The sequence below is a fragment of the Kosakonia sp. H7A genome (assembly GCF_003028445.1).
GTDB lineage: Bacteria > Pseudomonadota > Gammaproteobacteria > Enterobacterales > Enterobacteriaceae > Kosakonia > Kosakonia radicincitans.
The window spans coordinates 686,644-1,043,914 of the sequence record NZ_PYTZ01000002.1; the positions used below are offsets into that span (position 1 = coordinate 686,644).

Annotated in this window: 319 protein-coding genes, 3 tRNA genes, 2 other RNA genes, 5 pseudogenes and 1 other annotated feature (1 of these 330 cut by a window edge); of the genes and pseudogenes, 167 read left to right on the forward strand and 162 right to left on the reverse strand. The window is 54.2% G+C overall.

Annotated elements, in window-relative coordinates; genetic code table 11:
- From CWM66_RS11285 to CWM66_RS11355, 15 genes and pseudogenes are all read left to right on the forward strand, one after another.
- Positions 1-1,693, forward strand: the 3' portion of a protein-coding gene (locus tag CWM66_RS11285) for a type VI secretion system Vgr family protein (protein ID WP_107146658.1). 542 nt of this gene lie to the left of the window's left edge; only the last 1,693 of its 2,235 coding nucleotides appear in the window; its start codon lies beyond the left edge, outside the window; it ends in the stop codon at positions 1,691-1,693.
- 14 nt (positions 1,694-1,707) lie between these two features.
- On the forward strand, positions 1,708-2,094 hold the full coding sequence (locus CWM66_RS11290) for a DUF3592 domain-containing protein (RefSeq protein ID WP_071920948.1): 387 nt from the start codon (positions 1,708-1,710) through the stop codon (positions 2,092-2,094).
- 223 nt (positions 2,095-2,317) lie between these two features.
- Entirely contained in the window at positions 2,318-4,858 is a 2,541-nt protein-coding gene (locus CWM66_RS11295; protein ID WP_071920947.1) for a DUF2169 domain-containing protein, read from the forward strand.
- Positions 4,855-5,940, forward strand: coding sequence for a pentapeptide repeat-containing protein (locus CWM66_RS11300; protein WP_107146659.1), 1,086 nt, complete (start codon positions 4,855-4,857; stop codon positions 5,938-5,940). The genes CWM66_RS11295 and CWM66_RS11300 overlap by 4 nt, the downstream gene beginning before the upstream one ends.
- The gene (locus CWM66_RS11305) at positions 5,937-6,542 is read left to right on the forward strand and encodes a DUF3540 domain-containing protein (RefSeq protein WP_107146660.1); all 606 of its coding nucleotides are present in this window, start codon (positions 5,937-5,939) and stop codon (positions 6,540-6,542) included. Before CWM66_RS11300 ends, CWM66_RS11305 begins: the two co-directional genes overlap by 4 nt.
- 9 nt (positions 6,543-6,551) lie before the next feature.
- Complete coding sequence (locus CWM66_RS11310) at positions 6,552-6,944, forward strand: DUF4150 domain-containing protein (protein ID WP_007371701.1); 393 nt, start codon at positions 6,552-6,554, stop codon at positions 6,942-6,944.
- A gap of 94 nt (positions 6,945-7,038) precedes the next feature.
- Entirely contained in the window at positions 7,039-9,618 is a 2,580-nt protein-coding gene (locus tag CWM66_RS11315) for a type VI secretion system Vgr family protein (protein WP_107146661.1), read from the forward strand.
- Positions 9,608-10,129, forward strand: a complete 522-nt coding sequence (locus CWM66_RS11320; RefSeq protein ID WP_007371705.1) for a hypothetical protein — start codon at positions 9,608-9,610, stop codon at positions 10,127-10,129. Before CWM66_RS11315 ends, CWM66_RS11320 begins: the two co-directional genes overlap by 11 nt.
- Positions 10,130-10,239: 110 nt before the next feature.
- Positions 10,240-10,668: a DcrB-related protein gene (locus tag CWM66_RS11325; RefSeq protein ID WP_007371706.1), complete on the forward strand. Its 429-nt coding sequence runs from the start codon at positions 10,240-10,242 to the stop codon at positions 10,666-10,668.
- A gap of 13 nt (positions 10,669-10,681) precedes the next feature.
- Positions 10,682-15,109, forward strand: coding sequence for an RHS repeat-associated core domain-containing protein (locus CWM66_RS11330; protein WP_107146663.1), 4,428 nt, complete (start codon positions 10,682-10,684; stop codon positions 15,107-15,109).
- Between the two features lie 9 nt (positions 15,110-15,118).
- Entirely contained in the window at positions 15,119-15,457 is a 339-nt protein-coding gene (locus CWM66_RS28760) for a hypothetical protein (RefSeq protein ID WP_079517793.1), read from the forward strand.
- Positions 15,458-15,520: 63 nt separating this feature from the next.
- Positions 15,521-15,965 (forward strand): annotated as a pseudogene (locus tag CWM66_RS29520) (RHS repeat domain-containing protein); the annotation flags it as partial.
- A gap of 156 nt (positions 15,966-16,121) precedes the next feature.
- Positions 16,122-16,424: a hypothetical protein gene (locus CWM66_RS11345; RefSeq protein ID WP_071920942.1), complete on the forward strand. Its 303-nt coding sequence runs from the start codon at positions 16,122-16,124 to the stop codon at positions 16,422-16,424.
- Positions 16,425-16,503: 79 nt separating this feature from the next.
- Positions 16,504-16,683 carry a hypothetical protein gene (locus CWM66_RS11350; RefSeq protein ID WP_107146664.1) on the forward strand — a complete coding sequence of 60 codons (180 nt, stop codon included), beginning with the start codon at positions 16,504-16,506 and terminating at the stop codon, positions 16,681-16,683.
- 85 nt (positions 16,684-16,768) lie between these two features.
- Positions 16,769-17,026, forward strand: coding sequence for a hypothetical protein (locus CWM66_RS11355; protein WP_107146665.1), 258 nt, complete (start codon positions 16,769-16,771; stop codon positions 17,024-17,026).
- A 297-nt stretch (positions 17,027-17,323) separates the two neighbouring features.
- On the opposite strand, the gene fumA is transcribed toward CWM66_RS11355, so the two are convergent.
- Both fumA and CWM66_RS11365 read right to left on the reverse strand, forming a co-directional pair.
- Positions 17,324-18,973, reverse strand: a complete 1,650-nt coding sequence (gene fumA / locus CWM66_RS11360; RefSeq protein ID WP_007371712.1) for a class I fumarate hydratase FumA — start codon at positions 18,971-18,973, stop codon at positions 17,324-17,326.
- Positions 18,974-19,024: 51 nt separating this feature from the next.
- The gene (locus tag CWM66_RS11365) at positions 19,025-20,536 is read right to left on the reverse strand and encodes an anion permease (protein ID WP_007371713.1); all 1,512 of its coding nucleotides are present in this window, start codon (positions 20,534-20,536) and stop codon (positions 19,025-19,027) included.
- Positions 20,537-21,173: 637 nt separating this feature from the next.
- Between CWM66_RS11365 and CWM66_RS11375 the strand changes: the two genes are divergently transcribed.
- Together CWM66_RS11375 and CWM66_RS11380 are read left to right on the forward strand one after the other, a co-directional pair.
- Entirely contained in the window at positions 21,174-23,951 is a 2,778-nt protein-coding gene (locus tag CWM66_RS11375; protein ID WP_107146667.1) for a flavocytochrome c, read from the forward strand.
- 164 nt (positions 23,952-24,115) lie between these two features.
- Entirely contained in the window at positions 24,116-25,078 is a 963-nt protein-coding gene (locus CWM66_RS11380; protein ID WP_071920938.1) for an FAD:protein FMN transferase, read from the forward strand.
- Here CWM66_RS11380 and dcuR read toward each other — a convergent pair.
- Together dcuR and CWM66_RS11390 are read right to left on the reverse strand one after the other, a co-directional pair.
- Positions 25,059-25,778, reverse strand: coding sequence for a two-component system response regulator DcuR (gene dcuR / locus CWM66_RS11385; protein WP_007371716.1), 720 nt, complete (start codon positions 25,776-25,778; stop codon positions 25,059-25,061). The two genes, CWM66_RS11380 and dcuR, sit on opposite strands and share 20 nt — an antisense overlap.
- On the reverse strand, positions 25,775-27,391 hold the full coding sequence (locus tag CWM66_RS11390; RefSeq protein ID WP_107146668.1) for a sensor histidine kinase: 1,617 nt from the start codon (positions 27,389-27,391) through the stop codon (positions 25,775-25,777). Before CWM66_RS11390 ends, dcuR begins: the two co-directional genes overlap by 4 nt.
- A gap of 176 nt (positions 27,392-27,567) precedes the next feature.
- Here CWM66_RS11390 and CWM66_RS11395 point away from each other — a divergent pair, with 176 nt between their 5' ends.
- Complete coding sequence (locus CWM66_RS11395) at positions 27,568-28,482, forward strand: N-acetylmuramic acid 6-phosphate etherase (RefSeq protein ID WP_007371718.1); 915 nt, start codon at positions 27,568-27,570, stop codon at positions 28,480-28,482.
- Positions 28,483-28,763: 281 nt separating this feature from the next.
- Positions 28,764-30,416, forward strand: coding sequence for a malate dehydrogenase (quinone) (mqo, locus tag CWM66_RS11400; protein WP_071920937.1), 1,653 nt, complete (start codon positions 28,764-28,766; stop codon positions 30,414-30,416).
- Between the two features lie 40 nt (positions 30,417-30,456).
- On the opposite strand, the gene CWM66_RS11405 is transcribed toward mqo, so the two are convergent.
- A complete protein-coding gene (locus CWM66_RS11405) occupies positions 30,457-31,806 on the reverse strand; it encodes an MFS transporter (protein WP_035887374.1) in 1,350 nt (449 codons plus the stop codon).
- A 409-nt stretch (positions 31,807-32,215) separates the two neighbouring features.
- On the opposite strand from CWM66_RS11405, the gene CWM66_RS11410 reads away from it, so the two are divergent.
- From CWM66_RS11410 to CWM66_RS11455, 10 genes are all read left to right on the forward strand, one after another.
- Positions 32,216-32,914, forward strand: coding sequence for a glutamine amidotransferase (locus CWM66_RS11410; RefSeq protein ID WP_007371723.1), 699 nt, complete (start codon positions 32,216-32,218; stop codon positions 32,912-32,914).
- 227 nt (positions 32,915-33,141) lie between these two features.
- Positions 33,142-33,969, forward strand: coding sequence for a nitrogenase iron protein (gene nifH, locus CWM66_RS11415; RefSeq protein ID WP_035888626.1), 828 nt, complete (start codon positions 33,142-33,144; stop codon positions 33,967-33,969).
- A gap of 44 nt (positions 33,970-34,013) precedes the next feature.
- A complete protein-coding gene (gene anfD, locus CWM66_RS11420) occupies positions 34,014-35,585 on the forward strand; it encodes a nitrogenase iron-iron protein, alpha chain (protein WP_107146669.1) in 1,572 nt (523 codons plus the stop codon).
- Positions 35,582-35,926, forward strand: coding sequence for a Fe-only nitrogenase subunit delta (anfG, locus tag CWM66_RS11425; RefSeq protein WP_007371727.1), 345 nt, complete (start codon positions 35,582-35,584; stop codon positions 35,924-35,926). Before anfD ends, anfG begins: the two co-directional genes overlap by 4 nt.
- Positions 35,927-35,937: 11 nt before the next feature.
- Complete coding sequence (anfK, locus tag CWM66_RS11430; protein ID WP_107146670.1) at positions 35,938-37,326, forward strand: Fe-only nitrogenase subunit beta; 1,389 nt, start codon at positions 35,938-35,940, stop codon at positions 37,324-37,326.
- A 43-nt stretch (positions 37,327-37,369) separates the two neighbouring features.
- Positions 37,370-37,792, forward strand: coding sequence for a hypothetical protein (locus CWM66_RS11435; protein ID WP_035888623.1), 423 nt, complete (start codon positions 37,370-37,372; stop codon positions 37,790-37,792).
- On the forward strand, positions 37,789-38,283 hold the full coding sequence (locus CWM66_RS11440; protein ID WP_035888621.1) for a pyridoxamine 5'-phosphate oxidase family protein: 495 nt from the start codon (positions 37,789-37,791) through the stop codon (positions 38,281-38,283). The genes CWM66_RS11435 and CWM66_RS11440 overlap by 4 nt, the downstream gene beginning before the upstream one ends.
- 12 nt (positions 38,284-38,295) lie before the next feature.
- Positions 38,296-38,907, forward strand: coding sequence for a Fe-only nitrogenase accessory AnfO family protein (locus CWM66_RS11445; protein ID WP_071920935.1), 612 nt, complete (start codon positions 38,296-38,298; stop codon positions 38,905-38,907).
- Positions 38,908-39,087: 180 nt separating this feature from the next.
- Positions 39,088-40,692: a sigma-54-dependent Fis family transcriptional regulator gene (locus tag CWM66_RS11450; protein WP_081850759.1), complete on the forward strand. Its 1,605-nt coding sequence runs from the start codon at positions 39,088-39,090 to the stop codon at positions 40,690-40,692.
- Between the two features lie 490 nt (positions 40,693-41,182).
- Positions 41,183-41,986 (forward strand): trypsin-like serine protease, encoded by an 804-nt coding sequence (locus tag CWM66_RS11455; protein ID WP_158262945.1) that lies wholly within the window; start codon positions 41,183-41,185, stop codon positions 41,984-41,986.
- 31 nt (positions 41,987-42,017) lie between these two features.
- On the opposite strand, the gene CWM66_RS11460 is transcribed toward CWM66_RS11455, so the two are convergent.
- Positions 42,018-43,754, reverse strand: a complete 1,737-nt coding sequence (locus CWM66_RS11460; RefSeq protein WP_107146671.1) for a sigma-54-dependent Fis family transcriptional regulator — start codon at positions 43,752-43,754, stop codon at positions 42,018-42,020.
- A 273-nt stretch (positions 43,755-44,027) separates the two neighbouring features.
- Between CWM66_RS11460 and CWM66_RS11465 the strand changes: the two genes are divergently transcribed.
- Positions 44,028-45,548: an aldehyde dehydrogenase family protein gene (locus CWM66_RS11465; RefSeq protein ID WP_007371735.1), complete on the forward strand. Its 1,521-nt coding sequence runs from the start codon at positions 44,028-44,030 to the stop codon at positions 45,546-45,548.
- Between the two features lie 27 nt (positions 45,549-45,575).
- On the forward strand, positions 45,576-46,607 hold the full coding sequence (gene adhP / locus CWM66_RS11470) for an alcohol dehydrogenase AdhP (protein WP_035888619.1): 1,032 nt from the start codon (positions 45,576-45,578) through the stop codon (positions 46,605-46,607).
- Positions 46,608-46,648: 41 nt separating this feature from the next.
- Here adhP and CWM66_RS11475 read toward each other — a convergent pair whose 3' ends face one another.
- Complete coding sequence (locus tag CWM66_RS11475; protein WP_035888618.1) at positions 46,649-47,533, reverse strand: alpha/beta fold hydrolase; 885 nt, start codon at positions 47,531-47,533, stop codon at positions 46,649-46,651.
- Positions 47,534-47,616: 83 nt separating this feature from the next.
- Between CWM66_RS11475 and CWM66_RS11480 the strand changes: the two genes are divergently transcribed.
- Positions 47,617-47,970 (forward strand): MerR family transcriptional regulator, encoded by a 354-nt coding sequence (locus CWM66_RS11480; RefSeq protein WP_007371738.1) that lies wholly within the window; start codon positions 47,617-47,619, stop codon positions 47,968-47,970.
- A gap of 39 nt (positions 47,971-48,009) precedes the next feature.
- Here the strand turns inward: CWM66_RS11480 and gap (CWM66_RS11485) are convergent, their stop codons facing one another.
- Together gap (CWM66_RS11485) and CWM66_RS11490 are read right to left on the reverse strand one after the other, a co-directional pair.
- Positions 48,010-49,020 (reverse strand): type I glyceraldehyde-3-phosphate dehydrogenase, encoded by a 1,011-nt coding sequence (gap, locus tag CWM66_RS11485; protein ID WP_007371739.1) that lies wholly within the window; start codon positions 49,018-49,020, stop codon positions 48,010-48,012.
- 78 nt (positions 49,021-49,098) lie between these two features.
- Positions 49,099-50,079, reverse strand: a complete 981-nt coding sequence (locus CWM66_RS11490) for a GlxA family transcriptional regulator (protein ID WP_035888615.1) — start codon at positions 50,077-50,079, stop codon at positions 49,099-49,101.
- Positions 50,080-50,256: 177 nt separating this feature from the next.
- Here CWM66_RS11490 and CWM66_RS11495 point away from each other — a divergent pair, with 177 nt between their 5' ends.
- Positions 50,257-50,466, forward strand: a complete 210-nt coding sequence (locus tag CWM66_RS11495; protein WP_007371742.1) for a hypothetical protein — start codon at positions 50,257-50,259, stop codon at positions 50,464-50,466.
- A 345-nt stretch (positions 50,467-50,811) separates the two neighbouring features.
- Here CWM66_RS11495 and katG read toward each other — a convergent pair whose 3' ends face one another.
- The 18 genes from katG to tssB form a co-directional block, all read right to left on the reverse strand.
- A complete protein-coding gene (gene katG / locus CWM66_RS11500) occupies positions 50,812-52,995 on the reverse strand; it encodes a catalase/peroxidase HPI (protein ID WP_007371743.1) in 2,184 nt (727 codons plus the stop codon).
- Between the two features lie 321 nt (positions 52,996-53,316).
- Positions 53,317-54,105, reverse strand: a complete 789-nt coding sequence (locus tag CWM66_RS11505) for a hypothetical protein (RefSeq protein ID WP_007371744.1) — start codon at positions 54,103-54,105, stop codon at positions 53,317-53,319.
- Positions 54,106-54,647: 542 nt separating this feature from the next.
- Entirely contained in the window at positions 54,648-55,202 is a 555-nt protein-coding gene (locus CWM66_RS11510) for a winged helix-turn-helix domain-containing protein (RefSeq protein ID WP_007371745.1), read from the reverse strand.
- A 521-nt stretch (positions 55,203-55,723) separates the two neighbouring features.
- Positions 55,724-58,234, reverse strand: coding sequence for a type VI secretion system ATPase TssH (gene tssH, locus CWM66_RS11515; RefSeq protein WP_107146672.1), 2,511 nt, complete (start codon positions 58,232-58,234; stop codon positions 55,724-55,726).
- Between the two features lie 19 nt (positions 58,235-58,253).
- Entirely contained in the window at positions 58,254-61,682 is a 3,429-nt protein-coding gene (locus CWM66_RS11520) for a type VI secretion protein IcmF/TssM N-terminal domain-containing protein (protein ID WP_107146673.1), read from the reverse strand.
- A 6-nt stretch (positions 61,683-61,688) separates the two neighbouring features.
- Positions 61,689-62,309 (reverse strand): DotU family type IV/VI secretion system protein, encoded by a 621-nt coding sequence (locus CWM66_RS11525; protein ID WP_007371748.1) that lies wholly within the window; start codon positions 62,307-62,309, stop codon positions 61,689-61,691.
- Positions 62,306-63,667, reverse strand: a complete 1,362-nt coding sequence (tssK, locus tag CWM66_RS11530) for a type VI secretion system baseplate subunit TssK (protein WP_107146674.1) — start codon at positions 63,665-63,667, stop codon at positions 62,306-62,308. The genes CWM66_RS11525 and tssK overlap by 4 nt, the downstream gene beginning before the upstream one ends.
- A 1-nt stretch (position 63,668) precedes the next feature.
- Complete coding sequence (tssJ, locus tag CWM66_RS11535; protein WP_107146675.1) at positions 63,669-64,298, reverse strand: type VI secretion system lipoprotein TssJ; 630 nt, start codon at positions 64,296-64,298, stop codon at positions 63,669-63,671.
- On the reverse strand, positions 64,298-65,350 hold the full coding sequence (gene tssA / locus CWM66_RS11540; RefSeq protein WP_107146676.1) for a type VI secretion system protein TssA: 1,053 nt from the start codon (positions 65,348-65,350) through the stop codon (positions 64,298-64,300). Before tssA ends, tssJ begins: the two co-directional genes overlap by 1 nt.
- A 6-nt stretch (positions 65,351-65,356) precedes the next feature.
- The gene (locus CWM66_RS11545; protein WP_035888596.1) at positions 65,357-65,656 is read right to left on the reverse strand and encodes a PAAR domain-containing protein; all 300 of its coding nucleotides are present in this window, start codon (positions 65,654-65,656) and stop codon (positions 65,357-65,359) included.
- The gene (locus CWM66_RS11550; protein ID WP_107146677.1) at positions 65,656-66,102 is read right to left on the reverse strand and encodes a hypothetical protein; all 447 of its coding nucleotides are present in this window, start codon (positions 66,100-66,102) and stop codon (positions 65,656-65,658) included. The genes CWM66_RS11545 and CWM66_RS11550 overlap by 1 nt, the downstream gene beginning before the upstream one ends.
- A 10-nt stretch (positions 66,103-66,112) precedes the next feature.
- Entirely contained in the window at positions 66,113-68,251 is a 2,139-nt protein-coding gene (locus CWM66_RS11555) for a type VI secretion system Vgr family protein (RefSeq protein ID WP_107146678.1), read from the reverse strand.
- 14 nt (positions 68,252-68,265) lie between these two features.
- Positions 68,266-69,207 carry a type VI secretion system baseplate subunit TssG gene (tssG, locus tag CWM66_RS11560; RefSeq protein ID WP_035888589.1) on the reverse strand — a complete coding sequence of 314 codons (942 nt, stop codon included), beginning with the start codon at positions 69,205-69,207 and terminating at the stop codon, positions 68,266-68,268.
- Positions 69,198-70,997, reverse strand: coding sequence for a type VI secretion system baseplate subunit TssF (tssF, locus tag CWM66_RS11565; RefSeq protein ID WP_107146679.1), 1,800 nt, complete (start codon positions 70,995-70,997; stop codon positions 69,198-69,200). The genes tssG and tssF overlap by 10 nt, the downstream gene beginning before the upstream one ends.
- The gene (locus CWM66_RS11570; RefSeq protein ID WP_079517805.1) at positions 70,990-71,415 is read right to left on the reverse strand and encodes a GPW/gp25 family protein; all 426 of its coding nucleotides are present in this window, start codon (positions 71,413-71,415) and stop codon (positions 70,990-70,992) included. Before CWM66_RS11570 ends, tssF begins: the two co-directional genes overlap by 8 nt.
- A 48-nt stretch (positions 71,416-71,463) precedes the next feature.
- Positions 71,464-71,946, reverse strand: a complete 483-nt coding sequence (locus CWM66_RS11575; RefSeq protein ID WP_007371758.1) for a hypothetical protein — start codon at positions 71,944-71,946, stop codon at positions 71,464-71,466.
- A 41-nt stretch (positions 71,947-71,987) separates the two neighbouring features.
- Positions 71,988-73,469 carry a type VI secretion system contractile sheath large subunit gene (tssC, locus tag CWM66_RS11580; protein WP_007371759.1) on the reverse strand — a complete coding sequence of 494 codons (1,482 nt, stop codon included), beginning with the start codon at positions 73,467-73,469 and terminating at the stop codon, positions 71,988-71,990.
- 2 nt (positions 73,470-73,471) lie between these two features.
- A complete protein-coding gene (gene tssB, locus CWM66_RS11585) occupies positions 73,472-73,954 on the reverse strand; it encodes a type VI secretion system contractile sheath small subunit (RefSeq protein ID WP_007371760.1) in 483 nt (160 codons plus the stop codon).
- A 538-nt stretch (positions 73,955-74,492) separates the two neighbouring features.
- On the opposite strand from tssB, the gene CWM66_RS11590 reads away from it, so the two are divergent.
- From CWM66_RS11590 to CWM66_RS11610, 5 genes are all read left to right on the forward strand, one after another.
- Entirely contained in the window at positions 74,493-74,948 is a 456-nt protein-coding gene (locus CWM66_RS11590; protein ID WP_007371761.1) for a MarR family transcriptional regulator, read from the forward strand.
- A gap of 22 nt (positions 74,949-74,970) precedes the next feature.
- Positions 74,971-76,149 carry an efflux RND transporter periplasmic adaptor subunit gene (locus CWM66_RS11595; RefSeq protein WP_107146680.1) on the forward strand — a complete coding sequence of 393 codons (1,179 nt, stop codon included), beginning with the start codon at positions 74,971-74,973 and terminating at the stop codon, positions 76,147-76,149.
- Between the two features lie 10 nt (positions 76,150-76,159).
- Complete coding sequence (locus tag CWM66_RS11600; RefSeq protein WP_007371763.1) at positions 76,160-77,698, forward strand: DHA2 family efflux MFS transporter permease subunit; 1,539 nt, start codon at positions 76,160-76,162, stop codon at positions 77,696-77,698.
- Positions 77,699-77,856: 158 nt separating this feature from the next.
- Entirely contained in the window at positions 77,857-79,092 is a 1,236-nt protein-coding gene (locus tag CWM66_RS11605) for an MFS transporter (protein ID WP_007371764.1), read from the forward strand.
- 74 nt (positions 79,093-79,166) lie between these two features.
- Positions 79,167-80,180, forward strand: coding sequence for an alpha/beta fold hydrolase (locus CWM66_RS11610; RefSeq protein WP_233218383.1), 1,014 nt, complete (start codon positions 79,167-79,169; stop codon positions 80,178-80,180).
- Here CWM66_RS11610 and CWM66_RS11615 read toward each other — a convergent pair whose 3' ends face one another.
- Positions 80,181-82,889 carry a LuxR C-terminal-related transcriptional regulator gene (locus tag CWM66_RS11615; protein WP_107146681.1) on the reverse strand — a complete coding sequence of 903 codons (2,709 nt, stop codon included), beginning with the start codon at positions 82,887-82,889 and terminating at the stop codon, positions 80,181-80,183.
- Between the two features lie 175 nt (positions 82,890-83,064).
- Here CWM66_RS11615 and CWM66_RS11620 point away from each other — a divergent pair, with 175 nt between their 5' ends.
- Positions 83,065-83,844 carry an acetoin reductase gene (locus tag CWM66_RS11620; RefSeq protein ID WP_007371767.1) on the forward strand — a complete coding sequence of 260 codons (780 nt, stop codon included), beginning with the start codon at positions 83,065-83,067 and terminating at the stop codon, positions 83,842-83,844.
- Between the two features lie 25 nt (positions 83,845-83,869).
- Here the strand turns inward: CWM66_RS11620 and CWM66_RS11625 are convergent, their stop codons facing one another.
- The 4 genes from CWM66_RS11625 to CWM66_RS11640 form a co-directional block, all read right to left on the reverse strand.
- Positions 83,870-85,258, reverse strand: a complete 1,389-nt coding sequence (locus CWM66_RS11625; RefSeq protein WP_007371768.1) for a diguanylate cyclase — start codon at positions 85,256-85,258, stop codon at positions 83,870-83,872.
- Positions 85,259-85,449: 191 nt separating this feature from the next.
- A complete protein-coding gene (locus tag CWM66_RS11630) occupies positions 85,450-87,069 on the reverse strand; it encodes a methyl-accepting chemotaxis protein (protein WP_071920925.1) in 1,620 nt (539 codons plus the stop codon).
- Positions 87,070-87,175: 106 nt separating this feature from the next.
- On the reverse strand, positions 87,176-88,252 hold the full coding sequence (locus CWM66_RS11635; RefSeq protein WP_071920924.1) for an alpha/beta fold hydrolase: 1,077 nt from the start codon (positions 88,250-88,252) through the stop codon (positions 87,176-87,178).
- 176 nt (positions 88,253-88,428) lie between these two features.
- Entirely contained in the window at positions 88,429-89,754 is a 1,326-nt protein-coding gene (locus tag CWM66_RS11640; RefSeq protein WP_107146682.1) for a sodium:proton antiporter, read from the reverse strand.
- A 197-nt stretch (positions 89,755-89,951) separates the two neighbouring features.
- Here CWM66_RS11640 and CWM66_RS11645 point away from each other — a divergent pair, with 197 nt between their 5' ends.
- The 7 genes from CWM66_RS11645 to CWM66_RS11675 all read left to right on the forward strand — a co-directional run bounded on the left by CWM66_RS11645 (position 89,952) and on the right by CWM66_RS11675 (position 98,884).
- On the forward strand, positions 89,952-90,860 hold the full coding sequence (locus CWM66_RS11645) for an SDR family oxidoreductase (RefSeq protein ID WP_107146683.1): 909 nt from the start codon (positions 89,952-89,954) through the stop codon (positions 90,858-90,860).
- A gap of 38 nt (positions 90,861-90,898) precedes the next feature.
- Positions 90,899-92,092, forward strand: a complete 1,194-nt coding sequence (locus CWM66_RS11650; protein ID WP_007371774.1) for a zinc-dependent alcohol dehydrogenase — start codon at positions 90,899-90,901, stop codon at positions 92,090-92,092.
- Between the two features lie 51 nt (positions 92,093-92,143).
- Entirely contained in the window at positions 92,144-92,638 is a 495-nt protein-coding gene (locus CWM66_RS11655) for a 2-oxo-tetronate isomerase (protein ID WP_051644036.1), read from the forward strand.
- Positions 92,639-93,068: 430 nt separating this feature from the next.
- Positions 93,069-96,041 carry a formate dehydrogenase subunit alpha gene (gene fdhF / locus CWM66_RS11660; RefSeq protein WP_107146684.1) on the forward strand — a complete coding sequence of 991 codons (2,973 nt, stop codon included), beginning with the start codon at positions 93,069-93,071 and terminating at the stop codon, positions 96,039-96,041.
- Positions 96,041-96,520, forward strand: a complete 480-nt coding sequence (locus tag CWM66_RS11665; protein WP_079517812.1) for a DUF1641 domain-containing protein — start codon at positions 96,041-96,043, stop codon at positions 96,518-96,520. The genes fdhF and CWM66_RS11665 overlap by 1 nt, the downstream gene beginning before the upstream one ends.
- Positions 96,513-97,904, forward strand: a complete 1,392-nt coding sequence (locus CWM66_RS11670) for a cytochrome ubiquinol oxidase subunit I (protein WP_090396700.1) — start codon at positions 96,513-96,515, stop codon at positions 97,902-97,904. Before CWM66_RS11665 ends, CWM66_RS11670 begins: the two co-directional genes overlap by 8 nt.
- Positions 97,901-98,884, forward strand: coding sequence for a cytochrome d ubiquinol oxidase subunit II (locus CWM66_RS11675; protein ID WP_090396702.1), 984 nt, complete (start codon positions 97,901-97,903; stop codon positions 98,882-98,884). The genes CWM66_RS11670 and CWM66_RS11675 overlap by 4 nt, the downstream gene beginning before the upstream one ends.
- A gap of 16 nt (positions 98,885-98,900) precedes the next feature.
- Here the strand turns inward: CWM66_RS11675 and CWM66_RS11680 are convergent, their stop codons facing one another.
- From CWM66_RS11680 to CWM66_RS11710, 7 genes are all read right to left on the reverse strand, one after another.
- Entirely contained in the window at positions 98,901-99,029 is a 129-nt protein-coding gene (locus CWM66_RS11680; RefSeq protein ID WP_082934097.1) for a DUF2474 family protein, read from the reverse strand.
- Positions 99,029-100,039, reverse strand: a complete 1,011-nt coding sequence (cydB, locus tag CWM66_RS11685) for a cytochrome d ubiquinol oxidase subunit II (RefSeq protein ID WP_071920917.1) — start codon at positions 100,037-100,039, stop codon at positions 99,029-99,031. Before cydB ends, CWM66_RS11680 begins: the two co-directional genes overlap by 1 nt.
- On the reverse strand, positions 100,039-101,439 hold the full coding sequence (locus tag CWM66_RS11690; protein WP_107146685.1) for a cytochrome ubiquinol oxidase subunit I: 1,401 nt from the start codon (positions 101,437-101,439) through the stop codon (positions 100,039-100,041). The genes cydB and CWM66_RS11690 overlap by 1 nt, the downstream gene beginning before the upstream one ends.
- Before the next feature lie 68 nt (positions 101,440-101,507).
- Complete coding sequence (locus tag CWM66_RS11695) at positions 101,508-102,383, reverse strand: manganese catalase family protein (RefSeq protein ID WP_007371784.1); 876 nt, start codon at positions 102,381-102,383, stop codon at positions 101,508-101,510.
- Between the two features lie 21 nt (positions 102,384-102,404).
- Positions 102,405-102,911 carry a ferritin-like domain-containing protein gene (locus CWM66_RS11700; protein ID WP_035888556.1) on the reverse strand — a complete coding sequence of 169 codons (507 nt, stop codon included), beginning with the start codon at positions 102,909-102,911 and terminating at the stop codon, positions 102,405-102,407.
- Between the two features lie 78 nt (positions 102,912-102,989).
- Positions 102,990-103,484 carry a ferritin-like domain-containing protein gene (locus CWM66_RS11705; protein ID WP_007371786.1) on the reverse strand — a complete coding sequence of 165 codons (495 nt, stop codon included), beginning with the start codon at positions 103,482-103,484 and terminating at the stop codon, positions 102,990-102,992.
- Positions 103,485-103,582: 98 nt separating this feature from the next.
- Positions 103,583-103,765 carry a general stress protein gene (locus CWM66_RS11710; protein ID WP_035888553.1) on the reverse strand — a complete coding sequence of 61 codons (183 nt, stop codon included), beginning with the start codon at positions 103,763-103,765 and terminating at the stop codon, positions 103,583-103,585.
- A 784-nt stretch (positions 103,766-104,549) separates the two neighbouring features.
- On the opposite strand from CWM66_RS11710, the gene CWM66_RS11720 reads away from it, so the two are divergent.
- A complete protein-coding gene (locus tag CWM66_RS11720; protein WP_035888551.1) occupies positions 104,550-104,876 on the forward strand; it encodes a four-helix bundle copper-binding protein in 327 nt (108 codons plus the stop codon).
- A 36-nt stretch (positions 104,877-104,912) separates the two neighbouring features.
- On the opposite strand, the gene CWM66_RS11725 is transcribed toward CWM66_RS11720, so the two are convergent.
- Positions 104,913-107,303, reverse strand: coding sequence for a phosphoketolase (locus tag CWM66_RS11725; RefSeq protein WP_090396706.1), 2,391 nt, complete (start codon positions 107,301-107,303; stop codon positions 104,913-104,915).
- A 159-nt stretch (positions 107,304-107,462) separates the two neighbouring features.
- On the opposite strand from CWM66_RS11725, the gene CWM66_RS11730 reads away from it, so the two are divergent.
- The 4 genes from CWM66_RS11730 to CWM66_RS11745 all read left to right on the forward strand — a co-directional run bounded on the left by CWM66_RS11730 (position 107,463) and on the right by CWM66_RS11745 (position 109,769).
- A complete protein-coding gene (locus tag CWM66_RS11730; RefSeq protein WP_007371791.1) occupies positions 107,463-107,786 on the forward strand; it encodes a hypothetical protein in 324 nt (107 codons plus the stop codon).
- Positions 107,787-107,868: 82 nt separating this feature from the next.
- A complete protein-coding gene (locus CWM66_RS11735; protein WP_090396708.1) occupies positions 107,869-108,369 on the forward strand; it encodes a hypothetical protein in 501 nt (166 codons plus the stop codon).
- Positions 108,370-108,378: 9 nt separating this feature from the next.
- Entirely contained in the window at positions 108,379-108,825 is a 447-nt protein-coding gene (locus CWM66_RS11740; protein WP_007371793.1) for a DUF421 domain-containing protein, read from the forward strand.
- Positions 108,826-108,983: 158 nt separating this feature from the next.
- The gene (locus CWM66_RS11745) at positions 108,984-109,769 is read left to right on the forward strand and encodes a DUF3750 domain-containing protein (protein ID WP_007371794.1); all 786 of its coding nucleotides are present in this window, start codon (positions 108,984-108,986) and stop codon (positions 109,767-109,769) included.
- 64 nt (positions 109,770-109,833) lie between these two features.
- On the opposite strand, the gene CWM66_RS11750 is transcribed toward CWM66_RS11745, so the two are convergent.
- Positions 109,834-110,790 carry a zinc-binding alcohol dehydrogenase family protein gene (locus CWM66_RS11750; RefSeq protein ID WP_090396710.1) on the reverse strand — a complete coding sequence of 319 codons (957 nt, stop codon included), beginning with the start codon at positions 110,788-110,790 and terminating at the stop codon, positions 109,834-109,836.
- Positions 110,791-111,074: 284 nt separating this feature from the next.
- On the opposite strand from CWM66_RS11750, the gene atzF reads away from it, so the two are divergent.
- The 8 genes from atzF to urtE all read left to right on the forward strand — a co-directional run bounded on the left by atzF (position 111,075) and on the right by urtE (position 122,760).
- On the forward strand, positions 111,075-112,877 hold the full coding sequence (gene atzF / locus CWM66_RS11755; protein ID WP_107146686.1) for an allophanate hydrolase: 1,803 nt from the start codon (positions 111,075-111,077) through the stop codon (positions 112,875-112,877).
- Complete coding sequence (gene uca / locus CWM66_RS11760) at positions 112,870-116,484, forward strand: urea carboxylase (protein ID WP_107146687.1); 3,615 nt, start codon at positions 112,870-112,872, stop codon at positions 116,482-116,484. The genes atzF and uca overlap by 8 nt, the downstream gene beginning before the upstream one ends.
- A 9-nt stretch (positions 116,485-116,493) precedes the next feature.
- The gene (locus CWM66_RS11765) at positions 116,494-117,195 is read left to right on the forward strand and encodes a GntR family transcriptional regulator (protein WP_035888544.1); all 702 of its coding nucleotides are present in this window, start codon (positions 116,494-116,496) and stop codon (positions 117,193-117,195) included.
- Positions 117,196-117,260: 65 nt separating this feature from the next.
- Positions 117,261-118,532, forward strand: coding sequence for an urea ABC transporter substrate-binding protein (gene urtA, locus CWM66_RS11770; protein WP_007371800.1), 1,272 nt, complete (start codon positions 117,261-117,263; stop codon positions 118,530-118,532).
- Between the two features lie 93 nt (positions 118,533-118,625).
- Positions 118,626-120,200 (forward strand): urea ABC transporter permease subunit UrtB, encoded by a 1,575-nt coding sequence (urtB, locus tag CWM66_RS11775; RefSeq protein WP_079517821.1) that lies wholly within the window; start codon positions 118,626-118,628, stop codon positions 120,198-120,200.
- A complete protein-coding gene (urtC, locus tag CWM66_RS11780) occupies positions 120,200-121,276 on the forward strand; it encodes an urea ABC transporter permease subunit UrtC (RefSeq protein WP_107146688.1) in 1,077 nt (358 codons plus the stop codon). The genes urtB and urtC overlap by 1 nt, the downstream gene beginning before the upstream one ends.
- Positions 121,269-122,060, forward strand: a complete 792-nt coding sequence (gene urtD, locus CWM66_RS11785; protein WP_035888540.1) for an urea ABC transporter ATP-binding protein UrtD — start codon at positions 121,269-121,271, stop codon at positions 122,058-122,060. The genes urtC and urtD overlap by 8 nt, the downstream gene beginning before the upstream one ends.
- 1 nt (position 122,061) lies before the next feature.
- Positions 122,062-122,760, forward strand: a complete 699-nt coding sequence (urtE, locus tag CWM66_RS11790; protein ID WP_035888539.1) for an urea ABC transporter ATP-binding subunit UrtE — start codon at positions 122,062-122,064, stop codon at positions 122,758-122,760.
- Positions 122,761-122,806: 46 nt separating this feature from the next.
- On the opposite strand, the gene CWM66_RS11795 is transcribed toward urtE, so the two are convergent.
- From CWM66_RS11795 to CWM66_RS11815, 5 genes are all read right to left on the reverse strand, one after another.
- Positions 122,807-123,463 carry a hypothetical protein gene (locus tag CWM66_RS11795; RefSeq protein WP_107146689.1) on the reverse strand — a complete coding sequence of 219 codons (657 nt, stop codon included), beginning with the start codon at positions 123,461-123,463 and terminating at the stop codon, positions 122,807-122,809.
- Positions 123,464-123,552: 89 nt separating this feature from the next.
- Entirely contained in the window at positions 123,553-124,170 is a 618-nt protein-coding gene (locus CWM66_RS11800) for a hypothetical protein (protein ID WP_064565926.1), read from the reverse strand.
- Positions 124,171-124,220: 50 nt separating this feature from the next.
- The gene (locus tag CWM66_RS11805; protein WP_035888537.1) at positions 124,221-124,703 is read right to left on the reverse strand and encodes a hypothetical protein; all 483 of its coding nucleotides are present in this window, start codon (positions 124,701-124,703) and stop codon (positions 124,221-124,223) included.
- Between the two features lie 483 nt (positions 124,704-125,186).
- Entirely contained in the window at positions 125,187-125,582 is a 396-nt protein-coding gene (locus CWM66_RS11810) for a VOC family protein (RefSeq protein ID WP_107146690.1), read from the reverse strand.
- A 53-nt stretch (positions 125,583-125,635) separates the two neighbouring features.
- Positions 125,636-126,034 carry a VOC family protein gene (locus CWM66_RS11815; RefSeq protein ID WP_072439875.1) on the reverse strand — a complete coding sequence of 133 codons (399 nt, stop codon included), beginning with the start codon at positions 126,032-126,034 and terminating at the stop codon, positions 125,636-125,638.
- 248 nt (positions 126,035-126,282) lie between these two features.
- Here CWM66_RS11815 and CWM66_RS11820 point away from each other — a divergent pair, with 248 nt between their 5' ends.
- Positions 126,283-127,161 (forward strand): AraC family transcriptional regulator, encoded by an 879-nt coding sequence (locus CWM66_RS11820; protein WP_007371811.1) that lies wholly within the window; start codon positions 126,283-126,285, stop codon positions 127,159-127,161.
- Between the two features lie 38 nt (positions 127,162-127,199).
- Here CWM66_RS11820 and CWM66_RS11825 read toward each other — a convergent pair whose 3' ends face one another.
- Positions 127,200-128,762, reverse strand: coding sequence for a cyclic diguanylate phosphodiesterase (locus CWM66_RS11825; RefSeq protein ID WP_050998900.1), 1,563 nt, complete (start codon positions 128,760-128,762; stop codon positions 127,200-127,202).
- Positions 128,695-129,087: a hypothetical protein gene (locus tag CWM66_RS28905; RefSeq protein WP_007371813.1), complete on the reverse strand. Its 393-nt coding sequence runs from the start codon at positions 129,085-129,087 to the stop codon at positions 128,695-128,697. Before CWM66_RS28905 ends, CWM66_RS11825 begins: the two co-directional genes overlap by 68 nt.
- Before the next feature lie 188 nt (positions 129,088-129,275).
- On the opposite strand from CWM66_RS28905, the gene CWM66_RS11830 reads away from it, so the two are divergent.
- Both CWM66_RS11830 and cybB (CWM66_RS11835) read left to right on the forward strand, forming a co-directional pair.
- On the forward strand, positions 129,276-129,965 hold the full coding sequence (locus CWM66_RS11830) for a VIT family protein (RefSeq protein WP_035888532.1): 690 nt from the start codon (positions 129,276-129,278) through the stop codon (positions 129,963-129,965).
- 30 nt (positions 129,966-129,995) lie between these two features.
- Positions 129,996-130,532 carry a cytochrome b561 gene (gene cybB / locus CWM66_RS11835; protein ID WP_071920904.1) on the forward strand — a complete coding sequence of 179 codons (537 nt, stop codon included), beginning with the start codon at positions 129,996-129,998 and terminating at the stop codon, positions 130,530-130,532.
- Between the two features lie 126 nt (positions 130,533-130,658).
- Here cybB (CWM66_RS11835) and CWM66_RS11840 read toward each other — a convergent pair whose 3' ends face one another.
- Positions 130,659-131,135, reverse strand: coding sequence for a cold-shock protein (locus tag CWM66_RS11840; RefSeq protein ID WP_007371816.1), 477 nt, complete (start codon positions 131,133-131,135; stop codon positions 130,659-130,661).
- Positions 131,136-131,384: 249 nt separating this feature from the next.
- On the opposite strand from CWM66_RS11840, the gene CWM66_RS11845 reads away from it, so the two are divergent.
- On the forward strand, positions 131,385-132,080 hold the full coding sequence (locus tag CWM66_RS11845) for an RluA family pseudouridine synthase (RefSeq protein ID WP_071920903.1): 696 nt from the start codon (positions 131,385-131,387) through the stop codon (positions 132,078-132,080).
- 8 nt (positions 132,081-132,088) lie between these two features.
- Here the strand turns inward: CWM66_RS11845 and CWM66_RS11850 are convergent, their stop codons facing one another.
- From CWM66_RS11850 to CWM66_RS11875, 6 genes are all read right to left on the reverse strand, one after another.
- Positions 132,089-132,628, reverse strand: coding sequence for a DUF2058 domain-containing protein (locus CWM66_RS11850; protein WP_071920902.1), 540 nt, complete (start codon positions 132,626-132,628; stop codon positions 132,089-132,091).
- Positions 132,629-132,685: 57 nt separating this feature from the next.
- On the reverse strand, positions 132,686-133,834 hold the full coding sequence (locus CWM66_RS11855) for an alpha-hydroxy acid oxidase (RefSeq protein WP_035888524.1): 1,149 nt from the start codon (positions 133,832-133,834) through the stop codon (positions 132,686-132,688).
- A 71-nt stretch (positions 133,835-133,905) separates the two neighbouring features.
- Positions 133,906-135,156 (reverse strand): NAD(P)/FAD-dependent oxidoreductase, encoded by a 1,251-nt coding sequence (locus tag CWM66_RS11860; protein WP_107146691.1) that lies wholly within the window; start codon positions 135,154-135,156, stop codon positions 133,906-133,908.
- A gap of 130 nt (positions 135,157-135,286) precedes the next feature.
- Positions 135,287-136,105, reverse strand: coding sequence for an ABC transporter permease (locus tag CWM66_RS11865; RefSeq protein WP_071920901.1), 819 nt, complete (start codon positions 136,103-136,105; stop codon positions 135,287-135,289).
- A gap of 1 nt (position 136,106) precedes the next feature.
- Positions 136,107-136,961: an ABC transporter permease gene (locus tag CWM66_RS11870; protein ID WP_007371822.1), complete on the reverse strand. Its 855-nt coding sequence runs from the start codon at positions 136,959-136,961 to the stop codon at positions 136,107-136,109.
- 65 nt (positions 136,962-137,026) lie between these two features.
- Positions 137,027-138,058: a PotD/PotF family extracellular solute-binding protein gene (locus CWM66_RS11875; protein ID WP_035888522.1), complete on the reverse strand. Its 1,032-nt coding sequence runs from the start codon at positions 138,056-138,058 to the stop codon at positions 137,027-137,029.
- 341 nt (positions 138,059-138,399) lie between these two features.
- Between CWM66_RS11875 and CWM66_RS11880 the strand changes: the two genes are divergently transcribed.
- Entirely contained in the window at positions 138,400-139,362 is a 963-nt protein-coding gene (locus CWM66_RS11880; protein WP_007371825.1) for a LysR family transcriptional regulator, read from the forward strand.
- Between the two features lie 87 nt (positions 139,363-139,449).
- On the opposite strand, the gene CWM66_RS11885 is transcribed toward CWM66_RS11880, so the two are convergent.
- From CWM66_RS11885 to CWM66_RS11920, 8 genes are all read right to left on the reverse strand, one after another.
- The gene (locus tag CWM66_RS11885; protein ID WP_202626055.1) at positions 139,450-140,379 is read right to left on the reverse strand and encodes a glyoxylate/hydroxypyruvate reductase A; all 930 of its coding nucleotides are present in this window, start codon (positions 140,377-140,379) and stop codon (positions 139,450-139,452) included.
- Positions 140,376-140,825, reverse strand: coding sequence for a type II 3-dehydroquinate dehydratase (locus CWM66_RS11890; RefSeq protein ID WP_007371827.1), 450 nt, complete (start codon positions 140,823-140,825; stop codon positions 140,376-140,378). Before CWM66_RS11890 ends, CWM66_RS11885 begins: the two co-directional genes overlap by 4 nt.
- 12 nt (positions 140,826-140,837) lie before the next feature.
- A complete protein-coding gene (locus CWM66_RS11895; protein ID WP_107146692.1) occupies positions 140,838-141,449 on the reverse strand; it encodes a glutathione S-transferase N-terminal domain-containing protein in 612 nt (203 codons plus the stop codon).
- Complete coding sequence (locus CWM66_RS11900; protein WP_090396723.1) at positions 141,446-142,441, reverse strand: NAD(P)H-quinone oxidoreductase; 996 nt, start codon at positions 142,439-142,441, stop codon at positions 141,446-141,448. Before CWM66_RS11900 ends, CWM66_RS11895 begins: the two co-directional genes overlap by 4 nt.
- Positions 142,442-142,447: 6 nt before the next feature.
- Positions 142,448-143,596: an ABC transporter ATP-binding protein gene (locus CWM66_RS11905; protein WP_107146693.1), complete on the reverse strand. Its 1,149-nt coding sequence runs from the start codon at positions 143,594-143,596 to the stop codon at positions 142,448-142,450.
- 184 nt (positions 143,597-143,780) lie between these two features.
- On the reverse strand, positions 143,781-144,938 hold the full coding sequence (argE, locus tag CWM66_RS11910) for an acetylornithine deacetylase (RefSeq protein ID WP_107146694.1): 1,158 nt from the start codon (positions 144,936-144,938) through the stop codon (positions 143,781-143,783).
- 15 nt (positions 144,939-144,953) lie between these two features.
- Positions 144,954-145,628 carry a DUF1028 domain-containing protein gene (locus CWM66_RS11915; protein ID WP_007371832.1) on the reverse strand — a complete coding sequence of 225 codons (675 nt, stop codon included), beginning with the start codon at positions 145,626-145,628 and terminating at the stop codon, positions 144,954-144,956.
- Between the two features lie 4 nt (positions 145,629-145,632).
- Positions 145,633-146,067 (reverse strand): RidA family protein, encoded by a 435-nt coding sequence (locus tag CWM66_RS11920; RefSeq protein WP_007371833.1) that lies wholly within the window; start codon positions 146,065-146,067, stop codon positions 145,633-145,635.
- Positions 146,068-146,634: 567 nt separating this feature from the next.
- Between CWM66_RS11920 and aroQ the strand changes: the two genes are divergently transcribed.
- The 3 genes from aroQ (at position 146,635) to CWM66_RS11935 (ending at position 149,676) form a co-directional block, all read left to right on the forward strand.
- Entirely contained in the window at positions 146,635-147,168 is a 534-nt protein-coding gene (aroQ, locus tag CWM66_RS11925; RefSeq protein ID WP_035888512.1) for a gamma subclass chorismate mutase AroQ, read from the forward strand.
- A 559-nt stretch (positions 147,169-147,727) separates the two neighbouring features.
- Positions 147,728-148,105: a hypothetical protein gene (locus CWM66_RS11930; RefSeq protein WP_007371835.1), complete on the forward strand. Its 378-nt coding sequence runs from the start codon at positions 147,728-147,730 to the stop codon at positions 148,103-148,105.
- 230 nt (positions 148,106-148,335) lie between these two features.
- Positions 148,336-149,676, forward strand: a complete 1,341-nt coding sequence (locus CWM66_RS11935) for a glycoside hydrolase family 28 protein (RefSeq protein ID WP_107146695.1) — start codon at positions 148,336-148,338, stop codon at positions 149,674-149,676.
- Positions 149,677-149,807: 131 nt separating this feature from the next.
- Here CWM66_RS11935 and CWM66_RS11940 read toward each other — a convergent pair whose 3' ends face one another.
- Complete coding sequence (locus CWM66_RS11940) at positions 149,808-150,170, reverse strand: helix-turn-helix domain-containing protein (protein ID WP_007371838.1); 363 nt, start codon at positions 150,168-150,170, stop codon at positions 149,808-149,810.
- Positions 150,171-150,501: 331 nt separating this feature from the next.
- On the opposite strand from CWM66_RS11940, the gene CWM66_RS11945 reads away from it, so the two are divergent.
- The gene (locus CWM66_RS11945; RefSeq protein ID WP_107146696.1) at positions 150,502-151,677 is read left to right on the forward strand and encodes an efflux RND transporter periplasmic adaptor subunit; all 1,176 of its coding nucleotides are present in this window, start codon (positions 150,502-150,504) and stop codon (positions 151,675-151,677) included.
- A gap of 23 nt (positions 151,678-151,700) precedes the next feature.
- The gene (oqxB, locus tag CWM66_RS11950; protein WP_007371840.1) at positions 151,701-154,853 is read left to right on the forward strand and encodes a multidrug efflux RND transporter permease subunit OqxB; all 3,153 of its coding nucleotides are present in this window, start codon (positions 151,701-151,703) and stop codon (positions 154,851-154,853) included.
- A gap of 66 nt (positions 154,854-154,919) precedes the next feature.
- Here the strand turns inward: oqxB and CWM66_RS11955 are convergent, their stop codons facing one another.
- Complete coding sequence (locus CWM66_RS11955; protein ID WP_007371841.1) at positions 154,920-155,399, reverse strand: Rrf2 family transcriptional regulator; 480 nt, start codon at positions 155,397-155,399, stop codon at positions 154,920-154,922.
- A gap of 228 nt (positions 155,400-155,627) precedes the next feature.
- Here CWM66_RS11955 and CWM66_RS11960 point away from each other — a divergent pair.
- A pseudogene (locus CWM66_RS11960) lies at positions 155,628-155,750 on the forward strand (IS3 family transposase); the annotation flags it as partial.
- Here the strand turns inward: CWM66_RS11960 and CWM66_RS29525 are convergent.
- Positions 155,746-155,843 (reverse strand): annotated as a pseudogene (locus CWM66_RS29525) (transposase); the annotation flags it as partial. The pseudogenes CWM66_RS11960 and CWM66_RS29525 sit on opposite strands and share 5 nt — an antisense overlap.
- A gap of 213 nt (positions 155,844-156,056) precedes the next feature.
- Between CWM66_RS29525 and CWM66_RS11965 the strand changes: the two are divergent.
- From CWM66_RS11965 to CWM66_RS11980, 4 genes are read left to right on the forward strand one after another with little or no spacing between them, the layout of a single operon-like run.
- On the forward strand, positions 156,057-156,656 hold the full coding sequence (locus tag CWM66_RS11965) for a MarR family winged helix-turn-helix transcriptional regulator (protein ID WP_146159931.1): 600 nt from the start codon (positions 156,057-156,059) through the stop codon (positions 156,654-156,656).
- Positions 156,653-158,680: an FUSC family protein gene (locus tag CWM66_RS11970; RefSeq protein WP_107146697.1), complete on the forward strand. Its 2,028-nt coding sequence runs from the start codon at positions 156,653-156,655 to the stop codon at positions 158,678-158,680. Before CWM66_RS11965 ends, CWM66_RS11970 begins: the two co-directional genes overlap by 4 nt.
- Positions 158,677-158,883: a DUF1656 domain-containing protein gene (locus tag CWM66_RS29530; RefSeq protein WP_007371844.1), complete on the forward strand. Its 207-nt coding sequence runs from the start codon at positions 158,677-158,679 to the stop codon at positions 158,881-158,883. The genes CWM66_RS11970 and CWM66_RS29530 overlap by 4 nt, the downstream gene beginning before the upstream one ends.
- The gene (locus CWM66_RS11980; protein ID WP_233218384.1) at positions 158,880-159,749 is read left to right on the forward strand and encodes an efflux RND transporter periplasmic adaptor subunit; all 870 of its coding nucleotides are present in this window, start codon (positions 158,880-158,882) and stop codon (positions 159,747-159,749) included. The genes CWM66_RS29530 and CWM66_RS11980 overlap by 4 nt, the downstream gene beginning before the upstream one ends.
- 299 nt (positions 159,750-160,048) lie before the next feature.
- Here CWM66_RS11980 and CWM66_RS11985 read toward each other — a convergent pair whose 3' ends face one another.
- The 5 genes and pseudogenes from CWM66_RS11985 to pth form a co-directional block, all read right to left on the reverse strand.
- On the reverse strand, positions 160,049-160,591 hold the full coding sequence (locus tag CWM66_RS11985; RefSeq protein ID WP_035888506.1) for a GNAT family N-acetyltransferase: 543 nt from the start codon (positions 160,589-160,591) through the stop codon (positions 160,049-160,051).
- 273 nt (positions 160,592-160,864) lie between these two features.
- Complete coding sequence (locus CWM66_RS11990; protein ID WP_081850757.1) at positions 160,865-161,797, reverse strand: DMT family transporter; 933 nt, start codon at positions 161,795-161,797, stop codon at positions 160,865-160,867.
- A 300-nt stretch (positions 161,798-162,097) separates the two neighbouring features.
- Positions 162,098-162,277, reverse strand: a pseudogene (locus CWM66_RS29265) (hypothetical protein); the annotation flags it as partial.
- Between the two features lie 169 nt (positions 162,278-162,446).
- Complete coding sequence (gene ychF / locus CWM66_RS11995) at positions 162,447-163,538, reverse strand: redox-regulated ATPase YchF (protein ID WP_007371850.1); 1,092 nt, start codon at positions 163,536-163,538, stop codon at positions 162,447-162,449.
- A 126-nt stretch (positions 163,539-163,664) separates the two neighbouring features.
- Positions 163,665-164,249 (reverse strand): aminoacyl-tRNA hydrolase, encoded by a 585-nt coding sequence (pth, locus tag CWM66_RS12000; protein ID WP_107146698.1) that lies wholly within the window; start codon positions 164,247-164,249, stop codon positions 163,665-163,667.
- A 271-nt stretch (positions 164,250-164,520) separates the two neighbouring features.
- Between pth and ychH the strand changes: the two genes are divergently transcribed.
- The gene (gene ychH, locus CWM66_RS12005) at positions 164,521-164,796 is read left to right on the forward strand and encodes a stress-induced protein YchH (RefSeq protein WP_007371852.1); all 276 of its coding nucleotides are present in this window, start codon (positions 164,521-164,523) and stop codon (positions 164,794-164,796) included.
- A 113-nt stretch (positions 164,797-164,909) separates the two neighbouring features.
- The gene (locus CWM66_RS12010) at positions 164,910-165,965 is read left to right on the forward strand and encodes a MerR family transcriptional regulator (protein ID WP_107146699.1); all 1,056 of its coding nucleotides are present in this window, start codon (positions 164,910-164,912) and stop codon (positions 165,963-165,965) included.
- Here the strand turns inward: CWM66_RS12010 and dauA are convergent.
- The 4 genes from dauA to lolB form a co-directional block, all read right to left on the reverse strand.
- Complete coding sequence (dauA, locus tag CWM66_RS12015; RefSeq protein WP_007371854.1) at positions 165,951-167,630, reverse strand: C4-dicarboxylic acid transporter DauA; 1,680 nt, start codon at positions 167,628-167,630, stop codon at positions 165,951-165,953. The two genes, CWM66_RS12010 and dauA, sit on opposite strands and share 15 nt — an antisense overlap.
- 108 nt (positions 167,631-167,738) lie before the next feature.
- Positions 167,739-168,686, reverse strand: coding sequence for a ribose-phosphate diphosphokinase (gene prs, locus CWM66_RS12020; protein WP_007371855.1), 948 nt, complete (start codon positions 168,684-168,686; stop codon positions 167,739-167,741).
- A gap of 123 nt (positions 168,687-168,809) precedes the next feature.
- Positions 168,810-169,676: a 4-(cytidine 5'-diphospho)-2-C-methyl-D-erythritol kinase gene (ispE, locus tag CWM66_RS12025; RefSeq protein ID WP_007371856.1), complete on the reverse strand. Its 867-nt coding sequence runs from the start codon at positions 169,674-169,676 to the stop codon at positions 168,810-168,812.
- Positions 169,673-170,296 (reverse strand): lipoprotein insertase outer membrane protein LolB, encoded by a 624-nt coding sequence (gene lolB, locus CWM66_RS12030; RefSeq protein WP_007371857.1) that lies wholly within the window; start codon positions 170,294-170,296, stop codon positions 169,673-169,675. The genes ispE and lolB overlap by 4 nt, the downstream gene beginning before the upstream one ends.
- 201 nt (positions 170,297-170,497) lie before the next feature.
- On the opposite strand from lolB, the gene hemA reads away from it, so the two are divergent.
- The 6 genes from hemA to kdsA are packed head-to-tail and all read left to right on the forward strand — an operon-like array spanning position 170,498 to position 175,818.
- On the forward strand, positions 170,498-171,754 hold the full coding sequence (gene hemA, locus CWM66_RS12035; RefSeq protein WP_035889882.1) for a glutamyl-tRNA reductase: 1,257 nt from the start codon (positions 170,498-170,500) through the stop codon (positions 171,752-171,754).
- 42 nt (positions 171,755-171,796) lie between these two features.
- Positions 171,797-172,879: a peptide chain release factor 1 gene (gene prfA / locus CWM66_RS12040; RefSeq protein ID WP_007371859.1), complete on the forward strand. Its 1,083-nt coding sequence runs from the start codon at positions 171,797-171,799 to the stop codon at positions 172,877-172,879.
- Complete coding sequence (gene prmC / locus CWM66_RS12045) at positions 172,879-173,718, forward strand: peptide chain release factor N(5)-glutamine methyltransferase (protein ID WP_035889844.1); 840 nt, start codon at positions 172,879-172,881, stop codon at positions 173,716-173,718. The genes prfA and prmC overlap by 1 nt, the downstream gene beginning before the upstream one ends.
- A gap of 6 nt (positions 173,719-173,724) precedes the next feature.
- Positions 173,725-174,117: an invasion regulator SirB2 gene (sirB2, locus tag CWM66_RS12050; protein ID WP_079517838.1), complete on the forward strand. Its 393-nt coding sequence runs from the start codon at positions 173,725-173,727 to the stop codon at positions 174,115-174,117.
- 3 nt (positions 174,118-174,120) lie between these two features.
- Positions 174,121-174,930: an invasion regulator SirB1 gene (gene sirB1, locus CWM66_RS12055; RefSeq protein ID WP_007371862.1), complete on the forward strand. Its 810-nt coding sequence runs from the start codon at positions 174,121-174,123 to the stop codon at positions 174,928-174,930.
- 36 nt (positions 174,931-174,966) lie between these two features.
- Positions 174,967-175,818: a 3-deoxy-8-phosphooctulonate synthase gene (gene kdsA / locus CWM66_RS12060; RefSeq protein ID WP_007371863.1), complete on the forward strand. Its 852-nt coding sequence runs from the start codon at positions 174,967-174,969 to the stop codon at positions 175,816-175,818.
- Between the two features lie 52 nt (positions 175,819-175,870).
- Here the strand turns inward: kdsA and chaA are convergent, their stop codons facing one another.
- Entirely contained in the window at positions 175,871-176,971 is a 1,101-nt protein-coding gene (gene chaA, locus CWM66_RS12065) for a sodium-potassium/proton antiporter ChaA (RefSeq protein WP_090396733.1), read from the reverse strand.
- A gap of 275 nt (positions 176,972-177,246) precedes the next feature.
- Here chaA and chaB point away from each other — a divergent pair, with 275 nt between their 5' ends.
- Complete coding sequence (gene chaB / locus CWM66_RS12070; protein WP_007371865.1) at positions 177,247-177,477, forward strand: putative cation transport regulator ChaB; 231 nt, start codon at positions 177,247-177,249, stop codon at positions 177,475-177,477.
- A 172-nt stretch (positions 177,478-177,649) separates the two neighbouring features.
- Positions 177,650-178,348, forward strand: a complete 699-nt coding sequence (locus tag CWM66_RS12075) for a gamma-glutamylcyclotransferase (protein WP_007371866.1) — start codon at positions 177,650-177,652, stop codon at positions 178,346-178,348.
- A 4-nt stretch (positions 178,349-178,352) separates the two neighbouring features.
- Here CWM66_RS12075 and CWM66_RS12080 read toward each other — a convergent pair whose 3' ends face one another.
- From CWM66_RS12080 to CWM66_RS12095, 4 genes are all read right to left on the reverse strand, one after another.
- Positions 178,353-178,598 (reverse strand): DUF1883 domain-containing protein, encoded by a 246-nt coding sequence (locus tag CWM66_RS12080; protein WP_007371867.1) that lies wholly within the window; start codon positions 178,596-178,598, stop codon positions 178,353-178,355.
- A 215-nt stretch (positions 178,599-178,813) separates the two neighbouring features.
- Entirely contained in the window at positions 178,814-180,598 is a 1,785-nt protein-coding gene (locus tag CWM66_RS12085; RefSeq protein WP_007371868.1) for a methyl-accepting chemotaxis protein, read from the reverse strand.
- A 107-nt stretch (positions 180,599-180,705) separates the two neighbouring features.
- Positions 180,706-181,059, reverse strand: a complete 354-nt coding sequence (locus tag CWM66_RS12090) for a DsrE/DsrF/TusD sulfur relay family protein (protein ID WP_007371869.1) — start codon at positions 181,057-181,059, stop codon at positions 180,706-180,708.
- Between the two features lie 100 nt (positions 181,060-181,159).
- A complete protein-coding gene (locus CWM66_RS12095) occupies positions 181,160-181,711 on the reverse strand; it encodes a YbhB/YbcL family Raf kinase inhibitor-like protein (RefSeq protein WP_071920893.1) in 552 nt (183 codons plus the stop codon).
- A gap of 172 nt (positions 181,712-181,883) precedes the next feature.
- On the opposite strand from CWM66_RS12095, the gene CWM66_RS12100 reads away from it, so the two are divergent.
- Positions 181,884-183,287 carry a YchO/YchP family invasin gene (locus tag CWM66_RS12100; RefSeq protein ID WP_090396735.1) on the forward strand — a complete coding sequence of 468 codons (1,404 nt, stop codon included), beginning with the start codon at positions 181,884-181,886 and terminating at the stop codon, positions 183,285-183,287.
- Positions 183,288-183,290: 3 nt separating this feature from the next.
- Here the strand turns inward: CWM66_RS12100 and narL are convergent, their stop codons facing one another.
- Together narL and narX are read right to left on the reverse strand one after the other, a co-directional pair.
- The gene (gene narL / locus CWM66_RS12105) at positions 183,291-183,941 is read right to left on the reverse strand and encodes a two-component system response regulator NarL (RefSeq protein ID WP_035889835.1); all 651 of its coding nucleotides are present in this window, start codon (positions 183,939-183,941) and stop codon (positions 183,291-183,293) included.
- Positions 183,934-185,733, reverse strand: coding sequence for a nitrate/nitrite two-component system sensor histidine kinase NarX (gene narX, locus CWM66_RS12110; protein WP_107146700.1), 1,800 nt, complete (start codon positions 185,731-185,733; stop codon positions 183,934-183,936). Before narX ends, narL begins: the two co-directional genes overlap by 8 nt.
- Positions 185,734-186,041: 308 nt before the next feature.
- Between narX and CWM66_RS12115 the strand changes: the two genes are divergently transcribed.
- From CWM66_RS12115 to narI, 5 genes are all read left to right on the forward strand, one after another.
- The gene (locus CWM66_RS12115) at positions 186,042-187,433 is read left to right on the forward strand and encodes a NarK family nitrate/nitrite MFS transporter (protein ID WP_035889829.1); all 1,392 of its coding nucleotides are present in this window, start codon (positions 186,042-186,044) and stop codon (positions 187,431-187,433) included.
- Between the two features lie 390 nt (positions 187,434-187,823).
- The gene (locus tag CWM66_RS12120) at positions 187,824-191,567 is read left to right on the forward strand and encodes a nitrate reductase subunit alpha (protein WP_107146701.1); all 3,744 of its coding nucleotides are present in this window, start codon (positions 187,824-187,826) and stop codon (positions 191,565-191,567) included.
- Positions 191,564-193,099, forward strand: a complete 1,536-nt coding sequence (gene narH, locus CWM66_RS12125; protein WP_007371878.1) for a nitrate reductase subunit beta — start codon at positions 191,564-191,566, stop codon at positions 193,097-193,099. Before CWM66_RS12120 ends, narH begins: the two co-directional genes overlap by 4 nt.
- Positions 193,096-193,806, forward strand: coding sequence for a nitrate reductase molybdenum cofactor assembly chaperone (narJ, locus tag CWM66_RS12130; RefSeq protein WP_107146702.1), 711 nt, complete (start codon positions 193,096-193,098; stop codon positions 193,804-193,806). The genes narH and narJ overlap by 4 nt, the downstream gene beginning before the upstream one ends.
- Positions 193,806-194,483, forward strand: coding sequence for a respiratory nitrate reductase subunit gamma (narI, locus tag CWM66_RS12135; protein ID WP_007371880.1), 678 nt, complete (start codon positions 193,806-193,808; stop codon positions 194,481-194,483). Before narJ ends, narI begins: the two co-directional genes overlap by 1 nt.
- Before the next feature lie 29 nt (positions 194,484-194,512).
- Here narI and CWM66_RS12140 read toward each other — a convergent pair whose 3' ends face one another.
- The gene (locus tag CWM66_RS12140; RefSeq protein ID WP_107146703.1) at positions 194,513-195,397 is read right to left on the reverse strand and encodes a DMT family transporter; all 885 of its coding nucleotides are present in this window, start codon (positions 195,395-195,397) and stop codon (positions 194,513-194,515) included.
- 109 nt (positions 195,398-195,506) lie between these two features.
- Here CWM66_RS12140 and CWM66_RS12145 point away from each other — a divergent pair, with 109 nt between their 5' ends.
- Positions 195,507-195,950, forward strand: a complete 444-nt coding sequence (locus tag CWM66_RS12145) for an Lrp/AsnC family transcriptional regulator (protein WP_007371882.1) — start codon at positions 195,507-195,509, stop codon at positions 195,948-195,950.
- Between the two features lies 1 nt (position 195,951).
- On the opposite strand, the gene CWM66_RS12150 is transcribed toward CWM66_RS12145, so the two are convergent.
- The 6 genes from CWM66_RS12150 to CWM66_RS12175 form a co-directional block, all read right to left on the reverse strand.
- Positions 195,952-196,083, reverse strand: a non-coding RNA gene (locus CWM66_RS12150) — RtT sRNA.
- A 45-nt stretch (positions 196,084-196,128) separates the two neighbouring features.
- A non-coding RNA gene (locus tag CWM66_RS12155) (RtT sRNA) lies at positions 196,129-196,260 on the reverse strand.
- A 45-nt stretch (positions 196,261-196,305) separates the two neighbouring features.
- Positions 196,306-196,390 (reverse strand) — tRNA-Tyr (locus CWM66_RS12160).
- Positions 196,391-196,426: 36 nt separating this feature from the next.
- Positions 196,427-196,511 (reverse strand) — tRNA-Tyr (locus tag CWM66_RS12165).
- A 163-nt stretch (positions 196,512-196,674) separates the two neighbouring features.
- Positions 196,675-197,517 (reverse strand): formyltetrahydrofolate deformylase, encoded by an 843-nt coding sequence (purU, locus tag CWM66_RS12170; RefSeq protein WP_007371883.1) that lies wholly within the window; start codon positions 197,515-197,517, stop codon positions 196,675-196,677.
- 48 nt (positions 197,518-197,565) lie between these two features.
- Positions 197,566-198,024 carry a YchJ family protein gene (locus CWM66_RS12175; protein ID WP_072000353.1) on the reverse strand — a complete coding sequence of 153 codons (459 nt, stop codon included), beginning with the start codon at positions 198,022-198,024 and terminating at the stop codon, positions 197,566-197,568.
- A gap of 110 nt (positions 198,025-198,134) precedes the next feature.
- Between CWM66_RS12175 and rssA the strand changes: the two genes are divergently transcribed.
- The 3 genes from rssA (at position 198,135) to galU (ending at position 201,254) form a co-directional block, all read left to right on the forward strand.
- Complete coding sequence (rssA, locus tag CWM66_RS12180; RefSeq protein WP_107146704.1) at positions 198,135-199,043, forward strand: patatin-like phospholipase RssA; 909 nt, start codon at positions 198,135-198,137, stop codon at positions 199,041-199,043.
- An 88-nt stretch (positions 199,044-199,131) separates the two neighbouring features.
- Positions 199,132-200,145 (forward strand): two-component system response regulator RssB, encoded by a 1,014-nt coding sequence (gene rssB, locus CWM66_RS12185; RefSeq protein WP_072439828.1) that lies wholly within the window; start codon positions 199,132-199,134, stop codon positions 200,143-200,145.
- A gap of 197 nt (positions 200,146-200,342) precedes the next feature.
- Complete coding sequence (gene galU / locus CWM66_RS12190; protein WP_035885501.1) at positions 200,343-201,254, forward strand: UTP--glucose-1-phosphate uridylyltransferase GalU; 912 nt, start codon at positions 200,343-200,345, stop codon at positions 201,252-201,254.
- Positions 201,255-201,528: 274 nt separating this feature from the next.
- On the opposite strand, the gene hns is transcribed toward galU, so the two are convergent.
- Complete coding sequence (gene hns, locus CWM66_RS12195; protein ID WP_035885502.1) at positions 201,529-201,942, reverse strand: histone-like nucleoid-structuring protein H-NS; 414 nt, start codon at positions 201,940-201,942, stop codon at positions 201,529-201,531.
- 535 nt (positions 201,943-202,477) lie between these two features.
- Between hns and tdk the strand changes: the two genes are divergently transcribed.
- Positions 202,478-203,107, forward strand: coding sequence for a thymidine kinase (gene tdk, locus CWM66_RS12200; RefSeq protein WP_035885504.1), 630 nt, complete (start codon positions 202,478-202,480; stop codon positions 203,105-203,107).
- A gap of 60 nt (positions 203,108-203,167) precedes the next feature.
- Here the strand turns inward: tdk and adhE are convergent, their stop codons facing one another.
- Positions 203,168-205,852, reverse strand: coding sequence for a bifunctional acetaldehyde-CoA/alcohol dehydrogenase (adhE, locus tag CWM66_RS12205; RefSeq protein ID WP_035885505.1), 2,685 nt, complete (start codon positions 205,850-205,852; stop codon positions 203,168-203,170).
- A gap of 477 nt (positions 205,853-206,329) precedes the next feature.
- Here adhE and CWM66_RS12210 point away from each other — a divergent pair, with 477 nt between their 5' ends.
- Entirely contained in the window at positions 206,330-206,974 is a 645-nt protein-coding gene (locus CWM66_RS12210; protein WP_007371895.1) for a YchE family NAAT transporter, read from the forward strand.
- 365 nt (positions 206,975-207,339) lie between these two features.
- Here the strand turns inward: CWM66_RS12210 and CWM66_RS28770 are convergent, their stop codons facing one another.
- A complete protein-coding gene (locus tag CWM66_RS28770) occupies positions 207,340-207,576 on the reverse strand; it encodes a hypothetical protein (protein ID WP_007371896.1) in 237 nt (78 codons plus the stop codon).
- A gap of 225 nt (positions 207,577-207,801) precedes the next feature.
- Here CWM66_RS28770 and oppA point away from each other — a divergent pair, with 225 nt between their 5' ends.
- The 5 genes from oppA to oppF all read left to right on the forward strand — a co-directional run bounded on the left by oppA (position 207,802) and on the right by oppF (position 213,438).
- A complete protein-coding gene (gene oppA / locus CWM66_RS12215; RefSeq protein ID WP_007371897.1) occupies positions 207,802-209,433 on the forward strand; it encodes an oligopeptide ABC transporter substrate-binding protein OppA in 1,632 nt (543 codons plus the stop codon).
- Positions 209,434-209,568: 135 nt separating this feature from the next.
- Complete coding sequence (gene oppB / locus CWM66_RS12220; protein WP_007371898.1) at positions 209,569-210,489, forward strand: oligopeptide ABC transporter permease OppB; 921 nt, start codon at positions 209,569-209,571, stop codon at positions 210,487-210,489.
- Positions 210,490-210,503: 14 nt separating this feature from the next.
- Positions 210,504-211,412: an oligopeptide ABC transporter permease OppC gene (gene oppC / locus CWM66_RS12225; RefSeq protein ID WP_007371899.1), complete on the forward strand. Its 909-nt coding sequence runs from the start codon at positions 210,504-210,506 to the stop codon at positions 211,410-211,412.
- A gap of 11 nt (positions 211,413-211,423) precedes the next feature.
- Entirely contained in the window at positions 211,424-212,437 is a 1,014-nt protein-coding gene (locus CWM66_RS12230; RefSeq protein ID WP_007371900.1) for an ABC transporter ATP-binding protein, read from the forward strand.
- A complete protein-coding gene (gene oppF / locus CWM66_RS12235; RefSeq protein WP_007371901.1) occupies positions 212,434-213,438 on the forward strand; it encodes a murein tripeptide/oligopeptide ABC transporter ATP-binding protein OppF in 1,005 nt (334 codons plus the stop codon). Before CWM66_RS12230 ends, oppF begins: the two co-directional genes overlap by 4 nt.
- A 54-nt stretch (positions 213,439-213,492) precedes the next feature.
- Here oppF and CWM66_RS12240 read toward each other — a convergent pair whose 3' ends face one another.
- Together CWM66_RS12240 and cls are read right to left on the reverse strand one after the other, a co-directional pair.
- Positions 213,493-213,822, reverse strand: coding sequence for an HI1450 family dsDNA-mimic protein (locus CWM66_RS12240; protein WP_007371902.1), 330 nt, complete (start codon positions 213,820-213,822; stop codon positions 213,493-213,495).
- A gap of 31 nt (positions 213,823-213,853) precedes the next feature.
- The gene (cls, locus tag CWM66_RS12245; protein ID WP_079517843.1) at positions 213,854-215,314 is read right to left on the reverse strand and encodes a cardiolipin synthase; all 1,461 of its coding nucleotides are present in this window, start codon (positions 215,312-215,314) and stop codon (positions 213,854-213,856) included.
- Positions 215,315-215,453: 139 nt separating this feature from the next.
- Here cls and CWM66_RS28775 point away from each other — a divergent pair, with 139 nt between their 5' ends.
- From CWM66_RS28775 to CWM66_RS12255, 3 genes are all read left to right on the forward strand, one after another.
- On the forward strand, positions 215,454-215,627 hold the full coding sequence (locus CWM66_RS28775) for a YciY family protein (RefSeq protein WP_017457170.1): 174 nt from the start codon (positions 215,454-215,456) through the stop codon (positions 215,625-215,627).
- 66 nt (positions 215,628-215,693) lie between these two features.
- Positions 215,694-216,314 carry a LysE family translocator gene (locus CWM66_RS12250; protein ID WP_007371905.1) on the forward strand — a complete coding sequence of 207 codons (621 nt, stop codon included), beginning with the start codon at positions 215,694-215,696 and terminating at the stop codon, positions 216,312-216,314.
- A 19-nt stretch (positions 216,315-216,333) separates the two neighbouring features.
- Positions 216,334-216,672 carry an SMR family transporter gene (locus CWM66_RS12255; RefSeq protein ID WP_107146705.1) on the forward strand — a complete coding sequence of 113 codons (339 nt, stop codon included), beginning with the start codon at positions 216,334-216,336 and terminating at the stop codon, positions 216,670-216,672.
- Positions 216,673-216,717: 45 nt separating this feature from the next.
- Here the strand turns inward: CWM66_RS12255 and CWM66_RS12260 are convergent, their stop codons facing one another.
- A complete protein-coding gene (locus CWM66_RS12260; RefSeq protein WP_007371907.1) occupies positions 216,718-217,014 on the reverse strand; it encodes a YciI family protein in 297 nt (98 codons plus the stop codon).
- Positions 217,015-217,231: 217 nt separating this feature from the next.
- Here CWM66_RS12260 and tonB point away from each other — a divergent pair, with 217 nt between their 5' ends.
- Positions 217,232-217,957, forward strand: coding sequence for a TonB system transport protein TonB (tonB, locus tag CWM66_RS12265; protein ID WP_035885515.1), 726 nt, complete (start codon positions 217,232-217,234; stop codon positions 217,955-217,957).
- 27 nt (positions 217,958-217,984) lie between these two features.
- On the opposite strand, the gene yciA is transcribed toward tonB, so the two are convergent.
- From yciA to CWM66_RS12285, 4 genes are all read right to left on the reverse strand, one after another.
- The gene (gene yciA / locus CWM66_RS12270) at positions 217,985-218,386 is read right to left on the reverse strand and encodes an acyl-CoA thioester hydrolase YciA (RefSeq protein WP_007371909.1); all 402 of its coding nucleotides are present in this window, start codon (positions 218,384-218,386) and stop codon (positions 217,985-217,987) included.
- Between the two features lie 98 nt (positions 218,387-218,484).
- The gene (locus CWM66_RS12275) at positions 218,485-219,027 is read right to left on the reverse strand and encodes a septation protein A (protein WP_007371910.1); all 543 of its coding nucleotides are present in this window, start codon (positions 219,025-219,027) and stop codon (positions 218,485-218,487) included.
- A gap of 51 nt (positions 219,028-219,078) precedes the next feature.
- On the reverse strand, positions 219,079-219,819 hold the full coding sequence (locus tag CWM66_RS12280; RefSeq protein WP_035885517.1) for a YciC family protein: 741 nt from the start codon (positions 219,817-219,819) through the stop codon (positions 219,079-219,081).
- A 24-nt stretch (positions 219,820-219,843) separates the two neighbouring features.
- Positions 219,844-220,248, reverse strand: coding sequence for a YkgJ family cysteine cluster protein (locus CWM66_RS12285; protein ID WP_071532002.1), 405 nt, complete (start codon positions 220,246-220,248; stop codon positions 219,844-219,846).
- 279 nt (positions 220,249-220,527) lie between these two features.
- Between CWM66_RS12285 and ompW the strand changes: the two genes are divergently transcribed.
- Entirely contained in the window at positions 220,528-221,163 is a 636-nt protein-coding gene (ompW, locus tag CWM66_RS12290) for an outer membrane protein OmpW (RefSeq protein WP_072439824.1), read from the forward strand.
- Positions 221,164-221,275: 112 nt separating this feature from the next.
- Here the strand turns inward: ompW and CWM66_RS12295 are convergent, their stop codons facing one another.
- Both CWM66_RS12295 and CWM66_RS12300 read right to left on the reverse strand, forming a co-directional pair.
- Positions 221,276-222,580 carry a chloride channel protein gene (locus tag CWM66_RS12295; RefSeq protein ID WP_090397587.1) on the reverse strand — a complete coding sequence of 435 codons (1,305 nt, stop codon included), beginning with the start codon at positions 222,578-222,580 and terminating at the stop codon, positions 221,276-221,278.
- Positions 222,581-222,590: 10 nt separating this feature from the next.
- The gene (locus CWM66_RS12300; protein ID WP_107146706.1) at positions 222,591-223,529 is read right to left on the reverse strand and encodes a zinc-binding alcohol dehydrogenase family protein; all 939 of its coding nucleotides are present in this window, start codon (positions 223,527-223,529) and stop codon (positions 222,591-222,593) included.
- A gap of 74 nt (positions 223,530-223,603) precedes the next feature.
- On the opposite strand from CWM66_RS12300, the gene CWM66_RS12305 reads away from it, so the two are divergent.
- Complete coding sequence (locus CWM66_RS12305; protein ID WP_035885521.1) at positions 223,604-224,071, forward strand: MarR family winged helix-turn-helix transcriptional regulator; 468 nt, start codon at positions 223,604-223,606, stop codon at positions 224,069-224,071.
- Positions 224,072-224,091: 20 nt separating this feature from the next.
- Here the strand turns inward: CWM66_RS12305 and trpA are convergent, their stop codons facing one another.
- The 5 genes from trpA to CWM66_RS12330 are packed head-to-tail and all read right to left on the reverse strand — an operon-like array spanning position 224,092 to position 230,626.
- Positions 224,092-224,901 (reverse strand): tryptophan synthase subunit alpha, encoded by an 810-nt coding sequence (trpA, locus tag CWM66_RS12310; protein WP_007371919.1) that lies wholly within the window; start codon positions 224,899-224,901, stop codon positions 224,092-224,094.
- Positions 224,901-226,094, reverse strand: coding sequence for a tryptophan synthase subunit beta (gene trpB / locus CWM66_RS12315; protein WP_007371920.1), 1,194 nt, complete (start codon positions 226,092-226,094; stop codon positions 224,901-224,903). Before trpB ends, trpA begins: the two co-directional genes overlap by 1 nt.
- 12 nt (positions 226,095-226,106) lie before the next feature.
- Positions 226,107-227,465 carry a bifunctional indole-3-glycerol-phosphate synthase TrpC/phosphoribosylanthranilate isomerase TrpF gene (gene trpCF, locus CWM66_RS12320; protein ID WP_090396746.1) on the reverse strand — a complete coding sequence of 453 codons (1,359 nt, stop codon included), beginning with the start codon at positions 227,463-227,465 and terminating at the stop codon, positions 226,107-226,109.
- Between the two features lie 3 nt (positions 227,466-227,468).
- Positions 227,469-229,064: a bifunctional anthranilate synthase glutamate amidotransferase component TrpG/anthranilate phosphoribosyltransferase TrpD gene (gene trpD, locus CWM66_RS12325; RefSeq protein ID WP_035885524.1), complete on the reverse strand. Its 1,596-nt coding sequence runs from the start codon at positions 229,062-229,064 to the stop codon at positions 227,469-227,471.
- Positions 229,064-230,626 carry an anthranilate synthase component 1 gene (locus CWM66_RS12330; protein WP_071920885.1) on the reverse strand — a complete coding sequence of 521 codons (1,563 nt, stop codon included), beginning with the start codon at positions 230,624-230,626 and terminating at the stop codon, positions 229,064-229,066. The genes trpD and CWM66_RS12330 overlap by 1 nt, the downstream gene beginning before the upstream one ends.
- Before the next feature lie 22 nt (positions 230,627-230,648).
- Positions 230,649-230,743: a sequence feature (Trp leader region), on the reverse strand.
- A 161-nt stretch (positions 230,744-230,904) separates the two neighbouring features.
- On the opposite strand from CWM66_RS12330, the gene rnm reads away from it, so the two are divergent.
- From rnm to rluB, 3 genes are all read left to right on the forward strand, one after another.
- A complete protein-coding gene (gene rnm, locus CWM66_RS12335; RefSeq protein WP_107146707.1) occupies positions 230,905-231,765 on the forward strand; it encodes an RNase AM in 861 nt (286 codons plus the stop codon).
- Positions 231,766-231,783: 18 nt separating this feature from the next.
- Positions 231,784-232,404, forward strand: coding sequence for an L-threonylcarbamoyladenylate synthase (locus CWM66_RS12340; protein ID WP_072439812.1), 621 nt, complete (start codon positions 231,784-231,786; stop codon positions 232,402-232,404).
- A gap of 98 nt (positions 232,405-232,502) precedes the next feature.
- Positions 232,503-233,381, forward strand: coding sequence for a 23S rRNA pseudouridine(2605) synthase RluB (rluB, locus tag CWM66_RS12345; protein WP_043953489.1), 879 nt, complete (start codon positions 232,503-232,505; stop codon positions 233,379-233,381).
- Between the two features lie 87 nt (positions 233,382-233,468).
- Here the strand turns inward: rluB and cobO are convergent, their stop codons facing one another.
- On the reverse strand, positions 233,469-234,059 hold the full coding sequence (gene cobO / locus CWM66_RS12350; RefSeq protein ID WP_007371927.1) for a cob(I)yrinic acid a,c-diamide adenosyltransferase: 591 nt from the start codon (positions 234,057-234,059) through the stop codon (positions 233,469-233,471).
- Positions 234,056-234,811 (reverse strand): YciK family oxidoreductase, encoded by a 756-nt coding sequence (locus CWM66_RS12355; RefSeq protein ID WP_090396748.1) that lies wholly within the window; start codon positions 234,809-234,811, stop codon positions 234,056-234,058. The genes cobO and CWM66_RS12355 overlap by 4 nt, the downstream gene beginning before the upstream one ends.
- Positions 234,812-235,035: 224 nt before the next feature.
- Here CWM66_RS12355 and sohB point away from each other — a divergent pair, with 224 nt between their 5' ends.
- On the forward strand, positions 235,036-236,082 hold the full coding sequence (sohB, locus tag CWM66_RS12360) for a protease SohB (RefSeq protein WP_007371929.1): 1,047 nt from the start codon (positions 235,036-235,038) through the stop codon (positions 236,080-236,082).
- A 34-nt stretch (positions 236,083-236,116) separates the two neighbouring features.
- Here the strand turns inward: sohB and CWM66_RS12365 are convergent, their stop codons facing one another.
- Entirely contained in the window at positions 236,117-236,368 is a 252-nt protein-coding gene (locus CWM66_RS12365; RefSeq protein ID WP_007371930.1) for a YciN family protein, read from the reverse strand.
- A 395-nt stretch (positions 236,369-236,763) separates the two neighbouring features.
- On the opposite strand from CWM66_RS12365, the gene topA reads away from it, so the two are divergent.
- The 6 genes from topA (at position 236,764) to acnA (ending at position 244,255) form a co-directional block, all read left to right on the forward strand.
- Positions 236,764-239,361: a type I DNA topoisomerase gene (gene topA / locus CWM66_RS12370; protein WP_007371932.1), complete on the forward strand. Its 2,598-nt coding sequence runs from the start codon at positions 236,764-236,766 to the stop codon at positions 239,359-239,361.
- A 182-nt stretch (positions 239,362-239,543) separates the two neighbouring features.
- Positions 239,544-240,518 (forward strand): HTH-type transcriptional regulator CysB, encoded by a 975-nt coding sequence (gene cysB / locus CWM66_RS12375; RefSeq protein WP_007371933.1) that lies wholly within the window; start codon positions 239,544-239,546, stop codon positions 240,516-240,518.
- 318 nt (positions 240,519-240,836) lie between these two features.
- The gene (locus tag CWM66_RS12380) at positions 240,837-240,998 is read left to right on the forward strand and encodes a YmiA family putative membrane protein (protein ID WP_072439810.1); all 162 of its coding nucleotides are present in this window, start codon (positions 240,837-240,839) and stop codon (positions 240,996-240,998) included.
- Between the two features lies 1 nt (position 240,999).
- On the forward strand, positions 241,000-241,170 hold the full coding sequence (locus tag CWM66_RS29090; protein ID WP_007371935.1) for a hypothetical protein: 171 nt from the start codon (positions 241,000-241,002) through the stop codon (positions 241,168-241,170).
- Between the two features lie 138 nt (positions 241,171-241,308).
- Complete coding sequence (ymiC, locus tag CWM66_RS29270; protein WP_227136793.1) at positions 241,309-241,407, forward strand: small membrane protein YmiC; 99 nt, start codon at positions 241,309-241,311, stop codon at positions 241,405-241,407.
- Between the two features lie 172 nt (positions 241,408-241,579).
- A complete protein-coding gene (gene acnA / locus CWM66_RS12385; RefSeq protein ID WP_107146708.1) occupies positions 241,580-244,255 on the forward strand; it encodes an aconitate hydratase AcnA in 2,676 nt (891 codons plus the stop codon).
- A 46-nt stretch (positions 244,256-244,301) separates the two neighbouring features.
- Here acnA and ribA read toward each other — a convergent pair whose 3' ends face one another.
- Positions 244,302-244,889: a GTP cyclohydrolase II gene (gene ribA / locus CWM66_RS12390; RefSeq protein ID WP_007371938.1), complete on the reverse strand. Its 588-nt coding sequence runs from the start codon at positions 244,887-244,889 to the stop codon at positions 244,302-244,304.
- Positions 244,890-245,085: 196 nt separating this feature from the next.
- Here ribA and pgpB point away from each other — a divergent pair, with 196 nt between their 5' ends.
- The 5 genes from pgpB (at position 245,086) to yciH (ending at position 248,727) form a co-directional block, all read left to right on the forward strand.
- The gene (gene pgpB, locus CWM66_RS12395; RefSeq protein ID WP_007371939.1) at positions 245,086-245,850 is read left to right on the forward strand and encodes a phosphatidylglycerophosphatase B; all 765 of its coding nucleotides are present in this window, start codon (positions 245,086-245,088) and stop codon (positions 245,848-245,850) included.
- A gap of 140 nt (positions 245,851-245,990) precedes the next feature.
- Positions 245,991-246,299 (forward strand): LapA family protein, encoded by a 309-nt coding sequence (locus tag CWM66_RS12405; RefSeq protein ID WP_107146710.1) that lies wholly within the window; start codon positions 245,991-245,993, stop codon positions 246,297-246,299.
- A 6-nt stretch (positions 246,300-246,305) separates the two neighbouring features.
- A complete protein-coding gene (gene lapB, locus CWM66_RS12410; protein WP_035885534.1) occupies positions 246,306-247,475 on the forward strand; it encodes a lipopolysaccharide assembly protein LapB in 1,170 nt (389 codons plus the stop codon).
- 188 nt (positions 247,476-247,663) lie between these two features.
- Entirely contained in the window at positions 247,664-248,401 is a 738-nt protein-coding gene (gene pyrF / locus CWM66_RS12415) for an orotidine-5'-phosphate decarboxylase (RefSeq protein WP_107146711.1), read from the forward strand.
- Positions 248,401-248,727, forward strand: coding sequence for a stress response translation initiation inhibitor YciH (gene yciH, locus CWM66_RS12420; protein ID WP_072439808.1), 327 nt, complete (start codon positions 248,401-248,403; stop codon positions 248,725-248,727). The genes pyrF and yciH overlap by 1 nt, the downstream gene beginning before the upstream one ends.
- Positions 248,728-248,833: 106 nt before the next feature.
- On the opposite strand, the gene osmB is transcribed toward yciH, so the two are convergent.
- From osmB to CWM66_RS12435, 3 genes are all read right to left on the reverse strand, one after another.
- Entirely contained in the window at positions 248,834-249,052 is a 219-nt protein-coding gene (osmB, locus tag CWM66_RS12425) for an osmotically-inducible lipoprotein OsmB (protein WP_035885807.1), read from the reverse strand.
- A 255-nt stretch (positions 249,053-249,307) separates the two neighbouring features.
- A complete protein-coding gene (locus CWM66_RS12430) occupies positions 249,308-250,066 on the reverse strand; it encodes a DNA-binding transcriptional regulator YciT (protein ID WP_007371945.1) in 759 nt (252 codons plus the stop codon).
- Positions 250,067-250,154: 88 nt separating this feature from the next.
- Positions 250,155-250,337 carry a hypothetical protein gene (locus tag CWM66_RS12435; protein ID WP_007371946.1) on the reverse strand — a complete coding sequence of 61 codons (183 nt, stop codon included), beginning with the start codon at positions 250,335-250,337 and terminating at the stop codon, positions 250,155-250,157.
- Between the two features lie 192 nt (positions 250,338-250,529).
- Here CWM66_RS12435 and CWM66_RS12440 point away from each other — a divergent pair, with 192 nt between their 5' ends.
- Positions 250,530-251,399 carry a crotonase/enoyl-CoA hydratase family protein gene (locus tag CWM66_RS12440; protein ID WP_007371947.1) on the forward strand — a complete coding sequence of 290 codons (870 nt, stop codon included), beginning with the start codon at positions 250,530-250,532 and terminating at the stop codon, positions 251,397-251,399.
- Here CWM66_RS12440 and pdeR read toward each other — a convergent pair.
- From pdeR to pspF, 10 genes are all read right to left on the reverse strand, one after another.
- Positions 251,396-253,387 carry a cyclic di-GMP phosphodiesterase gene (gene pdeR / locus CWM66_RS12445; protein WP_035885541.1) on the reverse strand — a complete coding sequence of 664 codons (1,992 nt, stop codon included), beginning with the start codon at positions 253,385-253,387 and terminating at the stop codon, positions 251,396-251,398. The genes CWM66_RS12440 and pdeR overlap by 4 nt on opposite strands.
- Before the next feature lie 296 nt (positions 253,388-253,683).
- A complete protein-coding gene (locus CWM66_RS12450; protein WP_107146712.1) occupies positions 253,684-255,618 on the reverse strand; it encodes an exoribonuclease II in 1,935 nt (644 codons plus the stop codon).
- Positions 255,619-255,740: 122 nt separating this feature from the next.
- Complete coding sequence (locus CWM66_RS12455) at positions 255,741-256,913, reverse strand: hypothetical protein (RefSeq protein WP_007371950.1); 1,173 nt, start codon at positions 256,911-256,913, stop codon at positions 255,741-255,743.
- A gap of 178 nt (positions 256,914-257,091) precedes the next feature.
- A complete protein-coding gene (gene fabI, locus CWM66_RS12460; RefSeq protein ID WP_007371951.1) occupies positions 257,092-257,880 on the reverse strand; it encodes an enoyl-ACP reductase FabI in 789 nt (262 codons plus the stop codon).
- A gap of 122 nt (positions 257,881-258,002) precedes the next feature.
- Positions 258,003-258,809 (reverse strand): peptide ABC transporter ATP-binding protein SapF, encoded by an 807-nt coding sequence (sapF, locus tag CWM66_RS12465; RefSeq protein WP_107146747.1) that lies wholly within the window; start codon positions 258,807-258,809, stop codon positions 258,003-258,005.
- Positions 258,809-259,801: a putrescine export ABC transporter ATP-binding protein SapD gene (sapD, locus tag CWM66_RS12470; RefSeq protein ID WP_007371953.1), complete on the reverse strand. Its 993-nt coding sequence runs from the start codon at positions 259,799-259,801 to the stop codon at positions 258,809-258,811. The genes sapF and sapD overlap by 1 nt, the downstream gene beginning before the upstream one ends.
- The gene (gene sapC / locus CWM66_RS12475; protein WP_007371954.1) at positions 259,801-260,691 is read right to left on the reverse strand and encodes a putrescine export ABC transporter permease SapC; all 891 of its coding nucleotides are present in this window, start codon (positions 260,689-260,691) and stop codon (positions 259,801-259,803) included. The genes sapD and sapC overlap by 1 nt, the downstream gene beginning before the upstream one ends.
- Positions 260,678-261,643 carry a putrescine export ABC transporter permease SapB gene (sapB, locus tag CWM66_RS12480; RefSeq protein WP_007371955.1) on the reverse strand — a complete coding sequence of 322 codons (966 nt, stop codon included), beginning with the start codon at positions 261,641-261,643 and terminating at the stop codon, positions 260,678-260,680. The genes sapC and sapB overlap by 14 nt, the downstream gene beginning before the upstream one ends.
- Positions 261,640-263,280, reverse strand: a complete 1,641-nt coding sequence (sapA, locus tag CWM66_RS12485; protein WP_007371956.1) for an ABC transporter substrate-binding protein SapA — start codon at positions 263,278-263,280, stop codon at positions 261,640-261,642. The genes sapB and sapA overlap by 4 nt, the downstream gene beginning before the upstream one ends.
- A 98-nt stretch (positions 263,281-263,378) precedes the next feature.
- Positions 263,379-264,365, reverse strand: a complete 987-nt coding sequence (pspF, locus tag CWM66_RS12490; protein WP_161518499.1) for a phage shock protein operon transcriptional activator — start codon at positions 264,363-264,365, stop codon at positions 263,379-263,381.
- 167 nt (positions 264,366-264,532) lie between these two features.
- On the opposite strand from pspF, the gene pspA reads away from it, so the two are divergent.
- From pspA to tyrR, 7 genes are all read left to right on the forward strand, one after another.
- The gene (pspA, locus tag CWM66_RS12495; RefSeq protein WP_081120759.1) at positions 264,533-265,201 is read left to right on the forward strand and encodes a phage shock protein PspA; all 669 of its coding nucleotides are present in this window, start codon (positions 264,533-264,535) and stop codon (positions 265,199-265,201) included.
- Positions 265,202-265,251: 50 nt separating this feature from the next.
- Positions 265,252-265,473, forward strand: coding sequence for an envelope stress response membrane protein PspB (pspB, locus tag CWM66_RS12500; RefSeq protein ID WP_007371959.1), 222 nt, complete (start codon positions 265,252-265,254; stop codon positions 265,471-265,473).
- Positions 265,473-265,832, forward strand: a complete 360-nt coding sequence (pspC, locus tag CWM66_RS12505; protein WP_007371960.1) for an envelope stress response membrane protein PspC — start codon at positions 265,473-265,475, stop codon at positions 265,830-265,832. The genes pspB and pspC overlap by 1 nt, the downstream gene beginning before the upstream one ends.
- Before the next feature lie 10 nt (positions 265,833-265,842).
- On the forward strand, positions 265,843-266,079 hold the full coding sequence (gene pspD / locus CWM66_RS12510; protein ID WP_007371961.1) for a phage shock protein PspD: 237 nt from the start codon (positions 265,843-265,845) through the stop codon (positions 266,077-266,079).
- A gap of 40 nt (positions 266,080-266,119) precedes the next feature.
- Positions 266,120-267,517 (forward strand): YcjX family protein, encoded by a 1,398-nt coding sequence (locus CWM66_RS12515; RefSeq protein WP_107146748.1) that lies wholly within the window; start codon positions 266,120-266,122, stop codon positions 267,515-267,517.
- Positions 267,514-268,563: a YcjF family protein gene (locus tag CWM66_RS12520; protein WP_072439802.1), complete on the forward strand. Its 1,050-nt coding sequence runs from the start codon at positions 267,514-267,516 to the stop codon at positions 268,561-268,563. The genes CWM66_RS12515 and CWM66_RS12520 overlap by 4 nt, the downstream gene beginning before the upstream one ends.
- A 144-nt stretch (positions 268,564-268,707) precedes the next feature.
- Complete coding sequence (gene tyrR, locus CWM66_RS12525) at positions 268,708-270,249, forward strand: transcriptional regulator TyrR (RefSeq protein ID WP_035885556.1); 1,542 nt, start codon at positions 268,708-268,710, stop codon at positions 270,247-270,249.
- Positions 270,250-270,285: 36 nt separating this feature from the next.
- Here tyrR and tpx read toward each other — a convergent pair whose 3' ends face one another.
- Positions 270,286-270,792, reverse strand: coding sequence for a thiol peroxidase (gene tpx / locus CWM66_RS12530; RefSeq protein ID WP_007371965.1), 507 nt, complete (start codon positions 270,790-270,792; stop codon positions 270,286-270,288).
- Positions 270,793-270,908: 116 nt separating this feature from the next.
- On the opposite strand from tpx, the gene ycjG reads away from it, so the two are divergent.
- Positions 270,909-271,874, forward strand: a complete 966-nt coding sequence (gene ycjG, locus CWM66_RS12535; protein WP_107146713.1) for an L-Ala-D/L-Glu epimerase — start codon at positions 270,909-270,911, stop codon at positions 271,872-271,874.
- Here ycjG and mpaA read toward each other — a convergent pair.
- Positions 271,865-272,578, reverse strand: coding sequence for a murein tripeptide amidase MpaA (mpaA, locus tag CWM66_RS12540; protein WP_007371967.1), 714 nt, complete (start codon positions 272,576-272,578; stop codon positions 271,865-271,867). The two genes, ycjG and mpaA, sit on opposite strands and share 10 nt — an antisense overlap.
- Before the next feature lie 189 nt (positions 272,579-272,767).
- Here mpaA and CWM66_RS12545 point away from each other — a divergent pair, with 189 nt between their 5' ends.
- Both CWM66_RS12545 and CWM66_RS12550 read left to right on the forward strand, forming a co-directional pair.
- Positions 272,768-274,384 (forward strand): ABC transporter substrate-binding protein, encoded by a 1,617-nt coding sequence (locus CWM66_RS12545; protein ID WP_035885560.1) that lies wholly within the window; start codon positions 272,768-272,770, stop codon positions 274,382-274,384.
- A gap of 428 nt (positions 274,385-274,812) precedes the next feature.
- On the forward strand, positions 274,813-275,001 hold the full coding sequence (locus CWM66_RS12550) for a YdiH family protein (RefSeq protein ID WP_007371969.1): 189 nt from the start codon (positions 274,813-274,815) through the stop codon (positions 274,999-275,001).
- A 52-nt stretch (positions 275,002-275,053) separates the two neighbouring features.
- On the opposite strand, the gene CWM66_RS12555 is transcribed toward CWM66_RS12550, so the two are convergent.
- Complete coding sequence (locus tag CWM66_RS12555) at positions 275,054-276,277, reverse strand: sensor domain-containing diguanylate cyclase (protein WP_035885562.1); 1,224 nt, start codon at positions 276,275-276,277, stop codon at positions 275,054-275,056.
- A gap of 96 nt (positions 276,278-276,373) precedes the next feature.
- Positions 276,374-278,509 carry a bifunctional diguanylate cyclase/phosphodiesterase gene (locus CWM66_RS12560; protein ID WP_035885564.1) on the reverse strand — a complete coding sequence of 712 codons (2,136 nt, stop codon included), beginning with the start codon at positions 278,507-278,509 and terminating at the stop codon, positions 276,374-276,376.
- Between the two features lie 453 nt (positions 278,510-278,962).
- On the opposite strand from CWM66_RS12560, the gene CWM66_RS12565 reads away from it, so the two are divergent.
- The 3 genes from CWM66_RS12565 to dbpA all read left to right on the forward strand — a co-directional run bounded on the left by CWM66_RS12565 (position 278,963) and on the right by dbpA (position 283,125).
- Complete coding sequence (locus CWM66_RS12565; protein ID WP_107146714.1) at positions 278,963-280,153, forward strand: methyl-accepting chemotaxis protein; 1,191 nt, start codon at positions 278,963-278,965, stop codon at positions 280,151-280,153.
- A 147-nt stretch (positions 280,154-280,300) separates the two neighbouring features.
- Entirely contained in the window at positions 280,301-281,284 is a 984-nt protein-coding gene (gene zntB, locus CWM66_RS12570; RefSeq protein ID WP_007371974.1) for a zinc transporter ZntB, read from the forward strand.
- A gap of 470 nt (positions 281,285-281,754) precedes the next feature.
- Positions 281,755-283,125 carry an ATP-dependent RNA helicase DbpA gene (dbpA, locus tag CWM66_RS12575; RefSeq protein WP_107146715.1) on the forward strand — a complete coding sequence of 457 codons (1,371 nt, stop codon included), beginning with the start codon at positions 281,755-281,757 and terminating at the stop codon, positions 283,123-283,125.
- 36 nt (positions 283,126-283,161) lie between these two features.
- Here dbpA and ttcA read toward each other — a convergent pair whose 3' ends face one another.
- The 6 genes from ttcA to CWM66_RS28780 all read right to left on the reverse strand — a co-directional run bounded on the left by ttcA (position 283,162) and on the right by CWM66_RS28780 (position 290,689).
- Positions 283,162-284,097, reverse strand: a complete 936-nt coding sequence (gene ttcA / locus CWM66_RS12580; protein ID WP_107146716.1) for a tRNA 2-thiocytidine(32) synthetase TtcA — start codon at positions 284,095-284,097, stop codon at positions 283,162-283,164.
- 316 nt (positions 284,098-284,413) lie between these two features.
- A complete protein-coding gene (locus CWM66_RS12585) occupies positions 284,414-285,847 on the reverse strand; it encodes an alpha/beta hydrolase (RefSeq protein ID WP_107146717.1) in 1,434 nt (477 codons plus the stop codon).
- Between the two features lie 84 nt (positions 285,848-285,931).
- Positions 285,932-286,261, reverse strand: a complete 330-nt coding sequence (locus CWM66_RS12590) for an antibiotic biosynthesis monooxygenase (RefSeq protein ID WP_107146718.1) — start codon at positions 286,259-286,261, stop codon at positions 285,932-285,934.
- A 69-nt stretch (positions 286,262-286,330) separates the two neighbouring features.
- Positions 286,331-286,543, reverse strand: coding sequence for a KTSC domain-containing protein (locus CWM66_RS12595; RefSeq protein ID WP_007371979.1), 213 nt, complete (start codon positions 286,541-286,543; stop codon positions 286,331-286,333).
- Positions 286,544-286,664: 121 nt separating this feature from the next.
- Positions 286,665-290,189 carry a pyruvate:ferredoxin (flavodoxin) oxidoreductase gene (nifJ, locus tag CWM66_RS12600; protein WP_107146719.1) on the reverse strand — a complete coding sequence of 1,175 codons (3,525 nt, stop codon included), beginning with the start codon at positions 290,187-290,189 and terminating at the stop codon, positions 286,665-286,667.
- 251 nt (positions 290,190-290,440) lie between these two features.
- On the reverse strand, positions 290,441-290,689 hold the full coding sequence (locus tag CWM66_RS28780; protein WP_146159932.1) for a hypothetical protein: 249 nt from the start codon (positions 290,687-290,689) through the stop codon (positions 290,441-290,443).
- A 349-nt stretch (positions 290,690-291,038) separates the two neighbouring features.
- Here CWM66_RS28780 and cspA point away from each other — a divergent pair, with 349 nt between their 5' ends.
- The 3 genes from cspA (at position 291,039) to CWM66_RS12610 (ending at position 292,600) form a co-directional block, all read left to right on the forward strand.
- On the forward strand, positions 291,039-291,251 hold the full coding sequence (gene cspA / locus CWM66_RS12605) for an RNA chaperone/antiterminator CspA (RefSeq protein WP_007371983.1): 213 nt from the start codon (positions 291,039-291,041) through the stop codon (positions 291,249-291,251).
- Between the two features lie 14 nt (positions 291,252-291,265).
- Positions 291,266-291,343: transfer RNA gene (locus tag CWM66_RS28910), tRNA-OTHER, on the forward strand.
- A 990-nt stretch (positions 291,344-292,333) separates the two neighbouring features.
- Positions 292,334-292,600, forward strand: coding sequence for a DUF333 domain-containing protein (locus CWM66_RS12610; protein WP_007371984.1), 267 nt, complete (start codon positions 292,334-292,336; stop codon positions 292,598-292,600).
- On the opposite strand, the gene hslJ is transcribed toward CWM66_RS12610, so the two are convergent.
- The 3 genes from hslJ to CWM66_RS12625 form a co-directional block, all read right to left on the reverse strand.
- Positions 292,594-293,022: a heat shock protein HslJ gene (hslJ, locus tag CWM66_RS12615; RefSeq protein ID WP_007371985.1), complete on the reverse strand. Its 429-nt coding sequence runs from the start codon at positions 293,020-293,022 to the stop codon at positions 292,594-292,596. The genes CWM66_RS12610 and hslJ overlap by 7 nt on opposite strands.
- Before the next feature lie 113 nt (positions 293,023-293,135).
- Positions 293,136-294,125: a 2-hydroxyacid dehydrogenase gene (locus CWM66_RS12620; RefSeq protein WP_007371986.1), complete on the reverse strand. Its 990-nt coding sequence runs from the start codon at positions 294,123-294,125 to the stop codon at positions 293,136-293,138.
- A gap of 135 nt (positions 294,126-294,260) precedes the next feature.
- Positions 294,261-294,446 carry a hypothetical protein gene (locus CWM66_RS12625; RefSeq protein WP_007371987.1) on the reverse strand — a complete coding sequence of 62 codons (186 nt, stop codon included), beginning with the start codon at positions 294,444-294,446 and terminating at the stop codon, positions 294,261-294,263.
- Between the two features lie 171 nt (positions 294,447-294,617).
- Here CWM66_RS12625 and CWM66_RS12630 point away from each other — a divergent pair, with 171 nt between their 5' ends.
- From CWM66_RS12630 to CWM66_RS12640, 3 genes are read left to right on the forward strand one after another with little or no spacing between them, the layout of a single operon-like run.
- The gene (locus tag CWM66_RS12630) at positions 294,618-297,257 is read left to right on the forward strand and encodes a YdbH family protein (RefSeq protein WP_107146720.1); all 2,640 of its coding nucleotides are present in this window, start codon (positions 294,618-294,620) and stop codon (positions 297,255-297,257) included.
- Complete coding sequence (locus CWM66_RS12635; RefSeq protein ID WP_007371989.1) at positions 297,254-297,445, forward strand: YnbE family lipoprotein; 192 nt, start codon at positions 297,254-297,256, stop codon at positions 297,443-297,445. The genes CWM66_RS12630 and CWM66_RS12635 overlap by 4 nt, the downstream gene beginning before the upstream one ends.
- Before the next feature lie 10 nt (positions 297,446-297,455).
- Positions 297,456-297,794 carry a YdbL family protein gene (locus tag CWM66_RS12640; protein WP_090397595.1) on the forward strand — a complete coding sequence of 113 codons (339 nt, stop codon included), beginning with the start codon at positions 297,456-297,458 and terminating at the stop codon, positions 297,792-297,794.
- Here CWM66_RS12640 and CWM66_RS12645 read toward each other — a convergent pair.
- The gene (locus CWM66_RS12645; RefSeq protein ID WP_090396762.1) at positions 297,754-298,668 is read right to left on the reverse strand and encodes a LysR family transcriptional regulator; all 915 of its coding nucleotides are present in this window, start codon (positions 298,666-298,668) and stop codon (positions 297,754-297,756) included. The genes CWM66_RS12640 and CWM66_RS12645 overlap by 41 nt on opposite strands.
- A 228-nt stretch (positions 298,669-298,896) precedes the next feature.
- Here CWM66_RS12645 and CWM66_RS12650 point away from each other — a divergent pair, with 228 nt between their 5' ends.
- The gene (locus CWM66_RS12650) at positions 298,897-299,328 is read left to right on the forward strand and encodes a MarR family winged helix-turn-helix transcriptional regulator (protein WP_090396764.1); all 432 of its coding nucleotides are present in this window, start codon (positions 298,897-298,899) and stop codon (positions 299,326-299,328) included.
- 44 nt (positions 299,329-299,372) lie between these two features.
- On the opposite strand, the gene azoR is transcribed toward CWM66_RS12650, so the two are convergent.
- The gene (gene azoR / locus CWM66_RS12655; protein ID WP_007371993.1) at positions 299,373-299,978 is read right to left on the reverse strand and encodes an FMN-dependent NADH-azoreductase; all 606 of its coding nucleotides are present in this window, start codon (positions 299,976-299,978) and stop codon (positions 299,373-299,375) included.
- A 198-nt stretch (positions 299,979-300,176) separates the two neighbouring features.
- On the opposite strand from azoR, the gene hrpA reads away from it, so the two are divergent.
- Positions 300,177-304,079 (forward strand): ATP-dependent RNA helicase HrpA, encoded by a 3,903-nt coding sequence (gene hrpA / locus CWM66_RS12660; protein WP_107146721.1) that lies wholly within the window; start codon positions 300,177-300,179, stop codon positions 304,077-304,079.
- A 90-nt stretch (positions 304,080-304,169) separates the two neighbouring features.
- On the opposite strand, the gene CWM66_RS12665 is transcribed toward hrpA, so the two are convergent.
- From CWM66_RS12665 to CWM66_RS12680, 4 genes are read right to left on the reverse strand one after another with little or no spacing between them, the layout of a single operon-like run.
- Entirely contained in the window at positions 304,170-304,832 is a 663-nt protein-coding gene (locus CWM66_RS12665) for an O-methyltransferase (RefSeq protein ID WP_072438931.1), read from the reverse strand.
- Positions 304,833-304,856: 24 nt separating this feature from the next.
- Positions 304,857-306,233 carry an efflux transporter outer membrane subunit gene (locus CWM66_RS12670; RefSeq protein WP_107146722.1) on the reverse strand — a complete coding sequence of 459 codons (1,377 nt, stop codon included), beginning with the start codon at positions 306,231-306,233 and terminating at the stop codon, positions 304,857-304,859.
- Entirely contained in the window at positions 306,230-307,312 is a 1,083-nt protein-coding gene (locus CWM66_RS12675; RefSeq protein WP_090396770.1) for an HlyD family secretion protein, read from the reverse strand. The genes CWM66_RS12670 and CWM66_RS12675 overlap by 4 nt, the downstream gene beginning before the upstream one ends.
- Before the next feature lie 19 nt (positions 307,313-307,331).
- Positions 307,332-308,984, reverse strand: coding sequence for an MFS transporter (locus tag CWM66_RS12680; protein ID WP_007371998.1), 1,653 nt, complete (start codon positions 308,982-308,984; stop codon positions 307,332-307,334).
- Positions 308,985-309,227: 243 nt separating this feature from the next.
- Here CWM66_RS12680 and CWM66_RS12685 point away from each other — a divergent pair, with 243 nt between their 5' ends.
- The 3 genes from CWM66_RS12685 to aldA all read left to right on the forward strand — a co-directional run bounded on the left by CWM66_RS12685 (position 309,228) and on the right by aldA (position 312,307).
- Positions 309,228-309,686, forward strand: a complete 459-nt coding sequence (locus CWM66_RS12685) for a GNAT family N-acetyltransferase (RefSeq protein WP_035885579.1) — start codon at positions 309,228-309,230, stop codon at positions 309,684-309,686.
- Positions 309,687-309,868: 182 nt separating this feature from the next.
- Complete coding sequence (locus tag CWM66_RS12690; RefSeq protein WP_007372000.1) at positions 309,869-310,669, forward strand: YdcF family protein; 801 nt, start codon at positions 309,869-309,871, stop codon at positions 310,667-310,669.
- 198 nt (positions 310,670-310,867) lie between these two features.
- Positions 310,868-312,307, forward strand: a complete 1,440-nt coding sequence (gene aldA / locus CWM66_RS12695) for an aldehyde dehydrogenase (RefSeq protein WP_090396772.1) — start codon at positions 310,868-310,870, stop codon at positions 312,305-312,307.
- A 34-nt stretch (positions 312,308-312,341) separates the two neighbouring features.
- Here the strand turns inward: aldA and CWM66_RS12700 are convergent, their stop codons facing one another.
- Complete coding sequence (locus CWM66_RS12700; RefSeq protein WP_090396775.1) at positions 312,342-313,268, reverse strand: alpha/beta hydrolase; 927 nt, start codon at positions 313,266-313,268, stop codon at positions 312,342-312,344.
- Positions 313,269-313,357: 89 nt separating this feature from the next.
- On the reverse strand, positions 313,358-314,359 hold the full coding sequence (gene gap, locus CWM66_RS12705; RefSeq protein WP_007372003.1) for a type I glyceraldehyde-3-phosphate dehydrogenase: 1,002 nt from the start codon (positions 314,357-314,359) through the stop codon (positions 313,358-313,360).
- 187 nt (positions 314,360-314,546) lie between these two features.
- Between gap (CWM66_RS12705) and cybB (CWM66_RS12710) the strand changes: the two genes are divergently transcribed.
- Positions 314,547-315,077, forward strand: a complete 531-nt coding sequence (gene cybB, locus CWM66_RS12710) for a cytochrome b561 (protein ID WP_107146723.1) — start codon at positions 314,547-314,549, stop codon at positions 315,075-315,077.
- Positions 315,078-315,297: 220 nt separating this feature from the next.
- Complete coding sequence (locus CWM66_RS12715; RefSeq protein ID WP_007372005.1) at positions 315,298-316,623, forward strand: MFS transporter; 1,326 nt, start codon at positions 315,298-315,300, stop codon at positions 316,621-316,623.
- A gap of 124 nt (positions 316,624-316,747) precedes the next feature.
- On the opposite strand, the gene CWM66_RS12720 is transcribed toward CWM66_RS12715, so the two are convergent.
- Positions 316,748-317,089: a hypothetical protein gene (locus tag CWM66_RS12720; protein ID WP_007372006.1), complete on the reverse strand. Its 342-nt coding sequence runs from the start codon at positions 317,087-317,089 to the stop codon at positions 316,748-316,750.
- A 460-nt stretch (positions 317,090-317,549) separates the two neighbouring features.
- Here CWM66_RS12720 and CWM66_RS12725 point away from each other — a divergent pair, with 460 nt between their 5' ends.
- From CWM66_RS12725 to CWM66_RS12735, 3 genes are all read left to right on the forward strand, one after another.
- A complete protein-coding gene (locus tag CWM66_RS12725; RefSeq protein WP_007372007.1) occupies positions 317,550-317,825 on the forward strand; it encodes a metal/formaldehyde-sensitive transcriptional repressor in 276 nt (91 codons plus the stop codon).
- Between the two features lie 32 nt (positions 317,826-317,857).
- Positions 317,858-318,976, forward strand: a complete 1,119-nt coding sequence (locus tag CWM66_RS12730) for an S-(hydroxymethyl)glutathione dehydrogenase/class III alcohol dehydrogenase (protein WP_007372008.1) — start codon at positions 317,858-317,860, stop codon at positions 318,974-318,976.
- 153 nt (positions 318,977-319,129) lie between these two features.
- Positions 319,130-320,815: a methyl-accepting chemotaxis protein gene (locus tag CWM66_RS12735; protein ID WP_007372009.1), complete on the forward strand. Its 1,686-nt coding sequence runs from the start codon at positions 319,130-319,132 to the stop codon at positions 320,813-320,815.
- Positions 320,816-320,872: 57 nt separating this feature from the next.
- Here the strand turns inward: CWM66_RS12735 and CWM66_RS12740 are convergent, their stop codons facing one another.
- The 4 genes from CWM66_RS12740 to CWM66_RS12755 form a co-directional block, all read right to left on the reverse strand.
- Positions 320,873-321,565: a DUF2076 domain-containing protein gene (locus tag CWM66_RS12740; protein ID WP_035885588.1), complete on the reverse strand. Its 693-nt coding sequence runs from the start codon at positions 321,563-321,565 to the stop codon at positions 320,873-320,875.
- Positions 321,566-321,747: 182 nt separating this feature from the next.
- Complete coding sequence (locus CWM66_RS12745) at positions 321,748-324,126, reverse strand: membrane-bound PQQ-dependent dehydrogenase, glucose/quinate/shikimate family (RefSeq protein ID WP_107146724.1); 2,379 nt, start codon at positions 324,124-324,126, stop codon at positions 321,748-321,750.
- A gap of 255 nt (positions 324,127-324,381) precedes the next feature.
- Positions 324,382-326,679, reverse strand: coding sequence for an FdhF/YdeP family oxidoreductase (locus CWM66_RS12750; RefSeq protein ID WP_107146725.1), 2,298 nt, complete (start codon positions 326,677-326,679; stop codon positions 324,382-324,384).
- A 142-nt stretch (positions 326,680-326,821) separates the two neighbouring features.
- Positions 326,822-327,745, reverse strand: a complete 924-nt coding sequence (locus CWM66_RS12755; RefSeq protein ID WP_007372013.1) for a LysR substrate-binding domain-containing protein — start codon at positions 327,743-327,745, stop codon at positions 326,822-326,824.
- A 300-nt stretch (positions 327,746-328,045) separates the two neighbouring features.
- Between CWM66_RS12755 and CWM66_RS12760 the strand changes: the two genes are divergently transcribed.
- Together CWM66_RS12760 and CWM66_RS12765 are read left to right on the forward strand one after the other, a co-directional pair.
- On the forward strand, positions 328,046-329,389 hold the full coding sequence (locus CWM66_RS12760; protein ID WP_007372014.1) for a VOC family protein: 1,344 nt from the start codon (positions 328,046-328,048) through the stop codon (positions 329,387-329,389).
- A gap of 45 nt (positions 329,390-329,434) precedes the next feature.
- Positions 329,435-330,943: a carboxylesterase/lipase family protein gene (locus CWM66_RS12765; RefSeq protein WP_107146726.1), complete on the forward strand. Its 1,509-nt coding sequence runs from the start codon at positions 329,435-329,437 to the stop codon at positions 330,941-330,943.
- On the opposite strand, the gene CWM66_RS12770 is transcribed toward CWM66_RS12765, so the two are convergent.
- Positions 330,930-331,781: a LysR family transcriptional regulator gene (locus CWM66_RS12770; RefSeq protein WP_072438911.1), complete on the reverse strand. Its 852-nt coding sequence runs from the start codon at positions 331,779-331,781 to the stop codon at positions 330,930-330,932. The genes CWM66_RS12765 and CWM66_RS12770 overlap by 14 nt on opposite strands.
- A gap of 111 nt (positions 331,782-331,892) precedes the next feature.
- Between CWM66_RS12770 and CWM66_RS12775 the strand changes: the two genes are divergently transcribed.
- From CWM66_RS12775 to rimL, 4 genes are all read left to right on the forward strand, one after another.
- Positions 331,893-333,062 (forward strand): pyridoxal phosphate-dependent aminotransferase, encoded by a 1,170-nt coding sequence (locus CWM66_RS12775; RefSeq protein WP_107146727.1) that lies wholly within the window; start codon positions 331,893-331,895, stop codon positions 333,060-333,062.
- A gap of 12 nt (positions 333,063-333,074) precedes the next feature.
- Positions 333,075-333,854 carry a transporter substrate-binding domain-containing protein gene (locus CWM66_RS12780; RefSeq protein ID WP_007372018.1) on the forward strand — a complete coding sequence of 260 codons (780 nt, stop codon included), beginning with the start codon at positions 333,075-333,077 and terminating at the stop codon, positions 333,852-333,854.
- A gap of 269 nt (positions 333,855-334,123) precedes the next feature.
- Positions 334,124-335,779 carry a glucan biosynthesis protein D gene (locus CWM66_RS12785; protein ID WP_035885595.1) on the forward strand — a complete coding sequence of 552 codons (1,656 nt, stop codon included), beginning with the start codon at positions 334,124-334,126 and terminating at the stop codon, positions 335,777-335,779.
- A 45-nt stretch (positions 335,780-335,824) separates the two neighbouring features.
- Complete coding sequence (gene rimL / locus CWM66_RS12790; protein ID WP_007372020.1) at positions 335,825-336,382, forward strand: 50S ribosomal protein L7/L12-serine acetyltransferase; 558 nt, start codon at positions 335,825-335,827, stop codon at positions 336,380-336,382.
- 38 nt (positions 336,383-336,420) lie between these two features.
- Here the strand turns inward: rimL and CWM66_RS12795 are convergent, their stop codons facing one another.
- The 7 genes from CWM66_RS12795 to ydcK all read right to left on the reverse strand — a co-directional run bounded on the left by CWM66_RS12795 (position 336,421) and on the right by ydcK (position 342,503).
- Positions 336,421-337,167, reverse strand: coding sequence for an anti-sigma factor (locus CWM66_RS12795; protein ID WP_007372021.1), 747 nt, complete (start codon positions 337,165-337,167; stop codon positions 336,421-336,423).
- On the reverse strand, positions 337,164-337,670 hold the full coding sequence (locus CWM66_RS12800; RefSeq protein WP_035885596.1) for an RNA polymerase sigma factor: 507 nt from the start codon (positions 337,668-337,670) through the stop codon (positions 337,164-337,166). The genes CWM66_RS12795 and CWM66_RS12800 overlap by 4 nt, the downstream gene beginning before the upstream one ends.
- Before the next feature lie 9 nt (positions 337,671-337,679).
- On the reverse strand, positions 337,680-338,219 hold the full coding sequence (locus tag CWM66_RS12805) for a cytochrome b (RefSeq protein WP_007372023.1): 540 nt from the start codon (positions 338,217-338,219) through the stop codon (positions 337,680-337,682).
- The gene (locus CWM66_RS12810) at positions 338,219-339,271 is read right to left on the reverse strand and encodes a catalase family peroxidase (protein WP_090396781.1); all 1,053 of its coding nucleotides are present in this window, start codon (positions 339,269-339,271) and stop codon (positions 338,219-338,221) included. Before CWM66_RS12810 ends, CWM66_RS12805 begins: the two co-directional genes overlap by 1 nt.
- Positions 339,272-339,377: 106 nt before the next feature.
- The gene (locus CWM66_RS29275) at positions 339,378-339,536 is read right to left on the reverse strand and encodes a hypothetical protein (RefSeq protein WP_156897418.1); all 159 of its coding nucleotides are present in this window, start codon (positions 339,534-339,536) and stop codon (positions 339,378-339,380) included.
- A 133-nt stretch (positions 339,537-339,669) separates the two neighbouring features.
- Positions 339,670-341,292: a glycoside hydrolase family 19 protein gene (locus CWM66_RS12815; protein ID WP_035885597.1), complete on the reverse strand. Its 1,623-nt coding sequence runs from the start codon at positions 341,290-341,292 to the stop codon at positions 339,670-339,672.
- Between the two features lie 230 nt (positions 341,293-341,522).
- Complete coding sequence (ydcK, locus tag CWM66_RS12820) at positions 341,523-342,503, reverse strand: YdcK family protein (RefSeq protein ID WP_107146728.1); 981 nt, start codon at positions 342,501-342,503, stop codon at positions 341,523-341,525.
- Between the two features lie 115 nt (positions 342,504-342,618).
- On the opposite strand from ydcK, the gene tehB reads away from it, so the two are divergent.
- Complete coding sequence (tehB, locus tag CWM66_RS12825; RefSeq protein WP_071921857.1) at positions 342,619-343,215, forward strand: tellurite resistance methyltransferase TehB; 597 nt, start codon at positions 342,619-342,621, stop codon at positions 343,213-343,215.
- 94 nt (positions 343,216-343,309) lie between these two features.
- Here tehB and pepT read toward each other — a convergent pair whose 3' ends face one another.
- Positions 343,310-344,539, reverse strand: coding sequence for a peptidase T (gene pepT / locus CWM66_RS12830; protein WP_107146729.1), 1,230 nt, complete (start codon positions 344,537-344,539; stop codon positions 343,310-343,312).
- 106 nt (positions 344,540-344,645) lie between these two features.
- Here pepT and CWM66_RS12835 point away from each other — a divergent pair, with 106 nt between their 5' ends.
- The 3 genes and pseudogenes from CWM66_RS12835 to CWM66_RS12845 form a co-directional block, all read left to right on the forward strand.
- The gene (locus CWM66_RS12835) at positions 344,646-346,241 is read left to right on the forward strand and encodes an ABC transporter substrate-binding protein (protein WP_107146730.1); all 1,596 of its coding nucleotides are present in this window, start codon (positions 344,646-344,648) and stop codon (positions 346,239-346,241) included.
- Positions 346,242-346,363: 122 nt separating this feature from the next.
- Positions 346,364-347,035 (forward strand): DUF3313 domain-containing protein, encoded by a 672-nt coding sequence (locus CWM66_RS12840; protein ID WP_107146731.1) that lies wholly within the window; start codon positions 346,364-346,366, stop codon positions 347,033-347,035.
- A gap of 173 nt (positions 347,036-347,208) precedes the next feature.
- Positions 347,209-347,616 (forward strand): annotated as a pseudogene (locus CWM66_RS12845) (DUF2931 family protein); the annotation flags it as partial.
- 104 nt (positions 347,617-347,720) lie between these two features.
- Here CWM66_RS12845 and CWM66_RS12850 read toward each other — a convergent pair.
- Positions 347,721-348,635, reverse strand: coding sequence for a DMT family transporter (locus CWM66_RS12850; protein WP_007372032.1), 915 nt, complete (start codon positions 348,633-348,635; stop codon positions 347,721-347,723).
- A gap of 173 nt (positions 348,636-348,808) precedes the next feature.
- Between CWM66_RS12850 and CWM66_RS12855 the strand changes: the two genes are divergently transcribed.
- Positions 348,809-349,684 carry an AraC family transcriptional regulator gene (locus tag CWM66_RS12855; RefSeq protein WP_007372034.1) on the forward strand — a complete coding sequence of 292 codons (876 nt, stop codon included), beginning with the start codon at positions 348,809-348,811 and terminating at the stop codon, positions 349,682-349,684.
- Here the strand turns inward: CWM66_RS12855 and CWM66_RS12860 are convergent.
- Positions 349,661-350,845, reverse strand: a complete 1,185-nt coding sequence (locus CWM66_RS12860) for a benzoate/H(+) symporter BenE family transporter (RefSeq protein ID WP_007372035.1) — start codon at positions 350,843-350,845, stop codon at positions 349,661-349,663. The two genes, CWM66_RS12855 and CWM66_RS12860, sit on opposite strands and share 24 nt — an antisense overlap.
- Before the next feature lie 76 nt (positions 350,846-350,921).
- Here CWM66_RS12860 and CWM66_RS12865 point away from each other — a divergent pair, with 76 nt between their 5' ends.
- Both CWM66_RS12865 and CWM66_RS12870 read left to right on the forward strand, forming a co-directional pair.
- Positions 350,922-351,515, forward strand: a complete 594-nt coding sequence (locus CWM66_RS12865) for a helix-turn-helix domain-containing protein (protein ID WP_007372036.1) — start codon at positions 350,922-350,924, stop codon at positions 351,513-351,515.
- A gap of 218 nt (positions 351,516-351,733) precedes the next feature.
- Positions 351,734-353,692, forward strand: coding sequence for a U32 family peptidase (locus CWM66_RS12870; protein ID WP_007372038.1), 1,959 nt, complete (start codon positions 351,734-351,736; stop codon positions 353,690-353,692).
- Between the two features lie 29 nt (positions 353,693-353,721).
- Here CWM66_RS12870 and CWM66_RS12875 read toward each other — a convergent pair whose 3' ends face one another.
- Both CWM66_RS12875 and CWM66_RS12880 read right to left on the reverse strand, forming a co-directional pair.
- Positions 353,722-353,976 (reverse strand): hypothetical protein, encoded by a 255-nt coding sequence (locus tag CWM66_RS12875; protein WP_007372039.1) that lies wholly within the window; start codon positions 353,974-353,976, stop codon positions 353,722-353,724.
- Positions 353,977-354,046: 70 nt separating this feature from the next.
- On the reverse strand, positions 354,047-355,009 hold the full coding sequence (locus CWM66_RS12880) for a LysR family transcriptional regulator (protein ID WP_007372041.1): 963 nt from the start codon (positions 355,007-355,009) through the stop codon (positions 354,047-354,049).
- A 96-nt stretch (positions 355,010-355,105) separates the two neighbouring features.
- On the opposite strand from CWM66_RS12880, the gene CWM66_RS12885 reads away from it, so the two are divergent.
- Together CWM66_RS12885 and CWM66_RS12895 are read left to right on the forward strand one after the other, a co-directional pair.
- The gene (locus CWM66_RS12885; protein WP_007372042.1) at positions 355,106-355,786 is read left to right on the forward strand and encodes a nitroreductase; all 681 of its coding nucleotides are present in this window, start codon (positions 355,106-355,108) and stop codon (positions 355,784-355,786) included.
- Positions 355,787-356,294: 508 nt separating this feature from the next.
- Complete coding sequence (locus tag CWM66_RS12895) at positions 356,295-357,074, forward strand: DUF2971 domain-containing protein (RefSeq protein WP_081120761.1); 780 nt, start codon at positions 356,295-356,297, stop codon at positions 357,072-357,074.
- The last annotated feature ends 197 nt before the right edge of the window (positions 357,075-357,271 follow it).

The window sequence follows — 357,271 nt, forward strand, 5'->3', positions numbered from 1 at the left end:
CGGATTCAAACCCTTCCCCGGCTACGAAACCATTCCGTATCACCAGACGCCGTCCGGCGGCAGTACGGATGAAGAGGGCATCAGCCAGTGGGCGCTGGAAGACAGCGTCACGCCGGGCATCTACAGCCTCGACGACTATGATTTCCGCAAGCCGAATGCGTGGCTGTTCCAGGCGCGGCAGAACCCTTCATCGCCGCAGCCGGGGAGCATTGACGTGTATGACTGGCCGGGGCGTTTTGTCGAGCACGGCCACGGCGAGTTTTACGCGCGTATCCGCCAGGAGTGCTGGCAGGTGGAGCACCAGCAGATACGGGGCACGGCCACGGCAGTGGGCGTGGCACCGGGCAGCACCTTCACGCTGTATAACGCGCCGTTTTTCAGCGATAACGGCGACTACCTGACCACCGCCGCGACCTACTTTTTTGAAGAGAACCGCTACGCCAGCGGCAGCGACGGGGAAACGGAGCACCGCACCGACTTTACGGTCATTCCGTCGTCGGTGGTGTACCGGCCGGCGGCGGTGACGGCGTGGCCGCGCACCTACGGCCCGCAGACGGCGAAAGTGGTCGGCCCGCAGGGGGAGAGCATCTGGACGGACAAATATGGCCGGGTGAAGGTGAAGTTCCACTGGGACCGTCTGGCGAAGGGGGATGACACCAGCTCCTGCTGGGTGCGGGTCTCCAGCGCCTGGGCGGGCCAGGGCTTTGGCGGGGTACAAATCCCGCGCGTCGGCGACGAAGTGGTGATCGACTTCATCAACGGCGATCCGGACCGGCCAATCATCACCGGTCGCGTCTACAACGAGGCCAGCATGCCGCCGTGGGCGCTGCCGGATGACTCGACCCGCATGGGATTTATGACCCGCAGTAAAGATGGCAATAAAGATAACGCCAGCTACTTGTTCTTTGAGGATCGTCCAGGCAGCGAATCCGTTGAACTCCATTCTGAAAAAGACATGAAAGTGTCAGTCGAGAATGATAAGACGGTGAATGTCGATGGCAACCGCACCACTACGATCCTGAAAGAGCAGAAAGATGATGTCACCGGTGACGGCACGTTCTACTACCGCGCAAAACGCACCACCACGGTGGACGATGCAGAAACCACAACGTTCAATAATGGCCAGACAGAAACCATCAAGAATGGCCGCACGCTGGATATCACCAGCGGTGGTGATACCGTAACAATAAAAGGTGGACGCACGACCAATATTGAAGGAACTGAGTTGCACCATGTCACCGACAAGCTAACAGAAAAATATGATAGCGGTCAGGAGACAACCATTGCTGCGGGGGGAAGGAAAGAGACCATTGATGGTGGTGTGACGATTGACGTAAATAGCGGTAACTGGACACAAAATGTGAATGCCGGGACAATCACAGTTTTTAGCCCGGATGTAATAACCATCAAGAGCGACAGTAAAGTGAGTATTGATGTTCCTTTTATGGTATCCCGGGCTTCCTCTCACAAAGAAAGTTTTGTAGGTAATAACTTCAGCATGACTGGCGCGTCTGAGAGTATTACGGGGGTCTCCGCATCTCGAACGGGCGCGTCGCTCTCACATAGCAACGTCTCAATTTCACACAATACTTTCGGATATAGTAATAAAGCTATGGAGATCAGACAGATAAAAGCAGTCGTGAAATCGGGCGGTTTATCGATGTCTTCTAAACTGTTGACTCTGTTTTTATGAGATCAGGAAAAAAAATGAGTAATGCTTTTATCATATCAATGGTCGTTATTGCCCTTGTCTTTGGTGTCTTTCCCATTGCGAGATTTCTTTACACCACGCTTTATCCTTATCTCAAAGACGGTTTTTCGCAGGATGCCGTATTAAAAAATGGGATCGCCGTTAACGCTGATATTATTTATACCGAGCAAACAAGCAGTTGGGACGGTAATAAACCGGTGTATAAATTAACACTCAGATTTAAGACGGCAGAACACCAGGTGGTTGAAGCGACAACAATGAAGGCCTTGACCTTTAAAGAAATTGAGCAGTTTAAAGAAGGCAATGGCACAACAATAAAATATGACCCGAAGGATCCGAAGAAAATCGCTATTTACGACAAGCCGCTAGTACTTGGTCAATAAACGAAGATGCCAGTATGGATTGAGAGCCGGTTAATAGTGACTCAATTCACTCTGGCATTTTTACTGTATAGCACCGCCAGCAGTTTGCATGAGCCGCCGCCGACGCACATTAATTAAGAGACAGGCAACACTGCAAGCCCCCATTCAGACACAATCTTCCAGACGTACTAAATAAAAAAATTTACCACTCCAACACCATACTTAATCTTCCAAAGGATGTTTTATGAAGATTATTAAACCGCTACGACTGAGCGTATTAAATCGGCCATTTCGTTTGCAGGGACAAAATCACCTGGGTGTTTCTGTTATGGCGCTCGCCGATATGAGTGCCTCGCCGCAAGTGCGGCCCGAAGTTGAACTGTGGCAACTGGCCGCCAGCGAGTTACAAACCAGCGGCGGAGTAGTGGATATGGCCATTCCGAAAGCACGTGCGGAATTCCTCGCCACGGGATACGCCTACACGCAGCATCATCAGGACAAAACGACCTGCGCGGTACGCATCGAAGTCGATAAACTGGTTAAAACACTGGCTGTTACCGGCGATCGCTACTGGGCGGGTTCGCGGCCGACAGAGCCACAGCCGTTTGAACAGATGCGCCTCGACTGGAGCCGGGCTTTTGGCGGCGCAGGGTATGACGAAAATCCGCACGGCGTTGGGGCCGTGACGGAGACGCACAACGGCACGCAGTATCGCCGCCTGCCCAACATTGAAGCGTTGCATCAGCGCATGGTTTCACCCCGTGAAAAGCCTGAACCAGCAAGCTTTGGCCCGCTGGATTTGCTGTGGCCGCGCCGTTTTCGCCGGATGGGTAAAAACTATGATGCTCGCTGGCTGCAGCATGATTTCCCCGGTTTTGCTCCCGATATCGACTGGCGCGTATTTAACGCCGCCAGCCCCGATCAGTGGTGGGAAGATCGCGATTCGCTGCCGCCGCAGGCCACCTGGCGCATCTGGAATATGCATCCGCAAAAACCTGTGCAGGAAGGCACATTACCGCCCTGGCAGGCGCGCTGCTTTATCCAGCGTCAGCGGGGTGATGAGATCCTGTTTGAAGAGATTGCCCTGCGCGCTACCACCGTATGGTTTTTCCCGCATCTGGAGCAGATGGTGCTCATCTGGCAGGGCAATCAGCGAATAAATGAAGACGATGCCGCTGACGTGCTGCATCTGATGCCCGCGCTGGAGAAAAACGGCGCAACACGCTCTGTTAACCACTACCGCAAAGTGCTCAATCAGCGCCTCGACAAAGAAAAAGGTGCGCTGTTTGCCTTTCGCGAGAAAGATCTGCTGCCAGAAGAGGTCATCTGTGCCTGGATCGATAACGACGTGCAGGAAAATCACAGCCCGATGCGTGAAAACCAGAATGCTCGTGCGCTGCAGTTGCGCGAGCAGCACCGTGCGAGGATGGAAGCGCAGGGCAGTGATGTCAGTGACATCCTGAAAGAGAGTGACGAGCCTGCGCTGCCAAAGCTTGATGAACTGCCTGAGTTTATTGAAGAGATGGAGCGTAAAGCTGCCAACATGCAGCAGCAGGCCGAAGCGCGTAAAGCTGAGATGGAAGCACGCTACGCGGATGCCGCAGGCGGCAATAACGCCGTTCGCGGGCCGGAATCAATGCACCGAATGCAGGAGTTGCTGGCGCGTAACGCCTCCCAACTGAGTGAGAAGAAGCTGGCCGAAAGCCGGGAAGCGCTGCACCAGATGTATCTGATGTCCGCAGCCCAGCAACCGCCAGCCATCAAACTGACGGGCGACATTGCGATGATTATCCGCCAGCGTGCGGAACGCACCATGGCGCAGGGTGGCGATTTCAGCGGACTCGATCTGACCGGGGCGGATTTTTCCGGAATGGATCTCCGTGGCGCAAACTTTCATAAGGCGTTGCTCGAGTGCGCCAATCTCAGCGGTTGCCAGCTTGAGGGCGCGAACCTGACTCAGGCGATGCTGGCGCGTGCTGATTTGCAAAACGCATCGCTGCGCGGATGCCAACTGGATCATGCCTGCCTCGCGCTGGCGCAGTGCAAGCAGACGGATTTTCACGGGGCGCAATTTACGGAGACGGAAATGAGCGGCGCCCTGTTCGAGGCCTGTGATTTCAGCCATGCCCGCATCAGCAATGTGCTGCTGCGAGAGACGGGATTCAGCCAGTGCCTGTTTCAGCATGCAATGCTGGATAACTGTGTCTTTATGGAACTGGTGCTGCCGCAACCTGACTTTAGCCACGCGGCGATGACAAAAACCAGCTTTATCAAATGCGAACTTCTCAGCGCGACATTCGCTCATGCCCAGCTTGATAGCTGCTCCTGGGTGGAGAGCCAGCTTGAACACGCTCACTTTGCCCATGCCTCGCTGATTACCTGCGCCGTCGCATCGGGCGGCTCGCTGGCGGGGGCGGATTTCAGTGGCGCGCATCTGAAACAGAGTAACTTCCGTCAGGCGCTGCTGATGCGGGCGCATTTTCGGCGGGCAACGCTGGATAACAGCGATTTCAGCGAAGCACAGTGCGAAAATGCCGACTTCAGCGGTGCGACGCTCACTGGCAGCCTGTTTATGCGCACCGATTTTCGCCAGGCGCGCTTTAACGAGGCCAATCTGATGGGGGCCATGTTGCAAAAGAGCCGCCTTGAAGGTGCCGATCTCAGCTATGCGAATCTGTTTCGTGCTGATTTATCGCAATCCATTACCAGTAAAGCAACACACTTTCACGGCGCTTATACCAAACGGGTAAAAACGCTGCCGAAGCGTGATGGAGAGGTGATATGAGCACATTAACTGCGGCGCAATTACAGCAGAAAGTGAAGGGCGGCGAAGCCATTATCGAACTTAGCCTCAATGGTATAGACCTGCGGGGATGCGATCTCTCTGGCGGTATCTTTCAGGAGGTTTCGCTACAGGGTGCGAATCTGCAAGGCGCGAACCTGAAGGAGAGCATCTTTACCGAATGTGAATTTCGCGGTGCGAACATAGCCGGGGCAAAACTGGATGAAACCATCTTTAACCAGTGTGCAATGCCGGGTATTAACGCCAGCGGTACGACCTTAACGCACTGTGTGTTTAATGAGTGCAATCTTGTTAACAGCGATTTTTCCAGCTCGACCAGTGACGCCAGTCAATTTATGCGCTGTTCCCTGATCAACAGCCTGTTCACCGACTCGGCGCTGGAACGCTCCACTTTTTATGAAAGCCCGCTTGATGGCGCAGCTCTGGCCAATTGCCGCAATCTGATGACGACCTGGTTTTCTATCGATCTGCGTGAGACAGATATGCAGGGGAGCCAGTTTGAGCGGTCGGTCTTTTTTAACTGCGACCAGCGCGGGAAACGCTATGTGCAGCAGCAGTTTATCGGCTGCCAGTTTACCGATAACCAACTGGATGGCGTGGATTTTACCGGCGCGCAGCTTACGCAATGTAACTTTAAAGGCGCATCGCTAAAGCAGGCGCAACTGTGCAGTGTCAACGCGACTCAGGCGCTGTTTATGGAAGCTGACCTGAGCGGTGCGAACGCCCAAAGCAGCGTGTTTGATCAGGCTATTTTTGTCGGTGCGTCACTCAATCAGGCAAGTTTTAAACAGAGCCGCTTTTTCCAGAGCATCCTGCAACAGATTGCAGCACGGCGAACGGAATTTACCTTGTGCGATTTTACCTACGCTGATTTTTCTTTTGCCGATGTGCGTGAAGCCGATTTTCGCGGCGCCGCGTTCTCCCGCACGCGCTTCCATCGCTCCCGGCAGGACAATGCGCGCTTTGCCGATCGCAAAGGCATCCTCGAATACGACGAAGAGTTACTGGCGGCGGAAGCCTGGAGCGCCGAACGCCACAGCAAAATCTACGGAGATCTCCTATGAACAATATCAACCATCAACTGCTTACGGCGGCGATCCCGGCCGGGCAATTCGCAGCGCTTGTGACCCACTGCTTCGATGACGGCAGCCTGATGGTCGAAAGTGAAGGGCGCGGCTGGCACTGCCGTCGGGCAGTTAGCTGCGTCATTGCGCCGCAGGCGGGCGATACCGTACTGATTAGCGCGGTCGAAAACCAGATGTGGTTGCTTGCTGTACTGGAGCGGCTCAACCCGAATAGTGCTGAACTTAGCGTGCCGGGCGATTTGCATATCACAAGCCAGGGCGCGTTAAGTCTGAGCAGCGAAGCCTTGAATATCAATGCGCTACAAAGCGATTGCCATATCAGCGAGATGAACTACAGCGGCGAAAAAATCTCGGCCTGGGTATCGCTGTCGCGCATTGTGGGGAAACGCGCGGAGTCGATCTGGCAGACCGTCACGCAGCTCAGCCAGCAGCTTTTTCGCCACACGCGCCAGACCGAGCATGTCCGCGCCGGGCAACTCGATATGAAAGCGGAAGATTATCTGCGCCTGCATGCGCAAAATACCGTGATCACCTCGAAAGCGATCACCAAAGTCGATTCTGAACAGATCCATATGGGGTAAGGAGGGAATATGTTTGCCAATTGCCAGTTGATGGGGGTCGATCTTGCGTTCCCGGATGTTTGCCTGACCCCGATGCCTGCGCCCACACCGATTCCTTATCCGGATATTGCGCTGGGGCCGACCGCTATTCCGAACGCCCTTAACATTCTGTTTATGGGAATGCCCGCGCACAATATGGCGACGGTAACGCCGCTGACGAATGGCGATAATCCCGGTGTGGCAACCGGCGTTGCGTCCGGCACGGTAATGGGGCCATCGCGCCATCTGACCGGCGCATTCACCGTGCTGCTTAAAGGCACGCCAGCGACACGCTTAACCAGCGTGAGTCTGCAAAACTCGACCAATGCCATTGGTATGCGCATTGTTCCCAGCCAGTTCAAAGTGCTGATGTTGGCTCCGTAACGCACATCGCACGACACGCACTATTTCCAACTTAAAAAACGAACGCACAGCAAGTGCGATTTAAGGTATCAGCCTTTTTACGGACTCATTGTTTATGGTGAACAGAATATCGGTCAGGCTGCCCGTGGAGGGGCTGCTTTTCTGGAAACTCTCCGGGCGCGAGGCGCTGTCGGAGCCGTTTACGCTGGCGCTGACGGTCCTGGGGACGGATGCGCGTATCGACCGCAGCAAATTGCTGGGCCAGCCGGTGACGGTGACGGTCCCGACGCAGACAGGCACGCGTTACTTCAACGGGAAAGTGACCCGTGTGGCGGTGAGCGCGACGGAGCTGTCGGGCACGCGCTATGCGGTGTACCAGCTTACCGTCGAGCCGGATGTGTGGCCGATGAAACGCGACCGCAACCTGCGCATCTTCCAGGGGCAGACGGTGCCGCAGATTGTGAAAACGCTGCTCGGTGAATACCAGGTCAGTCTGGAAGACCGGCTGACCGGCAGTTACCGCGTCTGGGATTACTGCGTGCAGTACCAGGAGAGCAGCTTCGACTTCATCAGCCGGCTGATGGAGCTGGAGGGGATTGCCTACCACTTCAGGCATGAGGCCGACAGACACACGCTGGTGCTGACCGACGACGCCTCCGGATTCAAACCCTTCCCCGGCTACGAAACCATTCCGTATCACCAGACGCCGTCCGGCGGCAGTACGGATGAAGAGGGCATCAGCCAGTGGGCGCTGGAAGACAGCGTCACGCCGGGCATCTACAGCCTCGACGACTATGATTTCCGCAAGCCGAATGCGTGGCTGTTCCAGGCGCGGCAGAACCCTTCATCGCCGCAGCCGGGGAGCATTGACGTGTATGACTGGCCGGGGCGTTTTGTCGAGCACGGCCACGGCGAGTTTTACGCGCGTATCCGCCAGGAGTGCTGGCAGGTGGCGCACCAGCAGATACGGGGCACGGCCACGGCAGTGGGCGTGGCACCGGGCAGCACCTTCACGCTGTATAACGCGCCGTTTTTCAGCGATAACGGCGACTACCTGACCACCGCCGCGACCTACTTTTTTGAAGAGAACCGCTACGCCAGCGGCAGCGACGGGGAAACGGAGCACCGCACCGACTTTACGGTCATTCCGTCGTCGGTGGTGTACCGGCCGGCGGCGGTGACGGCGTGGCCGCGCACCTACGGCCCGCAGACGGCGAAAGTGGTCGGCCCGCAGGGGGAGAGCATCTGGACGGACAAATATGGCCGGGTGAAGGTGAAGTTCCACTGGGACCGTCTGGCAAAAGGGGATGACACCAGCTCCTGCTGGGTGCGCGTCTCCAGCGCCTGGGCGGGCCAGGGTTTTGGCGGGGTACAAATCCCGCGCGTCGGCGACGAAGTGGTGATCGACTTCATCAACGGCGACCCGGACCGGCCAATCATCACCGGTCGCGTCTACAACGAGGCCAGCATGCCGCCGTGGGCGTTGCCCGCCGCCGCCACGCAAATGGGCTTCCTCAGCCGCTCGAAAGATGGCTCAGTTGATAATGCCAACGCCCTGCGCTTTGAGGATAAAGCGGGGGAGGAGCAGGTGTGGATCCAGGCCGAACGTAATATGGATGTGCAGGTAAAAAATGATGCCTCGCGCTCGATTGGTAGCAATCACAGCCATTATGTGCGCAAAAATGAACTGTATCGCGTTGAAGCGAATCAGACGCAGGCGGTGAAAGGAGGAATGGAGATCCTGACCGGAAAAGGCAAGCTGGATGCGGTGGTTGAGCAGTATATCCTCGCTTCCGGCACGCAGTTGCGGCTGGTCTCGGGCGAAAGCGCTATTGAGCTTAATGCCAATGGCAAAATCAACCTGATCGGTAAGTCCTTCAATTTCTTCGTGGAAGAAGATGGGCATATCACCACTGGCGGTAAGCTGCATCTCAATGCGGCTGGCACGAAAGCGCCGACGACTGCGCCAGGTTCTGGTCATAAAGGCGATATTGATGCTGCGGTACAGGCGAAATTTTCTCCACAAGGCGGCGTTAAACGTGCCGCACCCGTGGCGGCAGCACCGGCATACACCCAAAAATCGACCGCAAAATATCAAGCCCCGCCGCCATTGAAAGGGGATTATGTTTATAAAAATGATCCAACGTCATCCCAAATAATGCCTTTCGATGAAAACACGCTTAACCAAATCAATAAATCCCCAACGCTTCAGGCGCAGCTGAAAGAGTTAAAACAGAAGGACTGGGCGATCCAACCGGGTTCTGCAGGAGGAGGCAGTTACGCCAGCGGGGAGAATAAACTTATCGTCATTGATCCTGAGCATATGGCTGATGCCAATGAAACGGTACAAACGTTGGCACACGAAGCTGGCCATGCGATGTATCCGGTTACGCCAGATCTTTCCAGCCGTAAGAATTATATTAATAGCCAGTTGATGGATGAAGGTGGTGCCACGCTGAATAATATTAAGATTCAGCGAGAAATCCTCGGCAATGGCGGTAATGATATTGGTATCGCCGCAGGGAGTGATGCAACGGAGGCCGTCTATAATCAAACGTATGACAAAATGATTAATGGCGAAATTTCCAGGAATAGTGCCGCGCAATCCATTGGTAAGGTCATCGGCAAATATGAAACCGCTTCTGGAACCAATCAAAACTATAACGATTATTACGGGAGCTATTATGACCAATAGGATAACGAAAAGTCTGTCGGTACTTTTACTCTCTTCTTTTTTTACATTCACTACGCATGCGGAACAAAAAAATATGAACCATGACTCTCTGTGGCAGATGACAAAAGCATTAAAGACGGTGTGGGGCAAAAAAGTCGATGCTGTCAGTACCTTTTTAGACCAGCCACTGGTTCCTTTTACATCTACCGCGAAAGATCGTTTCACGTCCGCGCCTTTTACGCTGAGTGACGGAGTTACGATCAGTGAACTTGATGTTCGTCTCAAATCGAATGGTGATGGAACTGTCGCATTAATCTCTTTTTCCGTTGGCGAAGAATGCATCACGTTTGATGAAGTTAAACAACATTTTCCTGATATCACGTTGCGTTTTGTGCCGCGGGCAAAATTGCCGGGAACAACGTTTGGTTACCTGACGACGCTCGATGAAAAAAAGCTTGCCTGGGGATTCGGTTTTCCTGCATTGAACAGGGAATGCCTTAGAACAATCACCATGACCCACTACGACGCTTAATCTTTTCACCGCGTACTTACCGCCAGTTTATTTTTCTGGCGGTAGGTACTCTTTAATTATTTCCTCTTTTATTTCTATTTATTCTTATATCTCGGCATCGGGGTTTTATTATGCAATACACCCTCCCGGAAGGTTCTTTTTCTCTTTTTCCTGCCAACTGGCAGGATACCAGCATGACCATGTTACGTGACGAAGAGAGCGGGCTTTCGCTGATTGTCAGTCGTGGCGCGATCCCGGACGGCAGCGACTTCGAACAAGAGTTTTATCGTCAGTGGGATGTGCTGCGCACGCAAATGGGCGACATCGCGCAGAGTGAGTTTTCCCGCATCCTTATCGGCACAGAACAGAAAACCCGGGCGGTAGAAGTGGAAACCGTTTTTACGCGCAATGGTCAGCAAATATGGCAAAAGCAGTTTGCCGTAGCGGCCCCGGGCGGGGCGGTGGTGATGATTTTTACCCTCTCTGCTTTACGCGCATTCAACGATGAAGACGCAGAACGCTGGAACGCCATCAAGCAAAGTCTGACGCTGCACGCATAACGGAACCGGTGGCATGAGCGATAAACACGCGGCCCGTGAGGGCGACAAAATTATCCATTCCAGCATTTTCGCGGATATTACCAGCATTGTGGCGGAAGGCGTTGCTTATGCCGCCATCGGTTCGGCGGTGGCTTTCGCTGCCACCGCCGCCGCGCCGCTACTGGGAGTGGGAGCTGCGGCGGCTGGCGTCGCGGCCGTTGGCTCCAGTTGCCTGTTGAGCGGTATTATCGGCGGTATCCTCGCTAATGTGGCCGGTATTACCGACGACATCAGCAATGCTGCCAACACTCTTGGCGATGCGATTTTCCCACCGTCACCGGCCGGGGTGATCGTTACCGGTTCGGTTAATGTGCTGACCAATGACAAGCTGGCAGCAAGGGCCGCGGGCACCATTGCCACAGGCGATACCCCGCCAGCAGAACCGCAATCACCAGGCAGTTTTGCCGACTATGCGGGCATGTTGCTCGCCGGAGCAAAACACATTGGCAGCGAGATGTGGCAACCAACCGTCGGCTCGGCTGACGCCGGAACTTCGCCACTGGAAGAGGACAAAGTACTCTGCGATAAACATTCAGGGCCACAGTATCTCGCTCAGGGTTCGAAAAGCGTTTTTATTAATAACCAGCCTGCGGTGCGGGCAAAAGACAAAACCACCTGCGAAGGTACTGTCTCGGACGATGTTTCGCCAAACGTGATTATTGGCGGCGAGACGCTGACCGTCCGCGATATTAAAAGCGGCAAGTTGCCGGGGCTGGCAGTGGCAATGATCGCCCTGTCGCTGATCCGTGGCCGACCTGGAAAGATCCTCAAAAATATGCCCTGTGCGCTGGCGGCAGCCGGTGGCGGGATGCTGGCGGATATGGCGGTGAACGCCGTATTCGGGTCATCGCACCCGGTGCATGCGGCTACCGGCGTGAAGGTGCTCAACGATGAAAACGAGCTGGATTTCGCTTTGCCGGGGCGTTTTCCCCTGCAATTGCAGCGTAGTTACAATAGCCTGACCACCCGGGCCGGGTTGTTCGGCCCCGGCTGGGCCACGATTTTTGACAGCTATCTGACGCTGGAAAGCGACGAGGTCACCTGGTTTGATGAAACCGGGCGCGAACTGCGCTTCACTTTGCCGTCGGTCGATCACGCGCTGTACTGCATCAGCGAAGGGGTGATTATCCGCCGCAACGAGGAAGGTGATGTTGCTATTGCGGACGATGATGGAGCGGTCTGGCGGCTGTTTAAGCCAACTCGCACTAACCCTTCCCTATTGCGGCTTGCGTCGCTCAGTGATGAGTATGGTAATGCGCTGGAAACCGGCTGGGATGAGCAGGGAAGACTGGTGCGTATTCATGATGCGCCGTGCGCCATCGATGTGACGCTGGCGTACGATGATGCCCGGTTCCCGCAGCGCGCCACGTCGGCCAGCCATTTCGATGGTGAACGTCACTGGCCGCTGGCTCGCTGGGCTTACGATGCGCATGGACAGCTTGCCAGCGTTGCCGATGCCACCGATCTTGTGCGGCGTGAATTTCGTTACAACGACGATGGGCTGATGGTCTGGCACCGTGCGGCCAGCGGGCTGGAAAGCGAATACCGCTGGGCGATGTTTGATCACTGGCGGGTTGTGGAAAACCGCACCAACACCGGCGATGGCAGCCTCTTCAGCTACGATCTTGCGGCCGGGCTGACCACCGTAACCACCTATGACGGGCAAACTCGCCAGCACTACTGGAATGTGCAGGGGCTGATTGTCCGCTTCGTCGATGAGCGCGGCGAAAACTGGCGCTATGAATGGAATGACGACGAACAGCTTATCCGCCGCATCGATCCGCTCGGCAACGCGGTGACCTTTGTCTATGACGACATGGGCAATCGCGTAGAGGAGATCGACGCCGAAGGCAATTCCCGCGCCACGCAATGGCTGGAAAACCGCGCATTGCCTGCGGTAATCACCGAGTCTGGCGGTAGTGCGACGCGCTTTTATTACGACGAACACTTTGGTCTGGCGCGTACCGTTGATGCGCTGGGCAATACGACACTGTGGCGACGCGATGAGTTCGGTCAGATCATCGAAGAGGTGGATGCTGCCGGGAACAGCCGTCGTCAGGAGTATAACGAGGCCGGGCAGGTGATCCGCGAGACGGACTGTTCCGGGCAGATAACGCGTTATCACTATCATCCGCTCGGTTGGCTGCTGGCCGTGCAGGCGGCGGATGGCGAAGAAACACGTTATCACTACGATGCGGCCGGGCGACCTCTCCAGCTTGAGCGGGCGGAAGGCTGGCAGGAAACGCTGGTCTGGAACGAACGGGGCTTGCCTGCACAACATGAAGCGTCAGACGGTAGCTGCAGCGAGTTCCATTACGACAACAGCGGGCGGCTGGTCACCACGCGCAACAGCATGGGCGAAACGCTACGCCGAAGCTGGGACAGCCGTGGGCGACTGATTGCTCTGCACAATGAAAACGGTGAAGCTTATCAGTTCCGCTGGGGCGCTGATTCACTGTTACTGGAGGAGCAGGGGCTGGACGGTGTGGTCAGCCGTTACACCTACGATGCGTGCGGGCGTACGCTATCGCGGACTTTTGCCGCCGGGCATCCCGAAGCGATCACCCACCGTTTTAGCTGGAGCACCACCGGGCAACTACTGGCGCGCATCACACCGGAAGGGCAGACGCGCTGGCACTGGTCAAGGGCAGGTTTCCCGGAACGCATTAGCGTGCATCCGCCGCTTGATGAAAATAGCTGGAGTACGGAGGCCGAGCAGGAGCTTTGCTTTACCTTCGACGCGCTGGGCAGAGTGACCGGAGAGCAGGGGGAAAACGGCACGCTTGGCTGGCGCTACGACGCGCTGGGTAACCGCACAGCCACGCAACTGCCCGATGGCCGAGAACTGAAACAGCTTTACTACGGTAGCGGACATCTGTTGAGCATCGCGCTCGACAATCTGCCGATCAGTGATTTCACCCGTGATACCTTGCACCGGGAAGTGAGCCGCACTCAGGGGCTGCTCACCAGCCGCAGTGAGTACGATCGGCTCGGGCGTTTACATCGCCGGGATGTCTTTACCGGCAATGCGCAACGTCCGGCGCCTCGCCGCTGGTCGCGCCGCTGGGATTATGACTACCGTAATAACCTGATCCGTGAAGAGCGCAACGACAATCCCTTCGACTGGTATCGCTGGAAATATGATGATGCAGGCCGCCTGATGACGCAGGACGGGACGTTGCCCGGCCAGGAGCAGTGGCGCTGGGATGCGGCAGGGAATCCGACGGATAATTCGTTGCAGCAGTCAGTGCGCCACAACCGTGTAACGCAACTGAACGGTATCCGCTGGCAGTACGACATCCACGGCCGCACCGTGGAAAAAGACAATGGGCAGACGCGCTGGCATTACCGTTACGATGGCGAACATCGTTTAACGGAGGTCATTAGCCAGCCGCGGGATCGCAATAAACCGCAGGTTCAGGTCAGTTTCCGCTACGATCCGCTGGGACGACGCATCAGTAAAACGCGCCGCCAGTTGCGCGCAGGCGAACCCAGTGGACGTACCGTTACCACGCGTTTTGTCTGGGATGGCTTGCGCTTATTGCAGGAAATCCACGACGATATACCGCTGACGTATGTCTACAGCGATCAGGATAGTTACGATCCGCTGGCGCGAATCGATGGCATCAGCGATCCGGAAATCTACTGGTTCCACAATCAGCCAAACGGTTTGCCGGAGCGACTGACGGATGCCGAAGGGGAGTTGCGCTGGGAAGCGCAAAATAGCGCCTGGGGCAAATTGTTGCGTGAGACGCCGCTCCAGGCACCGGAATATGCCCAGAACCTGCGCATGCAGGGGCAGTACCTGGATCGGGAAACCGGCTTGCACTACAATCTTTTCCGCTACTACGACCCGGACTGCGGGCGCTTTACCCAGCAGGACCCAATAGGTCTGGCGGGCGGGATAAACCTGTACCAGTATGCACCGAATGCGCTGGGGTGGGTGGATCCGTGGGGGTTGAGTCAGAGGAAATGCTCAAATACTAGTTCTAAGCAAGGACACGGCTCTCCGAAAATATCAAACCAACCAGGTACGGCTGTAATTCATTGGCACGATAATCGATCCCCTACCAATACTTTTGGACATTATTCTGTTGAAGTGAAAATTAATGGAATGAGTTTACATACCCATCAGACTGGCGCACCAGGCGAAATCACAATGGTCACTTCTCGTGGTTTTGAACATCTACCTCCTGCTGCAAAATTGAAAGAAGTGCAATTGCCTAAAGCTGATGAAGCAATTAGATATTTAGGAGGGAAACTTGAGAAAGAAGGGCCACTTTATGATCTTAAAACACAAAGCTGTGTTACACATGTATGCGATGTTTTAAGAAGTGGGGGCGTGGATATCCCTACTGAGCCTGGGGCGCAAATGAAGTATATTTTAAAATTACTTAAGTAAGAGGTGGTTATGTTTTCACTTTGCCCAATACATTCAGTCGCTCGTGATGTGACCGTTTCAAAGACTATAAGTGAGGCATTGGAAAAGAATTTGCCCGTAAAAGATGTCGTAGAATTGATTATTGTACATCCCGATGAAAATATGCGTAGGCAGCATATTATTATAGATAGTGCATTATTAACGGGAATGGGCATTAATCATACTGAGGATGGTTTTATTTTATATGATAGAGATAGAGTAAATAAAAAAATGAATGACAGAATGATTATTAGAAAAATATCAAATCATCTTGCTGTAGTTTGTCCGGTATGTCTTTTTGAAAAGTTAGGGCTGAAAATAACCGAATGAATCACTATGAAGTAACTTTTTAAACATGTCGGGCAGTGATGTCATTGCTGGAAGATGGCTATTGTCTGGGATGGCTTGCGTCTGCTGCAGGAAATTCACGACGATGTACCGCTGACGTATGTCTACAGCGATCAGGATAGTTACGATCCGCTGGCGCGAATCGATGGCATCAGCGACCCGGAAATCTACTAGTTCCGCAATCAGCCAAACGGTTTGCCGGAGCGACTGACGGATGCCGAAGGGGAGTTGCGCTGGGAAGCGCAAAACAGCGCGTGGGGCAAACTGTTGCGTGAGACGCCGCTCCAGACACCGGAATATGCCCAGAACCTGCGCATGCAGGGGCAGTACCTGGATCGCGAAACCGGCTTGCACTACAATCTTTTCCGCTACTACGACCCGGACTGTGGACGCTTTGCCCAGCAGGACCCGATAGGGCTGGCGGGCGGGATAAACCTGCATCAGTAAGGCGCCGGATGCGCTTACCGGGATCGATCCGTCAGGCCTCGCGAGCTAAATCCAGGAAGCCCATCAAGAGGTAATAAATACTTTAAAGGTCCTGAACAGCATCTACCAGGAGGGCTCCTGAAATGGTTATTGACTCACAGTCAACCACAGACAACTCTGCTATTAATACTATATTGACTGTAAACGTAGGGAAATTGTGTTGACTAAGGATAATGCAACGAAAATCATCGGAGATGCTAATGGAGATCCAAAACTTATTGCTTCTAAACTAGGTATACCAGAGGAACAATTAAGCAATGATAGTCTGGTAATGGTTGAGTTTAAACCAACGGAACTATATTCTCCTCGAGTGCCATCAGGAAAAGAGTGGGGAGCGAATAGCGAGTGGTTACCTGGTGGAAAACTACCTAAGGGAGATTTAGAGGCTGTTGTTAATACAGAAGGCATGATTAACGGTAGGGATTTTATAGTTAAAGATATAGTTACAGGAGAAATATTATGACTAACCTAAAAAAATATCAGTAAACCCGTGGGATTTTACACTTTATCAAAAAAAAGATGACGAATTTATTTTAAAGGTAATGTTTACCGAAGGTGACTATAAAGTTGATGGGGCGAGATTTTTTTTGTTTTCGTTTGATGAGATAGTTAAACCGTTAGATGTTGATTACGTTAAAAGTATTTCTGAAAATATTCGCGCAAATTATAATTCTTTTCAATCAAGAGAATTAAGTAAAAAAGAATCTGACGATCTTGTCTGATGGTTTTTCGCGTCTGGTTAAATGACCATGCGATATTTACAACTGATACCTGTCATTGTTTTCTGGCGTAATAAGGAAGTTTAAGATGAAAGTATATGTTGTCTGTTCACAACGAGGTGGTTTTGAGTTGCTCAGGTCGGCCGACAAATGGATACTTTCAGTATTAATACCTAATTATTATCCAGATTCGCATTTTGATGTTAGTAAAGATTTTTTATTAACAGATGATGAAGTTACTCATAAAGAGGATGTCGAATATTTAAAGAAACTTGCTGAGAACATCAGGAAAGACTGGAGTACATTTTTGAATCGGGAAGTTTCGGACGTTAAAATAGTGCGTTAACCATTTCAGACAAATAATCATCATCAAGGTTATATCCATCCATAAAAGCAGAATGGCCGGGATTGATGATGAATTACAACGTATTATCTTTAAGTTTCTGGCGTTGATATATCTCTTTTTATTTATACTATCTTATTTTTATAAAAAACTGGCTTATATGCTGGTTTTTCATGTCTGGATGTAAATCAGATCTCGCGAGCGGGAGATATTCACCGATTTTTGATATGCGGAGCAAAGCCCTGGGCCGATCTCCTAAAAAAACACCCGGCGGGTTTCCCGGCCGGGTGTTTTCACATCTTAACGCTGGCTACAGCCTGCGCACTGTTTGTTCTGGATCTGCTGGAAGAAGTCGTTACCTTTGTCATCCACCAGAATAAACGCCGGGAAGTTCTCCACTTCAATCTTCCAGATCGCTTCCATACCCAGTTCCGGGTAAGCCACGCATTCGAGGCTCTTAATGCTCTGCTGCGCCAGTACTGCAGCCGGGCCGCCAATACTTCCCAGATAGAAACCGCCGTGTTTGGCACAGGCATCGGTCACTTGCTGGCTGCGGTTGCCTTTCGCCAGCATGATCATGCTCGCGCCGTGGGATTGCAGCAGATCCACGTAGGAATCCATACGCCCTGCGGTGGTTGGGCCGAGGGAACCGGAAGCATAACCTTCAGGCGTTTTTGCCGGGCCTGCATAATAGATCGGGTGATCTTTCACGTACTGCGGCAGCTCTTCGCCGTTGTCGATCAGCTCTTTCAGTTTTGCATGGGCAATGTCACGCGCCACGATGATGGTGCCGTTCAGCGACAGACGAGTCGATACCGGGAACGCAGAAAGCTGTGCCAGGATATCTTTCATCGGCTGGTTCAGATTGATTTTCGCCACATCGCCTTCGCCCTGCTGGCGCAGCGCTTCCGGAATGTACTGCCCCGGATTGTGCTCCATTTTCTCAATCCAGATACCTTCGCGGTTGATCTTCGCTTTGATATTACGGTCCGCGGAGCAGGAGACACCCATGCCGATCGGGCAGGATGCGCCGTGACGCGGCAGACGGATCACGCGGATGTCGTGGGCGAAGTATTTACCGCCAAACTGTGCGCCGAGACCGAGATTCTGCGCTTCCTGCATCAGTTCCTGTTCCAGTTGCACATCGCGGAACGCCTGGCCGTGCTCGTTACCTTCGGTCGGCAGACCATCATAGTAACGGGTCGATGCCAGCTTCACGGTTTTCAGCGTGGATTCAGCGGACGTGCCGCCAATAACAAACGCAATGTGGTACGGCGGGCAGGCTGCCGTGCCGAGAGAGCGCATCTTCTCAACCAGGTAGTTTTTCAGTTTCGCCGGGGTGATCAGCGCCTTGGTTTCCTGGTAGAGATAGGTTTTGTTCGCTGAGCCGCCGCCTTTGGCGATGCAAAGGAACTTATACTCATTGCCATCCACGCTGTAGAGATCAATCTGTGCCGGCAGGTTGGTGCCGGTATTCACTTCTTTGTACATATCCAGCGGCGCGTTCTGTGAATAGCGCAGGTTATCTTCGGTGTAAGTGTTATACACACCGCGAGCCAGCGCCGCTTCATCGCCGCCTCCGGTCCATACGCGCTGGCCTTTTTTACCCATAATGATGGCCGTGCCGGTGTCCTGGCAGGTCGGCAGCACGCCCTTGGCGGCGATTTCGGAGTTACGCAGGAACTGCAACGCGACGTATTTGTCGTTTTCGCTCGCTTCCGGGTCAGTCAGAATGGCCGCGACCTGTTTCTGGTGGGAAGTGCGCAGCAGGAAAGAGGCATCGTGGAAAGCCTGTTGCGCCAGCAGCGTCAACGCTTCGGGTTCCACTTTTAAGACTTCCTGGCCGTCAAAGTCGGCGACAGAAACGTGCTCACGGCTCAGCAGATAATATTCCGTATTGTCTTTCGCCAGCGGGAACGGATCCTGATATACAAAAGGTTTGTTCGACATAGCTCATTACTCCATAAAAATAAACCGCCGGGAAAGCCCGGCGGTTGTGAATCAGAACATCATGGTAATCCACGGATAACCAATCAACAGCAGGGCGGCGAGGAAGATTGCACCGAAGATGGTGCCCAGACGCCAGTAGTCTTTGGTCGGCAGGTAGCCGCTACCGTAGTAAATCGGGCTCGGGCCAGTACCGTACGGAGTGATGATGCCCATCACACCCAGAGAGGTACACAGAACCAGCACAACCACTTCCATATTGATGCCCGGGATCGTGGCAGCAATGGTCAGCATCGCCGGCAGCAGGGCAGTGGTGTGCGCAGTGGTGCTGGCAAACAGATAGTGCAGTAAGTAGAACGCCAGCAACAGAGCAATGGTTGCCATCCCCGGAGAGATACCCGCCATCAGCAGGCCGCCTTCTTTACCCAGCCAGGCAATGAAACCGGTGGAGGAGAGGCCATCGGCCAGCGCAACCAGGGTGGCGAACCACACGAAGGTGTTCCAGGCCGGTTTGTTGCTGGTAATGTCGTTCCAGGTCAATACGCCGGTCCACAGCATCAGTACTACAACCAACAGCGCAGCCAGAGCCGGTTCAATAAAGTTGGCGGCGAAGATCCACATCAGCAGCGCGCAGCAAACAAACACCAGCAGCAGGATTTCGTTACGGGACATTTTGCCCAGTTTTTCCAGCTCGCGGCTCGCCCACAGCGGCACTTCATCATTCACTTTTACTTCTGGCGGGTAGAACAGGTAAGCCAGCAGCGGCATAGTCAGAATCAGCAGCACGCCGAGCGGCAGGAAGGCGATAAACCAGGTCCCCCAGGAGATGTTAATCCCGACGGTGCTTTTCACCAGCGCCAGCGCCAGCAGGTTCGGCGCAAGAGCGGAGAGGAACATAGAACTGGTGATACAGGCGGCGGTGATGGCAACCCACATCAGGTAGGAACCAATGCGGCGTGCGCTCGGATCGTTCGGTTTTGAACCGTACAGCGGCGGCAGGTTGGCAATAATCGGGTAGATAGTGCCCCCGCTGCGCGCGGTGTTAGACGGTGTGAACGGTGCCAGCAGCAGATCAGCGAAGGTGATAGCGTAACCGAGCGTCAGGCTGCGGCGGCCAAGGTATTTCACCAGAATCAGCGCCAGGCGGCGACCGAACTGCGTTTTATCGTAACCAGCGGCGAACATAAAGGCGCCGAAGATCAGCCAGACGGTTGAGTTACCGAAACCGCTCACCGCCCATTTAAAGGACTGGCCTGCGAGCTTGAATTTCGGATCGGCCAACTGCTCAGGGCTAAACAGCAGCCACTGACTGCACAGCGCGATGACCACCACGCCGGTCAAACCGATAACGGCGCCCGGCAGCGGTTCGAAGATCAAACCTACGATCACGCCGACAAAGATAGCGAAGTAGTGCCACGCGAAAGGCGGTAAGCCCTCCGGCACCGGAACAAATAGCAGGAGCACTGCGACGATAATCGGCAGCGCCATCATAATCAGGCGGTTTTTATTTCCGCCTTTCGCACTGGCTGCACTGGCAGACGGCGGTGTTGTCGTTTTCTCTTTCATAGTGAGCATCTACAAGTAGTTAAAAATTCGGGGTCGGTAGCAGATTTCAATGTCACTTTATTTACTTACATAAGTTACTTTAGTTCTTTATTGTGACTTTTCATATTCTGCCGGGTTTTTTCTAACGCATCTTTATCTGCATTAAATTAGGAAAGTTTCTGTTTTTATATATTGCGCTTCCACTCGCTAATGCTCTTGATTGAGATCAAAAAAACGCAAGCACTATAGGTTTTTTTTATATTTTTTAATACCCACATAGCAGTATGTGGTTATTCTGTGAGAAACATCTCAATTGTTAAATATTGGTGCTGATAATAAATCTCATTTGCCGCTTTTGATTCGCTAACTAATTGATAGTTTTGTTTTTATTTGGCTTTGGGAAAACCTTTTCTACGTTGATCAAGTAATCGCAATGTTACCGGTAATTAATATGATGTGAATATATTATTTAAAATTGATAATACAGTAGAGGTAGTGCTGTTATTAAGGTGGTTAAATAGTTTTTTAACTAACGTAATTAATTTTGTAAATAGAATTAGAGGTATATTAAATACACGACAAATGGATTTCCAAACGAAAATAAAAAATAAATCCGTCACCGAATTCAAAGTTTATAAATTTAGATTTGGAGTTAAATATGACCAGCAACGAGCGCATCCTCAGCCCCTTTACATTACCAAACGGCGTAGAACTGAAAAACCGTTTGTTAATGGCTCCGATGACCACCTGCACCGGTTATTACGATGGTACTGTCACCAGTGAACTGGTTGAATATTATCGTGTACGTGCCGGTAGCATTGGGACAATTATCGTAGAGTGTTGTTTTGTTGACGATCTGGGTCTCGCATTCCCCGGCGCAATTGGTATTGATAACGAGGAAAAAATTGCCGGTCTGGCAAAAATCGCCGAAGCCATCAAAGCTGAAGGCTCTAAAGCGATCCTGCAAATTTACCACGGCGGCCGCATGGTCGAGCCAAAACTGATTGGCGGTCGTACACCGATTGCGCCAAGCGCGATTGCCGCTCCGCGTGACGGTGCCGCCACGCCGGTGGCGATGACCACAGCGGAAGTTGAAGCGATGGTGGTGAAATTTGGTGAAGCGGTACGTCGCGCCATTCAGGCCGGTTTTGACGGCGTGGAAATCCACGGCGCCAATACCTACCTGATCCAGCAATTCTTCTCACCGAACTCGAACCAGCGTGATGACGAGTGGGGCGGCAGCCGCGATAACCGCGCAAAATTCCCGCTGGCGGTGCTGGATATCACCCACAAAATGGCGCGTCAGTACGCGGATGATGCCTTTATTATTGGTTACCGCTTCTCGCCGGAAGAGCTGGAAGTTCCTGGAATCCGCTTTGATGACACCATGTTCCTGCTGGAAAAACTGGCGGCGCGCGGTGTCGATTACCTGCACTTCTCTGTTGGCGCGGCGCTGCGTCCTTCCATTAACGACACCAGCGATCCGACGCCGTTGATTGATAAATATTGCGCAATGCGCTCTGACGTCCTGGCGCAGGTTCCGGTGATGGGGGTGGGCGGCGTGGTTAACGCGGCTGACGCAGAGCAGGGGCTGGATCACGGTTACGATCTGATCGCCGTGGGCCGTGCCTGCATCGCTTATCCGGACTGGGCGGCACGCATCGCTAAGGGTGAAAACCTCGATTTGTTTATCGACAGCACCCAGCGTGAAGCGCTGAATATTCCGGAACCGCTGTGGCGCTTCTCGCTGGTGGAAGCGATGATTCGCGACATGAGCATGGGCGAAGCGAAATTTAAACCGGGCCTGTTCGTTGAAACGGTACAGGACGACACCAGCGAAATGGTGATTAACGTTAGCCTGGAAACCGACCGTATTGCCGGTATCGAACTGGCCTCTGCGCCGCAAAGCGTAGAGTTCACCAGCAGCTTTGAAGAGATCCGCGATCGCATCCTCGATGCCAATTCACCGCATGTCGATGCTATCTCCGGCGCAACCAGCCAGAGTGAAGCAGTGAAAAAAGCGGTGTCGAAAGCGATGCTGAAATCCAGCAAAGCGCGCGTGGCCGAAGAGGGCGGCGATGTCCTGGCCGTGAAAAATTACGATGTCGTGGTTGTGGGTAGCGGCGGCGCTGGCCTGGCGGCAGCCATTCAGGCGCACGACGAAGGCGCGAGCGTACTGATCGTTGAGAAAATGCCGACCATCGGTGGTAACACCATTAAAGCCTCTGCCGGGATGAACGCGGCAGAAACCCGCTTCCAGCGCGTAAAAGGCATCCAGGACAGCAAAGAGCTGTTCTTCGCTGAAACGCTGAAAGGCGGCGGTAACAAAAACAACCCGGAACTGCTGCGCCGCTTTGTGGAAAATGCGCCGGAAGCGATCGAATGGCTGGCGCGTCGCGGCATCATGCTGAACGACATTACCACAACTGGCGGCATGAGCATCGACCGTACGCACCGTCCGCGTGACGGATCGGCCGTCGGCGGTTACCTGATTAGCGGCCTGGTGCGTAACGTCACTAAACGCGGCATCGATGTGATGCTGGATACGTCCGTCGAAGAGATCCTGTTCACTGAGGGTGAAGTGCGCGGCGTACGTCTGCTGAATGACGAGCAGGAAACCCTGAATGTTCAGGCGAAAAGCGTAATTGTGGCGACCGGCGGCTTCAGCGCCAACAGCGCGATGGTCGTGAAATACCGTCCGGATCTGGAAGGTTTCGTCACCACCAACCATAAAGGCGCAACCGGCGGCGGTATCGCACTGCTGGAACGTCTGGGTGCTGGAACCGTGGATATGGGCGAAATCCAGATCCACCCGACCGTTGAGCAGAAAACCTCCTATCTGGTTTCTGAGTCCATTCGTGGCGGCGGTGCAATTCTGGTCAGTCAGCAGGGCAAACGCTTCTACAATGAGATGTCGACCCGCGATAAAGTCTCAGCGGCAATCATCGCGCTGCCGGAACATTACGCTTACATCGTGTTTGATGAGCATGTCAGAGCGAAAAACAAAGCGGCTGACGAGTACATTGCGAAAGGCCTGGTGACCAGCGCCAGCTCTCCGCGCGAACTGGCGGACAAACTGGGCATTGACTATCATGCGTTCCTTGCCACGCTTGAACGTTACAATGGCTTTGTGGAAAAACAGCACGATGAAGATTTCGGTCGTACCACCGCGCTGCGTGCTCCGATTAACGAAGGCCCGTTCCACGCCATTCAGATTGCGCCAGGTGTACACCACACCATGGGCGGCGTGACCATCAACACTGAAACGGAAGTGCTGAATACCGCGCATCAGGTCATTCCGGGCGCGTATGCAGCGGGTGAAGTGGTTGGCGGTATCCACGGCGGTAACCGTATCGGCGGTAACGCGGTTGCCGATATCATCATCTTCGGTTCGCTGGCGGGACATCAGGCGGCGGTTCGCGCCAAACGTAGTTAAACGCTGTAGCTGGGCAATCGGCTATTCACAGCACTGATAATCAGAGCCGTCATCAGGTACTATTGCCGGGTGGCGGCTTTGTTGCAGATGGATTGCGTAAATCTTCCGGACTCAATCCGCTGGCAAGCCTGTTAAGCAGGTATCCGTCAATGAAGGAGAGTGCGATGTCTGATAACCGTGTCTGGAGCTACTCTGCGGTGCTGATGGGCTCGCCCATACTGCTGAAACTCTTCTCCCACGACGAAGCGCTCGCGTCGCGCGTTTTTTCGCTGATCAAACAGTACGAAGATCTCTTTACCGTTAACCGTGCCGATTCGCAGGTAATGGACATCAACCACGCCGCCGGACATCATCCGGTTGTCGTCAGCCGTCCGGTGTATGAACTGATCAAATGCGCCAAAGCCGCCAGCCAACTACCCGACAGCGCGTTTAATCTGGCGATCGGCCCGCTGGTGAAACTGTGGCGCATCGGTTTTAAGGGTGATTCCGTTCCGCCCGCGGATGAGATTGCCGCGCGGCTGCGCATCACGCGCCCGCAGGATGTTATTCTTGATGATGCCTCCGCCAGTGTGTTTCTGGCGCAGCCTGGTATGGAGATCGATCTGGGGGCAATCGCTAAAGGATTTATCGCCGACCGGGTGCGCGACTACCTGCATCAACAGGGCGTCAGCGACGGGTTGATCAACCTGGGCGGCAATGTACAAACGCTGGGATCGCCACAGGGCGGGTGGACCATCGGCGTGAAAAAACCCTTCGCCGCTGCCGATGCGCTGGTGGGCTCGATTGAAGTCGTGAACAAATCGGTGGTGACATCCGGCACTTATGAGCGCTATTTCGAGCAGGATGGCAAGCTATGGCACCATATCCTCGATCCGCGCAGCGGCTATCCGCTGAATAACGAGCTCGACAGCGTGACCGTGATTTCCACCGACTCCCTCGATGGTGATATCTGGACCACGCTGCTGTTTGGGCTGGGTGTTGAAAAGGGCTGCTCATTGCTGCGCCAGCGGCAGGATATTGAAGCGATTTTTGTCAGCAAAAACCGCGAAATTACCCTCTCATCCCGGCGTCAGTTCCGCTTCACGCCGCTCGATGCCAGCTACCGGCTTACTGACTGTACTGCTTAAGCAGGCTGTACTGTTCAGCAATTAACTGATAGCGGTAAACCGGTCGCCCGGTGGCGCCATAGTGAATGGTGGTGTAGAGAATGTTAATCTGCGCCAGCCAAATCAGATACTTACGGCAGGAGACGCGAGAAATGTTGACTGCGTTTGCCAGTTCATCGGTTGAAAATTCAATACCCGGATGGGCGTCAATCCACTGACAAATGGTACGCAGGGTTTGCGCGGTCAGCCCTTTTGGCAGACGACGAGTGTCAGTCACTTCCGGTGCGCCGCCGTGCAGCAGGCGATCCACATCCGATTGCTCATAATAAGGACGCGCATCCATCAACTTGCGCTTTTCGCGCCACGTAGTGAGCGCCTCTTCGAAACGCGGGAACTGGAACGGTTTAATTAAGTAATCGACCACACCGTAGTGCAGTGAGGTCTGAATGGTAGCGGCATCGGCAGACGACGTAATCATAATGACGTCGATAGCGCGCCCGCTGGCGCGAATAATCGGCAGCAGATCGAGCCCGCTGTCCTGTTGCATATACACATCCAGCAGCACCAGATCGATATCGCGCAGCGGATCTTTAATCATCTCCTCAGCCTGATGCAGCGACGACGCAGTCCCGCAGCACTGAAAGCCAGCAATCTGCGTCACATACATGCGGTTCAGTTCTGCTACCATGGCATCATCGTCAACAATTAATACATTTATCACGCTGTCTTCCTTTCACTATCCCAGGGGAGATGGACAAAAAATTGGGTAAATACGCCGGGCTCGGATTCAACGGTCAGGGTTCCGCCCAGCTCGGTAAGCTGCTGACTGGCAAGAAATAGCCCAACGCCACGGTTATCGCCTTTGGTCGAAAAACCTTTGCGGAAAATAACATCAATGTTGTCCGGCGCAATGCCAGGACCATCGTCGCTGACCTCGCCGACAAGCCAGCCATCCTGATAGTGCAGCAGCAAGCTGACTTCGCCCTCCGCTTGCTGGCTTAACGCATCGAGCGCGTTTTCTATCAGGTTACCGAGCACCGTTACCAGCACGGTCACCTGCTTTTCGTTCGGATTATCAGGAACCAGGCTTTCATCGGCCAGCGTCAGGGTCACGCCGCGCTCTTTCGCCCGGTTGAGTTTACCTAACAGGAAACCGGCGACCACAGGCGATTTAATTCGATGCTGAATGGCGCCAATATCAGTCTGATAATTCTGCGCTGTTTGCAGCACATAACCCTCCAGCTTGTCATAACGCTTCATATTCAGCAGGCCGAGGATCACATGCAATTTATTCATAAATTCATGGGAAGTGGTGCGCAGGGCGTCAACATAGTTCACCATCCCATCCAGCCTTTGCAACAACTGGCTGACTTCTGTTTTATCACGGAACGTGCTGATAGCACCGATAATCGTGTTCTGGCTGCGCACCGGCACGGTATTGCACAGCAACAGCAGGCCATTACAGCCCAGTTCGCGATCCTGAATTGGCACTCCGGTTTTCAACACCTCCAGCAGATCGGCCAGCAGAGGCCCGTGCCCGGCAGCGCCATCGGTGGCATTGGTCAACAGCATCTGCCGCGCGGCGTGATTAAGCAACGTGACGCGACCGTCTGCATCTATCGCAATCACCCCTTCTTTAAGCGACTGTAACATCGCCTGTCGCTGCTTAAATTGCGCGGAGATTTCGTACGGTTCCAGCCCCAGTAGAATGCGTTTCAGCACGCGCACCAGTTGCCAGATGCCGAGCGATCCAATCAGCGCGCTGAATAGCAGCGTCCACATCACCGCCCAGCGGCTGCGGTTTACCTGATCCTGCACTTTGCTGAGCGAAATGCCGACCACCACCACGCCAATTTGCTGATAGCGGCTGTCATAAACCGGCGTAAATACGCGCAGCGCCAGCCCCAACGTGCCGCGATTTATCGCCACATTCTCTTTGCCGCGCAGCGCGGGCTGCAGATCATCGCCGATAAACTTCTGCCCGATGATCGCGGCATTCGGATGCGAATAACGAATCCCTTGCATATTCGTGACGATGGCGTAAAGCAGATCATTGCGCGTGGTCACCGCCGCAGCTATCGGCTGAATCACGTTACTGTTCGGCGGCAACAGCAGACCGCGTTTGATCTCCGGCGCATCCGCCAGCGTGCGGGCCACTGCCAGCGCCGTCTCTTTCACCCCATCGCGCGTGGCGTTACTGATTTGCCAAAACCACAGGGCACACGCCAACAGCAGCACGGAGCCGGTGACGCTGCACACCATTAATGTCACCGTGGTGCCGAGCTTCATTGGACGTTTGCGCGGTTTTATCGCCGCAGACGCTAAGTCATTCATGCCAGACCTGATTCTCTCTTAATAAGAAACCTATTATCACCGATGGCGACGATTTCATAAAGCCGTGTGAAAAAAGGAAAAGTACCCAATCCGGGGCGGGAAGCGTGACCTCATTCGCAGGTATAACAAATAAATAACCTTATAGTGTGTGTGGAACCATTCAGAAGGAGCAGGGTATGAGCAATAAGCCAAACGGTTCAGTAATGGAACGCCGTCACACAGAGACAGCCGATATCGACAGGCTGGCAACGCAGGATATGCTGGCGCTCATCAACCGCGAAGACCTGGCGGTCGCCAACGCAACAGGGGCCTGTTTACCGGAGATCGCCCGGCTGGTGGATAACGCCAGCGCCACGCTAAATCGCGGCGGTCGGGTGGTGATTGTGGGGGCAGGAGCGTCCGGGCGCGCCGCGCTACAGATGGTTGCGGATTTCGCGCCAGACGTGCACCCGCAGCTCATTGGGCTGATGGCGGGCGGCGCGGAGGCAAAAAGGCAGGATCAGGAAAAAGCGGCGGCGAACTACGCGCTGGGCGTTGCCGATCTCCAGGCGATCCGCTTTGGTCATCAGGATATGCTGGTGGCGCTGTCGGTCAGCGGGAAAACGCCGTGGATGTGGGGCGCGCTGCGCCATGCCTGGTCGGTTGGCGCGTGCATTGCGCTGCTCAGCCACGTTCGCGAGAGTGAAGCCGCGCAGATGGCGGATATCGTGATAGCGCCGGAAACGGGCGCTGAGGTGATTGCCGGTTTCAACGAACCGAAAGCGCGCCTGGCGCAGCAGCAGATCCTCAATATGCTGGCGAGCGGGCTGGCGATCCGTACCGGGCGAGTCTACAGCAATTTGCGCGTTGACCTTAAACCCGACAATACCCACTGGATCGAGCGGCAAATCGCGCTGGTGATGGCGGCGACGCAGTGTAACCGCGAGCAGGCGAAGAGCGCGCTTGCTGCCTGCAATAATGACTGCCGTACGGCGATCCTGATGCAACTGACAGGCCTGAACAATGCGAAGGCGCGGGATTTGCTGGCGGAAAATCACCAGAGCCTGCGCATTGCCCTGCAGGAGGCGAAACCGCATCTGGCGGAAGCCTGATATTACTGCCCGCCAGACGCTGCGCTGGCGGGTTTTTCCGCATTTATTTTTCACAACACAATTTATTATCTGGCGAAAATCGGCTTGATATTTCTGTGCTTTAAAATAAATCTTCGAAATATTAATTCCACACACTTTATGCCACTGCTTTTTTTAATTTAAAAAACCAGTTAGCTATTAATGCGGGTATTTAACAAAGTTGTGAATGATATTTTAAAATAACGTAAAGATGCGTTAATATCCGTTTTCACAAATCACACTTGCTATGTAACCTAATCAATATGCCTGCAATTAAAAAGACAATTATATCGCTGAGCGCCGTTGCGCTGCTCGTCAGTTCCGCGACCAGTGCCTGGGCGGAAGAGAATCAGAAAACTGACTTCCTGCTGATTGGCGGCGGCATCATGAGCGCTTCTCTGGGAACCTGGCTGCAGGAATTACAGCCGGAGTGGAAACAGGTGATGGTCGAGAAACTCGACGCTGTCGCACTGGAGTCGTCGAACGGCTGGAATAACGCCGGTACGGGTCACTCCGCCAATATGGAACTGAACTATACGCCGCAACGTGCGGACGGTTCTATTGATGTCAGCAAAGCGCTGGAAATTAACGAGCAGTTTATGATTTCCCGCCAATTCTGGTCAGCGCAGATTAAACGCGGCGTATTAAATAACCCGCATAACTTTATTAATTCCACCCCGCACATGAGTTTTGTCTGGGGCGATAACGTCGATTATCTGGCAAAACGTTATGCAGCTTTACAGCAAACCACGTTATTCCAGGGCATGAAATTCTCCACCGACCATCAGCAAATTAAACAGTGGGCACCGCTGGTGATGGAAGGGCGCGATCCGAATCAGAAAGTGGCCGCCACCTGGACGCCAGTGGGTACGGATGTGAACTACGGCGAAATTACTCGCCAACTGGTAAGCAGCCTGAAAAAGAGCAGCAATTTCTCCCTGCAAACCTCCTCTGAGGTTACCGACTTTAAACGTAATGCCGACAACTCCTGGCATGTCACCATCAAAGATGTGAAAAGCGGCAACGAGCACACCATTGATGCGAAATATGTCTTTATCGGTGCTGGCGGCGGTGCGCTGAAATTGCTGCAAAAAACCGGTATTCCGGAAGCGGATAACTACGCAGGTTTCCCGGTCGGCGGTTCCTTCCTGATGACCGAAAACCCGGCGATCACCAGCCAGCATCTGCAAAAAGTGTACGGCCAGGCTTCTGTGGGCGCGCCGCCGATGTCAGTACCGCATATTGATGCCCGCTTTATCGATGGCAAACGCGTGGTGCTGTTCGGGCCATTTGCGACTTTCTCTACCAAGTTCCTGAAAAACGGTTCGTTCTTCGACCTGCTGAGCACCACCACTACCAGCAACTTTATGCCGATGACCCATGTAGGTCTCGACAACTTTGATCTGGTGAAATACCTGGTCGGTCAGGTAATGCTGAGCGATGACGATCGTTTTGCGGCGCTGAAAGAGTACTATCCGCAGGCGCGTAAAGAGGACTGGAAACTGATTCAGGCTGGCCAGCGCGTACAGATCATCAAGAAAGATGAAGAGAAGGGCGGCGTGCTGAAGCTGGGCACTGAAGTGGTGGTCGATCAGCAGAAAACCATTTCTGCACTGCTGGGCGCGTCACCGGGCGCTTCTACCGCTGCGCCGATTACGCTGAACGTCATCAAGAAGATGTTCCCGCAGCAGTTCAATTCAGCGGAATGGCAGAGCAAAATCCGTGAAATCGTTCCGAGCTACGGCCAGGAGATGAACGGCAACGTGGCGCTGACGCAGAAAGTATGGGATGACACTGCCGCAACGCTGCAACTGGTGAAACCGCCGGTGATTCAGATGCCAGAGAGCGCAACGCCGCAAGCCAAACCGGCCGCGCCAAAAACGGAAAACGCGCCGCAACACGACATGGCGCTGTAAATAAAAAAGCCCCTTGCGAGGGGCTTTTTTTTCGCGCAGCTTACTGCGCTTTCGCGTTGTTCAGTTCGATACGCTTAATAGGACCGACAATCACCACGAAGCTGAAAATAGCAATCAGCGCATGGACGGCCACGAACACCAGCGCCCACTCAAAATGGCCGGTCGCTTTTACGATGTAGCCAATCACCACCGGCGAGATAATCCCGGCGAAGTTACCGCACAGGTTAAAGAAACCGCCCGCCACGCCAGCCATCTCTTTTGGCGCGGTATCAGACATCACCGCCCAGCCCAACGCGCCAATGCCTTTCCCGAGGAAAGCCAGTGACATAAAGAAAACCACCAGGTAAATCGAGTCCACATAGTTACAGAACACCATCACCATGGAGAGCAGCATGCCGAGTACGATGGGCGTTTTACGGGCAATCGACAGTGATTTGGTGATACGCAGAATACGGTCAGAGATCACGCCGCCGGTCAGGCCGCCGAGGAAGCCGCAAATAGCCGGGATCGCGGCGATAAAGCCGACGGTTTTGATATCCAGCCCTTTTTCCATCGCCAGATAGAGCGGAAACCAGGTAATAAAGAAGAAGGTTAATACGTTAATGCAGTACTGGCCCAGATAGACGCCGAGTAACATGCGGTTGGTGATTAATTGTTTAAATGCACTAAAGTCAAATGTCGGGCCGGTTTTAACTTTGCTCTGATCCATATCCACCAGCGCGCCGCCCTGGCGAATGTACTCAATTTCTTCGCTATTAACACGCGGATGATTTAATGGATTATGTACCACTTTCGCCGCGGCAAAAGTAATAACGATCCCCAGTGTACCCATAAAGATAAAAATAGATTGCCAGCCATAATTGAGCGTCAGCCAGCCCATAATTGGTGCGAAAATAGCCGTGGCGAAATATTGCGCGGAGTTAAATATTGCTGCGGCGGTGGCGCGCTCCTTTGACGGGAACCAGGCCGCAACAAAACGGCTGTTGCCTGGCATCACCGGCGCTTCAAACAAACCGACAAGAAACAGCAAAATGGTAAAGCAAATAATTGCGCCGAAGCCGTGGAAAATCTCCACACAGCCTTGCAGTAGCGTGAAAATTGACCACATGCAAAGGCCGCAAAGATAAACTTTTTTCGACCCAAAACGGTCAAGCAGCCAGCCACCAGGAATCTGCGCCAGGCAGTAGGCCCAGGCGAATGCGGAGAATACCCAACCCATCTGGCCGGGGTTAATGCCAAGCGCGGCAGACATATCTTTACCGGCAATCGCCAGCGTCGAACGGTCACCGACGCTCACTGCAGTAATAATAAAGAGGATAATAACGATATGCCATCTGACATTCGTTTTTTTGGCGTGAAGGACGCCCTCAAGATTATTAACTTGACTCATGAGAAACCACCTTAAACTTAAATGAAATCTAAAAATGTCAATATGAATTCATTCCAGCAGGTGTTACTGAAGTGCATTCACTATTAACATTGCAGAAACGTCTTATGCTATTTATTTACTCCGTCAGTGTGACAATGTTTTTACCGATCATTATTCATCAGGCAAAGATTAGGAGTATCACCAGGGACAGACAATGTGCATTTGCATAACAAAGCCGATTCTTTTTGCGTTTCTGTACGTTATATGTTTTTTGTTTGAAGTTGATCACAAAAAATAGCGTATAAAAAATAAAAAACGCGACCGCTATTGCGTTTTTCCTTCATCAATAGCAACACCATCCGCATTGACAATCCTGGTGCTTCCGGCTGACGATGGTTTTCTTCCCGCCTTTAACCTGTAAGGAGTTGTAATGAAAACGGCCGTCGCTTTCCGTCATGTCCCCTTTGAAGATTTAGGCACGCTGGCCGATACGCTGCATTCTCTCGGTTATGAATGCCGCTATATCGACACCCCGGTTGAGTCATTTGCTCATCTTGATCCCCAGGCCGCCGATCTGCTGGTGGTGCTGGGCGGTCCGATCGGCGCGTATCAGCAAGCGATTTATCCGTTTCTCAGCGAAGAGCTGCGCCATATTCGTGAGCGGCTGGCGCACGGCAAACCGGTGCTCGGTATTTGTCTCGGCGCGCAACTCATGGCGCGTGCGCTGGAGGCGGAGGTTGCGCCAATGGGCGTAACGGAAATTGGCTATTCGCCGCTGACTCTCACCCCCGGGGAGCACAGCGATTTGCTGGCACCGCTGGCGGATCTGCCGGTACTGCACTGGCACGGCGACCGGTTTGCCATCCCGCAAGGGGCGAGCCACCTGGCACGCAGCGCGGTCTGCGATAACCAGGCTTTTCTCTATGCGCCGCATGCGCTGGCGTTGCAGTTTCATCCGGAGGTGAGCGCCATCGGGCTTGAAGGCTGGCTGGTGGGGCACGCCAGTGAACTGAGTCATGCCGGTATCGATCCGCGCCAGCTTCGCGAGCAAGCCGCGCAATACAGCCCGGCGCTGGCCCGCGCGCTTTCGCAGGTGATTAGCCGCTGGTTAACACCGCTCGCAGGCTAGCTGAATTTCACTTCCGCGAACGTTTTACTGGCGGGAAAGTTCACAGCGGAACACTCTCTCCCGCCGATATTTCGCCCGTCACCCGGGCGAAAAATAAATAAGCGTAATACTTTCAGTTAATAACCCGATTTTTTTGTCGCTGGCGATAATCTGGCCTCCGCTTTGCAATTTCCTCCTGCCTGTTTGCAAACACACTTTCGCAATGTTGTTCATCAAGAGGAAATATCATGACACGTAAGCTGGCTATTTATGGCAAGGGCGGGATCGGCAAGTCGACCACCACGCAAAATACGGCGGCGGCTCTGGCCTGGTTCCACGGTAAAAAAGTGTTTATTCATGGCTGCGATCCGAAAGCCGACTCCACGCGTCTTATTCTTGGCGGTAAACCGCAAGAGACATTAATGGATGTTCTGCGCGATCAGGGGGCCGAGAAAATAACCAATGATATGGTGGTAAAAACTGGCGTCTTTAATATCCGCTGCGTTGAATCCGGTGGCCCGGAGCCAGGCGTAGGATGCGCTGGCCGTGGGGTAATTACTGCCATCGATCTGATGGAGGATAATAAAGCCTACGCAGACGATCTTGATTTTATCTTTTTTGATGTACTCGGCGATGTGGTTTGTGGCGGTTTCGCTATGCCCATCCGCGACGGTAAGGCACAGGAAGTTTATATCGTTGCTTCCGGGGAAATGATGGCAATTTATGCGGCAAATAATATCTGTAAAGGCCTGGTGAAATATGCCAAACAGAGCGGCGTCCGTCTCGGCGGCATTATCTGTAACAGCCGTAATGTGGACGGTGAAAAAGAGTTTCTCGAAGAGTTTACCGCAGCGATCGGCACAAAAATGATCCACTTTGTGCCGCGGGACAACATCGTACAGAAAGCGGAATTCAACAAGAAAACCGTCACCGAATTTGACCCGGAAGCTAACCAGGCGCAGGAGTATCGCGAACTGGGACGCAAGATCATTGAAAATACCGACCTGGTGATCCCCCATCCGCTGACCATGGATCAGCTGGAAAAGATGGTCGTTAAATATGGTCTGAGCGATTAATTCGTCCGGTTATTTTACAGTCATTCCCGGAAGGGGGATTAACTATGCCGTATCATGAGTTTGATTGCAGTAAATGCATTCCCGAGCGTAAACAGCATGCCGTCGTTAAAGGGGCGGATGAAGATATCACCTCCGCACTGCCGCTGGGGTATTTAAATACCATTCCGGGAACGATTTCCGAACGCGGTTGCGCCTATTGTGGTGCCAAACATGTTATCGGCACGCCGATGAAAGACGTGATTCATATTAGCCACGGCCCGGTCGGTTGTACGTACGACACCTGGCAGACAAAACGTTATATCAGCGATAACGATAACTTCCAGCTTAAATATACCTTCGCGACCGATATGAAAGAGAAGCATATTGTTTTTGGTGCTGAGAAAGTCCTCAAGAACAATATCATTGAAGCATTTGACGCTCATCCAGATATTAAACGGATGACCATTTATCAAACCTGCGCTTCGGCATTAATCGGTGATGATATTGCCGCCATTGCGCAGGAAGTGATGGATGAGCGTCCGGAAGTGGATATTTTCGTCTGTAACTCGCCGGGATTTGCCGGCCCAAGCCAGTCGGGCGGGCACCATAAGATTAATATCGCATGGATAAACCAAAAAGTCGGTACGGTCGAACCGACGATCACCAGCGATTATGTCATCAACTATGTTGGCGAATATAACATTCAGGGTGACCAGGAAGTGATGGTCGATTATTTCAAACGTATGGGGATTCAGGTGCTGTCGACTTTTACCGGCAACGGCTCCTATGACGACCTGCGGGCGATGCATAAAGCCCATCTGAATGTGCTGGAGTGCGCACGTTCGGCGGAATACATCTGCAACGAATTGCGGGTGCGTTACGGCATTCCGCGTCTCGACATCGACGGTTTTGGCTTCGGGCCGCTCGCCGAATCACTGCGCAAAATCGGTTTGTTTTTCGGTATTGAAGATCGGGCGCAGGCGATTATTGATGAAGAGATTGCCCGCTGGAAACCGGAACTGGACTGGTACAAAGCGCGGCTGAAAGGCAAGAAAGTGTGCCTGTGGCCGGGTGGCTCGAAACTCTGGCACTGGGCGCATGTGATCCACGCTGAGATGGGCGTGGAAGTGGTGTCGGTCTACACCAAGTTTGGTCATCAGGGCGACATGGAAAAAGGCATCGCCCGCTGCGAACCCGGCGCGCTGGCTATTGACGATCCCAATGAACTGGAGTCGCTGGAGGCGATGTACAAACTGAAGCCGGATGTCATTTTCACCGGTAAACGTCCCGGCGAAGTGGCGAAAAAAATCCGCGTGCCATACCTCAACGCCCATGCGTATCACAACGGGCCGTACAAAGGTTTTGAAGGCTGGGTACGCTTCGCCCGCGATATTTACAACGCGATCTATTCACCGATCCATCAACTGGCGCAGCTCGATATCAGCCAGCAGGCGATTCCGGTTGGCCAGGGCTTCGCCACCGCCCGCATGCTGTCGGATGCCGGGCTTGATGATGCGATACGCAATAACAGCGAACTGCGCGAATACAGCGGTGGCTTCGACAGCGTCAGCAAGTTGCGCCAGCGCGAATACCCGGATTTTTCCGCCGATGCCGCCCGCCGTCAGGAGGCCGTATGACGCAGGATGAACAAGTAGAGCTGATGGTGGATTACATCATGAAGCACTGTCTGTGGCAGTTTCACTCCCGCACCTGGGATCGTGAGAAGCAGAACGCGGGCGTGCTGGGGAAAACCCGCCAGTTGTTATGTGGCGAGGAGGTCGAGCTGGCAAACCCTGCTGACCGTTGTTACTGGGCCGACGCCGTGGTGCTGGCCGATGCGTACCGAACCCGCTTTAGCTGGCTACAAAGCATGAAGACAGCGGAAATCGGCGCATTGCTTGAGGCGCTGCACCAGCGGCTGGATTATCTGACCATCACCGGTTCGCTGAATGCCGAACTGACCGACCAGCGTTACTGAAGGGGGTGAGCATGTCTTGTGAATTAAAAGCGAAAGATCGCACCGGGGTAATCAACCCGATTTTTACCTGCCAGCCCGCCGGGGCGCAGTATGTCAGCATCGGCATTAAAGATTGTATTGGTATTGTGCATGGCGGGCAGGGATGCGTGATGTTCGTGCGTCTGCTGATCTCCCAGCATCTGAAAGAGAGCTTTGAGATTGCCTCTTCCTCGGTGCATGAAGATGGCGCGGTATTTGGCGCGCTGGATCGCGTGGAACAGGCGGTAGATGTGCTGCTGATGCGTTACCCGCATGTCAAAGTGATCCCGATTATCACCACCTGTTCGACAGAGGTCATTGGTGATGATGTCGATGGTGTGGTGCGTAAGCTCAACAATGGCCTGCTGCAAGAGAAATACGCCGGGCGCGAAGTGCATCTGATCCCGATTCACACGCCGAGTTTTGTCGGCAGTATGATCAGCGGCTATGACGTGGCGGTGCGCGATATCGTTAAGTATTTCGCCCGTAAAAGCGAGCCGAACGGCAAGATCAACCTCATCACCGGCTGGGTGAACCCCGGCGACGTGACAGTGTTAAAACATCTGCTGGATGAGATGTCGATTGATGCCACGGTGCTGTTTGAAATCGAAGCCTTTGACTCGCCGCTGATGCCGTCCGGCAATACCGTTTCACACGGCAACACCACCATTGCCGATCTTACCGGTACGGCGAACGCCAGCGCCACGATTGCGCTTAACCGCTACGAAGGGGCGAAAGCGGCGCGTTATCTGGAAGAGAAGTTTGACGTCCCGGCGCTGATTGGCCCGACGCCAATTGGTATTCGCAACACCGATACTTTCCTGCACAACCTGAAAACGCTCACCGGTAAACCTATCCCTGAATCACTGGTGCGTGAACGCGGCATTGCCCTCGATGCGCTGACCGATCTGGTTCATATGTTCCTCGCCGATAAAAAGGTGGCGATCTACGGCAACCCGGATCTGGTGGTGGGGCTGGCGGAATTTTGCCTCGATCTGGAGATGAAACCGGTGCTGCTGTTGCTGGGTGATGATAACGCCACCTATGCCGATGACCCGCGCATTCAGGCGTTGCAGCAACAGGTGACGTACAAGATGGAGATTGTCACCAACGCCGACCTGTGGGAGATGGAAAAACGCATTACTGAAGGTGAGCTGGAGCTGGATCTGATTCTCGGTCACTCGAAAGGGCGTTTTACCGCCATTGATAACCAGATCCCGATGGTGCGCGTGGGCTTTCCCACCTACGACCGCGCCGGGCACTATCGCCATCCGGTGGTGGGTTACGCTGGTGCTATCTGGCTGGCGGAGCAGATGGCAAACACGCTGTTTACCGATATGGAATACAAGAAAAATAAAGAGTGGATCCTCAATGTCTGGTAATACCTGACCTGAACGCCGGGGTTTGCCCCGGCTGGAGAAAACCATGGCGCAACTCCTGTTTGAGACCGATGAACAGCGTTTTGTCCGCTGTTATGACTATGCGAAAGGTTACCATCGCCGCGCCAGTCTGCTGGCGGCGCAAAACCGTTCCGCCAGCCTGGTATTTAACGTCGCGGCCATTGCTGTTGAGTGCTATCTGATTGCGCTCTGCTCCTTGCACGGCGATATGCCCTTTAACCATAACTACCGCAGTCTGCTGGCGAGCGCCGCGCAAAAGAGCGTGTTTAGCGACTCCCTGCGCGACGGCATTTTGTCGCTGGACAGCATTTTCGGCATCTGCTCGGTGGATGACTATCACCACGGGACACCGGATGAGCACGACAAAGAACGCATTCTCAGCGTTTGCCAGTCGCTGGATGCGCTGATTGCCAGTGAACAACGACGCCTGCAGGAGGAAAAATCATGAGCCAGCAGACACTAATGCACCCGCACGGCGAGATGCGTCGCGATGAGCGTGAACTGACTGAACCTAAGGCGCTGGATGCAATTTTGCAGGCTGGAAGGGTGATGTATATCGCGCTGGCCAGCGCGGATATGCCATTTCTGCTGCCGGTGTTTTATGTCTGGGATGGCACGGCGCTGTGGTTTCACTCGGCACGCGCCGGGAGCAAAATCGACATCATGCGGCAAAACGCCAACATCTGCTTTGCGGTGTCTGAATACGGCGGCATCATCGAAGATGACCTGGCCTGCAACTTTGAGGCGCGTCACCGCACGGTGATAGGCGTCGGTAAAACCCATTTTGTTGACGACGAGACGGAAAAGGTCACCATGCTGCACCGCCTGATGGCGCGTTTCAGCGATAAAACGTTCCACTTTCCCGCCGCCAATCTGAAAGCCACCCAGGTTATCCGCATTGACATTACTTCGATGAAGGGGAAACAACACGGCTATTAGTCCGGAGGAAAGATGAATATTGCGGTTTTTCTCGACCCGCAAGGTCAGGTGGCGCCGCTCACCGTGCCTGGCACAGTGACACTGTTTTCTCGTGATTGCGGACGCTGGCAGATTGCGCAACAAATTGCGTTCGATTTGTCGTCCTGTACATCGCTTGAAGCTTTTCGTGAACGGACGCTGGCGATGCTGGCGCAGCTACCTGCCTGCCGCCATTTCGTTACGCGCGAGGTGCAGGGTGCGCCGCGCGCCTGGTTCGATGGGCTCGGGTTGACTTTGTGGCAGTGTACGGGCGCGCCGGAACCGGCGCTGGACACCATTGCGCGGCAGCCCATGGAGCCGGAAGCGGTGACGCTGCCGCCGCAGGCGTTTGTCCGTTCTGGCGCTGAACCCGGCGAATTTTATGTCGATCTGATCGCCGCGCGACAGGCCGGAGCTGATGACACGCATACTGCGAAGTTGCTGCTGGTACCGTTGCTCGCTCGCGCAGAGTTCACGCGGCTGGAACTGCGGTGTGACCATGTGCCGAAATGGTTTGTTCGCCTTGCGGACTACCACCTTCTGTATCACAGCACGCCGCTGGACGATGGCAACCTACGGGTGGTGGTGACAAAAACGGCGTCCTGATGTCGGTAACGCGACAAAAGTGTTCGCCGGGGAACACTTTTTGCAGGCATGGCGGTATGTGTGTTTTTTTTGGCCTGAATAATCAATAGATTGCATGTGAACTATACCATCTTGTGCTGGCGTTGATTTTGCACTGTTTGCCTGCGGGCCTGTTCAGGGGGAGTTACCGGGAGATGCATCATGCGCCATGAAAAAAACGCCGTTGCTACAAACACGTTGTCGCCGGTGCTGACAGGTGCGCTGTCATTCAGTTGCCGGTTGGGTGAGTGCCGCTCTGAACTGATGCCGCTGCTCTCTGAAGTGAGCAAAGTGGTCAGCGCAGGTGGCAGTTTAGCCAGCACGCTAAAGCTGGTGCTGGAGTTGATGCAAAAACATTTACAGGTGCAACGGGCGATGATCACCTTGTATGACGCCAGTTGCGATCAAATTTTTATTCATGAAAGTTATGGTTTGTCGCCGGAAGAGGCTGAAAAGGGCGTTTATGCGCCGGGCGAGGGGATCACCGGCAAAGTGATTGAAACACGTCAGCCGATTATCGTGCCGCACATTGCTGACGATCCGCTGTTTTTAAACCGCACCGGCAGTTGGGATCGCCAGCGTGACGGACAACACTCTTTTATCTGCGTGCCAATTATTCGCGGGCTGAAAGTGATGGGCACCATCGGCATTGAGCGGGTTTATCACAACGCGCAGCTCCGTTTTCTCGATCTTGAAGTGTTACGGGTGATTGCCGCCATTATTGCGCAGGCCGTGGAGCTGCATCTGCTTGAGCGCGCGCAGCAGAAAATAGTGCAGACGCACACGGCGCTGCACGGCGGAGAAAAATTCAAACCGGCCAATATTATTGGCAACTCCCGCACCATGCAGCAGGTTTACCGGCTGATTGAGAAAGTCAGCCATGCGCGCACTACCGTGTTGATCCTCGGTGAAAGCGGCGTCGGTAAAGAACGTGTTGCCACCGCCATTCACCAGAACAGCCACTGCGCGGGCGGGCCATTTATCCGTTTTAACTGCGCGTCGCTGCCGGAGAGTGTGATTGAAAGCGAACTATTCGGCCACGAAAAGGGCGCATTTACCGGTGCCATCTCCCGGCGCGCCGGGCGGTTTGAAGAAGCGGATGGCGGGACGTTGTTTCTTGATGAAGTGGGGGAGTTATCGTTATCTGCGCAATCCAAATTGTTGCGGGTGATTCAGGAGCGCAGTTTCGAGCGGGTAGGCAGCAATGAAACCCTGAGCGTCAATGTGCGCATTCTTGCGGCAACGCACCGGGATTTGAGTGAAATGGTGGAGCAGGGCACTTTTCGTGAGGATCTCTACTATCGCTTAAATGTCTTTCCCGTCACCATTCCGCCGTTGCGCGAAAGGGGCAGCGACATTTTGATCCTTGCCGATCATTTTAACGCCCGCTTTGCCAGCGAGCAGGGCGTAGACGTGCCGACCATCGCTACCCCGGCGTTGAATATGCTGCTCAACTATACGTGGCCGGGCAATGTGCGCGAGCTGGAAAATGTGATGGAACGGGCGGTATTGCTGGCGGATGAGGGGTTTATTCACAGTTATCATCTGCCCATTCATCTGCAACCGATTATCGACCATCTGACGGAGCAGGAAGGGCTGGAAGCGCGCCTGGCGCGGGTGGAATACGATCTGATCACTGAAGCGCTGGTGAAATTTCAGGGCAATGTCTCGCGCGCAGCCAGCTATCTGAATATGACACGGCGCGCGCTGGGATTACGTCTTGAAAAATATCAGCTCAATTATAAACATTATCGTGGACAGTCCTGAGAATAACTATGTGGAATATTCCAGGATAGAAGGAAAAATGTCTTTATTTACTTTGAACTGGTCACTGAGTATATTTCATCCCGTGCCTATCTTTGTCTTTCTCTTTGAGAATATGCACAGTTTAGTACCTGCATTTTTTAACTTGCCGTACTGACGTTATTCATCCAGTCAGTACGGCTTTTTTTTGCTTTTCATCCCACTGATTACATACCGGTTTATCCTGCCGACAACCACACGTCCGAAGTCTCTTTCTGTTAAGCTGTGCATCATGCACAATGCCTAAAAATATTCTGGCTAGAGAATATTCCCGCAAATAAGAAAACTGTCTGTATTTACAGAAGGATTGTTGATTTATATATTCCCCGGACTGTGTTTTTCTTTGTTTATTTTTATTCGGGAATAAGCAGGCATTTTACACTGAATGATTTCAATTGATCGCGCTGATGGAATTACGGAAGCTGGCGCGGCTTTTTATCCTGGAGATTTAATAGTGAAAGCAAAACTGATTGCCGCTGCATTAGCGGCGGCGTTTATCGTGCCGATGGCGACCATGCAAACGGCTGCCGCCAGCGAGGCTGCTGCGCGTATCGTCAACGGATCGACGGCAATAGCCGGTGAATTCCCTGATTTTATTACCATCAGCAAAGGTACGACGGTAGCGGGTCATGTCTGCGGCGGCGTGCTGGTTAACTCCCGCTGGGCGGTTACGGCGGCGCACTGTGTTTCGCATTTTGATACCAGCACGGCGAGTATCATGGTCGGGATGGAAAGCTACACCCCGCTGGTGAAGAAAGACCAGGTTTCCATCGAGAAAGTGATTGTTCATCCTGACTATGACACGACCACGCTTGGCGGTACGGCGAAAAACGATCTTGCGCTGATTAAGCTGTCCCGTGCGGCGAACAGCAGCAACTTCGCCAGGCTGGCCGGTTTAAACCCGGAGCAGGATCCGCCTGCTGCACTGACCAATATTCCGCTGACGGCAGTGGGTTTTGGCGATAATGCAAATGGCGTGCGCCCGAATGTGCTGAATAAAAAAACGCTGGTCGCTCTGCCGGATAAGATGTGCACCGACGTTCCGGCGGGCTACCCGGCGACCAACCAGGATCCGGCTTTCCATGTCTGCGCAGGTAGCGGCACGGCGGGCGGTGATTCCGGCGGCCCGCTGTATGCCGATTACAACGGCAACCGCTATGTCGTGGGCCTGGTTTCCCGTAGCTTAATTGCCCCGGCTGAGCAGTTCACCCGCGTGAGCAAATTTGCCGAGTGGATCAAGGCGACGGCGGTAGAATAACTAACTGAATAGTATGGCTATTTTGGCCATACTATTTTGCCAGCCGTCGATACAGCGTACTGCGCGAAATACCGAGTTTTTTCGCCGCAAGGCTCATATTTCCCTGCGCTTGCGCAATGGCGCTCTGTTCGTCGTTGGGCCGTTGCGGCGCTGGCACGGCGTGGATTTCGCCGGGCAGATCGGTAAGCCTAATCTGATCGCCATCTTCTGCCAGCGCCATTAATACCCGTAGCTGGCTCAACAACTGACGCACATTGCCCGGCCACGGCCGGTGCGCGAGCGTGTTCACCACCTCATCGCTTAACGTCAACCCACGGCTGGCGGCACCCAGTTCGTGCCACAATTTGTGGATAAATCCCTCTCTATGCTGCCATTCACGCAGCGGCGGAATGCGCAGGTGAAACTCCTGAATGCGATACAGCAGATCCTCGCGAAACGTGCCTGCCTGCACCCGCGCGGCCAGATCCTGATGTGTTGCGCAGATCAAAGCAAAATTCACATCCCAACTGCTATTGGCACCCAGCGGCGTCACTTTTTTCTCCTGCAACACGCGCAGCAGGCGGGTTTGCAGCGCCAGCGGCATATCGCCGATTTCATCAAGAAACAGCACGCCGCCATCCGCTTCGCGGCATTTGCCGATATAGCCTTTCGGGCTGGCACCGGTAAAGGCACCGGGAACATAGCCAAACAGCTCTGATTCAATCAGATGTTCGGGTAACGCGGCACAGTTGATGGCGACGAAATTGCCCGCATGCCACTGGCTGCGGCTGTACAACTCGCGTGCCAGATACTCTTTGCCAGAGCCGGTTTCACCGGTAATGCACAACGCAATCCCGGCATTCACAATGCGCAGCGCTTTCTCTTTTTCGATACCGTGCTGTTCTGTCTGCTGCGCGCTGCCGCGTCCGCTAAAACGGCGGGCTGGCAGCGTCTGGCGGGCATAGAAACGTTGATGATTACCGGTTTCCAGCACTGTTTCACCGGCGCGTAGCTCAAGACCGGGAAACAGCGCATCCAGCTCAAGTGCGCCAAAATGACCGCTGGTCAGGGCGAACGCATCCATCGCCAGTTTATTGGCGCCGAGCAGCGTGCGATCGTCAAAAATCAGCAGTAACTCCTGCGCGGTGCCGAGGATTTTTTCATCATGATGCAGGCTTAATAACCAGCGATTAGCGCCCAGAGCGCTGGTGGCCCAGGCGTGTTCTATCTGGCATACCGTGCGGCGGATCAATGCGGCCGCATCATGGCGCGGCGTCATTGCCGGAGTGGAGAGATCCAGCACTCCGGCAACCTGGCCGTCGGGGCGAAACACCGGCGCGGCCGAGCAGAACAACCCGGCGTTACGGCTCAGATAGTGTTCGCCGCCAGCCACTTCACAATGTTGCTGGAGCGCCAGCGCAGTGCCGATAGCGTTGGTGCCGCGCGCATGTTCACCCCACAGATTGCCGGGCGACAACGCATAGCGCTGCGCTTTGTGCAGAAAATCGCTGTTGCCGTGCGTTTCCAGCACCAGCCCGGTCGCGTCGGACATCACCATAATCGACGGGTGTTTGTTCAGCTCCGGCCGCAGCCGCGCCAGTAAAGGAGCAACCAGGTGTTTCACCCAGCCATTTTCCGCACGCGCATCTTTCAGCATCGCGTTAGCCACCCAGGGCTGGGCGTCATCATCCCGTGTCAGCCCATAGTTAAGGCTACGTTGCCAGGAATCCTGCAACTGGCAAGGCAGACCGGAACGGGTTGTTGGCAAAGTGTCTACGCGTGTCGGCATGTTACTCTCCGGCAATTACAATGTTACATTTGTGTAGCATAAGAGTGTCTCGTGTGTAGCGACGTGCGACACAATTCCTGTACTCGCTTGCACATCATTTTTTGCCGTTTTGTACGATTAATCTTTAAACCCGCCTGTTATTCATTGTTTCTCAAAGAGAAAATCCATTTACCCTTATGTCAGCAGTAATCTGGCATAAGAAGTGCTTATGTTCCTTTGTCCGCCCTGGCGCGAGACGCCTCACCTGTACCGATAATAAAAGAGGAACATCTGATGAAATACGCTCACCCTGGCCTTGATGGCGCAAAAGTCTCTTTTAAACAGCGTTATGGCAACTATATCGACGGAAAATTTGTAGACCCGGTAGAGGGCGGCTGGTTTACCAATACCTCGCCGGTAACCGGACAGGTGATTGCCGAATTCCCGCGTTCGGGCGCGGTGGATATAGAGAAGGCTCTGGATGCAGCGCATGCTGCCGCCGACGCCTGGGGAAAAACCAGCGTGCAGGAACGTTCGAATGTGCTGCTGGCGATTGCAGACCGCATTGAAGCCAATCTGGAAGTGCTGGCGTTAACAGAAACATGGGACAACGGGAAACCTATCCGCGAAACGATGGGGGCGGATATTCCGCTGGCGGTTGATCACTTCCGCTACTTTGCCGGTTGCATCCGGGCGCAGGAAGGCACAGCCGCGGAAATCGACAGCAATACGGTGGCTTATCATATCTATGAACCGCTCGGTGTGGTCGGGCAGATCATTCCGTGGAACTTCCCGATTTTAATGGCGGCCTGGAAACTGGCGCCTGCGCTGGCGGCGGGTAACTGCGTGGTGCTGAAACCCGCAGAGCAAACGCCGCTCGGTATCTGCGTGCTGATGGAGCTGATTGGCGATCTGCTGCCAAAAGGCGTGCTCAATGTGGTTCATGGCTTTGGTACGGAAGCGGGCGAACCGCTGGCGCGCAGCAAACGCATTGAGAAAATTGCTTTTACCGGCTCGACGCCGATAGGTCGCCACATCCTCTCCTGCGCGGCGGAAAACATTATTCCCAGCACCGTCGAGCTGGGCGGCAAATCCCCCAATATTTACTTTGAAGATGTGCTGAATGGCGATGCTGAATTTATCGATAAAGCCGTCGAAGGCGTTGTGCTTGGCTTCTTCAATCAGGGCGAAGTCTGTACCTGTCCGTCCCGCGTGTTGGTGCAGGAGTCCATCTATCCGCAGTTCGTGGAAAAAGTGCTGGCGCGTATGGAAAACATCCGCAAAGGCGACCCCTTTGACACCGAGACAATGATCGGCGCGCAGGCTTCGCAGGAGCAGTACGACAAAATCCTTTCCTATATCAATATCGCCCGTGAAGAAGGGGGCGAAATCATCACCGGCGGCGAGCTGATCAAGCACGGGGATAGCCTGCAAAACGGCTTCTACATTCAGCCGACATTGATTAAAGGCCATAACGGCATGCGCTGTTTCCAGGAAGAAATTTTTGGGCCGGTGCTCGGGATCACCACTTTCAAAGATGAGGCTGAAGCGCTGCGTATTGCCAACGATACCGAATTCGGTCTTGGCGCCGGGGTGTGGACGCTGGATATCAACCGCGCATGGCGCATGGGGCGTGGCATTAAAGCCGGGCGCGTGTGGACTAACTGTTACCACCTCTACCCGGCACATGCGGCTTTTGGCGGGTACAAAAATTCGGGCGTTGGGCGCGAAACGCACAAGCTGGCGCTGAGTCATTATCAGCAGATTAAAAACCTGCTGGTCAGCTACAGCGGAACGCCACTGGGTCTGTATTAATCAATCTCATCAGGATGAGGTAATGATATGCAATTGAAAACGATGAAAGCGGCAGTGGTTAAAGCATTCGGGCAACCGCTGGTGATTGAAGAGGTAATGGTGCCTGCGGTAGCGCCGGGCAAAATTCTGGTCAAGATCGAGGCGACCGGCGTTTGCCATACCGATTTGCATGCCGCAGAAGGCGACTGGCCGGTGAAACCGAATCCGCCGTTTATTCCCGGCCACGAAGGCGTTGGTCACGTGGTTGCGGTGGGGCCGGGCGTGACGCATGTGAAAGAGGGCGATCGGGTTGGCGTGCCGTGGCTTTATTCTGCCTGCGGGCACTGCGAACACTGCCTGAGCGGCTGGGAGACCTTGTGCCACGGGCAACAGAACTCCGGTTATTCGGTAAACGGCACTTTTGCCGAATATTGCCTGGCGGATGCCAACTATGTCGGCATCCTGCCGGATAACGTCGAATTCCACGCGATTGCGCCAATCCTCTGTGCCGGGGTAACGGTTTACAAAGGGCTGAAGATGACGGAAGCCCGCGCCGGTGAATGGGTGGTGATCTCCGGGATCGGCGGTCTGGGTCATCTGGCGATCCAGTATGCCGTGGCGATGGGGATGAATGTGGCGGCGGTGGACATTGACGATGACAAGCTCGAATTTGCTCGTCGGCTCGGCGCATCGGTGGTCGTCAATGGGCGCGAAGAGGATCCCGGCAAGCGCTTCCACGCCGAGTTTGGCGGCGCGCACGGCGTGCTGGTCACGGCGGTGTCACCAAAAGCGTTTGAACAGGCAACCACCATGATGCGCCGCGGCGGGACGATGGTGCTAAATGGGCTGCCGCCGGGCAAATTCGACCTCTCGATCTTCGACATGGTGCTGGATGGCATCACCGTGCGCGGCTCAATTGTGGGAACGCGCAAAGATCTGCAAGAGGCGCTGGATTTTGCCGGGCGCAATAAAGTGCATGCGGAAATTGCCGTTGAACCGCTGGAGAATATCAACAGCATCTTTGATCGGATGCGCGCCGGGAAAATCACCGGCCGCATCGTGGTGGATATGTCGTTGTGATAGTGTTGCGATAAAAAAACGGGGCGCTATGCCCCGTTTTGTTACTGGAGTGAGTCGGCAAATGCCGCCAGATCCCGGTTGAAACGCTGCGGTTCTTCTAAAAAGGGCGCGTGTCCCGAATCGGCGTACAGCAGCGTACGTATGTGCGGATTTACGCTTCTGGCCCGCGCCAGTGAAGCTTGTGGGTTCACCAGTTGATCTTTTTCCCCGTAAATAAACAGTACCGGTACTTTTGCTTTGCCCAGCCCCTGCGCGAGTGACACTTTCATTTGCGGCACCGCGCGTTGCATTGTCCACGAGGCCAGCGCAGCGTTAGCCAGCAGACGCTCAAACGTGGCGGTGTCGGGTTGCTGATGGAAGCACAGACGCAGGAAATCACGCTCACCTGCCAGATGGGTTTTCAGATCCGCTGACACCATATCCTGATAAACCTGCGGGTGAGCCGGTATTTGCTCTGGTGTGAGTTCGACCACGCCATCGACATACAACACGCCAGCAATCTGTTTATCGCCGTAGGCCGCCAGATAGTGGCTATTTACGGCGCCACCCAGCGACCAGCCCACCAGAAGCGGCTTGTTTGCGCCGCTGCCTTTGATAACGGCTGCAACATCATCCGCCCAGCGACGGCTTTCCGTATAAGCTGTTGCTTGCTCCGGTTTGCCCGATAAGCCATGGCCGCGCAGGTCGAAACTGATCAGGCGAAAGCGCTGCAGGGCGGGATCCTGCCACTGTTTCTCCCAGTTAAGATGGCTGCCTAAAAGCCCATGAATAAAGATGATGGGCTGACCGTCCGCAGCGCCGGTTTCCTGTACAGCCAGCGGTACCCCGTCTGACGAGACAACGGTATAGTGTTTATCCTGCGCGTACAGTGAGGCGCAAAACAGCAGCAGGATGAAGGCAAGATTACGACCACGCGATAACAGCATAAAATGTTCCTCCGGTTAACGATTCGTGGCTATCCTCAACCTTTACACTGGTGTCAGAGTCAAGCAGCAAACGAGGAGAAAAAATGCTATCGATTGGCGAACTCGCCCGGCAAACAGGCGTCAGCGTGCGCTCTATTCGTCACTATGATCGATATGGTCTGTTATGTTCTACGCGGGCCTGTAACGGCTATCGGTATTTTTCTGCACAGGTGGTCGGGCAGGTGCGTCAGATCCAACAATTGATTGCTACCGGGTTTAGTCTGGCGGAAATCGCCACCTTTCCGGAATGCATGCGCAGCACGGAAGGGGCCGCATTTTGCCCGCAAACCCGTGAACTGCAGCGTAAACGCCTCGGTCGTATTGAAGCGCAAATCGCCACCCTTGAGCAGCGCCGCGCACAGCTGCTCGCCGCGCTGAGCGGCAGCGACGAGCAATAAAAAACCACGCCGTAGCGTGGTTTGTTGGGGGGCGACGGATTATAAACCGCGCTGCGCCATCAGTTTCGTCAGATCCACCAGCCGGTTGGAGAAGCCCCACTCGTTATCGTACCAGGCGAGGATTTTCACCAGATTGCCGCCAATCACCAGCGTCGACAGGCCGTCGATAATGGAAGAGCGTGGATCGCCCTGATAATCACTGGACACCAGCGGCTCATCGCTGTAGCCGAGAATGCCTTTCAGCGGCCCGTTTGCGGCGGCTTTGCGGAAAGCGTCATTCACTTCTTCCACGGTCACATCGCGTTTCAGCGTTACCGTTAAGTCGACGATCGACACCACCGGTACCGGTACGCGTAGCGAATAACCGGTCAGCCGTCCGTCCAGTTCCGGGATCACTTTGCCGAGCGCTTTCGCCGCGCCGCTTGAGTAAGGCACGATGGAGAGCGCTGCGGCACGCGCGCCGCGCAGATCTTTTTCCGGCTGGTCGTGCAGCGCCTGGCTGTTGGTGTAGGCGTGGGTGGTATTCATCAACCCGTGTTCAATACCAAAGTTCTGGTGCAGTACCTGGGCAGCAGGCGCCAGCCCGTTAGTGGTGCAACTGCCGTTGCTGACCACGAAGTGGCGCGCCGGATCGTACTGCGTGTCGTTAACGCCGAGCACGATAGTCAGGTCATCATTTTTCCCCGGCGCGGAGATAATCACCCGTTTTGCGCCGCCGTGGCTGATATGCACCGCGGCTTTTTCGCGATCGGTAAAGAATCCGGTGGCTTCAATCACAATTTCCACGCCAACGTCGCGCCACGGAATGTTCGCCGGATCGCGTTCACTGAAAACGCGCACCGCGTTGCCATCGACAAACAACTGGCCTTCACCTGCTTCAACCGGAACCGGCAACGTGCCGAGCAGTGAATCGTGTTTCAGCAGATGGGCGAGGGTTTTGCTGTCCGTCAGATCGTTGATGGCGACGATCTGAATCTCTGGGTTACCGAGCGCGGCGCGCAGTACATTGCGCCCGATCCTGCCAAAACCGTTAATGCCGACCTTAACCATGATTGACTCCTTCTTTTTCGTGTCTGAAGTCACTTTAGGGCGGCAGCGTTTTGGCGTAAAGGACGGATAAGGATCACTTTACGCCATTTTGCGGCAGTGGAAGCGCTGGCGATACTCGCCGGGGGTAAGGTGCAGTTGACGCTCAAAGATGCGGCGTAAGTTGATGCTGTTGCCGAAACCTGTGGCGGCAGCCACGCTCTCCAGCGTTTCGCGGGTTTGCTCCAGGCGGTGTCTGGCAGCGGCAAGCCGCGCTTCAGCAACATAACGCGCCGGAGGGATGCCGGTTTCACGGGTAAAGACGCGGGTGAAATTGCGCGGACTCATCGCCACGCGTTCGGCAAGCTTTTCGACCGAGAGATCGCCGGTCAGGTTTTCCAGGATCCAGCTTTGCAACTCGCTGACCGGCCCGATACTCTCTGCCTGTTGCAGATGGTAGCGGCTAAACTGTAACTGGCCGCCGGGACGGCGCAAATACATCACCAGATCCTGCGCGACGTCGCGCGCGAGGGTGAAACCGTAATCCTCTTCGACCAGCGCCAGCGTCAGGTCAAAACCGGAGCTGACACCGCCGGAAGTCCATATTGGCCCATCCTGAATATAGAGCGGGCCGCTTTCGACTTTGACCAACGGATAGCGCGACTGCATGGTTTCGAGCAGCCGCCAGTGGGTGGTGGCACGCCGACCATCAAGCAACCCGGTTTCTGCCAGCAGCATCGCGCCGCCGCAGATGGAAGCCACTCTGTCGGCATGGGGGGCGGCAAGACGCAGCCAGTCAACGACGGCGGTGCCTTCTTCTTCATTGGTTCCGCGTCCGGTGATCATGATGGTATCCCATGGCTCGCGCGGGTCCAGTTCCGGCAAACGGAAATCGGCCAGCAGATTCAGGCCAGACTGGCCGTGGATCACCTGGTGCGGCTGCGTGGTGGCGATGCTCACCCGGTAACGGGGCTGTTGGGTTTCATCAGCATGCAGGCGATTGGCCTGCATCAGAATGTCGGCAATTCCGGCGGCTTCGAATAACATGCCGCCATCGGGAACGATAATCAGGAATCTCTTCATGTCCTGAAAAGTACACTTGCCACATTATAAGTCAAGATGCGAACAGAATTTTAAGCGTAAGGGCTGACCTGATCCAAATCTGAAAGGCCGTTAATAAGAAGCAAACGAATTTCCAAATCGCTACTATAACTAGAGTACAGGATTTTTATCGGTCGCATCTCACGCGAGGATTTATCCATGGCAATTGCAAAAGCGTATAACTTAAAGCAGGCATATCAAATGATTACCTCTGGTAAGCAGACGGAGGTGGAGCTGGCATTTGATGTCGATGCCGATGCCTTCTTCATGCTTTCTGCGAATTATGGCGACAGCGGCGCAAAAATCACCCGCCATAATAACCATTTTGTGCTCAGGCTCGATCAAGAAGAGGCCTCAGCATCTGACTGATTTTTAAACTATATTTTTTGAAGACCTGTTTTCAGGCGACAGGAATAATGATGTCGCCATGGTGCTTATTTTTCCTGAAATCCCGCCGTCATCTCTGCGTTACATTCCTGCCGTTTAATGGCGCAAGCCTGCCCCGAAGCGTACTTCTCGCGGTGTCTGGCTTCATCAGTTGTTACTCTTCGATCGCGGAGCGCGGTCAGCAAAACTCGTTATCAACGGTTTCCCGGCAGCCTCGTCGGGATTTTTTTGCTTGCAGACACATGTGACACTGTCACTAAACAGGCGACAGACATAAAAAAACCTGCGGGTTTGATCCCGCAGGTGTGTTGTTTGCCGCAGTGCAGTTTATTGCAGATCGAAGCGATCCAGATTCATCACTTTCGTCCACGCGGCAACGAAATCGATAACGAATTTCTGTTTCGCATCGCTGCTGGCGTAGACTTCTGCCAATGCGCGCAGTACCGAGTTGGAGCCGAAGACCAGATCGGCGCGTGTCGCCGTGTAGCGTACTTCTCCGCTCTGACGATCGCGGCCTTCAAACAGTTCCGCTTTTTCATCGGTTGCTTTCCACGCGGTGCGCATATCCAGCAGGTTGACGAAGAAGTCGGTGCTCAGCACCCCGACGCGATCGGTAAAGACGCCGTGTTTGCTGTCGTCGTAGTTAGCACCCAGAACACGCAGCCCGCCAACAAGCGCTGTCAGTTCTGGGGCGGTCAGCGTCAGTTGCTGTGCTTTATCAATCAGCAGGGTTTCGGTGCTCACACCATCCCACACGCGGCGGTAGTTACGGAAACCATCGGCCAGCGGCTCCATCAGATTGAAGGAGTCGACATCCGTTTGATCCTGACGTGCATCAACGCGTCCCGGTGTAAACGGCACATTCACCTGTACACCTGCCGATGCTGCCGCCTGCTCAACGCCAACCACACCGGCCAGCACAATGATATCGGCCAGCGAGGCTTTTGCCGACGCCTGCTGAATGCGTTGCAGTACCGGTAAGGCTTTCACTGCGCGGGCATTCACTTCCCAGCTGTTTTGCGGGGCAAGCGCAAGACGTGCGCCGTTAGCGCCGCCGCGTTTATCGCCGCCACGGAAGGTGGAAGCGGAAGCCCAGGCCACCGAAACCAGATCGCTGACCGACAGGCCTGATGCGGCGATATCCGCTTTCAGGTTGGCGATATCTGCGCCGTCAGGATGATAAGTGGCAGCCGGCAGCGGATCCTGCCAAATCAGATCTTCATGCGGAACTTCAGGTCCGATGTAACGGGATTTTGGCCCCATATCACGGTGCGTCAGTTTGAACCATGCGCGGGCAAAGGCTTCGTTAAATGCCTGCGGATCGTTAAGGAAACGGCGAGAAATTTTCTCGAATTCCGGATCAAAACGCAGCGTCAGGTCGGTAACCAGCATGGTGGGTTTACGTTTTTTCGCCGGATCAAACGGGTCCGGGATGATTTCCGGCGCATCGACGGCTTCAAACTGGATCGCGCCAGCCGGGCTGCGGGTCTGTACCCACTCATATTTGAACAGGTTCTCGAAGAAGTAGTTGCTCCACTGGGTTGGCGTTTGTGTCCACGCCACTTCCAGCCCGGAGGTAATTGCATCAGCGCCTGCGCCGCTGCCATAGCTGTTCATCCAGCCAAAGCCCTGCGCTTCCAGCGGCGCGGCTTCCGGTTCCGGGCCTACGTAGTCGTCCGGTTTTGCGGCACCGTGGGTTTTACCCAGCGTATGACCACCGGCGATCAGCGCGACGGTCTCTTCATCGTTCATCCCCATATTACCGAAGGTGGCGCGAATCGCCGAGGCTGCGGAAACGGGTTCACCGCTGGCATTCGGGCCTTCCGGGTTGACGTAAATCAGCCCCATTTCGGTGGCACCAATCGCTGCCTGCGCCAGGCTTTCCGGATGACGATGGCTCAGCCACTCTTTCTCGTTACCCCAGTCGACGTCGAAATCCGGTTCCCAGACATCTTCGCGGCCCGCGCCAAAACCGAAGGTGCGGAAACCGGCATTTTCCAGCGCCACGTTCCCCGCCAGAATGATCAAATCGGCCCAGGAGATTTTCTGGCCATATTTCTGTTTTACCGGCCACAGCAGGCGGCGCGCTTTATCAAGGCTGACGTTATCTGGCCAGGAGTTCAGCGGTGCAAAGCGCTGCTGGCCGCGTCCGGAACCGCCACGGCCATCAACGGTACGGTACGTTCCGGCGCTGTGCCAGGCCATACGAATGAAAAGCCCGATGTAACTGCCCCAGTCGGCAGGCCACCAGGATTGTGAATCGGTCAACACGTTACGGATATCAGCTTTCAGTGCGGAGTAGTCGAGTTTTTTAAACTCTTCGCGGTAGTTAAAGGACTCACCCAGCGGATTGGAGCGGTTAGAGTGCTGGTTCAGCAGATCGACACGCAACTGATTCGGCCACCAGTCGCGGTTGCTGGTGGCACCGGCAGTGCTCTGCTTGCTGGCTTTATCATGGAAAGGGCATTTCTCGACGGCTGAAGAGAGGGGTTGTTCGTCTGACGTGCTCATATCTGGCTCCATTTGCTTGTGTAATGCCGTTACGATATACACTGCTTCCAGTAAAAGGTACCTGAATAAATCTACAGATTTGATAGCTAATACCTTTCTTTTAATGCATAAAAAATCGACAAACGTCACATAAATTTATTGCTGTCTCATCAACCTTAGCAATCGCGCTACGCTTGTTCCGGTTTTTTTGTGCCTTGTTTGATCGTACCCATAAAAGCGGGGAGGATGAGCAGATCTTCGTCTGTTGGCGGGGGGAGAAAGAGAGGGAAAAGGGCGGAGAGACTCCGCCACTGGCCAGGAGAAAAGGTGGGATAAACGCCTTTACCACGAAAAAGCGGAAAGCTCACCCCCCCAGACGGAATGTTCGATGACAGGCAGGTCGGGGTTGTGCTGTTTTAATTTTTCAATTAATTCTCTGTTTTGTTGATACTGCGGAAGTTTATGGTTTTGGCCTCTTTCATAGTAAAAATAGATACCGCAAACTTTCACCCTGTCGGTGGGAGGAAAATCAGCATAGGTATTGATATCTTTTTTACCCACAATCAGCACTTCGTTATGATATACGCCGTCAGATTCGGAAATTAGCCTTTCCGGGCTCATCATGGAGGCATAGGTTTGGTCAGGCATAGCGCTTTTTATATATTTCCTCACCTTTGCATTATTGTAGCTCTTATTGATGCCCAAAAAATATCTGTCGCTGAGCGAGTAGGAGTTTTTATTTTCCCAACTTTGATTTCCTGCATGGTTGGGAAACCAGACATCTTTGTGAAATGTGCCAATGATATTTTGCGGTGGAGCAGCAAGGATAAATCCGACATCAGCCCATTGGCTACGATCGTAGCAGGACGATTGCATACGAATAAGCGAACTGCTCACTATATCCCATGTGGCAATAATATCTTCTGCTCTGCCGTTAAAAAATGGTGAATTATCATCCTTTATATCACGGATTGTATGGATTAAAGCTAAATTGTCGCGATGAGCATTTTTTCTTGAGGGTGATGTTTGCGGTATTAAAAGTGTTTTTCGATAAACCTTTTTCCAGCTTTCAAGCTCAAAATATGAATCATTAAATATATTGGATTTGATCTTTTTCCCTAATATTCGCATGTGCGCCTCGAAAATTATTTGAGTTAAAGGAAGAACGCTGTAAATCGCTGAAAGCGAAACACAGCATGAACAGTGTCTTACGGAGGTCACCGTTTTTCAGTTGATTCGTAATAATGTTTATTAATCGTAGTTGTAGTTTATGAATGTTTATGATTGAACGCCATAATATCTGTCTTAATTAAGTGCTAAGGTTTATTCATAAGGCAGGAATTGATAGCGGAAGATTTAATAATGTAATAACAGGCTAGCATAAGTCGAAGGATTCAATAATATACTCTGCTTTGCGGATAAATCGCTTTCCTCGTTGAGACGATTCAATGGCAGTAATGACCTGTAACTGGCCGGCAATGCGAGATCTGCTCCGCAACATTACCGACAAAGGAGTACACATCATGCGAAAAAACTCAAAAGTGAGACAGATGTAGTTAATTTAGAATAAGTGATGCGTTTGTTATTTTTTTAATGAGCGAATTATGTCCTGTTTTTCATAGATAACCTTTTTGCAGTAAGAAGTTAAACGATCTCCACAGATGGCCTTCGGTTCATTTTAAAAAGTAGCCAGTGGGCGCCTTGCTTTCATGTTCCGTGCGGGTGAGTTTTTCAATAAAGCTAACCTTGTCGCATACATCCAGCAGAATCTGATGCAGCGTGTTAAGCTGAGCATGAATTTCAGATTCGTGGTTTGCTGTATGTAACGCAAATTTCAAATTTCTGGAGATGTATTTATCTGTGTGGGTTACTTTATATTCAAGCGGTTCGATTTTCACCGCTGGATTAAAGTAAAATCCTTCGCGTGGAAGCGTCAGAATGAATTGCTCTTTAGTGTTAAATGTCGTGGCAATAATACGTCTGATTTGGAATATGGTTTGATATAAGGTGTTGGGTGATGTCTCCTTGGTGCGCTTTTCCCACGCATAATCATAAAGTTCATTATGCGTGACAATCTCCCCGGGCTTTTTTGTTATTAAAAGCTCAAGGCATTTAGATGCAGGTTTAGTCAATAATGCTGGTGGCAAGTACATATCGCATCGGCACAGAGTGCGTTCAGTTATATTAAAGTCCACTTCATTGTTAATGCGATATATATGCGAGTTCATTTAATTCCCCTTTTGGTTATTTATTGAATTCACTTTCGACAAGCATAAGCATACATTGTAAGGGCAATAAATTTAAAAATATTTCCTCTTAATAAGATTCTTATCTCACATATTTATATGTTGGTGTAAATAAATATTCTATAAATCAATTACTTGTATTATTATGTAAGGTGTTTTTCACAATGTCAGTATGAATAATATAAATTGTATGAATGTTAGCTCTGGATTATTTTGATTGAATGATTTGTTTATTATTCTGAGTTTTTAGTGATGATACCTTGTCTGGTTTTTTGTTTTTTCTTATCCAGGTTTGAAAGAATTAAATTATTTTTGATAAAATATTAAATGTATAATATTCCAATCCATTCATGATTTTTATGTTTTATTATATGAAGTTGTTACGCAAAGTTGCTGAATGGAATCAGTATAAACCATAAATCAAAAGCCAGCGACAAAACCTCAGCGAAACGATCCTGACGCTGGACTCTCATTACAGGGCGAAATAAATTTAACTTTAGTCGTTATACTTTCAACACCAGCTGATCTTTGAGGATATCAATTTTCACTTCATTTTTTGCCGCTGGGGTTAACGCATGGTTAGCCAGAACCGGTAATAAATGTGACGTCAATATCTGGTCAATATCGCGCGCGCCACTTTGCTGCACCTGACAGCGTTTTGCCACCCAGTTAACCACTTTATTTGTCCAGCCGGGGCGTGAGTCGCTTTCTGTCGCGGTTTGATAACGGCGGCACAGGTGCTGAAGCTTTAACTCGATGATCTGTGCCAGTTCCTGCGGCTGCAAGGGCAGGTAAGGGATCAGCGTCATGCGTCCCATTAACGCCGGGCTGAAAACGCGCTCAAACTCAGGGCGAATAATATTGCACAACGCCTCCGGCGACGTTTTGCCTTTTTCCCAGGCACTAATCAGCGCCGCGCTGGCCAGATTCGACGTCATAATAATCAGTGTGTTACGGAAGTTAATCATCTGTCCTTCTGCATCTTCGATGATGCCCTTATCGAAAATTTGATAGAACAGCTCCATGACGTCCGGATGCGCTTTTTCCACTTCATCCAGCAGTACTACACAGTAGGGATTACGGCGGACGGCTTCGGTAAGGACGCCACCCTGACCGTAACCCACATAGCCTGGCGGTGAACCTTTCAGCCCGGAAACGGAGTGCGCTTCCTGGTACTCGGACATATTAATGGTCACCATGCTCTTTTCCCCGCCATACAGCAGTTCTGCCAGCGCCAGCGACGTTTCGGTTTTGCCGATTCCGGAGGGACCGGCCAGCATGTAAACGCCGGTGGGTTTTTGCGGATCGGCAAGCCCGGCACGGCTGATACGAATTTGTTGCGTGATATGCTTGAGGGCATGTCTTTGCCCAATAATCCGCTGTTCAAGCCGTTCGCACAGGGTGTCCAGTTGCTGGTGCTCCTGTTCCAGCATGTGTCCGAGCGGGATACCGGTCCAGTCTGCAACCACGTCCGCCACGCAGGCGGCATCCACGCATTCAAACACCATTGCATGCTGCTGGTGACATGCAGCCAGCGCTTCACGCATCCGCGTAATTTCTTCGGCATCCTGGCTCTGCTGTAACTGTTGTACCAACAGCGTTTGCCGATCCCATTCCTGGCGCAATGAATCGAGAGCGCTCTGCAAGTTCGTGGCCTGCTGACGAAGTTTTTCCCGCCGCTCAGGCGCACTGTTTTCTCGTTTCAGTGCTGCTATCTCGCATTCAATGGCGCGCAGTTGCACGCAGATCGCCTCAATCTCTTTCGGTTCCTGAGTTTGTGATATCGCCACGCGGGCGCAGGCGGTATCCAGTAAACTCACCGATTTGTCGGGAAGCTGCCGTTCTGCAATGTAACGGCTGGAGAGGGAAATAGCGGCATGGATGGCGCTTTCGAGGATGGGGATCCCGTGATGTCGGGACATGGCCGGTGCCATCGCGCGTAACATCGTCGTTGCCTTATCTGTATCCGGCTCCGCCACTTTAATGAGCTGAAAGCGGCGCGCCAGCGCGGCATCTTTCTCGAAGTATTTTTTATATTCCGCCCAGGTTGTGGCGGCAATAATTCGCAACTCGCCGCGCGCCAGCGCGGGTTTAAGTAAGTTAGCCGCATCGCTTTGTCCGGCGGATCCCCCTGCGCCAATCAGCGTGTGCGCTTCATCAATAAATAAAATAATTGGCGTGGGTGCGCGGGCGACCTCCTTCAGTAACTGCTGAAGCCGGTTTTCAAACTCACCTTTCACGCTCGCTCCGGCCTGCAATAAGCCCAAATCCAGCGTCAAAATCTCTGTCGATTCCAGCATCTGTGGAAAGGTGCCTGCGACAATGCGCATCGCCAGCGCTTCGGCAAGCGCCGTTTTCCCGACACCTGGCTCGCCGGTAAGAATTGGGTTGTTCTGGCGGCGGCGTAACAGAATATCCACCATCTGGCGCAGCTCGGATTCGCGGCCCAGAACTGGATCCAGTTCGCCTTTACGTGCCAGTTCACTGAGATTGCGCGTGTATTTTTGCAGCGCAGACGTGCTGGCCGCTGGCTGTTCGTCGCGAGCAGGCGCGGGCGCATAGATGCTTTGCAGCAACGCCAGCGCTTTGGGGCGGTCGCATTGCAGTGCTTTTTCCACCGGGGTGGCGAACCGTAACGCATTGCCGTCATCAAATAACGCACCCAGCAGGGCGGCGGGCGTCAGTTGGGTTTGTCCCCAGTGGCTACTTGCTAATAACCAGCCCGCAATAAACCACTCGGTCAGCGCGAGGGAAAAGTGGGGCGCGGCGTTTTGTTGCGGCCGCTCGTGCTGAAGCTCCTGCTGTAATGCATCAAACAACCGGCTGACCGGCAGCCCGCTCTGTAATCCCAGTTGCTCAATCAATGGGCTTTGCTGGCGCAGTATTGCCATTAGTAAATGTTCTGGCGTCACTTCTGTATGTTGCAGAGAAACCGCATGGCTGACGGCGGTGTCAAGTACCGCTCGTCCCTCAGCGGAAAGCTTATTAATTATTGGTTTTAAATGATGGCTCATAAAAGTACCTTCAATGGTGTTACTGACACTGTGTGATTTCGTCGGGCAAACCAGAAAGCGCGTGCGCCGCTAACTCGTCAGGTTGCGGATACGCTGACTGCTCGTTGAGATCGCTGATTTGTTGGGTGAGGGAACTGATTTCATCGGCGTTCGTTTTCCAGCTTTGCCACGCCTCCTCAAGGGGGCGGGTGTTGGACATGGCAAAACGAACGAGGATCTGTTGGATGCCTAATCGCTTAAGCAACTCTGCGCTGTCACCGAAATCATGGCTGTCGATCAGCGTTTCTCCTGAAGAGAACAGGCTGACAAACCACGGCCAGGCGTCGTCGCCATTAATCTGATCAACGGCGACAAAATCAGGGAACATAACGCTTAGCGTGACGCCGTGGCACTGTCCCGGCTGCCAGGTGAAATCGGCCTTGTCGGCAAAATTCATACTGCTGAGCAGCTGGTCGCCTTTCTGGCAGTTCAGTAATAGCTGTGTTCCGGTTGGGATAACCTGCGCGCCTTCGGCGATGGTTGCTGGCAGGCTGGTGACCGTTGTTTTCACAACCTGTTTTTCGAGTTTGCTTTGTTGCAACTCAAGCGCCGCGACTTTGGCCTGCAACGTTGCTTTCTGATCCTGGATTTTGGTGGTGGTGCGTTGCGGCAGATCCTGAAGAATATCCGCGGGGAAGGCGTTACGGAGAAACTGGCTAAATTCCGCCGTGAATGGCAACGTCATGCCGGCAAAACCGGCGGCGCGAAGACCATTATTGTCCACCGACAGCATGGGCTTCGCCGGGCCGCGCAGAAAATTGCCCACCAGTTGCTGGCTAAGCTCTTGTTGCTCTTCGTAGCTGCGTTTTTCGGCATTTTTCCCCAGCGGCCAGATCACGCTGCTTTTCCATTGCGCATTCAACCAACACGCGCTGCTGGCCATCGCGTTCGCCAGTAGCGCGCGGGCATCATCCTGATACAGCCGCCACACCGCCGCCACATCCGCATCGATCTCATCGGGCGAGACGCGTTCCTGCAACGTGGCAAGTGCCGGCAGGAGAGTGCCCAGCGGGTTGGTGTCCGGTTTTTGTTGCCCGGGGGTAAAAAGCCCACGCGTTAACGTATCGCCGGGTTTTTCCTGTGCTACGGCCGCATTAACGGCGCTGTTACGGGACTTTTGCCAGTCGAGCCATGCCTGTTGGGCAGATTGCGCTGTCGCAGCCGCGGCCGTTTGAGTTTTGCCCTGAAACCAGGCAGCAAGGGACAGGCGCAGTTGTTTGTTGAGCCGCTCGGTGCGTTGCAGCAGCGCGGCGCCATCGCCCGCACGGGCGAGCGTCTGAACGTCACGCAGCGTGGTCAGCCAGGGCTGCGCGTGTTCCGGCGGAATGGCCTCAAGCTCGTCAACGATGCGGGCGGCAAAGCGCATCGCCGGGCTTTGATTCTGGCTGATAGCAATCAACTGGCGGCGCGACGCCGTGCCGGTTTCATCCGGTGAAAGGTGCGCCGTCACGTCGATCAGATACTGACGCCATGCCTGCTGCCTCGCCTCCTGCCAGCTTTCACGCAATGGCTGAAAAATCGGTTCAGTACGATCGGCAGCGGCTTCAATCTCTGCCATCCATTGATTAACGGTGGCTTCACCGGCCTGTGTCCATTTCCCGTCAAGAGCAAGTGAATCGGGTAATGCTGGCCAGAATGTTGCTGCGTGCAGCGGCGGAAATGCGGCGTCCGGAGCCTGCAACCAGCGTAACGACAGATCGTGATTGACCAGATTTTCCAGCACCCGTTGTGCGTTCTGCAACCAGCGTTCGCCATAGGGACGCTGAATGTAATAACGCTCCAGCGCCAGCCGGGTCAGCGGCGATAATGCCGACGGATAGACATTTTGCGTCAGCTCGTCGCTAATCGGCGCGGCTTCGGCGAGCGTATCCAGCGGCGTGCCATGCTGCATTTGTCGCCAGCGCGTGACCGCCGCCGCCAGTTGCAGAATGTCGTGTCGCTGTTGTGCGGGCGACGCGCTAAGGGCGCGTTGCTGATACGCTTCCAGCGTCTGCCGGGCAGGGCGCGCCGTCACTGGAATGCGGGCAAGCAACGTTTCAGCCTCGCGTTGTTGCTGGTTGAATAAAGGCATAAACGGCAGCCAGGGCAGTGCCAGCGTTGCATGTTGCTCGTCTGCGGCAACAAACGCCGCCAGCTTATCCGGCGCTAATTCTGCCAGCCCGGATCGCAAGCGCATGGCGCTCATGCTGGCGCTTATCGCCAGCCAGAGGGCGCAGATACCGATTGCGGCGTAGCAGCAGGTTTTGCCGAATGAACGCTGATACCAACGCAGTCCGCTTCTTTTTAAACTCAATGCCGGAAGGTGGCGGGTCAGCAGATCCTGGATGAAATAGCTGGTGCGGCGACCCTGATTTTCCACCTGCGGTTCGGCGGAACAAAACCAGATGCTCTTCAGCGTGGCCGGGCTGAAATAGGCGTTGGCTTCGCACAGGGCGGCCAGCGTGTAGCGCAGGGCGGGTTCCAGACGGGCGAAGGCTTCCGGGAAATCCAACAGGGTATTGTACTCAGGCGCGCTGAGCGTGGCCGGGCGCGCCATACTCAGACGCACGAGAGAAAACCCTTCGTGCAGACGCGCGAATAGCGGTTGCAGCGTGGTGTCGTCCTGGCCATCAATATGCGGCGGCACGCTCCAAGTGTAACCCAATGCCTGCTGGCGTTGGGCGTCAGAGAGCTGATGCTGCCACAAACTAAAACCGGGGAACTTATCGCACTGGGTGACTAAAACATAGAGGGGTAAACGTTCGCCATAGTGCCTGACCAGCGGTTCGACAAGGCTACGTTGCTGGCGGGCCAGCGCATGCAATTGGCTGAGATCGCCACGCATTAACTGGCTCATCGGCAACGCAATAATGATGCCGCCAGGCGCGGGAATGCGCGTGCACCAGCGGGCAAGTTTGCTCCAGGCCTGGCGGAAGGTGGCAGCACCGTTTAAAAAATTGCTCGACAGATCGAGCACGCACAGATCGCGAAAAAACCACCACTGCAGCGTGCGGGTCGGGGCGGTTGTGCCGTCGGCGTTATCACCATAAAAACGGGGCAGCCCTGCGCTGGCAAGCAGCGTACTTTTGCCACCACGTTCGCCGACCAGCAAATACCACGGAAGATGCGTACGCCGACGTTGAATGCGTTTGATGACCGAGGCACCCGCTTTCCAGTGATTAAACAGCACATATTCCCGGCGCGATAAGCGGTATTTGGTGAACCAGCGGCGGCCTTTTTTCCCTCTGACAAGCAGCAATATCTCGGGAAGCGAGTGCCACAACAGCGCGGTAAGCACCATCACCAGCAGCCATAGCAACAGGATCCCCGGGGTGCTCCATCCTTGCCACAGGCCGAGCATAAAACTGAATATCAGCGACAGGCACAGTACCGCCAGCCAGCCAGTAAAACAGGCTAATTTCTTAAACATAGGGGGTCAGTTTGTGTAGTGATAAAGAAGCAAAAGTAAAAAACCGTACAGCAGCAACAGGGTCACGGTTGCTCGCAGTAGCAGGTGTTTATACAGCGGTGTAGCGACGGTTTGTCCGCATGTCGCGGGCGTGATCGCGCTGTCGTTTGGCCAGCTTAACCATGATGCCGGCAGACACAGCGCACGCTGCTCTGTAATGATCTCCTGCAATGGCTCGTCATCCTCGGGCGTGCTGTACTGACCGTGAAAACCATTTTGCAGACAGAAAAGAAAGACCTTTCTCGCCTGATGCCAGGCAGGCTCAAGCTGCGCCAGACAGGTAAAAAAGCGCTCTCCGGCGACGGTGATATTCAGATACTTACGCTGCAATAATTCACTCTGCCAGCGCTCACGCCACGGCAAGGATGAACAGAGCACCGTTTCATCGATCCAGGCGATAACCGCAAACTGCGCGGCCGCTTTCTCCTCTTCGCTGGCATCCTGTTGGCAGGCTCGCTGCATCGCCTGCTCCAGCCGGACAAGACACTCTTGCCGCGCTTCGGCGTAATCGGTAAACGATGTTGGTTCTGCAATCATCTCCAGTACCAGCCTGAAGACTGGCAGATAGCCATCAAGAAGCTCGCTCATGACACCCCCATAAAGACGGCCTGGACTTGTAGATCGTCGGGCGCGTCATCCCAGTAAAAGGCCAGGCTCTGCTCCTGGCCGATCTTCTTCCACAGATCGTCCTGCTGGTTCAGTTGGTAATAGACCGCGTTTTTGCTCTGCGGCACGCCACGCGGCGCAGGGTTCAGCGCCGTAGCGGCAATCCCCGGTAGCGCATGTTGAATCAGCTTGCCGATCGCCGAGCCCGGCGCCACTTTGAAACTGCTGCTCTCGGTTGTGCCGGGAAGTTGCTGCTCTGAACGCAGCCGCAGCAACACGCTGTCGCCCTGTTGTCCGGTGAGTGACGATAAATCGCCGATAAAGATGCGCTGGCTGGTTGGTATGAAGGTGATCCAGACGTTATCTTCCAGCGCCAGGTTATTCAGCAGTGACAGCAGAAGGGTTTTCGCGCTGGCGAAACAGGCATAAAGGTCATCGTGGTCATACGGCAACAGGCGCATCGTCTCACCGGCCCATTCACCATTAAATGAACAGCGATCGCTGAAACAGGAGAGTTCACCAATCAGTTGCGCCAGCAGACCGTAGACGGGCCACGGATGCATGCCCGGCGTGCGACAGTAGTGGTGCAGCAACGGCAGCGTCCGGTTCAGCGAGCGCATCACTAATAGTTGCGTCATATCGCCGCGCTGGGCGGTATTGCTCTGTTCCGGGCGTTTGTACTCTTCGAGTTTATAGGCGCGGTTTGCCAGCTCGGCATACAGACCGTCCAGCAGATTTTTCAGTACCGGCGTGCTGCCAAGGCTGACCAGCGGAGGACAAAAACTGGCGTCAGGGATCACCCGATCGGTGTCATAGCGCAGCCGCAGAAGGGAAATAAATTCACAATCCACCACCGCCTCTTTCTCGCTGTCGGTGAGGATCTGTACGTTATAAAGAATGCGCGAGACGCTGCACTCCGGCCCGTCGAAGTAGACATCTTTCATCACGCCTTCTTCCGGCGCTTTAAACCAGCGGCTGTTTGGCGACTCGCCGACATTCACGTGGCCTGGGTCGAAACGGCGCAGCGCCAGCCACAGGGTTAACGGTTTCTCCAGCTGTTTCCATGCCTGGCGAAACTGGCGCGGTTGCAGGCTACAGTTGCCGGGAAACTCCAGATAATCCCCGGAAGGTAACAGCGCCTTCAGGCGCTCAATTTTTAGCGTGAAATCAACCAGCGTTTCCGGGTTAAACACCAACTCAATCAGCCCAACGTTCCACGGTTGCGCCAGTTGGCGATGGCGCGACAGCATGTAGTGATGATGCAGATCGACAGATTGCAAATGTTGCGGCTGTAGATAAACACCCGAATACCAGTAAATTTGCTGAAGTTCCGGATACATATCAGCTTCCTTGGCTGGCAGGGGACGGTGCCGGTGCGGGCGCCGCATTTTGCAGGCGCAGCGGCTCGCGTTCAGCGCCGGTAAACTGCGTCATGCTGTTGCTACCGAGATGCAGGGTAAGCGTTAGCGGAGCCAGTTGCGCCTGCCAGCGCGGCGTCCACCAGCCGGAGCTTTCAGTGGTGACGGGAATGCGGATGAGCGCCATATGCTGCTTTTGCGGGAACGGGTAATACCCGGCAACCACCGCGAGGTAACGGGTATTCTCGCTGCGATCGATATGCAGCGTCGTGTGCTGTCCCGGCATGGCGGCGTAACGGTCAACTTTTAAGATCTCATCCTGCGCGCCCGCGGCGCTGAACAGGTTCTTTAAAGCGAAAGGGTTAGAGAGCAGTTTGCTTAGCGTATTGGCTTGTTGCGCCTGGATAACCAGTAACGTGCAGCTATTGGCGATACCATGCACCGCATTCAAATCCGGGTCGGTTTGAATCGCCAGCGTGATGGCGCCCTGGGCAAAGGGCGCGGCAACCTGGTCAATGGCCTGCTGTTTCGTGGCGGGCGCGGGTTTTTCCTCTGCGCACCCGCTGAGCAGCGCAGCGCAAAAAGCAATGATAAAGGTATGTTTTCCCGGCATTATTGGGTCTGTCCTGTTAATACATTATGAATGGCATGCAGGCTGGTATCGTCGGTAAGCATCTCTTCCAGCCATTCGGTCAGCGTCATGTTTGCCCAGCGGGCGGCGCGATCCATCAGAAAGGGCACCGGGCTTGAGGGTTCGGTCTGGCGAAACCAGGCACCGATAGCCAGCATCTGGCTGATGGCCAGCTCGCGGTTCATCATCTGTGAGGTGGCGAAGGGCGACGTCGTGGCGAGCGGTGCGCCTTCTGCGCTGTCAACTGGAGCGTCGGTAGCCAACGGCATTGCCCGTTGCGCCAGGCGTTGCAGATAGTCGGTCACTTCCGCTAACGTCTGGCGGATCAGAACAAAGACATCGCCTTCCTGATCCTCACTCAACGAGGCATAACATGCCTCGTATTGCCGCAGCGCAGCGGTCAGTTGTTCCGTAAGCGCAAGCTGCTGGCTGATGTCATGGGCAGAAAATTGCGTCGCCAGCCGATCGAAACTGCTCATCGACAGATCGCCTTTCTGCGCTATCAACTCCTCGCGGCTTTCCGGGTGAGCGGTGATTTTTTGTTCGAATGCCTGAATCTCCCGCCATGTCGCCAGCGAGGTCATCTCTTGCGCCAGCAACGGCTGGCGAAAAAGCTGCATACTGATGTCGCGATCGAGGCGCGACAGTCGGCTACGGCGCGCTAAAACGCCATCTTCCTCAAGCGAAGGCCAGCACTGAAACCAGAACTGTTGCAGGAAGGCGCAAAGAAAATCGATGCCTGAGCACAGCCCGGCAAGCCCCTGCAAATGGCAGCGCGACTCCACGAGCCAGCACGCCAGTTGCAGATCTTTGCTCTGCTCCATGAGGGCTTTTTCACTCAGCATCCGCACTTTATTCCAGTCCGCTTTGCGGGGTTCGCTCACCGACCAGTCGCCTTCGGGCAAGTAGTCCGGATCGCTTTCACGCGCGCTGCGGATGGTGTCAAACAGCAGTTCATATTCCAGATTTTCCCCGGCAGGATTTTCCGGGCTGATTGGCGCTAACAGCGGCGCAATATCGGCAACAAGGGTCATGTTCGCTTATCCGATCAGAACTTTGGGGCATCCGGCGACAATCACGCCGCCATGTGCGCAGCTATCTCCCATGCGTGCGGCCGGTTTTTTGCCGATCAGCACTTTGAAACTGCCCATTACGATGCTGTCGACAGGCCCGACGCAGGTCGCCATTGAGCCGACGGTCGCGGCGGGAAGACCGCCAATCAGCACCGTAGGGACGCCAGGTGGCATGATGGGGCCGCCGACATGCGGGATTGGCGGAACGCCGGGCGTCACCATCGGGCAGGTATGCATATCAGAGACACGGGCCGCAGGTTGAGCCATCACAGACCCCCGTCAGCAATGTGGGAAAACAGCAGGCGTACGCCCTCCGTCGGAGAATCAGAGAGCTGACAGGCCGACATCACCAGCGCACAATTCAGGATTTGCTGGCTCAGTTGCGGATCGGGATAAACCGGTTCGAGATCCGGCGGGCTCATACTTCCCTGCGACCAGAACAGCGACAAAGCAAGGGCGCCAACTGGCGTGTTAAAACCCAGCTCCTTCGCCTGTTCAAAGATGCGCCAGCGCAGTGTTTCGTCGGGTTGACGGCCGTAGCGGGCGATATCATCCAGCAGCGGCAGCGCATCCGTGCTGGCAAAGCGCCGAAGCAGGGCGGTCAATTGGCTGACGACCGTTTTGAAGTCATACTGCTGGCGCCACTGTTGCAGGGCTTCTTCCCAGTTGCCGCAGGCAAGTTGTTGGTGGTGGGATAATTCAACGGATGCCATGGTGCTCTCCTTAGCCGATGTTAATAATGCCGCCTGAAACCTGCGTCATCCCGCTGCCGGACACCGTGGTCATTGCGCCTTTAAGCTCTGCCGTAGCTTTCGCTTCAAGGGTGAGCAGGGTGCCGTTAATCGTAATGCCGCTGGGCGAAAGGCTGATTTTGTTGCTGCCCACTTTCAGTTCGATGCCTTGCGTGGATTCGAACGTCAGCGCTTTATCCGTTTTGATACCGCCGCTGCCGCCGCTCACGCTGAGCATGTAATTGCCGCTCTTCAGCTCGGTGGTGCTATTGCCCGCCACGCTGAGCTTGTAGTTACCGTCTTTCACTTCGGTGGTGGTATTACCGGCAACGCTGAGTTTGTACTCGCCGTCTTTCACTTCGGTGGTGGTATTGCCGGTGACGTTGAGCTTGTACTCGCCGTCTTTCACTTCAGTGGTGGCATTGCCGGTAACGCTGAGCGTGTAATTGCCGTCCTTTACCTCTGCGCTGGCATTGCCCGTCACGCGCTGTTGCCAGTTGCCTTTTTCCAGCGTGACGCTCATATCACCTTCTTTCAGCACCAACAGATCGTTGCCCTTGGTCAGCTCGGTGCTGCGGTTGGCGGCGATGGTGCTGGTGGCATCATTTTTTACCGTCAGCGCGAGATCCTTTTGCGCAATGATAGTCAGCAACTCTTCGCCTTTTTTATCGTTGAAACTCAGGCGATGGCCCTCATCGACGCTGCCTTTGGGCGTGCTGCGTGACATAAAACCGCTCTCGTTTTTCCCGGCGGGAAGGGCGAATGGCGGCTTATTCTGACCGTTATGCACCGTGCCGATAACCACCGGGAAATCGGGATGTCCCTGCACAAAGCTGACCAACACTTCACAGCCGACGCGCGGAAGAAATTGCGCGCCGAACTTCGCACCGCTCCACGGCTGGACCACCTGCACCCAGCAGGAGCAGGTATCGTCATTGGGGTTTTCTTTGTCCCACGGAAACTGGATCTTGATGCGGCCATATTCATCGGCGTGGATCTCTTCTGAAGCAGGTCCAACGACGGTTGCCGTCAGAACGCCAGGGATCTCCGGCAGTGGATGACTATCGGCTGGTACCCAGGGTTGATCGTTACTTATCGCCTGCAACTGGCAAAAGCAGACGCTGCTGTTGTCGTCGAAGTTATTAACCGCTTCCAGATCCAGACGCTGAATGTTGTATGCCTTGTCACCGGAAGGATGGCCGCTCAGCGTGAAAATTTCGCCGCAACTCAACCAGTGCGCATTCGCCGTCGCGGCAAAGTGGCGAATATTGGCTTCTTTCGCCGCCATCACCGTTTGGGCCTGGCGGGTGATCAATTCGCGATCGCCCTGCGGCGTGATATCGGTGAACGTCACTGATGAGATGGATTTATCAGCACTGCGGGCGCTTTTCAGATCATCAATCGCGGCGGTTTGCGGCATATTGAAGCCCTGAATCGCCACGCTTGCAGGCAGCAACGCCACGCTGGCTTCCCAGCTATCGATAGTGCCGCCGGTGATGATTTCACCCTGATGGTGCCAGGCGAGTTTCTCTCCGCCAATGGTGGCGTGGCTGGCGGGATGATCGGCCAGCACTAAGGTATGAGCCGCTGCGCTGTGGCGGAAAAAGTAGTAGATCCCTTCTTCCTGCAAAATTCGCTCGATAAAACGCAATGCCGACTCACGATACTGCACACAGTACTCTCGCTTCGGGTACGTGCCATGCAACTGCACCTCGACATCGTTGATGCCGTAATTTTTGAGCAGAGTACTGACCAGATCCGGCACGCTGGTGTTTTGCCAGATGCGCATCATGCGCCCCATGTGCAGCAGCGAGAGTGTCGGTTCGAGCGTGAAAATACATTCCGCCTCATCCCCGGTGCGCTGCGCATAACGAATGCGGGTCACGACACCGTGCAGATGGCGCTGCGGCAGCGACTGACTGCCGTCACCGATGCGGCAGGAGACCGCTTCGCCATGCCAGCGAGCCAGATCTGCCTCCTTCATTTTTGTCAGCGAACGCAGTTCGTATTGATACGGCGAGGAGAGTGATTCCTGCCCGCGAAGTGAGACGAGCAGCAGCGAACCGGCGAGATCGCCGTTCCAGCCGATAAAATGGTGTTGTTGCTCTTTGCTTTTTTCAATAATCGACATACCAATAATCCTGTTTAAAAGGCCGGGGCAGGCTTCTGCACTTTATGCAGATACGTCCCCGCGCTGCTGCCAAGACAAAAATCCACCCCTAAAGCGCGCATTCCCAGCGGGCTGGAACCAGGAGAGGAACGGCTGATCAGTAAGGAAACGGAGAAGTCCATTACCGGGCCGACGTAATCGCGGATACGCGCCCAGAGATCCTGCCAGGCTGCGCCCTGCGGAATAAAACGGCGGGAAGACTCCGCAGACATCGGGCCGAGCAAGACATCAAAATGCGCATGCACCTCCCGACGTACGGCGCCCAGCATTGGCGCGGTTTCCAGCCTGTGTTGAGGATTGCCGAGCTGGCAGCGCTCCTCATCGCTCACGCTGCGCCAGCCGCCGGTAAACGGGATCACCTGCGCCGGGACAGCAAACAGCTGACTCAGCCAGCGCTCCAGGTTGACCATTGAACGCACGGGGGCGGCAAATAACGCGGCGTGGTTCACCATCGCCTGGAAGGGCGCTTCATTCGTCAGGCCGGTAAGCGCAAGGATGGCCATATTGAGCGGCGAGGAACCTGTAGATTCAGCGAGCGCGTATAAATGGTTTTTTTGCCAGGCGAGATAATCCAGGCAGTAGAGCCGGTGGCCAAAGAGATCGAAAAATGCTTTGGCGCTGCCGTCGCTGTAACGGTACTGGCGCTCAATCAGCCACTCGGTATACACCGAAGGCAGCGCGCCCATTGCACCGGTCAGACCGTGGTGAAACGCCGTCACCGTAAGCGGCTCACCGGGCGCTGCCTGGGATAGCGACTCCACGTCACCCTCTGGCGCATTAAGCGAAAGGGTTGATGTCAGATGCAGCGCTTCATCCAGTAACGTTTCATCGGTTTTTTCGCCATCCCGCAGCATGCGAAGCAACAGGCGAATTTGCTGATAAAAATTGAATTTGCTGATAAGCGGGATCAAAGCCATGACAGCCTCCCGGCGCGCACCGGCCACTGGTGCAGCGTTTCTGCTTCCTGCTCAATACAGGTGGCGAGCCGGATAAAACTGTTGACCGGGGCATACAGCGCCAGCAGGCGATCCAGCAGGGCGCAGAACAGGTAATAATCAGGTTCATTCAGCGCCTGATGGCGAAACGTCACCAGCACATTGATGCCGCGTGCCAGCGAGTGCGGATCGTTTTTTACCAGCCGACGAGTAACCGGCTGGCACTCCAGCGACTGTATCAACATGAATAACGGTGTTTTCCCCGGCTGCACGTCGCGGTTATACAGCGACAGCATCTCTGCCAGCTGTTGTGCGCCGCGTTCGCCGGTCAGCAACTGATGATTGAGAGAGAGTTGTGCCAGAAAGCGCCAGTGTTGCGCGCTCTTTTCCGGGGGATTAAGCGGGCGTGTCGGATGGGTCAGCGCAATCGTCTTCAGCGCGGCAACTGCGGCGTCGGCATCAAAATCACCGTCAGGATGACCATACGACAACTGATGCGGCAACGTATGGTTGCTACAGCGCATGGTAATGGTCACCACCTCGGCATCCGGCGAAGCCGCACCAGGCTGGCTTTTACTGAAAGTAATAAAACAGGTTGGCTCCACGCCGCGTGGGCCATGCACTTCCCGGTGAGTGCTCTGCCAGCGCAGCCCGGCGTTGTCCGTCTTGTCCATGTGCAGGTGGCTTTCAAGCAGTGAACGTACCGGCCAGTGATCAATGCGCCCTTCGGTTTTACGCTGCACGGTAACGGTATCGATTGACCAGACGCTAATCAGCCCCGGATAGCGGTTGTCCGGAATGACCGGATGCTCGACGGTGGCGTCGTTGAGCGTGAGTGGCTCTGCACGCTGCGTAAACAAATTAACGGCGGGAGAACAGAACAGGCGGAAAAAACTGGCATCGACAATATCCGCCATTTTTTCCAGTTTTTTCGTCAAGCGGTTGCGCCTGATAACGGCCTGAATTTCAAAACTTTCATTACCGCTGGCGGTAAAACCTTCCGGCAATTGCAGGTCAATAAAAGAGAATTTCTGCGGAAAATAGAAGTAATCCAGCAACAGGATATGGATCGGCGCAATGCTGGGATCGCGCGTAAGCAGGGCATCTTCCACCTCAAAACCCACGGGGGAGATCGCCGTGGCGGACAGCACTATGCTGTTATCCCCCTGCGACAGGCCAAGACTCTGAAGCTCAGAACAAAGCACCGTATAAAGCAGGTTGACCGCATTGTCCTGGCCGTGCAGATAGAGGCGGATCTTTTCGGCACCGATCGCGCCGCCCGGCCAGACGCGAAACTGCAAGCGTAACTTCCAGTTCAGGATATCGCTGTCAAAATGCAGACTTGCCGTCTCGATGCTGAGCGGCAGTAGCGTTACCGGGTAGATGGTTTGAAACTGGCAGGGCAGCGGGGCAGTGTTGCGAGTAAACAGCGCGGTTCCCGGCGCAAGAATATTTTTGCCGCTGATGCCGCTGCGCGCGGGATCGGGTTCCATCATCACAATGCAGGTTGAGGGCAGCGGACGCAGGAACTGGGGAGCCAGCGAAGCAATGAGCGCCTCGACCACTTCTGGCATATCTTCATCCAGCCGCTGATGAATGCGCGACGTTAATAAGGCAAAAGATTCAATCAACCGGCTGACATGCGGATCGGCGGATTCCCCCTCGATCATGCCAAGCCGACGAGCTATTTTAGGAAAGCGTTCAGCGAAAACTCGGCCATGTTTTTTTAAGAAGTTCAGTTCTTTCTGATAATAAGAAAGTAAACTATTCATCGAAATAAAATACTCCCGTATCGTCATTCCAGATAAGCCTGATGGTTAACGGCTTATTTAAATAATTTGCCTGTAATTCGAATTTAATATGTTCCGGGTTGACCTGGGTGCTGATGATGGAAACCTGCGTCAGGCGTGGCTCGTAACGGGCAATGGTGGTTTGCAGTCGCTGCTCCATAATATTACGCCGGGGAGTCAGTTCGTTAGTTTTCTGGAATGACTCATTGATACCAAAATTCAATACCGAAGTATTAATAAGAGGAATCTCCTCGATACCGGGATAGCGCGCGCGGGAGCTTAAACACATGTTTAACTCTGCCAGCAATTGGTGATGCGAAAGCGCTTCGCACTGATAATCATCTTCTTCACGAAGAGGGTGATTATCACTGAGCGTTAAGAGTAATGAATATATCATCATTGCGCTTCCTGGAAAAAACCGGCCACCTGCGGTAGCCGGTAGACGCTGTTATTTAAGCGCTTTTGTCGGGATGTCGTATTTGATCGGCCCAATTTTATCCAGGCCGGATTCTGCAGCATTCGGCACGTTAATGGTGAGATCAACTTCGCCTTCAAAGGTGAAAGTAATATCCATAAATAACTTGTCACGCATTTCGTAACGAAGACTCTGAATCTTACAGTCAGTGTAAGTGATACGCTGAATTTCATAGTTCGCTGAGTATTCGTCGGAGCCACGATGTACGACCGTGATAGTAATATTTTTATAGCCGCGTTTTAAATACTGCTCAAAAAAGTTACTGCTTTCCTTCGTCACTAATAAGGAAACGTGAGTTGAATCAAAATAGGTACCGTCAGGGCCGGAATACGTGATGATACCCATCGGAGCATACCCTTCGATCCAGTCTTTATAAGCCGCTTCCGTCGATGCGCCTTTAACGGGTTTGTTGTCAATTTTAATTTCGATGAATTGACAGTCCTGGAGTTTAGCCATATCTAATCCTTTATTAATAATGAAACGATGAAAAAATAAATTTACGCACCGGCAGCAGACGGTAAATCGGCTACAAGGCGTAAAGACATACTCAAACCCTCAAGTTGAAAATGAGGTTTTAACCATGCAATTGCGCGATAAGTCCCGGGAAAACCAGGAACTTCAACAACGTCTATTTGGGCTTCGCGGAGGGGATAGCGTGCTTTCGTTTCCGGGCCTGCGTTATCGGAGGCCACGACATATTGCATAATCCACTTCTGTAAATACTCTTCGCACTCGCTGCGCGACATAAAGCTGCCGACCTTATCGCGAACGATGGATTTCAAATAATGAGCAAACCGCGACGTGGCCAGAATATAGGGCAACTGGCTCGACAGGCGCGCATTCGCATTCGCCTGGTCGGAGTTATATAAACGCGGTTTGTTGGCTGACTGAACGGCGAAAAACGCCGCGTAGTCGGTTCCTTTGCAATGCACCAGCGGAATAAAACCGAGATCGGAAAGCTCTTTTTCCCGGCGATCTGAAATAGCGACCTGCGTAGGGCATTGCATGGTCCTTTCACCGCTGATTGAGGTGTAGTTATACGCCGGCAATGATTGCACCAGTCCACCCCCTTCGACGCCGCGAATGGAGGCGCACCAGCCATACTCTTCAAAAGATTCAACGATCTTGCCTGCCAGCTCCCAGGCGGAATTCATCCACAGATAATCGCTGCCGCTTTCGTTTTCATTGATCTGTTCTTCGAAGCAAAAGGTTTCCGCCGGGATGGTTTTACTGCCGTAGGGCATGCGACCCAGCACGCGGGGTAAGGTGAGGCCAATATAACGGCTATCATCGTTCTGGCGGAATGAACGCCAGCGCGCATAATCCGTGGTCTCAAACAATTTCGCCATATCCCGTGGGCGAGGCAGCTCGGAAAAATCCTGCATCGACAGCATGCCCGGCGCAATAGCGCTCAGGAAAGGGGCGTGGGCTGCTGCCGCGACGTGGGAAATCTGTTCCAGCAAATTAATATCTTGTGGCGTGTTATCAAATTCGAAATCGCCAATAAAGGACGAAAATGGCGTACCGCCAAAAGTACCGTATTCGCTTTCATAGACGCATTTAAACAACATTGACTGATCGAAATCGCTGGCTGATTTAAAATCTTTTATCAATTCTTGTTTAGTACATTGCAGAACCCGGACTTGCGTATTTTCCGTTACGCTGGTCTGCACCAGTTTATGCAGGCCGCGCCATGAAGACTCTTTTTTCTGAAATTCAGGGGCATGAATAATTAAACTTACCTGACTGGAAAGCAGTTCATCAATGGCTGAAATACGCTGTTCGATACTGCCAATCAGATCGCTTGAGACAATTACTGTTCCTGCCGTTACTTCGGCGAGAAAATTATTAAGCTGTGTTTTCATCCGGTCGCGATCTGATTCACGACGAATTGCTTTTGTATTATCGATTACCTGATTGAGAAAATCATCACTGAATGATGTTTCAGCAACAGTGCCTACAGCCAGTTCACTATCCATTTTTATTCCTCTGCCGGGTTATCTGTCTGCTCTGTTTGTTTGTTCTGCTGCATTGCTATTTCTGCCAGCTGTGTTTTTAAACGTTCATTACTGGCGGCGCGATTGCGTAAATCTGATAATTGTTCACGCAGTTCCATCAATTTGCGCAGCGGTTCTACTTGTTGAACAATATTATCTGGCGAAAAGTCATCCATATTCTGGAAGGTTAATGATACGGCCATTTTTCCTTCCTGATCGGGTAATGCGCTATCGACTAAAAATTCAGCGACCGGTTTCATCGATGACATGATTTCATTGAAATTATCTTTATCAACGTGCAGGAATTTACGATCGCGCAGTTCAGTTTCGGTATTGGTAAAATCGCCCATAACGCCAAGAACTAAAGGTAATTCTTTTGCCGTCTGGGCATCACCAATCTCGACATCATAGGTTATTTGTACCCGTGGTGGACGGGCTTTATCTAATTTGTGTTGAGTGTTGCTCATGTTGTCCTCCAAATAATGACGTATAACTTAATTGGCCATGCAATTAAGCTGTCACTGGTGCTGTGCTCAAACATACGTTTATAAGTTACTTCAGGTTGTAGTTTGCCGCTATATTTATGCTCTTAATTAAGAGTGAATGGGAATATTCAAGAAATACATTTCCTGAATAATATTTGAGATGTTTTTATGCAGCGAGACGGAAGCTTATTATTGTTTGTAGCATGCGGATTACATTATCACAAATTGAGCGATTGGCAGTGTTTTTAATTTCGCTTATGGAGAAACATAATATATGTAATTCAGCGAAAAACTTTAAATAAACGTTCCAATTACAGGTTGAAATAATCATCCTGGCAATTGAACCGTTATTACGCTTGATACTGCCTGGCCGATGTCAGAGGTATGAGTGTGAAAACCTCGGCACAGCAGGCTGTCCGTCGCCGACGGACTGACAAAATGTGCGCTTATCTTGACAATCCATTGACAGTTAGTTGCCTGGTCAGTAGTTTCATTTGTAATTACTGACCAGGCAAATATCATGACGAACACGACAGAGACCCCCATTCCCAAACTGCATCTTGCTTTACTGATTCATCTGGCGAACCAGTTTAAAGACCAGCTCATTAGTCAGTATTTTTCGTCGACAGATATCACTGCCGCTCAGTTCAAGGTGCTGATCAGTATCTACAAAGGTTTTAACAGCCCGGTTGAAGTGAGCAAAAACTTGCTGATGGATGCCGGGGCAATGAGCCGCATGCTGGAACGAATGGTGAAACGCGATCTGATCGTGCGCAACACTAATCCGGAGGATAAACGCCAGGTGATCCTGGCCCTGACCGAAAAAGGGCAGCAGATCTGCGAACGTTTCCAGAATGAGGCGCTGGCTTCGATTCTCCGTTCGCTGACCTGCCGCCTGACAGCCGAAGAGTCCCGGTTGCTGGTCGATTTACTGATAAAAATGTTGCCGGACGAGGCAACTCGCCCACATCGCTAAGCTGTCCAACAAGGTATTTACGATGCAAACTTCATCTGCACAAGCCGAACGCGCGCCGGGCAAACGTAAGCGCAACTTCGCTATTCTGTTTCTCATTCTGCTGGCGATCGCCGCAGGATGTCTGGCCTGGTACTTTTTGTATGCCCGCTATTACGAAACGACCGACGATGCCTACGTCAACGCCAACCTGGTGACGCTGACGCCACAAATCGCCGGTACCGTCACGCAAGTTGCCGTTGATGAAGGCGATTACGTAGAAAAAGGGCAACCATTGGTGCTGCTCGATCCGAGCGATACGGAAATCGCCCTGCAACAGGCGGAAGCCAACCTTGCCAGCACCGTGCGTCAGGTGCGCGGGCTTTACAGCACCGCCGATAACTATCGCGCACAGGTCGAAGCGAAACAGGTGGCGCTGCAAACCGCGCAAAATGACTATGCGCGTCGGCAAAAGATCTTCGCCAGCGGAGCGATTGCCGCTGAAGATCTGGCGCATTATCGCGATGCGGTGACCACCGCGAAAAGCGATTTGGCGGCAGCACAACAGGCGTTAACCACCAATCTGGCGATGGTCGATGACACGGTGGTCGACAGCCACCCGGAAATCAAAAGTGCGGTCGCCACGCTGCGCCAGCGCTACCTCGATAATGCCCGTAGCACCATTGTCGCGCCGGTGAGCGGTTTTGTTGCCAAACGTGCGGTGCAGCTTGGCATGCTGGTTGATTCCGGCACCACGTTGATGTCGATTGTGCCGCTGGATCAGGTCTGGGTGGATGCCAACTTTAAAGAGAGCCAGATGGAGACGATGCGGCTGGGGCAGAAAGTGACGCTGACCGCCGATCTCTATGGCGATAACGTTGAATACCACGGTGTGATTGAGAGCCTTGGCATTGGGACTGGCAGCGCCTTCTCGCTGTTGCCCGCGCAGAACGCCAGCGGTAACTGGATCAAAATTGTCCAGCGTCTGCCGGTGCGCATCACGCTCGATCCGCACGATATGCAGAAACACCCGCTGCGCGTGGGGTTGTCGATGTTTGCCCGCGTGGATATCCGTGATACGGATGGTCATCTGTTGCCACAGCAAACCGTTGCCGTGCCGCGCTTTACCACCGACGTGTACCAGAACGCGCTGCAAAATGCCGATCAACTGGTGGCGAAAATTCTTCATGACAACAGCCAGGCGGTAGCATCCAGCGCCCGCTAAGAGAGACGTTATGCAAGATAAGTCGGCGTTTACGCCTCCCAGCCTGCTGCTGGCGACGATTGCGCTGTCGCTGGCAACGTTTATGCAAGTGCTGGATACCACCATCGCCAACGTGGCGCTGCCGACCATCGCCGGTAACCTCGGCGTCAGTTCGGATCAGGGCACCTGGGTGATCACCTCGTTTGCGGTGTGCAACGCGATTGCGCTGCCGCTAACCGGGTGGTTCACCCGACGCTTCGGCCAGCTTAAGTTGTTTGTCGGTTCGGTGGCGCTCTTTACTTTGACCTCGTTCCTCTGCGGCTTTGCCCACAGCATGACCGAGCTGATTATTTTCCGCGCCCTGCAGGGCTTTTTCGCCGGGCCGATGTTCCCGATGTGTCAGACGCTATTGCTGGTCATTTTCCCGACCAGCAAACGCAGTATGGCGCTGGCGCTGCTGTCGATGGTGACCGTTGTGGCGCCGATTGTCGGGCCGATCACCGGTGGCTGGATAACCGATAACTACTCGTGGCCGTGGATCTTTTACATCAACGTGCCGATCGGCATTTTCGCCGCTATTACCGTCTGGAGCCAGCTCCGCACGAGGGAAGAGAACACCACCGCCGCGCCGATTGATTACATTGGCATTGCGTTGCTGGTTCTCGGCGTTGGGCTGTTGCAGGTGGTGCTCGACAAAGGCAACGATCTTGACTGGTTCAACGCGCCGGAAATCATCGTCATGTCGGTTATCTCCGCGATTGCGCTGGTCTCGTTTGTGATTTGGGAGCTGGGGGAAAGCCACCCGATTGTGAACCTGCGGCTGTTTAAGGATCGTAACTTCGCCATCGGTACGGCAACGCTGACGCTTGGCTATGCGGCGTTTTTTGCCATCAACATTATTCTGCCGCAGTGGCTGCAAACCCAGATGGGCTATACCGCCATCTGGGCCGGGCTGGCCGCAGCGCCAATGGGTTTTTTACCGCTGTTGCTGACGCCATTTATCGGCCGCTATGCGCACAAAGTGGATCTGCGATTCCTCGCCACGCTGTCATTCCTGACGATGGGCATATCGTGTTTGCTTCGCGCACAGTTCAATACCAGCGTCGATTTTCGCACCATTGCCGAAGTGCAGATGTTTATGGGCATCGGCGTGGCCTTTTTCTTTATGCCAATCACCACCATTGTGCTGTCGAATTTGAGCGGCGTTGAAGTGGCGGAAGGCTCCGGGCTGGCGACCTTTTTCCGCGTGCTCGGCGGTTCCTTCGCCTCGTCGCTCACCACCTGGATTTGGTCGCGGCGTGAGGTTTATCACCATGCTAACCTCACCGAGAGTGTCACCACCTATAACCCGGCGGCAATGGACTATCTGAATAAGATGGGCGGTGTGACGCAGCAGCACCTGGCGGCCGTGGATAACACCATTGAGCAGCAGGCCTATATGATGTCAACCATCGACTATTTCTGGCTACTGGGCTGGGGGTTCATGGTGCTGATGGTGTTAATTTGGTTTGCCCGCCCGCCGTTTGTGCGTTCCGGCGCGTCTGGCGCGCCACCCGCGGCAGGGCATTAATACAGTACCCAAAATAATTCGAGTTGCAGGACAAAACGCTTTTCCGTTTTGAACAGCGCTAGCGCTGGCCCCGAAAGGGGGAGGCTCAGGGATGCGCCGAACAGGAAAGCCAACGCACATGCAACTTGAAATATGGCGGGGATAAGATGAGATAAACTATGGCACCCGTATTACCCGGCAGTGATGGTCGTTTATTGCAGCACCGTTCGTTTGTGGCGTTCTGGCTGGCGCGAACCAGTTCCAGCTTTGGTTTCCAGATGTTGTCCATCATTGTCGGCTGGCAGATCTATTCCCAGACGCAAAGCGCCTTCTGGCTGGGGATGATTGGTCTGGTGCAGTTTGTTCCTTCTGTTACGCTGGCGCTGCCTGCCGGGCATATCGCCGATCAGTTTGACCGGCGCCGCGTGGTGCTGATCGGGCAGATTTGCGAATGGCTGGCGATTGCGGCACTGGCCTGGCTGACGTGGCAAGGCGACGCCAGCGTCTGGGTGATCCTGCTGCTGATTTTTATTATCTCCTGCGCCAAAACCGTCGAATCACCGTCGATGATTTCGATGCTACCGGCGCTGGTTCCGGCCTCGATTTTACCCCGCGCCACCGCCGCCAATGCGGTTTCCGGCCAGGCCGCGCAGATTGTCGGCCCGGCGCTGGGCGGCTTTCTCTATGCGGCAGGCGCGGATGTGGTGTATACCGCCACGGCGGGGCTATATCTGGTGTCGCTTCTTTTGGTGAGCACGCTGCGCTATGAACAGGCGCAGCCGAAACGTACCCCGGCTACGCTTTCATCGCTGTTCGCCGGGGTGAATTTTATCCGCAACCGCCCGGATGTGCTGGGCGTGATCTCCCTCGATCTGTTTGCCGTGTTATTGGGCGGGGCGACGGCGCTGCTGCCCATTTTCGCTCACGATGTCCTGCATACCGGGCCGCTGGGGCTGGGTTTGCTGCGCAGTGCGCCTGCGGTCGGGGCGCTGCTGGTGGGCTTCTGGCTCAGCCACCGAACGCTTACGCGCAACGTCGGCATGATCATGTTTATGAGCGTCGCCGGGTTTGGCGTGGCGACGCTGGTGTTTGCGTTTTCAAACCTGATGTGGCTGTCGCTGCTGGCGCTGTTCGCCCTCGGCGGCTGCGATATGGTGAGTATGGTGATCCGCGGTTCGCTGGTGCAACTGGATACCCCGGATGAGATGCGCGGGCGGGTCAATGCGGTTAACTCGATCTTTATCAACACCTCGAACCAGCTTGGCGAATTTGAATCCGGGATGCTCGCCGCGTGGCTCGGCGCGGTGCCCGCTGCGGCGTTGGGCGGTATCGGCACGCTGTTGGTGGTGGCGCTATGGATGAAGATGTTCCCCGGCCTGCGGCATCGTCAGCGGCTGGAGAGCAACGCAGCGTAGCCGGGCGCATTTGCCCACGCCGGGCGAAAGCAGGCTATGCTTTCTTTTTGCGCTCTATTCAAGGAGGAACCCTCATGCCATCTGGAATGAAAAAATGTCTGCCGCTGATGCTGCTCGCGGCGCTGTATACCGGGTATGCCAGCGCGGACGACACGCCGTCGTACGGCGCGCAACTGGAAGGTTTTGCCTATCCGTATCCTAAGCAAACGTTCGCTTTTACCTCACAGGGCGAGAACCTGCAAATGGGCTATATGGAAGTTGCGCCGGTCGGCAAAAGCAACGGCAGGGCGGTGGTGCTGCTGCATGGCAAAAATTTCTGCGGCGCTACCTGGGAGAGCACGATTGCGGCGCTGAGCCAGCAGGGTTACCGGGTTATCGCGCCGGATCAGGTCGGCTTTTGCACCTCCAGCAAACCCGCGCATTATCAGTACACTTTTCAGCAATTAGCCGACAATACCCACGCTTTACTGCAAAGACTGGGTATTTCCCGTGCGGTGATCGTTGGCCATTCTACCGGGGGAATGCTGGCGACGCGCTATGCGCTGATGTATCCGCAAGCCGTTGAACAACTGGTGCTGGTGAACCCGATCGGTCTGGAAGACTGGAAAGCGCTCGGCGTGCCGTATCGCACGGTGGACCAATGGTACCAGCGGGAGCTGAAACTCTCGGCGGCGAGTATCCGCGAATATGAACTGAAAACTTACTACGTCGGGCGCTGGAAAGCGGAATACGAGCGCTGGGTAACGATGCTGGCAGGGCTGAATAAAGGGCCGGGGCATGAGCGGGTGGCATGGAACTCGGCGCTGATCTACGACATGATCTTTACTCAGCCGGTGTTCTACGAGTTTAAGGATTTGCAAACGCCAACCACGTTAATGATCGGCACGGCGGATACCACGGCAATAGGCAGCGACATTGCGCCACCGGCGGTGAAAGCGAAGCTGGGCCACTATGCACAGCTGGGTAAAGCAGCGGCGAAAGCGATTCCTGGCGCGAAGCTGATTGAGTTTGCCGGGCTGGGCCACGCGCCGCAGATGGAAGAACCGACGCGTTTTAATCAGGCGTTGCTGGAAGCCCTTCGCCAGTAGTCAGCGTAACAGTTGTTGTTTACGCGCCTGATTGACCGCCTGAATGCGCCCCTTCACCTGCAACTTTTCATACAGTTGTTTCAGGTGCCATTTGACGGTTTCCACAGAAATCCCCAGCGAGCGGGCGATCTGTTTGTTGGAATGGCCGTCGGCAATTAAGCACAACGTTTGCTGTTCGCGCTCCGTTAACCGCAGGCTTGCGGTTGCGGAGGCGGGCAGCATCGCGCTCAACTGGCTAAGCAGCGTATGGATGACAACATCCCGCGCGGGCTGCTTATTCAAGTGAGCCAGCCACAGCGCAAGATCCGGGCCGAGGTCTTGCAGGCTGCGACGCAGATTTTTCCCCACCGCGCTTTGCAGTGCCGGTAAGCCCACCGTAGCCGCCTGCGCGATTTCTCCGCCGCGGAACAGGGCAATGGCTTCCAGCAAGCGCAAGCGCACAGCGCTAAGCCATTCGCCGCACTCCTCAAGCGCATCTACCTGCGTGTGCAGTAACCTTGCTGCTATCAGCGGTTCGCCGCGCGCCATCTGCATCCGGCACTGGCTGATGGCGCAGTACCTGTCGATAAGTGTTTGTTGATGAGGATCCGCCGCGCGAATCTGCAGCAACTGCGCCAGCGCACTTTCGGCGGCATCGTGATGACCCGCCAGCAGGTAAAGCGCCAGCCGCTCAGCGAGCAAAAAAGCGCGGATGCGCAACCAGCCGCGTCGCTCAGCCAGCTGTTCAGCATGCTGTAACAGCGCCTGCGCTTCGTGGGGCTGATTGTTTTGCTGCGCTTGATGTGCCAGTACACGGTAGCAACTGCTCAGACCGTCCGGCGGGCAGACGTCATCAATGGTTTGCAGCCGCAGGGTCAACAGCGCTTCGATACGCTCATCGCTTCCCTGTTCCCAGGCGATTTCTGCCAGCACCGGTGCCAGCGTTGCGCTGCTGCTGGAATTTGCGCCGGTATGCTGTTCCGCATGACTCAGCGCGCGGGAAGCCAGCTGTTCAGCCTGTGTTAAATCCCCCTGGCGCAGGCAGGCTTGCGCCATCACGAAAGCACGATAAACCTCCACAAACAGGTTGCGCAGCGGCGCTTGCGCAATGGCGATACGCTGATGAACAGCCAGCGCCTGCTGCGGGCGTGAGGCGACAAGGTAGCCGTAGCTGAGAATATTGCACACCAGGCCATCTACCCAGATATCGCCGCAGGGCACCGCCTGCAACAGCGGCTCCACAATGGCGAGACTGGCAGCAATATTTTCGGCGAAGGCTTCGCAAATCGCCCGCACCACGCGTAGTTTGATGCGGGCAGGGCGGGCCAGCTCCGGGTTTTTTGCCGCCAGATCGTCGAGCTCATCCAGCAGTTGACGCGCATCGTCAAACCGGAAATAGTGCGCCAGCGCCCATGCGAGGTTGATTTGCAGTTCGATACGCGCGGGCGTCACGTCCGCAGGCAGATAGCGCATCCAGCGCACCATGGTATCGATATCGCCCTCTTCAGCCAGCGATTGCGCCCCGGCAACGGCATGGCTGGTCATCGGTTTACCGGCGGCGAGCGTATGGCGGATGGCTTCAGCCCACAGCTGTTGGGCGGCAAACCAGGTGCTGGCTCGTTCATGCAGCAAACTCACGGCTTCCTGCCCATGACGCTGTAAACGCGTTAATAATGCATCGCGCATCAGCGGGTGGTAACGAAACCAGAATCCTTCGTCGTCGAGCGTGGAGAGAAACAGGTTGCGCCCGGCTATCCAGGCGAGCATCTCCTCGCCGTTATGCAGACCAGTTACGGCATCGCACAATGCCGGATGGAGACGATTGAGCAGGGACGTTCGCAGCAGAAAATCAAACACATCAGCCGGTAGCGGGGCGAAGACGACCTCATCCAGATAGCGCGAAACCGATCGGGAACTGGCCCGCAGGCTCCCCTCGTTATCGGTGCGACCGTGCGGGGCAAGGGCGGCCATTTTCATGCCCGCAATCCAGCCTTCAGTGACCGAAATTAACCGGTGAAGCCTCTCTTTTTTTACCGGTGCCGCGGTGGTCGCGGAAAACCAGCGGTGGGCTTCATCGTGGGTGAAGCGCAGCGCGTCATCATCGATCTCCAGCAGTTGATCCTCGATTTGCAGGCGGCTGAGCGCCCATGGCGGCGGACTCCGGCTGCCTAAAACCAGATGCAGGCAGGCGGGCGCATGCGCCAACAGCCAGCTTATCCCGGCATGGATCTCCGGGTGCTGAATATTCTGGTAATCATCAAGAATGAGGTACAGCGGGCGCGGGTGCGTGTGCAACAGGTTAATCAGCGTGGCGCAGAAGAGAGCAAAATCACCCGCAAGTTCGCCGCTGGACAACGACGATGATGGATTTTTTTCCTGCTGGCTGAGCGGGCGTAACGCCTCCTGCAAGTAACGCATAAACAGCAGCGGCGAGTTGTCATCCTCTTCAAGGCTCAGCCAGGCGATGCTGTCGCCCTGTTGTTGGCGGTGATGATACCACTGCGCCAGCAGCGTCGTTTTGCCAAACCCGGCGGCGGCGCACACCAGCGTCAGGTTACGGGATGCGGCGCCGTCAAGCTGCTGTAACAGCCGGTCACGGTGTACTAATGCGCCCGGCGAGCGCGGCGGCGTGAGCTTGGTGAGGATCAGCGGTAACGCGCGGGCGAAACGGAACGGTTCATCGTGCGTCTGCACTGCGGGTACATCCCTGATTGAGGATAAAAACGCCATGTCGCCACTCTCTCGCCCTGTGCTTTCCCCCCCATCAGAGGGGGTAGGCCATCTCTGTTCGTGTCTATAGAGTAAATCACCATCCACCGTCGGTGCATAGTCAGGCTGTTTTGCCCAAAAGACTGTGCGCCAGCGGGCAGAATAACTGTTAATCAGGATGAGGTAAGTAGAGATTATGGCTATCGAAAATAAAGTTGCTCTGGTCACCGGCGCGGGTCAGGGAATTGGCCGGGGTATTGCTTTGCGTCTGGCAAAGGATGGAGCGTCGCTGATGCTGGTTGATGTTAAACGCGAAGGGCTGGACGCGGTTGCCGCAGAGGTAAAAGCACTGGGACGTCAGGTTGCCACTTTCGTGGCTGATATCGCCGATCGCGAGCAGGTGTATGAGGCCGTCAACCAGGCGGAAAGCCAGCTTGGCGGCTTCGATATTATCGTCAACAACGCCGGTATCGCGCAGGTGCAGGCACTGGCCGATGTGACGCCGGAAGAGGTCGATCGCATTATGCGGATCAACGTGCAGGGAACGCTGTGGGGCATCCAGGCGGCGGCGAAAAAATTTATCGACCGCAAACAGAAAGGGAAAATTATCAATGCCTGTTCTATTGCCGGGCATGATGGCTTTGCCCTGCTCGGCATCTACTCCGCAACGAAATTTGCTGTGCGTGCGCTGACGCAAACGGCGGCGAAAGAGTACGCCAGCCGTGGGATCACGGTAAATGCTTATTGCCCGGGGATTGTCGGCACGGGCATGTGGACAGAAATCGATAAACGCTTCTCAGAAATCACCGGTGCCGCGATTGGCGAAACCTGGAACAAATACGTTGGCGGTATCGCGCTTGGCCGCGCCGAAACGCCGGATGATGTCGCAAGCCTGGTCTCTTATCTGGCTGGCCCGGATTCCGATTATGTCACCGGGCAGTCAATTCTGATTGATGGCGGTATTGTTTACCGTTAAGTCAAAGAGCCGGAACGGGTGATACTCAGTTCCGGCTCGTTTCCAGCCGGTTGCGCCCGTGGCTTTTAGCCGCGTACAGCGCGCGGTCCGCTTTCTCAATTAACCGTTTGTAATCCGGATGATAATCAAATTCCGCAAGGCCGATGCTGACGGTGACGGAAATGGGTTTACCGGGTGCGACTTCAATCGCCAGCCCGGCGATTTTTGCGCGTAAGGTTTCCAGCATAATGCGCGCCTGCGACAGATCCGATTCCACCAGCAGCACCATAAACTCCTCGCCGCCATAGCGGAACACATAATCGCTGCTGCGGAAGTGGTCAAAAATCACCGTCGCCACGCTTTTCAGCGTAATATCGCCCGCATTGTGGCCAAAGCTGTCATTGATTTTCTTGAAATAATCAATGTCGATCATCGCCAGCACAAACGGTTTACGCACATTTAGCGCCAGCGAAATTTCCCGCCGCATAATGGTCGGAATAAAGCGGCGGTTAAACAGTTGCGTCAGCGGATCTTTGCCGTTCTCCAGCTCCACCAGTGCGTCAAACATCGCCGCAAGGAGACGATGGATCTGCCCGGTAAGCTGCCGGATGGCCTGTAACAGGCTCAGGCGCGACTCCGCAGTCAGTACCTCTTCGCTGGCCCGCATCCGTACCAGCCGATCGTCCGCCTGTTTAATCAGCTCATCAATGCTGGCCAGCATCTCCTGATTACCCAGCAAATAACGGCCCTTATGCGCCAGCCACATACCGAATTCCGACGCCGACAAGGTGATAATGTCCGCCGCCGGTAAGCCAGTAGCGATATTGTAGATAAACTGATTTTCCCAGCTGGTCAGCGCGTTAATCTGTCGTTCGCGCTCAACGTTCACGTCGTCATAAATGGATAACAGGCGATACTGCTCCTGCGCCTGCATGGAGTTTTGATAGCCCGGCGACCAAGAGACCGTCATCGCTTCGATGGCTGTATCCATCGCCAGGCTACTGAAACAGAGGGTATCGCTGAGCAGCGAGGCGGGAATGGTCGCTTTGGCCTGAAGCAGATGATAAAGCTCATTCTTGAGCTTGCGCGCGCCGCGCGCCACCAGATCCAGCGGTAAGCCAATGCGCGCATGCACAATGCCAATTGCCCGCTGATTCTCTAACAGTTGCGGCAGATCTTCACTGGCGCTGCCGAGCACGCTGCGCAACCAGTGGAACATACTGTGGCTAAGCCGCGAGCTGACCTGATCGGTATTTAAAAACAGTTCACTTTCAGGATGTGAAAGCATGTAGTCATAAAAAGCGGTCACCAGATGACGGATTTCCTCATCACTGAGTGCAGTCAAAATGTCGTGAACCTGCGGCGAAGTCTGGTTCAGCAAATCCTGCCACTCGCTCAGCAGCAACGCATTATCACCGTGTTCAACCTGTTCCATGTGTACGCCAACCATTAATTTTGATGATATATGGCGCTGATAGTACGGGCAGGCACCGGGGCAAGGTCAAGCAAAAAGCGGTCCGGCGGCGCGCTGATTGTTGGCGGAAGAGGGCTGTGTTTTTTGCGCGGGGGCGGTGACGGGGAGAAAAACATCCACGCCGTAGCGTGGATGTTGTCGTGCAAACTTCCTTAATTGGCGTTAGCCAGCGCCATTCCCTGCGGTCCGGCGTGGCGGCCATTTCCTGACTGCTGCGATGCGTCATCGACCAGGAAACGTGTGACAGACTGCTGCAAATTCACCACCTGCTGTTGCAGGGAACTGGCCGCGGTCGCGACTTCGGAAACCAGCGAGGCGTTCTGCTGAGTGACGCCGTCCATTTGATGAATGGCGATATTCATCTGCGAAATACCACGCGTCTGCTCGCCGGAAGCCAGCATCACGTCATCCATGATCTCGACCACTTTTTTCACATCGACCATCACTTCGTTCATTGTCGCGCCAGCTTCTTTCACCAGCCCGGAACCCTGTTCGATGCGGCTGAGCGAATCACTGATCATCGTGCCAATCTCTTTTGCTGCCGTGGCGCTGCGCTGTGCCAGCACGCGCACTTCCGATGCCACCACCGCGAAGCCGCGTCCGGCTTCCCCGGCACGGGCTGCTTCGACGGCGGCGTTCAGCGCCAGCAGGTTGGTCTGGAAGGCAATTCCATCAATCACTCCGACAATATCGCCAATTTGCGCAGAGCTTTTTTCGATAGCATTCATGGTAGAAACCACTTCCGAAACCACGGTTGCGCCACGCGAAGCGGTGTTCGAGGCTTTTTGCGACAGTTCGTTCGCTTTACGCGTGTTGTCTTCGTTATTTTTTACCGTCGCCATAATCTGCTCCATGCTGGAGGCGGTTTCATCCAGCGAGGCGGCCTGTTGCTCGGTACGGCTGGAGAGATCGATATTGCCGGAAGTAATCTCTTCCACGCCGGAGCCGATGGCATCCGTACCGTTACGCACCATGCGTACCATATTCTCCAGACCATCACGCATACGCCGTACGGCGGCGAAGAGTTGGGCGATTTCGTTTTTCCCGGCAACATCAATGCGCGCGCGCAAATCGCCCTCGGCAATACGGTCAAACACGGTAATCACGTTATTGAGCGGTTTGACAATCAGGTTGGTCATCACCGACCAGGCCAGGCCCGCCAGTACCAGCGCACAGGCAATAGAGAAGTAGAGAACAAACTCCATGCGTTTAACGCGGTTGTTGGAGTCATCATAGGCGTGGTCAATGCTTTTAATTTTAAACGCGACCAGCGATTTGGAGGCCTTATCAAATGCCGCATACAGCGCGGTTGATTTCCCGGCGCGCTGGCGATATTCGTCAAGTTTGCCCGCTTTCAGCGCCGCAAAGGCCGGATCGATAAATTCATTCATCAGCGCGGCGCGGGTGGTGGCCATTTCATTGGCGATAACTTGCTCTTCAGCCGATTGCGGATATTTCAGGTACTCCTGCCATTTGCCGCTGGCGCTATCAATTTTGCCGCGTGCGCGCTCCAGCGCCACGTTGGCTTTCTCGGTTTCGCCGTTACCGACCAGCGATTCATACAAGCGTAAATCCAGACGACCACGCAGTAATAGCTCGGAACTTTCATTTAAGGCAACCAGACCGGGTAAGACTTCCGTATCGACGCGGGCAAAGGATTTATTCCCGGACTGTACCGCCACCAATCCCAGAATACCCACGAACAGTAATAAGGCCGTCAGTGAAAATATCATCATGCTAAGAGCAGTACGGATCTTTATTCGACGAAACATAGCGTTTTCCCTGTTACCGATTAATGAAGAAAGAAAAGAGGGGTGAAAATAACGTTGTTATGCGAAAAATCAGGAAGCAACGTGCGTCACTTCCTGGGTAAAGAAATTACTTTTTATCCTGCCGTTGAGGTGTGGCGGCCAAAAAAGCGCGCAGTTTGTCGCGGTAAAATTTTGCCGACATCATGGTGCCGTGGCCGCTGGTTTCCACGCTGGCCGGAATAAGAAAAAGCTCAGCCTGTTTTATTTTGTGGAGTTCGCCACTGAGGATCCCGGTTTCTACCGGATTACGTTCATCATCGGCGGAGTTAATGATCAGCATCGGCGCGGTAATACGGTTTAACGCTGGTAAGGCGTTATAGTTCGCCGAGGAGCCCCAGATATAAATAAAGTCGTTGGCATCCGCAGTGACCGGTGCGGCCAGACGCTCATCCACCAGTTTATCGGCCAGGGCGCGGGTTGGCGCTTTATGCTGGTAATTCAGCGTGCCGCCGGTGGTGGCAATACTGAACATAATATTGGCGGTCTTCAGCGCAGGCGGTTGCTGCTGGTAATTGCCCTGCGCCCAGGCCGGATCGGCTTTGATCGACTCAATTAACATGCGCCGCATCATCCAGTTACGGCCAGAAAGCTCGTTAGGCTGCGAGGCCATCGGCACCAGCGCATCCATCATCGTCGGGTATTTTTCTCCCCACAGCCAGGTCTGCATACCGCCCATTGAATAACCCATCACCAGGCGCAAATGCGAAATACCGAGGCCTTCTTTAATTAAGCGATATTGTGCGGTCACCATATCGTCATAATCGTAGTGCGGAAAGTTCATGCGCAAACCATCTGACGGCTTGGAGGATTTCCCCGAGCCAATACTTTCCGGGATGATGATGAAATATTTACTGCTATCGAGCGCTGCGCCGGGGGCAAATAACTCACCGGCAAATCCTGGCGCCAGCAACGCTTTAATCGGCTGGTTCGTTCCGTGCAGGAGTAATACCGCAGGTTTGCTGCGATCGCCGAGCGTGTAGTAATGAATACGCAGATCGTTGAGTTTTTCACCGCTATTAAAGGTAAATTCGTTGGCGACCCAGTCGCCTTCCTGAACAGTGGGTGCTGAATTTGCTGCGTGAGATAAAGGTGATAAAGCTAACAGAATGGCGAGTGTCGTTCCTGATATTATGCGAAAGAACATAAAGTAACTCTTTAGTATGTGCAGGTTCCGGGAATTCGATAGTAATTTCAATTCAGATAAATCCCAATTAATATCAAAAACATCACCAGAAAATAATATTCTGTCCTCCTTTTTTGCGTTTTAACGAGACGTTTTTAATACAGTTTCTCTTATGTAAGATGCATCGGGTTCATATCTTAATCCTGCTCCCGTTTGCGGCGCAGCGTCAGTAACGGGGTGACCGATATGCCATGGATCAGTACGCTGAAGGTCACTATCGTAATGGCGATATCGGCCAGCTCGCCCGCGCGGGCGCTGTCCAGCCCGTGCATATACGCATACGCAATATAATTCAGGCTGCCGATGCCGCGGATCCCCAGCCATCCGAGGCTCAGACGGTGAAACAGCGACTCTCCCGAACGCCAGGTCAGCAGCAGCACCGACAGCGGTCGAATAATGACGAACAGCATGAAAGCCAGCACCAGGGCGGGCATATCCCAGTGCTGTGCCAGCGTGACGCCCAGAATAATCACCAGCACCGCCGCAAATATCCGCTCAACCGTATCGCCAAAGGAGAGCGCATCGCCAATCACCAGCCCCACCGATTTGATCGGGTTATGTTCTGCCAGCGCGTGACGCGCGTGGGGATTGACCTGCATTTCTGCCGGTAAGTCGTGCTCAACCTCTTTCTGATCCGGATGCTTTTTTTGCACGCTAACTTCGGCGCTGCGCAGCCCAACCCCGGCGGCAAACGCGGCAAGAAAACCGGAGGCGCTGACGGCCATGGCAAGGGAAAAACTGAGACAGATCAGCGATAGCGCGACAAAATCGCTGGGTGCCACTTCGCCCTGAGCATGCCGCGAGCGGGTGGCGATAAGCCCGATGCTGCGTCCCAGCAAAAAACCGATAGCCAGCCCGCCCACCAGTGCCCAGAGCAGATCGATGCTCAGCCAGCTAAGCCACTCATCGGTGATGATACTGCCGCCTGCCCGATGCCAGATCAGCGCCAGCATCAAAAATGGCAGAGCGGTGCCGTCATTCAGCCCGGCTTCGCTGGAAAGGGCGATTCGGAGCTGGTCGCCATCTCTGGCATCGTTGATGGAGACCAGGCTTGCCAGCACCGGATCGGTTGGGGCGAGGATCGCGGCAAGCGCCAGCGACAGCGGCCAGGAGAGATCGGTCATGAAATGGGCGGCCAGCATCATTCCGCCGATAGTGAGCAACATACCGGGCAGCGCCAGTTTGATCCCCATCTTCCAGTAAGGTGACGTCAGCGGCAGGCGAATTTTTAGCCCGGTAATAAACAGCGAAGCCGCCATGGCGATTTCCGTAACCCGGCTGGTCAGCGTGGCGTGCGCGGCAATATCAATATTGAGAATATTAAATACCCAGGGGCCGCAGGCAATACCCACCAAAAGATAAAGGCCAAAAACCGACACCGGTGCACGGTTTATCCAGCCATAAGAGAGTGACATCAATAATAATAAACAGCCGGTTGCTGCCGTCCACGCCAAATATCCCATATCTCTCCACTGTATCGTTTAGCTATTTAAAAGGGTATAGACGCTGCAGAGACTATATTCCACAATATTGCAAAGCGAGGCGGTAAATTAGGTGTCGTAAGCGGTGAGATATTATTTTCAGCTTCGTTATTTTCATTCATCGCTATTTTTGTTCTACCCTTTATGTTCGTGGTAATTAAACATTGAGAGGTAAGCGAATGGATAGCATAAATAACCCGAAGCACACCACAAATCAGACTAATACCGAAAACTACCCGGTTCCGCCATTTCCACATCAAAAACAGCCGTTCCCTGGCCTGTCCGGGAAAATGGAGCCGCGTCCCGATCACGGTGAAAAAAGTTACCAGGGCAGCGGTCGGCTGAATGGCCGTAAGGCGCTGATCACCGGCGGGGATTCCGGTATTGGCCGCGCTGTTGCCATTGCCTTTGCCCGCGAAGGGGCCGATGTGGCTATCAACTATCTGCCAGCGGAAGAGGACGATGCGCGGGAAGTGATTGCCCTGATCAAAGAAGCCGGGCGCAAGGCGGTGGCGATCCCTGGCGATATCCGCGACGAAACGTTCTGCCAGCAATTAGTGGAACAGGCCAGCGAAGCGTTAGGCGGGCTGGATCTGCTGGTGAATAACGCCGGGCGTCAGCAGTTCTGTGAATCGATAGAAGATCTCACCACTGAAGCGTTTGACGCCACGTTCAAAACCAACGTCTACGCCATGTTCTGGATAACGAAAGCCGCGCTGAAAAAGATGTCGCGCGGGGCGGCAATTATTAATACCACCTCCGTTCAGGCGTACGAACCGAGCGAAATACTGCTTGATTACGCCCAGACCAAAGCGGCTATTGCGACGTTTACCAAATCCCTCGCCAAACAGCTGGGGCCGAAAGGGATCCGCGTGAACGCCGTTGCGCCAGGCCCATACTGGACGGTGCTGCAGTGTTGCGGCGGGCAGCCGCAGGAAAAAATCGAGCAATTTGGTGCCTCCGCGCCGCTCGGCCGTCCAGGCCAGCCAGCAGAGATTGCACCGCTGTATGTCACCCTGGCTTCGTCTGAAAACAGCTATGCGTCAGGACAGGTCTGGTGTTCTGACGGTGGTACTGGAACCGTGTAACGCGCAGCTCTCTTTTATCAACGTCAGGAGAATCGCCTGTGAAAGCATTAACGTATCACGGACCTCATAGCGTCAAAGTCGAGAACGTCGACGATCCGGGGTTAGCCGCCCCGGACGACATCATTCTGCGCGTGACCGCGACGGCGATTTGTGGCTCCGATTTGCATCTGTACCGCGGCAAAATTCCGGGTACGCATCATGGCGATATCTTCGGCCACGAATTTATGGGCGAGGTTGTCGAAGCCGGGCCGGAAGTGAAAAACGTCAGCAAGGGCGATCGGGTGGTGATCCCGTTTGTGATCGCCTGCGGCGACTGTTTTTTCTGTCGGTTGCAGCAATATTCGGCCTGTGAAAGCACCAACAGCGGGCAGGGCGCGGCGCTGAATCGCAAGAGTATCACGCCGCCCGCCGCGCTGTTTGGCTACAGCAGCCTGTACGGCGGTGTTCCGGGCGGGCAGGCGGAGTATGTCCGCGTGCCGAAAGCCAACACCGGGCCTTTTAAAGTCCCGGACATTCTGCCGGATGAGAAGGTGCTGTTCCTCTCCGATATTCTGCCGACGGCCTGGCAGGCGGTGATCAATGCGGAAGTGAAACCGGGCTCGCGGGTGGCCATTTACGGTGCCGGGCCGGTGGGGTTGCTGACGGCGGCCTGCGCGCGCTTTAAAGGCGCTGAGCAGATTTTTATCGTCGATCACAACGATTACCGGCTGGAGTTTGCCCGGCAACGCTATGGCGCGATCCCGATTAATTTCGATAAAAACGACGATCCCGCAGCGTGGATTATCGAAAATACACCGGGTAACCGGGGCGTTGATGCGGTGATAGATGCTGTGGGCTTTGAAGCGAAAGGCAGCATCACGGAAACCGTGCTGAGTACGCTCAAAATTGAGGGCAGCAGCGGGAAAGCGCTGCGGCAATGTATCGCCGCAGTGCGGCGTGGCGGCGTCGTCAGCGTGCCGGGCGTCTACGCCGGGTTTATCCACGGCTTTATGTTCGGCGACGCTTTCGATAAAGGGCTGACCTTCAAAATGGGGCAGACACATGTTCATGCCTGGCTGCCGGAATTGCTGGCGCTTGTCGAACAGGGACACCTGAAGCCGGAGGAGATTATTACCCACCACATGCCACTGGAAGAGGCGGCGCGCGGGTATGAAATCTTCGAAAAACGCCAGGAAGAGTGCCGCAAAGTGATCCTCGTGCCCGGCATGAATGCGGAAAAAGCCACCGTCTGATCCAGGCGCAGGCGCTGCGGCGTCTGTGCCTTTACTCTGGAGAGCGATTTGATGACCACACCTTCGTTATCTATTGCCAATGAACTGGGGCGGTTGTTAACGGAAAAGAAGCTGCAACTGGCGACGGCGGAGTCCTGCACCGGCGGGATGATCGCCTCGTCGTTGTGCGCAGCGGAGAATACCCCGTCGTTCTATGGCAGCGGGTTTGTGACCTTTACCGACGAAGCCAAGATGATCATGCTTGGCGTCAGTCGCGAAACCCTTACCGCGCACACGGCGGTAAGCGAACAGGCCGTTATCGAGATGGCGGCGGGCGCAGTGCGCCAGTCGCAGGCGCATATCGGCATTGCGGTCAGCGGCTACGCCGGGCCGGACGGTGGCGAAGATGGCACGCCAGCGGGCACGATCTGGTTTGCCTGGCAGCTAGCCGACAACAGCGTGCATACCCGGGTGAAACAGTTTACCGGCGACAGCGAAGCGAATATCAAAGAGGCCACTAATTATGCCCTCGGTCGATTAATTCGCTTATTAGCTGAATCGGACTAAATGCTGAAGAGCGCATACTGAAATAAAACAAGCGCAGCGGGAAATATAATCTGCCTGCTGCCGCCTGGCTGTTTTTTCCCGTACCTGGCTATAGTGAAAAATCTGCGTAAATAATGAGGAGGTAACAATGTTACAGGTTGAAAAAGACGATCCCCATGAAGCACCGGAATCCGGCGATAAAAAACCCGTTCCGCCAAAAAAATAATCGTGAACAGGGCCACACGCGTGGCCTTTTTTAACGGCATAAGAAAATACCTAAATATCTCTGGATAAGGCGATGACCGCCTGACATTTTGGCCGCCATGTTGTAGCGGCTATTTTTAAACATCATCGATACGTCATGTAAAAAAACTCGCTGCGTACACACGCGGAAGGTGAACATTTCCCCGCAGACGGGAACGGGCGTAGAGGATGGGTCTGAGGAAGCAAAATGAGCCTGCAAAAATGTACCGTAATTTACGACGGCCAGGCCCTTGTTGGCCCGGCGGACATCCCCCTGATCGATTTTCTCGATGCCTGCAACAGGACCTTACCCCATGTCTGCTACCACCCGGCGCTGGAGCCGCTGCAAACCTGCGATGTGTGCTGGGTGGAACAGGCGGGGAAACTGGTGCGCGGCTGTACGCTACGCAGCCACGAAGGCCTGGTGATCAACAGCGCCAACCCGCACGCCAGCGCTGCCCGCGAAGAGGGAATGGATCGCCTGCTGGCGAAACATGAGCTCTACTGCACGGTCTGCGAACACAACACCGGCGACTGTACGTTGCACAACACCATGGTGGACATGCATCTGCCGATCCAGCGCTATGCGTGGCAGCGTAAACCCTACGTGAAGGACGAATCCAACCCGTTTTACACCTACGATCCCGATCAGTGCATCCTGTGCGGGCGCTGCGTGGAAGCCTGCCAGAATGTGGAAGTGAACGAAACGCTGAGCATTGATTACACGCAGGAGCATCCGCGCGTTTTGTGGGATGGCGGCACGCGGATTGCGGGTTCCAGTTGCGTCAGTTGCGGCCATTGCGTCACGGTTTGCCCCTGTAACGCGCTGCTGGAAAAAACCATGCAGCCTGATGCCGGGCCGTTTACCTCGATGCGCCAGTCGCTGAAACGCCCGTTAATTAATGTGGTGAAGGCGCTGGAAAATACCATCGGCGCGGAGATCGTTTCCGGGGTGTCTGTGATCGATACCCAACTGCGCCAGCAGGAGATTAAACGCACCAAAACGGTCTGCACCTACTGCGGCGTGGGATGCAGCTTTGAGATGTGGACGCGCGATCGCCATCTGCTGAAAGTCCAGCCCGTCACCGACGCGCCCGTCAACGGCATCTCCACCTGCGTGAAGGGGAAATTCGCCTGGGATTTTATTAACAGCCCGGAGCGGCTGACCACGCCGCTGATCCGCGAAAACGACCACTTCCGGCCTGCTTCCTGGGAGGAGGCGCTGGATCTGGTCGCCAGACGGCTGCTGGCGATCCGCGATGAAACCGGGCCGGACAGTATCGGTTTTATTGGCTCCAGCAAAGGCAGTAATGAAGAAGCCTACCTGACGCAAAAAATCGCCCGGCTGATTATCGGCACCAATAGCGTCGATAACTCCTCGCGCTACTGCCAGAACCCGGCCACCGAAGGGCTGTTTCGTACCGTGGGTTATGGCGGCGATGCGGGCACCATTGCGGATCTGGCGCAGGCGGAGCTGGTGGTGATTGTCGGCAGCAATACGGCAGAAAACCATCCGGTGATTGCTTCACGGCTGAAGGCCGCGAAAAAACAGCGCGGCCAACAGTGGCTGGTGGTCGATCCGCGCCGCCATGAAATGGCCGAACGCGCCGATCAGCATCTGCGTATTCACCCCGGTACCGATCTGGTCTGGGCCTCGGCAATGTCCCGCTATATGTTTGACCATGGCTACGCCGACGAGGCGTTTCTCTCGCAGCGCGTTAACAATGTCGAGGCGTACCGCCGCTCGCTTGAGCCCTTCACCCTCGATTATGCCGCGCAAATTACCGGCATTCCGGAAGCGGATCTGCGTGGGGCGGCGGAGCGGATTGGCCGCGCGGGCAGCGTCTGCATCATGTGGGCGATGGGCATCACCCAGCACAGCCACGGCGCAGATACCAGCACCGCGCTCTCCAACCTGCTGCTGGTGACCGGCAACTACGGGCGGCCGGGCACCGGCGGTTATCCGATGCGCGGGCATAACAATGTGCAGGGAGCCAGCGATTTTGGCTGTCTGAAAAATTTCTATCCGGGATATGAATCGGTCAGCGATCCGCAAGTGCGCGAAAAGTGGGCACGCGCCTGGGGCGTAGACCCGCAGCGGCTTTCGCTGGAGGTGGGCGAAGACAATTTCATGATGGTCAAACTCGCCAGAAGCGACCAGCTTCGCGCGATGTATGTGATTGGCGAGGAGACGGCCTTTTCCGATGCCGATACCACCAATGTGCACCAGGGATTTAGCGAGCTGGATTTTCTGGTGGTGCAGGATCTGTTTCTCAGCCGCACCGCGCAGTTCGCTGACGTGGTGCTGCCAGGCTGTCCCAGCGTGGAGAAAGAGGGTTCGTTTGTTAACACTGAACGGCGCATTCAGCGTTTCTACCCGGTGATGCCACCGCTCGGCGACAGCCGCCCGGACTGGCTGATCCTGACTCAGCTTGCCGCGCGGATGGGCTTCGACTGGGGCTATACCCATCCGGGGCAAATTATGGCCGAGGTGGCAAGCATCGCCGGGAGTTTTGCGGGCGTCAGCTATGAGCGGCTGGAGGGCTGGAAATCGCAACTCTGGCCGGTGAAGGTGGATGGCAGCAGCACGCCGCTGCTTTATACCGACACATTCAAAAGCGCGGATGGCCGCGCCACGCTCTATCCGGTGAGCTGGCAGCCCCCGGCGGAAGAGGCGGATGCCGACTACGATCTGCTGCTGAATAATGGCCGCATGCTGGAGCACTTTCAGTCCACCAACCAGAGCGGCAGAGGCGGGCGCACCACCAGCCTTTCCCCCGAATGGTATGTTGAAATCAGCCCCGAACTGGCGGCTGGCCGCAGCCTGAACACCGGCGACTGGGTCAGGCTGAGTTCCCGCCGTGGCGCGCTGGAGGTTCCGGTGGTGGTCACCGAACGGGTGCAGGGCAAGGTGCTGTTTATCTCGATTCACCAGGGTAAAGAGGGCATCAATCAGTTGACCGGCGAACATCACGATCCGGCGGTGAATACGCCAGCCTATAAAGAGATCTCTATCCGCCTCGACGCGCTCGACAGAACGCCCCATCCCAATCCTTTACCGGAACATAACTTCCGCCACGGTAAGCGTACCCCCATCACCGGGGTGCCGGTGGAAGCGAAATGGCGTCGCGACGATTACCGCGAGCCGCCGGAACATGAACCTCATCCGGAGAAATTTTAATGGCGAAATCGATTGAGTATCAGCCGGAACCGGCAAAAATCGGGCCGGACGCCCACGAAGAACTGGATCGCCTGCTGGAAACCCTGCACCAGCACGGCGTGCTGCGGTTACTGAACGATCTGGTCGCGGCGAACAACGACGTCGCGCAGATCCTCGTCAACGGCTTGCAGCGCCAGGGTACGCTGAATGCCATCCAGAATATCTCGCTGATGCTGATGGCGCTCTCTTCACTGCCGCCGGATCGCGTCTATAAACTGGCCTTTGGCCTGCGTGATTTGGCAGAGGTGATAAGCCAGCCAAAAGCGGATGATGAGGAAAAAGCGCCCGGCGTACACGGGGCGTGGAAGATGTTGCAGGATGACGATCTGTGGCGTGCGTTACGGCCGCTGCTCCATGGGCTGGCGGCGTTTTCCCGGCGGATGGAGGAGTCGGTAGACAAGCCGATATCCGCCTTTACCGGTAAGCCCAGCGATGCCTGACATCAGCCCGGAAACGGCCCTGCTGCTGGCGCGTATGCAATTTGCTTTTACCATCGGCTTTCATATCGTGCTGGCGGCGTTCACCATTGGCCTCGCGCAGTTTCTGATGCTACTGGAAGGGGTGTGGCTTTGGCGCAGGCAGCAGGTCTGGCTCAGCCTGTGGCGCTACTGGAGCAAAATCTTCGCCCTTAATGTTGCCGTCGGCGTGGTGACCGGCGTGGTGATGGAGTTTGCTTTTGGTACCAACTGGAGCGGGCTGGCGAGCCGGACAGGCGCGGTGCTCGGACCGATGCTCTATATGGAAGTGCTGGTGGCGTTCTTTCTTGAAGCCGGTTTTATGGGCGTGATGCTGTTCGGCATGGGCAAGGTGCGGCCGTGGGTCCATTTTATGGCGACCTGCATTGTGGCGCTGGGATCGTTTTTCAGTGCTTTCTGGATCCTCGCGGCGAATTCGTGGATGCAAACGCCGGACGGTTTTGCCATCGGCGCGGATGGACGCTTTCGTCCCGTGGACTGGTGGGCAGTCATTTTTAACCCGTCGTTTCCGTGGCGGATGGCGCACATGGTGGCGGCCGCGCTGCTCGGCACCGCCTGCCTGGTGGCGGCCAGCGGCGCATGGCATTTGCTGCGCGATGCGCGTCATCCGGCGGCGCGCAAAATGTTCTCTCTCGGCATGTGGATGCTGGTGGTAATGGCACCGCTGCAAATCGTGCTTGGCGATCTGCATGGCGAAAACACCCGCGATCACCAGCCGGTAAAACTGGCGGCGATGGAAGGGAGCTGGAACCCGCCGCCGCCGGGCGAAGGCGAGCCGATGCGGCTGTTTGCGCTGCCGGATATGGCCGAACAGCGTAACCGTTATGAAGTCGCCATCCCTGATATCGGTTCGCTCTATCTGCGCCATAACCTGAGCGGTACCATTCATAGCCTCAATCAATACCCCGCCGACGAGCGACCGTGGGTACCGCTGGTGTTCTGGTCTTTTCGCCTGATGGTCGGCCTTGGTCTGTTGATGGCCACGGCGGGTATTGCCGGGCTGGTGGTGCGCCTGCGCGGCCGTCTGTGGCGCGCACGCTGGCTGCATAAACTGATGGTGCTGATGGCACCCGCCGGGTTTATCGCCATGCTGGCGGGCTGGGTGGTGACGGAAGCCGGACGCCAGCCGTGGACGGTATATGGCCTGCTGCGCACCGACGAAAGCGCATCGCCGATAGCTCCGGGTTTACTGCTGGGTTCTCTGGCGACGACCGTCACCGTTTATCTGCTGCTGTTCAGCCTCGGGCTGTGGTTTCTGCTGCGTTTGCTCGCGCACCCGCCGCAGCCGGACGAAGAGAGCGCAATGCCAGAAGTGGCGCAACGCACGGGAAGAGGAACCGATGAATGAGTGACGTGTTGGGTTTACCCTGGCTGCAAACGCTGTCGGCGGCGGCGCTGGTACTGAGCGTGTGGATCTACGTGCTGCTTGATGGCACCGATCTCGGCACCGGTATGCTGTGTGGATTGCAGCGCGATGCCGCTTCCCGTAAGACGATTAATCTCTCATTGCTGCCAGTGTGGGACGGTAACGAAACCTGGCTGGTGCTGGCGGCAGGCGGGCTGCTCGGGCTGTTTCCGCTGGCATACGCCATTATTCTCAGCGCGCTGTATGTCCCGGTTTTTGCCATGCTGCTGGCGCTGGTCGTGCGTGGGATGGCGATCGAGTATCGTCACCACGCCCCGCGCCTGTTCGATGCGATGCTGGTGGGCGGCTCATTACTGGCGAGCATCGCGCAGGGCACCATTGTTGGCTGTCTGATCGAGGGTATTCCGAATGACGGCCAGCAGTTTAACGGCACCGGCGGCGAGTGGTTCAGCCCGTTTCCTCTGTATTGTGCGCTGGCACTGGTGGTCGGTTACTGCCTGATGGGGGCCGGCTGGTTGAACTGGCGCTGCACTGGCGCATTGCAACAGTGGGGCAGGCGCGCGATCCTGCCGCTTGGCGTGCTCGCCGCGTTACTGGTGGCGGGATTACTCTTCTGGACGGGGCACTTACAGGAAACCTGGCGTCGCCATCTGCTGAACCCGTGGCTGTGGCTGCCGCTGCTCAGCGTGGCGGTAATCGCCGCCGCCGGGTTAGGGTTCAGCCTTGCGCGGCGCTACGCGTTTATGCCGCTGGCGGCGATCCTCGTGCTGGTGAGCTGTGCGTTGGGCGCGCTGGTGTTTACCCTGTTTCCGTTTATCGTTCCGGTTAATGTGATGATTCACCAGGCGGCCGCGCCGCCAGAAACGCAAAAATTTCTGTTGATCAGTTTTGCGTTACTGGCGCCCATTACGCTGCTTTATAACAGCTGGGGATTTCGCGTTTTCAGCGGCAAGATTGAGTAAACCTTCCCGCGTTGCCTTACGCGCGTAGCCCGGCCATTGACATCAGCAGCCTGAGCACAGAGCTGACGAGAAACAGGGCCAGCACGCTGGCAAACCACAGCCCAACAAACCACATGATTTTCGGTGCGATACGTTTAAATGACATCAGTGATACCCCGCGCCATGCTGGATTTTTCCGCGAAACACGTAGTAACTCCAGAAGGTGTAAACCAGGATCACCGGAATAATCAGCAGGGCGCCAACCAGCATAAAGCCCTGGCTTTGCGGCGGCGCGGCGGCCTGCCACAGCGTGATATCCGGTGGAATAATATGCGGCCAGATACTGATGCCAAGCCCGCTAAAGCCGAGGAAAACCAGCCCCAGCGTCAAAACGAACGGCAAAATATGGTATTGCACGTTGCTCAGCGTATGCCATAACCAGACGCTGAAGAGGATCACCAGCAGCGGAACCGGGGCAAAAAACCAGATATTCGGCTGGCTGAACCAGCGTTCGGCGATCGCCGCATGGGAAAGCGGCGTCCACAGGCTGATCGCGGCCATCGCTACCAGCAGCGCCAGCAACAGCGTTCTGGCGACAACACGCATTTTCTGTTGCAGGTTTCCTTCACTTTTCATCACCAGCCAGCTGGCGCCCAGCAGGCCATACGTGATGATCAGCCCAATGCCGCAGAACAGGTTAAAGGGCGTCAGCCAGTCGAGCGAACCGCCGCTGAAGGTGCGGCCGGTGACGGCAAAACCGTTGATCACCGCGCCGACCACCACGCCCTGCATAAAGGTCGCCAGCAGCGATCCGGCTAGAAAGGACTTATCCCAGAACGGTTTGTGATTCGGCGTGGCTTTAAAACGAAACTCAAACGCCACGCCGCGAAAAATAAGACCGATCAACATTAATGTCAGCGGAATGGCCAGCGCATCGGCGATCACCGCATAAGCAAGAGGAAACGCACCGAAAAGCCCGGCGCCGCCGAGCACCAGCCAGGTTTCGTTACCATCCCACACCGGCGCGACGCTGTTCACCATAACGTCCCGTTCGCCGCCGTCCTGAATCGCCGGGAAAAGAATACCGATGCCCAGATCGAAGCCGTCCATCACGATATACATCAGCGTGGCAAAGACGATGATGACAAACCAGATAAGCGATAAATCGATGCCCATTATTTTTTCTCCTCCGCCTGCAAACTTTCACCCGCCGCAGAGAGCGGGCGCGCCGGTCTGCCGTCGGTTGCGTGTTCATCCCAGGGCTGCGGTCCTTTCTTAATCAACCGCACCATATAGCTGTAGCCGACGCCGAAGACTGAGGTGTACACCACGATAAAGGCCAGCAGGCTCAGGCTCATCTGTAAGGTGCTGTGCAGGGAAACCGCATCCGCCGTGCGCAGCAGCCCATAGACGACCCAGGGTTGCCGACCGACTTCGGTGGTCACCCAACCAGCAAGAATGGCAATCAACACCGCCGGGCCCATGCACAGCGCGAAGTACAGGAAGGGGCGCGATGCATAAAGCCGCTGGCGAAAACGTAACCACAAAGCGGCAACGCCGAGCGCGATCATCAATAGCCCCATCCCGACCATCAGACGAAATGACCAGAAGACAATGGTGGAGTTGGGCCGATCCGCTTTCGGGAAATCTTTCAGCGCAGGCACTTGTTCATGCAGCGAGTGGGTGAGGATCAGGCTGCCGAGAGAAGGGATTTCCACCGCGTATCGCGTGCGCTCTTGTTCCATATCCGGCAAGCCAAACAACAACAACGGCGTGGCTTCACCGGGCGGATTTTCCCAGTGCCCCTCAATGGCGGCGATCTTCGCGGGCTGATGCTTCAGTGTGTTCAGGCCATGCATATCGCCAATAAAGGCCTGCAGTGGCGCAACGGCCAGCGCCATCCACATCGCCATCGACAACATTTTGCGGATTGCCGGTGTGTCATTGCGGTGCAGCAAGTGCCAGGCAGCGGAAGCGCCAACGAAGAGGGCAGTGCTGAGGAACGCGGCAATGGTCATATGCAGTAAACGGTACGGGAACGAGGGGTTAAAAATGACTGCGAACCAGTCGACAGGGATCACCTGACCATTTTCAATGGCAAACCCTTGCGGCGTATGCATCCAGCTATTAGAGGCAAGGATCCAGAACGTGGACATCAGCGTGCCCAGCGCCACCATGCAGGTAGCGAAAAAGTGCAGCCCCGGCCCCACTTTATTCCAGCCAAACAGCATGACGCCGAGAAAACCCGCTTCAAGGAAGAAGGCGGTCAGCACCTCATAGGTGAGCAATGGCCCGGTAATACTGCCGGCAAATTGGGAAAAGCCGCTCCAGTTGGTACCAAACTGATAAGCCATTACCAGCCCGGAGACCACGCCCATGCCGAAGTTGACGGCGAAGATCTTCAACCAGAAGTGATACATCGCGCGCCAGTCGGGATTTTTGGTTTTCAGCCATAACCCTTCAAGCACCACCAGATAGCTGGCGAGCCCGATGGTGATAGCAGGAAAAATAATGTGAAACGAGACCGTAAAGGCGAACTGAAGCCTTGCCAGATGGAATGCATCGAATTCGAACATGCCCGGTTACCCCACAAAAAAAAACACCCCTAAGCTAAGGGGTGAATACGACAGGTTATCAGTAAGTATTATTTCTCTTGCGGCTCTCCGCTACCCAGCTCTGCACCGGTCAGCGGATCAACGCCGGGATCGGATTGCGTACGCTTCGCCATCGCTTTCACCAGCGCGCGCTGTTTATCGTTGAGTTGTACCGTGGCGAGGCCATCGCCGCCATCCACGGCAGGTTGCGGATCGGCCACGTAGTCGAAGTTCTCGTCGCTGTTCCAGCTTCCGCGCGGATCGTCGCCCTCGGACATGTTGTAGTACACATTGCTGTACTGTTCGATGGGCGGCAATTTACCTGGCGGAAAGTTATTACGGATGGAATAGAGCGCTTTCTCGAAGGAGAGCTGATGCGCCGCTTCTCGCGTCATCAGGAAACTCAGCGCATCTTTAACACCCGGATCGTCCGTGACATTAATCAGCCGCTCGTAAATAATTTTCGCGCGCGCTTCCGCCGCAATATTGGAGCGCATATCCGCCGTGACTTCGCCAATGGTATCAATATAAGCCGCCGTCCACGGCACGCCGCCGGAATTCGTCAGGGCAGGGCCGCCGCCATATAACAGCGAGGTAATATGGCTGTCATTGCCATTGGCGGTTAAAGAGCGATAAAGTTCCGCCTCTTTTTCTGTCCCTTCGGCCAGTTCGCCTTTCGCGCCTTTATTCAGCATGCCGACCAGAGTTCCAATAATTTCCAGATGGCTTAATTCTTCGGTGGCAATATCCATCAACATCTCTTTGCGGCCCACATCGTCATCACCCAGACCCTGAGTGAAATAACGGCAGGCGGCCGCCAGCTCGCCTTGCGGGCCGCCGAACTGTTCCAGTAAGAGGTTCGCCAGCCCTGGGTTTGGCTCGCTGACGCGTACGGTGTACTGTAGTTGTTTTACGTGTCGAAACATAAATTCTCCTGATGCTTTAGTTTATTTTTTAGCTTCCACACCGGCAGCGGCATCGCGAAGTAAAAATTGTTCGGTAACGTCGGGTAAATGATTAAATGCCCATTCAGCCATCGCTTTCTCTTCGGCAAGAATTTGTTTGAAAATATCGATGCTGGCAATATCACCGACTTTTTCTGCCGCCGTAATTAATGACGTATAACAGGCAATTTCAAATTGCTCGAATACGTAGCTGCTAATTGAGCCTTTGACAACTTCATCAGAAGCAAACATGCCTCCAACGGCCTGACCCATCGCGCTCATTTTACTGGTGGCATCTTTCATTAATGAGCGATTAATATTGTTGCGGTCGAGAACCTCTTCCAGAAGTTTAATTTGCCCTTTAGTTTCAGTTAAGTGCTGCTCAATTCTTGCACGCAGGTCGGGATAATTATCGATGCGGCTGCTCATTGCGCTAAGCATCGATTCCGCTTGTTTTTCCATGGCGTGCGCGTCGCGTAGCCAGTCATGATAATTTTCTTGCGGCGTCATAGTACATTCCTCTTTTTTGGGGCTGTCTCATTGACCCTGAAGAATAATATTATCAGGGATGACATCTGCTGGCGGTTATTAGCTTCCAGCTTTTTGATTAATATTTGAAGTGGCTATTTTGGTAAGTAATGTATCGGTGGTTTTTTCTTCTTCTAAGGTTTCAGCAAGTAATTGCTGTGCCTTTTTCAGACCTAACTGACTGGCGAGGGTACAAAGCGTGCCGTAAGAGGCAATTTCGTAATGTTCGACTTTTTGTGCTGCTGCAATCAGCCCGGCATCGCGTACGCTGCCTTTTTCCGTGGCTTCAATGACTTCATTAGCTTCATCGATCAACCCTTCCATGGCGTGACATTTCATACGCTTAAGCTTGATATTTGGCTCAGCTTCTACCAACTGATCGAGGCGCTCAATCTGCCCCTGGGTTTCTTCATAGTGCTTTTTGAAAGCTTCAGACAGCTCGCTGCTTGAAGATTCGCGCGCCAGTTTGGAGAGTGCGCGGGTCAGTTGCTTTTCCGCGCTGTAAATATCAGAGAGCGAATGAATAAATAGATCAGTAACGGAATTAATCTGCATAGTGAATTACCTTTCATGCAAGAGAAAATAATGGCGAGCCATTTTGACTCGCCGTAAAATACTAATAACTAAATTGCTTGAAGCGAGGTGGTAAAAAATCACTCACCAGATTTACGGCCGCCGCCATGGCTATTTTGACCGCCTTTTTTCCCGGCTTCAGATGCACGCTGCGGATCATTTTTAAAATTACCGCCGCTATGTTGACCACCTTTACGACCTGCTTCGGATGCTTTTTCACGATCTTCTGCGAAATTTCCAGAACCGCCACGATGTTCAGCCATGTTATTTCTCCAATTTCGTTGGTTAAAATAAAACGACATATTTTGCATCTCAATGTCGTCGGTGTTCGTGATTAAAGTTAGTCGCTATCGATAATTAGTCAAACCGAAGCGGGAAAAATTGCTTTGTTGAAAAATTAGTCACTGAGTTTATATTCCAGATTTGTTGTATCGGTCATATATCTTTGCAGATAAAGAAGTTATAGCTTGTTTTTATAGATATTGAATAATAACCATAGTTACAAAATGCCTGAAATGACGGAAAAATAGCCGAAATACTGACTTTTGTTTACTCATCTGCATTATCCTGAAATGCAGGTACATAAGTTTTATTAATCATTTTAAGACAAATCTTACAGGGGAGAGAGAGGAAGCGGTGAGGTGTGGTGCAGTTAACTTCTTTTGCTGCCGGGAAGAAGAGTTGAACCTTTATCAGTAATAAAAAAACCTTCAGGAACAGGAAATCCGGACCGATCCTGAAGGCATGCAAATGCATATTCGCTACCAGGATTAGTCTGCTAACAATTAAGAAAAGCGCCCTCAGAATAGTCCTGGTTAAGTTGTATCGTCAATGAATGTTACTATTTCATAGCGTGAATAATCATTTGGTTTAATTTTTAATGAATTGATTTTAAATGTTTTTTATTTATTTTTAGTGCCTGATGTTTCTGACGGAAAATATTTCCGCTGTCGCTGAATGCTATTTTTCTGTACAGATAAATTAATAATTCGCGTAAATGCAGCCTTCGTTCACACTTAATACCTTCGACAACAGAAGGAGGAATTTATGCAAACCGAACATAAAACCTGTAGCGATGCCTGCTATCAATGTGCCATTGCCTGTGAGCATTGCGCCGCGAGTTGTCTCAATGAAGAGGACATGGCAATGATGCGCGATTGCATCAAGCTGGATCTCCAGTGCGCGGCGCTCTGTCGGCTGGTGGGGCAGTTTATGGCGCTGGAGAATGCTTACCTGCAGCCGCTGTGCCGGGTGTGCGTGGATGTCTGCAAATCCTGCGCTGAAGAGTGCAGCAAGCACCCGCATGATCACTGCCAGCAGTGCGCGCAGGCGTGTCGAACCTGCGCGCAAGCCTGCCTGCAAATGGCCGCCTGATGCGGGCATAAGCGCGGCGGCGTTGCCCCGGTATCACTATTCCGGCGCAGCGTCGCTGCCTTGCTGTGACGGCCATTTCCAGTTTTGCACTTCCGGCAGATCTTCACCGTATTCGCGGACATAACGATGATGGGCGGCGATTTTCTCCTGTAACACATCAAGGATTGCGTCCGCTTTCCCCTGGAGCGATGGCACACGCAATATCGCTTCCTGCGCCAGATGAAAACGATCCAGTTCATTCAGCACGGTCATATCAAACGGCGTGGTGGTGGTGCCTTCCTCCATAAAGCCACGTACGTGGAAATTGCCGTGGTTATTGCGCAGGTAGGTCAACCGGTGGATCAAACTGGGGTAGCCGTGGAAGGCGAAAACGACCGGTTTATCAACGGTGAAAAGGGCGTCAAACGCCTGCTCGCTCAGGCCATGCGGGTGCTGATCGTGGGTCTGTAAAGCCATTAAATCGACGACGTTCACCACCTGAATGCGTAACGCTGGCAGGAATTCGCGCAGCAGATCGACCGCCGCGAGCGTCTCCATGGTGGGCACGTCACCGGCACAGGCCATCACCACATCCGGCGTTTCGCCTTCCTCAACCGTGCCCGCCCAGTACCAGATCCCCATTCCGTCCGCACAGTGCTTCGCTGCGTCATCCAGCGTCAGCCACTGCGGCGCAGGCTGTTTCCCGGCGACAATCACATTGATGCGATCCCAGGTTTTCAGGCAGTGATCCGCCACGCAGAGCAGCGTGTTGGCATCCGGCGGCAGATAAATGCGCACAATATCGGCCTTCTTGTTGGCAACGTGATCGATAAAGCCGGGATCCTGATGGCTATAACCGTTGTGATCCTGGCGCCAGACATGGGACGAGAGCAGATAATTCAGCGAGGAGATGGGCGCCCGCCACGGCAATTTTCGCGTCACTTTCAGCCACTTGGCATGCTGGTTAAACATCGAATCGACAATATGAATAAACGCTTCGTAGCAGTTAAACAGACCATGCCGCCCGGTGAGCAGATACCCTTCCAGCCAGCCCTGACATTGATGCTCGCTGAGGATCTCCATCACCCGGCCATCGGGCGCAAGCTGTTCATCCCACGGTTTTTGCGCCGCCTGCCACGTGCGGCTGGTGACATCGAACACCTTACTCAGGCGATTAGACGCCGTTTCATCCGGGCCAAAAAGGCGGAAGTTATCCGCATTTTCCTGGAAGATGCCTGCCAGATATGCGCCAAGTGCCGCAGTGGATTCCGCCTGGGTTTCGCCGGGCGAGGTGACTTCTACGGCGTACGATTGCAGTGCCGGTGTCACCAGTTCGCGGCGTAAGCGACCGCCGTTTGCCCACGGCGACGCGCCCATGCGTTTATCACCGGTCGGTGCCAGCGCGCGCAGTTCCGCCTTTAACTGACCGCGTTCATCAAAGAGATCCTCCGGCTGGTAGCTTTGCATCCAGCGTTGCAGGATCTGACGATGGTCATCGTTTTCCCGGCATGAAGAGACCGGCACCTGATGCGCGCGCCAGAAATCTTCCACCTTTTTGCCGTCCACGGTCTGTGGACCGGTCCAGCCTTTCGGGCTACGCAACAGAATGAGCGGCCAGCGCGGTAAGCGCTCTGCTGTCTGATGGCTGCGCGCCTGCTGCTGAAAATCCGCAATGTGGTCAAGGGCGATGTCCAGCGCCTGCGCCATATCGCGATGCATTTGCTCCGGCTCATGGCCGCTGACCAGCAGGGGTTCATACCCGTAGCCGCGAAACAGTTGAAACAGATCTTCATCGCTGGCGCGCCCGAGGATAGTCGGGTTAGCAATCTTGTAACCGTTAAGATGCAAAATTGGCAGCACCGCGCCGTCGCGCGCGGCATTGAGGAATTTAATCCCGTGCCAGCTTGAAGCCAGCGGGCCGGTTTCCGCTTCGCCATCGCCAATCACGCAGGCGGCAATCAGCGACGGGTTATCAAATACCGCGCCAAAGGCATGCGCCAGTGAGTAACCCAGCTCGCCGCCTTCATTAATGGAGCCGGGCGTTTCCGGCGCGGCGTGGCTGGGGATGCCGCCGGGAAAAGAGAACTGGCGGAACAATTTTTTCATCCCCTGCGCATCCTGGCTTACTTGCGGGTAAATCTCGCTGTAGAAGCCTTCAAGCCACGTATTCGCTACCATGCCAGGCCCGCCATGCCCTGGACCACAGATATAGATCATATCGAGATTGCGCTGGCATATCACGCGGTTGAGATGGGCATAAATAAAGTTAAGGCCGGGCGTGGTTCCCCAGTGCCCCAGCAGGCGCGGCTTGATGTGTTCCGGCTTGAGAGATTCGCGCAGTAAGGGGTTATCCATCAGGTAAATTTGTCCGACGGAGAGGTAATTCGCGGCCCGCCAGTAGCGATCGATCAGCTGAATGTCATGGTCAGAAAGGGAAGATGCCGTCATGCGTTCTCCTTTTGTATGGTTGCGATGAGGTCAGAAGAGGGAACTCCTGTAAAAGTGGGTTCCCCCTAAGCCTGGCATAGATGTTAAGGAGGGGCGTCGTGACGCGATTTCTGGCCTATGTTGTAAGCTTGATAAATGTTCACCCGGTGGAGAAGGTCAATGGCGAAAACAGTGATGCAGGAATATCTGGTTCTGGGCGGCGAGCACCATGGCGAAGTCTGGCGCGGCGTTTACCCGGCGCTCTGGTTAACGCTGCCGGATAACGATAAACGCGGCGGGCAGTTTTATACGCGCGACAGCGGAGAGAAGATCGAGTTACGCCCGGACGCGCAGCTTTTTATTACCGAATGGAAATCGCCACAGGGTTCGACCTGGCTACTGATTGCCGAAGAAAATTTAACCGAATTTGATGTTGCCGATGAAATTGCCCGTATTTTCCCGCCTTTGCGCCCGCTGGATGGGCCGTCCGACGATTTCGCCTGAATCTGATACTGAAAGCGAGCCAGGCTGCCAGGCTTCTGGATAGTGCTCTTCATCTGTGGAAACCGAAACGGCGAGGAACATAATGAAACACGATGAGACATTGCCCGGCGTGGCTGAAAGGGCCTGGGCGCTGAATTTCGAAGCCGGGTTTCGGCGGGCCGGGGCTTTTGTGTTACTGACGATTATTGTCGCCGCGCTGAGCGGCGTTTTTTCCGGCGGCTATTTTAGCCCGGCAGACAAAAGTAATGCTCAGCAGACGCTGAAAATCCACTATGAACGATTCGGGCGTCTGCAAAACGCCCAGACGCTAAAAATCACCCTGCAAACTCAGGCGGCGAAGAGGTATGTCATCAGCCTTGGTGGCGCATTTAATGAGAATTATCAACACGGCAATGTCTGGCCCCAGCCCGACAGCATGTACAGCCGGGGAGAAACGCTGTATCTGGTTTATAACAACATCACCGGCAGCGGCGCTTTTACGGTGTGGCTGAATACCACGCCGGGCACACCGGGAAAATCGATTAACACCGTCGCCATTAACGATGAACCGGGCATCCGGTTCTGGCAGTTCATTTATCCGTAGGAGAATAAAATGGAAATGGTGCTGCGGGCGTTGGCGATCTATTTAATCCTGTTACTGGTTTTTAAAGTGGTGGGACGCCGCGCGTTATTAGAGATGACCAGTTTTGACCTGATCCTGCTGTTGATCATCAGCGAGGCCACGCAACAGGCGCTCCTCGGCAACGACTTTTCCGTTACCGGTGCAATGCTGACCATTGTTACGCTGGTAGCGGTCGATATTTTGTTCGGGCTGGTGAAAAAATATCTCTCCGGGGCGGAGTCGGTCATTGATGGTTCGCCGGTTATCCTGGTTGAAAATGGCATTCCTCTTGTCGATAAACTGCAAAAAGTGGATGTCTCTTGTGATGATATTCTGGTCGCAGCGCGACAGAATCAGGGCATTACCGAGTTGAGTAAAATCCGTTATGCCATTCTCGAACGCAACGGGCATATCTCCATTATTCCCGTTGAGGGGTAGACACAACCCTTCTTAATTCTTTCGGGCTTCGCCGCGTTTTGGATTTTTATGCTATTCGGCCTGTTTCCCCGGCCCGCCAGCGCGGCGTGTCTTGCCGGGCAAAAAAACACCAGTACAATGATCAGACGCTGAATTCTCCCTTCTGATAGCAGGCCGCCATGATCGTCATAAAAACCTTTTTCCTGAGCCTGCTGTGCATCACGCTGCTCTCCCTTGCCGTCAGCCTCGCCCAGGCGATGCACCAGCGGGACACGCGCACGCAGCAAGGGTGGTGGGATGCCCGGCGTGATTCAGCCGGTATTGCGCCTGATGCGCGTAAAAATGCCCAACTCGCCATCGTGCAGGTTTATGCCGCACCCACCTGGGGCTGGAAAGGCGCGGTGGCGGTGCATCCGTGGATCATTTTCAAACGCGCCGGTGAAACGCACTATAACCGCTACGAAGTGATTAGCTGGGGCGCAGGCGATAAAGTGCGGCGTAACAGTAATATTCCTGATGGCTACTGGTACGGCGCACAGCCGCGCTTGCTGGTCGATCACCGTGGCCCGCAGGCCGAAGCGATGATCCCGCAGATTGAAGCGGCGATTGCTTCTTACCCGTGGCCGCAGACCTACCACGCCTGGCCTGGGCCAAACAGCAATACGTTTCTCGCACATATCGGGCGCGAAGTCCCGGCGCTGAAGCTGGATCTGCCCGCCAATGCGGTCGGCAAAGATTTCCGCTCGCTGCGCAATCCGATTGGCCTGCCACCCTCCGGCCGCGGCGTGCAGGTCTCCCTGCTCGGTGTTGCGGGCGTAACGCTGGGGGCGGAAGAGGGGTTTGAACTCAATCTACTGGGGCTGAATGTCGGGCTGGGTTTCACGCCGCTGCGCCTGCGTTTGCCGTTTATCGGCGGCCTTGGCAGCAATAATTTGCAGAAAGAGACCGCGGAACGCGCTCAGTGAGCAGGGCGTTCCGCTGCCGCGGTTGAGCTTGTTCTGGCTTAGCGTCAGCCTGCAATAACGGCCTTCAGGGGCGCAGAATAATGCGCCCCAGCACGCGGTTCTCTTCGGCGTAACGGTGGGCTTCCACCACCTCCTGTAGCGCAAACTCGCGATCAATAAGCACCCGTAACGTGCCATCACGCGCCTGCGCCAGCAGCGTGTCGACGGAGGCTCTGGCCTGTTCGTTAGCCAGTTCGCGCCCCCAGAACAGCCCGCTCAGCGTCTGATTGGCCTGCTGTAACGCCGCTAAATCGGCGCGGGTACTGCCCCCAGCGTTACCGGCCAGCACCACCGTTCCGCCTTCACGCAGGCAGGCGAAGGACTGTTCAAGCGTGGAGCCTGCCAGATCCAGCACGCTGTCCACGCCGCGCTGTTGGGTGAGCGTTTGCACCTCGGCCACAATATCCTGCTGGCGGTAATCGAGCGCCACATCAAGACCCAGTTCGTGAAGTTTTGCCACGCGGGCGCTGCCGGAAAGTGTCGCCAGCACGCGCGCGCCGCGCGCTTTCGCCAGTTGAATGGCGGCCACGCCAACGCCGCCCGCACCGCCCTGGATCAGCAGCGTTTCGCCAGCCTGAAGATGAAGACGGGAAGAGAGCGCCCAGGCGGCGGTACCAAAGCTAACCGGGATCACGGCGGCGGTCACCACATCCAGTCCATCAGGGATAACCCAGCTCCATGCGGCGGGCACAGCGCGGTATTGGGCATGTGAACCGCTAAGCGCAATGGTGGCAACGCGCTGGCCGGGCTGGCGGTTTTGCACATTTTTACCCACCGCCACAATGGTGCCCGCCGCCGAATAGCCGGGAACAGTGCCCTGCGAAGAAGGGGCGGCGGTGGCGCGATTAATCACATCGCCGCCTTCAAGGGCGATTGCTTCAACCTTAATCAACACCTCATCTGCGCCGCAAATGGGTTGCGGCACATCGATATAGCGCAATACGTCCGGTTTTCCGGGCTGAAAATAGACAGCGGCTTTCATCTTTTCTCCTCGCTATAACGCGAAGGGTTCGCGCAGGTTAATGTTCTGGTCAGGCAAAGAATAGCCGCATACAGCCATAATTGAATATTCTGATGTTGGTTATAGATATCTGTTTTTCCAATAATAATTGCACTGCTATTGCGCGCATATGTTCAGAAAGAGTGCAGGTGGTTTTTGAAAAAACACCCGGCAAATAGCATTTTTGTTTAAAAAACAACATATTGAATTTCTGGCATGCCGCTTGCTGATTGAATTCCATCTTGTATACCAGCAGGAATTCAACGATGGCGTTAATGACAGGAAAAACACTGGCTGCATGGCAGCAGCGCATCCGGCAGGAGAGTGAGTCGGTTTATTCGCTTTTAAAAGCGCATATTGATGCTTTATCCCTTGAGGATAATGCCTGGCTGGTGATCGCCAGCGACGCGCAGTTGCAGGCGCAAATTAATGCGTTACTGCCGCTGTACCGCAATAATCCCGATGCGTTTCCGCTGTTCGGCGTGCCTTTCGCCGTCAAAGACAATGTGGATGTGGCGGGCTGGCCGACCACGGCGGCGTGCCCGGCGCTCAAATTTATCGCTGAAAGAGATGCCACCGCCGTTGCCCGGCTGAAAGCGGCCGGGGCGATTGTGATTGGTAAAACCAACCTCGATCAGTTCGCCACCGGGCTGGTCGGCACGCGTTCCCCCTACGGCGCAGTGCCGAACACCTTTGATCCGGCGTATGTCAGCGGCGGCTCCAGTTCGGGGTCGGCTTCCGTAGTGGCGCGCGGCCTGGTGCCGTTTGCCTTTGGCACTGACACCGCCGGTTCGGGGCGCGTGCCTGCCGGGTTTAACAATATTGTCGGACTGAAGCCGACCAAAGGCTGGCTCTCGGCAACCGGCGTGCTGCCCGCCTGCCGTCTGAATGACACGCTGTCGGTGTTTGCCCTGACGGTGGAAGATGCGTTTTACATCGCGACGCTGGCGGGCGGCGCAGACAGTGAAGATGCTTACTCACGCGTTAATCCGGCAACGGCACCAGCGGCCATCCCGCAAAACCCGGTTTTCGCCATCCCGGCAGAGCTGCGTTTCTTTGGCGATACGCAGGCTGAAGCCGCCTGGCTGAGCGCGCTGGAGGCATTGCGCACCAGCGACGCGACGTTGCAGCCGATTGATTTCTCGCCGTTCTACCAGCTTGCCGAGCAGCTTTATCAGGGGCCGTGGGTGGCGGAACGTACCGCCTCTGTCGGCGAGATGCTGCACCATCCGGAGCAGATGGACCCCACGGTGCACACTATTATTTCCGCCGGGCTGAACTACAGCGCGGTGGATGCCTTTAACGCGGAGTACCTGCGTGCAGAGCTGACGCAAAAAATTCAGCGCGCCCTGAGCGAGGTTGATGCGTTGGTGGTGCCGACATCGCCCACCATCCGTACGCTGGAAGAGATAAAGCAGGAACCGATTCTCTTCAACTCGCAGTTTGGCACCTACACCAACTTTACCAACCTTGCGGATCTCTGTGCACTGGCCTTGCCTGCGCCGTTTCGCGCCGACGGTTTACCGGCCGGGATCACGCTGATCGCTCCGGCCTGGTATGACCGCGCGCTGGCGGATTTCGGCCTGCGCTGGCAACAGCAACTGGCGCTGCCGCTTGGTGCGACCGGCCAGCCATTCACCCCGCCAGCGGCGGCATTACCGGTTTCTCAACACCATGTTCGCGTTGCCGTGGTGGGCGCGCATCTGCGCGGCATGCCGCTGAATTTCCAGCTCACCACCCGTGATGCCGCGTTTGTCGAAGCCACCGAAACCGCGCCGTGCTACCGGCTGTATGCGCTGGCAAACACCACACCGCCCAAGCCGGGCATTGCCCGCCAGGCGCAGGGCGCAGCCATTGCGGTGGAGCTATGGGATATCCCACTGGCGCGCTTTGGTGAGTTTGTCGCAGAGATCCCCGCGCCGCTCGGTATCGGTTCGCTACAACTGGCCGATGGACGCTGGGTGAAAGGGTTTATCTGCGAACCGGCAGCGCTGCACGATGCCACCGACATTACTGAATTTAAAGGCTGGCGTAACTGGATTGCCCGCCAGGAGAGCAAACATGTTTAACACTGTACTGATTGCCAACCGGGGCGAAATTGCCTGTCGCGCCATCCGCACGCTGCAACGTCTGGGTATCAAAAGCGTGGCGGTCTATTCCGACGCGGATAAAAATGCCGAACATGTCAAACAGGCCGATATTGCCGTGGCACTCGGCGGCGAAAAGGCCAGCGACAGTTACCTGCGTATCGACAAAATTATCGCCGCAGCGCAGGAAACGGGCGCACAGGCTATCTGGCCGGGTTACGGATTTTTGTCGGAAAGCCTGCCGTTTGCCGCCGCCTGCGAACAGGTTGGTATTGTTTTTGTCGGGCCGACTGCACAGCAGATTGGCGAGTTTGGGCTGAAACACAGGGCGCGCGAGCTGGCCGCCGAGGCGGGCGTGCCGATGACGCCGGGCACCGGTCTGCTCGACACGCTGGACGCAGCGCTTGCAGCCGCAGCGAATATTGGCTATCCGGTGATGCTGAAAAGCACGGCGGGCGGCGGCGGTATTGGTCTGACGCACTGCGCCGATGCGCAGGCGCTCCATGGTGCCTGGGAGAGCGTGCGGCGGCTTGGCGAACAGTTTTTTAGCGACGCCGGCGTGTTTGTCGAGCGCTGCATCGATCGCGCGCGGCATATTGAAGTGCAGATCTTTGGCGACGGCAAAGGCAATGTCGTGGCGCTCGGCGAGCGCGACTGCTCATTGCAGCGCCGCAACCAGAAAGTGGTGGAAGAAACCCCGGCGCCGAACCTGCCAGCCACTACCCGTGAAGCGCTGCTCAGCGCGGCGGTGCAGCTTGGCAAACTGGTCAATTACCGCAGCGCGGGCACCGTGGAATTTATCTACGACGCGCAGCGGGATGCGTTCTACTTTCTGGAGGTCAACACCCGTTTGCAGGTGGAGCATCCGGTCACCGAGTGCGTTACCGGGCTGGATCTGGTCGAGTGCATGCTGCGCGTGGCGGCGGATGAAGCGATTGACTGGGCGCGTCTGCAACAGGCACCGCAGGGCGCGGCCATCGAAGTGCGTATCTACGCCGAAAACCCGCTGAAAAACTTCCAGCCCAGCCCCGGTGTTTTAACCGAAGTCGCTTTCCCGCCTGATGTGCGTGTGGATACCGGGGTGACCACCGGCAGTGAAGTGTCGGCATTTTACGACCCGATGATCGCCAAACTGATTGTACAGGGTGCCAGCCGCGAAGAGGCGCTGGCAAAACTGCAGGCTGCGCTCGACACCACTCGCCTGCATGGCATTACCACGAACCTGGATTATCTGCGCCAGATCACCGCCAGCGAAGCCTTCCGTAATGGCAGCATGTGGACGCGGATGCTCGACAGTTTTGAAGCGCACGCGGCGGTGATTGAGGTGCTGCAACCGGGCACCTGGAGCAGCGTTCAGGATTATCCGGGTCGCCTTGGTTACTGGGATATCGGCGTGCCGCCTTCCGGCCCGATGGACGATTTTGCTTTCCGCCTGGCCAACCGCATTGTCGGTAACCACGACGCGGCGGCGGGGCTGGAGTTCACCCTGCAAGGCCCGGTGCTGCAATTTCACAGCGCAGCGGTGATCGCTCTGACCGGGGCGGATTGCCAGGCGACGCTGGATGGCGAAGCGGTGCCATTATGGCAACCGATCACCGTTAACGCCGGACAGATTCTGGCGTATGGGCGCGCGCAGGTCGGCTGCCGCGCGTATCTCGCGGTACGTAACGGCATTGATGTGCCGCAATACCTTGGTAGCCGCTCCACCTTTGCGCTCGGGCAGTTTGGCGGCCACGCCGGACGCACGCTGAAAGTCGCCGATTTGCTGCCGATTTCACGCCCGCAACTGGCCGCCTGCACCACGCCCGCGCCGGTGAGCGAACCCCAGGCGATAAGCCCGTCGCTGATCCCGGAGTATGGCGAACTGTGGCGCATCGGCGTGCTGTACGGGCCGCACGGCGCGCCGGATTTCTTTACCCAGGACGCGATCGACGAGTTCTTCGCCAGCGACTGGCAAGTGCATTACAACTCTAACCGCCTCGGCGTGCGGCTGGTCGGGCCGAAACCAGGCTGGACGCGGCCAAACGGCGGCGAGGCCGGTCTGCACCCCTCTAACGTTCACGACTGCGAATACGCCATCGGCGCGATTAACTTTACCGGCGACTTCCCGGTGATCCTCACCCGCGATGGCCCAAGCCTCGGCGGTTTTGTCTGCCCGGTGACCATCGCTAAAGCAGAGTTGTGGAAAGTCGGGCAGGTCAAACCGGGCGATCGCATCCGCTTCTACCCGATCAGCGTGGAAGAGGCGGTGGCGCGGGAAAAAGCGCAGGAGCGCAGCATTGAGACGCTGCATGCCAGCCATCTGGCGGAATTCGCCACGCCATCCCTTGCCGATCGCGACGGGGTTTCCGCCACAGCGCTGGTATCGCTGCCCGCCGCTGCTGGCGCGCCTGCGATTGTCTATCGCCAGGCCGGGGATAACTACATTCTGATTGAGTATGGCGACAACGTGCTGGATCTGGCGCTGCGTCTGCGCGTTCACCTGTTGATGGAACAACTGCGCAAACGGGCGCATCCGGGCGTGAAAGAGCTGTCGCCAGGCGTGCGCTCTTTGCAGGTGCGTTATGACAGTCTCGCTATTAGCCAGCAGGAACTGGTGGCGCTGCTGCTGGAGCTGGAGTCGCACATTGGCGATGTTAGCCAGATGAAAGTGCCGTCACGCATTGTGCATCTGCCGATGGCGTTTGAAGACAACGCCACGCTGGATGCGGTCAGCCGCTACAAAGACACGGTGCGTGCGACAGCACCATGGTTGCCCAACAACGTGGACTTTATTCAGCGCATCAACGGTCTGGCGAGCCGCGAAGCGGTGAAGGCGACGATTTTTGACGCCAGCTATCTGATCCTGGGCCTTGGCGATGTCTATCTCGGCGCGCCCTGCGCGGTGCCGATTGATCCACGCCATCGTCTGCTGAGTTCCAAATATAACCCGGCGCGCACCTTTACCGCCGAAGGCACCGTCGGGATCGGCGGGATGTACATGTGCATCTACGGCATGGATTCCCCCGGCGGCTATCAACTGGTGGGCCGCACGCTGCCTATCTGGAACAAGTTCCTCAAAAACGCGCAATTTGCCGCCAACGAGCCGTGGCTGCTGCACTTCTTCGACCAGGTGCGTTTCTACCCGGTAAGTGAAGCGGAACTCACCCAGTTGCGTGACGATTTCCGCGAAGGCCGCGCCACCATCCGCATTGAAGAGACGGTGTTTGATTTCCCGCAGCATTTGCAGTTCCTGCGTGATAACGCCGCCGACATTGCCGAATTCCGCACCCGCCAGGCGGAAGCCTTCGAAGCGGAAGTGGAGCGCTGGCAACTGGACGATCAGGCCAGCGTAGCGGAAAGCCTGCCGCCGGAAGTGATTGCCGAAGATGACGACGCATTGCCGGTGTGCGCCGATATGAGCGGCAACATCTGGAAAGTGCTGGTTAATCCCGGCGATGCGGTGACAGAAGGCCAGCCGCTGGTGATCGTCGAAGCGATGAAGATGGAGCTGGCCATCAACGCGCCGCAGAGCGGCAAGGTTAAACGCATAGCCTGCCAGCCGGGGCGTCCGGTCAGCCCCGGCGACACGCTGCTGTGGCTGGAATAAGGGAGACGGATGATGAGCGAAAAGGGCAGTAAAAAACGCGCAGTCGGTCTGGCGGAGCGCATTTATCACGAACTGAAAAACGACATCTTTGATTTTCGCTTAATGCCGGGCGCGCATTTCAGCGAAAACGAGATTTCCGAGCGGATGTCCGCCAGCCGTACCCCGGTACGGCAGGCGCTGTTCTGGCTTGAACATGAAGGGTATGTGCAGGTTTACTCGCGCAGCGGCTGGCAGGTGAAACCTTTTGATTTCAATTATTTCGAGGCGCTGTACGACTTTCGTATCGTGCTGGAAAGGGAAGCGGTGCGTCGCCTGTGCGGCATGCCGCCGGGCATCTGTTCAGAACATCTGGCGCCGCTGGTCAGCTTCTGGATCGACGCGCCGCGCATGGAGCCGAGCAAAGCGTTATCGCTGCAGGATGAGCAATTTCACACCACGCTGGTACGCGCCAGCGGCAACAGTGAAATGGTACGGGTACATGTGGAGTTGACCGAAAAGATGCGCATCATTCGCCATCTTGATTTCACCCGCAATGACCGTGTGGATGCGACCTACAACGAACATGCCCGTGTTTTACAGGCGATCCTGAAACAGCAAACCGAGGAGGCGCAGCGCATTCTGACCGAGCACATTTCTCAGAGCAAAGCCGAGGTCAGGAAAATCACCTTACACATGCTCCAGCAGGCAAGTTTACAACCCGTTTCACCGTAGCCGTGGTTCCGCCCCGTCGTCCGGCGGGGAATTTTAATCACTCAATATCATTTAGGGGTTTTGTAATGAAAAGACGTTCTTTACTGAAAGCTTTTGCCCTGTCAGCCACTTTTTTGAGCATGGGCTTGTCGTTACAGGCATACGCAGCAGACACCATCAAAGTGGGGATCATGCACTCTCTCTCCGGCACCATGGCCATTTCAGAAACGCCGTTGAAAGACATGGCGCTGATGACCATTGATGAAATTAACGCCAAAGGCGGCGTGCTGGGTAAAAAGCTGGAGCCGGTGGTGGTCGATCCCGCCTCTAACTGGCCGCTGTTTGCGGAAAAAGCGCGTCAACTGTTGACCCAGGATAAAGCCGCGGTGGTTTTTGGCTGCTGGACCTCGGTTTCGCGCAAATCGGTGCTGCCAGTGTTTGAAGAGCTGAACGGCCTGCTGTTCTACCCGGTGCAATATGAAGGGGAAGAGATGTCGCCGAACGTGTTCTACACCGGCGCGGCACCAAACCAGCAGGCGATCCCGGCGGTGGAATACATGATGAGTGAAGACGGCGGCAGCGCAAAACGCTTCTTCCTGCTCGGCACCGACTATGTCTACCCGCGCACCACCAACAAAATTCTGCGCGCCTTCCTGCACTCCAAAGGCGTACAGGATAAAGACATTGAAGAAGTCTATACCCCGTTTGGTTACAGCGATTACCAGACTATCGTTGCCAATATCAAGAAATTCTCCGCAGGCGGCAAAACGGCTGTGATTTCCACCATCAACGGTGACTCCAACGTGCCGTTCTATAAAGAGCTGGCGAACCAGGGCATCAAAGCGACCGATGTGCCGGTGGTGGCCTTCTCGGTCGGCGAAGAGGAACTGCGCGGTATCGACACCAAACCGCTGGTCGGCCATCTGGCGGCGTGGAACTACTTTGAGTCGGTCAGCAACCCGGTGAACACTAAATTTGTGGCGGATTACCGTGCCTATGCCAAAGCGCACAAACTGCCGAACGCCGATACCGTAGTGACCAACGATCCAATGGAAGCAACCTATGTCGGCATCCATATGTGGGCGCAGGCGGTTGAGAAAGCGGGAACCACCGACGTGGATAAAGTCCGTGCGGCGATGGCAGGCCAGACCTTCGCCGCGCCAAGTGGCTTTACGTTGACCATGGATGCCACCAACCACCACTTACACAAACCAGTGATGATTGGCGAAATCGAAGAGAACGGTCAGTTCAACGTGGTGTGGAATACCGATAAGCCGATCCGCGCCCAGCCGTGGAGCCCGTACATTGCGGGCAACGATAAAAAACCGGATTACCCGGTAAAAACCGGCGGTAAATAAGCCCGTGCGGTACGTGTCAGGGGCAGGTGTACTGCCCCTGACAGTGGTTGAATGTTCCGGCCTGGCCGGATAACCATCAAAAGACGCTGACACATGAAAATATTCCCGGCTTTGGGCTTTCTCCTTTTCGGCTGCCTGCTGATGACCGCGACGGCGCAGGCCGGGCCTGCCGCTGATTATGGCAAGGCCAGCCGCACGCAGCAGGCGCAACTGCTTCAGCAGTGGTCTGCCGCGCCGGAGGCATCGCGTTTGCCGTTGTTGCAGGCGCTGAATGACGAAACGGTGGTCACCGATGCGAATGGTCAACTCTTCAGCGAGCAGAACGGCAAACTAACGGCGCTGGAAGGCGACGCAGCGCCTGCGGGTGCGACGAAAAAAGTGTTTATGAATAACCGCATTCGCGGCCTGGTGGCCAGCGCGCTGGCCACGCACCAACTGGTCAGCCCGGACGACAGCGTCCGCCTGCGCGCGGCATTGACGTTGCAAAACAGCGCGCAGGCCGATCAACTGCCGTTTCTCAGCGCACGGCTGGCGGCGGAAAAAAACGACGGCGTACATACTGCGCTCGCCATTGCGGTGGCGAACCTGCAACTTGCTGATAGCCGCGCCGAACGGCGTTTGCAGGCGGTGAAACTATTGGGCGAAGCCAGCGATCCGCAGGTGCAGGCCAGCCTGCAACGTCTGACGCAGCCGCAAAATGAGCCGGACTCCGCGGTGCGTGAAGCCGCCGCTGACAGCCTGAAGCAGGTACAGCAACGCCTGAGATGGGGCGACTGGCTCGGACAAGCGTTCAGCGGGATTTCGCTCGGATCGATCCTGCTGCTGGCGGCGCTGGGGCTGGCGATCACTTACGGTTTGCTCGGCGTGATTAATATGGCGCACGGCGAAATGTTGATGCTGGGCGCGTACTCCACCTGGCTGGTGCAGGATCTGTTTCAACGCTTTGCCCCCGACTGGCTGGCGATTTACCCGCTGGTGGCGCTGCCGGTGGCATTTTTTATCACCGCCATCATTGGCATGCTGCTGGAGCGCACCATTATTCGTCATCTCTACGGACGGCCGCTGGAAACCCTGCTCGCCACCTGGGGAATTAGCCTGATGCTGATTCAACTGGTGCGCGTACTGTTTGGCACGCAGAACCTGGAAGTCGCCAACCCGGCGTGGCTCTCCGGCGGCTGGTCGGTACTGCCGAACCTGGTGCTGCCCTGGAACCGTATCGCGGTGATTGTGTTTGTTATCGGCGTGCTGATCCTCACCTGGCTGCTGCTGAACAAAACCCGCCTCGGCATGAACGTGCGGGCGGTGACGCAAAACCGCCGCATGGCGGATTGCTGCGGTGTACCGACCGGGCGCGTCGATATGCTGGCTTTCGGTTTAGGTTCCGGTATTGCCGGGTTGGGCGGGGTGGCGCTGTCGCAACTCGGTAACGTCGGCCCGGAACTGGGACAGGGCTACATTATTGACTCTTTCCTCGTGGTGGTAACCGGCGGCGTCGGACAACTGGCGGGCACGGTCGTGGCGGCGCTGGGCCTCGGCGTGCTGAACAAAGTCCTTGAGCCGCAAATCGGCGCGGTGCTGGGCAAGATCGCGATCCTGGTATTGATCGTGCTGTTTATTCAGAAACGACCGCAAGGGTTGTTTGCATTCAAAGGGCGGGTAATTGACTGATGAGCCAACCTATTACGTTAACTATCGCCCGACGCGCGCCGCGCCTGACCTGCATGCTCGCTTCACTGCTGCTGGCCGCGTTGCTGATCCTGCCCTTTTTCGCGCTGCTTCCGGCGGAAAATCCGCTGGCGATTTCCACCTATACGCTGACGCTGATTGGCAAAATTCTCTGCTACGCCATTGTCGCGGTGGCGCTGGATCTGGTGTGGGGCTACGCGGGGCTGCTGTCGCTGGGGCACGGGTTGTTTTTCGCCCTCGGCGGTTATGCGATGGGAATGTATCTGATGCGCCAGGCCGCCGGTGACGGGCTGCTGGCGTTTATGTCGTTTCTCTCGTGGACGGAATTACCGTGGTTCTGGGCCGGAACGCAGTACTTCGCCTGGGCGCTGTGCCTGGTGATCCTGGTGCCGGGCCTGCTGGCACTGGTGTTCGGCTATTTCGCCTTTCGCTCGCGCATTAAAGATGTCTACTTCTCGATCATGACCCAGGCGCTGACCTACGCCGGGATGCTGCTGTTTTTTCGCAACGAAACCGGCTTTGGCGGCAACAACGGCTTTACCGGTTTTACCACGCTGCTCGGCTTTCCAGTATCGGCAACCGGTACGCGCATCGCGCTGTTTGTGGCAACGGTGCTGCTGCTGGCAGGATCGCTAGCGATTGGCGTGATGCTGACGCGCAGCAAGTTTGGCCGGGTGCTCACTGCCGTGCGCGACGCGGAAAACCGGCTGATGTTCTGCGGCTACGATCCGAAAGGCTACAAGCTTTTCGTCTGGACGCTCTCCGCCGTGCTGTGCGGGCTGGCGGGCGCGCTGTATGTGCCGCAGGTGGGGATTATCAACCCCAGTGAAATGTCGCCGACCAACTCGATTGAAGCGGCGATTTGGGTGGCGCTCGGCGGGCGCGGTTCGCTGATTGGGCCGATCCTCGGTGCCGGGATCGTGAACGGCGCGAAGAGCTGGTTTACCGTTGCTTTCCCGGATGTGTGGCTCTTTTTCCTTGGGTTGATGTTTATTCTTGTGACGCTGTTCCTGCCGCGCGGCGTGATTGGCCTGCTCAAACGGAGGAAGCATGACTGATTCCCTTTTTACCCAGCCGCAGTTGCAGGACCGCTACCGCGAAACTACCGATCCGGTGCTGCAACTGGAAAAAATCAACGTCACCTTTGATTCGTTTCGCGCATTGACGGATTTGTCACTGTCGATTGGCGTGGGGGAACTGCGCTGCGTGATCGGGCCAAATGGCGCAGGCAAAACCACGCTGATGGATATCATTACCGGTAAAACACGGCCGGACAGCGGCACGATAACCTACGATCAGAATATCGATCTTACCGGGATGTCGCCGGTGGACATTAGCCGTGCGGGCATTGGGCGTAAGTTCCAGAAACCCACGGTGTTTGAAGCGTTAAGCGTGACGGAAAACCTCGAAATTGCGCTGAAAATGGATAAGTCGGTGTGGACCAGCCTGCGCGCCAGGCTCAGCGGCGAGCAGCGGGATCGCATTGATGAAGTGCTGCTGTTGTTGCGGCTGACCGAGCATCGACATCGCCCGTCCGGGCTGCTTTCCCACGGGCAAAAACAGTTTCTGGAAATTGGCATGCTGCTGGTTCAGGAACCGCATTTGCTGTTGCTGGATGAGCCCGCCGCCGGTCTGACGGATGCCGAAACGGATTATATTGCCGAGCTGTTTCGCACGCTGGCGGGCAAACACTCGCTGATGGTGGTGGAGCATGATATGGGCTTTGTCGAAACCATTGCCGACTATGTGACCGTGCTGCATCAGGGGCAAGTGCTGGCAGAAGGTTCGCTGCGCGAAGTACAGGCCAACGAGCAGGTTATCGACGTTTATCTGGGGCGCTAATATGTTGCAGGTGAAAGAGTTAAACCAGTATTACGGCGGCAGCCACATTTTGCGTGGCTTGTCGTTCGAGACCACGCCGGGTGAAATTACCTGCCTGCTGGGGCGCAATGGTGTGGGAAAAACCACGCTGCTGAAGTGCCTGATGGGGCTGATCCCGGCGAAATCCGGCACGGTTCACTGGCAGGGCAAACTGATCAATAACAGCAAGCCGCACCAGCGGGTGCAGCAGGGGATCGCCTACGTTCCGCAGGGGCGGGAGATTTTCCCCCGTCTGACCGTCGAAGAGAATCTGCTGATGGGGCTGTCGCGCTTTTCGGGACGCCAGGCGAAAACTGTTCCCGACGAGATTTACGATCTCTTCCCGGTGCTGCGCGAGATGAAGCAGCGGCGGGGCGGCGATCTCTCCGGCGGGCAACAGCAGCAGCTTGCCATCGGGCGGGCGCTGGCCTGCAAGCCACAGTTGTTGATCCTCGACGAGCCAACGGAAGGTATTCAGCCCTCGGTTATCAAGGAGATTGGCGCGGTGATCCGCAGCCTGGCGAATCGCGGCGATATGGCCATTCTGCTGGTGGAGCAGTTTTACGATTTTGCCGCCGAGCTGGCCGATCAGTATCTGGTGATGTCGCGCGGCACCATTATCCAGCGCGGGCGCGGCGATGAGATGGAAGCGCAGGGCGTGAGACAACTGGTGGCGATTTAAAGGGTAGGCGTTCCTGCCGGTTATTCCGTCGGCAGGAACGGTTTACTCAGACTTTGACCAGCTTCAGCCGCTGGTTCTGCCCCTGGAGCTGGATATAGCGTTCGAAAAGGTGGTGTTCCACTTGCTGGCCGCCATTCAACTGGGCGAGAAAATATTCTGCGTCCGCTTTAGTGGCGAAGTTTTCATGTCGCCAGTCACCTTCAAGGTTGTACAGCAGGCCAAAAGCTTCGCTGCACGGTAGCCGTATCTGGAATGTGGCGGCCAGCTCGCCCTGCATATAGCCGGTGAGCTGAAGCATTGCCGTTTCGCTGTGATAAAACGCGATACCGTCCCGGGCTTTGTTGTTATGCCACTGGCACTCGGGCATTAAATAACAGCTCCCGCCGACAGGCACATTTCCGTCGCTGGAGGGCGTCATATGACCGCCGACGGAAAAATCGGGATGGCTGGTGCCAACCGGAACAGCATTGGTAATATAGCAAGGGCTGCCTGACGGAATGCCTTTCGCAATGAGTAAATCCTTCCAGCTTTTATCTTTATATCCCGGCACTCTTTTGGGATCCGCTGTACTGCCATCAACGTTATAAAGTGTGCCGCTAATATTGACGACACTGGCACCGGTAGAGGTAATGACTTCATCCTCATTGCTCACCAACTGGAGAAATTCATTAATTTTCTGCCTGTCATATTGTTCTTTGTCCATTTCATTCCCCTTCTGAAAGGAATTATAAAGAGGGAAGGGCGTGAGGGATAAAATAATGGCCTCACACCTTTCCCCGCTGTTGTTAACGCTTAACTGTTGCTGGCGACAACCCAGCTATTATTTCTTTGCAGCGTCACATCAAGTTCATAACTGCCCATCGGGAACGTTAATTGCTGCGCATTGCTGATATCGCTGATCTGAATAACCTGGCCGGGGATATAATTACCATAAGTGATCCAGTACGTCGGCGTAACAGAAAATACCAGATCCATATTCGGCTGCGCCGGCTGGACAAATGTTCCTGCGCCCGACATGGCGATCCCGACTGCGGCGCTATTAACGGGGTTAATACTTTCATGGCCGGTAATAAATAATGTGCCATTACGCCCGCCATTATTCAGCCCGGTAAAATTGTAAGCGCCGTTGCTGTACATCAGCGTGATATTATTATTGCCGGAGGGATCGCACGGAACACTTTGCGATGCTGTGAATACACTGCCCACATCCAGCGGTCCTGAATCATCCCAGACAAAACTGTAATCAATTCCCCACGTGAAAGAGAGCAACGTGCCGGGAAAGGCCGCTTTTGTCAGCCAGGCCAACGACATAATATTCGGATTGCTGATGTCCGGTAATGACTGATAGATACAGAAAGAGCCAAACATCGTTGAATTATTGGTAACATTGACAGTGTATTGCTGAGACATAATATCCACCTTGTTTATTGAGTGAAAATAACGTGATGACAACTGCCTGCTTACAGATAGGTATTTCGTGATTTTATGAGCCTTATACTCCTCATGGTGACGCCAAACGTTTTCACTAACGATTTTGGTGAAACCTGGTCCTGCATAGCTATCTGCATGGCCGCGCGACGAATGGCCACGAATACGCCCCATGCTGATGGCATTTCGATGTTCCCGGCCGAATCCGCATATTTGCATAACCGGGAATACTGTTTTTTGGGAATGTCAATCTCGTATAATTTATAAAATTTTGATGCATCCTTGGGGATATATATTTTTCGCCCGCCATGATGAGAAATGAGCTGAAAAAGGGATTTAAACCCGCAGGTACCTGCAATCTCTGAAGCCGCCCATGGCATCGCAGATAAAACATGTTCCTTATGCTGTTCGCAGAACTGCACTAACTCCCTTTCGTTTTCAGAGCTTATAGCTGGCAAGCCGGAAAATAGCAAAGGATAATCCTGTAATAAAACATCGTGTATTGTATTATTCACATTTACCTCATGCCGATGGCCTTATTCCGTAAGGGCTACCACAGTTGTGAGATAAAGTATTAACCGCGAATATCCATGGCAGCACGGAGGAAGTGTTCCCCCGCAAAGCGCGTGGGTACAACAAGAGTAGTTGCACGATTACCCGATATATAATATGTGCGTGCTGAAAACGTTTATCGCGAATGCGCACACCGCGTAATGTATTACACGAGGGCTGTGGATTGCTGCGTGAATGAAGGCGAGAGGCGCGCAGTGATGAAGGGCGCGGCGTTATTAATTCGGAATTATCATGCGAAAAAGTCGCCGTTCGATATTAACCGATCTGCCTCTCGCGTTCATTTTTGCAAGGCAACGATCAATATCGTGACGCTTTTTAAGCAAAGGGGAAGTCAATGCGCTTTTCGAACGCTGGAATGCGCATTGGGGGAATATGCCAGCGCGAATGGCACCGATTTTGGGCTGGCGGGGGATAACCGACCGCATTCAGGGCGTTGTCTGGCACACAACTTCGATATTATTGCCATCAGGATCAAAAACATAGGCTGCGTAGTACGACTCATGGTAGTGGCAACGTATTCCGGGAGAACCGTTGCTTTTCCCACCAGCCTGTAATGCGGCCTCCCAGAATTTATCCACTGTAGAACGGTCTTGAGCGGTGAACGCGATATGTACTGCTGCACCCGGTTTGTCATTATCATGCAGCCACAGGCGTGGATAGTGCCCTGGGCCGAGCCCGTAACGTAAACCTCCCGTACGCGTCTGGCTCTGCGCGACGGCGATGATGAGCCGGAATTTCAGCGGCGCGAGTGCTTGTTCGTAGAAATACCGGGATATAGTGGCATCGTTGACGGCTATTTCAATGTGATCAATAACGGACACGGTTCTCTCCTGCGCGTGTAAAAGGGGGAATAAGTCGCCTGCCGCGCCACCCATTATGCGTGCTGCCAACTTTTGTAGACAAATTCGAGGCTGTAGCCATCGGGATCGCGAACCTGCGCGGCGTAATAGCGCGGGTCATAGTGATGTTGTGCGCCAGGCGGGTGGATCTCCGTCGCCCCGGCAGCCAGCGCTTCAACCCAGGCCTGGTTAACCTGCGCCTGAGAGTTGGCAACAAAACCGACATGGACAGCGCCGGGGGAGGGCTCACCCTGGCGTAACCAGAAAAACATACGGCCATTCGCACCAAAGCCCTTCAGGTCGGGATGGCCCTGCGGGCCCTCTTTTCCGTCATAATCATGGCGAAGGTTAATGTCCAGAACAGGGAGTACCCTTTCATAAAAGTCTACCGATCGCGCGATGTCGCTGACGGTAATAAACAGATGATCCAGCATGCTGTGCTCCTGTTGTCAGATGATATAACTGCCCACAACCTGAAGGCGATTGACGGTTTTAGCGGCTGCTTGCTCGCTGTTACGCAGAGTAAAAATGACGCCGTACTCACGACTAGCCCACCTGGCTGTCGGATAACCAGACAAAGCGTACGCGGAGCAAGTGTTGCATGCTGATGCGATCCTCTTTAAACGTTGCCTGATACTGCTTTTATCTTGTTGCTCATCTGATGGCATGCTATTTATCGGCGATGGAAAATCAATTACACGAATTGCGCGAACTGGCATCGGTGGCGGGAAATCAACGCACTGAAACCGGCATTCCACGCCTTGCGATGGTGCAGGGTGAGATCCCTGAGCACCGGTTGTCTGCCGTTTATGAACCAATGATCAACCTGATTCTGACAGGCTCGAAAAGCATGTCAGTAGGGGACAGAACCTACCGCTATGACCCCGCAACCTATTTTGTGATGTCGGTGGATTTGCCTGCCATTGGCCGCGTTTACCCGGATGAGCAGACCGGGGCGCCTTATCTGGCTGTCAGCCTGACGCCGGATCCGGGGATCCTTGCTGATTTGCAGAACTGTTTGCCTGATTCTGGCTCCGCTGCGCTCTTTCATTCGGGATTTTCCGTTGCGCCAGTGACTGTGGAATTGCTGGATGCCTGGGTGCGCATGCTACGTCTGATGCGTACCCCGGAGGCGATCCCGGCTCTGGCTCCCGCCTATGAAAGGGAAATACTGTTCCGTGTGTTGCAGGGACCGCTTGGCTGGATGCTGCGTGATATTGCGCGACCAGAGTCGCATCTGTCGCGTATTTATACGGTGATTAACTGGATAAAACAGAACTATATGCAGGCCGTGCGGGTGGAAGCGCTGGCCGAAATGGCGGCACTCAGCGTTTCCGCGTTTCATCGCCATTTCCTGACGATTACGGCCCTCAGCCCGGTTCAGTATCAAAAACGGATAAGGCTGATGCAGGCGCGTGAAAAAATGCGTACAACAAACGCGAGTATCATGACAATTGCATTAGCGGTCGGTTATCAAAGCCATACGCAATTCAGTCGGGAATATGCCCGGCTGTTTGGTTTACCGCCTTCTGTCGATCGCCGACAAATACTGAAAAGGTAAGATCTCCAATAATCTGTGCCGGGAAAGGCGCTTTTATTTCAATCCACCATGTTGTGCACATCCTCTTTCTTCCGCGCTGTATCAACAACCACCTTCACTTTGGGTTTTGACAGCAGAATTTTGATCAGATCCTGGAAGTTGACCGGCTTATAGAAGTAGTAACCCTGCAGGAAAGTGATGTTGTTTTGATTCAGGTAATCGAGCTGTTCTTTCGTTTCGACGCCTTCGGCGACAATGCTTAAAGAGAGTTTGCGCGCCAGATCCAGCACGCAGTCTAAAATCCGCGTCGAGTCCTGCTCGGCATTCACTCTGGCAACGAAACTCTGGTCGATTTTAATGTAATCGATATGCAGATCGTGCAGGTAAGAAAGCCCTGAGTAGCCAGTACCGAAATCATCCAGCGCGATAACAAATCCATTTTCATGCAGGACATTTAGCCGTTGTACAAGATCTTCATCCACGTTTAAGGGTTCGCGTTCGGTGACTTCAATCACCAGATTGAGCGCAGGGTGTCTGAAACTCTCTTTGAATTTCAGACACTCCGCGACAAAATCGGGCGAAGTGATATGGGACGCGCTGAAGTTAATACCGATGTGAAAACCTTCCGGCAACCGGTGGGCAATGGCGTTCATATGGGCCACGACCTGCCGCATCAGGCTTTGCGTAAGCGGTATGATCAGATCTGATTTTTCGGCTAAAGGGATAAAGGATGCGGGCGGAATATAGCCGGATCGCGGGTGTTTCCAGCGCGCCAGCACCTCGACACCGCGCAGGGTTCCCTCTCTGCCATTCACCACTGGCTGGTAAAAAGGCACGATCTCACCGTTGGTAATGGCCCGGCGCAATGTCTCTGCCGGCGTGGCATTTTTATTCAGGTATTTAATCAGCGCGTAGGCCGTCGCGCAGGAGATTAACAGGATGAAAATCAGGATGCCCGGCCCCAGCGAGACGAGCCGGAACAAGCTAAACAGCGGCGGTTGATTGTAGATGATACTGAAGGGATAGGCTTTCGAATTGGCTTGTCCCGAAGGGGGCGTTTTTTCGCTAAGCGCGGCAATATCCCCCGACAGACCGATAACATGATTCCCGACGCGCAATCTGTAGATAACGCCCTCTAACGGCGCATTCAGCGCCTCGCGAATATGCTGATCGCTGATGGTGACCAGCACGCGGCTCGCGGCAAATCGCGTTTGATAGACGAGGAAGGGCTGTTCGTTTGCTGCGTCCTCTGCCGGTGCGAGAAACAGACTGGCCGCAGACATTCTGGGAATACGCGCCAGCAGCCCGCGATTTCCCGGTAGCGATGAGCACCAGACTTCCCCGCCTTTAACAATCAGGATTGTGCGCAGATGTGGTTGCAGGGCAGCTTCAGTGCCGAGCTGAAATTGTCCCTCCGGATCGCATCCTTTACCCGCGATGTCAACGGCGAGACGGGTAGCATGGGACGCTTCATCAAGAATGTTGTTGATGTTATTCACCGCGTATCTGGCTCCTTCAAGGCGATCTGCCCGGGTGGAGAACCAAAGCTGCATATTAAGAATAAAAACGCCGGTAATAAAAAGAAGCACAGCCGCGATTAGAGGAATAAGGGCATTGCGCATCATCGTGTCCTGGGGCGAAGGGAGTGATTTCTCGTGTCAAAATGTCAGTACAAAAAGCATGGTCGAGAGACGCTGAAATCGCCAGCGCACGGCGGGTATCGCTATGGCTGAAATGGTGTTGCTGCGCTATTACGTTATGGTAAACACCGGAGAATTTACGCCTCTTTTTTGCTGACAACCCAACAACGTCGGCAATTAGCTTTGACGGCGAGTGAATAGTCTCAACAATTAATGCTGGCACCTGAAAATCGCCTGTCAGAATCTGCATGAATGATAAAATAAAATTAACGCTAACGCAGATAAGATAATTTGCTGAGGCATTCATGAATGAGCATGATAGCTATTATCATTTCAACGCCAGGGTATATAAAAATCAGTAGATCCTGGATTTTACTCATTCACTCTTAATGTGGCGTTAAGGCTGACAGAATAAATTAACACCTGCTCAACGCGATTTTTTTAATATCAGCAATGCCGGGCAGATTCATTCACGGATAAAAGGAAAACATCATCATGCATCTGGAACTACACAGCATTGGAAGAGTGGGGTGGCTCCGGGCGGCAGTGCTGGGTGCCAATGATGGCATTGTGTCGACGGCCAGCCTTGTTCTCGGTGTTGCGTCTGCAGGGAGCTCCTCCTCTGGGGTGTTGCTGGCGGGCGTTGCCGGGCTGGTTGCAGGCGCCATGTCAATGGCGACCGGAGAATATGTTTCCGTCTCATCACAAGCTGATACCGAAAAGGCCGCGCTGGCACAGGAAAGGAGGGAGCTGGCGACGGATTATGAGGGGGAGGTACAGGAACTGACGTCACTGTATAGGCAACGAGGGCTGGCGCCTTCGCTTGCCCGCGAGGTTGCGGAACAACTGATGGCAAAGGATGCGCTCGACGCGCATGCCCGGGAAGAACTGGGCCTGACGGAGACGAATTCAGCACAGCCGCTGCAGGCTGCAATTTTTTCAGCCATCAGTTTTTCTGCCGGCGCGGTGTTGCCGGTTCTGGTGGCGTGGTTAACGCCGGCACCGCTGGTTTTGCTGTTCGTCATCCTTTCCACGCTTTTTTCACTGGCGCTCCTCGGCTATATCTCGTCGGTCGCAGGCAAAGCGCCGCCGGTGAAAGCCATTATTCGAATCACCTTCTGGAGCGCCATGGCGATGGCTTTGTCGATGGGTGCGGGTTCGCTCGCCGGACAGGCGCTGGCTTAGATAATCGTTTCATTCTCAGGACAGAAAAAAATGAAGAAATACTCAGGTGGGCAGATAGCACTACACTGGCTGGTTTTATTGCTAATCGTGATCGCATATGCCGCGATGGAATTCAGGGATATTTTCCCAAAAGATTCTGTCGGTCGTTACTGGATGGCAATAACTCATTACACTTGTGGTGTCAGTGTATTTATTCTGATGTTAATCAGAATGGTATTTAGATTTATTTTCCCGGAACCGCCGGTTGTTCCCGCGCTGCCACAATGGCAAAAGCTCAGCGCCACCGTTGTACATTTTGTTTTATATGCGCTGTTTATTTTTCTTCCGCTGCTGGGGGTGGTGTCGCTCTATTACGGCCAGAAAGAGTGGAGTTTTCTGTTTATTAACATGCCGGTTGCGGCGGAAAAAAATAGTGTACTGCAACATAGCCTGAAAGAGGTTCATGAATTACTGGCTAATACGGGCTATTTTATCATCGGCTTGCATGCGGCGGCGGCGCTGCTGCACCACTATATACTGCGGGATAATACCTTGCTGAGAATGATGCCTGGCAAGCGCCCGGATTAACCGGGTTTTCTCAGGACGGAAAAGAAGCAACATTCTGCGCGCTTCTTACTCATCACCCGCGCTGGCTGCCGGTACGCCAGCGCGTGGTGCTGAAAGTTACCTGAAGGAGCAGGGCAACGGCGCTGCTCAGACTTTGAGCATTTTCACCGTCGTATCAATGTCGATTTCATCTTCTGAGAAAATGGAGGTTGTGCCCTGAAAAGTGGTGATCGCCAGTTTTTTCACTGAGCGCATTTCACCCGGTTTCGTGGTGGTTTTCGGCCGGATGTTTCCCATTAGCAGACCCACAGACAACACGGCATTTTCTTTATCGATGCGGGCATCAGCGGGGACTTCTTCGCTGTACACCAGATACGATTTGATCGACGCAAGCTTAAAACGTTCGCCTGCGATATAGATGTATTTGCTGTCAGGGATGACTTTCACGGCGTAAGCCGATAACCCTTTGTTATTGGTGGTGGGTTCGAAAGTCACCGCGGCATCTTTCTTAATTAGTTCAGGGTTAGCGACCTTAATCACATGAAAATAGCGGTTATCGCCGTTTTCATCTTTGATAAAGCCAAAACCTTTATCTTTAAACCACGTTGTGATCGTTCCGTTCATCGCTGTACCGCCTGGTTAATCGTTTATCTACTCAGTTTTTTGCAGCGCGCAGTGTAAAGCACAATGCCTGCGCAGGCCATGCCTGGTTAAGTGTGAATGATAAATTTCTGCTCTGCGAGTGAGGAAAGCCTCGGAACGCGAAGCTGCAGGGGGAAAACGCCGATCGCGTCCGTTTAAACCAACGGACGGATTCGCCAGTGCGGTGAAAATCCGTTATTATCCGCAGCCATTCTCCACTCGGGCAGCCGGATGTCTACGATCGATACTTTTATTGCCCCGCCGTGTCACGACAACATTGAAACGCTCTATCAGGACGAGCACCTGGTGCTGATCAATAAACCCAGCGGATTACTCAGCCTGTCGGGGAAAAACCCGCAAAATCTCGATTCGGTGCATTATCGGCTGGTGCAGATATTCCCCGGCTGCACGCTGGTGCACCGCCTCGATTTTGGCACATCCGGGTTGATGGTGGTTGCCCGCAATAAGGCCATTAATGCCGCGCTCTGCCAGCAGTTCAGCCAGCGCACCGTCACTAAGGTTTACAGCGCATTGCTCTGCGGACACGTGCACGACGACGAAGGAGTGATCGCTGCGGCGATCGTCAAAGACCCGGCGTGCTTCCCGCGGATGTCGATTTGTGCGACCGGCGGCAAGCCAGCGCGTTCCCGTTTTCGGGTCATTGAGCGTTTTTACCAGACGCAGGAAGACGGTAATTTACTGCCGTTGTCACGCGTTGAGCTGATTCCTGAAACCGGGCGCACGCACCAGCTACGCATTCACTGCCAGCATTTGGGACATCCGATTCTGGGGTGCGATCTGTATGGCGGTCGCCTGATGCCTGGTGCTGAACGGGCGTCGCGGCTGATGCTGCACGCCAGCGCGTTGCATTTTGTTCATCCCATCAGCAACACGTGGATCAACGCCCGTCATGACAGCCCATTCTGAAACGCGAATTACCACATCAAATCATCGGGCACTTTGAAGTCCGCATATGGATCATCTTCATCCTGTGCTTCCTGCGTGAGCGCGCTGTGCAGCACAATACAGTTGGCATCGCGCTGGGCAATTTTATCGGCAACAGCCGCCGGGATAATGGCGTATTGGTTATCACCGTTGTTGTCGGCTACCAGGCGGGCAATGGCGAGACGGCCATTGATCAGCTGCGCCTGAGTCACTTTATCGACCTCTATTTTTTTAATCAGGTTATTGTCGGTGAAGTTAAAACTGATATTGCCTTTCGTTATTGTGATGCGGTTCATCTCAATAAGCTGCTTGATCTGCGCTTTATACTCTTTCGATAACGCAGCCTGTTTTTGCTGTTCGCTGAGCTGCTTATCACGCTCAAGTTGCGCTTTCTTATTTTCTTCTACCGCTTCTCTGGCCTCACGCGCCTGAACGCGGGACTTTTTCGCCGTTCTCTGGACTTTGGCCATCTTCTTGCTGGTGACTAATCCAGCTTTTAACATCTGCTCTTGCAAGGTAAGTTTTGTCATCGTCGTCGTTAAACCCGTTGGAGTGTTAGCGGGATTATAACAGCCAAATCGGGCAAGTCAGTCAAACAACCTGCGCCGCAGGATCCCTGCATCAATCGCAGCAACATGGGTCTTGCCGCAAAAAGCCATCGACAAATCGAATTCATTACGAATGATATTCAGCGCCATGGTGACACCTGCTTCGCCCATCGCCCCTAATCCATACAGCATACTGCGCCCGATATAGGTTCCTTTAGCCCCCAGCGCAATCGCCTTCAGCACATCCTGCCCGGAACGTATCCCGCCGTCGAAATGGACTTCAATATCATTACCCACTGCGGCGACAATCTCTGGTAATAAGGTACTTGAGGACGACACTCCATCCAGCTGACGGCCGCCGTGATTGGAGACAATGAGCGCATCTGCGCCTGCCGCCACCGCCTGGCGTGCATCTTCCACGTCCATAATGCCTTTAACGATCAGCTTGCCGCCCCAGCGCCGTTTAATCCACTCAATATCCTGCCAGGAGAGGTGCGGGTCGAACTGCTGCGCTGTCCATTCCACCATGGCATCAATGTTATTAACACCGCTGGCGTGACCGATAATATTGCCAAAGTTACGGTTGCGTGTGGCGAGCATATTGCGGCACCAGCGTGGTTTGCTGGCAATATTCAGCAGGTTGCGCAGCGTCATTTTCGGCGGGGTCGACAGGCCATTTTTAATGTCTTTATGGCGCTGCCCAAACACCTGGAGATCCATGGTGACGACCAGCGCACCGCAGTGGGCGGCTTTCGCGCGATCGATAAGATTCGCGACAAACTGGCGATCGCGCATGACATAGAGCTGGAACCAGAAGGGATGGTAATCCGTGGCCTGCGCTACGGTTTCAATGGAGCAAATGCTCATGGTCGAAAGCGTAAAGGGGATGCCGAACGTTTTCGCTGCCCGCGCCGCAAGAATTTCGCCGTCGGGATGGATCATGCCGGTTAACCCCGTGGGGGCAATGGCTACAGGCATTGTTACGGGCTGTCCGAGCATCACGCTGGCGGTGCTGCGGGCGGCAATATCGACCGCCACGCGCTGGCGAAACTCAAGGCGACGTAAATCCGCTTCATTGGCACGATAGCTATATTCGCTCCAGGAGCCGGCATCCACATAGTCATAAAACATTTTGGGCACCCGCTTACGCGCCAGTTGCCGTAGATCTTCAATGCAGGTGATGATCATGTCGTTATCCAGGACGGTGTGGCTAAATAACGATGATTTAGCCACCGGTGACGATCAGAATACGTAGACAATTATGATTTAACGTAGTCGGTATAAGCGTTCTGCAAAACAATATGATCGGCAATATATTTCGCATCGTGCCATACACCATAAATAAACGATGAGGCACGGTTTACTAAATTAGGCAGGCCGAGAAAATAAATACCGCGCTCGGCGGAAATACCGCGTTTATGGAACGGCAGACCTTTTTCGTCGAAGGCATCCACTTGCAGCCAGCTAAAATCAAATTTAAAACCCGTCGCCCAGATAATAGTGGTAATACCCGCTGCGGCAATATCTAATTGCGCCAGCGGATTGAGCAGACATTGCGGATCCGGCAGCAGTTCCCACGCCTGCGGCTCGGGCGGCAGATCCAGCCCGTTGCGTTCGATATAAGCATCGGCATCGCGCAGCACGTCAAAGTAGGCGTTATCGCCCGCAGCGATATTCTCCGCCAGGCCGTCGGCAAAGCTCAGGACGCCGTTATCCCAGCTTTGGGTGATGCCTACCAGCGTAATGCCCATATGCGCCAGACGACGGAAATCCACGGTTTTACCGCCTTCATAACCGCTTACCGCAAAGGCAACGTGCTCTTTCTTCGGTTTTATTTTCACTTCATCCCACAGACCCAGCGCGCCGAGCCACCAGCAGTAATCGCGGTCGCGGTAGGCGCGCGGCGGGCGATAATGTTCGCCAACCGACAGATAAACGTCCCGACCCGCTTTACGCAGCTCTTCGGCAATTTGTGTACCAGAAGCGCCAGCACCCACCACCAGCACGCCGCCTGCGGGCAACTGCTGCGGATTTTTGTAGACCGAAGAGTGAATCTGCTGCACGCCTGCGCTTTCTGGCACGATCTGCGGGAATGAGGGTTTCTGAAACGGGCCGGTGGCGGCCACCACATTCGCGGCCTCAAATTCACAGGCGGAGGTCACCACTTTAAAGCCGCTGCGCCCTGCCAGGCGCACAACCTGATGCACGTCAACGCCGGTCCGTACGGGAGCGTTAATCATGCTGGCATACTCTTCAAAATATTGCGCCATGCGCTCTTTCGGCGGAAAAGCTTCCTGGGAAATATTGTCGAATTTCAGCGACGGGAAGCGGTCGTGCCACGCAGGACCGTTTGCCACCAGCGAATCCCAACGTTCCGAGCGCCAGCGTTCAGCGATGCGGCTACGTTCCAGTACGACGTGAGGCACGCCCATCAATGCCAGATGTTCGCTCATGGCAATACCGGCCTGACCAGCGCCGACAATGACGGTATTAATTTTTTCTACTGACATGTTGAATTCCTAAATTCAGGCGACCCTCGATAATTTTATCGCGAAGCGTAATCGGGTGTCGTATTAATGATAATCAGGCGTCTTAAAGGCAGCGCACGGGAAAATCCAGTGCGCCTTCATTCACGGTTAATTAATGTCTGGTTTCAATATTCAATATTTTCCCCAGGCCTAAAAACTTATTGGCGATAATTAATAACGTGGCGGTGACGGCTATATAAATGACCGACAGGGCTGCCAGTGTTGGGTCAGCAAATTCACGCACATAGTTGTACATTGCCACCGGTAAGGTCTGTGTTGCCTGGGTAGTAATAAACAACGACGCGGTAAATTCGTTAAACGAGAGGATCGCGGCAAACAGCCAGCCGCCAAACAGGCCCGGCAAAATCAGCGGCACGGTGATGGTCCACACCACGCGTAACGGCGATGCGCCAAGGCTTGCCGCCGCCAGTTCAATGCGCTGTTCAAGGTTTTTTATCGACACATAAACGCTGCGCAGTACAAACGGCAGGACCAGCACGATGTGGCAGAAAATCACCAGCGGATAACCGCGCCCCAGGTTGAGTTGCGACACCAGCATCAGCAGGCCCAGGCCAATGGTGAAGTGCGGGATAAACAGCGGTGACAGCAAAATCCCTTCCAGCACCTGCTTGCAGGGAAACGAATAGCGTTCGATAGCAATCGCCAGCGTGGTGCCGATGATCACCGCCAGTGATGATGCCCATGCGGTAACAATTAACCCGGAGTAGAAGCCGTGACGGAAATCATCGTAATTCACCGCGCGCTCGAACCAGCGCAGCGACCAGCCTTTCGGCGGAAAGAACAACACGGCGGTACTGCTGAACGAGGAGATCAATACCACGATAGTCGGCAGCATCACGAAGAGCAGAATCGCAGCGACCAGCAGGCGGCCCGCCAGTACAGTCAGTTTGTCGTTGATCGAACGGGTCATATCAATGCTCTCCCATCGTGCGCAGGAATCGGGTCATGCGTTTGAGCGCCAGCAACAGCAGGATGGTCAGGATCAAACCGGCGATGCTCAGCGCGGCAGCAAACGGGAAGTTCATCGACGAGAAACCCAACTGATAGACCATGGTCGCCACGGTGCTGACGCGTCCGCCGCCAATAAGCTGCGGTGTGGCAAAGGCGCTAAAGGTCCAGGCAAACGCGGTAGTGAGGCTGGAGACAATGCCGGGAATTGAGAGGGGAATCGTCACGGTCAGCAAGGTGCGGATCGGCCCTGCGCCCAGGCTGGCGGCGGCTTTCTCATAATCCGGGTTGATGTGCGACAACGCGGTCGCCAGCATTAGCACCATGATTGGCATGGTAACGTGCACCAGCGCCAGCACCACGCCGGTTTGCGTAAACATAAACTGAATCGGCGTGGAGATGACGCCCAGCGCCAGCAGCAGACTATTAAGGAAGCCGCTGTTACCCAGCACGATAATCCAGGAATAGGTGCGTACCACTTCGCCGAGAAACATCGGCGTAATCGCAATAATCAAAATCGCGGATTTGATCCACGTAGTACGGGTGCGCACCAGCGCATACGCCAGCGGATAACTCATCAGCAGGCCAAAAATAGCGGTTTTCGCGCTCAGTATGACGGTGTTAATAAACGCATCGGCATAGATGCTTTTGAACAGGCCTTTGAAGTTCGCCAGCGTAAATCCGCCCACGTCGAGCGAACCGGGAATATACGCGCGCACGCTGAACTGCATCACCGCGAACATCGCGACAACCAGCCCGACTGCGGCGAGCGTCGCGGGGATTATGAACCAGGGTAAAAATGTTGGTTTTCTCGTCATAGACCTTGCTGCCTGAGTAATGTGCTGCCGGTAGAACCCGGGCGGCCCGCAAGCCGCCCGATAAATCAATGAGACATGATGTTTTCAGAGAACCACTGACGCCACTCTGCGGTTTTCTCGGCACGCAACTGCGGATCGGTATTGATGGTGGCATTCCACTGCGCAGGCGTGGTGAGCATGCCCGGCAGTTTCGCCAGTTCAGGATCGATATGCGCGTTGGTTACCGTTGGGCTGCCGTGATAAATCTTTGCCACTTGCTCCTGAATTTCGGGCTTCAGGGCAATATTCATGAACTTATATGCAAGATCGCTATGTTTGGTGCCTTTGTTGATACCAATGGTATCGACGCCCAAAATCGCCCCCTCTTTGGGGATCGCCAGTTTGACGTCCACCCCTTCAGCCATCATGTTGTAGGCGTTCATCGACAGCATCACCTGTACCGGGGTTTCGCCAGTGGAGATTAATTGCTGGCTGTTGGCATCATCGGTATAGAAAGATTTGATATTCGGGATCAGCGCTTTCAGCTTCGCCTGGCCTTGCTGCCAGTGCGCCGCATCGGTGCCGGAGAGTTTGGCGGCCACCGCAATGATATGGCTCGGGTCCCAGTCCGGCAGCGCCAGCGTGCCTTTCAGCTCGGGCTTCCACAGATCGTTCCAACTGGTAAAGGTTTCACCTTTGGGCACCAGGTCCGGGCGATAGCCGATGGTGTAAACGTAGCCCCACACGCCGAGGTGATAAGGGCTGACTTTCGCCTGTTGCACCAGGTTTGCTGCGTTCGGGATTTTGCTCATATCGAGTTTTTCAAACAGGCCTGAGTTGGCGTACAGATAGCCCACATGCGCGGTGGTAAAGGTCACGTCAGTTTCAGGTGAACCGCCCGCCAGCTTGGCTTTGTTGAGGCGATCAATGGTGCCGCCGGTGACAAACTGCACTTCTACGCCGGTCTCTTTGGTGAACTCTTTGGCAATGGTTTCATCGATCAAATCTTTAAAACCGCCGCCCCAGGTGCTGACAATCAGCTTGTCAGCGGCCATCGCATTGCCCGCGCTGAGCACGCATGTGGTCAACAACGTTAAGGCACAAATCTTACGCAACATATTCTCATCCCCACTTATGAAATGGCTGTTGTAGCAATCTGAAACCCGACGCGCCGGAACGGTGCAAACGGTGTTCCCTGGTGTGAAATCGATAATGACGTTGCGAGTTGATTCCGTAAAACAGCCTTTTCCTCGTCGTTGCATCAGGATTTCTGACGCTAAAAAAGGCACTGCTTTGCAACGGATTTTCTTAACCAGTGATAAGGCTGAAGGAATGGGGGCACAACAAAACCAGGGAATTATGCTGTTATTTAGCGTTTGGCATGATAAATGCATGAAAATAAGCACTATTAGAATGACTGACGCGACATGATCGCGTCGGCGATCTCAGGAGAACCTGCATGCTCAGTCGCATTACCCAGCGTCAGCTGGAATATTTTGTCGCCTCCGGAGAGGCTGGCAGCATTATTGGCGCTTCAGAACGTATCCACGTTTCGTCGCCGTCGATCTCTGCTGCTATCACCCATATCGAATCTGAACTGGGCGTACAGCTTTTTGTGCGCCATCACGCGCAGGGCGTTTCGCTCACGGCGATCGGTCATCAGGTTCTGAAAGAGGCGAAGCTCATTCTGGAGCAGATGTTGAACCTCTATACTATCGCGTCGGAATCCATGAACAATGTACGCGGCCCGCTGCGCGTGGGCTGTCTGGATACGCTGGCGCCCATGCTGACCCCCGAACTGGTGTTCGGCTTTGGCCGCGCGTTTCCCGGTGTGCGCATTACGCTTGTCGAAGGCAACCATGAACAGTTGCTGAAACAGTTACGCACCGCCGATATTGATATCGCGCTGACCTACGATTTAGTCCCCGCCAGCGACATCGCATTTACATCGCTGGCACAGTTGCCACCGTATGTGATGGTGGGTGAACATCATCCGCTGGCGACGCAATCGGCGGTGACCATTCAGGATCTGGCGACGATGCCGATGGTGTTGCTGGATATGCCGTGGAGCCGTGAATACTTCCTTGGCCTGTTTAGCGAGGCGGGCGTGACGCCGAATGTGGTAATGCGCTCCAGCAATATGGAAGTGGTGCGTGCGATGGTGGCGAACGGCGTGGGGTTTGGTATCGCCAACGTGCGGCCGAAAGCGCATCTCTCCCAGGATGGCAAACGCCTGATTCGCGTACGGCTGGCGGGGACCAACAGGGCGATGCAACTCGGTTATGCGACCGCCGCCCACACCCAGCACTCGATGGTGGTTAACGCCTTCGCTGAGCGCTGCCGCGTTTTTATCTCCGACCAGTATATTCCTGGCATGGCGGCACCAAGCTATTTCGATCCGCAGGTGGTACGGGTGGCGTGACTGATGCCTGGCAGCGCAATTTAACGCGTACAGCAATGTCGGCAGCATGGCTGCCAGACATTGCGCCATAAATTGCGTGGTTTTCCGTTAATACCCGCGCTCCGGGAACACCTGATTGGTCACCGATTCACCGCGTGCGGCGCGCTGGATGTTTTCTGCCACCTGCTGTGCGGCGCTGGCAGGGATGGCGACCGAGGCCAGATGCGGCGTGATCAGCACGTTGTCCATCCGCCACAGCGGATCGCAGGAAGGCAGCGGTTCGCGGTCAAACACATCCAGCGTAGCTTCAGCGATCTGCCCTGAGCGCAGCGCGTCAGTCAGCGCCGCCTGATCGACAATCGCCCCGCGCGAAACATTAATGAACGCCGCGCCATACGGCAGGCGCGACAGCCGCTCAGCACTGAGCAAGCCAGCCGTGTGTGGTGTAAGTGGCAGCATGACCACCAGAATGTCGCTCTGGCTGAGAAAATCATTCAGCGACGCCAGCCCACTGCTGCACTTCATACCCGTCATCGCTTTTGGCGAACGCGACCAGCCGCGCACGTCGAACCCCTGTCGTACCAGTTCCCGCGCCGTATATGCGCCCAACTCTCCCAGGCCCAGCACACCGACCCGGATGTCGGAAGGTTTGCGTGGATGCAGGTAATGCCAGCGCTGTTCACGCTGCGCGCGTTCAAAGGCCGGGATATCGCGCGCGTAGCGCAGCACGGCAAACAGCACGTAACCGGCCATCATGCGCGCCATATCCGGATCGGAGAGACGAATTATCGGAATATCCGGCAGATCGTCGCGTCCCACCAGCGAATCAACGCCCGCGCCAAGATTCACCAACAGTTTGAGATTGCGGTACGGCGCAAAGAAGCCATGAGGCGGCTTCCATGCCAGCGCATAGTGCACCTCATCGGGGTTTTGCACCGTTTCGGCGCGGCAAATTGTCACGCCGGGCAAATGTGGGGTAAGTAAATGGGACCACTCTTCGAAGCTGTCGAATTCGCTGTAAAACACTAATGTACTCATGCAGCGCGCGTTCCCACCAGGTTGACCACCGCATCGATCGCCAGCTCGTAACCGACTGCACCCAGCCCGGCAATCACACCGGTTGCCGCTTTCGACACCAGAGAGTGATGGCGGAACGGCTCGCGCTTCCAGATGTTGCTCATATGCGTTTCAATGATTGGACCATCAAACATCAGTAACGCATCAAGAATGGGTACCGAACTGTAGGTCAAACCCGCCGCGTTGATAATTAATCCCACTGCGTTCTGACGCGCCTCCTGAATCCAGTCAACCAGCACACCTTCATGGTTGCTCTGGCGGAAATGCAATATCACACCGTGTGACGCGGCGCGGCGCTGACAGCGCGCTTCGATGCTGACAAAGCTTTCGCTGCCGTAGGTGCCGTTTTTATCCAGCCCATACAAGTTGGCGTTCGGCCCATTGAGAAAATAGATCTGCTGTGACATGCACACTCCTGATTAATACGGACGCGTCGCGGCCATTGCCGGATGCGCATCGAAGAGGGCGAACCAGGCGGCGGTAAGCGGGTGGCCAGCGCGCCAGTTGAGCCCGGCAAAGCGGAAGTCGAGATAACCGAGCGCACAGCCAATGGCAATCAGCCCGATATCGTTGGGATGAGCGCTGAAACTGCTGACCTGGCTTTCGATCTCTGCCAGTGCGGCGGCGACTTTTTTCAACTGTGCGTCAGCCCAGTTCTGCCACTGTTTCTCCGGTGGACGCGCACTGAATTCGTAGCGCGCCAGTAATGCGGCATCGATCATCCCGTCGCCCAGCGCCTGGCGTGCCAGACTTCTCCAGCGCGCATCGCCCTGTGCCGGGAATAAATCGCCCCCGGCCCGCGCGTTGAGGTATTCGCAGATGACCCGGCTGTCATAAAGACAGAGCCCGTTTTCGGTGCGCAGCGCCGGTACTTTTGCCAGAGGATTAAACACGGCAATACGTTCGTCACGTTCGATCGGATGGGCGGCAGAATCCAGCCGTTCTATCTCATCAGCAAGACCCAGTACGCTTGCGCATACCATCACTTTGCGTACATAAGCGGACGTGGTGGCAAAAAAGAGTTGCATCATGACGCCACCTGCAGCAGCACTTTGCCGATGTTGGCGTTGGCTTCAAGGATACGATGGGCGTCGGCGGCTTGCGCTAACGGCAAGGTTTGATACAGCGTCGGCGCGACTTTGCCTGCGGCGATCAGCGGCAACAGATGTTTGCTGATGCACTGCGCCAGCCGCATTTTCTCGGCCACGCTTTTGGGGCGCAGGGTAGAAGAGGTGAGGCTCAGCCCTTTGCGCATCACCAGTTGCAGATCGAGTTCAATCTTCGCGCCCTGCATAAATGAAAGACTGACATGACGTCCGCCCGGCGCTAACACGCTCAGGTTGCGCGCCACGTAATCGCCACCGACATTATCCAGCACCACATCGACACCGCGTCCTTCGGTTGCGGCAAGCACGACGGCGACGAAATCTTCGCTGTGGCGGTTGATGGCGCGCCATACACCGAGTTGTCGCAGCGCCGCAATCTTTTCACTCCCGCCAGCCGTCGCAATCACTCGCGCCCCGCATGCCTGCGCACACTGAATAGCAAAGGTGCCAACGCCGCTCGCCGCACCGTGAATCAGTACGGTTTCGCCCGGCTGCAAACGCCCCAGTTCAAACAGGTTATGCCACACGGTAAATGCTGCTTCCGGCACGCCTGCGGCCTGCGCGAGCGGCAGCGTTTCTGGCACGGATAAACAGAGTTCAGCGCGCGCTACGCAGTAGTCCGCATAACCGCCGCCATTGAGCAGCGCCATGACCGGCGAGCCCACCGCGGGGAATTCAACGCCCGCGCCCAGCGCTACCACGGTGCCGGAGACTTCCAGCCCCAGCACATCGGTTACCCCTGGCGGCAGCGGCATACCGTTGCGCTGCAGGATATCGGGACGATTGACCCCCGCACTGGCAACACGAATCAGCACCTCACCGGCGCCAGGCAGCGGGACAGGGCGCTGTACGCGCTCTAATACTTCCGGGCCGCCCGGGCGGCAGGCAATCACGGCATTCATCATTTCAGGTATCATCGCGGCTTACCCCTGATTTGCCGTGCTAAAGGCGCACACGCCTTCGTCATCGACACTCACGCCAACCAGACTACCGACTGGCCAGCGCGTCAGCGAATTCAGGCCGGACTGGCGTGCAAACAGCGAGGCGTTGCCCAGTGCAGGCACATCAAGATGGACATCAACATGATCGCCCTGAAAGACATGGGCGATAACCGTGGCGCTAAACAGTGAATGCGGGCCAAGCGCGGCCAGTTGAATATTTTCCGGACGGACGTAGACATCAAGGCGCTCGCCAATCGTGGCATGAACGCGCTCTGCTGGCAGACGCAGCACATTACCGCCCAGATCGAGTATTGCATCGCCATCGCGACCGGCGTAGCGCCCCGGCAGAATGTTCACATCACCGACAAAGCCCGCAACAAACGGATCCTGCGGACGGCGATAAATCTCATCCGGTGTGCCGATCTGGCGTACATGGCCTGCCGACATCACCACCACACGATCGCTCATGCTCAGCGCTTCCCCCTGATCGTGCGTCACGAAGACGGTGGTGACGCCAAGTTTGCGCTGAATCGCTTTCAACTCAACCTGCATTGACAGGCGCAGGTTTTTATCCAGCGCGGAGAAAGGCTCATCCAGCAGCAGCACTTTGGGGCGAATGACCAGCGCGCGGGCCAGAGCCACACGCTGCTGCTGGCCACCAGACAGTTCACGTGGCTTACGGTGGCCGTAACCAGCAAGCTTCACCAGCGCCAGCGCCTGCTCAACGCGTTCAGCAATCTCGGCTTTGGGCACACCGCGCATACGCAGACCGTAACCCACATTCTTCTCGACTGTCATATGCGGAAACAGCGCGTAGTTCTGAAAGACAATGCCGATTTCCCGCTGCCAGGGCGGTATATCGGTCACCAGATCGCCATCAATAAAGATCTCGCCGCCATCCGCTTCGGCGAAACCCGCCATCAGATTCAGCAGCGTGGTTTTACCGCAGCCGGAAGGGCCGAGCAGCGTAATAAATTCCCCTTCCTCAATCATCAGGGAAATTTTATGTAGGGCGATGGCGTCGCCAAAGCGTTTCAGTACGCCATCAAGCTGTACGGCAACGTTGGCGTTTCGCGCGACGGGGGGCAGCGTGTCGGGCTGCGGGAATGTGGTGACTTCTGCACTGACCATGGAATCTCCAGAAACGGGGCTATCAAATACTGTCCACCAGCATACGGCTTAAGCGTGCATCACGCGGTTAGTGCTTCCTGAAGCTGGCATTTGGAAAAGTTAAAGCAGTGAAAGAGTGGGGGATAAATGCCGGGCGGCCAGGATGCGCCCTGCATTTACGGTGCGATGGTGTTGGACGGCAACGTCATGCTTTCTGGCACATCCACGTCGCAAGACGACGTAGCAGGGCATCGCAGGCCTCCATCTGTTCGATGGTGATAAATTCATCCGGTTTATGGCCCTGCGCCATACTGCCCGGCCCGCAGACCACGCTGGGAATACCCGCTTGATGGAACAACCCGCCTTCCGTACCGAATGCGACGGTGCTGAACGCGTCAGAACCGGTGAGATGGGCAAGCAGCCGCGCCGCGGCGCTTTGCGCGTCGGTGTACAAACCGGGATAACCGCTAATGGGATAAAAGCGGATCGCTGCCTCGCCATTCACGGCGTGCATTTGCGGCAGGAGTTCGCGCTGCGCGTAATTCTCCAGTTCCCGTGCCACTTCCTGCGCATCATCCTGCGGCAATGTGCGTACCTCGAAGTCAAACGTACATTCGGCAGGCACAATATTGAGCGCCCGGCCGCCCAGGATGACGCCCGTTTGTACGGTGGTAAACGGTGGATCAAAACGCGCATCCTGATGTTCCGGCGCGGCCAGCCGCTGGCCTATCACCGTAAGCTTATGGATAAGCTTTGCGGCATATTCGATGGCATTCACGCCCTGTGGTGCGTAAGCCGAATGGCAGGCGGCACCCTGTACTTCACAACGCACGCCGAGCTTGCCTTTGTGGCCGAGCACGGGTTGCAGTTCGGTGGGTTCGCCAATCAGGCAGATATCGGGCTTTTCCGGGCGCCGGGAGAGCGCGTCCAGCAGGGTTCGCACGCCAAGGCATCCCACTTCCTCATCATAGGAAATGGCCAGATGCAGCGGTTGCGCCAGCGGCTGCGTAAGAAAATAGGGTACGGCTGCCAGTACGCAGGCGATAAAGCCTTTCATGTCCGCCGTGCCGCGACCGTACAGTTTGCCTTCTCGTTCAGTCAGTACAAAAGGGGGAACGCTCCAGCTCTGCCCGTCAACGGGCACCACGTCGCTGTGGCCCGAAAGCATCACGCCGCCGCTACCCGGCGGGCCAAGCCGGGCATACAGATTCGCTTTGCTGCCTTCGGCGTTGTGAATCAGTTCGCAGTCAACACCAAGCCCGGTTAAGTAGCGGCGAACAAAGTCGATCAGCGCCAGATTAGATTCGCGGCTGGTGGTGTTAAACGCCACCAGTTGTTCCAGCAGTTTGCGGCTGCTCATCATCGGATCTCCTTGCGGTTACTCGTCGCCCGGCACGCCATAACCCGGCGCACTGCGGGGATCGAGTGCGCGGGTTAAATAGTCCTGCATCTGCGGTTTATAGGCGTGCCAGAGGTTACTAAGTTCAGCAATCGGATCGGCATCGGTCCAGTCAACGCGCAAATCAACAATCGGCCAGACTGGCGAATCGACAATCGACAGCGCCGCCGAATGCACCGGACCGGCTTCCCCGCCCGCTTGCAGGCCCACCTGCATCGCGGCAATGAGCCTGTCAGCAAGATGCCCGGACTGCTGTTCGAAGGCGTTGACCATCGCGGTAATAACATCAGTATTTGCCAGCAGATTACCCGCCGCCACGCAGTTCTCCCCGCGCAGTGCGTGGTTGACGCCCAGCGTCTTTTCGCCGCTGTAGAACGCGCTTTCACCGCTGGCTGTCAACACGGTAACCTGTCGGTACATGAAGTAGTCATCCGTGTCGAGCCCGAATTGCAGTGCGGTTTCGGCAGCATCGCCTTGCTGTAACCGATCAAGAATGCGCGGCCCCAGCGCCGGTAAGGTGATGTTTTGCGTTGATACCGCGCCAACCTTGCTGCGCAGCCAGGGGCAGCGCGCGCCGACCGCGATGCTGGAAGAGCTAATAGCAATGCCGATCTGGCCGGTTTGCGCGCAGCGTCCGATAATCGATAACGTCATGATTTTAGGCTCCTGATTGCGGCTGCCAGTCGTCCGGAATCACCGCGATAACATCAATTTCCATCAGCCATTGCGGCTGACCAAGCGCAGAAATGACCAGCCCGGTTGAGATCGGAAATACACCCTTCAGCCATTTGCCAACCACTTGATAAACCGGTTCGCGGTAGCGGGGGTCGATGATATAGGTGGTGGTTTTAACGATGTGTGACAGATCGCTGCCCGCTTCTTCCAGCAGTTGTTTTACGTTCTTCATCGCTTGCTCGGCCTGCGCTGCTGGATCGCCAAGCCCCACCAGGTTGCCTTCGAAATCGGTACCAATCTGGCCGCGAACGTACACGGTATTGCCTGCGCGCACGGCCTGGCAAAGATCGTTATCAAGTGACTGATTTGGATAAGTGTCTTTGGTGTTGAATTTACGAATGCGGGTATGTGTGCTCATGTCTGCCTGCCTGGAAATGGATTCCCGGCAAGGTATACCTTCTCAGGCATAACAAACAAAACAGAATAATCCGAGGCGTTAGTTTAGAAAATGCGAACACCCCTCCAGACCTGCACCGCTTTTGTCATCATCAAACGGCGGAGCGCCCCGGCGCAAAAGGCCTGATAACGTTTTTTCCACATTTCAATCGCCGCCTCGTAAAAGTCTTGCGGGTCGCTGATGAATCTACATGGATATCAGCGCGTTACATTTCCTTACCTAAAGCCGCTTTGATGAAATAATAACGTAATTAAATTAATGAAAAGTGAATGATGTGTTCAGGCGCCTGGTTTGCCGCTTATTCCCGCAGGTGCCTTTGTTCAGCCAGTGTCAATCACGTAATTGTGTATCTGAAACAGAGAGCTTGTTAGCCGCCAGCGCGGGAGCCATAAGCGTTGCGGGGTAACGAGCGCGAGGAAAAGCTGGCTTTGCTTATAACAAAGCTCTTACATCCAGAAACGAAATAGTAATCTTTAGTTATATTTGCGCGGGTAAATTAAATGTCTCACCTTTCTTTGAGGAATGGTTATGAAGAATTTCGCATCAACTCTACTCATGTCCGGAAGCGTTTTTGCGGGAGCATCAGCTTCCATCTGTCTTAATGCCCTTTCGTTAATCCTGACCGAACGCATGCAGATAATGAGAGACGTTGCGGCTTACAAGGCGAAGTATGGTTTACCCGTGGAGGATTTAGCGCGGGAAGAAAAAGTGCTGTCGGCGGCGCGGAACACGGCGCAAGAAGCCGGGCTGGAACCTCAGTCAGTGGAGTCGTTCATCAGTGCGTTGATGACTGCGGGTAAAACGATACAGTATCGCTATCTGGCAGATGGGTTTGCGCCAGCAGATTTATCTGTCACCCAACGGGATCTTGAGGGAATCAGACAGCGTATCAATGAACTGGACAAGCATCTGCTCATGACCATCAGCCAGCGGCTTCGCACAGGTCAACTCTCTTATTCTGAGCGGGCCTGGCTGGCTGAGAGAACAGCGTCTCCGAATCTGACTGTAGCCGAGAAGGATAATCTACTGGACACCATGCGCTATATTCAGCGCGCCGGGTAGGAGAGCGCTACTGCGCTGCCAGGCGATTCAGCGTCCGGGCTGGTAAGTGTTTTCGGGCCACTGATCATTCAGACCGATTCGATTAACGCTTTGGATGCATATGCGGTACGGAAGAAATATTTCATCACGATTATTCAATCCGACAGGGTCGGCTGGCGGCAATATCAAACCCGATAATTCAGGCGCTGGAAATTAACGATAATTCATCATTATCTGATTCCTCTTACAGCGCTTCTGTTTTCTCATTTGCAAAACGAATTGACGCAATTCCGTCATATTTCAGATTTACCGATATCTTCAGGTTCACGTGATACCCGGTTTTTATGTCGCTGAAAGCCTTCTGTGGTTATACCACTGGCGATATTTAAAAGCGTTATTGCAGTAAAGTTTAATTTTATAATGTTAAATTTGTCTAATGAAAATGAGAACCTCCGCGGGTAACGTCCCGACGGTGTTTTTACAGATATTGCAATACAGTTTACTTTTGTATGCCTCCGGAGAATAACATCAACGATACCGGGTGACAGTGTTGGCATTAATGACTTTTTACGGAGTGAACATGGCATCTGAAACGCGTAATTTTATTAACTCTATCATTAAAAATTTTAAAGAAGCCATTGGGTTGATTAACGTGTTGATCCTGGAACCCGAGGAGCCTGACACCTTGCGGTTGCTGCACTTTAAACTGGATGTTATCAAGGCGGGTATTGAACAGGATATTCGCCTGTTAAGCAGGGCCAGTCTGGACAGCAACGCGATGCTTTGTCTTTACCCGATACACAATGCACTAAACGCGCTGAACTATTGTCTTGGGATCCTGAAACATATGCCGATAAATAATCAGTTTTATCATGACTTCGAAGAGGTTAAGCATGCTGTCAATGCCCTTGATGCCATATCCGGACGGGTTTTTACAAATCCGGGAAGTGATGAATAATCATAAATTTCCCTTTTACATGAAATAAAAAACCGTACGAGTTGCTAAAGCCAGCGCGATTTAATCAATGAACGCCTGTTCACTGACTGTTGTAAAAATGAAGAGGCGAAAAATTATATCTTTTTTTTTCGCAACAAACATAAACGCCACTTCAACTGAACACCTATTCGCTACATTTTTTTATCGCGGCGACGCTACAATACGTTAATAATTCTGATGTCGGGATCATTATGTTTATTCTTCGCTGTCATTTGAAAGTAATAATCGCTGGCATGTTAGCCGTCCTGGTATCAGGGTTCAGCGCGACGATATTGGCCCAGGATAGCCCTGATTTACCTGAGCCTGTACTGCCCGCGCATATCTGCGCAAAACTGGCTCCCCGGCAGACTTATTCAGCAGGCGACGATACCCAACGGCTTCAGTCGGCGATTAATCACTGCCCCCGGGGTGAGGCTTTACAACTCCTTGCCGGTCGTTTCTCCAGTGGACCTTTGACCATGAAATCTGGCGTCACACTCTGGATTTCACATGACGCAATGCTCACAGCAAATACTGACCCACGTGTTTACGACAAAAATGGGCGCTGTGGAACCCTTGATCATAAGGGGAATGGTTGTCGGCCCTTTATTCTTTTTAAGAACAGCGACGGTGGAGGTATTGTCGGGGAGGGGATTATTGATGGGCAGGGCGGTGAGCTGATGAAAGGCGAGGATGAATCATGGTGGCAGCTGGCTCGCCGCGCACAGACGGAAGGTGCGGCGCAGAATGTGCCTCGCCTGATTGAAATAGATGATGGCTCAAATATTATTTTTCACGGCATTACGCTGCGAAATTCACCTGGATTCCATGTCACCCTGAAGAATGTGCGCAATGCGACTTTCTGGGGCGTACGTATTGATACACCCGCAAATGCCCGTAATACCGACGGCATTGATCCTGTTTCGTCGCAGAATATCGTTATTGCTCACAGCTTCATCAGAACCGGTGACGACAATGTGGCGATTAAAGCTGGCGCCGCTGGACCCACGCGCCATGTACTGTTAGTGGATAACCATTTTTATTGGGGACACGGGATGTCCATTGGTAGCGAGACGGTGGGCGGTGTCAGCGACATTCGGGTGCGTGATTTGACGCTTGACGGTACGACTTCAGGGCTTCGTATCAAAAGTGATATCAGCCGGGGCGGGATTGTCAGTGATATCCGCTACGACAATGTTTGTATGCGGGGGAATTGGCGTCCGCTCGACTTTGATACGCATTATGATGCACACGCGATCGGGAACAACATTCCCGTCTACCGTGATATTTCCCTGACGCATATTTCCGGCGAAACCGGCCAGTTGGTATTACGTGGTTATGATGCCGCTCATTCTTTGTATTTTGCCCTGAACGGGGTTCATTTCAGTAATGCAGCCCGCTGGCTAATTGAATCGGCGCAGATCCGCATTGGCCCAGGCGGCGTCTCGCCTGTTCCACCGGGAGAAGCATCGGTACAGCGATCGGTTGTTTCTGCTGATTGCGCAAAAAACTGGATCTCTTTTCCCGTGACAGATGCGCCATCCGTAAAATGAATGCCGCAGAAAGCGGCTATTTTAATGAAACGTCAGATCGGACACGCCGGGCGGCCTGCCCGGAATATCGCTGGCCTGCGGTTGTCAGGCCGACGATTTCTCTCAACTTTCACGGCGAAAACCACGACGCACTATGCTGATTGCTGGCGCAAATGCTGCGTTTTAGGGGAGCCGATACTGCGACGCCACGCGCCGGGTGCCTGGCCATACTGACGCTTGAAGCTGCGGTTGAAGGACTGCTGGGAGTCAAAGCCTAACGCCATCGCCACGTTCAGAATCGGTTCGTCGCTGTGGGCTAAGCGTTCGACCGATTTTTTCAGCTTTTGCGCGCGAATATACTCGGCGAGACGATAGCCGGTATGTTCTTTGAATATCCGCTGGAGGTGCCATTTCGAATAGCCGGCTCGCCTGGAAACGGTGGCAATGTCCAGACGGTTTTCCAGGTTGTTGTCGATCCAGTCGAGTAAATCGTGAATAAATGCGCCAGTGTTCATGTTGTTTCCTCACGCAGGCTATTAAAAGCATCTTTGTCTGTTGCATTTAAAGTGACCCGCTTTTGCATTAATTGCAAGTTTTATTGTTGCATTTAAATCCCTGTCCGAAACGGGGCATTTACCGATGACTCAAATAGCACATAAAGTGCAACAATTATTCTTGCACTTAATTAAGCGCCTTCCTACAATCGCCGCGATAGTGTATTCGAAACTGTTACAGTTTTGTGGCGATGAACGACACAAATGGCCTTAAGCCAGCCCGGACAAAGGAAGTGGCGCGGCATCTCCTGCTGCGTCTTGCCCGGCGGCTACAATTAGCGGAATAAAAATAATGAGCCTGCAAAAACCTTGGGTTAATTTTCATCTGAATGCGCTGGGAGCGATGTTTCTCTCCGTACTGCTCGTCGGGTGTGATGAGGGTGTTGCGCAAAATGCCGTTCCACAAGCTCCCGCCGTCAGCGCAGCTAACGTGGTGGTGAAATCCATTAGTCAGTGGGATAGCTTTAATGGTCGGATTGAAGCGGTGGAAAGCGTTCAGCTACGCCCCCGTGTCTCCGGCTACATTGATAAAGTGAATTACACGGACGGCCAGGAGGTGAAAAAGGGCGAGGTGCTGTTCACGATTGATGACAGAACCTATCGCGCCGCGCTGGAACAGGCGCAGGCGACGTTGGCGAGAGCCAAAACGCAGGCCAGCCTGGCACAAAGCGAGGCTAACCGTACCGATAAACTGATCAATACCAACCTGGTATCCCGTGAAGAGTGGGAGCAGCGCCGTTCGGCCGCCGTCCAGGCACAGGCCGACATTCGCGCCGCGCAGGCGGCGGTTGATGCCGCGCAACTTAACCTGGATTTCACCAAAGTGACCGCGCCTATCGATGGCCGCGCCAGTCGTGCGTTGATCACCAGCGGTAATCTGGTCACTGCGGGTGACAGCGCCAGCGTGCTTACCACGCTGGTATCGCAGAAGACGGTTTACGTCTACTTTGACGTAGATGAGTCGACTTATCTTCACTATCAAAATCTCGCCCGCAGAGGGCAGGGGGCGTCCAGTAATCACCTGGCGCTACCGGTTGAGATTGGCCTTGTTGGCGAAGAGGGCTATCCCCATCAGGGCAAAGTGGATTTTCTTGATAATCAGTTAACGCCGAGTACCGGCACGATCCGTATGCGCGCACTGTTGGATAACGCTCAGCGTCAGTTCACGCCGGGACTGTTTGCCCGCGTACGCCTGCCTGGCAGCGCTGAATTCAAAGCCACACTTATCGACGACAAAGCGGTACTGACCGATCAGGATCGCAAATATGTTTATATCGTTGATAAAGATGGTAAAGCACAGCGTCGCGATATTACTCCAGGTCGTCTGGCAGACGGTTTACGCATCGTGCAGCAGGGGCTGACCCCTGGCGACAGAGTCATCGTCGACGGTTTACAAAAAGTGTTTATGCCGGGTATGCCGGTTAACGCGAAAACCGTTGCCATGACCGCCAGCACTGCCCTCAACTGATCCCTTACCTGAGAATCCGAAACATGGACTTTTCCCGCTTTTTTATCGACAGGCCGATTTTTGCCGCGGTGCTGTCGATTCTGATTTTTATTACAGGATTAATCGCCATCCCGCTGTTGCCGGTCAGCGAATATCCTGACGTCGTACCGCCAAGCGTGCAGGTACGAGCGGAGTATCCAGGTGCCAACCCGAAAGTGATTGCAGAGACCGTGGCGACGCCGCTGGAAGAAGCGATCAACGGTGTTGAGAACATGATGTACATGAAATCCGTCGCAGGCTCCGACGGCGTACTGGTGACCACCGTAACGTTCCGTCCGGGTACAGACCCCGATCAGGCGCAGGTTCAGGTGCAAAACCGGGTATCACAGGCTGAAGCGCGTCTGCCGGAAGATGTGCGGCGTTTGGGCATTACTACCCAGAAACAATCGCCGACGCTCACGCTGGTGGTGCATCTGTTTTCGCCTGGCGGTAAATACGATTCACTGTATATGCGTAACTACGCCACGCTGAAAGTGAAGGATGAGCTGGCGCGTCTGCCCGGCGTTGGTCAAATTCAGATTTTTGGCGCGGGCGAATACGCGATGCGCATCTGGCTGGATCCCAATAAGGTGGCGGCACGCGGGTTGACTGCCTCGGATGTGGTGACAGCGATGCAGGAGCAAAACGTCCAGGTTTCAGCAGGGCAGCTTGGCGCCGAGCCGCTGCCGAAAGAGAGCGATTTCCTGATCTCGATTAATGCCCAGGGGCGTCTGCACACCGAAGAAGAGTTTGGCAATATTATTCTGAAAACGTCGGAAGACGGCTCGCTGGTACGCCTGCGCGACGTGGCGCGTATAGAAATGGGTTCCGGCAGCTATGCGCTGCGTTCCCAGTTGAATAATAAAGACGCGGTCGGGATTGGTATCTTCCAGTCTCCAGGGGCGAACGCCATCGATTTGTCGAATGCGGTGCGCGCCAAAATGAACGAACTGGCCACGCGTTTCCCGGAAGATATGAAATGGGCGGCACCTTACGATCCGACGGTTTTTGTTCGCGATTCCATTCGCGCGGTCGTGCAAACGCTGCTGGAAGCGGTGGTGCTGGTGGTACTGGTGGTGATTCTGTTTCTGCAAACCTGGCGCGCGTCGATTATTCCGCTGATCGCGGTGCCGGTATCGGTCGTGGGAACGTTCAGTATTCTCTACCTGCTTGGCTTCTCGCTTAATACCCTGAGTTTGTTCGGGCTGGTATTGGCTATTGGTATCGTTGTGGATGACGCCATCGTGGTGGTGGAAAACGTTGAGCGTAATATTGAAGAGGGGCTGGCTCCTCTTCAGGCGGCGCATCAGGCGATGCGGGAAGTTTCCGGGCCGATTATCGCCATTGCGCTGGTGCTGTGCGCGGTGTTCGTGCCGATGGCGTTTCTCTCCGGGGTGACCGGTCAGTTCTACAAACAGTTTGCGGTGACTATCGCGATTTCGACGGTGATCTCCGCCATCAACTCGCTGACGCTCTCTCCGGCACTGGCTGCTCTGTTGTTAAAGCCGCACGGCGCACCGAAAGACTTCCCGACCAGGCTTATTGATCGTCTGTTCGGTTGGATTTTCCGCCCGTTTAACCGCTTTTTCCACCGTAGCTCAAACGGCTATCAGGGGCTGGTTGGCAAAACGCTCGGACGACGTGGTGCGGTGTTTGTGGTTTATGTGCTGCTGCTCTGCGCCGCTGGCGTTATGTTTAAAGCCGTCCCCGGCGGGTTTATTCCTACTCAGGATAAGCTCTATTTAATTGGCGGTGTGAAAATGCCGGAAGGCTCTTCGCTGGCGCGCACCGATGCGGTGATCCGCAAAATGAGCGAAATCGGTATGAATACCGAAGGCGTGGATTATGCGGTCGCCTTTCCAGGGCTTAATGCGTTGCAGTTCACCAATACGCCGAATACCGGGACGGTCTTTTTTGGTCTGAAACCGTTCGACCAGCGTAAACATACTGCGGCGGAAATTAACGCTGAGATCAACGCGAAAATCGCACAAATCCAGCAGGGCTTTGGTTTCTCCATTTTGCCGCCGCCGATTTTAGGGCTGGGTCAGGGTTCTGGCTATTCGCTCTACATCCAGGATCGCGCCGGTCTTGGTTATGGCGCGCTGCAAAACGCGGTGAATACGATGTCCGGTGCGATTATGCAGACGCCGGGGATGCATTTCCCGATCTCAACCTACCAGGCCAACGTTCCGCAACTGGATGTGCAGGTCGATCGTGATAAAGCGAAAGCGCAGGGTGTGTCGCTGACCGACCTTTTCGGTACGCTGCAAACTTATCTGGGCTCGTCTTATGTGAACGATTTTAACCAGTTCGGGCGCACCTGGCGCGTGATGGCGCAGGCCGACGGGCCATTCCGTGACAGCGTGGAAAATATTGCTAATTTGCGCACCCGTAATAATCAGGGCGAAATGGTGCCGATCGGCAGTATGGTGCATATCACTACCACGTACGGGCCTGATCCGGTGATTCGCTACAATGGTTATCCGGCGGCAGATCTTATTGGCGATGCCGATCCTCGCGTACTCTCTTCCGCACAGGCGATGACGCAACTTGCCGGGATGTCTAAGCAGATATTGCCGAATGGGATGAATATTGAGTGGACGGATCTGAGCTTCCAGCAGGCCACGCAGGGCAACACTGCGCTGATCGTCTTCCCGGTCGCGGTTCTGCTGGCTTTCCTGGTGCTGGCGGCACTGTATGAAAGCTGGACGCTGCCGCTGGCGGTGATCCTTATCGTCCCGATGACGATGCTGTCCGCGCTGTTTGGTGTCTGGCTGACCGGCGGTGATAACAACGTGTTTGTGCAGGTTGGTCTGGTGGTACTGATGGGGCTGGCCTGTAAAAACGCGATTCTTATCGTCGAGTTTGCCCGCGAGCTGGAAATTCAGGGGAAAGGTATCATGGAAGCGGCGCTGGAAGCTTGCCGCCTGCGTTTACGCCCGATTGTGATGACCTCCATCGCTTTTATTGCCGGGACGATTCCGCTGATCCTCGGCCACGGCGCGGGTGCAGAAGTGCGCGGCGTCACCGGGATCACGGTGTTTTCCGGTATGCTGGGAGTAACGCTGTTTGGTCTGTTCCTGACGCCGGTGTTTTACGTTACGCTGCGTAAATTTGTTACGCGCGGCAAACCGGTAAGCGACGTTCTGCCTGCGTAGGATGTTGCAAATAACAAAAAACCGCCTTCACTGTGAAGGCGGTTTTTTTTCGCGATAAGGAAATAGTTAATGCGCTTTTTTATACCAGGTATCAATTTCAGGCACCGGAACGCATCCGCTGGTATCGGCTTTTTTGACCTCTTCCAGCGCGCTTGCCACGGTATGCTGCGCTAATACCTCTAATGAAGCCCGCTCCGCTTCATCAGCAATAGATTTGAAGTACCAGCAAGCGTTGGCGCTGACCACGCAGCGGGCCGGAATATCGGGACGCGACGCCCACAGCTTTTTATCTTCTGTGACGGAAACGTAGATATCGCGCAGGGTGATCTGTTCCGCCGGGCGACCAAGATGAATAGAACCGTTGCGGCCAAGCGTTGAGACAATAATGCCGTCACGCGTAAGTGGAACCATTAATTTGCGGATAAAGCTCGGATTAGCTTCCAGGCCGTAGGCCAGAATCGCACTTGTCGAACGTTCACCTAATTGCTCCGCCATCGCTACGCTGAGAACCATCTGCAAAGCTGTCGGGAAGCGGTAATCTAACATTTTATTGTCCTGGGTTGCGGTGAATCTTGTTCTTTTTGGCACCGCAGAGGTGAAAAATCAATAAACAACAATATAACAAATACGGGATTTTTTTTGAAGACGTCCACGATTGACCTGGCTCGTAAAAAAGAGTTTCCAGCGCGCGCCGGATGTGAGCAAAGTATCAATCTGTGTACTTTTTTCTTGCCGCGTTGCAGGGAGATCATGTGAGACTGAATCGTTACAGATTTGAGCGGTAAATGTTATCCCGAAGAGTTTGAAATTGAAGCAGTCAAACGAGTCGTTGATTGTGGCCATTCTGTTTCCAGCGTTGTAACCGCTCTTGATATCACCACCCACACTCTTTTTTCTTCTTCCAGTTATAAAGAGTGGCCTCAGAAATGCCCATCTTTTTGCAGAGTGCTCCAACGCTATCTGTTCTTCGGCATAGCGGGTCTTTTTCATGGCTGATATGCCTCCCCCGGTAAAGTGGAAAAGAACCGAATACTCCGGTTTAGCCTGGCACTGTTTCAGGAGATCGCCTGTTCAGCCAAGTACTTAAGGCCGGACGTGTGCCGTCCCCCACGCTCTGGCAGTGACAGTGCATGCCTGGGCTGCGCGTCTATATGGATAAACGCCAAATCAATTACACAATAAAAAAACAGGCTAATAGATGACTTGTCATTGATTTTAGATGATGCGTCATCTATTTTAAATGACGCATCATCTATTTCATTAACTGAACCACTGCAAAAGTTGAAGGCAACTGCCCGTGAATTAACCCTGTCATGTTTTAAACAACCACAGGAAAACAAATTAATGGCGAGTGATAAAAGAAAAGGCTTTGGTCGCCTGCTTCTGGCCGTAAGCCAGTCCTGGCGAAGAGCCCTGACCCAGCACCTGAGCAAGGAGGGGGTATCCGGAACCGCCGCATTACTGGTACTGGAAATGCTTCATCTGGGAAGCAGACAATTAAGACAGTATGAACTGGCCCGGCGACTGGGGCTGGAAAACTCGGCAGTTGTCCGCCTGCTTGACGGACTTGAAAACAGCGGGTTTGTATGCAGGCAGGAAGATCCCGTTGACCGGCGGGCAAAATTGCTGAGTCTGACGGAAAAGGGGATTGATCTCGGAAACCGGCTGGATCACCTTGCCGGTAGCCTGCGGCTGCAAATTCTCAGCAATATTCCGCAGGAAGACCTCGAAATCGTTGAAAAAACCCTGAGCTGTATGCTGGAAAACCTGGATTCCTGCAATGAACGGGGTCGACGTCCATGAAAGCCCAGGTATCTGATATCTGGACGACGGAAGCGGTGATTTTTTCACTTAAAACATTCGCTGCCGCCATGCTGGCATACTGGATCGCAGTAAAGTTTAATCTTAACAATCCCTACTGGTCTGTAGGCACCGTTTACATTGTCGCGCATCCCTTAATGGGTGCCACCACCTCTAAGGCGGTGTACCGGATGGGAGGAACCATTCTGGGCGCGATTGCCATCATAATTCTGGTTCCTAACCTGGTCTCATCGCCTGAGCTTCTTTCTGTCGGCATGGCATTATGGACGGCTGGCTGCCTTTTTATCAGCATGCTCGATCGTTCCCCGAAAAGTTATCTCTTCATGCTTGCCGGTTATACCGCCGTGCTCACGGGATCCACTATTGTGGACACGCCGGGCACCACGTTCGATGTAGCAGTCTCACGGGTTGAAGAAATCTTCGTGGGTATTCTCTGTATCGCATTGTTCAGCCGCGGCATTTTTCCCCAGAAAGCGAGCCAGGTACTGTCACGAAGGGTGGATTTGTGGCTTGAAAATGCGAATGCGCTGACCCGGGATGTGTTGTCAGGGAGTGTGAATTCCCCCCGTACTTTACAGTTACGACAGACGCTGGCTACCGATGCCGTTGATCTTCGCAATTTCGCCACGCACGTGGGGTACGAAAGCCACGATGACAGAAGACTGGCTGAAAGAATGACCATCTTACTGGAGAGGATGGTCACCCTGCTGCCCTTACTGTCTGAAGTGTATGACCTCAGAATGAGGACAATATCGGACAATCAGGCAAAAGAGTGGTTTTCCAGGGTTTCCGGCTGGCTGGAAGAGCCTGCTGATAACCACAATGAAAAAGAAAATCTGCTGTCCTTGTTCAGCCAGGCACAAAATCACCCGCATGATAAAGAACCGACCTGGGATACGTTGTACCGTAACCGTCTTGCAGTGCAACTGCATGAATTGACGGAAGTCTGGAGCGACTGCCTTACCCTCCGGCGCGATATTACCAGCGGAGAGGTTCATGAAACCGACTACAAACCCAGGCGTAAAGTCGGAATGCTTCCGGACTATGGCATGGCCTTTCTCTCTGCTGCCGCTGTTTGTGTTTCCATCATACTGGCCTGTTCACTGTGGGTTTTAACCGGATGGAGCTATGGCAGCGCTGCCGTACAGATGGTGAGCGTTATATGCTGTACCATGGCCACCCTGGATGATGCTGTTCCTGTAGTCAGAAAAATGCTTGAACTGACCCTGGCCACCGTGGGCATTTCTTTCGTCTATCAGTTCGGGATATTCCCTTTTATAGAGAGTCTGGGATTCATTCCCCTTATATCATCGCTGGGGTTATTTCTGATACCGGTTGGCGTTTTACTTGCCACCCCCTCAAAGTGGTTTACCGGGTTTGTGTTGAGTGTGAACCTGGTCTTCATGCTTCAGTTACGCCAGAAATTAACGCTGGATTTACCGACATTCCTGAATGCAAACATTGCGACAGTTGCCGGTATTGTCATAGCCATAATGACATTGTCCACATTTCGAACCATCGGCGCAGAGACAAGTGTAAGGCGACTACTGAAAGCCAGCTGGAGAATGATCGTACAGTTCATCAGTTCGGAGAGACGCGCCAGTGATGAGAGGATGACCCATCACATACTGAACCAATTGGGGCTGCTTGTTCCACGGATGGCGGCAGTACCACCCGAATCAGATATATACGCCACTGATTTACTGAGGGATCTCAGAGCAGGTTTATGCGTAATGGATATACAGAATAATAAAATCTCTGTGACGGTTGCACAAAGGGACAGCCTCGAACAGCTGCTTCTCTGTGTTGCGGCTTATTACAAGGGAAAGATTAACGGACAGACCAGCATTCAGACACAGTTGGAATATCACCTTAATAACTGCCTTCAGGTCATGTCAGGATCAAATGACGGACAACCTGTGTCCGGTCCTCTTATCCGCAATGCCCTGGCTGGCCTTCATACGGCTTTATTACCACTCCAGAACAACGCCGAGGTAAATAAATGAACACTGATATTGATGTTTATGGTGTTTATGTCCCGTCTCTCCTGTTCATCATGATCGCCTGTTATCTGTTATTCCGTACCCTGCACTGGGTTTTGTCTGTAGCCGGTTTTTACCGGTATGTATGGCACCGTCCGCTATTTGATATAGCCACATATTTCGTTCTCTTTTTCGGTTGCACGTTATTGTCAGGGACATTCAAATGAAACCATTTAATCTACGGTGGGGTCAGATCCTGTTAACGATGGCAATGCTGGCATGTGCTGCATTACTCGGCTGGCATGTCTGGGACTATTATATGTACGCGCCATGGACCCGCGATGGCAAGGTCAGTGCAGATGTGGTGCAGATAGCACCGGAAGTGTCCGGTACCGTTCTGAAAGTGAACGTGGCAGACAATCAGTTTGTGCATCGTGGTGAAATCCTTTACCAGATAGATCCTGAGCGCTTTCAGCTTGCCCTGCAGGAGGCTGTGGCCACCCTGGATTCCAAAAACTTTTCCATGAATCTCAAGAAATCAATGGCAAATCGTCGAACGCTTCTTGGTACGGCATCGGAATCCAGAGAAACGATTGAGCAGGCGGCCAGCGACGCGAAGGTTGCGCTGGCGGACTTTCAGAGTGCGCAGACCGAGGTTAATATCGCCAGGCTGAATCTGGAGAAAACGACAGTACGGGCTCCGGCCGACGGGTATGTAACTAATCTAAGTCTGCGGACAGGGGATTTTGCCACCTCTGGTGTCACCAGTGTCTCGATCCTTGAAACGGACAGCTTCCGTGTTATTGGTTATTTTCAGGAGACACAACTCGGACGCATTAAAGTGGGTGATAAAGTGAAGATAAAACTGATGGGCAGTAACAGGCAACTGGCCGGACATGTGGAAAGCTTCGGAAGAGGCATCTCAGACAGTAACACAGCGGCAGACCACTTAGGGCTTCCAAACGTGGAACCGGTGTTTAACTGGGTCAGGCTGGCGCAGCGCATTCCGGTCCGTATTAAAATTGATAATATTCCCCCGGAAACCAGACTTTCGTCAGGTATGACGGCGGGTGTTTCTGTCATTTATCAGTGATATTTCCCGGCCGTGTTGCATGCAGTAAAAAAGATTAAATCAGTAAATATGTGAGTGGACGGAACATTCATTTCAGTCAACTCACTATTTTTAATGACGGGTTTTATTTCCTGCGGGAATTGTCTGACGGGTAAAGCTGGTGCGCTAATGAAGAGAGGAGAAATAAACCCTCCTGAAAATATGAACTCCCTTTATAAAAGTCTGCTATGAGCGAAAAGGGACGTTCTGCCGCTTGCGCAGAACGTCCGCAACAGAATCTGCTCAGTGAAGGACTATCCCAAAATGGGCTGGTCAAGAATTTACAAACCCGAATTAAGCGCTTTCTGGCGTACCAGTAATCGCACCTGCTTGCCACGGTAGTTAACATAATTTTGAAACTGAAACCCAAAGCGCTCAGCTAAATAATTTGAACGTTTATTTTCTTCATCAATAATACAGCACACCGGGGAGGAAAATGTCTTATCGGCCCACAGCAGAATTGCGGCCAGCGCTTCAGTTGCATAACCTTTACCACGCGCTTCTGGCATTAACGTCCATCCCGCTTCAGGATATTCCAGAGCAGGGGTGATATCCCGATGAGCATCCTGAAAGCCAAACGAACCAGCATAACGGTTTGTTGATTTTTCAAATACTGCCCAGTAACCATAACCCAACATCTGCCAGTGCCCGATATCGCGTAATAAACGGGTCCAGACCATATCTGTAGTCGGCATTTCGCCGCCATTGATCTTAACCATTTCCGGAGTCGCCCAGCATTCCTTGAGCGCCGGGAAATCTTCGAGTGTAAATTGCTTTAAAATCAGGCGTTCTGTTTCAAGCTGCGGCGCTTGCTGTGTAATCATTGTTTCCCCCATTATTCTTAGCTCTATGTTTGGTTAAATTTACCATCATGAGCGGTTCATCTCCGAAAAAATCCATAAAAAGAGGGCCATATTCGCTTCACGCCCTCAAACATCCGACAAACTTTTTATGACATCTGTAAGGGTGGGGCACTCCGGTCAGGCACTGATTTCAGCCCAGGCCTCTGCAGGATAGTGATCGCCGATTGTTCACACTGTCATAAAACATAGCCGGATGACTGACATAGCCAGTTCAGAATACAGGGCTGCAGGTTATTACGGTGCTGGCTTCCCGGCGACGCGATGCTGGACTGCAGACAGGAGCCGTCCATCCAGAATCATTAGTCCGGCAGCCAGAATACTCATCCCGATGAGCTTATCAGCAGTCAGGGATTCGCCCAGCAACGCAAAGCCAGCCAGCACAGCCGTGACGGGGATAAGAAAGGTCACCAGCATCAGGTTGGTTGCTCCGGCGCTCGCTAGCAGACGGAAAAAAATCAGATACGCCACGGCGGTGGAGAAAATTGCCAGACCTGCAAGAGCCATCCAGCAGATGGCGTCTGCGTGCAGTAATGTATTGATATTACCGTTCAGGAAAGCCACAGGTAACGTCAGCAACGCGGAGGCTGTCAGTTGTCCTGCTGCGGGTACCAGCGGTGACAGACCTGCCCGCATAAACCGCCGTCCCCAGAGGCTGGCAATGGCATAGCTGAGGGCGGCAGCCAGCACGGCAAGTTCTGCGGCCAGGCTGTGATCCTCACCGGCAAGATTTTCATGGCCCAGCATGTATGCAACGCCGCCAAAGCCGGTTAACAGGCCAACGCAACGACTCCAGGAAAGACGGTCATCTGATGTAAAACGGTGCGCCAGCAGTATGGTAAAAAGCGGCGTGGTGGCGTTAAGTATGGCTGCCGTGCCGCTGGCAATGTGTGACTGTCCCCAGGCGATAAGCAGGAACGGCAGAACATTATTAAGCAATCCCATAACCATGAAACTACCCCAGAGTTTTGCGCTGTGCTGCACAGGTGTCCGGGAGATTAACAACACGCTCCACAGTACGGCTGCTGCAAGCGTGACTCGTGCCGCCACCAGTGGCAACGGAGGGATATATCTCACCAGAATGCCGTTGAAGAAAAAAGAACCGCCCCAAAGCAATGAGAGCAGGAAAAGCAGACTCCAGTCGGAGTATTTCATGTGTTTTGCGTTCACAACAGCGTTGCTCCAGAGTGATCCCGTTGTCATACGGTATTAATAACTCTGGGATATTGGCAGTAAAAACGATTTATATTCAGCCCCTTTTTTAGAAAAACTCAACGATGCGGGACAATCTTCCTTCTCACAGGGTTCTGAGAGTGTTTGAATCCGTTGCCAGGTATCTCAATATGACCCGGACCGGAACCCCAACGGGGCCGTGAGTCTGCACATCAGAGACTTTGAGAGTCAGCCTGGCATTGTCTTTCTGGTAAATGGCTGTGGACTGGCTCTTTCCGCGGCTTGCTTCGGTGCTTACTCGCATTTCTCTCGCGCTTCGGCGAGTTTTACTGCTGGATACTCATCTAATGCGAACTTGCTGGATTTGCCGTTGTGCTTCACTTCAGGGCCGGGGCCGTTGAAGTCATTAAGTCGATAGAGTTTTTCTTTCAACCCGGCAGTGTGTGTCAGTGAGCATGGCGAGTCCTTGTCAGCTATTGCATTCACTTAAAGTGAAGATGGAAACTGAGTGTTCTCATTTCTGTCTGCGTCGTGGCGAGATTATGTGTGAAGCCATGAAAAGAAAAAATCCACGCAGCTGCGTGGATTTTCGGGGGATTGTTGATGAACATGCGATGCGTGAGATCGCATGAGACAACAGAAACGATTAGACGTTGAACAGGAAGTTCATCACATCGCCATCTTTAACGATGTACTCTTTGCCTTCTGCACGCATTTTGCCGGCTTCTTTCGCGCCTTGCTCGCCTTTGTAAGCAATAAAGTCTTCATAAGCGATGGTTTGCGCGCGGATAAAGCCTTTTTCAAAGTCGGTGTGGATTTTACCGGCGGCCTGCGGAGCCGTTGCGCCAACCGGGATTGTCCAGGCGCGAACTTCTTTCACACCGGCGGTGAAGTAGGTTTGCAGGTTCAGCAGGGCATAACCTGCGCGGATCACGCGGTTCAGGCCCGGTTCTTCAAGACCCAGTTCGGCCATGAACTCATCACGCTCTTCGTCATCCAGCTCGGCGATATCCGATTCAACCGCGGCACAAACCGGCACAACTACAGAGCCTTCTTTTTCCGCGATGGCGCGAACCTGGTCCAGATACGGGTTGTTTTCGAAACCGTCTTCATTGACGTTAGCGATGTACATGGTTGGTTTCAGCGTCAGGAAGCTCAGATAACGAATGGCTTCTTTCTCTTCTTTGCTCAGATCCAGCGCGCGCAGCATACCGGCGTTTTCCAGCTGCGGCAGGCATTTCTCCAGCGCGGCCAGTTCAACTTTCGCATCTTTATCGCCGCCTTTTGCTTTCTTGGACACGCGATGAATCGCGCGCTCGCAGGTTTCCAGATCGGACAGCGCCAGTTCGGTATTGATAACGTCGATATCTTCCGCCGGGTCAACTTTACCGGCAACGTGGATGATATTGTCGTTTTCAAAGCAGCGTACAACGTGGCCGATGGCTTCGGTTTCGCGGATGTTGGTCAGGAACTGGTTGCCCAGGCCTTCACCTTTGGACGCGCCTTTTACCAGGCCGGCGATATCAACAAATTCCATCGTGGTCGGCAGAATGCGCTGAGGCTTAACGATTTCCGCGAGTTTGTCCAGACGCGGATCGGGCATCGGTACGACACCGGTGTTCGGCTCAATAGTACAGAAGGGGAAGTTTGCCGCTTCAATACCTGCTTTGGTGAGCGCGTTGAACAGGGTGGATTTACCTACGTTGGGCAGACCAACGATACCGCATTTGAATCCCATGATGTAATTACCTTAATCTCTTGATAATCAACCCGTTGAGTAAAACGGATTGTAGAAAAGTGAATAACTTTGCCTATTATACACGTAACCGATGTAACGCGCGGCAAAATTGCCGCTGCAGTGGGGCTACTGTGCCTTAAAGGCGTGCAGGCGGTTGGTGGCTTTGGTTAAACCGTCCTTCAGCCAGATCTCTGTACAACGTGCCGCTTCGTCAATGGCTTCATCGATCAGCTTCTGTTCAGAAACCGGCGGTTTGCCCAGTACAAAACCGACAACTTTGTTTTTATCCCCCGGATGACCGATACCTACGCGCAAACGGTGAAAATTGGGGTTATTCCCCAGTTTACTGATGATGTCTTTCAGGCCGTTATGGCCGCCGTGTCCACCGCCCAGTTTGAACTTCGCCACGCCAGGCGGCAGATCCAGCTCGTCATGCGCGACAAGGATTTCATCCGGATTGATGCGATAAAAAGTCGCCATCGCCGCCACCGCTTTGCCGCTCAGGTTCATAAAGGTGGTCGGCACCAGCAGACGTACATCTTCGCCCGCCAGATTAATGCGCGAGGTATAACCGAAAAATTTCGGTTCATCGCGCAGCGGAGCGCGCGCGCTCTCTGCCAGTAAATCGACATACCAGGCGCCCGCATTGTGGCGTGTCGCAGCGTATTCAGCGCCAGGGTTCGCCAGCCCGACAATCAGTTTAATCGTCACTTTTTATTCCTGACCAGGTCAATATCCGGCGCGTAGTTTACGTTGTGCGGGGCGCGATGACAAAATTCTCACGGTATCAGGTGGAAAATGATAATGATTGCTCACCTCAATCATTCGAAATTCAAGTAGTTCAATCGCTTATTTGTAAATTTCTGTTAGTCAAACATATGTAATTGTGATCGTGCCCGCAACCGCCAAAAAGAGCACTGTCTATACTTTATTCACAAGGATTGGGGTTTTCCCATCCAACCCGTCGTTCCGGAGGTGACATATGAAACGCAAAAACGCTTCGTTACTCGGTAATGTGCTCATGGGGTTGGGGTTGGTAGTGATGGTTGTCGGTGTTGGTTACTCTATTCTAAACCAACTTCCACAGCTTAACCTGCCGCAATTTTTTGCGCACGGCGCGGTACTCAGTATCTTCCTCGGAGCTGTTCTCTGGCTCGCAGGCGCCCGCGTAGGAGGCCATGAGCAGGTGTGCGATAAATACTGGTGGGTTCGCCACTATGACAAACGCTGCCGCCGTGACCGGCAACATCACAGCTAAAGATGAATTTTTCAATAACGGCTCCTGATCGAGCCGTTTTTTTTTGTGTTCTGCTTGACCCTCACGTAACGTCAGGCCCGAAAGTCCGGTCTGTGGAGAAGAAGGGGGAAGCCATGTTGATTCAGGTTGGAGAGTTGTCGCGGCGGGCGGGAATCAGCGTGCGCACGCTGCATCACTATGAACATATTGGTTTGCTGCTGCCTACTGCCCGAAATGCCGCCGGTTATCGGCTCTATAACCTTGCTGATGTGAAACGCCTGCATATGATTCAGGCGCTGGCGAAATCAGGAATGGAACTGGCGGCAATTAATGATTATCTGGCGCAGGAGACGCGTCCGCTGGCGGAATTGCTGGATCAGCAAATTACAATGCTTGATAAACAAATGCGTGACATTGTCACATTACGTCATCAGCTCATAGCTTTGCGTGACGGTCTTGCCAGCGGTGCGGAGCCTGACCTGGAGTCATGGCTACAGACACTGGAGATGATGAAAATGTACGATCGTTGGTTTACCCCGCAAGAGCTACAGGAATTGCCGTTTGCCACGCCAGACGAGACGCGGGAGCAGGCCTGGGCCGAAATGGTGAGTGAAGCGCAGAAATTGTTGTCGGAAAATTGCCCGCCGGACGATACGCGTGCGATGAATCTGGCGACGCGCTGGATGAGCCGTCTTGAAGACGATACGGCGAATAAGCCGGAGTTTCTTACCCGCTTAAACGAGATGCACAGCGTCGAACCACAGATGCGCGAGCAAACCGGCATTACGCAAAGCATCGTCGATTTTATTACCCGCAGTTTCGCAGAAAGTAAACTCGCTATCTGGCAGCGTTATCTGTCGCCAGAAGAGATGGCCTTCACACGGGCCCACTATTTTGACCGCATGATGGAGTGGCCGCCGCTGGTGGCAAAACTGCATCTCGCCCAGCGACAATCACTGGATCCGCAGTCGGAAGAGGCGCAGGCGTTGGCGCAAAACTGGCTGGCGCTGTTCCAGTCTTACGCCGGAACGGATGCGCAGACGCAACAAAAGTTTCGCACTGCGATGCAGCAGGAACCACACCTGATGAAGGGGACATGGATGACGCCCGAAGTGCTGCAATGGCTACAACGGGCGATAGAGGTGATGATGCGGAATCGTTATTCCGCATCCGGTTCACAGATCGGCTAATGCCGCGTCGCGATTAGGGAAGAAAGACAGTCGGCCAGGGATGGGCTGCACACCGGCGCGCGCCAGCGTGCGTAACGGCTGAAACTCCAGATTGCTGACCCGCAGCTCGGTACCTTCCGGCAGGCGGGCAACAAAACGGCGGAAAGCATCCAGCCCGCCAGCATCGAGCACCGGCACGGCATCCCACTTCAGCACGACAATTCGCTTACCGGCGATGCGGGTTTCCAGATCGCTGAACACACCTTCCGCAGCGGCAAAGAACAGCGGGCCAATAACGCGCAGCACCAGCACGTCATCCGGCACGCTGACATTCACTGCCGCCAGGTGCGTCATCCGCGCAATGCGGCGCATAAACAGCAGCGAGGCCAGCACAATCCCGACGCTAATGGCGATAACCATATCGAACAGCACCGTCAGCGACATACACATCAACATCACCACAATGTCATCGGCGGGCGCGCGACGCAGCAGATCGATCACTTTGTGCGCTTCACTCATATTCCACGCCACCATTAACAGCAGCGCGGCCATCGCCGACAGCGGCAGCCAGGAGAGCAGAGGCGCCAGCGCCAGTAATGCCAGGATCACCAGCAGTGCGTGGATCACGGCCGAAATGGGCGAAGTGGCACCCGCGCGCACGTTGGCGGCAGAGCGGGCAATCGCTGCCGTCGCGGTGATACCGCCAAAGAACGGCGCGATAATATTCCCCATGCCCTGGCCAATCAGTTCGCTGTTGGCTTTGTGTTTGGTGCCGGTCATTCCGTCCAGCACCACCGCGCAGAGCAGCGATTCAATGGCGCCCAGCATGGCCATCGAAAACGCGGCGGGCAGCATCGCCTGGAGTGAGTTCCAACTGAGGGTGAAATTCGAACCCGGCAGATCCCACGGCAACACCAGTTGCGGCAGAAGCTGAGGGATACCGTTGCCCTGTGTGCCATCTGCCAGCGTGTACTGGAACTGGGAACCGATAGTAGCAACATGGCCGCCGAGCAGGTTCACTACCAGCATAACCGCACAGCCAGCCAGCAGCGCAGGCAAGTGGCCGGGCAAACGTAAGCGTAAGCGCGGCCAGAGAACCAGCGTTGCCAGTGTTGTCACGCCGATTGCTGCATCGCCAAAATTAATGGTGGGCAGCGCCATCACCAGTGCGCCAACTTTTTGCAGGTAATGTTCCGGGACATGCGTCATATGCAGCCCGAGAAAATCTTTAAGCTGCATTGTGGCGATGGTGATACCAATACCAGAGGTGAAACCGAGCGTCACGGAAAGCGGAATATATTCAATCAACCGGCCAAAACGCGCCAGCCCGAAGAGGATCAGGAACACCCCGGACATCAACGTGGCAACCAGCAGGCCCGCAAGGCCAAACTGTTGTGACACCGGGTAGAGGATCACCACAAACGCAGCGGTCGGGCCGGAAACGCTGTAGCGTGAACCACCGCTCAGGGCGATAACGATACCGGCAATCGCCGAGGTATACAGGCCATATTGTGGCGCGACACCGCTGCCAATCGCCAGCGCCATCGACAGGGGAATGGCGATAATCCCGACGGTGATACCGGCGATGAGATCGCGGGTAAAGCGAGCCATCGTGTATTTTTCTTTCCAGCACGCCTCAATTAACGCGCGGAAAGGCAGAACATGTGGAGTGAAAAATTTATTCACGATGTTATTTCATCCTGGAGGTGGAAATTAATAACGACTTAATAAATCATACAAATGACATTCAAAGATAAAAAAACCCGCCGCAGCGGGTTTTCTATTCAGCAGCGATTAATGTTCGAACATCGCAGAAATAGATTCTTCGTTGCTGATACGACGGATAGCTTCGGCCAGCATGCCAGACAGCGTCAGCGTACGTACGTTCGGCAGCGCTTTGATCTCTTCGCTCAGCGGAATGGTGTCGCAGACTACCACTTCGTCGATCACGGAGTTGCGCAGGTTATTCACCGCATTACCAGAGAAAATCGGGTGCGTCGCGTAAGCAAATACGCGTTTTGCGCCACGCTCTTTCAGCGCTTCTGCCGCTTTGCACAGCGTACCACCGGTATCGATCATATCGTCAACCAGTACGCAGTCGCGGTTAGCCACGTCGCCGATGATGTGCATCACCTGAGAGACGTTAGCGCGCGGACGGCGTTTGTCGATGATCGCCATATCGGTATCGTTCAGCAGTTTGGCGATAGCACGGGCGCGAACCACGCCGCCAATGTCCGGAGAAACCACGATAGGGTTGTCCAGGTTCAGTTGCAGCATATCTTCGAGCAGGATCGGGCTACCGAACACGTTATCAACCGGCACATCGAAGAAGCCCTGAATCTGTTCAGCATGCAGGTCAACGGTCAACACGCGGTCAACGCCAACGCTGGAAAGGAAATCAGCAACGACTTTTGCGGTAATTGGCACACGGGCAGAACGTACGCGACGGTCCTGGCGGGCGTAGCCGAAATAAGGAATGACCGCGGTGATACGGCCTGCGGAAGCACGACGCAGCGCATCAACCATGACAACCAGTTCCATCAGGTTGTCGTTTGTGGGAGCACAAGTGGACTGGATGATGAAAATATCACCACCGCGTACGTTTTCATTAATTTGTACGCTGACTTCGCCGTCGCTAAAGCGACCTACAGCGGCGTCGCCGAGAGAAGTGTACAGGCGGTTGGCAATACGTTGTGCTAGTTCCGGGGTAGCGTTACCAGCAAAAAGCTTCATATCAGGCACGAGAAGAACCTCAGGCATGCGTCCAGTGGTGGATAGAATACGCCAGAATGTGCGGTCAGGGCGAAATTCTATCCATGCGGTGTATTAAAGAGCGCGATGCAACGTCTGGAACATGTGACGTTGTCACCGGAGCTCAGCTTGCCCGGCGATGGTTTGTGCTAGCGGCGAGAGGTTGACGCCTCGCGCGACAAAACCGTGCAACCATTCCGGGGCTTGCTCAAGCACCTGACGAGCGGCGGATTCGGTGTCAAATTCGGAAAAGACACAGGCTCCTGTGCCAGTCAGGCGCGACGGCGCGTATTCTAACAGCCAGGAAAGCGCGGCATCAACCTCGCGAAAACGTTTTCTTGCGATAACCTCGCAATCGTTGCCGAATTCACAATTTAGCAACGTTTCGATTGACCGCTTCGGTGTCGCTCTTGGTAACTCAGGATCTTTGAAAATGACCGGCGTGGGAATGCTGACGCCCGGATGCGCCACCAGATACCATTTCTCTGGTGGATTAACCGGCGTCAGGATCTCGCCAATTCCTTCAGCAAAGGCCGCATGCCCGCGCACAAATACCGGGACATCCGCGCCCAGTTGCAGGCCAAGCGCTGCCAGCTCATCAACGCTCAGTTGGCAGCCCCATAAATGATTCAAGGCAACCAACACGGTCGCGGCATTCGATGAACCGCCGCCAAGGCCGCCGCCCATTGGCAGACGCTTATCAATCGCAATATCGGCGCCGCTGCCCTCAGGATAACGCCCGGTTTCGCGGGCGCGTTTAATCAGCAAACGTGCAGCGCGCACGATCAGATTCTCTTCGTCAGGCACCCCGGCAACGGGGGTTAACAGACGGATTTCACCGTCGCTGCGCGGTTCGATGGTCAGCGTATCGCCATAATCGAGAAACTGAAAAAGCGTCTGTAAGGTGTGATAGCCGTCAGCTCGCTGGCCGGTAATGTATAAAAACAGGTTAAGTTTCGCCGGAGCGGGCCAGGTTGTCATTTTACAATCCAGTTATCCATCTTTAGCTTGATACGCTGGCTGCCGTCGCTCAGCTCCATATTTGCAGGCATTGCCGGCTGGGTTTTGCTGTCATATCCGCCATAAACGACTTTCCAGCTTTTACCGCCCTGGCTGTAGTTCAGCTCGCTCAGGCGATACTGATCGTCAAGTTTGTAATCGGTGGCATTACCCGGCAGACCGAGGATCCATTGGCGCAGGCTATTGAGCGGGATAGGCATGCCGGTCAGCTTGCCGATCATCTCTTCGGCATCGTCAGCGGTATAGCGCTGGCCTTTATTATCGACCAGTTGCACATTGCCCGGCTGCGCATTCAGCTCCAGTTCGGTGCTGCCCAGCGGGTTGGTCAGCAGCAAACGGTAACGATCTTCGCCTGTCTGCTGCCAGAAGAAGCGGGCGTAGACTTTTTGCTGATCGGACAGGTAAGCGAAGGCACCGCGCGTCTGATACTGACTTAATGCGCGCACCTGCTGCTGATGCTGACGCCACTGCGGCGAATCCGGGCTTTGCCCCGGTCCTTTGGGCGCGTTGAGCGTACAGGCGGTCAAAACGAGGCTGGCCAGCGGCAGCAGGCGAATAAAGCGGAAGTCCGACAGAGTCATAACGATGACAAATCCTTGAGAGAGGTTGCGGTGATTAGGCTTAATGCTAGCGCCGCACTGTAACAGCGTCTACGTTCAAGTTGTCTTAAATCATTAAAATACCAATTACTCCGAAAGGAGAGTCTCTCTTTTATTGACCGTGCGCATCCTGTATGATGCGTGCAGTCTAACCTTATCAACGTTGGTACTATTCCCGCGCTCATGACCCTTTTAGCTCTTGGCATCAACCACAAAACGGCACCCGTTTCGCTGCGAGAACGCATTGCATTTTCGCCGGATACGCTTGACCAGGCGCTGGAAAGCCTGCTCTCGCAGCCGATGGTGCAGGGTGGAGTGGTGCTTTCAACCTGTAACCGCACCGAGCTTTATTTGAGCGTCGAAGAGCGGGAAAACCTGCGTGAAGCGCTGGTTCGCTGGTTGTGTGATTACCATCACCTGAGCGAAGAGGAAGTGCGCCAGAGTCTTTACTGGCATCAGGATAATGACGCCGTCAGCCATTTAATGCGCGTAGCGAGCGGGCTGGATTCTCTGGTGCTTGGCGAGCCGCAAATTCTCGGCCAGGTGAAAAAAGCCTATGCCGATTCGCAGCGCGGGCACGGCAATGCCAGCGATCTGGAACGCATGTTCCAGAAATCCTTCTCCGTGGCTAAACGGGTGCGTACGGAAACCGATATAGGCGCCAGCGCCGTGTCGGTCGCCTTTGCCGCCTGTACGCTGGCGCGGCAGATCTTTGAATCCCTCTCGACGGTTACCGTATTGCTGGTTGGCGCGGGCGAAACCATTGAGCTGGTTGCCCGCCATCTGCGCGAACACAAAGTGCAGAAGATGATCATTGCTAACCGTACGCGTGAGCGCGCGCAGGTGCTGGCGGAGGAAGTCGGCGCGGACGTTATCTCCCTGAGCGAAATCGACGAGCGTCTGAAAGACGCTGATATTGTTATCAGTTCTACCGCCAGCCCGTTGCCGATCATCGGTAAAGGGATGGTGGAACGTGCGATGAAAGCGCGACGCAACCAGCCGATGCTGCTGGTGGATATCGCCGTGCCGCGCGACGTTGAGCCGGAAGTGGGGAAAGTGGCCAACGCTTATCTCTACAGCGTCGACGATCTGCAAAGCATCATTCAGCATAATCTGGCGCAACGTAAAGCCGCTGCGGTGCAGGCGGAAACCATCGTCGCCCAGGAAACCAGCGAATTTATGTCATGGCTGCGCGCGCAAAGCGCCAGCGAGACTATCCGTGAATACCGCAGCCATTCCGAAGCCGTGCGCGATGAGCTGACCGCTAAAGCGCTGGCTGCGCTGGAGCAGGGCGGCGATCCGCAGGTTATCATGCAGGACCTCGCGTGGAAGCTGACTAACCGGCTGATCCACGCCCCAACCAAATCTCTTCAGCAGGCCGCTCGTGACGGGGATGATGAGCGCCTGCATACTTTGCGCAACAGCCTCGGGCTGGATTAGCACAACACCACTCTCTGATTATTAAAAGGTGCATTTACGCCTATGAAGCCTTCTATCGTTGCCAAACTGGAAGCCCTGCATGAACGCCATGAAGAAGTTCAGGCGCTGCTGGGTGATGCGCAAACTATTGCCGACCAGGATCGTTTCCGTGCGCTGTCGCGGGAATATGCGCAGCTAAGCGATGTGTCGCGCTGTTTTACTGACTGGCAAAAGGTTCAGGAAGATATTGAAACGGCACAGATGATGCTCGACGACCCGGAAATGCGTGAAATGGCGCAGGAAGAGTTGCGCGATGCGAAAGAGAAAAGTGAGCAACTGGAGCAGCATTTACAGGTTTTACTCTTGCCGAAAGATCCGGATGACGAACGCAATGCCTTCGTTGAAGTGCGCGCGGGTACGGGCGGTGACGAAGCAGCATTATTTGCCGGCGATCTGTTCCGCATGTACAGCCGCTACGCGGAAGCCCGCCGCTGGCGCGTGGAGATCATGAGCGCTAACGAAGGCGAACATGGCGGCTATAAAGAAGTGATCGCCAAAATCAGCGGCGAAGGCGTCTACGGGCGTCTGAAGTTTGAATCGGGCGGCCATCGCGTGCAGCGCGTCCCGGCGACCGAATCACAGGGGCGTATTCACACTTCAGCCTGTACTGTTGCCGTCATGCCGGAGCTACCTGAAGCTGAGTTGCCGGATATCAACCCGGCGGATCTGCGTATTGATACTTTCCGCTCCTCCGGCGCGGGCGGCCAGCACGTTAACACCACCGACTCGGCAATCCGTATTACCCACCTGCCGACGGGGATTGTGGTCGAATGCCAGGACGAACGTTCACAGCATAAAAACAAAGCCAAAGCGATGTCGGTGCTGGGCGCGCGTATCCACGCGGCAGAGATGGCGAAACGCCAGCAGGCGGAAGCATCAACCCGCCGCAATCTGCTGGGCAGCGGCGATCGCAGCGATCGCAACCGCACATACAATTTTCCGCAGGGGCGCGTTACCGATCACCGCATCAACTTGACGCTCTACCGTCTTGATGAGGTGATGGAAGGCAAGCTCGATATGCTGATCGAGCCGATTGTGCAGGAATACCAGGCCGATCAACTGGCGGCGCTTTCCGAGCAGGAATAATGGACTATCAACAGTGGTTGCGTACGGCGATAAGCCAGTTGCAGACGAGCGAAAGCCCGCGCCGCGACGCTGAAATTCTGCTGGGGTTTGTAACCGGCAAAACGCGCACCTTCATTCTCGCTTTTGGTGAAACGGTGCTTACGGCGGAACAGCAGCAGCAACTGGATGCGCTGCTGGCACGACGTGCGCTTGGCGAACCGGTGGCGCATCTGGTCGGTGAGCGCGAATTCTGGTCGCTGCCGCTGTTTGTTTCTCCGGCGACGCTGATCCCGCGCCCGGACACGGAGTGCCTGGTTGAGCAGGCGTTAAACCGTCTTCCCGCTTCGCCGTGTCGCATTCTCGATCTGGGTACCGGCACCGGCGCGATCGCGCTGGCGCTGGCCAGCGAACGGCCGGATTGCCACGTTACTGCCGTCGATGTGGTTGCTGAAGCGGTAGCACTGGCGCAACGCAATGCGGAACACCTGGCGATTACCAACGTCAATATCCTGCAAAGTCGTTGGTTCAGTGCGCTTGCAGGGCAGCAGTTCGCCATGATTGTCAGCAATCCTCCCTATATTGACGAGCAGGATCCGCATCTCGCGCAGGGCGATGTCCGTTTTGAACCGCTGAGCGCGCTGGTGGCGGCCGATCATGGTCTCGCCGATTTACAGACCATCATTTGCGACGCGCGACGCTTTCTGCAGCCGGGTGGCTGGCTGCTGCTGGAACATGGCTGGCAGCAGGGCGCGGCGGTGCGTGCGCTGTTTTCACAATATGGCTGGCAGGAAGTGGAAACCTGCCGGGATTATGGCGGTAATGAGCGGCTGACGCTGGGAAAGCGGCCTTTACAGGAGTAATGCGCGATGCACGCCTTTAACATACTGATTACATTGCATTTGACCTGCGTTGCGTTGACCATTAGCCTGTTCGTTTTACGCTACTGGTGGAGCTGGGCGAACAACCCACGCGCGCAGGCCCGCTGGGTGCGGGTGGTGCCGCATGTGGTCGACAGCCTATTGCTGTTAAGCGGTGGCGGGTTGATGTGGGTAACGGGCTATTTACCTTTTACTGTTAAAGGCGCATGGCTGACTGAAAAGCTGTTTGGCGTTATCATCTACATCGTTTTGGGTTTTATCGCGCTTGGACGACATCGTCCGCGCAGCCAGCAAACGGGTTTTATCGCCTTTATGCTGGGGCTGGTGGTGCTGTACATCATCATTAAACTCGCCGCCACAAAAGTACCGATACTGGGGTAAGAAATGAGGTCGTTAGCTGATTTCGAATTTAACAACGCGCCATTATGCGACGGGATGATCCTTGTTTCAGAGCTGATTCGCGATGATTTTCCTTCATTGTACGTGCATGAAGAGCTGGAGCGTCTGCTGAGCCTGGCGCGAGAGGAAATAAGTCAGGCGAAGCCTCAGGACTGGCAGCTGGAAAAGCTCATTGAGTTGTTTTACGGCGAATGGGGTTTTAAAGACACGCGTGGGGTTTACCGTCTGTCTGATGCACTGTGGCTGGATAAAGTGCTGGAAAATCGTCAGGGAAGCGCCGTCTCTCTGGGGGCGATTTTATTGTGGGTCGCCGGGCGTCTCGACATTCCGCTGACGCCGGTCATTTTCCCGACGCAGCTGATCCTGCGTGCCGAGTGGCTGGACGGCGAAATGTGGCTCATTAACCCGTTTAATGGCGACACGCTGGACGAGCATACGCTCGAAGTCTGGCTGAAGGGCAATATCAGCCCGGTCGCTGAGCTGTTTAACGAAGATCTGGATGAAGCCGACAACGCTGAAGTGATCCGCAAGCTGCTGGATACCTTAAAGTCAGCGCTGATGGAAGAGCAACAGATGGAGCTGGCATTGCGCGCCAGTGAAGCGCTGTTACAGTTTAATCCGGAAGATCCCTATGAAATCCGTGACCGCGGGCTGATTTACGCCCAGCTTGATTGCGATCATGTGGCGCTGCACGACCTGAGTTACTTCGTCGAGCAGTGTCCGGAGGATCCGATTAGCGAGATGATCCGCGCGCAAATCAACACGATTTCGCACAAACAGATTACCCTGCATTAAAAGTAAGTTCCGATTCACACTTGATAAGGCGATTTTATGAAACAAAAAGTGGTCAGCATTGGCGACATTAACGTTGCGAACGACCTGCCGTTTGTGCTGTTTGGTGGTATGAACGTGCTGGAATCCCGCGATCTGGCGATGCGCATTTGCGAACACTACGTGACTGTGACCCAGAAACTGGGCATTCCGTATGTGTTCAAAGCCTCTTTTGATAAAGCCAACCGTTCTTCCATCAAGTCCTATCGCGGGCCGGGTCTGGAAGAGGGGATGAAAATTTTCCAGGAACTGAAACAGACCTTTGGCGTAAAAGTGATCACCGACGTGCATGAAGCTTCCCAGGCGCAGCCGGTGGCCGATGTGGTCGACGTGATTCAGCTTCCGGCATTCCTCGCCCGCCAGACCGACCTGGTGGAAGCGATGGCGAAAACCGGCGCGGTAATTAACGTGAAAAAACCGCAGTTCGTCAGCCCTGGCCAGATGGGCAATATCGTGGATAAATTCCATGAAGGCGGTAATGACAAAGTGATCCTCTGCGACCGCGGCGCCAACTTTGGTTATGACAACCTGGTTGTGGATATGCTCGGTTTCGGCGTGATGAAGAAAGTCTCCAATAACTCGCCGGTGATTTTTGACGTCACCCACGCACTGCAATGCCGCGACCCGTTTGGCGCGGCTTCCGGCGGCCGCCGTGCGCAGGTCACTGAACTGGCTCGCGCAGGGATGGCAACCGGACTGGCTGGCCTGTTTATTGAAGCGCACCCGGATCCGGACAACGCAAAATGCGATGGCCCGTCCGCGCTGCCGCTGGACAAACTCGAACCGTTCCTCAGGCAGATCAAAGCGATTGACGATCTGGTGAAAAGCTTCGACGAACTCGACACCGAGTAAAAAAACAAAACCCCGCAAATGCGGGGTTTTTTATCGGCCAGGTAAAAGGGCGTCAGGCAAATATCGTCATCAGGTAAGCCGCAAACAGCGCCATATGCGCCGCGCCGTTCAGCACATTAGTACGGCCGGTCGAGAAGGAGAGCTGGCACAGCAGCAGGGAGGACACCATCACAATCATCTCGGGCGCGCCAAGGCCAAAAACCAGGTGATTACCAGTGAGCCACGCAATCAGCGTAACGACCGGGACCGTCAGGGAAATGGTTGCCAGCACCGAACCAAAAAACAGATTCATGGCGCGCTGAACCTGATTATTCAGCACCGCTTTCAGCGCCCCAAGGCCTTCCGGCGACAGGATCAGCAGCGCCACCAGGAAACCGGTAAACGCGACGGGCGCATTCATCTCTGTCAGCAGTGCCTCCAGCGGTTTCGCGTTCATTTTGGTCACCGCGATCACTGCAATCAGATGCACGATCAGCCATACGGTATGCCACAAATTCCCGTGTGCAGACGGTTTGCCGTGATGCGGATCGTCGTCGTCGCTCTCGTCTTCATGCTCGTAAACAAACAGACTCTGGTGCGTTTTGGTCTGAATCAGCAAAAACACGCCGTACATCGCTGCCGAGATTAATGCCACCAGCAGCGACTGACCAATAGTGAAATTGGCCTCCGGCAGCGCCATCGGGAACACCAGCACAATAACCGCCAGCGGGAACAGGGCGATGAGATACTGCTTGATGCCGAACAGATTCATATACTGGGTGGCGAATTTACGCCCGCCGAGCAGCAGAGAGAACCCTACCAGCCCGCCGGTAACAATCATGATGATAGAGTAAAGCGTGTCGCGCATCAGCGTTGGCGCCGCATCGCCTGTCGCCATCAGCGCGGAAATCAGGCTCACTTCGAGGATCACCACCGAGAGACTCAGAATCAGCGAACCATAGGGCTCGCCCAGGCGGTGTGCGAGTACGTCAGCATGGCGAACCACGCTAAAGGCGCTGGAAAGAATACCGACCAGCGCCAGAATATTGATGCCAATCACCACTGGCAATGACTGCGAACTTCCCCAGAAAAGCAGCACGGCCAGCGCCAGCACCGGGAAAATGAGGGATGTCTCCTTGTGGCGGGTTTTAACCGCTTCGTGCATTGTTGTCATTATGATGCTCCGTCATAGTGCAGGTGTATGTGGATTATAGATAAAATTATCAGCGGCCTAAGATAGCAAAAAATCGCCAGTTTCAGTCGGGTTTTTACTTAGTTTTACTATCTCGATATCATTTTTATTCTAATGCCTGAAAAAATGATATCTCATGAAAATTATATTTATATAACAATGTGATGTGATTTTTTATTCGCAATAAATAATGGTGTGGTGGCAGTCGGCGGGATTATCAACCAGGCTTATTCATTTAGCCCAAAAGGAGCCAAAACATGCCCTATAAAGAGAAATCCGATCTTCCTGACAGCGTCCAGCATGTACTGCCTGCTCATGCGCAGGAAATTTATAAAGAGGCGTTTAATAGCGCCTGGGAGCAGTATAAAGACAAAGCCGATCGGCGCGATGACGCCAGCCGCGAAGAGACTGCGCATCGCGTGGCCTGGGCGGCCGTTAAACAGGATTATGAAAAAGGCGATGACGATCGCTGGCACAAAAAGAAGTAACACAATGAAATAATTACACTTCGCCATTTATAGCCATATTCAATGTGTTGGTGCTATTGCAAGCGGCCTGCGAATTGCATATGGTGCGTAGTAAGCTGCGCTTAAAGCAGCATTTGTCGGGAAGACAGCAGTAGAGCAGTCGCAGGGAAGCAGGCAGTGGCGGAGGTAAAAGATGTTAACACGTGATTTCTTGCGAACAGCCGATTGTAAAACGGCGTTTGGCGACATTGAGGAGTCGCTGTTATGGTCAGCGGAACAACGGGCCGCATCGCTGGCAGCGACGCTCGCTTGTCGTCCGGATGAGGGGCCAGTGTGGATTTTCGGCTACGGTTCGCTGATGTGGAACCCGGCGCTGGAATTTGAAGAGTCATGCACCGGAACGCTGGTTGGCTGGCATCGCGCATTTTGCCTGCGTTTAACCGCAGGGCGCGGAACGGCCTGTCAGCCTGGCCGCATGCTGGCGCTGAAAGAGGGCGGCCGTACGACCGGTGTCGCTTACCGTCTGCCGCAGGAAACGCTTACGGAAGAACTGTCGCTGCTGTGGAAACGCGAAATGATCACCGGCTGCTATATGCCGAGCTGGTGCAAGCTGGCGCTGGACGATGGCCGTGTTATTAACGCGCTGGTGTTTATTATGGATCCACGCCATCCACTCTACGAATCCGATACCCGCACGCAAACTATCGCCCCGTTGATTGCCTCTGCCAGCGGCCCGCTTGGCACCAATGCGCAGTATCTTTTCTCGCTTGAACAGGAACTGATTAAACTCGGCATGCACGATGACTGCCTGAATGAGCTGGTGGGGAGAGTGCGTGGCTTGCTGGAGGGAGAAAAACCAGGCCCGGACCTGCAACCTGGTTTTGTCTGTTGAGCGATTACGCTGCAACGTAGCTGATTGAGTGCTCCAGCGACTGGCTGTGGCTATCGATCAGCACGTTCCAGATCCCGCTGTAAGGCACCGCCAGATAGGCGCTTGCGCGGTTCTGGACGCTTAAAATATCGGTCTCCGCGTTAGCCGCGCTGCTCTTCTCGCTCATCAGATGAATATGACAATTTGCTGAACAACGAACGACAATCGTATCCCCGCCAAATAATTTCAAACTTGCTTTTACCACCGCCATTTTCCAACCCCGTAGTTTTATAACAACGCTTTCCGCCACGAAAACTTCTCGCGCGTGATTCTGTTCACAATTCACTCAGTCAATAACACCAAAGTGAAGGATAACTAATGCTGATTTTGATCAAATAATGACGTAGCGATTAAACAAAAATTACATTATCTGGCGAGGGGGGATGTCGGCGCATAAAACCGTGGGTGAAATGCGCCGAAAGAAGATTAAATGCGGAAATGTCCGGCAGTTTCAGCAAGCTCCCCGGCTTGTGAGCGCAGCGCGCCTGCGGCGGAAGCGGACTGGATCACCAGTTCGGCGTTTTGCTGCACCATCCGGTCAAGATCGATAACCGCATGATTGATTTCCTGAATGCCCTTCATCTGCTCGCTGGTGGCGACGGTGATCTCACGCATGATCACCGACACACTGTCGATGCTGGAAACAATGTCGGTCATACTGTCGCCCGCCAGCCGAACAAAGCGTGAACCGGTGGCGACGCTTTCGGTGGTCGAATCAATCAGCGTTTTGATCTCCTTCGCCGCCTGCGCACTACGGCTGGCCAGGTTGCGTACTTCACCGGCGACCACGGCAAACCCGCGTCCCTGTTCGCCTGCGCGTGCCGCTTCGACGGAGGCATTCAGCGCCAGAATATTCGTCTGGAAGGCGATACCGTCAATCACACTGGTGATGTCGCCGATTTTCGCAGAAGCGGTTTCAATGGATTGCATGGTGGTGATCGCCTGCGTCACTACCTGACCGCCGCGGGATGCCGCTGCAGATGCCGCATGTGCCTGCTGATTAGCCTGAGCGGCAGCATCGGTGGACTGGGCGACCGACGCGGTGATCTGCTCAACGGCGCTGGCCGTTTCTCGCAGACTGGAAGCCGCCTGTTCAGTCCTTCCTGAGAGATCCTGGTTACCCGCAGCAATCTCTTGCGCTGCTTGCTGCACGGATTGACTGGAATCACGCAGTTTAACCATCACCACCGACAATTTATCGCTGAAAGCGTTAAAGGCATGGGCGATTTGCGTCACTTCATCATGGCCATCCACCGGTAAACGCTGGGAAAGATCGTCGGTGCCGTTACTGATGGCATTCATCGCATCGCGAATCGTCAGCAGTCGTTTAAGCATGGTCGACACGATCCAGTGCATGACCCCACCGGCAACCAGTACCAGCACGACCAGCGACAGGGCGGACGCTTTGAGCTGTGCCTGCAAACCAGCCGTGGAATCTGCGCTGTCCAGCGCCACGGTCAGCAGCCAGTGGGTGCCTTTGACCGGGGTGGCTTGCAGTATCTTCTGTGCGCCAGCGTACTGGCCTTCGACGGTTTTCCCGGCGCGCAACTCGGCGAAACTCACCCCGCTGAGCGCTTCTGCAAAGGGTTTGAGCGTCAGTTTATCGCTGTTCGCGGCAATCACCGTGCCGTCGCTGTCCAGCAGCAAACCGCTGCTGTTAGGCGATGGATTGATGCCGCGTACGTTAGCGACCACGCTGTCCATCGAAACATCACCGGCGACCACGCCTTTCAGCGTACCGTTCTCTTTCACCGGTACGGCAAATGTGACCACCAGTTTCCCGCTACCTGCATCGACATACGGTGCGGTCACTACCGGTGCATCCGCTTTCAGCACCTGCTGATACCACGGACGAATCGTCGGATCATAATCGGCGGGTACGCCGGTCGGATCGGAGAATTTCGCCGTTTTGCTGGCGTAACCGATATACACATTGGTGAAGCCACCGGCATGCGCCATCTGCGTGAAAATGGGCACCGGATCGTCAGTTAAGGCAACGCTTTGCAGCGAGTTGATGATCTCCATTTTACTGGCGACCCAGTCGGCAATGGCAATACTGTGGCTGACGCTGGTGCTGGAAAGGATATCCTGTTGAATTTCTTGATTATGCTGGCGAGTGACCTGATAGTTAATAATGGTGTTAAGAAGCAAAGCGATAGCGAGACATCCCGCCGTGGCCGCAATAATGCGGGATTTAATCGATCTAAACATAATTATCTTACCTGCTGTGTTGTCTTAAGTGGCTATCGGCAACACAACAGGCAAACTTGATGACGGAACGTCATTCATAAGAAAATTGTATTGAACTCGCGGAGGTATTAAAAAGTTAATACCTTATCCGCGGCCACCGTCCAGTGCGCCAGTTCCACCAACGTGCCGATTTCCACGCCATCTGCCAGCGGCAGGGCGGTGATACCGCGTCCATCGGTGCAGGTTTTGCATAATTTCACCACCACGCCCTGGGCGGTCAAAATTTCCAGCATCTGTTGCAGGTTATAACCTTCCGCCGGGTTTTGCCCGCGCAGACCAGCCGTAACCGCGTCGGACATTAAAAACACTTTCAACTGCTTCGCGCTTTCTTCTTCACAGAGGGCGATTGCCAGCCGCAAACTACTGAACAGCGATTCGCTACCATAAGCCGCGCCGGTGGCGACAATGACGATCTTTTGCATTTTCACTCCTTCGATAACATTGTGCGGACGGGGCTTATGCTACTGCGCCGCCGTCCCCGGTGAAAGGACGACGGCGCAGAATCAGTGGTTTACCAGGAAATTATTGTCCGAAGCGGCCGATCAATCCGCTGGCGGCCAGCGCGTGTCCTTTGAGTTTATCTAACAGCGCCTCGCGGGTTAGCCCTTCCGGCAATGTTGGTGGCAGTGAAGTGGCAATCAGCGTGAAGGTGTAATGGTGCGCGCCGCTGCCAGGCGGTGGGCAGGGGCCATGCCAGCGCAGATTACCGGGGCTATTTTTCCCGCCGGTATAATGTTTGCCGTCGCGCAGATCGTTTGGCGCAAAACCGGTCGTTGACGGCGAAATATTGTAAGCCACCAGATGCGTCACCCCCAGCCCGTTCGCGCCTTCCGGATCGTGAACCAGCAGGGCAAAACTTTTTGTATTGGCTGGCGGGTTACTCCACACCAGTGCGGGGGACTGATTTTCACCGGTACAGTTGGGATTATTGCTGGCGTTACCGGCGAATTTTTTCTCCATCAACGCATTGTCGGCGAAAGCCGGGGATTGCAGGTTAAACAGTTCATTGGCGTCTACCTGTACGCCGTACAACAGCAGCGCGCTACAGAGCGCTCCGCGCAGTTTACAATTCATGGCGATTCTCTTTCAGCATTGGTGCATTAACTGTAGTTGCACCGCAGCGGGTGGGTAAGGATTTTCCTGGTATTTTGCCGCTCCCTGCACAGCAGAGGCAAAACCGTTAAACTTACTGGTTCATGTCAACAAAACTGGGCGGATTATTATCAGCAAAGTGCTGTACGGTGTTATGAATTATAAGGTCTCATCTCTCCTGATATTGCTGCTGGCGGGCGATGTTGTCGATGCCGCACAAAATAGCTTCGTTCAGCAAGCGGAAAACCCCTTCGATAATGACGGCGATGGTTTGCCGGATCTCGGCATGGCGCCAGAAAATGGCGCGCAGGAAAAACACGTCGCGGAAATGGTCAAAGCCTTCGGTGAAGCCAGCATGACGGATAACGGGCTAACTGCGGGAGAACAGGCGCGCCAGTTTGCCTTCGGGCAATTGCGGGATGTGGTGAGCGATGAGGTGAACCAGAAAGTGGAATCCTGGCTGTCGCCCTGGGGCAGCGCCAATATCGATTTTAAGGTCGATAACGAGGGCAGTTTTACCGGCAGCCACGGCGACTGGTTTGTGCCTCTGCAGGATAATAACCGCTACCTCAGTTGGGGGCAGCTAGGGGTGACGCAACAGGACCAGGGGCTGGTGGGCAATGTCGGGCTCGGTCAGCGCTGGATAGCAGGCGACTGGTTGCTCGGCTATAACACTTTTTACGACACGCTGCTGGATGACAACTATAGCCGCGCCGGGTTAGGCGCCGAGGCGTGGGGGGAGTATCTGCGTTTCTCCGCCAACTACTACCAGCCCGTGAGTAGCTGGAATTATCAAACCGCCACGCAGCAACAGCGGATGGCGCGGGGCTACGACGTGACGGCGCAGGCGCGATTGCCGTTCTGGCAGCAGCTCAATACCAGCCTTAGCGTCGAACAATACTTCGGTGAGAATGTGGATCTGTTTGATACCGGCACCGGTTATCACAATCCGGTAGCGGTGAAAGTGGGCCTCAACTATACCCCGGTTCCACTGGTAACGCTGACCGCCGAACACCGCCAGGGCGAAAGCGGTCTGAGCCAGAATGACTTAGGTCTGAAGCTCAACTACCGCTTTGGCGTTCCGTTGTGGAAGCAACTTTCAGCCAGCGAAGTGGCCGCCAGCCGTTCGCTGCGTGGCAGCCGTTACGACAGCCCAACGCGCAACAGTACCCCGGTGTATGAGTATCGTCAGCGCAAAACGTTGTCGGTGTTTCTCGCTACGCCGCCGTGGGATTTACAGCCTGGCGAAACCGTGGCGCTGAAGCTGCAAATCAACAGTACGCATGGCGTGCGTTCGATTAGCTGGCAGGGCGATACGCAGGCGCTTAGCCTGACGCCGCCAGCGAATGGCCGCAGTGCCGATGGCTGGACGCTGATTATGCCGCGCTGGGATAGCGATGAAGGGGCGAGCAATCACTGGACGCTCACCGCGCTGGTGGAAGATGACAAAGGGCAACGCGTGGCGTCAAATACCATTGAACTGAAACTGACCGAGCCGGTGGTACCGCCGATGACGGACGATAACGCTAACGCAGGCTGGTCGCTGCCAGCCCCGTAACGATCAGAAAATGCGTTCCTGATGGACCCACACTGCGGCTTCAACGCGGGATTTCAGCTTCATTTTCTTCAGCATATGTTTAACGTGGACTTTGACCGTGCTCTCGGTGATATCGAGACGGCGGGCAATCATTTTGTTCGGCAAGCCCTGCGCAATCAGCTTGAGAATATCGCGTTCGCGTGGGGTGAGCTGGCTGATGTCGCGATCGCTGGTCGCGCGATTGGCGCGCAGGCTTGCTGCCAGCACCGGGGTGAGCGCTTCGCTGAGTACCATCTCTCCCGCGGCTGCTTGCTGCAACGCTTTCAGCAAATCTTCCGGCTCCATATCTTTCAACAGGTAGCCATCCGCGCCGCGTTTCAGTGCGGTCACCACATCTTCTTCGTGGTTGGAAACGCTGAAGACCACCACCCGGCCGGAAAGCGATTTCTCGCGCAGTTTATCGAGCGTTTCCAGGCCGTTCATGCCAGGCATATTGAGATCCAGCAGTATCAGGTCTGGATCGAGCGCATCCGCCAGTTCAATCCCTTGCTCGCCGTTGCTGGCTTCGCCGACCACGGTGATGTCGGGCGCCATGCCGATCAACTGCTTCACACCGGTTCGCAGCATCGGATGGTCGTCGATCAGCAAAATAGTGGCCGGTTGCGGGTTACTCATGGGTATCTCCTTGCATGGGTGAGAGAAACGTCTCAGGGATGAACGTAACGATAACCTCCGTCCCGCCGGAGGCAACGGGGCGTACCTGGCAATCGCCGTGCAGGCTTTGCGCGCGGTCACGCATAATGATCAATCCATAATGATTTGTCCTTTCAGCATTGACCTGAATACCGCGCCCATTATCGCTAACGCGCAGTATCACCCGGTTTTCTTGCTGTTCTACGGCGACGCTGACCGCGGTTGCGCCGGAGTGTTTCAGTGCATTGCTCAGCGCTTCGCGGGCAATTTGCAACAGATGGATCGCCTGATGCGGCGGCACCAGGCGAGGGGTAAGCTGATAGTCGAGCCGCACCTGGAAACCGAAACGATCGCTGTACTCCTGGCAACTGGCTTCCAGCGCCGGGCGCAGCCCCGGCTCGGTTAATTGTAAGCGGAAGGTGGTCAGCAATTCGCGTAACTGCGCCCAGGAGGTATTCAGCTCGTTACGGATCTGGCCCAGCAACTGCTGGCTGTTCTGCGGTAACGCATCGCCCTGCATTTGCAGGCAACTGACCTGCATCTTCATACAGGAGAGGGATTGCGCGATTGAATCGTGCAGTTCACGGGCAATGGTGGCGCGTTCTTCCATTACCAGGAGCTGCTGCTGTTTGTCCTGGTGTCTGTCGAGCGCCAGCGTCGCGGTTATTTGTTCCACCAGCGTATCAACCAGTTGCTGCTGGTCATGGCTTAAATGCCGGCCTGGGGGCAATTGCGCCAGCAGCAAACCGTACTGCATATGGGCATCCGCCAGCCGCCATTTTAACGTGGAACCAGAACCTGGATGCGGCGTTGTGACACCGCGCGGGCACAAATGGCAGCCTTTATCATCGCAGCTGGCATCCGACTGGCAGGTAAATTCCTGATGGTTGTTCTCATCTTCTGTGTCGTAGACGCGCAGTTCGATATCGTGCAGCAGGGTTAAATCCTGCAAGCCATTAAGCACCGGTGAAAGGCGTTCGCATAGCGGAATGCGCGAGTGCAGACGGTGGTTAGCCTGCCATAAAAACGACAGGATCTGGTTTTTCTGCTCGAGCCCGGCAGTCTTCTCTTTGACGCGCTGCTCAAGCACCGCGTAACTTTCCGCCAGCTCAGCGGACATGTTATTCAACGCCTCACCAAGTGTTGCCATTTCATTGCGTCCGCTAATCGAGGCGCGGCGGGTAAAGTCACGCTGGCTGACGGCGCGCGCCATTTGCAGCAGTTGGTGCCACGGGCGCAGCAGTTTTGAACGCAGCCAGATGACGGCAAACAGCAGCAGCAGAGCCATCAACAGCGCCATCAGATGTTGCATGATGATGACCTGTTCAATCCGCTGTTCTGTGCTGCGATCGAACGACGTCACCAGTTTATCAATCCTGCCAACGAAGATGGCGATAATGTCTGCGGCTTCACTGGGTTGTTGCGCCTGGCGGATGGCGGGGATCACAATGCTGTGCCAGTAGTTTTGTAGCCCGGCAAGCTGCGCCTGTTGGCCATCACGCTGCGCGGCCAGCGCCAGCTCCGGGCTGAATGCGGTATGTTCCATTTCATCAAACAGATACTGCTTGTCTTCGTGCAGCGGAATCGCTGACAGCAGGCGATAGCTCTGCATGCGCAGAGAACCGGCTTTATTGATAGCGTGCGCGCTGCCCTGAACGCCCTGTACCAGCCAGCCGGAGATCGCCATGCCTGCCACGCCGATAACGGTGGACAGCAACATCAGCAGCGCCAGTTGGTTAACCAGCGAAATAGGAGAAAAGAGGCGTTTTAGCATAAGTGATGAAAGCTCCTTGACCGCATGCGCTGCGGGTGGCGGTATTGTCAGCTATCGCCTGGGGTATACCCATACCTCTAAAGGATTACCTCTTTATTGCCAGCGTGTCGACCAACGTGGGAACAATCTGCGTGGTAGCGGCGATGGCCGTGAAAAACCACACCTTTTTTGTATGTTATGCCTACTCACTAATGAGCATGGTGAATTTTGGGGCGTAGAAAGCGCTGCTTTTCCTTTGATTTATATCAACTTACCTGGCGCTGCAAAAACTATGGTGGCAGGCATCAAACCGATCAACAGAGGTGTATATGCAGCACTCATCCATCCCGGAAAAAGGTTCGTCATCACGGGTTATTACCGAATGGCGCCCGGAAGATCCGGTTTTCTGGCAACAGCAGGGACATGCGATTGCAAGCCGTAACTTGTGGATTTCCGTTCCTTGCCTGCTTCTGGCGTTTTGCGTCTGGATGCTGTTCAGCGCCGTCGCTGTTAACCTGCCAAAAGTGGGCTTCAAGTTTACCACCGACCAGCTCTTTATGCTGACGGCGCTGCCCTCTGTTTCCGGCGCGCTGCTCCGTGTTCCGTACTCTTTTATGGTACCGGTGTTCGGCGGTCGTCGCTGGACGGCCTTCAGTACCGGGATTTTGATTATTCCTTGTGTATGGCTCGGTTTTGCCGTGCAGGATCCGACCACGTCTTTTAGTACGTTTATTATTATCTCGCTGCTGTGCGGTTTCGCCGGAGCAAACTTTGCTTCCAGCATGGCGAACATCAGCTTCTTCTTCCCGAAACAGAAGCAGGGCGGCGCGCTGGGGATCAACGGTGGGTTGGGCAATCTGGGCGTCAGCGTGATGCAATTGATTGCGCCGCTGGCCGTCTCTTTTTCCATTTTTGCCGCTTTTGGTGGTGCGGGCGCGGCTCAGCCGGACGGCTCAATTCTGTATCTGGAAAACGCGGCCTGGGTCTGGGTTCCGCTGCTGGCCTTCTTTACGCTGGCGGCCTGGTTCGGCATGAACGAACTGGCGACCTCTAAGGCCTCACTGCGCGCGCAATTGCCGGTACTGAAACGCAGCCACTTGTGGATCATGAGCTTCCTCTATCTGGCAACCTTCGGCTCGTTTATCGGTTTTTCAGCCGGTTTCGCCATGCTGTCGAAAACGCAGTTTCCGGATGTACAGATCCTGCATTTTGCTTTCTTCGGCCCATTGATTGGCGCGCTGGCGCGTTCGGCTGGCGGCGCGATCTCCGATCGCCTCGGCGGCACGCGAGTCACGCTGGTGAACTTTGTGGTGATGGCCATTTTCAGCGCGGCGCTGTTCCTGACCTTACCCACAGAAGGGACTGGCGGTAACTTTATTGCCTTTTTCTGCGTCTTCCTGGTGCTGTTCCTGACGGCGGGTCTCGGCAGTGGTTCTACTTTCCAGATGATCTCGGTTATTTTCCGCAAAATGACCATGGAACGCGTCCAAAAACGCGGCGGCAACGAGAGTGAAGCCATGCGTGAAGCGGCGACAGAAACGGCAGCGGCGCTTGGGTTTATCTCCGCAATTGGTGCGATTGGCGGCTTTTTCATTCCGAAAGCGTTTGGGACTTCACTGGCATTAACCGGCTCTCCGGCTGGCGCAATGAAAGTATTTCTCGTGTTCTATATTGCCTGCGTTGTGATCACCTGGGCGATATACGGGCGTAAAAAACAATAAAATGAAAACTTGTTGATTATCTTGCGCGGTGAAAGCCGCGCTTTTTTTTATTCAGAATATAGTTACAACATACTATTCAATTTACTTCAGCCTGCTACGGGAGCTTTCGTGCGCAAGGGGTCAACCAGGACATCTACCCCTTAATACCTGGCACTCTGGAAAAGTAGAGACAATTCTGCACTTCTTTCATAAAAACTCTTATTTATCAGTCGATTAAAAAACAGAAATTACTAACCCTTTGGGAGTAATTCTCTTTTTTGCTGCTTTTGTGAAGCCCTGAGGGCTTGATCGCCATCAATTCTCTTTGTCTTTGCGAGGGTTACCGTCGCGGCAAATGCAGCAATGTCGATTTAGCAAGAGAGCCATACAGGCTCCAACAGGAGAACCCCGATGAGTAAATTCCTGGACCGGTTTCGCTACTTCAAACAGAAAGGCGAAACCTTTGCCGACGGGCACGGCCAGTTCTTAAACACCAACCGGGACTGGGAGGATGGATACCGTAGCCGCTGGCAGCACGACAAAATCGTTCGCTCTACCCACGGCGTGAACTGTACTGGTTCCTGTAGCTGGCAGATCTTTGTTAAAAACGGGCTGGTCACATGGGAAACCCAACAGACAGACTACCCGCGCACTCGCCCGGATATGCCTAACCATGAACCGCGTGGTTGCCCGCGTGGCGCGAGTTACTCCTGGTATCTCTACAGCGCTAACCGCCTGAAATATCCGCTGATGCGTAAACGCCTGATTAAACTGTGGCGTGAAGCGAAAGCGCAACATGCCGATCCGGTGAATGCCTGGGCTTCCATCATTGAAGATGCCGATAAAGCGAAAAGCTTTAAACAGGCGCGCGGCCGCGGTGGTTTTGTGCGTTCTTCCTGGCAGGAAGTGAACGAGCTGATTGCGGCATCCAACGTTTATACCGTTAAAACCTACGGCCCGGACCGCGTGGCAGGCTTTTCGCCGATCCCGGCGATGTCGATGGTCTCTTATGCTTCCGGTGCGCGTTACCTTTCATTGCTCGGCGGCACCTGCCTCAGCTTCTACGACTGGTATTGCGATTTACCGCCAGCCTCGCCGCAAACCTGGGGCGAACAGACTGACGTACCGGAATCCGCTGACTGGTACAACTCCAGCTACATCATCGCCTGGGGTTCTAACGTGCCGCAAACCCGTACTCCGGATGCGCACTTCTTTACCGAAGTTCGTTACAAAGGCACCAAAACCGTTGCTGTAACGCCGGATTACGCTGAAATCGCCAAGCTGTGCGATTTGTGGCTGGCGCCGAAACAGGGCACCGATGCCGCGATGGCGCTGGCAATGGGCCATGTCATGCTGCGTGAATTCCATCTGGACAAACCGAGCCAGTATTTCACCGATTATGTGCGTCGCTATACCGACATGCCGATGCTGGTGATGCTCGAGGAGCGCGACGGTTATTACGCTGCAGGACGTATGTTGCGCGCCGCCGATCTGGTGGATGCGCTGGGCCAGCAAAATAACCCGGAATGGAAAACCGTCGCCCTTGATAACGATGGCAACCTGGTTGCGCCGAACGGCTCCATTGGCTTCCGCTGGGGGGAGAAAGGGAAATGGAACCTTGAACAACGCGACGGCGGCAATGGCGCTGACGTAGAGTTGAATCTGAGCCTGCTCGGTAAACACGACGATGTGGCGCAGGTTGGTTTTCCGTATTTCGGCGGCGAAAGCAGCGAGCATGTTAGCGGCGTTTCGCTGGAGAATATCCTGCTGCACAAACTGCCGGTAAAACGCATTCAACTGGCAGATGGTTCTACCGCGCGGGTAGCGACCGTCTACGATCTGACGCTCGCCAACTACGGTCTGGATCGCGGTCTGGATGATGAAAACTGCGCGACCCGTTACGACGAAATTAAAGCCTATACTCCGGCGTGGGCAGAGAAAATCACCGGTGTGTCGCAGGCGCAAATTATCCGCATCGCCCGCGAGTTCGCTGATAACGCCGACAAAACCCATGGACGTTCAATGGTGATTATCGGTGCCGGGATGAACCACTGGTATCACCTCGATATGAACTATCGCGGCATTATCAACATGCTGATCTTCTGCGGGTGCGTTGGGCAGAGCGGCGGCGGCTGGGCACACTATGTTGGCCAGGAAAAACTGCGTCCACAAACCGGCTGGCAGCCGCTGGCGTTTGCTCTCGACTGGCAGCGTCCGGCGCGCCATATGAACAGCACCTCTTATTTCTATAATCACTCCAGCCAGTGGCGTTATGAGACGGTAACAGCACAGGAATTCCTGTCGCCGCTGGCGGATAAATCCCGCTATACCGGCCATCTGATCGATTTTAACGTGCGTGCTGAACGTATGGGCTGGCTGCCGTCTGCCCCGCAGTTAGGCACTAACCCGCTGCGCATCGCCGCTGAAGCGGAAAAAGCCGGGATGAGCGCCGTGGATTACACGGTGAAATCCTTGAAAGAAGGTTCTTTGCGCTTTGCGGCGGAACAGCCGGAAAACGGTAAAAACCATCCGCGTAACCTCTTTATCTGGCGCTCCAACCTGCTCGGTTCTTCCGGTAAAGGTCATGAGTTTATGCTCAAGTATTTGCTGGGCACCGAACACGGTATTCAGGGCAAAAATCTTGGCAAGCAGGGCGGCGTGAAGCCGGAAGAGGTGGAATGGCGTGATAACGGTCTCGACGGCAAACTGGATCTGGTAGTGACGCTGGATTTCCGCCTGTCGAGCACCTGCCTCTATTCCGATATCGTGCTGCCAACGGCAACCTGGTATGAAAAAGACGATATGAATACCTCGGATATGCATCCGTTTATTCATCCGCTTTCAGCCGCTGTCGATCCGGCGTGGGAATCCAAAAGCGACTGGGAGATTTACAAAGGTATCGCCAAATCTTTTTCCGCGCTGTGCGTCGGCCACCTGGGCAAAGAGACGGACGTGGTGACGCTGCCGATCCAGCACGATTCTGCCGCAGAGCTGGCGCAGCCGCTGGGCGTGCAGGACTGGAAAAAAGGCGAATGCGATCTAATCCCGGGTAAAACCGCGCCGCATATCATTCCGGTCGAACGTGATTATCCGGCAACCTATGAACGCTTTACCTCGATTGGCCCGTTAATGGAAAAAATCGGTAACGGCGGCAAAGGTATCGCCTGGAATACCCAGAGCGAAATGGATCTGCTGCGTAAGCTCAACTACACCAAAGCGGATGGCCCGGCGAAAGGCCAGCCGATGTTGAATACGGCGATTGATGCGGCAGAGATGATCCTGACGCTGGCACCGGAAACCAATGGCAACGTGGCCGTGAAAGCGTGGGCAGCGCTCAGTGAATTTACCGGTCGCGACCATACGCACCTGGCGCTGAATAAAGAAGACGAAAAGATTCGTTTCCGCGATATCCAGGCGCAGCCGCGCAAAATTATCTCCAGCCCGACCTGGTCCGGCCTCGAAGATGAGCATGTCTCTTACAACGCGGGTTATACCAACGTACATGAGCTGATCCCATGGCGTACGCTCTCCGGCCGCCAGCAGTTGTATCAGGATCATCAATGGATGCGCGACTTCGGCGAAAGCCTGCTGGTGTACCGTCCGCCGATTGACACCCGTTCGGTGAAAGAGGTGATGGGCGTGAAACCTAATGGTTACAAGGAAAAAGCGCTCAACTTCCTGACGCCGCACCAGAAATGGGGCATTCACTCCACTTACAGCGATAACTTGCTGATGCTGACGCTGGGTCGCGGCGGCCCGGTGGTATGGCTCAGCGATGTTGATGCCAAAGAGATGGGTATTGCGGATAACGACTGGATCGAAGTGTTCAACAGCAACGGTGCGCTGACAGCGCGTGCGGTGGTGAGCCAGCGTGTGCCATCCGGTATGACCATGATGTACCACGCGCAGGAACGTATCGTGAACCTGCCGGGGTCAGAAATTACCGGGCAGCGCGGCGGTATCCATAACTCGGTTACCCGTATTACCCCGAAACCGACGCATATGATCGGCGGCTATGCCCAGCTGGCTTATGGCTTCAACTACTACGGGACAGTGGGTTCCAACCGCGATGAGTTTGTGGTGGTGCGTAAGATGAAAAATATCAACTGGTTGGATGGCGAAGGCAATGACCAGGTACAGGAGAGCGCAAAATGAAAATTCGTTCACAAGTCGGCATGGTGCTGAACCTCGATAAATGCATCGGCTGTCATACCTGTTCTGTGACCTGTAAAAACGTCTGGACCAGCCGTGAAGGCGTGGAATACGCGTGGTTCAATAACGTTGAAACCAAGCCGGGCACCGGTTTCCCGACCGACTGGGAAAACCAGGAAAAATGGAAGGGCGGCTGGATCCGCAAAATCAACGGCAAACTGCAACCGCGTATGGGCAACCGTGCGCTGCTGCTCGGTAAGATCTTCGCCAACCCGCATCTGCCGGAGATTGATGATTATTACGAGCCGTTCGATTTCGACTATCAGCGCCTGCATAACGCGCCGGAAAGCAAACATCAGCCGATTGCACGTCCGCGCTCGTTGATTACTGGCCAGCGGATGAACAAAATCACCGCCGGTCCGAACTGGGAAGACGATCTGGGCGGTGAGTTTGATAAGTTGAGCAAAGACCAGAACTTCGCCAACCTGCAAAAAGCGATGTACGGCCAGTTCGAAAACACCTTCATGATGTATTTGCCGCGTCTGTGCGAGCACTGCCTGAACCCGGCGTGCGTTGCGACCTGTCCGAGCGGCGCGATCTACAAACGTGAAGAAGACGGCATTGTGCTAATCGATCAGGATAAATGTCGCGGCTGGCGTATGTGCGTCACCGGTTGCCCGTACAAAAAAATCTACTTCAACTGGAAGAGCGGCAAATCCGAGAAGTGCATTTTCTGTTATCCGCGTATTGAAGCGGGTATGCCGACCGTTTGTTCGGAAACCTGCGTTGGCCGTATTCGTTATCTTGGCGTGCTGCTGTATGACGCGGATGCGATTGAAAACGCCGCCAGCACCGAAAGCGAAAAAGACCTGTACCAGCGCCAGCTTGATGTGTTCCTCGATCCGCATGATCCGGCGGTGATCGCGCAGGCGCTGGCCGATGGCGTGCCGCAAAGCGTGATTGACGCGGCGCAGAAATCACCGGTCTACAAAATGGCGATGGACTGGAAACTGGCGCTGCCGCTGCATCCGGAATATCGCACGCTGCCGATGGTGTGGTACGTACCGCCTCTGTCGCCGATCCAGTCCGCAGCCGATGCGGGGGAACTGGGCAGCAATGGCATTCTGCCGAACGTCGAGAGCCTGCGCATTCCGGTGCAGTACCTGGCGAACCTGTTGACGGCCGGAGACACCGAACCGGTGCTGCTGGCGCTGAAACGCATGCTGGCGATGCGCCACTTTAAACGTGCAGAAACGGTTGAAGGCATCGAAGATACCCGCGCGCTGGAAGAAGTCGGGCTGTCGAAAGAGCAGGCGCAGGAGATGTATCGTTACCTGGCAATCGCCAACTACGAAGACCGTTTCGTTGTGCCGTCCAGCCATCGCGAGCTGGCGCGTGAAGCGTTCCCGGAGAAAAGCGGTTGTGGCTTCAGCTTTGGCGATGGTTGCCACGGTTCAGACAGCAAATTCAACCTGTTCAACAGTCGCCGCATTGATGCGGTGGATGTCACAGTTAAAACGGAGCCGCACCCATGATTGAACTGGTGGTTATTTCCCGTTTGCTGGAGTACCCGGATGCTGCCTTGTGGCAGCATCAGCAGGAGCTGTTTGATGCGCTGGCCTCCGGCGAAAATCTGGCGAAAGCCGATGCGCAGCAGGTCGGGATCTTTTTACGCGATTTAACGGCGCAGGATCTGCTGGACGCGCAGTCCACTTACAGCGAGCTGTTTGATCGCGGTCGCGCAACGTCGTTGCTGCTGTTTGAACATGTCCACGGCGAATCCAGCGATCGCGGCCAGGCGATGGTCGATCTGCTGGCACAGTATGAGCGCCACGGTTTGCTGCTCGACAGCCGCGAATTGCCGGATCATCTGCCGCTCTACCTGGAGTATCTGGCGCAGCTTCCCCCGGCGGAAGCGATTGGCGGTTTGCAGGATATCGCGCCGATCCTGGCGCTGTTACAGGCACGTTTGCAGCAGCGTGAAAGCCATTACGCCACGCTGTTTGAGGCACTGCTTTCGCTGAGCAAAACGGCGGTGGATAACGCGCAAGTGGCGGAAAAAATTGCCGCTGAAGCGCGCGACGATACGCCGCAGGCGCTGGATGCCGTGTGGGAAGAGGAGCAGGTGAAATTCTTTGCTGAACAGGGCTGCGGCGACTCTGACATTACTGCTCATCAGCGCCGATTTGCCGGGGCTGTCGCACCGCAATATCTGAATATCACAACAGGAGGAGAGCGCTAATGCACTTCCTTAATATGTTCTTCTTTGACATCTATCCCTATCTGGCTGGTGCGATTTTCCTGATTGGTAGCTGGCTGCGTTATGACTATGGGCAATACAGCTGGCGCGCAGGCTCCAGCCAGATGCTGGATCGCAAAGGGATGAACCTCGCCTCGAACCTGTTCCACCTGGGTATTCTGGGTATCTTCGCGGGCCATTTTCTCGGGATGCTAACGCCGCACTGGATGTATGAATCATTCCTGCCGATCGAAGTGAAACAGAAGATGGCGATGATTGGTGGCGGTGCCAGCGGTGTGATGTGCCTGGTGGGTGGTTTGTTGCTGCTGAAACGCCGCCTGTTCAATCCGCGCATCCGTGCGACGTCGACTACGGCAGATATCCTGATCATGACGCTGCTGATGGTGCAGTGTACGCTGGGTTTATTGACTATTCCGTTCTCTGCTCAGCATATGGATGGCAGCGAAATGATGAAACTGGTCGGCTGGGCGCAGGCTGTGGTTACTTTCCATGGTGGAGCCTCTGCGCATCTTGACGGTGTTGCCTTTATTTACCGCATGCATTTAGTGCTGGGAATGACGCTGTTTGTGCTGTTCCCGTTCTCCCGCCTGGTGCATATCTGGAGCGCGCCGGTAGAGTATCTGACGCGGAAATACCAGATCGTTCGCGCTCGTCGCTAATAAAAAACCCCGCGTTGCGGGGTTTTTTATTAGCGTGAGGTGAGTGTTGCCGGGGCATTTCGACGCTCACCCCAGCCAAGATTATTCCCTGCGGCCGCCAGCAGAACGAGCACGCCACCTGCCATTTGCACGAGACTGAGCGAATGGCCAAACAGCAGGTTATCAATAACAATCGCAACCAGCGGATAAATAAACGACAGGGAACCAATTAACGGCGTGGGTAATTTCTGAATCGCGCTATAAAGCAACTGATACATTACGCCGGTATGCAGGATCCCCAGCGTTAATACCATGGCCCATGAAAAAGGCTGGGCAGGGGCTGAAATATGCGCCAGCGGCAGCAGCATCACTACGCCGGTCAGTACCTGAATCAGAGCAATATGTTGCGCCGGCAACTGACGCAAACGGCGGGCAATCATTGCTGTCAGGGCATAGAAAAACGCGGCGCCTAACGCCATCGCCATCCCGCTCAGCCATTGCGCATTCGGATGGCGCAGTTCGCTAAGCAGCAATAGCACCACGCCGGAAAAGGCCAGCAGCAACCACCCCCATTTTGTCAGCGTGACGCGTTCGCCGAGCAACATACTCATCAGCACCAGCATAAAGGGTTGCGTGTTGTAGACCACCGTCGCCAGCCCCATTGAAATTCGGCTGTAAGCGGCGAACAGCAGCAACCAGTTAATGACCAGCGCAACTCCCCCGGCAATGGCCAGAAGTAATATTGTGCGGGGGATGCGGCGCAGCGGTTGTTTGCTGAAGCGGATAAACAGAAAAAGGGTAAATGCGCCTATCAGGCAGCGCCAGAAAACCACATCAATCACCGCCATCCCGCTGAGCAGGACAAATGCACCAATCGATCCGGAAATCAGCATCGCCAGGCTCATTTGCCAGGCACCCTCTGGAATAGTTTTCATCGATTACCTCCTGAAGTTGATGCGCTTATTGTCGAAAATCAGCGGCCAGCTTTACAGAGAGGATATAAGGTAAGATATTGTTAATGCCTTTATAAATTAGGTGAAAATTATGGATTACATTATTGATGACATCGACCGCGCCATTCTTGCCTCTCTGGCGGAAGATGCACGCCAGTCGTTAAAAGTGCTTAGCGCACGCGTAGGGCTCACTTCACCCAGCACGGCGGAACGGGTTAAACGGCTGGAGGAGCGGGGCGTAATAGAGGGATATGGCGCGCGGGTAAATCTCGCGGCGCTAGATTATCGCATACAGGCGCTGGTACGTGTCAGGCCATTGCCCGGGATGCTGCAGAAAGTGGATAAGCTGATTCAGGCGTTGCCCGAGTGTATAGAAAATGACAAGGTCACCGGAGAAGACTGTTTCGTTATGCGGTTGGTTGTGCACTCTATCGAGCAACTGGATGCACTGCTCGACACGATTTCCGAGTATGCGCAATGTAATACGTCAATAGTGAAGAGTTCACCGGTTAAACGGCGGTTACCGCCAATCTAAATGGTGGTGGGGGAAGGATTATTCGGCGCTAAAGCGCCTCACCCTTCGGGTCGTTGCCTGCGGCAACGCGCTCTCGCGTTGCTCGAGTCGAACCTTAATCGAAGATTCTCGACCTTCCCCGATCGGCAAAATATGCGGGTATTGAACTGGATAAAAGCTGGGAAAGTGTTTTTGAAGATGGTGGTGGGGGAAGGATTATTCGGCGCTAAAGCGCCTCACCCTTCGGGTCGTTGCCTGCGGCAACGCGCTCTCGCGTTGCTCGAGTCGAACCTTAATTGAAGGTTCTCGACCTTCCCCGATCGGCAAAATATGCGGGTATTGAACTGGATAAAAGCTGGGAAAGTGTTTTTGAAGATGGTGGTGGGGGAAGGATTCGAACCTTCGAAGTCGATGACGGCAGATTTACAGTCTGCTCCCTTTGGCCGCTCGGGAACCCCACCAGGGGTAATACTTATTGTTGATGCATGTGCAGTAGATGGTGGTGGGGGAAGGATTCGAACCTTCGAAGTCGATGACGGCAGATTTACAGTCTGCTCCCTTTGGCCGCTCGGGAACCCCACCACGGGGTAAAGCTAGTTTCGTACTGGCCTGCTTCCATCTCGGGAAGCGCGGCGCATCATATCAAATGACGCGCCGCTGTAAAGCGTTGAAATACCAAAACTGAATCGGTTGCCTGCTTTTTGCACGTAATGGCGTAAACGCAGGCAATTCATTTTATTAATGATTAAAGAATAATCGTCCGGTTACCGTATACAAATACGCGTTGCGCCAGAACCTGGTACAGCGCACGGCTCAGCACATTTTTCTCGACGTCACGACCGGCGCGCATCATATCTTCTGCTGTATAGGTGTGATCCACATGAATGACGTCCTGCATAATGATTGGGCCTTCGTCCAGATTGTCATTCACATAGTGAGCAGTTGCACCGATGATCTTCACGCCGCGCTCATAAGCCTGATGATAAGGACGGGCACCGATAAAGGCGGGCAGGAACGAGTGGTGAATATTGATGATTTTGTTCGGGAAGCGGGAAACAAACTCCGGAGTCAACACTCGCATGTATTTCGCCAGCACCACGTAATCGGGTTGGTGGGCTTCAATCGCCTGCACCATCAGTGCGTCGTGCGCTTCACGCGTCAGCCCTTCATGGCTGACCAGTTCGAACGGAATATCGAAGCGCTCGACCAGGGAACGCAGCGTATCATGGTTACCAATAACGGCGGCAATCTCCACATCCAGCCCGCCATAGTTGGCTTTCATCAGCAGATCGCCGAGGCAATGCGCCTCTTTTGTCACCAGAATGACCACGCGGCGGCGACCAGCAGGGTTCAGCTCGCGAATGGAGCCTTCCGGCAGCGCGCTATCAAGATCGGCTAACAGCGTGGCGTCATTAAAAATACCTTCCAGCTCGGTACGCATAAAAAAGCGTCCGGTGCGGTGATCAACGAACTCATTGTTCTGCACAATGTTCAGTTCGTGCTTGTAACAAATGTTAGTGATCCGCGCAATAAGGCCTTTCTGGTCAGGGCAAATGGTGCGCAAAATTTTACGTTGTAATGAATGCATTGCCGGGTAAATCCTGTTGATAATGTTTGCTATAAGGTGATGCCCGGCTTATTGCCCGCAGCACTTTTTGAATTTTTTACCTGACCCGCAAGGGCAGGGATCGTTACGGCCAAACTGAGGACGCGTACCGTCAATATAATACCACTGGCCGTTCTCCTTTAAGAATCGGGAACGTTCGATTATCGCGCCGCTTTTACCCTTTTCCTGAAAGCGTGCCGCAAAACTGACATAGCCTTCGTTGTCATTAACGCCATCAGCATGCTCAAATACTGTCAGACCCAGCCAGTGTGTATCGGCAAAACCGGCTTCAATTTGCTGTCGGAACGCATGAGCTTCGCAAGAGGGATGCCAGGTTTTGATCAGGTATTCGGTCTGATGAAGAACAAAAGCGGTGTAACGCGAGCGCATCAGGCGTGACGGATCCGGCGCAACCTGCGTACCAGACAGATAAGGCTGACAACATAGGCTATAATCGAGAGCGCTACCGCATGGGCAAGATTGAGACAAAATAGCATTCCAGGAACAATAAAAGCGGCGCGTTTGCGCCAGGGTAGCAATATGTTAACTGAGCCGTAGCGTTGTGGCTACAGTAAGCCGGGGGAAGTAGAACAAGCGTAATGAGAACGATAAAAATAGGACTGGCGCTCGGTTCAGGCGCAGCCCGGGGCTGGTCGCATATTGGTGTCATTAATGCCCTGGAACGTGCCGGCATTGAGATCGATATTGTGGCAGGGTGTTCCATCGGATCTCTGGTAGGTGCGGCGTATTCCTGTGGGCGACTGTCGGCGCTGGAATCGTGGGTGTGTGCCTTTAGCTACTGGGATGTGCTGCGGTTGATGGATGTCTCATGGCAGCGCGGCGGTTTGCTCCGTGGAGAACGCGTATTCAATCAATATCGCCAGATTTTACCGTTTACTGAATTCAGCCAGTGCGAAAAGCGATTTGGCGCAGTGGCGACCAACCTGAGTACCGGGCGTGAACTCTGGTTCACCAGCGGCAATCTGCATCATGCAGTACGTGCTTCCTGTAGTATGCCTGGCCTTATGTCGCCGGTCGCGCATAATGGCTACTGGCTGGTTGATGGTGCGGTAGTTAACCCGGTTCCCATTTCATTGACCCGTGCGTTAGGTGCGGATGTCGTGATTGCTGTTGATTTACAGCACGATGCGCATTTGATGCAACAGGATCTGATGTCATTAAATCTCACGCAAAATGAAACAGAAAGCGCCGTCGGAGCGACGTTAGCGTGGCATGAGCGTCTGCGCGTGCGGCTGGGCCGCATTACGCCCAAACGTCCGGCAGCGCCAACTGCGATGGAGATCATGAGTACCTCTATTCAAGTGCTGGAGAACCGGCTTAAGCGCAACCGTATGGCAGGCGATCCCCCTGATATTTTGCTACAGCCTGTTTGCCCGCAAATATCGACGCTAGACTTTCACCGTGCGGACGTTGCCATTGCTGCTGGTCAGTTGGCGGTTGAAAAGAAAATCGATGAATTGATGCCTCTGGTGCGGACATCAGTGTGACTATTTTTACAAGAGTTCAGCAAATTCTGACAGGCGATTCCTGGCGAAGCATGCCACTATTAGTCTATCGTCAGGCAGGGGAGAAAAGATGACGCAGCCGTTAACCGGAAAACAAATACTGATCGTTGAAGACGAGCCCGTTTTCCGCTCGCTGCTGGATTCATGGCTTCTGTCATTAGGTGCGACGACGCTGCTGGCTGGTGATGGCGTGGACGCTCTGGAGTTGATGACGACAAATAAGCCTGATTTGATGATTTGCGATCTTGCGATGCCGCGCATGAATGGTTTGATGCTGATCGAATCCTTACGTAATCAGGGCGATCAGACCCCGGTGCTGGTGATCTCCGCAACAGAAAATATGGCTGACATCGCTAAAGCGCTGCGTCTTGGTGTGCAGGACGTGGTGCTAAAACCGGTGAAAGATTTCAACCGCCTTAAAGAAACTATCTTCGCCTGTATTTATCCCAATATGTTTAACTCACGCGTCGAAGAAGAGGAACGCTTGTTCCAGGACTGGGACGCGCTGGTAGGTAATCCGCAGGCGGCAGCCAATCTGTTGCAGGAACTTCAGCCGCCAGTACAGCAGGTGCTTTCCGGGTGTCGGGTAAATTATCGCCAGTTAGTTTCAGCGGAAAATCCAGGGCTGGTACTGGATATTGCGCCTATTTCTTCTCAGGATCTCGCGTTTTACTGCCTGGATGTTACCCGTGCGGGCAATAACGGCGTACTGGCTGCACTATTATTGCGGGCGTTATTTAACGGCCTGCTGCAGGAGCAACTGTCGCATCAGCGTCAGCGTTTGCCTGAAATGGGAGCGTTACTTAAACAGGTGAATCAGCTTTTGCGCCAGGCGAATTTGCCGGGGCAATTTCCGCTGCTGGTGGGCTATTACCACTGCGATCTTAAAAACCTGATATTAGTTTCAGCTGGACTTAATGCATCGTTAAATACTGGCGATCACCATATTCAAATTAGCAGCGGTGTTCCGCTTGGCACATTGGGTAATACTTATCTTAACCAGTTGAGCCAGCGTTGCGACTCCTGGCAATGTCAGGTGTGGGGCGCTGGAGGAAGGCTGCGCTTAATGTTGAGTGCGGAATGAGCGATCGCGTCATCCATTGCAGATACATTTACCCGTCGGATTAAACGGGTGGTACTATCGCCGCAGAATATGCGTATTTGTCCTAATTAGATGTAAGCGCGTCCTTTTCAGACCTGGTTGATGGGTGGGTGCTGATATACTCAGGCGCGAGTTAATTCATGAACATGTTCATAGTTTGAACAGTCCAGGAGATTTCAATGGCTGCAATAAATTCGAAAGTGACTAAAGCAGTAATCCCGGTAGCGGGATTGGGAACCAGGATGTTACCAGCGACCAAGGCAATTCCTAAAGAAATGTTGCCGCTGGTGGATAAGCCATTAATTCAGTATGTCGTTAATGAATGTATCGCTGCAGGTATTACGGAAATCGTTCTGGTCACACATTCATCCAAAAACTCTATTGAAAACCATTTCGATACCAGTTTCGAACTGGAAGCAATGCTGGAAAAACGCGTTAAGCGTCAGTTGCTGGAAGAAGTTCAGTCCATCTGCCCGCCGCATGTCACTATTATGCAGGTTCGTCAGGGGTTGGCGAAAGGGTTGGGGCACGCGGTACTGTGCGCGCATCCGGTGGTTGGCAATGAGCCAGTTGCGGTAATTCTTCCGGACGTGATTCTGGATGAATTTGAATCCGATCTTTCCCAGGATAACCTGGCTGAAATGATTAAACGTTTTGACGAAACGGGTGCCAGTCAGATTATGGTTGAGCCGGTTGCCGATGTGACCGCCTATGGTGTTGTTGACTGCAAAGGCGCTACGTTAAATCCAGGCGACAGCGTGCCGATGGTTGGCGTGGTGGAAAAACCGAAAGCCGACGTTGCACCGTCCAATCTGGCCGTGGTAGGTCGTTACGTGCTGAGTGAGCAAATTTGGCCTCTGCTGGCGAAAACGCCTCCGGGAGCCGGTGATGAGATTCAGCTTACCGATGCGATTGATATGTTAATCGAAAAAGAAACGGTTGAAGCTTATCATATGAAAGGTAAAAGCCACGATTGTGGTAATAAGCTGGGATATATGCAGGCGTTCGTAGAATACGGTCTCCGTCACAATTCGCTGGGGGCAGAATTTAAAACCTGGTTGGAAGATACTGTAGGCGCCGGAAAAGCATAATCTTCTTCCTGTTGCCCAAATAAGGCCGGAGACAATAGTGCAATGCACTGATTATCTCCGGCCTTTTTATTTTTGTGTTTCCAGGTGAAACATCCGCTAACTTCTTCTCGTAAGAACAAAGCGCACAAAAAGAATAATGTGATGCTGAGAATTTAAACAAAAGGCAAGCGGTAAGTATGGAGCGGCGATGGCAATACACTATATTTGTGAAGATATTGTGTGGTTCATCAAAAAAAATCCCGCCGATGGCGGGATTTTTTCTGAAGCGGGTTGATTACTCGTTGATCAGGAAATCATCGAGTTGTTTACCTTGTTCGTCCATCGCTTTTTTGATAACAGCAGGAGTACGGCCCTGGCCAGTCCATGTTTTAGTTTCGCCGTTTTCATCAACGTAGCTATATTTAGCCGGACGTGCTGCGCGTTTAGCTTTTGTGCCGGATTTAGCAGCAGAAAGACTATTCAGCAATTCATTCGGATCAATACCGTCAGCCATCAGCATGTCACGGTATTGCTGCAGTTTACGCGTACGTTCTTCAACTTCAGCTGCGGCGGCGCTTTCTTCCTCGCGACGTTCATTTACCACAACTTCTAATTTTTCCAGCATTTCTTCGAGCGTTTCCAGAGTGCATTCTCTTGCCTGCGCACGAAGAGTACGGATGTTGTTCAGAATTTTAAGTGCTTCGCTCATTGTAGTAATCTCAAACTTATATTGGGGTGGTTTGTTGGGCTAATAATAGAGCGTTAATTTGACCAGTGCAATAGCTGAGAATGTAAGGAATTCAAAATACCCATTTATTTCGATGATTTTTAAATATCGCTAACTTAAATTTAGCTTGAAGAATCGCACAAAACAGCGCTTATACGATGACAAACTCCACCGTCAGGATCACGGCTGCTTTCGATTAATCCAGAAAGGGTAATAGGCACAATGGATAAATAACAGCCTTGTGTATTACGGTATCAGGCGGGGGTTTTCTTCTAAATTATTAATAATTTCCGAACCATAAGCTCAGAATGTTCTGATTAAAAATAGTATGTATGCGGTCCGGTTTCTAATTGCTGTTTCTTTGGCAGTAACAAACCACTGCATAAAGTTGCCTTATATCTATGAGTCCATAACCGGGCCCGATTTACTCAGGATCAGCGCTGGCTCAGGGTTAGCCGGATAAAATATGGTACAATCACTGCCGGAATAACACACTTTGATTGGGGTTTTGCACGCAATGGCACAGCTTTATTTCTACTATTCAGCAATGAATGCAGGGAAATCTACAGCGTTACTACAGTCTTCATACAATTATCAGGAACGCGGTATGCGTTCAGTAGTCTACACCGCTGAAATTGACGATCGCTTCGGAGCGGGGAAGGTAAGTTCACGTATTGGATTATCCTCACCTGCGCGTTTGTTTAATCAACACACTGCATTATTCGAAGAGATAAAAGCTGAACATGCGCGTGAAGCGGTGCATTGCGTGCTGGTGGATGAGAGCCAGTTTTTAACGCGTGAACAGGTCTATGCATTGTCTGAAGTTGTTGATCAACTGGATATTCCGGTACTGTGCTATGGGCTGCGTACTGATTTTCGCGGTGAGCTGTTCGTGGGAAGCCAATATTTACTCGCCTGGTCAGATAAACTGGTCGAACTGAAAACCATCTGTTTCTGCGGACGTAAAGCCAGCATGGTACTGCGTCTGGATCAGGCCGGACGTCCCTACAATGAAGGGGAGCAGGTCGTGATAGGCGGTAATGAGCGTTATGTCTCCGTGTGCCGTAAACACTACAAAGAAGCTCTTGCGGAAGGCTCGTTAACGGCGATACAGCAACGTGTACGCGGAACAACGTCCGATTGTTGAGTTTAATGTGTCAGATATAAAAAAACCCGCCGAAGCGGGTTTTTTTATTAGCAGAGATAATTAAGCGGTTTTCTTCGCTTTTTTATCTGCTTTTACAGCCGGTACTACCACTTCAACTTTCGCTGATGTCGTATCACCTTCTTTGAACTCACGACCATAGAACGTATCCAGCAGGATTTGTTTCAGTTCGGAGATCAGCGGGTAACGTGGGTTAGCACCGGTGCACTGGTCATCAAATGCATCTTCGGACAGTTTATCCACGTTCGCAAGGAAGTCTGCTTCCTGCACGCCAGCTTCACGGATAGATTTCGGAATACCCAGTTCAGCTTTCATGCTTTCCAGCCATGCCAGCAGTTTTTCAATTTTCGCTGCGGTACGGTCGCCAGGAGCACTCAGACCCAGGTGATCGGCGATCTCTGCATAGCGACGACGCGCCTGCGGACGATCGTACTGGCTGAAAGCCGTCTGCTTGGTCGGGTTGTCATTCGCGTTGTAGCGGATAACGTTACAGATCAGCAGGGCGTTAGCCAGTCCGTGCGGAATGTGGAACTGCGAGCCCAGTTTGTGCGCCATGGAGTGACACACGCCGAGGAAGGCGTTTGCAAACGCGATACCGGCGATGGTCGCTGCACTGTGAACACGTTCACGCGCTACTGGGTTTTTCGAGCCTTCGTTGTAAGACGCTGGCAGGTTTTCTTTCAACAGTTTCAGCGCTTGCAGCGCCTGACCATCGGAGAACTCAGAAGCCAGTACAGAAACATAAGCTTCCAGTGCGTGCGTCACTGCGTCCAGACCACCGAAAGCACACAGCGATTTCGGCATTTCCATTACGAGGTTGGCGTCGACAATTGCCATATCCGGAGTCAGTGCATAATCCGCCAGCGGGTATTTCTGACCGGTTGCATCATCGGTCACTACGGCAAACGGCGTCACTTCAGAACCGGTACCGGAAGTCGTGGTGATAGCGACCATTTTCGCTTTCACGCCCATTTTCGGGAACTTGTAGATACGTTTACGGATGTCCATAAAGCGCAGTGCCAGCTCTTCGAAATGGGTTTCCGGGTGTTCATACATAACCCACATGATTTTCGCGGCGTCCATCGGGGAACCACCACCAAGCGCGATGATGATGTCCGGTTTGAAGGAGTTCGCCAGTTCCGCACCTTTACGCACGATGGTCAGTGTCGGGTCAGCTTCAACTTCGAAGAACACTTCAGTTTCCACGCCAGCAGCTTTCAGCACAGAGGTGATCTGGTCTGCGTAGCCATTATTGAAGAGGAAACGGTCGGTCACGATAAGCGCGCGTTTGTGACCATCAGTAATCACTTCATCCAGCGCAATTGGCAGTGAGCCACGGCGGAAGTAGATAGATTTCGGAAGTTTATGCCACAACATGTTTTCAGCTCGCTTAGCAACGGTTTTCTTGTTGATCAGGTGTTTCGGACCAACGTTTTCGGAGATGGAGTTACCACCCCAGGAACCACAACCCAGAGTCAGGGAAGGCGCGAGTTTAAAGTTATACAGGTCACCGATACCACCCTGTGATGCCGGGGTGTTGATCAGGATACGTGCGGTTTTCATCTTCTGACCGAAGAAGGCAACACGATCCGGCTGGTTATCCTGGTCGGTATACAGGCAGGAGGTATGACCGATACCACCCATGGCGACCAGTTTCTCCGCTTTTTCTACCGCGTCTTCGAAGTCTTTCGCACGGTACATTGCCAGCGTCGGGGAGAGTTTTTCATGTGCAAAAGGTTCACTTTCATCAACTACTTTCACTTCACCAATCAGGATTTTGGTTGTAGCCGGAACGGTGAAGCCAGCAAGCTCAGCAATTTTATAGGCTGGCTGACCAACGATAGCGGCGTTCAGCGCGCCATTTTTCAGGATAATGTCCTGAACGGCTTTCAGCTCTTTACCCTGCAACATGTAGCCGCCATGGCTGGCGAAACGTTCGCGAACGGCGTCATACGCAGAATCGACAACAACGACAGATTGTTCAGATGCGCAGATTACGCCGTTATCGAAGGTTTTGGACATCAATACGGATGCGACAGCACGTTTGATATCGGCAGTTTCGTCGATAACAACCGGGGTGTTACCAGCGCCTACACCAATTGCTGGTTTACCGGAACTGTACGCCGCTTTAACCATACCCGGGCCACCGGTGGCCAGAATCAGGTTAATGTCAGGGTGGTGCATCAGCGCGTTGGATAACTCAACAGATGGTTGGTCAATCCAGCCGATCAAATCTTTCGGCGCGCCAGCGGCAATCGCAGCTTGCAGAACGATGTCTGCGGCTTTGTTAGTGGCATCTTTAGCGCGCGGATGTGGAGAGAAGATAATCGCGTTACGGGTCTTCAGGCTAATCAGCGATTTGAAGATAGCAGTAGAGGTTGGGTTCGTGGTTGGAACGATACCACAAATGATGCCGATAGGTTCCGCGATGGTGATGGTGCCGAAGGTATCATCTTCAGACAGCACACCACAGGTTTTCTCATCTTTATAGGCGTTGTAGATATACTCAGAAGCGAAGTGGTTTTTAATCACTTTATCTTCGACGATACCCATACCGGATTCGGCAACGGCCATTTTAGCGAGAGGGATTCGAGCATCTGCGGCTGCCAGGGCGGCGGCACGGAAGATTTTATCTACTTGCTCTTGAGTAAAGTTGGCATATTCACGCTGGGCTTTCTTCACGCGTTCAACGAGTGCGTTAAGTTCAGCGACATTAGTAACAGCCATAATGCTCTCCTGATAATGTTAAACTCTTTTAGTAAACCAGCTGTCCAGGGTGAAATTATAGACAGGCCGGGTGCAGGTTGCATAAAGTTCAGAAAAACAAAAACTTAACGCCAACCCAATACTACTGGTTTACTGAAAGAGCCTTAACAGAAAAGTCGCATTTATTGACGATTTTGCTCTCTTTTCGTGGCTTCAAGATTACCCACTTCTGAGTAAGTAATGCGTGATCTGTGTCAAGTTTCAGCGAAGCTGACACCTTTCAGCAGGCCGTTTTTGGGCGTTTGTATCAAATGTTAATGGCATTTGGCCTGGCGCGCCGTAAGATTATCACAATTACAACAACTGAGTAACGCACTGTATTGCATGATTTTTCTGCAAATCTTAATGAACGTCGGTATGAAAACGCGTATCTTCTGCATGGATTTTCCTGCCACGCCGATATAGTTGATATAGGGTGACATTACGGAGCTTACAGCGGTGCAAACATTGATAGATTTACCTCTTTATTTTAAATTTTTTATTGGCCTTTTTGCGCTGGTGAACCCGGTCGGCATCATTCCGGTTTTTATCAGCATGACCAGTTATCAGATGGTTGGGGCGCGAAATAAAACCAACCTTACAGCAAACGTCTCAGTGGCCATTATCCTCTGGACTTCTTTATTTCTCGGTAATGGCATTTTGCAGTTATTCGGCATCTCGATTGATTCGTTCCGCATTGCTGGCGGCATTCTGGTTGTCACCATAGCTATGTCGATGATCAGCGGCAAACTCGGCGAGGATAAACAGAATAAACAAGAGAAGTCAGAAACCGCGATTCGCGAAAGTATCGGCGTGGTGCCGCTGGCATTACCTTTGATGGCGGGGCCTGGTGCCATCAGTTCCACGATTGTGTGGGGGACGCGCTATCACAACCTGGTGCATTTAATCGGTTTTACTGTGGCAATTGCACTATTTGCTTTCTGTTCGTGGGGATTGTTCCGCATCGCGCCATGGTTAGTGCGTTTACTGGGTCAAACCGGCATCAACGTTATCACCCGTATTATGGGGTTATTACTGATGGCGCTGGGCATTGAGTTTATTGTCGGCGGTATAAGATCCTTGTTCCCCGGCCTGCTGAACTGATTCACCTTTTTACTAAGTACGGCTGAGCTTGTTATCTCTTCCTTTATATAACAGGTAAATTCAGCCGCTACGAACCCGCCTGAGAAAGTCAAAAATTAGTAAAAGATATGAAGAATGCGCAAAGCGGCGCGAAATATAACAATTTACACTCATCAGAAAATCTGTTCTCAATCAGTGAATTATAAGTAATGTGAATCGATCCTGCGCGTATTTCGCGCAATTGAAGCTGTTATTTCTTTCACACCATACTATTGGGCTTGCCGTGACATAATTGAAATGATATTAGTACTTTCAGACTTCCTGCAGATGAATGTGCTAAAAAGTAGTCAATTGTTGATTATTTGTGCAAAATAATGTGGCGTCTGCTAAAAAGCATTACATGGCGGTAATGCTCTCTTATCTTCTTGATTTAAAGAGATAAAAAACTCAGAGGGAGGCTGTGCACGCAGCGCTTCATGGCTGATGCTGTGTCGCAAAAGAGAAATGGTTAACAAATTTGCAAATTGTATTGGCGGCAGTGTGAGGCATTTGATATTTTCCGCCCTTATATTTAGCTCCTTATAATTTGCAAGATAAACAATATAGATGAGAATCGTTTTCATATAACGACCATCGCCAGAATCAGAACTGCCTCGACAGGGGAGGTGGTTTCCCGAATCGACGTAAGATTGCCGTTTGAGCGATCCGTAATAAAAAAGTCGGTGATAGCAGCAGTAAAAAAAGATGTCTGATAGCGCCAAAAAGCTCCTGCGCTCTTCAGGCCCCCACAGGGGATGAAACACGCTGACGTCAACGTCAGTAATTATAATGAGTGGAGTATCAACACAATGTCCATCATCACAAAGAAAAGTCTGGTAGCAGCAGGAGTTCTGGCTGCGCTAATTACCGGCAACGCGGCAATGGCTGCCGACGTTCCGGCAGGTGTTCAACTGGCGGATAATCAGACGCTGGTCCGTAATAATGGTTCTGAAGTGCAATCTCTCGACCCGCATAAAATTGAAGGGGTTCCTGAATCCAACGTCAGCCGCGATCTGTTCGAAGGTCTGCTGATCTCTGATGTTGAAGGCCACCCGACCGCCGGTGTCGCAGAGAAGTGGGAAAACAAAGATTTTAAAGTCTGGACCTTCCATCTGCGCAAAAACGCAAAATGGTCCGACGGTACGCCGGTAACGGCGCAAGATTTCGTCTACAGCTGGCAGCGTCTGGCGGATCCGAAAACGGCTTCTCCGTATGCGAGCTACCTGCAATACGGTCATATCGCTAACATCGACGACATTATCGCCGGTAAAAAACCCGTCACCGATCTCGGCGTAAAAGCTATCGATGACAACACGTTTGAAGTGACGCTTAGCGAGCCGGTTCCTTATTTCTATAAACTGCTGGTTCACCCATCAGTTTCTGCTGTGCCTAAAGCCGCTATTGAGAAATACGGTGAAAAATGGACTCAGCCAGCCAACATCGTCACCAACGGTGCTTACAAACTGAAAGACTGGGTGGTCAACGAACGTATCGTTCTTGAGCGTAACACCAACTATTGGGATAACGCTAAAACAGTTATCAACCAGGTTACCTACCTGCCGATCTCTTCTGAAGTGACAGACGTTAACCGCTATCGCAGCGGTGAAATCGACATGACTTACAACAACATGCCGATTGAACTGTTCCAGAAGCTGAAAAAAGAGATTCCTAAAGAAGTACACGTCGATCCGTACCTGTGTACTTACTACTACGAAATTAACAACCAAAAAGCGCCATTCACTGACGTTCGTGTTCGTACCGCCCTGAAACTGGCGCTGGACCGCGACATTATCGTCAATAAAGTGAAAAACCAGGGCGATCTGCCGGCATACAGCTACACGCCGCCGTATACCGATGGTGCAAAACTGACTGAACCAGCCTGGTTCAAAATGACCCAGGAACAGCGTAACGCCGAAGCGAAAAAACTGCTGGCCGAAGCAGGTTATACTGCGGATAAACCGCTCTCCTTCAGCCTGCTGTACAACACGTCTGACCTGCATAAGAAACTGGCGATTGCCGTGGCTTCCATCTGGAAGAAAAACCTTGGCGCTAACGTAACGCTGGAAAACCAGGAGTGGAAAACCTTCCTCGACACGCGTCATCAGGGCACCTTTGATGTGGCACGCGCAGGCTGGTGTGCGGACTACAACGAGCCGACCTCCTTCCTGAATACTATGCTGTCCGACAGCTCTAACAACACCGCGCACTATAAGAGCCCGGCGTTTGATAAGCTGATTGGTGACACGCTGAAAGTCACTGACGAAGCGCAGCGTACTGAGCTTTACTCCAAAGCTGAACAGCAGCTGGATAAAGACTCGGCGATCGTTCCGGTGTACTACTACGTGAACGCCCGTCTGGTGAAAACCTGGGTTGGCGGCTACACCGGTAAAGACCCGATGGATAATATCTACGTTAAAAACTTGTATATTATCAAGCATTAATGGCAATGAGTGGGGCAGGGTGACCTGCCCCACAGTGTCTTATTTTTTTCGCAACAGAATACACATCATGCACGGACGGCTAAATTGCTGTCTTGAAGCGAATGTGTAAAAGGCACAGGCCAGAAGGTACGGGCAATGTTGAAATTTATCCTACGTCGCTGTCTTGAAGCGATCCCAACGCTTTTCATCCTTATCACGATTTCGTTCTTTATGATGCGTCTCGCGCCGGGCAGTCCTTTTACCGGTGAACGCGCGCTTGCGCCGGAAGTGATGGCGAATATTGAAGCGAAATACCATTTAAACGATCCGATCACTACGCAGTATTTCAGCTATCTGAAACAGTTGGCGCATTTCGATTTCGGACCGTCATTTAAATACAAAGACTACACCGTAAACGATCTGGTTGCGGCCAGCTTCCCGGTTTCAGCGAAATTAGGGGCGGCAGCCTTTATTCTTGCGATTGTCTTTGGCGTTACCGCAGGCGTTGTTGCTGCGTTAAACCAGAACACGAAGTGGGATTACACGGTGATGGGGCTGGCAATGACCGGGGTAGTGATCCCCAGTTTTGTTGTCGCACCGTTATTAGTGATGATCTTCGCCATTATATTGAAATGGCTGCCAGCCGGTGGCTGGAATGGCGGTGCACTGAAATTCATGATCCTGCCGATGGTTGCGCTCTCTCTGGCCTATATTGCCAGTATCGCCCGTATTACGCGCGGTTCAATGATTGAGGTATTACACTCAAACTTTATTCGTACAGCCCGCGCGAAAGGTTTGCCGATGCGCCGTATTATCTTCCGCCATGCGCTGAAACCTGCGCTGCTGCCGGTACTCTCTTACATGGGGCCTGCGTTTGTCGGCATTATTACCGGTTCAATGGTTATCGAGACCATTTATGGTCTGCCGGGTATCGGCCAGCTGTTTGTGAACGGCGCGCTGAACCGTGACTATTCGCTGGTACTGAGCCTGACTATCCTTGTGGGGGCGCTGACCATTATCTTTAACGCGATCGTTGATGTGCTGTATGCCGTTATCGATCCGAAGATCCGTTATTAATACTGGAGTTCGCCATGATGTTAAGTAAGAAAAACAGCGAGGCGCTGGAAAACTTCAGTGAGAAACTCGAAGTCGAAGGACGTAGTCTGTGGCAGGATGCGCGTCGCCGCTTTATGCATAACCGCGCGGCGGTTGCCAGCCTGGTTGTGCTGTTGCTGATCGCATTGTTTGTGACGCTGGCGCCAATGGTTTCACAATTTACCTATTTCGATACCGACTGGGGCATGATGTCGAGCCAGCCGGATATGGAGTCCGGTCACTATTTTGGTACTGACTCCTCCGGGCGCGATCTGCTGGTGCGTGTGGCGATCGGCGGACGTATCTCGCTGATGGTCGGTATTGCTGCGGCGCTGGTGGCGGTCGTGGTCGGTACGCTTTACGGATCGCTTTCCGGCTACCTCGGCGGCAAAACCGATTCCGTCATGATGCGTCTGCTGGAAATCCTCAACTCCTTCCCGTTTATGTTCTTCGTTATCCTGCTGGTGACCTTCTTTGGGCAAAATATCCTGCTCATTTTTGTGGCGATCGGTATGGTCTCCTGGCTGGATATGGCGCGTATCGTTCGCGGTCAGACCTTAAGCCTGAAGCGTAAAGAGTTTATCGAAGCGGCGCAGGTTGGTGGTGTTTCTACGGCGAATATCGTGGTGCGTCACATCGTACCGAACGTGCTGGGCGTGGTGGTGGTGTACGCGTCGCTGCTGGTACCGAGCATGATCCTGTTCGAATCCTTCCTCAGCTTCCTGGGGCTGGGTACGCAGGAGCCGCTGAGCAGTTGGGGCGCGTTGTTAAGCGATGGCGCCAACTCGATGGAAGTGTCTCCGTGGCTGCTGCTGTTTCCGGCAGGTTTCCTCGTTGTCACTCTGTTCTGTTTTAACTTTATCGGCGATGGCCTGCGTGATGCCCTCGACCCGAAAGATCGTTAAGGAGTGCTGTCATGAGCATTACTGAAACCTCATTAGCGTCCACGACGCGGCAGCAATCGGACCTTCTGCTGGATGTCAAAGATTTGCGGGTCACCTTCCAGACGCCGGATGGCGATGTTACGGCGGTCAACGATCTCAATTTCTCGCTGCGTGCGGGTGAAACACTGGGTATCGTTGGTGAGTCCGGCTCCGGCAAATCGCAGACTGCATTTGCGCTGATGGGGCTGCTGGCGGCTAACGGTCGCATTGGCGGTTCTGCGACGTTTAACGGTAAAGAGATCCTCAATTTGCCGGAACAGGCGTTGAACAAACTGCGCGCCGAACAGATCTCCATGATTTTCCAGGATCCAATGACCTCGTTGAACCCGTATATGCGGGTTGGCGAGCAGTTAATGGAAGTCCTGATGTTGCATAAAGGCATAGGCAAAGCGGAAGCGTTTGAAGAATCCGTTAAAATGCTCGATGCGGTGAAAATGCCGGAAGCGCGTAAGCGCATGCGTATGTATCCGCATGAGTTTTCCGGTGGTATGCGTCAGCGTGTGATGATCGCGATGGCGTTGCTGTGCCGGCCGAAACTGCTGATTGCCGACGAGCCGACCACCGCGCTGGATGTGACCGTACAGGCGCAGATCATGACTTTGCTGAATGAACTGAAACGTGAATTCAACACCGCGATTATCATGATCACCCATGACCTCGGCGTGGTTGCCGGGATTTGCGATAAAGTGCTGGTGATGTATGCCGGGCGCACCATGGAATATGGCAACGCGCGCGATGTGTTCTACCATCCGTCTCATCCTTACTCTATCGGTCTGTTAAGTGCTGTACCGCGTCTGGACGCTGAAGGTGAAGCGCTGTTGACCATTCCGGGCAATCCGCCGAACTTGCTGCGTCTGCCGAAAGGCTGTCCGTTCCAGCCTCGCTGCCCGCATGCGATGGAAATCTGTAACAGTGCTCCACCGCTGGAGCAGTTTGCCCCGGGCCGCCTGCGCGCCTGCTTTAAGTCGGTAGAGGAACTGGTATGAACGCGATGACCGAAGAGAGAAAAGTGCTGCTGGAAATCGCCGATCTGAAGGTGCATTTCGATATCAAAGACGGCAAACAGTGGTTCTGGCAACCGGCAAAAACCCTGAAAGCAGTCGATGGCGTCACCCTGCGTCTGTACGAAGGGGAAACCCTCGGCGTGGTCGGTGAGTCCGGCTGCGGTAAATCGACCTTTGCCCGTGCCATTATCGGGCTGGTAAAAGCTACCGACGGTAAAGTCGCCTGGCTGGGTAAAGATCTGCTGGGCATGAAACCGGAAGAGTGGCGCGATGTGCGCAGCGATATCCAGATGATCTTCCAGGATCCGCTGGCGTCGCTGAACCCGCGTATGACTATCGGGGAAATCATTGCCGAGCCGTTGCGCACCTATCACCCGAAAATGTCGCGTCAGGAAGTGCGCGATCGCGTGAAAACGATGATGATGAAGGTCGGTTTGTTGCCGAACCTGATCAACCGCTACCCGCATGAGTTTTCCGGCGGTCAGTGTCAGCGTATTGGTATTGCCCGCGCGCTGATTCTTGAACCCAAGCTGATTATCTGCGATGAGCCGGTATCCGCACTGGATGTGTCGATTCAGGCGCAGGTGGTGAACCTGCTGCAACAACTGCAACGTGAAATGGGGCTGTCACTGATCTTTATCGCCCATGACCTGGCCGTTGTGAAGCACATCTCCGATCGCGTGCTGGTGATGTACCTCGGGCACGCCGTTGAGTTAGGTACTTACGATGAGGTGTATCAGAACCCGCTACATCCGTACACCAAAGCGCTGATGTCGGCCGTGCCGGTTCCCGATCCGGATCTGGAAAAGAATAAAACTATCCAGTTGCTGGAAGGGGATTTACCGTCGCCGATTAACCCACCGTCAGGTTGTGTCTTCCGTACCCGTTGTCCGATTGCCGGGCCGGAATGCGCGCAGACGCGTCCGGTACTGGAGGGCAGTTTCCGCCATGCAGTCTCTTGCCTGAAAGTCGACCCGTTATAAGCGATGCATAAAAAAGGGCTGACATTTGTCAGCCCTTTTTACTTCCACGGCAGCTTATTCGCGCCACAGAATATGGCAAAGTTTATGATCTTTCTCACGGCACAGCAAAACGCGCGCGAAGATGTCATTGAGTTCGCCACCGTCGGTGTCTGCCAGCCCGATCACCACTTCAGCAAAGAAATCCGGGTTTAAATCGTAGTCGACATGCTCCGCCCAATCTTCGCCTGGATCAAACAGCTCTGCGCCGCCACGCTCTTCAAATTGCAGGTTGAAAAGAATGATGTCCGCCGGGTCAAGGTTGTCCGCCGCCAGTTCGAGGAAGATGTCATAAGCCTGTTCGAGCGTTTCGTCTTCGGTCAGGCGGTTGTTCAGATCCATTTCCATGATTTACCTCTTCATGTCTGTTGGGCACGTTTTACAGCAACGGACTAAAGAAGTAAAACAGTCGTTCAGCAATCCGGTGCCAGAATGGACGTTTTACCCACAACCGCGCATCAAGTAACCGGGAACGGGAGATATAATCGTCCTGCACCGCCGCCAGATCGCCGCCAAAACCGGCATCATCAATAACCAGCGTGATCTCAAAATTCAGCCATAAACTGCGCATATCAAGGTTCACGGTGCCAATAAGGCTCAATTCGCCGTCAACCAGCACGCTTTTGGTGTGCAACAGGCCACCTTCAAACTGATAAATCTTCACCCCGGCCGCCAGCAACTCAGTGAAAAAGGCGCGGCTGGCCCAACCGACCAGCACCGAGTCGTTTTTGCGCGGCAGAATAATGCTCACATCGACACCGCGCTGCGCCGCCGTGCAAATGGCGTGCAGCAAGTCGTCACTGGGTACGAAATAGGGCGTGGTCATGATCAGGTATTCACGTGAGGCGTAAACGGCGGTCAGTAATGCCTGGTGAATCAAATCTTCGGGAAACCCTGGCCCCGAGGCAATTGTGTGAATCGTGTGCCCGCTGGCTTCTTCAAACGGCATAATATTGGCATCCGGCGGCGGTGGCAGAATGCGCTTGCCGGTCTCAATCTCCCAGTCGCAGGAGTAAACGATGCCCATCGCCGTGGCAACCGGGCCTTCCATTCGCGCCATCAAATCGACCCACTGGCCGACGCCGGCGTCCTGTTTGAAGAAGCGCGGGTCGACCATATTCATGCTGCCGGTGTAAGCAATATAGTTATCGATGAGCACAATCTTGCGGTGCTGGCGTAAATCCATACGACGTAAAAAAACGCGCATCAGATTCACCTTCAGCGCCTCGACCACCTCGATGCCCGCATTGCGCATCATCGCAGCCCAGGGGCTACGGAAGAATGCCACGCTACCCGCAGAGTCGAGTAACAGACGGCAGTGCACGCCGCGTCGTGCTGCGGCCATCAGCGATTCTGCCACCTGATCGGCCATTCCGCCGGGTTGCCAGATGTAGAACACCATCTCAATATTGTGCCTGGCGAGCTGAATATCGCGGATCAGCGCCTGCATCACATCATCGCTGGATGTCAGCAGTTGCAACTGGTTGCCTTTAACGCCCGCGATGCCCTGGCGCCGTTCGCATAATTTAAATAATGAGGAAGCAACGCTGCTGTTTTCCTGTGCGAAGATGCGTTTAAAGTTTTTTAAATCGTTGAGCCATTTGGCGGTAGAAGGCCACATGGCGCGGGCGCGTTCGGCGCGGCGTTTGCCGAGATGCAATTCGCCCAGCGAGAGATAGGCGATAATCCCAACCAGTGGCAGAATATAGATAATTAACAGCCAGGCCATCGCCGATGTTACCGCCCGCCGTTTCATTAAAATACGCAGGGTTACACCAGCAATCAGTAGCCAGTAACCTAAGACGATCAGCCAACTCATTACGGTGTAAAAAGCGGACATAGATAAAAATCCTTTTAAAAACCACATCTCATGAGTTTACGCATCCGCATTCATCTGGCAAATAAAAACGCGGAAAAGCACTGGTCTGGGAAAAACGACGGACTATAATGGCCTCTCTGTTTTGTTCAGAGTTGTAAAAATGAAGCGTAGTCGAACGGAAGTGGGGCGCTGGCGTATGCTTCGGCAGATGAGCCGCCGTAAAGCCCGCTGGCTGGAAGCGCAATCACGCCGCAATATGCGCATCCACGCCATCAGAAAATGCGGCGTAAATCGCCATCGTAATGTGCTGTTGTTCGCCATTTACGATCTTTGATACCCGGGCACCGATAAGGTGCCCGCGGTCGTTTTAGGGCTTTCTTTTATCTACAGGAGAGGCAGCATGTCGGTTCTTGATAGTCTTCTTGCATTCACTTTTGCGGCAACGCTGCTGACGTTAACACCCGGGCTTGATACCGCGCTGATACTGCGTACGGCGGCGGTGGAAGGGCGTAAGCAGGCATTCAAAGCCGCGCTTGGTATCAATACCGGATGCCTGATTTGGGGGGCGATGGTTGCCTTCGGCCTTGGCGCGCTGATTGCGGTTTCTGAACTCGCTTATAACATCCTGAAATATTGCGGCGCCGCTTATCTCTGCTGGCTGGGGCTGAATATGCTGTTACGTCCCCGCGGTTCACTGGCTACAGACAATGGGACGCAAACTAAAGCACAAAACTGGTTTATAAAAGGCATGCTGGGTAATGTGCTGAATCCTAAAGTCGGCATCTTTTACGTCTCTTTTTTGCCGCAATTTATTCCGCACGGGCAGCCGCTGATCGCCTGGACATTCGGCCTGGTCATGATTCATGTTGTGCTGGGCTCCTGCTGGTCAACGGTATTAATTTCGGCGACCCGCCCGCTGTCGTCATTCTTGCGTAAAGAGAGAGTGATACGCTGGATGGATCGCAGTACCGGCATGGTGTTCCTGCTGTTTGCTACCCGCCTTGCCATGAGCAAGCGTTAACGGATATAAGTTGGACAAAATGAATAAAGAAGCGCTTATTTTCCTTGGTATCGCCATTGTTGTTGAAGTGATTGCCACCACCGCTCTGAAATCATCAGACAGCTTTACCCGGCTGCTGCCCAGTATCATTAGCATTGCGGGTTATTGCATCGCGTTCTGGTGCCTGACGATTCCGATGCGCACCATCCCGACGGGAATTATTTACGCCATCTGGTCTGGCGCCGGGATCGTATTGATTGGGATTGTTGGCTGGTTGGTTCACGGTCAGAAACTGGATTTTCCGGCAATGTTGGGGATGGGGTTGATTATTGCCGGTGTGGTTATCATTAATCTTTTTTCCAAAAGTGTTGCTCATTAATCGTTGTAACCAGAAGGACCCGCCATCTTTGGCGGGTCTTAAGTTTTAAAAAACCTTTTTGAACGGCTTAACAATAACGTTCTGGTACACGCCAGCGGCAACATAGGGATCGGCATCCGCCCAGGCTTTTGCCACCTCAAGCGATTCAAACTCTGCAATCACCGTTGAACCGGTAAAACCTGCGGCACCAGGGTCGTTACTGTCCACCGCTGGCATCGGTCCAGCAGTCAGCAAACGGCCTTCGTCACGCAGCAGCTGCAGTCGCGCCAGATGGGCAGGGCGCACGGATAAACGTTTCTCAAGCGAGTCAGCAACATCTTCAGCAAAAATCACATAAAGCACGGGAAGAGCTCCTTACTTATCAGAAAGGCATACCGTATGTGAAAGGGAATGCGACTGCAATGTAAAGATGCACTGACATTAATATGCGTGTAAAAAGTGCGGTTTTTTACCCTATCAGAGAGAAAATAACCAGTGAATGCGATGGCTTGTTGAATATGATTGCTATTTGCATTTAAAATTGAGCCCTGGTTTTTTAACTGACACGATTATGACTTCAATGACCCTTGATTTACCTCGCCGCTTTCCCTGGCCGACGCTGTTGTCCGTCGGTATTCACGGAGCCGTCGTGGCGGGTCTGCTCTATACATCGGTACATCAGGTTGTTGAATTGCCCGCACCCGCACAGCCTATCTCTGTGACGATGGTAACGCCAGCTGAACTCGAACCGCCGCAGGTAGTGCAACCGCCACAACCTGTCGTCGAACCGGAACCAGAACCCGAACCGGAACCGGTAGTGGAGCCGCCGAAAGAAGCCCCGGTAGTGATTGAAAAGCCAAAACCGAAACCTAAGCCGAAGCCAAAACCGAAACCGGAGAAAAAGGTCGAGCAGCCGAAGCCGGAGGTGAAACCGGCACAGTCGCGTCCGGCATCACCGTTTAACAACAACGCGCCAGCGCGTCCGGTGGCTAATCCGACACCGTCGGCGTCCTCCACGCCAGCGCCGTCTGTGCCTGCTGGTCCCCGCGCGCTGAGTCGTAACCAGCCGCAATATCCGGCGCGTGCGCAGGCGCTGCGTATTGAAGGTCGTGTGCGGGTGAAATTTGACGTTACGGCCGATGGCCGCGTCGAGAATGTTGAAGTTCTGTCTGCACAACCAGCAAACATGTTCGAACGTGAAGTGAAAGCGGCTATGCGGAAATGGCGCTACGAAGCCGGTAAGCCCGGTTCAGGACTGATAGTTAATGTGGTATTCCGCCTGAATGGCGGGGCGTCAATGGAATAAGAAAAAGCCTCCGTCAGGAGGCTTTTTTTATGACTGTTGCGGTAACGGGCGAGGTTTCCCTTCTTTATCAACCGCGACATAGATAAACAGCGCCTCGGTGGCTTTGTAACGCTGGCCAATGGGCTCAGAAGAGACTTTTTTTACCCACACTTCCATATTGATACTGACGGAAGTATTCCCGCGTTTCACGCAGCGCGCATAGCAGCACACCACGTCGCCGACGGCAACCGGCCGGAGGAAGGTCATGCCATCCACCCGCACGGTGACCACGCGTCCGTGCGCAATCTCTTTTGCCAGGATTGCGCCCCCCATATCCATTTGTGACATCAACCAGCCGCCGAAGATATCTCCGTTAGCATTGGTATCCGCTGGCATTGCTAATGTGCGTAAAACAAGTTCTCCCTGAGGAGTTTCCTGAATGGTGGTCATTATTATCTCTTCTGTGATGAGGGATTTCTGGCGCGATGCTACTACGAATACGGGGTGTTCGGGAAGAAAAAAGCCAGGCGCTGGCCTGGCTTCAGTTTTCAGGAATTATCATCCTGCTGCGGCATATGGCGGTAGATGTAAATACCGCTGAGCACGGTAAACACCAGCGTCAGAATCGTCAGGCCAAACACTTTGAAATTGACCCAAACATCAAACGGCAGCCAGAAAGCAATATAGATATTCGCCAGCCCGCAAACGATAAAGAATAGTGCCCAGGCGATGTTCAGCCGTGACCAGACGGCTGCGGGCAGCGTCAGCTCTTTCCCGAGCATGCTCTGGATCAGGGTTTTCTTCATCACCCACTGGCTGAACAACAGCGCGACGGCAAACAAACCGTAAATCACCGTTACTTTCCACTTAATAAACTCAACGTCGTGGAATTTGATGGTTAATCCGCCAAACACGGCAACCAGCACAAACGTGATTAACGCTACTTTTTCCACTTTGCGGTAACGGATCCAGCAATAAATCAGCACGATGGCTGAGGCGATAATCAATACTTTGGTCGCGGCGAAAATATCGTAAAGTTTGTAAACTGCGAAAAAGAGCGCCAGCGGAAGAAAATCAAGAAACTGCTTCATTCTACGATTCCATAAACAGGGGCAACCCTGAGCGGGCTGCCGGAACAATCATTAGCGCATCAGCATATAGAGGCGGAACAGATAAATAAGCAGCGCCGCCGAGATCAAATTGCTGATTGTATTCGCGATAACTGCGCCTACTTCCGGGGTGAAAACCGCGAAATTGTGCGCGAACATTAACAGAACTGTTTTTGCCAGCAGCCAGCTTATGACCGCCGGAGCTACCAGCCGCATATTGCGCCAGCTCAGACGCATACTGCTGCGCATGGCGGCGAAAATCCCCACTTTATCCTGTACCAGCATGACGGGGGCGAAGGAGAGCAGAATAGCCAGAATCACGCCCGGAACAATGATAAACATGATGCCGATCTGCACCATAAAGGTGGTCAACAGGATCAATAAAAACAGCTTTGGCAGCACCGGCGCGCTGGCACCAATCGCGCGCAGCGCACTGACGCGTTGACCGGCTGAAACCATCTGGATCAGCAGCAAAACGCCGCCTGCCAGAATCGCGTTGCCGATAAGCCCGGAGAAGGTCGATGCTGCCGAGGCGCGCAGCAGCACCTGCTGTTGCTCTGGCGTCATGTTTTGCACCAGTTCAAACAAGCCGACGCTGCCCGCCAGGTTATCCCCTTGCGTTAAAATGGAGAGTTGTTCGTCAGTGGGTGAAAACGCGTGCCCAATGACTGCGGTGATAAATGCGCACAGCAGCGCAATCAGCAAAATGGTAATCAACTGATTACGAAAAAAATTCCCCGTGTCACGGTAAACGGACTTCGCCGTGATAGACATGCACTCTCCTTGAGTATTGCGGTATCAAATTGTCGGCGATTGTACCCCGAATAGTGGCTCAGTGGCAGCATCATGGCTTGTATGGAAAAGCATATCTTTGTAAAGAGGCGCTAATCCGTAACGTGCGCGGGCGCGATCGCAGGCTTCATTCACTTCGCCATTCTCGCCAGACATCGCAAATTCCCGGCAAGGTGATGGTCTTCCTTCATAGATACTGCAACGGGCCGATTCGCCGGGGGTCCCCTCCAGCGCCACGCAGCGGCTCTGTTTCTGATTAGTGCCGCTCATACAGCGTAAAAAGGGGGTTAGTGGCTCTGTAAGTTGAGCCGGGACAGGGCCGCCAGCGTCATCCGCTTCAGCCCAGTAAAAAGAGACACGAAAATACGCACAACATGCTCCGCACGACATGCACGGATTGAGATCGCTCATAGCACACCTGCACTTCACAACGTATCAAGACGAATTGTCAGGCCACTAAATTATCTCTGCGCTTACTGGCGTACAAGATGGCTAAGGTGGAAAATTTTCATGCCTGAAAAAGTGAAAATTGATTTAAATACAAAAATTAAGTGGGTGGCATGAGGATGAAAATTAACTCAGATCAATGAATGTTAAATTATGGGATTAAGTGTGATCTGGGTTGGATCACTTTGTACTCAGTTATGGGTATATTCACGTCGCGATAAAAACCACAATTACGGAGTGGATATGAAAAAATTAGCTGTGGCAGCATTAGTCCTGAGTTCGCTTTCCGGCGGTGCATATGCGCATGACGCGGGCGAATTCTTTATTCGTGCCGGTTCCGCGACTGTCCGTCCAACGGCAGGTTCGGATAATGTTCTGGGTAGTCTTGGTAGTTTTAATGTCAGCAATAACACCCAGTTGGGTGTGACGATGACATGGATGGCAACGGACAATGTGGGTATTGAACTGCTGGCTGCGACGCCGTTCCGCCACCGCGTAGGCACTGGCCCTACGGGCGATATCGCAACCGTGCATCATTTGCCGCCTTCGCTGATGGCGCAGTGGTACTTTGGTGATCCGAAAAGCAAATTCCGTCCGTATATTGGCGCGGGTATCAACTACACCACTTTCTTTGACGAAAAATTTAACGACACCGGTAAAGCAGCCGGGCTTTCCGATCTGAGCCTGAAAGATTCATGGGGCGCGGCAGGGCAAGTAGGGCTGGACTATCTGATCAACCGCAACTGGTTAATCAACATGTCGGTCTGGTATATGGATATTGATACGGATGTGCGTTTCAAGGCCAATGGCGCTCAGCAGAGTGTCAGTACTCGCCTGGATCCGTGGGTATTTATGTTCTCTGCGGGTTATCGTTTTTGAGTCCGGCTGGAAACTGGCCCAGCTTGCGGCCAGTTTCCCCGTTTATCTCTGCGTTCGTGGCTTTTACACCGCCAAATCCATTTAATCACTGCACGGTAATTAGTCGTCGGGATCACTCCACGTAGCGGCAGGTCATATACGCGCCAGACACGCACAAGGTGAGAGGGACAAAAAAGCTGAAGTCCATGCCGGTAAATTCCATCAGCAGGACAATGGCGGTCAGCGGCATCTGCATGGATGACGCCAGAAACGCGGCACCGCCGGTGAGAGCAAATTCTCCCATACTGCCCCCAGGGAAGAAGGGACCGATAAGTAGATACATCAGCGCGCCCAGCAGTGCGCCAATCGCCAGGCCGGGCGTCAGCAGGCCGCCCTCCGCGCCGCCGCGTAGCACCATCCAGATACTCACTACTTTCAGGCCAATCAGCATGGCGGCCAGCGGCAGAGTGACACCGCCGCCAAAACTGAGCTGCACCGGCCCGCGACCGTTGCCCGGCAGTTGCGGAAACCAGATGGAGAACAAACCGAGGCAGGCAAAGGCGAGTAAACAGAATAGCGGCATCTGCCAGTTGCTTTTCACCTGGCCGCGCGCTTGTCGCGTCATGCGGCGAAACTGGCAAGCGGCATAACCGAACAGCGGGCCGGAGAGCGCCGCCCAAACGATTAATGATACAGGTGCGGGTGGCGCAATAAATTGGTACTGACGTTCGTTGCCCAGCACCAGAGAGGCGACAAACGCCGCCAGCGCGGAACTGACCGTTGCGGCAATCACCGCATCCCAGGCGATGGTCACCAGCAACACTTCCAGCGTGAAAATCGCACCGGCCAGCGGGACGTTATAAACCGCAGCCAGCCCGGCTCCTGCACCACAGGCGATCACCATCCGGGTTTCCTGTGCATTGAGGCCGCTACGCCGGGCAATGTTGCCGCCAAACAGCGCGCCCACTTCTCGCGGCGCGCTTTCACGTCCCAGCGGCGAGCCCATCGCCACCGTCACCACCTGTAAAAGGGCATGGCAGATTGTGGTACCCGCTGGCATCTGGCGACCCTTTTCGCCGAGCGCCGCCGTAACGCTTACCCGGGGCTTACCATATCTCGCCAGCAACCACCAGCCGCAGCCGGCAATTGCACCGGCACCGGTCAGTGCGGCAAAACGGCGCAGGTTACTGGCATCGGTAACGCCTTGCAGAAACGGCGCGCCGCCAATCAGTGATTGCTGACTGTAACCAAACACCAGATGCTGGATTTCATGCAGCAGTAGCGCAATTAGCATGCCTGACGCGCCGGAAAGCAGGCCAGTCAGCAGCAGCGCTATCCAGCGCCGCGGCCAGGGGGAAGGTGTGTCACTCATCGATTCACTCTCTGTATAACCAGCGTCACGGTCATTATTCCACAGAAAATATGAACCTTTTAACAATGGGTTACCATTAGCTGATAACAAAAACGGTTCTTTTCTGGCTGTCATCACGCAGCCAGGCAGTTTCAACGTCACTCAGAGGCGCAGGCGTAGTGGCAATACGCAGTTGCGCCGGTAGCGCCACGGCGAACATCTCTGCGGTAGCTTGCAGCAGCTGAGGTAACGATAAACTACCGATGCCGCTGCCCATCAACTGGATCGGCGCTGCGCGCAGCCAGGCGCCGGACAAACGGATATCCTGCCCGGAAAGCGCACCCACCTGAACAAAGCGGGTTGGCGATTTTGCCTTCGCGGCGGCGGTGAGGATCAGTTCTGCGCTACTACCCCACAAATAATCCACCACCACATCGACAGGAGTCGCGAAGGCGCCAGCGAATTGCTGGCGCAGCGCTTCGCTCTCATCCGTCAGATTGATCGCGTGATCTGCGCCAAGACTGTGCAAAACGGCGGCGTTACGCCCGGTGACGATAATTTTCCCCGCGCCGAGGTAGCGGGCAATCTGCACCGCAAGTTGTCCGGCGCTGCCTGTTGCGCCATTGATCAACACCGTTTCACCGCGACGGAGGCCCGCGCGGGTTGCCAGTGCAGCCCAGGCTGACATGCCCGGATTTGCCATCGCCGCGGCACTGATGCTGTCCAGCCCATCCACCAGAGGGATGCAGTGCTGTTCCGCAACTGGCGCAAACTCTGCCATGCTGCCCCATGGCGCGCGCGGAAAAGCAAACCAGACACGCTGGCCATCTGGTCGTGTGCCGACGCCATCAATACCCGGCACAAAGGGTAGCGCACCATCAAAACTGTAATGCTGGCCTGATGCGCGGCTTTTCACCACATGACTTATCGCGGCGGCGTTAACGGTGATCAGACACTCGCCCTGTCGGGCTTCAGGCATGGCGAAGCTGGCATAACTTGGGGGCTGGTTGGTCTGGTGGACAATGGCTGCGTACATAGAATTCTCTCCGTCAGGGTTTATGTGTAAAATGCACATATTGAGATTGCCACTCTACACCATCAGGAATTTATATGCAAAATGCACATATTAATTATGACATCGATGACTTCCATCGCGCGTTACTCACTATTATTGGCGTGATGAATCATCCGTTACGTGATATGGCGCTGATGCGCGCGGCAGATATCACCCTTGATCAGGTATTGTTTCCGCTGCTGGTGACGGTTGAACGTTTTGGCCCCATTGGCGTGGTTGAACTGGCTAACCGTGTCGGACGGGATTACACCACGGTAAGCCGCCAGGTGAAAAAACTGGAGCAGGCCGGGCTGGTGGTGAAAAAAAGTCAGCCGCAGGACAAACGGGTGAGCGAACTCACCATCAGCGAAGAGGGCAAAGCGATGACAATGAAAATTGATGCAGCGCGGCAGCGGCTGATGAATGCGACATTCGACGGCTGGGAACCCGATGATGTTCAGTCGCTGTTCCGGCTGGTCCAGAAGTATGCGCAGACACTACTGAAGCAAGAAGAAGCCGCCTGAGCGAACAGGCGGCAACAGAATTAACGCGGCAGCGTAGCGGCTTTCAGACTCTGAACAAACTCTTTCAGCTCAGCCAGCATCGCTGTAGGGTTTTGCAGATTTTTTTCGATGATTTTGACAATCGCCGAGCCGGAAATCGCGCCCGCTGCGCCTGCGTTCACCGCAGCGGCAACCTGATCCGGCGCAGAGATACCAAAGCCCTGCAACGGCGGCGCAGCGTGGTATTCCTTCAGTTTTTCCACCAGGTGATGCAACGGCAGCGCCGCACGGTTTTCCGCACCGGTTACGCCAGCCCGCGACAGCAGATAGGTATAACCGCGGCCATAAGAGGCAATCTGGCGCAGCAGTTCATCATCGGCATTCGGCGGGCAGATAAAGATTGGCGCAACATTGTGGCGCATCGCCGCCTGACGGAAGGGGGCAGACTCTTCAATGGGCACATCGGCCACCAGCACGGAATCGACACCGACTTTTTCGCATTTGGCATAAAACTCATCAATGCCGCCGCTGAACACCAGGTTGGCGTACATCAGCAGGCCAATTGGAATGGTCGGATGCTTCTGACGGATGGTTGCCAGTATTTCAAAGCACTGAGTCGGCGTAACGCCTGCGGCGAAAGCGCGCAGCGTCGCGCTCTGGATCGTCGGGCCGTCGGCCAGCGGATCGGAGAAGGGGATCCCCAGTTCCAGCGCGTCCGCGCCAGCTTCGATCAGCGTATCGATAATTTTCAGCGACTGTTCCGGCGACGGATCGCCCAGTGTAACGAAGGGAACGAAAGCGCCTTCTTTCCGGTCGGCGAGCCGTTTAAACAGGTTGTCGTAGCGTTCCATCAGATTTCCCCTCGCGCTTTCAGGATGTCATGTACGGTGAAGATGTCTTTATCGCCGCGGCCGGAGAGGTTAACCACCAGCAGCTGCTCTTTATCCGGGTTTTCGCGCATCATTTTCAGCGCATGGGCGAGGGCGTGCGAAGATTCCAGCGCCGGAATAATCCCTTCATGGCGGCTCAGCACCTGGAAAGCGTCCAGCGCTTCGTCGTCAGTAATCGACACATAATCAGCGCGACCAATGCTGTTGAGATACGCATGTTGCGGCCCGACAGACGGGAAATCCAGCCCGGCGGAGATGGAGTAAGACTCTTCAATCTGGCCTTCATCGGTCTGCATCATCGGCGATTTCATGCCGAAATAGATACCCACGCGGCCGTGCTTCAGCGGCGCGCCATGTTCGCCGGTTTCAATACCGTGACCGGCCGGTTCAACGCCAATCAGACCAACGCTGGTTTCATCGATAAAATCGGCAAACATGCCAATAGCATTTGAGCCGCCGCCGACGCAGGCAATCACGGCATCCGGCAGGCGTCCCTCTTTTTCGAGGATCTGCGCTTTGGTCTCTTCGCCGATCATGCGCTGGAATTCACGCACAATGGTCGGGAACGGGTGTGGGCCAGCGGCAGTACCGAGCATATAGTGCGCGGTTTCGTAGCTGCCGGACCAGTCGCGCAGCGCTTCATTACAGGCGTCTTTCAGCGTGGCGGAGCCGCTGTGTACCGGGATCACTTCTGCACCCATCAGACGCATACGGAAGACGTTCGGCGACTGGCGCTCAACATCTTTTGCGCCCATATAGATGCGGCACTTCAGACCGAGCAGAGCACTGGCAAGCGCCGATGCAACACCATGTTGCCCCGCGCCAGTTTCTGCAATGATTTCGGTTTTGCCCATCCGTTTTGCCAGCAGCGCCTGACCGAGAACCTGGTTGGTTTTGTGCGCGCCGCCGTGCAGCAGATCTTCACGTTTCAGGTACAGCGTGGTGCGGGTACCGGCAGTCAGGTTCTGGCATTTCGTCAGCGCAGTCGGACGTCCGGCGTAGTTTTTCAGCAGATCGTTAAACTGGCGCTGAAAATCCGCATCGCTCTGGGCGCTGACAAACGCTTCTTCCAGTTGGCGCAGCGCGGGCATCAGGATCTGTGGAACAAACATGCCGCCAAACTCGCCAAACCATGGGTTCAATAGTGTTGTCATTCTCTTCTTTCCTTAATAAGCACGCAGTGTACGGAAAACCGAAGCCAGTTTGCTGGCATCTTTAACACCCGGTTCCGACTCCACGCCTGAATTAAAATCGAGTCCGGCACAGCCGGTTTTCGCCGCCTGCACACAATTATCTGCGCTCAGGCCGCCAGCCAGCAGCACATTATCGAGCGGTTCGCCGGCCAGCAGTGACCAGTCGAAGCTTTGGCCGCTGCCGCCCTGGCCGTTGTCGAAGAGATATTTATCGACCTGCTGTAAGTTACGTGGCGGCAGGGTGTCGCTGACGCTTAGCGCTTTCCAGATTTGCGTCTGCGCAGGCAATACCGCGCGCAGAGCGTCAATATAGGCCTGATCTTCGCTGCCGTGTAACTGCACCGCAGAAAGTACCAGCGCTTTTGCTTTCGCCACCACATCTTCAACCGGGGCGTTACGGAACACGCCGACATATTGCAGCGGCGCGCCCTGCATTACCGCTTGCGCCTGTTCATCGGAGACGGCGCGCGGCGAGGAGGCGACAAAAATCAATCCACCGTAAATCGCGCCCGCTTCATGGGCGGCGCGGGCATCTTCGGCGCGAGTCAATCCGCAAACTTTGTTCTCGCCGAGCAGCACGCGTTTCACGGCGGCATCGAGATCGTCATGAGACATCAGCGCCGAACCAATCAGGAAACCATTGGCAAAGTGGCTTAGTTCGCGAACCTGGGCGTAAGTATTAATGCCGGACTCGCTGATCACCGTGACGCCTTTACCCAGAAGCGGTGCAAGCTGGCGAGTACGGTTGAGATCAATCGACAGATCGCGCAGATCGCGGTTATTAATGCCAACCACTTTCGCTTCCAGCGCAATGGCACGTTGCAATTCTTCCTTGTTACTCACTTCAGTCAGCACACCCATCTTCAGGCTGTGGGCCACGGCAGCAAGCTGGCGATACTGTTCGTCATTCAGCACTGACAGCATCAGCAGGCAGGCATCGGCCTGATAGTGACGCGCCAGATAGATCTGATATGGGTCGATAATAAAATCTTTGCACAGGATCGGCTGTGGCGCGATGGCGCTAACGATGGGCAGAAAATCGAAACTGCCCTGGAAATATTTCTCATCGGTCAGTACGGAAATCGCCGAAGCGTGATGTTTATAAACGCCGGCGATGCGCGCCGGATCGAAATCGTCACGGATAACGCCTTTGGACGGCGACGCTTTTTTGCATTCCAGAATAAAGGCGGTCCGTGTTCCTTGCAGGGCATCGTAGAAGCTGCGTGTACTCGGCACGACGTCGTTCTGGAAGCTGGCCAGCGGTTGTTGCTCCTTGCGCGCCGCAACCCATATGGCTTTATCGGCGACGATTTTCGCTAAAACGGTCTGCATCTTTTATCCTCTTGCCGCAAGTGCGGTGACTTTGTCGTAGGCTGCTCCGCTGTGCAGCACATCCAGTACTTTCTGCGCGTTGGCCCGCAAATCTTCGTTGCCGTGCAGACGCATCAGCACCGCGACGTTGGCGGCCACAGCGGCTTCATGAGCAGTTTCGCCTTTACCTTGTAATAAGCGCGTCAGAATGTCACGGTTTTCTTCCGGCGTGCCGCCCGCAAGCTGTTCCTGATGATAAGGCGTCAGGCCGAAGTCTTCGGCAGTTAACTGGTAACTTTTAATTTCACCGTTATTGAGCTCCGCAACCAGCGTCGGCGCATGTAATGACACTTCATCCATCCCGCCGCTATGCACGACGGCAGCGCGCTGATAACCGAGAACACGCAAGGTTTCCGCAATCGGCAGCACCAACTCCGGGCTGTAAACGCCAATTAATGCCAGCGGCGGATGCGCCGGGTTGATGAGCGGCCCCAGCACGTTAAACAGGGTGCGGGTTTTCAACTGCTGACGTACCGGCATTGCGTGGCGGAAACCGGTGTGGTATTTCGGCGCAAACAGGAAGCAGACGCCAAGTTCATCCAGCGCGTTGCGCGATTTGTCGGCATTCATATCCAGATTAATACCAAATGCGGCCAGCAGATCGGATGAACCTGAACGGCTGGAAACGCTGCGGTTGCCGTGTTTAGCGACCTTCAGCCCGCACGCGGCAGCGACAAACGCGCTGGCGGTGGAAATATTGATGCTGTTGCTGCCATCGCCGCCGGTACCGACGATATCCGCGAACGGATAATCCGGGCGCGGGAAGGGCGCGGCATTTTCCAGCAGCGCCGTAGCGGCACCGGCAATTTCGTTCGGGTGCTCACCGCGGATCTTCATGCTGACCAGCGCTGCGGCCAGTTGTTCAGGTTTCAGCTCGCCGCGCACCACCGCCGAGAAGAGCTGGTGGCTCTCTTGCTGGCTGAGGGTTTGCGCCTGGTAAAGTTTCTCCAGAATCGGTTGCAGTGTGTTGCTCTGCTCCAGTTTCTGCAACGCCCAGGCCAGCGTCTGCTCCAGCAGGCGTGCGCCCTGCGTGGTGAGGATCGATTCCGGATGGAACTGGAAGCCGCAGACGCGATCCGCATCGTGACGTACCGCCATCACCATGCCGTTGAAATGCGCATTGATGGTCAACCCTGCGGGAATATTGCTGCCAACCAACGAATGGTAACGCGCCACCGGCAATGGATTGCTTAAACCGGCAAACATCGCCTGGCCATCATGTTCAATACTGGAGGCTTTGCCGTGCAGGATTTCACCGGCCTGGCCGACATAGCCACCGTAGGCCTCGACAATCGCCTGGTGCCCAAGGCAGATACCAATAATCGGTAACTTGCCGCGCAGACGCGTCAACAGTTCCGGCATACAGCCTGCTTCAGACGGCGCGCCCGGGCCTGGTGACAGCATCAGCACCGGGTTTTGCATCGTTGCCAGACGGTCAATTAAAGTTTGTGCGGGTACATGGTTGCGATAAATCACCACATTATGTCCGCTTGCACGCAGCTGATCCGCCAGGTTGTAAGTAAAAGAGTCGATATTATCGAGCAGCAGAATGTCAGCCATCAGAACGTCTCCTGTGCGTGGTGTGCAGTGGCAATGGCGCGCAGAACCGCGCGAGCTTTATTACGGGTTTCATCGGCTTCAGACTGCGGTACAGAATCCAGTACCACGCCGGCGCCGGCCTGAACGGTGGCAATACCGTCCTCAACCCACGCGGAACGAATGACAATGCAGGTATCCAGATCGCCGTGAGCAGTGAAGTAACCGACAGCGCCGCCATAGCTGCCGCGTCGTGCGCCTTCGGCCCGGGCAATCAGTTGCATAGCGCGGACTTTCGGTGCGCCGCTAAGCGTTCCCATGTTCATGCAGGCGCGATAAGCGTGCAGCACATCCAGATCCTGACGCAGTTCGCCCACCACGCGGGAAACCAGGTGCATAACGTATGAATAACGATCCACTTTTGTCAGGTCGGCAACATAACGGCTGCCAGGCGTACAGATGCGAGCCAGATCGTTACGCGCCAGATCGACCAGCATCAGGTGCTCAGAAAGTTCTTTATGGTCGGTACGCATATCGAGTTCGATACGGCTGTCGAGATCGCGATCCAGAGAACCATCCGGGCGACGACCGCGCGGGCGCGTTCCGGCGATGGGGTAGATCTCAATCTGGCGGTTGCTGGCGTCATATTTCAGTGAGCTTTCCGGCGAGGCGCCGAACAGGGCAAAATCATCGTCCTGCATGAAAAACATATACGGGCTGGGGTTGCTCTTTTTCAGCACTTCATAAGCGGCCAGCGGCGAGGGGCAAGGCAGCGTAAAACGGCGCGACGGGACAACCTGGAAAATTTCGCCGCTGCGAATCGCTTTCTGCATCTCCCGTACAACGGCACCGTACTCTTCGTCGCTCTGATTGGTCTCGCAACGCATATGCGTCACGGTCTGCACCGGCAGCGGCTCTGCGGGCAGATCCAGTTGTTGGCGCAGGACGTTAACACGCTCAAGCAGGCGTGCTTTTTCGCTGGCGTCCTGGCTGAACAGGCTCGCCTGGATACGCGTTTGCTTTTTCTGGTGGTCGATTACCAGTAATGTTTCCGCGAGATAGAAGCAGTAGTCCGGGCAGCGACGATCGTGGGCAAGCTGCGGTAAATCTTCAAAACCGGCGACCAGGTCATAGGCAAACAAGCCGCCAAAAAACATCGCTTCGCGTTCGTCTGCCGGGACGTCCACCAGCGTTTGCAGCAGTCGGAAAGCGTCAAATACCGAGAGCGAGCACAGGCGGGCATCTTCATCCAGTAGCGTGCTGACCGACGGGAAACGCAATTCGCGGCCATCCGTCAGCACGGTGTTTTCAACCCCGGCGGGCAGCGCCGCATCGAGCAGATTTAGCAGGGAAGCGCCGTTGGCGGTGAGCGCCTTAATAGTGACAGTGTCACCCAGCGCGGTAATGCGCAGCGCGCTATCGACCAGCAGCAGGCTTTTTAAATCATTCTTGCTGTCGATATCGGCGGATTCCAGCAGCAACGTGGCCGGGCGATCGCCGCATAATTGGTGGAACAGCGCCGTCGGATTGTCGCGGTATGCGGCGTTGCTTGTCAGAAGTTCGAGTGCTGGTTTTTGCGTTTGCATAGTCGCTCTCATAAATTTGTTCAAAAAAAAGCCCGCTGAGTGAGCGGGCCGGGTATCGGTATGCTGAATGCGCACGTGATCTCACAGCCCTGTTCAGGGAGTGCGCCACCAGCGAGTAACAGAGAAATGTGCATTCATTGTTGCGATACCTTGTCGTGTGAACTTGCGTACTAGTTAACTGGTTCATGGAAAGAAAGTCAACCCTCGATTTCAGAAAAAGTTGGCTAACCGTTATGATAGGGCGCAAACAGATGTCCTGATAAATCTACGGAGCCGCTTTGAGCGACACGAACTACGCCATAATTTATGACCTGCATAGCCACACCAGCGCCTCTGACGGCTTGCTTTCTCCGGAACAACTGGTACATCGCGCGGTAGAAATGCGCGTGGGCACGCTGGCCATTACCGATCACGATACCACAGCCGCGATCCCTGCGGCACGGGCTGAAATTGTCCGTGCCGGGCTGGCGCTGGAATTAATTAGTGGCGTGGAAATCTCCACCGTCTGGGAAAATCATGAAATCCATATCGTGGGTCTGAACATTGATATCGAAAACCCGGCGATGTGCGAATTTTTGCAGCAGCAGTCCGCGCGTCGTATTCAGCGCGCGCAACTGATTGCCGGGCGTCTGGAAAAAGCGCATATTCCCGGCGCGTGGGAAGGCGCACAGCGACTGGCGCAGGGCGCGAGCGTGACGCGTGGTCACTTTGCACGCTTTCTGGTGGAGCAGGGTAAGGCCAGTAACATCGCCGATGTTTTTAAAAAATATCTTGCGCGCGGGAAAACGGGATATGTTCCGCCGCAGTGGTGTACAATAGAACAAGCTATTGAAGTGATTCATCATTCTGGCGGAACGGCGGTGCTGGCCCATCCTGGTCGATATAACCTTTCCGCTAAATGGCTGAAAAGACTGCTGGCGCATTTTGCTGACCGCGGCGGGGAGGCGATAGAAGTTGCCCAATGCCAGCAGGCTCCCAATGAACGAGCGCAGCTCGCCGGGTATGCCCGCCAGTATGGTTTGCTGGCGTCGCAAGGATCGGATTTCCATCAGTCCTGCCCGTGGATTGAACTGGGGCGAAAACTCTGGCTACCGGCCGGTGTTGAAGGCGTCTGGCTGAAATGGGAGCAGCCGCAGTAAAACGTAAGAGAGGGAAGTATGAGTCAGTTTTTTTATATTCATCCGGACAACCCACAACCGCGATTGATTAATCAGGCGGTGGAGATCGTGCGTAAGGGCGGTGTGATTGTTTATCCCACCGATTCCGGGTATGCGCTGGGGTGCAAAATCGAGGATAAAGGCGCGATGGAGCGGATTTGTCGCATCCGTCATCTGCCGGATGGCCACAACTTCACGCTGATGTGTCGCGATCTGTCCGAGCTGTCGACCTATTCGTTCGTTGATAACGTGGCGTTTCGTCTGATTAAAAACAATACACCCGGTAATTACACTTTTATCCTGAAAGGGACAAAAGAGGTGCCGCGTCGTTTATTGCAGGAAAAACGCAAAACCATTGGGCTGCGTGTGCCGTCGAATCCAATTGCGCTGGCCCTGCTGGAAGCGCTCAATGAGCCGATGCTCTCGACGTCATTAATGCTGCCGGGCAGCGATTTTACCGAATCCGATCCTGATGAAATCAAAGACCGACTGGAGAAGGTCGTCGATTTGATCATTCACGGCGGCTATCTCGGGCAGCAACCAACGACCGTAATAGACTTAACCGATGACTCGCCGGTCGTGCTTCGCGAAGGCGTCGGTGACGTTAAACCTTTCTTATAGCGGCGCAAGCCGCTATACTACGCGGCCATTTCAGCAGCGGCTTCGCCGGACTGATAACCCTATTCGACGCCTGTGAAGGCGACACCTAAGGATGCTCTATGAGCGAGAAACTACAGAAAGTGCTGGCGCGAGCTGGCCACGGCTCCCGCCGTGAGATCGAATCTATTATTGAAGCTGGCCGCGTCAGTGTGGACGGTAAAATCGCTACCCTGGGCGACCGCGTTGAGGTGACGCCGGGGCTGAAAATTCGCATCGATGGTCATCTCATTTCGGTGAAAGAGTCCGTTGAGCAGATTTGTCGTGTGCTGGCGTACTACAAACCAGAAGGCGAGCTCTGTACCCGCAACGATCCTGAAGGCCGCCCGACGGTGTTCGATCGTCTGCCAAAACTGCGCGGTGCGCGCTGGATTGCTGTTGGTCGTCTCGACGTCAATACCTGCGGTCTGTTGCTGTTCACCACCGACGGCGAGCTGGCGAACCGCCTGATGCATCCGAGCCGTGAAGTTGAGCGTGAATACGCCGTGCGCGTATTTGGTGAAGTGGATGATGCGAAGCTGCGCGATCTCGCGCGCGGTGTGCAACTGGAAGACGGCCCGGCGGCATTTAAAACCATCAAATTCAGCGGTGGTGAAGGGATTAACCAGTGGTACAACGTGACCCTGACCGAAGGGCGTAACCGCGAAGTGCGTCGCCTGTGGGAAGCGGTGGGTGTCCAGGTTAGCCGCCTGATCCGCGTACGTTACGGCGATATCCCGCTGCCGAAAGGCCTGCCTCGCGGCGGCTGGACCGAGCTGGATCTGGCGCAGACCAACTATCTGCGCGAGCTGGTTGGCCTGGAAGCGGAAACGCAATCAAAAGTGGCAGTCGAGAAAGATCGTCGCCGCATGAAAGCAAACCAGATCCGTCGTGCCGTGAAGCGCCACAGCCAGCCTGGCGGCACTCGCCGTCCTGGCAGTACGCGTAACAAAAACGATTAACAGAAAAGGGGCGAAAGCCCCTTTTTTATCGCCTGCGTTGGCGTTGCTCGTCAACGGGCCTGCATCATCGCCAGGCCAGAATTGCCATCAATAATCAATACCAATCTGCGCTTTGATACCTGCTTCGAAAGCATGTTTTACCGGGCGTAGTTCACTGACCGTGTCCGCCAGTTCCAGAATATCCCGGTGGCAGCCGCGTCCCGTAACGATCACCGTTTGCATCGGCGGACGGTTGCGCAGCGCGTTCAGCACCGTTTCCAGCGGCAAATAATCATACGCCACCATATAGGTCAGCTCATCGAGCAGCACCATGTCCAGAGAAGGGTCTGCCAGCATCCTCTCCGCGTGTTGCCACACCGCCAGACAAGCCGCGGTGTCGCTTTCACGATTTTGCGTGTCCCAGGTAAAACCAGTCGCCATGACCTGAAATTCCACGCCCAATGGCTCCAGCAGGTTACGCTCGCCATTAGGCCAGGTTCCTTTAATAAACTGGATCACGCCAACCTTTTTCCCATGGCCGACAGCGCGCGTGGCGGTGCCGAATGCCGCGGTGGTTTTGCCTTTGCCGTTGCCGGTGAAGACAATAATAATTCCACGTTCGTCCTGCGCGGCGGCCACGCGGGCATCAACGCGTTCTTTTACGCGCTGTTGGCGTTGCTGATAACGTTCTTCACTCATTGTGCAATCCCTGGTTTACGGCCGGGTTGTGCATCAAAGCTCATCCCGGTTTTTCGTCGGCTGTCATCGCCCATCAGCCACAAATAGAGCGGCATAATATCGGCGGGGGTTTTCAGTTTTTGCGGATCTTCTGTCGGGAAGGCGCTGGCACGCATTTTGGTGCGCGTGCCGCCCGGGTTGATACAGTTGACCCGCAGGCGGTTCTGGTACTCTTCGGCCAGCACCTGCATCATTCCCTCGGTGGCGAATTTTGACGCTGCGTAAGCGCCCCAGTTGGCGCGCCCCTGACGTCCCACGCTGGAAGAGGTAAACACCAGCGAACCGCTATCTGATTTAAGTAATAAAGGAAGAAGCGCCTGCGTAAGATAGAACGTTGCGTTGACGTTGACCTGCATAACGGCATCCCAGGTTGCGGGATCCTGTTCGCTCATCGGGCAGACATCGCCCAGTAAACCGGCGTTGTGCAGCACGCCATCAAGGCGTGGTGTGGTGGCAGCGATCGTTGCCGCCAGTTGCTGGCACTCTTCCGGCGTGCAGGTTGCCATATCCAGAGTAAACCATTGTGCCTGCTGACCTTCGTCATTTATTGCCTGCGTGACCTGGCGTAATTTCGCTTCCTGGCGTCCGAGCAAAATCAGGCTCGCGCCGTGGCGAGCGTAGGTCAGGGCGGCCTCTTTACCGATGCCGTCACTGGCACCGGTAACAAGAATTATGCGGTCGTTTAGCAGATCGCGTTGCGGCTGATAATGCATACTGCCTCCTCAGGCCGGGCCGGTATTCACCTTCATATGTTGGCTTTATGCCTTAAATGACAGGCTATTTCAATCGGCCTCGCGGAGAGTTGCGCAACCTTTAAGCCAAAGAGTGTTAAAAAATTCAGCAACATGGCACATTTGGTGCACGGCTTGCGCGAGACGCGCCCGGATGGCTCATGTACACTGGAGCCATGATTATTGGTGTAACCGAGGTGGTACGCGTGGAATTACTGTCTGAATATGGTCTGTTTTTGGCCAAGATCGCGACCGTGGTAGTGGCGATTGCGGTGATAGCGGTACTGATTGTCAATCTGACGCAGCGCAAGCGTCAGCGGGGCGAGCTGAAAATTACCCGTTTGAGCGAGCAGTATAAAGAGATGCAGGAAGAGATGTCCGCTTCGTTGCTGGACGATCATCAGCAGAAACAGTGGCATAAAGCGCAGAAGAAAAAGCTCAAGCAGGAAGCAAAGGAAGCCAAGGCGAAAGCAAAAGCAGGGAAAAGCGTTGACTCAGGAAAATCACGCGTTTATGTGCTGGATTTCAAAGGCAGTATGGACGCCGGAGAAGTCAGCGGGTTGCGCGAGGAAATTACCGCCGTGCTGACCGTGGCAAAACCGCAGGATCAGGTTGTTCTGCGGCTTGAAAGCCCCGGCGGAGTGGTGCACGGCTACGGTCTTGCGGCTTCTCAATTACAGCGCCTGCGCGACAGACATATCCCACTGACGATCGCCGTTGATAAAGTGGCAGCCAGCGGTGGCTATATGATGGCTTGCGTGGCGGATAAAATTGTTGCCGCGCCCTTCGCCATTATTGGCTCTATCGGCGTGGTGGCGCAGATCCCTAACTTCAACCGTTTCCTGAAAGGCAAAGAGATCGATATTGAGTTGCACACTGCCGGACAGTTTAAACGTACGCTAACGCTACTGGGTGAAAACACCGAAGAAGGGCGACAGAAATTCCGCGAAAGCCTGAATGAAACCCATGACTTATTTAAAGATTTTGTTCATCAGATGCGCCCGGCGCTGGATATTGAAAGCGTGGCGACCGGTGAACACTGGTACGGTTCCCAGGCGCTGGAGAAGGGTCTGATTGATCAGATTGGCACCAGCGACGAATTGCTACTCAGCCTGTATGAGAATCATGAAGTTATCGGCGTCCGCTACCAGCAACGGAAGAAAATGATGGAGCGGTTTACCGGCAGTGCGACAGAGAGTATTGACCATCTGCTGATGCGCTGGTGGCAGCGCGGGCAAAAACCCCTGATGTAAACAAAACGCGAGGCCAGAAGCCTCGCGTTTTTACTTAGTCGATAAGATGATACTTTTCAGAAAGTTCATGTGCTAAGTATTTGAACATATTGAATACTGCCGTGCTTTTCGGCGTCGGCAGACCTTGCTCATCCAGGTAGTACTCACCGCTGAACACCAGCACGCCATTGCGCTGGGTAACATCGGTGGCGGCAATACCTGCCAGCGTATCTTCATGCTCACGGATCAGTTTGTTAGCCAGCTCCAGCAATGTCTGGCGATCGATGGGTTGAGATGTACCGGTCATTTTTCTACTCCTCAAAATTTTCTGAAGTTTACCGCTGGCCCGGACAGGGAGCAAATTTTCCCTGTTTTTGCAAAGGGTTTGAGCTGTTGTTGTGCTGGCGCGTTTCGTTTTTGCGTGCTAATAAAGTTGCGTAACAAATTTTATCAGGTACAGTGTGACGCTTTCGTCAACCTGGCAACAGAATTGCTTGACATTCGACCATAACACCGTCGTACTACATCACCCTGACGCGAAAAAGCTTGTAAACTCAGCCACCTGAATGCTCCGTTTGACGCGCCTGGCCAGATATGGGGGTTGATATCCCCGGTTGTCGCCGCAATAGTGAAGGTTCGTCGCGGGTGGTGTTAAGCAATGTCGACGTATTCCTGGAAGAATTAAATTAGGTAAAGGTGAATATGGGTAAAGCTCTCGTTATCGTTGAGTCCCCGGCAAAAGCCAAAACGATCAATAAATATCTGGGTAATGACTATGTGGTTAAATCCAGTGTTGGTCATATCCGTGATTTGCCGACCAGTGGCTCAGCACCCAAAAAGAGCGCAGACTCAGCCTCCACCAAAACGGCTAAGAAGCCTAAAAAGGATGAACGCGGCGCTCTTGTCAATCGCATGGGGATCGACCCATGGCACAACTGGGATGCACATTATGAAGTGCTGCCAGGCAAAGAGAAGGTGGTTTCTGAACTGAAATCGCTGGCTGAAAAAGCCGACCACATCTATCTCGCAACCGACCTTGACCGCGAAGGGGAAGCCATTGCATGGCACCTGCGGGAAGTGATCGGCGGTGATGAAAAACGCTACAGCCGCGTAGTGTTTAACGAAATCACCAAGAATGCCATTCGCCAGGCCTTTGAAACGCCGGGTGAACTGAATATTGACCGTGTGAATGCCCAGCAGGCGCGCCGCTTTATGGATCGCGTTGTGGGCTACATGGTTTCTCCGCTGCTGTGGAAGAAAATTGCCCGTGGCCTTTCTGCTGGTCGCGTGCAGTCTGTTGCTGTCCGTCTGGTGGTTGAACGCGAACGCGAAATCAAAGCCTTTGTACCGGAAGAGTTCTGGGAAATTGATGCCGCTACCGCGACGCCCGGCGGCGACGCATTGCCGCTGCAGGTGACGCATCAAGGCGACAAAGCGTTCCGTCCGGTCAACCGCGAACAGACCATGGCCGCCGTTAGCCTGCTGGAGAAAGCGCGTTACACCGTACTGGAGCGGGAAGATAAACCGACCAGCAGCAAGCCGGGCGCGCCGTTTATTACCTCCACGTTGCAGCAGGCCGCCAGTACGCGTCTCGGTTTTGGCGTGAAGAAAACCATGATGATGGCGCAGCGTCTGTACGAAGCCGGTTACATCACCTACATGCGTACTGACTCAACCAACCTGAGCCAGGACGCGGTCAGCATGGTTCGCGGCTATATTACTGACAATTTCGGGAAGAAATACCTGCCGGAATCTGCCAACCAGTACGCCAGTAAAGAGAATTCCCAGGAAGCGCACGAAGCGATTCGTCCTTCCGATGTTGCGGTGCAGGCTGAGTCGCTGAAGGATATGGAAACCGACGCGCAGAAGCTGTATCAGCTTATCTGGCGTCAGTTTGTCGCCTGTCAGATGACGCCAGCGCAGTACGATTCCACGACGCTGACCGTTGGCGCGGGTGATTTCCGCCTTAAAGCGCGCGGGCGTATTTTGCGTTTCGATGGCTGGACAAAAGTGATGCCGGCACTGCGCAAGGGCGATGAAGATCGCACTCTGCCGTCGGTGAATAAAGGTGATGTGCTGTCGCTCGTCGAACTGACTCCGGCGCAACACTTTACCAAGCCGCCAGCGCGTTTCAGCGAAGCTTCGCTGGTTAAAGAGCTTGAAAAACGCGGCATTGGCCGTCCGTCCACTTATGCGTCGATCATTTCGACCATTCAGGACAGGGGCTATGTGCGCGTGGAAAACCGTCGCTTCTACGCGGAAAAAATGGGTGAAATCGTTACCGATCGCCTGGAAGAGAACTTCCGCGAGCTGATGAACTACGACTTTACCGCGCAGATGGAAGACAGCCTTGACCGTGTCGCAAACCATGAAGCCGAGTGGCGGAAGGTGCTGGACAGCTTCTTTGGCGATTTTTCTCGCCAGCTTGAGCAAGCTGAACAGGATCCGGAAGCTGGCGGGATGCGACCGAACCAGATGGTGCTGACCAGCATCGACTGCCCGACCTGCGGCCGTAAAATGGGGATTCGTACTGCCAGTACCGGCGTATTCCTCGGTTGTTCCGGCTATGCGCTGCCGCCAAAAGAGCGCTGTAAAACCACCATTAACCTGGTGCCGGAAAACGAAGTGCTCAATGTGCTGGAAGGCGATGACGCGGAAACCAACGCGCTGCGTGCCAAACGTCGTTGCCAGAAGTGTGGCACGGCGATGGACAGCTACCTCATTGATCCGAAGCGCAAATTGCATGTTTGCGGTAATAACCCGACCTGTGATGGCTACGAAATCGAAGAGGGCGAGTTCCGCATCAAGGGGTATGACGGCCCGATCGTTGAATGTGAGAAGTGCGGTTCTGAAATGCACCTGAAAATGGGGCGTTTTGGTAAGTACATGGCATGTACCAACGACGAATGCAAAAACACGCGTAAAATTCTGCGTAACGGCGACGTAGCACCGCCGAAGGAAGATCCGGTGCCATTGCCGGAGCTGCCTTGCGAGAAATCCGACGCTTATTTCGTGTTGCGTGATGGTGCTGCCGGGGTGTTCCTCGCCGCCAATACCTTCCCCAAATCGCGTGAAACGCGTGCACCGCTGGTGGAGGAACTGTACCGTTTCCGCGATCGTCTGCCGGAAAAACTGCGTTACCTGGCCGATGCGCCACAGCAGGATCCGGAAGGTAATAAAACGATTGTCCGCTTTAGCCGTAAAACCAAACAGCAGTACGTGGCATCGGAAAAAGAGGGCAAAGCAACCGGATGGTCGGCTTTCTACATTGATAACAAATGGACTGAAGCTAAAAAATAAGCGACTTCAGTTACCTATCCCCAAAGGGCCGCTCTGTCGGCCCTTTTTTATGCCTGCATTATTATTCTTTGTTAGCTGCTATACACAGAAGCTATAAATGATATAGTTGTTATAGTAACCCGCTTTTTTATTATGAAATCGTCTTAAGCGATAACCCATTTGCGTACTTCGGATGGTCTGTCATGAAACTACAGCAGCTTCGTTATATCGTCGAGGTGGTGAATCACAACCTCAATGTCTCCTCGACGGCGGAAGGGCTTTATACTTCCCAGCCAGGTATCAGTAAGCAAGTCCGCATGCTGGAAGATGAGTTGGGGATCCAAATTTTTGCCCGCAGCGGCAAGCATCTTACTCAGGTAACGCCCGCCGGGCAGGAAATTATCCGCATTGCGCGTGAAGTCCTGTCAAAAGTGGACGCGATTAAATCGGTGGCGGGGGAACATACCTGGCCCGATAAAGGCTCGCTGTATGTCGCCACCACGCACACCCAGGCGCGCTATGCGCTGCCTAACGTGATCAAAGGCTTTATTGAGCGCTATCCGCGTGTTTCCCTGCATATGCATCAGGGCTCGCCCACGCAGATTGCCGAAGCGGTTTCGAAGGGGAATGCGGACTTCGCCATTGCCACCGAGGCGTTACATCTGTATGACGATCTGGTGATGCTACCATGCTATCACTGGAATCGTTCCATCGTGGTCACGCCGGACCATCCGCTCGCCTCAAAGCAATCGGTCACGATTGACGAGCTGGCGCAGTATCCGCTGGTAACGTACACCTTTGGTTTTACGGGCCGTTCTGAGCTGGATACTGCGTTTAATCGCGCAGGGTTAACGCCGCGTATTGTCTTTACCGCCACCGATGCAGACGTTATTAAAACTTATGTAAGACTTGGCCTGGGAGTTGGTGTTATCGCCAGTATGGCGGTCGATCCAGTCTCCGATCCAGACCTGGTTAAGCTGGATGCGCATGAGATTTTTAGCCACAGCACAACCAAAATTGGCTTCCGTCGCAGCACCTTCTTACGCAGCTATATGTATGATTTTATTCAGCGCTTTGCACCGCATTTAACCCGCGATGTGGTCGACACTGCCGTGGCATTGCGTTCTAATGAAGATATAGAAGCGATGTTTAAAGATATTAAGTTGCCGCAAAAATAATGTCGGAGGGTATCTTTTCGACTGAAAAGATACCCTTAACTCTGACTAAAGCTAAATCGTTATTATCATCATCTGACTTATCGAAAATCCGCCTCAGTGATTGAAATCACATCCTCAAAGCAGACACTGTCACTAATTAGCGACAAAAATAGAAACTAAATTGCTGGTCTGCAAATTTATTACTTCAATAATTTATTTGTGGTCAAAAGATTAAATATTTCTTTGGAAATGGTGAGTAAATTCACTGGATTTTCGGCTAAAGTTCTTTTAGGATTTGTCTCATCTCATGATTAATTGTACCTATTGTTGGTGCCAAAAATGATAAGTGATGTCGATTGTACGAGGTTAGCAATGCCATCAGGAAGTGAAGAGCCAAAAAGGGATCCTGAGCTCAAGCGTAAAGCCTGGCTGGCGGTATTTCTTGGTTCTGCCTTATTTTGGGCGGTTATCGCGTTATTGATCTGGAAATTCTGGGGTTAAAATGGCTATAGCGGGTCGATTAGAACCAGTTAAGCAAGTATGTCAGCTTCGTGACACACCACAGAAAGCGAAAACCAAAACTGTGACCTCTATTCCAGCATGCTGGAAACTGACGCCACAGCAGCAAGCTTTTATTGATGCCTTCGCGGAAGACGACACCAAAAAACAATAAATATATCATCAGAATAATTGTGGGAAATTATCTGCGCTATTCATTGATATGTTCTTATGTACTCTTTAATTAATACACAGCATAAATGAATTGAGTAAAGACTCAGTTTTAATGAATAGTTTTTCTGGTAATTTATTGATGAATAATGATTGTCGAATGAAATACTGGTCGTGGATCACCGTGTTTTCTGTTTCCATCCTCTTTTGGACTCAGATTGTCTGGATGCTCTTCCGGTAATGAATTGAAAAGCCTCGCAACTGCGGGGCTTTTTTAATTTCCTCGCCTGCAAATTTGTCCATTTGTAGCAATTGGGGTTGTTATCAAATCGTTACGATATGTTTGTGTTATCTTTAATACAGACCCTGAAGATCCTCAGGGTATCGCAATCCCTGTAAGTAAGGAGGAGCACATGTCGTTGACCCTACGCGAAGCCAGTAAGGACACGTTGCAGGCAGAGAATAAAACTTACCACTACTACAGCTTGCCGCTGGCCGCCAGACAACTTGGGGATATTGCGCGTCTACCCAAGTCACTCAAAGTACTACTCGAAAACCTTCTGCGCTGGCAGGATGAGGAATCCGTTACTGAAGAGGATATCCGTGCGCTGGCGGGCTGGCTAAGTACCGCCCATGCCGACAGAGAAATTGCCTATCGCCCGGCCAGGGTGCTGATGCAGGATTTCACAGGTGTTCCCGCAGTCGTTGATTTGGCTGCCATGCGCGAAGCGGTAAAACGTCTCGGTGGTGATACCGCCAAAGTAAACCCGCTGTCACCGGTTGATTTAGTTATCGACCACTCTGTCACCGTTGACCATTTTGGCGACGATGACGCATTCGAAGAGAACGTCCGGCTGGAGATGGAGCGTAACCATGAGCGTTACGTCTTTCTGCGCTGGGGCCAGCAAGCCTTCAGCCGCTTCAGCGTCGTACCGCCGGGCACCGGTATCTGTCATCAGGTCAACCTTGAATACCTCGGCAAAGCCGTATGGAGTGAACTCCAGGACAAAGAGTGGGTTGCTTATCCTGACACGCTGGTCGGTACCGATTCTCACACTACGATGATCAATGGCCTGGGCGTGCTGGGCTGGGGTGTCGGAGGTATTGAAGCGGAAGCCGCTATGCTCGGCCAGCCGGTATCAATGCTCATTCCTGACGTAGTTGGTTTTAAACTGACCGGCAAACTGCGTGAAGGCATTACCGCCACCGACCTGGTGTTGACGGTGACGCAGATGTTGCGTAAACACGGTGTGGTGGGAAAATTCGTCGAATTTTATGGTGACGGACTCGATTCGCTGCCGCTCGCCGATCGTGCCACTATCGCCAACATGGCGCCGGAGTATGGTGCTACCTGCGGTTTTTTCCCTATTGATGGCGTAACGCTTGAATATATGCGCCTGAGCGGGCGTAGCGAAGAGCAGGTTGCGCTGGTTGAAGCCTACGCGAAAGCGCAGGGCATGTGGCGTAACCCGGGTGATGAACCGGTATTTACCAGCACACTCGAACTGAATATGCATGATGTCGAGGCAAGCCTTGCTGGCCCAAAACGTCCACAGGATCGTGTAGCGCTTGGCGATGTGCCTAAAGCCTTTGCTGCCAGCTCTGAACTGGAACTGAATACGGCGCAGAAAGACCGCAAACCGGTCGACTACGTGCTCAATGGACATTCATATCAGTTGCCGGATGGCGCAGTGGTCATTGCGGCCATTACTTCCTGTACGAATACCTCAAACCCCAGCGTGCTGATGGCCGCCGGTTTACTGGCGAAGAAAGCCGTCACACTTGGGTTGAAACGTCAGCCGTGGGTAAAAGCTTCACTGGCGCCGGGTTCGAAAGTGGTTTCCGATTACCTGGCGCAGGCTCGCCTGACGCCTTATCTTGATGAGCTGGGTTTTAACCTGGTCGGTTATGGCTGTACGACCTGTATCGGTAACTCCGGCCCGTTGCCGGAACCGATTGAGCAGGCGATACGTGCGGGCGACCTGACTGTTGGTGCGGTGCTTTCGGGGAACCGTAACTTTGAAGGCCGCATTCATCCGCTGGTAAAAACCAACTGGCTGGCGTCTCCGCCGCTGGTGGTGGCCTACGCGCTGGCGGGGAACATGAATATCAACCTCGCAACCGATCCTCTGGGCCACGATCGGAAAGGTGATCCGGTCTACCTGAAAGATATCTGGCCCTCCAGCAACGAAATTGCGCGGGCCGTTGAGCAGGTCTCGACAGAGATGTTCCGCAAAGAGTATGCCGAAGTGTTTGAAGGTACGCCGGAATGGAAAGCCATCCAGGTTGAGCGTTCGGACACTTACGGCTGGCAGAACGATTCGACCTATATCCGGTTGTCCCCGTTCTTTGATGATATGGCGGCGCAACCGAAGCCGGTGGAGGATATTCACGGCGCGCGGATCCTTGCCATGCTGGGGGATTCTGTCACCACCGACCATATTTCGCCGGCAGGCAGTATCAAAGCGGACAGCCCGGCTGGACGTTATCTGCAAAGCCACGGCGTTGAGCGTCGCGATTTTAACTCGTACGGATCGCGGCGTGGCAACCATGAAGTCATGATGCGCGGCACATTTGCCAATATTCGTATTCGTAATGAAATGGTGCCCGGCGTGGAGGGGGGCATGACTCGCCATTTACCGGGCAGTGAAGTGATCTCTATCTATGATGCCGCGATGAGCTATCAGCAGGAGAAAACGCCGTTAGCGGTGATTGCCGGTAAGGAGTATGGTTCAGGCTCCAGCCGCGACTGGGCCGCCAAGGGGCCGCGTCTGTTGGGGATTCGCGTGGTGATCGCCGAATCGTTCGAGCGTATTCACCGTTCGAATCTGATTGGTATGGGGATCCTGCCGCTGGAATTCCCGCAAGGCGTCACGCGCAAAACGCTGGGACTTACTGGCGAGGAAAAACTGGACGTTGTGGATCTGGAGCATATCAAACCGGGCGGAACATTAGCGGTAACGCTAACCCGCGCTGATGGTAAGCAGGAAATGCTGGAGTGCCGCTGCCGCATTGATACAGCGACAGAGCTGACTTACTACCGCAATGACGGCATTTTGCACTATGTGATACGCAACATGCTGAACTAAACAAAAAGGCCTGCAGATGCGGGCCTTTTTACTTTCATCGGGCAGCTTATTTCAGCAGATGCCCCATTTTTTCGGCTTTGGTATCCAGATAATGTTCGTTTTTCGGGTTGCGGCCGACAATCAGCGGTACGCGTTCCACGATGTTGATCCCGGCTTCGGTCAGGATTTCCACTTTCTTTGGGTTATTGGTCAGCAGGCGGACTTCATCGACGCCCAGCAGTTTGAACATATCGGCGCACAGGGTGAAATCGCGTTCATCGGCGGCGAAACCCAGTTGATGGTTGGCCTCAACGGTGTCGTAGCCCTGATCCTGCAACGCATAAGCGCGAATTTTATTCAGTAGACCAATGTTACGGCCTTCCTGGCGATGATAAAGCAACACTCCACGGCCTTCCTCGGCGATATGATTCAGGGCCGCTTCAAGCTGAAAACCGCAGTCACAACGCAAACTGAAAAGTGCGTCACCGGTCAGACACTCCGAGTGCACGCGCGCCAGGACAGGCAACTGCCCGGAAATATCGCCGAAAACAAGAGCAACGTGATCTTGCCCGGTAGCCAGTTCTTCAAAACCCACCATCAGGAAGTCGCCCCATGGGGTTGGCAGCTTGGCTTCTGCCACACGTTTAAGTTGCATGTGAATCTCCGAATTATATTGGCGCACTGCGCGCCTTTAGCCTGTTGGCCTTCTGTATAGGTGTATTTTGCCACAATGCACTGAATAACACCTACAAGTGACCATTCCATTGCTGGTTAAACGCACAAATACGGCGCTTTTAGCGTGAATGTTATATTTCGGTTATGATTGAGTCGCTTATCAGAAAGGAGAGGACATGCTGTCAATTGTAAAGCGTACAACTGTGGGAGCGGCGATTTTATTGGTGATGCCGCTGACCGTGTGGGTTTCCGGCTGGAGTTGGCAGCCCGGACAATCCCGATGGTGGCTCCATTTTCTCTTCTGGCTAACCGAAACGGTTACGCAACCGTGGGGGATTATTACGCACGTGGCGCTGTGCGGCTGGTTTCTCTGGTGCCTGCGTTTTCGCCTGAAAGCGGCGCTGATGCTGTTTGCTATTCTTGGATGCGCAATCCTGGTCGGGCAGGGGGTAAAATCCTTCGTCAAAGAGCGGGTGCAGGAGCCGCGTCCTTTCGTGTTATGGCTGGAAAAAACGCACAATATCCCGGCGGATGAGTTCTACACTTTAAAGCGTAAGGCACGGGGAGAACTGGTAAAATCGCAACTCTCCGGACAGCATGATATTCCTGGTTTTTTACGTAAACATTGGCAAAAAGGGACCGGTTTTGCCTTTCCTTCCGGGCACACTATGTTTGCTGCCAGCTGGGCGCTGCTGGGTGTGGGGTTATTGTGGCCGCGCAGACGGACATGGACCATTGTTTTCCTGCTAGTATGGGCAACCGGGGTAATGGGTAGCCGTTTATTGCTGGGTATGCACTGGCCGCGCGATTTGGTGGTCGCAACGCTGATCTCCTGGCTGCTGGTTACGCTGGCAACCTGGCTGGCGCAATGCCTGTGTGGGCCATTAACGCCGCCTGCGCAAGAGGTGCCAGAAATTGTCGCCAGAGATCGCGAGACTTGATTTTCGATATTTCGCCCGCAAATCGGAATTTGGCATTATGTAATTTCATTCCACGATGGGCGCTAAAATGATAGGTTATAAGTCTGCGTGCAGTCATTTGCATAGAAATTCGTCGCCTGAACCACATAACGGGATGTAATGTGAAATATTTACTCATTTTCTTACTGGTATTAGCGATTTTTGTCGTGTCGATTACGCTTGGTGCGCAAAACGATCAGCAAGTGACATTCAATTATTTACTCGCGCAGGGCGAATATCGCATTTCTACGCTGTTGGCTGTGCTGTTTGCAGCCGGGTTTATCATCGGCTGGCTGATTTGCGGCCTGTTCTGGCTACGCGTGCGTGTCTCTCTGGTTCGCGCGGAACGTAAGATCAAACGACTTGAGCACCAGCTTGCTCCCGCCTCAGATGTACCGGTTGTCTCCGGCACAGTGGCGGTGAAGGAATAATATTTTATGCTGGAGTTGCTGTTTCTGTTGTTACCTGTCGCCGCTGCCTACGGCTGGTATATGGGGCGCAGAAATGCTCAACAAACAAAGCAGGATGAAGCTAACCGGCTCTCACGTGAATATGTGGCCGGGGTTAACCTGTTACTCAGCAACCAGCAAGATAAGGCTGTAGATCTGTTCCTCGAGATGTTGAAAGAGGATACCGGCACCGTCGAAGCTCATCTCACCCTTGGTAACCTGTTCCGCTCGCGCGGCGAAGTGGATCGCGCTATTCGCATACACCAGACGCTGATGGAAAGCGCTTCGCTCACCTATGACCAGCGTCTGCTGGCCGTGCAGCAACTGGGTCGTGACTATATGGCGGCGGGTCTGTATGACCGGGCCGAAGATATGTTCAAGCAACTGGTCGATGAGACGGATTTCCGCGTCAACGCACTGCAGCAATTGCTGCAAATTTTTCAGGCCACCAGTGAATGGCAGAAAGCGATTGATGTGGCTGAGCGGCTGGTGAAACTCGGCAAAGAGAAGCAACTCGTCGAGATCGCCCATTTCTACTGTGAGCTGGCGCTGCAACAGATGGGCAATGAAGATATGGATCGTGCGATGGGGCTGCTGAAAAAAGGCGCCGCCGCCGATCGCAATAGCCCACGCGTCTCCATCATGATGGGGCGGGTGTTTATGACCAACGGGGAGTACAGTAAAGCGGTCGAAACATTGTTGCGGGTTATCGAGCAGGATAAGGAGCTGGTATGCGAAACGCTGGATATGCTCCAGACCTGCTATCAGCAACTGGGCAAAAATGACGAGTGGGCAGCTTTTCTACAACGTTGTGTTGAAGAGAACGTTGGCGCCACCGCGGAACTGATGCTGGCGGAAATCATTGAGCAGCGTGATGGGGCAGATGCTGCGCAGAACTACGTGACCCGACAGGTACAGCGTCATCCGACCATGCGTGTGTTCCACAAACTTATCGATTATCATTTGAATGATGCAGAGGAAGGGCGTGCGAAAGAGAGCCTGATGGTGCTGCGCGACATGGTGGGTGAGCAGGTGCGCAGTAAACCGCGCTACCGCTGCCATAAATGCGGTTTTACGGCATTTACCATTTACTGGCACTGTCCGTCATGCCGGGCGTGGTCAACGGTTAAGCCTATTCGCGGCCTCGACGGGCAGTGATTTTTTAAAAGCCCTTATTTTAGTTACAACATACTAATGGATTTGAACACCCATTTGTCAGACCTGCGCAGTAATATCGCTTTGCAGGCGAAAAATGGAAACTGTTATTTCCAGGCTCCCGCAGGTAGAATGCACGCCGTTTATTCACTTCGCGCCTGTGCGGGTGCCTCATTTCAGAAGGTCTGATCATGACATCTACTCCTTTATCGACTTCCCGCGCTGTGACTGCTTCCCCGGTGGTAGTGGCACTTGATTACGATAACCGCGACAAAGCACTGGCGTTTGTCGACCGCATCGATCCCCGCGATTGCCGCCTGAAAGTGGGCAAAGAGATGTTTACGTTGTTCGGGCCGCAACTGGTGCGCGATCTGCAACAGCGTGGTTTTGATATTTTCCTCGACCTGAAATTTCATGATATCCCTAACACCACGGCGCATGCGGTGAAAGCAGCGGCAGAACTCGGTGTGTGGATGGTTAACGTTCACGCCTCGGGTGGGTCGCGGATGATGACGGCGGCGAAAGAGGCGCTATTCTCTTTTGGCTCCGATGCGCCGCTGCTGATCGCTGTGACCGTGTTAACCAGCATGGAAGCCAGCGATTTACAGGATCTGGGCATCAACACCTCACCGGCAGAGCATGCTGAGCGTCTGGCGCGCCTGACGCAGCAGTGCGGCCTTGATGGCGTAGTCTGCTCTGCTCAGGAAGCCGTACGTTTCAAAAGCGAACTGGGTAAGGCGTTTAAACTGGTGACGCCGGGCATTCGTCCCAAGGGCAGTGCAGCGGGCGATCAACGCCGTATTATGACGCCGGAAGAGGCGCAGCTTGCAGGCGTAGACTATATGGTAATTGGACGCCCGGTTACGCAATCGGAAGATCCGGCCGCAACCCTGAAAGCCATCAACGCTTCGCTGGGTAAGGGGGCTTAATGAGCGACAACAACAGCCGTCTGGTTTATTCGACGGAAACCGGGCGTATTGACGAACCCAAAGAGGCTACCGTACGCCCGAAAAGCGATGGCATTGTACGTATTCAACGTCAGACCAGCGGACGCAAAGGCAAAGGCGTGTGCCTGATCACCGGTATCGATTCTGATGATGAAACACTGGCGAAACTGGCCGCTGAATTGAAGAAAAAATGTGGATGCGGCGGTGCGGTAAAAAACGGTGTAATTGAGATCCAGGGGGACAAGCGTGATTTATTAAAATCGCTGCTGGAAGCCAAAGGAATGAAAGTCAAACTTGCCGGTGGATAAAACAGAAAGGCCGCGATATAAATCGCGGCCTTATTTTTACACTGCGTAACTCAGACCTGAAAAGAAAGTATATTTATTTTCTTGTTGTCGCCGTTTCAATGACCAATTATTTACCAACCTGGTGGCCAATAATACCGCCGACAGCCGCGCCACCTAATGTACCCAGCGTGCTACCATCAGTCAGTACAGCACCACCCAGCGCGCCCGCACCTGCGCCGATGGCAGTATTACGAGAACGTTTATCCCAGTGACCGCAGGCGCTCAGAGACATTGCCAGGGTTACGGTGAGAAGTGCGGTGGCCATTTTTTTACTTGTTAACATCATCATACTTTCTCCTGAATTATCGATTCACGGAAAAATGTTCTCTTTAAGTATAGAAGCTGTAGCCCACCTTAAAGCACTTCCGTGAAACCTTGCTGCGCAGGTGTAATACAATCACGCGAGTGATAGTCACTTCCTGTTATATCGCTAATATTAATTTTACTCGCGGGCAGAAAGTCAGACAGGTAAAAACTCTTAATCAACGCGTCGGAATATTCCCAGATATAAGTAAGATAGCCCGCTTTCGCGGGCGGAGAATTAATCAGTAATACCGGGTTTAACAATATCAACGATCAGGCCTGCCTGGCGAAGTTGTTGATGTGCTTCGGAAGAGAGTTTTTCATCGGTAATCACCCGCTGGAAGCGTTCAGCCGGGCCTAGCGTATAAGGATGCATCACACCAAATTTGGAGCTATCGGTAAGCACAATCGCCTCGCTGCCTTTTTCCAGTACCGCATTAACGACATCAGTACGCATCATATCCCGACCGGTAAAACCCGTTTCCGGCTGCCAGCCATCGATACCGATAAACGCTTTACTGAAGTGCACCTGCTGGATGTACTGCCGCGTCAGCGGGCCGACCATGCTTTCACTCTTTTTCTGGTAGATGCCGCCAAGCAGGATCACATCGCACAGCGACTCCTTCAGCAGGTGCGCGATATAGCTGCTGACAGTAATAATGGTGATGTCGCTCTGTTCGCCTAACTTGCGGGCGAGCAGCGCATTACTGCTGCCGTTTTCAATAAATACAGTTTCGCCGGGGCTAACCAGAGAGGCGGCAAAATCCGCCAGCGCGCGCTTGACGGTGTAGTTACTCATCATGCGCGTTTCAACATCATCGCTATCCAGCGGTACGGCAAAACCGTGTGTGCGACGCAGATAGCTCTGTTTCTCCAGCGTATTCAGATCCTGGCGAATCGTGACTTCAGAAACGCCGGTCATGCGAGCCAGATCGGCGACGCTCATCTGGCCTTTATCAATCACCGTTTGCAGAATAATTTGTTGTCGGGAATTCATAGTCGTGTCGTTTTAATCAGGTATTGAATTCGGACATCACCACTGCGGCTATCGCATCCTGCTGCCGCGTGATGGTGAAAATGAAAGATCAAATTTCCCAGGGCGTTTTAGGCGCGCCAGAAGAGGAGGCCTTGTCGTTGTTGTCGAGATCCAATAATTCCGCCTTCAGAATCTCCAGATTGCGAATTGCAGATTGTGTGTCTCCGGCAACCAGTATGTCCAGAACGGTATCGATCCGGCCCGCAAGGAGTTTAAGGTCAATGTCTGCCATACCTTCACCTTTATATCGAAAAATGAATAAATTAATGATGCAGAAAAGAGTGTAAAAAGAGAAGAAAAAAAACGAAATCTCAAATTCTTATAAGCACTCAGCATATATTCATTATGTCACAGGCAGCCCGGTTCTGGCGTGGATTAGTCTTGCAGTGCGCGCAATGCGCTTTTTTTACCGGAGGATAAAGCAATGACTGTTATCAACCAGGCTACGTGCAAACTGTTTACTGATAATGAACGTTTTACGCAACTTTCTGGATACTATGAGGAGGAGCGACGTACCGTGTGGATGATGTTGCGCGCCAGGCCGCGCCCTTGCTTCAACCACGCATTGATTGAAGAGATCATGAATATCTCCTGGCTCGTCAAACGGGCAGGGTTCGCAGTGGATTTCTGGGTAACAGGTTCGCTGGTTCCCGGTATGTACAACACAGGCGGAGATCTACAATTCTTTGTTGAATGCATTAAAAATGGACGACGCGAAGCGCTACGTGCCTACGCCCGTGCTTGTGTGGACTGTGTCCATGCCGCGTCACGCGGCTTTGACACCGGTGCGATTTCACTGGCGATGGTCGAAGGCAGTGCGCTCGGCGGTGGTTTCGAAGCGGCGCTGGCGCACCACTTTCTGTTAGCGCAACGTGATGCCCGTATGGGGTTCCCGGAAATAGCCTTTAACCTCTTTCCCGGTATGGGAGCCTATTCGCTGGTCGTTCGCCGTTCTGGTATGAAACTGGCGGAAGACCTGATCTACAAAGGCGAGTCGCATACCGCAGAGTGGTACGAACAGCAGGGGCTGGTGGATCAGACCTTTGATGTCGGGCAGGGGTTTATGGCGGTACGTACTTTTATCGATACACTCCAGCCCCGTCTGAACGGTGTTCGCGCAATGCTACGTGCACGGCAGCGGGTACTGCAACTGCCGCGCAGCGAGTTGATGGATATTACGGAAGATTGGGTGGATGCGGCGTTTTGCGTCCAGCCAAAAGATATTGCTTATATGGAACGCCTGGTGTTGCTGCAAAACCGGCACACTGCGGTGAGCTTACGTAATGCCAGCTAACGCATCTTTCGCGCCTGATAGCGCTTAAACCAGCGCTCAAACGCGGCAGCGGGCATCGGTCTGGCAAACAGAAACCCCTGCCGCTCATTGACGCCATTCTTGGTCAGAAAGGCGTCTTCTTTTGCACTCTCTACTCCTTCGGCAATCACCTGCAAATTCAGCGCCTGCGCCACGGCGACGATGGCGCGCACCAGTGATTGCGAAACGGATTGTTTATGAATTTCACGGACAAAAGATTGGTCGAGCTTGATGGCGTCCAGGGGAAAACGTGCCAACTGCGACAGAGACGAATAGCCGGTACCGAAATCATCCAGATGCACCTGCGCGCCTAATGCGCTGAATTGCTGAATAACCGACAGCGCCAGTTCAGCGTTTTCAATCAGGCAACTCTCTGTCAGTTCGACATCAATAGGGCAGTGTTCAAAATTGAGGTCATGAAGCGCCTGTTTCAGGTCGCTAAAAATCGTCTGGTCGGCGAGTTGGCGTGCTGAAACGTTGACCGCAACGCGCAAATTGATCCCTTTGTCTCGCCATTTCGCGAGCTGACGCACCACCTCCAGCATGACCCATCGCCCGAGCGGAACAATCAGCCCCGACTCTTCCGCATAAGCAATGAAATCCATCGGCGGGATCAATCCGCGCTCCGGTGATTGCCAGCGCACCAGCGCTTCCAGGCTGCGAACTTCGCCGCGCCAGGTCACTTTGGGTTGATAGTGAATGACGAGCTGGTTTTTTTCCAGCGCCCGGCGCAGGTTGGTATCCAGCCAGATATATTCAAAAACACGTTGATTCATCTCCGGCGAGAAGACGCAAAATTTCCCACGGCCATTCTCTTTGGCGGTATACATCGCCGTGTCGGCATTGCGGATCACGCTTTCGCGATCGGCACCGTGCTGCGGTGCAAGCGCAATACCCAATGAACACCCCGTATAAATTTCGATAAGCCCGATACGGAAGGGCTGACGCAGGCGTGTCAGTATACGGGAAGCCATTGCTTCGAGAGTGCTCTGAGAAGTATTCGTCCCCAGCACAATAAACTCATCGCCGCCGAGCCTTGCCAGCACCTGGCCTTCTTCAAGGCAGCTCAAAATAGCCAGTGCAACCGCCTGTAACAGTTGATCGCCAAACATGTGGCCATACGCGTCGTTGACCTTTTTGAAGTTATCTAAATCGAGATACACAATCCCGACCTGCGTATCGCCCCGGTTGGCAATGGCGTCGCTGATCATCTCGTGAATGGCATTGCGGTTAGGTAAACCGGTGATGGTGTCAGTATTAGCCAGCACCCGTAATCGTTCCTGTGCCCGGCGCTCCTCGGTAATATCCGTGCCCGAGCAAATCAGGAAGATCTCGTTTTTACCGCTGCCGCTGTGGACGAACTTATTGCGAAACAGAAACAGGCGCTGGCCTTTGCGCGTTTTGATCCAGCGCTCCACCTCATAGGATGAACCTTCCCTAAAAAATTGCGTGATATTGCGCTTTGAGGCGGCGGCTTCGCTGCGACTCATAAACAGCTTAAAGACATTTTGCCCGATCACTTCCTGCTCTTTCATGCCGGTATATTCTTCGCTCAATCGGTTAAAGCGCTGAATATTGCCGAGGCGGTCGAGGATCACGATCACTGAATTAGCTTCCGAAACCACCTGTTCAGCAAAAGAGAGCCCCTGAACCAGGTCGCGGGCGACAGACTGAGTATCGTCCCATGCCGAAGCGGTACCAGCCCATTCCCGGCGGGAAATTTTGCGCCCGACCAGATGGATGGACATCTCTTCACCGTAAACGGAAATATGCATAGTTAAGCTGGAAGTGATCACCGTCATTTCGCGGATCTGTTCCGCCTGCTCATCAGTCAGAGGCACTACCTGGCTGATATCGGCAGTTTCATCGGGGGCAAAGTGCAGGGCGTTGCTATCGGCGCTCAATCGCCAGAATGGGCTATTCGAACCCAGGTAACGAAACAGCAGATTCTGTTCCTGCGAGTCTTTCATGCTATCTCCCAACCCACCTAAAAGCGCAACGGGTACTCATTTTACGGGCGTAACACCGCCCAGGTTAAAGGGCCATCAGGACGAACGCGTTGTATTTCTTAGAATATGCCATTAACGCGAGTCCGGGTATCAGCAGAGCTGGCGCGAAAAATGTATAAATCGGGGCGAAACAGTAAGTTGACCTGGTTTTATTGTGGCTGTTTTTACCGGGTTGTGGGAGGAATTGAAAAAAAATGCGGGAGGGATCGCAGCGAAAAACGGCTCCTTCGACGGGGAAGGAGCCGCTGGTGAGGTTTTTACAGGGCCGGACGCGCGATAATGCTGCGGGTTTCCATGCGCACTTCGGCGATCGTGACATCAATAACATCCGTCACTTTAAACGCTGTTTCGCCTTTGATTTGCACCGTGCCGTTTTCCTGGCTGCAAACCAGCTCATCACGCACAGCGTGAATGAAGGGGGCCGGAATAAACGCGACGGCGCCGTTATCGACCAGGCGCACGCGCATACCACCACGGCTGACATCGATAATCTCGGCTGCAAAACGGGTGTCTGTACCGGCTTTGTTTTGCAGGAAACGGGCGTACAGCCAGTCACCGACATCGCGTTCAGCCATGCGATTCAGACGGCGACGTTCAGCCATCTGCACGGTGGTTTCGTCCTGCGGACGCTTCGGCGTTTCACCTTTAATAATCGCTTTCAGCAGACGATGGTTAACCATATCGCCGTACTTACGGATTGGTGAAGTCCAGGTGGCATACGCTTCGAGGCCAAGACCGAAGTGCGGGCCTGGCGCAACGCTGATCTCGGCAAACGACTGGAAGCGGCGAATACGGCTGTCGAGGAAGCCTGACGGTTGAGCATCCAGTTCGCGACGCAGTTTGCAGAAACCTTCCAGCGTCAGCACTTCTTCCGCATCAACATGCATGCCATGGGTTTTCAGCATGGCGGCCAGTTGCTCGCTGTTCGCCGGATCAAAACCAAGGTGCACGTTATAAATACCGAAGCCCAGCTTGTCGCGCAGAACGCGAGCGGCGCAGATATTGGCGGCGATCATCGCCTCTTCAACAATGCGGTTCGCAATGCGGCGCGGTTCGGCCACGATATCCAGCACTTCGCCTTTTTCACCCAGCACAAAGCGGTAATCCGGGCGATCTTTGAACACCAGCGCGTGGATCTGACGCCACTGTGAACGAAGCTGGCTTACGCGATGCAGCAGACGGATCTGCGCGGCAATCGCTTCATTCGCCGGTTGCCATGAGCCGGTATTTTCCAGCCAGTCGGAGACCTCGTCGTAAACCAGTTTGGCTTTCGATTCGATGGTGGCGGCAAAGAATTCGATATTCTCTTCGATGCTACCTTCGTCATCCAGCGTCATGCGGCAAACCAGCGCAGGGCGGATTTCGTTCGCGCGCAGAGAGCAGAGATCGTCGGAGAGTTCGCGCGGCAGCATCGGGATATTAAAGCCCGGCAGATAGTTGGTGAAGGCGCGCACTTTGGCGGAATCATCCAGCTTGCTGCCTTCAGCAATCCACGCGGTAGGATCGGCGATAGCAACGGTCAGTTGCAGTTTGCCGTCGGCGGTCTCTTCCACAAACAACGCATCGTCCATATCTTCAGTGCTGGCGCTGTCGATAGTGACGAAATCCAGCGCGGTCAGATCGACGCGTTGCAGACCGTCATCAAGCATTTCCGTCGCCACGCCGTTCGGCGCTTCTTTTTCCAGATTATGGCGCGCCAGGGTAACCCACCACGGAACAAAATGGTCTTCCGCAAAGGTAATAAACTGCGTCAGTTCGGCATAGAAGCCGCGATCGCCTTTGAGTGGATGGCGACGCATTTCCGCAACGGCCCAGTCGCCTTCTTTAAAATCATGTTCCACGCCGCGAGCCGCGCGGCAGGGAATGGCGTCTTTTAGCAACGGATGATCCGGTACGATGGAAAGACGATCGTCTTTCTTCTGCACTTTACCGACAAAACGGGTCAGAAACGGCTCGACCAGCTCTTCAGGTTCTGCGCTTTCGCGATCTTTGTCGCTGTGAATGACGGCGATGATTTTGTCACCGTGCATCACTTTCTTCATCTGCGGCGGCGGAATGAAGTAGCTTTTTTGCGCATCGACTTCCAGAAATCCGAAGCCTTTTTCCGTGCCTTTTACAACACCTTCCGCGCGTGGTGTCTGGGAATGAAGTTGCTGTTTAAGCTGCGCTAGCAGCGGGTTGTCCTGAAACATAGTTATGTATTTTCGTGGCTAAAAGAGCGGCTGACAGTTTTACGCGATTCTGCTGGTTGCGGCAAGCGCTGTTTCAGCAAAATCTGTGTGGGCAAGCGGCGGCGAAGCCGCTTGCCGCTGCGTTATTCCGTCTCAGGGAAGGTAGTTTGCCCGAGGGCGATTTTCAGGCGGTTAAGCCAGCCGTTCAGGGCGCAGCCCATCAGCAGGCTCACCGCTGCCTGGCGACTGAAACCTTGCTCAACAAGCAGTGAAAAGTGCAGTGGGCTGAAGCGATCGGCGGCGCAGGTAAGCAATTGCACGGACTGCAGCAATGCCCTGATTTGCGGATTGTCGGCCGTTTCGCGATTAACCTCGCGCTCGCCGCCGCGCAAGGCGTGTTCCATCGATCTCTCCTGCGGCGCACGTTGTAGCGCTTCGGCGAAACAACCGACGCTGCCATTAATGCGGGCAGTATAGAGCGCGGTAAGCCCGGCGAGCTGTTTATTCGGCGTCGCTCTGGTCAGCTTGTCGCAAATCTCGCCCAGCGCATTTAATTGCAAATGTTCATGTGCCAGCAGCGGGGCGAGCAGGCGCAGTTCCGGTAGCGGTTGCCAGTGAGCCAGCGACTCCATCTGTGGCGCGTTAGCAATGCGCAAATCCACGGCATCAATGGCGGGTTCCCATATGATATCGGCGTGAGCGAACAGTGAGGCATCGGCTTCCTGTTGTACCTCCATGCCAGGGATCACTCGCACAGGCTGGCCGAGAACGGCCTGCAATATCGCCAGAACACGGGCCTGGAAAGCGACAAAGCCGATAATTTGCGTGATAACCACCACGTCATACTGGGTTAAACCGACATCTTCCAGTTGCTGCCGCGCGCGGGCGTCAATCACTGACGGTGAAGCCGCAAGCTGGCGGGCATATTGCGTGATTTGCGCCAGCCGGTAGTTACTCTCCCGCGAAGAATCCGGGCCAGGCAGCGGTGCGAGTCGCGCTGCATAGTGGTTGCATAACCGCTGAATACCAAAAACCTGCGCTACGGTAAGCGCAGTGCTGAGACGATCGTAGGTGCTGAAGGTGCGCAGGCGATTAACCGTCACGCGCTGCGGAAAGAGCAGGGCGTAGAGCTTGCGGGCGGGTGTCACAATACCGTCAAGATTGGCAGCCTGGTCTTCAGGCAGGGCGATATCGAGCAGGAAAGGGTCATTTACCGTGGCGGCTTCGGGAACCAGCGGTAGCGCCTGCGCACGGCTGGCACTCGACTGGGTCTCATGGTACCAGTGGTTTTTGCCTTCTGTCCGGCGTCGTTCCATGGTCGTTCCTTGGTCTGAAAGTGGCGATCCGGATTCGACGTCAGGTCTATACGCCGGATCTTTTTTGCTGCTTTATCCTGGCGCATGGCAAGTTTGGGATGAAAGATTGTTAGGTGATAATAAATATCAGAATGGCATATCGAAGGAAAAGCCCCTTCAGAGAAGGGGCGAGGGGAAATTATTTGATTTCCAGTTCGTTCATCGCAGCGATGTTAAAGCCACCATCTACGTGAACCACTTCACCGGAGATACCGGCGGAGAGATCGGAGCACAGGAACGCAGCGGAGTTGCCCACGTCCTCAATGGTCACAGTGCGGCGAATCGGGGTAACCGCTTCGCAGTGCGCCAGCATTTTACGGAAGTCTTTAATACCGGACGCCGCCAGCGTACGGATCGGACCTGCGGAAATACCGTTAACACGCACGCCTTCCGGGCCCATGGCATTCGCCATGTAACGCACGTTCGCTTCCAGAGAGGCTTTAGCCAGACCCATTACGTTGTAGTTCGGGATCGCACGCTCAGCGCCCAGGTAGGAGAGCGTCAGCAGCGCGGAGCCCGGATTCAGCATCTGGCGGCAGGCTTTAGCCATTGCCACGAAGCTGTAGGAGCTGATGTCGTGTGCGATTTTAAAACCTTCGCGGGTTACCGCGTTGACGTAGTCGCCGTCCAGCTGATCGCCCGGAGCGAAGCCGATGGAGTGAACGAAACCGTCAAATTTCGGCCAGACTTTCGCCAGGTCCGCAAACAGCGCGTCGATGCTCTCATCCTTAGCAACATCACATTCCAGAACAATGCTGGAACCCAGCTGGGCGGCAAACTCTTCAACACGGCCTTTCAGCTTGTCGTTCTGGTAGGTGAATGCCAGCTCAGCGCCTTCGCGATGCATTGCCTGTGCGATGCCGTATGCGATGGAGAGTTTGCTGGCGACGCCAGTAACCAGAATGCGCTTACCGGAAAGAAAACCCATAGCTTTAATCCTTATATTCATTGTTGTGGCGAGCGTCCTCTTCATGGGGCGCTCGTCGTTAAAACGCGGCGATTCTATCATGAGTCGCCGAATGAGTTAATCCGACCACTGAATCTCGTCAATCAGCGGTCTTTACGCCAGGCATCAGCGGTTAATGCTTCGCCAAAATGCCCGGCGATCAAACGTTTTGTTAAATCATGCAGCGGAGAGGCCAGCACATCGGCAGTGCTACCGCGCTCCACCACTTCGCCCTGATGCATAACCAGCACTTGGTCGCTAATGTGCTTCATCATCCCGATATGCTGGGTGACATAGATATAAGAGATACCCTGTTTTTCCTGCAATTCCAGCATCAGGTTAATTAACTGCGAACGCATCGACATATCCAGCGAGGCCAGCGCTTCATCGGCGATGATCACCTTCGGCCGCAGGATCAGCGCACGCGCCAGACCAAGGCGCTGTTTTTGTCCTGGCGCCAGCATGTGCGGGTAGTAGCTGACATGATCCGGCAACAACCCCACCATGCGCAGCGTCTCCAGGATGCGTTTTCGTCGTGCTTCCGGCTCCAGATCTGTGTTCAGGCGCAGCGGAAAATCAAGAATTTGCGACAAACGTTGACGCGGGTTGAGCGATGTCGTGGGATCCTGAAAAATCATGCGAATGCGCTGGCTGCGGAAAGTATAGTCGCCGTAATGCAGCGGCTGATCGTCAATCACCAGCTCGCCGTAAGAGGGTTCGACCATGCCCGCCAGCATTTTCGCCAGCGTCGATTTCCCGGAACCGTTCTCGCCGATAATCGCCAGCGTCTGCTTTTCGCGCAGGGTAAAACTTAACGGTTTAACTGCCTCCACGGTTTGACGACGGAACCAGCCTGTGCGGTAGCGGAAGGTTTTGCTCAGGTTACGCACTTCAAGCAAGGTCTCAACCATCATTCGCTCTCCATATTCAGCGGGAAGTGGCAGGCATAAAGATGGTTTCTCGCGCCGGTCAGACGCGGTGTTTCGACGCATTTGCGCTGCGCATACGGACAGCGCGGCCCGAGGCGGCAACCAATCGGCAGTTGCTCAAGCAGCGGAATGGCGCCAGGCATTGTGTTGAGGCGGCTTTTATGCGGCATCGCACTGCCAAAATCCGGAATCGCACGGATCAGCGCCTGCGTATACGGATGGTGCGGCGTAACCACCAGCTCTTCGCTGGGCGCGGTTTCCACCGTTTGCCCGCAATACATCACATTAATGCGGTCGGCCCATTTGCTGAGCATTTGTAAATCGTGGCTGATCAGCATAATGGTAGTGTTGTTGTTCTGGTTAAGACGGTCGAGCAGACGGAAAATCTGCGCCTGGGTTGTCGGCTCCATCGCGTTCGTCGGTTCGTCAGCAATCAGCAGGCGCGGCTGGTTAGCCAGCGCGATGGCGATCATCACTTTCTGACATTCGCCTTCAGTCAGCTCGTAGGGGAAACTGCGCATCGCATCTTTATGATCTTTAATCCCGACGCGGTGCAGAAGCTCAATAGCCCGGCGTTTACGCCAGCCAAAGCGCTGCCACCAGCGGCCTTTCCATGTCCAGCCGGGAATGTTTTGCATCAACTGCTTACCGACGCGCTCCGAGGGATCGAGACAGGATTGCGGCTCCTGGAAAATCATCGACACGTTATGGCCGAGCAGCTTGCGGCGTTCGCGCGCCGAGAGACGCAGCAGGTCAATATCGTCAAAGCGCATGCGATCGGCGGTGACGCGCCAGTTATCTTTGGTGACGCCGCAAATCGCTTTTGCGATCAGGCTCTTACCCGAACCTGATTCGCCCACCAGCCCGCGAATTTCACCTTCTGCAAGCGTCAGGCTGATGCGATCGACGGCTTTAACCCAATCATCGCCGGTCTTCACTTCAATGGTCAGATTGCGGATATCAAGAAGTGGCATTATTCGACTCCCGCCGCGATCGCACGACGGATCCCGTCGCCGAGGATATTAACCAGCAGCACGCTAATCATAATGGCCGCGCCCGGTAGCATCACGGTCCACGGCGCGACATAAATCAGTTCCAGCGCATCGCCGAGCATTGCGCCCCATTCAGGGGAGGGAAGCTGCGCGCCGAGATCGAGAAAGCCCAGCGCAGCGATATCCAGAATCGCCATCGACAGCGCACGGGTGATTTCCGTCACCATCCCGGCGGTAATATTAGGCAGCACGGCGTACCAGAGGATATTGCTCGTTGACGCGCCATCAAGCCGGGCAGCGACCACATACTCTTTCTCCAGCTCGTCATGCACCATGCTGTAGACCGAACGCACCATGCGCGGCAACAGCGCCAGCCAGACGGCGAACATCGCATGAGTAAGATGCGGACCAGCAAATGCCACCACAATAATCGCCAGCAGCAGTGTCGGCAGCGATAACAGCGTATCGAGAATATGGTTCAGCACGGCTGAACGCAGCCCGTGGGTGGCACCCGCAAAAATGCCGAGCGCCAGTCCGCACAGCGTGGCAGCCAGCGTGACGATAAATGCACCGCCTACTGTTGGCGCTGCGCCGCTTAACAGACGGCTCAGCACATCACGCCCCAGATCATCCGTGCCGAGGAAAAATGACACATCGCCATAGCGCGACCATGATGGCGGTAAAAGCTGATAACCGAGGAACTGTTGGTCGATACCGTAAGGCGCGAACCAGTGGCCAAAAATACACAGCAACGCCAGCGCGCCGCAGCCGTACAGACCGATCATCGCGGTGGTATCGCCATAAAATTTACGCCAGGCTGTGCGCAGCGTGCCGGGCGGGCGTTTTTCGCTATAAACGCTATCGTAAGGCATACCATTCCTTATGTTTCAACGGGTTCGCCAGCGCACCCAGAATATCCGACAGCACGTTGACAATAATGACCAGCGAGCCAATTACCATTACACCGGCCGAAATCACCGCGTAATCCTGCTGGCGAATGGCATTAATCAACCAGCGCCCAAGGCCCGGCCAGCTGAATACCATTTCAGTGATCATCGCCAGCGTCAGCATGGTGGAAAATTGCAGCCCAAGACGCGGGATCACCGGCGGCAGGGCATTATGCAGCACATGGCGGCGCAAAATCGTAACGCGTGAAAGACCGCGCGTCGCCGCCGCTTTAATGTAGTTTTTGTCGAATACGTCAATGGTGCTGATTCGCATCAGGCGGATCACTTCCGTCGTTGGCGCTACCGCCAGCGTCATTACCGGCAATATCAGATGGCGCAAAGCGCTGGCCATCATCTCATCGCGCCACGGCGAGTCCGAAAGCCAGGCATCAATCAGCGAGAATCCGGTGACTGTTTTTACCTGATAGAGCAGGTCGAAGCGCCCGGACACCGGCAGCCAGCCAAGGTTGAGCGAAAAGAAAAGCGTCAGCAGCAGCGCCAGCCAGAACACCGGGATGGAAAAGCCGAGCAGCGCAATGGCGCTAATCAGTGAATCCTGCCACTTACTGCGCATTACCCCGGCGAGCATCCCGACCGGGATACCGATCACCAGCGCGGAACCAAAAGCCAGCAGGCAGAGTTCCATGGTGGCGGGGAATACTTCTTTTAACTGTTCTGAAATAAGCTGGCCGTTAATGCTGGATACGCCAAAATCCCAGTGCAGCAGGCCATTAAACCAGAACACCCACGCGTTCCACAGCGAGGCGCCCTGGAGCGGCGCGTGGGGCGTGAAATAGCTCAGGCTGAAGCCGACAAACGTCAGCAAAAAGAGGGTCACCAACAGAAGCAACAAACGACGCAAAGTAAAGATAATCATGGCTTCGACACCTCTTGTTTATCCCGCGAGACCCCGGCAAAAGAGGCGCTGCCGAACGGACTCAGTACCAGCCCTTTAATATCATAGCGATACGCCTGCAAACGCAGCGAGGAGGCCAGCGGCAGCACCGGCAATTCGCGAGCGAGGATTTGCTGGGCTTCGTCATAATCATCAATTCGCGCAGCAAGTTGCTGTGAAGCGAGCGCTTTTTGCAACACATCGTCGAATTCATGGTCGCACCAGTGCGCAAAGTTGGTCTGCGAGTTTATCGCCGCGCAACTCAGCAGCGGGCGGAAGAAACTGTCCGGATCGTTACTGTCCGTCGCCCAGCCCGTGAGTGTCAAATCATGGTTCATGTCCATCAATCGCGCTTCCTGGAAACGGCCTTCCACCGGTACGATCACCACTTTAACGCCGACCTGCGCCATATCGGCCTGGATAAGCTCGGCGGTTTTCAGCGGGCTGGGGTTCCAGGGCTGTGAGCTGGTCGGCACCCACAGTTGTAATGTGAGATTCTCCAGCCCCAGCGCTTTCAGCCGTTCGCGCGCCTGATCCGGATCGTATTCGGTGATTTTGGCTTCATTATCATAAGCCCAAGAGGCGCGGGGCAGAATTGACGCCGCCGTTTCCGCTGTGCCGTAGTAGATCGACTGCATCAGGCGCTGGTTATTGATCGACAGTGCCAGCGCATGGCGCACTTGCGGGTTATTCAGCGGCGGTTTGTTGGTATTAAATGCCAGATAGGCGATGTTCATCCCCGGACGCAGCGTCAGGCGCAGGCGCGGGTCGTCACGCAGAATGGTCAACTGGCTGGCGGCTGGCCACGCCAGGACATCGCACTCGCCGGTCAGTAATTTTGATAAACGGCCCGTACCGCCGGAGCCTAAATCGACAACCACCTGCTGCATCAGTGGTTTACCGCGCCAGAATTTTTCGTGACGTTGTAACCGAATATATTGCCCGGCGCGATACTCATCAAGCTGATAGGGACCGGTGCCGACCGGCTGGCGATCGATCAGTTCCTGCCGATCTTTGTTCGCCAGTTCGCCTGCGTATTCCGCCGACATCACCGAGGCATAATGGGTTGCCAGATGCCATAAAAATGAGGCATCCGGTTTTTTCAGGCGAAACTCGACGGTGCGGTTGTCCAGCTTGCGCACGCTGTCGACGGAATCGGCAAACTGCAAACTGTCGAAGTACGGGAAACTATCGCCGTTGACGTTATGCCAGGGATGATTGCGGTTGAAAATGCGCTGAAAAGTAAATACCACGTCGTCGGCATTTAATGCGCGGTGCGGAGTGAACCAGGGCGTGGTCTGAAAGGCAACGTTATCGCGCAGACGAAAACGGTAAGTTGCACCGTTATCCAGCACTTCCCAGCTTTCCGCCAGTTCCGGCACCAGCCGGTAAGTGTAGGGATCGACGTCCAGCAAGCGATCGTAGAGTTGCGCGGCCAGCGTATCAACAATCAAACCGCTGCTGGTTTTCTGCGGGTTAAAAGTATCGACCTGGCCGTTGACGCAATAAACAAAACCGCTGTCGCGAATATCCGCCAGCGGAGCAGGCGTGACTGCCGCCTGGGCGATGCCTGCGATCAGGCTTGCGGTCAACAGCAGAGAGGAGAGAACCGGACGCATGATTTATTCAACATGTTTAAATTCATGAACAAAGTGTATCGCACTTGCTATGGCTTCGTACAAATGTCTGCAAGCGACTGCTGTTATTGTCGACGATTTCAGCTTATTTGATGCTTTTTCAGCAGTGCCCGTAGCTGGTGATAGGTCAGTCCCAGCAATTCCGCGGCGCGTTTTTGGTTAAATTTCGCCTGTTGCAGACTCTGCTGCAGCAGTTGCTTTTCCTGCTGGTGCTGAAACTGACGCAAATCCAGCGGCAGGGAAATTGAGGTATTCTCTTCAGCCTTCGGTGCAGTCAATGTACGGTTAAACGGGTCAAGAATGATGGTATCAAGCGGCTCATCACTGCGCCCATGGCGATAAACTGAACGTTCCACCACGTTTTTTAGCTCGCGAATATTTCCGGGCCAGGCGTAATTCATCAGCACATCGCGGGCACGTTCGGTAAAGCCGGGGAACAGCGGCAATTTAAGTTCCCGGCACATCTGAATGGCAAAGTGATCGGCCATCAGCATGATATCGCTCTGGCGCTGGCGCAGCGGTGGCAACAACACCACGTCAAAGGCCAGCCTGTCGAGCAGATCGGCGCGGAAGGTGCCGTCCAGCACCATCTGTGGCAGGTCGGCATTGGTCGCGCAGACCAGCCGCACATTCACCTGCAAAGGCTGGCTGCCACCCACGCGTTCGAGTTCGCCATATTCAATGACCCGCAGGAGTTTTTCCTGTACCAGCATTGGCGCGGTGGCCAGCTCGTCGAGAAACAGTGTTCCGCCGTCGGCACGCTCAAAGCGGCCTGGATGGCGCTTCTGCGCGCCGGTAAAGGCGCCGGCTTCGTGGCCGAACAATTCGGAATCCAGCAGATTTTCATTCAGCGCCGCGCAGTTAAGCGAGATAAATGGCCCTTGCCAGCGCGAGGAGAGGAAATGCAGACGGTTTGCAATCAACTCTTTACCGGTGCCGCGCTCGCCGATGATCAGTACCGGTTTATCGATCGGCGCAAGGCGCGAAACCTGTTCCAGCACCTCGATAAAGCTATTGGCCTCACCGAGCAGGTTATCCTTATATTCTGACATGATGAAATTCGCCATTAGTTGGTCTTATTAACCACTCTAAATGAAAACGTCGCTGCGGTAAAATTATTCAATTTCTTAAAAATCAATTAAATAAAAACCTGGCACGAAGATTGTAATAGCAGAGCTATGTAGTCATGTAGCAGGGCCACGCCCGATAACAGAAACAGGAAGAGGAACAGATTATGGGTATTTTTTCTCGTTTTGCCGACATCGTGAACGCCAACATTAACTCGCTGCTGGAAAAGGCGGAAGATCCGCAGAAACTGGTGCGCCTGATGATTCAGGAGATGGAAGATACGCTGGTTGAGGTGCGTTCAACTTCAGCGCGTGCGCTGGCGGAAAAAAAACAGCTGACGCGCCGTATTGAGCAGGCCACGGCCCAGCAAGAAGAGTGGCAGGAGAAAGCTGAACTGGCGCTGCGTAAAGATAAAGACGATCTGGCGCGTGCGGCGCTGATCGAAAAACAGAAAGTCACCGCGCTGATTGATACTCTGGGCCAGGAAGTCACGCTGGTGGATGAAAGTCTGGCGCGGATGAAAAAAGAGATTGGCGAGCTGGAAAATAAACTCAGCGAAACCCGTGCTCGTCAGCAGGCGTTGACCCTGCGCCACCAGGCGGCCAGTTCCTCGCGCGATGTGCGCCGTCAACTGGATAGCGGCAAACTGGATGAGGCGATGGCGCGTTTTGAATCTTTCGAACGTCGTATCGATCAGATGGAAGCGGAAGCCGAAAGCCACGGCTTTGGTAAACAAAAATCGCTGGATCAGCAATTTGCCGAACTGCGTGCGGATGACGAAATCAGCGAGCAACTGGCGCAACTGAAAGCCAAAATGAAACAGGACAACCAATAATAATAAGGCGGTATCAGAAGATGCCGCCTCACTTGCTGTAAGGAGTACACATGAGCACGCTTTTTCTGGCTATACCCCTGACGCTATTCATCCTGTTTGTTCTGCCCGTCTGGTTATGGCTGCATTACAACAATCGCCAGCGCGGCGATCTGAATCAGAACGAGCAGCAGCGGCTCCAGCAACTTTCCGCCGATGCTGCTCGGATGCGCGAACGTATTCAGGCGCTGGAAGATATTCTTGATGCTGAGCATCCGAACTGGAGGGATCGCTGATGGCAACGTTAGATCTGAATAAGAAATTATGGCGTATCCCGCAGCGCGGCAAACTGGGCGGCGTCTGCGCCGGTATTGCGCAGTATCTGGATATCAAAGTCAAAGTGGTGCGTATTCTGGCGATCCTGGCAATGTTTTTCGGCCTGTTTTTCTTTGTCGTCGCCGCCTATATCGTGCTGTTTTTTGTCCTCGATCCGCTGCCGGATAATTACGCGGAAGGGGAAAGCGTTCCCTCCAGCAGCGAATTGCTCGATATCGTCGATGCGCAGTTGGCTGAAGGGGAACATCGCCTGCGCCAGATGGAACGCTATGTCACTTCCGACAGCTTCTCGCTGCGCAGCCGTTTCCGTCAGCTTTAAGAGGTAAATCATGAATCGTCACTGGCAACAGGCACGGCAGCATGTCAAACCGGGGTTAAAATTCGCCGGTAAGCTGGTTTTGCTCACCGCGCTGCGTTATGGCCCGGCGGGCGTCGCCGGTTGGGCGGTTAAATCCGTGGCCCGCCGTCCAGCCAGAGTACTGCTGGCATTTGCACTGGAACCGTTACTGAAGCGTGCAGCAGATAAATTTTCTCGCCGCTTTATGGCCGAGAGGCATGTAAAATAAGTGATTTACGGCTTCACCCTAAGGGCAATGCAGCATGGCGATGGACCGATTTAAGAACGAACTGAATGCGCTGGTGAACCGCGGCATGGACAGGCATTTACGCCTCGCGGTCACCGGCCTGAGCCGCAGTGGAAAAACCGCGTTTATCACGGCGCTGGTCAATCAACTTCTTACCCTGCATGCTGGCGCGCGATTGCCGTTGCTGAGCGCCGTGCGCGAAGAGCGGTTACTGGGTGTGAAACGCGTTCCCCAGCGCGATTTTGGCATTCCCCGTTTCACCTACGATGAAGGGCTGGCCCAGCTTTATGGAACGCCGCCCGCCTGGCCGACGCCTACGCGCGGCGTCAGTGAAATTCGTCTGGCGCTGCGTTTCCGCTCGAATGATTCGCTGCTGCGCCATTTCAAAGAGACCTCCACGCTCTATCTGGAGATTGTCGATTATCCCGGCGAGTGGCTGCTGGATTTACCAATGCTGGCGCAGGACTACCTGAGCTGGTCGCGGCAGATGACCGGGCTTTTGCAAGGGCAACGCCAGGCGTGGTCGCAAAAATGGCGCGTGTTGTGCGCCGATCTCGATCCGCTTGCGCCAGCCGATGAGAACCGTCTGGCGGAAATTGCTGCCGCGTGGACAGACTACCTGCATCAGTGCAAACGTGAAGGCCTGCACTTTATTCAGCCTGGGCGCTTTGTGCTGCCGGGTGATATGGCGGGTGCGCCCGCGCTGCAATTTTTCCCGTGGCCGGATGTCGATAGCGGCGGCGAGACGAAACTGGCACAGGCCGATAAACACACCAATGCCGGGATGCTGCGCGAGCGCTACAACTATTACTGCGAACATGTGGTGAAGGGCTTCTACAAACATCACTTTTTGAAGTTCGATCGCCAGATTGTGCTGGTGGATTGTCTGCAACCGCTGAACAACGGTCCGCAGGCGTTCAATGATATGCGGCTGGCGCTGACCCAACTGATGCAAAGTTTCCATTATGGTCAGCGCACGCTGTTTCGCCGTCTGTTTTCGCCGGTGATCGATAAATTGCTGTTTGCCGCCACCAAAGCCGATCATGTGACGCTCGATCAGCACGCCAATATGGTGTCGTTGCTGCAACAACTCATCCAGGATGCCTGGCAGAATGCGGCCTTTGAAGGTATTAGCATGGATTGCATGGGGCTGGCCTCGGTACAGGCGACGCAGAGCGGCATCCTTGAGGTGAATGGCGAGAAAATCCCGGCCTTGCGCGGGCATCGTCTGAGTGACGGTACGCCATTGACCTTTTATCCGGGTGAAGTGCCTGCGCGTCTGCCGGGGCAGGCGTTCTGGGATAAACAGGGTTTCAGCTTTGAAGCTTTTCGCCCACAGGCGATGGATGTGGATACGCCGTTGCCGCATATCCGCCTCGACGCCGCGCTGGAGTTTTTAATTGGAGATAAATTGCGATGAGCGAGCCGCTAAAGCCAAGAATCGATTTCGCCGGGCCGCTGGAAGCGGAAACCGACGCGCAGTTTAAAGGCGCGCAAACTTTTGACGCACAGCAGGCGGAGAAATTCTCGCCGCTCGTCACTGACGATTTACCAACCGACGGGCAGGCGGAAGCCGTAGTGGAATCCGCGCTGCGTCCGAAGCGCAGTCTGTGGCGCAAAATGGTTAGCGCCGGGCTGGCGCTGTTTGGCGTGAGCGTTATCGGTCAGGGTGTGCAGTGGACGATGAACGCCTGGCAGACCCAGGACTGGGTCGCGCTCGGTGGCTGTGCGGCCGGCGCGTTGATCATCGGCGCTGGCGTCGGTTCGGTCGCCAGCGAATGGCGGCGGCTCTGGCGTTTGCGGCAGCGAGCGCAGGAGCGTGATGAAGCCCGTGATTTGCTGCACAGCCATGGTACTGGCAAAGGCCGCGCGTTTTGCGAAAAGCTGGCGCAGCAGGCAGGCATCGATCATGCACACCCGGCAATGCAGCGCTGGTATGCAGCCATTCACGAAACGCAAAGCGATCGTGAAATTGTCAGCCTCTACGCTCACCTGGTGCAACCGGTGCTGGATGCGCAGGCGCGGCGTGAAATCAGCCGTTCGGCGGCCGAATCCACATTAATGATCGCAGTCAGTCCGCTGGCGCTGGTGGATATGGCGTTTATCGCCTGGCGCAACCTGCGGCTGATCAATCGTATCGCCACGCTTTATGGTATTGAACTGGGCTATTACAGCCGCTTGCGATTATTCCGCCTGGTCTTGCTGAATATTGCCTTTGCTGGTGCCAGTGAACTGGTGCGCGAAGTGGGAATGGACTGGGTATCGCAGGATCTCGCTGCGCGGCTTTCTGCTCGCGCCGCACAGGGAATTGGCGCCGGGTTGCTGACGGCGCGTCTGGGAATTAAGGCCATGGAATTGTGCCGCCCTTTGCCGTGGCTGGATGATGATAAACCCCGACTCGGCGATTTCCGTCGCCAGCTGATTGGTCAGCTTAAAGAGAGCCTGCAAAAGCGGCCGGCGGAGTAACAACGGCACTGCGCGCTTATCTTTACAGCGCTATGCCGCTTTTTCCGGCAGGCTGTCAATATTTGTTGACAGACATCTTCCTGCCAGCCGGGAAGTGGCTTATCATCCTTTTATTACGTGAATGAAAAAAGGGTGGTTATTCCCATGCGTCTTGAAGTTTTTTGCGAGGATCGTCTTGGTCTGACACGTGAATTGCTCGATTTACTGGTGCTGCGCGGCATTGATTTGCGCGGCATCGAAATTGATCCAGTCGGGCGTATTTACCTCAATTTCGCCGCGCTTCAGTTCGATACATTCAGTAGCCTGATGGCTGAAATTCGCCGCATTCCCGGCGTTACCGACGTTCGCACCGTATCGTGGATGCCGTCTGAGCGCGAGCACCGCGCCCTGAGTGCGCTGCTGGAAGCGCTGCCTGAGCCGGTACTGTCGCTGGACATGAAAAGTAAAATTGAGCTGGCAAACCCGGCCAGTTGCCAGCTTTTCACGCAGGATATCGACAAATTACGCAACCACAATGCCGCACAACTGATCCCCGGTTTTAACTTCCAGCGCTGGCTGGAGGGGAACCCGCATAACTCCCATAGCGAACATGTGGTGATCGGCGGACAAAACTTCCTGATGGAAATTACCCCGGTGCACCTGGAAGGGGAAACCGGCGAACCGATGCTGACAGGCGCCGTTGTTATGCTGCGTTCCACCGTGCGCATGGGACGGCAGTTACAGAATATCAGCCCGCAGGATATCAGCGCCTTCAGCCAGATTGTCGCTGCCAGCCAGAAGATGAAGCATGTGGTCGAGCAAGCGCGCAAACTGGCGACGCTGACCGCACCGCTGTTGATTACCGGCGATACCGGTACAGGAAAAGATCTGCTAGCGCATGCCTGCCACCTCGCCAGCCCGCGAGCGGCGAAGCCGTATCTGGCGCTGAACTGCGCCTCGATCCCGGAAGAATCGGTCGAGAGCGAACTTTTCGGTCATGCGCCGGAAGGGAAAAAAGGGTTTTTTGAACAGGCTAACGGCGGCTCGGTGCTGCTGGATGAAATTGGCGAAATGTCGCCGCGTATGCAGGTCAAACTGCTGCGTTTCCTCAACGACGGGACTTTCCGCCGCGTTGGCGAAGATCATGAAGTGCATGTTGATGTCAGAGTGATTTGCGCCACGCAACGTAACCTGGTGGAGCTGGTACAGAAGGGGCTGTTTCGCGAGGATCTCTATTATCGTCTGAATGTCCTGACGCTGAATTTGCCGCCGCTGCGCGAACGTCCGCAGGACATCATGCCGCTGACGGAACTGTTTGTTGCCCGTTTCGCCGATGAGCAGGGCGTACCACGGCCAAAATTATCGCAGGATCTGCCGCCGTTGCTGAACCGCTATAGCTGGCCGGGCAACGTCCGTCAGCTGAAAAACGCCATTTACCGGGCGTTAACGCAACTGGAAGGTTATGAACTGCGCGCGCAGGATATTTTGTTGCCGGATTACGACGCAGCTACTGTTGCAGTGGGTGAAGATGCAATGGAAGGTTCACTGGATGAGATCACCAGCCGGTTTGAACGTTCGGTGCTGACCCAGCTTTATCGCAACTATCCCAGTACGCGTAAACTGGCGCGCAGGCTTGGCGTATCGCACACGGCGATTGCCAATAAGTTGCGGGAATATGGTTTAAGCCAGAAGAAAAGCGAAGAGTAAAGAAAACCCGGCAGCGTTCGCTGCCGGGCTGAAATATCAGGCTTTCAGCACGTCAAGTGCCGCAGTGTAATCCGGCTCAGTAGTAATTTCATTGACCAACTGGCTGAAAATAACCTTATCGTTTTCATCAAGTACCACGACAGCGCGTGCCGCCAGGCCTTTCAGTGCGCCTTCAGAAATGCTCACGCCGTAGTTTTCCAGGAAATCAGCGCTGCGCAGCGTTGACAGTGTAATCACATTGCTCAGGCCTTCCGCGCCGCAGAAGCGGGATTGCGCAAACGGCAGATCGGCAGAAATGCACAGTACCACTGTGTTGCTAATTTCAGTGGCTAACTGGTTGAATTTGCGGACAGAAGCTGCGCAAACACCGGTATCAATACTCGGGAAAATGTTCAGTACTTTGCGTTTGCCCGCGAACTGCGCGAGAGAGACGTCAGACAGGTCTTTAGCCACAAGCGTAAACGGTTTGGCTTGTGCGCCAACCTGCGGGATTGCGCCTGCAACGGGAACCGGGTTGCCCTGAAAATGAACGAGTTGTGACATAATATCTTCCTGTTTACATATAGTTAACGTCGGGGCTAGTGTATGCCATCCGCCGAGACCACGGCAAACCAATTTTCATATCTATACTGGTTTACATTGCGGCAGAGGAGAGAGGAATGCGCAACGTTAAAGTTTATGAGGAAACCTGGCCGCTGCACACTCCGTTCGTGATCTCGCGCGGCGCCCGCAGCGAAGCGCGCGTGGTGGTGGTTGAACTGGAAGAAGATGGCATTAAAGCCTCCGGTGAATGTACGCCTTATCCGCGTTACGGTGAGAGCGAAGCGTCAGTCATGGCGCAGATACTGACCATTGTGCCGCAACTGGAAACCCGGCTCAGCCGCGAGGAGTTGCAAACGCTCTTGCCGCCCGGCGCTGCGCGAAATGCCGTGGATTCTGCACTCTGGGACCTGGCGGCGCGCAAAGCAAACCAGACCCTGACACACTATGCAGGCGTTACATTGCCGCAAAATGTCATCACGGCGCAGACCGTGGTGATCGGCACGCCGGAGCAGATGGCGGCCAGCGCGGCGGCGCTCAGCGAGAAGGGCGCTCAGTTACTGAAAGTGAAGCTTGACGATCACTTGATCAGTGAGCGGCTGGTGGCGATCCGCGCCGCAGCGCCCGAAGCGACACTGATTGTCGATGCCAATGAGTCGTGGCATGCCGAAGGCTTTGCGGCGCGTTGCCAGCTGCTGGCGGATTTAGGTGTGGCGATGCTGGAACAACCGCTTCCGGCCGGGAACGACGAGATGCTGGCCAACTTTATCCACCCGTTGCCCATTTGCGCTGATGAGAGTTGCCATACGCGGGAAAGCCTGGCGTCCTTGCACGGGCGTTACGAGATGGTCAACATCAAGCTCGATAAAACCGGCGGTCTGACGGAAGCGCTGGCGCTGGCCGACGAGGCCGCAAAGCAGGGTTTTGCGCTGATGCTGGGCTGCATGATCTGCACGTCGCGCGCCATCAGCGCGGCATTACCGCTGGCAAACCGTGTGCGCTTCGCCGATCTGGATGGCCCGACGTGGCTGGCGGTGGACGTCGAACCGGCGCTGCACTTTACTACCGGCACGCTTCATCTTTGAGGATCCCAGTGCAGTAATTCTGTCACTGCCGCGAGGTATTTTTCGCTCGCTTCGTCGGCGGAGATCGGCGGAAACTCAACGGTGATGCAGTGCAGACCGATATCCGCGCACCAGCTTCCAAAAGAGCCGGGTGTTTCGTAACCAACACTGGTGACCAGCGGCAGGGAGAGCTGGCTGGACAACCATTGGCCAAGCACACTTTCCTGCGGATCTTCCACACATGCCAGCGGATCATGGAACGTCACCACCCATGCCGGGTGAATGCGATGAATCAACTGGCACAGCGCTTGCGTTTCCGGTTCAGAACCGGGCGCGTCACCGGTCAGCAACACCACATCCCGTTCATCCGCGGCGCTGTTCCAGCGATAAACCGTTTCACCTGCTTTCCAGTTGGCGGCGGGGAAATTCCGGTTGAGATCGACGCCATTGGCGTTCGCGCGCAGGCCAAGCTGGCAACCGTCCGGATTGACCGCGAGGACCACATGATGATGGCGCAGATCGGACTTCAGCGTGCGCAGGGCGCAGGAAAGCGTGACGACCGAGGAGTTTTCGTCACCGTGAGTCCCGGCGATGATCAAACCGCTTTCGCGCGTGGCGACTGGTGCCGGGAACCAGATCAGCGGCGCGCCAAGCTGTGAGCGGCCAAACTCTTCGCTTCCGGGGGCAAAACGGCCCCGCTGCGGACGTGGTCGTGTGACAGGCATAAATTTCCTTTGTTCTGGCGTTTGCTTACAGCAAGTGTTGAGCAAAAATCGGTGTGACGCAAATCTTGCCATGGAGGTTAAATTACTGTCCATCATCAATTTTTTGACTGACCAGGTTTGCATTCCGGTATGTTAAAACAAATAATTACACTTCTATTGCCGGGAAATGACACATCAAAAGGGGATCCCATGACGCATCGAGTTTCCACGCTGTGCTGCGCGCTCTGGCTGTGCGGTTTTTCTTCTGTATCGTTTGCTGCTGATGTTCCTCCAGGTACGCAACTGGCGGCAACGCAGGAAGTTGTGCGTCATCTGAAAGATGAACCCGCCTCGCTGGATCCTGCGAAAGCCGTGGGTCTGCCGGAGATTCAGGTGCTGCGCGACCTGTTCGAAGGGCTGGTGAATCAGGACGAGAAGGGCAACATTATTCCCGGCGTCGCCAGCAAATGGCAGAGCAATGATAATCGCATCTGGATTTTTACCCTGCGTGACAATGCCCGCTGGTCTGATGGTTCGCCGGTAACCGCAGAGGATTTCGTTTATAGCTGGCAGCGTCTGGTGGATCCGAAAACGACCTCGCCTTTTGCCAGCTTTGCGGCGCTGGCGGGTCTGGCCAATGCGCAGGATATTACCGAGGGTAAAGCGACGCCGGATAAGCTCGGCGTCAGCGCGGTGGATGCGCGCACGTTGCGCGTGCAACTTTCCCGTCCCGTACCGTGGTTCCCGAGTCTTGCGGCCAGTTTCGCGCTCTACCCGGTACAAAAAGCGAATGTTGAAAGCGGCGCAGACTGGACGCGTCCGGGTCATCTGATCGGTAACGGCGCGTTTGTGCTGAGCGATCGTGTGGTGAACGAAAAGCTGGTGCTCAGCCGCAACAAGCACTACTGGGATGACGGCAAAACCGTGATCGATAAGGTGACGTTTATGCCCATCAATCAGGAGTCCGCTGCCACCAAGCGTTACCTGGCGAATGGCGTCGACATTACCGAATCTTTCCCGAAAAACCTCTATCAGAAATTGTTGAAAGATATCCCGGGGCAGGTTTACACGCCGCCGCAACTGGGCACTTATTACTACGCATTTAATACGCAAAAAGGTCCAACGTCCGATCCCCGCGTGCGTCTGGCGCTGAGTATGACGATCGACCGTCGGGTGATCGCGCAAAAAGTGCTTGGCACTGGCGAGAAACCCGCATGGCGTTTAACGCCGGACGTGACGGCAGGTTTCACCCCGGAACGTTCACAATTTGAATCGATGAGTCAGGCAGAGCTGAACGCGCAGGCGAAAACGTTATTGCAGGCGGCAGGTTACGGCCCGCAGCGGCCGCTTAAACTCCGGTTGCTGTATAACAGTTCTGAAAGTCACCAGAAGATTGCTATCGCAGTGGCCTCAATGTGGCGACAGAGTCTGGGCGCGGATGTGACGCTGCAAAACCAGGAGTGGAAAACCTATATCGACAGCCGTAACAGCGGCAATTTTGATGTGATCCGCGCGTCATGGGTGGGGGATTACAACGAACCGTCCACGTTCCTGTCGATACTGACGTCGGGAAGCAGCAGCAATATTTCGCGTTTCAATGATGAAAGCTATGACAAAGTGATTGCACAGGCGGCGCAGGAAACCAGCGCCAAAGCGCGTAACGTGGACTACAACGCGGCGGAGCATCTTATTGCCGAAAAAGCGCCGATTGCGCCGATTTATCAGTACACCAATGGGCGCTTAATTAAGCCGTGGCTGAAGGGATACCCGATTAACAACCCGGAAGATGTGGCATACAGCCGCACGCTATACATTATTAAGCATTAATAAAAAAAATCCCCTTACGTCACGGGAAGTAAGGGGAAACTCATTGATTACGGAATGATTCCTGTCTTAGCAGGAGTGTTAAGAATTTTACTTAAGGAATGTGAAGGGACAATGGAGGAAATAAGGAGCGTTGCGGGAATGTGAATGACCGTTCTCGGGTGCTGGCCAAAAAAAGCCCGCTACATTGAGCGGGCGAAAAATACTGGAAGCAATGTGAGCAATGTCGTACTGAATACCTGAGTGTTTAACTCAACTATTCAGTATTGAGAAAGATAATCTTTATCATTTAGTGGCGCAACCCCTTTTTTTGTAAGGTCGTTCGGAGCGGCATTTTCCGCGGATAAACCCAGCTCTTTTACGATTATGGTCAAAAAACAGACAGCATTCGGTGGTATAATAGAAGGGTGTTTACTACCTCAGAGGACGTTATGGAGACTGAATTAGACCCAACCCAACTGGCTATCGAATATCTGCGTCGCGATCGCAGTGCGATGACACCGGCCGAGTACCTCAAAAAACTCAAACGACTCCGGCTGGAGTTTGCGGATCTGCTGACCCTTTCGCATACAGAATTAAAAGAAGAGATCGATTTTGCCTGGCGGTTGGGCATTCATTAATGCCGTGATAACGCCATAGCGCCCGAAAGCGGGCGCTTTTTTTTGCCTTCATTCAGGCGGCAAGCACCTGGTTACGACCGTTATTTTTTGCGCGATAAAGCGCTTCATCGACGCGACGGAACAGGGCATCGAGGCTTTCATTTTGCAAATGACGCGCGACGCCGATACTGACGGTAAAGTCAGGCAGACCGGGCGTGGCGATATTCACTACCGCCAGGCGGATGGCTTCCGCCACGTCCAGCGCGGTATCTATGCGGGTATGCGGCAACAACAGTAAAAATTCTTCGCCACCCCAGCGAAAGACATAATCACCACTACGGCTGTTGGCTTCCAGCGTGCGTGCAAGTTCGATCAGCACTTCGTCCCCGCACTGATGACCGAATTGATCGTTAATATGTTTGAAATGATCTGCATCGACCAGCATGACGCAAAAATCGAGCACGGTCGGCAGAACATGCTCTGTCAGGTGATAAAACTGACGGCGGTTCAAAAGCCCGGTGAGGGCATCGCGGTGTGCAGCGTATTCCAGCTCCTGCTCAAGCCGCTTCTGTTCGGTAATATCATGAATAATGCATAACATCAGGCGTTCGCCGTATATCTCAATTGGCCCGGCGTAGGTTTGCACATGTCGCGTTGAGCCATCGGCCAACTGATGAATAAAATTGAGCGGCTTATGTCCACCAGGCAGCCTGGCGATTTCTGACATCACCGGCAAGACGCTGCGCCCCATGGTGTTAATTTCCCATGTGTGCTTCTGGCACATTTCTTCATGATCGTAACCATAAAAGCGCAGAGCAGCGAGATTGGCATCCACGATCAGGCCATCGCTGACGGGATCGATAAGCAGCATTGGGGCTGACGTGGTATAGAAAAAACGGGCGTAGAACCCTTGCTTACTCGGCCGGTAAGAGGAGGAGTGGTTGGCCTTGAGCGCGGCGGCTGCAGCGCCACCGGAAATGCCTTCGAAAATGAGCACTTCACCGACAGTTTCAAGTTCGCGCAGCACGGCGCGGCAACTGATCGTACACTCTTCACCGGAAGGGCAAATACTCCAGATTTCGACCACATCTTCGTGATTTTGCAGGCAGGGTAAATACATTGAGAGGCTGGTCTGCGCAATGGCAGAAAAGAGGCCACTGCGCATTTCACGCAATGAACGACCCGCCGCCAGCTTCTGCGCCTGTGTGTTAGAAAATAACAACGTTTCCGTGTCAGGGGCGACCACCCAAACCGGCGTGGAGAGGACATTCAGCGCATCCAGGTGATATTTAAGCATGGCTACTCCACTTATTGCGCAGGTTGCAATGTCGCCGCTGGCCAGATGTTGCGGCAATTTACTAACTTTATTGCAACACACATGAAATGTAGAGCCTTATGCAGGTTTTTTTTGTGACGGCTCTGAACATTCCAGTGACAACGCGAAAGGTTTATGTTTAAGCAACGCTGAAATCTTCTCGACGGGTTGTGGACGGGCAAACAGGAAACCTTGTAAAAAAGCACAGCCCATATTGGTGAGCAATGCATGTTGTTCTGCCGTTTCGATTCCTTCGGCGACCACACGCATATTCATCGAGTGGGCAATGTCGATTATCGTCGAGACAATTTTCACGTTGCGGCTATTTTCGCGAATATCTTTCACAAAACTTTTATCAATTTTGAGTTCAGTGGCAGGCAATTTTTTCAGCATCAACATATTGGAATAACCGGTACCAAAATCATCAATCGCCACCGTGATCCCCAACTGCGCAAACTGGGTCAGCAGATGAACGCTACGCTCAAGGTTTTTCAGCGCGGTGTTCTCGGTGATTTCCAGTGTCAGGCGCGTCGGGTCGACACGGTAACGGGTCAAGGCATCAGTGACCTGTTCATAAATATCATGCTGTTCAAACTGGCTGGGCGAGAGGTTAATCGCCAATGTCAGGTGGGGAAAACCCTGGGTATTCCAGTAATGTAACTGGCGACAGGCAGATTCGATCACCCACTGACCAACAGAGAGAATCAGTCCGGTTTTTTCCAGCATCGGCAGAAACGTTGCCGGCAGCAAAACCCCCTGCTGCGGGTGACGCCAGCGCAGCAGGGCTTCAAATCCGGCAAGGGTTTGTTCGGGCGCGGTATATTGCGGCTGATACCAGAGTTCAAACTGATTACGCGTCAGCGCCTGCGACAAATCCTGCAAGAACTGTGGCGCATCGGCGGTTTTCTGCGCCATTCCGGCGTGATAAATCGCCCAGCCATTGCGACCTTCCTGCTTCACGCTGTACATGGCGGTATCGGCTTTCAGCTTCAGCTCATGGGCGTTTTCACCGTGCTCCGGATAAAAACTCACCCCGGCGCTAAGCGATACATTGATGACATGGCTTAATTCATAAAATGGGTGCTGAATGGTCGCGATCAGGCGGCGAATCAGGGCGTCAACTTCTTCCTCGCTGGTCTGCGGCACCAGCAGCGTAAATTCGTCACCACCGAGCCTGGCCAGCGACATTTTGTCATTAATACAGGCGGAAAGCCGTTCTGCCACCACGACCAGCAACCGATCGCCAATATGGTGTCCCCAGGCATCATTCACCAGCTTGAAGCGATCCAGATCCATATAAATCAGCGCGAAGGTCGTCTGCTCTTCCGCTGCGCGATTCAGGCAGGAATCCAGCAAAATATCGAGCTGAATACGGTTTGCCAGCCCGGTGAGGGGATCATAATGCGCCTGTTTCTCCAGTTGCAGGTTTAGCTGACGCAGACTGTCGGTCAGGCGTGCTGTCCGCAATTGTGAATCGATCATCGAGATAAAAAGCATGATGCCAAAAATCACCAGCGTTGTAGTGGCGACCCACAGTGACAGTCCTTGCTCGCCGACGCCGCGGCTCATGATATGTATGGCATCGCTACGCACGATAATGCCGAGCCCATCATTACTGAAGGTCGCGGCGTTCATGCCGGTATAGTGCATGGCGCAAATGGCAATGCCCATCACCAGCGAGGCAAAAACGCGATTAATAAAGACGCCGTGCGTATTTTGCCGCAGGCTGAACGCCAGCCACAGCGCGACCCAGGCGCTGGCGATGGCAATCACGATCGACAGCGCCACCAACGGGATATTCCAGTAAATGCTGACGAAGCTCATCATCGCTGCCATGCCGATATAATGCATCGACACCACGCCGCTGCCGAGGACAAGGGTGGCGAAAATCAGGCGCTTTATCGGCAAGGTATGGCTGCTGACGGCGATATTGAGCGACAGCGTCGAGGCCAGTAAAGCAATAACAAATGAGAGGATGGTTAATTCAAAATCATAATGCATCATTATCGGCATTTTCATCGCCAGCATACCGACAAAATGCATTGACCAGATGCCCATACCCAATGTGGCTCCACCAGAAATCCGCCAGAACAGGGCGCTACGGGGTTCTGAGTTCAGCACTTTACCTGCACTATCGAGTGCGACAAATGAGGCAATGAATGCCACCAAAAAAGAGATGCCGACCAGAATAGGGTCCCACGAAACATAAAGCATATGTCATCCACGCAGGCAAAAGAGTTGATATGTAATCCTGGCACTAATTTTAGCAACTAACCTGATGAATTTAATGGTTGCGCTGAGTTTATTATTGCGAGGACAAATTAATAAACATGGAGCATCTTTTATTTATCGACATTAACAGCAGGAACTTAAAAAAAGTGGATGATTTAAGCGAGGCTAAAACTAAATTAAGAAGGAAATATGCTGTGAGGCTCACTGAGTGAGGCTGTTTTTTATATGATATATTTTGATGCTGAATTCCGGGTTTATCGCATTACCTGGCTGTTTGTGTTGGGCTGGCGGCTTATGTTCAGATGAATAACCTGACTTAATCTGAATTGTAGTTACTTAACCGTGAACATTGCGCAATATCAATTTAGCCGTGTAAAAGTATATTTCGAATGCTATAACGATCTTACCTTCTTCCGCAGTTTGGTGGGTATCACTATGTTAAGACATATTAGTGTAAGGACTTTTATTATTTTATTTTTGCTTTTCTCTTTTATTCTCATGGAAGTTTTGGTGATCATTCTCTCAAAAAATGCCACCCTGATTATGACTACCACAGTTGTTTCCATTACTTCGCTGGCATTACTTTGGCTGTATATGACGCAATATTTAGTGACGCCGATTAATACTGTTAAAAAAAGTATAGAAGAGGTAACCTCAGGAAATCTTTCTATTGTTATTCCTGAATTTGGAAATAACTGCGCCGGTCGCTTAATACCCGGAATCAACTCACTTTCTGCCAGCATTGCTACCTTAGTCAGAGAAATTCGCTCCTCTTCGGATTCTGCCCTCAATCTTTCGGCTGAACTGGCCACGCGTAGCGCTGACCTCTCCGTTAAAACCGAGGAGCAATCTGCTGCACTGGTACAGACCGCCTCCAGCATGGAACAAATGGCTTCCAGCACCAAAAATAATGCCGACAATACGCGCATCGCCAGCACCCGCGCTAAAGATGCGACCAGCTGTGCGTTAAAAGGCGGGGATTTAATGGGGCAGGTAGCGAAAAATATGCAGTCAATTACCGAATGCGCCAATCAGATGACGGAGATTATTTCGATTATTGACGGTATCGCTTTCCAGACCAATATTCTGGCGCTCAATGCGGCGGTAGAGGCAGCGCGAGCAGGCGATCACGGAAAGGGGTTCTCCGTAGTGGCCGGTGAGGTGCGTAGCCTTGCGCATCGCAGCGCTGAGGCGGCGAAAAATATCAAATCCCTGATTGCCGAAACGACAGATAACGTGACGCAGGGTGCGACAGTGGTGAACGAAGCAGAACAAAACATGCATGATATTGTTTCTGGCGCGAGCGTGGTCAGTAAGTTGATGGATGAAATTGCCGTCACGACGTTGCAACAGGAAAAAGGCATTTCGCAGATCACCCTGGCGTTAGCAGAGTTAGAAAAAGTGACACAGAGCAACGTCACCACGGTTGATGAACTTGCCGGTTCCTCTGACGTACTGAAACATCAGGTCGAGGAGTTACAAAAACGGACCGGTAAATTCCGTTTGATCGAGGGCGCTCCGGCAGCACGCGTGGCAGCGGAGACCGCGTTGCCGCCGGAAAAACAGCGCCAGCGCGTCAAAACGCCGGTTTTGCAGAATCAGGAAAATTACTGGCACTCCTTCTGAAGATCTCTGTACTGAACAACAAGGCCCGGGAAACCGGGTTTTTTATTTGCAGTTTGCGTGAATTTGTTAACAAATTCAGCGTGATGATTGCTTAAGATTCTCATCCGGCTAGACTGACAGCAATACCTTGCTGATTTTGGAGGCGCTGTGGAAGCATTAAAAGGCTCCGGGGTGAATGTCCCGGATGCGGTTTTTGCGTGGCGGCTGGATGGAAAAGGGGGCGTTAAGCCGCTCGAAGATGATGACATTATTACTGAACAAACACCGTGCTGGGTGCATCTGAATTATACCAATCAGGAGAGTGCACAGTGGCTGGCCTCAACGCCGTTGCTGCCGAACAGTGCGCGTGATGCGCTTTCCGGAGAAAGTACGCGTCCACGCGTTAACCGGTTGGGTGAGGGGACGCTCATTACGCTGCGCTGCATTAACGGCAGCACTGATGAACGACCCGACCAGCTCGTGGCCGTGCGGTTATACATGGATTCGCGGATGATTGTCTCCACGCGTCAGCGTAAAGTTATGGCGCTGGATGATGTGGTCAGGGATCTGGAAGAGGGGTCCGGCCCAACGGATAGCGGCGCCTGGCTGGTGGATGTTTGCGATGCGTTGACCGATCATGCCAGCGAATTTATTGAATCCTTGCACGACAGGATTATCGATCTGGAAGATAACCTGCTCGATCAGCAAATTCCGCCGCGGGGAATTCTGGCGTTGCTGCGCAAACAGTTAATTGTTATGCGCCGCTATATGGCGCCGCAGCGTGATGTCTTTTCACGGCTGGCCAGTGAACGTCTGGCGTGGATGAGTGACGATCAGCGCCGTCGGATGCAGGATATCGCCGATCGCCTCGGGCGTGGCCTGGATGAGATCGATGCCTGCATTGCACGTACGGCAGTGATGACGGATGAGATTACGCAGGTGATGCAGGAGTCGCTGGCGCGACGCACGTATACCATGTCGTTGATGGCAATGGTGTTTTTGCCGAGTACCTTTCTTACCGGCTTGTTTGGCGTCAATCTGGGCGGCATTCCGGGAGGCGGTTGGCAATTCGGCTTTTCGATCTTCTGCGTGATGTTGGTGGTACTGATCGGCGGTGTTACCTGGTGGTTGCATCGTAGTAACTGGCTGTAAAATTTCACTTTTTTAACATTTTTTGAACATAAAAACGCCAGATAGTTTGAGCGAGGTCAATAAATACAATACCTATTCAGGGCAATATTTCTCTCGCAGGTGAATGCAACGTCAAGCGATGGGCGTTGCGCTCCATATTGTCTTACTTCCTTTTTTGAATTACTGCATAGCACAATTGATTCGTACGACGCCGACTTAATGAGTCGGCTTTTTTTTGCCTCTTTTTTACCTGCGACTACCCTTAACAAGGTATCTCACGTAAAGGAGGCGATGATGAATACGCGCAATTCCTCATATCCCAGCGATCCGGTTCCGACCGATCCGATCCCGATTCCCGATCCCATTCCCCATCCGCAACCGATGCCGGACCCGCCGCCGGATGAAGAACCCATTAAGATGTCGCGTAAACAGGGCAGATCTGAGAGGATACGCGCCTGCTGATCTCAGCCCTTTTATCGCGAGACTTTATTGTGACCGCTTTTTCAACCTTAAATGCTTTGCCCGCCGCCCAGATCGAGAATCTTAACGATCTGGGCTATCTCTCTATGACTCCAGTCCAGGCCGCTGCGCTGCCTGCCATTCTCGCCGGAAAAGATGTCCGCGTGCAGGCAAAAACAGGCAGTGGCAAAACGGCGGCGTTTGGGCTGGGCTTATTGCAACATATTGATGCCAGCCGATTTCAGACGCAGTCATTGATTTTATGCCCGACGCGTGAGCTGGCCGATCAGGTCGCCAGCGAGTTACGCCGCCTGGCGCGCTATATGCCCAATATCAAAGTGCTGACTCTCTGCGGCGGCCAGCCATTTGGTGCGCAGCGCGATTCATTACAACATGCGCCGCACATTATTGTTGCCACGCCGGGGCGTTTGCTCGATCACCTGCAAAAAAACACCGTTACCCTGGATAACCTGCAAATGCTGGTCATGGACGAAGCCGATCGCATGCTCGACATGGGATTCAGCGAGGCGATTGATGACGTTATCCGTTTTGCGCCTGCCTCACGGCAGACCCTGCTGTTTTCAGCCACCTGGCCGGAAGCGATTGCCGCCATCAGTGGCCGCGTCCAGCGCGACCCGGAAACCATTGAAATCGATAGCGTCGATGCGCTGCCCGCCGTTGAACAGCAGTTCTTCGAGGTTTCCCGTCAGGGCAAAGCCGCACTGTTGCAAAAGCTCTTAAGCGAGCACCGTCCGGCTTCCTGTGTGGTGTTCTGTAATACCAAAAAAGATTGTCAGGAAGTGTGCGATGCGCTGAACGCCGCGGGGCAGAACGCACTGGCGCTGCATGGCGATCTGGAGCAGCGCGACCGCGATCAAACACTGGTGCGTTTTGCCAACGGTAGCGCGCGCGTGCTGGTGGCGACCGATGTCGCTGCGCGTGGTCTCGACATTAAATCGCTCGAGCTGGTGGTGAACTACGAACTGGCATGGGATCCGGAAGTGCACGTACACCGTATCGGACGTACTGCGCGCGCGGGTAATAGCGGCCTGGCAATCAGTTTCTGTGCGCCGGAAGAGGCACAGCGCGCCAATATTCTCGCGGAAATGCTGCAACTGAAGCTGAACTGGTGCAACGCACCAGCTAACGTCAAAGTGGTGCCGCTGGAAGCGGAAATGGCCACGCTGTGCATTGATGGCGGTAAAAAAGCCAAAATGCGTCCCGGCGATGTGCTGGGCGCGCTGACCGGCGATATGGGGCTGGATGGCGCGGACATCGGTAAAATCACCGTGCATCCGGCGCATGTTTATGTGGCTGTTCGCCAGAGTGTGGCGCGTCAGGCGTGGAAGCAGTTGCAGAACGGGAAGATTAAAGGCAAGAGCTGCCGCGTACGGCTGTTGTAAAATCCGCCTCTCTGCATGCAGCAGAGAGGCTGGGATTTATTTCACTTCAATGACGTTAAGACGCAGTTCATCGAGCTGCGCGTCATCTTCTTCCGGCTGCCAGCCAGCCGGTTGCAACGGGATCTCTTCGCGGTCAAACGCCAGGTCGCCGCCGTTGACCACTTCCGAACCATGCGTAATACCTTTGAAATCAAACAGATTGACGTCACTGAGATGCGACGGCACCACGTTCTGCATGGCGCTGAACATGGTTTCGATGCGCCCTGGATAACGTTTGTCCCAGTCACGCAGCATATCGGCAATCACCTGGCGTTGCAGGTTCGGCTGCGAACCACATAGGTTGCACGGAATGATCGGGAAACCTTTCGCTTCTGAGAAACGCTCAATATCTTTTTCGCGGCAGTAAGCCAGCGGGCGGATCACAATGTGTTTGCCGTCATCGCTCATCAGCTTCGGCGGCATGCCCTTCATTTTCCCGCCATAGAACATATTCAAAAACAGCGTTTGCAGAATGTCATCGCGGTGGTGGCCAAGGGCAATCTTGGTCGCACCCAGTTCGCTCGCCGTACGGTAGAGGATCCCGCGACGCAGGCGGGAACAGAGAGAACAGGTGGTTTTGCCTTCCGGGATCTTCTCTTTCACGATGCCGTAAGTATTCTCTTCCACGATTTTGTACTCAACGCCAAGCGCATCCAGATACTGCGGCAGAATATGTTCCGGGAAGCCCGGTTGCTTCTGATCGAGATTGACCGCCACCAGCGAAAAATTGACCGGCGCGCTTTGTTGCAGGTTGCGCAGAATTTCCAGCATCGTGTAGCTGTCTTTGCCGCCGGAAAGGCAGACCATGATGCGGTCGCCTTCTTCAATCATGTTGAAGTCGGCAATGGCTTCGCCGACGTTACGGCGCAGACGTTTTTGCAGTTTGTTCAGGTTGTACTGCTCTTTTTTGCTAATTTCTTGATTTTGCGACATGAAAAAGGCTCAATTCCGGTTTTTAGCGCCAGCCGGCAAGGCACCGCTGACAGACATACGCTATTAGGGCAGGATTGTATCAATGATTTGCTCCGGAGGCATTTTTCATTTTGAGTTATCAAGTGTGCGGATTTGCTGGGGGAGGTCGCCCAGACGGGACAAAGGCAGGTATACGTCATCATTTTGATGACGTTCTGTCTGTGGATGCCGTTCAGTTGAAACACGAATGAATGTATTAGCCTCCGTTAAAAAATGGCGTCAATAACGTATGCAAACACCATTGTTTGGTTTTTATGGTTCATTGATCTGAGAAAAATTATACATCCGCTAGTTTCCAGTAGGGTAAATTACTCGCGGTATATTTTTTAAATAAGCCACGATGGCTTACGGGTATTGAATCAATCAGAAATTGTCTAATATCGTCAAACACCCTTTCATTAGAAGAAAAATAGGAGTGGTATAGTTCGCCGAATTTTCCGTCAAACCCAGTAGTATCAATGGTATCTATATCTGTATGAACACAGATTGTCTTGCTTGAATCACCAACCAGAGGTGATTTATTCAACATCTTTGAAGCTTTTAATGCCTTGTCATTTTCATTGACATAAATAGTTATATGTGAAAATACGTTTTTAAAAAAATCGATGAAAATATCAAGAAATTCATTTTGGGTTATGTCTGCGGCGGCGAGGGCAGCACGCTTAAATCTTACGCAGGGCAGGGATATGTGGCTCACAATTTGTGATAGCAACATATTACCCATGCTGTGTGCAATAACGGAAATTTCAGTGTTTTCAAACAGAGGGTTGTTATCAAGCTCATCAAACAAGTTCGAAAATAATATCGCTGAGGTGATTGTGCTTGCTTTATCGTATGCATAATCTTTAATTTTCGAATAGGACGGCCAGCTCAATAGAAGTAACGGATTAGTTATTTTTAAATCATACTTTACCTGTGCGGCCTTAAATGCTGCTTCTTTAAAAGATACGTTATAACCATGCACAAATATTACTATTCTTTCTGAGTTATCGGATCCTGATAATTGTTGAAAGAACTCATCTTTTCCCATCCTCTCATGCGAATGAACGATGAAGTGCTTGTTTGGATCTTCTTTGCTAAAACTAATCCCCAATAAACGAAAAGGTTTTTCTATATAGCCAGGGCGATGAAAGTGTTTAGGTATTGAAACATTGATTACCCCGTAATTAATTTTCTTATCACGTTGCTCGTCATAGTATTTTCCATCATCGGATTCAACTCGTGTAGTTGCATAGTTTATTGGGACGATTTCAAATTTCTCTTCCTCGACAGTAACATAATTCTCGTCCAATGAGTAAATATTAAGCAGATCATCCCGATCGTCCCAGGGATATTGCATCAGAGAGTGAGCGATATATCGATGATAGTATTCCGGGAAGAGACAAATGTTAATTATTTCAGGGCTGATAAAACCAATTACATCCCGGTGGTACTGGGTCAAGTAATCGATGGCAACAACTCTTAAATAATAAAAGTCATTCTTTCGGTGGGTGATTCTTCTCCAGTTATCGGGGATGGTAATGCTTTCGGTTTGAATAATGTGAGCAATGATCTGGTCGAGAGTTTCTAAAGAGTACTCCGTGGTTTTGTTATTTTCCTCAATGAGCAATTTGCCATTGATAACATTAACTAAGAAAAAGCTCCTGCTTGATAATGTAACGTATTTTTTAGGGAGCTTATCTTTTAAATTGTTAATATTCACTATTATCATTTTCGCGTCCTCTGCTGTGAGTTTATGACCATCATACTAATGAAGTATTAAGAAATTCAGAATGTCATAGGCAACAAAGATTAATTACGATCGCTCCTGCATCTGAAACGAATACTCTTTTTCAACCCGGCAGATGCGCGTGATGAAGGAGTGATACCACTTTTCCCGTCCGGTTTTCTGCGCTATCGCATGCTCAGCGTTTGCTTTCCAGTTTTTAATCGCGTCAAGTGATTCCCAGTATGAGACGGTAATTCCCACTTCCTCACGCGCGGAATCGACACCGAGAAAACCCGGCTGGTTAATCGCCAGTTCCATCATACGATCGGACATTGCGCCATAACCGTCATCAACCGCTGTGCGCACGGAGGTAAAAATCACGGCGTAATAGGGCGTGGAAGGACTGTTTTTTGACATTGCGGTTTCCGTTATAAGAGTGAAAAAACTTATCCTGACAGATTATAAGAACGGCGGGCAGCTACCTGTTCAGGCGACTTTTTTTTCGGGGAATTTTCCTTTGACCACGCCATCGTAAAAGCGGCCTTTCGAGACAACGGTCAGAAAAACCGTGAAGATCCGCTCCGGAACGTTCTGATACTGATAAATGCTTTTATCGTGAAAACAGATTTCGAGCGTGAGGCTGCGGCTGTCATAACCAATGGAAGAAATGCGTGATGAGGTTACGGGATGATGTCGCATGCTGTTCGCTCCTTGCTGCCCGGGAAAACTGATTATTAACGCAGCTTGCGGATGGTGTCATGCGAAATCCGTGCGTTAAAAAAGCCACCGGCGTTAACCGGTGGCTTTTTAGGCAGCTCGTTTACTCGGTCGGGCTTTTCTCTGCTTTTCCGGCCAGTTGCGCGAGGAAGTCATAGCGTTTTTGCAGGTCGGCGGCGGCATCTTTCCACAGTTGCTCTGCCACTTCCGGCTGCTGCGCATTCAGACGACGGAAACGCTGCTCATTGAGCAGCGTTTCCGCCAGCGCGTCAGATGGCGGACGTGAATCCAGCGCCAGCGGGATTTTGCCTTCCTCTTCGCGGCGTGGATCGTAACGATAGAGCGGCCAGAAGCCGGTGGCGGTCAACTGACGCATCTGATCGTGGCTCAGCGCCAGGTCGTAACCGTGCTCTTCGCATGGGCTGTAAGCGATGATCAGCGATGGCCCCGGATAGGATTCCGCTTCCTGAATAGCTTTCACGGTCTGGTTCAACTGTGCGCCAAGGGAAATCTGCGCCACATAAACATGTCCGTACATCATCATGCTGACACCCAGATCCTTGCGCGCTTTACGTTTACCGTGTTCGCCAAATTTGGTCACCGCACCCAGCGGTGTGGCTTTTGATGCCTGGCCGCCGGTGTTGGAGTAGCACTGGGTATCAAGCACCAGAATATTGACGTTTTCGGTCAGACTCATCACATGATCCAGCCCGCCGAAACCAATGTCATAGGCCCAGCCATCGCCGCCAATCAGCCAGATCGATTTCTCAACCAGCGCATCGGCATCGGTCAGAAGTTGCTGTGCACCTTCAACATTGGCCAGCGCGTTACGCAGTTCAGCAACCTGTGCACGGCGAACGTCCGGCGAGGCCTCCTGCTGAAGTGCGGCAAGCAGTTCCGCCGGAATATGGTCGGCAAATTGATTCACCAGACGCATCACACGCTGGCGATGTTGATCGACGCTGAGACGGAAGCCCAGACCAAACTCGGCGTTATCCTCAAACAGCGAGTTCGCCCACGCCGGACCGCGCCCGTTGGCGTCTGTGGTATACGGCGTTGAAGGCAGATTACCGCCGTAAATGGATGAGCACCCGGTAGCGTTGGCAATCATCATCCGGTCGCCATACAACTGGGTCAGGAGTTTGATGTACGGCGTTTCACCGCAGCCGGAACAGGCCCCGGAATATTCAAACAGCGGGGTGATCAGTTGGGAAGTACGGATATCAATGCGTTCCAGCGTGCTGCGGTCGATCTCCGGCAGGCCAAGGAAGAAGTCATAATTCACTTTCTCTTCTTCCACATGTTCAAGGCGCGACATCATATTGATGGCCTTGATGTCCGGGTTCTGACGATCTTTCGCCGGGCAGACCTCAACACACAGATTACAGCCGGTGCAATCCTCCGGCGCGACCTGCAAGACATATTTCTGACCCCGCATATCGCGCGATTTCACGTCCAGTGAATGGAGCGTATCGGGAGCCTCTTCCATCGCTGCCGGAGAAACCACTTTCGCGCGGATCGCCGAATGCGGGCAGGCGGCGACACAGTGGTTACACTGGGTACAGAGATCTTCTTTCCAGATGGGGATCTCTTCCGCGATATTGCGTTTCTCCCAGCGGGTGGTGCCGACCGGCCAGGTGCCGTCCGGCGGCAGGGCTGAGACCGGCAGCGCATCGCCAAGGCCCGCCAGCATAGCGGCGGTGACGGTTTTGACAAAATCCGGCGCCGCATCGGAAACCACCGGCGGGCGGTGTGCGCTCAGCGGGTTGACAGGCTCCAGCGATACTTCGAACAGTGATTCACGCGCCAGCGCCAGTGCCTGCCAGTTGCGCTCAACCAGCTCCTGACCTTTGCTGCTGTAGCTTTTGGCGATCGCGCCCTGCAATTCAGCCAGCGCGCTGTCGCCCGGCAATATATTTGTCAGATGGAAGAACGCCATCTGCATTACGGTGTTAATACGTGCGCCGAGGCTGCATTCGCGGGCGATTTTCGCCGCGTTGACCACGAAGAAACGGGCTTTTTTCTGATTCAGCACCGCCTGAACTTCCTGCGGCAGCCGCGACCACACTTCCTCTGCGCTGTAGGGCGTATTGAGCAGGAAAATACCGCCCGGCTTCAGCCGTTCGGCCATTTGGTATTTATCGATAAACTGCAACTGATGGCAACCGACAAAATCCGCCTGCGAAACCAAATAGGCGGAGTTTATTGGTCTTTCGCTGACGCGCAAATGCGAAACCGTCAGGCCGCCCGCTTTTTTCGAGTCATAGACAAAATAACCCTGCGCATACCACGGCGTGGAGTTACCAATAATCTTGATATTGTTTTTGGTCGCCGAGACGCTGCCATCGCTGCCCAGCCCGTAAAATAGCGCTTCCAGTTTCGCGTGCGATGGCAGGGTGTTTTCCGGCAGCGGCAGCGAGAGATTGGTAACGTCGTCGTAGATACCGACGGTAAAACGCGGTCTGGGCTTTGCCGCGCGCAGCTCGTTAAACACCGCCAGCACGCATTCCGGGCCAAACTCTTTGGAGGATAAACCATAGCGCCCGCCAATCACTCGCGGCAGGGTTTCGCGTTCACCGTGATTAAAGGCTTCCGCCAGCGCGGTCATCACATCAAGATAAAGTGGTTCCGCCAGCGCGCCTGGTTCTTTGGTGCGATCGAGCACAGCGACAGTACGCGCGCTTTCCGGCAAGACCGCTAGCAGATGCGCGGCGCTAAACGGGCGATAGAGGCGAACTTTCAGCACGCCGACTTTCTCACCCCGCGTCAGCAACTCATCAACCACCTCTTCGCAGGTACCTATTGCTGAACCCATCAGTACAATTACGCGATCGGCCTGCGGATGTCCGTAGTATTCGAACGGCTTGTAGCTGCGGCCGGTGGCTTCGGCTAAATCGTTCATTGCCTGTTCGACGTGAGCGTAAACCGCGTTGTACCACGGGTTGGTCGCCTCGCGGGACTGGAAGTAAGTGTCCGGGTTAGCCGATGTGCCGCGAATGACCGGATGCTCCGGGTTCAACGCACGGGCGCGATGGTCGTCAATCTCCTGTTGTGGTAGCAGATTGCGGATAGTGTCGTCCGCCAGCGGCGTAATCTTGTTGATTTCGTGCGAGGTACGGAAACCATCAAAAAAGTGAATGAACGGCACGCGGCTTTTCAGCGTGGCAATATGCGAAATCAGCGCAAAATCCTGCGCTTCCTGCACGCTACCCGCAGCGAGCATGGCGCAGCCAGTCTGGCGCACCGCCATCACATCGGAGTGATCGCCAAAAATGGAGAGGGCATGGGTAGCCACAGTACGTGCTGCGACGTGCAGTACAAAGGGGGTCAGTTGCCCGGCCAGTTTGTACAGCGTCGGGATCATCAGCAGCAGTCCCTGTGATGAGGTAAATGAGGTTGAGAGTGCCCCGGTTTGCAGTGCGCCGTGGACAGCTGCAATAGCCCCGGCTTCCGACTGCATTTCAACAACGCGGGGCGTGTCGCCCCAGACATTCTTCAGACCGTTACCGGCCCAGGCATCAGCCTGCTCAGCCATCGTTGAACTGGGCGTTATGGGATATATGGCGATAACTTCACTGGTACGAAAGGCCACCGAGGCCACGGCGCCATTACCGTCAATCGTGATCATATGAATGCTCTCATTACTTAATTATATTCAGTATAAACAGCCAGCGAAGATAGATATTTGATCTGATGTACCTGGCCGGTATTTAGCATGTGAATGAATTCGTTGCGTTCTGTCAGATCGGGCTCAGGTGTTTCTTTTTTCATCAATCTGTGCGTTCTGAACGATTTTTTATTTTATTTTTTAATGCATTGCACTCCATCAACCGCTTCCTTCGAACAGAAAGCGTATCAGGCATGTTTCTGGTAACCGATTCACAGCCACGTCGCGCTATCGTGGAAAAATACACTGAAATGCAGCCAGTTATTTTCCCGTAAGTAGCACTCATTGACTTTGCTGGTGCTAATCCTGCGTAAAACGTCCTGCAACTCTGGCGCAAAGGTGGGGGAATCGCCAGCCAACCCTGCCCGCGAACGCACGGTTGCGCCGACGCGAGCAGGGCGCGGGTCAACAGGCACTTGCAGGAGGAAGCATTCATACAGCGCGTTTACAGGACGTGACAAGATAGCAGCATAGTGTTGGATTTTAGCGCCATGATGCCTGGCATATTTGATAAAATCGCCTGGGTTTGCTCTAACATTGGACGTCATTTTACTAATAATACCAATTGCCTGACATCTCGCGTCGTGGGTCATCAATCTAAAATAAAGCTTGCTATAAGTTGGTATATGTGTGACTAATGAGTGGTAGGTTTGTTCCACAGATGTAATAAAGCGGTTTAGTAAAGCAGTCCTCATCACAAGTGTTATCTATAGATAATTCTTCTTTTTGAGCCTCCTTATCGTTAATAATTTAATTCTGTGCGAAAACCCTTTTTCGCCGAAAGGCTCTATGTATATTGAGGAAATATTTATGTCTAACAAAATGACTGGTTTAGTAAAATGGTTTAATGAGTCCAAAGGGTTTGGTTTCATCACGCCTGACAATGGCAGCAAAGACGTATTCGTGCATTTTTCGGCTATCCAGAGCGGCGGTTTTAAAACGCTGAATGAAGGTCAGAAAGTAGAATTCACGATTGAAGATGGGCAAAAAGGCCCGTCAGCCGGGAATGTTTCCGCAATATAAATAGCATTCCCGGTCCGCTATTAGCTCAGCACGGTTAGAGCGTTGCTTTATTTACAGAAAGCAGAGTCGGGGTTTGAGTCCTCGATAGCGGCCCGATTTTAACAAGATAACCCTGCCTCTCTGGCGGGGTTATTTATTTTCAGTATTGGTAACCTCTGTTTGCATTGCTCCTGCTTCCGGCTTTCTTTATTTAAGAATTCCCCCTCGGAAACTGACAAAACAACTTTCCAACATGTGTTCCCTTGTATGCGCTGTTGCGCCGCACCGCTGATGTAAATCAAAAATAAGAGCAAAATAAAAGAAGAAATAGCGGAGTTACGTTCTGTCGGCCAATCGTGTAAGCAACAATTTCGCTTCGAAGTACACATAGTCATGAACGTTAATAATGTGAAGCATCTGGTAGTACATCCTGCGAATTTATTATTGCATTTCAACCCACGTAATTTTTCATAGCTTCCTGGATACGTTTAAGTATCGCATACAGCATTTTACTTTCATTACGCCACTATGTTTTCGGATGCCAACAACATACGGGTTATGAATGATGGGTAAGACGTTGAGAACTGCATGGTTTCTACTGTTTCTGTCATTTTGTTCAGTTGCAGGCTATGCAGGTTCTTCTCCTGCCTTGCTTCACGGGCAAAAAAGTAGCTACGTTCGACATTCGTCAGGAGAGGGGGATATTGCCGAGAACCCTGATGAGCACGTCCGGGAATCGACTGAGCAATTCTTCCGCAGGATCCAAAGTTGAATTCCTCCTGTTTATAAAAAACACGTTATCAGCAACCTGCTCACCGGGCAGGTTTTTTTATTTCAGGCTGCGGGGATCCACTTCATGAATTCTTACAACCGGAGCCGATAGCACCGCCATCAAGGAGCCAGCCCGTAGTGCTTCGAAAAGGGCGTACCGCGAGGACAGAAAATCTCTGGTGAAGTGTGGGCAAGCCAGTTATTACCTGCTTCAGGCGATAAAAACGCAAAAAAATGTTTCTGCGGTGCATAAAGATGACTTTCAGCTCTCGACGTATTGCGCTGTGCTGCCTATTATGCTTGGGTTTCGCTTTAATAAAGGGAGAGAAGAGATGCGTTCTGCGTTTTGGGTGGGGTGCGCCGTTTTATTATTGTCGGCATGCAGTAGTGAACCTGTGCAACAGGCTACGGCTGCTCACGTTGTGCCAGGCATAAAGGCCGCGATGTCTAACAGCGGTCAGGCAAATTGCGCAATGATTGGCGGATCGTTATCTGTCGCGCGTCAGCTTGACGGTTCGATGGTGGGAATGTGTGCATTGCCGAATGGCAAACGCTGTAGCGAACAGTCGCTTGCCACCGGAAGCTGCGGTAATTATTGAGCGTTATTCGCGCGGGTATAAATCAACGTCTGCGAAGCGGTTGCCAGCGTTAGCTGGTCGCCGGTCAAATCGATCTGCGCGCCGTCACTCAGCATGCCCTGAATAGTATGATCCAGCTCGTTACGCTGCGGATCTGCGCACATCATCATGGTCATGCCCATGTGCTTCACGGTTAATGCGCCGTCAGAAAGTTTGCCCTGGCCCATAAAGCCGTTGCACATTTTGCCTGAGACGCGCAGATCCTTGTCGAAACGGATTTCCGGAGCCGGGCTCTGGTCTGATGTCGTCAGTGCTTTGCCGTTAAAGGTAGTCAGTACAAAACGCTGGTTAGCCAACTGTTCCGGTTTAAGGGTATCAGTGCGGGAACTGACACAGGCGGAAAGCGCAATGCTCAGCGCAATTAAAGGGATAATTTTTTTCATCTCTTCCTCTAAGAATTTTCCATTCAGGGCGGGGATTTTAACAGGGTTAGCCTGGGTGTCACTGGCCGTTAATCTTAAAACGGCTCCCCTGGCCGGGGAACCGCACAAACCGCTTAGAACAGCGCGTTCGGGCAACTTTCACCGTCACGTAACTGGCGCAGGTTTTCCAGCGTGGTCTCAGAAATGCTGGTCAACGCCTCGGCGGTCAGAAATGCCTGGTGGCCGGTGAACAGCACGTTATGGCATGCCGACAGGCGACGGAACACATCGTCCTGAATCACATCATTGGATTTGTCTTCAAAGAACAGATCGCGTTCGTTTTCATACACGTCCATGCCGAGCGCGCCAATTTTCTGTGTCTTCAGCGCATCAATCGCCGCCTGTGAATCGATCAAACCGCCACGGCTGGTATTGATGATCATCACGCCGTCTTTCATGCGTTCAAACGCGGTACGGTTCAGCAAATGGAAGTTTTCCGGCGTCAGCGGACAGTGCAGGGAGATAACGTCGGCCTGGGAAAACAGCGTATCAAGATCCACATACTCTACGCCCAGTTCCAGCGCAGCCGCGCTCGGGTAGGGATCAAACGCCAGCAGGCGCATACCGAACCCCTTCAGGATACGCAGCGCCGCAACGCCGATTTTGCCGGTACCAATCACGCCAGCCGTTTTACCGTACATCGTAAAGCCGGTCAGACCTTCGAGCGAGAAGTTGGCGTCACGAGTGCGCTGATAAGCACGGTGAATACGACGGTTGAGTGTCATCATCATGCCAATCGCATGTTCCGCCACCGCTTCCGGTGAGTAGGCAGGCACACGCACCACCTGCAGCCCAAGCTCTTTGGCCGCATCAAGATCGACGTTATTGAACCCGGCACAGCGCAGCGCGATAAATTTCACGCCCAGCTTTTTCAACTCTTCCAGCACCGGGCGGCTACCGTCATCATTGACGAAAATACAGACCCCTTCACAGCCGTTGGCGGTTTTGGCGGTCTTCTCCGTTAACAAAAAGTCGAAAAATTCAAGATCGTAGCCATAATGCTCGTTTACCTGCTGCAAATACTTTTTATCGTATTGCTTTGTGCTATATATCGCGAGTTTCATAAGGCTTTCTCCAACGGTTTCCTGCCTACATTATCACTGTTTAAAATTATTATGTAAACCTTCAAATTTTATTGATAATCATAGGCCTGATGAATGTGTCTACTCTCAGTATAACTGCCTGCACTGCCGACAGTATTAGCGCAGTTGCTTGAGAGTGCTGTTAGCGCTCCAGTTAATGATGAAGGCCAGCAGCACGCTGATAACCCATGGGATTTTCGAGTCGTGAAACACATTTGCACTGAGATAATCACCAAACGTGAAACAGGTGAAAATAGTGGCGCCCGCGAACCAACCGCGGATCAGAGAACCTTTAGTGAACATTCCTTAAACCTATAGCGTAATGATTTCGCAGCAATATCGTCCTCTGCTACTGAAAATGCAACAGCCAGACTATGATTAAAGCGGCTCGCGCTTTTAACAGGGCGGTTAAACATGTCACAATATCCGGCAGAATTGGCTTAATCACACGATAAATCAGGATATTAGCTACCCATGAAGGGTAAATACAAAGCCGCCATCGCACTGGTTTTATTATTTATACTGCTGCCGCTAACGTTACTGATGACGCTGGCGCAATGGGTGCCGACCCTTGCCGGGATCTGGCTGCCTGCCGGTACGCGCATCGCAATGGAAGAGCGTCCGCGCTTTACCCGGCATTCACTGAAAATTCCCGATCTGCGCTACTGGGTTGACGATTGCCAACTGGCGTGGCTCCAGAACGCTGAGCTTACCCATCCCAGCCGCTGGCAATTACACGCGGGCGCATTGACGATCAATAGCGCCTGTCTCAATAAGCTGCCAGCAAACGACACGCCATCAACCGCGCCGCGAACGCTGAGCGAATGGCAAGCGATGCTGCCTTACACCTGGCTTACGGTGGATCGGTTAACCATTTCGCCGTGGCAATCATGGGGCGGCAAACTGTCGCTGGCGTTGACACCTCAAATTCAGCAACTGAGTTACAACGGTGAGCGCGTGCAGCTTGAGGCCCGTCTGCACGGGCAGGCGCTGAGCGTTAACCGACTCGCGCTGCAGCTGTTTGATAACCAGCCGCCATTCACGCTTGGCGGTGAATTTACGCTGCCCGCCGTCCCGGATGGATGGCCCGTCAATGGTCATATGCAAAGCACGCTTACTCTGCCACAGCAACCCGGTCTGGTGGATGTTGATATGGAGTGGCGCGATAACGAAGGGCAGACGATTGTTATGTCGCGCGACAGCAGCGATCCGCTGCTCGACTTACCCTGGCAGGTGACCGGCGAGCAGCTCGCCATCAGCGATGGCCGCTGGAACTGGCCATATGCCGGTTTTCCGCTGAGCGGTCGCGTAGGGCTGAAGATCGACAACTGGCAGCAGGGGCTGGATAAAGCGCAGATAAGCGGTCGGCTGAACGTGCTGACGCAGGGGGAAGCCGGTAAAGGCAACGCCGTGCTGACGATTGGTCCGGGCCGGCTAAGCATGACCGACAACGCCATGCCGCTGCAACTGACCGGCGAAGCGAAGCAGGGCGATCTGGTGTTTTACGCCGTATTACCGGCGCAACTGAGCGGCAGCTTTGATGAACCGCAACTGGCCTTTACGCCCGGCGCGCTGCTGCGTTCGCGCGGACGGGTGATCGATTCACTGAATATTGATGAGGTGCGCTGGCCGCTGGCGGGCGTAAAACTGACCCGGCAGGGCATCGATGGCCGTTTGCAGGCAATTCTTCGTGCGCACGAGAATGTGATGGGCGATTTTCGCCTGCATCTCGATGGGCAGGCGCAGAATTTTTTGCCAGATAATGGCGAGTGGCGCTGGCGTTACTGGGGGGATGGCAATTTTACGCCGATGAACGCGCGCTGGGACGTTGCCGGTCGCGGCGAGTGGCAGGACAACACCATCACGCTGACCGATCTTTCAACCGGTTTTGATCAACTTCAGTACGGCACCATGCAAATCAGTACGCCCCGGCTGGTGCTGGATGAACCGGTGAAATGGGTGCGGGAGGCGGAGAAGCCACAGTTCAGCGGCGCACTGACGCTGGATGCCGGGCAAACGACCTTTAGCGGCGGTAGCCATTTGCCCGCCTCGCAACTCAAGTTCAGCGTCGATGGCGCCAATCCCACCGATTTTCAGTTTAAAGGCGCCCTGAGTGCCAATGCTATCGGCCCTGTACAGGTGAATGGCCGCTGGGATGGCGAAAGATTGCGCGGGCAGGCCTGGTGGCCGCGTCAGTCGCTCAGCGTTTTCCAGCCGTTGATCCCGCCAGACTGGAAGATGAAGCTGCTCAATGGCTCGCTCTACGCTCAGGTGGCGTTTTCTGCGGCGGCCGGGCAAGGTTTTGAAGCCGGTGGGCACGGCGTGCTGAAAAGCGGCAGCGTCTGGACGCCGGATAATGAAATCAGCGGTGTCGATTTTGTATTGCCTTTCCGCTACCGCAATGCTGCCTGGCAACTGGGTACCCGCAGGCCGGTATCGCTGCGCATTGGCGAAATTGTTAACCAGGTGACAGCCAAAAATATCACCGCTGATTTGCAGGGGGCCTGGCCGTGGAGCGAAGAAAACCCGCTCATTCTGAGCGATGTCAGCGTCGATATGCTCGGCGGTAAAGTGACCATGCAGCAACTGCGCATGCCGCAGCACGATCCGGCACTGGTGCGCATTAATCATATTTCATCCAGCGAGCTGGTCAGCGCGGTCAATCCGAAGCAGTTTGCGCTTTCCGGGCCTTTTGACGGCGCGCTGCCGCTGTGGCTGGATAATCCGCAATGGATAATTAAGGACGGCTGGCTGCACAACCCGGGTCCGATGACGTTGCGTATCGACAAAGATACCGCGGATGCGGTGGTGAACGACAACATGGCGGCAGGCGCGGCTATCAACTGGTTGCGCTATATGGAAATTTCCCGTTCCTGGACAAAGATAGATCTGGATAATCTTGGCGTGTTAAAAATGCAGGCTACCATTCGCGGCACCAGCTATGTTGAAGGCAAGAGCAGCACCGTGAATTTGAACTATACCCATGAGGAAAACGTCTTTACCTTATGGCGCAGTTTACGTTTTGGCGACAATTTGCAGTCATGGCTTGAGCAACATGCCGCGCTTCCCCAGGCGCGCTGTGCGAAGGGCGAAAAGTGTGAGGAAAAACAATGAAAACCCCGATAGCCGTGCCGGTGCTGGCAATAACTACCTTGCTGGCTGGCTGTACGCCGCGCATCGAGGTGGCGGCGCCAAAAGAGCCGATCACCATCAATATGAATGTGAAGATCGAGCATGAAATCCACATCAAAGTGGATAAAGATGTCGAAACCCTGCTGAAATCGCGCAGCGATCTGTTCTGAGGCCATCATGATGAAAAAACGACTGCTGATGGCATTGTTGGCGCTGAGCCTCGCCAGTGCAACCGCGCAAGCATTGACGCTGGACGAAGCCCGTTCACAAGGGCGGGTGGGGGAAACCTTAACCGGTTACATTGCGCCGGTAAGCCACGATAAAGAGACGCTGGCGCTGGTGGATCGCATTAACAAAGCGCGTGCCGAAAGCTACCAGCAACTGGCCGATAGCAACAACATTCCCGTTGATGATGTGGCGAAGATGGCGGGGCAGAAACTGGTGGATCGCGCCCGGCCCGGTGAATATGTGCAGGGCATTAACGGTAAATGGCTGAAGAAAGCGTCAGCGGCGCATTGATTTCATCACTAAGATGCTGGCGTAACCACGCCAGCGCCTGTTCCGCCCGCCGCGTTATCGGCCACTCCGCGCGGTGAATCAGCCACAGCGTATCGACAACGTTGACCGGATGGTTGTCAACCTGCAACAGTGCCTGGCGCGGAAAGGCCAGCCGCGCATAGCGCGGTAACACCGTAAAACCCAGCCCGCGTGAAACGGGTTCCGGTATCAGACCAATATGGTTAATAAAACCGCTCACCCGTATGCTTTGCATTCCCGGATTGCCGGGAAAACGGCGGCTGAGCAGCCGCGTCGCCATCGCATGTCCATCCGGGTGGCTGATAAACCCCAGCTTTTGCAGATCCTGCCAGCTACTGGCAGTACAGCCAGCGGGAAGCACTAATTCTAGCGGCTCCTCGGTGAATTTATGCGCCGTCAGACGCGTGTCATCTGGTTGTTGCGTGACCAACCCTAACTCGTAGCGGCTGGCCAGCACTTCAGCAATCACCGAGTGATTGGGCGATACGCGCAGGCGGATGGTCAGTTCAGGTTGCTGCTGCTGCAAATTGAGCAGCAGCGGGTAGATGCGCAACCCGATGCTGCCCGGGCATATGACGCTGATTTCACCGCCTGCTTTATCCTTATCTTCCAGACGATTTTGTAAACGCTTATCCGCCTGTTCCAGCTCCTGGCAATAATCGCGTAATGCGTTGCCTTGCGGCGTTAGCTCCAGCGTCCGTTTCCCGCGCAAAATCAGCGGGCCGGTTTGTTGCTCCAGTTGGCGAATATGCTGGCTGACCGCCGCCTGGGTAATGCCAAGCTTATCCGCTGCGCGGGTAAACGATCCGGCTTCAATCAGGGCGCTAAATGATCGTAAAAGCTGCGGGTTAAACATAATGAATATTTATAGAGTTCATAAGGAAATGCCTATTTTCATTATAATTAGCCCGGTATAGGCTTGTCCATCTGCTGAGCGTACAGCCCTGATTAACGTGGTGAATCCCCCTATGCGGCGGGGCGCTTTTGATCGTGAAGAACATTGCTGCGCAGGCTACGGGATCAAACGTAGCTTACCGGGAGGCACCCGGCACCACTCCTCAGTTCTGCTTTTTCAGGATCCCCTATGGACAATGCCGGGCTTTTATCGCGTGTACACATGTTGTACCTGGCGTCGCATAATTTGCGTCTGCTGATTGATCAAAAAATTAAAGACAACCACATCGGTTTTAATGGCTGGATGCTTCTCGTCTGTATTCGTAACGAACCGCAGATTGTGACGCAACGGGAAATCGCGCTGCGCATGGGGCTTAAGGAGCCCAGCGTCGGCGAGCTGATCAAACAGCTTATGAAACAGAAATTGCTGGTGCGCGCGGTCAATATCAGCGACCGGCGTAAATACGCCATCAAAATCACCGATCAAGGTGTGGTGATGTATAACGAGATCCAGCAGGCGCTACAGCCGCTGTTTCACACTATTTTTCCCGGGCAAATGGAACAGTTGGATGGGTTACTGCAAACGATCCTGACAGCGACAAAGCGCTATACGGCAGAGTAGAGCGGGGAGAAACCCTCCCACCGGATGGTGAGAGGGGGAATATCTTATGCAGCGACCAGGCTGTCGATAGCCGCTTTGGCGTCGGTCTGCGCTTTGGTAGCCACTTCCGGGCCGTAAGCGATGCCTTCAGCGAACACGAAGTTCACATCGGTAATGCCGATAAAGCCGAGGAACAGCTTCAGGTACGGTGCAACCAGGTCAGACGGGGTGTCTTTGTGGATGCCGCCACGGCTGGAGAGGATCACCGCGCGTTTACCTTTCACCAGGCCTTCCGGGCCTGCTTCGGTGTAACGGAAGGTCACACCAGCGCGAGCGACCAGGTCGAAGTAGTTTTTCAACTGCGTCGGGATGTTGAAGTTGTACATCGGGGCATTAATTACGATCACATCATGAGCCTGCAATTCAGCAATCAACTCATCGGAGAGTTTCAGCGCTTCCTGCTGGCGCGGCGTCAGCGGAGCATCGCTCGGACGCAGAGCGCCAACCAGCTCGCCATCCAGCACCGGAATCGGGTTTGCAGCCAGATCGCGAACGGTGATTTGATCGCCGGCGTGTTTCGCGCTCCACTGTTCAACGAAATAGTCAGCCAACTGACCAGACTGTGAGTACCCTGCCAAAATACTGGATTTAAGAACTAACACTTTACTCATGGGTGGTTCCTTTTTGTATTGATATGGGGTCGCCCCGTAATTCGTGACACTGTATGCACAAAATTCTGCGATGAATAGCGCAATATATCGAATCCTATGTTCGAATTTCTTGAACAAGGCAAGCCGTGCCACGATGTGATATTCTACGTCCATTAAGAACTTACGCAGTTTCCCGGCAGTGCTCTGCCCAATAACGTTATGACAGAACAACATACCTTAACGATTTCCGATCTATTGCCGCGTCTCGACACCCTGATGTTACGCGACAGACAACGCTTCGCTCGCCGTCTGCATGGCAGCAAGAAAGTTAAAAATCCTGAATCTCAGCAGGCACTGCTGCGGCAACTGGCGCAGGAGATTGCCGACGCGGCGGGAAAAGTAGCGCTGCGCGAAGCGGCGCGTCCGCAGATTGATTACCCGGACAACCTGCCGGTCAGCCAGAAGAAACAGGTCATTCTCGAAGCGGTGCGCGATAACCAGGTGGTCATCGTCGCCGGTGAGACCGGTTCCGGTAAAACGACCCAGCTACCGAAAATTTGCATGGAGCTGGGGCGCGGCGTGAAAGGCCTGATTGGCCACACGCAGCCGCGTCGTCTGGCGGCGCGCACCGTGGCGAACCGTATTGCTGAAGAGTTGAAAACGGAACCGGGCGGCTGCATCGGTTACAAAGTCCGTTTTAGCGATCATGTCAGCGATAACACGATGGTTAAACTGATGACCGACGGTATCCTGCTGGCGGAAATTCAGCAGGATCGTCTGCTGATGCAGTACGACACCATCATCATCGATGAAGCGCATGAACGCAGCCTGAACATCGATTTCCTGCTCGGTTACCTGCGTGAGTTGCTGCCGAAGCGCCCGGATCTGAAAATCATCATCACTTCTGCGACGATCGATCCGGAACGTTTTTCGCGCCATTTCAATAATGCGCCAATCATTGAAGTTTCCGGCCGTACGTATCCGGTGGAAGTGCGCTATCGCCCGATTGTTGAAGAAGCGGATGACACGGAACGCGATCAGTTACAGGCGATTTTTGATGCGGTCGATGAGCTCGGCCGTGAAAGCGCGGGCGATATTCTGATCTTTATGAGCGGCGAGCGTGAAATTCGTGATACCGCTGATGCGCTGAGCAAACGCGATCTGCGCCATACCGAGATTCTGCCGCTGTATGCGCGTTTGTCGAACAGCGAGCAGAACCGTGTTTTCCAGCCGCACAGCGGGCGGCGTATCGTGCTGGCGACCAACGTGGCAGAAACCTCGCTGACCGTGCCGGGCATCAAATATGTGATCGATCCAGGCACGGCGCGCATCAGTCGTTACAGCTATCGCACTAAAGTGCAGCGTTTGCCGATCGAGCCGGTTTCGCAGGCTTCAGCTAACCAGCGTAAAGGCCGCTGCGGTCGCGTTTCGGAAGGGATCTGTATTCGTCTCTATTCGGAAGATGATTTTCTGTCGCGCCCGGAATTTACCGATCCGGAAATTTTGCGCACCAACCTGGCGTCGGTCATTTTGCAAATGACCGCGCTGGGGCTGGGCGATATCGCCGCATTCCCGTTTGTCGAAGCGCCGGATAAACGCAATATTCAGGATGGCGTGCGCCTGCTGGAAGAGCTTGGGGCCATTACGACCGATGAGCAGCAAACCGCCTATAAACTGACGCCGCTTGGCCGTCAGCTTTCACAACTGCCGGTGGATCCGCGCCTGGCGCGTATGGTGCTGGAAGCGCAGAAACATGGCTGCGTGCGTGAAGCGATGATCATCACGTCGGCGTTGTCGATTCAGGATCCGCGCGAACGTCCGCTGGATAAAAAGCAAGCGTCGGATGAAAAACATCAGCGCTTCCACGACAAAGAGTCTGATTTCCTTGCCTTTGTGAACCTGTGGAACTACCTCGGCGAGCAGCAAAAAGCGCTCTCTTCGAATCAGTTCCGCCGTCAGTGCCGGGTGGATTACCTTAACTATCTGCGCGTGCGCGAATGGCAGGATATCTACACCCAACTGCGCCAGGTGGTAAAAGAGCTGGGCATTCCGGTGAACAGCGAGCCGGCAGAGTACCGCGAAATTCATATCGCGCTGCTGACCGGGCTGTTGTCGCATATCGGCATGAAAGATGCGGAAAAGCAGGAATATACCGGCGCGCGCAATGCCCGTTTCGCCATCTTCCCCGGTTCGGGTTTATTTAAAAAGCCGCCAAAATGGACCATGGTCGCGGAGCTGGTGGAAACCAGCCGTCTGTGGGGGCGTATTGCTGCACGCATCGATCCGGAGTGGGTGGAGCCGGTTGCGCAGCATCTGATCAAACGTTCGTACAGCGAGCCGCACTGGGAGCGGGCTCAGGGCGCGGTGATGGCGACAGAAAAAGTCACCGTTTACGGGCTGCCGATTGTCGCCGCGCGCAAGGTGAACTACAGCCAGATCGATCCGGCGCTGTGCCGCGAGTTGTTTATTCGTCATGCGCTGGTGGAAGGCGACTGGCAAACCCGTCACGCTTTTTTCCGCGAGAACCTGAAACTGCGCGCTGAAGTGGAAGAGTTGGAACATAAATCCCGCCGTCGCGACATTCTGGTGGATGATGAGACGCTGTTTGAGTTCTACGACCAGCGCATCAGCCTTGAGGTGATTTCGGCCCGTCATTTTGATAGCTGGTGGAAAAAGGCCAGCCGCGAAACGCCGGATTTGCTCAACTTTGAAAAGAGCATGTTGATTAAAGAGGGTGCGGAAAACGTCAGCAAACTCGACTATCCGAACTTCTGGCATCAGGGCAACCTTAAGCTGCGGCTGAGCTACCAGTTTGAGCCGGGCGCGGATGCTGACGGCGTGACGGTACATATCCCGCTGCCGTTGCTGAATCAGGTGAACGAGAGTGGCTTTGAATGGCAGATCCCCGGCCTGCGCCGCGAGCTGGTGATTGCGCTCATCAAATCACTGCCAAAACCGACGCGCCGCAATTTTGTTCCGGCGCCGAATTATGCCGAAGCCTTTCTTGGTCGCGTTACGCCGCTGGAGCTGCCGCTGCTGGATGCGCTGGAGCGCGAATTACGCCGTATGACCGGTGTGATCGTTGACCGCGATGACTGGCACTGGGATCAGGTGCCCGATCACCTGAAAATCAGCTTCCGCGTGGTGGATGACAAAAACAAGAAGCTGCTGGAAGGGCGCTCGCTGGCGGAACTGAAAGAGAGCCTGAAAGGTAAAGTGCAGGAAACGCTGTCTGCGGTTGCCGATGACGGCATCGAGCAGAGCGGGCTGCATATCTGGAGTTTCGGCACACTGGCGGAAAGCTACGAACAGAAGCGCGGTAACTATAAGGTGAAAGCCTGGCCAGCGCTGGTGGATGAACGTGACAGTGTCGCGATCAAGCTGTTCGATAATCCGCAGGAGCAACAACAGGCAATGTGGCGCGGTATCCGCCGTCTGCTGCTGTTGAATATTCCGTCGCCCATAAAATATCTGCACGAAAAATTGCCGAATAAGGCCAAGCTGGGCCTCTACTTTAACCCGTACGGCAAAGTGCTGGACCTGATTGATGACTGTATCTCCTGCGGCGTCGACAAGCTGATCGATGAAGCGGGCGGCCCGGTATGGACGGAAGAGGGTTTTGCCGCGCTGCATGAAAAAGTGCGCGCCGAACTGAACGAAACGGTGGTTGAGATCGCCAAACAGGTCGAGCAGATCCTCACTGCGGTGTTCAATATCAACAAGCGTCTGAAAGGGCGCGTCGATATGACCATGGCGCTGGGGCTGTCGGATATCAAAGCGCAGATGGGCGGGCTGGTTTACCGCGGTTTTGTGACCGGCAACGGTTTCCGCCGTCTGGGTGATACGCTGCGCTATTTACAGGCGATCGAAAAACGGCTGGAGAAACTGGCGGTCGATCCGCATCGTGATCGCGCGCAGATGCTGAAAGTGGAGCAGACGCAGCAGGCGTGGCAGCAGTGGCTGAATAAGCTGCCGCCCGCTCGCCGCGATGATGATGATGTGAAAGAGATCCGCTGGATGATAGAAGAGCTGCGCGTCAGCTATTTCGCCCAGCAGCTCGGAACACCTTATCCCATCTCCGATAAGCGCATTTTGCAGGCAATGGAACAAATCAGCGCCTGAGCGCATTCGGAAATAGCCTGATGGCGCTGCGCTTATCAGGCCTACGGTTTGCTTTTGTAGGCCTGAGGCGTAAGCCGCCATCCGGTATTTTTAGATGGCGTTAACCCACGCCAGCGTAAAACCGTCCCAACCCTTCACGCCGACGGTCTGCATGGCCGTCACCGTCAGGCGCGCATCATTGCCCAACATATCAATAAATTTACGCACGCCCTGCACGCTGGCGTCGGTGGTGGTTGGATTGGTCACTTCCCCGTTGCGCACCACGTTATCGCCAATAATCAACGTACCGGGGCGAGAATAGTGCAGCGCCCATTTCAGGTAGCTGGGGTTATTGGGCTTATCGGCATCAATAAAGATCAAATCGAACGGCGGGCGCTCGCCGAGATTTTCCAGCGTCTGCAATGCCGGGCCTTCCGCAACGGTAACCAGGTTCGCCACTCCGGCAAAATGCAGATTTTCGCGGGCAATCGCCGCATGCAGCGGTTCAGCTTCCAGGGTTAACAGTTCGCCGTTTACCGGCAGTTCGCGCGCCATCCATAGCGTGCTGTAGCCGCCAAGCGTACCGATTTCCAGGATTCGCCTTGCCCGCACCATGCGAACTAACAGCGCCAGTAATTGCCCCTGCATGGGCGAGACATCAATCGCCGGAAGCCCGGCGCGCTGGTTGTTCGCCAGCACCTGCTCTAATACCTCATCTTCCGGGATCAGTTTTTGCGCTAAGTATTCATCAACTGCGGACCACTTTTGCTGCATAACATCACTCCTGATTATCAAAATTCACTCAATTCCGGACCAGCCACCTCCCAGTGCCCGGTAGAGATCCACCTGCGCCAGCAGCAGGTTGTTTTTCACCTGTACCGCACTTAGTTGTGCAGAATATAAGGTGCGCTGGGCATCCAGCACATCCAGATAGGCGGAATACCCATTGTTGTAACGGTTTTGCGCAATGCGCAGCGTCTCCTGCGCGACCTGCTGTTGCCCCTCAAGTTCGCGCAGTTGCTCGCCAAGGCGGGTGATGGCGTCCAGACTGTCATTCACCTCTTTAAAGGCGTTACGCACGGTTTTCTCGTAGCTGTACAGCGCCTGATTCCGCTGCGACATGGAGACATCCACCTGCGCGTTCAGCGCCTGGCGGTTAAGCAGCGGGGCGAGAATACTGCCGCCAAGGCTCCACAAACGTAATGGGTTATCGAGCAGGCCCGGCAGGGTTCTGTCCTGCATACTGCCGGTCGCCGTCAGATTGAGCGACGGCAGCAGTTGCGCCTGCTTTGATGCCAGTGAGGCATCCGCCGCGACGAGCTGGCGCTGTGCCTGCACAATATCCGGACGCCGGTTTAACAGCGAAGAGGGTAATTGCGACGGCAACTTCAGCGGCGTCAGTTGCGCAAAAGTGTTGCGGCTGACCGTGCCAGGGTTGCTGCCGAGCAACAGACTCAGAGCATTTTCCTGCTGGTTTATCTGGTGCTGTAGCACCGGCACCTGTGCACGGGTGGCGCGCAGTTCGGAATCCGCCTGCATCAACTCCAGTTGAGAAGTATAGCCAGTCTCGTACTGGCGACGGGCAAGATTCCACGCTTCTTGCCGGGCTTTGAGTGTTTCTTGCGTGACGCGTAACTGTTCATCCAGCGACAACAGGGTGAGATAACCGGAAGCCACATTGGTGGCGACGGTCAAATCAGCGGCAGCGGCCGCCGCTTTTTGCGCCTCCAGCGAGGCATCCGCCGCGCGCGCCGCGCTGCGGTTTGCGCCCCAGATATCGACATCGTAGCTGGCCGTCAGGCTGCCTTTATAGAGGGTGCTGTGAATCGGCAAACCGGTCGCTGCCGATTGCGAACGTGCGCGCGTGCCGGAAAGCCCGGCATCAAGTTCCGGGAACAGCGCGCTGTTAGCGGCATAAACCTGTGCCTGGTACTCATTGACCCGTTCGCGGGCAATCAGCACGTCGCTGTTATAGCGCAGCGCCTGATCAACATAGCGGTTAAGCTGGCTGTCATGAAAACTGCGCCACCAGACGCTATCCGTTTTACCGATCGGGCCGCTGGCGCTGCGCCAGGCGGCCGGGATTTGCAGCGTCGGTTGGGCCTGTTGCACATCAGCAGACTGGCAGCCCGCCAGCGTAAAGGCGAGGGCAAGAAAGAGCGGGTGACACCTCATTTCTGCGGCTCCCCGGTATCAATGTACACCTGTACCGACATTCCCGGACGCAGGCGGGCAATGTCATCATCGTTACCCTCAACCTGAATGCGCACCGGAATACGCTGGGCGATTTTAACAAAATTACCGGTAGCGTTATCCGGGCTGATGGCGCTGAACTCAACGCCCGTTGCTGGCGAGAGGCTCTCGACACGGCCGTGATAACTGCGGCCATCGAGCGCATCCACGGTAAAACGTACCGGTTGGCCGACAACGACATCCGCCAGTTGCGTCTCTTTCAGATTGGCGATCACCCAGCGCTGCGATGGAACCAGCGAGGTAAGGTGCGTACCGGCAGTCACATACGCGCCAAGCCGCACGCTGATCTGCCCCAGTTGCCCGTCGCGCGGAGCGACAATGCGGGTGTTTTGCAGGTCGATTTGCGCCAGTTCCAGCGCTGCCTCGGCGTTTTCCACATCCGCTTGCAGCGACGCGCGGTTGACGATCGTGGTTTGCAGATCCTGGCGCGACATCTCCAGCGTCGCTTCAGCCTGCGCAATGCTGGCGGTGTTTTGCGCTGCCGTCGCAAGGGCGGCATCGCGCTCGCGAATCGACAGCGAACCGTCGGCGGTCAACGCTTTGACGCGTTTTAAATCCGCCTGCGATTTCAGATCCTGCGCTTTGGCGCTGGCCAGCGCCGCTTTGTTGCGTTCAATCACGGCTTCAGCGCTTTTACGTTGCTGAAGATTATTGGCCAGCGCGGCTTTTTTCATCGCTAGCGTCGCTTTGGCCTGATCCACCCGCTGGTGATAAATACGATCGTCGATCTGCATAATCAGATCGCCTTTCTTCACCCAGACAAAATCCTGTACCGGCACCTCGGTGATATACCCATTGACCTGCGGGCTGATAAAGGTGGTTTGCCCGCGCACGTAGGCGTTATCGGTAAATTCAGTATGGCGAGTGAACGGCGGCAATTGCCACGCATAGAGGATCACCAGTACACCGACGAGGCCAATGGCAGCGGCGGTGAAGAGGGAAACGTTGCGAACATTATTGCGGGTGCTGGCGCGCTCTTTGGCGGCATCCTGCTGGCTCATAAACACTCCAGTAACATTATTATTTGGTCCCAGTCGCCCGCTTTAAGGCGAGGCGTGCGGTAATATTCAGGCGCAACAAGCGCCATAAAATCCAGATCAGCGTGGCGGCGGCGATACTGGCCGTCAGCAGATAGGTATCGTTGTAGGCCAGAATGTTGGCTTCCAGCGTGGAGACCGTTTGCAGTTGCGTCACGGCCTGGGTGCTCAGCAGCGAACTGTCGCCGAGCATGCTCTGGTACATCTGGCTGTAAAGCTGCAACCGGTCATTCACCAGCGGATTAAGGGTGGTGAGCTGGTCGGCCAGCAGGCTGGAGTGGTATTTCTCACGCCATGTCTGGAACGTACCGAGGATTGCCGAACCCAGCAGGCCACCAATGTTCTGGCTCATGCCGAACAGCACCGAAAAGCTGACCAGATTTCGCGGCTCAGCTATCACGCCGCCAATGCCAGCGAGCATCGCTGGCGCAATAAAAAAAGCGCTGGCAAAACCGAGTAAAAACTGGCTGATGATGAGCTGATTAGGCCGCGTAAGACTGGTGGAGTGGCTGTCCATTAGCGAAGCGATAATCATTAACACCAGCGAGAAGACAACTGGCCACGCCAGCCGCTGAGGCTTAATGGTCAGGCAACTGGCGACAATGCCGCAGACAATCCCCGCCAGAATCGACCACGCCAGTTTTGTCATCTGCTCATTCTGCAATCCCACGTATTGCAGCCAGCCGAAAACGCCGGTGTTCTGCTCTGCCAGCACGATGCGGATCAACAGCATAATCAGCCCCAAACGCACAATACTGCCGCTGGAGAGCCAGCGAGTATTGAGCAGCGGGTTGCTGCGGTTATGCTCAAAGGCAATCGCAGACACGATCAGCACTACCGCAGCCGCCAGTGCCCAGCCGATCCACGGTGCTTCGAACCACCAGTCAAGACGGCCCAGCGATAACACCGCGCACAGCAGCGCCATGCCAGGCGCCAACAGAAAGAAGGTGATGAAATCCTTCTTTTCGAACACCTTTTTACGATCCCCTGGCGGCAATTTCAGGGCGATCACGCAGCCCAGGGAGATAAGCGCCAGCCCCAGTTCAAACAGGTAAAGGCCGCGCCACTCATTGAGTTGCAGCAATTCGCTGGAGAAGAGGCGGGCCATCGGGATCGCCAGCGACGAACCCGTAATACCAATGGTTAATGCCTTCAGACGATGCTTCGCCGGCCACGCCTGGATCTGGTAGTAAATGCCGAGCGAACTGAGTGCGGCGGCGACCATGCCGTGCGCGGCACGGACGAACATCGCCGAACTGAGATCGTTAATAAACAGGTGAAAAAAGGTCACCAGCACATACAGCACCAGAAACCCTTCCGTGAAGGCGCGCAGCCCATACTGCTGGCGGAACTTTACCAGCAGCAGGTTGATAGAGATATTGGTCATCACGTACACCGCAGGCAGCCAGGCGATTTCCGTTGACCAGGCCGCGAACGTGCCCTGAAGGTTTTGCAGGTTGGCCGTCACCATGGCATTGCCGAGCGCGCCGGTCAGACAGACCAGCAGGCCAACAATACCGTAGGCAATACGGCGCGGCGTACTGTGATAAGGCGTTGAGGGAGAACCCAGCAACATGGGCTTTTCGTGAGCGGCCCATTCGCGCGGAGTGTACGGATCGCTTTTCGGCAAACGCATTACTTCTTAACCTCGCGAAGCAGGTTTCCCTGCGTTTTGTCGTTTATGGGAGAGCGTAGCTGCAGGCAGCGAAGTTCGCAGTTATCCCGGAAAAGCTTTTCACTCACTGAATAGTTAGGGTGCTAATGATATTGCTTGTGTCAATAAAGCTGATGCAAGTGTATAAGAAAAATATAGATTACCTTCGCACGGCGATCCGCTTAAGTGATAAAAACAACCGATATAAAGGTGACGCTGTCACAAATGAGTGCAATCACTATTTTACCCACCTCACCGTACGATAAAGCCTGCCTGCAATTGCAGGATGAGCTTTCCGCTACGTTGCAACAAATCACCGGAAGCAGCGGCAGGGCATCCTTTGATGCCAGCGCATGGGGTGAACGGGATATTTTTCTGCTGGCATGCAACAACGATATTGCTGTGGGCTGCGGTGCGCTGCGTGAAGTGTCGGCAGAAATCGGTGAAATCAAACGTATGTACGCGCGGCCTGAAACGCGCGGTGTGGGCGCGCAACTCCTGCAGGCGCTGGAAAGGTATGCGCTGGCGCATGGCTTTAAAACGCTGTGGCTGGAGACGCGTAAAATCAACCAGCGGGCAGTGGCGTTCTATTTACGCAATGGCTATCAGATCCGCGAAAACTACGGTCGCTATGCAGGGCGGGCGGAAGCCGTTTGCTTTGAGAAAAGATTGTCTGAGCGCTGAGAAATCAGGAAGCGCGGGCTTTTCTCCTGCGGCTCCTGTTTCGAGTGATCCCCGGTTATTTGGGGTTACTTCCGGTTATTCAAAATAGCGACAGAAACTTACCCGAACGGGATTCGGAGTGATCCCCTGTTCAGGACACACAGAGGCGTTAGTCTCTGACGGGTGTAGCAAAGGAGGTTTTGATGCAGATAACAACATTTCCCGCCTTATCGGAAACCACGCTGGCAGCGGCGAATACGCTGGGTGCATGGCTGGCACAAAATGATTTTGCCGGTAAACCCACGCCGGTACGCGCGGATGTGGTGATCCTCGCAGGTAATGCGGTGATGCCGACCATCGATGCGGCGTGCGCGCTGGCAGCGGCGCAGAACACGCCGCTACTGGTGACGGGGGGGGTGGGGCACTCCACAACGTTTCTGTATGCCGCCGTTGCGCGCCATCCCCGTTATAACGTGCTGCGAACGACCGGGCGCAGTGAGGCGGCGATCATGGCGGATATCGGGCGCCACTTCTGGAACCTTGCTGATTCACAGTTGTTGGTTGAAGATAAATCAAGAAACTGCGGCGAAAATGCGCGTTTCAGCGTTGATTTGCTGCTTTCGCAGGGGATAAAAGCGAAAACGGCAATGGTGGTGCAGGACCCAACCATGCAGCGCCGCACCGTCGCCACCTTTGCCCGCGTCAGCCAGCAGTGTGCCGACGCGCCGCACTGGCTAAGCTGGCCGGGTTTTACGCCGCGTTTATGCAATACGGCGGCAGGGCTGGCCTTCCAGCCGCAGCAGGAGGGGCTGTGGCCCGTGGATCGCTATCTGTCACTAATGATGGGCGAAGTTCCCCGCCTGCGTGATGACGCCACGGGCTACGGGCCGAAAGGGCGTGATTTCCTTGTTCACGTTGATTTTCCACCCGCCGTGGAAGCGGCCTGGCAGGTGCTGATTGCCGATGAGACCCTTGCCGCCGCGCTCGCCAGTCGTTCACTGTGAAAAATGCCCGTTTGCGCTAAAGCTGCAGCAAACGGGCATTATCCTCCCTCTGTTGTAATTTATTTGTTGCGAACTTGCTGGGTTTTTTATGAATCCACTCACAAAAGCCGATGCTGTGCCTGAGCAATACCTCGCATGGGGATAGATTTTTAACAATGAGTTTACTTGTTAAAAGCAATGTCATTACAGGAGCAGGTCATGACAGCACCCGTGCAACACCCGATGTTTATCGATGGTCAATTCATCAGCTGGCAGGGCGACAACTGGCTCGATGTCGTCAATCCGGCGACGGAAGAGATTCTGGCGCGCATTCCTGATGGCACAGCGGAAGATGCGCGTAAAGCGATTGCGGCGGCGGAACGCGCCCAGCCCGCCTGGGAAGCTTTGCCAGCAATAGAACGCGCAGGCTGGTTACGCAAAATCGCCGCGGGCATTCGCGAGAAAGCGCATGAAATCAGCGCATTAATTGTGGCTGAGGGCGGCAAAATTCAGCAACTGGCTGAAGTGGAAGTCTCTTTTACCGCCGACTACATCGACTATATGGCCGAATGGGCGCGCCGCTATGAAGGAGAGATCCTGCAAAGCGACCGGCCGAATGAAAATATCTTTATCTTTAAGCGCGCCCTTGGCGTGACCACCGGCATTTTGCCGTGGAATTTCCCGTTCTTCCTGATTGCCCGCAAAATGGCGCCAGCGCTGATTACCGGCAACACCATTGTGATTAAACCCAGCGAATTCACGCCGAACAATGCCGTCGCGTTTGCCAAAATCGTGCATGATGTCGGATTGCCAAAAGGGGTTTTTAACCTGGTATTAGGGCGTGGCGAAACGGTCGGCCAGGAGCTGGCAGCCAACCCGAAAGTGGCGATGGTCAGCATGACTGGCAGCGTTGGCGCAGGCGAGAAAATCATGGCGGCGGCAGCGAAAAATATCACCAAAGTGTGCCTCGAACTCGGCGGGAAAGCGCCAGCCATTGTGCTGGACGATGCGGATCTTGAGCTGGCGGTGAAAGCGATTGTTGATTCCCGCATCATCAACAGCGGGCAGGTGTGCAACTGCGCCGAGCGGGTTTATGTGCAGAAGGGCATTTACGACCGTTTCGTTAACCGTCTTGGGGAAGCGATGAAAGCGGTGCAGTTCGGCGATCCGGCGCAGCGTAACGACATTGCCATGGGGCCGCTCATCAACGCCGCTGCACTGGAACGTGTGGAACAGAAAGTGGCGCGCGCGGTGGCGGAAGGTGCGCGCGTGGTGCTGGGTGGTAAAGCGCCGGAAGGGAAAGGCTATTTCTATCCGCCAACGCTGCTGCTGGATGTCCGCCAGGAAATGGCGATCATGCACGAAGAGACCTTTGGCCCGGTGCTGCCGGTGGTGGCATTCGACACGCTCGATGACGCGCTGGCGATGGCCAATGACAGCGATTACGGCCTGACATCTTCCGTCTATACCAACGATCTGAATGCGGCGATGAAGGCCGTGCGCGGGCTGAAATTTGGCGAAACGTATATTAACCGTGAAAACTTTGAAGCAATGCAGGGTTTCCACGCCGGATGGCGCAAGTCCGGGATCGGCGGGGCGGATGGGCGTCACGGCCTGAACGAATATCTGCAAACCCAGATGGTGTATCTGCAATCCTGATAATGTATCGCCCCCGCCAGGCGCGGGGGCGCGTTTACACTTTGGTCGCTATCCATGCCATCATCAGCTCCGGCCAGACGGCGGCCGGCAACCCCAGCGCATCACGAATACCAAAACCGTGTTTCCCCTGCTCAAACAGATGCATCTCTACCGGTACGCCAAGACGGCGCAGCGCGGTAAACATCACCAGGCTGTTCTCCACTTTCACCGCTGGATCGTCCACCGCATGCAGCAGGAAAACCGGCGGTGTTTCGCTGTTAACATTCTGTTCGGGGGAATAATGACGTACCTGTTCGTCAGTCGGTGACTCGCCAAGCAGTTGCTGGCGGGAAATCGGGTGATCGATTTCAGCTTGCATGGTGATAACCGGGTAAACCAGCGCCATAAACGCCGGGCGCGCGCTCTGGCGGTCGATGTCGTCAGACGACGGGTAAACCACTTCGTCATAGCGTGTGCCGAGGCTGGCCGCGACATGGCCGCCAGCGGAAAAGCCCATCACGCCGAGCTTTGCGGGATCCAGCCGCCACTCCCCGGCGCGGGCGCGGATCGTGCGCATGGCGCGCTGTATATCCGCCAGCGGCGCATCCGCGCCTTCTGCATGCTGATCTGCCGGAAGCCGGTAGGTCATCACAAACAGGGTGTAGCCTTTGGCATTGAAACAGGGAGCCAGCGCGCTGCCTTCTTTATCCAGAACCACCCGACGGTAAGAACCGCCAGGCGTGATAAGAATCCCAACGCCGTTGGGGTTTTGCGGGGCGTAAACGGTGATTTCCGGGGAGCGAACGCCGGTGACTGAGCGGTCAAAGGGGGTTGGGCCGGTGTGAAACGTTTCGAGCTGAAAACGCACCGGGCTGGCGGCGGCGCCTGGCGCTTCTCCCTGCGGCCAGACGGGAAACGTACTGGCGTGCTGCACTGCGACATTCATCAACGTCAATAAATCTTCCGGGCTGATATTTCTCATGTCTCGCCTCGCCTGATGGCGCTTGCGCTTATCCGGCCTGCAATTAGCGCAGGCCGGGTAAACGTTGCCTCATCCGGCCTATGTGAACGTTAAAGCGCGCGGTATTTTTCCAGTACGCGCACGAGCTGGGTGACAAAACCGTACTCGTTATCGTACCAGGAGACGGTTTTCACCAGTTGCAGATCGCCCACTTCGGTGATTTCTGTCTGCGTGGCATCGAACACCGAACCAAAGTGGCTGCCAATAACATCGGACGAAACAATCTCTTCATCGGTATAGCCGAAGGATTCATTATTTTCAGTGGCTTTTTTCAGCGCCTGGTGGATCTCATCGACGGTGACTTTCTTCTCCAGAACCGATACCAGTTCGGTTACCGAGCCGGTTTTCACCGGAACGCGCTGCGCGTGGCCTTTCAGTTTGCCGCTCAGCGCCGGGATCACCAGGCCGATCGCTTTTGCCGCACCGGTGGTGTGCGGGATGATGTTTTCCGCTGCTGCGCGCGAGGCCCGTAGATCTTTACCGCGCGGCCCATCGACCAGCGCCTGCGTGCCGGTATAGGCGTGAATGGTGGTCATGGTCCCGGCTTTGATGCCGAAATTGTCCTGTAGCGCTTTGGCCATCGGCGCGAGGCAGTTGGTGGTGCAGGAGGCGACCGAAATAATGGTGTCTTCAGCATTAATGGTTTCATCATTGACGTTAAAGACCACGGTTTTCATCTCACCGGCAGGCGCGGAGATGAGCACTTTTTTCGCACCGGCTTCCAGATGCGCCTGTGATTTTTCAGCCGAGGTATAGAAGCCAGTACATTCAACGATGATCTCGGCACCGGCGCTGCGCCACGGGATATGTTTCGCCTCTTTCTCGGCATAGACAGTGATGCTTTTACCGTTGACGATCAGCGAATCTTCGGTGAAATCCACACTCCAGCCGAATGGGCCGTAGTTAGAATCATGCTTCAATAAGTAGGCCAGCACTTTGGGTGAGGTGAGATCGTTAATTGCGACAACTTCCGCGCTGCTGTTGGTTTCCAGCAGACGACGCAGTACCAGGCGTCCAATACGCCCGAATCCATTGATGCCAATTTTGCTCATAATTCACTCCGCTTTTTAGGTCATGATCACGTTATTACACTCCTCAGTGATAGCCTGGTGGGGATTGTTGGGCAAATGAATAGCGGGTAATGAAGAGTAAGTGACTGAATAATGAACAGGAAAAGTTAATGAATTTTTAAGGAAATACGGCTATGTTGGCGTTCTGTTATTTTTTCAGGATCGCCTTATGCGCAGTAAATATTCTTCCGTGCAAATCACCCTTCACTGGTTGGTGTTTCTGTTAATCGTAACCGCTTATAGCGCCATGGAGTTTCGCGGATTTGCGCCGCGTAGCTACCGCCCGTGGTTTAACATGGTGCATGTCTCCTGCGGTATTTCTATTCTTGTTCTCATGGTCGCTCGTTTGCTGGCGCGGCTAAAAAACCCGACGCCGCCGATTGTGCCCAAACCCTCGCCAATGATGACCGGGCTGGCGCATCTGGGCCATCTGGTCATTTATCTGCTGTTTATCGTTCTGCCTGTTATTGGCCTGCTAATGATGTACAACCGGGGCGGGCCATGGATCGCGTTCGGCATGGTGATGCCGTATGCGTCAGAGGCTAACTTTGATCTGGTGGATACGCTGAAGGAGTACCACGAATTTCTGGCTAATCTGGGCTATTTTGTTATTGGCCTGCATGCCGCGGCGGCGCTGGCGCATCATTACTACTATAAAGACAATACGCTGTTGCGGATGATGCCGAAAAAACGCAACTAATGGTTATCTGCCCGATAGTGCTAAACTTATCGGGTTAAAACAACGTATTTCGCCCCGCGATGCGGGGCTTTTTTATGGCGTAAAATGTGATCCTGCCTGGTTTTTCGCCGAGAAAAGCAGGGCGGAAATCACATTTTACGCCATCTGTGCTGTGCTGAATTCGTACAAGCCGTGTAGATAGTATATCTATTATAGAAACACTTTGATAAGTGGAGGGGATATGACACAGCCTGTACAGGACTCTTTCGATCGCGCGACCGAACAGGAGCAGGTGGCCGGATCGCGTAAATTACGCAAAGTGCTACTCGCCACCGGGATCGGCCATTTTGTGGAATGGTTTGATTTCGGCTTGTACGGCACGCTGGCCGCGATTATCGGGCTGCAATTTTTCCAGTCCGGCAATCCGAGCGTTGCGTTGCTCTCATCATTCGCGGTATTTGGCGCGGGCTTTATTATGCGCCCGCTGGGCGGATTATTCTTCGGCTCGCTGGGCGATCGCAAAGGGCGGCAGAAAGTACTGGCGACTGTGATCCTGCTGACTTCCGGGGCGACATTCGTGATGGGTTTGTTGCCCACTTATCACCAGGTGGGGATCACCGCCACTGTGCTGCTGGTGATCACGCGCCTGGTGCAGGGCTTTGCCGCCGGGGGCGAAAGCTCCGGGGCCACAACTTACCTGGCGGAATACGCCCCGACAGAACGCCGTGGTTATTTTACCTGCTGGATCGATAACTTTGGCTTTATGGCGTTCGTGGTCGGTTCCGGGCTGGTTTTTCTGCTGACCGCAACACTTGGCGAAAGCACAATGAACGACTGGGGCTGGCGTATCCCATTCCTGATCGCCGGGCCGCTGGGCTGGGTGGGGCTGTATCTGCGAAAACATCTGGAAGATTCGCCGGAATTTATTGCCGCCATGAAGAGCGGTCAGACATCCAGTGCGCCGCTGCGCAAAGCGGTGACCACCGCCTGGGGCGCGTTGCTGTTCTGCGTGGGTTTTGTGGTGATCAAGGCCGTCGGGCACTGGACGCTGCAAACGTTCATGCCGAGTTATCTGGCGACCGAGCTGCATTTTTCCAAACTCAATGCCTATGCCATCACGACTATCGGGCTCTTTTCCGTCGCGGTTCTGGTGCCGTTTATGGGCTATCTGTCGGATAAATATGGTCGCAAGCCGTTGATGCTGACGGGCTGCGCCGGGTTTATCCTGCTCAGTTATCCGGCAATGATGGTGATGGCGAACGGGGACGTGCTGTCGGCGGTGCTGGCGATGGTGATGCTCGGCGCATTTATTGCCGCCTTCGACGGTGCCTGTACGGCGGCGATGGCGGAACTGTTTCCGACCAGCGTGCGCTACGGCGGCTTGTCTATTGCTTATAACTTTGCGGTCGCGTTTTTCGGCGGGATCACCCCGTGGTTTTCGGCGTGGCTGATCACCAGCACCGGCGATAAATTCTCACCAGCTTTTTACGTAATGGCCGCTGCGCTGATTACCTTCCTTACTGTGCTGCGCGCCCGGGAAACGGCCGGGTTGCCGCTGAAACGTTGAATGTCGCCCCGGTGAGATCTTCCACCGGGGTTTTTATACATGCGTGGTTGAATATGATGGGCGTAGCAGTTCGCGCCCCATCAACATTATTCGATTGCAGGGTAATAATTAAATTAATAAATAATCACTTGATCATTTTTATACCGTAGGGGCAAAGATCGAATTCACAGGTTTTTTGATGTTCACACGTTCTTAACGAAATATCCTCATTGCCCGGACAGTGACAGCCTTTTTTTAGTGTTTGCCAGACGGCGGGAAAAAAGGGCAGGGTATGAATAATGTTAAAGTCACATGTTTTTCCATTGACGGTGAGGTGTTCCTTGTACGTATGTAATATGTTATCAGGGCGTAAAAAATAATTACCTTTATACCAGACAATGACCGCCAGCTCTGGTGTGTTGCGGGCCAGGGCGAAAGCGGTTTTGGTCGTTGGTGATACCAGCATTTCCGTAATATTCCAGCGCATAGCTGCTCCTTGCGGCTAATTTAATCTCCTGAATAAGAAAAATCTTAACAAATAAGTAAGTGAGAACCTAACCCAATTAATATATTTAATTTAAATAGCTAAAGCTGGGATATATTTAATAAGCTTTACAATGGATCTTGATACAAAACAAAGTTGAGAGGGTTTTGATTGTTGTCTTGCGAGTTATTCAAGCAGCGAGAATTAATTACATTCTGATATTGTTGCGTGGTTAATTAAAACTCACGAAAAGATAACAAATTACGAACAGTATTGGGCTTTATATAATATATTTGAAAGGTCGTTTTAGTATATTTATTAAGTTATATACCGGGTTGCTAATCGATCCCCACACCCATTTTTATACTTTCCCGGCGGCCTTCCTGTACCCGTACAAAACTTACCGTTTACTGCGGATGATGTTCTTATGTACCATACCCCCCTATAGTATGCAGGAGGTTACATGCCCCATTCACCAGAAGACAAGAAACGCGTTTTGACGCGAGTGCGCCGCATCCGTGGTCAGGTTGATGCGCTGGAACGTGCGCTGGAAAGCGGCGAGCCCTGCATCGCCATTTTGCAGCAAATTGCCGCCGTGCGCGGCGCAGCTAACGGCCTGATGGGCGAAATGGTTGAAATTCACCTGAAAGATGAGCTGGTCAACGGCGACACCACTGCGGAGCAGCGTGCGGTTCGCATGGCAGAAGTCGGTCATCTTTTGCGCTCTTATCTAAAATAAGCATCAAGGTATTCACAAAAAGGAAGAGACATATGAAATCACGTGCAGCCGTTGCCTTCGGGCCGGGTCAACCTCTTAAAATCGTCGAAATCGACGTTGCGCCGCCGAAAAAGGGCGAAGTGCTGGTCCGTATCACGCATACCGGGGTGTGTCATACCGACGCGTTTACGCTCTCCGGTGACGATCCGGAAGGGGTATTCCCGGCGGTGCTCGGCCATGAAGGCGGCGGGATTGTGGTTGAAGTCGGCGAAGGCGTGACCAGCCTGAAACCGGGCGACCACGTTATTCCGCTGTACACCGCAGAATGTGGTGAATGTAAGTTCTGTAAATCCGGTAAAACCAACCTCTGCCAGGCCGTACGCGCCACACAGGGGAAAGGTCTGATGCCGGATGGTACCACCCGTTTCTCTTACAACGGCGAGCCGATTTTCCACTATATGGGTACCAGCACCTTCAGCGAATACACCGTCTGCGCGGAAATCTCGCTGGCAAAAGTGAACGAGCAGGCGCCGCTGGATAAAGTTTGTCTGCTCGGCTGCGGTGTTACCACCGGTATCGGCGCGGTGCACAACACGGCGAAAGTGAAAGAGGGCGATACCGTGGCGATCTTCGGTCTCGGCGGTATCGGTCTGGCGGCGATTCAGGGCGCGGTTCAGGCGAAGGCCGGGCGGATTCTGGCTATCGATACCAACCCGGATAAATTCGCGCTGGCGAAAGAGATGGGTGCAACCGACTTTATCAACCCGAAAGATCACGACCGTCCGATTCAGGATGTGATTGTCGAGATGACCGACGGCGGCGTTGATTTCAGCTTTGAATGTATCGGTAACGTCAACGTTATGCGTTCTGCGCTTGAGTGCTGCCATAAAGGCTGGGGCGAAAGCGTGATCATCGGTGTCGCGGGCGCGGGCCAGGAGATCAGCACCCGTCCGTTCCAGCTGGTGACCGGTCGCGTATGGCGCGGTTCCGCGTTTGGCGGCGTGAAAGGCCGCAGCCAGTTGCCGGGCATGGTGGAAGATGCGATGGCGGGCAAAATCCGCCTCGATCCGTTCATCACCCATCGCATGCCGCTGGAGCAGATCAACGACGCGTTTGATCTGATGCACGAAGGTAAATCTATCCGTACCGTTATCCATTTCGGCGATAATTAATCCTGCTTCACGCCAGCGGTGTAACCGCTGGCGCTACCAATGTCCAAATCTGTGACCGCTGTTACGATTTTCTCCATAAGAAAAATCCAATTATTGCCGATGCATATATATCATCGTGATGAATGCATTAGACAAATATGAGAGTCGATAGCCATGGATAACAAAGCAGCAATGCAAAGCATTGGATTTATGCACAATATTCGATTGGTTCCCCTGTTTTCCTCCATTCTCAGCGGTATTCTGGTGCTGTTTGCGCTCAGCTCCGGCCTGGCAGGATATTTTATGATGCAAGCGGATCGCGATCAGCGTGATGTGACGCAGGAAATCCAGGTTCGCATGGGATTATCTAACAGTTCTAACAACTTACGTACAGCTCGTCTTAATCTGATCCATGCCGGCGCGGCAAGCCGTATCGCCGAAATGGACGACATGAAAAATAACGTCGCGCAAGCGGAAAAACGTATTCAACAATCGCAGGATGGTTTCAAGGTCTATATGGCGCGCGAAGTTAAAACGCCTGAGGACGTTGCGCTGGATGACGATCTGACTCGCCTGTTTAATGCCTACATCGCAGGCATGCAGCCGATGCTGAAATACGCGAAAAACGGCATGTTTGAAGCCATCATCAACCATGAAAGCGAACAGGCGCGCCAGCTTGATGCCGCGTATAACACCGTGCTGCTGAAAGCGATTAAGATCCGCACCGATCGCGCAGAACATCTGACAGAGCTGGCGCACAGCCGTACGCAATTAGGGCTTACTTTTATGGCCGCTGCCTTCGCCTTTGCACTGGTGTTGACAGTCATCACCTTCATCGTACTGCGCCGCGTGGTGATCAACCCGCTGCAACGTGCGGCGCAGCGTATCGCGCGCATTGCCTCCGGTGATTTGACCGTTGAGGATGAACCGACTGGCCGCAGTGAGATTGGCCGTCTGAGCAGTGATTTGCAGGCGATGCAGCATTCGCTGGTTACCACCGTCGCTACGGTTCGCCAGGGCGCGGAAGAGATCTATAGAGGAACCAGTGAAATCTCCGCCGGTAATACCGATCTCTCTTCGCGTACCGAGCAACAGGCGGCGGCAATTGAAGAAACGGCTGCCAGCATGGAACAACTGACCGCGACGGTGAAACAGAACGCTGACAACGCACACCATGCCAGTGGTCTGGCGCGTGACGCCTCCGGCAAAGCGACCAAAGGCGGGCAAATTGTCTCCGGCGTGGTGCAGACGATGGGCAACATCACCACCAGTTCACGCAAAATCTCTGAAATTACTGCGGTGATCAACAGCATTGCCTTCCAGACCAATATCCTGGCGCTCAACGCCGCCGTAGAAGCGGCGCGTGCCGGTGAACAGGGCCGCGGCTTTGCCGTGGTGGCCAGCGAAGTGCGTACGCTGGCGAGCCGCAGTGCGCAGGCGGCAAAAGAGATCGAAGCGCTGATCAGTGAATCCGTCAGCCTGATTGAGCAAGGTTCCGGTGAAGTGGTTTCTGCTGGCGAAACGATGGATGAGATCGTGACGGCGGTGAAACGCGTAACCGATATCATGCTGGAAATTGCAGCGGCATCCGATGAGCAGAGCAAAGGTATCACCCAGGTGAGCCAGGCGATCACGGAAATGGACAACGTAACGCAACAAAACGCCTCGCTGGTAGAAGAAGCGTCCGCCGCAGCCGCTTCGCTGGAAGAGCAGGCCGCGCGTCTGACCGAAGCGGTAGGCGCTTTCCGCCTGACCGGTGCTGCGCCGCAGCGCCAGAACAGCACATCTTCGCCAACGGCAAAACCGTTTAAACCGCAGCGCCCTGCGCTGGCAAACGGCGATAACTGGGAAACCTTCTGATAATCCGCAAAAGAAAAGAGGCCGTAAGGCCTCTTTTTCTATCCAGCGCTAACGTCGTTATATAAAGCTGTCGTCATCATTGCTGTAGTCGTTGTCATCAAAATCATCGTTCTGCCAGGCGTCGTTATTATTGCCGAACTGATCGTCCTGGTTGAGGAAGCGGGTGTCAGAGACGTTATTAAAGTCGCCGTATTGATTGGCGGTAAACGGATCACCACCGGCGGGTGTTGCCGGTTCTTCGATGATATTCACGATCTCTTCCGGCCGCGATTGATGGAACATACTGGTCAGCATCTCGGCCAGCACGACGCCACCGGCCACGCCAGCGGCAGTTTGCAGCGCGCCAGCCATAAAACCGCCGCTGCGGGGAGCCGGGGCCGAAGCCGGCGCTGCCGCCCGTGAATAATCCTGTGCCGGTGGTTGTTGCGGCTGGGCATTCCAGCTATTGGCCGGCTGCGGGTTGCTTTTCCCGCCGCCAAACAGGCCGCCGAGGAAACTGCCACCCGTCGAGGGTTTGCTTTTTTGCGCGGCTAATTCGCTTTCAAGCTCCTGAACCCGCGCTTGCAGGCGTTTCAGCGCCGCTTCCTGAATCAAAATCGATTGCGCCATATAGTAGGGGGCTGCAGGCTGCTGTCTGACGAATTCCGCGATCTGACGCTCGGCATCTGCATCCCGTTGACTGTTTTGTTGTCCGGTCTGTTTCAGACGTTCGAAAAGGCCGTTGATAAGCTGCTGTTCTTCATATTGCATGACAATAACCTTCCGCTCTCCAGGGTGGATACTATGTAGTTTATCAGCGGCGGCAATCTGTGTCTGGCGAGTGAAATGTTTGTTTAAGATTGGTTGCAGGTTGGCTGAAACTCGCCCTGCTTTCGGGGGCCGCGGACGAAAAAAAAGCCCGCATCAGCAGGCTTTTTTATCACCATCACAACTTATTGCTTATCGGGAAGCGCATAAGCAATCACGTAGTCACCGCGATCCGGTGACTGACGTGCACCGCCCGCATTGATAATGATGTATTGCTTACCGGTTTTCGGCGACACATAGGTCATCGGGCCGGACTGGCTACCCACCGGCAGGCGGTCTTTCCAGATCTCTTTCCCGGTGGCGGTATCAAACGCGCGCAGGTAGAAATCCTGAGTACCGGCAAAGAACAGCAGGCCGGACTGGGTGGAAAGTGACGCGCCCAGCGTCGGCATACCGATTGGAATTGGCATATGCATGCGGATACCCAGTGGGCCGGTATCCTCTACGGTACCGACCGGAACCTGCCACACCAGTTTCCCGGTGGAGAGATCGACTGCAGACATCGTGCCGAAAGGCGGCTGCTGGCACGGAATACCCAGCGGCGAGAGGAAGCGCTCGCGCATCGCGCCAAACGGCGTACCGTCCATCGGCACAATCCCCATCTCAATACCGCTGGCGTTTTTCGCGACGTTTGCACGCGGCACCATATAGTTCGCCAGCCCCAGACGCATATCGTTAACAAACATCAGGTTATGGTTCGGGTCGAGCGACACGCTGCCCCAGTTCATTCCGCCCAGTGAGCCAGGGAATTGCAGGGAACGATCGAGACCCGGCGGAGTAAAGACACCCTGGTGGCGCATCGATTTAAAGGCGATACGGCACAACAGCAGGTCGATCGGCGTCGCACCCCACATATCAGACTCTTTCAGCGTCTGGTTGCCAATCATCGGCATACCAACCGAGTAAGGCTGCGTGGGTGAATAACGCTCGCCCTGCACGTTGCCCGCCGGAACCGGACGCTCTTCCACTTTCGCCACCGGCTCGCCGGTTTCACGGTTGAGCATAAAGATCATGCCCTGTTTACTGGTCTGCACCAGTACCGGCGTGGTGTGGCCTTTGCCATCCGGCAGGTCGAACAGCGCGGGTTGTGAAGGCAGGTCGAAGTCCCACAAATCGTGGTGTGTGGTCTGATAGTGCCAGCGCACTTTTCCTGTGGTGGCATCTACAGCAACCACTGAAGAGCTGTATTTATCGTCCAGCGCGGTACGTTCACCGGCCCAGAAATCCGGGGTGGCGTTGCCGGTTGGCAGATAGATCAGGTTCAGTTTGGCGTCATACGACATCGCAGACCAGACGTTCGGCGTACCGCGTGTATAAGTCTGGCCTTCCGGCGGCAGTCCGGTGATCGCCGGGTTGCCCGGATCCCACGCCCACGCCAGTTTACCGCTGTGAACGTCGTACGCACGAACAACGCCCGGCGGTTCGCCTGTGGAGAAGTTATCCGCCACGCGACCGCCGACCACCACCACATTCCCGGCGACCAGTGGCGTCGAGGTTTGCTGGTAGTAACCCGGTTTGATTTCGCCCATGCCAACGCCCAGATCGACCACACCGTGGTCGCCGAAGTCATCACAGACTTTGCCGTTATCGGCATTAATCGCAATCAGGCGTGCATCGGTGGTGGGCAGGAACAGACGACGCGGGCAGGCAGCAGGCGAGGTGCTCTGTGCCGCAGCCTGCGCCTGGCTGTCTTCGTAATAGCCCAGGCCGCGGCAGCGTTGCCAGTTTGGCGCAGTAGCTTTCGAATCGTAGCGCCATTTCTCTTTGCCTGAATCCACATCCAGCGCCAGCACTTTACTGTACGGCGTACAGACATATAGCGTGTCGCCAATTTGTAGCGGCGTATTCTGATCTTCCGCGCCAGAACCGTTGCTCTGCGGGATATCTCCCGTGTGTGCGACCCAGGCGACTTTCAACTGGTTAACGTTTTGCTTGTTAATCTGATCCAGCGCGGCGAAGCGATCGCCGTGGGTGGTGTTGCCCCAGTGTTTCCAGTCCTGCTGCGCCGTCCCGGCGGCAACAGGTTTCACCGGAACTGCTTCCGTTGGCGCGATCACATTCCATGTTTTGAACATGCCGCCTGCGCTAACCAGCAGCAGCACCGCCAGTACGCCTGCCAGGCTGAATGAGGATTTACGCAGCGGCGTCGCACGTTGTTGCGCACGCAGCAGCGGCCACAGCAGTGCAGCCAGCAAGGCCAGCACGCCGAAAGTAAACAGGCGCGAGAACAGCGGCCAGAATGACCAGCCAGCGTCGCTGACTGCCCAGAAAAGAGAAACGATAAATGCCAGTGCGTAGAGCAGAATACCGCTGGGGCGGTTTTTGATAATCAAACCTGCCGCCACCACCATCACGATGCCCATGATGAGGAAGTAGGGACTGCCGCCGACGGCGACAAGTTTATAACCGAGAATGCCAATCGCCAGACCGATAACCATCATCAGTACGGCCAGTAACCACTTCAGGACGCTTACCATCCCGCGTGGCGTATTACCAGGTGCCATGTTTTTCTCCTGAAACCCATTCGTGTGCGGAACGGCAAACGGTAACCGTCCGAACCAAATGGATAATTTTTATAGGGGTATTGTTATGAATGAAGGTTAAATTACTTTCTTTGTCACAAAACGAAGCACCATTGTAAACATAAATGAACCATATGGTGAATCGAAAGTATGATGATTCTGTTAAATTATTATTCGAAGTTGTTAAAACCTGGCGCGGGTAATGAGCAAAAAGCCCGCAAAATGCGGGCTGGAAGGTCAGGCTATACGCAGGGTTGCGCGCGTTTGCGCCGGAGTGACGCTCACGGGGATCGATTTTGAGGTGGGTGTCCCGGTGCCGTCGCCAAAGCGGGTCAAAGGAACCAGCGGGTTCGTCTCCGGGTAGTAAGCTGCAAGGTTACCGCGCGGGATATCGTAGGCGACGAGGCGGAAATCCTCCACGCGGCGAACCACGCCATCAGTGGCCTGGGTTTCAATATCCACGCGATCACCATCGCTCAGTCCCAGCGCAGCAATATCGGCCGGGTGCATAAACAGCACATCGCGCTGACCATAAACCCCGCGATAACGATCGTCGAGGCCATAAATGGTGGTGTTGTACTGATCGTGCGAGCGTAACGTCTGTAACACAAACGGCGCGATAATTTCCGGGCAGACCGCGTCAGGCAGCGCCGCAGCGCTGAATTCCGCTTTCGCGGATGGCGTATTGAAACGCAGCTCCGCCGCCGCATTGCCCAGCCAGAAACCACCGGGTTCGTCGCAACGGGCATTGAAATTCTGAAAGCCAGGGATCGTAGCGGCGATATGGTCACGAATCAGGTTGTAATCGGCGGCCAGCGCCAGCCAGTCGAGTTGCGCTGTGCCTAAGGTCGCATGGGCAATCCCGGCGACAATCGCTGTTTCCGAGCGCTGCGTTGCCGCCAGCGGTTTGCCGATCCCTTCGGAAGCATGCACCATGCTGAAGGAGTCTTCGACAGTGACAAACTGGCGGCCTGAGGCCTGAACATCCTCTTCGGTGCGGCCCAGCGTTGGCAGAATAAGCGACTGTTTACCCGGCATTAAATGGCTGCGGTTGAGTTTGGTGCTGATATAGACCGTTAGCCCGCAGCGGCGCAGCGCTTCGCAGGTCAGCGGCGTGTCCGGCGCGGCGGCGGCAAGATTACCGCCCAGCGCAAGCAGCACTTTCACTTCATCGCGCAGCATCGCCTGGATGGCTTCAACTGTATGGTGACCGTGCTCGCGCGGCGGTTCGAAATGGAAGTGGCGGGCAAGGCTGTCGAGCAGTGCCTGCGGCGGTTTTTCATCGATCCCCATCGTGCGGTTGCCCTGCACATTGCTGTGACCACGCACCGGACACAGCCCGGCTCCCGGTTTACCCAGATGGCCGCCGAGCAGTTGCAGGTTAGTAATTTCCCGCACCGTATCCAGCGAATGTTTGTGCTGGGTAATGCCCATCGCCCAGGTGCAGATCACCCGTTCTGCGGTCTGCCATATTGCCGCCGCATCACGCAACTGCTGCTGGCTGAGGCCAGATTGCTGCTCAATGATTTGCCAGTCGGTGGCATCGATTTGCGCAAACCACGCCTCAATGCCCTGAGTGTGCTCAGCAATAAAGTCATCCGCGAAGATGCTGCTTTCGCCGTTAGCAAGGCGCTGACGCTGGGTTTCCAGCAACGCTTTGGCGATCCCGCGTACCGCTGCCATATCACCGCCGAGATTCGGCTGATAGTAGGAAGAGCTGATGGTTCCCGCCATCGGCGTGACCACTTCCAGCGGTTTTTGCGGATCGGCAAAACGCTCAAGGCCACGTTCGCGCAGGGTGTTAAAGGTGACAATTCGCGCGCCGCGATCGGCGGCGTGACGCAGGCTGTGCAGCATGCGTGGATGGTTGGTGCCGGGGTTTTGTCCGAAGACAAAAATGGCGTCCGCTTTATCAAAATCAACCAGATGAATGGTGCCTTTACCGACGCCAATGCTACGTTTTAGCCCGGCGCCGCTGGCTTCATGGCACATATTGGAGCAGTCCGGGAAGTTGTTGGTACCGACCATGCGGCCAAACAACTGATACAGGTAAGAGGCTTCATTACTGGCGCGCCCGGAGGTGTACAACTCAAGCTGGTTGGGATTATCCAGCGCCCGGATATGTTCGCCGATCATCGCCAGCGCATCGTCCCAGCTAATCGGTTCGTAGTGGTCGGTTTGCGGGTTATAGCGCAGCGGTTCGGTCAGGCGCCCCTGATATTCAAGAAAGTAGTCACTCTGGTGGTTCAGGGCGCTGACGCTGTGTTGCGCAAAAAACGTGGCGTCGATCTGGCGGCGGGTAGCTTCCCAGGTGACCGCTTTCGCGCCGTTTTCGCAGAAACTGAAGGTACTTTTATTATCATCGCCCCAGGCGCAACCAGGGCAGTCGAAGCCCCGAGCTTTGTTCATGCGCAACAGGTTGCGCATATTTTTGAGGGCATTTTTGCTGTCAATGACGAAGCGCGTGGTGGCTTCCAGAGAGCCCAGACCACCGGCAGCGGCGTGGTAGGGTTTAATCGCTGTTTTAAATTTCATTGGTTCTTCCGGATGCGGGTTGTTACAGCGTTATCCTGGCTCGTGTAACAACAACCCTTAATCAACAACCACTTTTTATCACACAATTAACGAGATGTTTACCATTTGCGCAACAAGAAGAACCGAATGAAGTGCCGGGAGGTTAACCCGGCATGATTTTGCGGATTGCGCTGATAAGCGAATGCGCAGCAGGCGGCAGCGGCGTATCGACACGCGTGATAATGCCAACCGGATCGCCGATTCCCAGCGGCGGAATCGGCAGGGCGACCAGCGAGCCGAGACGTAAATCATCTTTTACCGCGCCCGACGGCACAAACCAGACATAGTCAAAACCGACGGTTAACTGGCGCGACAGCGAGGCAGAGAGCGTCTCGATACAGCCAGCGGGCAGTTTGCAATTCTGGCTGGCCAGCAGTTCTTCTGCGCTATCACGCGGAGGGGTGCCTTCCGGCAGCACCACCACCGGCCACTCCAGCACGCGGCTTAAGGTCACGGTACTTTGCAGCAGGGGATGCTTTGGACGCACCACCAGTTTCAGTGATTCCAGAAACAGCAGTTCGTAATTAAGGCCGCTCATCAGCTCCGGGTCTGACATCCGGCCAATGCCCAGATCGAGTTCACCGGACTTCAGCCCGGCCAGCAGCATCGGATTATGGGCAGTAGCGACCTGGATCTTAAGATCCGGTTGTTGTTTATGGAGCTGGCCAATCACCGCCGGCAAAATACCCAGCGCGGCAGTCGGCAGGGCGCCAATGCGGATCAGATCGCTTTTCTGTTCCGCCTTATGATCCAGCGACTGCCCGGCAATATTGACGGCATCCAGCACCCGTACCGCGTGCGTCAGAAACTGCTCGCCGACATGCGTCAACTGCGCGCCGAGACGACCACGTTCGAACAGACGCTTGCCGGTCAGTTGTTCCAGTTCATTCAGGGTTTTCGACAGCGCAGGCTGACTTAAATTGAGGGTTTCAGCCGCTCTCCCCAGAGTTCCTTGTTGAGCAACGGCCACGAAGGTATGTAAATGGCGCAGGCGAATGCGCTGTGAAAAGAGACCATTTTTTTCCATAAGATGATGTTAAAAACTAAGCGGCTTCGGTGACAAGTAAAGTTGTTTATTTTTGATAACTTGATTGCAAAGTATTCTTAACATCTAATCTATTTGAGTCACAAACAGATTTTCCGCGCAGTGTGACGAAACCTGCAACTTTGTATGGGTTTCTCCGGCGGTTTCCATAATCTTTCGTTATGTTTTTTTGCGCTTCAGCGGCATCCGTTTCCTGCCACGATCACACTTTGTAAATTTCCCATCACGCGCGTGAATGTGCTTCCTACACTCCAGAAGAGAGCACACAGGAAGGAAAATGAAATGGGTTACAACATCACGGCCGATGAGATACGCGAACAATTTTCACAGGCCATGTCGGCAATGTACCAGCAGGAAGTTCCGCAATACGGCACGCTGCTGGAGCTGGTTGCTGATGTGAACCTCGCCGTTCTGGAACACAATCCCCGGTTACATGAACAACTGGCCAATGCGGATGAGCTGGCACGGCTTAATGTTGAGCGCCACGGCGCGATCCGGGTGGGCACTGCGGAAGAGTTATCCTGGCTGCGGCGGATGTTTGCCGTTATGGGGATGTACCCGGTGAGCTATTACGACCTGTCGCAGGCGGGCGTACCGGTACACTCTACCGCGTTTCGTCCGGTGGATGACGCCGCGCTGGCGCGCAATCCGTTTCGCATTTTTACTTCGCTGCTGCGGCTGGAGTTGATAGAGAACGAGTCGTTGCGCAACAAAGCGGCGGCGATCCTGGCGAAGCGCGATATCTTTACGCCGGCTTGTCGCCAGTTGATTGAACTGCATGAGCTGAACGGCGGTTTTACCGCGCCGCAGGCCGACGCTTTTGTGCAGGAGGCGCTGGAGACATTCCGCTGGCATCGTCATGCCACGGTTGATGAGCAAACGTACCAGGCTCTGCACAACGAGCACCGGCTGATTGCCGATGTGGTCTGTTTCCCAGGCTGCCATATCAATCACTTAACGCCGCGCACGCTGGATATCGATCGTGTGCAGGCGCTGATGCCGAAATACGGAATCGAGCCGAAGATCCTTATCGAAGGGCCGCCGCGCCGCGATGTGCCGATTTTACTACGTCAGACCAGTTTCAAAGCGCTGGATGAACCGGTGCTGTTCAACGGTGAACATCAGGGAACGCATACCGCGCGCTTCGGTGAAATCGAGCAGCGCGGCGTGGCGCTGACGCCAAAAGGGCGGGCGCTGTACGATCAGTTATTGGCAGAGGCGGGCACTGGCAAAGACAATCTCACGCACCAGTTGCATTTACAGGACGTGTTCAAAGCCTTCCCGGACAGCGAAATGCTGTTGCGTAAGCAGGAGCTGGCGTGGTTCCGCTACCGGCTGACGCCTACCGGCGAAGCGCATCGCCAGGCGATCCGCCCCGGCGACGATCCGCAACCGCTGATCGAACGCGGCTGGGTAGTGGCGCAGCCCATCACCTACGAAGATTTTCTGCCGGTCAGCGCAGCGGGGATCTTCCAGTCCAACCTTGGCAATGAAACCCAGGCGCGCAGCCACGGCAACGCCAGCAAAGCGCAGTTTGAAGCGGCGCTCGGTTGCCCGGTACTCGACGAATTTACTCTTTATCAGGAGGCATCCGAGCGCAGCAAACGACGTTGCGGTCTGCTGTAAAACAGGTAATCTGCCAGAAATCAGTTATTTCCGGATGATGTTGTTATGGAGAATCCTTCCGCGCCGCTGGCGCACACCCGCCACGGCAGCGTGCTGGGCTGTCGCGAAGCGGCCTTTGATGTCTGGCGCGGTATTCCGTTTGCCGCGCCGCCCGTTGGCCCGCTGCGCTGGCGCGCGCCGCAGCCGGTGGAACCCTGGCAAGGGGTGCGCATCGCCGACCGTTTTTCTGCCGCCAGTTGGCAAAACAGCGAGTCTTGTCAGCAGATTGGCGGTGGCGATCCGGGACAGTTCTCTGAAGATTGCCTCTACCTTAACGTCTGGTCGCCCACCGAACGCGAAAAACCGCTGCCGGTGATGGTCTGGCTGCACGGCGGCGGGTTTACCATTGGCTCCGGCGGGCTACCGCCCTACGACGGCAAAGCGCTGGCCGCGCGCGGCGTGGTGCTGGTGACGCTCAATTACCGGCTCGGCCATCTCGGCTTTTTCGCCCATCCGGCGCTGGAAGCCGAAGAGGGCGAACGCGTATATAACTTCGGCTTGCTCGATCAAATCGCCGCCTTGCACTGGGTGCAGGAGAACATTGCCGCGTTTGGTGGCGATGCGGAAAACGTTACGCTGTTTGGCGAATCTGCCGGGGCGCGCAGCGTGATGGCGCTGATGGCTTCTCCACTGGCAAAAGGGCTGTTTCATAAAGGCATTATTCAGAGCAGCTATACCTTGCCGGATACGCCGCGGGAAGCGGCACTGGCAAAAGGCGAAGCGATTGCTGCGCACTTTGGCCTGACAAACGCCAGCGCAGAGCAATTGCGGGCGATCCCGGCCGATGCGTTCTGGCCGCTGGTTGCACCGCTGAAAATTGCCCCTGCGCCGATTGTCGGCGACGAGGTACTTCCGGAACCGATGCTCGATGTGTTTTTTGCCGCAAGGCAGCACCCGATGCCGGTGATTATTGGCTCGAACAGCGATGAAGCCAGCGTGATGGCGGAGTTTGGTGTCGATCTCGCCGGGCAGATCGAGAAAATGCGTCGCGAGCAGCGCCTTGGGTTAGGGCTGATTAAATTGCTTTATCCGGGTGTGAAGGGCGATGCCGAGCTGGGCCGCCAGGTGTGTCGCGATATGGCATTTACCACGCTCGGGCTGGTGGTGATGCAGGCGCAGCAGCGGGTGCGGCAACCCTGCTGGCGCTACTGGTTTGATTATGTTGCGGAAGCAGCGCATGACACTTACATCAACGGCGCGTGGCACGGTAACGAAGTGCCCTACGTATTCGACAATCTTATGCTTTCGGAGCCGTCGTGCAGCTACGTTAACCCGCGCGATCTGGCGTTTGCCGCGCATCTTGCCGATTACTGGGTGCAGTTTGCCCGCCATGCCAGCCGTCATTATGAATCGCTTGCCGGCCCGGTGAACTGGCTGGCCTGCGTGCGCGGGCGCGACAGACTGCTGCGCATCGGACTGAATAAACATGCAGGATTTCGCCTGGTTAATCGCTTTATGCGCACGCGTCTGAGCTTCTTTCGCCGGGTGATGCGCCACCACGTTAAGCTGGATTAGCCGCCAGCAAGCCCTCACGAAACGCCGCCAGCCCATCGGCTTTATTGGCCGACTGGCGCAGGACCAGCCGGTAGCTGGCGCCGGTCTTGATACTCAGCGCAAACGGCCGCTGAAGCCGCCCGGCGCGGATATCTTCAGCCACGACTGTCTCGTCGGCAATGGCCATCCCCAGCCCCTGGATAGCGGCGGTAATCGCCAGATCCATGGTGTCGAAGTGTTGATTTTTCCTCATAGCCGGCTGGAAATCCTGCTGCCTGGCCAGCCACAGCGACCAGTCGGTTTTATCCCGCGTCGGATGCAGTAGCGTTGCTTTCTCCAGCGGCATTTTTGCGGCCAGCGCGCTGTTCAGTACCGGCGTCAGCGCCTCTTCAAACAGCAAATCCCCGGCGCTTAAATGCGTGCCGAACACAATTGCTGCGTCATAAGGTTCTGTTTTGAAATTGATGGTGTGATCGGTGGTGGTGGTGAGCGAAATCTGCAACTCCGGGTAGCGCTGCTCAATGTGCAACAGCTTCGGCACCAGCCAGCGAATGGCGCAGGTTGGCGCTTTCAGTCGCACCACCGTCTGCTGCGCGCGCGCCTGGTCGGCAACAATCAACAAGTGTTCAAACGCGCTGCGCAGTTCCGGCAGCAGGGCGCTGCCCTGCGGGGATAAGCGCAGCCCGCGCGCGTGGCGCTCAAACAACGGAAAACCAAACCAGCTTTCCAGCGCGGCGATCTTGCGGCTGACCGCACCCTGCGTCAGGCATAACTCGCGCGCAGCGTGCGTCAAATTGAGATGACGGGCGGTGACCAGAAAGGCGTCAATGGCATTCAGCGGCAGGGTTCGGTGTGACATGGCAACTCCAGCTATGCGTTTTTATCATGGCTATTATGACAACAATTCGATTGTCGCGACAGCGTGCTTTTGGTTTGAATGCTTATGCACTTTTTAGCGAAAGGATGAACAATGACTTTGCGCACGCCGGTGAGAACCCGTTCCAAATTACCTGATGTCGGCACCACCATTTTTACCGTGATTGGCCAGCTTTCCGCCGAGCACAACGCGATTAACCTCTCTCAGGGCGCGCCCAATTTCCCCTGCGATCCGCAACTGGTTGCCGGTGTTACCCGCGCCATGCAGGAGAATCACAACCAGTACGCACCGATGACCGGGCTGCGTTCGCTGAAAGAGCGTATTGCGCAGAAAATTACCGATCTCTACCGCACGCATTACGACGTCGATAGCGAAGTGCTGATCACCGCCAGCGCCAGCCAGGGTTTGTACTCCGCGATTAGCGGGCTGGTGCATCCTGGCGATGAAGTGATCTACTTTGAACCGTCGTTTGACAGCTATGCGCCGATTGTACGTTTGCAGGGTGCCACACCGATTGCCATTAAGCTGACGGTGCCGGATTTCGCCGTTAACTGGGATGAAGTGCGGGCAGCGATTACGCCGCGTACGCGGATGATCATCGTTAACACGCCGCACAACCCCAGCGGGCAGGTCTTCTCCCGCGCTGACCTCGATCAACTGGCCGCCTTAACCCGCAATACGGATATTGTGATCCTCTCGGATGAGGTGTACGAGCACGTCGTATTTGACGGTGAACCGCATCACGGCATGGCGACGCACCCGCAGCTGGCGGAGCGCAGCGTGATCGTCTCTTCCTTCGGGAAGACCTATCATGTTACCGGCTGGCGCGTCGGCTACTGCGTTGCTCCCGCTGAATTGATGGATGAAATCTGCAAGGTACATCAATTTTTGATGTTCTCTGCCGATACCCCGATGCAGTACGCGTTTGCCGAGCAGATGCGCGATCCGCAAGGCTGGCTGATGCTGTCGTCGTTTTATCAGCGCAAGCGCGATCTGCTGCAAACGCTGCTGGTTGATTCGCCGTTCCGCCTGTTACCCAGCGCGGGTTCTTTCTTCCTGTTAGCGGATTACAGTGCGTTCAGCGATGAGAGCGACAGCGAGATGGTCAAACGCCTGATTACTGAGTACGGTGTTGCGACCATACCGCTGTCGGCGTTTTATACAGACGGGACAGATAACAAACTCATTCGCCTCTCTTTTGCCAAAGATGAGGCCACATTAAGAGCAGGCGCGCAGGCCCTGTGTCGTGTTAAGCCACGCTAAGGAGCGTTAATAATGAAACTAAAAGCACTCTGTCTGGGTATGGGTTTGCTCTGCTCACTCTCTTCATTCGCGGCAACGGAACTGCGCTATGGCGTTGAGGCGGAATATCCGCCGTTCGAAAGCCGCAATGCCGCAGGCGAGCTGGAAGGGTTTGATATCGAGTTGGGCAACGCCATCTGTAAAGCCGCACAACTGAAATGCAGCTGGGTGGAAACCTCGTTTGATGCGCTGATCCCAGGGCTGACGGCGAAAAAATTTGATGCCATTAACTCGGCGATGAACATCACCGAACAACGGCGTAAAAGCATCGATTTCACACAGCCAATCTACCGTATTCCTTCACAACTGGTCGGTAAAAGCGGCGACGGGATGGAAGCCACTGCGGAAGGGCTGAAAGGGAAAACCATCGGCGTGTTGCAGGGTTCTATTCAGGAAACCTACGCCAAAGAGCACTGGGAAAAGCACGGTGTCACGGTGGTGTCGTATAAAGATCAGAACATGGCGTGGGGAGATTTGCTGAACGGCCGTATCGACGCCTCACTGGTGATGTCGGCGGCGGGGCAGGCAGGTTTCCTCAGCAAGCCGCAAGGGAAAGGGTTTGGCTTTATTGGCAAACCGGTATCGGACGATACGATCCTCGGTAGCGGCATCGGTTTTGGGCTGCGCAAAGGTGACGATGCGACAAAAAAACAGCTTGATGCCGCCATTGATAAAGTCCGCGCTGACGGCACCATCAAAAGTCTGGCGGAAAAGTACTTCCCCGGTATTGATGTTAGCGTAAGCGCACAATAACGATTCACTACTCTGGCCCCTGCCGCCTGATGTCCGGCAGGGGCTTTTTTCTTTCTGTGTAATTCCAGCGTTATACCTCACTTCATATTATTTTCAGCCTGATCTCATCGACAGGAAATATTTTCGGTTTTGAGTAAATTCTCAACTGCCAACAATTGGATTCTCAATGAATTTTGTCTAGAGTGTGCGTTCAATAAAGAAATGCTTTTGTCGCTATTTCGCACAATTGCGAAATGCCATTCTACGACCAGAAGGACGTGTTACCAGGCATGAACCGCAGACGATTTATTCAGGCATCCATGGCCCTTGCAGCCACTTACGGCACCACCGGTGTTGCATCTCTTTTCTCCCGCGCGGCGTTTGCGGCGGAGACGGATATTGCCGATGGGCAGAGCCGACGTTTTGACTTCTCTGTGCTGCAATCAATGGCGCACGATCTGTCGGAACAGCCGTGGGGCGGTGCGCCGAAAGCATTGCCGAATACGCTGGCAAACCTGACGCCGCAGGCTTACAACAGCATCCAGTATGATGCGCAGCATTCGCTGTGGAATAACGTCGAAGGGCGTCAACTGGATGTGCAGTTCTTCCACGTCGGCATGGGTTTCCGCCGCCGCGTGCGCATGTTCTCGCTGGATCAGGAAACGCATCAGGCGCGTGAAATTCACTTCCGCCCGGAGCTGTTCAACTATCACGATGCGGGCGTGGATACCAAACAACTGGAAGGCCAGAGCGACCTCGGATTTGCCGGTTTCCGTGCCTTTAAAGCGCCGGAACTGGCGCGCCGCGATATCGTCTCGTTCCTCGGCGCGAGCTATTTCCGCGCGGTGGACAGCACCTTCCAGTACGGCCTTTCCGCGCGCGGCGTGGCCATTGACACCTTTACCGATCAGCCGGAAGAGTTCCCGGACTTTACCGCCTTCTGGTTCGAAACCGCGAAACCGTCTGATACCACGTTTACCGTCTATGCGCTGCTGGACAGCGCGAGCATCACCGGGGCTTACAAATTCGTGATCCACTGCGAAGAGAGCCAGGTGATCATGGATGTGGATAACCGTCTGTATGCGCGCAAAGACATCAAACAGCTCGGCATCGCGCCGATGACCAGTATGTTCAGCTGCGGCAACAATGAGCGTCGCGTATGCGACACTATTCATCCGCAAATTCATGACTCTGACCGTCTGGCAATGTGGCGCGGCAACGGTGAGTGGATCTGCCGCCCGCTGAATAACCCACAAAAACTGCAATTCAACGCTTTCCAGGATGAAAACCCGAAAGGCTTTGGCCTGTTGCAGTTGGATCGCGATTTCTCCCACTATCAGGATGTGATGGGCTGGTATAACAAACGCCCAAGTTTGTGGGTCGAGCCGCGCAATCGCTGGGGCAAAGGGGCGGTGAGCCTGATGGAGATCCCGACTACCGGCGAAACGCTGGATAACATTGTGTGCTTCTGGCAACCGGAAAAACCGGTGAAAGCGGGTGATGAGTTTGCTTTCCAGTATCGTCTGTACTGGAGTGCAATGCCGCCGGTCCGTTCACCGCTGGCACGTGTCTACGCGACCCGTACCGGGATGGGCGGCTTCCCGGAAGGCTGGGCGCCGGGCGAACATTATCCGGAGAAATGGGCGCGTCGCTTTGCTATTGATTTCGTCGGCGGCGATCTGAAAGCGGCCGCGCCGAAAGGCATTGAGCCGGTGATCACGCTCTCCAGCGGCGAAGCGAAACAGGTAGAAATCCTGTATGTGGAACCGTTCGACGGTTACCGCATTCTCTTCGACTGGTATCCGACCAATGATTCCACCGATCCGGTGGAGATGCGCATGTTCCTGCGCTGTCAGGGCGATGCCATCAGTGAAACCTGGCTGTATCAATATTTCCCGCCCGCGGCGGACAAGCGTAACTACGTTGACGACCGCGTGATGCGTTAATCTTCCTTCGCCCCCGTTTGGGGGCGAAAGTTTTCCGGAGGCGTAATGGCAACGGAACACCACTCAGATACCACCATTCCCGTTAACGACCGTATTACGCTGCAGGCCGCTGATGAGCGATTTGTGCATCAATTACACCAGTTGATCGTGAAAAATCGCGACGATTTGCAGCAGTTCCTCGACTGGCCGCAGTATGTGCGCACGGTGGAAGATACCCGTAAAACACTACAGAGCAATATGCTGCTGCATCAGCGTGGCTACGCGAAGATGTTTATGATCGTCGTTGATGAAGTTGTCACTGGCGTGCTGGCATTTAACGCCATCGAACCGCTCAACAAGACGGCCTATATCGGTTACTGGCTGGATAAAGCAGTTCAGGGGCAGGGGATTTTGTCGCAGGCGCTGCAGGCACTGATGGCGTTTTATGCTCGCCGGGGCGATGTGCGGCGCTTTGTTATCAAATGCCGGGTGGCGAATCACGCCAGTAATCAGGTGGCGAAACGGAATGGTTTTACACTGGAAGGCTGTCTGAAACAGGCGGAGTTTCTCAACGGCCACTATGACGACCAGAACATCTGGGCAAAAATTGTAGCGCGTAAATAGCGGCGCGTGTTGCGCCGCTCTCTTGCTACTTCACCTCGCTAGCTGGTCGCCTGCGAAACCGCTTTACGCAGTCCGTTGACGGCGGCGGAATTCATCGGTGTCACCAGCGCGTAGTTATAGTGTTCATCGCTCCAGTATTGCGCCATGACATCGTCTGCCTGACGTTCACCGTGCGGTAATTTCACCGGGCTGAGCGGACGAATGTACCAGCCAACCCGCGTGCCGCTCGGCCCCTGATACATAATCAGCGCGGCTGGCCCTTGTGCGGTGGCAATCAATCGTCCACCAACCAGCGTAAAGCCGTACTGCTCCAGGTTCGGCGGCTGATGGCCGTTAATGAAATAGCGCGACACCCAGCGGGTTAGCTCCGTTTGCTGCGTGGCAACCACATCCATTGGTGTGACGGAGGTATTGTCAAACAGCTTATAAGCTTGTACCGCATCTTCCATCGGCTGATGCGTCATCAACATTTGCGACTCTTTCATCTGCCAGCCGGTGAAACCGCCGACGCTCAGCGCCAGCACCAGCGCGAATGCCGTCGCCAGTTTCCACTGGCGTTGCTGCCGCACCTGGCGACGAAAATAGTGCGGTTCGGGGCTTTCCAGTTGTACGTGTTGCTGTTGCATCGCCTGGCGCAACTGCTGCGCGTCGCGCCGCCATCCCGCGACTTGTGCAGCGGCCACCGGGTTTTGCGCCAGATAGTGTTCAATCCGCTTTGAGGTCGCGTCATCGGTTTCGCCATCCATCCAGGCATGCAGATCGTGTTCATCAGGTGGCAGCGTCATTTCAGTCTCCTCAGCGGTAACGGTGTTACCTTACCTTCTAATTTCTCATGCAACATTTTGCGCGCCCGCGAAAGGCGGGACATTACGGTGCCGGTCGGGATATCCAGCGTGGCGGCCACCTCTTTATAGCTCAGCCCCTCAACGCTCACCAGCAGCAAAATGACGCGATACTCGGTGGGCAACGTGGCAAACAGCGCCAGCGTATCGTCGGCAATCGCCAGCGACTCCGACGAGTCGCTAAGTGCTTCCTCGCCGGTAAAAAAGCTGAGCAGCTTCATATAGCGTTTGCGTCGCCGCTCGCCGTCAATAAATTGCCGGTAGAGAATAGCAAACAGCCATGCGCGCAGGCTTTCCGCCCCGGTGTTATCCAGCCTGCGCGTCAATGCTTTCGTCAGGCAGCTTTGCACCAGATCCTCCGCGCTGTGCGGGTTGCGGGTCAGCCACAGGGCAAAACGTTGCAAATGTGGCATCACCTGACGAATTTCTTCATCGGTCAGTTGCATAAATAGCCTTTATCGCTTGCGGGTTCCGGACATACTTTCAAATACCCCGTCACGCAGTATTAACGCGTGTAATAAGGCGGCGGCCAGATGCAGCATCACCGTAACAAATAGCGCCAACGCGACCAAAGAATGTAGCGGGCGCAGGATCGCATACCAGTCATTATTTACCGGCAGAATGGGCGGTAAAACGAAGCCTGAACCTAATGATACAGGGTAGCCTGCCGCTGACAGCATTGCCCAGCCGATCAGCGGTTGCGCCAGCATCATCGCATAGAGCGCCCAGTGAGAGAGGTGCGCCATCGCGCGCTGCCAGGCGGGCAGTGAAGCCGGTAACGCTGGCGTGGCAGTATAAAACCGCAGCCACAAACGCACGACCACTAGGACAAGAATCATCATACCCAGCGGTTTATGAATCGACACCAGCAAACTGTGCAGTGACGAAATGGTCGAGACCATCAGCACGCCAATAAACAGCATGGCGATGATCGCCGCCGCCATCAGCCAGTGCAGGACGCGCAGCGCCGGGTGGAAATAAGCAACCTGTTTCATCAGTGAGCTCCTGTCTGTGCGGCTTGTTCACGGGTACGCGCGTTGTACGATTTGGCGTAGGCCGCCGAACGTGCATTCAGTAACGGATCGTCAGAGGCGGCGATGCCATCGGGCAGGATCAGCGGATCATAATTGATGTCATTGCACGGGCCTTGTTGCTGGGCAATGGCCTGGCTTAGCTCCAGTGTCCCGGCATTGATGGTCTGGCGATCGGCGGGCCAGACTTGCGATGCGCGGCTGCCATCATCGCCTTTCCCGGCTACGGTGATCAGCAGATCCCACTGTAATGGCCCTTGCGCCAGCCGCTGCTGGATATCCTTTTGCAGGAAATCGTTATCGTTTTTCTGCGCGGCGCCGATCGGCTGATAAGCGGTGTGCGGCACCACGCTCCAGCGCACCAGATGCGACGCGCCGGATTTGTCGATAAAGCGGAAGGCATTCAGGCTGTTAAAGCGATCGCTTGCCCAGCTTGAGGAGGGGACGTTCTGTTTTGCCCACGCCAGAAACGGCATAATCTCGGGGTTTTTCTGTACAAATGCTTTGAATTTTTCCGGGTTTGGTTTACCGGTTGCCGGATCCGGCAGCGAAGCGACTTGTAGCTCATAAAACTGTTCTACCGTCGATACCGGGAAAAAAGGCATGGCATTCATTCCGGTGCGCCACTGTTCACCGTTTGTCAGTTGAAAAGCCAGCGCCAGGCTACGAACCGGCACGGCGTAATCCGGCGCGGAGGGATTTCCGCCAGCAATAGCAAAACGCCCGGTTACCGGTGTTTCTCCCGGCGCAAATACCGACGCCCGTGAAAGTGCGCTGGCGTTGCCATTAGAGATAAAACGCCCGATCACACAAATACCTTTGGCATGATTGCGGCGAAACCCCGGATGTTCGCCACCGGCTTGTTGCAATACGCCGACCAGCTTGTCGGAGGTTAGCCGCTGAGGCGACAGCCAGCCGCCACCCCACAAAAAGAGTACGATCAACAGCAACGGAACCAGTGCAATGACGGCAAGGCGCGTGATTAACTGGCGTGGAGTAAAGGGAGTTTGGGTCATTTTTCGCTCATCCTGCTAACAATGAGCAGATAAGACGAACAGGCGGGAGGTTTATTCCCGCCAGGTGAAAAAAAAGTTCAGTCAGCGAAAAATTGCCGGAAAGGGGTTAAGTGTCCGGGTTCATGGCCTGAAAAATCTGCGCAAAAGTTCCCTCTCTTTCTGCCCGACGCTGGGGTTTATCGCGCTCAAGCAGGATCTTGCCGTCCGGATGCGCCTGCTGCTCAAGAAGCCGCATCACTTTATTGATATCGTCTGCCAGCGGCATGGTGCGCGGTACGAAGGCCAGAGGGTTGCCATCAATGTTGCCTGCTGCGGCTGCCTGATTAGGGGGAGTTGCGCCGCCGTTGTACGGATCTTGCAGCGGTGCCAGGCAGATTCAGCGCCTGGCACAGAGAGGATTATTTGATCACGATATCCGGGAAGCTGGCTTTAACACAGCGGGTGTAGTCGCCTTTGACCAACGCGCTGAAGTCATTTTCCTGCCAGTTAACCAGTTTACAGGCGTAGGATTTACCGCCTGGGTTGCTGGCGACATAGCTGTCATCTTTCACCCAGAACAGGTTCAGCGCCGCAGAGCCAGTTTCAGTGAACTGTTTCATACCTTTACAGCCCAGCACTTCATTTGCCGGTACCGGTACACCCAGCTGTTTGGCGAATTCCTGGTAGTAGCTGATGCGGTTTAACGACTGTGCAATCTCGGTGCTGCCGCCGCATTCAACGCCGCCGTTGATGATCTGCGTTGTCACGCCGAAACCCGGTACCAGACCGTTGGCTTTATCGGCATCGTTCGGCTGCCAGCTACCATCGATAACCGCCTGCATGCTCGGTTTTGGCGGCTGTGGTTGAACGTAGAAGAAAATGGCGCTCGCCAGGTTCAGCCAGGTATCGGCCACCAGCTGCGGCTGTTTCAGCAGAACATTGACGTCGCCGAACATTGCCTGGGAGAACTGACCATAGTTGAAGTTGTAGCTCAACTGTTTGGCGCCACGGCCAAAGTAGCTCAGCTTGTTGCCGTTGGCGTCCTTCGCACAAGGCCAGGCTTTGCCCTGCCAGGTTGTCGGATCGCAGGTTGCGCCGGTGTACTGATCGTAAGCGCTTTCGGACATACCCATTTCACGCACCCAGTGCAGACCCTGCTGCCACTGCGCCACATCGCTTTGCGCAGCGTGCTCACCGGTTTCCTGTACGAAGTGAGCGAACATGGTCGCCAGCGTTTTTTTACAGATGGCATCCGCATCTTTGCCATCGGTATGATCGGCGCAAAGAATCGGGAATTTACCCACCGCTTTCAGGAAGTTGTCGTAGGTATAAGCCGGATCACGATGCGGGAAGAAAAGCTCCCATTTTTCAGCGGTGATCAACTGCTCCACGCGTTTTACGTTCGCCGGGTTTGTGGCGGCACCCGGCTGAATTTTTTCAACCAGCGCGTTGTCCAGCGTCTGCAGCGCATCTTTTACCGCTACCAATTGCGGGAAATCAGTCAGTTGTGCTTCCTTCGCGTCCAGATCGGCCTGCGTGACTTCTAAGCCCGCTTCCGGCGTACCGTTCAGCAGAGACCAGGCGCTTTCCCACGCCCAGCCCGTACCCGGCATGTAAACTTCCGAGCTGCTGCTGCACCAGTTGGCGACATTACAGACATAATCTTTACCTGCGTTATTGACGATATCGCCCTGGTGATAAGCGTGGCCAGCCTGGAAAGGCGGGTATTCAGACGGCGTCGGATCCGGCTGCGGTTCTGGATCCGGCTCAGGTTCAGGCTGTGGTTCTGGCTCTGGATCGGTGCCGGTGGATTCGCCAATTTTTTTCCAGACGTTTTCCCAGGTATTCTGCACGGACGGGTTCGGTTTTTCGCCCGGGTTGGCATACCATTGTGCTTCATAATCTATTTTATTATCGGTAACTTTTTCACCGCCCAGATAGGCTTTACTGATGTCATATTGCGGATAAGCAAATGCATTACAGGAAATAATAATTCCAGTAGCAATAAGCGATAACGCAAACTTTCCCTTAAAAAGGTTCATTCGAATCACTCCATGATTTTGAAATACCAACGGTTTTTAAAAAATAAAAATAAATAAAGGCAATGCGAAATGTCATCGTTTTTCCGCGACGGATTTCAGCAAAATAAACGGCGGGTTCATTAGATGCAGATCAATGTTTATTTCTCGGGGGAACTTTCATCATACTTCATGGATAATTCTTTTCCCGCCGGGAAATTATCTTTCCAGCGGGAATAATCGCGGGGGAATATTTATATTGCACCAGCCAGCGGCGTGCGGGTAATACGTTGATCGTTGTTGATAACTTTGGGGCCACGCAGCAGAATATTTTCGCTCTCCAGCGCTTCGACAACTGCATCGTCGCTCAGCGTCACCTGATGCTCGATCAGCACATTTCCGTGAATGCGCGCATTGCCCTGAACGACAATTTTTTCGTCGAGTTGCAGCGGGCCGCCGCTCAGCCGCGCATTGCCGCCCACCAGTACATGGTGTTTGAGCACGCAATTACCTTCCACCACGGCGTTTTCTGCCACCTGCGAACTGTAACGCAACGTCGGGATGTCATCGTCTCCGGCACCCGCGATCACTCTGGCATGACCGTAAACTTTGGCGCAGTCGCACACCCAGACGTCGTTCAGTTCATTCCCTTCAAGCAGGGCAAAATCGAAAATTTCCGCCCGATGTTCAATAAAAGCGTAATTCACAATAGCATCGCCATAGATCTGCGCCTGATGCACCACGCGCGAGTGGGTAACGGTGGCCCGGTCGTAAATTTGCAGGATCTGCTCGCGTTCCGGCGTTAACCCTTTGGCGGCAAAAATATTGCAACCGTGCAGAATACGCGCATCACCGCGTAAACGGCACTCACCGCGCACTGTCGAAAACTGAACGGTGACGTTGTCACTTAATTCGGCGCCGTGGCTGATTTCACTGCTATCCACCCAGGCGTTATCTTTGATCACCACGTTATGGCAGATAACGCAGGGCTGCGTGATCCGCGCGTTGTCACTGATGCGGCTACCGAGAAAAACCATGCTGTTTTCATCATAAATCCAGCAATTTCCTTGCTGATCGACGACATTGTCCTCATCAACCCAGCCGCCATGACTGCCCGTTTTGACGTCATTAAAATCACGCAGCGCGATAATCTGGCGCAGCGCGACCGTTTTTTTCTCGCCGCCAATCCGATAACTAAACGTGCGCGACTCATCACTGAGACGATATTTATTCATGCTACGTATCTCCCGTCAGCCTGAGTTAAACGTAGCAAACTTTCTGCCACTGGCTATCGGCGGATGAAATTCATAAAATGCATGCCAAATGCACATTAAAGGTACTGACTTGACCATGACGAACCGCCCTGAAAACTACTTTACGGAAAAATATGCGCTGACCGCGACGCACTCCGAAGTGCTGAACGCCCTGAAATACATCCAGCCGGGGAAGGCGCTGGATCTCGGCTGCGGCAATGGCCGCAACAGCCTGTGGCTGGCAAGCCAGGGTTTTGAGGTTACCGCCTGGGATAAAAACCCGAACAGCCTCAATAGCCTGAAAGCGATTCGCGATGCTGAAGGGCTGGAAAATCTGCACATTGATGCGGCGGATTTAAACACCCTGCAATTCGACGGTGAATACGATTTTATTCTCTCTACCGTGGTGCTGATGTTCCTCGAAGCGCAAACCATTCCCGGGCTTATTAATAATATGCAGCGCTGCACCAAAGCGGGCGGTTATAACCTGATTGTGGCAGCGATGGATACGGCGGATTTCCCATGCACGGTCGGTTTCCCGTTTGCCTTTAAAGAGGGTGAACTGCGTGAATACTACGCCGGTTGGGAACTGCTGAAATACAACGAAGATGTCGGTGAACTACACCGCACCGATGCCAACGGTAACCGCATCAAACTGCGTTTCGCCACCATACTGGCGCGCAAACCTGCCTGATCCCGTCCTGCTCGCGGGCAATCTCTGCCCGCGTTTTCTGCTCGCTGTTCGCCATATGAGGGCGCTGGAACCGGCCTTTAATGTGCGAAAAGCATTAACGCGCTGCCAGCAGGCAAAGCTGCAATGCCACGTTATACGAGGCTTCAAACGCTTTTAGCGGCAGAAATTCGAAGCGCGAGTGGAAGTTGTGCGCACCGGTAAAGAAGTTCGGCGTCAGCAAACCTTTGGCCGACAGCGCTGCGCCATCGGTGCCGCCGCGCATTGGCGTCGGTTTCGGCGTAATGCCCAGCGATTCCATCGCTTCAAACATCAAATCGATCGCCCGGCGATCTTCGCCGATAGCATTACTGATATTGCTGTAAGTATCGCTGATGCTGTATTCCACTTTGGCGGTGGGGTATTGCGCGGCGATTTTGGCGGCAACGTCGGCGATCTGCTGTTTACGGCGGGCAAAACTTTCACTGTCGAAATCACGAATGCTGGCGCTCAGATCGGCATGTCCCTGCACTGCATTGATGCCGTTAAACCAGATATAACCTTCGCGGCCAGCGGTGTGTTCCGGCGTTTGTTGGCGGTCAAAATGGCTAATGTAATCCATCGCCATCAGCAGCGGGTTAACCAGTACACCTTTCGCCGACATTGGGTGCGCGGTCACCCCGGTAAAGCGGATCTGTGCGCTGGCGGCGTTAAAGTTCTCATAGACGATCTCGCCCAGCTCGCAGCAGTCAATGGTCCAGGCAAAATCAACGTCAAAGCGTTTTAAATCCAGCGCTTTCGCCCCGCGCAGCCCGACTTCTTCATCCGGCACAAAGGCCACCACAATATCGCCGTGGCGATGTTCGGCGGTGAGGTTTTCCAGCAGCGTCATAACGACGGTTACCGCCGCTTTGTTATCCGCGCCGAGCACGCTGGTGCCGTCGCTGAAAATAATCTCTTCATCGGGATAAGCCAGAATTTCCGGGTGCTCCGCCACGCGCAACCAGATATCTTTGCGGGCATTCAGGCAGAGATCTTCACCTTCAAAATGCAGGATTTGCGGATGAATATGTGGTGACAAACCGACATCAACGGTATCAATATGAGTAATAAAACCGATACGCGGCGCGCCCGGAACATTGCCTTTTTTCACGGCGGTCACTGTCGCATGATCATCAATCACGATCTCATCCAGCCCCAGTGTTTTCAGCTCATTCGCCAGCTCGCGCGCCATATCAAACTGCCCGACGGTGGTTGGCAGTGTTGTCGCAGTGGCATCGCTCTGGCTGGTGATAGAGAGGTAACGAAAGAAGCGATGAGTTAATTGACTGGCGAGAGACGACGGCATAGTGATTCCTTCTTTATTTGAATTATCAGGTGTTTGCAAATTCACTTTAATGTTATTTATGAAAGGGCAAACAACAAGCATTTAAAAGAAAACAACAGGAAAAACTATGATTAGCAAACCGACAACACTTGCTCTGGCATTGGCTTCGCTTGTAGTCAGTTCTTCTGTCGCCGCTAAGACCCTGGTCTATTGTTCAGAGGGATCGCCAGAGAACTTCAACCCGCAACTTTACACCTCCGGCACCAGCGTGGATGCCAGCGCGGTACCGGTTTACAACCGTCTGGTGGATTTTAAAGTCGGCACCACCGAGTTGCAGCCGAGCCTTGCGGAAAGCTGGGACGTGAGCGAAGACGGTAAGGTTTATACCTTCCATCTGCGCAAAGGGGTCAAGTTCCAGAGCAATAAATACTTCACGCCGACGCGCGATTTTAATGCCGACGATGTGATCTTCTCGTTTATGCGGCAAAAAGATGTCAATAATCCGTACCACAACGTCTCTAACGGCACCTATTCCAACTTTGAAAGCCTGGAATTTGGTTCGTTGATCACCGCCATCGATAAACTCGACGACCATACCGTGCGCTTTACGCTGGCGCGCCAGGAAGCTCCGTTTGTCGCCGATCTGGGCTGGTATTTTGCCTCGATTCTTTCCGCCGAATATGCCGATGCGATGTTGAAAGCTGGCACTCCGGAGCGGGTGGATATGGACCCGATCGGCACCGGTCCGTACCGTCTGGCGCAGTATCAGAAAGATTCGCGCATTCTGTTCACCGCGTTTGATAACTACTGGCAGGGCAAAGCGAAAATCGACCGACTGGTGTTCAGTATCACCCCGGATGCCTCTGTACGTGTGGCGAAACTGGAGAAAAACGAGTGTCAGGTGATGCCGTTCCCCAATCCGGCGGATCTGCCGCGCCTGAAAGAGAACAAAGATATTACCCTGTTGAGCAAAGCCGGGCTGAATACCGGTTTCCTCGCCTTTAACACGCAAAAAGCGCCGCTGGATAATGTCAAAGTGCGCCAGGCGCTGGCGATGGCCATCAATAAACCGGCCATCATTCAGGCGGTATTCCAGGGCACCGGCACCGCAGCGAAAAACCTGCTGCCGCCGGGCGTGTGGAGCGCCGACAGCGAACTGAAAGATTACGATTATGACCCGGAGAAAGCGAAAGCGCTGCTGAAAGAGGCCGGACTACCGGCGGGCACCACCATCGATTTGTGGGCGATGCCGGTTCAGCGTCCCTATAACCCGAACGCCAAACGTATGGCGGAGATGATTCAGGCGGACTGGGCGAAAGTGGGCGTGCAGGCGAAAATCGTCACTTATGAGTGGGGCGAATATTTGAAACGCGTGAAGGGCGGCGAACATCAGGCGGCGCTGATGGGCTGGACGACGGCTACCGGCGACCCGGATAACTTCTTCGGCCCGCTGTTTACTTGTACCTCGGCCAATGGCGGTTCCAACTCAGCGAAATGGTGCTACAAACCGTTTGATAACCTGATTGCCGAAGCGAAAGCCACCACCGATCATGAGAAACGCGTGGCGCTTTACAAACAGGCGCAGCAGATGATGCATGACCAGATGCCTGCGGTGATGATTGCCCATTCAACGATTTTCGAGCCGGTACGCAAAGAGGTGCAGGGCTATGAAATCGATCCGTTTGGCAAACATATTTTCTGGCAGGTGGATCTGAAAAAATAAGCGTTTGCCGCCTGGTTAAGACAGGTGGCAATTTTTTGATCTCGCGCGATTTTTTGCCACGCCGCACTGTGAATGCATTTGCTATAACTTAATGGCAATCGTGCACTCACAGGGAATTTCTTATGCGTAATCATGCGTTGGTTAGCGTTGCCGTATTGACCGGTCTGCTGGCGTTATCTGGCTGTGCCTCAAAAGTGACCGCGCCGGAAAAATACTCCGGCTTTTTGAAAGATTATTCCGGTTTGCAGGAAACCACTTCAGCAACCGGCAAACCGGTGCTGCGCTGGGTGGCACCGGGATTTGACCCGGCAAAATATGACAGCATTGTTTATCACCCGGTAACCTATTATCCGGTGGCCAAACCCACCAGCCAGGTGAATCAGCAGGTGCTGGATGGCGTACTCAATTACACCAACAGCAAACTGAAAGCTGCCGCTGCAGCGCGTAAACCACTGGTCACTTCGCCAGGAGCGCATAGCCTGATTTTCCGCGGTGCTATCACCGGCGTTGACGCCAGCAAACAGGGATTGCAGTTCTACGAAGTGATCCCGGTGGCGATGGTGGTTGCGGGCACGCAGATGGCAACCGGCCACCGCACCATGAATACGCATCTCTACTTTGAAGGCGAGCTGATTGACGCCCAAACCAATGCGCCGGTACTGAAAGTGGTGCGCAAAGGCGAGGGCAAAGATGTAAGCAATGAAAAGGCGCAGGTCACCGTCGACTCCCTGAAACAGGTGATTGACGATATGGCGACCGACGCCACGATGTTTGATATAAGCTCGGCAAAATAAACGTAACGCATTGTGAATTAATAAAAATTTTAGAGTGATTGAGATCAACTGGCTGCGAAGGACAATACTCCCTTTCAGCCAGTTTTTTTATTGAACAGCCTGTGTGAAAAAGCGATTGTGATGGGGCGTGCTGTACGTAGCGGGCAGTCTGCTACCGGATTTACTACCCCGGAAATCGGGATGCTGGTGGTTACTGGAATCACGTCAAACGTCCTCCCCGGCATATTATTTTTTGCTGGGACTCAGTGATCGATAAAAAGGTGTATGAGACCCATCTGACGATCCCTAAACCGATCCTCGAAAAAATGCTCAGGCCGAGCGGGTATAAGGATTATAAGGGGGATACGGCATATTACGACAGAGTGCAGATTGGGCTGGCACCGGGAGGGAAAATAGCCGTCTGGTTACAGGGAAGCGGCTTTGAGCCGAATTACCGCGTCACACCGTCAGTTCTGTATACGCTGTCCGGGGATAAGCTGGATATCTGTAAGGGAATAACAAAGAGCGACTTTTCTTATGGGTATGACAAGGTTACAGAGGCTTTTATTAAAGGGAAAAAATACCCCTATGGCCGCTGGTAGCGAAAACAGGTAATCCCCAGGGATCGCATTAAGATCCCTGGGGCATCGCCGTTAATTTTTTAGACGGATGTACGGTCGATATTTTCCTGTGCCCAACTGGGGCATCAGCAAACGTTAGCTTTACGCCGCCATCCGCGTCCGCCCAGCCAGTTTTCCGGGCGGGCAAACATCACCAGATTGCCGGTGAGGATCAGCAGTAAACCGGCAATCGCATTCAGATGCCAGACGTAACCCTCATAAAAGGTCGAAATGCTCAGCGCAACCAGCGGAAACAGCAAGGTGCTGTACGCGGCTTTGCTCGGACCAATGCGGCCAACCAGCGTAAAATAGGCACCAAAGCCGATCACCGAGCCAAACAGCGCCAGATAGAGCAGCGCGCCGAGGTAGCTTGTCGTCCACTGCGGCGTAAAATCGTCGCCGCGCAGCAGGCCAATTATTCCCATGATCAGCGTGCCGTACAGCATCGCCCAGCTATTGGTGGTCAGGGTTTCCAGCCCTTTACGCTGATGGCGCAGGCTTATCATATTGCCAAACGAAAAGCCCAGTGTCCCCAGCGCCGACAGACCGATACCCAGCAGCAGAGAGCTGCTCCAGCCGCTGGTGACCAGATCTTCCCAGAACAGCGTCACAATACCAGTTAACCCCAGCGCAGCCGCAACAAAGAAGCGTGCAGGCGGTTTTTGCCCGAAAAACAGGTAGCTGTTAACGGCGTTAAACAGCACCGCCATCGAAAAGATCACCGATTCCAGCCCGGTGTTAATCCACGCGGCGGCGGTATAAAAACACCAGAAGTTAAAGCCGAAGACACAACTGCCTTGCAGCAGACAAAACAGGTGATCGCGCAGCGGTAAACCACGCAGTTTGCGGCGAACCAGCAGCACCAGCATGATTGCCGCCGTTGCCAGCGCAAAACGCCAGAAAATCGACACCGGCGCGGGCACCGGGCCTTGTTGCAGAAAAATCGCAATCCACGTAGTTCCCCAAATAACCACCACCAGACCGTACAGCAATGCGTTCATAGTCATTTCCGATGCGAAAAACGAACCCTGAGTGTGGCAAAACGCGGGCAGGGGCGATTGCACGGGGTTGCGCCGGACTTGCATATTCTTGCGCTTTTCTTCACACAACGCTGGAATCCGGCTTCAGCTATTCATAGACTGGGGTTCTGGTTGATCAATGATAAATTCCGCGAATGCCTGACCACTACGAAGCCTTTGAAAATCTGAGCAAACACAACACCGTTTTGCACAATTCGGTGGCACTTCACTCTGGCATTCAACTGGCCGTCTGGTCGAACAAACGCGACAACATTACGCAGTACTGCAACCACCATACGCTGAGCCTGTACGTGGCCGATGGCTACGAGAGCTACCACAAAACTGCGTATGGCTGGAAAAACGGCGGCGGGCCGGATCGTTTTTGTCTGATGCCGAAAGAGAGCGAATCGGTGTGGGATATTCGCGATGATTTGACCTTCGTCCACCTTTACTGCACTGATGAGCATCTGCGGGACGTTGGGGAGCGGGTCTGGGATCGCAGCCCGGCCGCATTCACCCTTGATGAGAAAACCTTCTCGCAGGATGCGCGCATCACCGCGCTTTATCGCCAGTTTCTGCTGGATTGCGACTGGCAGCAAAACGCCAACCAGCTTACGCTGAGCACCGCTTCAACACTGCTGCTGACGCATCTGGTGCAGCACTACAGCAATGTGCAGTGGCAATTGCCCGTGGTGAATGGCGGTCTGGCACCGGTGGCGCTGCGTAATGTGCTGGATTATATCGAAGCGCATCTGGCGCAGCCGTTGTTGCTGTCGGATCTGGCGGCGCAGGTTGCGCTCAGTGAATATCACTTTGCCCGCATGTTTCGCCAGTCGATGGGTGTTGCGCCGCACCAGTTTGTGATGCAGCGCCGGATGGTAAGGGCCAACGATCTGTTGCTCAACAGCACTCTTCCGCTGACCGATATTGCCCTGGCCTGCGGTTTTAGTTCCGCCAGCCACTTCAGCAACCGCTTTAAAGCAGCAAAAGGGTTGACGCCGTCACAGCTACGCGCGGCGCGCCAGCGTTAATGCGCCGTAGCAGATACCGCCTGCCACTAATCCCCAGAATGCCGAACCAATGCCCAGCAACGTGACCCCGCTGGCAGTTACCAGGAAGGTGACAATGGCCGCATCGCGATCCGTTTCCTTAACCAGCGCCTGATGCAGACTACCGCTGATCGTGCCCAATAACGCCAGACCGGCGAGCGTCTGGATCCAGCTCAACGGCAGGGCGGCCAGCAGCCCGCTGATCGAGCCGCCAAATATTCCCGCCAGCAGATAAAACAGGCCAGCCGCCGCCGCTGCCACCCAGCGTTTACTGGCGTCCGGGTGCGCATCCGGGCTTTGGCAAATGGCTGCCGTAATCGCCGCAATACAGATCGAATAGACACCAAACGGTGAGAACAATAGCGCCAGCGCGCCGGTAAAAATAATCAGCGGTGAAACCGGAATGGTGTAACCGGAAGCCTGCATCGTGGCGAAACCGGGAGCATTTTGCGACGCCATTGTCACCAGAAAAAAGGGAATGCCGATGCTGATAAGCGATGTCCAGCGAAACTCCGGCGCGGTGTAAACCGGAGCAACGACGGAAAGTGTCAGTCGATCCGTGACAACGTCACCATGCAGAATAGCGACCAGTGCGCCAATAATTAATGTTGCAACAATAGCATAGCGCGGGGCGAGGGCTTTACAGACCAGCCAGGCCAGTAGCATACTGCCGCACAACGCAAAATGGCCCTCAATATTGGTGAAGGCTTGCAAGCCAAAACGCAGCAGAATACCGGCCAGCATCGCGGCCGCCAGCGTGTGCGGAATGATTTTCATCAACCGGGCGAATAACCCTGTGACGCCGCACAACACGATGAGCGCGTTGGCAAAGATAAAGATACCGACCGCTTCACCGGGCGTTGCACCTTGCAGGCTGGTCGCCAGCAGCGCCGCGCCGGGGGTAGACCAGGCAGTGAGTACCGGCATGCGATACCAGAGCGTCAGCGCCAGCGTGCTGATGCCCATGCCGAAGCCAAGCGCGGTCATCCATCCGGCGATTTGCGCCGGGCTCGCGCCAGCAGCGGAGGCCGCCTGCCAGATAATAGCGGCAGAGCTTGCGTAGCCGACCAGCACGGCGACGAAGCCCGCCAGAATGCTGGTAAACGGCAGCGAAGAGGTTGTGGAAAACGTGGCAAGACGCATTGGCGCTCCTTGTGCGTTATAGCATTCGGATAATTTAGCATCGTGCGCTATAGCGTACAAGTAAGCAGGAGGAATAATGGATCTCACCGTTTATCTGGCAACTACGCTGAAAAGCCTGCGTCAGGGACGCGGCTGGAGCCTTTCCCGCCTGGCAGAGGAGACGGGCGTTTCCAAAGCGATGCTCGGGCAGATAGAACGCAACGAATCCAGTCCGACCGTCTCGACGTTATGGAAAATCGCCACCGGCCTGAATGTTCCTTTCTCCACTTTTATTGCGCCGCCGGAAGAGGAAACGCCGCGGGCCTACGATCCGCAGCAGCAGGCGATGGTGGTCACGCCAATTTTCCCGTGGGACGAGAAGCTGCACTTTGATCTCTTCTCGATTAATCTCGCGCCTGGTGCTCTCAGCGAATCCACGCCGCACGAAGCCGGAGTTATCGAGCATGTGATTGTGATTAGCGGAGTGCTGGATATGTGCATTAACGGGCAGTGGCGAACCATCGCGGCGGGCAGCGGCCTGCGTTTTGCCGGGGATGAAGCGCATGCCTACCGTAACAGTACGGCGCAAACAACGCATTTCCACTCGCTTATCCATTACCCAAAAGAAAAAGCCGCAAGCAAACCTGCGGCAAAAACGACGACGATTAACGAATCAGACAACCCTGAATAATTCGGGGAGCAGCCTCCTGCAACCTGAAGTATGACGGGTTAACAACGTGACGAGGAATGTCCGAGTCACCACCTTACTGTTAAGCGAAACGCAGCGGAAATAGCAATTTCGACATTGCATTACCAGCTGGCGCAAATTCCCCCTGCGGCAGGTGGTGAAACGCCCCGGTTGTGACTACAATAGCCGCCATTTTGTACATAATGGATAACGACGATTGTATGCGCCTGCAACCCCATCATCTTGAACTGTTAAGCCCGGCCCGCGATGCCGCCATTGCCCGTGAGGCTATCCTGCACGGCGCGGACGCCGTCTACATTGGCGGGCCGGGTTTTGGCGCTCGCCACAATGCCGGTAACAGCCTGCAGGATATCGCTGAGCTGGTGCCGTTCGCCCATCGCTACGGTGCGAAAGTGTTTATCACCCTGAACACCATCCTTCACGATGACGAACTGGAACCGGCGCAGCGCCTGATAGGCGAACTCTACCAGGCGGGTGTTGATGCGCTGATTGTGCAGGATATGGGCATTCTTGAGCTGGATATTCCGCCAATTGAGCTGCACGCCAGCACCCAGTGCGATATCCGTAGCGTGGAAAAAGCCAAATTCCTTTCTGATGTGGGTTTCAGCCAGATCGTTCTGGCGCGTGAACTCAACCTTGAGCAGATCCGCGCCATTCACAACGCGACGGACTCCACCATCGAGTTCTTTATTCACGGCGCGCTGTGCGTAGCGTATTCAGGACAGTGCAACATTTCCCATGCACAAACCGGGCGCAGCGCCAACCGTGGCGACTGCTCGCAGGCCTGTCGTCTGCCGTACACCCTGAAAGACGATCAGGGACGCGTAGTGGCCTATGAAAAACACCTGCTGTCGATGAAAGATAATGATCAGACCGCCAACCTGGCGGCGTTGATCGACGCAGGCGTGCGCTCTTTCAAGATTGAAGGGCGCTACAAAGACATGAGCTACGTGAAAAACATCACCGCGCATTACCGCCAGATGCTCGATGCGATTATTGAAGATCGTGGCGACCTCGCGCGCGCTTCCGCCGGGCGTACCGAGCACTTCTTTATTCCCTCGACGGACAAAACGTTCCATCGTGGCAGCACCGACTACTTTGTTAATGCGCGCAAAGGCGATATTGGCGCCTTCGATTCACCGAAATTTATCGGCCTGCCGGTCGGTGAAGTGCTGAAAGTGGGCAAAGATCATCTCGATGTTGAAGTTACCGAGCCGCTGGCGAACGGTGATGGCCTGAACGTGCTGGTGAAACGTGAAGTGGTCGGTTTTCGCGTCAACGTGGCGGAGAAAACCGCCGAAAATCGTTATCGCGTGTTCCCGAACGAAATGCCGGACGTGCTGAAAACCCTGCGTCCGCATCATCCGCTGAACCGCAACCTCGATCACAACTGGCAGCAGGCGTTGCTGAAAACTTCCAGTGAACGCCGTGTCGCGGTGGATATTGAGCTGGGCGGCTGGCAGGAGCAACTGGTGTTAACGCTGACCAGCGAAGATGGCGTGTCGGTAACGCATACGCTGGAAGGGCAATTCGACGAAGCCAACAACGCGCAAAAAGCGCTGGATAATCTGAAAGATGGCCTGATGAAGCTGGGGCAAACTCGCTACTACGCCAAAGAGGTTCAGGTCAATCTGCCTGGCGCGCTGTTTGTGCCCAACAGCCAGCTTAACCAGTTACGCCGTGAAGCGGTGGAGATGCTGGAAGAGGCGCGTCTGGCTAACTACCAGCGCGGCAGCCGTAAAGCGGTAGCCACGCCGCCGCCGGTCTACCCGGAAACGCATCTTTCATTCCTTGCCAACGTTTATAACCATAAAGCGCGTGAATTTTACCATCGCTACGGCGTACAGCTGATCGATGCCGCTTTTGAAGCGCACGAAGAGAAGGGCGACGTACCGGTGATGATCACCAAGCACTGCCTGCGTTTTGCCTTCAACCTGTGCCCGAAACAGGCGAAAGGCAATATCAAAAGCTGGCGCGCCACGCCGATGCAACTGGTGCACGGTGATGAAGTGCTGACGCTGAAATTTGATTGCCGTCCGTGCGAAATGCATGTGATTGGGAAAATTAAAAACCACATCCTGAAGATGCCGCTCTCCGGCAGCGTGGTGGCGTCCATCAGCCCGGATGATTTGCTGAAGACGTTACCGAAAAACAGATAGCAAAACGGGTGGCTAAGCCACCCGTTTTTTTAGCGGTTATCTTCCGGCAGCGGCGGTTTTTTACCGTGCTCGTCTTTGTGCTTGTCGTTATGTTTTTCATCATGACGCGGCGCTTTATCGCCCTTGTGTTTCGGCGGCGGCGCTTCGCGCGACGGCTTCTTATCACCTTTATGGTGTTCGCCGGTTGGGTATTGATCCTGCGGTACCGGCGGACGATCGTCAGCAAATACCATTGAAGAGAAGCTCACGGCCAGAATGGCAGACATCAGTGCAATCTTTTTCATATTACGTCCTTACACGCGCTATTGCGTGGCGCTGATTTCACGCCAAAAAAGTGAAGATTTTATGGAGCCATTAACCTTCTGGAATATTCCTGGAAGATGACGGCAGATAGCGCCAGTAGGGCGGCGAACCGAAACTCGCCAGTAAGAAATCGATCACCACGCGGGTATTGAGCGACGGGTATTTCCCGCCTGGATAGAGCAAATAAAGCGATTGCGCTTCGGCGGAATAGGTTGGCGAAAATTCCGCCATTAAATCGACCAGTTCACCGCGATTCAGCATCTCGCCTATCTGCCAGTCCGGATAAAGCAGGATTCCGGCGTCATTTCTTGCCGCCTGGAGTAACAATTCGGCATTGTCAGAAACGATTTTTGCCTGCGGGAAAAACTGATACTGCCGATCGCCCTGCTGAAAGCGCCAACGCTGCAGCCCGGTTTTTCCGCGATAAGCCAGTAACTGGTGATGTTGTAGCGCTTCCGGTGATTCTGGCCGCCCGTGACGGCGAAGATAGGCGGGCGTTGCCACCAGATGACAGCGCTGGCTGGCGATCAAGCGGCCATGCAGTTCTGAATCTTTCAGCGAGGCGATGCGCAGCAGCAGATCCGTGCCGTCGGCAAACGGATCGATATAGTCATCATTCAGGTTCAGCTCAATGTACAGCGCCGGGTAACGCGCACTCAGTTCGCTGATGTGTGGGCCGATATGCCGTAAACCGAAGGAAGTTGGGGCGTTAATGCGAATGCGTCCACCGGGTTCGTTGCGCCGTTCGCCCACCTGCGTTTGCGCATCGGCAAGCTGCTGGAGCATGACGCGAAAGGCTTCGGCATAGATATGACCGGCATCGGTGGCCGTCACCGCGCGGGTGTTGCGATACAGCAGTTGCGTTTCCAGCGCCTGTTCCAGTTGCTGAACAACGCGGGAAAGCGATGAGGCGGCAATCCCTTCGTTCCGCGCCACTTCGGACAAATTCCCTTCGCGCACAATGGCAAGAAACAGGTGCATCGAACGGGCGCTAATCTGGCTAAGTGATTTCATCTTTGCGTAATCCGCAATGGTCCATAGCGCATTGTAGTGTTTTTACGCACAGAGTTCATCGCTAACCTGTGAGAACGATAATCACCGGAGAGTATGATGAATAACCCTGTTTTAGCATTCGATGAAACCGTCCGTTCGCGTTCGTCCGTTCGCGCATTTTTACCCACACCGCTGACTGATGAGCAGATCCGCGCGGTATTGCAGGATGCGCAATACTCACCGTCGAACTGCAACACGCAGCCGTGGCACGTGCATGTGGTTTCCGGCGAGACCAAAGATCGGCTGGCGAAAATGATGACGGCTAACGACCTGGAAGGGCTGCAGACGCCGGATTTCACTTTTTCTTATGAGGATTTCCACGGCGACTATATTGAACGCGCATACGAACAGGCGCGGCTTTACTACGAGGCTATCGGCATTGACCGCGACGATAAGGTTCGCCGCAAAGAAGCCTACCTGCGTAACTACCAGTTCTTTAATGCGCCGCACGCCGCGTTTCTGTTTATGCCGTCTTTTGGCGATAACATCCGCGTTGCGTCGGACATCGGCATGTACGCGCAAAGTTTTCTGCTGTCACTGACTGCGCGCGGTTTTGCCGGTATTCCGCAAACGATGCTCGGTTTTCACGCCGATATGATCCGCGCCGAGCTGGGCGTTTCCGACGAATATCGTCTGCTGTTTGGCATCTCGTTTGGTTATGCCGATAAAAGCGCCGTTGCTGCCAATACCCGGATGCCGCGCATACCGGTGGAAAGCAGTGTGGTGATGCACGGGTAAGATGTTGGCCGGGGCAGGTGAATTCTGCTCTGCGTCAGGCCGATCACTGCCGAATATATTGAAACCAGCGCCGCCATTCATCTCAATGGCGGTTAAATCCGCAGGCCTGATAAGGCCACGCCGCCATCCGGCTATCAACGCGCAATTGCCGCTGCACTGTCTGTTACGTGTGGCGGCGTATCCAGCCGCTAACCGGGCGAATCACCGCCAGTATCATGCCAGCCGCCGCTTCACTTTTACTGTTGGGCAATGAATAAATGTTTACGTGCGTAACCCCCCGTTCACTACCGTAAAGTGAGGGAACAATGTCGCTGCGGTTATATAAACTAAGAAGCTGCTATGTGACAAAAGCGAACCTTAGCGAAGTTTTTTTATATTTAACAGAAAAAAGCCATAAAGATACTGCAGGAAATTTATGGCAATAAGTTGAAAACTAGGCAGAATCCGATTAATTTCTTATACAGTTAATTGAAAATCTAAAATTCTAAGAAATTGAGGAGAGTTTTGAATGATACTGTATAAATATGTCGATTTATGCACTGGGATGAAAATTGTAAGAAATCCTTCAGTAAAATTCACGCATCCTTATAACCTTAATGATCCATTTGAAATAACATCTTCGTTTTATGAGACTGATGATCATGATTATTTACATAGAAATAATCGATCAAATCTTCATAAGTTAAGTATGTGTTATGGGGTTCTTTCATTATCAAGAACACCACTAAATCCCTTAATGTGGGCACATTACGCACGGGGAAAAAGACGGGGGAGTAGTAAATATATTAATCTTGGAGAAAAGAATATGACTCACGGTGGATTAGTCATAGGAATTGACGTTGATACGGCAGGTCTAAACAAGGAAGGAAATAATATAATCCCCGCAAAGTTCGGTAGTGTAATTTACACATCAACCAAACCCACTTCGAGATTCAATGATTCAGAAAATATAGATATCATTGAAGGAATGATAACTCATTTTGATTCTAAATATTTAGAGGCACTGCAAAGGATATTTTTGTATAAATCAGCGGATTGGTCGTATGAAGAGGAAGTACGGGTTGTGAGAAATATAACTAGAGCATGTCAAGAAGAACGTAGGCAGGAAATTAATAATATAGCGAAGGATAGTATAAAGGAAATATATATAGGCAGCATTCATGGATTTCCACTGGAAAGTGCAAATATTATATGTAATGAAATCAAAAAAAACTTACCAGATTGCGAGGTTTTACTTTGTAACACGGAAGGCAAAGGTTGGAATATAAATGCGAATCCATTCAAATAATTAACATTAAAATTTAGATGGAATCTGTTTGCCATTATCGATGGCATGTTGAATAGTCGTCTTCTCCTCACTGTGAGTTCAACGGGTCGATGCAACGCTATCCTTAATCGAAGGGGGACGTTGCCATGAAACGAAGAACGCGCATTTACTACACGCCAGAACAGAAAGCGATTATCCAGGACAGATATAAGCAAGGT

Coding starts and splice junctions, on each gene's coding strand:
- CWM66_RS11290 (WP_071920948.1), top strand. CDS start 1,708: ATGAGTAATGCTTTTATCATATCAATGGTCGTTATTGCCCTTGTCTTT.
- CWM66_RS11295 (WP_071920947.1), top strand. CDS start 2,318: ATGAAGATTATTAAACCGCTACGACTGAGCGTATTAAATCGGCCATTT.
- CWM66_RS11300 (WP_107146659.1), top strand. CDS start 4,855: ATGAGCACATTAACTGCGGCGCAATTACAGCAGAAAGTGAAGGGCGGC.
- CWM66_RS11305 (WP_107146660.1), top strand. CDS start 5,937: ATGAACAATATCAACCATCAACTGCTTACGGCGGCGATCCCGGCCGGG.
- CWM66_RS11310 (WP_007371701.1), top strand. CDS start 6,552: ATGTTTGCCAATTGCCAGTTGATGGGGGTCGATCTTGCGTTCCCGGAT.
- CWM66_RS11315 (WP_107146661.1), top strand. CDS start 7,039: ATGGTGAACAGAATATCGGTCAGGCTGCCCGTGGAGGGGCTGCTTTTC.
- CWM66_RS11320 (WP_007371705.1), top strand. CDS start 9,608: ATGACCAATAGGATAACGAAAAGTCTGTCGGTACTTTTACTCTCTTCT.
- CWM66_RS11325 (WP_007371706.1), top strand. CDS start 10,240: ATGCAATACACCCTCCCGGAAGGTTCTTTTTCTCTTTTTCCTGCCAAC.
- CWM66_RS11330 (WP_107146663.1), top strand. CDS start 10,682: ATGAGCGATAAACACGCGGCCCGTGAGGGCGACAAAATTATCCATTCC.
- CWM66_RS28760 (WP_079517793.1), top strand. CDS start 15,119: ATGTTTTCACTTTGCCCAATACATTCAGTCGCTCGTGATGTGACCGTT.
- CWM66_RS11350 (WP_107146664.1), top strand. CDS start 16,504: ATGTTTACCGAAGGTGACTATAAAGTTGATGGGGCGAGATTTTTTTTG.
- CWM66_RS11355 (WP_107146665.1), top strand. CDS start 16,769: ATGAAAGTATATGTTGTCTGTTCACAACGAGGTGGTTTTGAGTTGCTC.
- fumA (WP_007371712.1), bottom strand. CDS start 18,973: ATGTCGAACAAACCTTTTGTATATCAGGATCCGTTCCCGCTGGCGAAA.
- CWM66_RS11365 (WP_007371713.1), bottom strand. CDS start 20,536: ATGAAAGAGAAAACGACAACACCGCCGTCTGCCAGTGCAGCCAGTGCG.
- CWM66_RS11375 (WP_107146667.1), top strand. CDS start 21,174: ATGACCAGCAACGAGCGCATCCTCAGCCCCTTTACATTACCAAACGGC.
- CWM66_RS11380 (WP_071920938.1), top strand. CDS start 24,116: ATGTCTGATAACCGTGTCTGGAGCTACTCTGCGGTGCTGATGGGCTCG.
- CWM66_RS11390 (WP_107146668.1), bottom strand. CDS start 27,391: ATGAATGACTTAGCGTCTGCGGCGATAAAACCGCGCAAACGTCCAATG.
- CWM66_RS11395 (WP_007371718.1), top strand. CDS start 27,568: ATGAGCAATAAGCCAAACGGTTCAGTAATGGAACGCCGTCACACAGAG.
- mqo (WP_071920937.1), top strand. CDS start 28,764: ATGCCTGCAATTAAAAAGACAATTATATCGCTGAGCGCCGTTGCGCTG.
- CWM66_RS11405 (WP_035887374.1), bottom strand. CDS start 31,806: ATGAGTCAAGTTAATAATCTTGAGGGCGTCCTTCACGCCAAAAAAACG.
- CWM66_RS11410 (WP_007371723.1), top strand. CDS start 32,216: ATGAAAACGGCCGTCGCTTTCCGTCATGTCCCCTTTGAAGATTTAGGC.
- nifH (WP_035888626.1), top strand. CDS start 33,142: ATGACACGTAAGCTGGCTATTTATGGCAAGGGCGGGATCGGCAAGTCG.
- anfD (WP_107146669.1), top strand. CDS start 34,014: ATGCCGTATCATGAGTTTGATTGCAGTAAATGCATTCCCGAGCGTAAA.
- anfG (WP_007371727.1), top strand. CDS start 35,582: ATGACGCAGGATGAACAAGTAGAGCTGATGGTGGATTACATCATGAAG.
- anfK (WP_107146670.1), top strand. CDS start 35,938: ATGTCTTGTGAATTAAAAGCGAAAGATCGCACCGGGGTAATCAACCCG.
- CWM66_RS11435 (WP_035888623.1), top strand. CDS start 37,370: ATGGCGCAACTCCTGTTTGAGACCGATGAACAGCGTTTTGTCCGCTGT.
- CWM66_RS11440 (WP_035888621.1), top strand. CDS start 37,789: ATGAGCCAGCAGACACTAATGCACCCGCACGGCGAGATGCGTCGCGAT.
- CWM66_RS11445 (WP_071920935.1), top strand. CDS start 38,296: ATGAATATTGCGGTTTTTCTCGACCCGCAAGGTCAGGTGGCGCCGCTC.
- CWM66_RS11450 (WP_081850759.1), top strand. CDS start 39,088: ATGCGCCATGAAAAAAACGCCGTTGCTACAAACACGTTGTCGCCGGTG.
- CWM66_RS11460 (WP_107146671.1), bottom strand. CDS start 43,754: ATGCCGACACGCGTAGACACTTTGCCAACAACCCGTTCCGGTCTGCCT.
- CWM66_RS11465 (WP_007371735.1), top strand. CDS start 44,028: ATGAAATACGCTCACCCTGGCCTTGATGGCGCAAAAGTCTCTTTTAAA.
- adhP (WP_035888619.1), top strand. CDS start 45,576: ATGCAATTGAAAACGATGAAAGCGGCAGTGGTTAAAGCATTCGGGCAA.
- CWM66_RS11475 (WP_035888618.1), bottom strand. CDS start 47,533: ATGCTGTTATCGCGTGGTCGTAATCTTGCCTTCATCCTGCTGCTGTTT.
- CWM66_RS11480 (WP_007371738.1), top strand. CDS start 47,617: ATGCTATCGATTGGCGAACTCGCCCGGCAAACAGGCGTCAGCGTGCGC.
- gap (WP_007371739.1), bottom strand. CDS start 49,020: ATGGTTAAGGTCGGCATTAACGGTTTTGGCAGGATCGGGCGCAATGTA.
- CWM66_RS11490 (WP_035888615.1), bottom strand. CDS start 50,079: ATGAAGAGATTCCTGATTATCGTTCCCGATGGCGGCATGTTATTCGAA.
- CWM66_RS11495 (WP_007371742.1), top strand. CDS start 50,257: ATGGCAATTGCAAAAGCGTATAACTTAAAGCAGGCATATCAAATGATT.
- katG (WP_007371743.1), bottom strand. CDS start 52,995: ATGAGCACGTCAGACGAACAACCCCTCTCTTCAGCCGTCGAGAAATGC.
- CWM66_RS11505 (WP_007371744.1), bottom strand. CDS start 54,105: ATGCGAATATTAGGGAAAAAGATCAAATCCAATATATTTAATGATTCA.
- CWM66_RS11510 (WP_007371745.1), bottom strand. CDS start 55,202: ATGAACTCGCATATATATCGCATTAACAATGAAGTGGACTTTAATATA.
- tssH (WP_107146672.1), bottom strand. CDS start 58,234: ATGAGCCATCATTTAAAACCAATAATTAATAAGCTTTCCGCTGAGGGA.
- CWM66_RS11520 (WP_107146673.1), bottom strand. CDS start 61,682: ATGTTTAAGAAATTAGCCTGTTTTACTGGCTGGCTGGCGGTACTGTGC.
- CWM66_RS11525 (WP_007371748.1), bottom strand. CDS start 62,309: ATGAGCGAGCTTCTTGATGGCTATCTGCCAGTCTTCAGGCTGGTACTG.
- tssK (WP_107146674.1), bottom strand. CDS start 63,667: ATGTATCCGGAACTTCAGCAAATTTACTGGTATTCGGGTGTTTATCTA.
- tssJ (WP_107146675.1), bottom strand. CDS start 64,298: ATGCCGGGAAAACATACCTTTATCATTGCTTTTTGCGCTGCGCTGCTC.
- tssA (WP_107146676.1), bottom strand. CDS start 65,350: ATGACCCTTGTTGCCGATATTGCGCCGCTGTTAGCGCCAATCAGCCCG.
- CWM66_RS11545 (WP_035888596.1), bottom strand. CDS start 65,656: ATGGCTCAACCTGCGGCCCGTGTCTCTGATATGCATACCTGCCCGATG.
- CWM66_RS11550 (WP_107146677.1), bottom strand. CDS start 66,102: ATGGCATCCGTTGAATTATCCCACCACCAACAACTTGCCTGCGGCAAC.
- CWM66_RS11555 (WP_107146678.1), bottom strand. CDS start 68,251: ATGTCGATTATTGAAAAAAGCAAAGAGCAACAACACCATTTTATCGGC.
- tssG (WP_035888589.1), bottom strand. CDS start 69,207: ATGGCTTTGATCCCGCTTATCAGCAAATTCAATTTTTATCAGCAAATT.
- tssF (WP_107146679.1), bottom strand. CDS start 70,997: ATGAATAGTTTACTTTCTTATTATCAGAAAGAACTGAACTTCTTAAAA.
- CWM66_RS11570 (WP_079517805.1), bottom strand. CDS start 71,415: ATGATGATATATTCATTACTCTTAACGCTCAGTGATAATCACCCTCTT.
- CWM66_RS11575 (WP_007371758.1), bottom strand. CDS start 71,946: ATGGCTAAACTCCAGGACTGTCAATTCATCGAAATTAAAATTGACAAC.
- tssC (WP_007371759.1), bottom strand. CDS start 73,469: ATGGATAGTGAACTGGCTGTAGGCACTGTTGCTGAAACATCATTCAGT.
- tssB (WP_007371760.1), bottom strand. CDS start 73,954: ATGAGCAACACTCAACACAAATTAGATAAAGCCCGTCCACCACGGGTA.
- CWM66_RS11590 (WP_007371761.1), top strand. CDS start 74,493: ATGACGAACACGACAGAGACCCCCATTCCCAAACTGCATCTTGCTTTA.
- CWM66_RS11595 (WP_107146680.1), top strand. CDS start 74,971: ATGCAAACTTCATCTGCACAAGCCGAACGCGCGCCGGGCAAACGTAAG.
- CWM66_RS11600 (WP_007371763.1), top strand. CDS start 76,160: ATGCAAGATAAGTCGGCGTTTACGCCTCCCAGCCTGCTGCTGGCGACG.
- CWM66_RS11605 (WP_007371764.1), top strand. CDS start 77,857: ATGGCACCCGTATTACCCGGCAGTGATGGTCGTTTATTGCAGCACCGT.
- CWM66_RS11610 (WP_233218383.1), top strand. CDS start 79,167: ATGCCATCTGGAATGAAAAAATGTCTGCCGCTGATGCTGCTCGCGGCG.
- CWM66_RS11615 (WP_107146681.1), bottom strand. CDS start 82,889: ATGGCGTTTTTATCCTCAATCAGGGATGTACCCGCAGTGCAGACGCAC.
- CWM66_RS11620 (WP_007371767.1), top strand. CDS start 83,065: ATGGCTATCGAAAATAAAGTTGCTCTGGTCACCGGCGCGGGTCAGGGA.
- CWM66_RS11625 (WP_007371768.1), bottom strand. CDS start 85,258: ATGGAACAGGTTGAACACGGTGATAATGCGTTGCTGCTGAGCGAGTGG.
- CWM66_RS11630 (WP_071920925.1), bottom strand. CDS start 87,069: ATGTTTCGTCGAATAAAGATCCGTACTGCTCTTAGCATGATGATATTT.
- CWM66_RS11635 (WP_071920924.1), bottom strand. CDS start 88,252: ATGTTCTTTCGCATAATATCAGGAACGACACTCGCCATTCTGTTAGCT.
- CWM66_RS11640 (WP_107146682.1), bottom strand. CDS start 89,754: ATGGGATATTTGGCGTGGACGGCAGCAACCGGCTGTTTATTATTATTG.
- CWM66_RS11645 (WP_107146683.1), top strand. CDS start 89,952: ATGGATAGCATAAATAACCCGAAGCACACCACAAATCAGACTAATACC.
- CWM66_RS11655 (WP_051644036.1), top strand. CDS start 92,144: ATGACCACACCTTCGTTATCTATTGCCAATGAACTGGGGCGGTTGTTA.
- fdhF (WP_107146684.1), top strand. CDS start 93,069: ATGAGCCTGCAAAAATGTACCGTAATTTACGACGGCCAGGCCCTTGTT.
- CWM66_RS11665 (WP_079517812.1), top strand. CDS start 96,041: ATGGCGAAATCGATTGAGTATCAGCCGGAACCGGCAAAAATCGGGCCG.
- CWM66_RS11670 (WP_090396700.1), top strand. CDS start 96,513: ATGCCTGACATCAGCCCGGAAACGGCCCTGCTGCTGGCGCGTATGCAA.
- CWM66_RS11675 (WP_090396702.1), top strand. CDS start 97,901: ATGAGTGACGTGTTGGGTTTACCCTGGCTGCAAACGCTGTCGGCGGCG.
- CWM66_RS11680 (WP_082934097.1), bottom strand. CDS start 99,029: ATGTCATTTAAACGTATCGCACCGAAAATCATGTGGTTTGTTGGGCTG.
- cydB (WP_071920917.1), bottom strand. CDS start 100,039: ATGGGCATCGATTTATCGCTTATCTGGTTTGTCATCATCGTCTTTGCC.
- CWM66_RS11690 (WP_107146685.1), bottom strand. CDS start 101,439: ATGTTCGAATTCGATGCATTCCATCTGGCAAGGCTTCAGTTCGCCTTT.
- CWM66_RS11695 (WP_007371784.1), bottom strand. CDS start 102,383: ATGTTTCGACACGTAAAACAACTACAGTACACCGTACGCGTCAGCGAG.
- CWM66_RS11700 (WP_035888556.1), bottom strand. CDS start 102,911: ATGACGCCGCAAGAAAATTATCATGACTGGCTACGCGACGCGCACGCC.
- CWM66_RS11705 (WP_007371786.1), bottom strand. CDS start 103,484: ATGCAGATTAATTCCGTTACTGATCTATTTATTCATTCGCTCTCTGAT.
- CWM66_RS11710 (WP_035888553.1), bottom strand. CDS start 103,765: ATGGCTGAACATCGTGGCGGTTCTGGAAATTTCGCAGAAGATCGTGAA.
- CWM66_RS11720 (WP_035888551.1), top strand. CDS start 104,550: ATGCAAACCGAACATAAAACCTGTAGCGATGCCTGCTATCAATGTGCC.
- CWM66_RS11725 (WP_090396706.1), bottom strand. CDS start 107,303: ATGACGGCATCTTCCCTTTCTGACCATGACATTCAGCTGATCGATCGC.
- CWM66_RS11730 (WP_007371791.1), top strand. CDS start 107,463: ATGGCGAAAACAGTGATGCAGGAATATCTGGTTCTGGGCGGCGAGCAC.
- CWM66_RS11735 (WP_090396708.1), top strand. CDS start 107,869: ATGAAACACGATGAGACATTGCCCGGCGTGGCTGAAAGGGCCTGGGCG.
- CWM66_RS11740 (WP_007371793.1), top strand. CDS start 108,379: ATGGAAATGGTGCTGCGGGCGTTGGCGATCTATTTAATCCTGTTACTG.
- CWM66_RS11745 (WP_007371794.1), top strand. CDS start 108,984: ATGATCGTCATAAAAACCTTTTTCCTGAGCCTGCTGTGCATCACGCTG.
- CWM66_RS11750 (WP_090396710.1), bottom strand. CDS start 110,790: ATGAAAGCCGCTGTCTATTTTCAGCCCGGAAAACCGGACGTATTGCGC.
- atzF (WP_107146686.1), top strand. CDS start 111,075: ATGGCGTTAATGACAGGAAAAACACTGGCTGCATGGCAGCAGCGCATC.
- uca (WP_107146687.1), top strand. CDS start 112,870: ATGTTTAACACTGTACTGATTGCCAACCGGGGCGAAATTGCCTGTCGC.
- CWM66_RS11765 (WP_035888544.1), top strand. CDS start 116,494: ATGATGAGCGAAAAGGGCAGTAAAAAACGCGCAGTCGGTCTGGCGGAG.
- urtA (WP_007371800.1), top strand. CDS start 117,261: ATGAAAAGACGTTCTTTACTGAAAGCTTTTGCCCTGTCAGCCACTTTT.
- urtB (WP_079517821.1), top strand. CDS start 118,626: ATGAAAATATTCCCGGCTTTGGGCTTTCTCCTTTTCGGCTGCCTGCTG.
- urtC (WP_107146688.1), top strand. CDS start 120,200: ATGAGCCAACCTATTACGTTAACTATCGCCCGACGCGCGCCGCGCCTG.
- urtD (WP_035888540.1), top strand. CDS start 121,269: ATGACTGATTCCCTTTTTACCCAGCCGCAGTTGCAGGACCGCTACCGC.
- urtE (WP_035888539.1), top strand. CDS start 122,062: ATGTTGCAGGTGAAAGAGTTAAACCAGTATTACGGCGGCAGCCACATT.
- CWM66_RS11795 (WP_107146689.1), bottom strand. CDS start 123,463: ATGGACAAAGAACAATATGACAGGCAGAAAATTAATGAATTTCTCCAG.
- CWM66_RS11800 (WP_064565926.1), bottom strand. CDS start 124,170: ATGTCTCAGCAATACACTGTCAATGTTACCAATAATTCAACGATGTTT.
- CWM66_RS11815 (WP_072439875.1), bottom strand. CDS start 126,034: ATGCTGGATCATCTGTTTATTACCGTCAGCGACATCGCGCGATCGGTA.
- CWM66_RS11820 (WP_007371811.1), top strand. CDS start 126,283: ATGGAAAATCAATTACACGAATTGCGCGAACTGGCATCGGTGGCGGGA.
- CWM66_RS11825 (WP_050998900.1), bottom strand. CDS start 128,762: ATGCGCAATGCCCTTATTCCTCTAATCGCGGCTGTGCTTCTTTTTATT.
- CWM66_RS28905 (WP_007371813.1), bottom strand. CDS start 129,087: ATGAATGCCTCAGCAAATTATCTTATCTGCGTTAGCGTTAATTTTATT.
- CWM66_RS11830 (WP_035888532.1), top strand. CDS start 129,276: ATGCATCTGGAACTACACAGCATTGGAAGAGTGGGGTGGCTCCGGGCG.
- cybB (WP_071920904.1), top strand. CDS start 129,996: ATGAAGAAATACTCAGGTGGGCAGATAGCACTACACTGGCTGGTTTTA.
- CWM66_RS11840 (WP_007371816.1), bottom strand. CDS start 131,135: ATGAACGGAACGATCACAACGTGGTTTAAAGATAAAGGTTTTGGCTTT.
- CWM66_RS11845 (WP_071920903.1), top strand. CDS start 131,385: ATGTCTACGATCGATACTTTTATTGCCCCGCCGTGTCACGACAACATT.
- CWM66_RS11850 (WP_071920902.1), bottom strand. CDS start 132,628: ATGACAAAACTTACCTTGCAAGAGCAGATGTTAAAAGCTGGATTAGTC.
- CWM66_RS11855 (WP_035888524.1), bottom strand. CDS start 133,834: ATGATCATCACCTGCATTGAAGATCTACGGCAACTGGCGCGTAAGCGG.
- CWM66_RS11860 (WP_107146691.1), bottom strand. CDS start 135,156: ATGTCAGTAGAAAAAATTAATACCGTCATTGTCGGCGCTGGTCAGGCC.
- CWM66_RS11865 (WP_071920901.1), bottom strand. CDS start 136,105: ATGACCCGTTCGATCAACGACAAACTGACTGTACTGGCGGGCCGCCTG.
- CWM66_RS11870 (WP_007371822.1), bottom strand. CDS start 136,961: ATGACGAGAAAACCAACATTTTTACCCTGGTTCATAATCCCCGCGACG.
- CWM66_RS11875 (WP_035888522.1), bottom strand. CDS start 138,058: ATGTTGCGTAAGATTTGTGCCTTAACGTTGTTGACCACATGCGTGCTC.
- CWM66_RS11880 (WP_007371825.1), top strand. CDS start 138,400: ATGCTCAGTCGCATTACCCAGCGTCAGCTGGAATATTTTGTCGCCTCC.
- CWM66_RS11885 (WP_202626055.1), bottom strand. CDS start 140,379: ATGAGTACATTAGTGTTTTACAGCGAATTCGACAGCTTCGAAGAGTGG.
- CWM66_RS11890 (WP_007371827.1), bottom strand. CDS start 140,825: ATGTCACAGCAGATCTATTTTCTCAATGGGCCGAACGCCAACTTGTAT.
- CWM66_RS11895 (WP_107146692.1), bottom strand. CDS start 141,449: ATGATGCAACTCTTTTTTGCCACCACGTCCGCTTATGTACGCAAAGTG.
- CWM66_RS11900 (WP_090396723.1), bottom strand. CDS start 142,441: ATGATACCTGAAATGATGAATGCCGTGATTGCCTGCCGCCCGGGCGGC.
- CWM66_RS11905 (WP_107146693.1), bottom strand. CDS start 143,596: ATGGTCAGTGCAGAAGTCACCACATTCCCGCAGCCCGACACGCTGCCC.
- argE (WP_107146694.1), bottom strand. CDS start 144,938: ATGATGAGCAGCCGCAAACTGCTGGAACAACTGGTGGCGTTTAACACC.
- CWM66_RS11915 (WP_007371832.1), bottom strand. CDS start 145,628: ATGACGTTATCGATTATCGGACGCTGCGCGCAAACCGGCCAGATCGGC.
- CWM66_RS11920 (WP_007371833.1), bottom strand. CDS start 146,067: ATGAGCACACATACCCGCATTCGTAAATTCAACACCAAAGACACTTAT.
- aroQ (WP_035888512.1), top strand. CDS start 146,635: ATGAAGAATTTCGCATCAACTCTACTCATGTCCGGAAGCGTTTTTGCG.
- CWM66_RS11930 (WP_007371835.1), top strand. CDS start 147,728: ATGGCATCTGAAACGCGTAATTTTATTAACTCTATCATTAAAAATTTT.
- CWM66_RS11935 (WP_107146695.1), top strand. CDS start 148,336: ATGTTTATTCTTCGCTGTCATTTGAAAGTAATAATCGCTGGCATGTTA.
- CWM66_RS11940 (WP_007371838.1), bottom strand. CDS start 150,170: ATGAACACTGGCGCATTTATTCACGATTTACTCGACTGGATCGACAAC.
- CWM66_RS11945 (WP_107146696.1), top strand. CDS start 150,502: ATGAGCCTGCAAAAACCTTGGGTTAATTTTCATCTGAATGCGCTGGGA.
- oqxB (WP_007371840.1), top strand. CDS start 151,701: ATGGACTTTTCCCGCTTTTTTATCGACAGGCCGATTTTTGCCGCGGTG.
- CWM66_RS11955 (WP_007371841.1), bottom strand. CDS start 155,399: ATGTTAGATTACCGCTTCCCGACAGCTTTGCAGATGGTTCTCAGCGTA.
- CWM66_RS11970 (WP_107146697.1), top strand. CDS start 156,653: ATGAAAGCCCAGGTATCTGATATCTGGACGACGGAAGCGGTGATTTTT.
- CWM66_RS29530 (WP_007371844.1), top strand. CDS start 158,677: ATGAACACTGATATTGATGTTTATGGTGTTTATGTCCCGTCTCTCCTG.
- CWM66_RS11980 (WP_233218384.1), top strand. CDS start 158,880: ATGAAACCATTTAATCTACGGTGGGGTCAGATCCTGTTAACGATGGCA.
- CWM66_RS11985 (WP_035888506.1), bottom strand. CDS start 160,591: ATGATTACACAGCAAGCGCCGCAGCTTGAAACAGAACGCCTGATTTTA.
- ychF (WP_007371850.1), bottom strand. CDS start 163,538: ATGGGATTCAAATGCGGTATCGTTGGTCTGCCCAACGTAGGTAAATCC.
- ychH (WP_007371852.1), top strand. CDS start 164,521: ATGAAACGCAAAAACGCTTCGTTACTCGGTAATGTGCTCATGGGGTTG.
- CWM66_RS12010 (WP_107146699.1), top strand. CDS start 164,910: ATGTTGATTCAGGTTGGAGAGTTGTCGCGGCGGGCGGGAATCAGCGTG.
- ispE (WP_007371856.1), bottom strand. CDS start 169,676: ATGACAACCTGGCCCGCTCCGGCGAAACTTAACCTGTTTTTATACATT.
- lolB (WP_007371857.1), bottom strand. CDS start 170,296: ATGACTCTGTCGGACTTCCGCTTTATTCGCCTGCTGCCGCTGGCCAGC.
- hemA (WP_035889882.1), top strand. CDS start 170,498: ATGACCCTTTTAGCTCTTGGCATCAACCACAAAACGGCACCCGTTTCG.
- prfA (WP_007371859.1), top strand. CDS start 171,797: ATGAAGCCTTCTATCGTTGCCAAACTGGAAGCCCTGCATGAACGCCAT.
- prmC (WP_035889844.1), top strand. CDS start 172,879: ATGGACTATCAACAGTGGTTGCGTACGGCGATAAGCCAGTTGCAGACG.
- sirB2 (WP_079517838.1), top strand. CDS start 173,725: ATGCACGCCTTTAACATACTGATTACATTGCATTTGACCTGCGTTGCG.
- sirB1 (WP_007371862.1), top strand. CDS start 174,121: ATGAGGTCGTTAGCTGATTTCGAATTTAACAACGCGCCATTATGCGAC.
- kdsA (WP_007371863.1), top strand. CDS start 174,967: ATGAAACAAAAAGTGGTCAGCATTGGCGACATTAACGTTGCGAACGAC.
- chaA (WP_090396733.1), bottom strand. CDS start 176,971: ATGACAACAATGCACGAAGCGGTTAAAACCCGCCACAAGGAGACATCC.
- chaB (WP_007371865.1), top strand. CDS start 177,247: ATGCCCTATAAAGAGAAATCCGATCTTCCTGACAGCGTCCAGCATGTA.
- CWM66_RS12075 (WP_007371866.1), top strand. CDS start 177,650: ATGTTAACACGTGATTTCTTGCGAACAGCCGATTGTAAAACGGCGTTT.
- CWM66_RS12080 (WP_007371867.1), bottom strand. CDS start 178,598: ATGGCGGTGGTAAAAGCAAGTTTGAAATTATTTGGCGGGGATACGATT.
- CWM66_RS12085 (WP_007371868.1), bottom strand. CDS start 180,598: ATGTTTAGATCGATTAAATCCCGCATTATTGCGGCCACGGCGGGATGT.
- CWM66_RS12090 (WP_007371869.1), bottom strand. CDS start 181,059: ATGCAAAAGATCGTCATTGTCGCCACCGGCGCGGCTTATGGTAGCGAA.
- CWM66_RS12095 (WP_071920893.1), bottom strand. CDS start 181,711: ATGAATTGTAAACTGCGCGGAGCGCTCTGTAGCGCGCTGCTGTTGTAC.
- CWM66_RS12100 (WP_090396735.1), top strand. CDS start 181,884: ATGAATTATAAGGTCTCATCTCTCCTGATATTGCTGCTGGCGGGCGAT.
- narL (WP_035889835.1), bottom strand. CDS start 183,941: ATGAGTAACCCGCAACCGGCCACTATTTTGCTGATCGACGACCATCCG.
- narX (WP_107146700.1), bottom strand. CDS start 185,733: ATGCTAAAACGCCTCTTTTCTCCTATTTCGCTGGTTAACCAACTGGCG.
- CWM66_RS12115 (WP_035889829.1), top strand. CDS start 186,042: ATGCAGCACTCATCCATCCCGGAAAAAGGTTCGTCATCACGGGTTATT.
- CWM66_RS12120 (WP_107146701.1), top strand. CDS start 187,824: ATGAGTAAATTCCTGGACCGGTTTCGCTACTTCAAACAGAAAGGCGAA.
- narH (WP_007371878.1), top strand. CDS start 191,564: ATGAAAATTCGTTCACAAGTCGGCATGGTGCTGAACCTCGATAAATGC.
- narJ (WP_107146702.1), top strand. CDS start 193,096: ATGATTGAACTGGTGGTTATTTCCCGTTTGCTGGAGTACCCGGATGCT.
- narI (WP_007371880.1), top strand. CDS start 193,806: ATGCACTTCCTTAATATGTTCTTCTTTGACATCTATCCCTATCTGGCT.
- CWM66_RS12140 (WP_107146703.1), bottom strand. CDS start 195,397: ATGAAAACTATTCCAGAGGGTGCCTGGCAAATGAGCCTGGCGATGCTG.
- CWM66_RS12145 (WP_007371882.1), top strand. CDS start 195,507: ATGGATTACATTATTGATGACATCGACCGCGCCATTCTTGCCTCTCTG.
- purU (WP_007371883.1), bottom strand. CDS start 197,517: ATGCATTCATTACAACGTAAAATTTTGCGCACCATTTGCCCTGACCAG.
- rssA (WP_107146704.1), top strand. CDS start 198,135: ATGAGAACGATAAAAATAGGACTGGCGCTCGGTTCAGGCGCAGCCCGG.
- rssB (WP_072439828.1), top strand. CDS start 199,132: ATGACGCAGCCGTTAACCGGAAAACAAATACTGATCGTTGAAGACGAG.
- galU (WP_035885501.1), top strand. CDS start 200,343: ATGGCTGCAATAAATTCGAAAGTGACTAAAGCAGTAATCCCGGTAGCG.
- hns (WP_035885502.1), bottom strand. CDS start 201,942: ATGAGCGAAGCACTTAAAATTCTGAACAACATCCGTACTCTTCGTGCG.
- tdk (WP_035885504.1), top strand. CDS start 202,478: ATGGCACAGCTTTATTTCTACTATTCAGCAATGAATGCAGGGAAATCT.
- adhE (WP_035885505.1), bottom strand. CDS start 205,852: ATGGCTGTTACTAATGTCGCTGAACTTAACGCACTCGTTGAACGCGTG.
- CWM66_RS28770 (WP_007371896.1), bottom strand. CDS start 207,576: ATGAAAACGATTCTCATCTATATTGTTTATCTTGCAAATTATAAGGAG.
- oppA (WP_007371897.1), top strand. CDS start 207,802: ATGTCCATCATCACAAAGAAAAGTCTGGTAGCAGCAGGAGTTCTGGCT.
- oppB (WP_007371898.1), top strand. CDS start 209,569: ATGTTGAAATTTATCCTACGTCGCTGTCTTGAAGCGATCCCAACGCTT.
- oppC (WP_007371899.1), top strand. CDS start 210,504: ATGATGTTAAGTAAGAAAAACAGCGAGGCGCTGGAAAACTTCAGTGAG.
- CWM66_RS12230 (WP_007371900.1), top strand. CDS start 211,424: ATGAGCATTACTGAAACCTCATTAGCGTCCACGACGCGGCAGCAATCG.
- oppF (WP_007371901.1), top strand. CDS start 212,434: ATGAACGCGATGACCGAAGAGAGAAAAGTGCTGCTGGAAATCGCCGAT.
- CWM66_RS12240 (WP_007371902.1), bottom strand. CDS start 213,822: ATGGAAATGGATCTGAACAACCGCCTGACCGAAGACGAAACGCTCGAA.
- cls (WP_079517843.1), bottom strand. CDS start 215,314: ATGTCCGCTTTTTACACCGTAATGAGTTGGCTGATCGTCTTAGGTTAC.
- CWM66_RS28775 (WP_017457170.1), top strand. CDS start 215,454: ATGAAGCGTAGTCGAACGGAAGTGGGGCGCTGGCGTATGCTTCGGCAG.
- CWM66_RS12250 (WP_007371905.1), top strand. CDS start 215,694: ATGTCGGTTCTTGATAGTCTTCTTGCATTCACTTTTGCGGCAACGCTG.
- CWM66_RS12255 (WP_107146705.1), top strand. CDS start 216,334: ATGAATAAAGAAGCGCTTATTTTCCTTGGTATCGCCATTGTTGTTGAA.
- tonB (WP_035885515.1), top strand. CDS start 217,232: ATGACCCTTGATTTACCTCGCCGCTTTCCCTGGCCGACGCTGTTGTCC.
- yciA (WP_007371909.1), bottom strand. CDS start 218,386: ATGACCACCATTCAGGAAACTCCTCAGGGAGAACTTGTTTTACGCACA.
- CWM66_RS12275 (WP_007371910.1), bottom strand. CDS start 219,027: ATGAAGCAGTTTCTTGATTTTCTTCCGCTGGCGCTCTTTTTCGCAGTT.
- CWM66_RS12280 (WP_035885517.1), bottom strand. CDS start 219,819: ATGTCTATCACGGCGAAGTCCGTTTACCGTGACACGGGGAATTTTTTT.
- CWM66_RS12285 (WP_071532002.1), bottom strand. CDS start 220,248: ATGAGCGATCTCAATCCGTGCATGTCGTGCGGAGCATGTTGTGCGTAT.
- ompW (WP_072439824.1), top strand. CDS start 220,528: ATGAAAAAATTAGCTGTGGCAGCATTAGTCCTGAGTTCGCTTTCCGGC.
- CWM66_RS12300 (WP_107146706.1), bottom strand. CDS start 223,529: ATGTACGCAGCCATTGTCCACCAGACCAACCAGCCCCCAAGTTATGCC.
- CWM66_RS12305 (WP_035885521.1), top strand. CDS start 223,604: ATGCAAAATGCACATATTAATTATGACATCGATGACTTCCATCGCGCG.
- trpA (WP_007371919.1), bottom strand. CDS start 224,901: ATGGAACGCTACGACAACCTGTTTAAACGGCTCGCCGACCGGAAAGAA.
- trpB (WP_007371920.1), bottom strand. CDS start 226,094: ATGACAACACTATTGAACCCATGGTTTGGCGAGTTTGGCGGCATGTTT.
- trpCF (WP_090396746.1), bottom strand. CDS start 227,465: ATGCAGACCGTTTTAGCGAAAATCGTCGCCGATAAAGCCATATGGGTT.
- trpD (WP_035885524.1), bottom strand. CDS start 229,064: ATGGCTGACATTCTGCTGCTCGATAATATCGACTCTTTTACTTACAAC.
- CWM66_RS12330 (WP_071920885.1), bottom strand. CDS start 230,626: ATGCAAACGCAAAAACCAGCACTCGAACTTCTGACAAGCAACGCCGCA.
- CWM66_RS12340 (WP_072439812.1), top strand. CDS start 231,784: ATGAGTCAGTTTTTTTATATTCATCCGGACAACCCACAACCGCGATTG.
- rluB (WP_043953489.1), top strand. CDS start 232,503: ATGAGCGAGAAACTACAGAAAGTGCTGGCGCGAGCTGGCCACGGCTCC.
- cobO (WP_007371927.1), bottom strand. CDS start 234,059: ATGAGTGAAGAACGTTATCAGCAACGCCAACAGCGCGTAAAAGAACGC.
- CWM66_RS12355 (WP_090396748.1), bottom strand. CDS start 234,811: ATGCATTATCAGCCGCAACGCGATCTGCTAAACGACCGCATAATTCTT.
- CWM66_RS12365 (WP_007371930.1), bottom strand. CDS start 236,368: ATGACCGGTACATCTCAACCCATCGATCGCCAGACATTGCTGGAGCTG.
- topA (WP_007371932.1), top strand. CDS start 236,764: ATGGGTAAAGCTCTCGTTATCGTTGAGTCCCCGGCAAAAGCCAAAACG.
- cysB (WP_007371933.1), top strand. CDS start 239,544: ATGAAACTACAGCAGCTTCGTTATATCGTCGAGGTGGTGAATCACAAC.
- CWM66_RS12380 (WP_072439810.1), top strand. CDS start 240,837: ATGATAAGTGATGTCGATTGTACGAGGTTAGCAATGCCATCAGGAAGT.
- CWM66_RS29090 (WP_007371935.1), top strand. CDS start 241,000: ATGGCTATAGCGGGTCGATTAGAACCAGTTAAGCAAGTATGTCAGCTT.
- ymiC (WP_227136793.1), top strand. CDS start 241,309: ATGAATAATGATTGTCGAATGAAATACTGGTCGTGGATCACCGTGTTT.
- acnA (WP_107146708.1), top strand. CDS start 241,580: ATGTCGTTGACCCTACGCGAAGCCAGTAAGGACACGTTGCAGGCAGAG.
- ribA (WP_007371938.1), bottom strand. CDS start 244,889: ATGCAACTTAAACGTGTGGCAGAAGCCAAGCTGCCAACCCCATGGGGC.
- pgpB (WP_007371939.1), top strand. CDS start 245,086: ATGCTGTCAATTGTAAAGCGTACAACTGTGGGAGCGGCGATTTTATTG.
- lapB (WP_035885534.1), top strand. CDS start 246,306: ATGCTGGAGTTGCTGTTTCTGTTGTTACCTGTCGCCGCTGCCTACGGC.
- pyrF (WP_107146711.1), top strand. CDS start 247,664: ATGACATCTACTCCTTTATCGACTTCCCGCGCTGTGACTGCTTCCCCG.
- yciH (WP_072439808.1), top strand. CDS start 248,401: ATGAGCGACAACAACAGCCGTCTGGTTTATTCGACGGAAACCGGGCGT.
- osmB (WP_035885807.1), bottom strand. CDS start 249,052: ATGATGTTAACAAGTAAAAAAATGGCCACCGCACTTCTCACCGTAACC.
- CWM66_RS12430 (WP_007371945.1), bottom strand. CDS start 250,066: ATGAATTCCCGACAACAAATTATTCTGCAAACGGTGATTGATAAAGGC.
- CWM66_RS12435 (WP_007371946.1), bottom strand. CDS start 250,337: ATGGCAGACATTGACCTTAAACTCCTTGCGGGCCGGATCGATACCGTT.
- CWM66_RS12440 (WP_007371947.1), top strand. CDS start 250,530: ATGACTGTTATCAACCAGGCTACGTGCAAACTGTTTACTGATAATGAA.
- pdeR (WP_035885541.1), bottom strand. CDS start 253,387: ATGAAAGACTCGCAGGAACAGAATCTGCTGTTTCGTTACCTGGGTTCG.
- CWM66_RS12450 (WP_107146712.1), bottom strand. CDS start 255,618: ATGTTTCAGGACAACCCGCTGCTAGCGCAGCTTAAACAGCAACTTCAT.
- CWM66_RS12455 (WP_007371950.1), bottom strand. CDS start 256,913: ATGGAACGACGCCGGACAGAAGGCAAAAACCACTGGTACCATGAGACC.
- fabI (WP_007371951.1), bottom strand. CDS start 257,880: ATGGGTTTTCTTTCCGGTAAGCGCATTCTGGTTACTGGCGTCGCCAGC.
- sapF (WP_107146747.1), bottom strand. CDS start 258,809: ATGGTTGAGACCTTGCTTGAAGTGCGTAACCTGAGCAAAACCTTCCGC.
- sapD (WP_007371953.1), bottom strand. CDS start 259,801: ATGCCACTTCTTGATATCCGCAATCTGACCATTGAAGTGAAGACCGGC.
- sapC (WP_007371954.1), bottom strand. CDS start 260,691: ATGCCTTACGATAGCGTTTATAGCGAAAAACGCCCGCCCGGCACGCTG.
- sapB (WP_007371955.1), bottom strand. CDS start 261,643: ATGATTATCTTTACTTTGCGTCGTTTGTTGCTTCTGTTGGTGACCCTC.
- sapA (WP_007371956.1), bottom strand. CDS start 263,280: ATGCGTCCGGTTCTCTCCTCTCTGCTGTTGACCGCAAGCCTGATCGCA.
- pspF (WP_161518499.1), bottom strand. CDS start 264,365: ATGGCGAATTTCATCATGTCAGAATATAAGGATAACCTGCTCGGTGAG.
- pspA (WP_081120759.1), top strand. CDS start 264,533: ATGGGTATTTTTTCTCGTTTTGCCGACATCGTGAACGCCAACATTAAC.
- pspB (WP_007371959.1), top strand. CDS start 265,252: ATGAGCACGCTTTTTCTGGCTATACCCCTGACGCTATTCATCCTGTTT.
- pspC (WP_007371960.1), top strand. CDS start 265,473: ATGGCAACGTTAGATCTGAATAAGAAATTATGGCGTATCCCGCAGCGC.
- pspD (WP_007371961.1), top strand. CDS start 265,843: ATGAATCGTCACTGGCAACAGGCACGGCAGCATGTCAAACCGGGGTTA.
- CWM66_RS12515 (WP_107146748.1), top strand. CDS start 266,120: ATGGACCGATTTAAGAACGAACTGAATGCGCTGGTGAACCGCGGCATG.
- CWM66_RS12520 (WP_072439802.1), top strand. CDS start 267,514: ATGAGCGAGCCGCTAAAGCCAAGAATCGATTTCGCCGGGCCGCTGGAA.
- tyrR (WP_035885556.1), top strand. CDS start 268,708: ATGCGTCTTGAAGTTTTTTGCGAGGATCGTCTTGGTCTGACACGTGAA.
- tpx (WP_007371965.1), bottom strand. CDS start 270,792: ATGTCACAACTCGTTCATTTTCAGGGCAACCCGGTTCCCGTTGCAGGC.
- ycjG (WP_107146713.1), top strand. CDS start 270,909: ATGCGCAACGTTAAAGTTTATGAGGAAACCTGGCCGCTGCACACTCCG.
- mpaA (WP_007371967.1), bottom strand. CDS start 272,578: ATGCCTGTCACACGACCACGTCCGCAGCGGGGCCGTTTTGCCCCCGGA.
- CWM66_RS12545 (WP_035885560.1), top strand. CDS start 272,768: ATGACGCATCGAGTTTCCACGCTGTGCTGCGCGCTCTGGCTGTGCGGT.
- CWM66_RS12550 (WP_007371969.1), top strand. CDS start 274,813: ATGGAGACTGAATTAGACCCAACCCAACTGGCTATCGAATATCTGCGT.
- CWM66_RS12555 (WP_035885562.1), bottom strand. CDS start 276,277: ATGCTTAAATATCACCTGGATGCGCTGAATGTCCTCTCCACGCCGGTT.
- CWM66_RS12560 (WP_035885564.1), bottom strand. CDS start 278,509: ATGCTTTATGTTTCGTGGGACCCTATTCTGGTCGGCATCTCTTTTTTG.
- CWM66_RS12565 (WP_107146714.1), top strand. CDS start 278,963: ATGTTAAGACATATTAGTGTAAGGACTTTTATTATTTTATTTTTGCTT.
- ttcA (WP_107146716.1), bottom strand. CDS start 284,097: ATGTCGCAAAATCAAGAAATTAGCAAAAAAGAGCAGTACAACCTGAAC.
- CWM66_RS12585 (WP_107146717.1), bottom strand. CDS start 285,847: ATGATAATAGTGAATATTAACAATTTAAAAGATAAGCTCCCTAAAAAA.
- CWM66_RS12590 (WP_107146718.1), bottom strand. CDS start 286,261: ATGTCAAAAAACAGTCCTTCCACGCCCTATTACGCCGTGATTTTTACC.
- CWM66_RS12595 (WP_007371979.1), bottom strand. CDS start 286,543: ATGCGACATCATCCCGTAACCTCATCACGCATTTCTTCCATTGGTTAT.
- nifJ (WP_107146719.1), bottom strand. CDS start 290,189: ATGATCACGATTGACGGTAATGGCGCCGTGGCCTCGGTGGCCTTTCGT.
- cspA (WP_007371983.1), top strand. CDS start 291,039: ATGTCTAACAAAATGACTGGTTTAGTAAAATGGTTTAATGAGTCCAAA.
- CWM66_RS12610 (WP_007371984.1), top strand. CDS start 292,334: ATGCGTTCTGCGTTTTGGGTGGGGTGCGCCGTTTTATTATTGTCGGCA.
- hslJ (WP_007371985.1), bottom strand. CDS start 293,022: ATGAAAAAAATTATCCCTTTAATTGCGCTGAGCATTGCGCTTTCCGCC.
- CWM66_RS12620 (WP_007371986.1), bottom strand. CDS start 294,125: ATGAAACTCGCGATATATAGCACAAAGCAATACGATAAAAAGTATTTG.
- CWM66_RS12625 (WP_007371987.1), bottom strand. CDS start 294,446: ATGTTCACTAAAGGTTCTCTGATCCGCGGTTGGTTCGCGGGCGCCACT.
- CWM66_RS12630 (WP_107146720.1), top strand. CDS start 294,618: ATGAAGGGTAAATACAAAGCCGCCATCGCACTGGTTTTATTATTTATA.
- CWM66_RS12635 (WP_007371989.1), top strand. CDS start 297,254: ATGAAAACCCCGATAGCCGTGCCGGTGCTGGCAATAACTACCTTGCTG.
- CWM66_RS12640 (WP_090397595.1), top strand. CDS start 297,456: ATGAAAAAACGACTGCTGATGGCATTGTTGGCGCTGAGCCTCGCCAGT.
- CWM66_RS12645 (WP_090396762.1), bottom strand. CDS start 298,668: ATGTTTAACCCGCAGCTTTTACGATCATTTAGCGCCCTGATTGAAGCC.
- CWM66_RS12650 (WP_090396764.1), top strand. CDS start 298,897: ATGGACAATGCCGGGCTTTTATCGCGTGTACACATGTTGTACCTGGCG.
- azoR (WP_007371993.1), bottom strand. CDS start 299,978: ATGAGTAAAGTGTTAGTTCTTAAATCCAGTATTTTGGCAGGGTACTCA.
- hrpA (WP_107146721.1), top strand. CDS start 300,177: ATGACAGAACAACATACCTTAACGATTTCCGATCTATTGCCGCGTCTC.
- CWM66_RS12665 (WP_072438931.1), bottom strand. CDS start 304,832: ATGCAGCAAAAGTGGTCCGCAGTTGATGAATACTTAGCGCAAAAACTG.
- CWM66_RS12670 (WP_107146722.1), bottom strand. CDS start 306,233: ATGAGGTGTCACCCGCTCTTTCTTGCCCTCGCCTTTACGCTGGCGGGC.
- CWM66_RS12675 (WP_090396770.1), bottom strand. CDS start 307,312: ATGAGCCAGCAGGATGCCGCCAAAGAGCGCGCCAGCACCCGCAATAAT.
- CWM66_RS12680 (WP_007371998.1), bottom strand. CDS start 308,984: ATGCGTTTGCCGAAAAGCGATCCGTACACTCCGCGCGAATGGGCCGCT.
- CWM66_RS12685 (WP_035885579.1), top strand. CDS start 309,228: ATGAGTGCAATCACTATTTTACCCACCTCACCGTACGATAAAGCCTGC.
- CWM66_RS12690 (WP_007372000.1), top strand. CDS start 309,869: ATGCAGATAACAACATTTCCCGCCTTATCGGAAACCACGCTGGCAGCG.
- aldA (WP_090396772.1), top strand. CDS start 310,868: ATGACAGCACCCGTGCAACACCCGATGTTTATCGATGGTCAATTCATC.
- CWM66_RS12700 (WP_090396775.1), bottom strand. CDS start 313,268: ATGAGAAATATCAGCCCGGAAGATTTATTGACGTTGATGAATGTCGCA.
- gap (WP_007372003.1), bottom strand. CDS start 314,359: ATGAGCAAAATTGGCATCAATGGATTCGGGCGTATTGGACGCCTGGTA.
- cybB (WP_107146723.1), top strand. CDS start 314,547: ATGCGCAGTAAATATTCTTCCGTGCAAATCACCCTTCACTGGTTGGTG.
- CWM66_RS12715 (WP_007372005.1), top strand. CDS start 315,298: ATGACACAGCCTGTACAGGACTCTTTCGATCGCGCGACCGAACAGGAG.
- CWM66_RS12720 (WP_007372006.1), bottom strand. CDS start 317,089: ATGCGCTGGAATATTACGGAAATGCTGGTATCACCAACGACCAAAACC.
- CWM66_RS12725 (WP_007372007.1), top strand. CDS start 317,550: ATGCCCCATTCACCAGAAGACAAGAAACGCGTTTTGACGCGAGTGCGC.
- CWM66_RS12730 (WP_007372008.1), top strand. CDS start 317,858: ATGAAATCACGTGCAGCCGTTGCCTTCGGGCCGGGTCAACCTCTTAAA.
- CWM66_RS12735 (WP_007372009.1), top strand. CDS start 319,130: ATGGATAACAAAGCAGCAATGCAAAGCATTGGATTTATGCACAATATT.
- CWM66_RS12740 (WP_035885588.1), bottom strand. CDS start 321,565: ATGCAATATGAAGAACAGCAGCTTATCAACGGCCTTTTCGAACGTCTG.
- CWM66_RS12745 (WP_107146724.1), bottom strand. CDS start 324,126: ATGGCACCTGGTAATACGCCACGCGGGATGGTAAGCGTCCTGAAGTGG.
- CWM66_RS12750 (WP_107146725.1), bottom strand. CDS start 326,679: ATGAAATTTAAAACAGCGATTAAACCCTACCACGCCGCTGCCGGTGGT.
- CWM66_RS12755 (WP_007372013.1), bottom strand. CDS start 327,745: ATGGAAAAAAATGGTCTCTTTTCACAGCGCATTCGCCTGCGCCATTTA.
- CWM66_RS12760 (WP_007372014.1), top strand. CDS start 328,046: ATGGGTTACAACATCACGGCCGATGAGATACGCGAACAATTTTCACAG.
- CWM66_RS12765 (WP_107146726.1), top strand. CDS start 329,435: ATGGAGAATCCTTCCGCGCCGCTGGCGCACACCCGCCACGGCAGCGTG.
- CWM66_RS12770 (WP_072438911.1), bottom strand. CDS start 331,781: ATGTCACACCGAACCCTGCCGCTGAATGCCATTGACGCCTTTCTGGTC.
- CWM66_RS12775 (WP_107146727.1), top strand. CDS start 331,893: ATGACTTTGCGCACGCCGGTGAGAACCCGTTCCAAATTACCTGATGTC.
- CWM66_RS12780 (WP_007372018.1), top strand. CDS start 333,075: ATGAAACTAAAAGCACTCTGTCTGGGTATGGGTTTGCTCTGCTCACTC.
- CWM66_RS12785 (WP_035885595.1), top strand. CDS start 334,124: ATGAACCGCAGACGATTTATTCAGGCATCCATGGCCCTTGCAGCCACT.
- rimL (WP_007372020.1), top strand. CDS start 335,825: ATGGCAACGGAACACCACTCAGATACCACCATTCCCGTTAACGACCGT.
- CWM66_RS12795 (WP_007372021.1), bottom strand. CDS start 337,167: ATGACGCTGCCACCTGATGAACACGATCTGCATGCCTGGATGGATGGC.
- CWM66_RS12800 (WP_035885596.1), bottom strand. CDS start 337,670: ATGCAACTGACCGATGAAGAAATTCGTCAGGTGATGCCACATTTGCAA.
- CWM66_RS12805 (WP_007372023.1), bottom strand. CDS start 338,219: ATGAAACAGGTTGCTTATTTCCACCCGGCGCTGCGCGTCCTGCACTGG.
- CWM66_RS12810 (WP_090396781.1), bottom strand. CDS start 339,271: ATGACCCAAACTCCCTTTACTCCACGCCAGTTAATCACGCGCCTTGCC.
- CWM66_RS29275 (WP_156897418.1), bottom strand. CDS start 339,536: ATGCCGCTGGCAGACGATATCAATAAAGTGATGCGGCTTCTTGAGCAG.
- CWM66_RS12815 (WP_035885597.1), bottom strand. CDS start 341,292: ATGAACCTTTTTAAGGGAAAGTTTGCGTTATCGCTTATTGCTACTGGA.
- ydcK (WP_107146728.1), bottom strand. CDS start 342,503: ATGAATAAATATCGTCTCAGTGATGAGTCGCGCACGTTTAGTTATCGG.
- tehB (WP_071921857.1), top strand. CDS start 342,619: ATGACGAACCGCCCTGAAAACTACTTTACGGAAAAATATGCGCTGACC.
- pepT (WP_107146729.1), bottom strand. CDS start 344,539: ATGCCGTCGTCTCTCGCCAGTCAATTAACTCATCGCTTCTTTCGTTAC.
- CWM66_RS12835 (WP_107146730.1), top strand. CDS start 344,646: ATGATTAGCAAACCGACAACACTTGCTCTGGCATTGGCTTCGCTTGTA.
- CWM66_RS12840 (WP_107146731.1), top strand. CDS start 346,364: ATGCGTAATCATGCGTTGGTTAGCGTTGCCGTATTGACCGGTCTGCTG.
- CWM66_RS12850 (WP_007372032.1), bottom strand. CDS start 348,635: ATGAACGCATTGCTGTACGGTCTGGTGGTGGTTATTTGGGGAACTACG.
- CWM66_RS12855 (WP_007372034.1), top strand. CDS start 348,809: ATGCCTGACCACTACGAAGCCTTTGAAAATCTGAGCAAACACAACACC.
- CWM66_RS12860 (WP_007372035.1), bottom strand. CDS start 350,845: ATGCGTCTTGCCACGTTTTCCACAACCTCTTCGCTGCCGTTTACCAGC.
- CWM66_RS12865 (WP_007372036.1), top strand. CDS start 350,922: ATGGATCTCACCGTTTATCTGGCAACTACGCTGAAAAGCCTGCGTCAG.
- CWM66_RS12870 (WP_007372038.1), top strand. CDS start 351,734: ATGCGCCTGCAACCCCATCATCTTGAACTGTTAAGCCCGGCCCGCGAT.
- CWM66_RS12875 (WP_007372039.1), bottom strand. CDS start 353,976: ATGAAAAAGATTGCACTGATGTCTGCCATTCTGGCCGTGAGCTTCTCT.
- CWM66_RS12880 (WP_007372041.1), bottom strand. CDS start 355,009: ATGAAATCACTTAGCCAGATTAGCGCCCGTTCGATGCACCTGTTTCTT.
- CWM66_RS12885 (WP_007372042.1), top strand. CDS start 355,106: ATGAATAACCCTGTTTTAGCATTCGATGAAACCGTCCGTTCGCGTTCG.
- CWM66_RS12895 (WP_081120761.1), top strand. CDS start 356,295: ATGATACTGTATAAATATGTCGATTTATGCACTGGGATGAAAATTGTA.